Origin of the sequence: Methylobacterium sp. Leaf399 (assembly GCF_001424525.1) — a bacterium.
Classification (GTDB): domain Bacteria; phylum Pseudomonadota; class Alphaproteobacteria; order Rhizobiales; family Beijerinckiaceae; genus Methylobacterium.
This window is the reverse complement of the sequence record NZ_LMQK01000001.1, coordinates 109,772-557,203: the sequence shown is the minus strand read 5'-3', so window position 1 is coordinate 557,203 and position 447,432 is coordinate 109,772. Positions and strand designations below refer to the sequence as shown.

General features: G+C 70.1%; 422 protein-coding genes, 5 tRNA genes and 1 pseudogene. 195 read left to right on the top strand and 233 right to left on the bottom strand.

What is annotated here, in order from left to right; translation table 11 throughout:
- Positions 1-8 precede the first annotated feature (8 nt).
- The 3 genes from ASG40_RS02615 to ASG40_RS02605 all read left to right on the top strand — a co-directional run bounded on the left by ASG40_RS02615 (position 9) and on the right by ASG40_RS02605 (position 3,387).
- Complete coding sequence (locus ASG40_RS02615) at positions 9-503, top strand: (2Fe-2S)-binding protein (protein WP_055880003.1); 495 nt, start codon at positions 9-11, stop codon at positions 501-503.
- Positions 500-2,866: a xanthine dehydrogenase family protein molybdopterin-binding subunit gene (locus tag ASG40_RS02610; RefSeq protein WP_055880000.1), complete on the top strand. Its 2,367-nt coding sequence runs from the start codon at positions 500-502 to the stop codon at positions 2,864-2,866. The genes ASG40_RS02615 and ASG40_RS02610 overlap by 4 nt, the downstream gene beginning before the upstream one ends.
- A gap of 134 nt (positions 2,867-3,000) precedes the next feature.
- A complete protein-coding gene (locus ASG40_RS02605) occupies positions 3,001-3,387 on the top strand; it encodes a hypothetical protein (protein ID WP_055879996.1) in 387 nt (128 codons plus the stop codon).
- 127 nt (positions 3,388-3,514) lie between these two features.
- Here ASG40_RS02605 and ASG40_RS02600 read toward each other — a convergent pair whose 3' ends face one another.
- Positions 3,515-3,736: a hypothetical protein gene (locus ASG40_RS02600; RefSeq protein ID WP_055881177.1), complete on the bottom strand. Its 222-nt coding sequence runs from the start codon at positions 3,734-3,736 to the stop codon at positions 3,515-3,517.
- 726 nt (positions 3,737-4,462) lie between these two features.
- On the opposite strand from ASG40_RS02600, the gene ASG40_RS02595 reads away from it, so the two are divergent.
- The 8 genes from ASG40_RS02595 to ASG40_RS02560 all read left to right on the top strand — a co-directional run bounded on the left by ASG40_RS02595 (position 4,463) and on the right by ASG40_RS02560 (position 11,903).
- Positions 4,463-5,512, top strand: a complete 1,050-nt coding sequence (locus ASG40_RS02595) for a sulfate ABC transporter substrate-binding protein (protein WP_082523887.1) — start codon at positions 4,463-4,465, stop codon at positions 5,510-5,512.
- 70 nt (positions 5,513-5,582) lie between these two features.
- Entirely contained in the window at positions 5,583-6,440 is an 858-nt protein-coding gene (gene cysT / locus ASG40_RS02590; protein ID WP_055879994.1) for a sulfate ABC transporter permease subunit CysT, read from the top strand.
- Positions 6,433-7,338 carry a sulfate ABC transporter permease subunit CysW gene (gene cysW / locus ASG40_RS02585; protein ID WP_055879991.1) on the top strand — a complete coding sequence of 302 codons (906 nt, stop codon included), beginning with the start codon at positions 6,433-6,435 and terminating at the stop codon, positions 7,336-7,338. Before cysT ends, cysW begins: the two co-directional genes overlap by 8 nt.
- Before the next feature lie 4 nt (positions 7,339-7,342).
- A complete protein-coding gene (locus tag ASG40_RS02580) occupies positions 7,343-8,392 on the top strand; it encodes a sulfate/molybdate ABC transporter ATP-binding protein (RefSeq protein WP_055881170.1) in 1,050 nt (349 codons plus the stop codon).
- 101 nt (positions 8,393-8,493) lie between these two features.
- Complete coding sequence (gene msrA, locus ASG40_RS02575; protein WP_055879988.1) at positions 8,494-9,153, top strand: peptide-methionine (S)-S-oxide reductase MsrA; 660 nt, start codon at positions 8,494-8,496, stop codon at positions 9,151-9,153.
- Between the two features lie 90 nt (positions 9,154-9,243).
- Entirely contained in the window at positions 9,244-9,747 is a 504-nt protein-coding gene (locus ASG40_RS02570) for a TIGR00645 family protein (RefSeq protein WP_055879984.1), read from the top strand.
- A 128-nt stretch (positions 9,748-9,875) separates the two neighbouring features.
- Positions 9,876-10,322, top strand: coding sequence for a hypothetical protein (locus ASG40_RS21580; RefSeq protein WP_055879981.1), 447 nt, complete (start codon positions 9,876-9,878; stop codon positions 10,320-10,322).
- Between the two features lie 75 nt (positions 10,323-10,397).
- A complete protein-coding gene (locus tag ASG40_RS02560; RefSeq protein WP_156387517.1) occupies positions 10,398-11,903 on the top strand; it encodes a hypothetical protein in 1,506 nt (501 codons plus the stop codon).
- 15 nt (positions 11,904-11,918) lie between these two features.
- On the opposite strand, the gene mepA is transcribed toward ASG40_RS02560, so the two are convergent.
- From mepA to ASG40_RS02540, 4 genes are all read right to left on the bottom strand, one after another.
- Positions 11,919-12,848 carry a penicillin-insensitive murein endopeptidase gene (gene mepA / locus ASG40_RS02555; RefSeq protein WP_055879975.1) on the bottom strand — a complete coding sequence of 310 codons (930 nt, stop codon included), beginning with the start codon at positions 12,846-12,848 and terminating at the stop codon, positions 11,919-11,921.
- Between the two features lie 48 nt (positions 12,849-12,896).
- Positions 12,897-13,412, bottom strand: coding sequence for a hypothetical protein (locus ASG40_RS02550; RefSeq protein WP_055879972.1), 516 nt, complete (start codon positions 13,410-13,412; stop codon positions 12,897-12,899).
- A 5-nt stretch (positions 13,413-13,417) separates the two neighbouring features.
- Complete coding sequence (locus ASG40_RS02545) at positions 13,418-13,627, bottom strand: TOBE domain-containing protein (RefSeq protein ID WP_055879968.1); 210 nt, start codon at positions 13,625-13,627, stop codon at positions 13,418-13,420.
- Positions 13,628-13,717: 90 nt separating this feature from the next.
- On the bottom strand, positions 13,718-14,056 hold the full coding sequence (locus ASG40_RS02540; RefSeq protein WP_055879966.1) for a DUF2293 domain-containing protein: 339 nt from the start codon (positions 14,054-14,056) through the stop codon (positions 13,718-13,720).
- A 268-nt stretch (positions 14,057-14,324) separates the two neighbouring features.
- On the opposite strand from ASG40_RS02540, the gene ASG40_RS02535 reads away from it, so the two are divergent.
- Together ASG40_RS02535 and ASG40_RS02530 are read left to right on the top strand one after the other, a co-directional pair.
- The gene (locus ASG40_RS02535; RefSeq protein ID WP_055879962.1) at positions 14,325-14,621 is read left to right on the top strand and encodes a hypothetical protein; all 297 of its coding nucleotides are present in this window, start codon (positions 14,325-14,327) and stop codon (positions 14,619-14,621) included.
- Positions 14,622-14,652: 31 nt separating this feature from the next.
- Positions 14,653-15,600, top strand: a complete 948-nt coding sequence (locus tag ASG40_RS02530; protein ID WP_055879960.1) for an ABC transporter ATP-binding protein — start codon at positions 14,653-14,655, stop codon at positions 15,598-15,600.
- On the opposite strand, the gene ASG40_RS02525 is transcribed toward ASG40_RS02530, so the two are convergent.
- A complete protein-coding gene (locus tag ASG40_RS02525) occupies positions 15,597-16,082 on the bottom strand; it encodes a TetR-like C-terminal domain-containing protein (protein WP_244472255.1) in 486 nt (161 codons plus the stop codon). The genes ASG40_RS02530 and ASG40_RS02525 overlap by 4 nt on opposite strands.
- 363 nt (positions 16,083-16,445) lie before the next feature.
- On the opposite strand from ASG40_RS02525, the gene ASG40_RS02520 reads away from it, so the two are divergent.
- Positions 16,446-19,883, top strand: coding sequence for an acyl-[ACP]--phospholipid O-acyltransferase (locus ASG40_RS02520; RefSeq protein WP_055881166.1), 3,438 nt, complete (start codon positions 16,446-16,448; stop codon positions 19,881-19,883).
- Between the two features lie 39 nt (positions 19,884-19,922).
- Here the strand turns inward: ASG40_RS02520 and ASG40_RS02515 are convergent, their stop codons facing one another.
- Together ASG40_RS02515 and ASG40_RS02510 are read right to left on the bottom strand one after the other, a co-directional pair.
- Positions 19,923-20,480 carry a DUF4337 domain-containing protein gene (locus tag ASG40_RS02515; protein ID WP_055879945.1) on the bottom strand — a complete coding sequence of 186 codons (558 nt, stop codon included), beginning with the start codon at positions 20,478-20,480 and terminating at the stop codon, positions 19,923-19,925.
- Between the two features lie 139 nt (positions 20,481-20,619).
- Positions 20,620-20,973, bottom strand: coding sequence for a hypothetical protein (locus ASG40_RS02510; RefSeq protein ID WP_055879942.1), 354 nt, complete (start codon positions 20,971-20,973; stop codon positions 20,620-20,622).
- Positions 20,974-21,164: 191 nt separating this feature from the next.
- Here ASG40_RS02510 and ASG40_RS02505 point away from each other — a divergent pair, with 191 nt between their 5' ends.
- Positions 21,165-21,839, top strand: coding sequence for an HAD family hydrolase (locus ASG40_RS02505; RefSeq protein WP_055881161.1), 675 nt, complete (start codon positions 21,165-21,167; stop codon positions 21,837-21,839).
- Here ASG40_RS02505 and ASG40_RS02500 read toward each other — a convergent pair.
- The 3 genes from ASG40_RS02500 to ASG40_RS02490 form a co-directional block, all read right to left on the bottom strand.
- A complete protein-coding gene (locus tag ASG40_RS02500; protein ID WP_055881159.1) occupies positions 21,817-22,209 on the bottom strand; it encodes a response regulator in 393 nt (130 codons plus the stop codon). The genes ASG40_RS02505 and ASG40_RS02500 overlap by 23 nt on opposite strands.
- An 87-nt stretch (positions 22,210-22,296) precedes the next feature.
- Entirely contained in the window at positions 22,297-23,565 is a 1,269-nt protein-coding gene (locus ASG40_RS02495) for an adenosylmethionine--8-amino-7-oxononanoate transaminase (protein ID WP_055879939.1), read from the bottom strand.
- Between the two features lie 100 nt (positions 23,566-23,665).
- Complete coding sequence (locus ASG40_RS02490) at positions 23,666-23,848, bottom strand: hypothetical protein (RefSeq protein ID WP_055879936.1); 183 nt, start codon at positions 23,846-23,848, stop codon at positions 23,666-23,668.
- A 232-nt stretch (positions 23,849-24,080) separates the two neighbouring features.
- On the opposite strand from ASG40_RS02490, the gene ASG40_RS02485 reads away from it, so the two are divergent.
- Both ASG40_RS02485 and ASG40_RS02480 read left to right on the top strand, forming a co-directional pair.
- Positions 24,081-25,295 (top strand): efflux RND transporter periplasmic adaptor subunit, encoded by a 1,215-nt coding sequence (locus ASG40_RS02485; protein ID WP_055879932.1) that lies wholly within the window; start codon positions 24,081-24,083, stop codon positions 25,293-25,295.
- Positions 25,296-25,310: 15 nt separating this feature from the next.
- On the top strand, positions 25,311-28,448 hold the full coding sequence (locus ASG40_RS02480; RefSeq protein ID WP_055879929.1) for an efflux RND transporter permease subunit: 3,138 nt from the start codon (positions 25,311-25,313) through the stop codon (positions 28,446-28,448).
- Positions 28,449-28,546: 98 nt separating this feature from the next.
- Here ASG40_RS02480 and ASG40_RS02475 read toward each other — a convergent pair whose 3' ends face one another.
- The 7 genes from ASG40_RS02475 to ASG40_RS02445 all read right to left on the bottom strand — a co-directional run bounded on the left by ASG40_RS02475 (position 28,547) and on the right by ASG40_RS02445 (position 35,680).
- Complete coding sequence (locus tag ASG40_RS02475) at positions 28,547-29,293, bottom strand: hypothetical protein (protein WP_156387515.1); 747 nt, start codon at positions 29,291-29,293, stop codon at positions 28,547-28,549.
- Between the two features lie 341 nt (positions 29,294-29,634).
- On the bottom strand, positions 29,635-30,138 hold the full coding sequence (locus ASG40_RS02470; RefSeq protein WP_156387514.1) for an HAD domain-containing protein: 504 nt from the start codon (positions 30,136-30,138) through the stop codon (positions 29,635-29,637).
- Between the two features lie 168 nt (positions 30,139-30,306).
- The gene (locus ASG40_RS02465) at positions 30,307-32,385 is read right to left on the bottom strand and encodes an ATP-binding protein (RefSeq protein ID WP_055879920.1); all 2,079 of its coding nucleotides are present in this window, start codon (positions 32,383-32,385) and stop codon (positions 30,307-30,309) included.
- 121 nt (positions 32,386-32,506) lie between these two features.
- Entirely contained in the window at positions 32,507-32,698 is a 192-nt protein-coding gene (locus ASG40_RS02460; protein ID WP_055879917.1) for a hypothetical protein, read from the bottom strand.
- A 243-nt stretch (positions 32,699-32,941) separates the two neighbouring features.
- Positions 32,942-34,339 (bottom strand): ATP-binding protein, encoded by a 1,398-nt coding sequence (locus ASG40_RS02455; RefSeq protein ID WP_055879914.1) that lies wholly within the window; start codon positions 34,337-34,339, stop codon positions 32,942-32,944.
- A 13-nt stretch (positions 34,340-34,352) separates the two neighbouring features.
- Positions 34,353-35,075, bottom strand: a complete 723-nt coding sequence (locus tag ASG40_RS02450) for a response regulator (protein WP_055879911.1) — start codon at positions 35,073-35,075, stop codon at positions 34,353-34,355.
- Positions 35,075-35,680, bottom strand: a complete 606-nt coding sequence (locus tag ASG40_RS02445; RefSeq protein ID WP_082528726.1) for a MarR family winged helix-turn-helix transcriptional regulator — start codon at positions 35,678-35,680, stop codon at positions 35,075-35,077. The genes ASG40_RS02450 and ASG40_RS02445 overlap by 1 nt, the downstream gene beginning before the upstream one ends.
- A 307-nt stretch (positions 35,681-35,987) precedes the next feature.
- Here ASG40_RS02445 and ASG40_RS02440 point away from each other — a divergent pair, with 307 nt between their 5' ends.
- The 3 genes from ASG40_RS02440 to ASG40_RS02430 all read left to right on the top strand — a co-directional run bounded on the left by ASG40_RS02440 (position 35,988) and on the right by ASG40_RS02430 (position 37,615).
- Positions 35,988-36,875, top strand: coding sequence for a branched-chain amino acid aminotransferase (locus ASG40_RS02440; RefSeq protein ID WP_055879908.1), 888 nt, complete (start codon positions 35,988-35,990; stop codon positions 36,873-36,875).
- An 83-nt stretch (positions 36,876-36,958) separates the two neighbouring features.
- Complete coding sequence (locus ASG40_RS02435) at positions 36,959-37,270, top strand: DUF3072 domain-containing protein (protein WP_244472235.1); 312 nt, start codon at positions 36,959-36,961, stop codon at positions 37,268-37,270.
- A gap of 162 nt (positions 37,271-37,432) precedes the next feature.
- Positions 37,433-37,615, top strand: a complete 183-nt coding sequence (locus tag ASG40_RS02430; protein WP_244472234.1) for a Flp family type IVb pilin — start codon at positions 37,433-37,435, stop codon at positions 37,613-37,615.
- Between the two features lie 65 nt (positions 37,616-37,680).
- On the opposite strand, the gene ASG40_RS02425 is transcribed toward ASG40_RS02430, so the two are convergent.
- The 7 genes from ASG40_RS02425 to ASG40_RS02405 form a co-directional block, all read right to left on the bottom strand.
- Entirely contained in the window at positions 37,681-38,412 is a 732-nt protein-coding gene (locus ASG40_RS02425; protein WP_055879900.1) for a DUF937 domain-containing protein, read from the bottom strand.
- Between the two features lie 145 nt (positions 38,413-38,557).
- Positions 38,558-39,991 (bottom strand): MATE family efflux transporter, encoded by a 1,434-nt coding sequence (locus ASG40_RS02420; RefSeq protein ID WP_055879897.1) that lies wholly within the window; start codon positions 39,989-39,991, stop codon positions 38,558-38,560.
- Entirely contained in the window at positions 39,984-41,885 is a 1,902-nt protein-coding gene (locus ASG40_RS02415) for a monovalent cation:proton antiporter-2 (CPA2) family protein (protein ID WP_055879893.1), read from the bottom strand. Before ASG40_RS02415 ends, ASG40_RS02420 begins: the two co-directional genes overlap by 8 nt.
- Positions 41,886-42,068: 183 nt before the next feature.
- On the bottom strand, positions 42,069-42,215 hold the full coding sequence (locus ASG40_RS20955) for a hypothetical protein (protein ID WP_156387513.1): 147 nt from the start codon (positions 42,213-42,215) through the stop codon (positions 42,069-42,071).
- A 4-nt stretch (positions 42,216-42,219) separates the two neighbouring features.
- Positions 42,220-42,573, bottom strand: coding sequence for a hypothetical protein (locus ASG40_RS20950; protein ID WP_156387512.1), 354 nt, complete (start codon positions 42,571-42,573; stop codon positions 42,220-42,222).
- Between the two features lie 14 nt (positions 42,574-42,587).
- Positions 42,588-42,917 (bottom strand): hypothetical protein, encoded by a 330-nt coding sequence (locus ASG40_RS20945; protein WP_156387511.1) that lies wholly within the window; start codon positions 42,915-42,917, stop codon positions 42,588-42,590.
- 162 nt (positions 42,918-43,079) lie between these two features.
- Positions 43,080-43,367, bottom strand: coding sequence for a DUF1127 domain-containing protein (locus ASG40_RS02405; RefSeq protein WP_055879886.1), 288 nt, complete (start codon positions 43,365-43,367; stop codon positions 43,080-43,082).
- 115 nt (positions 43,368-43,482) lie between these two features.
- On the opposite strand from ASG40_RS02405, the gene ASG40_RS02400 reads away from it, so the two are divergent.
- The gene (locus tag ASG40_RS02400; protein WP_055879883.1) at positions 43,483-44,877 is read left to right on the top strand and encodes an aminotransferase-like domain-containing protein; all 1,395 of its coding nucleotides are present in this window, start codon (positions 43,483-43,485) and stop codon (positions 44,875-44,877) included.
- Positions 44,878-45,000: 123 nt separating this feature from the next.
- On the opposite strand, the gene ASG40_RS02395 is transcribed toward ASG40_RS02400, so the two are convergent.
- Positions 45,001-46,167: a YncE family protein gene (locus ASG40_RS02395; RefSeq protein ID WP_055879879.1), complete on the bottom strand. Its 1,167-nt coding sequence runs from the start codon at positions 46,165-46,167 to the stop codon at positions 45,001-45,003.
- 186 nt (positions 46,168-46,353) lie between these two features.
- Between ASG40_RS02395 and ASG40_RS02390 the strand changes: the two genes are divergently transcribed.
- On the top strand, positions 46,354-46,668 hold the full coding sequence (locus tag ASG40_RS02390; protein ID WP_055881140.1) for a hypothetical protein: 315 nt from the start codon (positions 46,354-46,356) through the stop codon (positions 46,666-46,668).
- Positions 46,669-46,909: 241 nt separating this feature from the next.
- Positions 46,910-48,388 carry a protein adenylyltransferase SelO gene (locus tag ASG40_RS02385; RefSeq protein ID WP_055879875.1) on the top strand — a complete coding sequence of 493 codons (1,479 nt, stop codon included), beginning with the start codon at positions 46,910-46,912 and terminating at the stop codon, positions 48,386-48,388.
- Between the two features lie 7 nt (positions 48,389-48,395).
- On the opposite strand, the gene ASG40_RS02380 is transcribed toward ASG40_RS02385, so the two are convergent.
- The 4 genes from ASG40_RS02380 to ASG40_RS02365 all read right to left on the bottom strand — a co-directional run bounded on the left by ASG40_RS02380 (position 48,396) and on the right by ASG40_RS02365 (position 53,136).
- On the bottom strand, positions 48,396-48,785 hold the full coding sequence (locus ASG40_RS02380; protein WP_055879871.1) for a hypothetical protein: 390 nt from the start codon (positions 48,783-48,785) through the stop codon (positions 48,396-48,398).
- Positions 48,786-49,024: 239 nt separating this feature from the next.
- Positions 49,025-49,240: a hypothetical protein gene (locus ASG40_RS02375; protein ID WP_082523851.1), complete on the bottom strand. Its 216-nt coding sequence runs from the start codon at positions 49,238-49,240 to the stop codon at positions 49,025-49,027.
- Between the two features lie 422 nt (positions 49,241-49,662).
- Complete coding sequence (locus ASG40_RS22475; RefSeq protein ID WP_443136572.1) at positions 49,663-50,883, bottom strand: OmpA family protein; 1,221 nt, start codon at positions 50,881-50,883, stop codon at positions 49,663-49,665.
- Between the two features lie 1,224 nt (positions 50,884-52,107).
- Positions 52,108-53,136, bottom strand: coding sequence for a DUF2865 domain-containing protein (locus ASG40_RS02365; RefSeq protein WP_055879858.1), 1,029 nt, complete (start codon positions 53,134-53,136; stop codon positions 52,108-52,110).
- 162 nt (positions 53,137-53,298) lie between these two features.
- Here ASG40_RS02365 and ASG40_RS02360 point away from each other — a divergent pair, with 162 nt between their 5' ends.
- Positions 53,299-53,841 carry a CreA family protein gene (locus ASG40_RS02360; protein WP_055879856.1) on the top strand — a complete coding sequence of 181 codons (543 nt, stop codon included), beginning with the start codon at positions 53,299-53,301 and terminating at the stop codon, positions 53,839-53,841.
- A gap of 18 nt (positions 53,842-53,859) precedes the next feature.
- Here the strand turns inward: ASG40_RS02360 and ASG40_RS02355 are convergent, their stop codons facing one another.
- Positions 53,860-54,186 (bottom strand): hypothetical protein, encoded by a 327-nt coding sequence (locus ASG40_RS02355; RefSeq protein ID WP_055879854.1) that lies wholly within the window; start codon positions 54,184-54,186, stop codon positions 53,860-53,862.
- 378 nt (positions 54,187-54,564) lie between these two features.
- On the opposite strand from ASG40_RS02355, the gene cysS reads away from it, so the two are divergent.
- Positions 54,565-55,947, top strand: coding sequence for a cysteine--tRNA ligase (gene cysS, locus ASG40_RS02350; protein WP_055879850.1), 1,383 nt, complete (start codon positions 54,565-54,567; stop codon positions 55,945-55,947).
- Entirely contained in the window at positions 55,944-56,561 is a 618-nt protein-coding gene (locus ASG40_RS02345) for a hypothetical protein (RefSeq protein WP_055879848.1), read from the top strand. The genes cysS and ASG40_RS02345 overlap by 4 nt, the downstream gene beginning before the upstream one ends.
- 12 nt (positions 56,562-56,573) lie before the next feature.
- On the opposite strand, the gene ASG40_RS02340 is transcribed toward ASG40_RS02345, so the two are convergent.
- On the bottom strand, positions 56,574-57,185 hold the full coding sequence (locus ASG40_RS02340; protein ID WP_055879846.1) for a TIGR00730 family Rossman fold protein: 612 nt from the start codon (positions 57,183-57,185) through the stop codon (positions 56,574-56,576).
- Between the two features lie 234 nt (positions 57,186-57,419).
- On the opposite strand from ASG40_RS02340, the gene ASG40_RS02335 reads away from it, so the two are divergent.
- The 4 genes from ASG40_RS02335 to ASG40_RS02325 all read left to right on the top strand — a co-directional run bounded on the left by ASG40_RS02335 (position 57,420) and on the right by ASG40_RS02325 (position 61,991).
- Positions 57,420-59,207, top strand: coding sequence for a LysM peptidoglycan-binding domain-containing protein (locus ASG40_RS02335; RefSeq protein ID WP_055879843.1), 1,788 nt, complete (start codon positions 57,420-57,422; stop codon positions 59,205-59,207).
- Positions 59,208-59,288: 81 nt separating this feature from the next.
- The gene (locus ASG40_RS20140; protein ID WP_082523850.1) at positions 59,289-59,540 is read left to right on the top strand and encodes a type II toxin-antitoxin system RelE/ParE family toxin; all 252 of its coding nucleotides are present in this window, start codon (positions 59,289-59,291) and stop codon (positions 59,538-59,540) included.
- Positions 59,541-59,577: 37 nt separating this feature from the next.
- Positions 59,578-59,952, top strand: a complete 375-nt coding sequence (locus tag ASG40_RS02330; protein ID WP_055879841.1) for a helix-turn-helix transcriptional regulator — start codon at positions 59,578-59,580, stop codon at positions 59,950-59,952.
- A 107-nt stretch (positions 59,953-60,059) separates the two neighbouring features.
- Positions 60,060-61,991, top strand: coding sequence for an ABCB family ABC transporter ATP-binding protein/permease (locus ASG40_RS02325; protein ID WP_055879838.1), 1,932 nt, complete (start codon positions 60,060-60,062; stop codon positions 61,989-61,991).
- A gap of 13 nt (positions 61,992-62,004) precedes the next feature.
- Here the strand turns inward: ASG40_RS02325 and ASG40_RS02320 are convergent, their stop codons facing one another.
- Together ASG40_RS02320 and ASG40_RS02315 are read right to left on the bottom strand one after the other, a co-directional pair.
- Positions 62,005-62,328 carry a HigA family addiction module antitoxin gene (locus ASG40_RS02320; protein ID WP_082523849.1) on the bottom strand — a complete coding sequence of 108 codons (324 nt, stop codon included), beginning with the start codon at positions 62,326-62,328 and terminating at the stop codon, positions 62,005-62,007.
- 30 nt (positions 62,329-62,358) lie between these two features.
- The gene (locus ASG40_RS02315; protein WP_055879832.1) at positions 62,359-62,640 is read right to left on the bottom strand and encodes a type II toxin-antitoxin system RelE/ParE family toxin; all 282 of its coding nucleotides are present in this window, start codon (positions 62,638-62,640) and stop codon (positions 62,359-62,361) included.
- A gap of 221 nt (positions 62,641-62,861) precedes the next feature.
- Here ASG40_RS02315 and ASG40_RS02310 point away from each other — a divergent pair, with 221 nt between their 5' ends.
- The 3 genes from ASG40_RS02310 (at position 62,862) to mscL (ending at position 64,969) form a co-directional block, all read left to right on the top strand.
- Positions 62,862-63,572, top strand: a complete 711-nt coding sequence (locus ASG40_RS02310) for a phosphatidylserine decarboxylase (protein WP_055879829.1) — start codon at positions 62,862-62,864, stop codon at positions 63,570-63,572.
- Positions 63,573-63,585: 13 nt separating this feature from the next.
- A complete protein-coding gene (locus ASG40_RS02305) occupies positions 63,586-64,458 on the top strand; it encodes a CDP-alcohol phosphatidyltransferase family protein (protein WP_055879826.1) in 873 nt (290 codons plus the stop codon).
- Positions 64,459-64,540: 82 nt separating this feature from the next.
- On the top strand, positions 64,541-64,969 hold the full coding sequence (gene mscL, locus ASG40_RS02300) for a large conductance mechanosensitive channel protein MscL (protein ID WP_055879824.1): 429 nt from the start codon (positions 64,541-64,543) through the stop codon (positions 64,967-64,969).
- 31 nt (positions 64,970-65,000) lie between these two features.
- Here mscL and ASG40_RS02295 read toward each other — a convergent pair whose 3' ends face one another.
- The 4 genes from ASG40_RS02295 to fabA all read right to left on the bottom strand — a co-directional run bounded on the left by ASG40_RS02295 (position 65,001) and on the right by fabA (position 68,232).
- Positions 65,001-65,300: a hypothetical protein gene (locus tag ASG40_RS02295; RefSeq protein ID WP_055879820.1), complete on the bottom strand. Its 300-nt coding sequence runs from the start codon at positions 65,298-65,300 to the stop codon at positions 65,001-65,003.
- Between the two features lie 222 nt (positions 65,301-65,522).
- Positions 65,523-65,933 carry a DUF1236 domain-containing protein gene (locus ASG40_RS02290; protein WP_055879819.1) on the bottom strand — a complete coding sequence of 137 codons (411 nt, stop codon included), beginning with the start codon at positions 65,931-65,933 and terminating at the stop codon, positions 65,523-65,525.
- A gap of 367 nt (positions 65,934-66,300) precedes the next feature.
- The gene (fabB, locus tag ASG40_RS02285; RefSeq protein WP_055879815.1) at positions 66,301-67,527 is read right to left on the bottom strand and encodes a beta-ketoacyl-ACP synthase I; all 1,227 of its coding nucleotides are present in this window, start codon (positions 67,525-67,527) and stop codon (positions 66,301-66,303) included.
- Positions 67,528-67,659: 132 nt separating this feature from the next.
- Positions 67,660-68,232, bottom strand: coding sequence for a 3-hydroxyacyl-[acyl-carrier-protein] dehydratase FabA (gene fabA / locus ASG40_RS02280; RefSeq protein WP_055879812.1), 573 nt, complete (start codon positions 68,230-68,232; stop codon positions 67,660-67,662).
- Positions 68,233-68,465: 233 nt separating this feature from the next.
- On the opposite strand from fabA, the gene irr reads away from it, so the two are divergent.
- Entirely contained in the window at positions 68,466-68,978 is a 513-nt protein-coding gene (gene irr, locus ASG40_RS02275; RefSeq protein ID WP_055879809.1) for a Fur family transcriptional regulator Irr, read from the top strand.
- Between the two features lie 194 nt (positions 68,979-69,172).
- On the opposite strand, the gene ASG40_RS02270 is transcribed toward irr, so the two are convergent.
- Positions 69,173-69,733, bottom strand: coding sequence for an SH3 domain-containing protein (locus tag ASG40_RS02270; RefSeq protein ID WP_055879807.1), 561 nt, complete (start codon positions 69,731-69,733; stop codon positions 69,173-69,175).
- A 247-nt stretch (positions 69,734-69,980) separates the two neighbouring features.
- Here ASG40_RS02270 and ASG40_RS02265 point away from each other — a divergent pair, with 247 nt between their 5' ends.
- The 3 genes from ASG40_RS02265 (at position 69,981) to ASG40_RS02255 (ending at position 72,999) form a co-directional block, all read left to right on the top strand.
- Positions 69,981-70,985, top strand: a complete 1,005-nt coding sequence (locus ASG40_RS02265) for a 2-hydroxyacid dehydrogenase (protein WP_055879803.1) — start codon at positions 69,981-69,983, stop codon at positions 70,983-70,985.
- Positions 70,986-71,359: 374 nt separating this feature from the next.
- A complete protein-coding gene (locus ASG40_RS02260; RefSeq protein ID WP_244472253.1) occupies positions 71,360-71,878 on the top strand; it encodes a MarR family winged helix-turn-helix transcriptional regulator in 519 nt (172 codons plus the stop codon).
- A gap of 215 nt (positions 71,879-72,093) precedes the next feature.
- A complete protein-coding gene (locus ASG40_RS02255; RefSeq protein ID WP_055879798.1) occupies positions 72,094-72,999 on the top strand; it encodes a DMT family transporter in 906 nt (301 codons plus the stop codon).
- Between the two features lie 21 nt (positions 73,000-73,020).
- On the opposite strand, the gene ASG40_RS02250 is transcribed toward ASG40_RS02255, so the two are convergent.
- The gene (locus tag ASG40_RS02250) at positions 73,021-73,290 is read right to left on the bottom strand and encodes a hypothetical protein (protein ID WP_055879795.1); all 270 of its coding nucleotides are present in this window, start codon (positions 73,288-73,290) and stop codon (positions 73,021-73,023) included.
- Positions 73,291-73,608: 318 nt separating this feature from the next.
- Between ASG40_RS02250 and ileS the strand changes: the two genes are divergently transcribed.
- The 8 genes from ileS (at position 73,609) to ASG40_RS02210 (ending at position 82,262) form a co-directional block, all read left to right on the top strand.
- Positions 73,609-76,569 (top strand): isoleucine--tRNA ligase, encoded by a 2,961-nt coding sequence (ileS, locus tag ASG40_RS02245; protein WP_055879791.1) that lies wholly within the window; start codon positions 73,609-73,611, stop codon positions 76,567-76,569.
- 188 nt (positions 76,570-76,757) lie between these two features.
- Positions 76,758-77,009, top strand: a complete 252-nt coding sequence (locus ASG40_RS02240; RefSeq protein WP_055879787.1) for a type II toxin-antitoxin system ParD family antitoxin — start codon at positions 76,758-76,760, stop codon at positions 77,007-77,009.
- Positions 77,006-77,299: a type II toxin-antitoxin system RelE/ParE family toxin gene (locus ASG40_RS02235; RefSeq protein ID WP_055879783.1), complete on the top strand. Its 294-nt coding sequence runs from the start codon at positions 77,006-77,008 to the stop codon at positions 77,297-77,299. The genes ASG40_RS02240 and ASG40_RS02235 overlap by 4 nt, the downstream gene beginning before the upstream one ends.
- A gap of 81 nt (positions 77,300-77,380) precedes the next feature.
- Entirely contained in the window at positions 77,381-77,872 is a 492-nt protein-coding gene (lspA, locus tag ASG40_RS02230) for a signal peptidase II (protein WP_055879780.1), read from the top strand.
- A 155-nt stretch (positions 77,873-78,027) separates the two neighbouring features.
- Complete coding sequence (locus ASG40_RS02225) at positions 78,028-78,696, top strand: hypothetical protein (protein ID WP_055879777.1); 669 nt, start codon at positions 78,028-78,030, stop codon at positions 78,694-78,696.
- A gap of 129 nt (positions 78,697-78,825) precedes the next feature.
- A complete protein-coding gene (locus ASG40_RS02220; RefSeq protein ID WP_055879773.1) occupies positions 78,826-80,202 on the top strand; it encodes a M16 family metallopeptidase in 1,377 nt (458 codons plus the stop codon).
- Positions 80,203-80,277: 75 nt separating this feature from the next.
- Positions 80,278-81,570: a M16 family metallopeptidase gene (locus ASG40_RS02215; RefSeq protein WP_055879770.1), complete on the top strand. Its 1,293-nt coding sequence runs from the start codon at positions 80,278-80,280 to the stop codon at positions 81,568-81,570.
- 101 nt (positions 81,571-81,671) lie between these two features.
- A complete protein-coding gene (locus ASG40_RS02210; protein ID WP_055879766.1) occupies positions 81,672-82,262 on the top strand; it encodes a HupE/UreJ family protein in 591 nt (196 codons plus the stop codon).
- Between the two features lie 114 nt (positions 82,263-82,376).
- Here ASG40_RS02210 and ASG40_RS02205 read toward each other — a convergent pair whose 3' ends face one another.
- Positions 82,377-83,000 (bottom strand): FMN-dependent NADH-azoreductase, encoded by a 624-nt coding sequence (locus tag ASG40_RS02205; RefSeq protein WP_055879764.1) that lies wholly within the window; start codon positions 82,998-83,000, stop codon positions 82,377-82,379.
- Between the two features lie 290 nt (positions 83,001-83,290).
- Here ASG40_RS02205 and ASG40_RS02200 point away from each other — a divergent pair, with 290 nt between their 5' ends.
- Positions 83,291-84,226, top strand: coding sequence for a ring-cleaving dioxygenase (locus ASG40_RS02200; RefSeq protein ID WP_055879761.1), 936 nt, complete (start codon positions 83,291-83,293; stop codon positions 84,224-84,226).
- A 288-nt stretch (positions 84,227-84,514) separates the two neighbouring features.
- Positions 84,515-85,027 (top strand): protein-export chaperone SecB, encoded by a 513-nt coding sequence (gene secB, locus ASG40_RS02195; RefSeq protein WP_055879758.1) that lies wholly within the window; start codon positions 84,515-84,517, stop codon positions 85,025-85,027.
- Positions 85,028-85,247: 220 nt separating this feature from the next.
- Here the strand turns inward: secB and ASG40_RS02190 are convergent, their stop codons facing one another.
- Together ASG40_RS02190 and ASG40_RS20940 are read right to left on the bottom strand one after the other, a co-directional pair.
- The gene (locus tag ASG40_RS02190) at positions 85,248-86,021 is read right to left on the bottom strand and encodes a hypothetical protein (protein ID WP_156387544.1); all 774 of its coding nucleotides are present in this window, start codon (positions 86,019-86,021) and stop codon (positions 85,248-85,250) included.
- Positions 86,022-86,173: 152 nt separating this feature from the next.
- Complete coding sequence (locus ASG40_RS20940; RefSeq protein WP_156387508.1) at positions 86,174-86,413, bottom strand: hypothetical protein; 240 nt, start codon at positions 86,411-86,413, stop codon at positions 86,174-86,176.
- A gap of 558 nt (positions 86,414-86,971) precedes the next feature.
- Here ASG40_RS20940 and ASG40_RS02185 point away from each other — a divergent pair.
- The 3 genes from ASG40_RS02185 to ASG40_RS02175 all read left to right on the top strand — a co-directional run bounded on the left by ASG40_RS02185 (position 86,972) and on the right by ASG40_RS02175 (position 89,966).
- Positions 86,972-87,292, top strand: a complete 321-nt coding sequence (locus tag ASG40_RS02185) for a hypothetical protein (RefSeq protein WP_055879755.1) — start codon at positions 86,972-86,974, stop codon at positions 87,290-87,292.
- Positions 87,293-87,397: 105 nt separating this feature from the next.
- Positions 87,398-88,348 (top strand): glutathione synthase, encoded by a 951-nt coding sequence (gene gshB, locus ASG40_RS02180; RefSeq protein ID WP_055879752.1) that lies wholly within the window; start codon positions 87,398-87,400, stop codon positions 88,346-88,348.
- Between the two features lie 139 nt (positions 88,349-88,487).
- Positions 88,488-89,966, top strand: coding sequence for a hypothetical protein (locus ASG40_RS02175; RefSeq protein WP_055881133.1), 1,479 nt, complete (start codon positions 88,488-88,490; stop codon positions 89,964-89,966).
- Between the two features lie 162 nt (positions 89,967-90,128).
- On the opposite strand, the gene ASG40_RS02170 is transcribed toward ASG40_RS02175, so the two are convergent.
- Complete coding sequence (locus ASG40_RS02170) at positions 90,129-90,638, bottom strand: OsmC family protein (protein WP_055879750.1); 510 nt, start codon at positions 90,636-90,638, stop codon at positions 90,129-90,131.
- An 86-nt stretch (positions 90,639-90,724) separates the two neighbouring features.
- Positions 90,725-91,504, bottom strand: a complete 780-nt coding sequence (locus ASG40_RS02165) for an ABC transporter ATP-binding protein (RefSeq protein ID WP_055879747.1) — start codon at positions 91,502-91,504, stop codon at positions 90,725-90,727.
- A gap of 264 nt (positions 91,505-91,768) precedes the next feature.
- On the opposite strand from ASG40_RS02165, the gene ASG40_RS02160 reads away from it, so the two are divergent.
- Entirely contained in the window at positions 91,769-92,491 is a 723-nt protein-coding gene (locus ASG40_RS02160) for a DUF4142 domain-containing protein (protein ID WP_055879743.1), read from the top strand.
- 69 nt (positions 92,492-92,560) lie between these two features.
- On the opposite strand, the gene ASG40_RS02155 is transcribed toward ASG40_RS02160, so the two are convergent.
- The gene (locus ASG40_RS02155; protein ID WP_338011758.1) at positions 92,561-94,969 is read right to left on the bottom strand and encodes a bifunctional diguanylate cyclase/phosphodiesterase; all 2,409 of its coding nucleotides are present in this window, start codon (positions 94,967-94,969) and stop codon (positions 92,561-92,563) included.
- A gap of 159 nt (positions 94,970-95,128) precedes the next feature.
- Here ASG40_RS02155 and trhO point away from each other — a divergent pair, with 159 nt between their 5' ends.
- Positions 95,129-95,881, top strand: a complete 753-nt coding sequence (gene trhO / locus ASG40_RS02150; RefSeq protein ID WP_055879740.1) for an oxygen-dependent tRNA uridine(34) hydroxylase TrhO — start codon at positions 95,129-95,131, stop codon at positions 95,879-95,881.
- Positions 95,882-95,901: 20 nt separating this feature from the next.
- Complete coding sequence (locus ASG40_RS02145; RefSeq protein WP_082494328.1) at positions 95,902-96,105, top strand: SlyX family protein; 204 nt, start codon at positions 95,902-95,904, stop codon at positions 96,103-96,105.
- 61 nt (positions 96,106-96,166) lie between these two features.
- Here ASG40_RS02145 and ASG40_RS02140 read toward each other — a convergent pair whose 3' ends face one another.
- Complete coding sequence (locus ASG40_RS02140) at positions 96,167-97,597, bottom strand: NAD-dependent succinate-semialdehyde dehydrogenase (RefSeq protein ID WP_055879737.1); 1,431 nt, start codon at positions 97,595-97,597, stop codon at positions 96,167-96,169.
- A gap of 417 nt (positions 97,598-98,014) precedes the next feature.
- Between ASG40_RS02140 and ASG40_RS02135 the strand changes: the two genes are divergently transcribed.
- Genes ASG40_RS02135 through ASG40_RS02125 form a run of 3 tightly spaced genes read left to right on the top strand, consistent with a single transcriptional unit; the run spans position 98,015 to position 100,697 of the window.
- A complete protein-coding gene (locus ASG40_RS02135; protein ID WP_055879733.1) occupies positions 98,015-98,557 on the top strand; it encodes a TadE/TadG family type IV pilus assembly protein in 543 nt (180 codons plus the stop codon).
- A 50-nt stretch (positions 98,558-98,607) separates the two neighbouring features.
- Complete coding sequence (locus tag ASG40_RS02130; protein ID WP_244472233.1) at positions 98,608-99,258, top strand: TadE family protein; 651 nt, start codon at positions 98,608-98,610, stop codon at positions 99,256-99,258.
- Complete coding sequence (locus ASG40_RS02125; RefSeq protein ID WP_055879727.1) at positions 99,252-100,697, top strand: TadE/TadG family type IV pilus assembly protein; 1,446 nt, start codon at positions 99,252-99,254, stop codon at positions 100,695-100,697. The genes ASG40_RS02130 and ASG40_RS02125 overlap by 7 nt, the downstream gene beginning before the upstream one ends.
- A 21-nt stretch (positions 100,698-100,718) precedes the next feature.
- Here ASG40_RS02125 and hslU read toward each other — a convergent pair whose 3' ends face one another.
- The 5 genes from hslU to ASG40_RS02100 form a co-directional block, all read right to left on the bottom strand.
- Positions 100,719-102,032: an ATP-dependent protease ATPase subunit HslU gene (hslU, locus tag ASG40_RS02120; protein WP_055879724.1), complete on the bottom strand. Its 1,314-nt coding sequence runs from the start codon at positions 102,030-102,032 to the stop codon at positions 100,719-100,721.
- Positions 102,029-103,126 (bottom strand): hypothetical protein, encoded by a 1,098-nt coding sequence (locus ASG40_RS02115; RefSeq protein ID WP_055879719.1) that lies wholly within the window; start codon positions 103,124-103,126, stop codon positions 102,029-102,031. The genes hslU and ASG40_RS02115 overlap by 4 nt, the downstream gene beginning before the upstream one ends.
- Positions 103,127-103,333: 207 nt before the next feature.
- A complete protein-coding gene (locus ASG40_RS02110; RefSeq protein WP_338011757.1) occupies positions 103,334-104,956 on the bottom strand; it encodes a methyl-accepting chemotaxis protein in 1,623 nt (540 codons plus the stop codon).
- Positions 104,957-105,086: 130 nt separating this feature from the next.
- Positions 105,087-105,623 carry an ATP-dependent protease subunit HslV gene (hslV, locus tag ASG40_RS02105; RefSeq protein WP_055879714.1) on the bottom strand — a complete coding sequence of 179 codons (537 nt, stop codon included), beginning with the start codon at positions 105,621-105,623 and terminating at the stop codon, positions 105,087-105,089.
- Between the two features lie 155 nt (positions 105,624-105,778).
- Positions 105,779-106,273, bottom strand: a complete 495-nt coding sequence (locus ASG40_RS02100; RefSeq protein WP_082523848.1) for a Fur family transcriptional regulator — start codon at positions 106,271-106,273, stop codon at positions 105,779-105,781.
- Positions 106,274-106,496: 223 nt separating this feature from the next.
- Here ASG40_RS02100 and ASG40_RS22305 point away from each other — a divergent pair, with 223 nt between their 5' ends.
- From ASG40_RS22305 to ASG40_RS02090, 3 genes are read left to right on the top strand one after another with little or no spacing between them, the layout of a single operon-like run.
- Positions 106,497-106,628 (top strand): hypothetical protein, encoded by a 132-nt coding sequence (locus tag ASG40_RS22305; RefSeq protein ID WP_274533812.1) that lies wholly within the window; start codon positions 106,497-106,499, stop codon positions 106,626-106,628.
- Between the two features lie 14 nt (positions 106,629-106,642).
- Positions 106,643-107,542 (top strand): metal ABC transporter ATP-binding protein, encoded by a 900-nt coding sequence (locus ASG40_RS02095; protein ID WP_244480501.1) that lies wholly within the window; start codon positions 106,643-106,645, stop codon positions 107,540-107,542.
- Positions 107,543-107,580: 38 nt separating this feature from the next.
- Positions 107,581-108,405, top strand: coding sequence for a metal ABC transporter permease (locus tag ASG40_RS02090; RefSeq protein WP_156387543.1), 825 nt, complete (start codon positions 107,581-107,583; stop codon positions 108,403-108,405).
- Between the two features lie 18 nt (positions 108,406-108,423).
- Here ASG40_RS02090 and ASG40_RS02085 read toward each other — a convergent pair whose 3' ends face one another.
- The gene (locus ASG40_RS02085; RefSeq protein ID WP_055879706.1) at positions 108,424-109,026 is read right to left on the bottom strand and encodes an exopolysaccharide biosynthesis protein; all 603 of its coding nucleotides are present in this window, start codon (positions 109,024-109,026) and stop codon (positions 108,424-108,426) included.
- A 331-nt stretch (positions 109,027-109,357) separates the two neighbouring features.
- On the opposite strand from ASG40_RS02085, the gene bcsS reads away from it, so the two are divergent.
- A complete protein-coding gene (bcsS, locus tag ASG40_RS02080) occupies positions 109,358-110,107 on the top strand; it encodes a cellulose biosynthesis protein BcsS (protein ID WP_244480500.1) in 750 nt (249 codons plus the stop codon).
- On the opposite strand, the gene ASG40_RS02075 is transcribed toward bcsS, so the two are convergent.
- Both ASG40_RS02075 and ASG40_RS02070 read right to left on the bottom strand, forming a co-directional pair.
- Entirely contained in the window at positions 110,043-111,650 is a 1,608-nt protein-coding gene (locus ASG40_RS02075) for a cryptochrome/photolyase family protein (RefSeq protein ID WP_055879703.1), read from the bottom strand. The genes bcsS and ASG40_RS02075 overlap by 65 nt on opposite strands.
- A 4-nt stretch (positions 111,651-111,654) precedes the next feature.
- Positions 111,655-112,389 (bottom strand): SDR family NAD(P)-dependent oxidoreductase, encoded by a 735-nt coding sequence (locus ASG40_RS02070; RefSeq protein ID WP_055879699.1) that lies wholly within the window; start codon positions 112,387-112,389, stop codon positions 111,655-111,657.
- A 132-nt stretch (positions 112,390-112,521) separates the two neighbouring features.
- Here ASG40_RS02070 and ASG40_RS02065 point away from each other — a divergent pair, with 132 nt between their 5' ends.
- The 7 genes from ASG40_RS02065 (at position 112,522) to truA (ending at position 119,806) form a co-directional block, all read left to right on the top strand.
- Positions 112,522-113,388 (top strand): formyltransferase family protein, encoded by an 867-nt coding sequence (locus ASG40_RS02065; RefSeq protein WP_055879696.1) that lies wholly within the window; start codon positions 112,522-112,524, stop codon positions 113,386-113,388.
- Positions 113,389-113,804: 416 nt separating this feature from the next.
- Positions 113,805-115,130, top strand: coding sequence for a proline--tRNA ligase (gene proS, locus ASG40_RS02060; protein ID WP_055879692.1), 1,326 nt, complete (start codon positions 113,805-113,807; stop codon positions 115,128-115,130).
- 121 nt (positions 115,131-115,251) lie between these two features.
- Positions 115,252-116,556: a lipoprotein-releasing ABC transporter permease subunit gene (locus ASG40_RS02055; RefSeq protein ID WP_082494292.1), complete on the top strand. Its 1,305-nt coding sequence runs from the start codon at positions 115,252-115,254 to the stop codon at positions 116,554-116,556.
- Positions 116,557-116,679: 123 nt separating this feature from the next.
- The gene (locus ASG40_RS02050) at positions 116,680-117,393 is read left to right on the top strand and encodes an ABC transporter ATP-binding protein (protein ID WP_055879688.1); all 714 of its coding nucleotides are present in this window, start codon (positions 116,680-116,682) and stop codon (positions 117,391-117,393) included.
- A 128-nt stretch (positions 117,394-117,521) separates the two neighbouring features.
- Positions 117,522-118,040: a peptide deformylase gene (gene def / locus ASG40_RS02045; RefSeq protein WP_055879685.1), complete on the top strand. Its 519-nt coding sequence runs from the start codon at positions 117,522-117,524 to the stop codon at positions 118,038-118,040.
- Positions 118,041-118,086: 46 nt separating this feature from the next.
- Positions 118,087-119,001 carry a methionyl-tRNA formyltransferase gene (gene fmt, locus ASG40_RS02040; protein WP_200944197.1) on the top strand — a complete coding sequence of 305 codons (915 nt, stop codon included), beginning with the start codon at positions 118,087-118,089 and terminating at the stop codon, positions 118,999-119,001.
- A 34-nt stretch (positions 119,002-119,035) separates the two neighbouring features.
- Positions 119,036-119,806: a tRNA pseudouridine(38-40) synthase TruA gene (gene truA, locus ASG40_RS02035; protein WP_055879679.1), complete on the top strand. Its 771-nt coding sequence runs from the start codon at positions 119,036-119,038 to the stop codon at positions 119,804-119,806.
- On the opposite strand, the gene dapE is transcribed toward truA, so the two are convergent.
- Complete coding sequence (gene dapE / locus ASG40_RS02030; protein ID WP_055879675.1) at positions 119,779-120,999, bottom strand: succinyl-diaminopimelate desuccinylase; 1,221 nt, start codon at positions 120,997-120,999, stop codon at positions 119,779-119,781. The two genes, truA and dapE, sit on opposite strands and share 28 nt — an antisense overlap.
- Positions 121,000-121,067: 68 nt before the next feature.
- On the opposite strand from dapE, the gene ASG40_RS02025 reads away from it, so the two are divergent.
- Entirely contained in the window at positions 121,068-121,844 is a 777-nt protein-coding gene (locus tag ASG40_RS02025) for a HesA/MoeB/ThiF family protein (RefSeq protein WP_055879672.1), read from the top strand.
- Positions 121,841-123,154 carry a leucine-rich repeat-containing protein kinase family protein gene (locus ASG40_RS02020; RefSeq protein ID WP_055879668.1) on the top strand — a complete coding sequence of 438 codons (1,314 nt, stop codon included), beginning with the start codon at positions 121,841-121,843 and terminating at the stop codon, positions 123,152-123,154. The genes ASG40_RS02025 and ASG40_RS02020 overlap by 4 nt, the downstream gene beginning before the upstream one ends.
- 7 nt (positions 123,155-123,161) lie before the next feature.
- Here ASG40_RS02020 and ASG40_RS02015 read toward each other — a convergent pair whose 3' ends face one another.
- The 7 genes from ASG40_RS02015 to rpmI form a co-directional block, all read right to left on the bottom strand.
- Positions 123,162-124,004: a DUF1186 domain-containing protein gene (locus tag ASG40_RS02015; protein WP_055881113.1), complete on the bottom strand. Its 843-nt coding sequence runs from the start codon at positions 124,002-124,004 to the stop codon at positions 123,162-123,164.
- 14 nt (positions 124,005-124,018) lie between these two features.
- Complete coding sequence (gene pheT / locus ASG40_RS02010; protein WP_055879665.1) at positions 124,019-126,439, bottom strand: phenylalanine--tRNA ligase subunit beta; 2,421 nt, start codon at positions 126,437-126,439, stop codon at positions 124,019-124,021.
- Positions 126,436-126,909, bottom strand: coding sequence for a hypothetical protein (locus ASG40_RS02005; protein ID WP_055879661.1), 474 nt, complete (start codon positions 126,907-126,909; stop codon positions 126,436-126,438). The genes pheT and ASG40_RS02005 overlap by 4 nt, the downstream gene beginning before the upstream one ends.
- A gap of 4 nt (positions 126,910-126,913) precedes the next feature.
- The gene (locus ASG40_RS02000; protein WP_156387506.1) at positions 126,914-127,198 is read right to left on the bottom strand and encodes a hypothetical protein; all 285 of its coding nucleotides are present in this window, start codon (positions 127,196-127,198) and stop codon (positions 126,914-126,916) included.
- A gap of 188 nt (positions 127,199-127,386) precedes the next feature.
- Positions 127,387-128,469 (bottom strand): phenylalanine--tRNA ligase subunit alpha, encoded by a 1,083-nt coding sequence (gene pheS / locus ASG40_RS01995; protein WP_055879653.1) that lies wholly within the window; start codon positions 128,467-128,469, stop codon positions 127,387-127,389.
- A gap of 148 nt (positions 128,470-128,617) precedes the next feature.
- Positions 128,618-129,001, bottom strand: coding sequence for a 50S ribosomal protein L20 (gene rplT, locus ASG40_RS01990; protein WP_055879650.1), 384 nt, complete (start codon positions 128,999-129,001; stop codon positions 128,618-128,620).
- A 45-nt stretch (positions 129,002-129,046) separates the two neighbouring features.
- Complete coding sequence (gene rpmI / locus ASG40_RS01985; protein ID WP_055879647.1) at positions 129,047-129,247, bottom strand: 50S ribosomal protein L35; 201 nt, start codon at positions 129,245-129,247, stop codon at positions 129,047-129,049.
- A 374-nt stretch (positions 129,248-129,621) separates the two neighbouring features.
- Between rpmI and ASG40_RS01980 the strand changes: the two genes are divergently transcribed.
- Together ASG40_RS01980 and ASG40_RS01975 are read left to right on the top strand one after the other, a co-directional pair.
- On the top strand, positions 129,622-130,761 hold the full coding sequence (locus ASG40_RS01980) for a glycosyltransferase family 4 protein (protein ID WP_055879644.1): 1,140 nt from the start codon (positions 129,622-129,624) through the stop codon (positions 130,759-130,761).
- 210 nt (positions 130,762-130,971) lie between these two features.
- Positions 130,972-133,299 (top strand): amylo-alpha-1,6-glucosidase, encoded by a 2,328-nt coding sequence (locus ASG40_RS01975; RefSeq protein ID WP_055879642.1) that lies wholly within the window; start codon positions 130,972-130,974, stop codon positions 133,297-133,299.
- 66 nt (positions 133,300-133,365) lie between these two features.
- Here the strand turns inward: ASG40_RS01975 and ASG40_RS01970 are convergent, their stop codons facing one another.
- From ASG40_RS01970 to ASG40_RS01945, 6 genes are all read right to left on the bottom strand, one after another.
- Positions 133,366-134,877: an aspartate ammonia-lyase gene (locus tag ASG40_RS01970; protein WP_082494291.1), complete on the bottom strand. Its 1,512-nt coding sequence runs from the start codon at positions 134,875-134,877 to the stop codon at positions 133,366-133,368.
- A 183-nt stretch (positions 134,878-135,060) separates the two neighbouring features.
- A complete protein-coding gene (locus ASG40_RS01965) occupies positions 135,061-135,867 on the bottom strand; it encodes a transglutaminase-like domain-containing protein (RefSeq protein ID WP_055879639.1) in 807 nt (268 codons plus the stop codon).
- A gap of 75 nt (positions 135,868-135,942) precedes the next feature.
- Positions 135,943-136,863, bottom strand: a complete 921-nt coding sequence (locus ASG40_RS01960; protein ID WP_055879634.1) for a transglutaminase family protein — start codon at positions 136,861-136,863, stop codon at positions 135,943-135,945.
- Between the two features lie 196 nt (positions 136,864-137,059).
- Entirely contained in the window at positions 137,060-137,605 is a 546-nt protein-coding gene (locus tag ASG40_RS01955; RefSeq protein ID WP_055879631.1) for a response regulator, read from the bottom strand.
- Between the two features lie 327 nt (positions 137,606-137,932).
- The gene (locus ASG40_RS01950; RefSeq protein WP_055879628.1) at positions 137,933-139,072 is read right to left on the bottom strand and encodes a transglycosylase SLT domain-containing protein; all 1,140 of its coding nucleotides are present in this window, start codon (positions 139,070-139,072) and stop codon (positions 137,933-137,935) included.
- 141 nt (positions 139,073-139,213) lie between these two features.
- Positions 139,214-139,963, bottom strand: coding sequence for an FkbM family methyltransferase (locus ASG40_RS01945; RefSeq protein ID WP_055881106.1), 750 nt, complete (start codon positions 139,961-139,963; stop codon positions 139,214-139,216).
- Positions 139,964-140,605: 642 nt separating this feature from the next.
- Here ASG40_RS01945 and ASG40_RS01940 point away from each other — a divergent pair.
- The gene (locus ASG40_RS01940; RefSeq protein WP_055879623.1) at positions 140,606-141,172 is read left to right on the top strand and encodes an FG-GAP repeat domain-containing protein; all 567 of its coding nucleotides are present in this window, start codon (positions 140,606-140,608) and stop codon (positions 141,170-141,172) included.
- On the opposite strand, the gene ASG40_RS01935 is transcribed toward ASG40_RS01940, so the two are convergent.
- On the bottom strand, positions 141,094-141,480 hold the full coding sequence (locus ASG40_RS01935; protein ID WP_055879619.1) for a response regulator: 387 nt from the start codon (positions 141,478-141,480) through the stop codon (positions 141,094-141,096). The two genes, ASG40_RS01940 and ASG40_RS01935, sit on opposite strands and share 79 nt — an antisense overlap.
- A 353-nt stretch (positions 141,481-141,833) precedes the next feature.
- On the opposite strand from ASG40_RS01935, the gene ASG40_RS01930 reads away from it, so the two are divergent.
- Positions 141,834-144,977, top strand: a complete 3,144-nt coding sequence (locus tag ASG40_RS01930) for an ATP-binding protein (protein WP_162240567.1) — start codon at positions 141,834-141,836, stop codon at positions 144,975-144,977.
- Positions 144,978-145,013: 36 nt separating this feature from the next.
- On the opposite strand, the gene ASG40_RS01925 is transcribed toward ASG40_RS01930, so the two are convergent.
- The 6 genes from ASG40_RS01925 to ASG40_RS01900 form a co-directional block, all read right to left on the bottom strand.
- Positions 145,014-146,165: a GGDEF domain-containing protein gene (locus tag ASG40_RS01925; protein WP_055879616.1), complete on the bottom strand. Its 1,152-nt coding sequence runs from the start codon at positions 146,163-146,165 to the stop codon at positions 145,014-145,016.
- 162 nt (positions 146,166-146,327) lie between these two features.
- The gene (locus tag ASG40_RS01920) at positions 146,328-148,403 is read right to left on the bottom strand and encodes a putative bifunctional diguanylate cyclase/phosphodiesterase (protein WP_055879607.1); all 2,076 of its coding nucleotides are present in this window, start codon (positions 148,401-148,403) and stop codon (positions 146,328-146,330) included.
- Between the two features lie 366 nt (positions 148,404-148,769).
- Positions 148,770-150,206 carry a glycosyltransferase family 2 protein gene (locus ASG40_RS01915; protein WP_244472231.1) on the bottom strand — a complete coding sequence of 479 codons (1,437 nt, stop codon included), beginning with the start codon at positions 150,204-150,206 and terminating at the stop codon, positions 148,770-148,772.
- A 19-nt stretch (positions 150,207-150,225) separates the two neighbouring features.
- Complete coding sequence (locus tag ASG40_RS01910; protein ID WP_055879604.1) at positions 150,226-151,278, bottom strand: HEAT repeat domain-containing protein; 1,053 nt, start codon at positions 151,276-151,278, stop codon at positions 150,226-150,228.
- Positions 151,279-151,384: 106 nt separating this feature from the next.
- The gene (locus ASG40_RS01905; RefSeq protein ID WP_055879601.1) at positions 151,385-153,610 is read right to left on the bottom strand and encodes a tetratricopeptide repeat protein; all 2,226 of its coding nucleotides are present in this window, start codon (positions 153,608-153,610) and stop codon (positions 151,385-151,387) included.
- 197 nt (positions 153,611-153,807) lie between these two features.
- On the bottom strand, positions 153,808-155,409 hold the full coding sequence (locus ASG40_RS01900; protein WP_156387504.1) for a hypothetical protein: 1,602 nt from the start codon (positions 155,407-155,409) through the stop codon (positions 153,808-153,810).
- Between the two features lie 266 nt (positions 155,410-155,675).
- On the opposite strand from ASG40_RS01900, the gene ASG40_RS01895 reads away from it, so the two are divergent.
- A complete protein-coding gene (locus tag ASG40_RS01895) occupies positions 155,676-157,634 on the top strand; it encodes a polysaccharide deacetylase family protein (RefSeq protein ID WP_055879594.1) in 1,959 nt (652 codons plus the stop codon).
- Between the two features lie 247 nt (positions 157,635-157,881).
- Here ASG40_RS01895 and ASG40_RS01890 read toward each other — a convergent pair.
- Positions 157,882-157,958, bottom strand: a tRNA-His gene (locus ASG40_RS01890).
- Between the two features lie 162 nt (positions 157,959-158,120).
- Between ASG40_RS01890 and ASG40_RS01885 the strand changes: the two genes are divergently transcribed.
- Both ASG40_RS01885 and thpR read left to right on the top strand, forming a co-directional pair.
- Positions 158,121-159,959, top strand: a complete 1,839-nt coding sequence (locus ASG40_RS01885; protein ID WP_055879591.1) for a chloride channel protein — start codon at positions 158,121-158,123, stop codon at positions 159,957-159,959.
- Positions 159,960-159,996: 37 nt separating this feature from the next.
- On the top strand, positions 159,997-160,554 hold the full coding sequence (gene thpR / locus ASG40_RS01880) for an RNA 2',3'-cyclic phosphodiesterase (RefSeq protein ID WP_055879588.1): 558 nt from the start codon (positions 159,997-159,999) through the stop codon (positions 160,552-160,554).
- A 15-nt stretch (positions 160,555-160,569) separates the two neighbouring features.
- On the opposite strand, the gene coaA is transcribed toward thpR, so the two are convergent.
- The 14 genes from coaA to ASG40_RS01810 form a co-directional block, all read right to left on the bottom strand.
- Entirely contained in the window at positions 160,570-161,553 is a 984-nt protein-coding gene (coaA, locus tag ASG40_RS01875) for a type I pantothenate kinase (RefSeq protein WP_055881099.1), read from the bottom strand.
- A gap of 32 nt (positions 161,554-161,585) precedes the next feature.
- Positions 161,586-161,909, bottom strand: a complete 324-nt coding sequence (locus tag ASG40_RS01870; RefSeq protein ID WP_055879585.1) for a phosphoribosyl-ATP diphosphatase — start codon at positions 161,907-161,909, stop codon at positions 161,586-161,588.
- A 19-nt stretch (positions 161,910-161,928) separates the two neighbouring features.
- Positions 161,929-162,720: an imidazole glycerol phosphate synthase subunit HisF gene (gene hisF / locus ASG40_RS01865; protein WP_055879581.1), complete on the bottom strand. Its 792-nt coding sequence runs from the start codon at positions 162,718-162,720 to the stop codon at positions 161,929-161,931.
- A gap of 61 nt (positions 162,721-162,781) precedes the next feature.
- Positions 162,782-163,264 (bottom strand): DUF29 domain-containing protein, encoded by a 483-nt coding sequence (locus tag ASG40_RS01860; RefSeq protein WP_055879578.1) that lies wholly within the window; start codon positions 163,262-163,264, stop codon positions 162,782-162,784.
- A gap of 40 nt (positions 163,265-163,304) precedes the next feature.
- Entirely contained in the window at positions 163,305-164,048 is a 744-nt protein-coding gene (gene hisA / locus ASG40_RS01855; RefSeq protein WP_055879575.1) for a 1-(5-phosphoribosyl)-5-[(5-phosphoribosylamino)methylideneamino]imidazole-4-carboxamide isomerase, read from the bottom strand.
- Positions 164,049-164,093: 45 nt separating this feature from the next.
- Positions 164,094-164,756, bottom strand: a complete 663-nt coding sequence (hisH, locus tag ASG40_RS01850) for an imidazole glycerol phosphate synthase subunit HisH (RefSeq protein WP_055879572.1) — start codon at positions 164,754-164,756, stop codon at positions 164,094-164,096.
- On the bottom strand, positions 164,753-165,238 hold the full coding sequence (locus ASG40_RS01845) for a DUF2628 domain-containing protein (protein ID WP_055879569.1): 486 nt from the start codon (positions 165,236-165,238) through the stop codon (positions 164,753-164,755). Before ASG40_RS01845 ends, hisH begins: the two co-directional genes overlap by 4 nt.
- A gap of 33 nt (positions 165,239-165,271) precedes the next feature.
- Positions 165,272-165,859, bottom strand: coding sequence for an imidazoleglycerol-phosphate dehydratase HisB (hisB, locus tag ASG40_RS01840; RefSeq protein WP_055879566.1), 588 nt, complete (start codon positions 165,857-165,859; stop codon positions 165,272-165,274).
- Positions 165,860-165,982: 123 nt separating this feature from the next.
- The gene (locus ASG40_RS01835) at positions 165,983-166,858 is read right to left on the bottom strand and encodes an S-methyl-5'-thioadenosine phosphorylase (RefSeq protein WP_055879563.1); all 876 of its coding nucleotides are present in this window, start codon (positions 166,856-166,858) and stop codon (positions 165,983-165,985) included.
- Between the two features lie 153 nt (positions 166,859-167,011).
- The gene (locus ASG40_RS01830; RefSeq protein ID WP_055879558.1) at positions 167,012-167,905 is read right to left on the bottom strand and encodes a cytochrome c1; all 894 of its coding nucleotides are present in this window, start codon (positions 167,903-167,905) and stop codon (positions 167,012-167,014) included.
- Between the two features lie 21 nt (positions 167,906-167,926).
- Positions 167,927-169,216: a cytochrome b gene (locus ASG40_RS01825; protein ID WP_055879554.1), complete on the bottom strand. Its 1,290-nt coding sequence runs from the start codon at positions 169,214-169,216 to the stop codon at positions 167,927-167,929.
- A 52-nt stretch (positions 169,217-169,268) separates the two neighbouring features.
- A complete protein-coding gene (gene petA, locus ASG40_RS01820; protein WP_244472229.1) occupies positions 169,269-169,844 on the bottom strand; it encodes a ubiquinol-cytochrome c reductase iron-sulfur subunit in 576 nt (191 codons plus the stop codon).
- A gap of 221 nt (positions 169,845-170,065) precedes the next feature.
- On the bottom strand, positions 170,066-172,015 hold the full coding sequence (locus ASG40_RS01815) for a methyl-accepting chemotaxis protein (RefSeq protein WP_055879549.1): 1,950 nt from the start codon (positions 172,013-172,015) through the stop codon (positions 170,066-170,068).
- Between the two features lie 172 nt (positions 172,016-172,187).
- The gene (locus ASG40_RS01810) at positions 172,188-174,053 is read right to left on the bottom strand and encodes an ABC transporter ATP-binding protein (protein WP_055879546.1); all 1,866 of its coding nucleotides are present in this window, start codon (positions 174,051-174,053) and stop codon (positions 172,188-172,190) included.
- Between the two features lie 102 nt (positions 174,054-174,155).
- Between ASG40_RS01810 and ASG40_RS01805 the strand changes: the two genes are divergently transcribed.
- From ASG40_RS01805 to hemF, 3 genes are read left to right on the top strand one after another with little or no spacing between them, the layout of a single operon-like run.
- Complete coding sequence (locus ASG40_RS01805; RefSeq protein ID WP_055879543.1) at positions 174,156-174,623, top strand: tRNA (cytidine(34)-2'-O)-methyltransferase; 468 nt, start codon at positions 174,156-174,158, stop codon at positions 174,621-174,623.
- A gap of 59 nt (positions 174,624-174,682) precedes the next feature.
- Complete coding sequence (locus ASG40_RS01800) at positions 174,683-175,405, top strand: aspartate/glutamate racemase family protein (protein ID WP_055879540.1); 723 nt, start codon at positions 174,683-174,685, stop codon at positions 175,403-175,405.
- A gap of 32 nt (positions 175,406-175,437) precedes the next feature.
- Positions 175,438-176,364: an oxygen-dependent coproporphyrinogen oxidase gene (gene hemF / locus ASG40_RS01795; protein WP_055879536.1), complete on the top strand. Its 927-nt coding sequence runs from the start codon at positions 175,438-175,440 to the stop codon at positions 176,362-176,364.
- 107 nt (positions 176,365-176,471) lie between these two features.
- Here hemF and ASG40_RS01790 read toward each other — a convergent pair whose 3' ends face one another.
- Entirely contained in the window at positions 176,472-176,711 is a 240-nt protein-coding gene (locus tag ASG40_RS01790; RefSeq protein WP_055879532.1) for a hypothetical protein, read from the bottom strand.
- 152 nt (positions 176,712-176,863) lie between these two features.
- On the opposite strand from ASG40_RS01790, the gene ASG40_RS01785 reads away from it, so the two are divergent.
- From ASG40_RS01785 to ASG40_RS20935, 6 genes are all read left to right on the top strand, one after another.
- On the top strand, positions 176,864-177,985 hold the full coding sequence (locus ASG40_RS01785; protein ID WP_055879529.1) for an ATP-dependent DNA helicase: 1,122 nt from the start codon (positions 176,864-176,866) through the stop codon (positions 177,983-177,985).
- A gap of 588 nt (positions 177,986-178,573) precedes the next feature.
- Positions 178,574-182,350 carry a glycosyltransferase gene (locus ASG40_RS01780; RefSeq protein WP_082523845.1) on the top strand — a complete coding sequence of 1,259 codons (3,777 nt, stop codon included), beginning with the start codon at positions 178,574-178,576 and terminating at the stop codon, positions 182,348-182,350.
- Positions 182,351-182,530: 180 nt separating this feature from the next.
- Entirely contained in the window at positions 182,531-184,060 is a 1,530-nt protein-coding gene (murJ, locus tag ASG40_RS01775) for a murein biosynthesis integral membrane protein MurJ (protein WP_055879523.1), read from the top strand.
- Entirely contained in the window at positions 184,060-184,716 is a 657-nt protein-coding gene (locus tag ASG40_RS01770) for a haloacid dehalogenase type II (RefSeq protein ID WP_055879519.1), read from the top strand. The genes murJ and ASG40_RS01770 overlap by 1 nt, the downstream gene beginning before the upstream one ends.
- Positions 184,717-184,781: 65 nt before the next feature.
- Positions 184,782-186,008, top strand: a complete 1,227-nt coding sequence (locus ASG40_RS01765; RefSeq protein WP_055879515.1) for an acyl-CoA dehydrogenase family protein — start codon at positions 184,782-184,784, stop codon at positions 186,006-186,008.
- A gap of 347 nt (positions 186,009-186,355) precedes the next feature.
- Complete coding sequence (locus tag ASG40_RS20935; RefSeq protein WP_156387502.1) at positions 186,356-186,643, top strand: hypothetical protein; 288 nt, start codon at positions 186,356-186,358, stop codon at positions 186,641-186,643.
- 106 nt (positions 186,644-186,749) lie between these two features.
- Here ASG40_RS20935 and ASG40_RS01760 read toward each other — a convergent pair whose 3' ends face one another.
- The 3 genes from ASG40_RS01760 to ASG40_RS01750 are packed head-to-tail and all read right to left on the bottom strand — an operon-like array spanning position 186,750 to position 189,355.
- A complete protein-coding gene (locus tag ASG40_RS01760; protein WP_055881093.1) occupies positions 186,750-187,496 on the bottom strand; it encodes a molybdopterin-dependent oxidoreductase in 747 nt (248 codons plus the stop codon).
- On the bottom strand, positions 187,489-188,181 hold the full coding sequence (locus ASG40_RS01755) for a cytochrome b/b6 domain-containing protein (RefSeq protein WP_244480499.1): 693 nt from the start codon (positions 188,179-188,181) through the stop codon (positions 187,489-187,491). The genes ASG40_RS01760 and ASG40_RS01755 overlap by 8 nt, the downstream gene beginning before the upstream one ends.
- A gap of 16 nt (positions 188,182-188,197) precedes the next feature.
- The gene (locus ASG40_RS01750; protein WP_055879509.1) at positions 188,198-189,355 is read right to left on the bottom strand and encodes an acyl-CoA dehydrogenase family protein; all 1,158 of its coding nucleotides are present in this window, start codon (positions 189,353-189,355) and stop codon (positions 188,198-188,200) included.
- A gap of 189 nt (positions 189,356-189,544) precedes the next feature.
- Here ASG40_RS01750 and ispH point away from each other — a divergent pair, with 189 nt between their 5' ends.
- Entirely contained in the window at positions 189,545-190,543 is a 999-nt protein-coding gene (ispH, locus tag ASG40_RS01745) for a 4-hydroxy-3-methylbut-2-enyl diphosphate reductase (protein WP_055879505.1), read from the top strand.
- A gap of 100 nt (positions 190,544-190,643) precedes the next feature.
- Complete coding sequence (gene thrB, locus ASG40_RS01740) at positions 190,644-191,609, top strand: homoserine kinase (protein WP_055879503.1); 966 nt, start codon at positions 190,644-190,646, stop codon at positions 191,607-191,609.
- A 75-nt stretch (positions 191,610-191,684) separates the two neighbouring features.
- Here thrB and ASG40_RS01735 read toward each other — a convergent pair whose 3' ends face one another.
- The gene (locus ASG40_RS01735; RefSeq protein ID WP_055879500.1) at positions 191,685-193,661 is read right to left on the bottom strand and encodes an acyl CoA:acetate/3-ketoacid CoA transferase; all 1,977 of its coding nucleotides are present in this window, start codon (positions 193,659-193,661) and stop codon (positions 191,685-191,687) included.
- Between the two features lie 387 nt (positions 193,662-194,048).
- Here ASG40_RS01735 and ASG40_RS01730 point away from each other — a divergent pair, with 387 nt between their 5' ends.
- A complete protein-coding gene (locus ASG40_RS01730; RefSeq protein WP_082494286.1) occupies positions 194,049-195,230 on the top strand; it encodes a type II asparaginase in 1,182 nt (393 codons plus the stop codon).
- Between the two features lie 139 nt (positions 195,231-195,369).
- On the opposite strand, the gene hemA is transcribed toward ASG40_RS01730, so the two are convergent.
- Positions 195,370-196,659 (bottom strand): 5-aminolevulinate synthase, encoded by a 1,290-nt coding sequence (gene hemA, locus ASG40_RS01725; RefSeq protein ID WP_244475689.1) that lies wholly within the window; start codon positions 196,657-196,659, stop codon positions 195,370-195,372.
- A 383-nt stretch (positions 196,660-197,042) separates the two neighbouring features.
- On the opposite strand from hemA, the gene ASG40_RS20135 reads away from it, so the two are divergent.
- The 6 genes from ASG40_RS20135 (at position 197,043) to tolB (ending at position 203,043) form a co-directional block, all read left to right on the top strand.
- A complete protein-coding gene (locus ASG40_RS20135; protein ID WP_082494285.1) occupies positions 197,043-197,231 on the top strand; it encodes a hypothetical protein in 189 nt (62 codons plus the stop codon).
- Positions 197,232-197,301: 70 nt separating this feature from the next.
- Positions 197,302-198,591: a UDP-N-acetylglucosamine 1-carboxyvinyltransferase gene (gene murA, locus ASG40_RS01720; protein WP_055879498.1), complete on the top strand. Its 1,290-nt coding sequence runs from the start codon at positions 197,302-197,304 to the stop codon at positions 198,589-198,591.
- 320 nt (positions 198,592-198,911) lie between these two features.
- Positions 198,912-199,628 (top strand): protein TolQ, encoded by a 717-nt coding sequence (gene tolQ / locus ASG40_RS01715; protein WP_055879495.1) that lies wholly within the window; start codon positions 198,912-198,914, stop codon positions 199,626-199,628.
- 28 nt (positions 199,629-199,656) lie between these two features.
- Positions 199,657-200,097, top strand: coding sequence for an ExbD/TolR family protein (locus ASG40_RS01710; RefSeq protein WP_055879494.1), 441 nt, complete (start codon positions 199,657-199,659; stop codon positions 200,095-200,097).
- 14 nt (positions 200,098-200,111) lie between these two features.
- Positions 200,112-201,524 carry a cell envelope integrity protein TolA gene (gene tolA / locus ASG40_RS01705; protein WP_055879491.1) on the top strand — a complete coding sequence of 471 codons (1,413 nt, stop codon included), beginning with the start codon at positions 200,112-200,114 and terminating at the stop codon, positions 201,522-201,524.
- 187 nt (positions 201,525-201,711) lie between these two features.
- Positions 201,712-203,043 (top strand): Tol-Pal system beta propeller repeat protein TolB, encoded by a 1,332-nt coding sequence (gene tolB, locus ASG40_RS01700; RefSeq protein WP_055881084.1) that lies wholly within the window; start codon positions 201,712-201,714, stop codon positions 203,041-203,043.
- 4 nt (positions 203,044-203,047) lie between these two features.
- On the opposite strand, the pseudogene ASG40_RS21960 reads toward tolB, so the two are convergent.
- The 5 genes and pseudogenes from ASG40_RS21960 to ASG40_RS20930 form a co-directional block, all read right to left on the bottom strand.
- Positions 203,048-203,824, bottom strand: a pseudogene (locus ASG40_RS21960) (GSU2403 family nucleotidyltransferase fold protein).
- Between the two features lie 461 nt (positions 203,825-204,285).
- Complete coding sequence (gene modC / locus ASG40_RS01685) at positions 204,286-205,401, bottom strand: molybdenum ABC transporter ATP-binding protein (protein WP_055879483.1); 1,116 nt, start codon at positions 205,399-205,401, stop codon at positions 204,286-204,288.
- A complete protein-coding gene (gene modB / locus ASG40_RS01680) occupies positions 205,398-206,096 on the bottom strand; it encodes a molybdate ABC transporter permease subunit (protein ID WP_055879479.1) in 699 nt (232 codons plus the stop codon). Before modB ends, modC begins: the two co-directional genes overlap by 4 nt.
- A 37-nt stretch (positions 206,097-206,133) precedes the next feature.
- Positions 206,134-206,922, bottom strand: coding sequence for a molybdate ABC transporter substrate-binding protein (gene modA / locus ASG40_RS01675; protein WP_055879476.1), 789 nt, complete (start codon positions 206,920-206,922; stop codon positions 206,134-206,136).
- A gap of 37 nt (positions 206,923-206,959) precedes the next feature.
- Entirely contained in the window at positions 206,960-207,193 is a 234-nt protein-coding gene (locus tag ASG40_RS20930; protein WP_156387501.1) for a hypothetical protein, read from the bottom strand.
- A 156-nt stretch (positions 207,194-207,349) separates the two neighbouring features.
- Here ASG40_RS20930 and ASG40_RS01670 point away from each other — a divergent pair, with 156 nt between their 5' ends.
- The 4 genes from ASG40_RS01670 (at position 207,350) to ASG40_RS01655 (ending at position 213,076) form a co-directional block, all read left to right on the top strand.
- A complete protein-coding gene (locus ASG40_RS01670) occupies positions 207,350-208,267 on the top strand; it encodes a 50S ribosomal protein L11 methyltransferase (protein ID WP_055879473.1) in 918 nt (305 codons plus the stop codon).
- Between the two features lie 52 nt (positions 208,268-208,319).
- Complete coding sequence (locus ASG40_RS01665) at positions 208,320-210,149, top strand: aminopeptidase P family protein (RefSeq protein WP_055879470.1); 1,830 nt, start codon at positions 208,320-208,322, stop codon at positions 210,147-210,149.
- Between the two features lie 123 nt (positions 210,150-210,272).
- A complete protein-coding gene (locus tag ASG40_RS01660) occupies positions 210,273-212,444 on the top strand; it encodes a protein-disulfide reductase DsbD family protein (RefSeq protein WP_055879466.1) in 2,172 nt (723 codons plus the stop codon).
- Positions 212,445-212,449: 5 nt separating this feature from the next.
- Complete coding sequence (locus ASG40_RS01655; RefSeq protein WP_055879462.1) at positions 212,450-213,076, top strand: thioredoxin family protein; 627 nt, start codon at positions 212,450-212,452, stop codon at positions 213,074-213,076.
- Here ASG40_RS01655 and nudC read toward each other — a convergent pair.
- Positions 213,046-213,972, bottom strand: a complete 927-nt coding sequence (nudC, locus tag ASG40_RS01650; RefSeq protein ID WP_055879460.1) for an NAD(+) diphosphatase — start codon at positions 213,970-213,972, stop codon at positions 213,046-213,048. The genes ASG40_RS01655 and nudC overlap by 31 nt on opposite strands.
- Before the next feature lie 4 nt (positions 213,973-213,976).
- Positions 213,977-214,393 carry an HIT domain-containing protein gene (locus ASG40_RS01645; protein WP_055881080.1) on the bottom strand — a complete coding sequence of 139 codons (417 nt, stop codon included), beginning with the start codon at positions 214,391-214,393 and terminating at the stop codon, positions 213,977-213,979.
- A gap of 137 nt (positions 214,394-214,530) precedes the next feature.
- Between ASG40_RS01645 and ASG40_RS01640 the strand changes: the two genes are divergently transcribed.
- From ASG40_RS01640 to ASG40_RS01630, 3 genes are all read left to right on the top strand, one after another.
- A complete protein-coding gene (locus tag ASG40_RS01640; RefSeq protein ID WP_055879456.1) occupies positions 214,531-217,074 on the top strand; it encodes an ATP-binding cassette domain-containing protein in 2,544 nt (847 codons plus the stop codon).
- 273 nt (positions 217,075-217,347) lie between these two features.
- Positions 217,348-218,556, top strand: a complete 1,209-nt coding sequence (locus tag ASG40_RS01635; RefSeq protein ID WP_055879453.1) for a L,D-transpeptidase family protein — start codon at positions 217,348-217,350, stop codon at positions 218,554-218,556.
- 234 nt (positions 218,557-218,790) lie between these two features.
- Positions 218,791-219,747, top strand: a complete 957-nt coding sequence (locus tag ASG40_RS01630) for an MBL fold metallo-hydrolase (RefSeq protein ID WP_082523843.1) — start codon at positions 218,791-218,793, stop codon at positions 219,745-219,747.
- 186 nt (positions 219,748-219,933) lie between these two features.
- Here the strand turns inward: ASG40_RS01630 and ASG40_RS01625 are convergent, their stop codons facing one another.
- Both ASG40_RS01625 and ASG40_RS01620 read right to left on the bottom strand, forming a co-directional pair.
- Positions 219,934-223,173: a glycosyltransferase gene (locus ASG40_RS01625; RefSeq protein WP_210168787.1), complete on the bottom strand. Its 3,240-nt coding sequence runs from the start codon at positions 223,171-223,173 to the stop codon at positions 219,934-219,936.
- Between the two features lie 421 nt (positions 223,174-223,594).
- Positions 223,595-227,326 carry a vitamin B12-dependent ribonucleotide reductase gene (locus ASG40_RS01620; protein ID WP_055879446.1) on the bottom strand — a complete coding sequence of 1,244 codons (3,732 nt, stop codon included), beginning with the start codon at positions 227,324-227,326 and terminating at the stop codon, positions 223,595-223,597.
- 511 nt (positions 227,327-227,837) lie between these two features.
- On the opposite strand from ASG40_RS01620, the gene ASG40_RS01615 reads away from it, so the two are divergent.
- On the top strand, positions 227,838-228,251 hold the full coding sequence (locus tag ASG40_RS01615; RefSeq protein ID WP_055879443.1) for an NADH:ubiquinone oxidoreductase subunit NDUFA12: 414 nt from the start codon (positions 227,838-227,840) through the stop codon (positions 228,249-228,251).
- Positions 228,252-228,341: 90 nt separating this feature from the next.
- Here ASG40_RS01615 and ASG40_RS01610 read toward each other — a convergent pair whose 3' ends face one another.
- The 6 genes from ASG40_RS01610 to ASG40_RS01595 form a co-directional block, all read right to left on the bottom strand.
- A complete protein-coding gene (locus tag ASG40_RS01610) occupies positions 228,342-228,962 on the bottom strand; it encodes a DUF4142 domain-containing protein (RefSeq protein WP_244480498.1) in 621 nt (206 codons plus the stop codon).
- Positions 228,940-229,065, bottom strand: coding sequence for a hypothetical protein (locus ASG40_RS22300; RefSeq protein WP_274533811.1), 126 nt, complete (start codon positions 229,063-229,065; stop codon positions 228,940-228,942). Before ASG40_RS22300 ends, ASG40_RS01610 begins: the two co-directional genes overlap by 23 nt.
- A 221-nt stretch (positions 229,066-229,286) precedes the next feature.
- Positions 229,287-230,840: a P-loop ATPase, Sll1717 family gene (locus ASG40_RS20925; protein WP_156387499.1), complete on the bottom strand. Its 1,554-nt coding sequence runs from the start codon at positions 230,838-230,840 to the stop codon at positions 229,287-229,289.
- 67 nt (positions 230,841-230,907) lie between these two features.
- The gene (gene polA / locus ASG40_RS01605) at positions 230,908-233,931 is read right to left on the bottom strand and encodes a DNA polymerase I (RefSeq protein ID WP_055879437.1); all 3,024 of its coding nucleotides are present in this window, start codon (positions 233,929-233,931) and stop codon (positions 230,908-230,910) included.
- A 43-nt stretch (positions 233,932-233,974) separates the two neighbouring features.
- A complete protein-coding gene (locus ASG40_RS01600; RefSeq protein WP_055879431.1) occupies positions 233,975-234,328 on the bottom strand; it encodes a HepT-like ribonuclease domain-containing protein in 354 nt (117 codons plus the stop codon).
- On the bottom strand, positions 234,318-234,680 hold the full coding sequence (locus ASG40_RS01595) for a nucleotidyltransferase family protein (protein ID WP_244480497.1): 363 nt from the start codon (positions 234,678-234,680) through the stop codon (positions 234,318-234,320). Before ASG40_RS01595 ends, ASG40_RS01600 begins: the two co-directional genes overlap by 11 nt.
- Positions 234,681-234,764: 84 nt before the next feature.
- Between ASG40_RS01595 and ASG40_RS01590 the strand changes: the two genes are divergently transcribed.
- The gene (locus tag ASG40_RS01590; protein ID WP_055879424.1) at positions 234,765-235,955 is read left to right on the top strand and encodes a PQQ-dependent sugar dehydrogenase; all 1,191 of its coding nucleotides are present in this window, start codon (positions 234,765-234,767) and stop codon (positions 235,953-235,955) included.
- A gap of 12 nt (positions 235,956-235,967) precedes the next feature.
- On the opposite strand, the gene ASG40_RS01585 is transcribed toward ASG40_RS01590, so the two are convergent.
- The 4 genes from ASG40_RS01585 to ASG40_RS01570 all read right to left on the bottom strand — a co-directional run bounded on the left by ASG40_RS01585 (position 235,968) and on the right by ASG40_RS01570 (position 240,731).
- Complete coding sequence (locus ASG40_RS01585) at positions 235,968-237,119, bottom strand: YihY/virulence factor BrkB family protein (RefSeq protein ID WP_055879423.1); 1,152 nt, start codon at positions 237,117-237,119, stop codon at positions 235,968-235,970.
- Between the two features lie 190 nt (positions 237,120-237,309).
- Positions 237,310-238,707: a UdgX family uracil-DNA binding protein gene (locus tag ASG40_RS01580; protein ID WP_055881075.1), complete on the bottom strand. Its 1,398-nt coding sequence runs from the start codon at positions 238,705-238,707 to the stop codon at positions 237,310-237,312.
- A gap of 152 nt (positions 238,708-238,859) precedes the next feature.
- A complete protein-coding gene (locus ASG40_RS01575) occupies positions 238,860-240,071 on the bottom strand; it encodes a putative DNA modification/repair radical SAM protein (protein WP_055879420.1) in 1,212 nt (403 codons plus the stop codon).
- 90 nt (positions 240,072-240,161) lie between these two features.
- Positions 240,162-240,731 (bottom strand): regulatory protein RecX, encoded by a 570-nt coding sequence (locus ASG40_RS01570; RefSeq protein WP_055879417.1) that lies wholly within the window; start codon positions 240,729-240,731, stop codon positions 240,162-240,164.
- A gap of 98 nt (positions 240,732-240,829) precedes the next feature.
- Between ASG40_RS01570 and ASG40_RS01565 the strand changes: the two genes are divergently transcribed.
- Positions 240,830-242,230, top strand: a complete 1,401-nt coding sequence (locus ASG40_RS01565) for a TAXI family TRAP transporter solute-binding subunit (RefSeq protein WP_055881072.1) — start codon at positions 240,830-240,832, stop codon at positions 242,228-242,230.
- A gap of 121 nt (positions 242,231-242,351) precedes the next feature.
- Here ASG40_RS01565 and ASG40_RS01560 read toward each other — a convergent pair whose 3' ends face one another.
- The gene (locus ASG40_RS01560; RefSeq protein WP_055879414.1) at positions 242,352-243,878 is read right to left on the bottom strand and encodes a carbohydrate porin; all 1,527 of its coding nucleotides are present in this window, start codon (positions 243,876-243,878) and stop codon (positions 242,352-242,354) included.
- A 203-nt stretch (positions 243,879-244,081) separates the two neighbouring features.
- Entirely contained in the window at positions 244,082-245,383 is a 1,302-nt protein-coding gene (locus ASG40_RS01555) for a Gfo/Idh/MocA family protein (protein ID WP_055879412.1), read from the bottom strand.
- Positions 245,384-245,550: 167 nt separating this feature from the next.
- On the opposite strand from ASG40_RS01555, the gene ASG40_RS01550 reads away from it, so the two are divergent.
- Positions 245,551-245,928, top strand: coding sequence for a hypothetical protein (locus ASG40_RS01550; RefSeq protein ID WP_156387498.1), 378 nt, complete (start codon positions 245,551-245,553; stop codon positions 245,926-245,928).
- Between the two features lie 1,335 nt (positions 245,929-247,263).
- Here the strand turns inward: ASG40_RS01550 and parC are convergent.
- The 4 genes from parC to ASG40_RS01530 are packed head-to-tail and all read right to left on the bottom strand — an operon-like array spanning position 247,264 to position 251,860.
- Entirely contained in the window at positions 247,264-249,513 is a 2,250-nt protein-coding gene (gene parC, locus ASG40_RS01545; protein WP_055879405.1) for a DNA topoisomerase IV subunit A, read from the bottom strand.
- A 45-nt stretch (positions 249,514-249,558) separates the two neighbouring features.
- Entirely contained in the window at positions 249,559-250,299 is a 741-nt protein-coding gene (gene recO, locus ASG40_RS01540) for a DNA repair protein RecO (protein WP_055879401.1), read from the bottom strand.
- 2 nt (positions 250,300-250,301) lie between these two features.
- Positions 250,302-250,766 (bottom strand): YaiI/YqxD family protein, encoded by a 465-nt coding sequence (locus ASG40_RS01535; protein ID WP_055879398.1) that lies wholly within the window; start codon positions 250,764-250,766, stop codon positions 250,302-250,304.
- On the bottom strand, positions 250,763-251,860 hold the full coding sequence (locus ASG40_RS01530; RefSeq protein ID WP_055879394.1) for an adenylate/guanylate cyclase domain-containing protein: 1,098 nt from the start codon (positions 251,858-251,860) through the stop codon (positions 250,763-250,765). The genes ASG40_RS01535 and ASG40_RS01530 overlap by 4 nt, the downstream gene beginning before the upstream one ends.
- A 221-nt stretch (positions 251,861-252,081) precedes the next feature.
- Between ASG40_RS01530 and ASG40_RS01525 the strand changes: the two genes are divergently transcribed.
- Together ASG40_RS01525 and ASG40_RS20920 are read left to right on the top strand one after the other, a co-directional pair.
- Positions 252,082-252,921, top strand: a complete 840-nt coding sequence (locus ASG40_RS01525) for an aldo/keto reductase (protein WP_055879390.1) — start codon at positions 252,082-252,084, stop codon at positions 252,919-252,921.
- A gap of 491 nt (positions 252,922-253,412) precedes the next feature.
- The gene (locus ASG40_RS20920) at positions 253,413-254,006 is read left to right on the top strand and encodes a hypothetical protein (RefSeq protein ID WP_156387497.1); all 594 of its coding nucleotides are present in this window, start codon (positions 253,413-253,415) and stop codon (positions 254,004-254,006) included.
- Between the two features lie 337 nt (positions 254,007-254,343).
- Here ASG40_RS20920 and ASG40_RS01515 read toward each other — a convergent pair whose 3' ends face one another.
- Both ASG40_RS01515 and ASG40_RS01510 read right to left on the bottom strand, forming a co-directional pair.
- Entirely contained in the window at positions 254,344-256,512 is a 2,169-nt protein-coding gene (locus ASG40_RS01515) for a transglycosylase domain-containing protein (RefSeq protein WP_055879383.1), read from the bottom strand.
- A 217-nt stretch (positions 256,513-256,729) separates the two neighbouring features.
- Complete coding sequence (locus ASG40_RS01510) at positions 256,730-256,984, bottom strand: PilZ domain-containing protein (RefSeq protein WP_055879381.1); 255 nt, start codon at positions 256,982-256,984, stop codon at positions 256,730-256,732.
- A gap of 202 nt (positions 256,985-257,186) precedes the next feature.
- On the opposite strand from ASG40_RS01510, the gene ASG40_RS01505 reads away from it, so the two are divergent.
- From ASG40_RS01505 to ssuD, 7 genes are all read left to right on the top strand, one after another.
- Positions 257,187-257,504 (top strand): hypothetical protein, encoded by a 318-nt coding sequence (locus ASG40_RS01505; RefSeq protein ID WP_055879378.1) that lies wholly within the window; start codon positions 257,187-257,189, stop codon positions 257,502-257,504.
- A gap of 130 nt (positions 257,505-257,634) precedes the next feature.
- Positions 257,635-258,681, top strand: a complete 1,047-nt coding sequence (locus ASG40_RS01500; RefSeq protein WP_055881069.1) for a YeiH family protein — start codon at positions 257,635-257,637, stop codon at positions 258,679-258,681.
- A gap of 328 nt (positions 258,682-259,009) precedes the next feature.
- Entirely contained in the window at positions 259,010-259,591 is a 582-nt protein-coding gene (gene msuE, locus ASG40_RS01495; RefSeq protein WP_055879375.1) for an FMN reductase, read from the top strand.
- A complete protein-coding gene (locus ASG40_RS01490) occupies positions 259,588-260,547 on the top strand; it encodes a sulfonate ABC transporter substrate-binding protein (protein WP_055879373.1) in 960 nt (319 codons plus the stop codon). Before msuE ends, ASG40_RS01490 begins: the two co-directional genes overlap by 4 nt.
- Positions 260,544-261,335 (top strand): aliphatic sulfonate ABC transporter permease SsuC, encoded by a 792-nt coding sequence (gene ssuC, locus ASG40_RS01485; protein WP_055879370.1) that lies wholly within the window; start codon positions 260,544-260,546, stop codon positions 261,333-261,335. The genes ASG40_RS01490 and ssuC overlap by 4 nt, the downstream gene beginning before the upstream one ends.
- 84 nt (positions 261,336-261,419) lie before the next feature.
- Positions 261,420-262,253 carry an ATP-binding cassette domain-containing protein gene (locus ASG40_RS01480; RefSeq protein WP_055879367.1) on the top strand — a complete coding sequence of 278 codons (834 nt, stop codon included), beginning with the start codon at positions 261,420-261,422 and terminating at the stop codon, positions 262,251-262,253.
- A 40-nt stretch (positions 262,254-262,293) separates the two neighbouring features.
- Positions 262,294-263,457, top strand: coding sequence for an FMNH2-dependent alkanesulfonate monooxygenase (ssuD, locus tag ASG40_RS01475; protein ID WP_055879364.1), 1,164 nt, complete (start codon positions 262,294-262,296; stop codon positions 263,455-263,457).
- An 8-nt stretch (positions 263,458-263,465) separates the two neighbouring features.
- On the opposite strand, the gene ASG40_RS21575 is transcribed toward ssuD, so the two are convergent.
- The 3 genes from ASG40_RS21575 to ASG40_RS01465 all read right to left on the bottom strand — a co-directional run bounded on the left by ASG40_RS21575 (position 263,466) and on the right by ASG40_RS01465 (position 267,082).
- Entirely contained in the window at positions 263,466-263,642 is a 177-nt protein-coding gene (locus tag ASG40_RS21575; RefSeq protein WP_200944178.1) for a hypothetical protein, read from the bottom strand.
- Positions 263,639-264,751 carry a PepSY-associated TM helix domain-containing protein gene (locus ASG40_RS01470; RefSeq protein ID WP_055879361.1) on the bottom strand — a complete coding sequence of 371 codons (1,113 nt, stop codon included), beginning with the start codon at positions 264,749-264,751 and terminating at the stop codon, positions 263,639-263,641. Before ASG40_RS01470 ends, ASG40_RS21575 begins: the two co-directional genes overlap by 4 nt.
- 111 nt (positions 264,752-264,862) lie before the next feature.
- The gene (locus ASG40_RS01465) at positions 264,863-267,082 is read right to left on the bottom strand and encodes a TonB-dependent siderophore receptor (protein WP_055881066.1); all 2,220 of its coding nucleotides are present in this window, start codon (positions 267,080-267,082) and stop codon (positions 264,863-264,865) included.
- 278 nt (positions 267,083-267,360) lie between these two features.
- Between ASG40_RS01465 and ruvC the strand changes: the two genes are divergently transcribed.
- Entirely contained in the window at positions 267,361-267,942 is a 582-nt protein-coding gene (ruvC, locus tag ASG40_RS01460) for a crossover junction endodeoxyribonuclease RuvC (protein WP_055879358.1), read from the top strand.
- Between the two features lie 12 nt (positions 267,943-267,954).
- Here the strand turns inward: ruvC and ASG40_RS01455 are convergent, their stop codons facing one another.
- A complete protein-coding gene (locus ASG40_RS01455) occupies positions 267,955-268,575 on the bottom strand; it encodes a YceI family protein (protein ID WP_055879355.1) in 621 nt (206 codons plus the stop codon).
- A gap of 90 nt (positions 268,576-268,665) precedes the next feature.
- On the opposite strand from ASG40_RS01455, the gene ruvA reads away from it, so the two are divergent.
- From ruvA to bfr, 3 genes are all read left to right on the top strand, one after another.
- Positions 268,666-269,283, top strand: coding sequence for a Holliday junction branch migration protein RuvA (gene ruvA / locus ASG40_RS01450; protein WP_055879352.1), 618 nt, complete (start codon positions 268,666-268,668; stop codon positions 269,281-269,283).
- A gap of 261 nt (positions 269,284-269,544) precedes the next feature.
- Complete coding sequence (locus tag ASG40_RS01445) at positions 269,545-269,802, top strand: (2Fe-2S)-binding protein (protein WP_055879349.1); 258 nt, start codon at positions 269,545-269,547, stop codon at positions 269,800-269,802.
- 63 nt (positions 269,803-269,865) lie between these two features.
- Complete coding sequence (gene bfr / locus ASG40_RS01440; protein ID WP_055879346.1) at positions 269,866-270,363, top strand: bacterioferritin; 498 nt, start codon at positions 269,866-269,868, stop codon at positions 270,361-270,363.
- 40 nt (positions 270,364-270,403) lie between these two features.
- On the opposite strand, the gene ASG40_RS01435 is transcribed toward bfr, so the two are convergent.
- Positions 270,404-270,988: a Uma2 family endonuclease gene (locus ASG40_RS01435; RefSeq protein WP_055879342.1), complete on the bottom strand. Its 585-nt coding sequence runs from the start codon at positions 270,986-270,988 to the stop codon at positions 270,404-270,406.
- Positions 270,989-271,168: 180 nt separating this feature from the next.
- Between ASG40_RS01435 and ruvB the strand changes: the two genes are divergently transcribed.
- The 3 genes from ruvB to ybgC are packed head-to-tail and all read left to right on the top strand — an operon-like array spanning position 271,169 to position 273,508.
- Entirely contained in the window at positions 271,169-272,182 is a 1,014-nt protein-coding gene (gene ruvB / locus ASG40_RS01430; protein ID WP_156387539.1) for a Holliday junction branch migration DNA helicase RuvB, read from the top strand.
- Positions 272,175-273,107: a metallophosphoesterase gene (locus tag ASG40_RS01425; protein WP_055879336.1), complete on the top strand. Its 933-nt coding sequence runs from the start codon at positions 272,175-272,177 to the stop codon at positions 273,105-273,107. Before ruvB ends, ASG40_RS01425 begins: the two co-directional genes overlap by 8 nt.
- Positions 273,104-273,508, top strand: a complete 405-nt coding sequence (gene ybgC / locus ASG40_RS01420) for a tol-pal system-associated acyl-CoA thioesterase (RefSeq protein ID WP_055879332.1) — start codon at positions 273,104-273,106, stop codon at positions 273,506-273,508. Before ASG40_RS01425 ends, ybgC begins: the two co-directional genes overlap by 4 nt.
- A 3-nt stretch (positions 273,509-273,511) precedes the next feature.
- Here ybgC and ASG40_RS01415 read toward each other — a convergent pair whose 3' ends face one another.
- The 4 genes from ASG40_RS01415 to hemB form a co-directional block, all read right to left on the bottom strand.
- Positions 273,512-274,258, bottom strand: a complete 747-nt coding sequence (locus ASG40_RS01415) for an arginyltransferase (RefSeq protein WP_055879329.1) — start codon at positions 274,256-274,258, stop codon at positions 273,512-273,514.
- A gap of 108 nt (positions 274,259-274,366) precedes the next feature.
- Positions 274,367-274,855, bottom strand: a complete 489-nt coding sequence (locus tag ASG40_RS01410; protein WP_055879327.1) for an RDD family protein — start codon at positions 274,853-274,855, stop codon at positions 274,367-274,369.
- A 73-nt stretch (positions 274,856-274,928) separates the two neighbouring features.
- Positions 274,929-275,288: a hypothetical protein gene (locus ASG40_RS01405; RefSeq protein WP_055879324.1), complete on the bottom strand. Its 360-nt coding sequence runs from the start codon at positions 275,286-275,288 to the stop codon at positions 274,929-274,931.
- Positions 275,285-276,343 carry a porphobilinogen synthase gene (gene hemB, locus ASG40_RS01400; protein WP_055879320.1) on the bottom strand — a complete coding sequence of 353 codons (1,059 nt, stop codon included), beginning with the start codon at positions 276,341-276,343 and terminating at the stop codon, positions 275,285-275,287. Before hemB ends, ASG40_RS01405 begins: the two co-directional genes overlap by 4 nt.
- 186 nt (positions 276,344-276,529) lie before the next feature.
- Between hemB and ASG40_RS01395 the strand changes: the two genes are divergently transcribed.
- The 3 genes from ASG40_RS01395 (at position 276,530) to ldtR (ending at position 278,787) form a co-directional block, all read left to right on the top strand.
- Positions 276,530-277,654: an enoyl-CoA hydratase/isomerase family protein gene (locus ASG40_RS01395; protein WP_055879317.1), complete on the top strand. Its 1,125-nt coding sequence runs from the start codon at positions 276,530-276,532 to the stop codon at positions 277,652-277,654.
- Positions 277,651-278,112, top strand: coding sequence for a DUF6163 family protein (locus ASG40_RS01390; RefSeq protein WP_055879314.1), 462 nt, complete (start codon positions 277,651-277,653; stop codon positions 278,110-278,112). Before ASG40_RS01395 ends, ASG40_RS01390 begins: the two co-directional genes overlap by 4 nt.
- 162 nt (positions 278,113-278,274) lie before the next feature.
- Positions 278,275-278,787: a transcriptional regulator LdtR gene (gene ldtR, locus ASG40_RS01385; protein ID WP_055879309.1), complete on the top strand. Its 513-nt coding sequence runs from the start codon at positions 278,275-278,277 to the stop codon at positions 278,785-278,787.
- A gap of 141 nt (positions 278,788-278,928) precedes the next feature.
- On the opposite strand, the gene pqqA (ASG40_RS01380) is transcribed toward ldtR, so the two are convergent.
- The 4 genes from pqqA (ASG40_RS01380) to ASG40_RS01365 all read right to left on the bottom strand — a co-directional run bounded on the left by pqqA (ASG40_RS01380) (position 278,929) and on the right by ASG40_RS01365 (position 280,244).
- Positions 278,929-279,018 carry a pyrroloquinoline quinone precursor peptide PqqA gene (gene pqqA, locus ASG40_RS01380; protein ID WP_055879306.1) on the bottom strand — a complete coding sequence of 30 codons (90 nt, stop codon included), beginning with the start codon at positions 279,016-279,018 and terminating at the stop codon, positions 278,929-278,931.
- A gap of 72 nt (positions 279,019-279,090) precedes the next feature.
- Positions 279,091-279,180: a pyrroloquinoline quinone precursor peptide PqqA gene (gene pqqA, locus ASG40_RS01375; RefSeq protein ID WP_055879303.1), complete on the bottom strand. Its 90-nt coding sequence runs from the start codon at positions 279,178-279,180 to the stop codon at positions 279,091-279,093.
- Positions 279,181-279,266: 86 nt separating this feature from the next.
- Positions 279,267-279,356, bottom strand: a complete 90-nt coding sequence (gene pqqA, locus ASG40_RS01370; protein ID WP_018042171.1) for a pyrroloquinoline quinone precursor peptide PqqA — start codon at positions 279,354-279,356, stop codon at positions 279,267-279,269.
- A gap of 255 nt (positions 279,357-279,611) precedes the next feature.
- Positions 279,612-280,244 carry a CatB-related O-acetyltransferase gene (locus tag ASG40_RS01365; RefSeq protein WP_055881063.1) on the bottom strand — a complete coding sequence of 211 codons (633 nt, stop codon included), beginning with the start codon at positions 280,242-280,244 and terminating at the stop codon, positions 279,612-279,614.
- 490 nt (positions 280,245-280,734) lie between these two features.
- On the opposite strand from ASG40_RS01365, the gene mgtE reads away from it, so the two are divergent.
- Entirely contained in the window at positions 280,735-282,111 is a 1,377-nt protein-coding gene (mgtE, locus tag ASG40_RS01360) for a magnesium transporter (protein WP_055879300.1), read from the top strand.
- 4 nt (positions 282,112-282,115) lie between these two features.
- Here the strand turns inward: mgtE and ASG40_RS01355 are convergent, their stop codons facing one another.
- The 12 genes from ASG40_RS01355 to ASG40_RS20130 form a co-directional block, all read right to left on the bottom strand.
- Positions 282,116-282,844 (bottom strand): YidB family protein, encoded by a 729-nt coding sequence (locus ASG40_RS01355; protein ID WP_055879297.1) that lies wholly within the window; start codon positions 282,842-282,844, stop codon positions 282,116-282,118.
- A 68-nt stretch (positions 282,845-282,912) separates the two neighbouring features.
- Entirely contained in the window at positions 282,913-283,245 is a 333-nt protein-coding gene (locus tag ASG40_RS01350) for a hypothetical protein (RefSeq protein WP_156387496.1), read from the bottom strand.
- Between the two features lie 69 nt (positions 283,246-283,314).
- Positions 283,315-286,068, bottom strand: a complete 2,754-nt coding sequence (uvrB, locus tag ASG40_RS01345) for an excinuclease ABC subunit UvrB (protein WP_055879294.1) — start codon at positions 286,066-286,068, stop codon at positions 283,315-283,317.
- Between the two features lie 62 nt (positions 286,069-286,130).
- Complete coding sequence (locus tag ASG40_RS01340) at positions 286,131-287,093, bottom strand: type II secretion system F family protein (RefSeq protein ID WP_055879292.1); 963 nt, start codon at positions 287,091-287,093, stop codon at positions 286,131-286,133.
- A gap of 95 nt (positions 287,094-287,188) precedes the next feature.
- Positions 287,189-288,157: a type II secretion system F family protein gene (locus ASG40_RS01335; RefSeq protein WP_055879289.1), complete on the bottom strand. Its 969-nt coding sequence runs from the start codon at positions 288,155-288,157 to the stop codon at positions 287,189-287,191.
- A gap of 48 nt (positions 288,158-288,205) precedes the next feature.
- Entirely contained in the window at positions 288,206-289,705 is a 1,500-nt protein-coding gene (locus tag ASG40_RS01330; protein WP_055879286.1) for a CpaF family protein, read from the bottom strand.
- 123 nt (positions 289,706-289,828) lie between these two features.
- Positions 289,829-291,073 (bottom strand): AAA family ATPase, encoded by a 1,245-nt coding sequence (locus ASG40_RS01325; protein ID WP_055879283.1) that lies wholly within the window; start codon positions 291,071-291,073, stop codon positions 289,829-289,831.
- An 80-nt stretch (positions 291,074-291,153) separates the two neighbouring features.
- The gene (locus tag ASG40_RS01320) at positions 291,154-291,888 is read right to left on the bottom strand and encodes a CpaD family pilus assembly protein (protein WP_055879278.1); all 735 of its coding nucleotides are present in this window, start codon (positions 291,886-291,888) and stop codon (positions 291,154-291,156) included.
- 74 nt (positions 291,889-291,962) lie between these two features.
- Positions 291,963-293,513, bottom strand: a complete 1,551-nt coding sequence (locus ASG40_RS01315; RefSeq protein ID WP_082494280.1) for a type II and III secretion system protein family protein — start codon at positions 293,511-293,513, stop codon at positions 291,963-291,965.
- A 54-nt stretch (positions 293,514-293,567) separates the two neighbouring features.
- Positions 293,568-294,374: a Flp pilus assembly protein CpaB gene (cpaB, locus tag ASG40_RS01310; protein WP_055879276.1), complete on the bottom strand. Its 807-nt coding sequence runs from the start codon at positions 294,372-294,374 to the stop codon at positions 293,568-293,570.
- 287 nt (positions 294,375-294,661) lie between these two features.
- Positions 294,662-295,168 carry an A24 family peptidase gene (locus tag ASG40_RS01305; RefSeq protein ID WP_055879273.1) on the bottom strand — a complete coding sequence of 169 codons (507 nt, stop codon included), beginning with the start codon at positions 295,166-295,168 and terminating at the stop codon, positions 294,662-294,664.
- A gap of 148 nt (positions 295,169-295,316) precedes the next feature.
- Positions 295,317-295,487: a Flp family type IVb pilin gene (locus ASG40_RS20130; protein ID WP_082494279.1), complete on the bottom strand. Its 171-nt coding sequence runs from the start codon at positions 295,485-295,487 to the stop codon at positions 295,317-295,319.
- Between the two features lie 511 nt (positions 295,488-295,998).
- Between ASG40_RS20130 and ASG40_RS01300 the strand changes: the two genes are divergently transcribed.
- From ASG40_RS01300 to ASG40_RS01285, 4 genes are all read left to right on the top strand, one after another.
- Positions 295,999-296,514: a pilus assembly protein N-terminal domain-containing protein gene (locus ASG40_RS01300; RefSeq protein ID WP_082494278.1), complete on the top strand. Its 516-nt coding sequence runs from the start codon at positions 295,999-296,001 to the stop codon at positions 296,512-296,514.
- 87 nt (positions 296,515-296,601) lie between these two features.
- On the top strand, positions 296,602-296,931 hold the full coding sequence (locus tag ASG40_RS01295; RefSeq protein ID WP_055879270.1) for a hypothetical protein: 330 nt from the start codon (positions 296,602-296,604) through the stop codon (positions 296,929-296,931).
- A gap of 143 nt (positions 296,932-297,074) precedes the next feature.
- Positions 297,075-298,367 (top strand): adenylosuccinate synthase, encoded by a 1,293-nt coding sequence (locus ASG40_RS01290; protein WP_055879266.1) that lies wholly within the window; start codon positions 297,075-297,077, stop codon positions 298,365-298,367.
- A 237-nt stretch (positions 298,368-298,604) separates the two neighbouring features.
- On the top strand, positions 298,605-300,002 hold the full coding sequence (locus ASG40_RS01285; RefSeq protein WP_055879262.1) for a hypothetical protein: 1,398 nt from the start codon (positions 298,605-298,607) through the stop codon (positions 300,000-300,002).
- Positions 300,003-300,072: 70 nt separating this feature from the next.
- Here the strand turns inward: ASG40_RS01285 and rpoH are convergent, their stop codons facing one another.
- Together rpoH and ASG40_RS01275 are read right to left on the bottom strand one after the other, a co-directional pair.
- Complete coding sequence (rpoH, locus tag ASG40_RS01280; RefSeq protein WP_055879259.1) at positions 300,073-300,963, bottom strand: RNA polymerase sigma factor RpoH; 891 nt, start codon at positions 300,961-300,963, stop codon at positions 300,073-300,075.
- A 259-nt stretch (positions 300,964-301,222) separates the two neighbouring features.
- Complete coding sequence (locus tag ASG40_RS01275; protein ID WP_244480496.1) at positions 301,223-302,194, bottom strand: RluA family pseudouridine synthase; 972 nt, start codon at positions 302,192-302,194, stop codon at positions 301,223-301,225.
- A 188-nt stretch (positions 302,195-302,382) separates the two neighbouring features.
- On the opposite strand from ASG40_RS01275, the gene ASG40_RS01270 reads away from it, so the two are divergent.
- Positions 302,383-302,457: transfer RNA gene (locus tag ASG40_RS01270), tRNA-Glu, on the top strand.
- Positions 302,458-302,608: 151 nt separating this feature from the next.
- Here the strand turns inward: ASG40_RS01270 and ASG40_RS01265 are convergent.
- A complete protein-coding gene (locus ASG40_RS01265) occupies positions 302,609-304,894 on the bottom strand; it encodes a lytic transglycosylase domain-containing protein (protein ID WP_055879249.1) in 2,286 nt (761 codons plus the stop codon).
- Between the two features lie 200 nt (positions 304,895-305,094).
- On the opposite strand from ASG40_RS01265, the gene dapA reads away from it, so the two are divergent.
- The 5 genes from dapA (at position 305,095) to pyrF (ending at position 308,652) form a co-directional block, all read left to right on the top strand.
- Positions 305,095-305,991 (top strand): 4-hydroxy-tetrahydrodipicolinate synthase, encoded by an 897-nt coding sequence (dapA, locus tag ASG40_RS01260; RefSeq protein WP_055879246.1) that lies wholly within the window; start codon positions 305,095-305,097, stop codon positions 305,989-305,991.
- Positions 305,992-306,106: 115 nt separating this feature from the next.
- Complete coding sequence (gene smpB, locus ASG40_RS01255; RefSeq protein ID WP_055879242.1) at positions 306,107-306,580, top strand: SsrA-binding protein SmpB; 474 nt, start codon at positions 306,107-306,109, stop codon at positions 306,578-306,580.
- Positions 306,581-306,623: 43 nt separating this feature from the next.
- Positions 306,624-307,202 carry a peroxiredoxin gene (locus ASG40_RS01250; protein WP_055879239.1) on the top strand — a complete coding sequence of 193 codons (579 nt, stop codon included), beginning with the start codon at positions 306,624-306,626 and terminating at the stop codon, positions 307,200-307,202.
- Positions 307,203-307,259: 57 nt separating this feature from the next.
- The gene (locus ASG40_RS01245) at positions 307,260-307,898 is read left to right on the top strand and encodes a uracil-DNA glycosylase family protein (RefSeq protein ID WP_055879237.1); all 639 of its coding nucleotides are present in this window, start codon (positions 307,260-307,262) and stop codon (positions 307,896-307,898) included.
- A gap of 55 nt (positions 307,899-307,953) precedes the next feature.
- Positions 307,954-308,652 (top strand): orotidine-5'-phosphate decarboxylase, encoded by a 699-nt coding sequence (pyrF, locus tag ASG40_RS01240; protein WP_055879233.1) that lies wholly within the window; start codon positions 307,954-307,956, stop codon positions 308,650-308,652.
- Here the strand turns inward: pyrF and ASG40_RS01235 are convergent, their stop codons facing one another.
- The 5 genes from ASG40_RS01235 to ASG40_RS01215 all read right to left on the bottom strand — a co-directional run bounded on the left by ASG40_RS01235 (position 308,653) and on the right by ASG40_RS01215 (position 314,348).
- Positions 308,653-309,279, bottom strand: a complete 627-nt coding sequence (locus ASG40_RS01235) for a TetR/AcrR family transcriptional regulator (protein ID WP_055879230.1) — start codon at positions 309,277-309,279, stop codon at positions 308,653-308,655.
- A 262-nt stretch (positions 309,280-309,541) separates the two neighbouring features.
- The gene (locus ASG40_RS01230; protein WP_055879226.1) at positions 309,542-309,739 is read right to left on the bottom strand and encodes a hypothetical protein; all 198 of its coding nucleotides are present in this window, start codon (positions 309,737-309,739) and stop codon (positions 309,542-309,544) included.
- A gap of 322 nt (positions 309,740-310,061) precedes the next feature.
- A complete protein-coding gene (locus ASG40_RS01225; RefSeq protein ID WP_055879223.1) occupies positions 310,062-311,855 on the bottom strand; it encodes an NADPH-dependent assimilatory sulfite reductase hemoprotein subunit in 1,794 nt (597 codons plus the stop codon).
- A gap of 82 nt (positions 311,856-311,937) precedes the next feature.
- Positions 311,938-313,719 carry a diflavin oxidoreductase gene (locus ASG40_RS01220; protein ID WP_055881050.1) on the bottom strand — a complete coding sequence of 594 codons (1,782 nt, stop codon included), beginning with the start codon at positions 313,717-313,719 and terminating at the stop codon, positions 311,938-311,940.
- Between the two features lie 122 nt (positions 313,720-313,841).
- Complete coding sequence (locus tag ASG40_RS01215) at positions 313,842-314,348, bottom strand: Lrp/AsnC family transcriptional regulator (RefSeq protein ID WP_055879220.1); 507 nt, start codon at positions 314,346-314,348, stop codon at positions 313,842-313,844.
- A gap of 233 nt (positions 314,349-314,581) precedes the next feature.
- Here ASG40_RS01215 and ASG40_RS01210 point away from each other — a divergent pair, with 233 nt between their 5' ends.
- The 6 genes from ASG40_RS01210 (at position 314,582) to ASG40_RS01185 (ending at position 320,737) form a co-directional block, all read left to right on the top strand.
- Positions 314,582-315,421 carry a phosphoadenylyl-sulfate reductase gene (locus tag ASG40_RS01210; RefSeq protein ID WP_055879216.1) on the top strand — a complete coding sequence of 280 codons (840 nt, stop codon included), beginning with the start codon at positions 314,582-314,584 and terminating at the stop codon, positions 315,419-315,421.
- Positions 315,418-316,356 carry a sulfate adenylyltransferase subunit CysD gene (gene cysD / locus ASG40_RS01205; RefSeq protein WP_055879212.1) on the top strand — a complete coding sequence of 313 codons (939 nt, stop codon included), beginning with the start codon at positions 315,418-315,420 and terminating at the stop codon, positions 316,354-316,356. The genes ASG40_RS01210 and cysD overlap by 4 nt, the downstream gene beginning before the upstream one ends.
- A gap of 2 nt (positions 316,357-316,358) precedes the next feature.
- The gene (cysN, locus tag ASG40_RS01200) at positions 316,359-317,756 is read left to right on the top strand and encodes a sulfate adenylyltransferase subunit CysN (RefSeq protein ID WP_055879209.1); all 1,398 of its coding nucleotides are present in this window, start codon (positions 316,359-316,361) and stop codon (positions 317,754-317,756) included.
- 139 nt (positions 317,757-317,895) lie between these two features.
- The gene (locus ASG40_RS01195) at positions 317,896-318,837 is read left to right on the top strand and encodes a class I SAM-dependent methyltransferase (protein WP_055879206.1); all 942 of its coding nucleotides are present in this window, start codon (positions 317,896-317,898) and stop codon (positions 318,835-318,837) included.
- Positions 318,838-318,995: 158 nt separating this feature from the next.
- Positions 318,996-320,198: a pyridoxal phosphate-dependent aminotransferase gene (locus ASG40_RS01190; protein ID WP_055879203.1), complete on the top strand. Its 1,203-nt coding sequence runs from the start codon at positions 318,996-318,998 to the stop codon at positions 320,196-320,198.
- Positions 320,199-320,428: 230 nt separating this feature from the next.
- The gene (locus tag ASG40_RS01185; protein ID WP_055879200.1) at positions 320,429-320,737 is read left to right on the top strand and encodes a hypothetical protein; all 309 of its coding nucleotides are present in this window, start codon (positions 320,429-320,431) and stop codon (positions 320,735-320,737) included.
- A 326-nt stretch (positions 320,738-321,063) separates the two neighbouring features.
- Here ASG40_RS01185 and infA read toward each other — a convergent pair whose 3' ends face one another.
- A complete protein-coding gene (gene infA, locus ASG40_RS01180) occupies positions 321,064-321,336 on the bottom strand; it encodes a translation initiation factor IF-1 (RefSeq protein WP_055879197.1) in 273 nt (90 codons plus the stop codon).
- Between the two features lie 254 nt (positions 321,337-321,590).
- Entirely contained in the window at positions 321,591-322,766 is a 1,176-nt protein-coding gene (locus ASG40_RS01175; RefSeq protein ID WP_055879191.1) for a branched-chain amino acid ABC transporter substrate-binding protein, read from the bottom strand.
- A 186-nt stretch (positions 322,767-322,952) separates the two neighbouring features.
- Between ASG40_RS01175 and ASG40_RS01170 the strand changes: the two genes are divergently transcribed.
- The 4 genes from ASG40_RS01170 to ASG40_RS01155 are packed head-to-tail and all read left to right on the top strand — an operon-like array spanning position 322,953 to position 325,643.
- Positions 322,953-323,276: an XdhC family protein gene (locus tag ASG40_RS01170; protein WP_055879188.1), complete on the top strand. Its 324-nt coding sequence runs from the start codon at positions 322,953-322,955 to the stop codon at positions 323,274-323,276.
- A gap of 12 nt (positions 323,277-323,288) precedes the next feature.
- Entirely contained in the window at positions 323,289-324,041 is a 753-nt protein-coding gene (locus ASG40_RS01165) for an XdhC family protein (protein WP_082523838.1), read from the top strand.
- A complete protein-coding gene (locus ASG40_RS01160) occupies positions 324,038-325,063 on the top strand; it encodes a molybdopterin-binding protein (RefSeq protein WP_055879184.1) in 1,026 nt (341 codons plus the stop codon). The genes ASG40_RS01165 and ASG40_RS01160 overlap by 4 nt, the downstream gene beginning before the upstream one ends.
- Positions 325,056-325,643: a nucleotidyltransferase family protein gene (locus tag ASG40_RS01155; RefSeq protein WP_055881047.1), complete on the top strand. Its 588-nt coding sequence runs from the start codon at positions 325,056-325,058 to the stop codon at positions 325,641-325,643. The genes ASG40_RS01160 and ASG40_RS01155 overlap by 8 nt, the downstream gene beginning before the upstream one ends.
- A gap of 10 nt (positions 325,644-325,653) precedes the next feature.
- Here the strand turns inward: ASG40_RS01155 and ASG40_RS20125 are convergent, their stop codons facing one another.
- From ASG40_RS20125 to ASG40_RS01065, 20 genes are all read right to left on the bottom strand, one after another.
- Positions 325,654-325,806 (bottom strand): DUF2256 domain-containing protein, encoded by a 153-nt coding sequence (locus ASG40_RS20125; protein WP_200938132.1) that lies wholly within the window; start codon positions 325,804-325,806, stop codon positions 325,654-325,656.
- Positions 325,807-325,820: 14 nt separating this feature from the next.
- A complete protein-coding gene (locus ASG40_RS01150) occupies positions 325,821-326,156 on the bottom strand; it encodes a DUF1467 family protein (protein WP_055879181.1) in 336 nt (111 codons plus the stop codon).
- Positions 326,153-326,557: a methylmalonyl-CoA epimerase gene (gene mce, locus ASG40_RS01145; protein WP_055879178.1), complete on the bottom strand. Its 405-nt coding sequence runs from the start codon at positions 326,555-326,557 to the stop codon at positions 326,153-326,155. Before mce ends, ASG40_RS01150 begins: the two co-directional genes overlap by 4 nt.
- Positions 326,558-326,625: 68 nt before the next feature.
- Positions 326,626-328,299 carry a ribonuclease J gene (locus ASG40_RS01140; RefSeq protein WP_055879175.1) on the bottom strand — a complete coding sequence of 558 codons (1,674 nt, stop codon included), beginning with the start codon at positions 328,297-328,299 and terminating at the stop codon, positions 326,626-326,628.
- 13 nt (positions 328,300-328,312) lie between these two features.
- Positions 328,313-329,161 (bottom strand): biotin--[acetyl-CoA-carboxylase] ligase, encoded by an 849-nt coding sequence (locus tag ASG40_RS01135; protein WP_055879171.1) that lies wholly within the window; start codon positions 329,159-329,161, stop codon positions 328,313-328,315.
- Between the two features lie 7 nt (positions 329,162-329,168).
- Positions 329,169-330,611, bottom strand: a complete 1,443-nt coding sequence (gene nuoN / locus ASG40_RS01130; protein WP_055879167.1) for an NADH-quinone oxidoreductase subunit NuoN — start codon at positions 330,609-330,611, stop codon at positions 329,169-329,171.
- 10 nt (positions 330,612-330,621) lie between these two features.
- On the bottom strand, positions 330,622-332,142 hold the full coding sequence (locus ASG40_RS01125) for an NADH-quinone oxidoreductase subunit M (protein ID WP_055879163.1): 1,521 nt from the start codon (positions 332,140-332,142) through the stop codon (positions 330,622-330,624).
- 38 nt (positions 332,143-332,180) lie between these two features.
- Positions 332,181-334,262, bottom strand: coding sequence for an NADH-quinone oxidoreductase subunit L (nuoL, locus tag ASG40_RS01120; RefSeq protein WP_055879161.1), 2,082 nt, complete (start codon positions 334,260-334,262; stop codon positions 332,181-332,183).
- A 72-nt stretch (positions 334,263-334,334) separates the two neighbouring features.
- Entirely contained in the window at positions 334,335-334,640 is a 306-nt protein-coding gene (gene nuoK / locus ASG40_RS01115; RefSeq protein WP_055879157.1) for an NADH-quinone oxidoreductase subunit NuoK, read from the bottom strand.
- A 58-nt stretch (positions 334,641-334,698) separates the two neighbouring features.
- Complete coding sequence (locus ASG40_RS01110) at positions 334,699-335,319, bottom strand: NADH-quinone oxidoreductase subunit J (protein WP_055879153.1); 621 nt, start codon at positions 335,317-335,319, stop codon at positions 334,699-334,701.
- A gap of 207 nt (positions 335,320-335,526) precedes the next feature.
- The gene (nuoI, locus tag ASG40_RS01105) at positions 335,527-336,015 is read right to left on the bottom strand and encodes an NADH-quinone oxidoreductase subunit NuoI (protein WP_055879150.1); all 489 of its coding nucleotides are present in this window, start codon (positions 336,013-336,015) and stop codon (positions 335,527-335,529) included.
- A 76-nt stretch (positions 336,016-336,091) separates the two neighbouring features.
- Positions 336,092-337,120, bottom strand: coding sequence for an NADH-quinone oxidoreductase subunit NuoH (gene nuoH, locus ASG40_RS01100; RefSeq protein ID WP_055879148.1), 1,029 nt, complete (start codon positions 337,118-337,120; stop codon positions 336,092-336,094).
- A gap of 12 nt (positions 337,121-337,132) precedes the next feature.
- Positions 337,133-339,214 (bottom strand): NADH-quinone oxidoreductase subunit NuoG, encoded by a 2,082-nt coding sequence (gene nuoG / locus ASG40_RS01095; RefSeq protein WP_055879145.1) that lies wholly within the window; start codon positions 339,212-339,214, stop codon positions 337,133-337,135.
- A gap of 44 nt (positions 339,215-339,258) precedes the next feature.
- Complete coding sequence (gene nuoF / locus ASG40_RS01090; RefSeq protein ID WP_055879141.1) at positions 339,259-340,560, bottom strand: NADH-quinone oxidoreductase subunit NuoF; 1,302 nt, start codon at positions 340,558-340,560, stop codon at positions 339,259-339,261.
- 9 nt (positions 340,561-340,569) lie between these two features.
- Positions 340,570-341,859 (bottom strand): NADH-quinone oxidoreductase subunit NuoE, encoded by a 1,290-nt coding sequence (gene nuoE, locus ASG40_RS01085; RefSeq protein ID WP_055879137.1) that lies wholly within the window; start codon positions 341,857-341,859, stop codon positions 340,570-340,572.
- 19 nt (positions 341,860-341,878) lie between these two features.
- Positions 341,879-343,069: an NADH-quinone oxidoreductase subunit D gene (locus ASG40_RS01080; protein WP_055879134.1), complete on the bottom strand. Its 1,191-nt coding sequence runs from the start codon at positions 343,067-343,069 to the stop codon at positions 341,879-341,881.
- A 67-nt stretch (positions 343,070-343,136) separates the two neighbouring features.
- Complete coding sequence (locus ASG40_RS20120; protein WP_082523883.1) at positions 343,137-343,481, bottom strand: four helix bundle protein; 345 nt, start codon at positions 343,479-343,481, stop codon at positions 343,137-343,139.
- A gap of 95 nt (positions 343,482-343,576) precedes the next feature.
- Entirely contained in the window at positions 343,577-344,224 is a 648-nt protein-coding gene (locus ASG40_RS01075) for an NADH-quinone oxidoreductase subunit C (protein ID WP_055879131.1), read from the bottom strand.
- Between the two features lie 20 nt (positions 344,225-344,244).
- On the bottom strand, positions 344,245-344,832 hold the full coding sequence (locus ASG40_RS01070; RefSeq protein WP_055879127.1) for a NuoB/complex I 20 kDa subunit family protein: 588 nt from the start codon (positions 344,830-344,832) through the stop codon (positions 344,245-344,247).
- A 51-nt stretch (positions 344,833-344,883) separates the two neighbouring features.
- A complete protein-coding gene (locus ASG40_RS01065; RefSeq protein ID WP_055879124.1) occupies positions 344,884-345,249 on the bottom strand; it encodes an NADH-quinone oxidoreductase subunit A in 366 nt (121 codons plus the stop codon).
- A 393-nt stretch (positions 345,250-345,642) separates the two neighbouring features.
- Between ASG40_RS01065 and ASG40_RS01060 the strand changes: the two genes are divergently transcribed.
- Positions 345,643-345,719 (top strand) — tRNA-Asp (locus ASG40_RS01060).
- Positions 345,720-345,854: 135 nt separating this feature from the next.
- A complete protein-coding gene (locus ASG40_RS01055) occupies positions 345,855-346,355 on the top strand; it encodes a CAP domain-containing protein (RefSeq protein WP_055881044.1) in 501 nt (166 codons plus the stop codon).
- Between the two features lie 23 nt (positions 346,356-346,378).
- Here ASG40_RS01055 and ASG40_RS01050 read toward each other — a convergent pair whose 3' ends face one another.
- Complete coding sequence (locus tag ASG40_RS01050) at positions 346,379-347,494, bottom strand: NAD(P)/FAD-dependent oxidoreductase (RefSeq protein ID WP_055879121.1); 1,116 nt, start codon at positions 347,492-347,494, stop codon at positions 346,379-346,381.
- An 89-nt stretch (positions 347,495-347,583) separates the two neighbouring features.
- A tRNA-Val gene (locus tag ASG40_RS01045) sits at positions 347,584-347,659 on the bottom strand.
- Between the two features lie 106 nt (positions 347,660-347,765).
- Between ASG40_RS01045 and ASG40_RS01040 the strand changes: the two genes are divergently transcribed.
- Positions 347,766-347,969: a hypothetical protein gene (locus ASG40_RS01040; protein WP_055879117.1), complete on the top strand. Its 204-nt coding sequence runs from the start codon at positions 347,766-347,768 to the stop codon at positions 347,967-347,969.
- Positions 347,969-348,151, top strand: a complete 183-nt coding sequence (locus tag ASG40_RS01035) for a DUF3606 domain-containing protein (RefSeq protein ID WP_055879114.1) — start codon at positions 347,969-347,971, stop codon at positions 348,149-348,151. Before ASG40_RS01040 ends, ASG40_RS01035 begins: the two co-directional genes overlap by 1 nt.
- A gap of 55 nt (positions 348,152-348,206) precedes the next feature.
- On the opposite strand, the gene ASG40_RS01030 is transcribed toward ASG40_RS01035, so the two are convergent.
- Positions 348,207-348,479 (bottom strand): hypothetical protein, encoded by a 273-nt coding sequence (locus ASG40_RS01030; protein WP_443136571.1) that lies wholly within the window; start codon positions 348,477-348,479, stop codon positions 348,207-348,209.
- 192 nt (positions 348,480-348,671) lie between these two features.
- Here ASG40_RS01030 and ASG40_RS21570 point away from each other — a divergent pair, with 192 nt between their 5' ends.
- From ASG40_RS21570 to ASG40_RS01005, 5 genes are all read left to right on the top strand, one after another.
- Positions 348,672-349,010 (top strand): hypothetical protein, encoded by a 339-nt coding sequence (locus tag ASG40_RS21570; RefSeq protein ID WP_200938130.1) that lies wholly within the window; start codon positions 348,672-348,674, stop codon positions 349,008-349,010.
- 82 nt (positions 349,011-349,092) lie between these two features.
- Positions 349,093-349,446 carry a hypothetical protein gene (locus ASG40_RS01020; protein WP_200944176.1) on the top strand — a complete coding sequence of 118 codons (354 nt, stop codon included), beginning with the start codon at positions 349,093-349,095 and terminating at the stop codon, positions 349,444-349,446.
- 151 nt (positions 349,447-349,597) lie between these two features.
- On the top strand, positions 349,598-350,221 hold the full coding sequence (cysC, locus tag ASG40_RS01015; protein ID WP_055879108.1) for an adenylyl-sulfate kinase: 624 nt from the start codon (positions 349,598-349,600) through the stop codon (positions 350,219-350,221).
- 160 nt (positions 350,222-350,381) lie between these two features.
- Positions 350,382-351,473, top strand: a complete 1,092-nt coding sequence (locus ASG40_RS01010) for a hypothetical protein (RefSeq protein ID WP_156387495.1) — start codon at positions 350,382-350,384, stop codon at positions 351,471-351,473.
- A gap of 80 nt (positions 351,474-351,553) precedes the next feature.
- Positions 351,554-352,123, top strand: a complete 570-nt coding sequence (locus ASG40_RS01005) for a hypothetical protein (RefSeq protein ID WP_055879102.1) — start codon at positions 351,554-351,556, stop codon at positions 352,121-352,123.
- Positions 352,124-352,232: 109 nt separating this feature from the next.
- Here the strand turns inward: ASG40_RS01005 and ASG40_RS01000 are convergent, their stop codons facing one another.
- The 8 genes from ASG40_RS01000 to ASG40_RS00965 form a co-directional block, all read right to left on the bottom strand.
- Positions 352,233-353,516, bottom strand: coding sequence for an MSMEG_0569 family flavin-dependent oxidoreductase (locus tag ASG40_RS01000; RefSeq protein WP_055879099.1), 1,284 nt, complete (start codon positions 353,514-353,516; stop codon positions 352,233-352,235).
- A 37-nt stretch (positions 353,517-353,553) separates the two neighbouring features.
- Positions 353,554-353,835, bottom strand: a complete 282-nt coding sequence (locus ASG40_RS00995; RefSeq protein WP_055879096.1) for an MSMEG_0570 family nitrogen starvation response protein — start codon at positions 353,833-353,835, stop codon at positions 353,554-353,556.
- Between the two features lie 11 nt (positions 353,836-353,846).
- Complete coding sequence (locus ASG40_RS00990; RefSeq protein ID WP_055879093.1) at positions 353,847-355,028, bottom strand: MSMEG_0565 family glycosyltransferase; 1,182 nt, start codon at positions 355,026-355,028, stop codon at positions 353,847-353,849.
- 4 nt (positions 355,029-355,032) lie between these two features.
- Positions 355,033-356,016, bottom strand: a complete 984-nt coding sequence (locus ASG40_RS00985) for a sll0787 family AIR synthase-like protein (protein ID WP_055879090.1) — start codon at positions 356,014-356,016, stop codon at positions 355,033-355,035.
- Positions 356,013-356,573 (bottom strand): MSMEG_0567/Sll0786 family nitrogen starvation N-acetyltransferase, encoded by a 561-nt coding sequence (locus tag ASG40_RS00980; protein WP_055879087.1) that lies wholly within the window; start codon positions 356,571-356,573, stop codon positions 356,013-356,015. Before ASG40_RS00980 ends, ASG40_RS00985 begins: the two co-directional genes overlap by 4 nt.
- Before the next feature lie 5 nt (positions 356,574-356,578).
- Positions 356,579-357,667, bottom strand: coding sequence for an MSMEG_0568 family radical SAM protein (locus tag ASG40_RS00975; protein WP_055881042.1), 1,089 nt, complete (start codon positions 357,665-357,667; stop codon positions 356,579-356,581).
- Complete coding sequence (locus tag ASG40_RS00970; RefSeq protein WP_055879085.1) at positions 357,612-358,700, bottom strand: Nit6803 family nitrilase; 1,089 nt, start codon at positions 358,698-358,700, stop codon at positions 357,612-357,614. The genes ASG40_RS00975 and ASG40_RS00970 overlap by 56 nt, the downstream gene beginning before the upstream one ends.
- A 76-nt stretch (positions 358,701-358,776) precedes the next feature.
- On the bottom strand, positions 358,777-359,259 hold the full coding sequence (locus tag ASG40_RS00965) for an MSMEG_0572/Sll0783 family nitrogen starvation response protein (protein WP_055881039.1): 483 nt from the start codon (positions 359,257-359,259) through the stop codon (positions 358,777-358,779).
- Between the two features lie 356 nt (positions 359,260-359,615).
- On the opposite strand from ASG40_RS00965, the gene ASG40_RS00960 reads away from it, so the two are divergent.
- The 5 genes from ASG40_RS00960 to ASG40_RS00940 all read left to right on the top strand — a co-directional run bounded on the left by ASG40_RS00960 (position 359,616) and on the right by ASG40_RS00940 (position 363,890).
- Positions 359,616-361,043 (top strand): aminotransferase-like domain-containing protein, encoded by a 1,428-nt coding sequence (locus ASG40_RS00960; protein WP_156387494.1) that lies wholly within the window; start codon positions 359,616-359,618, stop codon positions 361,041-361,043.
- Positions 361,044-361,195: 152 nt separating this feature from the next.
- The gene (gene gntA, locus ASG40_RS00955) at positions 361,196-361,933 is read left to right on the top strand and encodes a guanitoxin biosynthesis heme-dependent pre-guanitoxin N-hydroxylase GntA (protein ID WP_055879081.1); all 738 of its coding nucleotides are present in this window, start codon (positions 361,196-361,198) and stop codon (positions 361,931-361,933) included.
- Positions 361,923-362,528 carry a DUF1989 domain-containing protein gene (locus tag ASG40_RS00950; RefSeq protein ID WP_055879078.1) on the top strand — a complete coding sequence of 202 codons (606 nt, stop codon included), beginning with the start codon at positions 361,923-361,925 and terminating at the stop codon, positions 362,526-362,528. The genes gntA and ASG40_RS00950 overlap by 11 nt, the downstream gene beginning before the upstream one ends.
- 100 nt (positions 362,529-362,628) lie before the next feature.
- A complete protein-coding gene (gene rnhA / locus ASG40_RS00945; RefSeq protein WP_055879076.1) occupies positions 362,629-363,303 on the top strand; it encodes a ribonuclease HI in 675 nt (224 codons plus the stop codon).
- Positions 363,300-363,890 (top strand): DNA-3-methyladenine glycosylase, encoded by a 591-nt coding sequence (locus tag ASG40_RS00940; RefSeq protein ID WP_055879073.1) that lies wholly within the window; start codon positions 363,300-363,302, stop codon positions 363,888-363,890. The genes rnhA and ASG40_RS00940 overlap by 4 nt, the downstream gene beginning before the upstream one ends.
- 115 nt (positions 363,891-364,005) lie before the next feature.
- Here the strand turns inward: ASG40_RS00940 and ASG40_RS00935 are convergent, their stop codons facing one another.
- Complete coding sequence (locus ASG40_RS00935) at positions 364,006-364,206, bottom strand: hypothetical protein (protein WP_156648254.1); 201 nt, start codon at positions 364,204-364,206, stop codon at positions 364,006-364,008.
- Positions 364,207-364,498: 292 nt separating this feature from the next.
- Here ASG40_RS00935 and ASG40_RS00930 point away from each other — a divergent pair, with 292 nt between their 5' ends.
- The 3 genes from ASG40_RS00930 (at position 364,499) to phaR (ending at position 366,540) form a co-directional block, all read left to right on the top strand.
- Positions 364,499-364,903: a thioredoxin family protein gene (locus ASG40_RS00930; RefSeq protein WP_244472223.1), complete on the top strand. Its 405-nt coding sequence runs from the start codon at positions 364,499-364,501 to the stop codon at positions 364,901-364,903.
- Between the two features lie 115 nt (positions 364,904-365,018).
- Positions 365,019-365,735, top strand: a complete 717-nt coding sequence (locus ASG40_RS00925; RefSeq protein WP_055879067.1) for a cytochrome c biogenesis CcdA family protein — start codon at positions 365,019-365,021, stop codon at positions 365,733-365,735.
- A gap of 157 nt (positions 365,736-365,892) precedes the next feature.
- The gene (gene phaR / locus ASG40_RS00920) at positions 365,893-366,540 is read left to right on the top strand and encodes a polyhydroxyalkanoate synthesis repressor PhaR (protein ID WP_055879064.1); all 648 of its coding nucleotides are present in this window, start codon (positions 365,893-365,895) and stop codon (positions 366,538-366,540) included.
- Between the two features lie 398 nt (positions 366,541-366,938).
- On the opposite strand, the gene rpmF is transcribed toward phaR, so the two are convergent.
- Entirely contained in the window at positions 366,939-367,127 is a 189-nt protein-coding gene (gene rpmF, locus ASG40_RS00915; protein WP_003601373.1) for a 50S ribosomal protein L32, read from the bottom strand.
- A gap of 273 nt (positions 367,128-367,400) precedes the next feature.
- On the opposite strand from rpmF, the gene ASG40_RS00910 reads away from it, so the two are divergent.
- The 6 genes from ASG40_RS00910 to rpoN all read left to right on the top strand — a co-directional run bounded on the left by ASG40_RS00910 (position 367,401) and on the right by rpoN (position 372,914).
- Positions 367,401-367,781: a ComEA family DNA-binding protein gene (locus ASG40_RS00910; protein WP_055879061.1), complete on the top strand. Its 381-nt coding sequence runs from the start codon at positions 367,401-367,403 to the stop codon at positions 367,779-367,781.
- Positions 367,782-367,883: 102 nt separating this feature from the next.
- Positions 367,884-368,510, top strand: a complete 627-nt coding sequence (locus ASG40_RS00905) for a ribonuclease D (protein ID WP_055879058.1) — start codon at positions 367,884-367,886, stop codon at positions 368,508-368,510.
- A gap of 198 nt (positions 368,511-368,708) precedes the next feature.
- Positions 368,709-369,455 carry a hypothetical protein gene (locus tag ASG40_RS00900; RefSeq protein WP_055879055.1) on the top strand — a complete coding sequence of 249 codons (747 nt, stop codon included), beginning with the start codon at positions 368,709-368,711 and terminating at the stop codon, positions 369,453-369,455.
- Positions 369,452-370,159, top strand: coding sequence for an LptA/OstA family protein (locus ASG40_RS00895; protein WP_055879052.1), 708 nt, complete (start codon positions 369,452-369,454; stop codon positions 370,157-370,159). The genes ASG40_RS00900 and ASG40_RS00895 overlap by 4 nt, the downstream gene beginning before the upstream one ends.
- A 47-nt stretch (positions 370,160-370,206) precedes the next feature.
- Positions 370,207-371,052: an LPS export ABC transporter ATP-binding protein gene (gene lptB / locus ASG40_RS00890; protein ID WP_055881029.1), complete on the top strand. Its 846-nt coding sequence runs from the start codon at positions 370,207-370,209 to the stop codon at positions 371,050-371,052.
- A 293-nt stretch (positions 371,053-371,345) separates the two neighbouring features.
- Complete coding sequence (rpoN, locus tag ASG40_RS00885) at positions 371,346-372,914, top strand: RNA polymerase factor sigma-54 (RefSeq protein WP_082523837.1); 1,569 nt, start codon at positions 371,346-371,348, stop codon at positions 372,912-372,914.
- A gap of 21 nt (positions 372,915-372,935) precedes the next feature.
- On the opposite strand, the gene ASG40_RS00880 is transcribed toward rpoN, so the two are convergent.
- From ASG40_RS00880 to ASG40_RS00860, 5 genes are read right to left on the bottom strand one after another with little or no spacing between them, the layout of a single operon-like run.
- The gene (locus tag ASG40_RS00880; RefSeq protein WP_055879043.1) at positions 372,936-374,093 is read right to left on the bottom strand and encodes a VWA domain-containing protein; all 1,158 of its coding nucleotides are present in this window, start codon (positions 374,091-374,093) and stop codon (positions 372,936-372,938) included.
- Positions 374,090-376,411 carry a DUF5682 family protein gene (locus tag ASG40_RS00875; protein WP_055879040.1) on the bottom strand — a complete coding sequence of 774 codons (2,322 nt, stop codon included), beginning with the start codon at positions 376,409-376,411 and terminating at the stop codon, positions 374,090-374,092. Before ASG40_RS00875 ends, ASG40_RS00880 begins: the two co-directional genes overlap by 4 nt.
- 10 nt (positions 376,412-376,421) lie before the next feature.
- Positions 376,422-377,516, bottom strand: a complete 1,095-nt coding sequence (locus ASG40_RS00870; RefSeq protein ID WP_055879034.1) for an ATP-binding protein — start codon at positions 377,514-377,516, stop codon at positions 376,422-376,424.
- Positions 377,513-379,075 (bottom strand): DUF5691 domain-containing protein, encoded by a 1,563-nt coding sequence (locus ASG40_RS00865; protein ID WP_082523836.1) that lies wholly within the window; start codon positions 379,073-379,075, stop codon positions 377,513-377,515. The genes ASG40_RS00870 and ASG40_RS00865 overlap by 4 nt, the downstream gene beginning before the upstream one ends.
- On the bottom strand, positions 379,075-380,448 hold the full coding sequence (locus ASG40_RS00860) for an SWIM zinc finger family protein (protein WP_055879032.1): 1,374 nt from the start codon (positions 380,446-380,448) through the stop codon (positions 379,075-379,077). Before ASG40_RS00860 ends, ASG40_RS00865 begins: the two co-directional genes overlap by 1 nt.
- 323 nt (positions 380,449-380,771) lie before the next feature.
- Between ASG40_RS00860 and ASG40_RS00855 the strand changes: the two genes are divergently transcribed.
- The 4 genes from ASG40_RS00855 to ASG40_RS00840 all read left to right on the top strand — a co-directional run bounded on the left by ASG40_RS00855 (position 380,772) and on the right by ASG40_RS00840 (position 382,791).
- The gene (locus tag ASG40_RS00855) at positions 380,772-381,146 is read left to right on the top strand and encodes a hypothetical protein (RefSeq protein WP_156387493.1); all 375 of its coding nucleotides are present in this window, start codon (positions 380,772-380,774) and stop codon (positions 381,144-381,146) included.
- A gap of 111 nt (positions 381,147-381,257) precedes the next feature.
- Positions 381,258-381,860, top strand: a complete 603-nt coding sequence (gene hpf, locus ASG40_RS00850; protein ID WP_055879025.1) for a ribosome hibernation-promoting factor, HPF/YfiA family — start codon at positions 381,258-381,260, stop codon at positions 381,858-381,860.
- A gap of 134 nt (positions 381,861-381,994) precedes the next feature.
- The gene (gene ptsN / locus ASG40_RS00845) at positions 381,995-382,462 is read left to right on the top strand and encodes a PTS IIA-like nitrogen regulatory protein PtsN (RefSeq protein ID WP_055879022.1); all 468 of its coding nucleotides are present in this window, start codon (positions 381,995-381,997) and stop codon (positions 382,460-382,462) included.
- A 20-nt stretch (positions 382,463-382,482) separates the two neighbouring features.
- Positions 382,483-382,791 (top strand): hypothetical protein, encoded by a 309-nt coding sequence (locus ASG40_RS00840; protein ID WP_200944174.1) that lies wholly within the window; start codon positions 382,483-382,485, stop codon positions 382,789-382,791.
- A gap of 19 nt (positions 382,792-382,810) precedes the next feature.
- Here ASG40_RS00840 and lpxB read toward each other — a convergent pair whose 3' ends face one another.
- The 20 genes from lpxB to lepB all read right to left on the bottom strand — a co-directional run bounded on the left by lpxB (position 382,811) and on the right by lepB (position 404,326).
- On the bottom strand, positions 382,811-383,977 hold the full coding sequence (gene lpxB, locus ASG40_RS00835) for a lipid-A-disaccharide synthase (protein WP_055879016.1): 1,167 nt from the start codon (positions 383,975-383,977) through the stop codon (positions 382,811-382,813).
- A complete protein-coding gene (locus tag ASG40_RS00830; protein ID WP_055879012.1) occupies positions 383,974-384,867 on the bottom strand; it encodes an LpxI family protein in 894 nt (297 codons plus the stop codon). The genes lpxB and ASG40_RS00830 overlap by 4 nt, the downstream gene beginning before the upstream one ends.
- A 16-nt stretch (positions 384,868-384,883) precedes the next feature.
- Positions 384,884-385,690 carry an acyl-ACP--UDP-N-acetylglucosamine O-acyltransferase gene (gene lpxA, locus ASG40_RS00825; RefSeq protein WP_055879007.1) on the bottom strand — a complete coding sequence of 269 codons (807 nt, stop codon included), beginning with the start codon at positions 385,688-385,690 and terminating at the stop codon, positions 384,884-384,886.
- Positions 385,687-386,169 (bottom strand): 3-hydroxyacyl-ACP dehydratase FabZ, encoded by a 483-nt coding sequence (gene fabZ / locus ASG40_RS00820; RefSeq protein ID WP_055881024.1) that lies wholly within the window; start codon positions 386,167-386,169, stop codon positions 385,687-385,689. The genes lpxA and fabZ overlap by 4 nt, the downstream gene beginning before the upstream one ends.
- 204 nt (positions 386,170-386,373) lie before the next feature.
- Positions 386,374-387,465: a UDP-3-O-(3-hydroxymyristoyl)glucosamine N-acyltransferase gene (lpxD, locus tag ASG40_RS00815; protein WP_055879004.1), complete on the bottom strand. Its 1,092-nt coding sequence runs from the start codon at positions 387,463-387,465 to the stop codon at positions 386,374-386,376.
- Between the two features lie 46 nt (positions 387,466-387,511).
- Positions 387,512-390,094: an outer membrane protein assembly factor BamA gene (gene bamA / locus ASG40_RS00810; RefSeq protein ID WP_055879001.1), complete on the bottom strand. Its 2,583-nt coding sequence runs from the start codon at positions 390,092-390,094 to the stop codon at positions 387,512-387,514.
- 312 nt (positions 390,095-390,406) lie between these two features.
- A complete protein-coding gene (gene rseP, locus ASG40_RS00805) occupies positions 390,407-391,564 on the bottom strand; it encodes an RIP metalloprotease RseP (RefSeq protein WP_055878997.1) in 1,158 nt (385 codons plus the stop codon).
- A gap of 228 nt (positions 391,565-391,792) precedes the next feature.
- A complete protein-coding gene (gene dxr, locus ASG40_RS00800) occupies positions 391,793-392,956 on the bottom strand; it encodes a 1-deoxy-D-xylulose-5-phosphate reductoisomerase (RefSeq protein ID WP_055878994.1) in 1,164 nt (387 codons plus the stop codon).
- Positions 392,957-392,969: 13 nt separating this feature from the next.
- Entirely contained in the window at positions 392,970-393,842 is an 873-nt protein-coding gene (locus ASG40_RS00795; protein ID WP_055878991.1) for a phosphatidate cytidylyltransferase, read from the bottom strand.
- Positions 393,842-394,657: an isoprenyl transferase gene (locus ASG40_RS00790; RefSeq protein WP_244472222.1), complete on the bottom strand. Its 816-nt coding sequence runs from the start codon at positions 394,655-394,657 to the stop codon at positions 393,842-393,844. Before ASG40_RS00790 ends, ASG40_RS00795 begins: the two co-directional genes overlap by 1 nt.
- A gap of 207 nt (positions 394,658-394,864) precedes the next feature.
- Positions 394,865-395,428 (bottom strand): ribosome recycling factor, encoded by a 564-nt coding sequence (frr, locus tag ASG40_RS00785; protein ID WP_055878987.1) that lies wholly within the window; start codon positions 395,426-395,428, stop codon positions 394,865-394,867.
- 130 nt (positions 395,429-395,558) lie between these two features.
- Positions 395,559-396,053, bottom strand: coding sequence for a BLUF domain-containing protein (locus ASG40_RS00780; protein WP_055878983.1), 495 nt, complete (start codon positions 396,051-396,053; stop codon positions 395,559-395,561).
- A gap of 96 nt (positions 396,054-396,149) precedes the next feature.
- Positions 396,150-396,872, bottom strand: a complete 723-nt coding sequence (gene pyrH / locus ASG40_RS00775) for a UMP kinase (RefSeq protein ID WP_055878979.1) — start codon at positions 396,870-396,872, stop codon at positions 396,150-396,152.
- Positions 396,873-397,260: 388 nt separating this feature from the next.
- The gene (gene tsf / locus ASG40_RS00770) at positions 397,261-398,181 is read right to left on the bottom strand and encodes a translation elongation factor Ts (RefSeq protein WP_055878976.1); all 921 of its coding nucleotides are present in this window, start codon (positions 398,179-398,181) and stop codon (positions 397,261-397,263) included.
- Between the two features lie 128 nt (positions 398,182-398,309).
- Entirely contained in the window at positions 398,310-399,377 is a 1,068-nt protein-coding gene (locus ASG40_RS00765) for a 30S ribosomal protein S2 (RefSeq protein ID WP_055878972.1), read from the bottom strand.
- A 251-nt stretch (positions 399,378-399,628) separates the two neighbouring features.
- Positions 399,629-400,387, bottom strand: a complete 759-nt coding sequence (locus ASG40_RS00760) for a pseudouridine synthase (protein ID WP_055878969.1) — start codon at positions 400,385-400,387, stop codon at positions 399,629-399,631.
- Between the two features lie 16 nt (positions 400,388-400,403).
- Positions 400,404-401,345, bottom strand: a complete 942-nt coding sequence (locus ASG40_RS00755) for a class I SAM-dependent methyltransferase (protein ID WP_244480495.1) — start codon at positions 401,343-401,345, stop codon at positions 400,404-400,406.
- Between the two features lie 354 nt (positions 401,346-401,699).
- Positions 401,700-402,713 (bottom strand): GTPase Era, encoded by a 1,014-nt coding sequence (gene era, locus ASG40_RS00750; RefSeq protein ID WP_055878966.1) that lies wholly within the window; start codon positions 402,711-402,713, stop codon positions 401,700-401,702.
- The gene (gene rnc, locus ASG40_RS00745) at positions 402,706-403,521 is read right to left on the bottom strand and encodes a ribonuclease III (protein WP_082523835.1); all 816 of its coding nucleotides are present in this window, start codon (positions 403,519-403,521) and stop codon (positions 402,706-402,708) included. Before rnc ends, era begins: the two co-directional genes overlap by 8 nt.
- A 4-nt stretch (positions 403,522-403,525) precedes the next feature.
- A complete protein-coding gene (gene lepB / locus ASG40_RS00740; protein WP_055878963.1) occupies positions 403,526-404,326 on the bottom strand; it encodes a signal peptidase I in 801 nt (266 codons plus the stop codon).
- A gap of 402 nt (positions 404,327-404,728) precedes the next feature.
- On the opposite strand from lepB, the gene ASG40_RS20915 reads away from it, so the two are divergent.
- On the top strand, positions 404,729-405,277 hold the full coding sequence (locus ASG40_RS20915) for a DUF5625 family protein (RefSeq protein ID WP_156387491.1): 549 nt from the start codon (positions 404,729-404,731) through the stop codon (positions 405,275-405,277).
- Between the two features lie 836 nt (positions 405,278-406,113).
- On the opposite strand, the gene acpS is transcribed toward ASG40_RS20915, so the two are convergent.
- Entirely contained in the window at positions 406,114-406,530 is a 417-nt protein-coding gene (gene acpS / locus ASG40_RS00735) for a holo-ACP synthase (RefSeq protein WP_055878960.1), read from the bottom strand.
- Positions 406,527-407,273, bottom strand: coding sequence for a pyridoxine 5'-phosphate synthase (locus ASG40_RS00730; RefSeq protein ID WP_055878956.1), 747 nt, complete (start codon positions 407,271-407,273; stop codon positions 406,527-406,529). Before ASG40_RS00730 ends, acpS begins: the two co-directional genes overlap by 4 nt.
- A gap of 107 nt (positions 407,274-407,380) precedes the next feature.
- Between ASG40_RS00730 and ASG40_RS00725 the strand changes: the two genes are divergently transcribed.
- Positions 407,381-407,755: a PH domain-containing protein gene (locus tag ASG40_RS00725; RefSeq protein ID WP_055878952.1), complete on the top strand. Its 375-nt coding sequence runs from the start codon at positions 407,381-407,383 to the stop codon at positions 407,753-407,755.
- Positions 407,756-407,817: 62 nt separating this feature from the next.
- Here ASG40_RS00725 and ASG40_RS00720 read toward each other — a convergent pair whose 3' ends face one another.
- The 6 genes from ASG40_RS00720 to ASG40_RS00695 all read right to left on the bottom strand — a co-directional run bounded on the left by ASG40_RS00720 (position 407,818) and on the right by ASG40_RS00695 (position 414,289).
- A complete protein-coding gene (locus tag ASG40_RS00720; protein WP_055878948.1) occupies positions 407,818-408,114 on the bottom strand; it encodes a hypothetical protein in 297 nt (98 codons plus the stop codon).
- Between the two features lie 217 nt (positions 408,115-408,331).
- Complete coding sequence (locus ASG40_RS00715) at positions 408,332-409,930, bottom strand: peptide ABC transporter substrate-binding protein (protein WP_055878945.1); 1,599 nt, start codon at positions 409,928-409,930, stop codon at positions 408,332-408,334.
- A gap of 13 nt (positions 409,931-409,943) precedes the next feature.
- Positions 409,944-410,378 (bottom strand): GlcG/HbpS family heme-binding protein, encoded by a 435-nt coding sequence (locus ASG40_RS00710; RefSeq protein WP_055878941.1) that lies wholly within the window; start codon positions 410,376-410,378, stop codon positions 409,944-409,946.
- An 80-nt stretch (positions 410,379-410,458) separates the two neighbouring features.
- Complete coding sequence (locus tag ASG40_RS00705; protein WP_055878937.1) at positions 410,459-411,469, bottom strand: alpha/beta fold hydrolase; 1,011 nt, start codon at positions 411,467-411,469, stop codon at positions 410,459-410,461.
- Positions 411,470-411,719: 250 nt separating this feature from the next.
- Positions 411,720-413,591 (bottom strand): ABC-F family ATP-binding cassette domain-containing protein, encoded by a 1,872-nt coding sequence (locus ASG40_RS00700; protein WP_055878934.1) that lies wholly within the window; start codon positions 413,589-413,591, stop codon positions 411,720-411,722.
- 128 nt (positions 413,592-413,719) lie between these two features.
- Positions 413,720-414,289, bottom strand: a complete 570-nt coding sequence (locus tag ASG40_RS00695) for a BA14K family protein (protein ID WP_156387490.1) — start codon at positions 414,287-414,289, stop codon at positions 413,720-413,722.
- A 312-nt stretch (positions 414,290-414,601) separates the two neighbouring features.
- Between ASG40_RS00695 and ASG40_RS00690 the strand changes: the two genes are divergently transcribed.
- Genes ASG40_RS00690 through ASG40_RS00675 form a run of 4 tightly spaced genes read left to right on the top strand, consistent with a single transcriptional unit; the run spans position 414,602 to position 418,080 of the window.
- On the top strand, positions 414,602-415,294 hold the full coding sequence (locus ASG40_RS00690) for a Crp/Fnr family transcriptional regulator (protein WP_055881017.1): 693 nt from the start codon (positions 414,602-414,604) through the stop codon (positions 415,292-415,294).
- A gap of 13 nt (positions 415,295-415,307) precedes the next feature.
- Positions 415,308-416,396: an ABC transporter ATP-binding protein gene (locus ASG40_RS00685; RefSeq protein WP_055878925.1), complete on the top strand. Its 1,089-nt coding sequence runs from the start codon at positions 415,308-415,310 to the stop codon at positions 416,394-416,396.
- Entirely contained in the window at positions 416,393-417,298 is a 906-nt protein-coding gene (locus tag ASG40_RS00680; RefSeq protein ID WP_055878922.1) for an ABC transporter permease, read from the top strand. The genes ASG40_RS00685 and ASG40_RS00680 overlap by 4 nt, the downstream gene beginning before the upstream one ends.
- Complete coding sequence (locus tag ASG40_RS00675) at positions 417,295-418,080, top strand: ABC transporter permease (protein WP_055878919.1); 786 nt, start codon at positions 417,295-417,297, stop codon at positions 418,078-418,080. Before ASG40_RS00680 ends, ASG40_RS00675 begins: the two co-directional genes overlap by 4 nt.
- On the opposite strand, the gene ASG40_RS00670 is transcribed toward ASG40_RS00675, so the two are convergent.
- On the bottom strand, positions 418,068-419,987 hold the full coding sequence (locus ASG40_RS00670) for an AsmA family protein (RefSeq protein ID WP_055878916.1): 1,920 nt from the start codon (positions 419,985-419,987) through the stop codon (positions 418,068-418,070). The genes ASG40_RS00675 and ASG40_RS00670 overlap by 13 nt on opposite strands.
- A gap of 201 nt (positions 419,988-420,188) precedes the next feature.
- Positions 420,189-420,353 carry a hypothetical protein gene (locus tag ASG40_RS20910; RefSeq protein ID WP_156387489.1) on the bottom strand — a complete coding sequence of 55 codons (165 nt, stop codon included), beginning with the start codon at positions 420,351-420,353 and terminating at the stop codon, positions 420,189-420,191.
- Positions 420,354-420,417: 64 nt separating this feature from the next.
- On the opposite strand from ASG40_RS20910, the gene ASG40_RS00665 reads away from it, so the two are divergent.
- The 3 genes from ASG40_RS00665 (at position 420,418) to ASG40_RS00655 (ending at position 421,446) form a co-directional block, all read left to right on the top strand.
- On the top strand, positions 420,418-420,660 hold the full coding sequence (locus tag ASG40_RS00665) for a hypothetical protein (RefSeq protein ID WP_244475726.1): 243 nt from the start codon (positions 420,418-420,420) through the stop codon (positions 420,658-420,660).
- A 63-nt stretch (positions 420,661-420,723) separates the two neighbouring features.
- The gene (locus ASG40_RS00660; RefSeq protein ID WP_055878913.1) at positions 420,724-420,963 is read left to right on the top strand and encodes a DUF2188 domain-containing protein; all 240 of its coding nucleotides are present in this window, start codon (positions 420,724-420,726) and stop codon (positions 420,961-420,963) included.
- 162 nt (positions 420,964-421,125) lie between these two features.
- Entirely contained in the window at positions 421,126-421,446 is a 321-nt protein-coding gene (locus ASG40_RS00655; RefSeq protein ID WP_055878909.1) for a YnfA family protein, read from the top strand.
- Between the two features lie 29 nt (positions 421,447-421,475).
- Here the strand turns inward: ASG40_RS00655 and ASG40_RS00650 are convergent, their stop codons facing one another.
- The gene (locus ASG40_RS00650; protein ID WP_055878907.1) at positions 421,476-422,768 is read right to left on the bottom strand and encodes a GGDEF domain-containing protein; all 1,293 of its coding nucleotides are present in this window, start codon (positions 422,766-422,768) and stop codon (positions 421,476-421,478) included.
- A gap of 176 nt (positions 422,769-422,944) precedes the next feature.
- Here ASG40_RS00650 and ASG40_RS00645 point away from each other — a divergent pair, with 176 nt between their 5' ends.
- Positions 422,945-423,544: a nitroreductase family protein gene (locus ASG40_RS00645; protein WP_055878904.1), complete on the top strand. Its 600-nt coding sequence runs from the start codon at positions 422,945-422,947 to the stop codon at positions 423,542-423,544.
- Between the two features lie 11 nt (positions 423,545-423,555).
- Positions 423,556-425,175 (top strand): AMP-binding protein, encoded by a 1,620-nt coding sequence (locus ASG40_RS00640; protein WP_055878900.1) that lies wholly within the window; start codon positions 423,556-423,558, stop codon positions 425,173-425,175.
- A 76-nt stretch (positions 425,176-425,251) separates the two neighbouring features.
- Here ASG40_RS00640 and ASG40_RS00635 read toward each other — a convergent pair whose 3' ends face one another.
- Entirely contained in the window at positions 425,252-425,776 is a 525-nt protein-coding gene (locus ASG40_RS00635; protein WP_244480494.1) for an Rrf2 family transcriptional regulator, read from the bottom strand.
- 95 nt (positions 425,777-425,871) lie between these two features.
- Between ASG40_RS00635 and hmpA the strand changes: the two genes are divergently transcribed.
- The 3 genes from hmpA (at position 425,872) to ASG40_RS00620 (ending at position 431,643) form a co-directional block, all read left to right on the top strand.
- Entirely contained in the window at positions 425,872-427,113 is a 1,242-nt protein-coding gene (gene hmpA, locus ASG40_RS00630) for an NO-inducible flavohemoprotein (protein ID WP_055881012.1), read from the top strand.
- A 255-nt stretch (positions 427,114-427,368) separates the two neighbouring features.
- Positions 427,369-428,775, top strand: coding sequence for an adenosylhomocysteinase (gene ahcY / locus ASG40_RS00625; protein ID WP_156387538.1), 1,407 nt, complete (start codon positions 427,369-427,371; stop codon positions 428,773-428,775).
- 315 nt (positions 428,776-429,090) lie between these two features.
- A complete protein-coding gene (locus tag ASG40_RS00620) occupies positions 429,091-431,643 on the top strand; it encodes a sensor histidine kinase (RefSeq protein WP_055878893.1) in 2,553 nt (850 codons plus the stop codon).
- A 33-nt stretch (positions 431,644-431,676) separates the two neighbouring features.
- Here ASG40_RS00620 and ASG40_RS00615 read toward each other — a convergent pair whose 3' ends face one another.
- Positions 431,677-432,132 (bottom strand): DUF3280 domain-containing protein, encoded by a 456-nt coding sequence (locus tag ASG40_RS00615; RefSeq protein ID WP_244472250.1) that lies wholly within the window; start codon positions 432,130-432,132, stop codon positions 431,677-431,679.
- Between the two features lie 241 nt (positions 432,133-432,373).
- A complete protein-coding gene (locus ASG40_RS00610) occupies positions 432,374-432,835 on the bottom strand; it encodes a GNAT family N-acetyltransferase (protein ID WP_338011762.1) in 462 nt (153 codons plus the stop codon).
- Between the two features lie 187 nt (positions 432,836-433,022).
- Here ASG40_RS00610 and ASG40_RS00605 point away from each other — a divergent pair, with 187 nt between their 5' ends.
- The 7 genes from ASG40_RS00605 (at position 433,023) to ASG40_RS00575 (ending at position 442,188) form a co-directional block, all read left to right on the top strand.
- On the top strand, positions 433,023-434,327 hold the full coding sequence (locus tag ASG40_RS00605; protein WP_055878887.1) for a glycoside hydrolase family 5 protein: 1,305 nt from the start codon (positions 433,023-433,025) through the stop codon (positions 434,325-434,327).
- Between the two features lie 198 nt (positions 434,328-434,525).
- Complete coding sequence (locus ASG40_RS00600) at positions 434,526-435,419, top strand: class I SAM-dependent methyltransferase (RefSeq protein WP_055878882.1); 894 nt, start codon at positions 434,526-434,528, stop codon at positions 435,417-435,419.
- 318 nt (positions 435,420-435,737) lie between these two features.
- On the top strand, positions 435,738-437,081 hold the full coding sequence (locus tag ASG40_RS00595; protein WP_338011755.1) for a glycosyltransferase family 2 protein: 1,344 nt from the start codon (positions 435,738-435,740) through the stop codon (positions 437,079-437,081).
- Positions 437,074-438,594, top strand: a complete 1,521-nt coding sequence (locus ASG40_RS00590; RefSeq protein WP_162243283.1) for a GumC family protein — start codon at positions 437,074-437,076, stop codon at positions 438,592-438,594. Before ASG40_RS00595 ends, ASG40_RS00590 begins: the two co-directional genes overlap by 8 nt.
- Before the next feature lie 281 nt (positions 438,595-438,875).
- Entirely contained in the window at positions 438,876-439,703 is an 828-nt protein-coding gene (locus tag ASG40_RS00585; protein ID WP_082523832.1) for a polysaccharide deacetylase family protein, read from the top strand.
- Entirely contained in the window at positions 439,700-440,983 is a 1,284-nt protein-coding gene (locus ASG40_RS00580) for a glycosyltransferase (protein ID WP_244480493.1), read from the top strand. The genes ASG40_RS00585 and ASG40_RS00580 overlap by 4 nt, the downstream gene beginning before the upstream one ends.
- A 5-nt stretch (positions 440,984-440,988) precedes the next feature.
- Positions 440,989-442,188 carry a glycosyltransferase family 4 protein gene (locus tag ASG40_RS00575; protein ID WP_055878872.1) on the top strand — a complete coding sequence of 400 codons (1,200 nt, stop codon included), beginning with the start codon at positions 440,989-440,991 and terminating at the stop codon, positions 442,186-442,188.
- Positions 442,189-442,732: 544 nt separating this feature from the next.
- On the opposite strand, the gene ASG40_RS00570 is transcribed toward ASG40_RS00575, so the two are convergent.
- Together ASG40_RS00570 and ASG40_RS00565 are read right to left on the bottom strand one after the other, a co-directional pair.
- Entirely contained in the window at positions 442,733-443,866 is a 1,134-nt protein-coding gene (locus ASG40_RS00570; RefSeq protein ID WP_055878868.1) for a GNAT family N-acetyltransferase, read from the bottom strand.
- A gap of 280 nt (positions 443,867-444,146) precedes the next feature.
- The gene (locus tag ASG40_RS00565) at positions 444,147-445,463 is read right to left on the bottom strand and encodes a lipopolysaccharide biosynthesis protein (RefSeq protein ID WP_055878863.1); all 1,317 of its coding nucleotides are present in this window, start codon (positions 445,461-445,463) and stop codon (positions 444,147-444,149) included.
- A gap of 407 nt (positions 445,464-445,870) precedes the next feature.
- Between ASG40_RS00565 and ASG40_RS00560 the strand changes: the two genes are divergently transcribed.
- Positions 445,871-447,238, top strand: coding sequence for an O-antigen ligase family protein (locus ASG40_RS00560; protein ID WP_055878860.1), 1,368 nt, complete (start codon positions 445,871-445,873; stop codon positions 447,236-447,238).
- Positions 447,239-447,296: 58 nt separating this feature from the next.
- A tRNA-Arg gene (locus ASG40_RS00555) sits at positions 447,297-447,373 on the top strand.
- The last annotated feature ends 59 nt before the right edge of the window (positions 447,374-447,432 follow it).

Below are 447,432 nucleotides of genomic sequence, written 5' to 3'. Positions count from 1 at the left end.
CGAGATCGATGATTAAACTCACCGTGAACGGAGCTGAACGCAGCTTCGACGGCGACCCCGACATGCCGCTGCTGTGGTATCTTCGCGACGAAGCCGGGTTGACCGGCACCAAGTTCGGTTGTGGCCAGGCCTTGTGCGGCGCCTGTACCGTCCACCTCGGCGGCAGCGCCGTGCGTGGCTGCGTCACCCCGATGTCGGCGGCCGAAGGCCAGGCCGTCGTCACCATCGAAGGTCTGTCGCGGGACGGCAACCACCCGGTCCAGGTCGCCTGGCGCGATCTCGACGTGTCGCAATGCGGTTACTGCCAGTGCGGGCAGATGATGCAGGCGGCCTCCCTTCTCACCGAGACGCCCAAGCCCACCGACGCGCAGATCGACGAGGCCATGGCCGGCAACCTGTGCCGCTGCGGTACCTATCCGCGCATCCGCGCCGCCATCCATCAGGCCGCGGGCACCTCCAAACCCGGTACCTCGAAGCCCGCCACCAAGGGAGATCGCCTGTGATCCACGACGCACGCGCGATGGCCGCAGCGGCCACCACCTCCCCCGAAACCCCCTCGGCGCTGGCCAACGTCAGCCGCCGCGCCATGCTCGGCGGCATGGGCGCCCTGGTCCTGGCCCTGTCCTGGCGTGAGCCGGCCCTGGCGCAGGACAAGGCCGATGGGCCCAAGAAGTTCGGCGCCGACGCCATGCCGCACGGCTGGCAGGACGACCCCAAGGTGTTCGTGGCCATCGCCACCGACGGCACCGTCACGGTCACCTGCCATCGTTCGGAGATGGGCCAGGGCGTGCGCACCTCGGTGGCCATGGTGGTCGCCGACGAGCTCGACGCAGAGTGGTCGAAGGTCAAGGTCGCTCAGGCCTGGGGCGACGAGGCCCGCTTCGGCAACCAGGACACCGACGGGTCCCGGTCCCTGCGCCACTTCTTCCCGCACCTGCGCCATGCCGGCGCGGCGGCCCGGCTGATGCTGGTCCAGGCCGCCGCCAAGCAATGGGGCGTGCCCGTGGCCGAGGTGAAGGCCGAGAACCACGTCGTCACGCACGCCAAGTCGAAGCGCACGGCCGGCTACGGCGAACTCGCGGCCGCCGCGGCCGAACTGCCGGTGCCGGCCCGCGAGGGCGTGGTCCTCAAGGATGCCAAGGCGTTCCGCTACATCGGCAAGACCGAGGGCCGTGCCGAATCCGGCCGCGGCCAGGTCCATCTCATCGACAACCGTGACATCACCACCGGCACGGCGATCTACGGCATCGACACCCGCCTCGAGGGGATGCTGTACGGGCTGATCGCGCGGCCGCCGGTGTTCGGGGGCAAGGTCGCGAGCCTCGACGACAGCGAGGCCAAGAAGGTGCCGGGCGTCGTGAAGATCTTCACGATCCCGGCCCCGGCGATCCCGTCCGAGTTCCAGCCCATCGGCGGCGTCGCGGTGGTGGCCAAGAACACCTGGGCGGCCATGAAGGCCCGCGAGGCCCTCAAGATCACCTGGGACGACGGCCCCAACGCCACTTACGATTCCGTCGCCTTCCGGGGCGAGCTGGAGAAGGCGGCCCGCGCCCCCGGCAAGGTCGTGCGCAACACCGGCGACGTCGACGGCGCGATGGCGAAGGCCAAGCAGAAGGTCGAGGCCGAGTATTTCGTGCCCCACCTCGTCCAGGCGCCGATGGAGCCGCCCGCCGCCACCGTGCGGATCAAGGACGGGTTCTGCGAGGCCTGGGCCAACACCCAGGCGCCGCAGGCGACCCACGACCGCCTCGCCAAGACCCTCGGGCTCGCCGCCGACAAGGTGCGCGTGAACGTGACCCTGCTCGGCGGCGGCTTCGGCCGCAAGTCGAAGCCCGACTACGTGCTCGAGGCGGCGCTGTGCAGCCGCGAGGTCGACGGCGCCCCGGTCAAGCTGATCTGGACCCGGGAGGACGACCTCCACCACGGCTACTACCACACCATCTCGGTGGAGCGCCTGGAGGCCGGCCTCGACGCCAAGGGCATGCCGGTGGCCTGGCTGCACCGTTCGGCCGCCCCCACCATCGGCTCGATCTTCGCGCCGGGCGCCAAGAACCAGCTGCCGTTCGAGCTCGGCATGGGGCTGACCAACACCCCCTTCGCGATCCCCAACGTCCGCCTGGAGAACCCGGAAGCCGACGCGCACGTGCGCATCGGCTGGTTCCGCTCGGTCTCGAACATCCCGCACGCCTTCGCGATCCAGTCTTTCGTGGCCGAACTCGCCCATGCGGCGGGCCGCGACCCGAAGGACTACCTCCTCGACCTCATCGGGCCCGATCGCAGCATCGACCCGACCACGCTCGGCGACGTCTGGAACTACGGCGAGGATCCGGCCCGCTATCCGATCGAGACGGGGCGCCTGCGCCGGGTCATCGAGACGGCGGCCAAGGGCGCCGGCTGGGGCCGCAAGCTCGCGAGCGGCCGTGGGCTCGGCATCGCCGGCCACTACAGCTTCGTCACCTACACGGCCGTGGCGGCCGAGGTGGAGGTCGACGCCAAGGGCGTGGTCTCGGTCAAGCGCATCGACATCGCGGTCGATTGCGGGCCGCAGGTCAACCCGGAGCGGGTGCGCTCGCAGATGGAGGGCGCCGTGGTGATGGGCATGGGGCTCGCACTCTCGTCCGAGATCACCTTCAAGGACGGCCGGGCCCAGCAGAACAACTTCGACGGCTACGAGATCACCCGGATCGACGCCGCCCCGAAGGAACTGCACGTCCACCTCCTGCCCTCGAACGACTACGCCAAGCCGCTGGGCGGCGTCGGCGAACCCGGCGTGCCGCCGGTGGCCCCGGCCATCGCCAACGCGGTGTTCGCCGCCACCGGCCGGCGCATCCGCCAGCTGCCGATCCGCAACCAGGCCAGCGCCTGACGAATCGCGCCCTCTCCGGTCCCTGCGACCGGGGAGGGCGGACCTTCGGTGGGTCCGGCGGGTTGGATGAGGATGCGCCGCCCCGCGTGGCCCCCCCTCATCCGCGCCCCGCGCTCTCGAAGGACACGTCCGACATGATACGACGCCTCTGTCTCGCCGCCGCGGTGCTCACCCTGGCGGCACCCGCCTATGCCTCACCCTGCGGCGACGCCATCGCGTCCCTCGAAAGCCAGGTGAAGGACCAGGCCGGTGCGGCGATCTCCGCCTCCACCAGCGGAAAGGCCGCCGCCGGCGCCAGGGAAGGTCAGGGCCGCGAGGGCGAGGCCGGCTCCGCGCCGATGGCGGCTCCGCCGGCCGTGAGCGCCAGTGCGGGAGAGGGCGGAGACCGCGCCATGCAGGCCAGGGTCGCCCTGGACGAAGCGCGCACCGCGGATGCCAAGGCCGACACCGGAGCCTGCGAAGCCGCCGTCGGCCGTGCCCGCGGCCACCTCGCCGCCGCACCCCGCCCCGCGAACCCGTAGCCGCCCGCGTCGATCGTCGTCCGGCCGTCGACCGTCGTGGCCGGCGGCCGTGTCGCGTGACCGGCCATGGCAGTTCCGCACGCGCGGCGAGGCATGTCCTCGCCCGCGGGAACGGCCGTTCGTGCCCTCAGGCGGCGGCACCCAGGGCATGGTTGTTGCCGCGCAGGCCCGCGCAGAGATCGTCGACTTCCGCAAGGTCTAGGCTATCGCCGGTATGGCATGCGATGGCATCGATCAAGTGATCGTGACGCGGGTCGAAAGGATGACCCTGCAATCTATAGTACTGATAGTAGCGCAATGCTGCAAGAACCGTATCTCTTTCGCGCTGGGTCAGTGTAATATTCTGCATCTGGCGAATTTTGCCCTTGCTCTGCTGGCGATGCTCGCGAGGCATCCTTCCGATTCGTCGGCCTTGACGGTTTAGTAACCCTGCCTCTGCGGGTGCGTCCATCACCTAGGACAGCGTTTCGAACGCCGCCGAGGAGGCGATCGGCCGGCGGGACAAGCCAAGCCGTTGTGCGGTTAGGGCTTCCTTTCCCGCTCGGTCTCCGGGATTTTTTTTGACGCCTACGGCCCGCCAAATTCCTTGACAGTCGGCCCCGGTCCGTCTCCCGACCGGACGCTTGGCGCGGGCCGTCATGCGGCGGGTTTCGCCGTGCTTCGGGCCGTCGCGACAGTGCCGCGAAAGCGGACGCTGGCGAGAACCGGAGCCGGCCACGGGCGGTCCAGGGTCGGCGGTCACCGCGCGAGGATCCGGGCCGGGCCGGCATTCCGCCACGCGCCTGTCCCCTGGCTCGTGGCGGGTACATGAGGCAAAAGGATGTTCTTTCTAAAGAACTCGTGACGGCCGGATTTTTCTTCTCCGCAGAGCCTCGGCCGTGTGACGTTCTTCCATAATGGGACGGGGGGTACGCCGTGTGGTGACGGAGGGCGTCGGAATTGCCATATCTCGGGTCCGGCGCCGGGCGCCGGTGCTTGACTTCGTTCTTTAAAAAGAACGATATCGGAGCGACGGAATCCCCGGGAGCGGGGACGATGCCACCGAACCACGATCCGGAGTGACGACGTGACCGCCATCGACGCCAGCCAGACCGGGCGCCGCCGCGCCCGCCGCAGCCGTCCCCTGCGCGGGTTCGCGGTCGCCGCCTGCCTGGCGGTGGCCCCGCCGACGGCGGCCTGGGCGCAGACCGAACTCCTCAACGTGTCGTACGATCCGACGCGCGAGCTCTACAAGGACATCAACGCCGCCTTCGCCGCCGAGTGGAAGGCCAAGACCGGCGAGACCATCACGGTGCGCGCCTCGCACGGCGGCTCGGGTTCGCAGGCCCGCACGGTCATCGACGGCATCCCCGCCGACGTGGTGACGCTGGGCATCCCCTCGGACATCGACGCCATCGCGCGCATCTCGAAGAAGGTGTCGGCGGACTGGCGCGAGAAGCTCCCCAACCAGGCGCTGCCCTACACCTCCACGGTGGTGTTCCTGGTGCGCAAGGGCAACCCGAAGGGCGTGAAGGACTGGGGCGACCTCGTGAAGCCCGACGTGAAGGTCATCACCCCCAACCCCAAGACGTCCGCGGGCGGGCGCTGGAACTTCCTCGCCGCCTGGGGCTACGCCTACGAGAAGGAAGGCAAGAACGCCGACAAGGCCAACGCCTTCGTCGGCCAGCTTTACGGCCAGGTGCCGGTGCTCGACACCGGTGCGCGCGGCTCCACCGTCACCTTCGCCCAGCGCGGCCTCGGCGACGTGCTGCCGACCTGGGAGAACGAGGCCTACCTCGTGTTCGACGAGTTCGGCCGCGACAAGTTCGACGTCGTGGTGCCCCCGGTCTCGATCTACGCCGAGCCGCCGGTGGCGCTGGTGGAGGCCAACGTCGACAAGAAGGGAACCCGCAAGGCCGCGGAGGCCTATCTGCAGTTCCTCTATTCCGACACGGCGCAGGCGCTGTTCGCCAAGCACCACTACCGCCCGAGCCGGCGCGAGGCGGCAAAGCCCGAGGATCTCGCCCTGCTACCCGAGGTCAAGCTCTTCAGGATCGAGGATCTCCAGGGCAACTGGGACGACATCCAGAAGAAGAACTTCGACAACGGCGGTCTGTTCGACCAGCTGAGCAAGGCCGGTCGCTGAAGGCGCGGTCCCTCCCCGCGAGGGGAGGGGCGCCAGACCCGAGATTCGAGACCATCTCCAGGACCACGCCATGGCCGAACCGCCGCTCCGCCCCCGACGCCGCTTCCGCCAGCCGAGCGTGATCCCCGGCTTCGGGCTCACCTTCGGCTACACGCTGACGGTGCTGAGCCTGATCGTGCTCCTGCCCCTGGCCGCCCTGGTGCTGCGCGCCTCGCAGCTCGGGTTCGCGGGCATCTGGGAGGTCGCCACCGATTCGCGCGTGGCCTCGGCGCTGCGGGTCAGCTTCGGCATCTCGCTTCTGGCGGCGCTGGTCGCCTCGGTGTTCGGCTTCATCGTCGCCTGGGTGCTGACCCGCTACGACTTTCCCGGCCGGCGGATCGTGGACGCGGTCGTCGACCTGCCCTTCGCCCTGCCCACGGCGGTGGCGGGCATCGCACTCGCCGCCCTCTACGCTCCCAACGGGTTGGTCGGCGCGCAACTCGCCAAGCTCGGGATCGAGGCGGCCTACACGCCGCTCGGCATCTTCATCGCCATGGTCTTCATCGGGCTGCCCTTCGCGGTGCGCACGGTGCAGCCGCTCATCGTGGAGATCGACAAGGAGATCGAGGAGGCCTCCGCCACCCTCGGGGCCGGCCGCTGGCACACCCTCGTGAAGGTGGTGCTGCCGCCCCTGATCCCGGCCGTGCTCACGGGCTTCGCCCTCGCCTTCGCGCGGGGCGTCGGCGAGTACGGCTCGATCATCTTCATCGCCGGCAACCTGCCCTACGTCTCCGAGATCGCGCCGCTCCTGATCGTCATCAAGCTCTCGGAATTCGACTACGGCGGCGCCTGCGCCATCGCCACGATCATGCTCGGCATCTCGTTCGTGACGCTGCTCGCCATCAACCTGATCCAGGCCTGGAGCCGCAGGAGGTTCGGTTATGTCTAGCCTCGCCGTACGGGCCCCGGGACCGTCACGACCGACGTCGCAGCCGGCGCCGCGCACCGCCAGCGTCGTCACCGAGGGCGGATTCGTGCGGTGGCTCCTGATCGCGGTCGCGATCGGCTTCCTCGCCCTGTTCCTGGTGTTGCCGCTGGTGACGGTGTTCGTCCAGGCGTTCGCCAAGGGATGGGCGGCCTATCTCGCCGCCTTCACCGAAGCCGACGCCCACTCGGCGATCCGGCTGACCCTGATCGCGGCGGCGATCGCGGTGCCGTTCAACCTCGTGTTCGGCGTGGCCGCGGCCTGGGCCATCGCCAAGTTCGAGTTCAAGGGCAAGAACCTGCTCGTCACCCTCATCGACCTGCCGTTCTCGGTCTCGCCGGTGGTCTCGGGGCTGATCTACGTGCTCGTGTTCGGGGCGCAGGGGCTGATCGGGCCCTGGCTGATCGAACGCGACGTGCAGATCATCTTCGCCATCCCCGGTATCGTGCTGGCGACGATCTTCGTCACCTTCCCCTTCGTCGCCCGCCAGCTGATCCCGCTGATGCAGGAGCAGGGCACAGCCGAGGAGGAGGCCGCGCTCACCCTCGGGGCGTCGGGCTGGCACGCCTTCCGGACGGTGACGCTGCCCAACATCCGCTGGGGGCTGCTCTACAGCGTGCTCCTCTGCAACGCCCGCGCGATGGGCGAATTCGGCGCGGTCTCGGTGGTCTCGGGCCACATCCGCGGGCTCACCAACACGCTGCCGCTCCACGTGGAGATCCTCTACAATGAGTACAACTTCGTTGCCGCTTTCGCCGTCGCCTCCCTCCTTGCCGGTCTCGCTCTTGTCACCCTCGTCATCAAATCCGTCCTCGAATGGCGCTACAGTGCCGACATCGCGGCGGGCGCACGGCGTCACTGACGGCGTGGGCGGCTCCACCGCGATCCGCGTCGAGGCGCTGTCGAAGACCTTCGACACGGCGGCCGTGCTGCACGATTTCTCCCTCGACGTGCGGGCGGGCGAGCTGCTGGCGCTGCTCGGCCCCTCGGGCTCGGGCAAGACCACGCTCCTGCGCATCATCGCCGGGCTCGACTTCCCCGATCGCGGCCGCATCATCTTCGGCGGCGACGACGCCACGCGGCTGCCGGTGCAGCAGCGCGCGGTGGGGTTCGTGTTCCAGCACTACGCCCTGTTCAAGCACATGAGCGTGGCCGAGAACATCGCCTACGGCCTCAATGCCCGCAGGCGCAGCGAGCGCCCGGCCAAGGCCGAGATCAAGGCCCGCGTCGGCGACCTCCTCGACCTCATCAAGCTGTCGGGCTTCGCCGACCGCTACCCGAGCCAGCTCTCGGGCGGCCAGCGCCAGCGCATCGCGCTCGCCCGCGCGCTCGCCGTCGAGCCTCGCGTCCTGCTCCTCGACGAGCCCTTCGGCGCGCTGGACGCCCAGGTGAGGAAGGATCTGCGCCGCTGGCTGCGCGAGATCCACGACCGCACCGGCCAGACCACGATCTTCGTCACCCACGACCAGGACGAGGCGCTGGAACTCTCCGACCGGGTCGCGGTGCTCGACAAGGGCCGCCTCGAACAGGTCGGCACCCCTGACGAGGTCCAGGAGAACCCGGTCTCGGCCACCGTGCTCAAGTTCCTCGGCGACACCATCGAGGTCGAGGCCCTGGCGCGCGACGGGCAGGTCTTCGTCCAGGGGCGCGCCACCCCCGTGGTGGCCCATCCCGGCCTCGTCGGCCCGGTCAAGCTCTACGCCCGGCCCTGGCAGCTCCAGTTCGCGGAGGCCCACGAGGCCCATCTCCACGGCACCGTGCGTTCCTCCTACCGCACGCAAGGACGCCAGCGCATCGAGGTCGACCGGGAGGGCGAGGGCAAGACCGTGGTGGTGGAGGCCTCCGACACCGCCCGCCTCGCCGCCGGGCTGCCGGTGGGCCTGCGCATCCTCGGGGGGTACGTCTTCGCGGATTGAGGCGCGCGGACATGGGGGGCGTCGTCGCGCTCCCTACGCAACCGGCGCGCCCCGCCCCATATCGTGAGGATTCGATCCCGTTGCGACGAGGCGATCCCGCGATGCTCCAGATGTTCCGCAAGCGGCCGGTGATGCCCGGCCCGGCCGAGGCGCTGCCCGGCCGCCCCGACCCGATCCCGACCACGGAGCGGCATTTCGTCAACGGCCAACCCTTGAAGGGGCCCTACCCGGAGGGCGCCGAGCGGATCGTGCTCGGGCTCGGCTGCTTCTGGGGCACCGAGCGCAAGTTCTGGACGTTGCCCCACGGCGTGATCGTGACGGCGGTGGGGTATGCCGGCGGCTACACGCCCAACCCCACCTACGAGGAGGTCTGCTCGGGCCAGACCGGGCACAACGAGGTCGTCCTCGTGGTGTTCGACCCCGCGACGCTGCCCCTCGAGGCGGTGCTCAGGACCTTCTTCGAGAGCCACGACCCGACCCAGGGGATGCGCCAGGGCAACGACGTCGGCACCCAGTACCGCTCCGGCATCTACACCCTCACCGACGCGCAGGCGGCCACGGCCAAAGCCGTGCGCGATGCCTATGGCGCCGCCCTCTCCGAGCGCGGGTTCCCGCCGATCACCACCGAGATCGTGCCGCTGGACACGTTCTACTTCGCCGAGGGCTACCACCAGCAGTACCTCGCCAAGAACCCGGCCGGCTATTGCGGCGTGGGCGGCACCGGCGTCGCCTGCCCGATCGGGACCGGCGTCTCCGCCTGACGATCGCCCGCGCCGAGACCCAAGCTCGGCCTTGCTGGCCCGGTTCACGCATGCGACATGCGCAGCCGGTCGAGGCGGGGTGGAATGGGAATGATCGAGCGGGTTTTCGAGCGGGCGCTGTTCGCCAGCCGCTGGCTGCTGGCGCCCTTCTACGGGGCGCTGGCCATCGGCATCATGGTGCTCCTGTACAAGCTGATCCAGGAGCTCGTCCATTTCGTCCTGCACGCGCCCGAGGCGAACGAGGCGCAGATCATCCTCGGCGTGCTGACCCTCGTCGACCTCTCCTTCACGGCCTCGCTGCTGATCATCGTGATGTTCTCGGGCTACGAGAACTTCGTGTCCAAGATCGACCATTCCGACCATCGGGACTGGCCCGAGTGGATGGGGACGATCGACTTCACCGGCCTGAAGCTGAAACTTCTGTCGTCGATCGTCGCGATCTCGGCGATCCAGCTCCTGAAGTCCTTCATGGACCTCAAGAACACCAGCGACCGCGAACTGGCGTGGCTCGTGGGCATCCACATGGTGTTCGTGGTCTCCGGCATCCTCATGGCACTCACCGACCGCATCGCCGCCGGTCACCACGACAAGTAGGGCGCCCGGTCCCGATCACGGATGGGTGATCCGGCCGAAGGCCGGCGGGCCGCATGAACGTGAGTAATATTTAACGGCTCCGGTGCAGGGTCTCGAAAGGGTTCGGCGAGCGGTTTTCAGAGGGCTGCGTGGCATCGCATCAGCACAGCATCGTCGAAGACGCCGAAGGGCGCGCACTCCTGGACCAGGACATCCAGGGCCATGCTGCGATGTCCTCGACCTTCATCGAGCGGCGCGAGGCCCGCAGCGAGACCAACTGGATCGCGCTGATCCGGCTGCTCGACGGAACCGAGCTGCCCTGCAACGTCAAGGACATCTCGAAATCCGGCGCGCGCCTGGGCGTCCCCGCCTCCTGCGTGCTGCCCGACACCTTCATGCTCAAGGTGGTGGGGCGCAACTTCGTCTGCCTCGTCAAGCTCGCCTGGCGCCGGGGTCACTACGCCGGGGTGCGGATCGAGCGCGTCGGCAAGCTGCCCGAGCCGGCCCGGGTCGAGGAGGCGAACACGCAGGCCGGGCCGGATTCCGGCTACAAGGCGATCGGCACCCGGCGCAACAGCCGCGTCTCCTCCTTCTGATCTCGACCGCCGATGGCCTCCTCGCTCAGCCCGTCGACGGGGGCGCCCTCGGCATGGACCGCGGCGGACAGCGCGATGGCGGCGGTGTTCGCGAGCCTTCTCGCCGCGAGCCTCGTGCTGCCCATCGCCTCGGCCCTGCCGGCGCAGGTCGACTACGCCAACCACCTCGCCCGGATGTGGGTGCTCGCCCGCCTCGACGGGCCGGACGCCAACCCCTTCTACGGTAGCGACTGGGGCTTCTACCCGAACCTGGCGATGGACCTGATCGTGCCGCCGCTGGGCCGCTGGATCGGGGTCGAGGCGGCCACCAAGGCCTTCCTCGTCGCGGGCCTCGTCCTGGTGGCGACGGGGGCGGCGGCGATCGAATGGGTATGGGCCCGCCGCTTCGGCATCTCCGGACTCGTGGCCCTCGTCTGGATGAACAGCGAGCCCTTCGCCTACGGTTTCCTCAACTTCGTGTTCGCCCTCGGGCTCGCCCTGTGGGGGATCGCCGCCTGGCTCGCCCTGGCCCGTCGCGGCTGGCTCCTCCGCCTCGGGCTCCATGTCGTGCTGGTGGCCGCCCTCTCGGTGGGCCATCTCGTGGCGCTCGGCATCTACGGCTTCACCCTCGGCGTCGTCGCCCTGCGCGACCTCCGGACCGGGGGGCCGACCGCCCGGAACCTCGGCACGTTCGCGATCCTGGCCGCGCCGATGCCGGTGGTGGTGGCCCTGCTGCTGGCGGGCGACGGCGCCTCGGACGAGACCGGCGTGGTCTGGCTGTGGCGCGACAAGCTGTTCCAGATCCTCATCGTCAACAGCTACAGCATGCCGGTGTCCCTGGTGACCGTGGGCGTCCTGACGATGGCGGGCTACGTCCTCGCCCGCGAGGGAAAGCTGCGTTTCGATGCCACCGGACGCTGGCTCGCCGTCGGGTTTGCGCTCCTCTACGTCGCGATGCCGTACCGCCTGCTCGATTCGGTGATGGCCGACACCCGGCTGCTGCCGGCGGCGGCGATGATCCTGCCGGCCTTCCTGCAATGGCGGCTGCCGGCGCGGGCGCCGCGTGTCTCCCTGGTGGCGGTCCTCGCGGCCCTGGCGCTGGCGGGAATCCTCGCCGTGGTCCCGGTCCAGCGCAGCCACGACGCCGAGGCGCAGGCCGTCCTGGCCACCTTCGCGCAGCTGCCGCCCCATCCCCGCATCCTTGTGGCCCATAGCGCAACGCCGGACAGGTCCTCCGGCGCCGACCCGGACGGCCAGCCCGTACGGCATCTGGCGGTGCTGGCGGTGCGCGACGTGGATGCCTTCGTCACGGTCCTGTTCGCCGCCAAGGGCAAGCAGCCGATCCTGCCCCGGCCGGAATTCGCCTCCCTCGACGCAGGCCTGGCCTTGCCCTCGATCGACACGCTCGCCGCCATCGGCCAGGGCGCGCGCTACTCCGGCCTGCCGGCCGCCATGAACGAATGGCTGACGACGTTCGACGCCCTCTACGTCATCGGTCCGGTGCGCGAGAACCCATTGCCCGGCGCCCTCACCGCCATCGGCCACGGCCGGTCGATCGTGGCCTATCGCATCGTGCCACCGCGGGCACCGGCCGGCCGCTGAGGCCCGCCCGGTCCCTCAGCGGGCCTTGAGCACGGTCCGGCAGGACGGCGGCAGCGCGGCCATGGTCATCGGCGGCTTGGGCTTGCCCGGCTTGGTGGATTTGGGCGGGTTGAGCACCGCGTCGCTGAACCAATAGGCGAGCTCCTCGCCGCAACCGTCGCTGCCGGGCGGCGAGGCCTGGTCCTCGCATTGCGCCGCCCCCGCCGGGCAGGCGAGGCGGATGTGGTAATGGTAGTTGTGCCCGTACATCGGGCGCACCTTGGAGAGCCAGCCGCGGTTGCCGTCGGCCTCGCGGCACAGGGCCTTCTTGATCGCCGGGTTGACGAACAGGCGCGCCACCTCGGGTTGCTGCGCCGTGAGCCGGATCAGCTTGAGGTGCTCGGGCGTCCACACGCCGGGATCGATGTCGAGGCGGTCGGGCCGCACCACGTTGGTGGCCGACATCTCCTCGCGCTCGGACCGGCTCAGGCGGCGGTCGGGCATCGGCGTCAGCCACACGTCGGCATCGAGGCCGAGCTGGTGCGAGGCGTGGCCGGTCAGCATCGGGCCGCCGCGGGGCTGCGACATGTCGCCCACGAGCAGGCCTGGCCAGCCGACCCGCGGCACCTTGGCGGCCAGGCGCTCCATGAACGCCACGAGGTGGGGGGTGCCCCACATCCGGTTGCGCGACAGGCGCATCACCTGCCAGGTCGGGCCGTCCACCGCCAGCGCCTCGCCCCCGGCAAAGCAGCCCCTGGCATAGGAACCGTAGGCCGCCTCCGGCCCCGGGGCCGGGCTGGTGGCGCGTCCGAACAGGGCCTTGGCGGGGGTCGAGGGATCGTCGGGATTGGCCAGCGGCGGCAGCGGCTTGGCGTCGAGGGTGCCGCGGTCCTGGGCCAGTGCGGCCGGGGACGGGACGAGGGCGGCGAGGGCGAGGAACGCGGCGAAGGCGGGGGATCGGATCATGGGTCGGACGCTAGTCCATCCTGGCCCGCTGCGTCGAGGGCATCGGCCTCACTCGGCCGGCGCCACCGCGATCCGGATGCTGTCGGCCTCGGCGCCGCTCACCACGATCGTCACCGGCCGGGTGCCGAGCTGGAAGCGCACGCTCTTGGCGATCCCGGGACATCCCTGCCGGCGGGTGCTGGCGAGCGGCGGGCGGGTCGTGGTCCCGTCCTGGCTCACGTCGATCCAGGCTTTTTCCGAGAGGGTGACCTGGTAGATCCCCGGCATCAGCGGGGCGGGAATCTCGAGGACGCCGCCGCGCGTCTCGGGCTTGGGTTCGCGCGAGGGCGTGAGCGGCAGGCGCGCCTGGGCCTCGGCCGACAGGGCGAGCACCGCCCCCGGCATTTCCGGCGGCAGGGTGGCACCGGAGGCCAGGCGCGGCAGGTCCGGCGCGGAGAACCACGCGAGCTCGCGCTGGAGCGGCCAGTCGAAGGAGGCGCAGGCCTCGGTCTCGCCCGCCCGCGCCGCGGGCGCGGCGACCCCGGCGAGGACGACGACGAGGCAGGCGAGGAGCCGGGTGCGCATCGGCCTCAATCCACCGCGACCATGACGTCGGAGGCCTTGACCACGGCATAGGCGGGCTTGCCCACCGCCAGCTTCAGGCTCGCCACGGCGTCGTTGGTGATGGCGGCGGTGACGACCTGGCCGGGCGCGATCTCGATCTTGACGTGGGCGGTCGTGGCCCCGGTCTCCACCGACACCACGGTGCCCTTGATGACGTTGCGTGCGCTGATCTGCATGAGGGAGACCTCGATCCCGGGATTGATGTCGGCCCGATCTCATACACCTCCACCGGCCTTCGCGCGACCGCGTCGCGGCTCCCGACCGGGTCATGCCGGGTCGTCGCCGTCCTCCGTCTCCTCGCCGCTGACCCGCCGCGCGACACCCCAGCCGGCCAGCGCGGCATTGATGTCGTCGCGCACGAAGTGACGGGCGCTGTCGCGGTCGTAGCCCTCGTCGAGGAGGTCGTCGTAGTCGGTGCAGACGTGGCGGGCATAGGCGACGAGGCCGAGCCAGGCCGATGCCTCCGGACGGCCCCGGCGCAGGCCTGGGCTCGCCAGCACCCGGTCGAGCACCGCCCCCGCCTCGAACGCCGGCAGGCGCGGGGCGAGGCGTGCGAGGGCGGCGGCCACGGCCTCGCGCCGCGTCGGGCCGTCGGGTCGATGCATCGGCGGCGTCCTCCATCGGCCACGCTCGGTCGGCCTTGCGGGCCCGGGCGATCCGGCCCGGCCACAATCTTTCCATCTGTGTCGGCTAACGGCGGAGGATGCAAAGGGTCGCCCGCCGGCGGTTGTCCGCCGGCCGGGTGGTGGGTATCGCTGGGCGGATCCTTTCATCATCTCTGCCACACTGCGCCGGCTCCCGCCGCCGGCCGGTGGCGTGGGCCGGTGGCGCGCTCTCGCCACCGCCTTGCCTCCCCCCTTCCAGGACACCGCCATGGCCAAAGCCGCCGCCCTCCTCGCCCTGATCGTCCTGGTTGCCGGCTCGGCCGCGTCCGGGGCGATGGCGCAGGATCCCGCCGCCCGGCCCGCGGGCGGGCAGCGCGCCGTCACCGCCACCGGCGTCACCAAGCCGCCGGGCGCCGCCGAGCGGACCGCCGCCAAGGGCGCCCCGTTCTCCAAGGCCGGGACCGAGGCCGCCATGCTCAAGGCCCAGCGCGAGGCCGCCGCCCGCGACAAGGCCTGGGACGCCAAGATGCGCACCACCATGGGCTCGATCTGCAAGGGCTGCTGACCCGGGCCGCCGTCCGGTCGGGTCCGCCCCCGTGATCCGCCTGGAGGCCGTCTCGAAGCGCTATCCCGGCGCCGAGCGCCCGGCCGTGGACGGCATCGACCTCACCGTGCCCGAGGGGACGACCTGCGCCCTGATCGGCCCGTCCGGCTGCGGCAAGTCGACCACCCTGCGCATGGTCAACCGGCTGGTCGAACCCGATGCCGGTCGCATCCGGGTGGCGGGGCGCGACGTGGCCGAGGTCGATCCGGTCGTCCTGCGCCGCTCCATCGGCTACGTGCTGCAAGGGGTCGGGCTGTTTCCCCATCGCAGCGTCGCGCAGAACGTCGCCACCGTGCCCGTCCTGCTGGGCTGGCCGCGCGCCCGCGTCGAGGCGCGGGTCGACGCCATGCTCGACCTCGTGGGCCTCGATCCCGGGCAGTACCGCCGGCGTCGGCCCGACGCCCTCTCCGGCGGCCAGCGCCAGCGGGTCGGCGTGGCGCGGGCGCTGGCCGCCGACCCGCCGGTGCTCCTGATGGACGAGCCCTTCGGTGCGGTCGATCCGGCCGCCCGCGACCGCCTGCAGGGGGAGATCGGCGCCATCCTGCGTCGCTTGCGCAAGACCGTGATCCTGGTCACCCACGACCTCGACGAGGCCATGCGGCTCGCCGACCGGGTCGTGGTGATGCGCGAGGGCCGGATCGCCCAGGCCGATGCGCCCCTGACGCTGCTGGCCGCCCCCGCCGACGCGGGCGTCGCCGCCTTCCTCGGCGAGGACCGGGTGCTGCGCCGCCTCGCCCTCGTCACGGTGGCCGCCTGCGCGAGTCCCGGCGACGCCCCCGGCGCCCCGGCCATCGCGGGGGAGGCCTCGCTGAAGGAGGCCCTGGCGCTGCTGTTCGCCACCGGCGCATCCCGCCTCGCGGTCACCGGTCTGGACGCGCCGGCCCGGCTCGACATCGAAGCGATCCGGGCCGCGGCGCGGGTGCCGGGCCCGGGCGTTTAGGGACCCAGGAACCGCCCCACCAGCAGCCGTGCCAGGTCGCGGGGCGGCTCCGGGGTCAGCACCGCGAGCTTGCGCGAGGTCGAGAGCGAGGCCAGCCCGTGCAGCCCCGCCCACAGGGTCGCCACCGCCTGGCGCCGTTCCGTCGCATCGGGGATCATCGGGGCCAGGACCCGGTCGACGAGGTCGGTGGCCTGGGCCAGGGCCGCCGCATACCACTCCGGGAACGCCGAATCCGGGGCGAGGGTATGCTCGAACACGAGGCTCCACACCTGCGGGTCGGCGGCCACGAAGGCGAGGTAGGTGTCGGCCAGCGCGAGGGCGTTGGCGCGGGGCGTCGCTCCGGCGTCCACCGAGGCGACGAGGGCCGCGTGCAGGCGCGCCAGGGTGCGGGCGTTCACCCGCATCACCACCGTGTCGAGGTCGCCGACCGCGTTGTAGATCGAGTTCGGGGCGTAGCCGATCACGGCGGCCAGCCGCCGCATCCCGAGGCCGCGCAGGCCCTCGGTCCGTACCAGCCCCTCTGCCGCCTTGGTGACGAGGGCCGAGAATTCCTCGCGGCTGTGCTCGCCGCGCGGGCCGGTGCCGCGCCGCGCCGTCGTTCTGCTTCGGGTTGGCTCGGTCACCGCGCTCGTCCCTCCCGCCCGGCCGTGCGGCGCCGCACGGAGCCGGCGGCTTAGGGGCCCGGCGCCCCCCGGATCAAGATTGCACGGCGTATAAAACAACGCCATGATTTGCACGTCGTTCAAAGCGATGGCGGCCGGGCTCACCCGAAATGAGCCGCGCAGGCCCGAATTTGACGCTTCGTTATGTGGCGGGCAGTCATGCTCCCGCCGGAGGAGAATGCCATGTTCCGCTCGTTGATGACCGCGCGCCGTTTCGCGCCGCTGTTCTGGTGCCAGTTCTTCTCCGCCTTCAACGACAACTTCCTCAAGAACGCCCTGGCGTTCCTGATCCTGTTCAAGGTCAGCCAGGGCGGCGACGGCGCGTCCCCCGGCATGCTCGTCACCCTGGCCAGCGCCGTCTTCATCGGCCCGTTCTTCATCCTGTCGGGCCTCGGCGGCCAGCTCGCCGACCGCTACGACAAGGCGGTGGTCGCCAAGCGCCTGAAGTTCGCCGAGATCTTCGCCGCGGGCGCCGCGGTGCTCGGCTTCTACCTCCACTCGGTTCCGGTCCTGTTCGTGGCCCTCGGGCTGTTCGGCGCCATCGCCGCCCTGTTCGGACCCATCAAGTACGGCATCCTGCCCGATCACCTGAAGCGGGCCGAACTGCCGGCCGGCAACGCGCTCATCGAGGGCGCGACCTTCCTCGCGATCTTGCTGGGCACCATCGTCGCCGGGCTGGCCACCGCCATGGGCGGCGAGCCCGCCGCCTTCGGCGTGATGATCATGGCCTTCGCGATCCTGTGCTGGCTCTGCGCCCGCGGCATCCCGCGCACCGGCGAAGGCGCGCCCGATCTCGTGATCGACCCCAACATCGCCCGCTCGACCCGCGACCTCCTGCGCGATCTGTGGTCGGACACCCGGCTGTGGCGGGGCTCGCTCATCGTAAGCTGGTTCTGGCTGGTGGGCGCGGTGGTGCTCTCGCTCCTGCCCGTCATGGTCAAGAACAGCCTCCACGGCTCCGAGACGGTGGTGACGCTGCTGCTGGCCATGTTCTCGGTGGGCATCGCGCTGGGCTCGGGCCTCGCCTCCTGGCTGGCGAGCGGGCGCATCGTGCTGCTGCCGACCCCGATCGGCGCCGTGCTGATGGGCCTGTTCGGCCTCGACCTCGCCTGGACGCTGTCGCACCTCCCCCCGGGCAGCGGCGAACTCGTCGGCGCGCAGGCCTTCCTCGCCACGGGCACCGGCCTGCGCGTCACCATCGACCTCGTGGGCCTGGCCATCGCCGGCGGCCTCTACATCGTACCCTCCTTCGCCGCGGTGCAGGCCTGGACCGACAAGGACAAGCGCGCCCGCGTCATCGGCGCCGTCAACGTGCTCACCGCCGCCTTCATGGTGGGCGGCACCCTGGCGCTGGCCGCCCTGCAGGGCGCGGGCTGGTCGATGGCCGCCCTGTTCGCGCTGATCTCCGTGCTCAACCTCGTGGCCGGCGCGGTGATCCTGATGGTGATGCCCACCAGCGCGTTTCGCGATTTCCTCTCGATCCTGTTCCGCGCCTTCTACCGCCTCGAGGTGCGCGGCCTCGAGAACGTGGAGGCCGCCGGCCCCAACGCGATCATCGCCCTCAACCACGTCTCCTTCCTCGATGCGCCGCTGGCCCTGTCGCTCCTCGACCAGGAGCCGGTGTTCGCCATCGACCACGGCATCGCGCAGCGCTGGTGGGTGAAGCCGTTCCTGCGGATCACCAAGGCGATGCCGCTCGATCCGACCAAGCCCATGGGCACGCGCACCCTCATCAACGCCGTCAAGAACGGCGAGACGCTGATCATCTTCCCCGAGGGCCGGCTCACGGTGACGGGGAGCCTGATGAAGGTCTACGACGGGGCCGGGCTCATCGCCGACAAGTCCGGCGCCATGGTGGTGCCGGTGCGCATCGAGGGACCGGAGAAGACCATCTTCTCCCGCCTGTCGCGGGACCAGGTGCGCGGGCGCTGGTGGCCCAAGATCGTCGTCACCGTGATGCCGCCGGTGCGCCTCGAGGTCGATCCCGCCCTCAAGGGCAAGAACCGCCGGCAGGCGGCGGGGGCCGCCCTCTACGGCATCATGTCGAACCTCGTGTTCGACACCACGCCGATCGACCGCGGCCTGATGGAAGCGCTGATCGCGGCGGGCGAGGACTACGGCTGGGGCCGCACCGCGGTGGAGGACCCGATCACCGGCAAGCTCTCCTACTCCCGCCTCGTGATGGGGGCCACGGTGCTCGGCCGCAAACTGATGCCGCTGGCGCCGGAGGGTCGTCCCATCGGCCTGATGCTGCCCAACGCCAACGGCGCGGCGGTGACCTTCTTCGCCCTGGCCTCGGCGGGCCGGGTACCGGCGATGATCAACTTCTCGGCCGGGCCCGCCAACATCCTGTCCGCCTGCAAGGCGGCGCAGGTCACCACCATCCTGACCTCGCGCGGCTTCATCGAGAAGGCCCGCCTCGGGGGGCTGGTCGAGGCGATCCAGGGTGCGGTGAAGCTCGTCTACCTCGAAGACGTGCGCGCCACGATCTCCACCACGGACAAGCTGCGCGGCCTGCTCGCCAATGGGATCCTGGCCAAGCGAAAGCCCCTGGTGGCGCGAAAGGGCGACGACCCGGCCGCGATCCTGTTCACCTCGGGCTCGGAGGGCACGCCCAAGGGCGTGGTGCTGGCCAACCGCAACATGCTCGCCAACACCGCCCAGGCCGCCGCGCGCATCGATTTCGGCCGCACCGACAAGGTCTTCAACGTGCTCCCCGTCTTCCACGCCTTCGGGCTGACGGTGGGGCTGGTGCTGCCGCTGGTCTCGGGCGTGCCGGTCTACCTCTACCCCTCGCCGCTGCACTACCGGATCGTGCCCGAGCTCATCTACGGCTCGAACAGCACCATCCTGTTCGGTACCGACACCTTCCTCACCGGTTACGCCCGGGCGGCGCATGCCTACGACCTGCGCTCCCTGCGCTACATCCTGGCCGGCGCCGAGCCGGTGAAGGAATCGACCCGGCGCACCTATGCGGAAAAATTCGGCCTGCGGATCCTCGAAGGCTACGGCGTCACCGAGACCGGCCCGGTGCTGGCGCTCAACACGCCGATGTTCAACAAGTTCGGCAGCGTCGGGCGGATCATGCCGGGCATGGAATCCAGGCTCGAGACGGTGCCGGGAATCGAGGAGGGCGGGCGCCTGTTCGTGCGCGGCCCCAACGTCATGCTCGGCTACCTGCGCGCCGAGAAGCCGGGCGTGCTGGAGCCGCCGGCGGACGGGTGGCACGACACCGGCGATATCGTCACCATCGACGCGGCCGGCTTCGTCACCATCAAGGGCCGGGCCAAGCGCTTCGCCAAGATCGCCGGCGAGATGGTGTCGCTCGCCGCCATCGAGTCGCTCGCCGCCGAACTCTGGCCCCAGGCCCCGAGCGCGGTGGCCGCGGTGCCCGACGCGCGCAAGGGCGAGCGGCTGATCCTGTTCACCGAGTCGAGGGGCGCGACGCGGGCCGACTACCAGGCCTTCGCCAAGGGCAAGGGCGCCACCGAGATCGCGATTCCCGCCGAGGTGGTGGTCGTCGACAAGGTGCCGATGCTCGGCACCGGCAAGGTCGACCAGGTGACCGTCACCCGGCTCGCCCGCGAGCGCGCCGAGGGCCAGGCCACCGCGGCGGCGTGAGGGGGGTAAGAGGGGGCCGAGGCGGTCCCTCTCGCGCGGTCAGTGGAAGAACGGCAGGGCGTGCGGCGCGTAGAGGCCGAAGCCCAGGAGCGCGAGGCCCATCACCCCGAGGCCGCCGCCGAGGAAGCCGAGCGCCGCGATGCCGGTGATGACCTGGGCCGAGGCCAGCACGATCCCGATCTGGAAGGCGGCCGAGCCGATCTCGTACTGGTGGTAGCGGTGCAGGGCGAGGTCGCGGCGCGCTTCCGAGGCGCGTGCCTTCTCCTGCAGTTCCTTGCGGCCGTCGCCGGAGGCGGGGTCCGACTCCCAGCGCGCCAGGGTCTTGGCCCATTCCGCCCGCTTCGCCTTGACCGCCTCCGTCTCGGCGCCCCCGGGCGCGGTGAGCACCAGGGTCTCGTCGGCGCTGCGCAGGATGGTGCCGCGGATGGTCCGCGCCTGGAAGAAGGACCACTGGTTGGCGGCCTCGACGTTGGCGCTGAGCGCCTCGGTCTGCGCGCCCTTGGCCAGCGTCTCCGCCAGCGCCAGGAACAGCGCCAGCACCGAAATCAGCAACGCGATCTTCTTGTTCGCGCCGTCTACGGCCCCGTGACCCGACATGGTTCCTCCCGTGATTCGTTCGCGGCGGAGAGACAACCGATCGGAGGCCCGAGCGCAACCGTTTCTCGTCTACGTCGTGCGTGACGGCGAGCCGGCTCGCGCTCAACCGAGCACGGTCGCGCGGGCACGGTCGCGCGGGTTACGGTCCCGCAGGCCCGCCGCGGCGCCCGGCGGGGACGGGGCCGTAGGAGCGGGCGGGTTCGCGCAGGGGCTGGCCGATCCAGAGCAGGATCACGCCCAGCACCAGCCCGATCAGTGCCGCGGGGGCGACGCCGAGCGGCAGCAGGATCACCTGCCACAGCCAGGGCGCGATGCCCTCGATCGCGGTCTTGAGGTTGGCCAGCGGCGTGGCCAGGGTGGTCAGAGGCAGTTCGCCGAGGGTCGTGACGCGCAACCCGTTGTTGGCCACCGAACGGGCGCCGTCATAGACGAGGCAGACGAAGCCCGCGGCCAGGATGACGAGGCCGAGGGCGCGGAGGAGAAAGCGGAGCATGGCGGCTGAAGACCCTGCCGGTTCGGCCGTGACGGGATGAGGAGCGCAGCATCGGGCTGCGGTTGCGGGGTGCGCGCAAGCCATGCCACAGGGGCGGCATGCGGGACAGTGGACCACCAGCGACACCGACGACAGGCGACCGCCATGCTCTCAAGGGCCGAGCTCCCGACAGTCATGCCCCCCTCGCCCTGATCGTCTTCGACTGCGACGGCGTGCTCATCGACAGCGAGCCGATCAGTCTCGCCTGCCTCACGGCCGGTCTCAACCGCATCGGTGTCGCCATCAACGTGGACACCGTGCGGGCGCGGTTCGCCGGCATGTCGATGGCCTCGATCATGGCCGCGGTCACCCAGGATACCGGCATCGCCGCGCCGGAGGGGTTCCTCCCTCGGCTCAAGGCGGACATCCTGGCGGCGTTCGACGCGCGGCTCACGCCGATGCCCGGAATCGCGGGTGCGGTCTCCTCGCTGTCCCTGCCGTTCTGCGTCGCATCGAGCAGCGATCCGGTGCGGCTGCGCCATTCCCTCGGCCTCACCGGCCTGCTGCCCCTGTTCGAGGGACGGATCTTTTCCTCGACCATGGTGGCGCGGGGCAAGCCGGCCCCCGACCTGTTCCTGCACGCCGCCGCGACCATGGGCGTGGCCCCGGCCGCCTGCCTGGTGATCGAGGACAGCGTGCCGGGCGTGATCGCGGCACGGGCGGCGGGCATGCGGGTGGCCGGCTTCACGGGCGGCGGCCATTGGAGTCACGACCGCTCCGGCGCCGACCTCGCGGCGGCCGGCGCCGTCCCGATCTACCGCGACCACCGCGACCTGGACGGGATCGTGACGCGGGCCGGCGCCCTCAGCACGGCATCAGTCGCCTGATCTGGTGCAGGATGTCCTCGCCCGTGCACGGACGGGCGATGAAGTGGGCGCCGTCCGGCATCCGCTCGGGGTCCGGTGCGGCCCGCCCCGAGACGATCACGATCGGCAGGTGCGGCCGCGCCTCCGAGACGGCGGTGGCGAGATCGAACCCGTTGACCTTGCCCGACAATTCGACGTCGGTGACGAGGCCGCGAATGTCTGGCCTCGCCTGCAGGATGCCGAGCGCCCGCTCGGCGGAGGCGCATTGCACCGTGTCGTAGCCGCCATCCTCCAGGACGTCGGCGAGATCCATGATCGTCAGCGCCTCGTCCTCCACCAGGAGGATCACCGGGCGGTCGCCGGCCGGGCCTGTCGTCTGTTCCACCACGATAGCCGTCCTCTTTGCGAAGGGTATCGGCGCCGGCGGCGTGCGAGGGCGCACCGCGCGGCGTGTCAGTGACCCAACGACCGAGGCCGGTCAGGGTTGCAGCCCTCCCTCGCCGACGACGTCCCGCACCACGCGCGTCACCGTCGCCACGAGACGGTCGAGGTCGGCCATGGGGATGGCGAGCGAGGGGGTCAGGTACACGATGTCGCCGAACGGCCGGACCCAGACGCCCTGCGCGACGAAGCGGGCCTTGAGGTCGGCCAGATCCGGAGGAGCCGCGAACTGCACCACGCCGATGGCGCCCAGCACGCGCACGTCGACGACGCCGGGCAGGCCGGACAGGGGCGCCAGCCCCTCGGCGAGGCGCAGGGCGATGGTACCGGCCTGGTCGAGGCGCGGCTGCGTCTCGAACAGGTCGAGGCTGGCGTTGGCCGCCGCACACGCCAGCGGGTTGGCCATGAAGGTCGGGCCGTGCATCAGCGCGTGGGCGGGATCGTCGGACAGGAACGCCTCGAACACCTCCGTGCGCGCCACGGTGGCGGCCAGCGCCATGGTGCCCCCGGTGAGCGCCTTCGACAGGCACAGGATGTCGGGCACCACGCCCGCCTGCTCGCAGGCGAACAGGGTGCCGGTGCGGCCGAACCCGGTGAAGATCTCGTCGCAGATCAGGGGCAACCCGTGACGCCGGGCGAGGCGGGCGACGGTCGCCAGCACCTCCGGGGCGTGCATCCGCATGCCGCCGGCCCCCTGCACCAGGGGTTCGACGATCACCCCGGCCAGGGTCTCGCGGTTGGCCGCCAGCGTCCGGTCGAGGGCCTCCACTTCGACCTCCGACCGCGGCAGGTCGCAGAAGACCTGGGCCGGCACCGCGTCGCCGAAGGCGCGGTGCATGCCATCGACGGGGTCGCACACCGACATCGCCCCCATGGTGTCGCCATGGTAGCCGCCCCGGAAGGCGAGGAAGCGCGTCCGTCCGGCCACCCCGCGGTTGGTCCACATCTGGACGGCCATCTTGAGGGCGACCTCGACGGCGACGGACCCCGAATCGGTGAAGAAGACGTGGTCGAGGTCGCCCGGCAGCAGGGCGGCGAGGCGTGCGGCCAGCCGCTCGGCCGGGGCATGGCTGAGCCCGCCGAACATCACGTGCGGCATGGCTGCGAGCTGGTCGGCCACGGCGGCGTGGATGTGGGGATGGTTGTAGCCGTGGACCGCCGTCCACCACGAGGCGATGCCGTCCACGAGTTCGCGCCCATCGGCGAGAACGATCCGCGACCCGTGGGTGCGCACCGCCTCGAGCGGCGCCGCCGCGGTCTGCATCTGCGTGTAGGGCCGCCACAGGGCGGTGGAGGGACGGGCCATGGCGGCCGGAATGGGCGCCCGTCCCGAGCACGTCAAGAGACCGCAGCCGTGTGGGCTGCGGTCCCGGGGAGGATGGTCGACGGAGGCCGAAGCCCCCGCGTCAACGAAGCTGGGTCAGCTCGGTGGCGACCACGCCGCTCGCGCGGATCTGATCGGGCAGGGCGCTGAAGTGGGTGTAGCCGGCCTCGCGGGCCATCGCGTCGAGGGCCGAATCGGCGTCGCTCGCCTGGCCGGTCCAGAGCACGGCACCGCTGGTGGTCTGCTTGATCTGGTAGATGGTCATGTCCGCTCCGCCTTCACCCGGTGGATATCTGGACGGTCAACGCCGGACGCGGCCCCCGGTTGCAGTCCGTGACGATGCCGCCGTCCGGGCCGCCATGCGACGACGGCGCAACGGTCCGGAAACCTCGGGGCCTTGAAAACGCCGGCCTTGCCGGGCACCGCTGGGTGCTCGGGGGGCAGCGGCGCGACGCGTCCGTCCCCGAGTCCACACGTCCGCCGGGCCCCGACAACCGATGCACGCCACCCGCCTCGTCCTCGCCCTCGCCGCGTCGGTCCTCGGATCGGCGGGCCTCGCTGCGGCCGAGCCCTCCACGGTGCCGGACGCCGCGGCCCTGGCGCCCGCCGTGACGGTGGCGCCCGCCGCCCGGCGCGAACTGGTGGAGGAGGCCGTGGTCACCGGCACCCTGGTGGCCCGCGACGAGATCCTGGTGGCGCCGGAGGTCGAGGGCTTCCGCATCACCGAACTGCTGGTCGAGGAGGGCGCGCGCGTCGAGAAGGGCCAGGTGCTGGCCCGGCTCTCGCGCGAGATGGTCGAGACGCAGGAGGCGGCCAACCGCGCCGCCATCGCCAAGGCCGAGGCCTCCATCGTCCAGGCCCGCAGCCAGATCGTGCAGTCGCAGGCCGCGCAGACCGAGGCCAACCTGTCCCTGGAGCGTGCGCGGTCGCTCGTGAAGACCGGCAACGCCACCGCCGTCACCCTGGAGCAGCGCGTCTCGGCCGCCGAATCCGGCGAGGGGCGCCTCGCCTCCGCCCGCGGCGGCCTGCAACTGGCGGAAGCCGAGCTCGCCTCCGCCAGGGCCCAGGCCAGCGAGATCGCCCTCAGGCGGGCCCGCACCGAAATCCGCGCACCCGAAGCCGGCATCGTCAACCGCCGCACCGCCCGGGTCGGTGCCACCGCCACCGCCGTGGGCGAGCCGCTGTTCCGCCTGATCGCCCGGGGCGAGATCGAGCTCGAGGGCGAGGTGCCCGAGACCGCGATGCCCCGGCTCGAGGTCGGCGACCCCGCCCGCCTCGACCTCGACGAGGGCCGCACCCTCGGCGGCCGGGTCCGCCGCATCGACCCCGAGATCGACCGCGCCACCCGGCTCGGCAAGGTCCGCATCAGCCTCGATCCCGATCCGGGCCTGCGCATCGGCGCCTTCGCCCGCGGCCGGGTCGAGGTCAGCCGGCGCGAGGGCGTGACGGTGCCGCTCTCGGCGGTGCTCTACCGGGCCGACGGCGGCGCCGGCGTGCTGGTGGCCGTGGACGGCCGCGTCGAGGCGCGCAAGATCGTCCCCGGCCTCTCGGCCAAGGGCCTGCTCGAAGTGCGCTCGGGCGTGGAGGCCGACGAGGCGGTGGTGGTGCGCGCCAGCAGTTTCCTGCGCGACGGCGACCGCATCCGGATGGTCCGGGCGGCGGTGGCCGCCGACGCGGCGGCCAAGCCTTCTGCCGACACGGCGGCCAAGTGAGCGGGATCTGACGCCATGCGCCTCAACGTCTCCGCCTGGGCGATCCGCAAGCCCATCCCCTCGATCGTCCTGTTCCTGGTCCTGGTGGTGCTCGGCATCGTCAGCTTCCGCAGCCTGCCGATCACGCGCTTTCCCAACATCGACATCCCGATCGTCTCGATCCTGGTGACGCAGGCCGGTGCCGCCCCCTCCGAGCTGCAGACCCAGGTCACCAAGGTGGTGGAGGACGCGGTCGCCGGCGTGAGGGGCGTCAAGCACATCACCTCGGCCATCGCCGAGGGCACCTCGACCACCACCATCGAGTTCCGGCTGGAGACCAACACCGACCGGGCGGTGAACGACGTCAAGGACGCCATCGCCAAGGTCCGGGTCACCCTGCCGCGCACCATCGACGAGCCCATCGTCAGCCGCGTCGACATCGCCGGCCTGCCGATCATGGTCTACGGCGCCTCGGCGCCGGCGATGACGCCCGAGGACCTGTCCTGGCTCATCGACGACGTCGTCGCCCGCCAGATCCAGGGCGTGAAGGGGGTGGGCGGCGTCGAGCGCCTCGGCGGCGTCGCCCGCGAGATCCGCGTCATCCTGAAGCCCGACCGGCTGCTGGCGCTGGGCATCACCGCGGCCGACGTCAACCGGCAGGTCCGCCTCACCTCCGCCGACATGGCCGGCGGGCGCGGCGAGGTCGGCGGCCTCGAGCAGTCGATCCGCACCCTCGGCGGGGCCGCGAGCCTGGCGACCCTGGCCGAGACCTCCATCGTGGTGCCGGGCAACCGCAAGGTCCGGCTCGACGAACTCGCCACCCTGGTCGACGGCTCGGAGGAGCCGCGCACCTTCGCCCGCTTCAACGGCGAGCCGGTGGTGGCCTTCGCGATCTCGCGCGCCACCGGCGCCAGCGACGCGCAGGTGGCCGAATCGGTGGCCCGGAAGATCGCGGAGCTGGCCGAGAAGAACCCGGGCGTGCGCTTCGACCTCATCGACACGGTGGTGACCAACACGGTCGGCAACTACCACTCGGCGATGCTGAGCCTCATCGAGGGGGCGCTGCTCGCCGTCGTCGTGGTGTTCGTGTTCCTGCGCGACTGGCGCGCCACGCTCATCGCCTCGATCGCGCTGCCGCTCTCGGTGCTGCCGACCTTCTGGGTCATGAGCACGCTCGGCTTCTCGCTCAACGCCGTCAGCCTGCTGGCCATCACCCTCGTCACCGGCATCCTCGTCGACGACGCCATCGTCGAGATCGAGAACATCGTGCGCCACATGCGCATGGGCAAATCGGCCTACCGCGCCTCGCTGGAGGCCGCCGACGAGATCGGGCTGGCCGTCATCGCCATCACGGCGACCATCATCGCGATCTTCGCCCCCGTCTCCTTCATGAGCGGCATCGCCGGGCAGTACTTCAAGCAGTTCGGCCTCACCATCGCGGCCGCGGTGTTCATGTCGCTGCTGGTGGCGCGCCTGATCACGCCGCTGCTGGCCGCCTATTTCCTGCGCGACCACGGGCCGGAGGACACCCGCGAGGGCTTCGTGATGCGCGGCTACACCCGCATCGTCGCGTGGTCGGTGCGCCACAAGTTCGTGACGCTGGTGGTGGGGCTCGGCTGCTTTGCCGTCTCGATCTGGTCGACCACCCTCTTGCCGGCCGGCTTCCTGCCGGCGGAGGACGCGGCGCGCACCATCTTCGTGGTGGAGCTTCCCCCCGGCGCGCGCCTGGCCGACACCACCCGCGTCACCGACGGGCTCGTCGAGCGCATCCGCGGCCTGCCGGAGGTGCGCAGCGTGTTCGTGGACGGCGGCCGCCAGCTGCCCGGCAAGAAGGAGGTGCGGCTCGCCACCTTCACCATCAACCTGACCCCGAAGAACGCCCGCGCCCGCACCCAGAAGCAGATGGACGTGGTGATCGGCGCCCTCCTGAGGGAGACGCCCGACATCCGGTTCTGGGCGCTGCGCGAGAGCGGCCAGCGCGACCTCACCCTGGTGGTGGCCGGCCCCGACCGGCTGGTGGTGGCCGACACCGCCGCCCAGCTGCAGCGCGAGGCGGCGGGGGTGCCCCACCTCGTCAACGTGATGTCCACAGCCCCCCTCGACCGCACCGAGGTCCGCATCCGGCCCAAGGCCGGCGTCGCGGCGGATCTGGGCGTCTCCACCGACCTCATCGCCGAGACGGTGCGGGTGGGCACCATCGGCGACATCGGCGCGAATCTCGCCAAGTTCAACGCCGGCGACCGCCAGGTGCCGATCCGGGTGCAGCTGCCCGAACGGCTGCGCGGCGACCTCGCCGAGATCGCGACCATGAAGGTGCCGGTCAAGGCCGGCGCGGCGGTGCCGCTGGCGAGCGTCGCCGACATCAGCCTCGGCCAGGGGCCCACCGCCATCGACCGCTACGACCGCGCCATCCGCGTGGCACTGGAGGCGGACATGCAGGGCTCGGACGCGCTCGGCTCCCTCATCGAGGCGGTGATGGCGCTGCCCACCGCCAAGAACCTGCCGCCGGGCGTCACCCTGCGCCAGACCGGCGACGCCGAGGTGATGGGCGAGGTGTTCGAAGGCTTCGCCCTGGCCATGGGCGCCGGCCTGATGATGGTGTTCGGGGTGCTGGTGCTGCTGTTCGGCAACTTCCTGCAGCCGCTCACCATCCTGTTCTCGCTGCCCCTCTCCATCGGCGGCGCCATCCTCGGCCTCCTGATCTTCAGCAAGCCGATCTCGATGCCCGTGGTCATCGGCATCCTGATGCTGATGGGCGTGGTGACCAAGAACGCGATCATGCTGGTGGATTTCGCCATCGAGGAGATGGCGGCCGGGGTCGACCGCGCCACCGCCATCATCGACGCCGGCCGCAAGCGCGCCCGGCCCATCGTGATGACCACCATCGCCATGGCCGCCGGCATGGTGCCCTCGGCGATGGCATTGGGCATCGGCGGCGAGTTCCGCGCCCCGATGGCCATCGCGGTGATCGGCGGCCTCATCGTCTCGACGGGCCTTTCTCTGATCTTCGTGCCCGCGATCTTCGTGCTGGTGGACGACCTCTCCCGCCTGATCGTGCGCCTGTTCTCGCGCTTCATCGGGACCAAGGACGAACCCGAGGCCGGCGAGCCCTTCGCCCTTCCAGGCCCGCCCGCCAACGACGGCCGCATCTCGCCGCGGGTGGCGGCGGAGTAGGGGGTGGGCGGATGCGCCCGCGGCTTAGATTCGGCGAATGGCCGTGTCGGTTCGGGGTTGTGTCACGTCGGAAGGGGCCGCCTCGACCGGCTGCGTGACTAGGCGGTGGCGGGTGCCCGACCCAGTGCTTCTGTCGCCAGACGACGCGCTGTATCCGCGTATCGTGTCAGCAGGCGCGAAACGGGCGAGCGCCACAGGCCGAACCCGTCGTCGCAGAGCGGATCGTTGACCACGGGACTGCCGTCGCATCCGACGAGGACGTTCCCGACGTTCGGGTCGAGGCCACGGGGCGACGCCGCCCGCAGGGTGGCGACAAAGGCTTCGTATCCGGGCCATGCGTCCCGGAAGGTTTCCCGAATCCCATCGAAGCTCGCGTGATCGATCCGGGGTTCGTGCGCGGGCCATTCCACCTTGAAGCGCTCGCGCACACCTTCGTCCATCGCGACGCCGGGGTGGTCCGCGATGACGGCGTGGGCGTAGGCCAGCCACCAGACCTGCGCCGGCGGATTGGTCAGGCGCGAGCCGACGGTCATCAAGGCGCCGCAGCGGCTGACGTGCAGATCGTGCACGCGCGGAGCGTGCGGCCCGTCGGACCCCGCAAAGCCCCTGCGAAGGAGGGCGGCGTAGTCGCCGAACCCATCGGCCTTGCGGGCGAAGCGCACGACCACGTCCGGATGGTCCGGATGCGCGTGGACGGTGCCGTGGTACCCGAACCCGATCTCGGCCCAGCCGGTGGCGACGAGGGCGCCATGGCCCCTGGCGGCCGACCGTTCGACGATGCCGAGGGCGGCAAGCGAAGGGCGCGACGGATCGATCCGATCTTTGAGTCCGAACATCGCAACCACTCCTTCCTGCCGGTCGACGATCCGACGCGACGCGCCCGCACGAGCCGCACGGGGGCGGCGCATGGAGGTGCCGGACGGGCGGGTCCGGCGCGGGTCGAAAAGCGACCCTGTCGATGTCGGGAGCGGCACGACGAATTCGTCATCCCACTGTCATGGAATGACCCGTAGCCGGGAAAAGTTCAATGGCTGCGAAACCGTAAAGCAGCGGATGATCCGCGTGAGCCGATTCGACGCATCATCCCATTTCCGGTTGATCACGTCGTGATGCGGACATGGGCTTCGCTCGAGCGCCGCGCGGGCTCGGTGATACGGTCCACGCTTGATGCAAGCGGCAAACCGCATCAGCCGTCGCGGCGCGGCCTTTCGCTCAGGATGCGACGGGCCAGGACATCATCCGCATCGGACAGCCCGAACTCCGCATCGGGCCGGACGTGCCGGCCCGCATGGAGAGGCCCGACCTCGACGTCGTCGAGGACGAGATAATGCGTGATGCGGTTCCGGGTCACGTGGTCGGCGATTTCGTCGCCGCGCCCGGCCCGCTCGGCCGGGAGCATGTCGCCGGTCCGGGCGTCCCGGCTCGCCGGCAGGATGGCCGTCCGCCAGTCGGGATGAAAGCAGTCCGCCGGCAGGCCGGCTTCGACCAGCGTCGGGCGGCAGTCGGCCACGCGCCACGTCGACGACACGACAACCCTGGCGTCGAACTCCCGCACCAGGGCGGCGACGAGGGCGACCTGGGCCGGATCGAGGTTGTCCTTGCCCGCCGTCCGTTGATAGCCGGCCGTCGTCACCACGCCGTCCACGTCGAGGTAGACCGTGGCGGATTCCGTCCCGCTCCGTTCGCTCAAGGAACCCATCCCGTCCCGCGAAGCGACCCTGCATCCGCCGGCGCACGGCTAGCGCGCAACCCCGCTGCCGTCCAGCGTCGATTGCCGTCCCGCCCCGGCCGCTGCCGCGAAGGCGGGCGCCCGCGCGAACGTGCCCGAGGCCGGGGGCCGCCGTCCGCACCCGCGCCTCTACTCCTCGATCATCTCCCGGATCTTGTCGCGCAGGGCGTCGATGGTGAAGGGTTTGGTCACCACCTGCATGCCGGGGTCGAGGTGGCCGTTGCCGACCACGGCGTTGTCGGCGTAGCCGGTGATGAACAGCACCTTCAGGCCCGGGCGCAGGGCGCGGGCGGCGTCCGCGACCTGGCGGCCGTTGAGGCCGCCGGGCAGGCCGACGTCGGTGATCAGGAGGTCGATGCGGGCCTCGCCCTGGAGCAGGCGCAGGCCGGCGGGGCCGTCGGCCGCCTCCATCACCGCGTAGCCGCCGTCCATCAGCACGTCGACCACCAGCATGCGCACGGTGGGGTCGTCGTCCACCACCAGCACCACCTCGCCGTGGCCGACGAGGCCGTCGGTCCCCGATCCGGGGCTGCTCGGGGTGTCCTCGCCCTCGCCGAGGTGGCGCGGCAGGTAGAGGCACATCGTCGTCCCGTCGCCCACCTCCGAATAGATCCGGACCTGCCCGCCCGACTGGCGGACGAAACCGTAGATCATCGAGAGGCCGAGCCCGGTGCCCTGGCCCAGGGGCTTGGTCGTGAAGAACGGGTCGAAGGCCCGCTCGATCACGTCGCGGGTCATGCCGGTGCCGGTGTCGGTGACGCACAGCGAGACGTATTGCCCGGGGGGCAGCTCGCGCTCGGCCGCGGCGCGGTCGTCGAGCCACTTGTTGGCGGTCTCCACCGTCAGGCGCCCGCCGCCGGGCATGGCGTCGCGGGCGTTGATGCACAGGTTGAGCAGCGCGTTCTCGAACTGGTTGGGATCGACCATCACGAGCCAGAGGCCGCCCGCGCCCACCACCTCCAGGGTGACCTGGGGCCCGACCGTGCGGCGGACGAGGTCCTCCATGTCCGCCACCAGGCGGTTGAGGTTGATCACCTTCGGGTCGAGGGTCTGCCGGCGCGAGAAGGCGAGCAGGCGCTGGGTCAGGGCCGCGGCCCGCTTGGCCGCCCCCTGCGCGGCGTCGATGTAGCGGGGAATCGCGTCGAGCCGGCCCTGGCCGAGGCGCTTTTCCACCAGTTCGAGGCTGCCGGTGATGCCCGCGAGCAGGTTGTTGAAGTCGTGGGCGAGGCCACCGGTGAGCTGGCCCACCGCCTCCATCTTCTGCGCCTGGCGCAGGGCCTCCTGGGTCAGGCGCAGGGTCTGGGCCTGCTCCTTCTCGGCGGTGACGTGGCGGCCGTAGGCGTAGACGACATCGCCCTCGGTGGAGGTGTGCCAGGAGATCCAGCGCGGGGTGCCGTCCTTGTGGCGGTAGCGGTTCTCGAAGCTGGTGAGGTCGCTGCGGCCCACGGCGGTCACCAGCCCGTCGAGGGTGAGGGCGGCGTCCTCGGGCCAGATGAACTGGAGGAAGCTATGCCCCACCACCTCCTCGGCCGCGTGGCCGAGGATCGCGGTCCAGGCCGGGTTGACCGCGCGGAAGACCCCGTCCGCCCCGATGACGACCAGGAGGTCGCGGGAGTTGCGCCAGACCCTGTCGCGCTCGGCCGTGCGCTCGGCGACCTGGCTCTCCAGGGAGGCGGCCAGGGCGCGTAGCTCGCGCTCGGCGCGGCGACGCTCGATGGCGGTGCGGGTCCGCGCGGCGACCTCGCGCATGAAATCGAGCTCGTCCGCGCTCCAGTCGCGGGCGTTCTCGTGGTTGACGTAGAGCAGCGCCACGAAGCCGCCGCCCTCGGTCACCGGCATGTTGATGAAGGACCGGGCGCTGATCCCGGCCAGCGCGTCGGCGCGGTCGCGGGTGCGAGGGTCGCCGAAGGCGTCGGCACAGACCACGGTCTCGCCGCGCTTGAGGTCGTCGATGTACGAGCCGTAGTCGCGAAAGTGCAGCGTCCCCGCGATCGTCACGATCCCGGGCGCATTCCAGTCGCGCTCGATCGTGATGGTCTCGTCGACCCGGTCGATGGTGCCGTAACCGGCCCGGCTCACCGACAGCCAGCGCCCTAGGACCGCGCCGGCGGCGTAGGAGATCGCCGCCGTGTCGTCGAGATCGCCCAGGCTGTCGCTCAGCTCGTAGAGGGCGAGGCGGAAGTCGGGCGCACGGGGAGGGGCGGTCAACGTGGGTTCGGCCTTTCGGAGCGGTGGCCTGTCCCGACGGGCGCCGGCCTCCCGGCTCCGTGTGCGGTGGCCCGCCCCCGGGGTCGACGGGTGTCGGGCCTCCCGGTTGCGAGGGCGGGCTTCAGCCCTCGGAGCCGCCCGAGAGACGGCTGGCGCCGTAGGAAAGCAGGCCGCCGATGACGAAGAGGACCACGAAGGTCTTCACGCTGGCGTAGAACAGGGTCGGCTCGATGCCCGCGTCGGTGTAGAGCACGAGGCCGATGGCGGCGATCGGCAGCGACAGCAGGATGAAGATGGGGACCAGCGGGTTCATGGGCGAATTCGTGGGCGAGTTCGTGGGCGGGGTCATGGGAATGCGCGCTCGCGTCTGACGGGCCCGCCGATGGTCGCGGACCCTCCTGTCGGCCGCTTGTAGCACCCCCCGGCCCGGCTGGGGACACCCCGGCGCGAAGTTTTCGCGGCGCCGGAGCCGCAGCCGCTCGGGGCGACGGATCTTCGTGGCGGTCGGCTCGAACGCCGCCGTCCTCGGCCGAGGACCGGAGCCACCGGCAACGCGTCACGCCGGCAGCCGTACCGTGGCGCGCAGCCCCCCGAGGGGGCCGTCGTGGAGGGTGACGTCGCCTCCGTGCGCCCTGGCGATGTCGCGGGCGATGGAGAGGCCGAGGCCCGAGCCGCCGGCGTCCTGCCGGGCGTCGTCGAGGCGCACGAACGGCTTGAACACCTTCTCGCGCTGCTCGGCCGGAATGCCCGGCCCGTCGTCGTCGATGGAGACGAGCACGTTGCGCAGGTCGCGCCGCGCCACGATGGCGACGGTGTCGCCGTAGCGCGCGGCGTTGGCCGCGAGGTTGAACAGGCAGCGCCGGATCGCGTCCGGCCGCAGGGTCACGCTCATCGGCCCGTCGATGTCCACCGCCTCGACGTGGGCGCCGAGGCGCTCGATGTCCGAGCGCAGGTCCTCGAGCAGGGCGCGCAGGTCGGTGGGCACGGCGAGCTCGCCGGAATCGCCGCGCGCGAAGGCGAGGTAGGCCTCGAGCATGCGGCTCATCTCGTCGACGTCGCGGCTCAGGTCCTCCACGTCGGCGTTCTGCTCGACGAGGGCCAGCGAGAGCTTGAAGCGGGTGATGATGGTGCGCAGGTCGTGGCTCACCCCGTTGAGCATGGTCGTGCGCTGGTCCATCGCCCGCTCGATGCGCCGCTTCATCTCGATGAAGGCATGGCCGGCGGCGCGGACCTCGCGGGCGCCGCGGGGCCGGAACTCGATCTCGCGGCCCTTGCCGAAGCTCTCGGCCACGGCGGCCAGCCGCAGGATCGGCTTGATCTGGTTGCGCAGGAACAGGATCGCGACCCCGAGCAGGACCATCGACGAACCGGTCATCCACAGCAGGAAGATGTGCGAGTTCGAGGCGTAGGCCATGCTGCGCCGGGCGGTGACGCGCATGACCCCGTTGGCGATCGCCACCCGGATCTCGATGAGGCTCGACCGGCCCACCGTGTCGATCCAGTAGGGCCGCTTGATCTGGCGGTTGATCTCCTCCGACAGGGCCTCGTCGAGGATCGAGAAGAACGGGCGCGGCCCCGGCGCCGGCAGCTTGGCGCCCTTCAGGATGTCGAGGTCGAGGTTGAGCCGGGTGGCGGCGATGCGCGAGAGGGTCTCGGTGTCCTTGTCCTGGGGGTAGCTCTCGTAGATGTCGATCAGCGCCGCCACGTCCGCGGTCACGGCGGCCGAGAGCCGGCGGGTCACCAGCTGCCAGTGCCGCTCCATGAAGGTGTAGGCGATCACCGACTGCAGCAGCACCACGGGCGCGATGATGATGATGAGCGAGCGGGCGTAGAGCCCCTTGGGCAGGGCGTCTCCGATCGCCCGCGAGGTCAGCCGCCACACGCGGGCCGGCCGCGGCAGCGCCGCCCAGGCCCGGCTCGCGCCCTGCCCAAGGCCCCTCAGGCCCCCGGCCATCGCCCCCGCGCCCCTAGTCGACGGCGAGGCGGTAGCCGACGCCGCGCACCGTCTGGAGGAACACGGGATTGGCCGGATCGACCTCGGTCTTGCGGCGCAGGCGGTTGATCTGCACGTCGATGCTGCGCTCGGCCGCCAGCCCGCCGCCGCCGGCCAGGGCCTCGCGCTCGACGTTGGCGCCGGCCGCCAGCGCCAGCACGGTGAGGATCTCGCGCTCGCGCTCGGTGATGCGCACGGCCTCGTCGGCCCGGCGCAGCTCGCCCCGGTCGATGCGGTAGGAGAACGGCCCGAAGGTGACGGCCTCGGCCCCCTCGCGCACCGGGGCGGCCTTGGCGCCGCGGCGCAGGATGTTGTTGAGCCGCAGGATCAGCTCGCGCGGCTCGAAGGGCTTGGGCAGGTAGTCGTCGGCGCCGATCTCCAGCCCCATCACCCGGTCGTTGGGGTTGGAGCGGGCGGTGAGCATCAGGATCGGCACCTGCGAGGTCTCGCGGACCTGGCGGGCGTAGTCGAATCCGGTCTCGCCGGGCATCATCACGTCGAGGACGAGGGCGTCGAAGACGAGGCTCTGCGACTTGGCGCGGGCGTCCGCCACGGTCTCGGCGGCGGTGACCCGGAAACCCTGCTCGAACAGGAAGCGGGTGAGCAGTTCGCGCACGCGGCGGTCGTCGTCGACCACCAGGATGTGGGCGGCGTGGTCGGGCAGGTCGGCGCGGGCCTTGAGGCCGAGGTGACCCATCAGGCGAAGGCTCCCACGCGCCGGGCCATGAGCCGGCGCACGGCGGCGCGTTCCTCGGGGTCGATCATCGCCAGCAGGAACCCCTCGGCAGCGCCGTGGGCCGCGCTCCCCCGCGACCGGTCGGTCCCGGCCCCCGCCACGGGGTCGGACAGGGCGCGGGCCAGCCGCCGCGCCTGGACCCGGGTGAGGTCCCCGGCCAGCGCCGTCCCGGCGGGGGTGCAGTACAGCAGCCGCTGGCGCCTGTCGTGGGCGCCGGTCTTCTGCGTGATGTAGTCCTGTCCGATCAAGTCCTTCAGCACCCGGTTGAGGCTCTGCTTGGTGATGCGCAGGATATCCAGGAGTTCGGCGATGGTGAGACCCGGATAGCGGTCGACGAAATGCAGGACCCGGTGATGGGCGCGGCCGAAGCCATACTGCGCCAGGATGCGGTCCGGGTCACCGACGAAATCGCGATAGGCGAAGAACAGGAGTTCGATCAGGTCGTCGCTGCCGCCGGGCGCGGTCCGGCCCGCCGGCCCCGGGTCCTCCGCCGGGCTCGCGGCGTCGGCGGTCTCTGGCGTCGCGTGCCGTTCCACGTTCGGGGCACCCTCCAGGCATTCGGACATCCGATGTCGGATGTGCGGGTTCAGACAGGCGAGGCCGGCCTCGGCGATTTACGTCAGTCTTGTTGACATATCTCAGCCCCATTGCTACCCGTCAACCCGTCCGGCCCCGGGCCGTCACGAGCCTGCGGCGTGAGTTCGGCCTTCGGCTGTTGACGTCTCCGGCGTGCCGGCCCTTCACCGTGCGGGGCCTGCCGGATCGCCCGTCGTGGACGGCGCCGTGGCCCCTGCATCCGCCGATCTCCCGGATGGCCCGGCGCATCGATCGCGCTCGCCGCGCCGAACTCTCCCTGCCGAGGAACCCGTCGCCATGTCCATGATCCCGTTCGACCAGCGTGAGGGTACCATCTGGTTCGACGGCGTGCTGGTGCCGTGGCGGGAGGCCAAGATCCACGTGCTCAGCCACGGGCTGCACTACGGCTCGTCGGTGTTCGAGGGCGAGCGGGCCTACGGCGGCGCGATCTTCAAGAGCGAGGCGCATGCCGCCCGCCTGATCCGTTCGGCCGAACTCCTCGACTTCAAGATCCCCCACACCGTCCCCGAGATCGTGGCGGCCAAGGAGCTGGTGCTGCGCACCAGCGGCCTGTCGGACGCCTACCTGCGCCCCGTCGCCTGGCGCGGCTCGGAGATGATGGGGGTGGCGGCCCAGGCCAACACCATCCACCTCGCCATCGCCGCCTGGGAATGGCCGAGCTACTTCGATCCGCAGACCAAGATGAAGGGCATCCGCCTGGATCTCGCCGACTACCGCCGGCCCGACCCGCGCACCGCCCCTTCCGCCTCCAAGGCGGCGGGCCTCTACATGATCTGCACGATCTCCAAGCACCGGGCCGAGAACAAGGGCTACGCCGACGCGCTGATGCTCGACTGGGAGGACAACGTCGCCGAATGCACCGGCGCCAACGTGTTCTTCGTGGCCGACGGGGTGATCCACACGCCGCTCGCCGACCGGTTCCTCAACGGCATCACCCGGCAGACGGTGATCGAACTCGCCCGCCGCCGCGGCGTCGAGGTGGTGGAGCGGCGCATCCGTCCCGAGGAGATGGCGGGCTTCTCCGAATGCTTCATCACCGGCTCGGCCGCCGAGGTGACGCCGGTGGCCGAGATCGGCCCCTACCGGTTCACGCCCGCGACCCTGACCAAGACCCTGATGGACGATTACACCGCCGAGGTTCAGCCCAAGGCCGAGGCGGCCTGAGGCGCCCGTGGCCGGACGCACCGCTGTCCGGCCACCCTCCTCGGAACCCGCGCCGCCGACCGACGTTGGAGTGAGAACATTCCATGAACGAAGGTGAGCGTGCCATGACGAAGTCGAAGCCCTCCGCCCAGCAGGACGACGCCCGGCAGGTGGATTCCGAGCGAGCTGACCCCAAGCAGTCGAACCCCAAGACCGAGGGCGGCGACGCCTCGAACCGGATCAAGGACCCCGACCAGTGGACCACCGGCTCCGAGCCGATGACCGGCGCGCAGGCCTCCTACCTCAAGACCCTCACCGAGGAGGTCGGCGAGCCTGCGGCGTTCGAGCCCGATCTCGACAAGGCCGAGGCCTCCAAGCGGATCGACGCCCTGCGCCAGGAAGCCGGACGAGGCTGAGCGGTATTCCAGGTTGCGTTTCGCGGAATGGCTTAAGCGAAGCGAAACACCTGGCGTGATAGGAGGGGTCACGACGCACTGACTCCGCCACGGGAAACTGAGACGATGACTTCGCCTGTGGCCGAGACTCGCCCGGGAGCCGGGCGGCCTGGAGTGTTTCCCGTGAAACGGACCATCCTCCGCGCCGCCCGGGGCTTTCGCGCCGCCCAGGGTGGCGCCACGGCGATCGAATATGCGCTGATCGCCGGCCTGATCTTCCTCGCCGTGGTCGGCGGCATCAACAGCTACGCCAGCAACATGGGCGGGATGTACGGGAAGATCGAAACGGCCATGATCAACAAATAGCCGGCCACCGGTCCGGTACCCCGGCGAAGCTCGGATTCTCGCCCAGGAATCCGTGACGTCTTGCGTCAGGCCTTCGTGCGAGGGCTCTTCCAGAACGAGTCGAACAGCGACTGCATCGCCTTGACGTTCTCCTGCTGGGCCTCGACGCCGGCATCGAACATCTGCTGCAGGATCGCGTAGGGCTCGCCCGCGACCGCCGAAGGATTCCCGTCCGCGTTGGGTTTCGTCCCCGCCCTGGACGCGGGCGGTGGCAGGGCCGCCGCCCCGGCACGGCGGGGCTTGGCCTCCACGGCGGCGGGCGGGGCCATCGCGCTGCTCCAGACCTTCATCATCTCGGACCAATAGGCGCCGGGCGAGAAGCCGTTGGGCAGCGGAGTGGGCGGCGGCGGGGCGGGTGTCGCTTGCGGCTGGTTGAGCATCAGGTGGACGATGCCGGCCACCACCATCCCCGCCACCATCGGCATCATCTGGCGCAGGACCGGCGAGGCGACCCCGCTCGCCATGGCCGCCTGCTGGACCACCGCCTGGCTCAGGTGCGACGACCCGAAGATCTGCTGGACGAGGAGGTCGGCCTGCGAGGGCGGGGGCGCGCGGCCGGGGCCGCCGGTTCCAACGAGGCCGAACAGCTGGCTGAGGCCGGTCGGGTCGGCGGCGTTGCGCTGGAGGCCGAGGCTGAAGGCCGGCAGCAAGGCTTCCATGGCCTTGCGGGTCTGGTCGGGCGACAGTCCGTATTGGTTGCCGAATCCTTGCAGGCCGGGGCCGCCCTGTGCCTGGAGGATGTCGAACAGGTTGAACATGACGCACGGCCCTTGGCGATTCCTCGGCGACGGGCCAAGGGCCCGCCCCTCGGCGCGGCAGGCGAAGTCTGTCTCATTGCGCCCCGTTATACCAGCCTTCGGCGCCGGCGGGTCCCAAAGGCGCGGGGAATCGCCGGCCCGGCGGTCACCCGCGCACCATCTCCTCCACCCGGACCGGTTCGCACGCGGGCGGCTCCGGCGGCGGTACGGCGGCGCGGGCCCGCGCCTGGAGCGTTCCGATGGTGCGCCATGCCAGCGCGACGGCCGCGATGCCGAAGGCGACCGAGCCGATGCCGACCCCGGCGATCACCCCCGCCGGCCCGTACATGGCGCCGCCGAGAAGTGCGGGCGGCATCGTCCCCAGGGTCGAGCGGCCCCAGTTGAGGGCGGTGGAGAGGAACGGGAAGCCGAGGTTGTTGAATGCGGCGTTCGACAGGAACAGGAGCCCGACGAAGAACCAGACCGGGCCGCTGACGAGGCAGAAGAACAAGAACAGCTCGGCCGCCACCCCCTGGAGTTCGAACAGGGCGCGCAGGGGCTCGCGCAGCACCACGAGCAGCGCCCAGACCACCCCGGTGTAGACCGCCGTGACGAGGGCGCCGCTGGCCAGCACCTCGCGCATGCGGTCGAACCGGCCCGCCCCCCAGTTCTGTCCGAGGATCGGCCCCACCGACCCCGACATCGCGAACAGGCCGCCGAAGGCCACCGGCGTCAGGCGGTCGACCACCACGTTGCCGGCCACCGCCAGGGCGCCGAACTGCGCCACCGCATGGGCGATGAAGGCGCTGGCCACCGAGGGCGCGAGGTTGGCGAGCACCGCCGGCAGGGCGATGCGCATCATCTCGGGCGCGTCGGCGACCACGTCGGCCAGGGTCGGGCGGGCGACGAGGTCGTTGCGGCGCACCCCCCAGAACCCGATCAGCGCGAAGGTCGCGCGGGCGATGCAGGTGGCGATGGCCGCCCCGTCGACCCCGAGGCCGCAGCCGAAGATCAGGATCGGGTCGACGATCGCCGTGACGATGCCGCCGCCGAGCGTCACGTACATGGCCTGGCGCGCCGCCCCCACCGCCCGCAGAAGGCCGGAGAACATCATCCCCGGCGCCATCAGGAGCGTGGAGGGCAGGACGATCCAGAGGAAGCGCTCGGCGACCGGCAGGGTGTCGGCATCCGCACCGATGAAGGTCAGGGCCGGGCGCATCAGCGGCAGCGTCACCGCCACGAAGAGGGCGGCGGCGAGGATGCCGTGGATGGTGGCGGAGGCGGCCAAGCGCCGGGCCCGGGCGCCGTCGCCCCGCCCGATCGCCCGCGAGACCAGGGCTCCCGCCGCGATCATCAGACCGATGGTGATGGCGATGCCGAAGAACTGGACGATGGTGGCGAACCCCACCGCCGCCGTCAGCTTCGGGTCGCCGAGCTGCGAGACGTAGAGGAGCGACAGGAGGTCGACCACGAAGATCGCCATCAGCCCGATCGAGCCGGTGGCGCTCATCACCACCACGTGGCGCAGGATCGAGCCGCTGAGGAAGCGGCCGGGATCGTTGGCGGTGGTTCCGGTGGCCGCGGCGCGGGGCTCACGCATCCTGTGCGCCGTCCGCCTTGAGGGCGCCCTCGGTGTCCAGGGTGCGGGTGGCCGCCTCCTGGCGCTGCGAGGCGATGATGCCGCGGGTCTCGGCGTTGAGCGCCCGCGAGGGCCGGCGCGGCGCGGTCAGCGGCTCGGGCTTGACCTCGGAGGTGCCGCGCATCCAGCTCGCGTCGGGGAGCGCCCCGGCCTGCTGCAGGACGAGGCGGGCGATGTCGCGCTTCCTCACGTCGGTGGCCACGGCGGCGGCGGCCTCGGCCGAGAGCCCGAGCCCTTCGAGGGTGGAGCGGCCGAAACTGAGGGCCGATTCCACCGTCTCGCGCAGGTGGAAGTCCACGTCGCGGTTCATGAGGGCGATCGATTGGGTGCGGTCATAGGCCCTCACATAGGTCCGCACCGCCGTGAATTCCTCGTGCACGATGTCGACGATCTTGAGGGTCGCCTGCGGGTCGTCGACGCAGATGCAGACGAGCTCGGCCTTGCCGATGCCGGCCGCGCGCAGCACGTCGAGGCGCGTCCCGTCGCCGTAGTAGATCCGGAAGCCGAAGCGCGAGGCGCTGCGGATCTGGTCGACGTCCTTGTCGATGACCGTGACGCTGATGCCCTCGGCCAGCAGCACCTGGGTCAGGATCTGGCCGAACCGGCCGAACCCGATCACCAGCACCCGCGCCTCGGCGGATTCCACCGTGTCGGGCACCGGCTCGGGTTCGCTCGGGCGCCGCGCCAGTACGGCGTCGAGGGCCTTGGCCGCGACCGGGCCGACGAGCATGGTCAGCGCCGCCAGGGCCACGGCAAAGCGGGTCGCCTGGCCGTCGATGAGGCCGAGCCCGCCGCCCACGGGAAGCACCACGAAGGCGAACTCGCCGGCCGGGGCCAGGATCGCGGCGCCGCGCACCGAATCGAGCCAGGACGAGCCGAACAGGCGGAACAGCCCGGCCACGATCCCGATCTTGACCAGGATCGCCAGGACGGTGGCGCCGAACAGCGGCGCCCAGGCGGTCTTGAGGAGACCGCCGTCGATCGACATGCCGACGCTCATGAAGAACAGGCCGAGCAGCATGCCGCGGAAGGGCTCGATGTCGGCCTCGAGCTGGTGGCGGAAGTTCGATTCGGCCAGCAGCACGCCCGCGAGGAAGGCGCCCATGGCCATCGAGAGCCCGACCTTCTCCATGAGGAGCGCGGTGCCCAGCACCACCAGGAGGGCGGAGGCCGTCATCACCTCGCGCGCGCCGCTGGCCGCCAGCAGGCCGAAGAACGGGTTGAGGCCGTAGCGCCCCACCAGCACCACCGCACCGATGGCGCCGCCGACCTTGGCGAAGGAGACCAGGGCCTCGCCGAGCCAGCCCGGATCGGTACCGCCCCCGGTCGAGGCCATCAGCGGCATCACCGCCAGGATCGCCACCACCGAGATGTCCTGGAACAGGAGCACCGCGAAGGCGCGCCCGCCGTAGGGGGTGCCGAGGTCGCCGCGTTCCTCGAGGAGCTGCAGCGCCACCGCCGTCGCCGACAGGGCCAGGGCGATGCCGACGATGAGGGCGGCGGCCGGGGCGAGCCCCATCGCCACGCCGATCAGCCCGAGCGCCAGCGCGCACAGCACCAGCTGCGCCGCGCCCAGGCCGAAGATGTCGCGCCGCATCGAGACGAGCCGCGAGATCTCGAGTTCGAGCCCGACGATGAACAGGAGCAGCACCACCCCGATCTCGGCGACGCTGGCCGCGGTCTCCGGTTCGGCGATGAGCGACAGCCCGGCCGGGCCGATCACCACCCCGGCCACGAGGTAACCGAGCACCGCGCTCTGCCCCACGGCGCGGAAGATCGGCACGCCGATCACCGCCGCCGACAGGAAGGTCAGGACCGGCGGCAGGAAGCTCGCATGATCGGCGGCGCCAGCCATCGCGTATCCGGGGTGAGGGGAGGGCGGGCTCTCCTTAGCGCAGGCCGGACCGCCCCGCCACGCCCGTCATCCGGCGCGATCGCCGCCGGGAGGGCCGGCGCGTGTCACCGCGCACGTCGCACCGACCGCATCGCTCGGTTCCGGTCAAAAACCATGGGCCGAAGAACGAGCGCGACTTGAATGCTAATGGCCGGACGTCTGCCGTTCCGCAGGCGCGGTGCCCTCGTTCCGGCGCGGATACTTCCGATCGAAGGCCTTGCCCGACAGATAGACATACAGAAGACCGCCGCCGGCCATTAGGAGGGCTAGGAACACCAGTTCGCCCGTCATGGCCTCACTCCTCACTTCGCAGCCCGAAACGTAGCGCGACCTGTCCGGCAATATGTAGGCCGATCCCGACGATGTACCAAATCGGGTGGTACTCGATGACGAACATCATCGGATCCTTGATGAGGGGTACGACGATCGCCGTCGTCAGGACCGCCGCTGCCAGTGTGTTCACACCGCTGGCGAACAGCTTCACCCCTTCATTGTGGCCCTTCGCGGCCAGCTTGCGTTCCGACGAGTCGCCGGAGGGAGGGTTTTGGGGCGGCTCACCTGCACCTTCCTTCAACTCTGAAGATGCCGGAGGTATCGTAGAGACTAGCCCGCCATCCTTCGTTACCAAGCGAAGGGTCGATTCGTGCATGGGCGGCATTGGTATCAAGCCGATCTAGATAATATCGTATAGTTGAAAACAAATGTATAATTATCGGGCTGGCCAACAACATTGATATAATAACTCAGAAAATATAAACTCTTATCATCGGTCGCAAATAGCGTATCAACTACAGTGATGGCATTGACAGATTGCCAGATGATTTCGAGATCTATCAATACGGTGTCATCGCCGATTAGGTTGACGCTGGTTGAATTGGTTTTTCCATCATTGACAATTCTGTGACTAAAGACAATCGAGTAGGAAGGAATTTCAACAAAGGGATAGATTGATATGAGGTCGCCGCGACGACCGATGATCGAGCCTGATGCCACGACCTCGCGATCATTAAGTCTGGACCGAACGTGTCCCATCGATCCGTCCTCATTGGCTGCTAAAGGCTTGGCTTGCAGGAGCCATTACATGCGGCCTCTCGGTAGCCGCCGCGCCGGTCCTGCATCCTAGGGTGTCAGGCCTGTCCAAAGCCAGTCGCTTCGTCACCGCGCACGTCGCACCGACCGGCGTTCGTCGCGGCGCGCCACCAGCAGCAGCGAGGCGTCGCCCTCGCCGCAGGACGCGTCCGCGACGTCCTGCCTGACGAGGCCGATGTCCTTCAGTTCGCGCTCGGACATCGCCGAGAGCTGGCGCAGCACCCGTCGGTTCATGGCCTGGCGCGAGAGGGTCCGGGCGATGTGGGCGACGGCGCGGGTCGCGAGGTGGCGGGCGGCCGCGAGGGCGGAGGGGCCGCGCGGGCTGTCCAGGGTGGTGGGTAGGGTCCTCGTCATGGCGGGCACTCCTGATCGGCGTTGCGATGAGGGGAGAATGGACCGGCGGGGCTGGCGGCGACAGGAACGGTCCAGTACGATTTCGACGAATTGTCCGGTCGAAACGGCAGTACAGATGAAGCCGCAGCCCGCTCCCGAACCCACCCGCGTCGGTCTCGTCACCGCCGCCATCACCGAGCGCATCGCCGGCCGGCACCTGGCGCCGGGCGCGCGCCTGCCCTCGGTGCGGGCGTTCGCCGAGACCATGGGCGTGTCGAAATCCACCGTGGTCGAGGCCTACGATCGGCTCGGGGCCGAGGGCGTCATCGTGGCCCGGCGCGGCTCGGGCTTCTACGTCGCCGGCAAGACCCGGCCGCTCTGCCTCAAGACGGTGGGGCCGCAGCTCGACAGGGCGGTCGACCCCCTGTGGATCACCCGGCAGTCGATGCAGGCGGGGCCGGACCTGCTCAAGCCCGGCTCGGGCTGGCTGCCGTCGTCGTGGATGCCGACGGAGGCGATCCGGCGGGGCCTGCGCCAGCTGGCGCGGGGGCCGGACCGTCCGCTCGTCTGCTACGACCAGCCGATGGGGCTGGCGCCCCTGCGTGCCCAGATCGCCCGGCGTCTGGCCGAGCGCGGCGTCGAGGCACAGGCCGACCAGATCCTGCTCGTCGACTCCGCGACGCAGGCCGTGGACCTGCTGTGTCGGTTCCTGATCGAGCCCGGCGACACCGTGGTGGTGGACGACCCCTGCTACTTCAATTTCCATGCGCTCCTGCGCGCCCACCGGGTCGCGGTGGTGGGCGTGCCCTACACCCCGGCGGGGCCGGACGTGGCGGCGCTGGAGACGCTGTTCTCCACCCATCGCCCGCGGTTCTACCTCACCAATTCCGCCCTCCAGAACCCAACCGGGGCGAGCCTCAGCCCGGCGGTGGCGCACCGCATCCTGCGGCTGGCGGAGGCGCACGACACCCTCATCATCGAGGACGACATCTTCGGCGACCTCGAAGCCGACCCCTCGCCGCGCCTGGCCGGCTTCGACGGGCTGGAGCGGGTGATCCAGGTCGGCAGCTTCTCAAAGACCCTCTCGGCCTCGATCCGCTGCGGCTACATTGCCCTGCGGCCGGACTGGATCGAGCCGCTGATCGACCTCAAGCTCGCGATGAGTCTGGGCAACGGCCACCTCTCGGCCGACCTCATGCACCGCCTCGTCACCGACGGCAGCTACCGCCACCACGTCGCCGACGTGCGCGACAAACTCGCCCGCGAGATGGGGCGGGCCGCCCGGCGGCTCGAGGCCTGCGGCCTGACCCTATGGACACAGCCCTCGGGCGGCCTGTTCCTGTGGACGCGGCTGCCGGAGGGGATCGATTCGGGCGACGTTGCCCGCCGGGCGCTCGCCCGCGGGGTCGTGCTGGCACCGGGCGCCGCCTTCAGCCTGTCGCCGCTGGGGGGGCGCTTCCTGCGCTTCAACGTCTCCCATTGCGCCGACCCGCGCATCTTCACGGTGCTGCAGGACGCGATGGCCGGGTGATTCGGTTTCCGCTTGAATCAAGCGGGAACCGAATCACCAAGCCCGCGCGGCGCCTGAGCGAAGCCCATTTCCGCATCACGAAGTGATCACCTGGAAATGGTATGAGATGGACGATCGCCTCCTTCAGCGCGCCGCCCGGCCCCGGAGGGAGGCCGGCTGTCCCGGCAGCGCCAGCCTGACGCCGGTCTCGACGATGGTGTCCCCCTCGATCCGGTAGACCCCCAGCGTGCGGTCGACGTAGTTGCCGACGTAGACGAAGGCCCCCGAGGGCGAGAACGCGATGCCCTGGGTCACGGCGCCGGCCGGGGCCTCGCCGAGGCGTCGCACCGCTCCATCCTCGCCGATGCCGAGGAGCGCCACCGCGCCCGTGGTCGTGAAGGCGGGGCTGGCGTGCGGGGCGGCCGCGCCGCGCACCACCGCCACCGCCGCATGGCGCCCGTCCGGCGCGATCGCCAGGGCCTCGGGGGTGTCGCCGATGCCGATGTGGTCGCGCACCACCGGCCGGGCGGCGTCGGCCCGGATGACGCTGACCGTGTCGGCATGGCCGTCGCTCGGCTCCGTGCCGGTGTTGCCGGCCAGGACGAGGCGGTTGTCGGGGCTGACATCGAGGCCGTAGGTGTTGGCTCCCACCGGCATGTCGAGGCCGGCCTCGTAGGTGACGCGCGGGCCGTCGAGGGCGAGCACGCCGATCGTGCCGGCCTTGTTCTTGGCGACGTAGGCGCGCCGTCCGTCCGGGGCGATCGCCACCGCCGCGGCCTCGCCCTCGACGTCCACGGTGGCGACCACCCGCACGCTCGTGCCCGAGATCGACAGCGCCGTGACGCTGCGGCCCTCGCGATTGGCCACCAGCGCCAGGGTGCCGGTGCGGGCGATGGCGAGCCCCGAGGGCTGGCGCCCCACCCTGATCGTCTCGACGAGGCGCGGCGGCGTCGCGGCGAGGTCGACGACGTGGAGACGGTCGTCGGCCTCGGCGTACCAGGCCTCGCCCTCCCGCCGCATCAGGACGGAACTCGCCACCAGCCCGAGGCGCCCGTCGGGGGTGATCTGCAGGTTGGTGGGCGGCCCGTAGACCGAGTTGTCGAGGGGCATGACGTGGGACAGGCGCGGGTTGGCCTCGTCCGAGACGTCGACGATGGCGAGCGCATCCTGGCCGTTCGGGCCGTTGCGACCGCCCTCGGGCGTGAAGAAGGTCTTGCCGTCGAGGCCCACCAGGAGGGCCTGCGGCGGTTCCGCGGCCGCCACGGGCATCGCCGCTACCAGGCCGGCCAGACAGACCCCGATGACGCGCATCCCGATACTCCCGACCCCGGCCGTGAGCGGCCTCGGCACGACAGGTAGGACGCCCGGCGGCAGGGGCCAATCCGGGAGGGGGTTCAGGATTTGTTAACGAGCGCGCGATCTACGATGAGGGATTATTCACGGAGATGACACGTGCGCGCCAAGACCTCCCTCGGATCGGTCCGGCATGGAGCCCGGATCCTGCTCACCGCCGGCCTGATCCTCGGTGCCGGCCTTGCCGGAGCGCAGGCTCGGGACGGCCGCAACGGCGCCCTCATCGGCGGGGCCGCCGCCGGCGTCCTGGGCGGCGTCGCCCTCGGCGCCCTGATGAGCGGGGCCCAGGCCGCGCCGCCGCCGCCCGTCTATGCCCGCCCGCGGCCGGTCTACGTCGAGGACGTCGAGCCGATCTACGTGCGGCCCCCTCGCCGCGAGCCGATCTGCCACATGGAGCGCCGCAAGGTCTGGCTCGACGACGTCGAGTTCACCTATCGCCGCGTCGAGGTCTGCGAGTAGGGCCCGGGCGGGCTGGCGAGCCCGCCCGTGCGTCCCCATGTGGACGGGCATCGGGGAACAACGGGCGGGGCCGACGAGTCGGTCCCGTGAACACGCGGATTCCCCGTGTCGCTGGACCCGTGTCGCGCGGAACGGGCCATGCCGGCAAGATCGGCCCCGATCGCCGACGTTCCGAAACCGTTGCCCCGGCGCGGTTCTGCTGGGACAGGGCTGCCGTTCCGTGGACGAGGGTGAGCCTGCCATGGCGACGATCACGTTCGACAACAGCTACGTCCGCCTGCCCGAGCGCTTCGTCGCCCGTGTCCCTCCGACCCCCGTGGCCGCCCCGCGCCTGATCCAGGCGAACGCCGCCCTGGCCGAGACCCTGGGTATCGATCCCACGTGGCTGTCGAGCCCCGAGGGCGTGGCGGTGCTGGGCGGCAACGCCGTTCCAGAGGGCGCCGAGCCGGCGGCGATGGCCTATGCCGGCCACCAGTTCGGCAACCCGGTGCCGCGGCTCGGCGACGGTCGCGCCGTGCTGCTCGGCGAGGTCGTCGGCCGCGACGGTCGCCGCGACATCCAGCTAAAGGGAGCCGGCCCGACCCCGTTCTCCCGCCGTGGCGACGGCCGCGCCGCCCTCGGCCCGGTCCTGCGCGAATACCTCGTCAGCGAGGCCATGGCGGCCTTGGGGATTCCCACCACCCGGGCGCTGGCCGCGACGCTCACCGGCGACACCGTGATCCGCGAGGGCCGCCTGCCCGGCGCCATCCTCGCCCGCGTCGCCSCCAGCCACATCCGGGTCGGGACCTTCCAGTATTTCGCCTTCCGCGGCGACACCGAGGGCCTGCGCCTGCTGGCCGACCATGTCGTCGCCCGCCACGATCCCGACCTCTCCGGAACCGAGCGGCCCTATCCGGCGCTGCTGGCGCGCATCGTCGAGCGGCAGGCCGGTCTCATCGCCCGCTGGATGCTGGTGGGCTTCATCCACGGCGTCATGAACACCGACAACATGGCGGTGTCGGGCGAGACCATCGACTACGGCCCCTGTGCCTTCATGGACGCCTACGACCCCGGCGCGGTCTTCAGCGCCATCGACGAGCACGGCCGCTATGCCTTCGCCAACCAGCCGCGCATCGCGCAGTGGAACCTGACCCGGCTGGCCGAGGCGATGCTGCCGCTCCTGAACGAGGACGTCGATGCGGCGGTGGCCGAGGCCCAGGCGATCCTCGAAGGGTTCGCGCCGGCCTTCCAGGCGACGTTCCAGGCGGGCCTGCGGGCCAAGGTCGGCCTGCGGACCCAGGAGCCCGACGACGTGGCGCTCGTGCGCGACCTGATGGAGGCGATGGCGGCCGGCCGCGCCGATTTCACCCTGACCTTCCGGCGCTTGGCCGATTGTGCCGCCGACCATGGCGCCGATCCTGGCGCCGACGACGCGCTGGCGGCCCTGTTCGACGACCCTGCCCCCTGCCACGCCTGGCTCGCCCGCTGGCGCACCCGGCTTTCGAACGAGCCGGACCAGGGCCGCCGCGCCGCCATGCGGGCGGTCAACCCGGCCTTCATTCCGCGCAACCACCAGATCGAGGCGGTGATCGTGGCGGCGGTGACGCGGGACGACTACGCCCCCTTCGCCGCTCTCCTGGAGGTGCTGGCCACCCCCTTCGAGGACCAGCCCGACCGGGGAGTCTACGCGTTGCCGCCGCGCGAGGAGGAGCGGGTGCTGCAGACCTTCTGCGGAACCTGAGCGAGCGTCAGCGCGGATTGGTCCAGGTTGTGGAGGTCGGGACCGTGGAAACCGGCCGCGGCTCGGCCTGAGCCACCGGGCGCGCGGCCGGCGCCGCCCTCGGGGCGATGCGCGCCACCGCCGGCTGGCGGCGGGGACGCACGGCGCGGGCCCTGCGGCTGCGCCGTGGACGGGCGCTTTCGGAATTCGATCCGACCACGCCGCCGACGATGCCCCCGACCACGGCGCCCAGCGGCCCGGCCACGAGCGCCCCGGCCACCGCCCCGGTGCCGACGCCCACCGCGGTGTTGTTGCGGGCCACGGCCGGCTGCGGCAGTGCCACGAAGCCCACGAGCAGGCTGCCCGAGAGGGCCAGGAGGCCGAGGGTGTTCCTGCGGCTCGAGAAGGGTGTGGTCATCGTCGCCTCGGTCGGTGTTTCACCGCCGCGCCTGCCAGTCGAGCGTGACGAAATCGGGGCCGACTCCCCGGCTCCCATCCGCGCTTCGCCGTCCGGGCCGGTGCGACGGCGGCGTCGGAACGGGTGGCTTCGGCGAACCGGGCCCTCACGCATCCGGCCGTCGCGCCGCGTCATCCTCGGATCGGCGCTCGCGCAAGGCCTATTCCCGGCCGCTCAGCCTGATGCTCCTCCAGGCGCGCCTACGGTTCGAGGCGGCCCTGCCGGAATCGATCGCGTTCGGGTCGATCGGTCAGTGCCGTTTGAAGGTCCGCGATCGCTTTTTGCGGCACGAGAATCGTGATCTCACCGTCATCCGGTGCTTTGAAGCGGACGGCGATGGTATCCCCGCCGTCGATCGGCTCCACGCCGATGAAGCCGGCCACGGATACGACTGTGGGAAGCACGGCGTGGGGCACGGATCGGCTCCGATCTGCGCTCGCTCGCGCGACGTTGTTCTATCGGGCCGCCATTAACATAATGTCGACGTCAACCAAATCGTGAGCGATCGATCCTCAAGTCTCCGAACCGAGGCGGACGCCATGCCGAAGCGTCGATCCGCGTCGATCATGACCATCGTCCGGTCATTCCGGGACGCCGCAGGCGAACCGGGAACCCGCAGCTGCCGCCGCGAGCGACGGTGGATCCCGGGCGCCGCTGCCCCGCCCCGGGATGACGGGGCAGTAGCATCTGCGCGGCGCGCGACGCCGGTCACCCGAGGTCGGAACCTTGGATGCGGTTTTGCGCGCGGTGGCCGGTCCGCAACCCGCGATACGGCGAAGGGGCCGCCTCCCGGCGACCCCTTCCACCTCGTCCTCGCGGTGCGGACACCCCGGCCCGATCAGCGCGGCGGGGTTTCCGCCTGCTGCTGGATCAGCGGCGTAATCCGGCGCACGGTCACCCGGCGGTTCTCGCGCGAGGGGCCTTGCGTGTTCACCTTGAGGTTCTGCTCGCCGTAGCCCTGGGTCGTCAGGTTCTCCGGCGGCACCTGGAAGGACTGGGTCAACACCGTCGCCACCGATTGGGCGCGCCGGTCGGACAGCGACAGGTTGTCGACGTCCGCCCCCACCGCATCGGTGTAGCCCTCGATCAGGAACACCTCCTGCGGATTGGCGCGGATCGCCTGGTTGATCGCAGCCGCCATGGTCGAGAGCCGGGCGGCCTGGTCCGGGGTCACCGTGAACGAGCCGCTCTCGAAGGTGATCGTATCGATGTCGACGCTGCGCATGCGGGCGCGCAGCTGCGGGCTGTAGCGGACCTGGTCGAGGGTATAGCGCCGCCCCACCGGCTCCACCGGCGGTGCCGACAGGGTCTCGTAGAGGGTGCGTTCGTCGGCGCCCTCGTAGTCGACGATGTAGCGCTCGCGCGGGATGCGCAGGGCGGGCGGGGGCAGGTCCACGACGTCGTCGTAGATCGGGCGCGGCGGGCCGCCGATGGCGTTGTCGATGATCACGACCTCGCGGCCGTCGCGGAACCGGCGCGAGCGCCGCAGCAGGCGGCCGTCGTCGTCGACGATGGTCACGATCTGCTCGCCGCCCGGACGGTCGAGATAGGTCACGGTGTCCTCGCCGCGGCGCTCGCTGCGGAAGCCCCGGCGGTCGAGGTCGCGGAAACGCTCGTTCTCGTCGTGGCGGATGAAGGTGCGGTCGCGGTCGCGCACGATGATCCGGCCCGGCTCCCGGATGAAGGTGCGGCCGTCCTCGCTGTACTCGCGCCGGTCGCGCCGGACCTCGTCGTAGCTGCGCACGTCGACGTCGTCGCTGCGGAAGCCACCCTGGACGTAGCCGGGGCGGCCGGGCGTGTTGAACCGCTCGCGGCGATCCTCGCCACGGCCGGCCGGGTCACCGGGCAGCCCGGCGCCGGGCCGGCCATCGGGGCGCACGCCACCCTGCGGCGCCTGCCCCGGCACGACGGCACCGGCCGGCGCTCCCGGAGCGACGGGCGCGGCGGCGCCGGGGGCGGCCGCCGGCGGTGCTACGGGACGACCCGGCACGCCGGGCGCCGCGTTCGGTGCCTGCGGCGGTTGCCCGGCGGCCGGGCCCTCGGCGCCCGGCGGGGTCACGGGCCGGCCCGGAACACCCGGAGCGGCATTCGGAGCCGGGCGCGGTGCCTGGCCGTCGGCGCCCGGAGGTGTGACGGGACGGCCGGGGACGCCCGGAGCGGCGTTCGGAGCCGGTCGTGCGGGCGCCTGCCCGTCGGCGGCCGGCGGAGTCACGGGCCGGCCGGGCACGCCGGGAGCCGCATTGGGAGCCGGAGTGGCACCGGGGGGCGAGGGCCGCTGGCCCGCAGGCGCCTCCGCACCGCCCGGCGTCACCGGGCGACCCGGTACGCCGGGCGCGGCGTTCGGGGCCGCCGGACGCGGCGGCGTCTGTCCGTCCGCGCCCGGAGGAGTCGCCGGGCGAGCGGGGGCCGTATCGGGCGTCCGCGGCCGCGTGGCGTCCGGCTGGTCCGGCGCGCGACGGCCCGGCTCCTGACCCCGCTCCTGACCAGGGGCCCGGCCGGCGGGCTGGTCGGGACGGTCCTGTCCACCGCGCTCCTGCTGCGGGCGGCCCTGGCCACCGCGCGGCGCGTCGGCGGGCGGGGCGGCACGGGGGGCGGGGGCGGCATCGGGGCGTCCGGCTGGCTCGGATGCCGGACGCGGCGGGCTCGCCCGCTCGGGCTTGGGTGCCTCGGGACGGGCCGGTGCCTCCCGAGCGGCCGGTGCCTCTCTTGGGGGGGGCTCTCTCGCGGGCGCTTCCTTCGCTGGCGCCTCGCGGCGGGCCGGAGCGTCCTGTCTGGCAGGAGCCTCCGGTCTCGCGGGAGCGTCCGGTCTCGCGGGAGCCTCCTGGCGGGGTGCCGGAGCCTCGCGCGGCTCGGGCCTGCGCTCGGGGCGCTCGCCACGAGGCTCGGGCCGCTCGGCCGGCGGCTGGGCCGCACGGGGTTGGGGTCGCTCGCCGCGGGGTTCGGGGCGTTCGCCGCGGGGTTCGGGGCGTTCGGCCGGCGGGGCCGCGCGGGGTGCGGCGCCGGCCGGCGGTCCGCCGCGGGGCTCGCCCCTCTCCCGACCCGGCCCTTCTCCCGGACCCGCCTGCGCCAGCATTGTCCGCTCGGCCTGCGCGCCGGCATAGGCGGCGGAGAGATCGGACAGGACGAGGGCCGGCAGGACGGTGCCGGTCAGAAGGAGGAGGCGGATGGGCCGCATGAAGTCACTCTCGCGTCGTTGAAGTCCCCTTCGAACCGGGACGCACGTGAGATCGTTCCATGATGCGGTGTCATGCAACCTGCGCGGCACCCCGCGCAGGCCGCTCGTTCAAGGGGTCCCGAACCGGGCCGGGGCCGCGATGATGGTGGGTGCGATGATGCGGATGGGCGGCGGCTCCGCGGGCGCGGAAGCCGTCCGCTGGACGGTGGTGCCGGCCTGGGCCGGGTCCGCGTCCGACACCACCGCGGCACCGCGGCTGGCCGCATCGGCCGCGAGGGAGGCCGCGGTCTTGTCGGCCCGGCCGACGAGGGTCAGGCGGACCTTCGGCCGAGACATCGCCTCGGCCTGCATCGGGGTGACGAAGATGTCGCCCTTGTGGCGCACCATCATGCTCTCGGCCTTGACCAGGGATTGCGCCCAGGTGCGCCCCTCGGCCTTGCACGAGCAGTTCGGGGTGAAACTCTTCTGGAACTTGAAGGCGTTGGCCAGCGAGACGTAGGCGCGGCTGCCCTTGATCGTAGCGGCCTGGCGCAGGGCGTCGTCGCCGTGGGGCATCGAATAGGCGGCCGCCTCCGCACCCGGGCACAGGGCCTGGCACAGCTCGTCGGCGCCGCTACGGCCCTCGGGCAGGTTGGTCATCGGGAAATAGGCGCCGTCGCAGCTGCGCACGCAGATCACCTGGCTGCCGCCCCGGGCCCGCGCCTCGCCGAGGGAGGCCTCGGTGACGGAGGCGGGCCGGTTCTGGTCGGCACAGGCGCTCGCGACGGCGGCGTTCAATTGCCGGCGGCGCGCGGCCGTCACTTCGCCGTTGTCGCCACCGTAGCCGGCGTTGAGGGCGCGGATGCGCTGCTCCACCGCGCCGCACTGGGGCGGGCGCGTATCGAAGAACAGGAACTTGCCGCCCTCGCAGTTCAACGTCCGAAAATAGGCGTTGAGGCGGCCGATCTCGTTCTGGAGCGCGCGGGCGGTGTCGGCCCCCGCGCTGAGGTTGGCGAGCTCCGCCTTGTAGCGCTGGCAGGAATAGGTGTCGGCGGCGGCCGGCAAGGCCGTGGCCGCGAGCATGGCGGCGGCGCCGGCCAGCATGCGGCCGATGCGACGCAGGACGGGGAGGCGGATCGCGGAGGGGATCAGCGGCATGACCTGACAGCAACGGGGGTTGAGCTTGGCGGTTCCGTCGAATCGACGAACGATCGGTTCGGCGATTCGTCCGGCCGCCGAAGCGAGGCTTTTGTATCCGCCCTGGCCAACCGGCGACAGCCTTCCCACATCCGCCCCGGTTCCTAACGGGGGAAAGATCCAATGATGTGGCTTCGTGGTCTCACAGCGCGGACGGCGGTATCCGTCGCGCTCGCGTCGGGCATGGCGCTGGCGGCGGCCGCGGGGCCGGCGGCGGCGGCCGACGACCCCGACCGCATCTTCGACAAGTCGACGGTGTGGCGCCCGCTCACCCCCAACGACAAGCTCGTGGTCTACGGCATCGACGATCCGGCGGTGGCCGGGGTCGCCTGCCACTACACCCAGCCCGAGAAGGGGGGTATCAAGGGAACGCTGGGGCTGGCCGAGGACGTCTCGGACATCTCGCTCTCCTGTCGCCAGGTCGGGCCGGTGAGCTTCAAGGGCGAGCTCAAGCAGGGCGAGGTGGTGTTCAGCGAGCGCCGCTCGCTGATCTTCAAGTCGATGCAGATCGTGCGCGGCTGTGACGCCAAGCGCAACACGCTGATCTACATGGTCTATTCCGACAAGGTGGTGCAGGGCTCGCCCAAGAACTCCACCTCGACGGTGCCGCTGATGCCCTGGGGCACCGAGCCGCCGCCCAAGTGCGGCGACGTCTTCAAGAGCTGAGCGCGTTCCCGCGAGACCTCAATCCTGGCAGCTGATCTTGATCGGCGGGGCTTCGGCCGGCTTGACGGGGGCCTCGATCGCGCCGGTGTAATCCTCCGGCGCGGCGATGCCGAACGCGCCCGCCGAGGCGAACCCCTGCGATTCGCACCAGGCGTCGGCCACCACCTGACCGCAGCCGCCGCTCCCCGACGACAGGCAGTCGCCGACGCCGTAGCCTTCGGCGGCCGGGATCAGGAAGGTCTTCTCCACCTTGGTCGCCTTGGCCGGCGCCTGCTGCGCGAAGGCCAGGGTCGAGAACAGCCCGAGGGCGAGGCAGGCGCTGAGGCACACGGCCGGACGACGCATGGGGAGACCTTGATCGAAGCGGGGGGTGAGGTTGCGGTGCGGGGAAGGTCGGCGCGAGAGATTGGCGCAGGAGATTGACGATGGTCGAAACTGTCGATCGGGCCGGTAAACAAAGGCTTTCGGCCGTTCGTTTAATCCCCTCCCTCGTTCCGGGCCGGCTTTCCCTCTCGAAGTGATCACCCTTTTGCGGTAGCCCGAATGCGGCGCCGATGCCGTCGCCTTCCCGCAACAGCGCGGGAAACCCGGCGCGGCCGCCGTCCCCGGACCGGGCCCGGCCGCTCACGGGAAAACGATGTCGGGGCAAGGGGATCCCGCCCGGGCATCGCCGTGCGGGGGCACGGGGCCGGCCGGGATGCAGCAGGGACGAGACACGCTTTCATGGAACCGATGTTGCGGCTCTACAACACGCTGACCCGCGAGAAGACGGCCTTTTCGCCGATCGATCCGACGCACGTGCGGATGTACGCCTGCGGCCCCACGGTCTACGACGCGGCCCACATCGGCAACGCGCGGCCGATCATCGTCTTCGACCTGCTGTTCCGGCTGCTGCGCCACCGCTACGGGGCGGGCCAGGTCACCTACGTCCGCAACGTCACCGACGTCGACGACAAGATCAACGCGCGGGCCGCGGCGCGCGGCATCTCGATCCGCGACCTCACCGACGCCACCCTGGCCGACTTCCACGCCGACCTGCGCCGGCTCGGCGTGCTGATGCCGGAGGACGTGAACGTCGACGGGCAGCGCCCCCGCTTCGTCGAGCCGCGGGCCACCGACCACATCGCCGAGATGGTGGCCATCGTCGAGCGCCTCGTCGCCTCGGGCCACGCCTACGTCGCCGACGACCACGTGCTGTTCGACGTGCCGGCGATGCATGACTACGGCGCGCTCTCCCGGCGGCCCCTGGACGAGATGGAGGCGGGGGCCCGCGTCGAGGTCGCCGCCTACAAGCGCTCCACCCTCGATTTCGTGCTGTGGAAGCCGGCCAAACCGGGCGAGCCGTCCTGGCCCTCGCCCTGCGGGATCGGCGCGCCGGGCCGTCCGGGCTGGCACATCGAATGCTCGGCGATGTCGTGGAAGCATCTCGGCGAGACCTTCGACATCCACGCCGGCGGCATCGACCTGATCTTCCCCCACCACGAGAACGAGGTCGCCCAGTCCCGCTGCTGCTTTTCCACCGACGTGATGGCCAACGTCTGGCTCCACAACGGCTTCCTCCAGGTCGAGGGGGAGAAGATGTCGAAGTCGCTCGGCAACTTCGTCACCCTGCGCGCCGTGCTGGACGACTGGCCCGGCGAGGTGGTGCGCCTGGCCATGCTCAAGACCCACTACCGCCAGCCGATCGACTGGACCCTTCGCGGGCTGGAGGAGGCGGGCCGGATGCTGGACCGCTGGTACGGCGTCGTGGGCGACGCCGCGCCTGCGCCGGACGTGCCGGCGGCCGTGCTGGAACCGCTGCTGGACGACCTCAACACGGCCGCGGCGCTCGCCGAACTCCACCGCCTCACCGACCCGGCCGCCCTCAAGGCGGGGGCCGGCCTGTTCGGCCTTCTGGCCGCGACGCGCTCGCAGCGCGAGGCCGGCGCCATCCTCGCGGCGGGCATCGACGTCGAGCGGGTCGAGGGGCTGATCGCGGAACGCAAAGCGGCACGGGCGGCCAGGGACTGGGCGGAATCGGACCGGCTGCGCGACCTCCTCCTCGGCCTCGGCGTCGCGATCAAGGACAACAAGGACGGCGCCACCACCTGGACGCCGGTCACATGATCGCCCCGTCCGATCGCCAACCGATCATCGTCGCCGATGCGGGGCCACTGATCCGGCTGGCGGCTGCCGGCATCCTCGACACCGTGCGCGGTCTCAACCGGCGCATCGTGCTGGTGGACCGGGTCGAGGACGAGGTGGTCGGCGATTTGACCAGACCGTTCGCGGCCGACATCGCCGCCTGGATCGCCGGTCTGGGAGACGCCGCCCTTCGCGTCGAGACCGTGGTCGGCATCGGCGTGGCTTCGCTGCGCGCCCGGAGCCGGACGCCACAGGACGAGGCCCTGCTCAAGAGCGCGTTGCGCGACTCGGGCGAGCAGGCCTTGCGCGAGTTCGTCGGCCACTGGCATCCCGAAGACGCCGCCTCGGCGGTGGTCCTCTACGAGGACCACAAGGTCGCGACCCTGTTCCTCGATGTCGATTTCCCCGTGACGCTCATGACCACGCGCGCTTTCGTGGCCACGGCGACGCGGTGGGGCATCAACCAGGACGCGGTCCTCGCGTTGGAATCCATCGCCGACCGCTACGACCTGAAGCCCGCGTTGATGGCGGAGATCGATCCGACCCAGCCGGTCGACCTGCGGATGCTGCCCCGGCCGCTGCCGCCGCAGCGATAGCGGCCGGCCGGATCAGAACCGCCGGGCGATCGCCGTCTCGGCCTCCGGCGAGATCGCGGGCCGCGCCTCGCGCAGCATCGCCACCGCCGCCTCGGCATCCTCGGCCACGAGGTAGTTGAGGTCGAGGCCTTCGCGGATGAAGCCCTGCTCGCGCATGTGGTCGAGGAGGACGAGGAGCGGCCGCCAGAAGTCGGCCACCGAGACCAGGACGATGGGCTTCTCGTGCCGGCCGAGCTGGGCCCAGGTCATCTGCTCGACGAGTTCCTCGAGGGTGCCGATCCCGCCGGGCAAGGCGACGAAGGCATCCGAGCGCTCGAACATCAGGCGCTTGCGGGTGTGCATGTCGGACACGACGATGGTCTCCTGGATCTCGTCGAGCATGCGCTCGCGCGACTTCAGGAAGTCCGGGATGATGCCGGTGACGTGGCCGCCGTGCGCCAGCACCGCGCGCGCCACCGTGCCCATGAGGCCGACGTTGCCGCCGCCGTAGACGAGGCCGATGCCGGCCTGCGCCAGGGCGCGGCCGAGGCCTTCTGCGGCTCGCGTGAAGGCGGGGTCTCCCCCGAAGCCCGAGCCGCAATAGACGCAGACCGTCCGCACCGGAGCCGGTTCGACCGGCGTCATGCGCATGCTCCGGCCCGGCGGTCCGGCGGTCCCCCGCCGAGGCCGGCGGGGCGCCCGTCCAGGGGCCAGACTACCGAGGGGAGGGGCGCCGGGCGGCCCGCGGCCGCCGAAAGGTTTGGTGTTCCAGTCATGTTCGCTATTATGTCGCCGTCCATCGGTGGTTTGTCGACAGCCGCCGAGCGAGATTCGTCGGCCTGTCCGCCGGGTTTCCGAACGCGTTTGGAGTGAAGCGCCATGACGGCGGAGTTGCGGCGGAGCCTCGTCCTCGCCGGTGGAGGCCTGGTCGCCGGATTCGCCCTCGTGCTGGCCCTGTTCGGATCGGGACAGGTCTGGAAGAGCATGACCGGGGGCGAACCGACCGCCGTCGCCCGCCTGCCCGATACGGCCGTGCCCGGCCCCGACGATGGCAAGTCCGGAGCTATCAAGCCTGGGGACGTCAAGCCCGGGGATGTGGCGTCCGGTGTGTCGCCGGCCCCGCAACGCTCAGGGGAGGCGGGCAAGGACCAGCCGGGAAAGCCCCGGCCCGCCGGAGAGCAGATCCCGGCACAGCCGCAGACCCTGCCGGCCGCCGAAGCGGGGGCGCCGACCTTCGACATCATCCGGGTGGAGCCGAACGGCGACTCCGTGATCGCGGGGCGCGGTGCGCCCAACACCACCGTCGAGCTGATGCGCGACGGCGAGCCGATTGCCCGTGCGCTCATCGATCCCTCCGGCCAGTTCGCCATCGTCCCGCCTGCGCTGCCGTCCGGAAACAGTGAGATCACCCTGCGCATCACCGGCGCCGACGGGCAGGTCCGGCGCTCGCGCGAGAGCGTCGCCGTCGTCGTGTCAGGCAACCGCGATGCCAAGCCGTTGATCGCCCTGAGCGCGCCGGACCGGCCGACGGTGGTGCTGTCGCAGCCCGATCCGGCGCCCGCCGCCCCGGCCCCCGTAGCGGAGGAGGCGGGTCGATCCCCGGCCAAGTCGCCGAAGTCCGCCGAAGCGACGTCCGCCGATGCGAAGTCCGCCGATGCGAAATCCGCCGCGGCTAAGGGAGCGCCCGGTCCGGAGGCCGGCTCGGCCTCGAAGGCGGCGGCGTCCACCCCCGAAGCGCCCCGGCCGGCCGCGGCCCCCGTCAAGGTCGTCAGCGTCGACGCGGAGGAGGGCGGCCGGCTCTACGTGACCGGGCAGGCCTCGCCCGGCGCCACCGTGCGGCTCTACCTCAACGACACCCTCGTGGCGCCGGGCAGCGCCGGCGCCGACGGCCGTCTCGCTTTCGCGATCGGCCGGGGCGTATTGCCGGGCGCCTACCGGGTGCGGATCGACGAGGTCGACTCGGTCTCCGGCAAGGTCAAGGCGCGCTCTGAGGTGGCCTTCGCGGTGCCGGCGGCTGTGCCTCCCAAGGCGGCGTCCAGGCCCATGGGCGGTGGAGGCCCGGCCAATGCGCGGGACACCGTCGCCGTCGTGCCGGCCCTGCCGGAGGCTGCGGCGCCCGCGGCCGGCGGTGCCGACGCCAGGCGAGCCGCCGCCCAATCGGTGGAGCCCAAGGTCGCCGATCCCCAGCTCGCCGAGCGCCGGCCCCCGGAGGGCGCGCAGCCGCCGTTCCGGCCCGCCGAACCGCCGCGCGCCGAGACGCCCGCCCCCGGTGCGCCGGAGCGACCGGGCGCGATGGCGCGCAGCGACCTCCCGCCGGCTCCCGCCGTGACGGCGCCTTCCCGCATGCCCGCGCCCGAGAAGCCGGGCGCCGAGAGTCCGGCCCTCCAGACACCCGCTCTCCAGATACCTGCCCCCGGACCGACGGCGCGGCCGGGCGCTCCCGAGCGCACCGTCTTCATCCCCGAGATCGGAACCGCCAGGATCGCGCGGGGCGACAACCTCTGGCAGATCAGCCGCAAGGTCTACGGCAAGGGCACCCGCTACACGGTGATCTTCGACGCCAACCAGAGCCAGATCCGCAACCCCGACCTGATCTACCCCGGCCAGATCTTCGTCCTGCCCACCGACGGCGCGGCGGCCGTCCGGACGGAGGAGCGGCGGGGGTGACGGGCGGGGGCCGTCCCAAGGGTCTTCTGCGGAACCCCCCAAATTTGCGCAACGGTAGCGTAAAGCTATTGCCGACCGATCATGCGAATTGCATATAGCAAAGCAGCCGTGCGGGTCCTCAGTCGAATGCCGGCCAACACGGCCTCGTTGATTCGCACCAAGATCGAGCAGTACGCGAACGATCCGACCACTCAGACCAACAACGTCAAGCAACTCAAGGGCGAGCCTACCGTCTATCGTCTTCGGATTGGCGACTGGCGCGTTCTCTTTACGAACGATGGTGAGATCATTGCAATCGTCAGGGTCGCACCGAGGGGTGGTGCCTATGACTGACGTCTCCCTTACGCAGGGGTGCCCCGAGGAGAGTGGGATGAATTCCAAGAGCGTCATCACACCGGGCGGTGAACGTCTCGTGATCCTGTCGGAGGCAGATTACGCGGCGCTTCTCTGTGCGGCGGAAGACAATGCCGATCGCGAAACCCTGGCTCGATTTCGCCGAGCCCTGGCCAGCGGAGAGGAAGAGTTGATCCCCTCCGACGTCGTCGATCGCCTTCTGCGCGGCGAAAACAGGATCCGGGTGTGGCGTGAGCATCGCGGCCTGAGCGCCAAGACGCTCGCGGAAGCGGCTGGTATCGCCCAACCTTTTCTGTCGCAGATCGAAACGGGACGACGCGACGGTACCGTCGAGACCCTGCGTAAGATCGCCGATGCCCTAAACGTCACCCTCGACGACATCGCCGGATAAGCCCCGCCGCGGCGCCGGGCCGGGTTGCGCGCAGGCGGCTGTTGCGGCGGCGCATCCGGCCTATATGCAGCGGGCGATCCCGCCGCTCTCGGAAAAACCCGTTCCCCATGAAGCCCGATACCGCGACCGCGGCGACCGGAGCCGCGCCGTCCGCGCGCCCCGGCCTCGTCGCCACCTACCGCCGGCTCTGGCCCTATCTCTGGCCGCACGGCCGGCCCGACCTCCAGCGCCGCGTCTTCCTCGCCTTCGGCCTGCTGATGGTCGCCAAGGTCGTGACGATGGTGACGCCCTTCACCTTCAAATGGGCCACCGACGCGCTGGTGGCGATCGCCGGCGCCAAGGACGGCACGCCGCCGGCCGAGGTCCCCACCGGGATCTTCGCGCTGCCGATGGTGATGATCGGCCTCTACGGCCTGTCGCGGGTGCTGATGGCCGGGCTGACGCAGGTGCGCGACGGGCTGTTCGCCAAGGTCGCCATGAACGCGGTGCGGCGCCTGGCGCTCCAGACCTTCGAGCACATGCACCGCCTCTCCCTGCGCTTCCACCTCGAGCGCAAGACCGGCGGGCTGACGCGCGTGCTCGAGCGCGGGCGCGGCGGCATCGAGGAGCTGTCGCGCCTGATGGTGCTGACGCTGGTGCCGACCGTCGTCGAGTTCGCCCTCGTCATCGGCGTCCTCGCCTACGAGTTCGACTGGACCTACTCGGCCGTCGTGTTCGTGATGGTGGCGGCCTACCTCGGCTTCACCTGGAAGGCGACGCAGTGGCGCATCGAGATCCGCCGCCGGATGAACAGTTCCGACACCGACGCCAACACCAAGGCCGTGGATTCGCTGCTCAACTTCGAGACCGTGAAGTACTTCGGCGCGGAACGGCGCGAGGCGGAGCGCTACGACGGTTCGATGGCGAAGTACGAAAAGGCCTCGACCCAGACCTACGTCTCGCTGGCCATCCTCAACGCCGGCCAGGCGCTGATCTTCACCATCGGCATGACGATCGTGATGTGGTTGGCTGCCCGCGACATCATGGCCGGGCGCACGACGCTGGGCGGCTTCGTGCTGGTCAACACCATGCTGATCCAGCTCTCGATGCCGCTCAACTTCATGGGCATGATCTACCGCGAGATCAAACAGGCGCTGATCGACATCGACGACATGTTCCAGATCCTGCACCGCAACCCCGAGATCGCCGATCGGCCGAATGCGCCCGTGCTCAAAGCCGGCCCCGGCGTGGTGCGGTTCGAGGACGTGCATTTCGCCTATCATGCGGACCGGCCGATCCTGCGCGGGGTCAGCTTCACGGTGCCGGCCGGGCGCACGGTGGCCATCGTCGGCCCCTCGGGGGCGGGCAAGTCGACCCTGTCGCGCCTGCTGTTCCGGTTCTACGAGCCGCAAGGGGGCCGGATCACCATCGACGGCCAGGACATCGCGGACGTGCAGCAGGCCTCCCTGCGCGCCGTCATCGGCATGGTGCCGCAGGACACGGTGCTGTTCAACGACACCATCGGCTACAACATCCGCTACGGCCAATGGGACGCCAGCGACGCGGCGGTGCGCGCCGCCGCCGGCCTCGCCCAGATCGACCGCTTCGTGTCGAGCCTGCCGGAGGGCTACGACACCCCGGTGGGCGAGCGCGGCCTCAAGCTCTCGGGCGGCGAGAAGCAGCGAGTGGCCATTGCCCGCACCATCCTCAAGGGCCCGCCGATCCTCGTCCTCGACGAGGCGACCTCGGCGCTGGACAGCTTCACCGAGCGCGAGATCCAGGACGCGCTGGACACGATCTCCAAGGGCCGCACCACGCTGGTCATCGCCCACCGCCTCTCGACGGTGGTGAACGCGGACGAGATTCTGGTGCTGGACAAGGGCGTGATCGTCGAGCGCGGCAGCCACGACGTGCTCCTCGACGAGGGCGGCGTCTATGCCGCGATGTGGAATCGGCAGCGCGAGGCCGACGAGGCCCGCGAAATTCTCAAACGGGCCGAGGAGGACAAGGCGTCGGACGCGCGGGCGGGTGCCGCACGGGTGGCCGAGCCGGCCGAGTGAGGATCCGGGCTGGTCAGGCGGCGTCGCGGTTCAAAGGCTCGATCCGTTCGACGTCGGACCCTGCCGACTCCTGCGCCCTGAGGAGGTCGTAGCGTCCCTGAAGGTTGATCCAGAACTGCGCGCTGGTGCCGAGGTAGCGACCGAGGCGCAACGCCGTATCGGCGCTGATGCCGATCTCCTCCCGCGCGATCCGCTCGATGCGGGTGCGCGGGACGCCACAGGCCCGTGCGACGGTCCCGGCGCTGAGACCGAGCGGAACCATGTATTCCTCCCGCAGCATCTCGCCGGGATGCATCGGCGGCAGGGTGGCGACGATCTCCATCACATCTCGGGTCATGTCGGAGCCTCCAGTCTTCCGGGCGGTCGATCAATGATAGTCGACGATCTCGACATCCTCCGGGCCGGTTGGCGCCCATCGAAAACAGACGCGCCACTGATCGTCGATCCTGATGCTCCATTGGCCGACACGATCGGCTTTCAGGGATTCCAGACGGTTGCCGGGCGGAGAACGCAGGTCGCCGATGACGTCGGCAGCGTCGATCGCCTGAAGCTTTCGCCTCGCGACCTTGAAGAGGTCGGTGGGAAATCCCCTGGGGCATCGCCCCCGAAAAATCGCCTCCGACCACGTGTCCCTGAAGCTTCTGATCACCGGATCGCCCTTGGTAGACTGTATCACTAAGTGATACAGTCTGGTCAACCGTCCCCGTCGGGGATGCAGGCGGGCGCCTGCGTTGATCCGACGCTTGCCAACGGCCGTCCGGCGCCTGCCCGAAACCGTATGACGGAGCGCGCCCATTGCCTTAAGAGGGGCGCCATGCACACGGGGCGGCCGCGGGGCCGTCGCCAGACACGGACAACCGAAACAGCCCCATGACCGACCTCCTCGAGACGATCCGCAAGACGCTCGTGCCGATCCACAAGGAGGGGTATCCCTTCATCCTGATCGGCATCGTGCTCACCGTGATCGGCGGGTACTTCGCGCAGAGCCTCGGCTGGATCTTCCTGATCCTCACCCTGTGGGTCTGCTACTTCTTCCGCGACCCCGAGCGGATCACCCCCATCGGCGACGGCCTCGTGGTGTCGCCGGCCGACGGGCGGGTGAACCTCATCGCCACGGTGCTGCCGCCCCCGGAACTCGACCTGCCGCAGGTGGAGATGACCCGCATCTCGGTGTTCATGAACGTGTTCGACTGCCACGTGAACCGGGTGCCGATGACGGGCCGGATTGGGCAGATCCACTACACCCCCGGCCTCTTCCTCAATGCCGAGCTCGACAAGGCCAGCGACGACAACGAGCGCAACGGCCTCGTGATGGAGACCACCCACCGCGGCACGCCGCTGCGGATCGGCGTCGTCCAGATCGCCGGCCTCGTCGCCCGGCGCATCGTCGGCTTCGTCCAGGCCGGCGAGACCCTGCAGGTCGGCGAGCGCTTCGGGCTGATCCGGTTCGGTTCTCGCGTCGACGTCTACCTGCCGCTCGGCACCCGGGTGCTGGTCGGCCTCGGCCAGAAGGCGGTGGCCGGCGAGACGGTGCTGGCCGACCTGAGCGGCGGCCCCGAGCGCGCCTTCCGCCGGATCTGAGAGGGAGCCCGCCATGGACGACCTGTTCCCGCCCTTCGCGCCCGACGCCGACGAGCCGAAACCCCGCCGGTTCAAGCCGGTGCCGTTCCGGATGATCGCGCCCAACATGATCACCCTGATGGCGCTCTGCCTCGGGTTGACCGCGATCCGCCTCGCTTTCGAGGGCAAGTTCGAGCCCGCCGTCATCGCCATCGTGGCCGCCGCCTTCCTCGACGGCATCGACGGGCGCGTGGCGAGGATGCTCAAGGGTACCTCGCGGTTCGGGGCCGAGCTCGATTCGCTCGCCGACTTCGTCAACTTCGGCTGCGCCCCGGCCTTGATCCTCTACGGCTTCGCGCTGTTCCACCTGCGCTCGGTCGGCTGGATCGTGGCGCTGATCTTCGCCATCGCCATGGCCCTCCGGCTCGCCCGCTTCAACGCGATGCTCGACGACCCGACCCGGCCGGAATGGAAGAAGGACTACTTCGTCGGCGTGCCGGCCCCGGCCGGCGCCCTCACGGCGATGCTGCCGCTCTACCTGCACTTCCTCGGGCTCACCATGGAGCGGTGGGCGGCCCCCATCGTGCTCGGCTACGTCCTCGTCATCGCGCTGCTCGTCGTCTCCACGGTGCCGACCTTCTCGGGCAAGACCATGGGCAAGCGGGTGCCGCGCGATTGGGTGCTGCCGATCTTCCTGGTGGTGGCGGCCGGGTTCGGGTTGTTCATCAGCTTCCCGTTCGAGGCGATGGTCGTGCTCGCGGTCGCCTATCTCGTCGGCATCCCCATCGGCGCGGCCCAGTACCGCCGCCGGGCCAAGGCGGAGGCCCGTCGCGAGACGCCGACCGCCGCCGCAACGGAAACGCCGCCCGCGCCCGCCGACGCCCCACAGGCTTTGCCGCCGCCCTGACGCCTGGCGCCGGTCGGCACCTTGCCCGGTGAGCATGGCTTGGCTAGTGCTCGGGAACACGAACGGGGACGGGGCGGCGATCATGCTCGAGGAATTCAAGAAGTTCGCACTGCGCGGCAACGTCGTCGACCTTGCCGTCGGCGTGATCATCGGCGCGGCCTTCGGCGCCATCGTCACATCGGCGGTGCAGGACGTCTTCATGCCGATGATCGGTGCGATCACCGGCGGTCTCGACTTCTCGAACTACTACATCGCCCTGTCGTCGAGCGTGCAGAAGGGCGCCGCTTATGCCGATGCCAAGAAGCAGGGCGCGGTGATCGGCTACGGCCAGTTCATCACCGTGGCGATCAACTTCATGATCGTCGCCTTCGTGCTGTTCCTCGTCATCCGCGCCATGAACAAGCTTCAGTCGCAGGAGGAGGCCAAGCCGGAGGCGGTCGCCGAAGTGCCAGCCGACGTGAAGATCCTGGGCGAGATCCGCGACATCCTGGCGACGCGCCCCAAGGTCTGAACGCCCACAGGTTCTGATAGGCTGAGGGCTGTCAGGTTCGCGACGTCGACCCGCCCGGTCCGGTGCCGCCGAGGTCGCCGAGGATCTGATCGAGGGCCTGGGCCACCGCCTCGGTGCCCTCTTCGTGGGTCTTGAGGCGGACTTCCAGCCGCTTGATCTGCGGCTCGAACTCTTCCGGCACCACGGGGTCCCCGAGATAGTCCGGCACGCCGTCGCCGGTGGTGAAGACGCTACGCAGCTGCTGCCCGAGATGATCGCGCACCGGCTCGGGCAGGGCGCCCTCCTTGGAGGCGGACTCCGAGGGGCCGCGGTCGTCGATCTCGTTCTGCATGGTGTCGGTCTTTCCTCGCTCCGTCACCCTCAACAGCGATCCATGGCAAGTCGTTGCAAGTCTCAGGTCGTCGCCAGTCCCAAGTCGTCGCAAGTCGACTCGTGGGACCTCATCGCCTGCGGTTCGCGATCCCGACCTCCGCAGTCGGCCGGGCACGAGAAAGCCCCCGGCAAGCGATCGCCGGGGGCTGTCCGTTCAATCCAACCGAAAAGGGTCGATCGATTAGTCGATGACTTCGACGATCCGCGACGAACGATCCACGAGGACCGGACGATCGTTGATGACGGTGTAGCGAGCGCCGCGGGCGTTGTACTCGGCCGGGACCTCGTAATAGGTCACGCCGGAGTTCGGCAGCACGGTGCCGACACGGACGTCACCGTTGTAGTCGAACGAACGGCGCTTTTCGCGGGTCACGTACTGGCGGAAGCGGGGACGGTCGTTCACGCCGAGGATGCCGCCGACGGTGCCGGTGGCCGCACCGACGGCGCCGCCGACGATGGCACCCACCGGTCCGGCGGCATCCGCACCCTCTTGGGCGCCGCGCTCGGCGCCGCGCACCAGACCTTGGGCCTGGGCGGCCATGGGCAGGCTGAGGGCGATGACGGAGGCGGCCAGCAAGGTCTTGATGGTCATGGATCGAAACTCCCGTTGTGATGTCCCGCCCGACCGTCGTGGTGTCGTAGGCGGGTCTGCCGCAATAACGTGCGACCGTCTCAAAGGGATGCGATAAAAATGATCTTTTCGTTTTGCGTCCCGATCGACACGAAAACGATAAAGATATTCTCTCGAAACGGAGAATTTCGCGTTTCTTCGCTCCGGCCGAAAGGCCGTTGAGGAGCCCGCCGTCCGGCGTCCGGGTACATCCATGCGGCCAGCAACGTCGCGGACCGCCGGTCTCCGACCTGATCCCGTCGATCCGGCAGTGATGCGGCGACGGGCTTCCCGGGGGCGCCGCGCGGGGTCCGTACTTGGTTGTCGCTCGATGCGAGCGGGACCCCTATCAGGCGTCCAGGTGCTTGAGCACCAGGGTCGCGTTGGTGCCGCCGAACCCGAACGAGTTCGAGAGCACGTGGCCGAGCGCCACCCCGTCGCGGCGCTGGCGCAGGATCGGCATGTCGGCGAAGGCCGGGTCGATCTCGTCGATATGCGCGCTCTCGCAGATGAAGCCGTGCTTCATCATCAGGAGCGAATAGATCGCCTCCTGCACGCCGGTGGCGCCGAGCGAATGGCCGGTGAGGGACTTGGTCGCCGAGATCGGCGGGCAGTCCTCGCCTCGTCCGAACACCTCCCGGATCGCCTCGATCTCCTTCTCGTCGCCCACGGGCGTCGCCGTGGCGTGCGGGTTGATGTAGTCGATCCGCGCGCCCTTCAGTCCCTCGATCGCCTGCTGCATGCAGCGCACCGCGCCCTCGCCGGAGGGGGCGACCATGTCGTGGCCGTCGGAGGTGGCGCCGTAGCCCGCGACCTCGCCGTAGATCTTGGCGCCGCGGGCCCGCGCGTGCTCCAGTTCCTCGAGCACCAGCACGCCGGCGCCGCCGGCGATGACGAAGCCGTCGCGGTTGGCGTCGTAGGCGCGCGAGGCCCGCGCCGGGGTGTCGTTGTACTTCGAGGACATGGCGCCCATGGCGTCGAACAGCACCGAGAGGGTCCAATCGAGGTCCTCGCAACCGCCCGCGAAGATGATGTCCTGGCGCCCGGCCTGGATGATCTCGGCGGCGTTGCCGATGCAGTGGTTGGACGTCGCGCAGGCCGAGGCGATCGAATAGTTCACGCCCTTGATCTTGAACCAGGTCGCGAGCGTCGCCGAGGCGGTGGACGACATCGCCTTGGGCACCGCGAACGGACCGACGCGCTTGGGGCCCTTTTCGCGGGCGATGGCGGCCGATTCCACGATCGCCTTGGTGGAGGGGCCGCCCGACCCCATGATGATGCCGGTGCGCGGGTTCGAGATCTCGCCCGCCTCCAGGCCGGAATCGGCGATGGCCTGGTCCATGGCGACGTGGTTCCAGGCGGTGCCGCCGCCGTGGAAGCGCATGGCGCGCCGGTCGACGAGGGTCTCCGGATCGAGGCTGGGCCGGCCTTCCACCTGGCTGCGGAACCCGAGTTCGGCATAGGACGCCGAGGCGCCGATGCCGGACTTGGCCTCGCGCAGGGACGCGAGGACTTCCTCGGTGGTGTTGCCGATGGACGAGACGATGCCCATCCCGGTGATCACGACGCGGCGCATGGGCAGGTTCTTCTCCGCCGGGGTGCCTGAGCGAAGGCGCTCCCCATGGACGATCAATCGAGAGACAGTCAGGTAAGGCGGGCCGGGCCCGATCTCAACCGGCCCCGTTGATCGGGGCTCGTCGAGGTCGCCTCAGGCCTGCGCCTGGAACAGGGCCACGCGCAGGTCCTTGGCCTCGTAGATGCGCCGCCCGTCGGCCTCGAGCCAACCGTCGGCGATGCCGAGCACGAGCTTGCCCTGGCGCACGCGCTTGATGTCGATGCCGTAGACCACCTGTTTCACGCTCGGCAGGACCTGGTCGGTGAACTTCACCTCGCCGACGCCGAGTGCCCGGCCGCGTCCGGGGGCGCCGAGCCAGCCGAGGTGGAATCCCACGAGCTGCCACAGGGCGTCGAGGCCGAGGCAGCCGGGCATCACCGGGTCGTTCTTGAAGTGGCAACCGAAGAACCAGAGGTCGGGCCTGACGTCGAACTCGGCCAGGACATGACCCTTGCCGTGGGCGCCGCCCTCGGACCCGATCGAGACGATGCGGTCGAACATCAGCATCGGCGGCAGCGGCAGCTGGGCATTGCCCGCGCCGAACAGCTCGCCGCGCCCGCAGGCCAGCAACTCCTCGTGGCTGTAGCTGGACGCCCGCGCCGATACGGCCGTGGTCGGGGTCTCGGGAGGAGTCCGAGGAGGAGTCTGATCGTGATCGGAAGACATGAAAGCGGATCGGTCCTCGGCTCGTGATGCTGACGCGACGGGCCCGTGGTCCGGGCCGCCCCGCGTCCATGCCGTCCCCTGCGACAGCGCGGCCTCGTTAGCACAGGCCCCCGGCGCCTTCAAAGCGGGCCGGCGGCGACGCGGCGGCGGCTTCGGGTTGCGGGTCGGCGGTGCCTCTCATATAACCCTCCCATCAGAGTTCCGATGCATTCCGCGAGCGTTCCGTAACCGTCATGTCGAATCTGACGTCACTCCAGGCCGCGCTGAACGCGCGGGGCACCGGTCCCGCCGGTGAGGCGGCCGGTGCGCTCGGTCGGCGCGGCTGCCCGCTGTCGGACCTGCGCGACCGGTTGCGCCGGGCCGGACTGCGCCCGACGCGCCAGCGCCTCTCCCTGGGTTGGCTGCTGTTCGGGCGTGGCGACCGCCACCTGACGGCGGAAATGCTCTACGACGAGGCGATGCGCGCCAAGGTGCCGGTGTCGCTGGCCACGGTCTACAACACCCTCCACCAGTTCACCGAGGCCGGCCTGCTGCGCCAGCTCGCGCTCGACGGCTCGAAGGCCTATTTCGACACCAACCCGAGCGAGCACCACCACTTCTTCCTCGAGGAGGAGGGTCAGGTCCTCGACATGCCCGATTGCGGCATCACCGTCGATTCCCTGCCCGAGGCCCCCGAGGGCATGGAGATCGCCGGTGTCGAGGTGATCGTGCGCCTGCGCCGCCGGGTCGCCGCCCGCCGGGCCTGAGCGACCTCGTTCCGGTAAGACACGAACAAGGGCCCGGTTTCGCCGGGCCTTTTTCGTGAGCGGGACAGGCGGGCGATCAGCGGCCGGCCTCATCCCATTTCCGGTCGATCACTTCGTGATGCGGACATGGGCTTCGCTCAGGCGCCGCGCGGGCTCGGTGATACGGCTCCCGCTTGATCCAAGCGGAAACCGTATCACTCCACCCGTTCGTTCGGGTACACGCCCCACAGCCGGTCCTGGCGGATGTAGCCGGAGACGTCGCCGCCCTTCTGGGGGAGGGCGACGATCACGCGGCACCAGCTGCCGGTGCAGGATTTGACGCTGCCGATGACGCCGGCCTGGAGCCGGGCCTCCTCGCCGGAGGTTTCGTCGGCCTTGGCGAACAGCGGGATCGCCGCGGCCTTGTCGCCGCTGCGGCCGGCGGTGACGATGGAGGTCCGCCGGCCCGAGAGCAGCGAGTGCAGCACCCAGCCCTCGGTGCCCTCGGAATCGCGGATGCGCCGCCAGGTCTCGAACTCGGCCACGATCTCGATGGGCAGCCCGGCCCGCTGGAACACCCACAGGGTGCGGTGGTCCTTGGAGGGGCCTTCGCGCAGGTTGACGCGGTCGGTCTTGAGGCTGGCGTAGCGCGGCAGCGGCAGCTTGGTCACCGGCCCGAGGGCCACGTCCGGCTGCCCCTGCGCGGCGGCGCCCTCCGGGCCGGAGGCGGCCGCGGCGCCGAGGAGGGCGGCGACAACAACAGCGAGGGCGCGCATCGTTCGTCTCCTGTGCCGTGGTCCCGCGGTCTCCGGCCGACGCCGGACACGGGACCGCCCCGCGCATTGTGTTCGAGCCCCTCTCTGGTAGAGAGGGCGGCCCGCGACGGCCTCGGTTTGTGCGCGAGGATGCGCGACGTCCGTGGTGATCTTCTGCCGGTCGCGTGGTTAACAGAACGTAAGGGGCCCCGTCATCCGCGCCCGGACAGGCCGGGGCGCCGGTGGGCCGGGTCCGCGGGGAGGAAGCATGCCGTCGTTGAAGCGCAAGCCGCTCGTGGTGGTCACGCGGCGACTGCCGGAAGCCGTTGAAGCGCGTATGCGCGAGCTGTTCGACTGCCGCTTCAACCCCGACGATACGCCGCTGGACCAGGACGCCCTCGTCGCCGCCATGCGCGAGGCCGACGTGCTCGTGCCCACCGTCACCGACGAGATCGACACCGCGCTCCTGGCCCAGGCCGGCCCGAACCTGCGGCTTATCGCCAACTTCGGCAACGGCGTCGACCACATCGACGTGGCCGTGGCGCTGGAGCGCGGCATCACCGTCACCAACACCCCCGGGGTGCTGACGGAGGACACCGCCGACATGACCATGGCGCTGATCCTGGCGGTGGCGCGCCGGGTGACGGAGGGGGCGCGCATCATCCCCGACGACGCCTGGGACGCCGGCTGGTCGCCGACCTGGATGCTCGGCCGCCGCATCACGGGTAAACGCCTGGGGATCGTCGGCATGGGCCGGATCGGCCAGGCGCTGGCCCGCCGCGCCAAGGCGTTCGGCCTCTCGATCCATTACCACAACCGTCGCCGGGTGCCCGCCGCGATCGAGCGCGACCTCGAGGCGACCTATTGGGAATCCCTCGACCAGATGCTGGCGCGGGTCGACATCGTCTCGGTGAACTGCCCGCACACGCCGGCCACCTACCACCTGCTCTCGGCCCGCCGCCTCAAGCTGCTCAAGCCCGAGGCCATCGTCGTCAACACCGCCCGCGGCGAGATCATCGACGAGAACGCGCTGGCGCGCCTCATCGAATCCGGCGACGTCTCGGCGGCGGGCCTCGACGTGTTCGAGCAGGAGCCGGCGGTGAGCCCGCGCCTCGTCAAGCTCGCCCGCTCGGGCAAGGTGGTGCTCCTGCCGCACATGGGCTCGGCCACCCACGAGGGCCGCTCCGACATGGGCGAGAAGGTCATCATCAACATCAAGACCTTCATGGACGGCCACCGTCCGCCGGACCGCATCCTGCCCGGCATGCTGTGAGCCGGTGCCGGCGATTCCGGACAACGACGGGCCGGTGGCAGGGGAGGGCACGCCATGACCACCGTGCCGTCATGCGTCGGACCTCGCGGGCCGGTCGCCTTCGGCCCGGCGTCCGCTCCGGATGGTGAGCCGGCGCCACGCACGGTCGCTTTTCAGCGCGCCGGCGCGATTCGGGGCGGGATGGCGGCGTCCGCGTCGCCCCCGTGTCATCTCACCTTCACGGGCCGGCGGCACATGCGGGACCTGACGGACCCACCCGGCCATCTCGGCCGTGCCCCACGCCGCGGCGGAGGCTTGGTCCCGATGGGAGACGCGGGATGTCGACGGCGGAGGAGAGGCCGGCGGCCGGAACGGTCGAGACCGAGGTGGCGCCGATGATCCGGCCGGGCAAGCGCCTGCGCCCTCCCGGTTCGAAGAGCGTCGGCTGGGCCCTCGTGCAGGCGGCGCGGCTGCACCGGTCCCGCATCGGCGACAGGCTCGCCGCCCTCGACTTGTTCGCGGGTCAAGAGCAGGTGGTGCAGGCCCTGGCGATGGCCGGGACCATGACCATGGGCGACCTCGCCGCGACCCTGCGGGTGCGCCCGCCCACCGCCTCCAAGACGATCTCGCGGCTGGCGGCGCTGGGCTTCGTCGAGCGCCGGGCCGAGGCCGGCGACGGCCGCGTCGTCCGGGTGCGCCTCACCGAGGCGGGTCTCGCCAAGGCCGAGGCGATCGAGCGGATCTGGGACGACGTGGAGGCCGAACTCCTCGACGGCTTCGAGGGCAAGGAACGCCGCCGCCTGCGCAAGCTCCTGCGCCGTGCCGCCGGCAATCTCGCCGAGGTGACGGGCGTCGAGGGCCACGAGGCCGAACTCGAAGGCGACCTCGACGAGGACGATGGCCCCTCGGCCTGAGGGGGCGGACAGCGGGCTTTTTGCCGCGACGCAGGGTCACCCACCCAACCCCTATCCGTAGAGGGGAGGGGACGCGCCACGCCGAATCGATCCGGCAGACAAGCGACTCAGACCCCCGCCGCGACGCCGCCCTGCCACCGTCGCGGGTGGTTGCCGGTCCCGGCTCGGCGTAGACCTGCCCGGTCGGGTTCGAGCCGGGAGGACAGCGCATCGCCATGCCAGGAGTCGCCGAACACCCCGGGCCCGGCGAGGTCCGCCGTCGCAGGCTCGCCGGCATCGTGCTGATGTGCGGGACGGTGGCGTTCTTCGCCTGCCTCGACGCCTCGGCCAAGACCCTGGCGCTGGCCGGCGTCGATCCGCTGTTCACCACCTTCATGCGCTACGGCGTCAGCGTCGTGATGGTCTCGGCCTTCATCAATCCCGTGACCACGCCGGGCGTGGTGCGGACCCGGCGGCTGTGGCTGCAGGTGGTGCGCTCGCTGCTGCTGTTCGGTTCCACCGCCCTCAACTTCTTCGCCCTGCGCCATCTGCAACTGGCGGAGACCCTGTCGATCCAGTTCGCCGCGCCGCTCGCCGTCGCGCTCCTGGCGGGGCCGCTCCTGGGGGAATGGTCGTCGCCGCGCCGGCTGGCAGCTATCGCGGTTGGCTTCGTGGGCGTACTGGTGATCGTGCGGCCGGGCGTGGGTGCGTTCCAGCCGGCGGTGCTGCTCAGCCTCGGCAACATGCTCTGCTACGCGTTCTATCTCATCGCCACGCGCAAGCTCGCGGCCATCGATTCCACCGCCACGACGATGTTCTATTCGGGGTTGGCGGGCCTCGCGGTGATGGCGCCGCTGCTGCCCTGGATCTGGAGCGATCCGGCCTCGCCCGGTCTGTGGCTGCTGCTCGTCGGGGTCGGGCTGTTCGGCACCCTCGGGCACTGGCTCCTGGTGCTGGCCCACGCCCGCGCCCCGGCCAACGTGCTGGCCCCGTTCCTCTACACGCAGCTGCTGTGGTCGGTCCTGCTCGGCTACCTCCTGTTCGGCGACGTGCCCCACCGCTGGACGCTGATCGGCGGCGCCATCGTGGTGGCCTCGGGCCTCTACCTCCTGAGCCAGGAGCGCACGCGCCGGCCGGCGTGACCGACCGGCGCGTGCGGCCGCTCAGCGGTGGCGGCGGCGATCGTGGTGATGCTGGCGCGACTTCATCCGCGTGCGGTAGGCGCGACGGCCCGGATCGATGCCGAGCGCCCCGTTGACGGTGCCGACGGCTCCGCCGACCGCGCCCCCGACGATGCCGCCGATGGGGCCTGCGACCCGGTCGCCTTCGGCGGCCCCGCGACGGACGCCCCCGGGCAGGCCCTGGGCCTGGACCGACTCCGCGAAGGTGACGGTGGCGAGAGCGAGGCCGAGGCCGAGCAAGGCGTATTTCATGGCGTATCCTCTGCTTGTTGGTCGTCCGCGCCGGCGCCGGAGCGCCGGGACGGAGCGAGGAATCAACGGTCGAGCTATCAAAAGGTCCCACGCGCGGCCGGTGCTGGCCTCGCGTCCCCGCCGCTGTTAGAGGACAAGGGATGTGCGCTCCCGGCGATCCGTGCGGTATTGACCGCCCTCACCGAATTACGAGCCCGGCCCCCGCCTGAGGGCCCGCGCGAGCGGCCCGCCGGATGCCGGGAGAGCGTGACGCGCCCTTTTTTTCGCGGACGACGGCCCGATGCCGCGCCGCCCTTCAGACTGCGCCAGACGAAGATCATGACCGAGCCGAGCCCCCCCCGCGACTACTCGCAGACCCTGTTCCTGCCGCGTACCGAGTTCCCGATGCGGGCCGGGCTGCCGGTGCGCGAGCCCCTGCTGCTGGCGCGATGGGCCGAGACAGGCCTCTACGGCTGCATCCGCCAGACCGCCGCCGGCCGCCCGAAGTTCGTGCTCCACGATGGGCCGCCCTACGCCAACGGCAACATCCACATCGGCACTGCGCTCAACAAGATCCTCAAGGACGTCATCGTCCGCTCTCAGGGCGCGCTCGGGTTCGACGCGAACTACGTGCCCGGCTGGGACTGCCACGGTCTGCCGATCGAGTGGAAGATCGAGGAGCAGTACCGCGCCAAGGGCCGTAACAAGGACGACGTGCCGGTCCTCGAGTTCCGCCAGGAATGCCGGGCCTTCGCCGGCCAGTGGCTCGACGTGCAACGCGAGGAGTTCAAGCGCCTGGGCGTCACCGGCGACTGGGACCACCCCTACGCCACCATGACGTATCCCGCCGAGGCCACCATCGCGCGCGAACTCATGACCTTCGCGACGACGGGGCAGCTCTACCGCGGCTCGAAGCCGGTGATGTGGTCGGTGGTGGAGAAGACCGCGCTGGCGGAAGCCGAGGTCGAGTACGAGGACCACGTCAGCGATACGATCTTCGCGGCGTTTCCGATCCGTGAGGGGGGCACCGACGACCTAGCGGCTGCCCGCGTCGTCATTTGGACCACGACCCCCTGGACCATGCCGGGCAACCGCGCCGTCGCCTACTCGAAGAAGGTCGCCTACGGCCTCTATCGGGTGACGGCGGCGGCCGAGGACAATTGGGCCAAGGTCGGCGACACCTACCTTCTGGCCGACAGCTTGGCGGCCGGCGTCTTCGAGGCCGCCCGCGTCGAGGCGTTCGAGCGTATTCGGGACGTTCTAGCCTCGGAACTGGCGGGTCTTACGCTGTCACATCCCTTGGCCGGAACGATCCCCGGCTACGACTTCGACGTCCCCCTCCTCGAAGGCGACCACGTCACCGACGAGGCCGGCACCGGCTTCGTCCACACCGCGCCGGGCCACGGCCGCGAGGACTTCGAGGTCTGGACCGCCAACGGTCGCGCGCTCGCGGCGCGCGGCATCGAGACCCGCATCCCCTACACCGTCGACGCCGACGGGGCGCTGACCGAAGAGGCGCCCGGTTTCACGGGAAAACTCGTCCTCACCCCCAAGGGCGAGAAGGGTGACGCCAACAAAGCGGTGATCGCGGCGCTCAGGGAGGCCGGCACCCTCGTCGCCTCGGGCCGGCTCAAGCACAGCTATCCCCACTCCTGGCGCTCGAAGAAGCCGGTCATCTTCCGCAACACGCCGCAGTGGTTCATCGCGCTCGACAGGCCGGTGGATTCCCTCGACGGCCGGACGCTGCGCGACGTCGCCCTCAAGGGCATCGAGGATACCCGCTGGGTGCCGCCGCAGGGCAAGAACCGCATCACCGGCATGGTCGCCAACCGCCCCGACTGGGTGGTCTCGCGCCAGCGCGCCTGGGGCGTGCCGATCACCGTCTTCGTGAATCGGGCTACCGGCGAGGTGCTGCGCGACGAAGCGGTGAACGCTCGCATCGCCGACGCCTTCGCGGCCGAGGGCGCCGACGCCTGGTTCACCGATGCCGACGGCGCCCGCTTCCTGGCACCCGACCACGACCCGGCGGACTACGAGAAGGTCACCGACGTCCTCGACGTCTGGTTCGACTCCGGCTCGACCCATGCCTTCGTGCTCGACGATCCCGCCCAGTTCCCCGGCCTCGCCGGCGTGGTGCGCAAGCGCGACGGCGGCGCCGACACGGTGATGTACCTCGAAGGGTCCGACCAGCACCGCGGCTGGTTCCAGTCCTCGCTGCTGGAATCCGCCGGTACCAGGGGGCGCGCGCCCTACGACATCGTCCTCACCCACGGGTTCGTCCTCGACCCCAAGGGCTTCAAGATGTCGAAGTCGAAGGGCAACGTCGTGGCGCCCCAGAGCATCATCAAGGATGCCGGCGCCGACATCCTGCGCCTGTGGGTGGCGGCCTCCGACTACACCGACGACCTCCGGATCGGGCCGGAGATCATGAAGACCTTCGCCGAGACCTATCGCAAGCTACGCAACTCCTTGCGCTGGATGCTGGGCTCGCTCGCCCATTTCGAGCCGGGCCAGACAATCGCCCACGCCGACCTGCCCGACCTGGAGCGGCTGATCCTGCACCGCCTGTGCGAGCTCGACGGCGAGATCCGCGAGGCCTACGCCGCCTTCGACACCAAGCGGGTGGTGGCGCTTCTGAACGGCTTCATGACCGGCGACCTCTCGGCCTTCTATTTCGACGTGCGCAAGGACGCGCTCTATTGCGACCCGATCTCGTCGCGCACGCGCCTCGCCTCGCTCCAGGTGATCGACGAGACGTTCCGCCGGGTGGTGATCTGGCTGGCCCCGGTGCTGGCGTTCACGGCCGAGGAGGCCTGGCTCGACCGTTATCCCTCCGACGACGGGTCCGTGCATCTGCAGGTGCTGCCGGAGACACCCGCCTCCTGGCGTGACGACGCCCTCGCGGCGCGCTGGCAGAAGGTGCGAAAGGTGCGCCGGGTCGTCACCGGGGCGCTGGAGATCGAGCGGGCGGGAAAACGCATCGGCGCCAGCCTGGAGGCGGCACCCACCGTGTACGTCGCCGACCCCGACCTCCTCGCCGCCCTCGACGGGATCGACGCCGCCGAGGTCTGCATCACCTCCGGCCTCCGCATCGAACCCGGCGAGGGCCCCGCCGAGGCCTTCCGCCTCGACGACGTGCGCGGCGTCGCCGTGGTCCCGGCCCTCGCCGAAGGGACGAAATGCGCCCGCTCCTGGCGGGTCAGCCCCGAGGTCGGCACCGACCCGGAGTATCCCGACGTCACCCCCCGCGACGCGCTGGCGCTGCGGGAATGGGATGCGGCACGGGCAGGGGCGGCGTGACCCGTCGTCCGGGTCATCTCGTCCCGGAACGCCCGAAGCGCCACCCGGGGCCGGATGAGGCAAGGGCGCGGGACCGGCTCAGTTAGCCGGCTTGGCAGGCGGTACTGTTTGCTCCGTTCAGGGTATCGGTTGCGGGTGGGTTGACAATCTTTGCTAAGGGCCGGAAGCGTTCTGGTGGAGGTCTGCCGATGGCGACGATGAACGTATCCCTGCCGGACCCGATGAAGGATTGGGTGGAAGCCCGCGCCCGCACGGGCCGCTACAGCACTGCGAGCGACTATGTCCGCGACCTGATCCGCCGAGACCAGGAACGCGCCGACAGGATCGCCGACCTGCAGACCTTGGTGAGCGAAGGCCTAGAGAGCGGCGAAAGTGGCCGGTCGCGGGACGATATCGCCCGATTGTCCCGGGATATGGCCGCCGCCTCGCGTCAGCCGTGACGATCTGGCGGACGACGAACCGCGCGGACCTCGACATCGCCCACATCTACGGCCACGGCGAACGGGCCTTCGGCATCGAGCAGGCCGAACGCTATCAGGCCGGCCTGTTCGACGCCTTCGACGTGCTGGCGCGGAACCCGCACCTCGCCCATGAACGCCAGGAGATCACTCCGCCGGTCCGCATCCATCCCCACGGCGTCCATGTCATTGTCTATGCCGTCCGGGATACCGGCATCCTGATCGTGCGCGTGTTGCATGGGCGGCAGGATTGGGAGCGGTGGCTATCGTGAACCCGCGCGGCGCGACTTTCCGTCGTGAGCGTGGGACACAGCCGTTGGCCCGGGGGCGCAGGTCTGCTTAGACGAGCACCCATGACCCCCTTCCGCATCGGACTCGTCGCCCTCCTCGTCACCTTGGCCCTCGACCAGGCGACCAAGCTCGGGCTCTACTTCGGCACCGACCTCGTGCTCACCCAGCCCTGGCGGCTGGGGCCCTATGCCGACCTCGTCGTGGTCTGGAACCGGGGCGTGTCCTACGGCCTGTTCCAGCAGGAGGGCGCGCTCGGCCGCTGGATCCTCGTGGCGATCTCGGTCGTGGCGACGGTGGCCCTGGTGGTGTGGATGCGCCGGGCCGGCAGCCGCCTCCTCGCCCTGTCGCTCGGCCTCGTGGCGGGCGGGGCGATCGGCAACGCCATCGACCGGGCCGCCTACGGGGCGGTGTTCGACTTCGTCCACCTGCACGTAGGCGACTGGTCCTGGTACGTGTTCAACGTCGCCGATGCCGCGATCGTCGCCGGCGTCGCCGGCCTCGTCATCGACAGCGTGCGCCCGGCCCCCGCGGCGCGAGAACCCCGGTCGCTGTGACACGCAGGCCACACCGGCGCGGCATGTCCGCACCGGGCTGGTGCGGTGCGGTCAAGGCGCCATACCTTCGCCCGAAACCCGGATCAGGCACGAGGCATGCCGGACCGGGAATGCGCAAGAACGCGACCGGGCTTTGGCAACGGAGTGGGGGTGACATGGTCGGCTATCGCAAGGTCCTCGTCCCATTGGGCGTCGCCGCCTTCGCGGCCTCGGTTCTGACGGGGGCCGCCAGGGCCGAGCAGGGCGAGTTCCTGCGCGACGCCCTCAGCAACCTCGGCCTCGTCGAGGCGGAGCGTCCGCCGATCACCTACCGCGAGCGCGCGCCGCTGGTGATGCCGCCCAAGCTCGGCGCCAAGGCCATCGACACCCGGTCGCTGCCGCAGCCGCGGGCCTTGGAGGCCACGCCGCAATGGCCCAAGGACCCGGAGGTGGCCCGGCGCGAGCGGGCCGTCGTCGAGGCGCGCAAGCCGATCGTCCGTGGCGCCCAGGGGCGCATGGACGACAACAACATGACCCTGTCCATCGACGAGATGCAGGCCGGCCGCCGCGCCGGGGCGCAGATCCCCACCGAGGGCCAGCGCAAGCCCGAGGACGGCAGCCGCGGCGATTCGTTCTGGAGCAATCCCTTCGGCCTCACCGGGGGTGAGAAGACCGAGCCGGTGGAGGCCGCGCCGACCCGCGAGGTCCTCACCCAGCCGCCCACCGACTACCGCCGCGCGCCCACCAAGGTCGCCAGGACCAATGGCGATCCCATCAACAACCCGAGCCGCGAACGCGAGGAAGCGGACCCGGGCCTCTACGTGCGCGGCCAGAGCCGCTACTGACATCCGCTTCGGCCGGCGGCCACCGGGCGCCGGTACGAAATTTGCCCCGACGAGGCGCCCTCCGGGTGGTGCCGAGGGGTGTCGGCCACGATGTCGGCCCGTCACGCGCCGACATCCGAAGGATCATCCATGCATCTGTTCAGGAAGGATACGTCGGCCCTGCTGTCGACCGCCGCGCATCCCATCGCGGGACGGGTCGAGGCGGCACCGTTCGGCCGCTCCGAAGCCGGCGGGCCGGAGGTGTCGTCCTTCACCCTGGACAACGGGCTCGACGTCGTGGTGGTGCCCGATCACCGCGCCCCCGTCGTCACCCACATGATCTGGTACCGCAACGGGTCGGCCGACGATCCGCTCGGACAGTCGGGCATCGCCCACTTTCTCGAGCACCTGATGTTCAAGGGCACCGAGCGCCATCCCGTCGGCGCCTTCTCGAAGGCCGTCTCGGGCCTGGGCGGCCAGGAGAACGCCTTCACCAGTTACGACTACACCGCCTATTTCCAGCGGGTCGCCCGCGACCACCTCGGCACCATGATGGAGTTCGAGGCCGACCGCATGACCGGCCTGGTGCTGGAGGATGCCGTGGTCGGCCCCGAGCGCGACGTGGTGCTGGAGGAGCGTCGCATGCGGGTCGAGACCGACCCCTCGGCCCAGCTCTCCGAGGCCATGGCCGCCTCGCTGTTCGTGCACCACCCCTACGGCATCCCGATCATCGGCTGGATGCACGAGATCGAGGAGCTGAACCGCGCCCACGCCCTCGACTACTACAAGCGGTTCTACACGCCCGAGAACGCGATCCTGGTGGTGGCCGGCGACGTGACGCCGGACGTCGTGCGCAAGCTCGCCGATTCCACCTACGGCCGCGTCACCCCCCAGGGCGCCCGGCCGGTGCGGCTGCGGGCCCGCGAGCCCGAGCCCAAGGCGCTGCGCCGCGTCGCGGTGGCCGATCCCAAGGTCGAGCAGCCGACGCTGCAGCGGCTCTACCTCACCCCCTCCTGCGTCACGGCCCGCGACGGCGAGTGCCATGCCCTGGAACTGCTAGCCGAGGTGCTGGGCGGCGGCTCGACCTCCTACCTCTACCGCAAGCTCGTCATGGAGCAGGGCATCGCGGTGAACGCCGGCGCCTGGTACATGGGCTCGGCCATCGACGACACCCGGTTCTCGGTCTACGCGATCCCCGCCGAGGGCGTCAGCCTGGAGCAGCTCGAGGACGCCGTCGACCGCACCCTGCGCCGGGCGCCGGCCGAGGCCCTGGACGCCGAGGCGATCGAGCGGGCCAAGACCCGGCTCGTGGCCGAGACGGTGTATTCCTCCGACAGCCAGTCGTCGCTCGCCCGCATCTACGGCTCGGCGCTGGCCATCGGCGAGACCATCGAGGAGGTCCGCCGCTGGCCCTCCGACATCGAGGGCGTCACCCGCGAGCGGCTGGCTGCCGCGGCCGAGCGCTACCTCGTCCCGGCCCGCTCGGTCACCGGCCATCTCACCAAGTCCCGCGATCCCGACGCCTGAGGCCGCAGCATCAGCGACCATCGCATTCCGGCAGCGGCCGAGGCCGCGCCACCGCCCCCGAACAACGAGGCTCCCATGAACGCAGTCCAGGTCGATCTGGCCGACACCCGCAGTTCCGCGTCCCAGACCCTGGCCCTGCCGGTGCCGGCCGCCTCGGGCATCGAGGCCTGGCACGTGGAATCGCCGGTGGTGCCGCTGATCGCCCTCTCGTTCGCCTTCGAGGGCGGTGCGGCGCAGGACCCCGAGGGCAAGGCCGGCGTGGCGCAGATGCTGGCCCGCCTCCTCGACGAGGGGGCGGGCGACCTCGTCTCCGACGCCTTCCAGGAGCGGCTGGCGGCGCGCGCGATCGAACTCAGCTTCCACGCCGGGCACGATTCCATCGGCGGCTCGCTCAAGATGCTGGTCAAGCATGCCGACGAGGCCATCGACCTCCTGGCGCTCGCCCTGGCCAAGCCCCGCTTCGACCCCGACGCCGTCGAGCGGGTGCGCGGGCAGACGCTCGCCGGCCTGCGCTACCAGCAGAACGATCCGGGCGTGATGGCCTCGCGCCGGTTCTTCCGCGAGGGCTTTGCCGGCCATCCCTATTCGCGTCCGTCCTCGGGCACGCCCGAGAGCGTGGCCGCCATCACCCGTGACGACCTCGTGGCGATGCACCGCCGCCTGATCGGGCGCGGTGGCATCAAGGTGGCCGCCGTCGGCGCCATCGACGCCGCGCGCCTGGCCGATGCCCTCAACCGCGCCTTCGGCGTCCTCGACGAGACCGCGCCGCTGGAGGCCGTGCCGCAGACCGTGGTGCAGGACCTCGGCCGCCGGGTGGTGGTCGACCTCGACGTGCCGCAGTCGGTGATCCGGTTCGGCATGGGCGGCGTCGCCTGGCGCGACCCCGACTTCATCCCGGCCTACGTCTTCAACCACATCTTCGGCGGCGGCTCCTTCACCTCGCGCCTGTTCCAGGAGGTGCGCGAGAAGCGCGGGCTCGCCTATTCGGTGGGCACCTCGCTCGTCAGCCATCGCGCCAGCGCCATCACCTGGGGCTACACCGCCACCAAGAACGAGCGGGTCGGCGAGGCGATGACCGTGATCTCCGAGGAACTCAACCGCCTCATCGCCGAAGGCCCGTCCGACGAGGAGTTGCAGAAGGCCAAGGACTACCTCACTGGCTCCTATGCGCTCGGCTTCGACACCTCCACCAAGATCGCTCACCAGCTCGTGCAGATCGCCTTCGAGGGGCTCGGCATGGACTACATCGCCCGCCGCAACACCCTGGTGGCCGACGTGACCCAGGCCGACATCCGCCGCGCCGCCGCCCGCACCGTGGCCGACGGCCGGATGCTGGTGGTCGCCGCCGGCCGCCCGACCGACTTTTGATCGGCTGGCCGCGTCCTTGCCTGTGGCGGCGGACGTGACAGATCGAGGCCGGGCTGCCTGCACGCCAGTCCGGCCCCCCTAAGCCTGGAAGCCACCGCCGCATGACCCTCGCCCCGCGCCTGCCGACCGTCCTCGTCCTTGCCATCGTCCTCGCCCTCGGCGCGGGCCCGGCCCTGGCGCACACCGGGCAGGGCGAGGCTCACGGCCTGGCGCAGGGATTCCTCCATCCGCTGATGGGGCTCGACCATCTCCTCGCCATGGTCGGCGTCGGCCTCCTGGCGGCGCGGATCGGGGGGCGTGCCGTCGTGTTGGTGCCGGCGGCCTTCCTGGCGATGATGGCCCTCGGGGGAGCGATGGGCGCCGCCGGGTTCGTCATGCCCATGGTGGAGATCGCCATCGCCGTCTCGGTGGCCGTGCTGGGGGCGATTCTGATGCTGCGGCCCGCCCTGCCGGTCGCGGTGGCGATGGCGGTCGTGGGAGGCTTTGCGCTGTGCCACGGCCATGCCCACGGCGCCGAGATGCCCGATGCCGCCGGCGGTATCGTCTACGGGCTCGGCTTCCTCGCAGCCACGGCCCTTCTTCATGCCACGGGCCTGGGTCTCGGCTTCGCCGCCGGCGGCGCGAACCGCCTGCGCTACGCGGGCGCCGGGCTTGCCGTGGCCGGCCTCGGTCTCCTGGCCGGGGCGTTCTGAAGGGCCGGACCGGGTGGAGCCGGCCTTGCGTTTTCACGTGAAACCGCGAACCGGCCCTGGCGTTCCTGGTCCCGCGTGACGGTGGCGGGGCGATCCCCGGTCCCGCCCCTCGCCCTACATCGTCGCCGCCAGCGACGCGGCCTGTGCCCGTCCCTCGGCGCGGGCGGCCGCATCGAGATCGGCGCCCATCAGGCCCCGTTCGACCAGGATCTGGTGGACGTCGGTGATCCCGACCATGCGAAGCCACGTCGCCATGTAGGTCGCCTGATGGTCGTAGATCGCGGCCGGGAAATCCGCGCCGATGGCGACGCCGCGGGCATTGACCACCACCGCCCTGGCGTCGAGCAGCCCGTTCTGGCCGCGCTCGTCGAAGGTGAACAGCAGGTCCTTCTGCGACACCAGGTCGAACAGGTGCTTGAGCCTGTAGGGGATGCCGTAGTTCCACATCGGCACGCCGAACAGGATCAGGTCCGCCGCGCGAAACCGGTCGGCGAGCACGCGGATCGTGCGCCATGCCTCGTCCTGCGCCGGACTCGAGGGCTCGCCGGCGAGGGCCGGGTATTTGCCGTCGAGCGCGTCGCCGTCGAACGCGGGCAGATCGGTGTTCCAGACGTCGAGGGTATCGACGCTGCCGTCCGGGTGGCGGGCACGCCAGGCGTCGAGGAAGGCCCCCGCCACCTCGATCGAGGCCGAGCGTTCCTTGCGCGGCGAGGTTTCGACGTAGAGCAGGTGCGGCATCCGTCAGGGCTCCGAAGGTGAGGATCGCCACTCAACCTATGGCGACGGACGTGGCCGGCCAGGCGGGTGATGCCCCCTCCGGACGTTTGATGCCATTTCCGGTTGATCACTTCGTGATGCGGACATGGGCTTCGCTCAGGCGCCGCGCGGGCTCGGTGAAACGGGTCCCGCTTGATTCAAGCGGAACCCGTATCACGCGCCACGAACCCCGCGCAGGGGGCGCTTTGCCAACGGCCCGCCGAGGCCCCATTTGAGCCGACAGCGATCCTGCCCGCCGCCGGACATCCCCCATGCAGCTCACCGGTCTCCACCACCTCACCGCGATCACCGCCCAGGCGAGCGCCAACCACGCCTTCTACACGCGGGTGCTGGGCCTCAGGCTCGTCAAGAAGACGGTGAACCAGGACGACGTCTCCGCCTACCACCTGTTCTACGCTGACGGCCTCGCCTCGCCCGGTAGCGACGTCACCTTCTTCGACTGGCCCGCACCCCGGGAGACGCGGGGCACCGGCAGCATCGCGCGCACCGGCCTGCGGGTCGCCGGCCCCGGCGCCATCGCCTGGTGGCATGACCGCCTCTCCCGGAACGGGGGCACGGTCGGCGCGCCGCGGGAGGTCGACGGGCGCCTCACCCTCGCGTTCGAGGACCCGGAGGGCCAGCGCCTCGCCCTGGTCGACGACGGCGGTGCGGGCGAGGCCCACCCCTGGTCGCGGAGCCCCGTGCCGGCCGAGCACCAGATCCGCGGTCTCGGCCCCGTAACCCTGAGCCTGGCCGACGTGGCCCGCACCGGGGCGGTGCTCGTCGAGGTGCTGGGGATGCGCCGGGAGCGCTCCTACGACCTGCCCGAGGGCGAGGTCTCGGTCTACGCGATGGGCGAGGGCGGGCCCGCCGCCGAACTCCATCTCCTGTCCGAGCCCGGCCGGGCGCCGGCCCGGCAGGGGGCGGGCGGCGTCCACCACGTCGCCTTCCGCATCCCCGATGCCGATTACGGGGCCTGGGCGGATCGCCTCCAGCAGCGGCGGATGCCCTCGAGCGGGCCGATCGACCGCTATTACTTCCGCAGCCTGTACTTCCGCGAGCCGGGCGGCGTCCTGTTCGAGATCGCCACCGACGGTCCCGGCTTCACCGCCGACGAGCCCCTGGACACCCTGGGCGAACGCCTCGCGCTTCCGCCGTTCCTGGAGCCGCGCCGGGCGCAGATCGAGGCGGGACTGAAGCCGCTGTAGCGTGGCGGCGCACCGGCCCGGAGCGGGCGGCATCGTTTCGCGTGCCGAGCGCCGGGCCGTCTCGATCACGGGCGGTGCGAAGGCGGGCGGTACGAGTGCGGGCCTTGCCCCTCCACGGGCGCGTGATCGGGGGATCGGGCACATCGGCTTGTTCGGGCCGATCCGCCGTGATAGCGCGCTCTCGCACGACAGACGGATGTCACGACGGTCGCCGGTTCGGCCGTCCGGACGGGCGGCTTTTCGCGGGCCGTGCCAGAACAGACCCTTCCCGAAAGAGGACGACACGCCATGGCCGACACTCCGGCACCGAACGGCAACGGTGGCGCCACGGCGCAGGCCGATGACCTCACCCCGGCGATCAACGCGCTGGCGCAATACGCCAAGGACCTCTCCTTCGAGAATCCGAACGCCCCGCGGTCGCTCCAGCCCCAGGAAGGCGGCGGGCCGCAGATCAACATCCAGGTCAACGTCAACGCCAAGCAGATCGCCGAGGCCGATTTCGAGGTCGAGCTGACCCTCGAGGGCGACGCCAAGATCAACGGCGAAGTGCTGTTCGCGTTCGAGCTGACCTATGCCGGCGTGTTCCGCATGCGCAACATCCCGCAGGACCAGCTCCACCCGGCCGTGATGATCGAGTGCCCGCGCCTCCTCTTCCCCTTCGCCCGCCAGATCATTGCCGAATCGGTGCGCAACGGCGGCTTCCCGCCGCTCTACATCGACCCGATCGACTTCGTCGGCCTCTACCGCCAGAAGGCCTTCGAGGCGCAGGGCCAGACCGAGGGCGCGCCGCTGGCGTCCTGATCCCGGGCCCATCGTCGAGGTCGGCTCCACGCCGGAGCGGGCAGCTGTTTCACGGGAAACGGCCGCCCGCTCCGGCGTCGTCGTTCGTGCGCGACAAATCCAGGGGATCGTGGCGTCATCCCATATCCGGTCGATCACGTCGTGGCGCGGACATGGGCTTCGCTCAGGCGCCGCGCGGGCTCGCCGATACGCGTCCCGCTTGATTCGAGCGAAAACCGTATCAGCCCTTGCGCACCAGCGGCCCCGCCATGGGCGCGCCCTCGGGGGTCAGCAGTCCGCACCGCGCCTCGGCGTCGCGGGCGAGCAGCGGGTCGAGGAGGGACCGGCGCCCGTCGAGGAAGACGATGCTGCGTTCGGCCGACACCGCCTCGGCGGCGTCGGGGATCTCCACCAGGAGATGGGACAGGGCGTAGCGATAGCGCGCGACCCGGGCCGCCGTCTCCAGCCGCACCCAGGCGACGAGGCAGCGGTTCTCGGCCACCCGCAGGGCGGCGTCGCGCACCACCGTATCGTTGAGCGTGCGCAGCGAGGGGAGCCCGCGCAGGCGCAGCGAATCCGCGTCCCGCACCCGCGCGGCGGTGGCCGCGAAGGCCGGCATCAGCCGCGCGTCGGCGCTGGCATCCTCGCCGAGCCGGCGATAGCGCGAGACCGGCGAGCGGAACGATTCGGCCACCAGCGTCTCGTGATAGGCCGTGTCGTCGTCCGCCCGCCAATTCGGCGGCAGCACGCGGCTGCGGGTCAGGTTGGCGAGCACGTCGGTGAAGGCATCGCGTCCGGCCGCCGGCATCAGGTAGCGCCAGGCCCGATCGCGCAGGGTGCGCTCGTCGTCGGTGTAGGGGAACGGGGCGGCTTCGCCGCGCATCTCGGCCGCCAGGGACCCGGTGCTGTCCACGAGGCCGTTCCAGGCGCTGGGCGCACGGCGGCCGAAGTCGCCTTCCTGGACACAGGCCGTGAGCACGGCCGGCGGCGCCGCCACGGCCACGATCACGGCCATCGTCCGGCGGCGGCGTCCTTGCGAGCGGGCGGGCGGCATGGCGATCCCCGTGGCGCCCTCGGGCACCGCTTTTGAAGTCACGAGTGCGATTCACGCGTCGTCCGGCGGGTCGACGGCCCGGACGTCGATGCGGACCCGATCCGTCCGCGGGGTCAGGACGGCTGGCGTCGCCGTCCGTCGGCGGCGGGCGTCTCGTCCGCGGCGCCGAGGTCCGGCGCCATCCGCTCGTAGCGGACCCCGGTGAACAGGAGGATGTCGCCCCGCGGCGCGGTGTCCTCGTCCTCGCGCCGGAGGCGCCGGCTCGGCCGCACCGAAAACGGCAGGATCATCGCCCCGAAGCGCGGCGATGGCCGCTCGGGACTGTCCTGGGTTGGCCTAGGGTCAGCATTCATCGCTGGCGATCCCGTCAATCGTTCACCTCGTCCGTGTCGCTGCGCCGCCCCGGTGCAGGGACGTTGTCGCGGTGGACCCTCCGACCGTCGGCGGCGGGGGCCAGATCATCACGGGGTGGTTAACGGATCGTTTCGGGCGCCGCCGCCCGAGGGAGATCGTGCGGATTGCCGGGGGATATCGCCCTCCCGGTCACAGGGAGGAGGCGCCCGCGGCCCGCGGACTCCGGCCGTCGTCGGCCCGTCTGGCTTGTATATTGCATTTCAGTTAGTCGCCCATGGCGGGCGTTTCCTCCCTTTCACTTGAGCCCCGTTCGCCCGGCGAACGGGGCTTCTTCCATGCCGGAGCCGGGAACTTCGGGTGCGCCGGGGCTTTGGGGCGGGGGAGCTTCGGATCGGCGGTCGCCAGGTGTGGCCCCGTGAGCGCGCCCTGCCTGCATCCGGCTCCCGCCCGCAACGAGGGCGCTTGCTAACCCGGTGCGGCTGCCCGATATCCCGACCTTCGAGCACCCGACCACCCGCCCTCGACCCGTCATGTACACAAGCGAAGGACACCGCAGAATGCGCGTGGTTACCGCACGATCCTCGAGCCCGGCCTCCATCCCGGGACGGCGCCGTCCCGCGCTCCTGGCGCTGGCACCCCTCGCCTTCCTCGTCCTCACCGCATCGCCGGCCCTGGCCCAGCGGGAGGACCAGGGGCTGCAGCTCGGTTGCGCCAACGACTATTTCCGGCTCTGCGCCGGCGTCGATCCCAACAGTTCCGATGCCGAGAAGTGCATGGACCGCAACCGCAGCCGGCTCTCGCCGGAGTGCCGCAACGCCATCGGCGACTACGACCGCCGCACCGGCGGCAAGTCCTCCAAGCGTGGCGCCGACGACTGATCGTCGGCCATCGTCCCCGAACCCTCGACGCGGTCGCGTCGGGGGCGGCCCGTCGCACCAGCGCGGGTCCGCACCAGCGGCAAAGCACCGGAGTTGCCAAGAGCCATGGCCCTGACCGTCGCGGTGCAGATGGACCCGATCCAGGCGATCCGGATCGCGGGGGACACCACCTTCGCCCTCCTGCTCGAAGCGCAGGCCCGCGGGCACAGCCTCCTGTACTACACGCCCGACCGGCTCTCCCTCCAGGGCGGGCGGGTGACGGCGAGCGTGCAGCCCCTCACCGTCCAGGACGTGGAGGGCGCGCACGCGACGCTCGGCGCCGCCGCGCGCATGGACCTGTCGCAGGTCGACGTGGTGCTGATGCGCCAGGACCCGCCCTTCGACATGGCCTATATCACCGCCACCCACATGCTGGAGCGGATCCACCCCCGCACGCTGGTGGTCAACGACCCGGTCGAGGTGCGCAACGCGCCCGAAAAGCTCTACGTCCTGCAATACCCCGACCTGATGCCGCCGACCCTGATCAGCCGCGACAAGGCCGAGATCGAGGCGTTTCGCGCCGAGCACGGCACCGTGGTGATGAAGCCGCTGCACGGCCACGGCGGCGCGGCGGTGTTCCGCGTCGCCCCCGAGGACGCCAACTTCGGCTCGATGTTCGACCTGTTCGCGGTGACCTTCCGCGAGGCCTGGGTGATCCAGAAGTTCCTGCCGCGGATCACCGAGGGCGACAAGCGCATCATCCTGGTGGACGGCGTCGCCATGGGCGCGGTCAACCGGGTGCCGGCGGCCAACGACATCCGCTCCAACCTCGTGCGCGGCGGGGCGGCCAACGCCTCCGAGCTCACCGAGCGCGAGCGCGAGATCTGCGCCGCCATCGGCCCCGAGCTGAAGCGGCGCGGTCTCATCCTGGTGGGCATCGACGTCATCGACGGGCACCTCACCGAGATCAACGTCACCTCGCCCACCGGCATCCGCGCGATCCGCCGCCTCGGCGGCCCCGATCTCGCCGCCGCCACCTGGGACGCGATCGAGGCCCGCCGAGCCGCCCGAGCGTGATCCGCGCAAGCGTGCGACGACCTCTCGGTCGGGATCGTTCGCCCTTTCGCGCCCCGAGGCCGTAAGAGCGCCTTAAGCGCAGCGTGGTCATGATCCCCATGCGGCCGCAGGCGGCCGATGGATCGTGACCGAGTCGCCGATGACCCTCGCACCAGTCATGACCGACCCTGCGGCCTCCGTCCGGCCGGCGCCGCGGGCGGGGTCGCGGGCGGTCCCGGTCTCGTCCCTCGTCGTGTTCCTGGCCCTGGCGGCGACCCTGCTCGCGGCGGCCGATCCCCTCCTCAACGATCCCGATTCGCAGTGGCACGTGGCGGTGGGGCGCTGGATCGTCGACCACCGCACCCTGCCCTGGACCGACCTGTTCTCGCACACCTTCGCCGGCCGGCCCTGGATCGCCAAGGAATGGGCCTCGCAGGTGATCTTCGCGGGCGCCCACGGCGGGGCGGGATGGTGGGGGGTCGCCGTGGTGGCGATCGTGTCGACCGGTGTGGCGCTCGCCGTGATGCACGGCTGGCTGCGGGCCCGCGTCGGGCCGATGGCGGCCCTCGTCGGCGTGGTGCTCGCCTTCGTCGTGCTGGCGCCCCACCTGCTGGCACGGCCGCACATCTTCACCCTGCCGGTGATCGTCGCCTGGACGATCGGTCTCGTCGGCGCCCGCGAGCGCGGGCTCGCGCCGCCGCTGTGGCTGGCGCTGGCGATGACGGCCTGGGCCAACCTCCACGGCAGCTATCCCATCGGCCTCGTCCTGGCCGGCCTCATCGCCTGCGAGGGCGTGGTCGACGGTCCGCGCGCGCTCTGGCGGGGCCGGGCCGCGGCCTGGGGCCTGTTCCTCGCCGCCTCGGCCGCCGCCGCCCTGGCGACGCCCTACGGCATCCGGCCGCTGCTCGTGAACCTCACGCTGTTCGGAGGCGGGGGCGAATCCCTGCGCTTCATCGCCGAATGGCAGCCGATCCGGTTCGACGGGCCGGGCCTCGCCGCCCTCGGCGCCTGCGCGGTCGCGCTGTGGGTGCTCGCCGCCGAGCCCCGCGCCAACGCCTTCCGGATCGGTCTGGTCCTGATCCTCGCCGCCATGATGGTCCGGCACAGCCGGTTCATGGATCTCTTCGTCCTGGTGGCGCCCTTCCTCGTGGCCGGGCCGGCCGCGCGGCGGTTCTCTGCCCTGAGGACCGCAGCGACGTCCCTCGCGCCGACGACGGGACGCGCCTGGAGCGCGGTGATCGCGCTCGCCGCCGTCGTCCTCGTCCTGGCCGCCACGGCGGCACCCCAGCCCGCCCCGACCATGACGCCGGTGGCCGCCCTGGAGGCGGCGCGCGCGAAGGGCCTCACCGGGCCGGTCTACAACGACTACGACTTCGGCGGCTTCCTGATCGGCGCCGGAGTCCCGACCTTCATCGACGGGCGCGCCGACCAGATCTTCCTCGGCGGTTTCATGAACGACCTCCACCGCGCCGTGGACGCCGCCGACCATGCCCCCTTCGACGCCCTGCTGCGACGCCACGGCGTCACCTGGGCCCTGGTGCGGGCACAGGGCGCCGAGGCCGGGCATCTGAGCGCCCTCGACGGCTGGACCCTGCTGCACCGCGACCCCGTCGCGGCGGTCTATATGCGGGATCGCTAGGCCGTTCGCTTCGCCGCCCGCGCGCGGAAGGCGCCCCTCTTCCTCGACGGGACGGGGTTGGATTTGCCTGCCTCTGCTGCGGGTCGCCCGGCCACCCCCGCCCCGAAGCCTTCCCCGCAAGGGGGAGGGGATGCGTATGGCGGCCGGCGATCCCCCTCGGCATCAGCCCCGGTTGGCGGTCACCGCGAGTTCGGGCTTGTGGTTGAGGGTCTGGAACACGACGCAGTAGCGCTCGGTGAGCTTGAGCAGCTGGTCGAGCTTCTCCTGGGGCGCGTCGGTGTCGAGGGCGAAGGCGAGGCGGATCGCCCGGAAGCCCACCGGCGCCTCCTTGTCGACGCCCAGCGTCCCGCGGAAATCGAGGTCGCCCTCCGCGCTCACGGTACCGGCGCGCAGCTCGATTTCGAGGGCGGTGGCCACGGCCTTGAGGGTGACGCCGGCGCAGGCCACCAGGGCCTCGAGCAGCATGTCGCCCGAGCACAGTTCGGCGCCCGAGCCGCCCGTGGCCGGGTGCAGGCCGGCGATGGCGAGAGCCCGTCCGGTCTCGACCTTGCAGGCGATGGAGGAGTCGTCGAGGGTGCCCCTGGCCTTCAGGGTGATGACGGCGGAATCGGGCGCGCTGCGGTACCGGTCCTTGAGCGGGGCCTGGAGCGAGCGGAGCGTGGTGGCGTCCATGGGCGTCGGTTTTCCGTGTCTGATGCGGACGTGAGGAGCGGTCCCGCGTCTAACCCGGGCGGCGGCCCGAGGCTACCGCCGGCACGCTACCACCACAGCGCGGCGTCGTTGGGGGTGTCGTCCTTGTCCTGGCGCGGGCGCAGGGAGCGGTCGAGGGCGGTGAGGATCTGGCGGGTGGCCGCCTCGCTGCGGGTGGAGGTCGGGTTGCGCGGGCGGGCGAGCGGCAGGGCGATGGTGTCGTCGAGGCGCCCGGGCTTGGGCCGCATCACCACCGCCCGGTCGGCCAGGGCCACGGCCTCCGCCACGTCGTGGGTGACGATCAGCACGGTGGGGCGCACCTCCTCCCACAGGGCGAGGAGGTGGCCGTGCAGGTCCTTGCGGGTGAAGGCGTCGAGCGCCGAGAACGGCTCGTCGAGGAGCAGCACCCGCGGATTGGCCACGAAGGCGCGGGCGATGGCGACCCGCTGTTGCTGTCCGCCCGAGAGTTCCCGTGGCCAGCGGGCGGCGTGTTCGGCGAGGCCGACCCGGTCGAGGGCATGGGCGACCCGCTCGCGGCGCTCGGCCTTGGGGACCTCGGAAAGACCGAAGCCGACGTTGTCGGCCACGTCGAGCCAGGGCAGCAGGCGTGGCTCCTGGAACACGAGGCCGACGCCGGGGTGCGGCCCGGCGATGGCCTCGCCGTCGAGGCTGATCGTGCCCTCGCTGGCCCGGTCGAGCCCGGCCACGAGGCGCAGCAGGGTGGTCTTGCCGCAGCCCGATCCGCCGATCAGCGCGACGATCTCGCTCTTCTCCACCGAGAGCGTGATGCCGGACAGGGCCCGGGTCCCGTCGGCGTAGGTTTTGGAGAGGGCATCGAGGATCAGCATGGTCGTTTTTGGACGTGCCAGGAAAGACGGGACTTGTGAAGCGGGGATGGACCGGCGGCGGTGTGCCGGTCGGGAGAAGCCCCCGTGGCGCTGGTCCGCATGCGAGAGGGAATGGCGGCCAGCCTCGCCGGTCACCGCGGTTGCGGGCGGCGGCTCGCACCCCAGCCATGCCGTGAGCGCAGGAACGGGCCCGTTAACCGACCGTTCATGCAGCACGACACGTTCAACCAAGCGCCGCAAAGGCGCACGAGGAACAACTCCCCCATGTCCAACCTTCGCCTCATCGCCGCCCTCGGCCTGTCCGTGGCCGCCCTGGCCACGCCGGCCTTCGCCCAGGATGCGCTGTCCGTGCGCGTGGCGCCGCAGTTCGACGCCGATGCGCCCGAGGCCAGAAACACCGAGGCCTTCCGCGGCGCCGCCCTGCGCTCGGACGCCGTGAGCATCGAGTCGAGCCGCATCGCCCTCGAGCGCTCGCGCAACCCGAACGTCCGCGCCTACGCCAAGAACGTCCTCGTGGAGCGCAAGGCCACCACCGATGCGCTGCTGCCGGCCGGCACCTCGCTCACCGCCGGCGGCACCGTGGTGTCCGACGTGCAGCCCTTCGAGACCCGCCTCGACAACCCGATCGGCGTGGTGCTGGCGCCGGTGACCATCTCGGCCACCATCGCGCAGACGATCGTCGGCGGCGTGCTCGGCGGCGTCGGCATCATCGACAACAGCCCGGCCGAGCCCGGCCGTCGCGTCGCCATCGGCGCCGAGGGCCAGGCCCGCATCGACCGCCTCAAGACCGCCCGCGGCGGACGCGACTTCGACCGGACCTACGTGAGCCAGCAGGCGCGCTCGGACGCCCGGACGCTCGGCCTCTACGATGCCTACGCCCGCAACGGCGACGACAGCCAGGGCCGCGCGTTCGCCCGTCAGGCATTGCCCTACATCGCCAACGAGCACGGCCATTCGGCCCGTCTCGCCGGCCGCATCGGCGGCTGAATCCCGCCGACCCTCCGACCATGCGAAATGGGCCGCTCCATCCGGGGCGGCCCTTTTCGTTCGGAATCCTCAGGCCGCCTTCGCCGGGATCTCCGTCCGTTCCGGCGTGCCGTGGGTGGCATCCGAGAATAGCGCGATCTCGCCGGGGCGGCCCATCAGGTAGCCCTGCGCGGAATCGCAGTTCTCTGCCTGGAGGAACCGCAACTCCCCCGCCGTCTCGACGCCCTCGGCCAGCACCGGCAGGCCGAGCCCGCGCCCGAGGCCGAGCACCGACCGGACGATGGCCGCGGCCTGCCGGTTGAGGTCGACCCCGTGGATGAACGAGCGGTCGATCTTGATCTTGTCGAAGGGGAAGCTGCGCAGGTTCGACAGCGACGAATAGCCGGTGCCGAAATCGTCCATGGCGATGCCGATGCCGAGCGCCTTGAGTTCGAGGAGCGCCGAGAGCGCATGGGCCGGATCGCGGATCAGCGCCGTCTCGGTGATCTCGATCTCCAGGCGGGCCGGATCGAGGCCGGCCTCGGCCAGGATCTCGCGGACGCTCCCGACGAAGCCCGGCGTATGGATCTGCACGCCGGAGACGTTGACGGCGATTCCCAGCGGGTTGGTCCAGCGCGCCGCCTCGCGGCAGGCCTCGCGCAGGACCCAGTCGCCGATCTCGAGGATGATGGCGCATTCCTCGGCGATGGGGATGAAGATCCCCGGCGAGACCGTCCCGCGCTCGGGATGGACCCAGCGCAGCAGCGCCTCGAAGCCCGTGGTGACACCGGTCTGAACGTCGGTCTGGGGCTGGTAGACCACCCGCAGTTCGCCCTGGGCGATGGCGTGGCGCAGGTCGTGCTCGATCAGGCGCCGCTCGCGGACCTCGGAGCCCATCTGCGCCTCGAAGAAGCGGTAGCCGCCGCGCGCCTGCGCCTTGGCGCGGCTCAGCGCCGTCGCGGCGGCGTTCATCAGGTCCTCCCGCCCGGTGGCGTCGTCGGGAAAGAGGGCGATGCCGATGCTGGCGTTGGCGCCGGTGCATTTGGTCTGGCGCAGCGCCGCCATGATGCGCTCGGCGAGCCGCCCGGCCGCCACCGCCTGGTGGCAGGGGCAGATGATGCCGAACTCGTCGCCCCCGAGGCGACCCATGGTCATCGCACCGTCGAGCAGGCCCGACACCACGGTGGCCACACGCCGGAGGACCGCATCGCCGCCGGCCTGGCCGAAGAGGTCGTTGATCTCCTTGAAGCCGTCGAGGTCGAGGGAGAGGACCGCCAGCCGTCCGCACAGCGCATCGGCGACCCGCATGTCCTGGTCGAGGCGGGCGTGGAAGCGCGTGCGGTTGGGCAGCCCGGTCAGGGCGTCGTGATGCGCCAGGAACTCGATCCGGCGCTCGGCCCGATGCCGGGCGCGCAGGTCGCCGATGGAAAAGGCGACGTGCGGTTCGCCGGCGTAGTCGAGGCCGCGCCCGACCAGGGCGACCGGGATGTCGTGGCCGTCGGCACCGCGCATCCGCGCTTCGACGGGGGTGCCCCCGGACCGGTCGAGGGCGAGGTGGATCGCGTCGGACGGCAGAAGCTCCGACAGGTGCGATCCCACCAGCCGGTCGGCGTCCACGCCCGCGATGGCGACGAAGCTGTCGTTGGCGCTCACGATCACGTCGCCCCGGCAGATCACCAGGGATTCCACCGCCGCGTTGGCGAGGCTGCGCAGGCGCTCGCCCTGCAAACCGGCCTGGCGCCGGTCCCGGATGTCGAGGGTGAGGGCGGCGCAGGCCATGGCGAGGACCATGGCGCTGATGACGGCCACGGCCGCCGCCATCCATTCCGGCTGGATCGCGGCCGTCGGCCCGGCGAGATCCGCGACGGGTACGATCGCGAGCGCGGTCATCGCGGTGACATGGTGGCCACAGATGGCGCACACGAGAAGCCCGGCGCTCGCGAGCTGGAACGTGACCGCGCCGCGCCGCAGGGCCAGCGACAGGGACAGACTGCTGAACACCATGCCGGCGGCGATGGAGGCCGCGACGAGGTCGGCGGACCAGGAGAACCGACCGCCGATCTCGAAGGCGACCATGCCGGCGAAATGCATGGCCGCGATGCCGGCGCCCAGGATCGTTCCGCCGATCCAGGCCCTGCCGCGCAGGTCCGAGATCAGGGCGATCGTCAGCCCCGCCCAGGTGAGTGCCACCGCGAAGACGAGGGAGGCCGCGGTGGGAACGATGGCGTAGGTGCTCGACAGCGCCGACGCATTGGCCATCAGCGCGACGAAATGCGTCGCCCAGATGCCCGAGCCGCCCGCGAGCGCCGCGACGGCCAGCCAGAAGCTTCGTCCGCGATCGTCGGAGGCCTGGGCGTGGCGCAGCAGTCCGATCACGGTGACGGCCGACAGGGCGCAGATCAGGGAGGCGACGGCGACCAGCAAAGGATCGTGTTGGTCGGCTAGACAGCCGAGGACCGAGAGCATGTCGAACGTCCGCACCACCACTGGACGCACCATGGTAACGGCACCCCAAAAAAGCGTTAAAGGCGGCCGTCAACAACTTATGTATGCATTATTCGCTCCTGGCGCCCCGGACGTCCGTTTCGCCGGGGATCGTGCGGCTGCGACGCGCGCGCCGGTTTGGTGTGCCCGCAGGTGTTTGGTAGGGATGCCGCGATGACCCTCGCCGTGGCCGCCCTCTATCGGTTCGTCCCGCTGCCGGATGCCGTGGACCTCCGGCCCGGCCTCGAGGCGCTCTGCCTCGCCCATGGCATCTCGGGCACGATCCTCCTGGCGCAGGAGGGCATCAACGGCACGGTGGCCGGCGCGGGCGACGACATGGCCGCCTTCCTCGGCGCCCTGCGCCACGGCCCGCTGTTCGGGGGGCGGCTCCACGAGATGGACTGCAAGCTGTCGGGTGCACGCGCGACGCCGTTCGGCCGGCTCAAGGTGCGGGTGAAGCGCGAGATCGTGGCCTTCGACGGCGGCCGCACCGACCCCGCCGCCGGGGGCGCCCGGCCCGTGGCGGCGAGCGATTGGAATGCGCTCCTCGACCGGCCGGACCTCCTCCTCATCGATACCCGCAACCGGTTCGAGGTCGCGCTGGGGAGCTTTCCCGGCGCGATCGACCCCGGCATGACCCGGTTCTCCGGGTTTCGCGCCTATGCCGACGCCCTCGATCCCGCGCGCCATCCGGCGGTGGCGATGTTCTGCACCGGCGGCATCCGCTGCGAGAAGGCGGGCGCCTACCTGCGCGCGCGCGGGTTCGGCGAGGTCTACAGCTTGGCCGGCGGCATCCTGCGCTACCTCGAGACGGTGCCCGAGGCGCACAGCCGCTGGAGGGGCGACTGCTTCGTGTTCGACGACCGGATCGCCCTGGGGCCCGGCCTCGTCGAGCGGCCCGACCACGCCTCGGAGACGTTGCGGTGAGTGCTGTCGCGGTGAACGCCATCGACCCGGCCCGGATCGACACCCTGGAGATGCGCCTGACCGAGCAGGACCGCATGCTCGACGACCTCAACCGCACCATCACCGAGCAGTGGCGACTGATCGACCGCCTGACGCGCCAGGTCGCCGCCCTCACCGAGCGGGTCGAGGAAGCCGGCAGCCGGGCCTCCGGTAGCGCGCCCGAGCCGCCGCCGCCGCATTACTGACGTCGAGGACGCCCCGGGGCGGGCTGCGGACTGTTCATGGTTTGCCGGGACGGCGGTGGGCTCAGGACGATTGCGTCACGAACTTCGTGGCGAGGTAGCCGTCGAGGGCTTCCGACCCGCCCTCGCTGCCGTAGCCCGAATCCTTCATGCCGCCGAACGGCGTCTCCGGCAGGGAGATGCCATGGTGGTTGATGCCGATCATGCCGCTCTCGACCCGCGCCGCCACCTGCGCGGCCCGCGCGGCCGAGCGCGTGTAGGCATAGGCCGCCAGGCCGTAGGGGAGACGGTTGGCCTCGGCGAAGGCCTCCTCGTCGTCGGAGAACCGCTGGATGAGGGCCACCGGCCCGAACGGCTCCTCGTTCATGATCCTGGCCTCGCGGGGAACCTCGGTGAGGACGGTGGGGGCGAAGAAATGGCCGCGGTTGCCGATGCGGCCACCCCCCGTCGCCACGCCGGCGCCCAGCGCCACGGCATCGGCGCACAGGGCCTCCATCGCCTCCAGGCGCCGGCCGTGGATCAGCGGTCCCATCGTGGTCTCGGGCGCCAGGCCGTCGCCGACGACGATGCCGCGGGCCCGCTCGACGAAGCGGTCGCGGAACGCCGCGAACACGCGATCCTGGACGAGGAAGCGCGTCGGGGCCACGCAGACCTGCCCGGCGTTGCGGAACTTGTTGGCGGCCAGCACCTCCACCGCGCGCTCGACGTCGGCGTCGTCGAACACCAGGGCCGGGGCGTGCCCGCCGAGTTCCATCGTCACCCGCTTCATGTGGCGGCCGGCAAGGGCGGCCAGTTCCTTGCCCACCGCCGTGGAACCCGTGAACGAGATCTTGGCCACCACCGGATGCGGGATCAGGTAGGACGAGATCGCGGCCGGATCGCCGAACACCAGGGACAGCACGTCCCCCGGCACGCCCGCGTCCAGGAAGGCGCGCACCAGGGCGGCGCAGCTCGCCGGCGTGTCCTCTGGCCCCTTGAGGATGACGGAACAGCCGGTGCAGAGGGCCGCGGAGATCTTGCGGACCGCCTGGTTGATCGGAAAGTTCCAGGGGGTGAAGGCCGCCACCACGCCCACGGGCTGGCGCAGCACCACCTGCTGCACCTGCGGCAGGCGCGAGGGGATCACCCGCCCGTAGGCCCGCTTTCCTTCTTCCGCGAACCAGTCGATCACGTCGGCGGCGGCCAGGGTCTCGATGCGCGCCTCGGCCAGGGGCTTGCCCTGCTCCAGCGTCATGATCCGGGCGATGTCCTCGACGCCCTCGCGCAGGGTCTCGGCCGCGCGCCTCATGATCTTGGCGCGGTCGAACGCGCTGACCGTCCGCCAGGCGGCAAAGCCGCGCTCGGCCGCGGCCAGCGCCCTGTCGAGGTCGTCCGTCGTCGCCACGGCCAGCCGACCGAGCGCGTCGCCGGTGGCCGGGTTGAGGACGGGCAGGGTCTGGCCGCCCGAGCCCGGCGTCCAGGCGCCCGCGATATGCAGATCGATGTCCGGATACATGATGAGCGGTGACCCTCGCTGCGCCGGCCAGCGCGCCGACCCGCCCCATGTGATCCCCGAGGCGCCGGGCGGCAAGCCGGATGTCGCCGGTGCCGCACACCGGCGCCCACGGCAAGGCCGGGGCAGGCTTCGCCATCGCGTCGAAACCACGATGGGCCCGATGACGGGCGCTTTTTGACATGGGCCCGACAGACTATCCTTGTTCGACCTGCGGGAATGACTTGGTGCACGACTCATTCGACAGCATCGCGGGATATCGGCGAGTTTTTTATCGTAAGTTAAGGTTTGATCGCTAGTGATCGGACTGCGCAGTCCAAGCTTGCCTGCCGGCGAGCGTCCCTCCGGTGTCGGCTCTCGGCGGGTCCGCGCAAGGGACGAGCCCGGCCGACAACCAACGCCAGATCGCCGCCGACACCGATGGATCGAATCGCAAGACGGATCGCCTGCAACCGCGGAAGCACCGCCGTCGAGTTCGCGCTCGTGGCTCCGATGCTGCTCCTGACGATCGTCTTCGTCATGGTAGTGGGAACGGGGCTGTACCTCAACCAGGAACTCGACAACGCCACGGCGCAGGCGTCGCGGTCGATCATGACCGGTTCGGCCCAGGCATCGTCCATGACCCAGAGCACGTTGACCAGCAACATCTGCAGCCGGCTTCCCAGCGCGATGGATTGCGCCGACCTGATCGTCAACCTCTACATCGTTCCCAAGTCGGGAGGGCCCGGCGGATACTACACCTTCGTGAAAGACGATGTGAGCGGTCTCAAGATCCCGGACCTGACCCCCGGCGCGGGGACATTCAACATGGGCGTACAGGGCGACTACCAGTATCTGCAGGTCATCTATCCGATCCGAGTGCTGCCGTCCTTCATGACGACGATGCTCGGAAGTACCCAGTATAAGGGGTCTCCCGCCTATCTCGCCGTGTCGACCGCCGTTTTCAGAAACGAAAAATACTGATGGCCGGCCGGGCGATACCGATCGGAGCCTTCCTCCGCGATCGCAAGGCGATGGCCGCGATCGAGTTCGCGCTCATCATGCCGATCCTCTTCGCGATCATGCTGGGGGGGATCCAGGTCGTCTCCTACACCAACGCGGCGCGGCGGGTGGATCTCCTCGCCCGATCCATCGGCGAGATGATCTCCCAGGCCGTTCCCCCGGCCGGGGCGTCGGAGGCCACCGTCAATGCCCTCGACCTGCACTTCGCCTACGACGCGGCCCTGGTGACGTTTCCCTACGTGATGGCCGACGCCAAGCAAAAGGGCGTCCAGTGGTGGCAGAACATCGCCATCAACTTCGCTAGCATCCGCTTCACCCCGGTCTCGGGAAACTGCCAGGCGTCGGCCGATCCGAGCTCCTGCCGGGAAGCCTCCGTGGTCTGGACCAGTACCGGTGTCCATGGAGGGGGCTTTCGGACCTGCACGCCCAAGCAGACGCCGGTCGACGACACGAATCCTCCCTCGGCGACGACCCTGCCGCGGTCGATCTTCGGGGCCGCCTCCATCGTCGTGGTCGATGTCGTGTTCACCTTCAAGCCGACGTTCGGCGAGAACTTCGTGCCTGCGATCAAGATCGCTCGCACGGCCTACATGCAGCCGCGCTATGCGACGCTCATCAATTACGACACGACGAACAGCGACGGGATCGGTTCGAAATGCTGAAGCTTCCGGGTCGGACCGCATCCGCCAAATGTCGCTCGTCGTCGATCCGGAGCAGGATCGAGGGTAGTGTCGGGATCATCTTCGCGTTCACCCTGATCCCCGTGATCGGCATCGTCGGGCTCGGCATCGATTACGGCGTCGCGACCAGCAACAAGGCGAAACTGGATCGTGCGGCCGATGCCGCGGCGGTGGCCGCGGTCGTGACGGCGAAGACGTATCTCGCCAACAATCCCACCCAAACCGGCGTGACGACCAAGGCGATCGCCGCCGGGATCGCCCAGGCCACCAGTGTCTTCAAGGTCAACGCCGGCAACATCTCGCTCGGCACGTACCAGCTGCAGACGCCTCAATTGACGCGCACGGGGCAGACGTTCCGATCGACGGTCACCTACACGGCCGTCGTGCAGAACAGCTTCGGGCGGATCTTCAACGTCCCGACCGTGAACCTCCAGAACACGACGTCCGCCGCCGCCGACGTGTCGAGCTACCTGGACTTCTATCTGATGGTCGACGTGTCCGGCTCGATGGGGTTGCCGACGACGGCCGCCGGCATGACGACCCTGGCCAGCAAGAACGACGATATGTACGACGACTACAAGCAGGGCTGCCAGTTCGCCTGTCACTTTCCGGACAGGAAGGGTTGGACCCTGGCGGCCGGCAAGATCCAGCTGCGATCCGACGCCGTGAACTCGGCGGTCTGCTCTCTCCTCGCCCGCGCAGCCACTTCCAGCGTCACTGATCAATATCGCGTCGGGATTTATCCGTTCATCAATCAGCTTGCGACGCTGTCGCCGCTGACGAGCAACATCTCCTCCCTGAATACGGCAGCCCAATGTGGTTCGTCATGGCCGCTCGCGTTCACGAACCTGCTCGACACCGGAACCACGCAACTCTTCACGGCGGGGGATCCGACCACCGGGACGGGAAGTGGAGGAACCCACTTCGACGATGCGTTCAAGAAGATGCGCACGACGGTCTCGAAGTTCGGCGACGGCTCGACCGCGTCGGTGCCGAAGTCATTTATCTTCGTGATCACGGACGGGATGCAGAACGATCAGCACTATTTTGTGAAGAAAAACAGCAGCAGCCCTTATTCTTACCCCGGCAGGCCTTCCACTTTCCCTGGTCACGGCGATGCCTGGTGGGACGGCTCCAAGCCGTCTAAGATGGACCCGAAGGAATGCCAGGCGTTGAAGGACGACGGTGCCACGATCTCGATCCTGCATATTCCCTACAACCAGATCGCTTACGTCGATCGCGGCGGTGGAGTGGCTTGGGAGAACGGGATCGTGAACGGGTTCAGCCCGACCCTCGACGTGCCGTTGAAGGCCTGCGCCTCGCCCGGCTTCTTCCGGACGGCCAACACGCCGGCCGACATCACCGCCGCGCTGAACGCCATGTTCGACCAGGCCGTCCAGGTCGCCCACATCACGCAGTAGCGCCGACGCCCCTCGGCCGCGTCACAGGATGAAGCGGCTGAGATCCGTGTCGGCGGCCAGGCTCGCGACGCGCTCGCGCACGTAGTCCGCATTGATCGGGACGGTCTCCCCGGACCGGTCGGTGGCCGTGAACGAGATCTCGTCGATCACCCGCTCCAGCACCGTCTGCAGCCGGCGGGCGCCGATGTTCTCGACCGAGTTGTTGACGTCCACGGCGACGCGGGCCAGCGCGTCGACGGCGTCGTCGGAGAACTCCAGGGTGACGCCCTCGGTGGCCATGAGCGCGACGGTCTGCTTGATCAGGCTCGCCTCGGTGGTGGTGAGGATCTGCTTGAAGTCCTCCACCGTCAGCGGCTGCAGTTCGACGCGGATCGGGAGCCGGCCCTGCAGTTCGGGCAGCAGGTCGGAGGGCTTCGAGACGTGGAAGGCGCCCGAGGCGATGAACAGGATGTGGTCGGTCTTCACCGGCCCGTGCTTGGTCGCCACCGTGGTCCCCTCGATGAGCGGCAGCAGGTCGCGCTGCACGCCCTCGCGCGAGACGTCGGCCGAGGAACGGCCCTCGCCGGCGCAGATCTTGTCGATCTCGTCGAGGAAGACGATGCCGTTCTCCTCGACCTCGCGGATCGCGTCCTGGGTCAGGGATTCGGCGTCGACCAGCTTGTCGGATTCCTCGGCCAGCAGCGGCGCATAGGCCTCACGCACGGTCATCCGGCGCGGCTTGCCCTTGGCGCCGCCGAAAGCCTTGCCGAGCATGTCGCCGAGGTTGACCGCGCCCATGGCGGCGCCGGGCATCCCCGGGATCTCGAACATCGGCATGCCCGAGCCCGCCCCGCCCGACAGCTCGATCTCGACCTCCTTGTCGTCGAGCTCGCTGGCGCGCAGTTTCTTGCGAAAGCTGTCGCGCGTGGCCTGGCTGGCGGTGGGGCCGACCAGGGCGTCGAGGATGCGGGCCTCGGCGGCCGCCTCCGCCTTGGCCTGGACGCCGCGGCGGCGATCCTCGCGCTTGAGGCCGATGCCGATCTCGACGAGGTCGCGCACGATCTGCTCGACGTCGCGCCCGACGTAGCCGACCTCCGTGAACTTGGTCGCCTCGATCTTGAGGAAGGGCGCGCCCGCCAGCCGGGCGAGGCGCCGCGCGATCTCGGTCTTGCCGCAGCCGGTCGGCCCGATCATCAGGATGTTCTTCGGGGCGACCTCCTCGCGCAGCGGCCCGGTGAGCTGCTGGCGGCGCCAGCGGTTGCGCAGCGCGATGGCGACGGCCCGCTTGGCGTCGTGCTGGCCCACGATGTAGCGGTCGAGTTCGGAGACGATCTCGCGGGGAGAGAAGGTGGTCATCGGGTTCCGGGAGGGTGGGCGAGAGGATGGGGCAGCCGGGCGGAGAGGCCGCGCGGAAGGAGGCGCAGGACGAGCCCGCGCAAGGGATGCCAGCCCGCGCTCAGGAGGAGCACGAAGGCGCCCAGCGCCAGGAGGCTCAAGGGGAGCGAGCGGCTGGCGAGGCCCGCGTCGCGGATCAGGGTGCCGAAGGCGACCGCGGTATAGACCATCGCCGCCACCAGGATCGCCCGCCGGTCGGTGATCAGCGCCACGAGGGCCAGGACCAACACGATGGCGAGGACCGCCAGCGCCGCCGTGGAACTCGTCGCCCCTTGCGTGACCGTGACGAGGTTCGAGAGCACCGGATGGACGATCAGCGGCGCGGCCAGCAGATGCAGCCAGAACGCGATGTCGGTCTTGCGGCCGGACCTGTGCGGATCGGCGAGGTCGTAGCGCATCCCCAGGGCGAAGACCGCCAGGCCGGCGACGACGAACAGCGCGTCGCTGTGGCGCGCCGCAGCCTCCGGCGCCGCGGCGAAGGCCAGCCCGAGCAGGGTGGCGGCGAGGGCGGCCGTTCCCGCCGCGATGGTGACGGGGACGGCGAAGCGCCGGAAGTGCAGGGCGCAGAGGGCCAGCGTCCCGAGCCCGGCGATGGCCAGTCCGCCCGGGCTCGCGGCGCCGGAGCCGAAGAGGTCGAGGGCCGGAACCCAGCCGCCGAGCCCGCTCCCGTCGCCGAAGGCGAAGGCCAGCGCCGAGAAGCTGGCGCCGGCAAAGGCCAGCAGCAGGACGATGCTGGGCAGCGCCATCCGCCGGCGGCGGGTGAAGAACTCGGCGAGGCCCCAGGCCATCGCGGCGACGAGGACATGGCCGACCAGCGCCCCGGCGACCTCGGTGCCGATGTAGGCGGCGGTGCCGAGGAACAGGACGAGGCCGATGGTGACGAAGATGTCGGCAAAGCCGGTGACGAGCCGCAGCTGCTCGTCGTCCCGCGCCGCCTCGGCGGAGGGCACCGGCTCGTCGACGGTCTCCCGCGACAGGCCGGCGAGGTCGTGCGCCTGGGCTTGGGTGATGATTCCGCGGGCCACCGCCCGGTCGAGGAACGCCGTCTCGATCATCGGCCGCCCCCGGGCAGGGACGGCCGAGCCGTGACGGCGGCGTGGGGGACGAACGGAAACGGGGCTGGTTGGCGTCGCACCACCGGGACTTAAGCCCGACGGCGCCGGCTTTCCAGGCTCTGCTCGCCAGGCTCTGCTCGCCAGGCTCTGCTCGCCAGGCTCTGCTCGTTAGGCTGCGCTCGATCCGGCCCGTCGAACCGGCCGCTCTCAGGCCGCGCGCACGCCGCCCACGAAGTGGTCGACCTCGCCGGCCACCGCCTTCGACTGCCGCACGAGGCCTCCGGCCGCGTCGAGGACCTGGGAGGCGCGGGCGCCGGCCTGGACCGCGGCCTCCTGCACCTGGTTCATCGTCTCGGTGACGGCCTGGGTGCCGCGGGCCGCGTCGCTGACGCTGCGGGCGATCTCCTGGGTGGCGACCTGCTGCTCCTCCACCGCCGCGGCGACGCCGATGGCGATGCCGTGGACCGTGCCGATGGTGGAGCCGATCTCGGCGATGGCGTTCACGGTCTCGCGGGTGGCCTCCTGGATGGCGGCGATCTGGGTGCCGATCTCGTCGGTGGCCTTGGCGGTCTGCGAGGCGAGTTCCTTCACCTCGGCGGCCACCACCGCGAAGCCGCGCCCGGCCTCGCCGGCCCGGGCCGCCTCGATGGTGGCGTTCAGGGCGAGCAGGTTGGTCTGGCCGGCGATGTTGGAGATGAGGGCGACCACGTCGCCGATCCGAGAGGCGCTGTCGGCCAGGGCCTGGACGCGGGCGTTGGTCCGCTTGGCGCTTTCCACGGCACCGGCGGCGGCGGCGGAGGTCTGGGCGACCTGCATGCCGATCTCGTTGGCGGTGGCGGCCAGCTCCTCGGTGGCGGCGGCCACCGACTGGACGTTCATGGCGGTCTCGTTGGCCGCCGACATCACGGCGTTCGACTGGCGGTTGGTCTGGTCGGCATCGGCGGCCATGGCCTGGGCGGTGCGTTCCATCTCGGTGGCGGCGGTGGCCAGCGTCCGCACCAGCTCTCCGACGCTGCCCTGGAAGCCGTCGGCCAGGGACGACATCTCGGTGCGGCGGCGGTCCTGGGCGGAGGCCGTGACTTGGTCCTGGTGCGCGCGCAGGGTGGTGCTCTCGCGCATCGTCGCCGCGAAGACCGCCATGCTCGCCCAGATGGCCCCGATCTCGTCCTTGCCGGCCTTGACCGGCGGCAGGTCGTGGTCGCCCGCCGACAGGCGCCCGATCGCCTGGGAGACATGGGTGAGGGGCCGGGCGATCATGCGGTTGCCGACGATGCCGCCGATGAGAAGGCTGCCGAGGCCGCCGGCGATCGTGATCCCCACCAGCAGCATGAAGCGCTGGTCGTAGAGCACGTCGGTCTGGCGGTCGATCGCGTCCACCGTCGCCCGGCCGCTCGTGACCAGGGCGTCGATGCTGTCCTGGAAGGCCTGCCGGTTGGCGCGGTTGAGTTCGTTGAAGCCCTGTGCCGCCGCCGCCGCCGGTGCGACCTCGGTGCCCAGGCGCGCCGTCTCCTTGCGCAGGACGGTGAAGTCGGCCGCACCCGTGACGACGCGGTCGAACAGGACGCGCTCGCTGTCGGGCACGGTGGGCGCCCATTCGGTGAGCAGGGCGTTCATGGCCGAGAGGTTCTTGAGCAGGCGCTCGGCGTACTTCTTCGCGTCGGCGGTGTCCTTGGCCGCGTAGATGCCGCGGGCTTCCACCACCACGCCGGTGACGAGGCGGTTGAGGTTGGCCGCGTTGAGGGCGCGCTGCGAGGCCTGCTTGGCCTCGGTGATCGCGGTGTTGAAGGTGCTCAGGGTCGACAAGCTGATCGCGGCGATCACCACCGTCATCAAGCTGCAAGCAGCGACGAACACCAAGATTTTAGACCGGATCCGCATCGCCGCTCTCCATCGGGCACCATTCGATGGACCGACATAAAGGTAGAGGCTTTGCGACAGGGTTAACGAAGACAGAGATCGCTCAAACGGATTCGCTACTCAGGGATTCGATCACGAGATTCTCATTTGTGTAAACGCAAATTTCGGCTGCGATACCCATCGCCCTGCGCACGATGGCTTCGGCGTCGTGCTCGCCGTCCTCCAGGGCCCGCGCCGCGGCCAGGGCGTAGTTTCCGCCCGAGCCGATCGCCATGACGCCGCGCTCCGGCTCGAGGACGTCGCCGGCCCCCGAGAGCAGCAGGCTCACGTCCTTGTCGGCCACCAGCATCATCGCCTCGAGCCGGCGCAGGTAGCGGTCGGTGCGCCAGTCCTTGGTCAGCTCGACGCAGGCGCGGGTGAGCTGGCCCGGGTACTGGTCGAGCTTGGCCTCCAGCCGCTCGAACAGCGTGAAGGCGTCCGCCGTCGCCCCGGCGAATCCCCCGATCACCGATCCCTTGGCCAGCCGCCGGACCTTGCGGGCGTTGCCCTTGACGATGGTCTGCCCGAGGCTGACCTGGCCGTCGCCGCCGATGACCACGCGCCCGCCCTTGCGGACCATGAGGATGGTGGTGGCGTGCATCTGCGGCGGGCCGGATTCGGAATGGGGCAAGGATCGCTCCGTGGCGGATCGAAGGGCTGGCGGGAAGAGATCGGCGGTAGGTGGGCGTGCGCGGGCCGTTCGTCCAGTTCGCGGGCACCACGCCCCCAGCGCCTCCGGACTCGATCGCGGCCGCTTCAGGCCGCGGTCCGCTCCTGACAGGCGCCGCACTCGCCCTCGACCTCGAGGATGCGACCGGAGGGCTTGAAGCCGGCCTGCACCAGGGTGCGGTCGAGGGCGGTCTCGACGGCCGGGGCCGTGGTCTCGTCGATGGCTCCGCAGGTGCGGCAGATCAGGAAGACGAGCTTGGCCGACTCGCCGTGCTCGTGGCCGCAGGAGACGAAGGCGTTGCGGCTGGCGATCCGGTGGACGAGGCCGTGCTCGCCCAGGAAGTCGAGGGCGCGGTAGACCGACACCGCCGCGACCCGGCGGCCCTGGGCGCTCAGCCGCTCGGCGATGTCGTAGGCACCCATCGGCCGCGTCTGGGCGGCGACGGTCTCGAGGACGTCGCGGCGCAGGCGGGTGAACTGCAGGTCGCGGTCCCGGCAAAGGCGCTCGGCCCGCGCCACCACGTTCGCGCCGCAGGCGCCATGCCCGGCACCGTCCGATGATCCGGTGGCGTGGTCGTGCATCCCGTTGTCCCTAGCCTCTGTTCTCGCCGTCGTCCTCGGACCCGTCCCGCCGGAGCACCCCATCCCCGACCGGCCGGGAGCGCGGCCCCGGGCCGATTGAACCCGGCGGGTGTTACAGTGTATCAGCCCTGAACCATAATCCGACGCTCCCGTTCGGGCAAACGACCTCCCAAGACCCAAACCGGCGACCCGACCCCAAGACCCGACCCCAAGACCCGACCTCATGATCCGAACCCGTGACCGCATGACCGTTCCGCGCCGTTCCCTGTTCCAGGCCAGCGCCCTCGCGCGGTTTTCCGCCGCGGGCCTGTTGAGCGGCCTGCTCTGGGTCGCGATCGTCTGGGCCTGGCAATGACGGTGACGAGCGGCGTGCCGACCTTGCGTCCGCCCCCCGGCGACATCGTGCTGCGGGGCGTCACCCTCGGCTACGACCGGCACCCGGCGGTGCATCACCTCGACGGGACGGTTGCGGGCGGCGCCCTGCTCGCCCTCGTCGGCCCCAACGGGGCCGGCAAGTCGACGCTCCTGAAGGGCATCGTCGGCGAGATCGCCTGCCTTGACGGGTCGATCGCGCGGCCGGGCCGGGCCGACACCATCGCCTATCTGCCGCAGGCGGCGGAGATCGACCGCAGCTTTCCCCTCTCGGTGCTCGATCTGGCCGCCATGGGCCTGTGGCGGCGCTTCGGCCCGTGGCGGAGCCTGCGTCGGCACCGGCCGGACCTGCTCGCCGCCCTGTCGGCGGTCGGCCTCGACGGCTTCGCCGATCGCCCGATCGGGACGCTCTCGGGCGGGCAGTTCCAGCGCGCCCTGTTCGCCCGGCTGATCCTGCAGGAGGCCTCGGTCATCCTTCTCGACGAGCCGTTCTCGGGGGTCGACGGTCGCACGACGCAGGACCTGCTGGCGCTGATCCGGACCTGGCACGGCCAGGGCCGCACCATCGTCGCGGCCCTGCACGACCTCGGCCAGGTCACGGCGCATTTTCCCACGACCCTGCTGCTCGCCCGCGAGCCCGTGGCCTGGGGGCCCACCGCCAGCGTCCTCACCCCGCGCAACCTCGCCCGGGCCCAGAGCCTGTCCGAGGCCTGGGACGAGGGGGCGGCGATCTGCGCGCGCGACGACCACCACGGCCACGGCCCGCTTCCCCCCGGCGCCGCTGGAGACGGTCATTCGCACGGGCCTTCACACGGGGACGGGCACGGCCTGCATCGGCACGACCACGGGCACGACCACGGGCACGACCACGGGCACGACCACGGGCACGCCGCGTGATCGACCTCGTCTTCGGACCGTTCCTCGAATTCGCGTTCATGCGCCGCGCCCTCGTGGGCTGCCTCGCCTTGTCGCTGTCGGCCCCCCCCGTGGGGGTGTTCCTGATGCTGCGGCGCATGAGCCTCATGACCGAGGCGATGAGCCACGCGATCCTCCCCGGGGCGGCGGTGGGCTTCCTCGTGGCCGGCCTGTCGCTGCCGGCGATGACGCTCGGGGGGCTGGCCGCCGGCCTCGCGGTGGCGCTGCTCGCCGGGTTCGTCACCCGCTCCACCGTGATCAAGGAGGACGCGAGTCTCGCCGCCTTCTATCTGATCTCCCTGGCCGCCGGCGTCCTGCTCGTGTCGCTCAGGGGCTCGCAGATCGACCTCCTGCACATCCTGTTCGGCACGGTGCTGGCGCTCGACGACCCGGCGCTGCTACTGCTGGGCGGCATCGCCACGGTGACGCTGTTCGCGCTGGCCGCCCTGTACCGTCCGCTGGTGATGGAATGCGTCGACCCGCTGTTCCTGCGCAGCGTCAGCCGCGCCGGCGGGCCTGTGCATTACGCCTTCCTCGGCCTCGTGGTGATGAACCTCGTCGGCGGCTTCCAGGCGCTCGGCACGCTGCTGGCGGTGGGGCTGATGCTGCTGCCCGCGATCACCGCCCGCCTCTGGGCGGCGGACCTCAGCGGCCTGATCCCGGTCTCGATGGGTCTCGCGATGATCGCCAGCCTGACGGGCCTGAGCCTGTCGTACCACGCCGACCTTCCCACCGGCCCGGCCATCGTGCTGTCGGCCGGGGCGCTCTACCTCGTCTCGCTGCTGGTGGGCACCCGCGGCGGCCTGCTCCTCAGGCTCCTGCGCCGGCGCCACCTGGAGGCCTGAAAGCCCGGCGTCCGATCGCTACAGGCTGAGCAGTTCCATGATCCCGGTCACGATGGCGTAGACGAAGCCGGCGTTCAACAGCACGCCGATGACGCCGACCCCGAGGCCGACCATCACCACGAGGCCGTCGCGCTCGACGAGGCCGAGGCCCACGAGGCAGATCGCGATCCCCAGCGGGATCTGGCCGATGAAGGGTGCGGCCACGATCAAGGCCAGCGACAGCGTCAGGACGATCAGCCCGACGGTGCGCATGCCCAGCGGCGTCTCGAACAGGCTGAGGCGCGGCCGCGACCACCGCTCCAGCCGCCGCAGCAGCGGCACCGCCCGCTTGGCGGCGCGCTCGACGTCGCTGCGCGCCACCGAGCGCCCGAGCAGCATCTTCGGCAGCCACGGCGCGGCCATGCCGATCATGATCTGGAACGCCACGAGGAGGAGCAGCAGACCGCACACCAGCGGGATCGGCGGCGGCATCGGCAGGCAGTTGGGCAGGCCGAGGATGACGATGAGGAGGGCGAAGGCGCGGTCCCGCAGGACGGCGACGATGTCGCCGACGGTCAGCCTGTCACCTTCCTGCGCCGCCAGGACGGTGAGGACGTCGGATGTTCGTGCGCCTGAAGTCAAGAAGATCGGCCATCGGCTGCTGTCCCGGCGCGGGCTCTATCCTAGTCGGGCCCCGACGCCAAGCGGCGGCCGCCGGTCGGCCATGCCCGGTACCGATTCGGCGGGCGATCCGGGACCGGGCGGTCATTGGAACCGGGTGACGCAACCTGAGGTATAGAAACAAGACAAATATCGATCAGGTCAATAAAGGCGGTGAGTTTGTCTGCGTTTCGCCGGTTCGGCACAGCGTGTACCGCAGAAAAACGCAATATCGATTGAGTTGCAACGAGAAATACGATGCAATCTGGAGGTCGGCCGTCCCGCGGCGGCCTCTGCCAGGAGCATCGTTCCCGTGGCCGCACCGACGGTCCGTCGCCGATCCCGCCGCCGGGCCCTGAGGACTCTCCTGATCGTCGCCCCCGTCCTCGGCGGGGCGGCCTCGGCCCGGGCCGGGGAGTATCCCCTGTCGACGGTGATCTTCGGGAGCCTCGAGGCCGGGCCGTCGGGATTCGTCACGGTCGGCGCCAAGGTCGCCGCGGACCGGATCGACCGCGACGGGTTCGTGGCCCTCGCCAGCCTCGGGACCGGGCGCCGAGGCGAGCGCGGACCCTCTCTCGCCGGGGCTCGGCCGACCATCCTGACGCGCTGGACGATGCTGGGAGCGGCCCTCGCCGGGTATCAATGGGGCGCCGACTGGGGCGTCGTCGCACTCTTCGCCGGACCGGAGGGGTCGATCGAGAGCCTGTCGGGTCCGGGAGGAGCCGCGTTCCTGCCGGCCCGGCCGGGCCTGCGCATCCACGGCGAGGTCTGGGCCCGTCCGAGCGAGGACACCCTGCTCACCGCCACGCTGATCCTCGGCTCGGCCCGCGGCCATGCCTGGGGCCGGCTGTCGTACGGGTGGCGCGCCTGGGGCGCCTCCGTCGGGCCGGAGGCGGCGCTCTACGTCGACGAGACCGGCTACCGCAAGACCAGCCTCGGCCTCCACGCCACCGATCTCGAAGTCGGCGATCTGCGTTGCCGCGTCTCGGCCGGCGTCCTCATGGAGAGCGGGCGGGCGAGCGCCGGCCCCTACGTGTCGCTGACCCTTTGGAGGCCGTTGTGAGGTCTCCCGGGGGCGGCCGGCTCTCGAGGCCGTCGAGGAACCTCTGCGCATCGGCCACGATCTCGGCCCGGCGCGTCTCGTCCATCCGGGCGAGGTTGCGATAGGGCATCCCCATGCGCGGATTGGGTTCGAGGCGCTCCGCGTTCTCGATCAGGAAGTTCCAGTAGAGATAGTTGAACGGGCAGGCCTCGGGCCCGGCCTTGGCGGATACGTCGTAGGTGCAGGTGCCGCAGTAGTCGGACATCCGGTTGATGTAGGCGCCCGACGCCGCATAGGGTTTCGAGCCCATGACGCCGCCGTCGGCCCAGAGCGCCATGCCGTGGACGTTGGGCAGTTCCACCCATTCGTAGGCGTCGGCATAGACGACGAGGTACCATTCCTCGACCTGGGCGGGCGCGATCCCGGCCAGGAGCGCGAAGTTGCCCGTCACCATCAGGCGCTGGATGTGGTGGGCGTAGGCGTGGGCCCTGGTCTCGCCGATGCATTGGGCGAGGCAGTTCATCCGTGTCTCGCCGGACCAGTAGAACCACGGCAGGTCGCGCTTGGCGGCCAAGGCGTTCGTGGCCGCGTACTCGGGCATCCGCGCCCAGTAGAGACCGCGCACGTACTCGCGCCACCCGAGGATCTGGCGGATGAAGCCCTCGACGCAGTTGAGGGGCGCCGCACCCTCCTTGTAGGCGCGTTCGGCCGCGAGGCAGACCTCCTCCGCCGTGAGCAGGCCGGCGTTGAGGGCCGGCGAGATCAGCGAGTGGGCGAGGAACGGCGCGCCGGTCTTCATGGCGTCCTGGTAGTCGCCGAAGGTCGGCAGGCAGTCGGCGATGAAATGCGCCAGCGCGCTCAAGGCGTCCTGCCGCGTCACCGGCCAGCCGAACCCGTCGAGGTCGCCGAAATGCTCGGCGAAGCGGGCCTCGACCAGCGCCAGGACCTCGCGGGTGACGGCATCGGGGGCAAAGCGCGGGCGCTCCGGCGGGCGGTGGCCCTTGGGCAGGCGCTTGCGGTTGTCGTGGTCGAAGTTCCACTGCCCGCCCGCCGGCTCGCCGTTCTCCATCAGGAGGCCGGTGCGCTTGCGCATGCCGCGATAGAACGTCTCCATCCGCAGGCTGCGGCGGTCGCCGGCCCACTCGGCGAACTCGGCGCGCGGACACAGGAAGCAGTTGTCGGGACGGATCTCCACCGGCACGGCGAGGTCCTCGCGCCAGGCCTCCATCATCGACAGCACCCGCCACTCGCCGGGCTCGGTGACCACCACGCGGTCGCAGGCATGGCGTGCGAGCGCCCGCTCCAGCTCGCCGGTGAAGGAGCCGGTGTTGCCGGGGTCGTCGAGGCGGACGTAGTCGACCCTCAGCCCCTCGGCCTCGAGCTCGGCCGCGAAATGGCGCATGGCCGAGAACAGGAAGGCGATCTTCTGCTTGTGGTGGCGGACGTAGGTCGCCTCCGCCATCACCTCGACGATGAGGACGACGTCGTGGTCGGGGTCGCAATCGGTCAGGGTCGACACCCGGCGATGGAGCTGGTCGCCGAGGACGAAGCGCAGGGTCCCCAAGGGCTCAGCCCTTGGTGCGCAGGGTGGAGCGGCCGCCGTCGGCCCCGATCACCTGCCCGGTGATCCAACCGGCCTCCTCCGAGACCAGGAAGGCGGCCAGCGCGCCGACGTCCTCGGGCGTTCCCAGGCGCTGGAGCGCGTGCATCGCGGCGATGCCCGAGGCGAGGGTCTCGTTGGCGGTGATGGCCGTGGCCAGCGGCGTGCGCGTCAGCGACGGCGCCACCACGTTGATGCGCACCTGCGGCGCGAGCTCGGCGGCCAGCGACAGGGCCAGCCCCTCGACCGCGCCCTTGGCCATCGCCACCGAGGCGTGCGCCGTGAAGCCCTGCGAGACCGCCACGGTGGAGAACAGGACGACGCCGGCCCCCGCCGCGCCGGCGCCGGCCTTGAGGGCGGGTGCCGCGGCCTGGACCGCCAGGAAGGCGCCCAGCGCGTTGATGCGGAAGTCGGTCTCCGCGTCCTGCGCCGTCAGCCGTGCCAGCGGGCGCAGGGTGATGGTGCCCACCGCATAGACGAGGCCGCCGAATTCGCCGCCCGCCTCCTCGGTCACCCGCGAAAAGAACGCCGGATCGGTGACGTCGCCGGCCGTGACGGTGGTGTCCCCGAGTGCCTCGGCGAGCTCGGCGAGGCGGGCCGCATCGCGGGACGCGAGGTGGAGCGGAACGCCGCGGGCGCGCAGGGCCCGCGCGGTGGCGGCGCCGATGCCTCCGGTGCCCCCGTAGATCACCACTCGCTTCATGCCCGCTCCCATTCCCGTCCAGACAGGCTAGGTAAGGCGCAAGCGTCCGCTGGGGACCCCACCCCGCGCCGCGACACCCGGTTGCGGCGTCGCAGGCGACGGCCACCCTCCATCGACCGATCGAGACACCTCATGAAGTTCGCCTTCGCCGGCATCGATTTCCTCGGGGGCGTGTTCGATGCGCTGATCGAGACGGGCTGGACACCGATCAAGCTGTTCACCCGGCCCTGCGACGGGCTCTACGACCACAACGAGGCGGTGGTGGCCCAGGCCCGGCGCCACCGCGTGCCGATGCAGCTCTCCCGCCTCAAGGTCGCCGATCTGGACGCCCTGGCCCAGGTCCACGGGCGGGACTGGGCCCTGGTGGTGGCCGGCTATCCCTGGCTGGTGACCGGCTGGCAGGGGCGGGCGGCCTACGCCCTGAACGTCCACCCGTCGCCGCTGCCGGTCGGGCGCGGACCCTATCCCCTGTTCCGCGCCATCGCGGACGGCCACGAGCGCTGGGGGGTGACCGCCCATGTCCTCGGCGAGGCCGGCTTCGACACCGGCGACATCCTGGCCCGCGACCACTTCCCGCTCACGCCGGCCGACACCCACGAGACCCTGCTGGCCAAATGCCAGATGGCGGCGCGGCGGATCGCGCTCGGGCCGGTCGCCCGGGAGCTGCCCGCCCGCTGGCGGGCGGCCGAGCCGCAGGGGGAGGGCTCCTATTGGGCGCGGGTGACGGATGCCGACCGCACCCTCGACTTCCGGGCGGGGGTCGACGCGGTCCTGCGCCGGGTCCGGGCCTTCGGCACCATCGAGACCATCGCCCGCCTCGGCGACGGCCGCGTCTACGTCGCGCAGGCCGAGGGCTGGCACGAGGCGCATCGCCATACGCCCGGCACCATCGTCAACCGCTACCGCCGGCAGGTGGTGGTGGCCGCCAGGGACGGCTACGTCCAGATCCTGCGCTGGAGCCCGGTGGCGGCGAGCGACGTCGGCCAGATCGGTCGGTGAGCGGACAATAAAAAAAGCAAGGCGAATGCCTTGCTTTTTAAGACGGTGCTCTCGTTTCAGCCTTGAATTATCTCACGCCTTGCTGGCGCGGCGGCTGACTGTTCCTCCCGAGACTCGGACCGCGCATTGCCTCTGGACAGCAACGCGACCATCGCGGCGCCGCTTATAGGAACAAGAATTCGTATTGTCACGCGGGCAGAGAAGGTTCCTTGCGTTTTTCTGCAACGGACGCGACAAACTGTCATGCCCGGTCGCCGGCATCGGTCGCGGACGGGGGAGGGCCCCGGCATCGGCGCCGAGCCGGCCGCAAACCGAAACCGTTGCCCGTCTACGCTTGTGTTTTTCCAGGGCAATGTGTTGTGTGCGCCGGCGTGCGCCCTCCGGGCCGTCGCGAGCTTTTCTCGTCAAGGCCGTCCATGCGTCTGTCCCGCTACTTCCTGCCGACCTTGCGCGAGACGCCCAAGGAAGCGGAGATCGTCTCCCACCGCCTGATGCTGCGCGCCGGGCTGATCCGCCAGGAAGCCGCCGGCATCTACGCCTGGTTGCCGCTGGGCCTGCGCGTCCTCAACAAGGTCTGCGACGTGGTGCGGGCCGAGCAGGACCGCGCCGGGGCGATCGAACTCCTGATGCCCACCGTGCAATCGGCCGAGCTGTGGAAGGAGTCCGGCCGCTACGACGCCTACGGCAAGGAAATGCTGCGCATCAAGGACCGGCACGACCGCGAGATGCTCTACGGCCCCACCGCCGAGGAGGTCGTCACCGAGATCTTCCGCGGCAGCGTGCGCTCCTACAAGGACCTGCCCAAGAACCTCTACCAGATCTCGTGGAAGTTCCGCGACGAGGTCCGCCCGCGCTTCGGCACCATGCGCTCGCGCGAGTTCCTGATGAAGGACGCCTATTCCTTCGACATCGACCAGGCGGCGGCACGCCACGCCTACAACCGCATGTTCGTCGCCTACCTGCGCACCTTCGCCGGGCTCGGCCTCAAGGCGATCCCGATGCGGGCCGACACCGGCCCCATCGGCGGCGACCTCAGCCACGAGTTCATCATCCTCGCCCAGACCGGCGAGAGCGAGGTGTTCTGCGACCGCGACTACCTCGCCTTCGACATCCCTCCCGCCACCACCGACTTCGAGGACGTGGCCGGCCTGCAGGGGACCGTCGACCGCTGGACCTCTCTCTACGCGGCCACCAGCGAGATGCACGAGCCGGCGGCCTTCGCCGAGGTCGCCGACGAGCGCCGGATGGCGGCCCGCGGCATCGAAGTCGGCCACATCTTCTATTTCGGCACCAAGTACTCCGAGGCGATGGGCGCCAAGGTGACGGGGCCTGACGGCGTCGACCGGCCGGTCCACATGGGCTCCTACGGCATCGGCCCGAGCCGTCTGGTGGCGGCGATCATCGAGGCCTCGCACGACGAGGCCGGTATCGTCTGGCCGGACGCGGTGGCGCCCTTCGACGTGGCGCTCATCAACCTCAAGACCGGCGACGGGGCCACCGACGCCGCCTGCACCGAGATTCAGGCGATGCTGGAGGCCGGCGGCCTCAGCGTCCTCTACGACGACCGCGACGAGCGCCCGGGCGCCAAGTTCGCCACCGCCGACCTGATCGGCCTGCCCTGGCAGGTCATCGTCGGCCCGCGCGGGCTCGCGGAGGGCAAGGTCGAGGTCAAGCGCCGCGCCGGCGGCGAGCGCGAGACCCTGGCCCCGATCGACCTGCTCGCTCGCCTGAAGCGGGTCTGATGCGAGCGCAGGATCAGGACGCGACGCGCGAAGGCGGGGAGCGGCTCGCCGCGTTCCCGATGACCTCGGGAACGCGCACGTCGCGGCTTTCGCGGCGTTCGACCGGGACGACGGGACCGGCATGAGCGCGCTCGCCAAGGTCACGGCCCGCCTCAAGGACCTGCCGTCCCGTTTCAAGCGGGGCGACACGCCCCCCTTCGCCGGGTTCGAGTGGATCCTCGCCGGGCGCTACCTGCGGGCGCGCCGCCGCGGCGGCGGCGTCTCGGTGGTGGCGTTCTTCTCGGTGCTCGGCATCACCCTCGGGGTCGCCACCCTCATCATCGTGCTCTCGGTGATGAACGGGTTCCGCAGCGAGCTCCTGTCCAAGATCGTCGGCATCAACGGCCACGTCTTCGTCACGCCGGTGGACACCGCCTTCACCGATTACGCCGATCTCGCCGACCGCCTGTCCAAGGTGGCCGGCGTGCGCTCGGCGATTCCCCTCGTCGAGGGCCAGGCCTTCGCCTCCTCGCCCTATGGCGGCAGCGGCGTGCTGGTGCGCGGCATCCGCGCCGAGGACATCGACAAGATCGGCGCCATCGCCAAGAACCTGCGCGCCGGAACGCTCGCCGGCTTCGACGACGGCACCGGCGTCGCGGTCGGCCGCCGCCTCGCGGAGGCGCTGGGCCTGCAGGCCGGCGACAACATCACCCTCTCGACCCCGAAGGGCGCCACCACCCCCTTCGGCACGGCCCCGCGCACCAAGGCCTACACGATCAAGGCGGTGTTCGAGATCGGCATGACCGAGTTCGACGCCACCTTCGTCTTCATGCCGCTGGCCGAGGCCCAGGCCTACTTCAACCGCGAGGGCGACGTCAGCCTCATCGAGGTCTACGTCGACAACGCCGACGCGGTCGGCGCCCTGCGCTCCGACCTGGAGATGGCCGCCGAGCGGCCGGTGGTGCTCACCGACTGGCGCCAGCGCAACCGCACCTTCTTCGGGGCGCTGGAGGTGGAGCGCAACGTGATGTTCCTCATCCTCAGCCTGATCGTGGTGGTGGCGACCCTCAACATCGTCTCCGGGCTGATCCTGCTCGTGCGCGACAAGTCGAGCGACATCGCGATCCTGCGCACCATGGGCGCCACGCCGGGCACGGTGATGCGGGTGTTCCTCATCAACGGCGCGCTCATCGGCGTGGTCGGCACGCTGGGCGGGCTGGCGCTGGGCACGCTCATCACCCTCAACATCAAGCCGATCCAGCGGGTGCTGTTTCCCACCGCCTGGGACCCGACGGTGCGCTTCCTCGCCGAGATCCCGGCGGAGATGAACGCCAACGAGATCACCGTCGTGGTGGTCACCTCGATCGCCCTGTCGCTGATCGCGACGCTCTATCCCTCGTGGCGCGCCGCCCGGCTCGATCCGGTGCAGGCCCTGCGCTACGGCTGAGCAGGGTCCGCAAAAGTGCCCCGCGGTTTTGCGATCAGAACCTGCGCCAAACCAAAAACTTGAGCGGGCGAGGTGTCGGTTTGCCGACGCCTTGCCCGCCGAGTGGACGAGAGGACACTTCCCATGCCCCCATCAGCCGAGGCGGCCGGCGACCAGCCGGTCCCGGCCCTGTTCTTTTCGCAGGTCGTGCGTCGCTACAGCCAGGGCCATGGCGCCCTGGAGATCCTGCGCGGCGCCGACCTGGCGATCTGGCCGGGAGAACTCGTCGCCCTGGTGGCGCCCTCGGGCGCCGGAAAGTCGACACTGCTGCACATCGCCGGGTTGCTGGAGCGGCCCGACGGGGGCGAGGTCTACATCGGCGGCACCCCCACCGCGACGCTCGCCGATTCCGAGCGCACGCGCCTGCGCCGCGAGCAGATGGGCTTCGTCTACCAGTTCCATCACCTGCTGCCGGAGTTCTCGGCGCTGGAGAACGTGGTGATGCCCCAGCTCATCCGCGGCCTGAGCGGCAAGGACGCCAAGGCCCGCGCCACCGAGCTCCTGAGCTTCCTCGGCCTCAAGGACCGCCTGATCCACCGCCCGGCCGAACTCTCGGGCGGCGAGCAGCAGCGCGTCGCCATCGCCCGCGCCGTGGCCAACGGGCCGCGCCTGCTGCTGGCCGACGAGCCCACCGGCAACCTCGACCCGCACACCGCCGCCCACGTGTTCGGCATCCTGCTCTCGCTGGTGCGGGCCTCGGGCCTCGCCGCTTTGGTCGCCACCCACAACCTCGATCTCGCCGCCCGCATGGACCGGCGCGTCACCATCCGCGACGGTCTCATCGAGCAACTGGCCTGAGGGGCGGTGTCCGGCCGGTCGATTTGACCGGCGATCCGTCAAACCCTATCTGCGGCAGGGACGCGACGGCGGACGGCGACGGCCCGCGATCCCGCGGTTCGACCCCTTTTTTCCAGTCCGGTTACGTCATGGCCATTCGTCCCCTCGTCATCCTGCCGGATTCGCGCCTGCGTCTGGTCTCCGAGCCCGTGGGCGCCGTCACCCCCGAGGTCCGCGCCCTCGTCGCCGACATGCTGGAGACGATGTACGACGCCCCCGGCGTCGGGCTGGCCGCCATCCAGATCGGCGTGGCCAAGCGCATCGTCACCATCGACACCTCGAAGGACGAGAACGCCCGCGAGCCGCAGGTCTTCCTCGACCCGACGGTGGTGTGGTCGTCCGAGGAGAGGCGGATCTACGACGAGGGCTGCCTGTCGATCCCCGAGTTCTACGGCGAGGTCGAGCGGCCGGACCGGGTCCGCGTGGCCTTCCGTGACCTCGACGGCGCGACGCGCGAGATCGAGGCCGACGGGCTGCTCGCCACCTGCATCCAGCACGAGATCGACCACCTCAACGGGGTGCTGTTCATCGACCACCTGTCGAAGCTCAAGCGCGACCGTGTCACCAAGAAGTTCGCCAAGGCGGCCAAGCGCGGCGAGGCCGCCTGAGCGTGCCGCGACCGCCCGAGGGGAAACGCGCGTGAGACTGGTCTTCATGGGCACCCCCGCCTTCGCCGCGGCGACCCTCGAACGGCTGGCGGCCGACGGCCACTCGGTCGCCGCCGTCTACACCCGCGCGCCGGCCAAGGCCGGGCGCGGCATGGCCCTCACCCCATCGCCGGTGCATGCGCTGGCCGACCGCCTCGGATTGCCGGTGCTGACCCCGTCGAGCCTGCGCGGCGAGGAGGCGGCCGAGACCTTCCGCGCCCACGACGCCGACGTGGGTGTGGTGGTGGCCTACGGCATCATCCTGCCGCAGGCGATCCTCGACGCTCCCCGCCACGGCTGCCTCAACCTGCATGCCTCCCTGCTGCCCCGCTGGCGCGGGGCCGCCCCGATCCAGCGGGCCATCATGGCGGGCGATGTCGAGAGCGGCGTCGGCGTGATGCGGATGGAGGCGGGCCTCGACACCGGCCCCGTGGCGATGGAGCACCGCATCCCCATCGCTCCGGGCACGACGGCCGGCGCCCTGCACGACGCCCTGATGCCGGCGGGCGCCGATCTGATGGCCCGCGCGCTCGCGGTCCTGGCCCGGGACGGCCTCGCCCTGACACCACAGGCCGAGGACGGGGTCGTCTACGCCCGCAAGATCACCAATGCGGAGAGCCGCATCCGGTGGGACCTGCCGGCCGAGGAGGTCGCCCATCACATCAACGGGCTGTCGCCCGCCCCCGGCGCGTTCTTCGAAGCCGACCTCGGCAAGGGCCCGGAGCGGGTGAAGGTGCTGCGCGCCAGGGTCGCGCCGCGGGCGGGGGCGCCGGGGACCCTGCTCGACGAGGCCTGCACCATCGCCTGCGGCGAGGGTGCCGTCGAGCTGCTGGAACTGCGCCGCGCCGGCAAGGGCGGCGTGTCCACCGGGCCCGAGTTCGTCGGCGGCGCCCGGCTGGCGCCCGGATTCCGGCTGCCGTGACCCGACACCCGGCCGTTCCCGCGGCGTTTCGCTGATGCCCCGCTACAAGCTCGTGATCGAATACGACGGCGCCCCGTTCTGCGGCTGGCAGCGCCAGGCCGAGGACCTCACCGTCCAGGGCACGATCGAGGCGGCGGTGACGCGGTTCTCGGGGGAGGCGTCACGCCTCACCTGCGCCGGGCGCACCGATGCCGGCGTCCATGCCATCCATCAGGTCGCCCACCTCGACCTGACGAAGGCCTGGCGCACCGACACCGTGCGCGACGCCCTCAACGCCCACCTGCGGCCGCATCCCGTCGCGGTGGTGAGTGCGCAGGTCGTGCCCGAGAGCTTCGACGCCCGCCATTCGGCGATCCGCCGGCACTACCGCTACCGCATCCTCAATCGGCGCAGCCCGGCGGCCCTCACCCGCGCCCACGTCTGGCACGTGCCCTGGAAACTCGATGCCGGCCTGATGCACGAGGCCGCGCAGACGCTCCTGGGCCGCCACGACTTCACCGCCTTTCGCGCCGCCGAATGCCAGGCCAAGAGCCCGGTGCGCACCCTCGAACGCCTCGACGTGGCGGTGACGACGATGGGCCTGTTCGAGGAGATCGTCATCACCACCGCGGCCCGCTCGTTCCTGCACCACCAGGTCCGCGCCATGACCGGCACCCTGATGATGGCCGGCTGCGGCCGGTTCAGCCCGGCCGACGTGGCGGCCATCCTGGCCGGCCGCGACCGCAGCCGATGCGGGCCGATGGCCCCGGCCCAGGGGCTGACGTTCGTGGGGGTGGATTACGACGAGGACGCCGCACCGAAATAGGCGGTCAGAACCCGGCCGTAGATCGCCGTCAGCCTCTCCAGATCCGCCACCGCGACGCATTCGTCGGTGCGGTGCATGGTCTCGCCGACGAGGCCGAACTCGATCACCGGGCAGGCGTCCTTGATGAAGCGGGCGTCCGAGGTGCCGCCGGTGGTGGAGAGCGCCGGCACGAGGCCGGTCTCGGCCTCGATGGCGGCGCAGACCAGTGTCGTGAAGGCATCGGGCGTCGTCAGGAACGCCGGTGAGTTCGACGGCAGCAGGTCGAGGGTGAAGCGCACCTCGCTCCCCGCCGCCGCGTCGAGCCGATGGCGGATCTCGGCACCCAGGGTCTGCGCGGTCCAGAGGTCGTTGAAGCGCACGTTGAAGGTCGCGCGGGCCTCGGCCGGGATCACGTTGGTGGCCGGGTTGCCGACGTCGAGCGTCGTCCATGCGAGGTTCGAGGCATCGAAATGCGCGGTGCCGCCGTCGAGGGGCGCTGCCAGCAGCGCCGAGGCGAGGCGCAACAGGCCGGGGATCGGGTTCTCCGCCTTGTGCGGATAGGCGACGTGGCCCTGGCGGCCGTGCACCGTAAGGTGGCCGGTGAGCGAGCCGCGCCGCCCGATCTTGATCATCTCGCCCAGCCGGCCCGGGTTGGTCGGCTCGCCGAGCAGGCAATGGTCGAACCGCTCGCCGCGCGCCCGCGCCCAATCGAGGAGTTTGACGGTCCCGTTCACCGCCGGCCCCTCCTCGTCTCCGGTGATGAGGAAGCCGATGGAGCCGGTGAAGGCCTCGCCCTGGGCGGCGAGGTGGGCGAGGGCGGCGGCCACCATGCAGGCGATGCCGCCCTTCATGTCGACGGCGCCGCGCCCGTAGAGCAGCCCGTCCTCGACCACGCCCGCGAACGGCCCGTGGCGCCAGGCCGCGACGTCGCCGGTCGGGACCACGTCGGTATGGCCGGCAAACAGCAGGTACGGGCGGCCGCTGCCGAAGCGGGCGTAGAGGTTCTCGATGTCCGGCGTGCCCGGCTCGGAGAACACCGGACGTTCCACGTGAAAACCCGCCGCACCCAGGACCGTCGCGAGATGGCCGAGGGCGCCGCCCTCCGCAGGCGTCACGGACGGGCAGTGGATCAGGGCCTGGGCGAGGGCGAGGGGAGAGGGGGCGATGATCGGGTCAAGCACGGGAAACGGCCCTTCGAGTGGTGCCCCGGGCATAGCGTGACCCGGGTATCCGGCAAACCCATGTCTTCCGGCGACGCCCGCCAGCGTTTAAGCGGGCATCCATGGCTCTCTCCGGCGACGAAATCGAACGCTATGCCCGCCACCTCGTCCTGCGCGAGGTCGGTGGGCCGGGCCAGGGGCGGCTCAAGGCGGCCCGCGTGCTCGTGGTCGGCGCGGGCGGGCTCGGGGCGCCGCTGATCCAGTATCTCGCCGCGGCCGGAGTCGGCACCATCGGCATCGTCGACGACGACACCGTCTCGCTGTCCAACCTGCAGCGGCAGGTGATCCACGGCACCCCCGATCTCGGGCGCCCGAAGGTGGAGAGCGCGGCCGACGCCGTCGCCCGGCTCAACCCGCATGTGGTCGTGGAGGCGCATCCGATCCGCCTGAGCGAGGAGACCGCCGCCGATCTCATCGCCCGCTACGACGTCGTCGCCGACGGCTCGGACAATTTCGCCACGCGCTACGCCGTCTCCGACGCCTGTTTCCATGCCCGGCGCCCCCTGGTGACGGCGGCGCTGGGCCGGTTCGACGGAACCCTGACCACGATCCGCGCCCACGAGACCGGTCCTGACGGACGGCCGAACCCGACCTATCGCTGCCTGTTCCCGAACCCGCCGCCGCCCGGCAGCGTCCTGCCCTGCGCCGAGGCCGGCGTGCTCGGGGCGCTCGCCGGGGTGATGGGTTCGCTGATGGCGATGGAGGTGATCCGCGCGGTGACCGGGTTCGGCGAGTCCCTGGTCGGTCGCCTGCTGATGGTCGATGCCGCCGCGATGCGGTTCGAGACCCTGAGCTACGCTTGGGACGAGGCGAACCCGCTCTCCGGCACGGGCCCGTGACGGGTCCCGATCCCACCCTCGCGCGGCTCGCGGCCCTGCGCCGGGGCGACCTCGCCGGCACCCGCGAACTGCGGCTGCCGGGCGTGGCGGAATTCCCCCGCGAGATCCTTGGGCTCGCCGAGACCCTCGAGATCCTGGATCTCGGCAACGGTCCCCTCGACCGGCTGCCCGACGATCTCGGCCGCCTGACGCGGTTGCGCGTGCTGTTCTGCTCGGGCACCCGTTTTTCACGATTGCCGCCGGTGCTCGGGGATTGTCCGGCGCTGAGCCAGGTCGGCTTTCGCGGCACGGGCCTGCGCGAGGTGCCGGGCGAGGCCCTGCCGCCGCTGCTGCGCTGGCTGACCCTCACCGACAACCGGATCGAGACGCTCCCCGCCGCCATCGGGCAGCGGCCGCTCCTGCAGAAGCTGATGCTCGCCGGCAACCGCCTGTCGGCCCTGCCGGACACATTGGCCGAAGCCTCCGCCCTCGAACTGCTGCGCCTGTCGGCCAACCGCTTCGATCGGCTACCCACCTGGATCGACGCCCTGCCACGGCTTGCCTGGCTCTCGTTTGCCGGCAATTCATTCGATGTCGGGTCGATGCCCGGCCTCGTCCGCGACGTGCCCTGGGACGAGCTCGATGTCGGCGAGCGCCTCGGCGAAGGCGCCTCGGGATGGATCCACCGCGCCGATTGGCGCGAGGACGGGACAGGGCCGGCGACCGCGGTGGCGCTCAAGCTGTTCAAGGGAGCCATGACCAGCGACGGTCTGCCCGAGCGCGAGATGGCGGCCTCCCTCCAGGCTGGCACGCATCCCAACCTCACCGGCGCGCTCGGTCGGACGTGCGATCGCGCGGAGGGACGCCACGGCCTGCTGATGCCTCTTTTGCCGGCTCACTGGCGAGTCCTGGCCGGACCGCCGAGCCTGGAGAGCTGCAGTCGCGACGTCTACGACCCGGCCCTTCGCCTCGAACCCGACGTCGCCGTCGCGATCGCCGCCGGCGTCGCCGCGGGGGCGGCGCATCTCCATGCCCGGGGCCTCGTGCACGGGGATCTCTACGCCCACAACGTCCTGTGGGACGGCGCTGCCGGCCGGGCGGTGCTCGGCGATTTCGGGGCGGCCGGCCTGCTACCGTCGGATGCCGGAGACCATCCGTGGACGGCCTTCGACGTGAGGGCCTACGGCCTGCTGCTCGGCGAGCTGCTCGACCGTTGTGCGGGCGATCCACCGGGCCTTCGCGACCTGGAGCGGGCCTGCACCCAGCCCGATCCGGCGGCCCGCCCGCCGATGGACGCGGTCGCGGCGGCCCTGGCGGGTGCCCGAGCCTGACGCGAGGCTAGGCCGGCGTGGCGCCCAGACAGCATTTCTTGAACTTCTTGCCGCTGCCGCAGGGGCAGGGATCGTTGCGGCCGACGTCCTTCAGCGGGTTGCGCAGGGGCTGGCCGGCATCCTCGGCCGTCCAGGCGAGCTCGGCGATGGGATCGTCGAGGGGGCCGTAGCGGCGCGGGTCGAAGCGGCTCGGGTCGTCGGGTTTGGCCAGTGCCTGGCGCAGGGTCGTCCTGAACCACGGCAGGTCGCTGATCTCGTCGGTGATGCGGCCGTCCTTGCGTGCGGCCTCGACGCGGGGCGCGAGGTCGGCAAAGCCGAGCAGGGCGATCGCCTCCTCCCACCCCGTCCAGCCGATCTCGGCCTCCACCGAGACCCGCTTGTCGTCGAACCGCACCAGCAGGTCGTGGGTCTGCGCGCGGTCGATCCGGCCCGCGTGGGTGAGAAAGACCAGGGCCGTGAGGAGCTCGTAGCGCACGAACTCGTCGGTGGTGCTGTCCAGAATCAGGCGGTGCATCGGGGCGACGTCGCCGTCGAAGACGCTCACCACCACCTTGGCGAGCGTCGTGGTGAGGGCATCGCCGAGGATGGCTTCCAGGCTGTCGCCGTCCTGGCGCAGCAGGCGCATCAGCGGGGCGTAGGCCCGGCTGTCGCGGGCGGCGGCGAGCACGTGGACGCCCCAGAACAGGAGGTTCACGTCCTCCTCGATCAGCTCCGCCTCCGAGGCGGCCGCATCGAGGACGGCGAGTACCGGTTCGGCGATGCTCGCGGGCGCCTTCAGGGCCCGGCGCAGGGCGCCCGCCGGCAGGTGGTTTTCCGCCGACAGGTCGGCGACGAGGATCGGATCGACCATGCTCACCTCGCCTGTCACGACCGGAGCGTCGCGCCGGTCTTGCGGGCGACCTCCGCCACGATGCGGCCACTCACCGCCTCGATCTCGGCATCGGTCAGCGTCCGCTCCGAGGGCTGCAAGCGCACCGCGATGGCGACGGACTTGGCGCCCTCCGGAATGCCGACGCCCTCGTAGAGGTCGAACACGTCGATCCCGGTGATGAGCTTGCGCTCGGCCCCCTGCGCCGCCTTGACGATGTCGCCGGCCGCCACGTCGCGGCCCACCACGAAGGCGAAGTCGCGCGAGATCGGCTGGAAGTCGGACAGGGCCAGGGCCGGCTTGACCTTGGTCGGACGATACTTCGGCAGCGGCACCGCATCGAGCACGATCTCGAAGGCCACCACCTGCCCCTTGAGGTCGAGGGCCTTCATGGCGCGCGGATGCAGCTCGCCGAAATGCCCGACCACGATCTTGGGCCCGAACTGCAGCGTGCCGCAGCGGCCGGGATGAAGCCAGGACGGGCCGCCGGCCACCACCTGCAGGCCGCCCACCGGCACGCCGAGGCTGGCCAGCAGCGCCATGGCGTCGGCCTTGGCGTCAAAGGCGTCGACGGCCTTTGCGGCCCCGTCCCAATGGCGGCCGGCGCCCGCGTGCCCGGCGGTGCCGCGTCGTAGCGCCGCCGCCCGCATCGTCTGTCCCTCGGGCTGGTCGCTGGCGAAGCATTGGCCGACCTCGAACAGGGCGACGTCGCCGTTGCCGCGGTCGGCGTTGCGCTGGGCGGCGCGGGCGAGGCCCGGCACCAGGCTCGGGCGCATGTCCGAGAGATCGGCCGCGATCGGGTTGGCCAGGGCCAGATCGGCCCCGCCGCCGCCGAACAGCACCGCGTCGTCGTGGCCGATGAAGGACCACGTCACCGCCTCCACGAGGCCGCGGCCCGCCAGGGCCCGCTTGGCGTGGCGGGTGCGCCGCTGCAGCACCGTGAGCGCGGGCTTGCCGACGCTGGGCGCGCGCGGCAGGGGCTTGGCCTCGATCTGGTCGAGGCCGGCGATGCGGATGATCTCCTCCACGAGGTCGGCCTTGCCGCCGATGTCCGGGCGCCAGGACGGCGGCAGGACCTTGACGCGGTCGCCGCTGCCGGAGACGTGGAAACCCAGGGTCTCCAGGGTCACCTTCATCTCGGCGCGCGACAGTTCCATCCCCGCCAGGCGCCGGGTCTCGGACCAGGGGAAGTCGATGATCTGGTCGGTCTCGGGCGGCTCGCCGAAGACCAGCGCCTCGCCGGCGGTGCCGCCGCACAGGTCGAGGATCATGCGGGTGGCGAGGTCGAGGCCGGGCAGGGCGAAGGCGGGATCGACCCCGCGCTCGAAGCGGTAGCGCGCGTCGGTGACGATGCCGAGCCGGCGCCCGGTCCGGGCGATGTTGACGGGGTCCCACAGGGCCGCCTCGACGAGCACGTCGACGGTGCCGGCATCGCAGCCGGTGGCCTCGCCGCCGATGATGCCACCGATCGATTCGGGGCCGGCGGCATCGGCGATGATCACCATCTCCGGCTCGAGCCGGTAGGTCTTGCCGTCCAGCGCCTTCAACTCCTCGCCCTCGCGGGCCAGGCGCACCTCGAGTCCGCCCTGGACCTTGGCGGCATCGAAGACGTGCAGCGGCCGGCCGCGGTCGAAGGTGAGGTAGTTGGTGATGTCGACGAGCGCATTGATCGGCCGTAGGCCGATGGCGCGCAGCCGCGCCTGCATCCAATCGGGCGAGGGGCCGTTGGAGACCCCGCGCACCAGGCGCACGGCGAACAGGGGGCAGAGCCCGCGATCCTCGGGGGCGAAGGCGAGCGTGACCGGCACCGTGCAGGCGCCCTCGCCACGCACCGGCTTCGACGGCTCGCGCGTGAGGCTGCCGAGGCCGGTGGCGGCCAGATCGCGCGCGATACCGGAGACCGCGGTGCAATCGGGTCGGTTGGGCGTCAGGTTGATCTCGATGACGGGATCGTCGAGCCCGGCGTAGAGGGCATAGGGCCGGCCCACCGGCGCGTCGTCGGGCAGCTCCATGATGCCGTCGTGGTCGTCGCCGAGCCCTAGTTCCGCGCCCGAGCACAGCATGCCCCGGCTCTCGACGCCGCGGATGGTGCCCACCGCCAGCGTGATGTCCTTGCCCGGCACGTAGGTGCCGGGTGGCGCGAACACCGAGACCAGCCCGGCCCGGGCGTTGGGCGCGCCGCAGACCACCTGCACCGGCGCGTCCTCGCCGGCATCGACGCTGCAGACCCGCAGGCGGTCGGCGTTGGGGTGCTGCTCGGCGGAGAGGATGCGCGCGACCACATAGGGCTTCAAGGCGGCGGCCTTGTCCTCGACGCCCTCCACCTCGAGCCCGATCCGCGTGAGCGTCTGCGCGATCGTGTCGAGGGAAGCCCCGGTGTCGAGGTGATCCTTCAGCCAGGAGAGGGTGAATTTCATTTGCTTCTGTCTTTGAAGATCAGATGGATGGCGAGAACCAGTCTTGTTTCGACCGGGAGGGCGTCGAGCTTGGAAACGATTTCTCTCGCTTGACCGACGAGATCTCGCGCCTGATCGTCCTCGTAGAAGTTGGCCCTGGGAGGGGCGTAGTCGGCTTGCATTCTGGCGCTCTGCAGAGGGACAATCAATTCACCGATCCTGCTGAGCCTGTTGTCCTGCCGCAGCGGGCTCCCGGCCGCCTGGAAGGCGTTCTTCATCGAACCATGATCGAGCGCGCGATAAACGCGTTCGTATTCCGCGGTGTCCCGGCTACCCTCCGGCAGAAGCGCATCGGCAGATGCCTTCATCAGAGCATGAAAGGCAGCGTAGTAGGCGGTGCTGACCGCCCGTCGTTTGACCCCGGAACTACGCGGATGCTGGTCGATCAGTGCATCGGCCAGATCCAGGAGGCGTTCAACATAGGTGCCCATTGCCTTAATCGAGGTCCGGCTCAGATTGCCGCTCGCTGGCGACCTGGTTCGTGAGGAAGACGAAGCGTTCTTCGCCCTTCGCGATCAGCGCGTCCCTAAGATCGTGAATCGCACCGATCAAGGCTTCGCGGCGCTCAGCCGGCCTGCGTTCGTATCGGGCGGTGACCCGAATGATGGACTCGCCGTCGAAATCGATGTCCGAACGAACGTCGGCACCCTGAAATTCGGCTTCCGGCACCCGGCTTTTGAGGACGGAGAACACGACCTCCTGGATTTCCTTGTCGGTCATCGAAGCCTCCATTGGTTTATGCAAACCCGGCAAAACGCGAACGCCGTCGCGTCCTCGATCCAGGTCTGCGCTCTCGATCCAGGTCTGCGCTCTCGATCCAGGTCTGCGTCCTCGATCCAGGTCTGCGTCCTCGATCCAGGTCTGCGTCCTCGATCCAGGTCTGAGTTCCGGAGAATTCGTAGGCCGCACTACCCCGTCAACCCACTCACCAAGCTCGGGATATCCAACGGCCGGAAGCCGTAATGATCCAGCCAGCGCACGTCGGCCTCGAAGAACGGGCGCAGGTCCGGCATGCCGTATTTGAGCATCGCGATCCGGTCGATCCCGACGCCGAAGGCGAAGCCCTGGACCGCGTCGGGGTCGAGGCCGCAGTTCCTCAGCACGTTGGGATGGACCATGCCGCAGCCGAGGATCTCGAGCCAGTCCGTGCCCTCGCCGAAGCGGATCTCGCCGCCCTTGCGCGAGCATTGGATGTCGACCTCGGCCGACGGCTCCGTGAACGGGAAGAACGACGGCCGGAAGCGCATGGTGACCGCATCGACCTCGAAGAAGGCGCGGCAGAACTCCTCGATCACCCATTTCAGGTTGGCGATGTTGGCCGCCTTGTCGATCACCAACCCCTCGACCTGATGGAACATCGGGGTGTGGGTCTGATCGGAATCGTGGCGGTAGGTGCGTCCGGGGCAGATCACCCGGATCGGCGGCTGCTGCGCGCGCATCGTGCGGATCTGCACCGGCGAGGTGTGGGTGCGCAGCACCTTGCGCTGGCCGTTGCGGTCGGGGGCCAGGAAGAAGGTGTCGTGCATCTCGCGGGCCGGGTGGCCGGGCGGGAAGTTGAGCGCGGTGAAGTTGTAGTCGTCCGTCTCGATGTCGGGCCCCTCGGCCACCGAGAAGCCCATGTCGGCGAAGATCGCGGTGACCTCGTCGAGGACCTGGCTGATCGGGTGGATGCGCCCGCGCGCCTCGGGCGCCTCGCGCACCGGCAGGGTCACGTCGATGCGCTCGGCCGACAGGCGGGCTTCGAGGGCGGATTCGGCGAGGGCCTCCCGGCGGGCGCCGATGGCGGACTGGACCCGGTCGCGCAGCCCGTTGATGAGAGGGCCGCGGTCCTTGCGCTCCTCCGGGGTCATGGCGCCCAGGGTCTTCAGCAGTTCGGAGACCGAGCCCTTCTTGCCGACGGCCGCAACCCGCACCGCGTCGAGGGCGGCCTCGTCGGCGGCTGCGGCCACGCGGCCAAGGAGATCGCTTTCGAGGGTATCGAGGTCGGTCATCGGGGAGGACTCGGTTCAGGGCTCGGCGTCGGGCACGGGTAACGGCTTCCTGGCGCGGGCCATAGACGAATCGGCGCCGGAAAACGAGAAGGCGCGACCCGTCGGGCCGCGCCTCTCAAGCGAACGTCGCGTGCGTCGTGATCGACCCTCAGGCGGCCTTGGCCGTCTGGGCGGTGTCGGTCATCGCGGCCTTGGCCTTCTCGACGACGACGGCGAAGCTCGCCGGCTCGTGGATGGCCAGTTCCGACAGCGCCTTGCGGTCGACGACGATGCCGGCCTTGAGGAGCGCGTTGATGAAGCGCGAATAGGTCAGGCCGTGCTCGCGGACCGCGGCGTTGAGGCGCTGGATCCAGAGGGCGCGGAACGTGCGCTTCTTGTTCTTGCGGTCGCGGTAGGCATACTGCATGCCCTTCTCGACCGCCTGCTTGGCGATGCGGATCGTGTTCTTGCGCCGGCCGTAATAGCCCTTGGCGGCCTTGAGGACTTTCTTGTGCTTTGCGTGACTGGTCACGCCGCGTTTGACGCGGGCCATGTGAGATCTCCTGGGTTAGAAAAAGCAGTCTGTCGGTGAAGGCTCTCAGCCGTTCGGCAAAAAGTACTTCTTCACGTTGGCGGCATCGCCCTCGAACAGGGTGGTGGTGCCGCGCAGGTTGCGGATCTGCTTCGTCGTCCGCTTGATCATCCCGTGCCGCTTGCCGGCCTGGGCGTACATGACCTTGCCGGTCCCGGTGATCTTGAAGCGCTTCTTGGCGCCCGACTTGGTTTTCAGCTTGGGCATTTGGCTCTCCTGACGCGCATTTCGTCCGATCGGGCAAGGATCGGAGGATGCGCTCGATTGATGCTTCTGGTGGAGCAGCACGAACCGCCACGGCAGCCCTGATCGGCCGGGCGGTTCGACGCGAGGGGCGTATGACAGAAAAGGGACGTGCCTTCAATGGGCGCGGCCGACGCCGGGTGCGCCACCGACCCGCGGTGGGCCGCAGGGCTCGCGCGAATCGCGGGATTTCGGGGACATCCCGGAGGTACAACCAAAATTCCCTGGCGGACGCGTGCACTGCGGAACCATAACCTTGGCCGTGGGTTTCGTTCATGTCCCACTCAGGCCGGGTGGCGTTTTATCGGCGCAACATTCGACCTCACAGGAGACACTTCGTGCGCATTGCCCAGATCGCTCCGCTCTCTGAAGCCGTTCCTCCCAAGTTCTACGGCGGCACCGAGCGTGTCGTGTCTTGGATCACCGAAGAGCTCGTGCGCCAGGGACACGACGTGACGCTGTTCGCGAGCGGCGATTCGGAAACGTCCGCCAAATTGGCCGCCTGCACGCCGGAAGGCCTGCGTCTCCTCGGCTACAGGGACCATACCGCGAGCCATCTCGCGATGCTCCATCAGATCAGGCGGCGTGCGCACGAGTTCGATGTGCTTCACTTCCACATCGATCTGCTTCAGTACCCGATGTTCGAAGACTTGAACCACAAGTGCCTGACCACGATGCACGGCCGTCTCGACGTGCCGGACTTCATGCCGGTGTACCGCACGTTCACGGGCATGCCCCTGGTGTCGATCTCCGACAACCAGCGCGAGCCGATGCCCAAGACCGTGAACTGGCTCTCCACCATCCACCACGGCCTGCCGCCCGAGAACTGCACCTTCTACCCGGAGGCGAAGGGCGGCTATCTCGCGTTCCTCGGCCGGATCTCGCCCGAGAAGCGTCCCGACCGGGCGATCGAGATGGCGATCCGTTCGGGCACGCCGCTCAAGATCGCGGCCAAGGTCGACAAGGCCGACCAGGATTATTGGGACGAGGTCATCGAGCCGATGATCCATCATCCCCTCGTCGAGTTCATCGGCGAGATCAACGAGGAGCAGAAGAAGGATTTTCTCGGCAACGCCCTGGCCCTGGCCTTCCCCATCGATTGGCCGGAGCCCTTCGGCCTCGTGATGATCGAGGCGATGTCCTCGGGCACCCCGGTGATCGCGTTCCGCAACGGTTCCGTGCCGGAAGTGATCGCCGACGGCGTCAGCGGCGTCCTGTGCGATACGATGGACGATGCCGTCGCCGCGGTGGCCAAGGTCAAGGCCATGAGCCGCGCTGGCGTGCGCCGCCACTTCGAGGGCAACTTCACCGCCGAACGCATGGTGAAGAAGTACGTCGCCGCCTACGAGATGCTCCTCGCCGGCAGGCCGGACCTGATCACCGTCCCCAACGGCATGCCGGCTTTCGTGCCGCACTACGGCGACCTGAACGGCTCGGCCCGCCCGTCGCTGGCCGCAGCCGCCGCCATGCCGGCCTGACTGCTCCCGGTCTGGCCGCCCACGCGGCATCCGCCTTGCGACGCGGCTCACGCGGCACGTGTTTTCCCACGCCGCGCGGGGTTGCGAAGAGGCCGAGATCGCTTCACTGACGCTACCTAACCAAAGGCCGCCCCGACGCTCGGCGCGTCGGGGCGGCCGTTCGATTCGTGACCGGCGGATCGGATCCTCGAGTCCAGGAGATGCGCGAGCATGGCGGCAGACGATGTGACGGCCACGGCCGAATCGGAGCGGGACGCGCGGAACAAGGGGTTCCAGGACGCCGACGAGGTCCTGCCCCAGTACCACATCGAGGCGCAGACCTCGCTGGTCGAGCGGCCCCTGCGCTCGCTGAAGTACGGCGAGGCCTTCGCCGTTCTCGACAGCTACGGCGACATCGGTGTCCTGCCGGGGCCCGAGGGGCTCTATTTCCAGGACACGCGCTACCTCTCGCGCCTGCACTTCACGATCGAGGACCAGCGCCCGCTGCTGCTGTCCTCGGTGATGCAGGACGACAACGGCGCGCTCAGCGTCGACATGACGACGCCCGACATCCGGGTGGACGCCCACGACGAGACCACGATCCCGCGCGAACTCATCGCCATCGAGCGTACCAAGTTCCTGTTCAAGGGCTCGTGCTACGACCGGATCGGCCTGCGCAACTACGATTCGCGCACCCGCAAGCTGCGGGTCGGCCTGACCTTCGACGCCGACTACCGCGACCTGTTCGAGGTGCGCGGCATGGACCGCGCGTTGCGCGGCAAGCGCAGCGTGCAGGTGGCCAGCGAGACCGAGGTCCAGTTCCGCTACGTCGGCCTCGACGAGATGGTGCGCACCACGAGCCTGCACTTCGGGCCCAAGCCCCATCACATCGCCCCGGGCCAAGCGACCTTCGAGGTGACGCTGGCGCCCGGCGGCCGCGCCTCGCTGTTCGTGCGCACCGTGTTCGAGTGCCACCGCGCCTTCACCAGCGCCCCGGCCGCCGAGCAGGTGGGCGAGGACGCCGCCGCCGGCCTCTCGCGGGCCGCAGGCAGCAGCCCCGGCCCGCGCCATCCCCGCGGCCTCGCCGAGGGTGTGATCTTCGCGCGCGCCTACCGCGATTCCCGCCGCGACCTCAGGCAGCTGACAGCGGGCATCACCACCATCATCTCCTCGAACGACCAGTTCAACGAGGCGGCCTGCCGGGCCACCGCCGATCTCTACATGCTGGCGAGCCGCACCCCGGAGGGCATCTATCCGTTCGCCGGCATCCCCTGGTACTCCACCGTGTTCGGGCGCGACGGCATCATCACCGCGATGATGGCGCTGTGGGTCGACCCGAACTTCGCCAAGGGCGTGCTGCGCTACCTGGCCTCGACCCAGGCCAAGGCGATCGACCCCGCCGCCGACGCCCAGCCCGGCAAGGTCCTGCACGAGACCCGGCGCGGCGAGATGGCGATGCTCGGCGAGGTGCCGTTCCGCCATTACTACGGCACCATCGACGGCACGCCGCTGTTCGTGATGCTGGCCTCCGAATACTACGCCGTCACCGGCGACTGCGAGACCATCGCCGCGATCTGGCCGGCCCTCGAACTCGCCCTCGACTGGATGAACCGCTACGGCGACCGCGACGGCGACGGCTTCGTGGAATACGCCCGCGACACCGACAAGGGCCTGGAGAACCAGGGCTGGAAGGACAGCCACGATTCGATCTTCCACGCCGACGGCCAGATGGCCAAGGGCCCGATCGCGCTCTGCGAGGTGCAGGGCTACGTCTATGCCGCCAAGAACGGCATGGCCAAGCTCGCCACGATGCTCGGGCACGGCGACCTCGCCGGCCGCCTCGAGGCCGAGGCGACGGCCCTGCGCGCGGCCTTCGACACGGCGTTCTGGAGCGAGGAGATCGGCACCTACGCACTGGCGCTGGACGGTGAGAAGCGGCCGTGCGCGGTGCGCTCGTCGAACGCCGGCCACGCGCTGTTCACCGGCATCGCCCTGCCGGAGCGGGCCGGCCGGGTGGCCGCCACGCTCCTGTCCAAGGACGGGTTCAACGGCTGGGGCGTGCGCACCATCGCCCGCGGCGAGGCCCGCTACAACCCGATGTCGTACCACAACGGCTCGATCTGGCCGCACGACAACGCCCTGATCGCGATGGGACTCGCCCGCTACGACCTCAAGCCCCAGGCCTCGCGGATCTTCGAGGGGATGTTCGACACCGCGCTCTACCAGGACCAGAAGCGGCTGCCGGAATTGTTCTGCGGCTTCATGCGGCGCAACCAGCGCGGGCCCGTCTCCTACCCCGTCGCCTGCTCGCCGCAGGCCTGGGCGGCAGCGGCTCCCTTCGCGTTCCTGGCCGCGTGCATCGGCCTGGAGATCCAGCACGACCGCAACCGCATCCGGCTCAAGAACCCGACGCTGCCGGCCTTCCTCGACGGGGTCTCGATCTTCAACATCAAGATCCGCGACTCGCGGATCGACCTGCGCCTGCAGCGCTACGGCGACGACGTCACCGTCAACGTCCTGCGCCGTACCGGCGACGCCCAGGTCTCCGTGGTGAAGTGAACGCCGCGCCCCGCCCGAGACGCCGGCGCCGTGCCGGCGTCTCGGGCGGTCTGGCGTTTTGGGCGGTCAGCCGACCGGGCCGACGCGGCGCACGCGGGAGGGCCGCGTCATCGCCTCCAGCTCGAGCAGCGAATCGAGCTGTGCCGACGTCAGCAGGCCCTCTTCGAGGACCACGTCGGCCACCGGGCGGTTCTCGGCCAGGGCCCTCTGGGCGACCCGCGAGCAGGCCTCGTAGCCCAGCGCCGGCACCAGGGCGGTGACGAGGCCGATGGAGCCGTGGACGAGGCTGCGGCAGCGCTCGCGGTCGGCCTCGATCCCCTCGATGCAGCGCTTGGTGAGGGTGTCCACCGCCGCCGTCAGCATCCTGAGCGAGGACAGGACGCAGTAGCCGATGGTGGGCTCGAAGGCGTTGAGCTGGAGCTGCCCGCCCTCGGCGCAGAGGGTCACGGTGAGGTCCTGCCCGATCACCATGTAGGCGACCTGGTTGACGACCTCCGGGATGACCGGGTTGACCTTGCCCGGCATGATCGAGGAGCCGGCCTGGACGGCGGGCAGGCGGATCTCGCCGAAGCCCGTGCGCGGCCCGCTGGAGAGAAGGCGCAGGTCGTTGCAGATCTTGGAGAGCTTCACGGCCACCCGCTTGAGGACGCCGGAGAACAGCACGAAGGCGCCCAGATCCGAGGTCGCCTCGATGAGGTTGGAGGCGAGCACCATGTGCTGGCCGGCCGAGCGCGAGAGTTCCTCCACCGCCAGGGAGGCGTAGCGCGGATCGGCGTTGATGCCGGTGCCGATCGCCGTGGCGCCGAGGTTGACCTCGCGGAACAGGCCGACGATCTCGGACAGGCGCGCCACGTCCTCCTTGATGGTGGCGTGGAAGCCGTCGAACTCCTGGCCGAGGGTCATGGGCACCGCGTCCATCAGCTGGGTGCGGCCCATCTTGAGCACGTCGGCGAATTCCACCGCCTTGCCCTTGAAGGCGTAGGCGAGGTCGTCCAGCGCGGCGATGAGGGGCTGGGTCGCGAAGATCACCGCCAGGCGCAGGGCGGTGGGATAGGCGTCGTTGGTGGACTGGGCCATGTTGACGTCGTCGTTGGGGTGAAGGCTGGCGTAGTCGCCCGGGGCCTTGCCCATGCCTTCGAGGGCGACGTTGGCGATCACCTCGTTGGCGTTCATGTTGGTGGAGGTGCCGGCCCCGCCCTGGATCGCGTCGACCACGAAGGATTCCGCGAAATGCGGCTCGGTGGCGATGCGCGTGCAGGCGTCGTCGATGGCTTTTGCCTTCTCGGCCGAGAGGTAGCCGAGGCGGTGGTTGGCCCTGGCCGCGGCCTGCTTCACCAGGGCGAGGCTGCGCACGAGGTCGGGAAAATGCCCGATCGGCACGCCGGTGATGGGAAAGTTCGCCACCGCGCGCTTGGTGTGGATGCCCCAATAGGCGTCGGTGGGGACTTCGCCATAGCCGAGGAGGTCGTGTTCGGTGCGCGTGCGGGCACCCTCCATCTCCACCGTGCGGACGGTGGCCACCGCGATGTTGTCGGACGACCCGGCGGGCCGGCCCTCCGCGCTCGTCTCGCCTGACATGGGCTGATCCCTCGGCAGCGACGCGCCCCAGGGCGCCGGCATCCGGCCCGCGCCCCCGAGGCCACTGGGCCGGACACCATGCCCGGCCCTCGTGACGTCACCCTCGGTCTTAGAGCATCGGCGGCAGAAAGGGACTCCGGTTTTCGGCCGAAGGCCGCCGACGGCGTCGTGGATCGGCCCCGCTCAATAGACCTCGTCGGTATGCACCTCGAAGCGGGCGAGGTGCGCGTAGCCGAAGTTCGTGGTGATCGCGACGTCGGTGGCGTCGCGTCCGCGCGCCATCAGGATGCGCCCGATCCGCGGCGTGTTGTGGCGGGCGTCGAAGGTGTACCAGCCGCCGTCGAGATAGACCTCGAACCAGGCCGAGAAATCCATCGGGTCGGGCACGCGCGGCACGCCGATGTCGCCGAGGTAGCCGGTGCAGTAGCGCGCCGGGATGTTCATGCAGCGGCAGAACGCGACCGCCAGATGCGCGAAGTCGCGGCAGACGCCCTGGCGCTGCATGAAGCCGTCCCAGGCGGTGCGGGTGGCGTCGGCGCACAGGTAGTCGAAGCGGATGCGGTCGTGGACGTAGTCGACGATGGCCTGGACCCGGCCCCAGCCCATCGGCGCGTTTCCGAACAGGGACCAGGCCGTCTCCGACAGCTTGTCGGTGTCGCAGTAGCGGCTGCCGAGGAGGTAGACGAGCACGTCCTGGGGCAGGTCCTGCACCGGGATCTGCTGGGCGTAGGGCGCATAGACGTCGGGAAGGCCGGAATCCTGGACCGTGAAGTCGGCCGAGATGGTCAGGAGCCCCGGCGGCGTGACGATGCGGGTGCAGATGTTGTCGTAGACGTCGCGATATTCCTGCCAAGGGATCGGCGGATCGAACCTGATCTCGTGCGGCGTCAGGACATCGGGCATCCGCGTGGGATGCACGCTGAGCTCGAGGATCATCGGGGTCGGTTGAACCGATTCGAAGGCAATGTCGAACCCAGTCCTGATCTTCATCGCGCTCACCTGAATCTCGAAGCCACACTCGTCACAGGGAGAAACCGGGGCGGCCCGCCCCGGGTTCACGTCTCGTCATCGGGACAGGATCGGATCCGGCCCCCGCGTCTCCGGGGCAGGCGTGGCGACCTCGACCACGTCGACCTCCACGGTCATGCCGAGGTCGTCGGCGGGAAATCCGAAGAAGGAGCCGTGCAGGGGCACCGCCTGGCGCGGATCGCGGGCGACGGCCACGCGGATGAGGTCGCGGTTGCCGACGATGCCGTTGGTGGGATCGAACTCGACCCAGCCGGCGCCGGGGAGGTAGACCTGCACCCAGGCATGGGTGGAGCCGCCGCCGACGTGCCGGTCGCGGTCGTCGCGCGGGTTGTAGAGGTAGCCGGAGACGAACCGCGCCGCCATGCCGAGCGCCCGGACCGCCTCGATCATCAGCACCGCGAAGTCGCGGCAGCTCCCGCGCTTGAGCCGCAGGGTGGTCACCGGGTCCTGGACGCCCTTTTCCGAGCGCGCGAGGTAGGCGAAGTTCCGGCGCACGCTGCGGGTCATGTTGGCCAGGAGGTCCTGCGTCGCGATCCGGCCTTCCGGGGGCACGAAGCTGCGGGCCCAGGCATCGACCTCGTTGCGCGGGTCGGGGTGCTGGCGCTCGATCGAGCGGCTGAGATCGGGCATGTCGTCGACGCCGTAGCCGAACGGATAGAACGCGGCATTGGGCGCCAGGGCGAAGTGCGGGGTCGATTCCGGAGTGTGGTCGAGGGTGATCGCGCATTCGAAGCGCAGGGTCGACGAGCGCCCGGTGAAACCCGCCACCGCGACACAGTTGCCGAAGACGTCGTGCAGCCAGCGCACCCCCTGCGGTTCGGGGGTGATCGACAGGCTCGCCGCGATCAACCGCTGGTCGTAGCTGTCGCGCGGGCGGAACATGATGCGGTGTTCGCCGAACCCCACCGGCTGCCGGTAGCGATAGGTGGTGACATGGCGGACGGACAGGATCGGCACGGCTGAAACGCTCCACCGCGCCCATGCGCGGCCCCTTGGACCGGGGAATGCAAGAGGTGAGCCCACGGCGCCCGACGGCCGAACCGGATGACCGGAGCTTGCCGTGCAAACAAAGCTCTGCGGTTGCGTGTTCCGCTTTGCAGGCAGGGATTTGCCGTGCCCCGCCCTCGCGTCCCGCGCCAGCGCACTCGCCGGGTCAGGGCTGGATCGGCGGGGGCTCGGTGACGGCCAGATCGGCTTCCACCAGCACGTCGGACGGCCGCCAGGGCTTCGGGATGAAGACGGCCTGCGGTGGCAGCGCGTCGGGCCGCGGCGCCGGTCGGCCGGAGGTCACGACCATGCGGGCGCGCGGCCACAGGGTGGAGACGGCCCGCGCCAGTTGCAATCCGTCCATGGCGCCGGACAGGGCCACGTCCGCGAACACCAGCGCCACGTCGGTGCCGCGCTCGCGCAGGATGTCGAGGGCCGCCTCGGCGCTGTCGCAGCCCACCGCCTCCAGTTCCGTCACCTCGAACAGCGACTCCGCGAGCGCGCGCGTGGCGACGTCGTCCTCGACGATCAGGGCGATCCGCCCGGATTTCCAGGCGGTCGCGGCCGGCGCGGGGGCCGGTACGGGCGGGGGAGCCGACGCCTCGATGGGCTTCACCTGACGGACCAGGGCGGCCAGATGCTCGGGCAGGCCTTCGGCGACGAGGTCGTCGTAGAAGGCGGCCAGGGCCTGCCCGATCCGGTCGAGGGACAAGGAGGGCGCCAGGGTGTTGTCGCCGCCGGGGCCCGGCCCGGTCCGAACCGGTATCTGATGGAGGCCGGGACGTGCCGCTGCCGTACTCTCGGTCGATGGGCTCACCCGCGCCGATGGCGGAGTATCCGGCACGATGCCTTTCCGATCGCCCAAGTCGAATCTCCTTAACGCTGCCCGCACTGCCGTCCGCGCCAAGACGGATTGATGCGTGTTAAATCACGCCGGCAGGGATCGGTTGCCAAAGATTCGTCGGCCGGGATTCGCGAGCCGGGATTCGTCCGCGACCCGTCGTTCGCCACCCGGTCGCGGGACCGGGCCGAACGACGCTCACTCGGTGGCGGCGTCCGCGAAGGCGAGGATGCCGGCGACGGAGCGGACGTCGCGATAGCGGTCGCCGCGCTTGGCCATCATGCTCTCGAACTTCTCGTGGACCTCGGCCACCGACAGGCTCGCGGCCTTCTTGCGTCCGCGCTGGGCGGCGAAGAAGATCGAGCGGTTGGCCTTGGCGGGACCCGGCAGCATCTGCGCGGCGGCGGCCTTGGGCTTGTCGGCCACGGTGGCCAGGAAGTCCTCGGCGTCGTCCGGTCCGAGGAAGTGGGCGAGGTAGACCTCGCCGAGGGACAACTCGCGGCCGATCCGCAGGGAGATGCGGGCGGCGTCGCGCTTGAGCATCTCGCCGGCCATCAGGGCCGAGAGGTAGGGGTCCCGGCGCAGTTCGAGGATGCGCGTGCGCTCGGCCGGATCGGCCACGCTCGGGCGGCCGTTCTCCGCGGTGAGGATGAGGGCGGCGTCCTGGGCCAGGCCGTACCTGGGGCCGAAGTCGCGCACCACCCCGAGCCAGGTCCGCTCGATGAACTGGTACAGCCCGGTCGCCGAGGAGGTCTTGGCCTGCACCTCGGTGATGAAGCTCGATTCCTTGTCGGCCACCGCCATCAGCAGCACCGGGTCGGTGGCCACGGCCTGGGCGGCGCGCACGATCTTCTGGACGAGGTGGCGCCGGATCTTCATCGGCCCGAACTCGAGGATGTCGTTGGGGTCGCCCACCGCGCTCTCGGTGAGGAGGTAGTCGTAGGAGACCCGGTCGACCGCGTTCGAGCCGATCTCGGTGTCGAGGTCGTGGATCGGCGCGAAGGCCGACGAGGCGGTGAGCACGATCGGTGCCGGGGGCAGGATGGCGGGCGCGACGGCCTGGATCCGGGGACGGGGCATCGCCAGCGTCGCCTCGGTGGAGGACGAGGCCACGGCCTTGCCGATGCCGACGGCGCCGAGGTCGCCGCCGTTGCGCACCACGAGGGCGCCGAGGCCGGCGGCGAGGAGCGACATCGCGATCAGCGACCGGGTCAGGGCGGGGCGGCTGCCGTGGTCGCGTCCGACGCGGGCCGAGACGATGATGGCATCGCCGGCCGGCCGTCCCGCGTTGCGGTGAGCCGGGACAGTCCGTTGCGATCCGACCCTGCGTCCCTGCATTTCCAACCCATGCTCCGTGATTCCGCGCCGAGCGCGCTTCTCCGGGGAAACATGCGTTGACAGTTGTGGCGACAACACGGCCGAGCCTGTGGCGATCCCGGGGCAAGTCTCCCCCGGCGAGTGCCCCGGCCGGCCACCGTGTCAGTCATGGGCGAAGGCCGCGTTCCATTCCGCCCGGCGCTCCAGCGGGACCAGGAAGAAGTCCCAGGTCACGGTGTCGGACACCTGCAGCCAGGTCGGGAGATCCTCGACGAGGTTCCCGATCAGGTCGGCGCAGACGTATCCGGCGGCGGTGGCGGCATCGAACAGGCTGCGCTGGCTATGGCCGTAGACCGAGTAGCCGGCCCAGCCGTACTCGATGCTCACGAAGGGACGGCAGCGCGCCAGCAGCCGTTGCCCGCCCGTGAGGCAATCGAGATCGCCGCCCTCGATGTCGAGCTTGAGGAAGGCCACGGCCGGCACCGCGCCCAGCACGGCGTCCAGGGTTTCGACGCGCACCCGGATCGTGCGGGCGGTGACGGTGGGCTGGCTGAAATGGCGCGGTCGCAATCCGCTCTCGCCGAGCGCGCTCGCCACGGTGAAATCCGTCTCCCCGGCCTCGGCCGACAGGGCGCAGGGGTGCAGCGTCACCTCGGGCAGGGCGCCGAAGCGGGCCCGCAGGTTCTCCATCAGGAAGGGGATCGGCTCGAAGGCGTGGACGTGCCCCTCGGGGCCCACGAGGTCGACGAAGTGCTCGAGATGGCGCCCGGCGTGGCACCCGACGTCGATCGCCACGTCGCCCGGCTTCAGGAGGCGGCCGTAGCCCTGGGTCAGGATGTCCTCGTAGTCGGGGATCTGTCCCGTCCGATGCACGCTCCGGAGCGTGTTGGCGGCGGCCACGGCTGGATGCATGGAACCTCTATCCGTCGACGGCGCGGATCTGAACTCGCCCGGTCCCGACAGGGGATGGGCGGCGACGGCCGGTTCGACCGCCATGGCGTCGGAATCCTCGACAGCGCGAGCCGACGTGTCAACGATCCTCCGGAACGGTCGATGCGGCGAACGGGGCCTTCATCCTCGTTCGGGTGGTATCCGACGATTCCGCGCATCGCCGTCCGCGATCGATCGAGACGCGGGGCCGACGAACAGGGCCGGCCGGCGGGTTCCGCAGAAATGCTTGGCGTCGCGTCTCATTGCGAGCCCAAAATGCGCCGCGCTGCGATCCGAGGTCTTGTCGCCCCTGGCGGTCCGTCATGCCCAATCATCCGATAGTAAAAATCCGAAAAAGTCAGGTGCGACTGCTTGGTTTGGGGATGGTCGGCTTTTATCGATGTGTAATCACGAATCGATTAAGTCGATAATTCGTAGGATTTATATAAATCAAAGTCTTTATTTATATCCAGATACAATATGATTTCCAATACAAATTCCGACAGAATTGTCTGCGGCATTGACGTTCCCATACGGCGCCTCCTCCGCTCGACGACCCGAAGGCAAGACACCCCATGACCCCACGCGTGCATCAGCTACGGCGCCGGGACCGCCCCGAGCGCAGTGCTGGCGGCCGACGCGAACGGGGACGGCACGCCGGACCTCATCGTCGCGAACGGGTCGAGCGGCGACATCTCGGTCCTGATCAGGAATGGCGTCGGCGGCTTCCGGTCGGCCGTCGCCTATGGCTCTGGCATCGGCACCCTGGCGATCGCCGCCGCCGACCTGAATGGCGACGGCAAGCTCGACCTCGCCGTCTCCGATCTGTTCGGCACGATCAACGTGCTGATCGGCAACGGCGCCGGTGCCTTCGGCGGTCCCATCCGCAGTCGCGCCGGCACCTCGCCGCTGGTCGCACTCTCGGCGGTGGACGCGAACGGCGACGGGCGGCCCGACATGGTCGCGACCGGCGCTGACGGCAAGGTGGTCACGCTGCCGAACGCGTCCGCCGCGCCGGGCACCTTCGGCCCCGGCACCATCGCGGCTCACCCAGGCGGTCAAACCAGCAGGCTGATCCCGTCGACCCCGACGGGCCCACTCCAGGAGGAGGCCTATTGTGGGCGGCCGATCGGCAACAGGCGGGCGATCCGCACGGCGAGTTCTTCGGGGATGAACGGCTTGACGAGGTAGTCGCTCGCTCCTGCGTTCAGGGCGCCGACGATGTCCTGTTCGAGTTTGCGGGAGGTGAGCATCACCACCAGGGTGTCGGCCGTCTTGGGCGTCGATTTGATCTGCCGCAGGAGCTCGAAGCCGTTGATGCCCGGCATCATCGCGTCGAGGACGACGAGGGCGGGGTTTTCCGCCTCGATGATCCGCAGCGCCTCGCTGCCGTCCGAGGCCGTGATGACGGTGTAGCCGCGGCTCTTCAGCTTCAGGTTGATGATCGAGCGCGTGATCGTGTCGTCGTCGGCGACGACGACGAGGGGGGCGGTGGACATCGTCGATCTCCGGAGGTGAGCAACAGCGTGCATGCGGAAGGGCGGCAGCGTGGCCGTGATGAAATCCAAAATGTGTCTATGAGGCGTTAAAGGCTCTTCGAAAGACGCGGCCTGTCCTGCGCTTCGTCAGAATACTGAAAGTTGCAGGCTCCCGGCGCGGTATCAGCTGATCCGCCGGACCGATGACGGATATCGACATCGACACAATGCCTCGATCGTCCATGACGTCTGGTGGTCTGTTTGGCTTCACGCAATCGGTTGCGATGGGCCAGCGCTCGTCGAGCGGTGAGACGTAGCGAAAAACTAAGGATTTTTCGCCTTTGTGGTGGAGGGTGTCGGTCAGGATCGTACGCGTGCCACAGCGCTCCATCAGCTTGCAGGCGCTGCTCGCCTCGGTCTTCGGCTTCCTGGCGCTCGCCTTGACGTTCTGCGTCAGCCTCGCGGCGGAGCGGATCGCGGCCCCGCAACTCCGCGAGCAGATCGGGCACGAGCTGTCGGGCTATGTCGAGCACCTGCGCGGCCGCCTGGACGCCGTGATGCACGACAACCTGCTCCTCGTGCGCACCCTCGCCACGATGGGCCAGAGCGTGTCGGCGACGCCGGCGACGTGGCGCAAGTGGATCGACACGGTCCAGGCCGACCACAAGGAATACGCCTGGCTCGGCATCGCCGATACCAACGGCGTGGTCATGGCGAGCTCGGGCGGTCTGCTCGAAGGCAAGAGCGTGCGCGAGCGGCCCTGGTTTCGCGAGGCGCTGCTGAAGCCCTACGCCGGCGATGTCCACGAAGCCCTTCTCCTGGCCCAGAAGCTTCCGCCGCTGCCCGACGGCGAACCCCTGCGCTTCGTCGACGTCTCGACGCCCGTCCACGACGGGCAGGGGCGGCTGGTGGGCGTCCTCGGCGGTCACATGAGCTGGACCTGGGCGCGTCGGATCGAGCGCTCGATCCTGGCACCGTTCGAGGAGCGGCAGAGCGGTATCGAAAGCCTGATCCTGCGCGACGACGGCGAGGTCCTGCTCGGGCCGTCCGATATCATGGGCAAGCGCCTCGCCCCCGACGTCATCAAAGCCATCGCGGACGCCTCCACGTCCCGCAAGGGCAGCTCCGCCGTCGTATCCTTCGGCGACGACCAATCCTTCCTCGTCTCGGCCAGCCGGTCCGTCGGCGCGGCCGATTATGCGGGCATGGACTGGACCGTGGTCATCCGGCAGCCGACCCGCACCGCCCTCGCGCCGGTGACGGACCTGCGTCGTGCGATCCTCTTCTGGGGCCTCGCCCTCGCGCTCCTGTTCGGGGTGCTGGGGCTCCTCGTCGCCCGGATGACGACGCGTCCGCTCCTGGCGCTCGTCGCCTTCGCCCAGCGCCACCGCCTCGGCGACCGCAGCACGGCGGTGCCGTCCGGTGGCTATCGGGAAGCCAACGTGCTGAGCGCCTCGCTCGAACGCCTGATCTCCGACCTGACCGCGCGCGATGCCGCCCTCGAAGCCAACAACCGGGCGCTCGAGAATCGCGTCGAGACGCGCACCCTGGCACTGCGCGAGGCCTCCGCCTTCACTCAGAAGATCATGGAGAACAGCCCCGACGTGATCCTGGTGGCCGGCCCCGACGGCCAAGTCGAGTTCGCCAGCCGCAGCGCCCACTGGCTCCACAACATGCCCGAGGCGGATGCCCTGGTCGGTCGCCGCCTGTTCTCGCTCTTCCCCAGGACGAGCGTGGAGGACCTGCAGGCGGCCATGCTGCAGGCCTGCGAGACCCCCGTCGTCGAGACCGAGATCTTCTGCCCCTCGAAGACCGGCTCCGGCCAATGGCTCAGCGTGCTCGTGAGCTTCATGCACGACGGCCACAACCACGTCGAACGGGTCCTGTGCATCATCCGCGACCGGACGATCGAACACGCGCAGGCGGAGACGGAGCGTGCGGCGACGGCGGAGGCGCAGCGGCTGACGACCGAAGCCAATGCGGCGAGCGAAGCGAAGTCCGCCTTCCTGGCCTCCATGAGCCACGAGATCCGCACGCCGCTGAACGCGGTGATCGGCTTTACCGGCATCATCCTCGCCCGCACCGACCTGCCGCCCGACCTCGCGCGCCAGGTCCTGACGATCCAGACCTCCGGCAACGCCCTGCTCACGGTCGTGAACGACGTGCTCGACTTCTCCAAAATCGAATCGGGGGCCATCGAGCTCGAGCCGCGCCCGTTCTCGATCCGGGGCCTCGCCGACAATGCCCTCGCGATCGTCGCCAGCCTCGCCGACGACAAGGGGCTCGTCCTCACCCTCGAGATCGACCCGCGGCTCTCGCCCTGCCACGTCGGCGACGAGGACCGCCTGCGGCAGGTCCTGCTCAACCTCGTCAACAATGCCGTGAAGTTCACCCGCGACGGGTCGGTGACCCTGCGCGTCGCCTTTCTCGACCGGACCGAGACCTGCGAGCGCGTCGTGGTCTCGGTGACCGATACCGGGATCGGCATCCCGCCGGAGAAGATCGACCGCCTGTTCAAGCGCTTCAGCCAGGTCGACGGGTCGATCCGGCGGGAGTTCGGCGGCACCGGGCTCGGCCTCGCCATCTCGCAGCGCCTCGTCGGCCTGATGGGCGGCGAGATCACCGTATCGAGCGAGGCCTGGAAGGGCTCGACCTTCTCGTTCTCGCTGTCCCTCGACCTCGCCGACGCGGCGAGCCTGGCGGCGCCCGAGCCGGTCCTGCTCGCGCCGGCGCGACCGCGCCGGCTCCTCCTGGCAGAGGATCTCCCGGCCAACCAGGAGATCGTGCGCATCATCCTGGAGGCGTCGGGCCACAGCGTCGACGTCGTCGAGGACGGGGCCTCCGCCGTGCAGGCCGTCGCCGGCGGCGACTACGACGCCGTCCTCATGGACGTGCAGATGCCGGTCATGGACGGGCTGACTGCGACCGCCGAAATCCGCAAGCTGCCGGGGGAGGCCGCCCGCATCCCGATTATCGCGCTGACCGCGAACGTGCTCTCAGATCAGGTCAAGGCGCTGCGCGCAGCCGGGATGGACGACCACGTCGGCAAGCCCTTCCGCCGTGCCGACCTCCTCCAGGCGATCGAGCGGTGCTGCCGATCCGACATCGACGACGCTCCGGTCGAGGCGCCGGGCCCGCCTGCCGCCTCCGGTGACGCCCCCGACGCTCTGGTCCTCGACGAGCTGATCGGCCTCGCCGGCCTCGCGCAGGTGCTGGCGTGGCTCGACGATGTCCGGGGACGGATCGCCTACATCTATCCCGCCGCCGGGACGATCGAGGTCGCCGACCACTTCATGGCCGACAACCACACCCTGATCTCGCAGGCCGGCATGCTCGGTTTCACCGCGCTGTCCGAGGCCTGCCAGGCGGTCGAGGCCGCGCATCGGTCCGGCGGCGACATCGGCGAGGCGATCGACCGCTGCCGCGTCGAGGCACAGCGCGCCATCGCCGCCTGCGGTCGAATCGCGCACACCCATGCGGTCGCCGAGGCCGCGGTGCCGGTCCGGATCGCCGGCTGATCCCAGCGCCCTTCCGTAATCCACGGGCATCATCGCTCAGCGCGTGGCGCCGACCGCCACGCGGTCCCCGCCGCCCGCCCGAGCGTCGCGCAGGGCGGCCATGGCCCGCCCCAAGGCCTCGTCGGGGACCGCCTCGTCGGCGCGGATCTGCGCCACCCCGATCCTGACGGCGACCGTCACGACCCGACCGTCGACCGGCATGGAGCGCCCGTCGAGAACGCGCAGGATGCGATGGCCGGCGAGTTCCGCCGCCTCGAGATCGGTCTCGGGCAGGACCAGCGAGAAGACGCCGGTTTCGTGCATCCCGACGATGTCGCTGGGTCTCAGGGTCTCGGACAACTCGCCGTAGAGAGTCCGAAGGACCGCGCCATCGGTGGCTTCGCCCGAGGTCCCCGTGGCGATCGCCAGGACGGAGACGGGCCTGCGATAGCGTCGCGCCCGCCGGATCTCCGCGACTGCGCGCCTGGCGAAGCTCTGTGCCGATAGCGCGCCGCCGGCCGGGTCCGTGGCGCCGAGGGCGGTGAACGCCTCGTCATGGGCGCCCAGCCGGCGCCACGTCGGCCTCGCCACGGCGAGACCCTGGGTCAGGAGGGCGACGAGGACGACGGCACCGAGGCCGAGCGCGGTCCATTCGAGGGAGTCGGCCCTGGCTGCGACGCTGCGCTGGTACGCCTTGACGACGGGGTCGAGGCCGGACGGGAAAGTCTCGCCGGCGAACCGCGCGATCGCCGACAGCCGGTCGGCCTTGTTCGGATCCTGCCGGGCGCCGTCCTCGGCGGAACGGACCTGGGTCAGGAACTCCTGGACCTGCCCGACCAGGGGACGTTCCCCCGCGGCATAGAGGGCCTGGAACGCCTCGGCCGACGCCGGCGACACGCCGAGCGCCCGGTCGGCCTGGCGCAGTTGCTCGTGCGTGCGCGCAAAGCGCGTCACGAGTTGTCCGCCCTGGAATTCCGAAGCGGTATCCCCCGTCGCCGCTCGGGCCGCGAGGTAGGCGATCCGCTGGGCCTGGGCCTGCTGCTCGCGCACGAGGTCGAGGAGGACGACCGCGTCGCGGCGGGTGGCGAGCGCCGTCGCGGTGGCCACATGCATCGCGGCCAGGGCGACGACCGCCAAGGCGACGGTGCCGAGATAGACGAGCAGGGTCTGGCGTTGCCGCAACGGCCGTTGCGCGAGGTCGTTCGCCATCGGGTCGTCACATCCGGTTGCTGACAGGCCGGTCCCGTCCGGCGGGGCTGGTCCGGGAAGGAAGAACGGGACCGCCGGCCAGGGTCGAACGTTCGGTCGGCTCCGCTCTTCGAGCGGAAGGCCGCATGCGCACAGCCTGCTTAGCAGGGGCGTGAACCCCTGTCAGGCAGCATGCTGGTTGCAGCCGGTGAGGTGCTCGCGCGAAAAGTCGTCCTTGGACCCCGGGCGGCCGAACAGGTAGCCCTGGAGGTCGGTGCAGCCGTACTGCGTGACCGTGGCCCGCTGCTCCTCGGTCTCGACCCCCTCGGCGGTGACGGTCATGCCGAGGCCGCGGCCGAGGGCGACGATGGCCTGGACGATGGAGGCCGTGGCCGGGTTGGCGAGGTCCTGCACGAAGGACTGATCGATCTTGAGCTTGTCGAACGGAAATTTCCGCAGGTACGACAGGCTGGAATAGCCCGTCCCGAAATCGTCGAGGGAGATGCGGACGCCCAACCGCCGCAGCAGGTGGAGCGCGTCCACCACCTGCGGCAGGCTCTGCATCAGGACGGTCTCGGTGATCTCGAGTTCGAGCCGTTCGGGGGCGAGGCCGGTCTCCGCCAGGGCGTGCATCACGATCTCCACGAACCGGGCCTGCCGGAACTGGATGGCGGAGATGTTGACCGCGATCCGCATGTGCGCGGGCCACCCGGCAGCCTCGAGGCAGGCGGTGCGCATCACCCATTCGCCGAGTTGCACGATCAGCCCGGTCTCCTCGGCCAGGGCGATGAAGGCTGCGGGCGAGACGAGGCCGACGCGCGGGTGGCGCCAGCGCACCAGGGCCTCCGCTCCCGACGGACGCAAGTTCTGCGCATCGACGAGCGGCTGGTAGTAGACTTCGAATTCGCCGCGGGAGAGGGCGCCGCGCAGGTCGATCTCCAGGTTGCGCTTGGCCTCCGCGGCGGCATCCATGTCGGTCTCGTAGAACCGCCGCGTGTTGCGGCCGTCGGCCTTGGCGCGGGCCAGGGCGAGGTCGGCCCGCTTGAGCACGGTCCGGCTGTCGCGCCCGTCGGTCGGCGCCACCACGATGCCGATGCTGAGCCCGATCTCGACGAGCTTGCCCTCGACCCATGTCGGCCCCGTCACCGCGTCGATGAGGCGCTGGGCCAGGGCGGCGGCACTGGCGGGCTGGCTGGCCGCCCCGATCTGGAGGATGGCGAACTCGTCACCGCCGAGGCGCGCCACCACGTCCTCCTGGCGGAGCGCGCCGCGCAGGCGCGCGGCCACCTCGACGAGCACGGCGTCGCCCGCCCTGTGGCCGAGGGTCTCGTTGATGACCACGAGGCGGTCGAGGTCGAGGTAGAGCAGCGCGAAGGGGATGCCGTCGCGCTCCAGGCGCTCGAGCCGTTCGGCGAGGCAGGCATGGAACCGGCTCCGATTGGTCAAACCCGTCAGCGCATCGTGCTGGGCCATGTGCGCGATCTGCCGCTCCCGCTCCTTCACCTGCGAGATGTCGCGCAGGAAGGCCGAGATCCGCATGCGGTCGTTCTCGCCCGACTGGGAGATCGCCATCTCCACGGGAAAGGTCGATCCGTTCCTGTGCAGGGCCGTCAGTTCGAGGCGGGACCGGCCGACGACGGCGCTCGCCCCGGTGGCGAGGTAGCGCGCCATGCCGACCGCGTGCCGGGCCCGTAGCGGCTCGGGGATGATGATCTCGGCCATCGGGCGGCCGCGCACCTCGGCGGCGGTCCAGCCGAAGACGGCTTCGGCGGCCGCGTTCCACTCGACGATGGCGCCCTCGGAATCGACTCCCACGAAGGCGTCCTGGGCGATCTCCAGGATCTGCCGGTAGGGGGGATGGGCCTCACCCGCCACCTCCTCCCGCAGGTCCGGCCATTCGGAGACGAGGGCCGCGAGGTCGGCCAAGTGCCGCTCCTCGCTCTGCGAGACCCGGCGGTGGGCGTCGTCGAACAGGCACAGGCTGCCGATCGCGCCCCTGTCCGCCATGGCGACCGGTGCGCGGGCCAGAAGGCGGAGGCCGGGGCTCGACGGAAGGCCGGGCGGCAACGCCTTCGTGCACCACCCACGAATCCGGGCGCAGGCCTCGCGTTCCGATTCGGTCTCGGGGTGGTCCGCGCCCATGCGGATTTCGAGGAGGGCCAGGGCCGGGTCGTCGAAGATCAATCGCACGACGGGGACCCGGAACGTCTCGGCCGCGAGTCCGCACAGGGTCCGAAGACGGTCGATCGCCGGTTGCATCCCGGTCTCCGGATGACGCGGTTCCGACAGACGCCGTGAGGTTCGAGCCATCCCCATCCTGCCTGAACCGCCGCTCCTCGACGAGGTCGCCCCTCGGCCCGAGAGTGCGGGCGGTTCGTTAAATTAACTTCAACGTCATCGCGCGCCGAAGTCGATAAAGATTTCCATCGTCCGATAAGGAGTTCACTATACATATCATGAATGTGAAAAATGTTGAAGATACCGTTGGATCATATGACGGTATCCTTGCGATGAAGCGTTGTCTTGACGACGGTTTTGCGATTCTTTGCCGCGTCGAAAGATCAGGTGAGATCCGGATCGATTGTTGTGGGCAACCCGTCGCGACACTGTCGTCCACGGCCGGCCTCAGGCCCCGCGAAAGCCGACGCGGCTCATCACGCCCCAGCCCTGGGCGCCGCGCAGGTACTGCCACATGCCGCGCAGGCGCCAGAAATTGGAGATCTGGCGGTATCCGAAGTTCTCGATGACCGCGATGCCGGTGAGCAGGACGAGGTCCATGACGCGGGGGACGCGCTGCAACTCGATCTCCTCGAGGATGAGCGAGGCGACGCTCACGAAGATTCCGAACACGAAGGTCAGGGCCAGGAACGCCAGCAGGTACTCCACCGACAGCAGGCCGAGCATCCACAGCATCGGCACCAGCAAGTAGCCGAGCACCTCGATGGGCGGTCCCAGGACGTCCACGACGAGGACGTGACCGAAGCCCAAGAGGCCGATGCGGCCGTAGCGGGGGCGGAACAGCATGTCGCGGTGGCGGAAGAAGGTCTCCAGCGCGCCGCGCTGCCAGCGGCTGCGCTGACGGCCCAGCACCGTCCAGGATTCCGGCGCCTCGGTCCAGCACACGGGTTCGGGCACGAACACGATCTGGTAATCCTGGGCGCGCTCGCGCAGGTGGCGGTGGATCTTGACGACGAGTTCCATGTCCTCGCCCACGGTGCGGTGGCTGTAGCCGCCGACCTCGATCACGGTCTGGCGCTTGAACAGCCCGAACGCGCCGGAGATGATGGTCAGGGTCCGCAGGCGGCTCCAGGCCAGACGCGCCATCAGGAAGGCGCGCAGGTATTCCATCGTCTGGAACAGGGCCAGGAGGTTGCGCGGCAGGCCGAAGGACAGCACCCGTCCCCGTTCGATCCGGCAGCCGTTGGCGATGCGGATGGTCCCGCCCACCGCCACCGTCCGCACTGGATCGTCGATGAAGGGCTGGACCGCCCGGAGCAGGGCGTCGCTCTCGAGGATGGAATCCGCATCCACGGCGCAGAAGATCGGGAACCGCGACAGGTTGATGCCGGCGTTCAGCGCGTCCGACTTGCCGCCGTTGCCCTTGTCGACGACCAGCAGCCGGGGATAGTCCGGCGAGCCGTAGAGCCCGCGCACGCGCTCGTGGGGCACGACCTCCGTGTAGTGACGCAGGATCGGCTTCAACCCGAACCCGTCGATCATCGTCTGGAGGGTCGAATCCTTGGAGCCGTCGTTGACGGCGATGACCTCGAAGTCGGGATAGTTGAGCGCCAGCATCGAGCGCAGCGAGTCGACGATGGACAGTTCCTCGTTGTAGGCGGGCACCAGCAGCGAGATCGGCGGGCTGATCTCGGCGTAGCGCCGCCAGAGCAGGCTCGCGCGCTTCTCCGGGCGCTGCGTCGCCAGTTCCCGCATCGCCAGCACGAGCTGCAGCACGTAGAGCCCGTTCTGCATGAGGCCCGTGCCGATCACGATGAGCAGGACGATCTCGAGGGTCGAGGTGACGATCGTCCCCATCGAGAGGTCGAAGCCGGTCAGGTCCATCACGCGCTCTCCCGATCCATCACGCGCGTCGCTTGCGTTCGGCAAGGACGTGCTCGGCGGTCTGGCCGAGCGTCGTCTGGCCGGCCAGCGCCACCATTTCCTGCAGGGCGCCGATCCCGAAGTCGCCGAGCCGGGCCAGGGCCTCGCCGGCGCGGTGGCGCACCCACCAGTTGTCGTCGAGCAGGAGGTCGCAGAGCTGCGGCCCGAGTTCGAGCAGCCCCACGCGCCCCACCGCCTCGGCCGCCTTGCAGCGGACCTCCCAGCGCTCGTCGGACAGGTAGCGCGCGATGGTGCCGTAGCCGTCCGGGTGCCCGAGGCTGCCGAGGTTGCGCGCCACCGCCACCCGCATGTCGGTGGAGGGCGCGTGTTCCAGGGACAGGATCAGTTCGAGGATGCCCTCGATCCCGGTCTGCGTCAGCGCGTCGAGGCCCGCGGTGCGGATGCGGTCGCTCTGCCGAGGGTCGACGACGAGGTCGAGCAGGGCTTCCGGCCGCGTCTGCGCAAACTGGGCCAGCACCAGTTCGATGCGGCGGGAGCTGTTGGCCTGGGCGAGCCGGGCGATCAGGGCCGTATCGAAGATGAGGTCGCTGCCGTGGGCCGAGAGGGTCGTCGCGGCGGTGAAGCTGACGTCGTCGTGCCGGTCGAGGACGGCCTTGCCCAGGGCCTGCGAGGTCGCCGCCGACGGGAACCAGGCGAGGCCTTCGGCGGCGGCGAGGCGGTTGCGCACCGGCCCCGTCGCGAGCTCGCGGCGCAGGCGGTCCCCGATCCCGGCCGCTTCGGCCAGGGCCGCCAGCCGTTGCTGGCCTTCCCCGCGCACGATCTCGAAGACCTCGACGAGGAGGTCCGTCGCGAGCTTCTGGTCCCGCGACAGGGCCTCGGTGATCGCGGCGGCCTGGCTGGCGTAGCCGGTCTCGGTCCATTCCAGCATCAGGCCGAGGAGGGTCTCGCGCCGCTGCGCCTCGTCGCGCAGGCGCCCGACGCTCTTCAGGCGCAGCCCGACGAGGACCGTCATCGTCGCCAGCGAGAGGGCCGCGAGACCCAGCGAGATCTCCCAGATGAGGGTCAGGAACACGTGCGAGGCCCGAAATGTCCGTCCGCCCGACCCTGGCACGGAACCGTTGCGCCTTCGTGAGGATGTCGCGTCGTGCGCGCGGGGGGAGGGGGGCCCGGACGCGCCATCAGAAGCGCGTCGTGAGGCCGACGCTCACGCTGGTGCGGTCGAAGGATTTGACCCGGTCCTCGTGCGAGGCCGACAATTTCACGCTGACGGTGTCGTCGATGTCGTAGATGCCGCCGCCGTAGAGTGCCCGGGTGGGGATCACCCGGCCGTCGGAGGTGTCGGGCGCATCCGCCCAGCCCACGAACAGCGTCAGGCGGTCGGTGGGCATGCCGTCCACCCGCACCGAATAGCCGCCGAACTTGTCGAGGCGGTCGCGCACGAAGGCGAACCCGTCGGGTGCGCGCGTCGTCGCCCGCGAATTCGCCAGCGTGCCGATGACCCTGCCCGAGATCCAGAGGCGTCCGTCGAGGAAATACTGCTGCAGCCCGGGGCTCGCCGTCTCGACTTCGATGGCGTCGTATTTGGCGTAGCCGGCGTCCAGGGTCAGCAGGGTCGCTCCCAGATGCGCGTTGCCCTTCCAGACGCGCAAGGATCCGCCGGCCTCGGTGAAGACGATCGGCCGGTAGACCGCGTCCGGCGATCCGCCGAGGCGGATGTAGCTCGTCGAAGCATCCGACCAGCGATGGTCGAGGCGGGCGTCGATGAGCGTGTTGACGATTCTGAAGCGGTTCGTGACCTCGACGCCGCCCGAGATCGTGGTGCGCTCGTTCAGGGCGTAGCCGAGGCGGGCGCTGCCCTCCTGCCAGCCGTCGCCGTCGCGGGTGAGGCTGCTCACCGACCCGTCGAGGTCGAGCCGCCAGCGCGGGCGGATCGCCTGCGCGAGCCGGGCCTCGATCTCGGCCGAGGCCGGATCGACGGCGGCGGCGTCGCGGTAGACGACGCGGGCCTCGTCGTCCTGCAACGTTCCGCGCAGGGAATCGCCCAGTCCCAGCAGGATGTCGGGGTCCTGCGGCAGGCGTGTGCGCAGCTGACGGAAGATCCCTTCCGCTTCGGCCGGCTCCCCTCGAGCGAGGATCACCCGCGCCGACAGGGCCTGCGCCTCGGTGTTCTCCGGCCGGCGGGCGAGCACGCGGGCGATGCGCGCCGCAGCCTCGTCGAGGCGGCTCTCGTAGAGATCGACGCGGGCGAGGCCGAGGATCGCATCGGCGGAGTCAGGGGCGATCGCCTCCGCCGCCTCGAAGTCGCGGCGGGCGTCGGCGAAGCGGGCCTTGCCCTGGAAGGCGGCCATCGCGCCCGCCGAGACGAGGAGGTCGGCATCCCGCGGGTGGGCCCGCAGCAGGGTCCGGTAGATCGCCTCGGCGGCGGGAAACCGTCCCGCCTTGCGCAGGGCCTGGGCCTCGTCCCGGCTGCGTCTCTCGGCCTCCTGCACCTGCTTCCTGGCGCGCTCGATCCGCTGGGCCTCGCGGTCGCGGGCGGCCTTCTCGGCCGCCGCGACGAGGTCCGCGCTCGCACGGGCGATCCGGGCCTGGAGGTCGAGCGCCTCTCGGTTCCTGGGCTCGCGGGCGAGCAGGATGCCGATTTCGCGGGCGGCCTCGGCGGGACGTTTCTCGTAATAGGCGATGCGGGCGAGCCCGAGCCGGGCGTCGCCGTAGTCCGGCGTGCGGGCCAGCGCCTTGAGGAAGGCCGCGCGCGCCTCGGGAAAGCGGTTCCGGGCGATCAGCGACAGGCCGAGTTCCACCTGCGCGTCGACGTCGTCGGGATCGAGGGCGACGGCGTCGGAGAAGCGCGCGATGGCCCGGTCGAACTGTCCGGCCTTGCGCGCCGCCTGACCCTCGACGAAGGGCCTCCGGGCTTCCGTGCGGGCAGCCTCGGGCCCCGGCGTCGTCGCGGCACTCGCAGGCATCGCCGGTCGCGCCTCCGGCGGCGGCTTTCGCGCGGCCGCCAACTGGGCTTCGAGGGCCTTCACATCGGGGTCGTTCGGCGAATTCCGCCTCAGGGTGGCCAACTCCCGCTCGGCCCCGTCGAGGTCCTTGGTGGCCAGCGAGACCCGCACCAGGCCGGCCCGCGCGTCGTCGTAGGCGGGGGCTTCGGCCAGCACCGTGCGGAACGTGGCACCCGCCTCGTCGAAGCGGCCCTTGGCGAACAGCGCGAGGCCGAGCTGGAGCCGGGTGTCGGTGTCCGCCGGCCGCAGCGCGGTCGCGCGGCTCAGGGCGGCGATCGCCTCATCGACGCGCCCCTCCTGGCGCGCGCTCGTACCCTCGCGCGACAGGCGTTCGGCGGTGACGTCGTCGGTCGATTGGGCCCGCACGGGTGCGGCGGCCGCGATCCCGGACAGGCTCGCCACGGCGAGGAGCAGGAGCGGTCGGAGCGGTCGGCGTCGGGAAGGCGAAGGCTGGCAACTCACGCGACGAACCCGCTTGGGACGCGGACCACCGCCGCGATCACGCGACGCCGACCCTGGGGGCCTTCAAGGATAGTCTGACGAGGTCACAGCTTTGTCCGATGGTGGTTAACTCGCCGTGAAGCAGCCGGCGCGTGCGTTCAGTCGATCACCCCATGCAGGGCGAGGCCGGAAAAGCTCGACCACGCCGAGAGGCCGGTCGAGATCTGCGCGATGGCGTCATCGAGTCGCTGGCGATCGCCGAGAAAACTCACGCGCGAGGCCGGAGCCACGCTTTCACGCTCCAGGGCGTAGATTCGACCTGACGCAGGCGATCCGATTGGCGTCGTCAGGAGGAGGGCGAGGGCATCGCCTCCGGCCTGCGGCAGCAGCAGGAGATCGCCGCTGTCGGCGGGGCGGTAGGTCCGCGCGGTCTCGTCGGTCACCGGCCCGGCCTCGAGGGCGACATGCAGCGGCCTCGCCGCGGAGGCGGTCCAGGCGAGCAGGGGCTCGGCGGCCGCCACGATCTCGGCCGGCGTCGTGCGGTAGGCCATCACGGTGACGCGTCTCGCCCCGCGCCCGACCGCCGGCATCACGAGGCCGGCGGCAGGGTGGAGCGGCAGCCAGAACGGCAGCACGAGGTCGAGGTCGAGGGGGTCGGCCGCCGCCGACAGGGCGTCGAGGGTGGTGGCCCAGCCGCGCAGGATGGCATCCGGGTGGGCCTGGAATCCGGGCAGGAGATAGGGCTCGATGTCGTATTGCACGCCCGCCAGGCGGCTCTCGGGGGCTGCGCGCCGCTGATAGGCGACGAGAGCGCCGAGCCGGCGAAGTGCCGCCGCTCGGCCTTCGTCCAGCGCCATGCCGGGATCTCCTTCCACCACCGCCACGGCGATGCCCGATGCCCGGGCGAGCCCGACGAACGTCGAGAACCGCGCCTCCTCGGCGATGGTGTCCTCGGCGATCGCGACGCTGACGAACAGGCGCGTGATCCGGCGCGCCAGGGCTTCGGCCACGAGGTCGTCCGGCGCCTCGCGCCAGCGGTGCGGGCGCCAGGCCCAGGCCGACAGCGGCGGCCGGACGGCCTCGCCATTCGCGGCTTGCGAAACGAGACGCAGGTCGAGGAGGGTCGTCGTGCCGGCGGACGCCGGGCAGGCCAGGACGAACCGTGGCGAGTCCCCCGCCGGCGGTGTCCGGTCGAGGCGGCCGTCCATGGGAAGAGCGGCGGCCTCTCCCTCGCTCGCCGGACCGGCCACGGACGCCGAGAAACCGGGATCGCCCGTGACGTGCCAGCGCAGGGTGAGGCGGGCCCCGTCGGGCAGTCGCGCCGGGCCGGGATCGAGAACCACGCCGGCCGGCCTGACGCCGGGGCCGCAGCGCAGGGTCACCGCCTCCTCGGTGCGGCTCACGACGGCGCGCTCCTCGACGCCGAAGGTCCGCGCGGTCATCGCCGGGATCAGGGACCGGTCGAGGGCCAGCGGGGTGGCGCGCGACGGCGTCGGCGGCTCCTCGAAACCGACACCCGAGGCCGTGAAGCCGGCTCCCTGCCCGGTCCCGGAGAGGACGAGGCGGTCGCGTCCCGGCGGATCGGATCGCGCCACCGCGCCGACCCAGGCGACGCTGGCCGGCGGCACCGGGAGGGAAAGCGTGCGGCATCCCTCGGCCGGGGTCGATCCGGCCGGCGCATCGGCGATCGTCAGCCGGCCGTCCCCGGTGCGGCAAAGGGTTGACCGGTACGGCGACCCGCCATCGACCGTTCGGCTCATGGCGGGACCTCCCTGCTGCAGGATCGTGAGCGCGAGGGTCACGGCGGAGAAGGAGCCTGCCATACGCCTTGCCCGAGGGCTCATCTTCGCTGTCATCCACTGTGCCGCGCGGCCTCACGCGAGGACCGCCGCCAGGGTATGCGCCCGAGGGTTGGCGCTCGCTTAAGGAACGCTGCCGCCATCGCGCCTTCGGGGCAGTGATCGCGCTTAACCCCCCGTTGACCCTGCGGGCTTAGCCTCGCCCGCGGGCTGGATGACGGTGGACCATGAGCGACGGCGCCTCGAGGCAGCAGGGCGACCTGTGGCGGAAAGTCGGCTTGTGTCTTCTCGTCCTCGTCTTCCTCACACCCATCGCCCTCGGTGTCCTGTACTACCGGTCGCGGATCTTCATCTTCGGCGGCCTGTCGGGCCCGGCCGGAACCTCGGTGGTGAAGCCGCCGAGCCCCGCGGATTGGCGCAGCTACCGCGACGGGGACACCGCCCGCCTCGCCATCCTGCTCACGGACGAGGCATCGGCCTGGCTCGGCCTCGTCCACGGCCTGAAGAGCCTGGGCGTGCCCTTCACGCTCACCCGGGACGTGGCGGAGGCGGTTCGGTCCAAGGTCGTGCTGGTCTATCCCTACGTCTCGGGGCTGGTGCTCAAGCCCGACGAACTCAGGGCCCTGGCCGCTCATCCGCAGGGCGGCGGAACGCTCCTGGCGGCCAACGTCCTCGGTGGAGGCCTCAAGGAGGTGTTCGGCTTCGGCGACGTCCAGCCCTCGCGAAAGCGCTTCGCCATGAGCTTCTCGGGGGCCAGCCGGACCTGGCTCGGTTTCGACGAGCCCGAGGAGCAGACCGTGCGCTTCGGCGATCCCGCCCGCAATCCGGAGGCGCAGCTCGGCACCCACGGCTACGGCCAGGCAGCGGACGCGCTGGCCTTCTTCGAGGACGGCACGGCGGCGATCACACGGCGGCGCTTCCCCACGGGCGGGGCGGCCTATGCCCTCGGCTTCGATCCGGGCTTCCTGCTGCTGATCGGCCAGAACGCCCGCGGCGCCGACATCGAGCGCGACTACGTCAACGCCTATTCGCCGCAGAACGACCTGGTCCTGCGCTTCCTGCGGCAGGTCTGGCGCGAGGGCGAACCGCTGGCGGTGAGCCTCGGACGGGTGCCGGACGGCAAGGCGCTCGCCGTCATGATGACCTTCGACGTGGACTTCACCCGCTCCCTGCCCAACGCGGTCGCCTATGCCGAACTGCTCAAGGAGTTCGGCGTGCGGGGCACCTTCTTCATCCAGACCAAGTACCTGCGCGACTACAACGACGAGATCATCCTGACGGACGAATCCGCCGCCCATCTCAGGCGGCTCGGGGAGCTCGGGATGGAACTCGGCAGCCACACCGTCGCACACTCCTGGATCTTCCGGGATTTCCCCATGGGCGACGGCAAGGAGCAATATCCCGCCTACCGCCCGATCGTCGTCAACCGCAACGAGGCCCGCGACGGCACCATCCTGGGGGAACTGCGTGTCAGCAAGTTCCTCGTCGAATCCCTGGCGCCGCCGGCCAAGGTGGTCAGCTTTCGCCCGGGCCACCTGTCGAACCCGGGCGGATTGCCCCAGGCGCTCGAAGCGACGGGGTATCGCTACAGCTCGTCCGTGACCGCGGGCAACGCGCTCTCGCACCTGCCGGTCCGCCTCACCTACGGCCGCGGGGCGCAGGCCGAAACGGGAATCTTCGAGTTCCCCCTCACGGTGGAGGACGAGCGGGCGCCCCTCATGGGCCTGCGCCTGCCGCAATCCCTGGAGGTCGCCCGCAAGATCGCCCGCGACGGCGGCATCTATCCCGTCCTGGTCCATCCCAACATCCTCGGCCACAAGCTCGAGTTCGTGAGAGGCTTCACCAGGGCCATGCGGGACCGGGCCTGGTTCGGGAGCGTCGACGACTTCGGCGCCTGGTGGGCGGCCCGGGACGGCGTCGCCCTCGATGCCCGGCGCGAGGGCGACGGCGTCACGGTTCGCCTGACCGCGCCGCGCGCCCTGGACGGCCTCACGGTCGAGATCCCGCCGCACTGGTTCCTGGACGGCTCCGAGGTCACCGACGCCCGCATTCGGCAGCGCCCCGGCGCGGTCACGCTCCCGCTTCCCGTGGGCACCACCACGCTCCGGTTCCGCACCGCCCCGAGGGGCACCGGAGCGCGGTCCGATGATTTCAAGCTGAGAACAGGCGGCCTCGCTTCACCGTGACCCTGGGTGATCGTCGGCCGGAAAGTCTCCGCGCGGCTGCGGGCGAAGCCGACATGCGAAGCTACGGGAAGCGCATGGTCGACGCGAGGCAGGTGACCATCGAGCTCGAGACGTGCTCGTCCATCAGCGACGGGCTTGGCAACCGCCGCTGACCGTGCGCTCGCCAAGCAGCCTCTCCCGTCAGCGATGCCGAACGACAAAAGGGGCCGGCAACAAGCCAACCCCTTCGGTCAATTCGAGAAACCTATGGTACCACCGCCCCGGCTCGAACGGGGGACCCCCAGATCCACAATCTGGTGCTCTAACCAACTGAGCTACGGCGGCACATGAGGGGCGTGTATCCCGCCCGTGCCGGCTTTTCAAGCGCAAGCCGCGTCTTCTTCGGGGCCGCCCTTGACGATCGATCGGGTTGGCGCCTCATGGGGCCATGCCGACAGCAGAGTGTAGGAACCAGGGGATCGATCGGGGTCGGTCGAGCCGTCGGTCATGACGATCCACGCACCGTCACCCGCCCCGAAGGCGGCCGTGAACCGCGTGCCCGCCCGGCTCAGGGCGCTGGTGCGCGGGGGCGAGATCGGGCTCGTGATCCTGGCCGCCGTGGTCGGCTGCGTCGCGGGCCTCGCCGTGGCGGCGATGAGCCTGGCGGCCCAGGCCCTGCGCGAGACCCTCTATCGGTTGCCCGCCGGGGCACGCCTGAGCGCGGCCACCGACCTCGACCCGGTCGTGACGATCCTCGGCCCGGCCGTCGGCGGGGTCGGACTGGGCGTGCTGCTGGTGTGGATGTCGTGGCGGCGCGAGCGGCCGCGCCGGGCGATGATCGATCCCATCGAGGCCAACGCCCTGCACGGCGGCCGCATGTCGGTGCGCGATTCCGGCCTCCTCGCGCTCCAGAACGTGATCTCCAACGGCAGCGGCGCCTCGGTGGGCCTGGAGGCCGGCTACACCCAGCTCTGCGCCGGGCTCGCCTCGCGCCTCGGCCTCGCCTTCGAGCTGCGGCGCTCGGACCTGCGCACCCTCGTCGGCTGCGGCTCGGCCGCCGCCATCGCCGCGGCCTTCGGGGCGCCGCTCACGGGCGCCTTCTACGCCTTCGAACTGATCGTGGGCACCTATTCCATCGCGATCCTGACGCCGGTGGTGGTGGCGGCCCTGTGCGGCAGCCTCGTCGCCAAGGCGGTCCTGGCGCAGCCGCCCCTCGTGGCCGCGACCCTGCCGGAGACCTTCACCACCGCCCCCTTGAGCGCGCTCGACATCCTGCCGAGCCTCGCCCTCGGGCTGATCTGCGCGGGCCTCGGCATCGCGATCATGCGCGGCGTGACGCTGGTCGAGGCCGGGGTCCGCGCCAGCCGCCTGCCGGCCGCCCTCGCCCCGATCCTCGGCGGCCTGTGCGTCGGCGCCCTGGCGCTGGCGGTGTCGCCCCAGGTCCTCTCGGGCGGTCACGGCGCCCTCCACCTGCAGTTCGGGCACGCCGTGCCCGAGGCCGGTGCCCTCGCCCTGATGGTGCTGTTCGCGGCCAAGGCGATGGCGTCGGCGATCTCGATCGGCTCGGGCTTTCGCGGGGGCCTGTTCTTCGCCTCGCTGTTCCTCGGCGCCTTGGCCGGCAAGGTCTTCGCCGTCCTGATGACGGAGATGCTGCCGGGCCTTTCCGGCTTCGGCCTGACGCCGCTGGCCTACGGGGTGGTCGGCATGAGCGCTCTGGCCGTCGCCGTCATCGGCGGCCCCCTCACCATGACCTTCCTGGCCCTCGAACTCACCGGCAGCCTGCCCATCACCGGGCTGGTCCTCGCGGCGGTGATCGCCTCCTCGCTGACGGTGCGCAAGACCTTCGGCTATTCCTTCGCCACCTGGCGCTTCCACCTGCGCGGCGAGAGCATCCGCAGCGCCCACGACATCGGCTGGATCCGCAGCCTCACGGTGGGCGCGCTGATGCGCCGGGACGTGGCCACGATCGATGTCGCGACGCCGCTCGACGCCTTCCTCGTCGCCCATCCCCTCGGTTCGGTCTCTCGGGTGGTGACCGTCGACGTCACCGGGCGCTATGCCGGCATCGTTCTCGTGCCCGAGGCCCACGCCGCGGCGCGGGCCTCGGCCGAGACCCCGCCGCCGCTGTCGGACCTGGTGCGCTACCGCGACGCCTTCCTCGTGCCGGAGATGAACGCCAAGGCCGCCGCAGCTGCCTTCGACCGCAGCGAGAGCGAGGCCCTGGCCGTGCTCGACGCCCGCGACACCCGCCGGGTCGTCGGGCTGCTCACCGAGAGCCATACGCTCAAGCGCTACAGCGAAGAACTCGACCGCCAGCGGCGGGCGATGGTCGGCGAGACGGTCTGACCGAACCGCCCACACCCGAACCCGGAGTCGCCCCGCGATGCCCCGCCTCTTCACCGGCCTCGAGATCCCGCCCGACATCGCCGAGGCGCTGGCGCGCCGTCAGGCCGGGCTGCCGGGCGCCCGCTGGATCGCGCCCCCGGACTTCCACGTGACCCTGCGCTTCCTCGGCGACGTGGAGATTCCCCTGGCGGAGGAGGTCCACGACCTCCTCGCCCGGTCGCGCCCGCGCGGGCTTCTGTCCGTCACCCTGTCGGGCCTCGCGAGTTTCGGCGGCGACAAGCCGCGCGCGATCATCGCCACGCTCGCCCCCTGCCGCGAGCTCGACGCGCTCCAGGCCGAGCACGAGCGGATCTGCCGCCAGGCCGGCGCCGAGCCCGAGCGCCGCGCCTTCACACCGCACGTCACCCTGGCGCGCCTGCGCCGCGAGGTCTCGGCGATGGATGTGGCTGGCTATCTCGTCGAGGCCGGCTTCTTCCCGCCGCTCACCTTCACCGCGAGCCGCGTCGCGCTGTTCTCGGCGCGGGAGTCGAAGGGCGGCGGGCCGTATGTGGTGGAGGCTGCGTATCCGCTCGGCTCGGGGACCGAGGCGTCCTGAAAAGCCGGCCCCGGCTCACAACCGGCGCAGCGCCACGCTCTCGATCCGGTGGCTGGCGCCCTTGGCCAGGATCAGGCTCGCCCGCTGGCGTGTGGGCAGGATGTTGTCGCGCAGGTTGGGCAGGTTGATCGTCGTCCACAGCCGGTCGGCGATCTCCAGGGCCTCGGCCTCCGTCACCTCGGCGTACTTGCGGAAGTAGGAGAGCGGATCGCGGAAGGCGGTGAGGCGCAGGCGCAGGAAGCGGTTGAGGTACCAGCGGTGCAGGTCGTCCTCGTGACCGTCGAGGTAGATCGAGAAGTCGAAGAAGTCCGACACGAACGGGATCGCGGTGCCGTCCCGCGGCAGGCGGGCGGGCTGGAGCACGTTGAGGCCCTCGACGATCAGGATGTCGGGGGATTCCACCACCCGCTCCTCGCCGGGCACCACGTCGTAGACGAGGTGCGAGTAGAGCGGCGCCGCCACCCGCTTCTTGCCCGCCTTGATGTCGGTGAGGAAGCGCAGGAGGGCGGCGGTGTCGTAGCTCTCGGGAAAGCCCTTGCGGTCCATGGCGCCCATGCGCTGCAGGGTGGCGTTGGGCAGGAGGAAGCCGTCGGTGGTGACGAGGTCGACCTTGGGCGTGTTGGGCCAGCGCGCCAGCAGCGCCTTGAGGACGCGGGCCATGGTCGACTTGCCCACCGCCACCGAGCCGGCCACCCCGATGATGTAGGGCACCTTGGCATCCTGCTCGGCGAGCAGGAAGCGCTGCGTCGCCTTGAACAGCCCCTGCGTCGCCGCGACGTAGAGCGAGAGCAGGCGCGAGAGCGGCAGGTAGATCGCCACCACCTCCTCGAGCGAGATCGGGTCATTGAGGGACTGCAGCCGCGTCACGTCTTCGGCGGTGAGCGTCAGGGGCGTGTCCGCGCGCAGCCGGGCCCAATCCTCGCGGGGGAAGATGCGATAGGGGGAGAGCCGCTCGGGCCCGTCTCCGGTGACGGGGTCCTGCCCCAGGGGCTGCCCCAGGGCCGGCGTCGGCCGGATCGCGTCGCGCTCGCTCACGCCGGCCTCCGCGCCGCCTTCTCGGCGATCCCGGACTGCACGGTGCGGCGCTCCAACTCGGCGAGCACCTCGTCGAGGCCGATCTCGGCGCCCTTGAGAACCACGAGGAGATGGTAGAGCACGTCGGCCGCCTCCGCGACGAGGCCCGCCCGGTCGCCCTGGACGGCGGCGATGGCCGCCTCGACCGCTTCCTCGCCGAGCTTCTTGGCGGCCTTGGCCGGGCCTCCGGCCAGGAGCTTGGCCGTGTAGGATCGGTCCGGCGGGGCCTGCGCCCGCACCGCCACCAGCGCTTCGAGATCGCCGAGGGTGAACTCAGTCATGCGGCTCCGAACCCTGGAATCACGGCGCGGCCTCGCCGTCGTCGAGGCGCATTGACAGGCCGGCCGCCGCCATGTGGCGCTTGGCCTCCCGCACCGTGTGCTGGCCGAAATGGAAGATCGAGGCGGCGAGCACCGCGCTGGCGCCGCCGTCGCGGACCCCCGCCACGAGGTCGTCGAGGCTGCCGACGCCGCCGGAGGCGATGACGGGGATCGAGACCGCATCGGTGATGGCCCGGGTGAGGGCCAGGTCGTAGCCCGAGCGCATCCCGTCGCGATCCATCGAGGTGACGAGGAGTTCGCCCGCCCCGCGCGCGGCCATCGTGCGGGCGAAGGCGATGGCGTCGATGCCCGTGCGGGTCCGGCCGCCGTGGGTGAAGATCTCCCAGGCGGACGGCTCGCCCTCGCCCGAGGTGCGCTTGGCGTCGATGGCCACGACGATGCACTGGCTGCCGAACTTCATGGCACCGGCGGCCACGAAGTCGGGGTCGTTCACGGCGGCCGTATTGATCGAGACCTTGTCGGCCCCCGCCAGCAGCAGCGTGCGGATGTCGGCCACGGTCCTGATCCCGCCCCCCACCGTGAGGGGCATGAAGCAGGCCTCGGCCGTGCGGCTGACGGCGTCGAGCAGCGTGCCGCGGGCCTCGTGGCTCGCCGTGATGTCGAGGAAGCACAGTTCGTCGGCACCGGCCGCGTCGTAGGCCTTGGCCGCCTCGACCGGATCGCCGGCGTCGCGCAGTTCGAGGAACTGCACGCCCTTGACGACGCGCCCGTCCTTGACGTCGAGGCAGGGGATGATGCGGGTCTTGAGCACGCGGCCTCTCGGCAGGTTTCAGGAACGTGGACGCCGGTTTCGTGACGAAACCCGCGTCCCCTCAGGGAGTGTCGTCGGGGTCGATGGCGAAGGGACGGGTCAGCACCTCGTCGAGGGTATAGGGGCAGTCGAGGGGGAAGCGTTTCAGTGGCAGGCGCGTCTCCTTCGAAGCTTCGAGGCGTGCTCCATGGTAGGCACGTGCCAAAGCTTCCTCACGCCTGCTTTTCAGTCCGGGACTGTCCTTCAGAACGAAGCCAGCGTTGGAACGATGCGTCGCGATGGAGATCGCCCAACTGCGCGTGCGCTTCGACGGCTGATGATCGCATTTGAGCATGTGCAGGATCACGATCCGCCACGCGCCGACCAGGCTGTCGAATTGGCTGCGGCCCAAGCTCTCGATCTCCTCGGCCAGGTTCTCGCGGTCGAGGGCGTCGAGGTCGCCCGCCCGCAGCCGTGCGCCCTGCTCCTGCGTCCAGGTGTAGAAGTCCTGTGTGTAGGACACACCGGCGGCCGGGAGGGGCGCGGTCTTCGTCACGGCCGTCATCTCAGCCTCGCACCATGCAACTGCATCGGCCTGCATTCTATCACAGCGCGCCGCCCTTCGCCCGGCGGATCGCGGCGAGCGCCTCCTTGGGGTCGATGCGGCCGTCGTAGAGGGCGCGCCCGGTGATCGCGCCGGCCAGGACCGCGCAATCGGGTTCGAGCATGCGGTGCACGTCGGCGATGGAGGCGAGGCCGCCGGAGGCGATGACCGGGATCGTCACGGCCCGGGCGAGCGCCAGGGTCATCTCGATGTTGAGGCCCTTGAGGATGCCGTCGCGCGAGATGTCGGTGTAGATGAGCGCGGCCACGCCGGCGTCCTCGAAGCGACGGCCGAGCTCCTCGGCGGTCATGCTCGAGGTCTTGGCCCAACCCTCCACCGCGACGCGGCCGTCCTTGGCGTCGATGCCCACCGCGATCCTGCCGGGGTGGAGGCGGGCGGCCTCGCGCACGAAGGCGGGATCGCGCACCGCCGCCGTGCCGATGATGACACGGCTGACGCCCTTGGCGATCCAGGATTCGAGGGTGCGCATCTCTCGGATGCCGCCGCCGAGCTGCACCGGCAGCTTCACCCGCGCCAGGATCGCATCGACGGCGGCCGCGTTCATCGGCGCGCCGGCGAAGGCCCCGTCGAGGTCGACCACGTGCAGCCAGGAGAAGCCCTGCTCCTCGAACACCGCGGCCTGGGCGGCGGGGTCGTCGCTGAACACGATGGCCTGGGCCATGTCGCCCTGGACGAGGCGAACGCAGCGCCCTTCCTTCAGATCGATTGCCGGAAACAGGATCACGGGGTCAGCTCGCCATCGGTCGCGGTCGGAGAACAGGGGGCCGGGTCAGGGCGCCCAGCGCAGGAAATTGGCGATCAGGGCGAGGCCCAGTCGCTGGCTCTTCTCGGGGTGGAACTGCGTGCCCGCGACGTTGTCGCGTGCCACGAGCGCCGTCACCGGACCGCCGTAGACGGCGTGCGCCACCACGTCGCCGGCCTCGCGCGGGCGCAGGGCGTAGCTGTGGACGAAGTAGGCGTGCCACCCGGTCTCGCCGGTGGGAATGTTCGCGAGCAACGCCTGGTCGCGGTCGGCGACCAGCGTGTTCCAGCCCATGTGCGGGATCTTCAGGTCGGGATCGGACGGGCTGATCGGCGCGACGTCGCCGGGAATCCAATCGAGGCCCGGCGTCGTCCCGTGCTCGAGGCCTCGGGTCGCCAGGAGCTGCATGCCGACGCAGATGCCGAGGAAGGGGCGGCCGCGCGCCTTGGCGGCATGGGTCATCGCCTCGACCATCCCGGGCACCGCGTCGAGGCCGCGCCGACAGTCGGCGTAGGCGCCGACACCCGGCAGCACCACGCGGTCGGCCCGCGCCACGGTCTCGGGATCGTCGGTCACCGTGATCCGCGTCGCATCGAGGCCGGCCTCGCGGGCGGCGCGCTCGAACGCCTTGGCCGCCGAATGCAGGTTGCCCGATCCGTAGTCGATGATCGCGACGGTCTCGCCGCTCACCGCCGGTCCTCGCTGAACGGGAACAGGCCGATCACACCCTCCGAAACGCGCGACGAGGCGGACGGGAACGGCGCGGCCGGGGGGCGCGCCGCCCGGGCCGGATCGAGCCAGCGGCCCACGACCTTGATCTCGGCCTCCTCGGCGCTGCCGGCGACCACCGCGTCGCGCACCGGCCGGCCCTGGCGGGCGTAGGTCCAGCGGCGCAGGCTCGACGCTTCGAGGCCGATCAGCAGTTGCATCAGGAGGGCGACGGCGGCGCCGGCCACCGGCCGCAGGTTCAGGACCTGGCCGAGGACGACCGCACCCACCAGCAACACGGTGACGAGGAGGGCGGCGAGCCACAGGCGGTGGTAGAGGAACCACAGCGGCCCGTAGGCGAAGGCCGGCCAGGAGAACCCGTCCGGCACCACCTGGGCCCGGTCGATCTCCTGGGTCTCGCCCGCCAGCGTGTGCTCGGGCAGGTGGAGGGTGTAGGTGCGCATCCTGTCAAACCTCGCGGCCCTGGGGCGGAACGGTCAGAGCGAGCCCTTGGTGGAGGGCACGCGGCCGTCCTCGCGCGGATCGATCGCCACGGCGGCGCGCAAGGCGCGGGCCAACCCTTTGTAGCAGCTCTCGGCGATGTGATGGGCGTTGTCGCCGTAGAGCGTCTCGACGTGCAGGGTGATACCGGCGTTCATCGCGAAGGCCTGGAACCACTCGCGCACCAGTTCGGTGTCGAACTGCCCGATCTTCTCGACGCGGAAGGCGGTGCGGAACACGAGGAACGGGCGACCCGAGATGTCCACCGCCACGCGGGTCAAAGCCTCGTCCATGGGCAGGTGGATGTCGGCGTAGCGGGCGATGCCGCGCTTGTCGCCCAGCGCCTTGGCGAAGGCCTGGCCGAGGGCGATGCCGGTGTCCTCCACCGTGTGGTGGTGGTCGACGTGGAGGTCGCCGGTCACGGCCACGTCGAGGTCGAACAGCGAATGGCGGGCGAACAACTCCAGCATGTGGTCGAAGAAGCCGACCCCGGTGGAGATCGCGCAGCGACCGGTGCCGTCGAGCGCCACCGTGACGGCGACGTCGGTTTCGGCGGTGCGGCGGCTGATGCTCGCGGCGCGCATCGTGACAGGCTCGCTCATGGTGACGGGTGACGGATGACGTGCCCGCCTTCTAGTGCGAACCTTCGCCCGATGGAAAGGCTGTCACCGGCATAATCCTGCCGTCCGGACGCATCCTCCGGCGGATCAGCCGCGCAGGACGCGCCCGGCCACCGCGTCGAGCCTGGCGACGAGATCGGGGTCGCGGTGGGACGGGGCGGTCATCACGGCGCCGTCGAGCGCGCGATGCGACCCGGCCGGGCAATCCTCGCGCTCGGCGGGAAAGTCGCGGGCGAGGCGGGCGACGAGGCGGGCGGCCTTGTCGGCATTGGCGCGGGCCACCGCCACCACCGCGGCCACGTCGACGTCGTCGTGGCTCGGATGCCAGCAGTCGAAATCCGTCACCATCGCGATGGTGGCGAAGGTGATCTCGGCCTCGCGGGCGAGCTTGGCCTCGGGCAGGTTGGTCATGCCGATGACGTCGTAGCCGAGGCCCTTGTAGGTCTTGGATTCGGCGAAGCTCGAGAACTGCGGTCCCTCCATGCAGACGTAGGTGCCGCCCTTGTGGACCGGCAGGTTCTCGGCCGCCGCGGCCGCCGCGATGCGGGCCTGGAGGACGGGGCCGACCGGGTGCGCGAAGGGCACGTGGGCGACGCAGCCGTTTCCGAAGAACGAGGATTCCCGCCCGAAGGTACGGTCCACGAACTGGTCGACGAGGACGAACAGGCCGGGGTGGAGTTCGGAGCGGAACGAGCCGCAGGCCGAGATCGACACCAGGTCGGTGACCCCGGCCCGCTTCAGGGCGTCGATGTTGGCCCGGTAGTTGATGCCCGAGGGCGAGAGGCGGTGGCCGCGGCCGTGGCGGGCCAGGAACACCACCTTGGTCCTGCCGATCCTGCCGATCCGCAGGGCGTCGGAGGGCTCGCCCCAGGGGCTCTCCATCACCTCTTCGCGAACCTCCTCCAGGCCGGGCAGGTCGTAGACCCCGGAACCGCCGATCACCCCGAGCACGGCTGTCGTCATGGCGATCGTCCTTCTATGAGGTGTGCTGTGGATGGCCCCGCACGGTCGAGGAGGGCCGCCTGCGGCGCTTGCTTCGCGCCCGTGGTCACGCCCTTACGAAAACGGGCCCGCCTGCGCGAGCCCGTCCGTCGTTCGTCGCGACCGTTCGACGCTTCAGCCGGCCTTGTGCAACTCCGGCTGCAGGCCGTGGACCTCGCCGCCGACGTCGGCCCAGACCCTCTTCTTCACGTAGTAGAGGAGGCCCGACAGGAGGATGAGGAACAGGATCACCCGGAAGCCCAGCGCCTTGCGGGCCTCGAGGTGCGGCTCGGCCGCCCAGGCCATGAAGGCCGCGACGTCGCGCGAATACTGTTCGACCGTCTCGGGCACCACCGGCTCGCCGTTGGCGCCCTTGGCGTAGGTCACCTGACCGTCGCTGAGGGGCTTGGCCATCGCGATCAGGTTGCCGTCCATGTACTTGTTGTAGTGCGCGCCGTCGGGAACGTCCTTGCCGGCGGGGGGCTCCTCGTAGCCGTTCAGAAGCGCGTGGATGTAGTCGACGCCCTGTTCGGAATAGCCGACGAAGGGCATCGCATCGACGACGAAGAGCGGGAAGCCGCGCTCGAACGTGCGGGCCTTGGCCAGCACCGAGAAGTCCGGCGGGGCCTTGCCGCCGTTGGCGGCAGCCGCGGCCTTCTCGTTGGGGAACGGGGAGGGCCAGGCGTCGGCGGGGCGTGCGTTGCGCTCGATCTCCTCGCCGTTGTCGTTCAGCTCCTTGACCTTGTACTCGGCCGCCAGGGCCTTGATCTGGCCGGCGTTGAAACCGGGCCCACCCGCTTCCGCGAGGTTGCGGAAGCGCACGAGGTTCATGCTGTGGCAGTTCGAGCAGACTTCCCGGTAGACCTGGAAGCCGCGCTGGAGCTGGGCCTGGTCGAACTTCCCGAAGATGCCGGCGAAGCTCCAGCTCTCACGGGGCGGGTTCGGGCTGTGCGCGGTTTCCGAGCGGGCGGCCGTAAAGCTGAGGCCGACCGCCAGCAGGGACGCGGCGAGGACGCGAGTCGTTTTCATGGTCGTTGCGTATCCCTGCCCTCAGCCCTTGGACGGTGGTGCGGCGGCCGCGCCCACCGGCATGCCCGAGCCGCCGTGGACCTGCTTGCCCGGCCCCGTCACGCTCTCGAGGATCGAGCCGGGGAGTCGGTTCGGTGTTTCGAACAGGCCGACGAGCGGCATGACGATGAGGAAGTGAGCGAAATAGTAGAACGTGCAGATCTGCGAGGCGATGACGTAGCCGCCTTCGGGCGGCTTGGCGCCGAGCCAGCCCAGCACGATGCAGACGACGACGAAGAGCCAGAAGAACTGACGGTAGATCGGGCGGTAGTTGGCCGAGCGCACGCGCGAGGTGTCGAGCCAGGGCGCGAAGGCGAGGATCAGCACCGCACCGAACATCAGGATGACGCCGCCGAGCTTGTCCGGAACCGCGCGCAGGATCGCGTAGAAGGGCAGGAAGTACCACTCCGGCACGATGTGCTTCGGCGTCACGCCCGGGTTGGCCGGCACGTAGTTGTCGGCGTGGCCGAGGTAGTTCGGCTGGTAGAAGATCCAGTAGGCGAAGAACACCATGAACACGGTCGCGGCGAACACGTCCTTGATCGTCGCGTAGGGCGTGAACGGCACCGCGTCCTTGCCGGACTTGATCGGGATGCCGGTGGGGTTGTTCTGGCCGGTGACGTGAAGCGCCCAGACGTGGAGGACGACCACGCCGACGATCATGAACGGCATCAGGTAGTGCAGGGAGAAGAACCGGTTCAGCGTCGGGCTGCCCACCGAGTAGCCGCCCCAGAGCAGGCTCTGGATGGTGTCGCCGACCACCGGGATCGCCGCCAGGATGTTGGTGATGACGGTGGCGCCCCAGTAGCTCATCTGTCCCCACGGCAGGGTGTAGCCGAGGAAGGCGGTGGCCATCATCAGGAGGTAGATGATCACGCCGAGGATGTAGAGCACCTCGCGCGGGGCCTTGTACGAGCCGTAGTAGAGCCCACGGAACATGTGGATGTAGACCGCCACGAAGAACATCGAGGCGCCGTTGGCGTGCATGTAGCGCAGGAGCCAGCCGTAGTTCACGTCGCGCATGATGTGCTCGACGGAGTTGAACGCGGCGGTCGCCGAGGGGTCGTAGTGCATGGCGAGCCAGATGCCCGACACGATCTGGACGCCCAGCATCAGCATCAGGATCGCGCCGAAGGTCCAGAAGTAGTTCAGGTTCCGCGGGACCGGGAACGACACGAACGACGAATGCACGAGCCCGACCAGCGGCAGGCGCGTCTCGAACCATTTCGCCAGCCGGCTCTTGGGGACGTAGGCAGTGCCGTGTGCGCTCATGAGGCTACCCGCTCAAATGCTGTGACTGTGGCATCGGACGACCGACGTGGCGTCAGGCGACGGCTTTCCCGGCCTCTTCGCCGATGCGGATCTTGGTGTCGCCCTCGAACACATAGGGCGGAATCGGCAGATTGGACGGCGCCGGGCCGCGGCGAACGCGCCCGGACGCATCGAACAGCGAGCCGTGGCAAGGGCACGACCAGCCGTCGTACTGGCCCTGGTGCCCGATCGGGACGCAGCCGAGGTGGGTGCAGTTGCCGTAGACCACGAGCCACTTGGCGTGGCCCTCCTTGACGCGGTCGGAATCGGCCTGCGGCTGGATGAGGTCGGCCAGCTTGACCTCGGAGAGCTCCTTGATCTCCTTCTCGGTCCGGTTCCGGACGAAGATCAGCTTGCCGCGCCAGAACACGTTGACGATCTGCCCGTCCTGGATCGGGGCGAGGTCGACGTCGAGGGGGGCGCCGGCCGCCACGGTGGCGGCATCGGGCGCCATCGACGCGACGAACGGCCACGCGGCGGCCGCCATGCCGACGGCGAGGGCCGAGCCGGTCGCCAGGTAGAGAAAGTCACGACGTGAGCCGTCCGCTGCGCCGGTGGCGGTGTCGGGTGTCGGCACGGTGTTCGCCAAGGTGGAGACTCCAGGTCTACGGAGGGCGCCGGATCGGAGGAGGGAGGCGCGGGCCGGTGAGGCCACCGCGACATCGCACAACCGTCGCCCCGGAAGCAACGTCGCGGGAGGAAAGCACCATCCCGCGATTTCGTGCAATGCGACCGCACGTCACCAGAAGTCAAGACGGGCCCGCGCCGTCGTCGCGGGGCGGGACGGCGACGCAGGGCGGACGAACCGGATCAGAGAAAGCGGACGCCGATCTCGCCCGCCGCCCGGCGGACCACGGCGCAGCTCATCCGTCGCCCGGTCTCCTCCACGTGCAGGTCGAACCGGTCCGGGACCGCGTCCGGCGAGGACACGTGCAGCTTGGCGCCCGTGCGCGAGAGGTTCCTGACCGTCGCCTGGATCGTCCGACCCGCGGCCAGGATCGCGGCCGGCATCAGCACGCGGGTGCGGTGATCGGCGCGCCGCTCCTCGATGCCCGCGGTCCAGTCGTCGAGGCTGAGGCTGATGCTGGAGACGCCCCCGGACGCCTGGCGCATGCTTTTCAGGATCTCGCCGGTCGCCTCGCTCTGGGCGTCGGTGGAATCGGCGACCTCCGCCACGAAGCGGCGGATGGTGCCGATGGATTCCGTGATCGAGGCGAGCTGTCCGCCCACGGCGTCCGACACGTCCTGCATGCCCGCGATGTCGGCGGCGATCTTGGCGGTGGCCGCCGTCGTCTGGCTGGCCAGTCCCTTGACCTCGGCGGCGACGACCGCGAAGCCGCGCCCGGCCGCACCCGCCCGCGCCGCCTCGATGGTGGCGTTGAGGGCGAGCAGGTTGATCTGCTCGGCGATGTCGGTGATCAGCTGCACCACGTTCCCCATCGACTGGGCGGCCGTGCGCAGGCGGGCCGTGGCGGCGTCGGCCTCGTGGGTGCGGCCGTGGATCTCGTCCACCGCCGCCCGTGACCGGGCCATGGTCTGCGAGATCGCCAGGGCCGCCGTGTTCATGGCCTCGGCCGAGGTCGTCACCGCCTGGACGTTGTCGAGGGTGCGGTCGGCGGCATCGATGGCGGATTTCCGCGCGGTCATGCTGGCGGAGACGTCGGTGGCGAATTTCACGACCTTGATCAGCCGCCCGTCGGGATCGAAGATCGGGTTGTAGCTCGCCTGGATCCAGACCGGGCGACCGTCCTTGGCGATCCGCTGGAACAGGCCCGCGACGAAGTCGCCGCTGCGCAGGCGGTCCCAGAACGCCTTGTACCCGTCGCTCGCGGCGTAGTCGGGCGCCACGAACAGGCTGTGGGATTTCCCCAGGACCTCCTCCCGGCCGTAGCCCACGGCGTTCAGGAAGTTCTCGTTGACCTCGAGGATGCGGCCCTGGGTATCGAACTGGATCACCGCCTGGGCCCGGTTGATCGCGGCGAGCTGCCCGGACGCGTCGGCGCGCACCAGCTTGTCCCGCGTCACGTCGGAGGCGTATTTCACGACCTTGAAGGGCCGTCCGTCGATGTCCCGGATCGGGTTGTAGGTGGCCTGGAGCCAGATCTCGCGTCCGTCCTTGCCGTAGCGCTTGTACTCGGCGGCCTGGAACTCACCCGCGGCGAGACGGCGCCAGAAATCGGCATACTCCGGGCTCGCCGCCTCGGCCGCCCCCACGAACATCCGGTGATGCCGGCCGCGGATCTCCTCGATGGTGTAGCCGACCGCACCGAGGAAGTTGGCGTTGGCCTCGCGGATCGTGCCGTCGAGGTCGAAATGGATCACCGCCTGCGACTTGCCGATCGCCTGGGTCTCGCCCAGGAACTCCGCGCTCAGCCGCTTCTGGGCGGTGATGTCGGTGGCGAACTTGACGATGCGCACCGGCTTGGCGCGCCGGTCGAGGATGGGGTTGTAGGTCGCCTGCAGCCAGATCGTGCGACCGTCCTTGGCGACCCGCTCGTACTCCGCGGACTGGTACGTTCCGGCCCTGAGCGACTCCCAGAACGCCGCGTACTCCGCGCTCGCCGCATGGGCGGGGGAGACGAACATCCGGTGGTGTCGCCCGCGGATCTCGTCGAGGCCGTAGCCGACGACGGCGAGGAAGTTGCGGTTCGCGTTGAGGATGGTCCCATCCAGCGCGAACTCGATCGTTCCGCGCGATCTGTCGATGGCGCTGAGCCAGGCCTTCTGCTCATGGGATCGACGGTACGTTGAGAGAAGCATCGACCCTGCCGCGCCTTCGGTGTCTTTAACGCCCGGCAGCCTCGCAAACATAGGTTAATTTTAGGTTGCTTACTGTCTTCTCTCAGCCCAAGTCATTGATGGCGCTCGAATAAAGCCATCCGCTTTCAGGTCGAGTAGAGTTGAATACAATATTATTCTCGAAATCCCTTCGTTATTCGGCGGCATCCCTCAACGTCGCATCCCGGGCCGGCAGGAAGCCACCCGATTGGCGCCGCCACAGGCCGGCATAGACGCCGCCTGCCGCGACCAGGTCGGCGTGCCGGCCCTCCTCGATGATGCGGCCCTTGTCGATGACGATGAGGCGGTCGAGGGCGGCGATGGTCGAGAGCCGGTGCGCGATGGCGAGCACCGTCTTGCCGGCCATCAGCGTGTCGAGGCTGTCCTGGATCGCCGCCTCGACCTGGCTGTCCAGCGCCGAGGTCGCCTCGTCGAGGATCAGGATCGGCGCGTCCTTGAGCAGCACGCGCGCGATGGCGATGCGCTGGCGCTGGCCGCCCGACAGCTTGACGCCGCGCTCGCCGACCTGGGCGTCGTAGCCGGTGCGGCCCTTGTGGTCGACGAGATCGCGGATGAACACGTCGGCCTGCGCCAGGCGGGCGGCCCGCTCGATCTCCTCCTGCGTCGCGTCCGGCCGGCCGTAGGCGATGTTGTCGCGGATCGAGCGATGCAGGAGCGAGGTGTCCTGCGTGACCATGGCGATGGCGCCGCGCAGGGAATCCTGGGTGACCTGCGCGATGTCCTGGCCGTCGACCAGGATGCGCCCGCTCTCGACCTCGTGCAGGCGCAGCAGTAGCGACGTGATGGTGGTCTTGCCGGCACCGCTGACGCCCACGAGCCCGACCTTCTCGCCCGGCGCGATGCGAAAGCTGAGGTCGTCGATGATGCTGGCGTCGCCCCGTCCATAGTGGAAGCCGACGTCCTCGAACCGGATCTCGCCGCCCGTCACCGTCAGGGGCACGGCGGCGGGCCGGTCGACGATGCCGTGCGGCCGGGCGATGGTCTGCATGCTCTCCTGGATCACGCCGACGTTCTCGAAGATGCCGCGCACGGTCTGCATCACCCACCCCGACATCGCGATGAGGCGCAGCACCAGGGCGAGGCCGGCGGCCCCTTCCCCGGTGGTCAGCCCGCCCCGCTGCCACAGGACGAGGCACATGCCGGCGGTGGCCACGATCAGCAGGCTGTTGAGGAGCCCCAGCATCGTCGTCGTGAGCGTAACGAGGCGAAACTGGTGGAGGTAGGCCTTGGTGTGGACGTCCACCGCCCCGCGCACCGCCGCGCGCTCCTCGCGGGTGCGGGCGAACAGCTTGACGGTGAGGATGTTGGTGTAGCTGTCGACCACTCGGCCGATCAGCGCCGAGCGGGTGTCGGCCGTGGCCAGCGACCGCGAGCGGGCGCGCGGCACGAACCAGCGGGTGAGCAGGCCGTAGGCCACCACCCACACCACCACAGGCAGGGCGAGCCAAAGGGAGATCGAGCCGAACAGCCCCATCGCCGTCACCGCGTAGATCGCCACGTAGAGGAGCGTGTCGATGAACACCACGGCGAGCTCGCGCACCGCCGGCCCCACCTGCACCACCCGGTTGGCGAGCCGCCCGGCGAAATCCGCCTGGAAGTACGAGAGCGAGTGGCCGAGGGTGTAGAGGTGGGTGCGCCAGCGGATCTGGTTGGTCGCCTGGGGCACGATGAGCTGGTTGGACACGAGTTCGTGCAGCCAGATCGAGATGGGGCGCACCACCAGCACCATGGCGGCGGCCAGGGCGAGGGCGCCCCCGTGGTCGGCCAGCAGGGTCGCCCGGTCGGCGGTGGCGAGCAGATCCACGAACCACCCCATCAGGAGGTAGAGCGAGGCCTCGACGACGCCCGCCACGAGGGCGATGACGAACAGGACGACGAGGGCGCCGCGGATCGGCCGCAGGTAGAAGCCGGCGAACCCCGTCACGCTCTTGGGGGGCATCCGCTCCTCGTCGAACGGCGCGAAAGGGTCGATGCGGCGCTCGAGCCAGTCGAGGAACATGCGGGTCTGCCAGATGTGGATGCTGCAATGCGATATAGGCCGCCTTGACGAAGGACCAAGCGGGGGGCGATGCCGCATCCTCCCGCGGACCCACCGGCAGCCATGCTCCGTCTCGCCCTCTACCAGCCCGACATCCCGCAGAACACCGGCACGATGCTGCGGCTGGCCGCCTGCCTCGGTGTCGCCGTCGAGATCATCGAGCCGGCCGGGTTCGACGTCTCCGACCGGCACCTGCGCCGCTCGGGCCTCGACTACCTCGACCACGTCGCCCTGACCCGGCACCGCTCCTGGGCCGCCTTCTCGGAATGGCGCAAACAGGCCGGGGTCCGGCTCGTGCTCGCCACCACCGCCGGCGCGCTGCCCTACACCGATTTCTCCTTCGCTCCCGGCGACTGCATCCTGATGGGCCGCGAATCGGCCGGCGTGCCCGACGGCGTCCATGCCGACGCCGACGCCCGCGTGGTGGTCCCGATCCGCCCCGGGCTGCGCTCCCTCAACGTCGCCGTCTGCGCGGGCATGATCGTGGGGGAGGCGATCCGGCAGACGGGGAGCGGGCGCGAGGGATCATGACGCGACCGGTCCCTGGCACGACGCCTGCCTGACCCGCCCGAGCGAGCCGGAGTATTCCCTTGCGCATCCTCGTCATCAACCCGAACACCCTCGCCTCCGTCACCGACCTCGTGGCGACCCATGTCCGACAGGTGGCGGGAAACCGCGCCGAGGTGGTGCCGGTGACCGGTCGGTTCGGGGCGCGCTACATCGCCAGCCGGGCGGCGGCCTGCATCGCCGGGCACGCCGCCCTCGACGCCCTGGCCGAGCACGTCACGGGCTGCGACGCGGTCTACCTCGCCTGTTTCGGCGATCCGGGGCTGGCGGCGCTGCGCGAGATCTCGCCGGTGCCGGTGGTGGGCATGGCCGAGGCCTCCTGCCGTGAGGCCGCCGCGACCGGGCGCTTCGGCATCGTGACGGGAGGAGCGGCGTGGGCGCCGATGCTCACCGAATTCGTGGGGAGCCTCGGCCTCGGGGAGCGTTTCACGGGCGTGCGAACCATCGCGCCCACCGGCGACCGGATCGCGAACGATCCCGACGCGGCGCTGGCCGACCTGGCCGCGGCCTGCCGCAGGTGCGCCGAGGAGGACGATGCCGGGGTGGTCATCCTCGGCGGGGCGGCGCTGGCCGGTCTGGCGGCGCGCATCCAGGCGGACGTGCCGGTGCCGGTCCTCTGCTCGGTCGCCGTCGGCACCGAGGCGGCGATCGCCGCGGCCTCGTCGGGCGACCGACAGCCGCCCGCCCTCGCCCTCGACAGCATCGGCCTCGGCCCCGCCCTGACCCGACGCCTGTCGGGCGATTGACGCCTGCGCGAGGGGATGGGACATCCCGGTCCATGACGAAGCCAGACCTCGCCGCCCATACGCTCCCCGACGCGGATCTGACCGCCCTCAAGGGGCAGGCCCAGACCTGGTTCGCGACCCTGCGCGACAGGATCGTGGCCGCCCTGGAGGCGCTGGAGGCGGAGGCGACCGGGCCGTTCCACGAGGATGCGCCCGCCGAGCCCGGGACCTTCGTGAAGACGCCGTGGACGCGCACCGACCACACCGGCGAGCACGGCGGCGGCGGCACCATGGCGATGCTCAAGGGCCGGGTGTTCGAGAAGGCCGGCGTCCACATCTCGACGGTGCACGGCGAGTTCGCGCCCGAGTTCCGGGCGCAGATGCCCGGAGCGGCCGAAGACCCGCGCTTCTTCGCCACCGGCATCTCGCTGATCGCCCACCCGTGGAACCCCAACGCCCCCACCGTCCACATGAACACCCGGTTCGTGGTGACGACAAAGGCCTGGTTCGGCGGCGGGGCCGACCTCACCCCGGTGCTCGAGCGCCGGCGCAACCAGGAAGACCCGGACAGCCTCGCCTTCCATGCGGCCATGAAGGCGGCCTGCGATGCGCACGCCCCGGCCGCCGACTACGACCGCTACAAGGCCTGGTGCGAGGAGTACTTCCACCTCAAGCACCGCAACGAGCCGCGCGGCATCGGCGGCATCTTCTACGATTATCACTGGACCGGAGACCCGGGCGCCGACCTCGCCTTCACCCGCGACGTCGGCGGGGCCTTCCTCAAGGCGTATCCGGCCATCATGCGCGCCAACCTCGCCGAGGCATGGACCGAGGCCGACCGGCTCGAGCAGCAGGTGCGGCGCGGGCGCTACGTCGAGTTCAACCTGCTCTACGACCGCGGCACCATCTTCGGCCTCAAGACCGGCGGCAACGTCGCCTCGATCCTGTCGTCGCTGCCCCCCACCGTGCGCTGGCCGTGAGGGTCCCCACGACCATCGTTGCTTCGCCTCGCGCCGCGCGTCCGTCCGCAACCGTTCGGCGGATCGAAGCCGCGATGGTCGCAGGAACCCCGCGCCGACCGCCGCCGCTACCGGCGTGGCCCCAGGCCCGTGTGCAGCGTGATGTCGAGGCGCGCCAGGGCACGGCGGATCGCATGGATCTCGAGGGCGAGGGGATCGCTCGGCTTCCCCGCCACGGCGTCGAGTTCCAGGCGGGCCCGGGCGATCTCCACATCCGCCAGCATCCGGGCGGCGTGGCCCTCAGCCGTCATCGGGGCGGGACCCTGGGCGCGACCGGAGGCCGGATCGATCTCGACGACGACACCCATGGTGCGATCTCCTCGGCGACGGGGCAACGCGCACCGCGGCCGTCGGCATCCTCGACCGCCTTCGTTGCTTCTTTGTGTCCCGCGAGCGCATCTCGCAGCCTTGCCTCGCGCGGCGTGCGCGGCCGCACGAAGGCGGCGGGCGCCCCGGCCCCATGAGCGGCACCGATCTCCCGACGCGCTTCGCCCCCCAGCAGGAGGACGCGCTCAAGGCCATTTCCGCCTGGCGAAAGGGCGGCGGCGCCCAGGTGTTCCGGCTGTTCGGCTATGCCGGCACCGGCAAGACCACGCTGGCCCGGCGCATCGCCGACGACGTCGACGGGGCCGTGGTGTTCGGAGCCTTCACCGGCAAGGCGGCCTCGGTGATGCGCGCCCGCGGCTGCCACGACGCCGCGACGATCCACAGCCTGATCTACCGCACCAAGGAGACCGAGGACGGCGGCCCCGCCTTCACCCTCAACCGGGCCGGGCCGGTGGCCAAGGCCGACCTCGTGGTAATCGACGAATGCTCGATGGTGGATTCCGACCTCGGCAACGACCTCCTGTCCTTCGACAAGCCGGTGCTGGTGCTCGGCGACCCGGCCCAGCTGCCGCCGGTACGCGGGGGCGGTTTCTTCACCGAGGCCGAACCCGACGTGATGCTCACCGACGTCCATCGCCAGGCCGCCGACGACCCGATCGTGCGCATGGCGATGACGGTGCGCGAGGGCGGGCGCCTGACCATCGGCACGTACGGCCTCAGCCGCGTGGTCTCGCGCCGCGAGATCGACCCGACCCTGGTGCTGGAGGCCGACCAGGTGCTGGTCGGCATGAACAAGACGCGCCGCCTCTACAACAACCGCCTGCGGGAGCTCGCGGGCCATACCGACCCGATGCCGGCGGTGGGCGAGAAGCTGGTCTGCCTGCGCAACGACCGCACCAAGGGCCTCCTCAACGGCTCGACCTGGACCGTCCACGCCCTGCGCGGCGCCGCCCGCCCCGACGCGATCCGCCTCGACGTGGTGCCCGAGGACGACCCGGCCCTGCGCCGGCGCCCCATCGACATCACCGTCCTGCGCGCGATCATCGCCGGTTCGGAGGAGGAGATCCCCTTCGCCCTCAAGCGCGAGACCGACGAGTTCACCTACGGCTACGCCCTCACCGTCCACAAGGCGCAAGGCTCGCAATGGGACGACGTGGTGCTGTTCGACGAATCCTTCGCGTTCCGCGAGCACCGGGCCCGCTGGCTCTACACCGGCCTCACCCGGGCGGCGCGGGCGATCACCGTGGTGGTGTGAGTGGAGCGGTCCTTGCTTCAAGGACCCAGTCTTCGGACGGACACATCGGCGACGTAAGGGAGTTCCGCGAAGGCCGGCGAGCATGCGCAGAGATACCGAGGGATCTCGAGAAACTCCGTGCAACCTGGATTAGTATAATATCGATCTTGTAACGCGAAAGGTGCAATTCCGCCTGCGTGCCGGTGTCGCCTGGAATGGCATTGCTCTTCGGACACGCTTCGCGAGGCCGAGATCCAGGTATCGCGCGCAGCTTATCGAGATTGGTCGGTGTCATTGTGCGGGGGAGGTGGCGATACGATCTGCGGAAATCGGATTTTTGGCTGCCTGATCGTGTCGGTGACTGTGGACGTCGGCAATACGTCAGGCCTATGCCGGTCAAGATCTGGGCGAGCCGTTCGGATCTGTCTGGTCTGCCATGATGTATCGGGTCTTGGCGATTGCGCTTTGCTCGTGTATGGCACGCTCTAACTGTCTTTTAATGCATCAATGCAGTTTTTATCGGTGTTTCTCGCTCCGTTTTGCGGGTCGGACCAAGAGCTGAATTGAAAATCATTGTGTCGGCGATTGATTAGAGGGTGGGATAGTCGAATGCTGCACGCGCTTCGTAAGATACGAAACAAGTTGCGTATTTCTTCTCGGCAAGACGTCCCCGCTGTTGCCGCCGTCGATATCGACTGTAAATTTTACCGCGCCTATTATGCGGATCTCAAGGATCTTCCAGACGACGCGGCGTTGATCAAGCATTATCAGGCCAGTGGATTGTCGGAGGGGCGCTTTGCCAGCGCCGATGCCTTCATCGCATCACTTGAAGATCAATTCGGTCCCCTGCCGGAGGATTTCGTTCCCGGCCACTACAAGCTCTTGCATAACGATCTAAGGAATCTCGATGAACCGTGGCGATTGCAGGAGCATTATCTCCGCTTCGGGCAGTTCGAAGAAAGAAAATACGGTGTCATTCTTCATGAATCGTACGATGCCGACCTGAAGAGCCTGCGCGACAAGCATGGACACGCGATCGCCGGGCCGCACCTGCGCTTCGCCGACATCCTGGCCGCTGCCGGGATGACGCTGGGCCCCTGGCTCGACCGATTCATGTTGTACGAATTCACGATCCTCAACGCCGGATGGCTGCCGCGTGTCCCCTTCTCCCGGACCGACGGCATCCAGCTGTTCCTCACGCACGGGGTGGACCGTCTCGCACCCATCGCCATGCAGTTGAGGTTCGATCCCGTCTTCTATCGGTCTCAAGCTCCGGCTTCCCTCGAAACCCTTTCCGACGCAGACCTTTATCGGGCTTGGCTCAACCAAGGGATCGTCGACGGAATCGCGTGCAATGAAGGTGCGGCTCTGGTCAACATCATCGGGGAAAGTACGTTTCCTCCGTGTTTCGATGAAAATCTGTATCGAACGATCATCAAAAACGCTGACGGACATGTCTTTTCAGATCGATTCAGTGCCCTGGTGCACTTTTTCGAACACGGCTTTTCGCGCGATATCGCCGCCCTTCGCGGCAACGGAATCGCAAAGCTGCTCAAACAACTGGCAGATTATCACAATATCCGACGCAACTTTCATATCGCGCTCAAGGCTTGCGACCAGGCTCTGACAATCGATCCAGCCAACAGTTCGATCCACCACTGCCGCGGCGACGTCTTGCGTAATCTGGGGCAACCGGCCGAATCGACCAGCGCGTACGTGTTGGCGGTGACCGTCAATGCATCGGACGCCAATATCTGGAGCCACATCCACGCCGTCGACGGACTCACCTCCTCGCCGAATGGGATCGGGGCGGCACTCGATCTCCTCGTGCACTCCGCGAAGACGTGTCAGGGATCGGCGATATGGCTGGCCGCGGCCCATCGAACGATCGCTCGGGTCTTCGACATCGCCAGCGCCGACGCACGCGCCCTTTACCTCGTCGGAAAACGACGGGAGGCCGACGCCCATCTCGTCGCCTGCCTCGATCTCATCGCGAAGATGATCGAAATCGTCGATCCGCTGCCCGGACGACGCCCGGCCCCGCCGAAAGGCCATATCGTCCTCGTGGCCAACCGCGACCTTCCCCAGTGCGACCATTACCGGGTCGTGCAGAAGTGCGCGCAACTCGCGGCCGGCGGATGGGAGGTCGAGCTCTTCGCGCAAGATCAGGTCCATCGCTGCCGGCCGAGCCTCGACCGGGCGGCGGCGGTCGTCTTCTACCGTGTTCCGGCCCTTCCGGGCACGGTACACGCGATCCTCTATGCCCGCGCCCTCGGCGTGCCGACCATCTACGATATCGACGACCTGATCTTCGAGCCTAGCGTCTACCCCGATCCGTTCGAGAGTTTCGAGGGGCAGATCAGCCATCACGACTACGTCTCCCTCCAGTACGGGGTGCCGCTCTTCCGCTACGCCTTGCAGATGTGCGACGCCGGCATCGCCTCGACGCCGGCCCTGGCCGAGGCGATGCGGCCCCACCTGCGCACCGGCGTGTGCCACGTCCTGCGCAACGGATTGGATCGGCGTAACGCGCCGTTCCTGGACAAGTCCTGGGTGCCCTACGCCGAGGATGCGCTGACGATCTTTTATGGAACGGGGACGAAAGCGCACAATCGCGACTTCACCGAGCTTGCGGCGCCCGGACTGCTCAAGGCGCTGGCCACCCATCCTCGGGTGCGGCTGGTCATCGCCGGATACCTCCACCTCGACGCGCGTTTCGCGCCGTTCGCGAACCGGGTGCGGCAGCTCGGATTTTCCAGCGATGTCGCCGCCTATTGGCAGGTCCTGTCCGGCGCGGACATCAATCTCGCCGTCCTGGCGCAGACGCCGATGGCGGATGCCAAGAGCGAGATCAAATGGCTGGAGGCGGCCATGTGCGGCGTTCCCTCCATCGTTTCGGGTACGCGGACCTACAAAGAACTCCTCGTCGACGGGGAGACGGCGGTGTTCGCCGATACGGCGGCGGAGTGGTCGCGCACTCTCGAACGGCTGATCAAGGATGTCGCCCTGCGGCGCGAGATCGGCCGCCGCGCCCGCGCCAAGGCGGCGTCCGAGTACGGGCTCGATCAGGCCGTGGCGGTGCTGTCCGAGGCCTTGCCTGCGCCGTCGTCGCGAAAGCGCCCGGCCGACGGTCTCCTGCCGCGCCCGGAGACGCCGCCGCCGCCGTACCGCAGGGTTCCGGGGCGAAAGCCGCGAATCCTCCTCGTGAACGTCTACTTCCCGCCCCAGCTCGTGGGCGGTGCGACCCGTGTGGCCCGCAACAATCTCGACCACTTCCTCGACCACGCCGGCGACCGCTTCGACTTTGCCGTGGCCGCGACGGACACCGGCGCCGACCCGGTCTACGGGACACGGATCGACAACTACCGCGGCGTCCCGATCTACCGGATCGCGGCCCCGCGCGCGATGCACATGGACTGGCGTCCCCTGAACCCGGAGATGCGGGCGCCGTTCGATCGGCTCCTCGACGACTTCGAGCCCGACCTCGTCCATCTGCACTGCATTCAGCAGCTCACCGGCACGATCGTGGAAGCGGTCCGGGCGCGCGCCATCCCCTACGTCATCACCCTGCACGACGCGTGGTGGATCTCGGATTTCCAGTTCCTGGTCGACGACGACGGCCAGGTGCACGCACCGACGTCCGACCATCTGACCAGCGCCATGGACCCGGCACACGGACCGTTCGCCTCCCTGGCCCGGCGCCGGGCTCTGGCCGGGCTGCTGGACGATGCGCGATCTCTGCTCGCGGTGTCGGACAGCTTTGCCGACATCTATCGTGCCGCCGGCCATCCCCGGACGGCCGTCCTGGCAAACGGGGTGCCGTCCATGACGCGACTTCCGCGCGTGGCGGGTCCGAAGGGAACCGTCCGCCTCGGACACATCGGCGGACGCAGCACCCACAAGGGCGCCACGCTCATCGAGGTCGTTCTGCGTGCGGGGGCCTTCGCGAACCTGCATCTCACCATCGTCGACCACGCCCGGCCGACCGGTGACGTCCGCTCCGAGATCTGGGGCCAGACGCCGGTACGGATCATCGGCCAGATCCCGCAGGACCGCGTCCCGGAGACCTACGCCAACCTCGATGTCCTGCTCGCGCCCTCGATCTGGCCGGAGAGCTTCGGTCTCGTCACCCGCGAGGCCAGGGCCGCGGGTCTCTGGGTCGTCGCCAGCGACCGGGGTGGGATCGGAACCGGAATCAGGGAGGGCGTCGACGGCTTCCGGATCGACGTCGGCCATCCGGACGCCCTGCGCGACGTCCTGGCCCGCATCGACGCCGATCCGGATCGCTTCGGCCGAAGCCCGCCTCCCCTGGAGGTTCCCGAGCGGACCGCCGCCGATCAGGGCGACGACCTGCTGGCCCTCTACGCGACGATCACCGCCGCCTGAAGGAGCGGTGATCGTCGGGCGACCGGCCGCTCGCGCCGGTGCCCGGGCCGCGACGGCGCGGTCGCGAAGCCCGTCGTCTTCCCGAAAGCGATCGTGCTAACCAGCGGCCCCGCCCAGGCCTGCCTGGCCCGTCCTACGGCGGGTCGGGTCCGCGCCCCGGCTCCTCGCGATCGGCCGCCCATGATTCGCTCCATCCTCTCCGTCGGCGGCTGGACGCTGGTCTCCCGGATCACCGGCTTTGCCCGCGACGTGGTGATGGCGGGGGTGATGGGGGCGGGCCCCGTCGCCGATGCCTTCGTGGTGGCCTTCCGCCTGCCCAACCACTTCCGGGCGATCTTCGGGGAGGGCGCCTTCAACACCGCTTTCGTGCCGGCCTATGCCGGCCTGTCGGAGACCGCCGAGGCGGGGGCCGCCCGGCGCTTTTCCACCCGCGTCTTCACGCTGATGCTGGCGAGCCAGATCGTTCTCCTCGCGGTGGCGCTGCCGGCCATGCCGTTCGTGGTGCGGGCCCTGGCGCCGGGGTTTTCGGACGACCCCGCCCGCTTCGACCTCGCCGTGGCGCTCACCCGCATCACCTTCCCCTACCTGCTGTGCATGACTCTGGTGACGCTGCTCTCGGGCATCCTCAACGCCCACCGGCGCTTTGCCGTGGCCGCGGGCGCGCCGGTGCTCCTCAACCTCTCGATGCTGGCCGCACTCGGCCTCGCCTTCCTGTTCCCGAACGTGGCGCATGCGGCCGCCTGGGGGGTCGCGGTCTCCGGCGTGCTCCAGCTCGCCCTGGTCTGGGCCGCCTGCCGCCGGGCGGGCATCGCACCGGGCCTGGGCAACCCGTCCTTGACCGATCCGGCGATGAAGAAATTCTTCACGGTGCTGGGTCCGGCGGTGATCGGCTCGGCCGGGTTCCAGATCGCTTCCTTCGCCGACACCATCATCGCGAGCTACCTCGCCACCGGCGCAGTCTCGGCGCTGTACTACGCCGACCGGCTCTACCAGCTGCCGTTCGGCGTCATCGCCATCGCCGCCGGCACCGTGCTCCTGCCAGAGATGAGCCGCCGCATCGCGGGCGGCGACGTGGACGGCGCCCATGCGGCGCAGAACCGGGCGGCCGGGTTCTCGCTGGCCCTGTCGGCGCCCTTCACCGTCGCCTTCCTGGTCATCCCCGGCCTGATCATGACCGCCCTGTTCCAGCGTGGCGCCTTCTCGGGCGAGGATGCGGCGCGCGCCGCCTCCGTGCTCGCGGCCTACGGGCTGGCCCTGCCGGCGGTGGTGCTGGTGCGCAGCGCCGTGGCGAGCTTCTATGCCCGCCAGGACACGACGACGCCGCTCTATGCCTCGCTCACCGCCATCGCCATCAACGTCGGCCTCAAGATCGTGCTCACCGGTCCCTACGGCGTCACCGGGTTGGCACTCGCCACCGCCATCGGCCAATGGGTCAACCTCGCCCTCCTCGTCGGCCTCGCCTGGCGGCGGGGATGGACCGCGCCCGACCGGACCTTCGGCATCACCCTCGTCGGCGTCGCCGTCGCCTGCCTCGGGCTGACGGCCACCGCCGTCTACGGCCTGCCGCTGGCCGAGCGCTGGATGCCGGCGGGCCTCGGGTTCCGGGATCTGGCCGTCCTCGCCGCCCTCGGGCTCGCCGGCAGCGTTGTCTATGGGGCGCTGCTGCTGGCGACCCTGCGCCTGTGCGGCCTGCGCCTGAGGAGACGATGATGACCGAGACCCCGCTCGTGGTGTTCGACGCCTACGGCACCCTGCTCGACGTCCATTCGGCGGTGGCCCGCCACGCCCCCGCCATCGGCCCCGACGCCGCGACGCTTTCCGAGGTCTGGCGGGCCAAGCAACTCGAGTATTCCTGGGTCCATGCCCTGATGGGCCGCTATTGCCCGTTCTGGACCCTCACCGAGCGGGCCCTCGACCATGCGCTCGCCCGGCACCCCGCCGTCGATAAGGGCCTGCGCGCGCGCCTCCTCGACGCCTACCGCGACCTCGACGCCTATCCGGAGGTCGCCGCCACCCTCGACGCCCTGCGCGCGGCCGGGCGGCGCACCGCCATCCTCTCCAACGGCGACGCGGCGATGCTGGCCCGCGCCGTGGACGCCGCCGGCATCGGCGCGCGCCTCGACGCGGTGCTCTCGGTGGAGCCCGCCGGCACCTTCAAGACCGCGCCGGCGGCCTACGCCCTCGTGACCGAATGGTTCGGGGTGGCGCCCGGGGCGGTGCGCTTCGTCTCCTCGAACCGCTGGGACGTGGCCGGTGCGGCCGCCTTCGGGTTCGAGGCGATCTGGGTGAACCGGGCCGGCCTGGCGGACGAATATCCCGATTTCCCGCCCGTTTCCGTGATCGCCACCCTCGACGCCCTGGCCTGACGCGGGAACCGACCGGTCGGATCGGCGCTTGCACCTGTCGCGTCGAAAGACAATCTGGAGGACACATGTCGAAGCCGGAGCGCTACGCGCCTCGCCCCCCGGAGTTGCATTCGCCCTGGCGGACGGAGGCACGGGTCGCGCTGCAGGCGGAGGCCCGCGCTTTTGCCGCCGACGTGGTGATGCCGATCGCCGACGAACTCGACCCGCAGAAGGCCGAGATGCCGCGCTCCCTCATCGACGCGATGGCGCAGAAGGGCTGGTTCGGCCTCACCATCCCGAAGGAGCACGGCGGCCTGGGGCTCGGCGTGTTCGAGTACTGCCTCGTCTCCGAGGAACTCGCCCGCGCCTGGCTCTCGGTGGGCAGCATCCTGGCGCGTGGCCAGGGGCTCGGCACCCAGACCCTCGACGACGAGCGCCGCATCGCCCTCCTGCGCAAATCCGCCCGCGGCGAATGGATCGGCGGCATCGCGCTGTCCGAGCCCACCGCCGGCTCGGATCTGGCCGGCGTCCAGACCCGCGCGGTGCGCGAGGGCGACCATTGGGTGCTCACGGGCACCAAGCGCTGGGCCGGCTTCGCGCTGGCGGCCGACTTCGTCGAGGTCCTGGCCCGCACCCGCGACCCCGAGGAGGGCGAGCCGCGCTCGGCCGGGCTGGAGCCGTTCCTCGTGGTCAAGCAGCCCGGCACCTTCCCCGAGGGGATGACCGGCCATGTCATCGACAAGATCGGCTACCACGGCTTCCTCACCTTCGAACTCGCCCTCGACGGCGTGCGCGTGCCCGAGGGCGACCGCCTCACCGGCCTCTACGGCGACGGCGGCGCCGATGCCGATTCCGGCGGCTTCGCCTCGGTGCAGCGCGGCCTCAACATCGCCCGCGTCCACACCGCCGCCCGCGCCGTCGGCGTCGCCCGCGCGGCGGTGGAGGACAGCCAGGCCTACCTCCAGGAGCGTGAGCAGTTCGGCCACCCCATCGGCGAATTCCAGGCCCTGCGCTTCGCGCTCGCCGACATGGCCGCCGAGGTGAACCAAGCCCGCGCCTACTGGCAACAGGTCGCCCACCTCCTCGACGAGGGCGAGCCGGCCGAGAGCGAATCCGCCATGGTCAAGCTCCTGGCCACCGAGATGGCCGTGCGCGTCACCAACCAGGCGATGCAACTCCACGGCGGCAACGGCTACACCACCGAGCGGCGGGTGGAGCGCTATTGGCGCGATGCGCGGCTGACGACGATTTTCGAGGGGACGAGCGAGATCCAGAAGCGGATTATCAGTGATCGGATGTTGCCGAAGGGGTGAGGCTTGGTCTGATTGGCGGATGAACAACTGCTAAGGACGGAGCGGACACTGGCCTTTCGCTAAAAAGCGGAAATTTCGGCGCCAATCCTTTGCAGCCCTGCGGCTCGGTGTCAGGATCGTGCATGACGAAATGGTCACTGCCGGAGGCCGACGACGCGTTGTCTCTCGGACGCGTTATTTTGGCTGGCCTAGGTGGGCACTGCCTTGCCTTATTCGCATTTATATTTACTTATCTGAATTGTTTATTGTTTCGCGAATTAGTTATAAAAGGAATATCTGATTTCGCCAACGAAAGCCGGTAGGATTTTTTCCTACGTATTTTCTTCATCATTTGCTTGCCGGTTTTATTGGCCCTGCCGGGTGCGATCGTCATCAGTCCGTCGCTCCTCGTTACCCTACCCATCACGCTGTTTGCCGCCGCTTTTCTGAAAACGGGCAAGCTGCCGGCAATCGCCCTTGGAGCACCGGTCGGCATCTTGGTGGCAATGTCGCTTTCCTTGTTCCGTGGACGTCAGAACGAGTGGATCATGGTGGTCTCGTCCGCAGCAGGTGGAGCAGCCTTCGCATGGTTCGTTTGGCTGACATGCATCCATCCGTTCCGACGACGTTTACCGGTGGATCGTGGCAACAGCTGATCGAGAGCGACCGCTCGGCAACGATCCTGATGCGGTCTTACCGCTCCCCACACGGTCCACCCATCAATCTGCTGAAGAGCGGACGTTTAATCCCAAACTCTCACGATCAAATCCCCGCGTACCAAGGAAACCCCAGCTCCGCGACCATGCTCCCGCGGCCCTGGTCCAGCCCATCGACGCGGTCCACCGCCTCGATCTGCGACAGGTACTTGAGGCTCTTGTAGCCGAGCTGGCGTTCCACCCGCAGCCGCACGGGGGCGCCGTGGGCCACCGGCAAATCGGCGCCGTTCATGCCGTAGGCCAGGATCGTCTGGGGGTGGAGGGCGTCGAACAGGTCGTAGCTGTCCCACCAGCCGTCGACGCTGCGCATGACGATGAAGCGGGCTTCGGCTTTTAGCCCGACGTGGGCGAGGAGGTGCGGAAGCTGCACGCCGGTCCAGCCGGCGATGGCCGACCAGCCCTGTTCGCAGGCATGCAGGGTGATCTGGGTGCGCGCCGGCATCGCCTTCAGCTCGGCCAGCGAGAAGGCGCCGGGGCGTTCGACGAGGCCGCCCACCGGCAGGCGCCAATCCGCGAACGCCTGCGCCTTCGAGCGGCGGTAGTCGGAGTTGTCCGGGTCGGTGGTGTTGATGGTGGGGAAGACGCGCGAGATCGCCTCGGGGCCGAACTCGCGGACCAGGGGCTGGCCGCGCAGCAGCCAGCGCTGGACCGCGAAGGTGAGGCCGTTGCTGAGGTCGTAGGGGCTGGTGAGCCGGCCCAGCACGGGCGCCTCGCATCCGCCGAGCAGGCCTGCGCCGGCCAGGGTGGAGGCGCCCGCGAGCAGGCGCCGGCGCGACAGCAAGGGGTCAGGCATCGGCACGCTCCGGCGGGACGGTGAAGCGGCCGGTGATCATCGACCGCATCAGGTTGCGGGCGCCGCCGACGAAGACCTGGGCGACGTGGACCACGAGGAACAGGACGAGCAGGCAGGCCGCGATGAAATGGACGGTGCGGGCCGACTGGCGGCCGCCGAACAGGGTGAAGAGCTCGGGGTAGGCGGCGGTGACGCCGGGCGACATGGTCAGCCCGGAGAGGATCATGGTCGGGATCAGGACCGCGATGACGCCGAAATACGCCATCCGTTGCAGGGCGTTGTAGCGTAGCGCCTCGCGGCCGCGGGCGGGCGTGAGCCGGGCGTGGTCGGCGATCTCGCGGGCGAGGCGGGCGGGGGCGATCTGGTCCCGGTCGGGGACCACCGCGCGGCGCAGGCGGCCGGTGAGGGCGCCGGTGACGAGGTAGACCGCCCCGTTGAGCACCAGCACCCAGCCGGCGAGGAAATGCAGGTTGCGGCCCCAGCCAGTCTGTTCGAGGTTGACCGGCAGCGGCAGGTCGAAGGCGGCGGGCGCCCCGTTGGCGCCGGTCTCGCCCCAGAACAGGCGCGGCAGCGCCAGCAGGATCGCGACGCCGCTGACCACCAGCGCCAGGAACGCGGCCGCGTTCACCCAATGGGTCAAGCGGAGCCAGAGCGGGTGACGCAGGACGGTCGCTGTGTCCGTCATCGTCCCGCCCATGGCCTCAGGCCGTGTCCCGCCCATGCCACAGGGCATCGGCGGGGGAGGGGTCGGCGAGCACGTAGGCGGCGGCATCGGTGAGCGCCCGGTCCGGCCCCGGCTGGCGCAGGTAGGTCGCGAGATCCCGGCTCAGCCGCTCCAGGGGATGGTCCTGCAGGAAGCCGGAAAGGCCGACGGAGCGGTGCGCCTTCTCCAGAACGTCGAGGCCGGCCCGTTCCACCGCGAGGCGGGTGAGGTTGACGTAGGCGAGGAGCCGGTCGGCCGCGGCCGTGCCCTCGGCGATCAGGTCGGCCGCGCGGCCGACGAACAGGCGGGCGGTCTCGACGGCGATGGCGGCCTCGCCGACCCTGGCGCGCTGGTGCGGGTCGCCGCCGCGGCCGGTGGCGACGAGATGGGCGCGCATGGCGTCGAACACCGCCTCGATCCCCCCGAGTTGCACGGCGGTGAAGCGCCAGGCGCCCCCCGAGAAATCCGGCTCGCGAAAGTAATCGTCCGGCTCGCCGACCGTCATGGCGGGATCGACCGGGATGCCGGAAAAGTCGAGGGTGCCCGAGGCCGAGGCGCGCATGCCGTGCGCCCGCCAGCCCGACAGGTCCATCCGGGTGCCGGCCTCGAGATCGACCACCAGCATCTGCTGGCGCCCGTCCGGCAGCCGGGCGGTGACGAGGGGGCGGGTGACCGATCCGGCGCCGGAGGCGAACGACTTGCAGCCGACGAGCCGGGGTGCCGCCGCCGGCCCGTCGATGGCGAGCCCGCCCTCCGGCGGCTGCGTGTTCCAGACGCCGAACAGGTGCCCGGCGCGGGCGTCCGCCGCCAAGCGCTCGGCGACCGGCCCCCGCGCGTAGCGCAGCACCAGCGCCAGCGCGTTGACGTGCCCCTCGTAGAGCCGCCCCAGCGCGAGGCTGCCACGCCCGACGTGCGCCAGCACGTCGAGGAGGATCGGGGCATGCCGAGGGGCGCACAGGTCGAGCCCGCCGAGGTCGGCGGGCAGGGGGGCCGCCAGCAGCCCGGCCTCGTGGCAGAGCGCCACGTCCTCGGACGGAAACGCGCCGGACCGGTCGAGGGCATCGGCCCGCTCGGCGGCCATGATGCCGACCGTTCGGGCGGTGGCGGCGATCCGCATGGCGCTGCCCGGGATTCGGATGGGAACGGCGTCGTTCATCCCAGTGTAACATGGGCGGGCGGCCGAGAGGTCCAGGCGGAGGTGCGGATTTCGCCCCGAGCCGACCCTGCCGTTTCCCGCCGCGGTGAGCCTCGCCATGCGTTTGGCGACGGCGACGGTGCCCCGCGCGCGGTTTCCCGCTATAAGCGGTTGACAGGGGCGGCCCCGCCTCGCCACATCCCGGTTATCATGAGCGATATCACCACACTGACTGCGCCTGCCTCCGGATCGGGAAAGCCCCCGCTGGAAATCCTGCTGTGCGCGCCGCGCGGCTTCTGCGCCGGCGTGGTGCGGGCCATCGACGTGGTGGAGCGGGCGCTCGCCATCTACGGGCCGCCGGTCTACGTGCGGCACGAGATCGTCCACAACAAGTACGTGGTCGAGAGCCTGAAGCGCAAAGGTGCGGTGTTCGTGCGCGAGCTCGACGAGGTGCCGGACGGCTCCGCTCCGGTGATCTTCTCCGCCCACGGCGTCGCCAAGACCGTGCCCAACAACGCCGATGCGCGCGGGCTGACCACCATCGACGCCACCTGCCCGCTGGTGACCAAGGTCCACCGCGAGGCCGAGATCCACCACAAGCGTGGTCGCCACGTGCTGCTGGTGGGCCATTCCGGCCACCCGGAGGTGGTGGGCACCATGGGCCAGCTGCCCAAGGGCTCGATCACCCTGGTCGAGGACTTGGAGCAGATCGCCGCCCTGGAGCCGGAGAACCGCGAAAACCTCGCCTGGGTGACGCAGACCACGCTTTCGGTCGACGACACCCACCACATCGTCGAGGCGCTCAAGAAGAAATTCCCGAGCATCACCGGGCCGCACAAGGACGACATCTGCTACGCCACCACCAACCGCCAGGAGGCGGTCAAGCAGGTGGCGCCGCTCGTCGATGCGGTGATCGTGGTCGGCTCCTCGAACTCCTCGAACTCGCAGCGCCTGCGCGAGGTCGCCGAGCGGGTCGGCTGCCCCATCACCCGCCTGGTGCTCAGGGCCGAGGAGATCGACTGGGACGCCTTCACCAACATCCGCCGCCTCGGCCTCACCGCCGGCGCCTCGGCGCCCGAGGTGCTGGTGGAGGAGATCATCGACGCCTTCGCCGCCCGCTACGAGGTGACGGTGGACACGGTCTCGACGGTGGTCGAGGACATGTCGTTCCCGCTGCCGCGCGAGCTGCGCAGCGACGCCGCCGCCTGACGCGGCAGGCCCTCTGCCGGCATCGGCCGGAATAGCCCCGGGGCGCCTTCTCAGGCGCCCCTTCGTTTTGGCAGACCGGACAACTGAAGCGACTCGCGCCGTGGCCGTCTACACCGAGGTTTCCGACGAGGCCCTGACCGCCTTCCTGGCCGGCTACGGCATCGGCACGCCGCTCTCCTTCAAGGGCATCGCGGAGGGTGTCGAGAACACCAACTTCTTCCTGCACACCACCGCCGGCTCCTACATCCTCACCCTCTACGAGAAGCGGGTGAACGAGGGCGACCTGCCGTTCTTCCTCAACCTGATGGAGCACCTCTGCGCCCGCGGCCTCGCCTGCCCGCAGCCGATCCGCCGGCGCGACGGCGAGGCCCTCGGGCGCCTGTGCGGCCGGCCGGCGGTCATCGTGAGCTTCCTCGAAGGGGTGTCGGTCAAGCGCCCCGGCCTGCACCATTGCGCCGAACTCGGCCGCGCGCTGGCCGGCCTGCACGCGGCCGGAGCCGACTTTCCCATGGTCCGCGCGAACGGCCTGTCGGTGGAGGCGTGGGGGCCGCTGTTCGCCCAGGCCGAGGCGCAGGCCGATTCGGTGGCGCCCGGCCTCGCCGCCCGCACCCGCGACGACCTCGCCGTGCTCCAGGCCGGCTGGCCGCAGGGGCTGCCCGGCGGGGTCATCCACGCCGACCTGTTCACCGACAACGTGTTCTTCATCGGCGACGCCCTGTCGGGGCTGATCGACTTCTACTTCGCCTGCACCGACGCCTTCGCCTACGATCTGGCGATTTGCCTCAACGCCTGGTGCTTCGATGCCGAGGGCGGGTTTCATCGCGACAGGGGCGAGGCCCTGATCGCCGGCTACCAAGCGGTGCGCCGGCTGGAGCCGGCCGAGGTCGCGGCCCTGCCGATCCTGTGCCGGGGTGCGGCCCTGCGCTTCATGCTGACCCGGCTGGTGGACTGGCTCAACGTGCCGCCCGGCGCCCTGGTGCACCCCAAGGATCCCCTCGAATACGATCGCAGGCTGACGTTCCACCGCGGCGCGACGCGGGCCGAGGACTACGGCTGGAGGGATTAGCCCCCGGTCGCTCTTCCCTTGTCTCCGTGGGGCAGGGGAACGGCGGCTCCCCGCCCCACGGGAGGATTCGGTCCCTTACGCCGCCGATGCGATGATGGTCGAAGCGCGCCTTATCTTGCGGTCGGCGCCTTCCAGGAAGGCCTGCGCGTCTTCCTTGCGCTCGAACACGTGCGGGGCGAGGCCGCGGCGGTTCAGTGCCTCCTCCATCTTCAGGCGCAGGAACGCGCTCGTCGCGTAGCGGGTGGTGGTGAGGTAGTAGTTCGCCGACAGGTATTGGATCATGCTGGCATAGTCGTCGTAGAGGTTCTCGTTGATCCGGAACCCGTCGTGGTTGACCACGGAGTTGACGCGCTTGCCCGCCTTCTTGCAGGCGTCGACCAGCACCTTGCGCAGGTCGTCGATGTCGCTCTTCACGCGGCAGTGCCAGCCCTCGAGGTTGAGGAACAGGATGTTGCGCTCGCTGTCGTAGCTCACCCGCTCTGGCAGGTTGAGGTTGAGGAGGTCGGACAACAGCTCCATCGGCTCGTCGCGGAAGATGCGCGCGTCCATCAGGGAGGGCTGGTTGATGATCGGCCGGAAGCCCATGTGGGGCAGGATGTCCCGCTCGATGTCGATGCCCGGCGCGACTTCGATCAGTTCGAGGCCCTCCTCGCGCAGCTGGAAGACGCAGCGTTCGGTGACGTAGATCACCGGCTGCGAGCGCGACTGCGCGTAGGGGCCGCTGAAGGTGATCTGCTCCACCGCCGGCAGGAATTTCTGCGAGCGTCCCTCCTGGACGATGCGGACCTTGCCATCCTCGATGGCGATTTCGAGCCCGCCCACCGTGAAGGTGCCGGCGAAGACCACGGAGCGGGCGTTCTGGCTGATGTTGATGAAGCCGCCGCAGCCGTTGAGCCGGCCGCCGAACATGCTGGTGTTGACGTTGCCGTGCTGGTCGCATTCGGCCAAGCCGAGGCAGGTCATGTCGAGGCCGCCGCCGTCGTAGAAATCGAACATCTGGTTCTGGTCGATGACGCAGTCGGCGTTGGTGGCCGCCCCGAAGCTCGACCCGGAGGCGAGCACGCCGCCCACCGCACCGGCCTCGGTGGTGAGCGTGATGTAGGGGGTCACCTTCTCCTCGTTGGCCACCGCCGCGATGCCCTCGGGCGCGCCGACCCCGAGGTTGACGACGCCGTTGGGCGGCAGCTCGAAGGCGGCGCGGCGCGCCACGATCTTGCGGGCGTCGAGGGCCATCTTCTTCATGCCGGTCACCGGCACGCGGATCTGGCCGGCGAGCGCGGGATCGTGCTGCACGCCGTAGTTCATGCGATGCATCTCGGGCTCGGCCAGAACCACGCAATCGACCAGGATGCCGGGCACCCGCACGTCCTTGGGCAGCAAAAAGCCGTCCTCGACGATGCGTTCCACCTGCGCGATGACGATGCCGCCGTTGTTGCGCGCCGCCATCGCCTGGGCGAGGCAGTCGAGGGTCAGGGCCTCCTTCTCGAAGGAGATGTTGCCCGAGGGGTCGGCCGAGGTGCCGCGGATGAAGGCCACGTCGATCTTGGTGGCGGTGTAGAACAGCCACTCCTCGCCATCGACCTCCACGAGCTTGACGATGTCGTCGCTGGTCACCGTGTTGACCTTGGCGCCGCCGTGGCGCGGGTCGACGTAGGTCTGCAGGCCGACCTTCGAGAACAGCCCCGGCTGGCCGGCGGCGCAAGCCCGGTAGAGCTGCGAGATCACGCCCTGGGGCAGGTTGTAGCCGAGGATCTTGTTCTCCTGGGCGGCCTTGGCGACCTTCGGCATCCGCCCGAAATTGGCGGCGATGACGCGCTTGAGCAGGCCCTCGTGGTGCAGGCGCCCGGTGCCGAGGCCTTTGCTGTCGCCCGCGCCGGCGGTCATGATCAGGGTGAGGTCGCGCGGCGCACCGGTGTCGACGAACCGCTTCTCGAGGGCCGCGTGCAGGGCCTCCGGAATGCAGCTCTGGACGAAGCCGGTGGTGGTGACCACGTCGTTCTGCCGGATCAGCGCGATCGCTTCCTCGGCCGAGATCACCTTGTTCTTCTTCATCGGCGAGACGCCCTCACTCGCCGCACGTCCACCCTCGGGGCGAGCGCCGGCACAATCGCTCAAGGGCATGAGGTTTTGCCGCAGGCCGGCGGGAAGTCCAGTCAAATTTCTTCACCGGACCGTAAAGAACCGCCCCTGCTTGCCTGGTCGACCAGCAGAACGGCGCGGACATCGCGACTATAGTGCCACGATGCCGCCAGTTCATGGTGCGGCGCAGTATGTGACCGGCCGAATCTTGGCCGGAGACGCTCGACGCGCCGGCCGGTCCGTGGAAGCCGCCCGCTCGCGTCGGGCCGCTGGTGCCGGCGGCCACGTTTTTGCACTATGGCTGGCCTGCGCCGCGCGGCCTGCGGCCCGGCGCCGTGACACGCTCCAGGAGACCCTCGCATGACTCGTTCGGCGCCCGCCCCCCACCTCCGCCTGTTCGCGAGCGCGAGCCTCGCCGCCCTCCTCCTCGCCGGCGGCGGCGCCCGTGCCCTCGAGGGGCCTGATCCGGGCAAGCCCGCGGCGGCGACGGACAGGCCCGCGGCGGCGACGGACAGGCCCGCGGCGGCGACGGACAAGCCCGCGGCGGCCGGGCAAAAGGCCCGCGTCGTCATCGTCGCCACCGGCGGCACCATCGCCGGCGCCGGGGCGGATGCCGCCAACAGCGCCACCTACCAGGCCGCCAAGGTGCCGGTGGACAAGCTGATCGCCGCCGTGCCCGCCATCGCCCAGGTGGCCGAGGTCCGCGGCGAGCAGGCCTTCCAGATCGCGTCGGAAAGCTTCACCAACGTCCAGCTGGTGCAGCTCGCCAAGCAGGTGTCGGCCCTGGTCAAGCGCGACGACGTCGACGGCGTGGTGATCACCCACGGCACCGATACCGTGGAGGAGACCGCCTTCTTCCTCGACCTCGTGGTCAAGACCGACAAGCCCATCGTGATGGTCGCCTCGATGCGCCCCTCCACCGCGATCTCGGCGGACGGGGCGCTCAACCTCCTCGATGCCGTTGTGGTGGCCGCGGCCAGGGATTCCAGGGCCAAGGGCGTGCTGCTGACGATGAACGACGAGATCCAGGCCGGCCGCGACACCACCAAGCGCGTCAACATCAAGCCCTCGGCCTTCTTCAGCCAGTGGGGTCCGCTCGGCATGGTGGTGGAGGGCAAGACCTACTGGTTCCGCGCACCGGTCAAGCGCCACGGCACCACCTCGGAGTTCGACATCGACGCCATCGAGACGCTGCCGGAGGTCGCCATCGTCTACGGCTCGGGCAACATGAACCCGGCGCCCTACGCCGCCGCCGTGGCCGGCGGCGCCAAGGCGATCGTCCACGCCGGGACGGGCAACGGCTCGGTGGCGGGCTACCTCGTGGACACCCTCAAGGACATCCGGTCCAAGGGCGTGCAGGTCATCCGCTCGTCGCGGGTCGGCGACGGCTTCGTGCTGCGCAACGCCGAGCAGCCCGACGACACATACGACTGGGTGGTGGCCCACGACCTCAACCCGCAGAAGGCCAAGATCCTGGCGGCGGTGGCGCTGACGAAGACCCAGGACAGCAAGGAGCTGCAGCGGATTTTTTGGCAGTACTGATATGGTTTCCGCTTGAATCAAGTGGGAACCGTATCACCGAGCCCGCGCGGCGCCTGAGCGAAGCCCATGTCCGCATCACGAAGTGATCAACCGGAAATGGGATGAGGAGCCCCGGGGCGGCGGGCGGCGGATCGACCGCCTATTCCGCCGCCTCGACGAACACCGTGCCGGCCCGCGGCAGGTCGAGGGTGTCCCAGGTCTCGACCAGCGCCGCCGTCAGGCGGGCGATGTGGGCGTCGTCGTGGAAGGGCGAGGGCGTGATGCGCAGGCGCTCGGTGCCCCTGGGAACGGTCGGGTAGTTGATCGGCTGGATGTAGATGGCGTGGCGCTCGAGCAGGTGGTCCGCCGCCGCCTTGCACAGTTCGGCGTCGCCCACCATTAGGGGCACGATGTGGGTCTGGGTGGGCAGCACCGGCAGGCCCGCGGCCTCGAGGGCGCGCTTGGTCTGCGCCGCTTGGCGCTGGTGCGCCGCCCGCTCGGTGCCCGAGCGCTTGAGGTAGCGCACCGAGGCGCGGGCCGCCGCCGCGATGGCGGGGGGAAGCGCGGTGGTGAAGATGAAGCCCGGTGCGTGGCTGCGCACCGCGTCGCACAGGATGGTCGATCCGGTGATGTAGCCGCCCACGCAGCCGAAGCCCTTGGCGAGCGTGCCCTCGATCACGTCGACCCGGTGCATCACGCCGTGGAGCTCGGCGATCCCGGCGCCGCGCGGACCGTAGAGGCCGACCGCATGGACCTCGTCGAGGTAGGTCATGGCGCCGTAGCGGTCGGCGAGATCGCAGATCGCGCCGATGTCGGAGACGTCGCCGTCCATGGAGTAGACGCTCTCGAAGGCGATCAGCTTGGGCCGGTCGCCGGCGGCGCGTAGCAGCTCCTCGAGATGGGCGAGATCGTTGTGGCGGAAGACGCGCTTCTCGCAGCCGGAATGGCGCACGCCCTCGATCATCGAATTGTGGTTGAAGGCGTCCGACAGGATCAGGCAGTTCGGCAGCAGCTTGGCGATGGTGGAGATGCCGGCCTGGTTCGAGACGTAGCCCGAGGTGAAGACGAGGCCCGCCTCCTTGCCGTGCAGGTCGGCCAGTTCGCGCTCGAGGTCCACCAGCGGCGAGTTGTTGCCGGCGATGTTGCGGGTGCCGCCGGCCCCGACGCCGCAGCGCGCGGCCGTCTGGGTCATGGCGCCGACCACGTCCGGGTGCTGGCCCATGCCGAGGTAGTCGTTCGAGCACCACACCGTGATCTCGGAGGTCGCCCCGTCGGGCCGGCGCCAGTGCGCGATGGGAAAGCGGCCGGCGATGCGCTCGATGTCGGCGAAGACGCGGTAGCGGCGCTCGCCGTGCAGGCGGTCGAGGGCGGACCGGAAGTAGGCGTCGTAGTCGGTGCGGCTGGAGCCTGAGTCCTGTGTCAGAGTCGTCATCGGGACGATCTGGGTCATCGCGGGCATCCGATTCACGGGCAACCGTCCTTATGGGCTGTGTCGGGCCGTGCGGTGCTATCGCGCGGCCGGTCGGGCAGATCTCTCACAGTGTTGGCTCCCGGGAGTCGGGAGCCGCGGCGCCGGCGGTCTTCGTCGGAAGAGGGTGGCGCCGTCTGATTCTGCCTCGGCTGACGTTAACATTCGATCGGTGTGCCGGGGTCTCCGGCGCTCCTGACGATACAGGCCAATCTGGAATTGGTTCAAGTCGCGTCAAGCGGCCCTGGTGTGCATCCGTTGAGGGATCGCGCGAAAGCCGCTACGGCGTCATGGCGACGAAGGGTCGCGCGAGGCCGGCATCGCGAGGGCCTCGGGCAGGGCATTTCAGCCACACGGACCGACGGATGGCCGACAAGACCGACGACCGGGCGGACCGACTCAAGGCGGCCCTGCGCGACAACCTGCGGCGGCGCAAGGATCAGTCGCGGGCCCGTGCCGAGGCCCCGCCGCCGGGGCGGGACGGGGGCCGCCGCGACCCGCCGGATGCCGGTGACGAGCCGGCTTCCCCTTTTCGACCACGAAATACCGTATAGCTCGGCGCATCGAGCTTGAAGGAACCGGCGACCGGCGCCCGAGCGCGCCACCCGCCCACAAGGGACGACGATGGACCGTATCCACATCACCGGCGGCGCGCCGCTCCACGGGGTGATCCCGATCTCGGGCGCCAAGAACGCGGCGCTGCCCCTGATGATCGCCAGCCTGATGACGGGCGAGTCCCTCGAACTCGTCAACGTGCCGCGGCTCGCCGACATCCAGGCGCTGCTGCGCATCCTGTCCAACCACGGCGTCGACCACATGGTGGTGGGCAAGCGCCCGGGCCAGACCACCGAGACGGGCCAGACCATCCGGCTCACCGCCTCGAACGTCATCGATACCACCGCGCCCTACGACCTCGTCTCCACCATGCGGGCGAGCTTCTGGGTGATCGCGCCGCTGCTGGCGCGCTTCGGCGAAGCGAAGGTCTCGATGCCGGGCGGCTGCGCCATCGGCACGCGCCCGGTGGACCTGCTGCTGATGGCGCTCGAGCGCCTGGGCGCCACCATCGAGATCGACGGCGGCTATGTCATCGCCAAGGCCAAGAACGGCCTGCGCGGCGGTGAGATCGACTTCCCCAAGGTCACGGTGGGCGGCACCCATGTGGCCCTGATGGCGGCCGCGCTCGCCAACGGCTCGACCCTGATCGAGAATGCCGCCCGCGAGCCGGAGGTGGTGGATCTGGCCGCCTGCCTCACCAAGATGGGCGCCAGGATCGAGGGGGCCGGCACGCCGCGGATCACCATCGAGGGCGTCTCGCGCCTGCACGGCGCCCGCCACGAGGTGCTGCCCGACCGGATCGAGACCGGCACCTACGCCATGGCCGTGGCGATGACGGGCGGCGACGTCACCCTGGAGAACACCCGCGCCGACCTCCTGCACAGCGCCCTCGACATCCTCACCACCACCGGCGCCGAGGTCACCTCCACCGCCGACGGCATCCGCATCCGGCGCAACGGCGGCGGCATCGCCGCGGTGGACGTCACCACCGATCCGTTCCCGGGCTTCCCCACCGACCTGCAGGCGCAGTTCATGGCGCTGATGACCCTCGCCAAGGGCCGCTCGCACATCCGCGAGACCATCTTCGAGAACCGGTTCATGCACGTGCAGGAACTGGCCCGCCTCGGCGCCAGGATCCGGCTGGAGGGCGACCTGGCCATCGTCGAGGGCGTCGAGCGCCTCCGGGGCGCGCCGGTGATGGCCACCGATCTGCGCGCCTCGGTCTCCCTCGTCATCGCCGGGCTGGCGGCGGAGGGCGAGACCCAGATCAACCGGGTCTACCACCTCGACCGCGGCTTCGAGGCCCTGGAGGCCAAGCTCGGCCGCTGCGGCGCCCAGATCCGGCGCGAACGGAGCTGATCCCGCCGTCCCTCGTGGCCCCGGACGTTTCGCGCACGGCGGTCCGGGGCTTGGCGGGCTGAGGTTCGAGGCCCGGGCGCTCGCCGATGCTGCGATGCAGCGTTCGCGGGCGGCATCCCGAGCCCCGGCAAGGGAGCGTTAACCCTATGCCGTCATGCAGGGTGGCGAGACCGCCCGGTGGCCGACCCATACTTTCGACAGAATCCCGCGCGATTCCAAGTGCATCGATCCTAAGGGATCGGCCGCTCGGCGGATCGACCGCTCGGATCGTCGAGAGCGCGAGGGACGGCCGTACCGGCGACCCTGGACGAGGACCCGCCATGACCTCCGCCGATGCCATGCAGGCGTTGCCCGCAGCCGACATGAGCCTGTTCGGATTGTTCTGGCAGGCCCACTTCGTCGTGAAGGCGGTGATGATCGGCCTGATCGGCGCCTCCGTCTGGAGCTGGTCGGTGATCGTCGACAAGACGCTGCTGTATCGCCGCACCAAGGCCGAGATGGACGCCTTCGAGGAGGCGTTCTGGTCCGGCCGCTCGCTGGAGGAGCTCTACCGCTCCTTCAACGACCGCCAGCCGATCGGGCTCGGCGCCCTGTTCGTGGCGGCCATGCGCGAGTGGAAGCGCTCGTTCGAGGGCTCGGGCCGCCAGATCCAGAGCCTGTCGCAGCGCATCGACAAGGTCCTCGACGTGACCATCCAGCGCGAGGTCGAGCGCCTCGAATCGCGCCTCCTGTTCCTCGCCTCGATCGGCTCGGCGGGGCCCTACATCGGTCTGTTCGGCACGGTCTGGGGCATCATGACCGCCTTCACCGCCATCGCCGCCTCGAAGAACACGTCGCTGGCCGTGGTGGCGCCGGGCATCGCGGAGGCGCTGTTCGCCACCGCCATCGGCCTGTTCGCGGCCATCCCCGCGGTGCTCGCCTACAACAAGCTGCAATCCTCGGTCTCGAAGTTCCAGTCGCGGCTCGAGGGTTTCGCCGACGAGTTCTCCGCCATCCTCTCGCGGCAGATCGACGAGCGGCTGTCCCTCGTCGCCTGACCCCGAAGATCCCCGAAGGACGACGATCATGGCCCACGGAGCGGTACAGGGCGGCGGCAAGCGCCGGCGGCGCGCCCGTCGCGGCGGCGCCATCAACGAGATCAACATGACGCCGTTCATCGACGTCGTGCTGGTGTTGCTCATCGTGTTCATGGTGGCCGCGCCGATGATGACGGTGGGCGTGCCCCTCGACCTGCCGCAATCGAAGGCGAGCCCCCTCAACTCGGACACCAAGCCCGTGACCCTGTCGATCCGCCAGAGCGGCCAGATCTTCCTCGGCGAGGACGAACTCACCGACGAGACCATCGTGGGCAAGCTCACCGAGACCGCCAAGGCCGGATTCGAGGAGCGGGTGTTCGTGCGCGGCGACAAGCGGGTCGATTACGGCCGGGTCGCCCAGGTGATGGCGATCGTGACGGGAGGCGGCTTCAAGAAGGTCGCCCTCGTCACCGAGCCGGACCAGAAGTAGCGGGCGCGGCACCGGTGCAGCTCCCCTTCGACCGCAGCCAGCCGGGCGTCTGGATCTCGGCCGCCACCCATGTGGCGCTGCTGGCCGCCGCGCTGTTCGCCGTCGCCGCGCCGGCCCTGCCGGATGCCGACGAGGGCGTGCCCGTCGAGGTCATGACCGAGCAGCAGTTCTCCGAACTGACCAAGGGCGCGCGCGACGGACAGACGCCGCAGCCGGAGGCGAAACCCCGCGCCGACCGTGCCTCCGACAAGCCCGAGGAGCGCGAGCCCGAGAACGCCGCGGTCGATGCGCCGGCCCCTCCCAAGCGCCCGCCCGAGATGAAGGTCGCCGCCGCCGACGAGATGCCCCTGCGCGTGAGCGAGCCCGATCCCACCGCCGTGGAGGAGGCCGAGCGCGCGAAGGCGGCGGAGAAGGCCGCGAAAGCCGAAGCCGCCAAGGCCGAGGCCGCCAGGGAGGCCGCGGCCAAGGCTGCCGCCGCCAAGGCCGAAGCCGCCAAGGCCGAAGCCGCCAAGGAGGCTGCCAAGGAATCCGCGAAGGCCGCGGCCAAGGAGGCTGCGAAAGAGGCCGCCAAGGAAGCGGCCAAGGAAGCCGCCAAGGCCGAGGCGGTCAAGCGCGAGCAGATGGCCGAACTGATGGAGCGGGCCGAGGCACAGGCCAAGGCCGAAGCCGCCAAGGAGGCCGCGAAAGAGGCGGCCAAGGAAGCGGCCAGAGAAGCGGCTAGGGAAGCCGCCAAGGCGAAGGCGGAAGCCCAGGCCAAGGCCGTGGCGGAGGCGCAGGCCAGGGCGGCCGCCGAACAGGCGAAGGCCGTGGCCGAAGCCAAGGCCGAACGCCAGAAGGAGGCCGCCGAGGCCGAGGCGACGGCCAAGGCCGAAGCGGCCGCCAAGGCCAAGGCCGAGGCCGCCGCCAAGGCGAAGGCCAAGGCCCTGGCCGACGCCAAGGCGAAATCGGATGCCGAGGCCAAGGCGCGCAAGCAGGCCGAGCTCGCCGAGAAGTTCAGCGCCGGCGACATCCAGCAGCTGCTCGCCTCGAAGGCGGCCTCGCAATCCACCGGTGCCACCGGCCGCGACGTCCAGCGCACGGCGGCCCTGGGCGCCGCCACGGGCACCTCGCAGCGCCTGTCACCGTCCTTGCGCGAAGCGCTGGTCGGCATGCTGCAGCAGCAGATCGAGCGGTGCTATTCGGCGCCTCCCGGCGCGGCGCAGGGGGTCGTGCTGCCGATGCTCGACATCCGCCTGAACCAGGACGGCACCCTGTCCACCGAGCCGCGGCTCCTGCGCGGCGGCGCCAACGCCATCGACCAGTCGATCGCGCAGGCGGCCCTGCGGGCGGTGCGGCGCTGCGCGCCCTACCGCATCCCGGCCCAATACGCGCCCTATTACAACGACTGGAAAGCCATCAACGCGGAGTTCGAGTTCTCCCGGGCGTAAGCGCCGGTGTCTCGCCCGTCCCTTCCCCGCGTGGGGAGGGATCGCGGGTGGGGGTAGGCCGGCTGACCCTGCCGCCCCCGACCAGCGGGACCACCCCTACCTCCAACTCCTCCCCACACGGGGGAGGCGAGTGCGACGCGCCAGCCTCACGCTCGTGCGATGCTTCGACACCCTCTCGGATTGGACCATGCCGCACAGCTCTCATCGACGCCCGTTCGCCCTCGCGACGCTCCTCGCCGCCCTGGCCTTCGTCTGCCTGGGGTTCGTCGCCCCGGCGCAGGCGCAACTGCAACTGCGCATCGGCGGCGGCGCGTTCCAGCCGATGCCGATCGCGATCACCGAGTTTTCCGGCGACGCCAGCCTCGGCCTGCTGGTGTCGAGCGTGGTGACCAACAACCTGCGGCGCTCAGGCTATTTCACGCCGCTGGACAAGGGCAAGTTCCCCGAGGCGCCGGGCTTCGATGCGGTGCCGGGCTTCGACAAATGGCGGGCGGCGGGCGTGCAGGCCCTGGTCACCGGCCGGGTCGGGCGCGACGCCTCGGGGCGGCTCAAGGTCGAGTTCCGGCTGTGGGACGTGACGAGCGGCCAGCAGATGACCGGCCAGCAGTACGGCACCGACCCGGCCAACGCCCGGCGCACCGGGCACCTCGTGTCGGACTCGGTCTACACCAAGATCACCGGCCTCGGGCCGTGGTTCGACAGCCGCATCGCCTTCGTCGACGAATCCGGCTCCAAGGAGAACCGCCGCAAGCGCCTGATGGTGATGGACCAGGACGGGGCCAACGTGCGCGCGCTCACCAGCGGCGAGACCTCGGTGGTGGCGCCGCGCTATTCGCCGGCCACCCAGGACATCGCCTACATGACCCAGGCGACGGGCCAGCAGCCGCGCATCCAGGTCGTCAACCTCGAGACCGGCGCGCGCCAGGCCATCGGGCGGGCCGATTCGATGAGCACGAGCCCGCGCTTCTCGCCCGACGGCCGGCGCATCGTGATGAGCGTGCAGCAGGGCGGCAACGCCGACATCGTCAGCATGGACCTCGGCTCGAAGGCGCAGACGCCGATCACCAACGGCAACGCCATCGACACCTCGCCGACCTACTCGCCGGACGGCGGCCGGATCGTGTTCGAATCGGACCGGGGCGGCTCGCAGCAGATCTACGTGATGGGGGCGGACGGCTCGAACCCGACCCGGATCTCCTTCGGCGACGGCTCGGCCTCGCAGCCGGCCTGGTCGCCCAAGGGCGATCTCATCGCCTTCACCCGGCAGCGCAAGGGCTCCTTCGCGATCTGCGTGATGAAGCCGGACGGCTCGGGCGAGCGCGTGCTCACGGAGGGCTTCCACAACGAGGGCCCGACCTTCGCGCCCAACGGCCAGTACGTGGTGTTCTTCCGCGATCCGGGCGGCGAGGGCGGCGGCAAGCTCTACATGGTCGACATCACCGGCAAGGTCGAACAGCCGGTGCCGACCCCTTCCTACGCCTCGGACCCGAGCTGGTCGCCGCTGCTGGCGGGGAAGTAGGGCCTCACCAACCCGGGGTCAGCGCGCCGTCCTCCTCCTCGTGGGCGGCGGCAAGACCGCCGATCAGCCCCTCCGCCTCGTCGCGAAGGGCGAGGGGAAGGGCGCCGAGAGCCGGATCGTCGAACCGGAGGTGCGGTAGGCGTGTCATCAGGAGCTCGGCCACCAGGCTGGCCTGGGCGGCGTTGCGTGATCGTTTGAGGGTATCACGATCGGGGCGCTTTGCGAGCCACGCCTTGTGCAGGGCGAAGGCGCGAGGGTCCGGCACTGTGATCGTCAAGGGATAGCCGCGCTCATCGACGACGGTGACGGTGGTTTTCGGACTGTTCACGAGCCAGGCAAGGCCCTCGATCTCGACGGCTTGAAGATCGGTGTCGTCCGATCCCAATCGGGCACGAGGGATCGATGCCATCCTGTTCCTCGGCATCGGCGCGATCAGATCGACCATGTAGCCATCGCGGTTCACGGCCCGAAACCCGCCCTAGCCCAGGATGTCGAAGGAGCGGTCGACCTTCTTCAGCAGGCCCACCACTCCCTCACGGGCGATGTCGGGCGCGAGGAGCTTCAGGCGTACCCTTGCGTCGTAGAGAAGGTCGATGTCCTCGGTCGCCAGATGGCCGCCCGCGACCTGAACGCCACACAAGCGTTCGTAAGCGAACAGGGCGTTGGTGCCGACGACCGTGAGGGCGGCGTCTCCGAGCTTGGCTTGATCGATCCGCCGCAGGATCCGTCCGGCCATGACCGGTACGCGCCCAAGGCCAAGGGCGCGGTTCACCGGGGCCATCGCATCGAGGCGTTTGGCCAGCCGAGCGACGCGAAAGCGAGACTGAAGGCGTCCGATGAGGAACTGGCGATGGATCCGTTCGGTCTCCGGACTGCGAGGTCCGAGCGAGGACCAGACGCCCTGCCGCTTCCGGTAGAGGTAGCGATGACCGCTGACGGACTTCCAGGCCATCGAACCCGTAAAACTACGGTGGTGTCGCTCCCAAGCAGTTCGATAGGCGGCGAGCACCTGCTCGACATCGATCGCCTGGCGGGCCTGGTCTCCGTTCAACTCACTGTAGGGCCGCATGCTATCCCCCCAGCCGTACCGATCGAGCCCAGGGAACGAATGATCGTCCGTCGCCAGCTGCAAGCCTTTGTCTCGATTATCATTATCCCTTTTTGACGCCGAACGCGATCAAAAAGGGATAATTCATCGGCGCTGCTGGGAGGGTAAGTGGTCGAGCCCCAGTGCGCCGCCCGTCAGATCTCGATCACCGGCGGCCGGCCGCGACCCACATCCTGCGGGTCGAAGGCGACGCTCTTGACGATGGCGAAGACCGGTCGGCCCGGTTCGAGGCGAAGGTCGCGTGCCGAGGCGCGCGTGAGGCGGGCGGCGAGGACGGCGCCGTTGCAGTCGATCTCGACCAGCACCGTGGCCGCTACCGAGGGCACGATGCCGAGCACATGGCCCCGGAGGACGTTGCGCGCGCTCAGGCCCACCGGTGGCGCCAGCGCGACGAGGACGTCGCGCGCCGGGATGCGCAGCCGCACCGCGCTGCCGACGGGCCGGGAGAGACGCGGCACCGTCAGCGTGCCGACGCGCCCGTCGATCCGCGTCAGGCCGGAGTCCGCGTCGTGGGCGGCCACGACGAGGTCCAGGACCGCCCCCGCCTCGCCGTCGCCGACCGGGACGAGGTCGGTCCGGCGCAGGACCGCATCGGCCGGGCCGGAGGCGGCGATGCGGCCGGCCTCCATCACCACCACGGTATCGGCCAGCCGCGCCACCTCGGCGACGGCGTGGCTCACGTAGACGATGGGGATCCCGGCCGCATCGCGCAGGCGTTCGATGCAGGACAGGATCTCGTCCTTGCGGGCCTCGTCGAGGGCGGCCAGCGGCTCGTCCATCAGGAGGAGGCGCGGTCGGCTGAGCAGCGCCCGGCCGATGGCGACCCGCTGCGCCTCCCCCCCGGACAGGCCGGCGGGACGGCGGGCGAGGAGATGGCCGATGCCGAGGATGGCGACGACCGTATCGGGGTCGAGGCCGGTGGTCTCGGGCCGCGCCCGCGCGAACCAGCGCCCGTAGCCGAGGTTCTGGCGCACCGTGAGATGGGGCAGGAGACGGGCCTGCTGGAACACGGTGGCGATGCCGCGCCGGTGCGCCGGCACGCTGACGCCGCCTTGCGTGTCGAGGAGCGTCTCGCCGGACAGGACGATGCGGCCGCGGTCGGGCCGGAAGAGGCCGGCGACGAGGTCGATCACCGTGGTCTTGCCCGATCCCGAGCGTCCGAACAGCGCGGTGAGGCCCGGGCCGGTCTCGAACGCCACGTCGAGGGCGAAGGCGCCCCGCGTCAGGCCGGCCGCGACGGACAGGGTCATCCCGCGATCCGCGCTGCGAGGCGCCGCGCCAGCACCTCGGAGGCCAGCACCGCGGCGAGGGCGATGGCCACGGCGATCAGGGTGAGGCGCAGGGCGCCGGCCTCGCCGCCGGGGACCTGCGTCAGGGTATAGATCGCCGAGGGCAGGGTCTGGGTCTCGCCGGGGATGTTCGAGACGAAGGTGATGGTGGCGCCGAACTCGCCCATCGCCTTGGCGAACCCCAGCACCGCCCCGGCGAGGATGCCGGGCAGGCTCAGGGGCAGCGTCACCGTGAGGAAGACCGCGAGCGGCCGGGCGCCGAGCGTCGCCGCCGCCTGCTCGAGGCGCCGGTCGACGGCCTCGATCGACAGGCGCATCGCCCGCACCATCAGTGGGAATCCCATGATGGCGCAGGCCAGCGCCGCTCCGGTCCAGCGGAACGAGAACACGATGCCGAGATCGGCCAGGACCCCGCCCGCCCAGCCGCGCCGGCCGAACGTCAGCAGCAGCAGGTAGCCGGTCACCACCGGCGGCAGGATCAGCGGAAGATGGACGAGGGCGTCGAGGAACGCTCGCCCGACGAATTTTCCCCGCGCCAGCAGCATGGCGACGGCCAGCCCCGGCCCGAGGCTCGCCAGGGTCGCGATGGAGGCGACCTTCACGCTGAGCCAGATGGCGGTGGTCTCGTCGGGCGTGAGGCCGAGCCAGGTGGTCACGATGCCTGGCTGGGGGATGAAAAAGCGCGCGCAGCGCTCACGTCCGGTTCTCGGTGCCGATCACGCCAAAACCCTGCCGCTCGAAGAACACCCGCGCCGGCGCGCTGCGCAGGTAGCCGAGCAGTGCCGCCGCGTCCGGGTGGGTCGAGTCCCTGGTGCGCGCCAGCGGGTAGATCACCGGCGGATGGCTGCCGGTCGGGAATGTGCCCACGACCCGCACGCTCGGATCCGAGACCGCGTCGGTGGCGTAGACGATGCCGAGCGGCGCCTCGCCGCGGGAGACGAGAAGAAGCGCGGCGCGCACGTTCTCGGCCTGGGCCAGCCTGTCCTTGACGCCGGCCCAGGCGCCGAGGCTCTCCAGCGCCGCCTTGCCGTACCTGCCGGCGGGCACCGCGTCGACGTTGGCCACCGCGAGCCGGCCGCCGCCGAGGCGAGCGGCGAGGTCGAGGCCGGGCACGAGGGGAATCGCCTCCGGGCCGTCCTTGGGGGCGATCAGGACGAGGGCGTTGCGCAGGAGGTCGACGCGGGTCTCGGGTCGGATGCCGCCTTTGGCCGCCACGTCGTCCATCCACGCGAGGTCGGCGGAGAAGAACAGGTCGGCCGGCGCGCCGGCCTCGATCTGCTTGGCGAGCGCGCTCGAGGCCGCATAGGAGACCCTCGCCGTCCTGCCGGTCTCCTTCGACCAGGCGGCGACGGCCTCGTCGAGGGCGTTCTTCAGGCTGGCGGCGGCGAACACCACCACGGGCGTCTGCGCGCGAACCGGTGTCGCGCCCAGCGTCATCGCGAGGAGGGCAGCGAGGCAGAGCCGTCGCGTGGCAGTCGTCATCGAGCGTCTCCGTCGCCCCGGTGGCGGGGCGGCGGCATCATAGGTCGCGGTTGCGCGGCGGCAAGCCGCCGGCCGCCTCGGCTTCGTCATGGGACACGTCCTCGCGGCGATGCAGCCGGCTCAGGAGAACCAGCAGCGGCCCAGGCACCGGCGCCGCCAGCGCCTGTGCCCCCAACGTTTCCATCCCGGTCTTGCGTCCCCGTCGCCGCCGCAGCGACAACCCAGGCGCGAGCACCACCGACGCTTTGCGGCGGGCTTTCTTGTTCGTCATACGCACACGCACCCTCGAATGTCGGGTCGACCTCGGAGAAGCCACCGAAAACGCGGACCCCCGTTGCCGTGTTCCGGCGCCGCCGCAAGATTGGAACGTTTCAAGAACGCAAGCCGCCGGTGGCGGCGGAGCTTCGCCGGTGATAGAGCCGGCACCATGCTCGAAGGCCTGCCCCCCCACCGCCCGACACACGTCCTGCGCCTGATGACCGACGAGGGTTCGGCGCGGGCGATGACGGATCTCCTCGGCGAGATGTTCGATCCGACCCAGACGGCGGTGGCCGCCTTCGAGGCCGAGGACGGCCGGACCTGGCGCCTGGAGGCCTATTTCGCCGACGCCCCCGACGAGGCCATGATCCGCGACATGATCCGCCCGGTGGTCGGCGACCAGGCGGATGCGGCGAGCTTCGAGACCATCGACCAGCAGGATTGGGTGCGCGCCTCCCTGGAGGGCCTCAAGCCGGTACGGGCCGGACGCTTCCTCGTCCACGGCTCGCACGACCGCGACACGGTGCGGGTCAACGACCTCGCCATCGAGATCGAGGCGGCGCTCGCCTTCGGGACCGGGCACCACGGCACCACGCTCGGCTGCCTGCGCGCGCTCGCCGCCGTGCTCAAGCGCGGCAGGCCGGGGCAGGTGCTCGATGTCGGCACCGGCACCGGCATCCTCGCCTTCGCCGCCGCCAAGGCCCTGCGCAAGCCGGTGATCGCCGGCGACCTCGACCCGGAGGCGGTGTTCACGGCCCGCGGCAATGCCCGTCTCAACGGGCTCGGTCCCCTGGTGCGGCTCTACCAGGGGCCGGGCGTGCGCCATGCGCTGGCCGACCGCCCGCGCCGGTTCGACGTGGTCTTCGCCAACATCCTGGCCAGGCCGTTGAAGCGCCTCGCCCCCTCGCTCACCGCCACCGTCTCCAGCCGCGGCGTGTTGATCCTGTCCGGCCTGATCGAGCGCGACGTGCCGGGCGTGCTCTCCACCTACCGCCACCGCGGCTTTCATCTGGCCGCCCACGGCCTGATCGAGGGCTGGGCGACCCTGGTCCTGCGTCGCGGCGGTGCGGCGGCGCGGCCGTTCTGAGACCGTCCTCGCCGGCTTGCCGGTGGCGGACGCCGGCCTTAACCCTGGCGGGATGAGCCGCCGCCGCTTCCAGACCTTCGACGACCCGGGCCACCGCGAGGGTGGCGCCCGCCTCGGGGCCTTGCGCGATGCCCTGCGCGGGGCCGGCCTCGACGGGTTCGTGGTACCGCGCGCCGACGAGCACCAGTCGGAATACGTGCCGGCCAACGCCGAGCGCCTCGCCTGGCTCACGGGCTTTACCGGTTCGGCCGGCACCGCCATCGTCCTCCTGGATGCCGCGGCCCTGGTGGTGGACGGGCGCTACACGCTGCAGGCCCCCGAGCAGGTCGACACCGCCCACATCACCCCGGTGGCCCTGGCCGAGACCACCGTCGAGGCCTGGATCTCGGGCCATCTGTCGGCCGGCGCCCTGCTCGGCTACGACCCCTGGCTTCACACCGCCGAAGGCGTCGGCCGCCTGGAAAAGGCGGCGGCCAAGGCCGGCGCCACGATCCGGGCGGTGGAGGCCAACCCCGTCGATGCGGTCTGGCCGGACCGGCCGGCGGCACCCGCCGGGCCGGTGGTGCTGCATCCCGAGGCCCTGGCCGGGGAGCCGGTGGCGGGCAAGCTCGCACGCATCCGCGCGGTGCTGGAGACGGCGGCCTGCGACGCTCTGGTCGTCTCGGATCCGCACAACCTCGCCTGGGCGTTCAACCTGCGCGGGGCCGACATCGCCCACACTCCGCTGGCGCTCGGCTACGCGATCCTGCCCCGCGAGGGCCGGCCCGCGCTGTTCCTCACCTCGCAGGACATCGCACCCGACCTGCGCGACGCCCTGGCGGGGCTGGCCGACATCCATCCGCGTGCCGCCTTCGCCGCCGCCCTCGCCGGCCTGACGACGGGACGCATCCGCCTCGAAACCGCCACGGCGGCGGTGGCGCTCAAGGGCCGGATCGAGGCGGCGGGTGCGAGCGTCGATCTCGGTCCCGATCCGATCGCGGCGATGAAGGCCGCCAAGAACGCCGCCGAGATCGACGGCGCCCGGGCCGCCCACCACCGAGACGGCCTCGCGGTCGCCCGCTTCCTCGCCTGGGTCGATGCGCGGCCGGCCGGCTCCCTCACCGAGATCGCCGCCGTGGAGGCGCTGGAGGATTTTCGCGACCGGGGCGGCGAATTGCGCGACGTCTCGTTCCCGACCATTTCGGGCAGCGGCCCCAACGGCGCCATCGTCCACTACCGCGTCACCCGGGGCACCGACCGCACGGTCCGGGACGGCGAACTGTTCCTGATCGATTCCGGCGCCCAATACGCCGACGGCACCACCGACATCACCCGCACCCTGGCGGTGGGCACCCCGAGCGAGGAGATGCGCGACCGCTACACCCGGGTGCTCAAGGGCCACCTCGCCATCGCCCGCGCGGTGTTTCCGCAGGGGACCACCGGCGCGCAGATCGATGCCTTCGCGCGCCAGCCCCTGTGGCAGGCCGGCCTCGAGTTCGACCACGGCACCGGCCACGGCGTCGGCGCCTTCCTCTCGGTGCACGAGGGGCCACAGCGCATCGCCAAGACCGGGCACGTCGCCCTGGTGCCGGGCATGATCCTGTCGAACGAGCCGGGCTACTACCGCGCCGGTGCCTACGGCATCCGCATCGAGAACCTGATCCTGGTGGAGACCCGGGCCATCGCCGGCGCCGAGCGGCCGATGCTCGGCTTCGAGACCCTGACGCTCGCCCCCTACGACCCGCGCCTGATCGACACGGGCCTCCTCGATGCCGGCGAGATCGCCTGGATCGACGCCTACCACGCCCGGGTGCGCGCGGCGCTCTCCCCCGGCCTCGAGCCGGCGACGCGGGCGTGGCTCGACGACGTAACCCGGCCGCTCGGAGCGGCGAAGGAGCGGTAGGCTTTGCCGCAGCCCCGCCGTCTCGCGTTGGCCGGCGCCGTCGGACGGCTTAGTGAGGCTGTGTCGTCGAAGATGATGGCGCCCCCCTTGCGGGGAGGAGTGGCGTGTAACCGAAGGACGCGGATGACCCGGCTTCTCGCCCTCTTGCTCATCGCCATCGCCGGCCTGTCCGGCGCCTCGGCCCAGGGTCTCAAGCTCCCGGCCGATCTCGTCAAGGCCAGCCTGGTGGCCGAGCCCGGCGCGATCCGGGCGGGCGAGCCGTTCGCGATCGGCATCCGCATGGCGATGCGGGAGCACTGGCACGTCTACTGGCGCAACCCCGGCGATTCCGGCCTGCCGCCGGAGATGGCCTGGACCCTGCCGCAGGGATTTTCGGCCGGCGCCATCGACTGGCCGACCCCGAGCCGCATCCCGGTGGCACACCTCGTCAACTTCGGCTTCGAGAACGAAGTCGTGCTGCTCGCGACGGTGACGCCCCCGGCCGATCTCGCGCCGGGCAAGCCCGTGACCCTTTCGGGCCGCCTCAGCTATCTCGTGTGCGAGCGCGAATGCGTGCCCGGCACCGCCGACCTGCGCCTGACGGTCCCCGTCGCACCGGAGGGGGCGAGTGCCGCGCCCAACCCGCAGAACCGCGCCCTGTTCGCCAAGGCCCGCGCGGCGCTGCCCAAACCCTCGCCGTGGCCCTCGTCCCTGAGCCGGGACGGCGAGCGGCTGGTGGTGAGCCTCGAGGCTTCCGGCCTGACGCCCGAGGCGATCCGCAACGTCGCCTTCTTCCCCTATGCCGAGACCGCCGTCGAACACGCCGCCCCGCAGGATGTCGCGGTCGACGGGCGCGGCCTGCGCTTGACGCTGACGCGCGCCACCATCGAGGCGACCCCCCCGGCCGAATTGCCCGGCGTCCTCACCTTCGACGAGGTGACGCCGGAGGGGACCCTGGCCCGGTCGTTCGCCCTGGGCGAGGCACCGCCGCCGCCCGCCTCGGCCGTGCCCGTCGCCGCCGACGCCGCCGTGGCGACGCCCCCGCCCGCCGAGGCGGACCTGACCCTGTGGGGGGCGGCCGGACTCGCCTTCCTCGGCGGCATCATCCTCAACCTGATGCCCTGCGTCTTCCCGGTGCTGTCGATCAAGGTGCTCAGCCTCGTGCGCCATTCCGGCGAGCCGCCGGCGCGGGTGCGCCTGCATGGGCTGGCCTATACCGCCGGGGTGCTGGCGATGTTCCTGGGGCTCGCCGGCCTGCTCATCGCCCTGAAGGGCGCGGGGGCGTCGATCGGCTGGGGCTACCAGCTGCAATCGCCCCTGGTGGTGGCGGGCCTGGCCTACCTCCTGTTCGCCATGGGCCTGAGCCTGTCCGGGGTGTTCCACCTCGGCGGCTCGGTCGCCGGGATCGGCGACGGGCTCACCCGCAAGTCCGGCCTGTCGGGCTCGTTCTTCACCGGCGTCCTTGCGACCGTGGTGGCGACCCCCTGCACCGCTCCCTTCATGGGCTCGGCGGTGGGCTTCGCCCTGACGCAGCCGGCCGGCGTGGCGCTGACCGTGTTCGCGAGCCTGGGCCTCGGCCTCGCCCTGCCGTTCCTCGTGCTCACCACCTGGCCGGCGGCGGTGCGGCGCCTGCCCCGGCCCGGCGCCTGGATGGACGTGCTCAAGGGCGCCTTCGCCTTCCCGCTCTACGCCACCGCCGCCTGGCTGATCTGGGTGCTGGCCCAGCAGGTCGGCTCGACCGGGCTGCTCTCGGCCCTCCTCGGCCTCGTCCTCGTCGGGTTCGCCGCCTGGGCCTGGGAGAAGGCCGGCGCGGCCGCCCCGACCGGGCGGGCGATCGGGCGCGGGGCGGCCGTGGCCGCCCTGGTGGCGGTCGCCGCCCTCACCCTGGGGCTCGACCGGGACCGGGCGGACGGGACGGCTGTCGCCGGCGGCACGGAAGCGTTCACCCAGAGCCGCCTGGACGCCCTGGTGGCCGCGGGTAAGCCGGTGTTCGTGAACATGACGGCGGCCTGGTGCATCACCTGCCAGGTCAACGAACGCACGGCGCTGCGCACCGATGCGGTGCAGGCCGCGTTCAAGGCGCGCGGCGTCACCTACCTCAAGGGCGACTGGACCAACCAGAACCCCGAGATCACCCGGCTCCTGGAAAAGCATGGCCGCAACGGCGTGCCGCTCTATCTCCTCTACGGCAGCGGAGCCGGACCGGCCGTGCTGCCGCAGATCCTCACCCAGGGCGCGGTCCTTGCCGCCCTGGAGCCTTTGCCCCTGGCCGTCGCCGACCGCAGCGCGGCTTTCGATGCGACCTTGACGAGGTGAGAGTGATGACGACCACGCGCCGCCGCTGCCTGACCCTGACCGTTGCCGCCGCCCTGCTGACCCTGCCGCTTGCCGCGAAGGCCGCGGGCCTCCAGATCGGGAAACCGGCCCCGGTCTTCACCGCCACCGATGCCGACGGCAAAGCCGTCCGGCTGTCCGATTACGCCGGCAAGACCGTCGTGCTCGAATGGACCAACCACGACTGCCCGTTCGTGAAGAAGATGTACGGCGGGCAGGCGATGCAGGCCCTGCAGAAGAAGTGGACCGAGGCCGGCGTGGTCTGGCTCACCGTGATTTCCTCCGCCCCCGGCGAGCAGGGCGCGGTCGAAGGCCAGGAGGCCAACCGCCTGACCCAGGAGCGCGGTGCCGCGCCCACCGCCGTCGTGCTCGACACGACGGGCACCGTCGGCAAGGCCTACGACGCCCGCACCACGCCGCAGATGGTGGTCATCACCGGGGACGGCACCCTCGTCTACAACGGGGCCATCGACGACAAGCCCACCGCCAACCTCGACGACCTCAAGACCGCCAAGAACTACGTCGACGCGGCGCTGACCGAGGTCGCCGCCGGCAAGCCGGTGAGCGTGAAGACCTCCAAGCCCTACGGCTGCTCGGTGAAGTATTCCTCGTAAGCCGCGACGGTCGTTCCCGCGACGAAGCTGCGCATCAGGAGATGCGCGATCGCCATCGGTGGCGGCGTTGAAAGGCCGCCGGGATGGGCCCCGGCGATCATCGCCGTGACCTCGTCGCGGGCGAACCAGCGCGCGTCCTCGAGTTCGGCGGCGTCGCGGGTGATGGCCTCGGTGAGGCTCTCGGCGACGCACCCGATCATCAGCGAGGACGGGAACGGCCAGGGCTGCGAGGCGAGGTAGGTCACGGCGCCGATCCTCACCCCGGCCTCCTCGAAGCTCTCGCGCCGGACCGCGTCCTCGATGGTCTCGCCCGGCTCGATGAAGCCGGCGAGGCACGAGTACATGCCCGGTGGGAAATGCGGGCCGCGGCCGAGCAGGCAGGCGTCGCCGCGGGTGATCAGCATGATCGCCACCGGATCGGTGCGCGGGAAATGATGCGCGCCGCAGGCCGGGCAGTCGCGCCTGAAGCCGGCCGCCGCCACCCCGGTCGCGGTGCCGCAGTGTGCGCAAAAGCCGTTCCTGGCGTGCCAGGAGAGGAACGACCGCGCCGTGGCCACCACCCCGAGTTCGTCCGGCGCCACGCGGCCGGCCGAGGCGAGGGAGCGCAGGTCAACGACGTCGAAGCGCCCACCGGCCTCTGCCGCCAGCGCGGCGGCGAAGACCGGGCGCCCGTCGACCCGGCCGAGGTAGATCGTCAGGCTGCGCTCGCCCGCGCCGGGGGCGAGGTCGTGGCTCAGCAGCGCGGTGTCGCCGGACAGCACGATGCCGTCGGGGGCGACGCAGACGGTCAGCGCCTCGGCGGCCTCGGGCGGAAACGGCGGCGCCTCGCGCTCGGCCGAGTGGCGCACGAGGCGGCTCCGGGCGTAGCCGAGGCCGTGGTCGGGGCGATCGGCCATCGGCTCAGGCCGCCGCGAACAGGGTGGCGATGCGCTCGACCATCTGGGCGCGGGCATGGGCCGGATAGGGGGAGGGCGTGCCCACCCCCCACACCGGGGCCGGCCAGGCCGGGTCCGACAGGAACCGCCCGACCACGTGGACGTGGAGCTGGGGCACCACGTTCCCCAGGGCGGCGACGTTGACCTTGTCGGGCTTGGCCAGGGCGAGCATCACGCCCACCGCGAGGCGCATCTCAGCCATCAAAGCGGCGCCGTCCTCCGGCGTGAGGTCGGTGATCTCGCTGGCGCCCGCCCGGCGCGGCACCAGCACCAGCCAGGGAAACCGGGCGTCGTCCATCAGGAGGACGCTGCACAGGGCGAGATCGCCCAGGTGTACGGTGTCGGCGGAGAGGCGCGGGTCGAGGGCGAAGGCATCGGTCATGACGACGCGATGTAGGGCAAAACCGCGCCCGGGGCGATGCCGCGAGGCGACCGGCGCGCGGGTCAGGTGCGCCGACACGCTTTTCCCCCCACCCGCAATCCACTAAGGGGCCCTGACAGCGGCGCTCAGGGGCAGGGATGGAACGCGGGCCGATCCTCTTCACCTGGCATTCCGCGAGACGCCAGCACGCCCTCGCCCTCGCCCTCGCCCTGGGGGCTGGCGGCCCGCTGGCGCTGGCGACCCTGCTGTGCCTGCGCGACCTCGTCGCCGTGCTGGTCTCGCCCAAGGCGGGCATCGTGCCGTTCCTGCGGGTGGTCGTCGCCTGGCCGGGGCGGGCGGAGCCGACGGTGCTGCTACCGGGCTGGCCGCTGCCCGTGGTCGAACTCACCCTGGCCGCCCTCGTCGGGCTGGCGCTGGCCGCCACCCTGGCCGCCGCCCTGGGCTGGGCGGTGGGGCGGCTGTGCTTTCGCGCGCAGACGCGGGCGCTCCAGCGCCTCAACGGCCGCGTCACCGATGCGATCCTGCGCGCGCCGGCCGCCGCCCGCGACGAGGTGCGCGGCCTGACCCAGCTCGTCGGCCAGCTGCTCGCGCGGATGGACATGCTGCTGGGCCTCGGCATCCTGGCCCCGGCGTTGGCCATGGGGTCGGTCCTCCTCACCCTGATCCTGGCCTATCTCGCCGCGCCGCGCCTGGTGCCGGCGGTGACCCTCGGTCTGCTCGCGGCCGGGCTCGCCCGGGCGCTGATCCTGCGCCGCAGCGAGGCCCGCTCGGCCCTGCGCCGCCGGGAGAGCGCGGCGGCCGAGCGCGCGCTGGCCGACCTCGTGCGGCGGATGCCGGCGGTGCGGGCGCACGGTGCGGCGGCCTTCGAGCGGGCCCGCATCGGCGCCAAGGGGCGGGTGGCGCGCGAGGCCCTGACCGCGTCCGAATCGGCCCTGGCCTACGCGCGGGCGCCCTCCGTGGCGTTGGGCATCCTGTTGCCGGCCATCGCGCTCGCCGCCTCCCTGTGGCGCGGGCCGGCGGCCGAGGGCGAGAGCGTGGACGTCGGCGCGCTCGCCGCCACCGGCGGCGCCTTCGTGCTCGCCGTCGTCGCGATCTCGGTGGTGCTGCGCCTCTGGTTGGTCCACGTCGCCGCCGCACCGGTGTTCCTGGAGATCGCCCTGAGCCTGCGCGGCCTCCAGGCGCGGCTGGCCCCCGGCGCGGCCGGTGCGGCCTTTCCCGAGGCGGGGCCTCTGGCGGTGGCCGGGGCCGGCGCCTACGACCCGGTCACCGGCGAGCGCCTCACCGGCGTCACCGTCACGGTACCGATGCCCGGCCACGTGGCGATCCTGGGCGGCGCCGGCAGCGGCAGCCGCGTGCTCGCCGCCCTCCTGGCGGGCCAGCTCGAGCCCACCGCCGGCGCGGTGCTCTACGCCGGCACCGACCTGCGCGCCCTCGACCCCGCCGAGCGCGCCCGGCGCATCGCGCTCGCCGGCGCCGAGGCGATCCTGATCGAGGGCACCCTGCGCCAGAACCTGCTCTACGGGGCCGCCCCCGAGGCGGTGCCCTCCGAGACCGAACTCGTCGCCATCCTGCACCAGACCGGGCTCGACGCCTTCGTCTACGCCCGCGGCTTGGAGGGTACCGTCGATCCGGTGGCCGATCCATTGCTGTCGCTGGCCGTGGTCGCCGCCCGCCAGGCGGTGCGCGATGCGCTCGCCGCCGACGGGGCCGCGCATTTCGTCGAACCGTTCGACCCCGCCCGCTACGGCCACCAGGCGACGGTGGGCGAGAACATCCTGTTCGGCGAGCCGGTGGACCCCGCCTTCATCGGAGGCGCCCTCTGCCGCCACCCCTACCTGCGCGCGGTGCTGGAGGCCGAGGACCTGACCCGCCCCCTCGTGGAGGTCGGGCTGCAGGTGGCGCGCTCCACCGTCGAGATCTTCGCCGACCTGCCCGACGACCACCCCCTGTTCGACGCGTTCTCGCTGTTTCCCGCGGCCGAGCGCGGCTTCTTCGAGGACCTCGTCGCCCGCCAGCCGGAGGCGCGGGGCTGGCGGCGCGGCCCCGCCGGCCAGCGCGACCGCGAGCGCCTGATCGGGCTCGCCCTCCTCTACAGCGAGACCCGCCACCGCTTCGGCCTCGTCGACGCCGCCTTCGAGGACCGGATCGTGGCCGCCCGCCACTCGTTCCGGGCGATGATGCCGGCGCACCTGCGCCCCGGCATCGCCTTCTACGATCCGGCCCTCCTCAACCCCGCCGCCAGCTTCGAGGAGAACATCCTGTTCGGCCGCATCAACGGCGAGGAGGCCGGCGCCGAGGTCAGGGTGCGTGCCCTGGTGCGCCGCGTCCTCTCTGAACAAGGGCTCGAGCCCGGCGTCTATCGGCTCGGCCTGTCGAGCCGGGTCGAGCCGGGTCTCGGCGGCGGCGGCGCGAGTCTCGGCGAAAACGCCATCGACGCCCGCACCCGCATCGCCATCGACCTCGCCCGCTGCCTCGTGCGCCGCCCCGACATCGTGGTGGTCGCCATCGCCTTCGAGGACCGGAAGCCCGACAGCGTCCGCGCCAAGCTCACCGCCCTGCGCACGGCCCGCGCCGGCACCGGCCTCGTGGTCTGCCTGCCGGACGCGGGGTTCTTGGATGCGGACACGCCGTTCGACCGGGTGTTGGGGGTGGAGCGGGGGGTGGTTTCGGTGGTGGGGTGAGTTGGCTCAACGTTTGATCGGCGATTTGATTTTGAACCGCTCTTTGGTCTGTCCGTTTTTAGAAATCCGGTCGATAAAAAGCCTTGATTGACACCGTCCGGGAAGAAGTGGAACGAGGCCGGCTCCGAACCTTTATTGGATGCCATGAACCACGCACGCTAGGCGACGTCCCCCGTCCATTTCCCGCCCCAATGGGATGCAAGACCTAAAAGTCGTTCGCGCGTTGGCCGGTCCGGTGTCGGGCCGGCGGTTCGCTTCTCCCCCAGGGCCCGTATGGATTCCTCTTCACAGGCGGCGGTGGCGTGGGCCCGGCTCGGGCGGGTCGCCGTGGGGGCGCTGCTGATCCTGGTCGCCGGCCTGGCGCGCGAGGCGGCGGCGCAGCCGGCCAAGGCTTTGGCGCCGATCCCGGGGGCGACCCTGGCGCTGATGGCCGCCAAGGGCACCACCGCCGCGGCGCCGGTACTGTTCCGGGCCTACAAGAAGGAAGCCGAGATCGAGGTCTGGAAGCGGGCCGGCAGCGGTCGCTTCGTGCATGTGAAGACCTATCCGATCTGCCGCTGGTCGGGCCAGCTCGGCCCCAAGCGCAAGACCGGCGACCGCCAGACCCCCGAGGGGTTCTACACGGTGGCCAAGTCGCAGATGAACCCGAACTCGGCCTACTATCTGTCTTTCGACGTCGGCTATCCCAACGCCTACGACCGCGCCCACGGCTACACCGGTTCGGCGGTGATGGTGCACGGCGTGTGCTCCTCGATGGGGTGCTTCGCCATGACCGATGCGGTCGCCGGCGAACTGTTCGCCATCGCCCGCGATGCCTTGGCCGGCGGCCAGGCGGCCTTCCAGTTCCAATCCTTCCCCTTCCGGATGACGGCGGCCAACCTCGCCCGCCACCGCACCGACCCGGAGTATCCGTTCTGGCGCCAACTGAAGGAGGGGTCGGACCGGTTCGAGGCCTCGGGCGAGGAGCTGGTGACCGGGGTCGCGGCCGGGCGCTACGTCTTCGCCCCCTCCAGGGACCCGCAGCGCGAACGCGAGGTGGCCGCCCGCCGCGCCGAGGAGGACGCGCGCATCGCCGGCCTCGTCGCCGACGGGGTGGCGGCCGTGCGCACCACCTATTCGGACGGGGGCCAGCATCCGTTCTGGGCCGCCTTCTCGGCCCGGGGCGGCGCCGTCGGCATGCTCAGCCGGCCCGAGGCCCTGGCCTACGCCGGGCAGGAGGTGGTGGTGATCCCCGCCCGGCGTGCGCCGGTGCAGGTCGCCGAGGCGGTGTGGTCGCTCTGGATCGCGCGTAACTCGCACCATGCCCCGTGGCGGGCGCCGGCCTTCGTGCCCGCCTACGACGCGGCGCCCGCGCCGTTCGCGCCCCTCCTCACCCGCTACGCCCAGACCCTGCCCACCGTGGTGGCCGCCACCCTGGCCGGACAGGTGCCCCCGGCGGCCCCGGCGCCCGCACGGGCGGTGGAGGTGCTTGCGCAACGGTGACGGTCGTGTGGTATGCCAGCCGCCGCCCGGCCTCCGGCCCGTGTGCGGTCACGCACATCGGCGGCATGGCCGGATCACTACCTCAGGATGACGAAACCGATGAGGCCAATGATGGGCGGAGTGCGACGTGCCCGGGCCCGTCGCGGCACCGGCGCCCTTCACAGGAGAGGCCGAGCCCGGAACACCGGATATGGGACCGCGACCGGACGGATCGCGGCGAGTGGTTGACGGTCCATGACGCAGTGCAACGCCATCGAGACAGGTCCCTTCGGCGATCACCGGGCCGAGGCGGCCGCCGCCGAAGTCGCGGCCCTGGGGGACCGTAGCCTGTCGCTCCGGTTCTGGGGCGTGCGCGGCTCCACGCCGGTGAGCGGGCCCGATTACCAGGAGTTCGGGGGCAACACGCCCTGCCTCGAGATCCGCTGCGGGCAGCGCCTGTTCATCCTCGATGCCGGCTCGGGCCTCAACGCCTGCGGGCTGCACCACCGCGCCGGCCTGCCGCAGGAGATCGATCTCCTGTTCAGCCACCTCCACCTCGACCACACCGCCGGCCTGCCGTTCTTCAAGCCGGCGATCCTCGACCCGAACCGGACCGTGAACACCTATTGCGGCAACCTCGACGGCGCCTGCGCGACCGCCGCCCTCGACCGGCTGTTCTCGCCGCCGCTGTTCCCGGTCACCCTCGCCTGCATGCCGGCCAAGCTGGCGCACCACGGCTTCAGGGCCGGCGAGCCGCTGGTGTTCTCGGACGGGATGCGGGTGGAGACGATCCTGCTCAACCACCCCCAGGGCTCCACCGGATACCGCTTCGAGCACGGCGGACGCCGCCTGTGCATCATCAGCGACATCGAGCATTCGGACCCCTGGCCCGACCCCGCCCTGACGGAGTTCGTGCGCGGCGCCGACCTGATGGTCTACGACGGCATGTTCACGGAGGGCGAATACCCGGTCTGCCGCGGCTGGGGCCATTCCACCTGGCAGAAGGGGGCCGAACTGGCACAGGCCGCCGGTGTCGCCGCCATGGCGATCATCCACCTGCACCCGGCCCACACCGACCCGATGCTGCGGCGGATCGAGGCCGAGATGCAGGGCGTGATGCCGACCGCCTTCATCGCCCGCGAGCGCCAGATGGTCGAGGTGGGCGCCCTCGCGTCGGGGTGGGGGACGCCGCCGCTGGCGCGGACGGGCTGAACCCGGACACCGCCCGATGAAAGCGGTGGCCCTATCGGCGAGCCCGCGCGGCGCTCGAACGAAGCCCATGTCCCACGTCACGACGTGATCGACCGGAAACGGAATCACTCCGGCCGATCTTCCAACCGGCCGGATCCGGCGCCCTCCACCAGCGCGTCCGAACCGGGGCGGACCCCGGGGGACGGGTCAGGGCATGTAGAGGCCGACCGCCTCGAAGGCCTTGCGCATCGTCTTGACGCCCAGTTCGAACGAATACGTCGAGCGGATCAGGTCCTGTCCCCTCTGGGACATCAAGGTCCACAGGTCCTTGTCTTTGGACAGGCGGGTGACGGCGTCCGCCCAATCGGCCGGATCGTCGACGATCAAGCAGTCATAGCCGTGGCGAAGCCCGATTCCCTCGGCCGCCAACGGCGAGAGCACGCACGGTACGCCGTGCGCCAGGGCACCGAGGACCTTGCCCTTGATGCCCGCGCCGCTGGTCAAAGGGGCGACGAACACGAGGCAGTGATCGTAGACTTCGGAGACGTCCTCGACATATCCCTGGATGACGACGTCCTTTGCGGCCAAAGCCGTGACGTCGGGTGACACGTTGCTTCCGTAGACGTTGAAATCCATCGCCGGCGACAGGTTTCTCAGTCTCGGCATCACGCTCTTCACGAAGAAGGCCACGGCTTCGCGGTTCGGGTGGTGGTTGAAGCCCCCCAGGAACGCCACGCCGGAGCGGCCCTCGAACGGCGCCACGCTTGTCGCGATCTTCTCGACCCACGGAACGTACATGACGCGGGTGGAATCGAGGTTGTGGCTCATGATGACGGCATGTTCGACGCCGTTGTAGCTCAAGGTCAGATCGACATCCCGCATCACCGCCAGTTCGTCGTCACGAACCTGGAGCGCCCGATCCACCTGCGCGCGATCGCCCAGGTTGATACCGGCGCGGAGTTCGCGCAGGAAATGCAGATCGGCATTGTTCATGATCAGTTTCGCCTGCGGGGCGAGACGGCGGGCGAGTTCGACGCAATGGCTCGCGACATAGTAACGGGTCATGTAGATGGCATCGAACTCGCGCCCGTGCCGTTCGAGGACTTCCGAAATGGATTGGTAGAACGGCGCGTAATAGGTCTCGATCCCGAGGCGCTGAAGCGTCTCGGTATGCCGCCCGAGGTAGGCGAGGTTCTGCGGCAGGAACGAGACCTTGTAGCCGAGCGCCTGGACCATCTTCATCTCTTGGATGGCGGCGTAGCTTCCGGCATCGGTGTCGAGCTTGGGCGTCTGGAAATCGATGAACAGGACCCGGCCGATGATGCCGCGATCCTTCTCGAGGTCGGGGGTTTCGCCCTCGCGCCCGTTCTTGCGATAGTCGCTCACCCATTTGCTCTTGAACTTCGGCCGGTTGATCTCCTGGTTCTTCTTGGCCCCCGACGAAACGTCGGTGCCGCCCGTGACGCCCTCGAAATGGTAGACCACCGAGGTGGCGACATACAGCGTCTTGTAGCCGTGCTTGCGGACCTTGAATGCGAGGTCGGTGTCTTCGAAATAGGCCGGCTTGAACTCCTCGCTGAATCCGCCGACCTCGTTCCAGACGGCGAGCGGCAGCATGATCGCCGCGCCGGAGAGGTAATCGGCCTGGCGCGTGTAGGAGTAGCGCGGTTCGTGGGGGTTCTGGCTGCGCCCGTAGTTCCACGGGTTGCCGCTTCCCCAGACGATGCCGCCCGCTTCCTGGAGCGATCCGTCGGGATAGACGAGCTTGGAGCCCGCCAGCCCGACGGTGTCGAAGAGATCGAAGCTCGCCAGGAGTTCGTCGAGCCAGCCGACCGTCGGCTCGGTATCGTTGTTGAGAAAGAGGACGTACTTGCCGCGGGCTTCGAGCGCGCCCCTGTTGCAGGCGCCGATGAAGCCGAGGCCGATCTCGTTCCTGACGATCGTGATGCCCTTGGCGACGGCGTCGAGCTTCAGCGTTCGGTCCTTCGAGCCATCGTCGACCACCACGACTTCATATGACGTCTTGTTGTGGGCGAGCAGGAGCGCGCACAGGCAGAAATACGTGACCTCAAACTTGTTGTGGACCGGAATGACGATCGTGACCTGCGGGTCGGCGTGCCGCGGAAATTCGATCTCGGCAAAGTTCTTGTTGAAATCGAAGCCCTGGACGACCACGCCATGGACGTGGTGCAGGCGCCCCTGGAACGTCGCGTCCATCCCATGCCTGAGGTGGGCCTGGAGCGCGCGATACCGGTCCGCCGCCGCCGGGGCCAGATGGGTCGGCAGGCGCGGTGCCGTATGTTCCTGGAGGATGTGCCAGGGGGTGACGTGGCAGGGGACGAACTGGTAGTCGCGATACAGGAACGCGATGCCGGCGAAGTCTCGAACGTCGAAGAGATGGACCTGCCCGTCCAGCAATCGTTCCGGCAGAACGAAGTATCGTTCCGAGATTTCGCCCCAGCTGACGAGACCGTCCAATCGCAGGCCATCGCAGTACAGGCTGCAGTTCGACACGCCGTCCAGATTCACCCTGAGGGTTCGACCCCCGAGGATGGTCAGCGCCGCCTTGCTCTGATCCTGCATGGAGATGGCGTCGTAGACGACGGCCTGCTCAGCCTGGCTTTGATGATTCGCGACAAGATAGACCGTCGATCTCTCGCTGTTGATCTGATCCAGGTCGAGCTCGGCCTGATAGACCTTGGCATCCGACTGGCCGCCGATGACGGCGAGCAGGTTGCGGGTCCAGCCGTCCTCCAAGCCACCGCCGTCACCCGACGTGGGCTGGTTGCCGATGCGAAGACCGAGGTCGGTGAAGAAAACGAAGAAGTTCATTCCCCGCACGCCGTTGTGATGGCGAAGGAAACGAATGCCGAGGCGCAGCGTTTCCGCGCCGGCAGGTGCCTGGCCCCTCAGATCGACGAACTGCCAGTTCTCACGGTCCGGGCCACCCAGGTGCTCGTTGACCGTGCTCGAAACGACGTCGATGACGTGCTGGTCCGCGTTCAAGAACGCGACTTCGACACGCGCCAGTGCCCGATGGGCCGCGAAGAAACCCGTGAAGCCGTACATCCTGCCGGCATCGATCGGAATGTCTTCGCCGAACAGGGGGTCGCGATAAACGACGCTGAAGGAGGGGCTTGCGGTAGAGCCGGTCAAGTAAGCCGCCGACATTTCGACGAGGCGCGTGTCTTCGGAAAAATCGGTCCCGAAATTGACGGTCGGCGGAAGAGCGGCGGGGGCTATCCAGTTGTCGACGCCATTCGAAAAATCATGGTTGAGGAGAACGTTTCCTCCCGTCAGCAGGCGCGGTAGATTTTCCTTGGTCGGATGCAACGGGTAAATGCTGTTGCCGGCCTGGATAGAATATGTGTCAGAAAAGCCGTTCAAATCCGAAATGACTAAAGCACGTCCGTCGTATGCTCTTGCAAAGGAGTACGGCAAAGTCATATCGGCGAAACCCAATCCTGAGTCGATTCTGCACGCAAGAGCGTCTATGCGCGCTACGTGACACATTGGTGGCATCACGTGCTATCGACTGCGGATTACCAGCGCAATAGGGCGCTCGCACATCGACGGGTAGGGGCGGCGGCGCAGTTTGCGGGCCGCGGCCGGATCGCGACCGCCCGTCGGCCCGACGACCCGCCCGGGCACCGTTTCCGATTCGCGGATCGGCCATGAGCCGACACCTCGCCCGGGGGCTGTGCCGAGCTATTTCGAGACAGCCCCCATTCCCGCGACGGTCGTCCCAGTAGACAGACAGAGGGCGCCGACGAATCGGCGCCCTCTGTCTGTCATGGTTCGCCGGACCGATGGTCCGAACGCGACACGGGACGTGCGTGTCAGACGGCGTTCCGACGAGTGGCGGTGATCACGAACACCCCGTCGTGCCGCCGCAGGTGTCGCACTTTAGGCAGGTGCCGTTGCGGACCAGCGTGAAGTTCGCGCACTCGGGGCAGGATTCCCCGACATAGCCCTTCATCTTGGCCTCCGCGCGCCGGTCGGAGACCGTGCGCTCCGCCTTGGTGAAGGGGAGGGCGTCGAGGAGGGCCTCGGCGTGGCCCGCCGCCACCGGTTCCGCCTTCAGGGCCGTGGCGCCGCGCAGGGCATGGACCACGCCGCCGGCCGGAGCCGTGACGCCGGCGGCCGGCGAGCCGATTCCGACGCTGCCGCCGGCCGGACCGCCCTGGATCAGGGTGAGGCGGTCGGCCGAGCCGCGCACGAGACCGCGCGAGACCACCGTGGAGGCGGCCTGCTCGGGCTTGTCGCCGACCCTCGCGCCCTCGCCCTCGCCCTTGCCCATCACGGTGTTGCCGATCTCGGAGGGGTCGACGTGGGCGAGGTCCATCCGACCCAGGTACGAAATCGCCAACTCGCGAAAAACGTAGTCGAGGATCGAGGTGGCGTTCTTGATGGCGTCGTTGCCCTGCACGAAACCCGCCGGCTCGAAGCGGGTGAAGGTGAAGGCGTCGACGTATTCCTCCATCGGCACGCCGTACTGCAGGCCGATCGAGATCGCGATGGCGAAATTGTTCATCAGGCTTCGGAAGGCGGCGCCCTCCTTGTGCATGTCGATGAAGATCTCGCCGATGCGGCCGTCGTTGTATTCGCCGGTGCGCAGGTAGACCTTGTGCCCGCCGACGACCGCCTTCTGGGTGTAGCCCTTGCGCCGGTCGGGCAGCTTCTCGCGCGAGCGGATGCGCTCGACGCGCTCGATCACCCGCTCGACGATCTTCTCGGCGAGCTGCGCCGCCTTGGCGGTGGCGGGCTGGGCCACCAGCGCCTCGATGGCCTCCTCGGCGTCCTCCTCCTCGTCGGCGATCAGGGCCGAGTTCAGGGGCTGGGACAGCTTGGAGCCGTCGCGGTAGAGGGCGTTGGCCTTGAGCGCCAGGGTCCAGGACAGCCGGTAGGCGTTCTTGCAATCCTCCACCGTGGCGTCGTTGGGCATGTTGATGGTCTTGGAGATGGCGCCCGAGATGAACGGCTGGGCCGCCGCCATCATGCGGATGTGGCTCTCCACCGAGAGGTAGCGCTTGCCGATGCGCCCGCACGGGTTGGCGCAGTCGAACACCGCGTAGTGCTCGGGCTTGAGGAAGGGGGCTCCCTCGAGCGTCATCGCCCCGCAGATGTGGGTGTTGGCCGCCTCGATGTCCTTCTTCGCGTAGCCGAGGAAGGACAGGAGGTCGAAGGTCGGGTCGGCGAGCCTGTCGGCCGGGACCTTGAGCACGTCCTTCAGGAAGTCGTCGCCCAGCGTCCAGCGGTTGAACACGAACTTGATGTCGAACGCCGACTTCAGTCCGGCCTCGATGACGGCGATCTTGTCGTCGGTGAATCCCTTGGCGCGCAAGGAACCGGCGTTGACCGCCGGCGCCTGGCCGAGCGAGCCGTGACCGACCGCATAGGCCTCGATCTCGGCGATGTCCGATTCGCGGTAGCCGAGCGAGCGCAGGGCGTCCGGCACCGCCCGGTTGATGATCTTGAAATAGCCGCCGCCGGCCAGCTTCTTGAACTTCACGAGCGCGAAGTCCGGCTCGATGCCGGTGGTGTCGCAATCCATCACCAGGCCGATCGTGCCGGTGGGCGCGATCACCGTCGCCTGGGCGTTGCGATAGCCGTGCTCCTCGCCGAGCGTGAGGGCGCGGTCCCAGGCGGCCCTGGCCCGGTCGACCAGGTTCGCCTGGGGCACGTTGGCGATGTCGAGGGGCACCGGGGCGATCGAGAGGAACTCGTAGCCGCCCGCCTCGCCATGCGCCGCCCGGCGATGGTTGCGGATGACCTTGAGCATGGCGTCGGCGTTCTCGTCGTAGCCCGCGAAGGCCCCGAGTTCGCCCGCCATCTCGGCGGAGGTGGCATAGGCCACGCCGGTCATGATCGCGGTGAGCACCCCGGCCATGGCCCGGCCCTTGTCCGAGTCGTAGGGCAGGCCCATGCTCATCAGGAGCCCGCCGATGTTGGCGTAGCCGAGCCCCAGCGTGCGGTAGCGGTAGGACAGCTCGGCGATCTCACGCGACGGAAACTGCGCCATCATCACCGAGATCTCGAGCACCACCGTCCAGAGGCGGTTGAGGTGCTCGAAGGCCTCCACGTCGAACTGGCCGGTTCCCCGGTCGAACATCGTCAGAAGGTTGGCGGATGCCAGGTTGCAGGCGGTGTCGTCGAGGAACATGTACTCCGAGCACGGGTTCGAGGCCCGGATCCGGCCGGCCGTCGGGCAGGTGTGCCAGTCGTTCATGGTGGTGTTGAAGTGCAGGCCCGGGTCGGCGGACGCCCAGGCGGCCTCGCCGATCTTGTCCCACAGCTCGCGCGCCGGCAGCGTCTTTGTCGTCTTGCCGGTGGTGCGGGCCTTCAGCTCCCAATCGGCATCCGCATCGACGGCGCGCAGGAAGTCGTCGGTGAGCGAGACCGAGTTGTTGGAGTTCTGGCCCGCCACCGTGAGGTAGGCCTCCGAATCCCAATCGGTGTCGTAGACGGGGAAATCGATCTTGGTGAAGCCTTGGCGGGCGAACTGGATGACGCGCTTGGTGTAGGCGTCCGGCACCATCTCCTTGCGGGCGGCCTTGACCGCCTTCTTGAGGGCCGGGTTGCGCTCGGGGTCGAAGCAGGCGTCGCCCTCGGCCTCGCACTGGGTGCAGGCCTTCATCACCGCCTGGAGGTGCTTGGAGACGATCTTGGAGCCGGTGACGAGGGCGGCGACCTTCTGCTCCTCCTTCACCTTCCAGTCGATGTACTGCTCGATGTCCGGGTGGTCGATGTCGACGATGACCATCTTGGCCGCGCGCCGGGTGGTGCCGCCGGACTTGATGGCGCCGGCCGCCCGGTCGCCGATCTTGAGGAAGGACATCAGGCCCGACGACTTGCCGCCGCCGCCGAGTTTCTCGTTCTCGCCGCGCAGCATCGAGAAGTTCGAGCCGGTGCCCGAGCCGTACTTGAACAGGCGCGCCTCGCGGACCCACAGGTCCATGATGCCGCCCTCGTTGACGAGGTCGTCCTGGACGCCCTGGATGAAGCAGGCGTGCGGCTGCGGGTGCTCGTAGGACGAGGCCGACTTCGTCAGCTCGCCGGTGCGGTAGTCGACGTAGTGGTGGCCCTGCGCCGGGCCGTCGATGCCGTAGGCCCAGTGCAGGCCGGTGTTGAACCACTGCGGCGAGTTCGGCGCCACCATCTGGCGGGCGAGCATGAAGCGCAGCTCGTCGAGGAACGCCGACGCGTCCTCTTCAGAGGTGAAGTAGCCGCCCTTCCAGCCCCAATAGGTCCAGCAGCCGGCCAGGCGGTCGAACACCTGCGTCGAGGAGGTCTCGGAGCCGGTGCGCTCGGCCTCGGGCAGCGAAGCGAGCGCCGCCTCGTCGGCGACCGAGCGCCACAGGAACGACGGCACGTCGTTCTCTTCCACCTTCTTGAGGCGCGCGGGCACCCCGGCCTTGCGAAAATACTTCTGGGCCAGCACGTCGCTGGCGACCTGGCTCCAGCTCTCGGGGACCTCGATGCCCTCCAGCCGGAAGACGACCGAGCCGTCCGGGTTGCGGATCTCGCTCAGGGTCTTGCGGAAGGGGATCGTGGCGTAGGGGGACTGCCCGGCCGTGGTGTGGCGCCGCTCGAACCGCATGTACCTGTGTTCCTTAAGGTGTCGAGGACCATCGACGATGCCGCCGCGCCCCGACGCGGCCGGTGCCGCGGTCATGGCGTGACGACGCCGCGCATCGGCGAAAGCGCGATGCGCCGTTCTTGCAAAAACGACGAAGACCGTTGTGCCGCCCGCTCGATACGACCGCTTCGGCGACGAGAGGACCGTATCGCGACCGGACCGCCTGCGTCAACAACTAGTGTGCGCCGGCTACGTTCCCGACTAGATGTTGTGTCGGCGATGCAAATCCTGTGGATATCGCGAGGCCACCGGTAAGTGCTGTTTTCGCTTGGCGGAATCCGCCCGGAAAAATTGTCGGCGCACAGGCCGGGACGACATCGGCCGGGCTCCGGGCCTGGTTAACGGCCGGGTGTGGGATTCCGGTCGCAGCCGGGGCCGGGGGCGGGCCGCGACTGGACTTCCCCGTCCCCCCTCACCATAGTCCCGCGCGATCACACAGACGGGGCGCCTACGCCCCCTTCAGGCGACGGCGATGGCTCTCAAGGACACGCTCCTGCGCATCTTCACCTGGTGGAACGGGCAGACGATGTCGCTGGCGCTCTACACGGCGCGCAGCGGCCAGCTCGTCGGCACCGACGAGGCCGGCAACACCTATTACAAGGCGCAAGGCCCGCTGATCGACCGCTCGGTCGGCACCGAGCGGCGCTGGGTGGTCTACAACGGCTACGCCGACGCCTCGAAGGTCCCGCCCGGCTGGCGCGCCTGGCTCTGCCACAACGGCGACGTCGCCCCGAGCGAGGAGGCCTACAGCCCGCGCGAGTGGCAGAAACCCCATGTCGAGAACCTGACCGGCACGGCGGCCGCCTATCGCCCCAAGGGCTCGCAGCTCAACCCGGACGGACGGCCGGTGCCGTCGGGCGATTACGTGCCGTGGGCGCCGAACTGATTTTTTTGGACGTCAGCGGCGCGCTCCATCCGATCGGGTCGGTCTCGGAACGGCAGAAAGGCCGCCCCGGAAGGGGCGGCCTTTCCTGTGTTACCAGAGGAACGTGGCGCGATCAGCCGCCGATGCGGTCGGCCAGGACCGCCGAGTGGCCGTGCTGGTTGGCGATGTAGGGCACGCCTGGTTGGCGAACTCGCGGCCCTGGGCGCTGTTGCCGTTGCGCGAATAGGCCTCGTAAAGCCCCGGCGTCCGGGCGTCGGACCGGGCCTGCTGGCGCACGTAAGTGCGGTCGAACTCGCGGGCGCTGCGGGCATTCTTGAAGCCGTCGAGGCGGGCCTGCCCCTCCGGACCGATGGCGACGCGGCGGCCGGGTTCGCCGGGGCTGTTGTCGACGAGGCCGACGCCGACGATCCGCTGGGTGATACCGGCCGAGATCGTCACCGGGGCGAGCACCACGCCGACCGGATTGTCGAGGCGGATCTCGAAGGGTTTGGCGTCGGAGACCACGGTGCCGCCGGCGGTGAGCGAGGTGCCCTCGGGCAGCAGCGCCTTGGTGGTGGCCTCACGCTCGACGAGGACATTCCTGGCGTAGTTGCGCACGTTGTGGTTGCGCGAACGCTCCAGGGCGATGCGGCTCGACTCGATGCTCACCGCGTCCGAACACAGGGCGGCGGCGCGGAACGCGGAGGTGTCACGGGCTTGGGGGGGCGGCATCGACCTGGGGCGCTACGCGGAAGGACAGCGGCTCCTGGGCGAGCGCCGGGGTAGCGAGCACGGCGGCGGGCAGGCCGAGGGCGGCGAGAAGGCGATGGGTCATGGCGGTAGTGTTCCTGATGCGCCTTTGCGGCGCCTGGTTGAACGAACGTGTCGTCCGCCATGAACGGTTGGTTAACGGTGGTGTTCCTGTACGGAGGGCATGGCTGCAATGCGCCGGCAATTTTTTAGTTCATGCGTCTGTATCTTTGGTATCGAATTTTTACTACGCTCAGTACTTAAAAAACGACGCCTTCTAGGTAGAGGCGTCGCTTCAATGGGATTTTACTGGGTCTGCAAAACTTTCCTTATTGCTTTGTGGACAACAAATCTTTTATCCAATATTGGATCAATATCTCCTCGAAATGACCAGAGATTTCTCGATAAATCGCGACCCTGTTCATTATTAAGATAAAACTGATTACCTATCATCCCGATTCGATATAGGAACTTTATTATGTTGTCTGCATTCGCATCTTTGAAATGCGATTTCTTTCCTTTCCGTCCCATCAACGCAGTGCCAATTCTTTGATTCAGCTCATCTCTATCAAATGCGAAGCTATGCCCTCTAAAAAGCATAAGCAAATCTTCACGTTCCCCTTCATCGTATGCAGCTGATATTTCCTCACTAAATTCCTCAAGCAAATATCTTCCAAATATCTCCTCAGATTTGATAAAGTTTTCTTCTTTAAATGAGTAATCTTCGTTTGTAGTCTCTAAAGCAGCCATTAGTCTCAGCAGCACACCTCGAGGTCGATGAAGACCCGAATCTAAAAGATAGCTTTTTATTGGTTGCTTCCCGATGTGGCTAGGAAAGTAAACACTCCAGACATCTTCTGAATATGCCCCATTCGACAGAACCTCTGATTGCTGTATTTTATTTTGAAATATATTCAAAACTCTATGATTTTCAACTTCATCATAAAACCAATTTAACTTTACACCGAATGCATCTATAATTTTTCCAACCTCTTGACTATTTATACTCATTGAATTTAAGATTTCAGTTCTCAAACTCGCAATAACGGCGACGTCCATATTCGCTTTTGAAAACGTAGTGTTTATGTAATTTATACTAAAAACAAGATCTCGCACAAGCCGTCGATCGCGCTCGCCATCACCCTCATCGCTCATAAAAAACTCAAGCTCGTCCATATAAAGCCGAATAGAACGCTCCTTTTTTAGACGAATTTTTCCAATAAAATTCTGTATAAGTCGTATAAGATCAAGTAAATCAATCTCTTCACTGGATCTTTTAGCTTCAATTTCTCCCGAAATTTCTGATTTTAGCTCTTTTAGGCCGACAGCAAGCTTCACCTTGCCTTTAATTTTGTTAATGTAAAAATTATCATATATAGTGTTTAAACGATTTGTCTTGATTCCGAGAAGCCTTTTGATGTCTGACAGGATGATTTGCCCGTCAACCAAATCATCGTCATCAATCAAACTGATAAGAGATTTTATTAAATACCATTCCCACACAACCTTATAATCAGCTTCCACTTTAAATTTCCGCTGGTCTTGCACAATTATGGTATCAACCATTTTATCTAGTTTGTCTCTGTCCTCTTTTCGTAGCTCGGATTTAAACAATATAAAGCTACTCTTAGAATTAGAAGCTTGCCTTTTAAGATACCATAATAGAGTTGTTTTGCCGCTCCCTTTTGGGCCAAGTATCAAATATCTAGCGCCAGATTCTAGCTCAGACATTTTCACTCTTGGTGGAATGACGAATGAATTGTTCAAAACCACTATTTTTTGTCTATCTTGCTTCAAAAACTCGTGAAGAGCATCGCGTTCTCCGAAGTAAATATCATCAAGTTTTATCGGATTTATCATAATTACCAACTCCTAATCGATTTATAGAACGAAGACGCGCAATATTTATCTTGATTCTGCTATGATATCAATGCGCCTCCTCCCAATTTCCGGCCGCCTGCGCCTCCACCACCAGCGGCACCCGTAGCGTCAACGCCGGGGCCGGCGCCTCGACCATGATCCGCGAGATCACCGGCAGGGCGGCGGCGACCTCGTCCTCGGGGGCCTCGAACACCAGTTCGTCGTGGACCTGGAGCAACATCCGGACGTTCAGGTGCTCGGCGCGAAGCGCGTCCTCCATGCGGATCATCGCCCGGCGGATGATGTCGGCGGCCGAGCCCTGGATCGGGGCGTTGATGGCCTGGCGCTCGACGGAGGCGCGCTCGTTGGGGTTGTTCGAGCGGATCTGCGGATAGTGGCAGACGCGCCCGAACAGGGTGGTGACGTAGCCCTTGTCGCGGCACAGCGCCTTGGTGTCGTCGATGTAGGCGCGGATGCCGGGGAAGCGCTCGAAATACTGCTTGATGAAGGCCGACGCCTCCTCGCGGCCGATGCCGAGGCGGTCGGCCAGCCCGAAGGCCGAGATGCCGTAGATGATGCCGAAGTTGATGGTCTTGGCGCGCCGGCGCAGGTCGCTCGTCATGTCTTTCAGCGCGACGCCGAACATCGCGCTGGCGGTGGCCGCGTGGATGTCGATGCCGTCCTCGAACGCCTGGCGCAGCTGCGGGATGTCGGCGATGTGGGCGAGGATGCGCAGCTCGATCTGGCTGTAGTCCGCCGAGATCAGCCTGTTGCCCTCGGCCGCCACGAAGGCGCGGCGGATGCGCCGGCCCTCTTCCGTGCGGATCGGGATGTTCTGCAGGTTCGGGTCCGAGGAGGAGAGCCGGCCCGTGGTGGTGGCCGCCAGCGAGAACGAGGTGTGGACCCGGTCGGTGCGGCGGTCGGCGTGCTGCTGCAGGCTGTCGGTGTAGGTCGACTTCAGCTTGGCGAGCTGGCGCCATTCCAGAATCTTCTTGGGAAGCTCGTGCCCGGCCTGGGCGAGTTCCTCCAGCAGGGTCGCCGGCGTCGCCCATTGGCCGTTGGCGGTCTTCTTGGCGCCGGGCAGGCCCATCTTGCCGAACAGGATGTCGCCGATCTGCTTGGGCGACGACACCTGGAATTTTTCGCCGGCGTCCTCCTGGATCTCCTCCTCCAGGCGGACCAGGATCTGCGAGAAGTCGCCCGACAGGCGGCTGAGCATCTGCCGGTCGATGCGGATGCCTTGCGCCTCCATCCGCGCGATCACCGGCACCAGCGGGCGCTCCAGCGTCTCGTAGACGGCGACCCGCCGCTCGGCGACGAGGCGCGGCTTCATCATCCGCCACAGGCGCAGGGTGACGTCGGCGTCCTCGGCGGCATAGGCGGTGGCCTTGTCCAGCGGCACCCGGTCGAAGGTGATCTTGGCCTTGCCGGTGCCGGTCACCTCCGAGAAGGCGATCGGCTGGTGGCCGAGGTGACGCCGGGCGAGCTCGTCCATGCCGTGGCCGCCCTTGCCGGCGTCGAGCACGTAGGAGATCAGCATGGTGTCGTCGAGGGGCGCGATGCGGATGTCGTGGCGCGCCAGCACCACCCAATCGTACTTGAGGTTCTGGCCGACCTTGAGCACGCCCTCGTCTTCCAGGAGCGGCTTGAGGGCTTCGAGCGCCGCCTCGAAGGGAATCTGGCCGGGCAGCAGGCCTTCGCCGAACAGGTCGTCGCCGCCGGTGTGCTTCAAGGGGATGTAGGCCGCCCGCCCCGGCGCCACGGCGAGCGAGACGCCCACGAGGCCGGCGTTGTTGGCGTCGAGCGCGTCGGTCTCGGTGTCGACCGCCACCACGCCGGCCTCCCGCGCCTCGGCGATCCAGGCGTCCAGTTGCTCCAGGGTCGAGATCGTCTCGTAGGTGGTGGTGTCGATCGGGTTGGTCGCCTCGGCCGCGCGGGCCGCCACCAGGGCGGAGGGCGTCGCCTCGCCCGGGATGCGGGCTTTGGGCGCACCGTCGGGCAGGCCGAGGTCGGCGAAGGGATCGACCTCGCCGCCGGGGGACGCTGCCTCGAACGGAGCCGCCTCGCCGCCGTCCTTGCCGGGCAGGAGCCCCGGATCGGGCTTCACGGTCTCCGGGTCCACGTGCAGCATCGAGGCGATGCGCCGGGTCAGCGTGTTGAACTCCATCGCCTTGAGGAAGCCCACCAGCTTCTGCGGGTCGGGGGCGGGCATGCGCAGGTCGTCCAGCGCCACCGGCAGCGGCACGTTCTCCTCGAGGGCCACGAGCCTTCGCGACAGCCGGGCCTGGTCGATGCTCGCCAGCAGGGTCTCGCGGCGCTTGGGCTGCTTGATCTCGCCCGCCCGCTCCAGCAGCGCGTCGAGGCTGCCGTATTCCTTGATGAGGGCCGCCGCCGTCTTGAGGCCGATGCCGGGCACGCCGGGCACGTTGTCGGAAGTGTCGCCGATGAGCGCCAGGGCGTCGCCGATCTGGTGGGGCTGCAGGCCCTCCCACTTGGCGACGATGGCCTCGAGGTCGAGGTTGCGCTCGGGCCGGTGCCCCGGCTTGCCCTTCACGCCCGATTCGAAGTCGTAGAACCGCACCAGCGGCCCCACGAGCTGCATCAGGTCCTTGTCGGAGGAGACGATGATGACGCCCGCCCCCCGCGCCTCCGCCTGGCGCGAATAGGTGGCGATGAGGTCGTCGGCCTCGTAGCGCTCCAGCTCGATCGGCTCGAGGCCGAAGGCGCGCACCGCCTCGCGCATCAGCGGCATCTGCCGCTTGAGGTCGTCGGGCGCATCGGGCCGGTGGCCCTTGTAGTCGGGATAGAGCTCCTTGCGGAAAGAACCCTCCGACTTGTCGAACACGATGGCCAGGTGCGTCGGCATGATGCCCGCCGCCCCCTCCTGCACGAACTGCGCGATCTTGGTGCAGAACAGCCGGATCGCCCCCGTGGGCAGGCCGTCCGAGGGCCGGGTGTTGTACTTCTGGTCCTGGTTGATCGACTGGAAGTAGGCGCGAAAGATAAACGACGACCCGTCCACCAGGATGATCTGGTCGCCGGGGCCGACGGGCTTGGTCTGGGCGGGAGCGGGGGGCGCCGTGTCGGTCATCGTGCCATCGGAGTGATGAGGAAAAACTGGGATGCCGGGCCGTTCATGGCCCGTCGCTCGTGGACGATAGCTCCATCGTGCAGGCAGCCAGAAGGTCCGGCAGGCTTTCGTGCACCGTGAGCCAGATCATGGCAGGCGAGACGAAGTCGTACTCGTGCCGGTAGATGTTTCCCGCATCGGCGATCTGTCGCCATGGAATATGCGGATGCCGCTTGCGTGTCGCTTCGTCGAGCCTGCGACTGGCTTCGGAGATGATTTCCAGGCAGCGCGTAACGGCGTAAAGATTGCGCCGGTCGACCGCGAAGTCCTCGAAACTCAAGTTTCGGACGAAATCTTGCGCGGCGTCCACGTTCTCGATGATGCCGACCAGTGCGCGCTGCCCGCGCTCAGAAAGCATAGATCGCGTCGCGCTCCGCCGCCGGGCGGACGTGGGGTTTGAGCATGGTCTTGTTGGCGACGTCCACCGTGATGGGAAACAGATCCCCGATGAACTGGATGACGCCGACGTAATCGTAAACGGTCCGGACGGCCGATTCGTCGATCTCGATCATGACGTCGAGATCACTTTCGGAATGACCTTCCCCCCGCGCGATCGAGCCGAACAGGGCAGCATGCCTCACACCCCGCCGCTGCAGCTCGTCGGCATGGCGACGGAGAATGTCGATGGCGGTTCCTGAATCCATGGCGCCACAATAGCGCAGATCGTGCGGGTGCTGAAGAGCGATGCCTAGCTCGGAGTCGTGCCGCACGGCACCGATGTCGCGGCCGGAACAGCCGATTCGCAGGGGGCGTTTCCTTGTGGAACCTCCCGCCTCCCACCCGACAGGATCCGCATGACACCGGTCTTCCGCCGGGCTCGCCTCGCCGCGAGTCTCACCCTCTCCGTCGCATCCCTGCCCGCCCTGGCCCAGGCGCTGCAGACCCCCGGCAGCACGCGCATCGAGGCGAACGTCGTCAAGGCCGCACCCCTGGAGGCGACGCCCGAGCGCATCGCATCCTTGAAGCTGCCGCCGGGCTTTCGCATCGCGCCCTTCGCCACCGGCCTCGGCGCCCCGCGCGTCATCGTGGTGGCCCCGGACGGCGCGCTCTACGTCAGCGACCGCGATGCGGGCACCGTCACCCGGATCGAGGCCGGCGACGGCGCGAAACGGAAAGTCGTCCTGACGAAGCCCGACGTGCACGGCCTCGCCATCCACGAGGGCCGCCTGTTCTACGTCACCGTCAAGGAGATCTTTTCCGCGCCGCTCATGGCAGACGGTGGGCTCGGACCGGAGCTGCGGCTCGTCGCCGACCTGCCCGACGCCGGCCAGCATCCCAACCGCACCATCGCGGTCGGGCCGGACGGCTGGCTCTATGCCAGCCTCGGCTCCACCTGCAACGAATGCGAGGAGCGCAACCCCGAGAACGCCACCATGGTCCGCATGAAGCCAGACGGCTCGGGCCGCGAGATCGTCGCCTCGGGCCTGCGCAACACCATCGGCTTCGATTGGGAGCCCACCACCAAGGCCCTCTACGGCTGGGACGACGGGGTCGACTGGCACGGTGACGACGAGACGCCCGAGGAGCTCAACCGGATCGAGCCCGGCAAGAAATACGGCTGGCCCTACATCTTCGGCAACGGCATGAAGAACCTCTACCGCGAGGTACCCAAGAGTTCGCTCGAGCAGTGGGACAAGGACAGCGAGCGGCCGGTGCTCACCTGGACCGCCCACGCCTCCTCGATGCAGTTCGCCTTCTATCGCGGCGACCAGTTCCCGGCGGAGTACCGCGGCGACGCCTTCGTGACGATGCACGGCTCATGGAATCGCAAGCCCCCGAGCGGCTACGAGGTGCTGCGGGTGCGGTTCGACAAGGGGCGGCCGGTCTCCATCGAGCCCTTCGTGTCCGGCTTCCTCACCGAGGGCGGGCCGAGCGGCTGGTCGCGCTTCGCCCGCCCGTTCGGCCTCGCGGTGGCCAAGGACGGCAGCCTCTACCTCGGCGACGACCAGCACGGCATCGTCTACCGGATCAGCCACGAGGGCTGATCTGGCGTCCGGTCAGCTCGCCGCCCCGATGGTATCGGCCATGCGGGCGCGGCGGGTTCCGAGGGGCTGCGGTTTGCCCACCGTGGTGTCGGCGCCGGTCTGGTGTTCCATCTCGGCGTTGATCTCGGCCCCGACCAGCACGATGGTGGTGGAGAGCCAGATCCACGTCATGAAGCCGACGACCGCACCGAGCGAGCCGTAGGTCTCGTTGTACTTGCCGAAGTTCGAGACGTACCAGGAGAACAGCAGTGAGGCCGCCAGCCAGAGGATGCCGGCGACGGCGCTGCCCCAGGTCACCCAGCGCCATTTCGGCGCGTCGCGGCTGGGGCCGTATCGGTAGAGCAGCGCCAGCCCGCCCAGCACCGCCAGCAGCAGGGCCGGCCAGCGCAGGAGCGCGATGAACCAGGCCTTCTCGCTGAGACCCACCAGGGCGAAGACCGCGGGCAGCACGACGATGGCCACCAGGGCCAGCACGACGAACAGCAGCGCCCCGGCGGTGAAGGTGAGCGAGCGCAGGTTGAGCCAGACGAAATTGCGCGTCTCGCGCTCCTCGTAGACGACGTTGAGGGCATCGAAGACCGCCTTCATGCCGCCGTTGGCGCTCCACACCGACAGCACGATGCCGGTGAAGAAGGTGAGGCCGAGCGTGGTGTCGCCCTTCTCGTTGATGCGCTTGACCTGCTCGCCGACGATCTCGAGGGCCCCGCTCGGCAGGATGCCCTGCAGGCTGGCGATCTGCTCGTTGATGGTCGCTGAATCGGCGACGAGCCCGTAGCAGGACACCAGCGCCGCGATCGCCGGGAAGATCGCGAGCAGCACGTAGAAGGTCACGCCCGCGGCCACGGAGACGATCCGGTTCTCCTTGATGTCGCCGTAGACCCGCATCGCGATGTCCTTCCAGCCCTTGACAGGGATCGCGGAGGGGGTCTGCGCACCGCGGCCGCGATCCGGCTCCTCGGCGGCCACCTGCTCGGCGTCGGCTCCGGCATGGGACGGGGAAGGTTCGCGCACCGGCCCCGCCGGAGCGGGGACGGCACCGGCGGGAGCGGATCGGCGCGGCAGTACGACGAGGCCGATCAGGGCCGTCGCCATGGCGAGACTCCAGACCGTCGAGGAACCGAGCGAGGAATCGGGAGAAGGTCGTGGATCGTTCGAATGGGCCATGCCGCCGCCTGTCGCTGACGCCGGCCGCCGCGGGCCGGGCTTGATCGCCAGTCAACACGACCGTTCAGGCAATGTTTCCGTCCGTAACGGTGCGATCTCGCGTCGGGAAAGGCACGTCTCGGTTCGGCCCGGCAAGATTCCGGCCCGCCGCCCCCGGTGGACGATCAGATGCCGGCAACCGGAGGTGGTCCTACAGACTTGCCGCGATGTCGTGGATACGGCGCAGGTCGGCGACGAAATCGCCGTAGGCCTCCTCCTTCGCCTCGTCCGGCAATCGCAGGAGGTAGGACGGGTGCACCGTGATGAACCCCGCATAGGGCTTGGCGAAATCGGCCGGCCCGCGCGCCCACGTCACCGGGATCGCCTTGCCGGTCAGGGCGAGAACCGCCGTGGCCCCCAGCGCCACCACGAGCCTGGGCGCCACGAAGTCGAGCTCTCGGTCGAGCCACCAGCGGTAATGGCTCACCTCCCCGGCGGTGGGCTTCTGGTGGATGCGGCGCTTGCCGCGCTCCTCGAACTTGAAGTGCTTGACGGCATTCGTGAGGTAGGCCTGGCCCCGGTCGATCCCGGCCTCGGCCATGGCGCGGGCGAGCAGCTGGCCGGCCGGCCCGACGAAGGGGCGTCCCTGTCGGTCCTCCTGGTCTCCGGGCTGCTCGCCGACGAAGGCGACGATGGCTCCCGGCGGGCCCTCGCCCAGCACCGCCTGGGTCGCGCCGGGCACCAGCGGCTCCGACCGCCGGATGATCGCGTTCAGTGCCTCCAGGCTCTTGGGTTCCTGGTCGCCCATGGCGGCGACGGCGCGGGCCGGGTTGCGCTTGACGGGCATCTGCGGTCCTCGCTCGATCATCGCCTCCGTCCGGGCGGCGGCCGCGCGGACGAGGCCGGGAATGGCGGCCGTCTCGGGCATGTTGTGCCAGTACTTCTTGGGCATCTCCGAGCGCATCGCCCGCAGGTTGGTGCGGGCCGGGTTGAAGGTGCTCTCGTAATAGTCGCGCCAGCCGGCCTCGAAGCCGTCGCTCGCCGGCACGTCCTCGCGCCGGCCCGGCGGCCCGAACGACAGCGCCGTGCCGTCCCAATGGGCCGAGCCCTCCGGCGTCAGGATCGACCAGGTCAGCGAGCGGAAGCGATCGACGAAGAACGGCGCGGCGGCACCGAGGATGTGGTGGTCGGGCTCGAACCAGGCGACGAAGCGCTCGATGCCGGCGTCCTCGCTCCGGCGAAAACGCAGGAAGGCGTGCATCTTGTGGAGGTCGCGCGCGATGGCCTTGCGCATGCGCTCGAGCCGGTGGACCAGCGGATCGCTCGAGATTTCCAGGAGCCGCCGTTCCCCGTGCAGGATGCGCCAGACCAGGGTGTAGAGCAGGGCGTAGCGCTCCGGGTCGCTGTGCGGCACCACCATCCTGACGAGGTCGCCGACACCGCGCGGCAGGGCGAGGGGCGGTGCCGGCGTGTCGCTCGCGTGCGTCCCGAACAGATCGAGCGTACCGCCCAGGTGCCAGGACACGGAATCCGGCGGCACCCCTTCCGCGACGAGGCGGCGGGCGGCGTCGCGAAATCCGTCGGGATCGGCGCCGGGGCGCAGGGTGATCGCGCGGAGCGAAACGTGAGGTCCTCCCCCCTGCGGGCAAGAGTCGGAGGTGGTGGCGGGCGGGCGACCTTGCCGCTCACCGAGCGGAAACGCCCCCGACCTCGATCCCCCTCCGCAAGGGGAAGGGGAGGCGCGGACTTTCCCGTGCTCGCTCAAAACAAACTCAGCTGCTTTGCCGGTTCGGCGAGCCGGCTGCGCAGGTCCAGCCTGTCGGTGAGCTGCGTCGGGCGATGGTCGGCGGCGATGAGGAAGGGCCGCGCCCGCTTCAGGCTGGAGGTCAACCTCGCCACGTCGTCGAGGCGAAGGCGGGTGTGGCGCCGTGCCCGCAGGATCTTGTCCACGGCCCGCGCCCCGAGCCCCGGCACCCGCAGCAGCATCTCGCGCTCGCCCGTGTTCACGTCGACGGGAAAGCGGTGGCGGTTCTTGAGGGCCCAGGCGAGCTTGGGGTCGATATCGAGGGCGAACATGCCCTCGTCGGTGGCGTCCGCCACGTCGTCGGGGGAGAAGTCGTAGTACCGCAGCAGCCAGTCGGCCTGATAAAGCCGATGCTCGCGCTGCAGCGGCGGCGGTGACGGCGGCAGGATCGAGGAGCCCTCGGGGATCGGGCTGAAGGCGGAGTAGTAGACCCGCTTGAGCTTGTACGAGCCGTAGAGGTGCGCGCTCTTGCGGATCAGCGATTCGTCCGTGGTCGCATCGGCACCGACGATCACCTGGGTCGATTGCCCGGCCGGCGAGAAGCGGCGCTTCTCGGCCTTGGCCTCGACGATGCGCTCGCCGATCTGCGCCATGGCGCCCTGGATCGCCGGGCCGCTCTTCTCCGGCGCCAGCCGTTCGAGGCTCGCCTCGGTGGGCAGTTCGAGGTTGATCGACAGCCGGTCGGCGTAGAGCCCCGCCTCCTCGATCAGCCACGGGCTCGCCTCGGGGATGGACTTGAGGTGGATGTAGCCGCGAAAGCCGTGGTCGCGTCGCAGGGACTTCGCGACCCGCGTCAGCAGTTCCATGGTGTAGTCGGGCGACTTGATGATCCCGGACGAGAGGAACAGCCCCTCGATGTAGTTGCGCTTGTAGAACTCCACCGTGAGCGTCACGACCTCGGCCACGCTGAATCGGGCGCGGGCGACGTTCGAGGAGCGCCGGTTGATGCAATAGGCGCAATCGAACAGACAGTAGTTCGTGAGCAGGATCTTGAGGAGCGAGATGCAGCGCCCGTCCGGTGTGTAGGCATGGCAGATGCCGGCGCCGGTGGTCGAGCCGAGCTCGCCCGCGCCGGCCTTGCGCCGGGGCGCACCGGACGAGGAACAGGACGCATCGTATTTGGCCGCATCGGCCAGGATGCGCAGCTTCTTGGCGAGGGCTTCGTCCATCGGTCGAAGATGCTCCCCGTTCCCGGTTCGTTCAAGCTCCGATCGCCGCGGCGGCCCGCGTGCGACCATTTGCGGGCGGCAGAAGGCCCGTCACTTCTCCGCCTCCGCGTCCACGATCCGGCTCGCCAGCGAATACGAAAAGCCGGCCCGCGCCATGGCCGCGATGTCGCGGTCGCGCGACGGGCCGCGCAGGTCCGGCCGGCGCCACGGGCCGAGGCGCCGGCGTTTGGCGTAGGCATGGGCGGCCTCCTCCTCGATCGGCACCCCGTCCTCCTCCGCCGTCGTCGCCTCGTTGCCGAGGGCGTCCGTCACAAGGTCGCGAGGCACGCCCTTGGCCGCCAGCTTGGCCCGGACGATGCGTGAGGAGGCGCCACGCCGGCGCAAGCTTGCGAGCCGAGCCTGCGCGAAGCGCGAATCGTCCACCAGACCCGCGGCGACCGCCCGCGCCACCGTCGCCTCCACGAGGTCGGCGAAGGCGCCGGGCTCCTCGCCGCGCAGGCGGCAGCGGGTTTTGACGCGACGCAGGAGGACGGCGCGCAGCATCGCGACGGAGGCGCTGTAGCGTTCGAGGTAGTGCAGGGCGACGCGCTCGAGATAGGCCGGGGTGACCGGTTTGGGCGGCGCAACGTTCCGCCGGGTCAGGGGTTCATCATCGGCCATGGTTTCATCATGATCCTGACGGGTTCGGCGGGCTGATGGACGAGGGTGAGGCGAGGCAACCGAGGAAGGGCCGACCACTGGGCACGCCGTCAATCCTCCTGAGGCGCGAATGGGTCCTCTTCCTGCTGGCCCTGGGGCTGGCGGCGGTGGCCGGCGCCATCGTGTACCTGTCGCGTCCCAACACCCTCGTGGTCGCGGTTGGCCCGCGCGACGGCGCCGAGGCGGCGCTCCTCGACGTCTACGCCCAGGCCCTGGCGCGGGCCCGGGAGGACGTGCGCCTCAAGGTCCAGCATTTCGACGACGTGCGCGACAGCGCCAGGGCGCTGCAGTCCGGCCGCGCCGACCTCGCCGTGGTGCGCCCGGACGTGCTCCTGCCCGACAACGGCCTGACCCTGGCGATCCTCCACGACGAGGCCCTGCTCATCGTCGCGCCGCAGGCGCAGGGGCTGGAGAGCTTTCCCGATCTCGCCCGCAAGCGTCTGGGTATCGTCGAGCGGCACGGGGCGGACATCCCGTTCCTCACGAGCCTCCTGGGTTTCTACGACCTCACCGCGGCGGCCGAGCCGGAAGGCGGCGCCCTCCTGGGGTCGAGCCATGTCGTGCTGGTGCCGCTCAAGCCGTCGGAGGTGACGAAGGCGGTGCAGGAGAACCGGGTCGATGCCGTCGCGGTGATCGCGGCCCCGGCCTCGAAGGCCGCCATCTCGACGGTGCGCGCCGTCGAGATGGCCTCCGCCGACAAGGCGGTGGGCTTCGTCGCGGTGCCCGACGGCGAGGCCATCGTGCAGCGGATGCCGGAGCTGCAGGCGACCACCATCCCGGCCGGGACCTTCGGCGGACGGCCCAAGCGCCCCGACGACGACATCAAGACGGTGGGGGCCTCCTATCGCCTGATGGCCCGGGGCAGCATCAGTCGGGTCTCGGTGGCCTCCGTCGTCCAGCACCTGTTCGAATGGCGATCGAAACTCGCCACGGCGGCCCCCCTCGCCAACCAGATGAAGGCGCCCGAGTTCGACAGCACGGTGGCCGCCACCAGCGCCCGGCTGCCCAACCACCCCGGCGCGGTGGATTACTTCGAGCGCGAGCAGCAGACCCTCTTCGAGCGCTACGAGGACTACATCTACCTGGTCGCCTTCTTCGGCGGCACGCTGGGCTCCGGCGTCGCCTGGCTCGGCCAGCGCCTCGCCAGGAAGCGCCGCGAGCGCATCGACGTGGTGCTCGACCGCCTCCTCGACATCCTCAAGGAGGTCCGCACGGCGCGCTTTCCCTCCGACCTCGATGGGCTGGTGACCGAGACCGACGACCTCGTGGCCGACGTGGTCCGGCAGGCGCGCGAGCGGGCGATCGACAACCGCACGGTCAGTGCCCTGATCCTGGCCATCGACGCCGTCCATGCCGCCATCGCCGACGCGCGGCGCGTCCTCGACGGCGTGGAGGCGGGCGACGGGAGCCGCCTGCGCAGGACGCGTCTCGTCTCGCTCCAGCTGCCCGCCGCGGAGTGATACGGTTTCCGCTTGGATCAAGCGTGAATCGTATCACCGAGCCCGCGCGGCGCCTGAGCGAAGCCCATTTCCGCATCACGAAGTGATCAGCCGGAAATGGCATGACGGGCTAGCGCCCGCCTCAATACCGGACGATGGCGCGCAGGCCGAACACGGCGGCGTTCCTGATGCGCGCGCCGTTGGCATCGCGCGGGTTGGCGATGCCGCCGCCGGGACGGAAGATGTACTGGACGTCCGGCTGCACCGTCACGCCGGGGCCGAGCACGGCCTGATAGGTCGCCTCGATGACGGCCTCGCTGCTGCGGCGCGAGCCCGGAACGCCGGTGGCCAGGATCGTGTCGAGGTCGAAGCCCCGTGCGCTGTGCGAGAACCGCGACAGGCCGAAGGCGATGCCGACGGTGTCGTCGGAGCGGCCCTTGAACAGGCCCTTGTAGGCGATGCCGGCGTCCACGTAGAGGTCGACGAGGTTGCGGTCGCCCGGCGATCCCGAGACGCGCACGAAGGCGCTGGCACCGTCGTTGGGGTCGTCGGGCTCGCGGTAGAGGGTCTGGTCGACGATGCCGTAGATCCCGCTGTCGCCCCGGAAGCGCCTGGCGATGCCGGTGGTGGCGGGGTCGGCGAGCCGGCCGCCGGTATCGTCGAACCGCAGGCTGTCGAAGCGGCCGAAATGGTGCCAGCCGCCCAGCGTCACCGTGCCCGGCTCGCCGAGATCGCCGCTCATGATGTTGTAGGCATAGGCCGCCTCCGCGATCACCAGGGCGGGGTCGTTTGTCCGGAAGTTGGTGCCGGTGCGGTTGCGGCGCTGCGGATCGGGATCGTTGTCGGTCCGGGCCGGGCCGGACGGGTCGCCGTCGAAGATGCCGACCTGGAGCGAGAAGTTCTGGTTCGGCACATACTTCGCCCGCACCGCCGGAACGGCGAGCGGGTAGACCGGACCGCCGCTGGGAAGGACGTCGGCCATGATGTTGGGCCAGCCGAACGTCGAGTTGACGAACAGCGTCCCGGTCTGGCTGACCGCGAACTCGGTGTCGGCGGCGATCTGGCCGACCTTGAGGCTGAGTTGACCGTCGAAGAGCCTCTGGTCGAGCCAGAGCTCGTAGAGGCGGGATGACGGCAGCGCCTCGATCGCGCTCACGGCGATGATGTTGTTGAGAAAGTAGCGCGACAGGCCGGTGCCGTGGATCTGGTAGTAGTTCGTGTGGAAGCTCGCGCCCTGCCAGCCCATCAGCTTTTCGAGATCCGCGTCGAACTGGACGTCGAGCCGGCCCTGGTAGATCGCGCCGCGGCGCGATCCGCCGGTGGCGTTGCCCAGGCTCTCCCCGATGTAGGTCAGGCTGTACTCGATCCCCCGGGTGCGCAGGAACGCGCGCAGGCCGAGGGGATCGCCGTAGGCGCCCAGACTCCCCTCGATGGAGGTGTTCAGGTTGGCCGAGGGCTTGCCGGAGGCTTCGGGCTGGGCCACCGAGGTCTGCGGATCGTCGCCGGCGCCGAGCGGCGAGCCGATGCGCACACCTTCGCGAGCGACACGCGCGAGCCGCGCGGCGGCCGCGTCAGCGCCGTTCTGGGCGAGGACGGGGGTCTGCGCGAGAGCGAGCCAGAGAAGGGGCGCTGCGACGGCAAGCACCCGCAACCGGAAGAAGCGCCTCATCGTCTCTCGAAACGGCTCGTGGAAGGGCGACAACCGCCGGTCGCGTCGATCTATCACGCCGTCGTGACAGATCGGCAACCGGCCTGACCGCCGTTATCCGCCTCGCAGCGCCGCGCGGGCGTTTTTCACGCGGCCAGTGCCGGCGTGCCACAGGGTCGACCGGACGGGCGGCGCCCCTGCCGCCATGCGCGAAACGGTCGGGATCACCCCGCCGGTTCGGGCTGCGGCCCCCGCGTCGCGTCGAGCCCGGCCGCCGCCCCGGCGGGGGGCGCCACCGTCACCACCGCCCCGGTGCGGGCGGCCTCGTAGATCGCTTCCATCACCACATGGTCCTGCAGGCCCTCCTCGCCGGGCGTGTGCGGGCGGCGGTCGCTCAGGATGCAGTCGGCCATGTGGTCGATCTCGAGGGCGAACTGGTTCTTCTGCGCCAGCACCCGCTCGTCGCGGGCCTCGACCTTGCCGTCGGGGTGCGAGACCACGAGCCGCTGGCCGCGGTAGGCGAAGGCGTTGCGCAGGTCGATGTCGCCGCGCTCGGTATGCACCTGCAACCGGCGCGATTCGTGGACGCCGTAGCTGGTGGCGCATTGCGCGATGACGCCGGAGGGGAAGGTGAGCGTGAAGGCGACGCTCTCCTCGACCTCGGCGAATTTCTGGTCGCCGGGCGTCGAATGCAGCCGAGCGCTGACGGACACCGGCTCCTCGCCCAGGAGCGCGCGCACCCCGTTGAGGCAGTACAGGCCGATGTCGGGCAGGGCGCCGCCGCCGGCGAGATCCTTCCTGAGGCGCCATTGCTCGGGCAGGCCGGTGGTCTGGCCGTTGAACGCCTGGATCATCCGGGGCTTGCCGAACTCGCCCGAGCGGGCGAGGCGCGTCACCTCGCGGTTGAAGGGCTCGTACTGGCAGCGATAGGCGATCATCAGCTTGACCTTGGCCGCCTCGCAGGCCGCGATCATCTCCCGGGCCTCGGCCGAGGAATTGGCCATCGGCTTCTCGCACAGCACGTGCTTGCCGGCGGCGGCCGCGGCCAGGACATGCTCGCGGTGGAGGCCGTTGGGCGTCACGACGTAGACCGCGCGGATCGCCGGGTTCTTCGCGATGCGCTCCCATTCGTCGTAGCCATAGACCGCATCGGGAGCGATGCCGTACTGGACCGCCACCAGCCGCGCCTTGTCCGGCGAGCCGGACACCAGGGCGACGACGCGGGCCTTCCTGGTCTGGGCGAAGGCCGGCAGCAGTTCCTCCAGGCTCAGGCGCCCGAGGCCGACGACGGCGAAGCCGACGCGCTCGCCCGGCGGCATCGGGGCCGGCGGCGGCGGCGGGGTGATGTCGCCGCCCCCGCGCCAGTTCGGAAAGGTCACCCGCCCGTCCTCGACAACGCCGGTATCGGCCGGTCTCGACGGCCCGGCGGCACGGGCCGGAGCCGCCGCGCCCAGCGCCACCCCGGTGACTGCCGCCGAGCCGGCCTGGATGAGACGGCGTCGTGAAAGAGTCGAATCGCTCGCCATGAACCTGTGCCGCTTGTTTTGGGAGAGGCTCGGTCAACCTCGGGCGCGGAGGGCGAGTTCCGGCACCGTCGAGATGCTGGAGCGGAAGACGAGGTTGGCATAACGTCGCGTTTGGGTGGAGGATTTCGACCCATTGCGGACGTAGGCACTTCGCATGAAACTGCGCCATGGCCGAGCAGTCGAAACCTTCCGTCAATGCTGTGGTACGCGTTCCAGACGTCACCATTTCTCGAACGTCGATGGAGGCGACAGTAGGCCCCCTTGATCGGTTCGAGGCATCCAAGGCGAGCGGCTTCAGCTACGCTCAGATCGGCGCGTCCGAAGACTGCGCATGGTCAGACGTGCTCGCTCTCATTGAACGGGTCGGCCCGGCATTGCTGAGGCACGTCGAGCGCGGAGAGGTTGGGCGGCCGTCTCTGGACGTTGCCTTCTTCGTCCAGGAGGATCGCGTGACTGCTTCGTTGCTCGTGCCGAACGACGTGGTGGCAGCGATTGGTCGCTTCGGCTTTGACCTAGAAGCGTCGGCCTATGTCGTGAGTGCTTGACGACCGTTTTCCACCCTTCTCGGCCCTTGGGCGAACTGGTAGCTTCCGACCCTTCTCGGACACTGGGAAGGTCTACTCCTCGGCGGCCTGATGAACGAGAGCCTAAGACCGGAATGGGCAAATTTCTGCCTGTCTGCTTTGCGAGCAAATTTAAAAAGAAGAGGGCGTTGCCGCAAAACCAGATAACGGTCCTAGCCACTCCTTGCCACTCAAGCTCAGGCTGACATCAAGCACGATATCGATCACGCAAATTCACGTAGATCGCCTTTAGAATAACCGCGATTATTATTCCTGCAATGCTTGGCAAAATAAAACTCAGTAATAATTGTGAATACAAAAAATAAACTTTATATGTTTCTGAAACAAATAAGAACGTCACAATTAATAACGCAGCTAAAGATGAGTAAATCAACGTTTTAAATCTTGGTCGTAACATTAAGGTGATCATGAAAGAAAACGCGAAACTCAGCCCGGCAAAAATAACAATTAGCCCTAGTATACTTCCCTGCCTCATGGGGACCTCCGCTGCTGTCGCGCAACATTTGTGGAAAGACTAATTAAAAGATTTGATTCATCAAAGGCTCGGTAAGCACTCTCAATCCGGAGTTACCGGACAACCGACAATTGGCCGCTTTCGGAAAGGTCGGCGGCGATGCGGACGGCCAAGTTGGGTCGGAAGCGGAACGTTTGCTTCGGACAGAAGGGCTAAGGTCCGCTTCCCATCCTTCGCAGACCCTCGGAAGGTCCGCTTCGTGGCAGCTTGGTGAGGATGACCTATGTCCGGGTCGGATGGAAACCGGACGTTTCGCCTCCAGCCTTCTTCGGACTCCAAAAGGGTCATGGCGACGCCCACGAAAGTTATTGGATAACAAATATGAAAAATTATATTAGTGCGATATCATTAATAATCATGTTAATTTATTTGTTATATTCATCCAAAAAGCAGCTATACCACGCATATAAGTATAAAGTTTTCAAGACCATGCACGGTGACTGGCCTATTTCTAAAAATCCCATAAGATTTTGGTTTGGGGTTATAATAATTTCCTCAATGAGCCTGATCTGGCTGCTTTTTTGCCCAGGAATGATTTATCTATTATTCTCAGGTCGTCTACAGCAACCATGATATTGATTCTCATCGACAGCATTTTCAATGTTCTACCCTCGACCTAAATACGGACATTTCAAGGGTCTGCTCTGGGTCGGAGGCGGAACGTCCGCTTTCGGGCGAAGGGTCAAGGTCCGCTCTCCACCCACAGTAGACATCCAAAGCACTTCCCAAATTTAGACCCTCCATACCGGCAAAATCGCTGCCGCAGCGACGTCACCCCTCCCTCACTTCCCGAACCGCTCGAACTTCGGAAAGCTGCGCGTCATCAGCGTGCCGGCGTCGGCGCGGTGGCCCATCCAGCGCTCCAGGAGGGCGGCGTTGGCCAGGCGCGGCTGGCCGCCGGCGTCGCGCCAGGGCAGGCCCTCGGCCAGGGTGAAGACGCAGGCATCCGACAGCGTGCTCTGGCGGCAGCGTTGCAGGCGCACGCCCTTGCCGCGCACGAGTTCGGGCATCTCGGTGATCGGAAACACCAGGAGCAGCCGGTCGGCGCTGCACACGGCGACGTGGTCGCCGGTCTGTGCGGGCACCAGCAGGGCGGCGGTGGCGGGCGCGTCGAGGCCCATCACGCCCTTGCCCTTGCGGGTGTTGGCGACGAGGGCATCGCCCGGCGCCAGGAAGCCGCGCCCGTCGCTGGCCGCCACCAGGAACCGGCCGCCGGGCTGGTAGGGCAGAGCGGCGACGATCTCGGTGCCGTCGTCGAAATCCACCATCAGGCGGATCGGATCGCCGAAACCGCGCCCGCCGGGCAGCTTGGCCGCCTCCAGGGTGAAGACCTTGCCGTTGGAGGCCAGCACCAGGATCTTGGCGGTGGTCTCGGTGGGAAAGCTGAGCTTGAGCGCGTCGTCGCCCTTGAAGGCCACCCCCGACAGGTCGGTGACGTGGCCCTTGAGCGCCCGGATCCAGCCCTTGGTGGAGACGATCACGGTGATCGGCTCGCGCTCGACCATGGCGGAGGCGAAGTCGATGCCGGCGGTGTCGGGCGGGTTCTCCAGGGTGGTGCGGCGGGCCCCGAGCTTGGTCTCGGGGCCGAAGGTCTTCTTCACCGCGCGGATCTGCTTGGTGATGTCGGACCATTGCAGCTTGTCCGAGCCGAGCAGTTCGTCGAGGCCGTTCTTCTCCTCGGTGAGGGCGTCGCGCTCGCGCTTGAGCTCCATCTCCTCGAGCTTGCGCAAGCTGCGCAGGCGGGTGTCGAGGATGGCGTTGGCCTGCACCTCGGTGAGGTCGAACCGCTTGATCAGGGCGGGCTTGGCCTCGTCCTCCTCGCGGATGATGCGGATGACCTCGTCGAGGTCGAGGTAGACGACGAGCAGGCCGCCGAGGATCTCGAGGCGCCGCTCGATCTGGCCGAGGCGATGGCGCGAGCGGCGCTGGAGCACGACGCGGCGGTGGTCGAGCCATTCGCGCAGGGCTTCCGCCAGGCCGATCACCCTGGGGACGAGGCCGCCCACCAGCACGTTCATGTTGAGGGGCACGCGGGCTTCGAGCTCGGTGAGCCGGAACAAAGATTCCATCAGGATGACCGGATCGACGCTGCGCGAGCGCGGCTCCAGCACCACCCGCACGTCCTCGGCCGATTCGTCGCGCACGTCGGCCAGCAGCGGCAGCTTCTTCTCCTGGAGGAGTTCGGCCAGTTTCTCGATGAGCCGCGCCTTGGGGATGCCGTAGGGGATCTCGGTGACGACGATGGTCCAGGTGCCCCGGCCGAGGTCCTCCTTGGCCCAGCGGGCGCGCACGCGAAACCCGCCGCGCCCGGTGCGGTAGGCCTCGGCGATGGACTCGGCGGAATCGATCAGGATGCCGCCGGTGGGGAAGTCCGGCCCCTTCACGAAGGTGAGGAGCTGGCCCGAGGTCGCCTCCGGGTGCCCGATCAGGTAGAGGGCCGCGTCGCAGAGTTCGGCGGCGTTGTGGGGCGGGATCGAGGTCGCCATGCCCACCGCGATGCCCTGGCTGCCGTTGGCGAGCAGGTTCGGGAAGGCCGCCGGCAGGACGATGGGCTCTTCCTCCTGGCCGTCGTAGTTCGGCCGGAAGTCGACGGAATCGTCGTCGAGCCCCTCCATCAGCAGGCGCGCGACCTCGGTCATCCGCGCCTCGGTGTAGCGCTGGGCGGCCGGGTTATCGCCGTCGATGTTGCCGAAGTTGCCCTGGCCGTCGACGAGCGGATAGCGCTGCGCGAAGTCCTGGGCCATGCGCACCAGGGCGTCGTAGGCGGCGGTGTCGCCGTGGGGGTGGTACTTGCCGATGACGTCGCCGACGATGCGGGCGCATTTCTTGAAGGCCGAGGTCGGGTCGAGCTTCAGGAGCCGCATGGCGAACAGGATGCGCCGGTGGACGGGCTTGAGCCCGTCGCGGGCGTCCGGCAGCGCCCGGTGCATGATCGTGGAGAGCGCATAGGCGAGGTAGCGCTCTTCCAGCGCCGACTTCAGTTCGACGCTCTCGATGCCGTCGCCGGATCGCGGCTCGAAGGGCTGGCCCATCAGGGACTCCGGGGCGTGTGTTTCACGTGGAACATAGCATGAACATCAACGGTCCGCGGCTTTGCCGAGCGCGACGAATCGCGCCCGCTCCTCCGGCGGCCTCAGGCCGCGCGGTCCCCAGACGTGCTGGTCGAGGAAGTATCCCGTCAAGGTAAACCCCTCCGTAACGGATCGCGCGTCGGGGGCTGCGATGCGCGCGTCCTCGCCGCGTGCGCGCAGGAAGGCCGGCAGGGCGAGCAGTTTTTCGCGGTAGGGCTCGCCCGCCGAGGCGCTGACGGCGCGTCCGCTGCGGGGCGAGACGTAGATCAGGGCGTCGTTGCCGCCGGTGGCGGCGCAGGCCGACAGGTCGAGGCCGAAGCCGAGTTCGGCGAGCATGGCGAGTTCGAACCGCACCATCAGGATCGGCGCCACCACTTCGTCCTGGAGGTGGGCCAGCAGCACCTGCGCCGCCGCGTAGAGGTCGGGATGGGGGTCGCGCTCGGGCAGCAGCCGCAGCAGGGCGGTCATGTGGCCGATGCCGTAGAGGGCCAGCGCCGACCCGATCAGGTTCAGGCCGGTGGCGGCGATCGGTTCGACCGCGAAGGCGCCGAGACTCTGGTCGAGGCGTGCCCGCCAGGTCACCCGGACGTGGTTGCCCGGCTGCAGCACCGGCTGCATTCGCCGCGAGCGGCCGCCGTGGACGAGGCCGAGGTGGCGGCCGTGGCCGGGCGTCAGCACGTCGAGGACGATGGCGGTCTCGCCGTTCCGGCGCAGGCCGATCACAAGCCCTTCGTCGGTCCACTGCATCGTCAGCCAAAGCCGCCGCGCTTCAGGCGCACCACGGTGCGGTCGAGGGCGCCGAGGTAGGCCGAGCGGTCCCGCGCCGAGAACGGTTTGGGGCCGCCGGTGATGGCGCCGGCCTCGCGCAGGTCCTGCATCAGGTTGCGGGTGGCCAGCGCCATGCCCACGGAGTTCTCGCTGAACGGCTTGCCGGTGGGGGCCAGCACCTCGGCGCCCGCCTTCACGCAGCGGTTGGCCAGGGGCACGTCGGAGGTGATCACGATGCTGCCCGGCCGCGCCCGTTCGGCGATCCAGTCGTCGGCGGCGTCGAACCCGTCGGAGACCACCACCCGCTCGATCCAGTCGGCGCGGGGCAGCTGCATGTAGCTGTTGGCGACCACCACCACGCGGAGGCCGTAGCGTTCGGCGACGCGGTAGGTCTCGTCCTTCACGGGGCAGGCGTCGGCGTCGATGTAGACGACGATGGCGCTCATCGGGCCGAGGCCGCGATCCGGGAGGGGACGACCTCCTCCGCCCGCCCCTGCGCCGCGATCGCCTCCGGCTGGGCGGGGGCGCCCCGCTCGAGGGTCGAGACGCTGAGCGGGGCGCCGCGCCCGCGCAGGGCATGGGCGCCGAGCGAGCGGGCGCTGATGCCCGGCGGCAGGCCGCCCAAACGTGCGAGCAGGTCGTCCGAGATTAGGATCTCGGTGCCGAGCGGCCGGCACAGGGTCTCGATCCGGGCGGTGACGTTCACGGTGTCGCCGAAATAGGCGATCTTGTGCCGGTCGACCCCGACTTCGGCCGTCACCACGGAGCCGCCGTGGAGGGCGGCGCGCAGGCGCGGCACGGTGCCGAAGCGGGCCTTCCAGATCTCCGCCTCCGCCTCCAGCCGGTCGAGCACGTCGAACACGCAGGCCACGCAGCGCCCGCGCTTGAGGCCGCGCTCCATCGGCCAGGTGATCATCGCCATGTCGCCGATGTAGTCGTCGGTGGAGCCGAGGTTGCGTCGCACCGGCTCGGCCATGGCGGCGAAGATGGCGCCGAGATAGGCCTGGGCCTTGAGGTCGCCATGGGTCTCGGCGAAGGCGGTGGAGCCGACCACGTCGAGGAACAGGAAGATGCGCTCCTCGCGCACCGGCCGGTGGTAGCGCCCGACGAGGAAGTTCACGAACACCTCGCCCCCGATGAGGTCGCGCATGCGGATCACGAACACCAGCAGCGCCGAGACGGCCAGCGAATAGGCCAGCACCCGCGGGGTGATCCGCACGGCGTCGGCCAGGCTGTCGTGGGTGAGCCCGAGGGCCCAGACCACGACGCCGCCGACGGCGATGCCCAGCGCGATCATCAGGACGTAGGCGATCTCGGCCGCGGGCACGTAGAACCAGGCCGGGAGCCGGCGCATCCGCGCCTGGAGGCCGGCCAGGATCAACCCCCGGTCGAAGGCCAGCACGGTGCCGCCGACGGCCAGGCCGTAGGCGAGGCCGGCCAGCGGCGTCGCCCCGGCGGCGAACAGCATGTTGTAGAGCAGCCCCGCCCCGCCGCAGGCGAGGAGGATCACGACCCAGAACCAGCGGTGCTGCGGCAGCATCAGGACACCGCCCGAGCGGGCCGGGCCCCGACGCGTGCGCCGCCCGGCCGGCCGTCGCGACGTTGGAGCGGGGCGGGCAATCTCACGGTCGGTCCTCGGTGATGCTGCGATACGCCGCCCTGTGCGTTGCATCCAAGCCGGTTCCTTGATCACCGGCGCATGATGGCGTGAATAAGGCCGCGGGGCGTCCCGGGGTCGGCGATGGACGGAGCCTTGAACCGATGGCGGAACGGGAATTCGGACGGGGCGGACCGCGCGTCCCGGTGATCGGGCAGGGCACCTGGGGCATCGACGCGGGCCCGCGCGACCAGGCGGTGGCGGCGCTGCGGGCCGGGCTCGATGCGGGCCTGACCCATATCGACACCGCCGAGATGTACGGCGGCGCCGAGGCCATCGTCGGCGAGGCCATCGCCGGCCGGCGCGACGCGGTCTTCCTGGTCTCGAAGGTGGTGCCGGACCACGCCACCCGGGCCGGCGTGGTCAAGGCCTGCGAGGCCTCCCTCGGGCGCCTGGGCACCGACCGGCTCGATTGCTACCTGCTGCACTGGCCAGGCCGGCATCCCCTGGCCGAGACCATCGCCGGGTTCGAGGACCTCAAGGCGGCCGGCAAGATCCTGGCCTGGGGCGTGAGCAATTGCGATGTCGCCGAGCTCGACGAGGCGCTGAGGATCGCCGGCCCCGGCGTAATTGCCTGCAACCAGGTGCTGTACCACCTCGGGCAGCGGGCGATCGAGCATGCGGTGATCCCCTGGTGCCGGGCCAACGGCGTCGCGGTGGTGGGCTATTCGCCCTTCGGCAGCGGCTCCTTCCCGCGCCCCGCCACCACCGGCGGCCGCGTCCTCGCCAAGGTCGCCGCCCGCCACCGCACCACGCCCTACGCCGTCGCCCTGGCGTTCCTCACCCGGCTCGAGGGCGTGTTCACGATCCCCAAGACCGCACGGGCGGACCGCGCCGTCGAGAACGCGGCGGGCGCCGCGCTGGTTCTGGACCGGGACGACCTCATGGCCATCGACGCGGCTTTTCCGCGTGGGACGCAGCCGCGTAGTTTGCCGATGCTTTAGGGTGAAGCTCGATCGGTGTGGCGGCCGAGCGACTGGAATGGGTGGGAAGCGGAAGCTATCGACTCGTCTCAAAGCGGACATTCCGCCTCCGGCCCAACTCGGACGTTGTGTTGGAGCTGCCGTTAGCGCCAGGCCTGCCTGGAGGAGACGTCTAGATCGGATCCACTGTTTTTGGACGGGTAACGCCCTAGATCCCTCAAATGACATTTCAGATCGATTTTATAAAAGATGTAGCCGCGCGTTGCGTCGAGAAACTGGCGGAGGCTGGTTACACCCCTACCTTGGCCGATGACGAGGATGCAATCTACACTTACGTTAGTATCCGGCATCGCCGTGTCCGACCCCAACCCCGCGCTGTTCACAAGGCTGCGTACACGGTCCCACCGCACCTAATCGGTGGGGAGCAACAGCTGCTAGCGAAGGTTGCGTCCGGCGGTGACTTGTGGCCGCATCAGAGCCGTAAGATTGGCAATTTATCCGTCGAGGATGGGATGCTCAATGACTATGGCATCCAACATTTCCATCTTGGGACGAGGCCCGACCCCCGGCGTCCGCACTTGATCGAAGGTACCAAGGAGCTGTTGTTTGCGATCGTGAAGGATCGCGATTTCTACGCCATTGGTATCTACGACCATGATGACTGGACAAAGCGTGCTTTGCTGGACGTAGTCCACGCAACTTGGCCGGAACTTACGGAGCCCTATACCCTGAAAGATAGTCCTCACATGAAGGTGCTGGGCTTACGTCACAACTACACTGATGACGAGGTAAAGAAGCTTCGGGGATCTGGCGTCAACGCGCTGCAACAGCGCCCCGACGGCAAGGTCCAGATCGGCATGGGCGGGGGTGTAGCTTCGGATAGTACCAGCTTGGCCGTTCGCCGAGAAACAGATGTCCTGATTGTTCAAGTCGAGGAGCTTCAGAAGACCGTCGTCGAAGCGCTGAGCCAGCATGTGACGGCTGGCCACCTTCCGGCCGATTCGTCGGTACGTGTGGTCTGGGATGCAGATACAATTTACGCGGTCCCTAACCCCGCAGTTTTCAAAGTCAACATCACCGGCAGGTTGAAGATCCCGCCGTTGTAAAGCGGCAAGGACGGCGAAAACTAATCCGCCTGCGACTTTGGCTTTTTGCCCATGTGGGCAGTAGGTCTCTGGTTCACAAAGCGACCCATATGCGGACGTTCTCAACTTCGGCAAAGGGTCGCAAGCAGCCATCGCAGAGGCAACCTGATCGAGGTCAGATCCTCAGGCGCTGCGCCGCCGCCCTTCCGCTTCGACGGGATGGCTTATACGGTTTCCGCTTGGATCGAGCGGGAACCGCATCACCGAGCCCGCGCGGCGCCTGAGCGAAGCCCATGTCCGCATCACGAAGTGATCAACCGGAAGTGGTAATACTGCGTAGAGGCGCGTCGCCTCGCCGCTACTCGCCCACCCCGAAAAGCTTCTCCAAAAAGTTGCGGTCGTCCTGGCTCGGGCCGCGGGCGCGCTGGTTGGCGGCGGCGACCTTGGCCGGGGCGGGGGGCTGTTCGCCGAGCAGGGCGCCGATGAGGCCGCCCGGGGTGCTGCCGGTGACGGCGGGCGCCTCGGCCGGGCCGCGCTGGCGCCAGCGGCCGGCGCCCGGCAGCATCGTCGGGCTCTGGCCCTTGAGGGCGGTGGTCATGTAGGTCTTCCAGACCTCGCCGGGCAAATTGCCGCCCGAGACCTTCTTGGTCGGCTCGCCGTCGTCGTTGCCGAGCCAGACGCCGGTCACCAGGGTCGCGGAATAGCCGATGAACCAGGCATCGCGAAAGTCCTGGCTGGTGCCGGTCTTGCCGGCGAGATCCCAGCCGGGGATCTCGGACTTCCTGGCGGTGCCCGAGACGAAGGTCTCGTGCATCATCGCGTTCATCATCGAGACGGCGTTGGGCTCGATCACCCGGCCGAGGCCGCCCTCGGGGCGCTTGTAGAGCATCTTGCCCTCGGCCGATTTCACGCTCGACACCACGTAGGGAATGACGCCGGTGCCGCCGTTGGCGAAGGCGGCGTAGGCGCCCACGAGTTCGAGCGGCGTCACCTCGGAGGTGCCCAGCGCGATGGAGCCGTTGGCCTGGAGCGGTGAGGCGATGCCGAGGCGTTGGGCCGTCTGCACCACCGCCTTCGGGCCGACCTCCTGGCCGAGGCGCACCGCCACGGTGTTGAGGGAGAGCGCCAGCGCCTCGCGCAATGACACCGGCCCGCGATAGTCGCGAGAATAGTTCTCGGGCGACCAGCCCTTGATGCTGACGGGGGAATCGTCGCGCACGCTGTCGGGGGAGAGGCCGCGCTCCACCGCCGCGAGGTAGACGAACGGCTTGAAGGCCGAGCCCGGCTGGCGCTTGGCGGTGGTGGCGCGGTTGAACTGGCTCAGGGCGTAGTCGCGCCCGCCGATCAGCGCGCGGATCGCCCCGTCGGGCTTCATCGAGACCAGGGCGCCCTGGGCCACGTTGTAGCGTGCGCCCTTGAGGGTGAGCTCGTCCACCAGGGCCTTCTCGGCCGCCCCCTGGAGGCCGGTGTCGACGGTGGTCTGGACGACGATGTCGCTCTCGAACTTCGGCACGTAGTCGTCGAGGACGTCGATCACGAGGTCGGCGACGTAGTTGGCCGAGCCGCCCCCGCCCGAGCGCGCCGGCCGGGCCGGGTTCGCCAGCGCCAGCTTCACGTCGGCGGGCTTGGCGAAACCCAGCTCCTCCATGGCGGCGAGCACCTGGGCGGCCCGCGCCTGGGCGGCGGGCAGGTTGCGGTTGGGCGCCAGCCGCGAGGGCGCCTGCACGAGTCCGCCGAGCATGGCGGCTTCGGCCAAAGTGACGGCCTTGGCCGGCTTGCCGAAATAGCGCTGCGCCGCCGCTTCGACGCCGTAGGCGCCGGCCCCGAAGTAGACCCGGTTGAGGTAGAGTTCGAGGATCTCGTCCTTGGTGTAAGTGTGCTCCAGCCAGAGCGCCAGGATCGCCTCCTGGATCTTTCGCGAGGCGGAGCGTTCCGGGGTCAGGAACAGGTTCTTGGCGAGCTGCTGGGTGAGGGTCGAGCCGCCCTGCGAGACGCCGCGGCGGGTGACGTTCTGCGCCATGGCGCGGGCGATGCCGACGGGGTCGACGCCCAGATGCGAGTAGAACCGCCGGTCCTCGATCGCCACGAAGGCGCGGGGCAGGGTGGGGGGCAGTTCCTTGATGCTCACCACCCGGCCGCCGGTCTCGCCCCGGTTGGCCAGCAGCGAGCCGTCGCTGGCCAGGATCGCGATGTTGGGCGGGCGCTTGGGCACCTTGAGCTGGTCGATCGGCGGCAGGCGCGAGGCGTGGTAGGCGATGAGCCCGGCCAGCCCGATCACGCCCCACAGCCCCAGTACGACGCCGGCATAGACGATCCGCCCGAGGAAGGAGCGACGGCGCCGCCCCTTCTTGATGGCCGGGGTCCGGCGCGGGGAAGGCTTCATGTCCGGCTTATCCCTGCGCCCGGCCCCGCCGGCGCGATCGTCCCGCGACAGGCGCAGGTCGAGCCGCGACGAACCGGGATGGCGTCCCTCCGGCACGTCGAAATTCGGTTCGCCCCTGTCGCCGCGTCCGCGTCCATTCGCCATGCGCCTTCGTCGTCCCCCCGAAAGGTCTCGCCCCGACAGGTCTCGCCTCGAAAGGTTCGGCCGGATCGGCGCCGCGACGGGCCGGGGCGCGAGCCCCCCGATGCCGCATCGCGCGCCGAATGGACCCGCAGACGCAGTGGTAAATGCGGCAGGTTTAAGGGGTCTTAAGCATCCGGTTTCCGAGGCTCGGGCCGGGCGGACGACCCGCGCGGGCCGGTCAGAGCGGTCGCTGGCGGAAGTGCGCGCCGATGGTCTCGTCGTCCCGCCACGCCACCATGCAGATCCGGGCGCCCTCGATGCAGGGCGCGGTGAGGACGAAGGTCTGCGGCACCGCGTCGGTACCCGGCAGCGTCAGGCGAACCCCCGACTGGGACAGGTCGTAGACGATGCAGGGCAGGGAGGTGTGTTCGTCGACGGCGATCGAACCGACCTCGTCAAAACGGGAGCGCGGGGACTGGCGGCGGTCGAGCATGTCGAGGATCCTGTCGCGTCTGATCCTCAGCATGTCACCCGTGCATTTAAGGAATGGCGCGGGAAAAGCGTCGTCTTGTCGGTATCATGCCGGTTCGGCCCACCCCGCGATGCGGTGGCGGACCGGGGGCTCGCGGGCCGCGAATTGCCTCGCGGCCGGGGCTTGCGGCTGCAAAACCCGGCCGTTCGGGTATAATGGGGCCATGGACAACATCATCCGCCCCACGTTCGGAGCGCCGCGCCCCGAACCACAGCGTCCCGAGCCGCGCATCCAGGTCACCACGGAGCGGGTCTACGGCGAGGCCCACGGCTACCGGGTCTGCCTCGTGCGGGGCGACGACGCCCCGGAGGGCGACGTGCTCAAGGTCGCCGTCGGGCTGACCACGGGCATGGAGGTCAGCACCGTCGCGATCCTGCCGGCGACCGAGGCCGGCGAGACCGACGCCGAGCTCGTCGCCCTGGCGGTGCTGCGGGCGCTCAGCCTCGTGGAGGTCGAAACGGTGCCGCCCCGCGGGGCCTGAGACCGGCGTCTCGCCGGCCCGATCGATCGATCTACGCGATCGAAAGCATCGCAACGTTCCATTGGAGTGCATGAGTGCGCGGTGCCATCGTGGCGTTCCGAAAGGAACGTCCATGACGACGCCGCGCCCGATGCTCGTAGTCCCCTCCGCGCCACCGTTGCGGCCGCGCCCGTTCGCCGCCCTCGGTGCCATCGCCCCCGGGCTCGGCCTGTGCCTCGCGGTGGCCGCCGCGGCCTCGGCGGCCGCCGCGCTCCAGGCCCGGCTGTGGGGGCGTCCCTGGCTCGACGCGGTCGTGCTGGCCATCCTGCTGGGAACGGCCTTGCGGTCGCTCCGGACGCCGTCGGCGCGGTGGCAGGCGGGGATCGACGTCTGCGCCAGGACGGTGCTGGAGATCGCCGTGGTGCTGCTCGGCGCCTCCCTCAGCCTGGGGACGCTGACGGCGGCGGGGCCGGGGCTGCTCGTCGGCATCGCCGGGGTCGTCGCCGTGGCGATCGCATCCGGCTACGCCATCGGCCGGGCGCTCGGCCTGCCGCACCGCATGGCCACGCTGATCGCCTGCGGCAACGCGATCTGCGGCAACTCCGCCATCGCCGCCGTGGCGCCGGTGATCGGCGCGGACGCGGACGACGTGGCCGCCGCCATCGCCTTCACGGCGGTGTTCGGCGTCCTGGCCGTGCTCGGCCTCCCCGTGCTGGTGCCGCTGCTCGACCTGTCGCCGGAGGCCTATGGCGCCCTGGCCGGTCTCACCGTCTACGCCGTGCCCCAGGTCCTGGCCGCCACGGCGCCGGTCTCGCTGGCGAGCGTCCACATCGGCACCCTCGTGAAGCTGGTGCGCGTGCTGATGCTCGGCCCGGTGGTGCTGGCTCTGTCCCTGCGCACCGGCGGCAAGGGCCGGCCGAACGGCCTCCCGATCCGCCCCCTCGTGCCTTGGTTCATCCTGGGCTTCCTCGCCCTGGCGGGCCTGCGCTCGGCCGGGGCGATCCCCGAGCCGGCGCTGCCGCCGATCGCCGACGGTGCGGCCTATCTGACCGTGGTCGCCATGGCGGCCCTGGGGCTCGGCGTCGACATCCGCGTCGTGGCCGGCGCCGGGCCGAGGGTGACGCTCGCCGTCGTCGGCTCGCTCCTCGTGCTCGTCGCCCTCAGCCTCGGGCTTCTGGCCATCCTGGGCATCCACTGACCGATGCGACGGAGCGCTGCGGACCCGCCTCCACCGTGTTCTTTTTAGCGAACGATACGCCCTCGGATCAGATGGTGGTTTTCGTCGGTGCTGTGGCCGATGGCCGGGATGGCGTCACGTTTTCCTCCGTTTCGGGAGAAAGTTCTGGCGGATCGCCGCCCGGGATATCAGCGCTCTCCCAAACGGCGTTCTTTCGAAAGGACGTTTCATTGACGGTGAAGCGGGACCTCGCGACAATCGTGGCCATCGAGACGCGGGCGAGCGGCGGCGTCGCCGACGCCCCGGTCCGTCCCGACGTCGTCCCGTTCCAGTCCGAAAGGCACGCCCCGTGGCCCGTCCCAGACTCGTCGGCTTCAGTGCCAACATCCAACGGCCCTCCAAGACGCGCACCCTGGTCGAGGCGATCGCCGATCGCGCGGCGGGGGAGGTCGCCCTCGATATCCGTCTCTTCGACATGGTCGATGCCGGCCCCGCCCTGGGATCGGCCTGGTCCCGGGACGCCCTGTCCCTGCCCGCCCGGAGGATCGTCGAGGCCATCGAGGAGGCCGATGCCCTCGTGGTCGCCTCGCCGGTCTACAAGGGCGCCTACACCGGCCTGTTCAAGCACCTGTTCGACCTCGTTGGGCCGGACGCCTTGATTGACACGCCCGTGGCGATCGCGGCCACCGGCGGCGGCCCCCGCCACGCCCTCGTCGTCGAGCACGCCTTTCGTCCGCTGTTCGGCTTCTTCGGCGCGCAGACGATCCCCACCGCCGTCTATGCCAGCGACGCGGACTTCCAGGACGGCGTCCTGCGCGACGACGGCGTGATCCAGCGCGTCGCGGACGCGGGCGGGCAACTCGCCCGCGCCATCCTGAGCCGGTCCGCCTCCGCCGCGGACAGCCTCGCGCTCAGGAGCGCCGTGCGATGATCGACCGGCGCCTCCTCCTCGCCATGGGCCTGTCGGCGGCCGCGGCCTCGCCCCTTCGGGCCGCCGAGACCGGTGTCCTCCGCATCGGCTACCAGAAGAACGGCATCCTCGTCGTCGCCAAGCAGCAGGGGGTGATCGAGGCCCGCCTGAAACCGCTCGGCGTCGGCGTGCGCTGGTCGGAGTTCTCCGCCGGGCCGCCGCTCCTCGAGGCGCTCGGGCTCGGCAGCATCGATCTGGGCCAGACCGGCGACGCCCCGCCGGTCTTCGCGCAGGCCGCCGGCGCCAACCTCGTCTATGCCGCCGCACAGCCCGGCGGCGGCTCGGGTTCGGCGATCCTGGTGGCCGCCGCTTCGCCCATCCGCACGGTCGCCGACCTCAAGGGCAAGCGCGTCGCCTTCGCCAAGGGGTCGAGCGCCCACAACTTCATCGTCGTCGCCCTCGAGAAGGCGGGGCTCGGCTACGGCGACATCGAGCCGGTCCATCTCACCCCCGCCGACGGGGCGGCCGCCTTCAGCCGCGGCGCCGTCGACGCCTGGACCGTGTGGGACCCGTATTTCGCCATCGCCGAGCGGGCTCCGACCACCCGCATCCTCCAGCGCGTCTCGGACCTGATGGAGACGCACAACTACTTCCTGGCCAACGCCGACACCGCCCGGCAGCAGCCGGCGGTCCTCGCCGCCGTCCTCGACGTGCTGGCGGAGGTCGCTTCCTGGTGCGAGGCCAACCGCTCCGAGGTCGCCGCCGCCCTTTCCAAGGTGACGAACGTGCCCCTCGACGCCTCGCAGCGCGCGGTCGAGCGCATCCGCTTCACCATCGCGCCGATGGCGCCGGGAACGATCGCCGACCAGCAGAGGGTGGCCGACCGCTTCCACGGCCTCGGGCTCATCGCCAGGCCCGTCCGCGTCGCGGACGCGGTCTGGACTCCACCCGCCGACGCCAGGTTCGGCCGAGGATGAGCGCCGTGTCGTTCCCTCGCCTGCGCGTTCACGCGGCCCGCTTCGTACCTTGGCTGGTGCCGGCGGCGATCATCCTCGGCTGGCAGGCCGCGGCCTCGACCGGGCTCGTCTCGACCCGGTTCATGCCCGCCCCCGCCGACGTCGTCGCGGCCGGCTGGCAGGCGGGACGCAGCGGCGAACTCTGGACCAACCTCTGGGTCAGCTTCCTGCGCGCGGCGAGCGGCTTCCTCGTCGGCGGGACGATCGGGTTCGCCCTGGGCCTCGCCAACGGCCTGTCGCAGCTCTCCGAAAAGCTCACCGACACCACCCTGCAGATGGTGCGCAACATCCCGCACCTGTCGCTGATCCCGCTGGTCATCCTGTGGTTCGGCATCGACGAGGAGGCCAAGCTCTTCCTCGTGGCCATCGGCGTGTTCTTCCCGATCTACGCCAACACCCTGCACGGCATCCGCTCGGTGGACCCGCAGCTGGTGGAGATGGGGCGGACCTACGGCATGTCGCCCCTGACCCTGTTCCGGCGCGTGGTGCTGCCCGGCGCCCTGCCGTCGATCTTCGTGGGCCTGCGCTACGCGCTCGGCATCATGTGGCTGACGCTGATCGTGGCCGAGACGATCTCGGCCTCCTCGGGGCTGGGCTACATGGCGATGCAGGCGCGCGAGTTCATGCTCGTGGACGTCGTGGTGCTGGCCATCGTGATCTACGCCCTGCTTGGCAAGATCGCCGACACCCTGACGCGGGTCCTCGAGCGCACCTTCCTCGCCTGGAACCCGGCCTACCGGACGATCTAACGACGCGATGCCGGGCGGCGCGTGCCCGCCCCAGCCGACACGAGCCCCCTTCTCCTCGCCTCGACCAACAGCCGGACCCCGTCCATGACCGCAACGACCCTGTCGCGCACGATCGACGCACCGACCGTCCGCACGGCCCCCCGTCCGCAGGAGACCGGGCCCGCGGCGTCGGCCACCGGCGTCGCCGTCACCCTGCGGGGCCTCGCCAAATCCTTCGACGGGCACCGGGTGATCGAAGGCCTCGACCTGCACATCCCGGCCGGGCAGTTCGTGGCCGTCGTCGGGCGCTCGGGCTGCGGCAAGAGCACCCTGCTGCGTCTCGTCCTCGGCCTGGAGCAGCCCAGCGCCGGCCGCATCGCGTTCGACACCGCCGGGGCCCTGCGCGCGCCCACCAAGCGCATCATGTTCCAGGAGCCGCGCCTGCTGCCCTGGGCGAAGGTGGTCGACAACGTCGCGGTGGGCCTCGGCGAAGGCGTCCCGCGGGCGGAGCGCCGCACCCGGGCGCAGGCGGCCCTGGCCGAGGTCGGCCTGACCGAGAAGGCGGGCAACTGGCCCGCCACCCTGTCCGGCGGCCAGCGCCAGCGCGTCGCCCTGGCCCGGGCCCTCGTCAGCCGGCCCGGCCTGCTGGCCCTCGACGAGCCGCTCGGGGCGCTGGACGCCCTCACCCGCATCGACATGCAGGACATGATCGAGCGGATCTGGCGGGCGCAGGGTTTCACCGCGATCCTCGTGACCCACGACGTCGCCGAGTCCGTGGCGATGGCCGACCGCATCCTCGTCGTCGAGGACGGCCGCATCGCCCTCGACCTCACGGTGGACGTCCCCCGTCCGCGGCGGCGGGGCGACGCCGCCCTGGCGGCGCTGGAGGGCCGCATCCTCGATCACCTGCTGCGCGAGCGCGCGCCGGCTCGCACCTGAGCTCGCCGTGCGTTCCCGGCCACCCCAACGGAGAATCCCCATGACCGCCGAGACCGACGTCCTCTGGTTCCTGCCCACCCACGGCGACGGCCGCTACCTCGGCGCCCAGGAGGGTGCGCGCGCCGTCACGCAGTCCTACCTCCGGCAGATCGCGCAGGCGGCCGACGAACTCGGCTACTACGGCGTGCTCCTGCCCACCGGCCGCTCGTGCGAGGACTCCTGGGTGGTGGCCTCGTCCCTGGTACCGCTGACCAAGCGCCTGCGCTTCCTCGTGGCCGTGCGCCCGGGCCTTCAGGAGCCCGCCATGGCCGCGCGCATGGCCGCGACCCTCGACCGGATCTCGGATGGGCGCCTGCTCATCAACGTCGTCACCGGCGGCGACCCGGTGGAGCTGCGCGGCGACGGCGTCTTCCTCGACCACGACGAGCGCTACGTCGTCACCGACGAGTTCCTGCACATCTGGCGCGGGCTGATGGCGGGCGAGACGGTCTCCTTCGAGGGCAAGCACCTCAAGGTGGAGGAGGGCCGGGTGATCTTCCCGCCCGTGCAGAAGCCGTATCCGCCGCTGTACTTCGGCGGTTCCTCGCCGGCCGGCATCGAGGTCGCCGCCGAGCATTGCGAGGTCTACCTCACCTGGGGCGAGCCCCCCACCGGTGTGGCGGAGAAGATCGCGAAGGCGCGTGAGGCGGCGGACCGGAAAGGAAAAACCTTCTCCTACGGCATCCGCCTCCACGTCATCGTGCGCGAGACAGAGGGCGAGGCCTGGAATGCCGCCGAGAACCTGATCTCGCGCCTCGACGACGCCACGATCGCCAAGGCGCAGGCGACCCTCAAGCGGCAGGATTCGGTGGGCCAGAGCCGGATGATGGCCCTGCACGGCGGCGACCGCACCAAGCTCGAGGTCTCGCCCAACCTCTGGGCCGGTGTCGGCCTCGTGCGCGGCGGCGCCGGCACGGCGTTGGTCGGTTCTGCCGATCAGGTCGCCGACCGGATGAAGGAGTACATCGATCTGGGGATCGATCGCTTCATCCTGTCGGGCTATCCCCACCTGGAAGAAGCCTATCGCTTCGCCGAACTGGTCTTCCCCAAGCTGCCCCTGCGCGCCACCACCGGCGTGCCCGCCAGCGGTGCGCGCAACGACGGCCCGTTCGGTGAGGTCATGGCCAACGATATCGCCCCGAGCCGGCGCATCGCCGCCCACTGAACGGCAACTCAGCCGGGGCGGCGGCGCCTCGCGAAGCGCAGGAGGTGCCACGCCAGGAGCAGCAGCGGCACGCCCAGGGCCAGCCAGGAGATCGGCGGACCGGCCTCCTCGAACAGCAGCGCACTGAGGAGGCCCGCCACGGTGAGCAGCGCGACGAGGGCCGGGATCGCGAAGACGCGCCTCACCGCGCCTCCGCCAGGGCGAAGGCGGCGGCCCCGGCGCTACGCCGGCGGGTCCACCAGAGGTAGAGGCCGCTGCCCAGCACGACGATCGCGACGATGTCGAGGGCCGCCCAGATCAGCTTGAGGGGCATTCCGCCGTAGTCGCCGAAATGCAGGGGCTGCGACACCAGGATCGCGGTGAGATACCACGGCAGGGTCCGGGTGTCGGCCACGGCCCCGGTACCGGCATCGAGGAGCACCGGCTGGAGCAGCTTCGAGGTCAGCGGCGTCGAGCCCTTCAGGAACACGCCGTAGTGGCGGGCGGTGCTGAAGCCGCTGCCGGGAAAGGCGATGAAGGCCGCCTCCATGCCCGGTGCCGCCTCCCGCGCGGTGGCGAGCACGCGGTCGAGGGAGGCTTTGGCCGTTACCGCCGGCTCGCCGCGGTGGGCCAGCGTCATCGCATCGAGTTCGGTGGCCTTCCAGCGCCCGATCAGCGGTTCGGACAGGGTGTTGATCACGCCGGTCAGCCCCACCACCGCGAGCCAGGTCGCGGTGACGATGCCCATGAGGTTGTGGACGTCGAGCCAGGCGGTGCGCCGCCGCGGCCGGATGGTGCCGAAGGCCAGGCGCCGGGTGAACGGCCAGTACAGCACCACTCCCGACACGATCGCCGCCACGAGCAACGTTCCCATCGCGCCGAGGAAGAGCTTGCCGGGCAGGCCGGCGAACATGTCGACGTGGAGGCGCAGCACCACCTGCATCAGCGCGCTCGACGCCGGCCCGAGCTTTTCCGCCCGCGCCGCGTCGTAGTTCACGGTGATCGAGTCGTTGGGGTGGCTGCCGGCGGTCGCGTTGAGGATGACGAAGGCGAGGCCCGGCTCGTGCTCGTCCCAGCCGATGTACTGGATCACCCGGCCCGGATGATCGGCGAGCGCTCTGGCCGCCAGGGTGTCGACGGAGGCCGGGGCGCCCGCCGTGAGCGGCGCCGGCGCGGCCACCCCGAGCCAGCCGTCGATCTCGTGGTGGAAGATCAGCGGCAGCCCGGTGAGACACAGAAGCAGCATGAACACGGTCGAGACGAGGCTCGTCCAGGTATGGACGACGGCCCAGGCACGGGTGGTGGCTGGTTTCATGCGGTCACCGATATCCGCCTAGTGTGTTCACGCGGAAGGCGCTCCCCTCCCCACCAGGAGGAGAAGAGCGGCGCGAGCCGGACCACCGGATCCTTTTCTCTGCTCACCCTCTCACCAGCGGTAGCCGAGGCTGGCCGTGATGCGCCGCTGCTCGCCGTAGAAGCAGGCGGTGGCGGTGGAGCAGGACGAGACGAAGCGGCGGTCGCCGGCGTTCTGGATGTTCAGCGCCGCCCGCCAGCCGTCGCGCTCGTAATGGACCGCGGCGTCGAACAGCACGTATTCGGATACCCGCAGGGTGTTGGCGACATCGGCGAAGGACTCGCCGACGTAGCGCACGCCGCCGCCGAAGCCGAAGCCCTTCCACGCGCCGAAGGGGATCGTGTAGTCGCCCCACAGCGAGGCGAAGGTCTGCGGGATGCCCACCGGCACCTTCCCGAGGTCGAGGGTGGTGCCCTCCACCGTCTTGAGGTCGTAGCTCGTCACCGCCGCCACGACGTTGAGGCCTTCGACGAGGTTGGCGGTGAACGAGGCCTCGACGCCGCGCGAGCGCACCGCGCCGATCTGGAGGTTGGTGAAGACGTTGGCCGGGTTGGGCGTCAGCACGTTCGAGCGCTGCAGGTCGAAGGCCGCCACCGTGAAGAAGCTGTTCCACCCCACCGGCTGGAACTTGGCGCCGACCTCGATCTGGTCGCCACGGTCGGGCTTGAACGGGTTGCCGGCGGCATCCGTGCCCACCGTCGGGTTGAACGAGGTGCCGTAGGTGACGTAGGGCGCCAGCCCGTTGTCGAAGTTGTAGATCAGGCCGAGGCGACCGGTGAAGGCGCTGTCGTCGCCGCGCACCGCCGTACCCGCCAGCTTGTTCACCACGTCGTTGGTGACGAAATCCTGCCGGCCGCCGATCAGGAAGGTCAGCCGCTCGGTGAGGCGGATCTGGTCCTGGGCGTAGAGGCCGAGCTGCTGCAGGTTCTGGTTGGCGACGAGGTAGGGCAGCGGCCGGGCCGAGGCCTGGAAGTAGCGCGGCGACAGGATGTTGATCGAGGGCACCGGGAACGTCGAGGCCTGGTTGTCGAACAGGCTGTAGTTCTTGTAGTCGATACCCATCAGCACGGTGTGGCCGAACAGCCCGTCCGAGAAGCGCGCCTCGGCCTGGTTGTCCACGGCGAAGGTGCCGGCGTGCGGGGTGGTCAGGAAGCCGTAGCGGGCGAGCTCGGTCTGCGCGGTATTGGCGTAGCCGTTGCCGACGTAACGCTGGTCCTGAACCTCGGTGAACGAATAGCGAAGGTTCTGGCGAACGGTCCAGACGTCGCTCAGATGGGTCTCGAACTCGTAGCCGACGTTGGCCTGGTTGCGGGTGTAGCCGTCGACGAGGGGATCGCTGGAGTTGAAGCGGCGGTCGATCCGGATGCCGAGCGCCTGGGGCCGGACGGTGCCGAGGTAGGGCAAGAACTGCGCGATACCGCCGGCCTCGTCGCGCTGGAAGCTCGTGAGCAGGGTGAAGGTGGTCGCCCCGTCCGGCTTATAGGTGAGGCTGGGCGCGATGTAGTAGCGGTCGTCCCCCGCCAGGGCGACGGGGGCGTCGGCCTTCTGCACCCGGCCGGTGACCCGGTAGAACCAATGACCCGACTGATCGACCGGGCCGCCGACGTCGAACGCCGCGTAGACCTGGTTGAACGAGCCGCCGCCGACCTCGACGTAGCGGAGCGGGTCGAGGGGCGGGCGCTTCGAAACGATGTTGACAAGGCCGCCCACCGGGCTGCCGCCGAACAGGGTGGCGGAGGGGCCGCGCAGCACCTCGATGCGCTCGGCGCCGAAGGCGTCGACCTTGTAGTTGGCGAACCCCGTCTGAAAGAGCTGCAGCCCGTCCCGGTACAGCCCACCCTCGGTGGCCGAGAAGCCGCGGATGATGAACCAGTCCACCCGCGGGTCCTGGCCGAACTGGTTGGCGAAGATGCCGGGCGTGTAGCGCACCGCCTCCGAGACCGTCTGGGCGGCCTGGGCGCGGATCTGCTCGGTGCCGACCACGCTGATCGACTGGGGCGTGCGGATCAGCGGCGTGTCGGTCTTCGTGGCGGTGGCGCTGGTGGTGGCGACGTAGCCGCTGACCGGACCCTTGGCCGTCTCGATGCCCCGTGGCGTGCCCGGTGTGCCGAGCCCCGCCCCGCCGCGGCCGTCGCCTTCGATGCGCAACTCGTCGAGGGTGACGCTGCCGCCAGCAGGCGCGCGGGCCTCCTGCGCCTGCGCGACGCCGACGGCCAGCGGGATCGACGCCGCCAGGGCCGACCGGCGCAGGGCGCCGAGGGCCGCACGTCGCACGAGGGGGTGGGATGGCATGGGAAGGCTCCGCATTCGGCAGCCGAACGGGCTCGCGCGATCGGCGAGGGGCTCGGGCTCCGTTCTTTTGAATGAAACTAAAGTACTGTTTTAAAAGGCATTTTCGAATCGCGTTTTATGTATGCACCGCACCGAAGGCAAGCCGCGTCGCTCAGGCGTCCGGTTCGGGGCGGCCCGCCGTGACATTCGCGTATCACCCCGGTCGACTCAGGGATCCGCATCCGTTCATGATATGTTTCGAAAGACAGCGGCAGGGTCCGCGTGGCAGGGAGAGTGCGATGACCAGCCAGGCCCCGACCCGTATCCTCGGCATCGACCCGGGCCTGCGCCGAACCGGCTGGGGCCTGATCTCGGTGGTCGGGACCAAGCTCGCCTACGTCGACTGCGGGGTCGTGACCTCGGACGGCGACCTGCCGCTGGCCCTGCGACTGCGCGAGTTGCACGAGGGGATCAGCCGGATCGTCCAGGGGTTCGCCCCCGACGAGGTCGCGGTGGAGGAGACCTTCGTCAACAAGGACGCTCAGGCGACGCTCAAGCTCGGGCACGCGCGGGCCATCGCCCTGCTGGTGCCGGCCCTGGCCGGCCTGCCGGTGTTCGAATACGCCGCCAACCTCGTGAAGAAGACCGTGGTCGGCTCGGGCCACGCCGACAAGGCGCAGATCCAGGCGATGGTGATGTTCCTGATGCCCAAGGCGGAGTTCAAGACCGCCGACGCCGCCGACGCCCTCGCCATCGCCGTGACCCACGCCAGCCATCGCGGCGCGCATGCGATCCGGCGGCGGCACGCGCCCGGCGCGGTGGCCGGGCCGGGGGCGGCGCGCATCGCGGCGGCCCTGGCCAAGGCGGTGGCGAAAGGCTGACGGGCGCCGAGGTCAGGGCGTCGGGGTCGCGGCCTTGAACTCGCCCTCGAGACGCAGGGTCACCTCGTCGCCCACCGCCGGCAGGAAGGCGGTGATGCCGAACTCCGACCGCTTGATCACCGCGCGTCCGTCGAAGCCCACCGTGTAGCGCCGGTCGATCGGGTTGACGCCGGACTGGTTGAAGGTGGCGTCGAAGGCGACGGGCCTGGTGACGCCCTTCAGGGTGAGATCTCCCGTGACGCGCGCGGTGGTGGGGCTGGTGGGCTCGATGCCGGTGCCGGTGAAGGTGGCGGCGGGAAAGCCCGCGACGGCGAAGAAGTCGGGCCCGCGCAGGTGGGCGTCCAGCGCCGCGTTGATGCCGCTGATGCTGGCCATGCCGATGGTGGCGGTGAGGCGGCTCCTGGCGGGCTCCTTCGGGTCGAGGTCGAGCTTGGCGGCCACGTCTGTGATCTGGCCGTAATAGGTGGAATACCCCAGGTGGCTGACCGACCAGGTGATCTTGCCGTGCGCCGGATCGAGGACGTAGGCCCCGGCCCGGACCTTGGTGGGGTCGGCGCTCGGAGCGGCGTCCTCCTGCGCGCGGGCGCCCGCCGTGGCGAGCAGGACGAGGGCGATCACGGGCAGGCGCATCATGCGGGCATCCTCGAAGAGCGTGTCTGAGTGTGGCTGGAAGTCCTGTGGGGGTCATCTACAGGAACGTGCGGCGAGGGTAAGGGACAACGCATGATCGGCAAGCTGAAGGGCGTGGTGGACTCGCTCGGCGAGGACTTCGCCATCATCGACGTGAACGGGGTCGGCTACGTGGTGCATTGCTCCGCCCGCACGCTGCAGCGCCTGCCCGTCGTCGGCGAGGCCGCCGCCCTGTCCATCGAGACCCATGTCCGCGAGGACATGATCCGCCTCTACGGCTTCCGGTCCGACGCCGAGCGCGAGTGGTTCCGCCTGCTCCAGGGCGTGCAGGGGGTGGGGGCCAAGGTGGCGCTCGCGGTGCTGTCCGTCCTCGAGCCGCCGGCGCTGGCCACCGCCATCGCCACGGGCGACAAGACCGGCATCAGCCGGGCACCCGGCGTCGGACCGCGCCTCGCCGCCCGCCTCGTCGCCGAACTCAAGGACAAGGCGCCGGCCTTCGCGTCCCTCGACCCGGCCGTCCTCGCCCTGGCCGGCGCCGTCGAGGACCGCACCGCGCCGCAACCGGCGGCCGATGCGGTCTCGGCCCTGGTCAACCTCGGCTACGCCCCGGTCCAGGCCTCCTCCGCCATCGCCGCCGCCCTGCGCGAGGCCGGGGAGGGCGCCGAGACCAAGGTGCTGATCCGCCTCGGCCTGCGCGAACTCGCCCGCTGACGGATTGTCGCCGGCCGGCGTCGGCCGGGTCGGCCGGTATCCCTCCGTCGTGCGTCCACACCGATGCGGGCCCTGCGTGCGGCTCATGGCTCGGCATGAGGGGGCCCAATCGGCTTGCGGGCCGCGCAGAGACCCGCTAAGTTGTTGAAAGAACAGTAGATTTCAATCGTTCTAAAAAGACGGGCAAGTGAATGTCGGTGCTCAGAAAAGGCCGGTCCGTAGGGGTGTCCTCCTCCGTGCGTCTCGCTTGAGGGGCCGCACATGATCGTGTGTTCCTGCAACGTCCTGTCCGACGGCGCCGTGCGCGCCTGCCTCGACCGGGGTGCCGACTGCCCGCGCACGCCGGCCCAGGTCCACGCCTGTCTCGGCTGCAGCCCCAAGTGCGGCCGATGCGCCCGCACCATCCGGGCGATCATGCAGACGGCCCTCGCGGAGGCCGCGCATACCTGCGCGACGGGTTGCGCAACCGGCTGCTCTCTGGTCAAGGTCGCACCAGCGGAGGCGGACATCGCCGCGTGAGCCGGGCCCGGCTCTCGCGGCGATGTCACGCCTCGTAGGCGTGACGCTCAGGGAGACGGGCACATGAAGGGTGATACCAAGGTCGTCGAGTACCTCAACCGCGGCCTGCGCAGCGAGTTGACGGCGGTCAGCCAGTACTGGCTGCACTTCCGCATGCTGAACGACTGGGGCTACATCGACCTCGCCAAGTTCTGGCGCAAGGAGTCGATCGAAGAGATGAACCATGCCGATCGCTTCGTCGATCGCATTCTGTTCCTCGACGGCTTCCCCAACCTGCAGGAACTCGATCCCCTGCGCATCGGCCAGAACGTCGAGGAGATCATCGCCTGCGATCTCGCCGCCGAGACCGAGGCCCGCGCCCTCTACCTCGAGGCCGCGCAGTACTGCGATTCGATCAACGACCGCGTCTCCAAGCAGCTGTTCGAGGCGCTGGCCGCGGACGAGGAAGGCCACATCGACTTCCTCGAGACGCAGCAGACCCTGATCTCCCAGATCGGCCTGCCGCTCTACGCCCAGAAGCACATCGGCGGCCTCGAGCCGATCGCCCCGGAAGCCGACTGAGCTTTGGCATCACGGCCCGCGGCGCCCCGGCGCCGCGGGTTCAATCGACGATGACCCGGCGGTAGATGTCCCGCAGGGTAAGAGACGCACCGATCGCCGGCAGGTCGAGGGTGGCGTCGAGCCCCTCCAGGGCGCGGTAGCCGCTCCAGCTGCCGTCGGTGCGATCGAACGCCTCCACCCTCGCCCGGTCGCGGGTGACGAGCACGTAGTGCTGCAGCGATGCGAGCCGCTGGTAGACGCGCCATTTCTCGAAACGGTCGCGTGCCTCGGTACCGGGCGAGAGCACCTCGAACAGCACGGTGGCGTCATCGACCGATGTGGCGCCCGGTTCGAGGTCGCCGCAGACCACGAGGACGTCGGGCAGCATCGCCGCGTCGAGCGCACGGTTCTTCATGAAGAAGGTCTCGGTGAAGGTCTGGCAGGACGAGCCCGCCGCCACGAACCCGTTTTCGAGGTGCCGCGCGATGTTCTGGACGATGCGGCCATGCTCCCAGCGGGCGCCGACCATCATCCGCACGACCCGGCCGCCGATGAGCTCCCAGCGCTCGTTGCGCGGCTTGTCCGCCAGCATCTCCTCGAAATCGTCGAGGCTCATCGTCTCGAAAAGCTGTGACGCGTCACCCATGGCGGACCTCGCAAGCGAGCGGCGCCGGGCTCGCACCTCGGCGGCCGCAAGTGTAGCGCGATCCTCGCGGGTGTGCGACATCCGGCGGCCTGTCCCCCCTCGATCGAGGCCGCGCGAGCCCGCTTGACCAAGCCCAAGGCCCTTCTCACCCCCAAGGCCCTCCTCACCCCCGAGCGCCAGATGGCGGACGACGCCGAGACGTCGATCCGGCCGCTCAGCCTGTCCGAGTTCGTCGGCCAGCGCGCGGCGCGGGCGAACATGGGCATCTTCATCGAATCGGCGAAGAAAACCGGCTCGGCCCTCGACCACGTCCTGTTCGTCGGCCCGCCAGGTCTCGGCAAGACCACGCTGGCGCAGATCGTGGCGCGCGAACTCGGCGTCAACTTCCGCTCGACCTCGGGGCCGGTGATCGCCAAGGCGGGGGATCTGGCCGCCCAGCTCACCAACCTTGAAGAGCGCGACGTGCTCTTCATCGACGAGATCCACCGCCTCAATCCGGCGGTGGAGGAGATTCTCTATCCGGCGATGGAGGACTACCAGCTCGACCTCATCATCGGCGAGGGGCCGGCGGCACGCTCGGTGAAGATCGAACTGCCGAAGTTCACGCTGGTGGGCGCCACCACCCGTGCCGGCCTCCTCACGACGCCGCTGCGCGACCGCTTCGGCATCCCGATCCGGCTCGAATTCTACGACGTCGACGAACTCGAGCTGATCGTGTCGCGCGGGGCGCGGGTGCTGGGCCTGGGCATGTCGGCCGAGGGCGCCAACGAGATCGCCAAGCGCGCGCGCGGTACCCCGCGCATCGCCGGGCGGCTGCTGCGCCGGGTGCGCGATTTCGCCATTGTGGCCGATGCGCCCACCGTGACGCGGGCCATCGCCGACCGTGCGCTGCAGCTCCTCGACGTCGATCCGGTCGGCCTCGACGTGATGGACCGCAAGTACCTGACCATGATCGCCACCTCCTTCGGCGGCGGTCCGGTGGGGATCGAGACCATCGCGGCGGCGCTGTCCGAGCCCCGCGACGCCATCGAGGACATCATCGAGCCGTTCCTGATCCAGAAGGGCTTCGTCCAGCGCACCCCGCGCGGCCGCATGCTGACGCCCCACGCCTTCAAGCACATGGGCTTCGCCGAACCCAGGCGCGATCCGGGCACGCAGTTCGGCCTGTTCGGGGGCGGGGAGCCGGATGCCTGACGGGGCCCCGGTCCGGATCACCCGCCGCACCCTGCTCGCCGGCCTCGGAACCGTGGCGCTGGCCGGCGGCGGGACGGCGGCCTACGCGACGGGGATCGAGCCGTTCCGGCTCGCCGTCACCCGCTACCGGATCAAGCCGCTCGGGCCCTGGCCGGACGGGCTGAGCCTGCGCATCGTCGCCCTGGCCGACCTCCATGCCTGCGAGCCCTGGATGAGCGTGGCGCGCATCCGCGCCATCGTCGAGACCGCCAACGGGCTCGGCGGCGACGTCATCGTGCTGCTCGGGGATTACGTCTCGGGCATGCGCCTCGTCACCCGCTACGTCGATGCCGCCGAATGGGGGCCGGTGCTGGGCGGCCTGCGGGCGTCGCTGGGCACCTACGCCATCCTCGGCAATCACGATTGGTGGGAGGACACGTCGGCCCAGCGCCGCGGGGCCGGCCCGACCATCGCCGGAGATGCGCTACGGGCCGCCGGCATCCGCGTGCTGCAGAATGAGGCGCTGGCCCTGCGGGCCGGCGGGCACGAGGTCTGGCTCGCGGGCCTGGGCGACCAGCTCGCCTTTCTGCCGAGCCGGCGGCGCGGGCATCCACGCCTGGGCGTCGACGACCTCGGCGCGACCCTGGCGCAGATCCCGCCGGACAAGCCGGCGATCCTGCTGGCGCACGAGCCCGACATCTTTCCCGAGGTACCGGCCCGCGTCGCGCTGACCCTGTCCGGCCATACCCACGGCGGCCAGATCCGCATGTTCGGCTACGCCCCGGTGGTGCCGTCGCGCTACCGCGGCCGCTACGCCTACGGCCATGTCCGCGAGCAGGGCGACCTCGTGGTCTCGGGCGGTCTCGGCATGAGCATCGCCCCGGTACGCTTCGGCATCCCCCCGGAGATCGTCGTGGTGGACCTGTCCTCGCAGGCGCCGGCATGAGCGCGCACCACCTGTCCGTCCGCGTCTACTACGAGGACACCGACTTCTCCGGCTTCGTCTACCACGCCAACTATCTGCGCTACATGGAGCGCGGGCGGACCGAACTCCTGCGGGCGCTGGCCATGGAGCAGGCCGACCTCCAGCGCGAGGCCGACCTCGTCTTCGTGGTGCGCCGGATGGGGCTCGACTTCCTCAAGCCCGCCCGCATGGACGATGTGCTCGACGTGGTGACGATGCCGGGGGCGTTGCGCGGCGCCTCGATGCCAATGACCCAGGAGGTGCGGCGCGGCGACGAGGTTCTGGTGAGGGCCGAGGTCGTCGTGGCCGCCGTCCGCAACGGTCGTGCGGTCCGGCTGCCGGATGCCCTGAGGCAGGCCCTGTCCCGCCCGCCCGAACCGTGAGGCCTACTCCACCCGCTGCCAGCCCGGCCCGAACAGGCGCTCCTGTGGCTTGAAACGGGCCTTGTAGTCCATCTTGCGCGAGCCATCGACCCAATAGCCGAGGTAGAGATACGGCAGGCCGAGCGCGGCCGCACGGCGGATGTGGTCGAGGATCATGAAGGTGCCGAGCGACCGGGCAGCCTCGGCGGGATCGTAGAACGAATACACCATCGACAGCCCGTCCGAGAGGACGTCGGTGAGGCACAGCGCCAGCGGCGCCCCGGTGCCCCGCCCGTTGATGGCGGTGTCGGGCCCGCGCCGGCGATAGGTCACGAGATGGGTGTCGACGTGGCTGTCCTCGATCATCATGGCGTAGTCGAGCACGGTCATGTCGATCATGCCGCCGTCGCCGTGGCGGGCGTCGAGGTAGCGACGGAACAGGGTGTACTGCTCCGAGGACGGCCGGTTCGGCTCGGGCGCGCCCACGAGATCGGCGCTGCGTTGCAGGATGCGCCGCTGGCTGGCCGAGGCGACGAAATCGGCCACCACCACCCGCACCGAGATGCAGGCCCGGCAGGTCTCGCAGGCCGGCCGGTAGGCGATGGTCTGCGAGCGGCGAAACCCCCCTTGCGTCAGGATTTCGTTGAGGTCGCGGGCGCGGCGCCCGACGAGATGGGTGAAGACCTTCCGTTCCTCCTGGCCCGGTAGATACGGGCAGGGCGAGGGCGCGGTGAGGTAGAACTGCGGGGTGTCGCGCGGATGGCTGGTCACGCTGGCCGTGGCCCTCGATGGACCCGGCGCGAGGCACCGGATCGCTTGAGTGTAACGGCAATACGGTCGCGCTCAATGGCCTTGCGACTCGCCGCCCTCACCATGTCGTCACGGGGCGCGCACGACGGCGAGGCCGAGGAGCAGGTCGTGGCCGAGGCGGCGGTCGGAGCGCATGAAGCCGAACAGCATGTCGACGAACCAGAGCAGGAAGGTCGAGATTGCCACGTAGAACAGGAGCGCATGGACGCCGGCGGTGATCACGTCGACCCGGGTGCCTGTCTCGGGCGTCACCACGCGCAGGCCCATCATCCGCATGCCCCAGGTGGCCTGGCCGGCACCGCCCACCGTGATGGCGCTGTAGAGGATGCCGCTGGCCGGCAGCACCGCGAACAGCGTCCAGCCGAGCCCGAAGGTGATGACGCCGATCAGCGTGATCGCCACGGTCAGCAGGGCGGTGAAGCCGAAGATGAACAGGATGTCGAGGAGATAGGCCACGAACCGGGCGCCGAGGCTCGCCCGCACGTACGGCAGGCGCGTCGGCAGGCCGTAGCCGGGGGTGCCGAGGCGGTCGGAATAGCCGGTCGGGTTGTCGAGCATCACCGCGCTCCCTCGTGGGGCGATTGCGAAGGCCTTGAGATGGGAGCCGCTCCGGCCGGTCTCAAGATCCCGCTCAGGGCTGCGGGTCGGCCGCCACGGCCTCGGAGGTGTCGAGGTAGTAGTGGCGCAGCAGGTAGAGGGCCGCTCCGCTCACCGGACCCTGCTCGGTGGAGATGGCGTCGAGCACTGCGCCGGTCCCGAACCGGCAGACCAGCCAGCGCTGGCGGCCGTCGCGCTGGCCAAGCCCGTAGTCCACGCGCACGCTGTCGGCGCCGGGCCCCTGCGCCACGCGCAGGATGGTCACCGCCCCCTCCGGAGGGGCCAGGGCCGGCACCGCCCTGCGGCAGGTGGTGGCCCGCTGCCGGTCCACCGAACTCGAGCAGCCGGCCGGAACCAGAAGGAGGGCGGCCAGCAGCGGGCCGGCCGGCCTCACGCCCGGTCGCGCAGCCGCTCGGCCACCCGCGGAGCGTAGTAGCTGAGCACGCCGTCGGCGCCCGCCCGCTTGAAGGCCAGCAGGCTTTCGACCATGGCACGCTCGCCGTCGAGCCAGCCGTTGCGGGCGGCGGCCTCGATCATCGCGTATTCGCCCGACACCTGGTAGGCGAAGGTCGGCACCCCGAAGGCGTCCTTCACCCGCCGGATGATGTCGAGGTAGGGCAGGCCGGGCTTCACCATGACCGAATCGGCACCCTCCTGGATGTCGAGGGCGACCTCGCGCAGGGCCTCGGTGCCGTTGCCGGGGTCCATCTGGTAGGTGCGCTTGTCGCCGACCAGGGCGGCGCTGGTGCCGATGGCGTCGCGGAACGGGCCGTAGAACGCGCTCGCGTACTTGGCCGCGTAGGCCATGATCTGGACGTCGCGAAATCCCGCCTTGTCGAGGCCCGAGCGGATGGCGCCGACACGCCCGTCCATCATGTCCGAGGGGGCGATGATGTCGGTGCCGGCCTCCGCCTGGATCAGGGATTGCTCCACCAGCAGCGCCACGGTCTCGTCGTTGAGGATGGCGCCGTCCTCCAGAAGTCCGTCGTGGCCGTGGCTGGTGTAGGGGTCGAGGGCGACGTCGGTCATGATGCCGATCTCGGGTACCGCCGCCTTCACCGCCCGCACCGCCCGGCACACCAGGTTGTCGCGGTTGAGCGATTCCGAGCCGGTGGGATCGCGCAGCGACGCCTCTGTGTAGGGAAAGAACGAAATCGCCGGGATGCCCAGCCGCGCCGCCCGCTCGGCCTCCCGCACCACCTCGTCGACGCTCAGGCGCTCGACGCCGGGCATCGAGGCGATCGGCTCCCGCCGCTTCTCGCCCGCGATGACGAACAGCGGCCAGATCAGGTCGTCCACGCTCAGGCTGTGCTCGCGCACCAGCCGGCGCGACCAGTCGCTCTTGCGACTGCGCCGGGGCCGCTGGGTGAGACTCAAGGGCCCCCCTGGGCTCGTCGCGCGCGCGCTCTCGACGGCAAGCGGGCGCGGGGTCGGGGACTCGTCGGTCATGGGCTGAGCCTCGGATCGATTGGGCTGTGCCGGAGGGGCCTATCACATCCGCCGAACGCCCGGTAACCCGGGGCCGATGCCGGCGGACCGGCCCTTTCCGAGGGTCCGATTGACCGGGGCGCCAAGAGTTCGTCTAACGGCGCCTGGACGGGCAAGAGGGGTCCGCGGGGAGTCCGAGTGGGGTCGATGACGCAAAGGGCCGAGCAAGGGGCCGAGCGAGGGGCAGAGCCGGAGATCCTGTTCGAGCGCCGCGGTGCCGCGGGTCTGGTGACCCTGAACCGGCCCAAGGCCCTCAACGCGCTGTCCCTCGCGATGATCGCGGCGCTGCATGCCGCGCTCGACGCCTGGGAGCGCGACGCCGCCGTCACCCGCGTGGTGATCCGCGCCGCCGGCGGTCGGGCCTTCTGCGCCGGGGGCGACATCCGCCGGGTCTATGACCAGTGCCGGGCCGGGCAGGACGAGGCGGTGCGCGCGTTCTGGTCGTCGGAATACCGGCTGAACGCCGCGGTGAAGCGCTACCCCAAGCCCGTCGTGTCCCTGATCGAGGGGATCGTGATGGGTGGCGGCGTCGGGATCTCCCTGCACGGCAGCCACCGCGTCGCCTCCGGGAACTACGGGTTCGCCATGCCGGAGGTCGGCATCGGGTTCTTTCCCGACGTCGGGATGACCTACGCGCTGCCCCGGCTGCCCGGCCGGGCCGGCACCTATCTCGCGCTCACCGGCTCGCGGATCGGGATCGGAGACGCCCTCGCCCTCGGCCTCGCCACCCATCATGTCGCCCCCGAGGCCATCGCGGCGGTGGTCGCGGCCCTGGCCGAGGGCGGGCCGGTCGACGATGTCCTGGCCGCCCATGCCGCGCCGCCACCTCCGCCCGGACCGCTGGCCGCGGCCCGTGGCCTCGTCGACGGGGCCTTCGCCGCCGATTCCGTCCTCGCCGTCCTCGCGGCGCTGGACCGGGCGGCCGCCGGCTCGAGCATCGCCAACTCGACCTTCGCGGCCGAGACGGCGGCCCTGATCCGCACGCGCTCGCCCACCAGCGTGGCGATCGCCCACGAACAGATGCGGCGGGGCGTCGGGCTCGACGTCGCGCAGGCGCTCGCCCTCGAATACCGCCTGGCGCTGCGGGTCACGGCCAGCCACGACTTCTTCGAGGGCGTCCGCGCGGTTCTCGTGGACAAGGACGGGGCGCCGGCCTGGTCGCCCGCGACCCCGGAGGCCGTCGACCCGGCCGCGATCGCCGCCTTCTTTGCGCCGCTCGACGGTCCGGAGCCCGATTTCGGCCCGGCGATGGGACGGGACCCGAGACCGTGAAGGGATTGATCAAGCTGGGCTCGGCCCGCCAGGCCCGCGGCGGCGAGCGCAATGCGGACAGGATCGAACGCGTCGCGGCCCCCAGCCAGACCGGCTGGGACATGGTGCTGGTCTGGTTCATGCGCCTCGTGGCCCTGCTGTGGCTGGCCAAGGGGGTGTGGTCGTGGATGCGGATCCTCGACGTCTGGCCGAACGCGGCACCGTTCGAGGACGAGCCGTTCGGCCGCCAGACCGTCATCGTCTATTTCTCGGTGATCGACTTCACGGCCGCCGTCGGCCTGTGGCTCACCAGCGCCTGGGGCGGCGTCGTCTGGCTGCTGGCCGCCACCAGCGCCATCACCCTGGCGCTGTTGACGCCGCAGCTGCTGGCGATGTCGATGCCGCTGATCGCGATACAAGGTAGTATTGTCGTGATCTACTTCATCTTGTCTTCACTAGCGGCGAACGAGGCTCGGTAAATCGAATCTTACGGTAGTGGTTTCATCTTGCATTTACCCAAGCGGGTAAATTGCAAATTCATCTTGTCGCTTAAACTGCTTTTCATTCGGCCGATCTAGGTTGGGTTCATAGGCGGTGCCGATCAAGCCGGCGCCCGGCACCCGAACTCCCGCGAGGCACCCATGTCATCCAAGGCCGCCAAGATCGTCGACAGCACCCCCTCCGCCGAGGCCGGCACGTCCGCGGGTTCCTATCTGGAGGCCCTGCACCTCGTCGAGCGGCTGCACCGCCGCCTCCTCGACGTCATCAAGGACGAGTTCGAGCGCCGCGACCGCGAGGACGTCAACAGCGTCCAGGCGCTGCTGCTCTACAACATCGGCGACAAGGAACTGACCGCGAGCGAGCTACGCACCAAGGGCTACTACCTGGGCTCCAACGTCTCCTACAACGTCAAGAAGCTCGTCGAGGCCGGCTATCTCCACCACGCCCGCTCGAAGACGGACCGCCGCTCGGTGCGCATCAGCCTGACCGAGAAGGGCAAGCAGGTCCACGACATCATCCAGACGCTCTACGACAAGCACGCCCGCACCATCCAGCCGATCGGCGGCATCTCGGACGACGACTTCGGGCGTCTCAACGTCGCGCTCGGACGCCTGGAGCGCTTCTGGACCGACCAGATCCGCTACCGGCTCTAATCCCCGGGGCAGCGGGCGCCGCCACGCACGAAGGGCCGGACCGCATCTGCGGTCCGGCCCTTCGTCGTTTCATTGATCGGGCATGAAAAAGGGCGGCACCCTCGCGGGTGCCGCCCCATCGGCCTGTCGGCCGACCGACCTTCAGTTGAAGGTGTCGATCTCGGCGGACTCGTAGCTGGTGACTTCCATGCCGACGCAGATTTCCGAAACTATGGGGGCAGACCAGGTCATGATGATATCCTTGGAATGATGATGAATGACGGTGAACCGGTGCGGGACGCTCCGTCACGGAGCGTCGACGCCTCAGTTGAAGGTGTCGATCTCGGCGGACTCGTAGCTGGTGACTTCCATGCCGACGCAGACTTCCGAAACGATGGGGGCAGACCAGGTCATGGCGTTTTCCTCTGAAGGGGTGTTGGGGAATTCGAACGTTACGAGTCGTCCCAGGCGGGAGCTCGCGACCGTCAGTTGCGAGACCCTCAGTTGAAGGTGTCGATCTCGGCGGACTCGTAGCTCGTCACTTCCATGCCGACGCAAACTTCTTGAACGATGGGGGCAGACCACGTCATGGCGAAACTCCTTCTCGCTAACGACCCTGATATAGGCGATCCGTTGGGCGCAATACAAGTGGGCGCTACACTTATATTTCTCATAGGATGGCGATAAGATGCAAGCCTGATGCAGCGTTCATGCAATATACCACCAGAACGACGGCGGTCGGTGGCCTTCCGTCGGAGGCGGTGACGTCTCGCCCTGCGCTATGGTTCCATACGCGACGTCACGCCAACGTTGTCGCGCGATTCCGTGGCAGCCATCGCATCCGTTCACGGCGTGGGCGGGTGTCCCTCCGGAGACGGTTCGCCGCCGTCGCGTTCCGCCTCGGCCCGGGCGAGGAAGGCGTGAATGTCGGTCCCCAGCATCAACGGCAGGTAGGCGCCGAGCTTGTCCTCCGGCCAGGACCACCAGGCCGTCGCGAGCAGCCGGGCGACGGTGTCGTCGTCGAACCGCCGCCGCATGACCCTCGCCGGGGTGCCGGCCACGATGGCGTAGGGGGGCACTACGCCGCGCACCACCGACCGCGCCGCGACGACGGCGCCGGTGCCGATGTCGCTTCCCGACAGGATCATGGCGCCGGTGCCGATCCAGACGTCGTCGCCGATGACGATGTCGCCGTGGCTGGCGTGGTCGTCCTCGCCCGCCGCCGCGCTCGGCCAGAGGTGGGACAGGGTCTTGAACGGATAGGTGGTGACGAGGTCCATGCGGTGGTTGGCCAGGACCATCACGACGTCGGACGCGATCGAGCAGTAGCGGCCGATCCTGAGTGCCGCCGCCCCCGCTTCCAGGACCGTCGGCCGACCGTAGGTATGCTCGCCGATCTCCCAGCCGAACTCCGCGATCTCCCAGGCCATCAGCAGGCGGGTCAGGTTCGGGAAGATCTTGGTCTGCGGAATGGACATCTCGCCTCCGGACACGCCGGGGGTGTCCCGGGCCGCGTCGCCGGTGCGTACCAGATCGGCGGGAGCGCGGCCATTCGTGCCGGGAGCGGGTCCGCGCAGGCGCACCCCGGTCCCGCGCGACCTCGGCGTCCTTTGGATCAGGAATTCGCGCGAACCCAAAATTCGCAGTCCCTTCAGTTCGTCGCAGGCACCTCGTGTCAGGTCCGGGTGGTCGCGTCGGCCAGCCGGAGGTCCACCGCGCGAAACCGCTTGACGCCTTCATCCGTCGGGTGCACAGGCGCGGCGCTCCCGGCACCCGCATCCGACGATGCGGGCGGGGACGATACGGACCCCAGACCCGAACCCCATGACCAGCGACAGTCACAGTCGATCGATGCCGCCGCACGGTGTCCCGGCCGCCATGGCCGCCTGAAGGCTCGCACCGGGCCGGGGCGGCCCCGGCGACCGGCGCCCCACGGCGGCCGCGTCCCCGCCGTGCGAGGTTAAGCCCATGAACGCCCTTCAAGTCGCCGACTCGCTCGGCTCCGTCGATCCCTCCGTCCTGGCGGCCCGCCTCTCCGACGAACGCGCCCCCGACATCGTCGAGGCCCTCAACGAGGAGGCGCCCGAGGTCGCCGCCGCCATCATCCTCGGGCTGCCGCACGACCGGGCCGTCGAGGTGTTGGACCAGCCCGAGCTCGATGCCGCTGCCGACATCATCGAGATGCTGCCGCGCGACCGCGTCGCCTCGTATCTCTCGGGCATGGCGGCCGACCGCGTCACCGACGTGTTCCGCGAGATCGAGGAGCCGGGCCGCTCGGATCTGCGCGCGCGCCTGGACGCCGAGACCCGTGGCACCGTCGACCGGCTCAGCGCCTACGGCGAGGAGAGCGTCGGCTCCCTGATGACCACCGAGTTCGTGGCCGTCCCGGGGACCTGGACCATCGGCCAGACCCTCGACCACCTTCGCAAGGTCGAGAAGACCCGCGAGACCATCTACGCGATCTTCGTCCTCGACCCGCGCACCCAGGCCCTGACCAAGGCGGTGCCCCTGCGCCGGCTGATCAGCGGCGATCCCGACGACAACGTCCTCAGCGTCGCGCCGGGACGCCATCCGCTCGCGGTCTCGCCCACCGCCAGCCGCGAGGAGGCCGCCCGCCTGATCTCGAAATACGATCTCCTCGCCCTGCCCGTGATCGATGCCGTCGGCCATCTGATCGGGATCGTCACCGTCGACGACATGATCGACGCCATGGTCGAGAAGCAGACGCGCGACGTGCAGCGGTTCGGCGGCATGGAGGCGCTGCCCGAGTCCTACATGGACATCGGCTTTCCCACGATGATCCGGAAGCGGGCCGGCTGGCTCTGCGCCCTGTTCCTCGGCGAGATGATGACCGCCACCGCGATGCAGGGCTTCGAAGGCGAACTCGAAAAGGCCATCGTGCTGACCCTGTTCATCCCCCTCATCATGAGTTCGGGGGGCAACTCCGGCTCGCAGGCGACCTCCTTGCTGATTCGGGCGCTCGCCCTCCACGAAGTACGCCTGCGCGACTGGTGGAAGGTGGCGCTGCGCGAACTGCCGACCGGGCTCCTGCTCGGGGCCATCCTCGGCCTGATCGGCATCGTCCGGATCGTCGTCTGGCAGAAGGCCGGCCTCTACGACTACGGCGAGCACTGGATGCTGGTGGCGGCGACCGTGGGCGCGGCCCTCGTCGGGATCGTCACCTTCGGCTCGCTCACCGGATCGATGCTGCCGTTCGTGCTGCAGCGGCTGGGCTTCGACCCGGCCACCGCCTCGGCGCCCTTCGTGGCGACGCTGGTGGATGTGACCGGGCTCGTGATCTACTTCAGCGTCGCCATGGTGATCCTGAAGGGGACGCTGCTGTAGGGGGCTACCAGCCGCGCCGGTCCTCCGGGGTCGGCCGCCGCCCCTGGGGGGTCAGCCCGTCGATGACGCCGGGCAGCGCCTGGGCGAGCTGGGACAGCAGCGTGTCGCGGTCGAGCCCGGTCCGGCTCGCCAAGGTGTCGACGGTCTGAGGCCCGAGGGCGTCGGCGAGCCGATTCGGCTCGACCGGCCGGTTCTGGCCGGACCCGATCCAGGATTCCATGACGTCGCCGAGCCCGCCGCGCTGGAACCTGTCGACCAGCCCGTCGAGGCCGCCCGGCCCGTCGCCGGAGCCGTCCTGCCCGTCGTGACGGCCCATCCGATCGGACGAGCGTCCCCCAGGTCCGTCGAGCATGCCGGAAAGGTCGCCGAATTCGCCGCCGCCGTCGCCGCGGCGTTCGGGTTCGTCGTACCGGTCGGACCCGCGATCCCCGCCCTGTCCGAACCCGCCGAGGTCACCGTCGTCGCGCGGGTCCTGCCGCTCGCGCCGGTCCTCCTGTGGCGGCTGGCGGGCGCCGCCGCCGCCGAAGATGTCGCCGAGGCCGCCGCTCATCCCCTTCTGCATCAGGAGCATCAGCAGGGCCTGGACGATCGGGGACATCGCGCCGCCGAGGCCGCCGGGGAGGCCTCCGGGAAAGCCGCCGCCCTGTCCTTGTCCACCCTCCTGGCGCTGGGAACCGCCGCCGCCCATCATCTGGCCGAGCACGCCGCCGATGACCTGATCGAGTAGGCCCATGTCCGTCGCTCCTGTTGCCGCGTCTCCGCCGGTGCCGGCACGGATGTGCCGGCGCCGTCTCGTGTCGCCTATTCGCGCCGGCCGCCACCGGTGCCGGCACGGTCCTTGGCGGGCAGATGGTCGAGGGGGTTGGTGTAGCTCGCCTTGCCCTTGCGGTCGGAATTCATCACCGCCGTCGAGGAGGTGATGGCCTCGGGGGGCGCCACCTGGCCGATCGGGCGGTTGCCCTCCCGCTGACGGACCTCCTCCGGATCGGGCAGGGTCGCGGGCGTCGGCTGGTCGCGGCGGCTCTCGACGGTCTGCGCGAGGGCGGAGCCCCCGAAGCCCAGGAGACCCACCACGATGGGGACGGCCAGGGCTGCCAGGCCGGCGGCGGGGCGGGAACCGGGACGGGTCGTCATCGACATCTCCATTCATCGCGCAGCGACGCTGATGAACAGGAAAAGCCCGGTTTGCCCGGCCGGTTCCTCCTAGCCGTCACGCGAGCGTGAACCCCCGCTGCCGCGGCCTCGGTATTTCGGCTTCTGCCCACCGAGCCCCTGGGTCGAGCGGGCCTTGGGCCGCTCCTGCCAGACCGGCGCCACGCCGTCGACCGGCCGTTCGCGATCGGTGCCGGGCCCCATGTCGTCGAGGCTCGGCTTGGAGATGCGGCTGCGCTTGGCTCCGTATTTCCCGGCCTCGCGCTCGACGTCGCCCTGGCGCGCCATCGGGTCGTCGGAGACCAGGAGCTCGGTGGCCTGGAGGCGCTTGAGCTCGTCGCGCAGGCGCGCGGCCTCCTCGAAGTCGAGGTCGGCGGCGGCCGTGCGCATCCGCTTCTCGAGGTCGGCCATGACCGCCTTGAGGTTGTGGCCGATGGTGACGGCGTTCTTGGCCAGCCCCGTGTCCACCTGGACGTGGTCGCGCTCGTAGACGCTGTCGAGGATGTCGCTGATGCCGCGCTTGACGCTCTGTGGCGTGATGCCGTGTTCGGTGTTGTAGGCGACCTGCTTGGTGCGGCGGCGCTCGGTCTCGGCCATCGCCCGCTCCATCGAGCCGGTGATGTGGTCGGCGTAGAGGATGCAGCGGGCGTCCGCGTTGCGGGCCGCCCGGCCGATGGTCTGGATCAGCGACGTCTCGGAGCGCAGGAAGCCCTCCTTGTCGGCGTCGAGGATGGCGACCAGCGCGCATTCCGGGATGTCGAGCCCCTCGCGCAGCAGGTTGATGCCGATGAGCACGTCGAAGGCCCCGAGCCGCAAGTCGCGGATGATCTCGATGCGCTCCAGCGTGTCGATGTCCGAGTGCATGTAGCGGACGCGGACGTTGTTCTCGTGCAGGTATTCGGTGAGGTCCTCGGCCATGCGCTTGGTCAGGGTGGTGACCAGCGTGCGATAGCCGGCCTGGGCGACCTCGCGGACCTCGCCCAGAAGATCGTCCACCTGGGAGCGCGCCGGGCGGATCTCGATGACCGGGTCGACGAGGCCGGTGGGGCGGATGACCTGCTCGGCGAAGACGCCGCCGGTCTGCTCCATCTCCCATTTCGAGGGTGTCGCCGAGACGTGGATCGACTGCGGGCGCATCGCGTCCCATTCCTCGAACCGCAGCGGGCGGTTGTCGAGGCAGGACGGCAGCCGGAAGCCGTATTCGGCCAGCGTCGCCTTGCGGCGGAAGTCGCCCTTGTACATGCCGCCGATCTGCGGGACCGTGACGTGGCTCTCGTCGGTGAAGACGATGGCGTTGTCGGGCAGGTATTCGAACAGGGTCGGCGGCGGCTCGCCCGGCTTGCGCCCGGTGAGGTAGCGCGAATAGTTCTCGATGCCGTTGCAGGCGCCGGTGGCCTCGATCATCTCGATGTCGAAGGTGCAGCGCTGCTCGATGCGCTGTGCCTCGATGAGGCGGCCCATCCGGGTCAGTTCCTCGACGCGCTGGTTGAGCTCGGACTTGATGCCCTTGACCGCCTGCTGCAGCGTCGGGCGCGGCGTGACGTAGTGGGAGTTGGCGTAGACCTTCACGAACTTGAGCTCGTTGAGGGTCTTGCCGGTGAGCGGATCGAACTCGGTGATCTTCTCGATCTCGTCGCCGAACAGGCCGATGCGCCAGCCGCGGTCTTCCAGGTGGGCCGGCCAGAGTTCGATGACGTCGCCGCGCACCCGGAAGGTACCGCGGGCGAAATCGGACTGGATGCGCTTGTACTGCAGCGCCACGAGGTCGGCCACGAGCTGGCGCTGCTCGATGCGCTCGTTCAGCGACACCGTGAACGACATCGCGGTGTAGGTCTCAACCGAGCCGATGCCGTAGATGCACGATACCGAGGCGACGATGATGACGTCGTCGCGCTCCAGCAGGGCGCGGGTGGCGGCGTGGCGCATCCGGTCGATCTGCTCGTTGATCGAGGATTCCTTCTCGATGAAGGTGTCCGAGCGCGGCACGTAGGCCTCGGGCTGGTAGTAGTCGTAGTAGGAGACGAAATACTCGACCGCGTTGTCGGGAAAGAAGCTCTTGAACTCGCCGTAGAGCTGCGCCGCCAGGGTCTTGTTCGGGGCCAGGATCAGGGCCGGGCGCTGGGTCGCCTCGATGACCTTGGCCATCGTGAAGGTCTTGCCCGAGCCGGTGACGCCGAGCAGGACCTGGTCGCGCTCCGCCTTCGTCACGCCGTCCACCAGTTCGGCGATGGCGCGCGGCTGGTCTCCGGCCGGCTCGAACTCCGATTGCAGCCGGAAGGGCACGCCGCCCTCCGACTTCTGCGGCCGGTCGGGCCGGTGCGGCGCCCAGGTCTTCCCGTCCTTGAAGAGCGGGTTGCCCTCGGTGAGCAGGCGCGACAGCGCGTCGACGGTGGCCGAGACGCCGTCGGCGGCCAGGGACGTCTCGGGTTCGGCCGCATCGCCCTCGCCGAGGCCGAGGGCCTGGGCGAGCCGCGGGTCCACCTCCGCCGCGTCGGCGACGACGAAGCCCGATTGCGGCGCCTCGCCGAACCCTTCGGGCGCCTTCGCCTTCCGCTTCGCCGGGGCCTGTTTGCCGGATGCGGCTTTCGGAGCCTCGATCTCGGGCAGCCGGTTGCGATTGAGGGCGGGGCTCAGGAGTTCGGCCAGGAACGGGTCGAGGGGCTTCAACTCGGGCTTCGACGCCTTCGAGTACGACGGCTTGGAAGCGGACGATTTGGAAGCGGACGATTTGGGCTTCCCGGCCGCCGTCGTCTTGCCTGCCGATCCCTCGGCGGATGGGGTGCGGGGCGTCTTGGGTGCAGCCATGACCGCAATATGGCGCCCAGCCGTTCGGAGTGGAAGGGCAGGGCGGTGTCGGGCCGTCGGCGTCAGCGCATGACCTGGATCGCGGCCGGGGTCAGGATCACGACGAAGAGCACCGGCAGGAAGAACAGGATCATCGGCACCGTCAGCTTGGGCGGCAGCGCGGCGGCCTTCTTCTCGGCCTCGTTCATGCGCATGTCGCGGCTTTCCTGGGCGAGCACGCGCAGGGCCTGGCCCACCGGCGTGCCGTAGCGTTCCGCCTGGATCAGCGCCGTGGTCACGGACTTGACGGCGTCGAGCCCGATGCGGTTGCCGAGGTTCTCGTAGGCCACCCGCCGGTCGGGCAGATAGGACAGCTCCGCCGTCATCACCGCCAGTTCCTCGGCCAGGGCGACGGACTGGATCGCGATCTCGGAGCTCACCTTGCGGAAGGCGTGCTCCACCGACATGCCGGATTCGACGCAGATCAGGCTGAGGTCGAGGGCGTCCGGCCAGGCCGCCCGGATCTCGGTCTGCCGCTTGGCGGTCCGGTTGGACAGGTAGATCTCCGGCGCCTTGATGCCGAGGAAGGCCGCCACGATGACGATCATCACCCGGATCAAGACCGGCTGGTCGAGGACCTGCAGCACGAACAGGTAGAAGATGCTGAGGACGAGGAGGACGATCGGCATGATCAGGCGGAAGAACAGGAACCCGGTCTCCGCCCCCGGCGACCGGAAACCGGCCGTCAGCAACTGGCGCTTGGCGCTCTCGGTCCCGAGCCAGCGGCTGAGGTTGAACTGCTCCACCACGCGTTTCATGTAGGCCTTGGGCGCCACCCGCAGGGAGGCCTTGGCCCCCAGCTTCTCGCGTTCGCGCCGCCGGATCTCCTCGCGCTCGTTGCCGACCATCTTCATGCGCTTGTTGAGGCGGTCCGGCTCCATGATCGGCTGGAGAAGGGCGAACACCGTCGCCGCCGAGGCGATGCCGACGAGCACCATCGCCATGAAGCGGGGGTCGATCAGTTTGTCGGCGATGGCGGTGATCATGCTGGCGGTCCGTGCGGACGAAGGTCGGTGGGCTGCGCCGGGCGCGGCGCGGGACGGGGGCGGTTCGCGGCGACGCGGTCCGTCCCCGGCCGGCGTCAGACGTCGAAGTTGATCATCTTCTTCATCGTGAAGACCCCGAGCGACATCCACAGCGCCGAGACCACCAGGGCGACGCGGCCCATGTCGGTGGTCCAGAGCAGCGAGATGTAGTCCGGGCTGGAGAGGTAGGTCAGGATCGCCACCACGAACGGCAGGGCCGCGATGATGCCGCCCGAGGCCTTCGCCTCCATGCTCATCGCCTGGATCTTGCCGGCCATCTTCTTGCGGTCGCGCAGGACGCGCGAGAGGTTGCCGAGGGCCTCCGAGAGGTTGCCGCCCGAGCTCGACTGGATGCTGATGACGATCGCGAAGAAGTTCACGTCCGCCACCGGCACGCGCTCGTAGAGTTTCTGCATCACCTCGCCGATCGGCAACCCGAGAGTCTGGGCCTCCACGACCTGCCGGAATTCGGAGCGCAACGGATCTTCCGTCTCGCGGGAGATGATCCGGAAGCAGTCGCCCAGGGGGATGCCGGCCCGGATGCCGCGGGTGATGATGTCGATCGCCGTCGGCAGTTCCTTGATGAAGGCCTTGATGCGTCGCTTGCGCAGGTGGTTCAGCATCCATTGCGGCAGGCCGAGGGCGCCGGCGAACACCGCCCCGAGGGCGGCGATCGGCGTCTTGGTCACGAGGAAGATCAGCAGGGCGAAGACGATGCCCATCGCGGCCGAGGCGAGGTAGAACTTCTGCTTCGACCAATCGAGGCCGGCGCGGGCGATCTTGAGATCGAGGCTGACCTTGCCGCCGCTGGCCTTGGCGTCGATCTCCTTGAGGCTGCGCGCCACCTGGTCGCGACGGTTGACCGTGGCCGCGCGGGCGGCCGGCGTCGTCACCACGCTCATGGCCTTGCGCCGCTTGTCGGCCCGGTTCTCGCCGGCGATGTAGGGGGCGAGGAACACATAGGCGACGCCGCCGGCGGCGATCGCCATGAGGGCGCCGGTCAGGGCGAGGTTCGTCCCGTTCATGGCAGGGTTCTCATGGCAGGGAACTCATGTCGGGCGGACCGGCGCGGGTCACATCGGATCTCCGTCGAGGGCGGCGGCGGCGTCGAGGGCGGCGGCGAGCGCCTGGTCCTCGCCGTAGTAGCGGGCGCGCTCCCAGAAGCGCGGGCGGCCGATGCCGGTGGAGCGGTGCCGTCCGATCAGCCGTCCGTTCGCGTCCTCGCCCCTGATGTCGTAGACGAACAGGTCCTGGGTGATGATCACGTCGCCTTCCATGCCCATCACCTCGGTGATGTGCGTGATGCGGCGCGAGCCGTCCCGCAGGCGCGTCGCCTGCACGATCACGTCGATCGAGCCGCAGATCATCTCGCGCAGGGTGCGCGAGGGCAGCGTGAAGCCACCCATGGTGATCATCGATTCGATACGCGCCAGGGCCTCGCGCGGGGAGTTTGCGTGGAGCGTCCCCATCGAGCCGTCGTGGCCGGTGTTCATCGCCTGGAGCAGATCGAAGGCCTCGGGCCCGCGCACCTCGCCGACGATGATGCGTTCGGGCCGCATGCGCAGGCAGTTCTTGACGAGGTCGCGCATGGTGACCTGGCCCGAGCCCTCCATGTTGGCCGGGCGGGTCTCGAGGCGCACGACGTGGGACTGCTGCAGCTGCAGCTCGGCCGCGTCCTCGCAGGTGATGATGCGCTCGTCCTCGTCGATGTAGCGGGTGAGGCAGTTCAGGAGCGTCGTCTTGCCCGAGCCGGTGCCGCCGGAGATCACGACGTTGCAGCGTACCCGGCCGATGATCTGGAGGATCTTGGCGCCCTCCGGCGAGATCGCGCCGAACTTCACCAGCTGGTCGAGGGTCAGCTTGTCCTTCTTGAACTTACGGATGGTGAGGATCGGCCCGTCGAGGGCCAGCGGCGGGGCGATGATGTTGACGCGCGATCCGTCCGGCAGGCGCGCGTCGCAGATCGGCGAGGATTCGTCGACGCGCCGGCCGACCTGGCTGACGATGCGCTGACAGATGTTCATCAGCTGCTGGTTGTCGCGGAAGCGCACGTTGGTGAGCTGGATCTTGCCGCCGACTTCGATGAAGGCGCGGTTGGCGCCGTTGACCATGATGTCGGCGATGTCGTCGCGGGCCAGCAGCGGCTCGAGGGGGCCGTAGCCGAGGACGTCGTTGCAGATGTCGTCGAGCAGTTCCTCCTGCTCGGCGATCGAGAGGACGATGTTCTTGAGGCCGATGATCTCCGAGACGATGTCGCGGATTTCCTCGCGGGCGGTCTCGGCGTCCAGGCGCGAGAGCTGGGCGAGATCGATCGCTTCGATCAGCGCCCCGAAGATCATGCTCTTGGTGCGGTAGTAGTCCTCGGACTTCTGCGCCTCCTGCACCGCGACCGGCTCGGGCCGACGCGAGGATTCGTGACGCGCGCCGTCCTGTCGGGACCCGTCCGGGCGCGTCACGTCCTGGCGCTGCGCCGGCTGGGGCTTCTCCTCGCGTACGGACACCGGCACCTGCGTGCGGGCCGGGCCCGGCGCTGGGGCCTGCGCGGCGGCCGCGCCGTTTCTCCTACCGAACATGACGGCAAACCTCGGCGGTCATCGTGATACGGGCGGTCATCGTGATGCGGGATGCCGGCTTCGCGCCGTTGGGTGTGCCCCGGGCGCGACGCCGTGGCATCGCGGGATCGACGACCGCGGGCATCACGAGGCCTTGCGCCGGGCGATCTTGGCCAGGAACGGCTCGAGCAGGTTCGCCCGGCCGCGCTTGACCTCGGGACGGCCGGTGAGCTTGGCGGCGAGGTCGGCATAGACCTCCGACGCCTTCGCGCCGGGCTGGATCTCGGCGATCATCTGGCCGTTGTTGGCGGCCGTGCCGAACAGGGCCGGATCGAAGGGGATGCTGGCCGTGAGCGGCGCATCGAGGGCCTTGGCGAAGTCGGCCGCGCCGATCTCGGGGCGCTTGGGCACGCCGACGCCGTTGAGGACGATGCGCGGGCGCGCGTCGTTGGGGCGGTTCTGCTGGAGCAGGGTCAGCAGGTTCTTGGCGTTGCGCAGGGAGGCGAGCTCGGGAGCCGCCACGATGACGATCTCGTCCGCGGCGATCAGCAGCCGCCGCGTCCAGGCCGACCATTGGTGGGGGACGTCGAGGATGATGCAGGGCACCGCCGCGCGCAGCAGGTCGACGAGGTTGTCGAAGGCCGGCTCGGACAGGTCGGTGGTGCGGTCGAGGATCGCGGGCGCCGAGAGCAGGCTGAGGTTGTCGCTGCATTTCGAGAGCAGGCGGTCGAGGAGGTTGCCGTCGAGGCGCTCGGGCGCGAACACCGCCTCTGCGATGCCCTGGGGCGGGTCCTGGTTGAAGTTGAGGCCGGCGGTCCCGAAGGCGATGTCGAGGTCGGCGATCACCGTGGCGGTGCCGTGGCCGCGGGCGATGGTCCAGGCGAGGTTGTGGGCGATGGTCGAGGAGCCGACGCCGCCCTTGGCTCCCACCACCGCGATGGTGCGGCCCACGGGCTTGGCGCCGGGCGCCGTGAACAGGTCCGAGATCGACTGGATCAGGGTGATCGGGTCGACGGGCGCCATCAGGTATTCGCTCACCCCCCGCTGCAGGAACTGGCGGTAGAGCTGCACGTCGTTGACGTGGCCGATGACGATGACCTTGGTGCCCTCGTCGCAGACCTCGGCCAGGGAATCGAGGCATTCGAGGGGGCGCGACTTGGCCCCTTGCGTCTCGATGATGATGACGTTCGGGGTGGGGGCGTGGCGGTAGGCTTCCACCGCGGCCGGCCCGCCGCCCATCTGCACCTTGACGTGGGCCTTCTGCATGCGCCTGTCGAGGCAGGCGGCCTCGATCATGCCCGCCGCGTCCTGGGTCTCGCAGAAGGCCTGGATCGTGATGCGTGGCACCGGTGCGATCAGGCGCTCGGATGTCTCGTGCAGGTCCGCCATGGTCGGTGATCCGGTTCAGGTTGCCGCGGTGAAGACGGCGAGGCTCGCGGTGGTCCCGACATGCGCGACCCGCGTCTCGCTCAGTTGCCGACCTGCGACTTCACGCTCGTCTGCCCATCTTGATTCCATCTGGTTGACGGATCCTTGCCTTGGCGCAGTTTTCCGATGTCCAGGGTGCGCCGGACGGAGTCGACCGGACCCTCCGGGCGGCCGCGCACGAGGTCGACCGGGTCGGCGACCTGGGCGGCGAAGTTGGTCTGGGACGCGCAGCCGAAGTTCCAGGACGGCTCGTTGCGGTTGCTGGTGACGGGATCGCTGACGCCGAGGTCGCCCGGCCAGGTGCCGCACTGGCTGGCGACCTTGGCCTCCATCCGCTGGAAGCTCACCCGCACCGGCGCCGACAGCGCGGGGTTGGCCACCGCGTAGTTCTCGACCACGATCTGGCGCGGGGGCACCCCGCCCTCGGCCGCCACCCGGCGGATCGACGCCGCGGTGCGCTCGACTCCCGCGCCCACCGCCGGCGATACGCCGCGGGGCATGTCGAGGACGAGGACGCCGCGGCCGAAGCGGCGGAATTCGAGGACGAAGGCGTCGAGGTCCGCCGTCTGGCGCGGGTCGAGATGGCCGGTGCCCGTCACGAAGACGTCGAGGCTGCGCTGGTTGTCGGTGAGCACGATCGGATGGCGTGCCCGGTAGTCCGCCGGCGCGACCGAGCCGGTGGTGATCACCCGCTCCGAGCGGCAGGCGCCCAGCAGACCGGGCAGGGCCACGAGGGCCGTGAGGACGAACGCGGTCTTGACGGGTTTCGAGGTCATCGGTCGTGATCCTGGTGGCGCCGGAGCGTTGACGGGAATGGCCGCGCTGGGCCTGGAGCCGGACGGGGCCGCCGTCAGTCCGTGATGAAGCCGACCCGGCCGCGATAGGTCGGGCCGAGCGGCGCGGCGCCCGCGCCGCCGTAGAGGCGGTTGACGCGCCCGAGCAGGATCGCCTGGCTGTCGGAGGCATCGACGAACCCGTCGTCGGGGCGCGCCACCTGCTTGGCCTCCATCGGCTTGGCGATGTAGGGCGTCACCATGATCATCAGTTCGGTCTCGTCGCGCTGGTAGTCGCGCGAGCGGAACAGGGCGCCCAGGATCGGCAGGTTGATGAGGCCGGGCAGGCCGGTGATGGCCGCCCTGTTCTTCTGCTGGATCAGGCCGGCGGTCATCATCGTGGCGCCGGAGGCGAGCTCGATCGTCGTCTCCGAACTGCGCACGGTGAAGCCGGGCACCGCGGTCGTCGTGCCGCTGAAGTTGATGTTGAGGGTGTTCTGCTGGTCGATCTCGGTGACGTCGGTCCCGACGCGGATCGAGATGCGGTTGTCGGCCAGCACCACCGGGGTGAAGCTGAGGCTGACGCCGTAGGGCTTGAAGGTGATGCTGGGCTGGCAGCTCTGGACGCCGGTGGTCGATGCCGAGCAGGCGAGGGCGCCGGGCACCGGCAGCTGGCCGCCGGCCGTGAACTTGGCCGCCTCGCCGGAGATCGCCGTCAGGGTCGGCTCGGCCAGGATGCGCGAGACGCCGGCCTGCTCGAACGCCTGCAGCGTCGCGGAGATGCCGTTCCCGGTGAGGTTTCCCAACGCGTCGGTGGCGCCGATCACGCCGCCGATCCGGTTGCCGGCCGGAAACCGGCCGCCGTTGATGCCCAGCGGCGCGGTGTTGGCCAGGCGCAGGCCCGACCAGCTGCCGCTGACGTTGATGCCGAACTGCTTGAGCACCGTGCGCGAAACCTCGACCACGGTGACGCGCAACATCACCTGGTCCTTGCCGCGGATGGTGAGGTTGTTGACGACCGTGCCGCGCAGGCCCCCCGCTCCCCCGCCCGCGCCGAGGCCGACGAAGGCGTTGGCGATGTCGAGGGCCTGGGCGGCCTCCGCCGCCGAGTTGACCGTGCCCGTGAGCAGGATCGAGTCGCCGGCGGCGCGCACGTCGAAGCGGGCACCGGCGATGCTCTGGTTGAGGGTCTGGCGCAGCACGTTGAGGTCGCGCGCCACGGTGACGTCGAGGGCGGTGATCTGGCGCCCCTCGGCGTCCATGATGAAGATCGAGGTGGCGCCGTTCTCCATCCCGATGATGAACACCTTGCGGGTGGAGCGGACCACCGCGTTGGCGACCTTCGGGTTGGCGACGAACACCTCCTTGGCGTCCCGCGGCAGATCGATGATCAGCGAGCGTCCGATGGTCAGGTCGAGCTTGCGCGAGGTGGCGGATTCGTCGCTGCCGACGTCGAGGACCGGTGCGGCGGTGAGCACCCCGGCGGGGCGCGCCAGTGCCGGGCCGGCTGCCGCGATGGCACCGGCCAGGGCGACGGCCGCCACGAGGGCGTGACCCGTCGCGACGCGGCCGATGACGACTGGGGCGCGGGAATCGCGCTGCGACGGGCCACGGGATCTGCTGGTCATCGACGAATCCTTCGTGACGTTTCGGCGAGACATGACGTTTCGGTGAGACATGGCTCAGCGCCGCGATTGCTGTTTCGAGACGCCGAAGCGCACCACCGTGAGGGCCGCGTCGGAGCGCGTCTCGACCGGCGCCTCGGCCTCCGTCGTGGTTCGACCGGAGTCGACGAGGCTGCGCAGCGACAGGGACAGGGAGCCGACCTTCTGCGCCAGGGTGACGAGTTCCGCCTGGGCGGGCGTCAGGGCGAGGGTCGCGGTCTCGCCGGTGACGACGGTGGCGCCGTTCTTCTCCTGGACGATCTGGCCGATGGCCAGGACCCGCACGTCGGTCAGCAGGGTCTCGGAGACCTGGCCGTCGCCGGAATTGCCGGGTTCCTCCTCGCGGAAGGTGCGGATGAGGTCGACATGATCGTTGGGGAGGATGAAGCCGCCGGCCGAGCTCGACCCGCGCGTGTCGATGACCACGGCGACGGCGCGCATGCCCGCGGGCAGGATCGCGGCCATGAAGCCGCCGTCGGACCGCGCCAGCTTCTGCGGTCGCACCGGCTCGCCGGGAAGGAAGGCGGTGCGCACCACCGATCCGGCGATCTCCTCGAGGCCCTTGGGCGAGGCGGTGCGGGTGATGTAGCCGGCGGTCACGCCCTGCTCCGGCCAGGCCTGCCAGCGCAGGTCCGCCGGCCGGATGGTCTGCCCCATCGGCAGCTCGGCGGCGGCCACGAGGACCTCGACCACGGGCATGCTGGGCGGCGGGGGGGCCGAGGCGATGGGTTGCGGCGCGGGCGCTTCGCCACCGCTCATGAGGTAAGCGGCGGCGCCACCCGTGGCGAGGGCAATCCCGAGGACGGCAAGGCGCGCTGGTTTCATTGCCGGGCTTCAACCTGCTAGGGCGACCACTCGCCGCCGATCAGGACGATGCTCCGGGAATCCTCAAATTACGGTTAACACTTGGTAGGATCCCTGCCGGGTCTTCGATGCCGACTTGACACCGGGCCCCGGCCGATCCCGTGCGCGGAAGCGATCCGTCGAGCGGACGTGGACGACATCGCGTCGACGGCGTCGCAATGCGGATGTCGACGTCGCGCAGGGGATGCCGGATCACCGCGGGAGGGGCGGTGCACGGTCACGTCCGGCCAGCGGCCGGACCGATGGTTTCACGCGGCGAGGGCGCGCGACCAGACTAATGTCTCGGGAAGCACCACCAGGGCCGATGCCGCCAGGGCGATGCCGTAGGGAACGCCGGTCTTGCGGTCGTGGAGGTGCAGGACGAAGGGAAGACGGCCGGCGATGAAGGGGAGCGGATAGTTGCGGGACACCAGGAGCAGCAGCGTCAGGGCACCCCCCGCGATCGAAGCCACGATCAGATAGTCGACCAGGTGGTCGAACCCGAGCCAGAGGGCGGTGGCGGCCGCGAGCTTGGCATCGCCGCCGCCGATGACGCCGAGGGCGAACAGCGTGAAGGTGACCGCGAGCACCAGGCTGCCGGCGCCGACGTGCAGCCCGACTTCGGTCCAGGTGAAGCCGCAGGCGGCCGCGAAGGCGAAGAACCCGACGACCAAGATGAGCGACACCCGGTTGGGGATCGTCATCGTCAGGAGATCGCTGGAGGCCGCGTAGGCCATCAGGAACGGGAATACGACGAGGAGTCCCAGCGTGCCCATGGCGGTCTTCCCATGACGTGGAGGTCGGCGACGGATCGGGCGACATGGAGACGAAGAACGGAAACGAGGAAAGGACCAGACAGTCGCCTGGCCCCTTCCATCACCCCAGGACCGGACGATCGTACGAAGCGATCGTCGGATGTCCGGCTTACGAACCCTTGATGTTCGAACCGATCTTGACGAAGGTCGCGTTCAGGTTGGTGCCGATGGTGGTCAGAGCGGTGATCACGACGACGGCGATGAGGGCGGCGATGAGGCCGTACTCGATGGCGGTGGCGCCGGACTCGTCGGAAGCGAAGCGCTTGAAGATGCTGGTCATGGGGTGCGTCCTTGTTTGACGATCTACGATGCGTCCTCGAAGACCGTCGCGGCTCATTCGGTGACAGGTGCAGATTGTCAGGAGCGCCTTGAGATTAGGTTAAATCGGTCACCGAAACGGGATCGGGCCGGTAGGGACGTTTCTGTGGTAAAATTGCGCTTAATCGCCTGGCGGCGCAGGGTCGGAGGCTAGGTCGAGACTATCGACCCCGCCACGGGGGTGCATGCCAAGGTTTGGCTACACGAACACGTGATCGATGGGGCCGCGGGGGGAGATTTTGCGACGCACACTCATGAAGTGCGGTCGTCCTCGCCCCACCGCCCTCGGGGCCGTGCGATCGCCGCCACCGCCGGATTTAGCGGTTCGTTCACTCTTCCATGATGTTCTTGCCCGGCACCGTCGTTCCGGTCGCCGCGAGATCGAGAGCCGTCTCGGTCGTCCGGCCCGGACGATCCGGCCGCCGGCACGCTTGGGCCGATCGTCGCCTCCTGACACAAGAGTCGTGTTTCCCATGTCCGATCGGCTCGCTACCACCTCCCGCCCCTCGCCCGCCCGCCGGGCGTGGCGCGCGGCCCTCGTCGTGGCCGGGGCGATCGCGCTGTCGGCGGTGGCCGATATCCGGGACGGCGCGGCTCAGGGCGTTCCCGCGGTGATCACCGTGACGGTCGACAACGCCAAGGTGATGCGGCTGCCCGAGAAGACCCGCACCGTCATCGTCGGCAATCCCATGGTCGCCGACGTGTCGCTCCAGAAGAACGGCGTCTTGATCCTGACCGGCAAGAGCTTCGGGGCCACCAACCTGATCGCCCTCGACGGGACCGGCGAGATGCTGGCCGAATCCACCATCAGCGTGCAGGCCCCGCAGGCCTCGGTGGTGATGGTGCAGCGCGGGCTCGACCGCGAATCCTATTCCTGCACGCCGAACTGCCAGCCCTCGGTCCAGCTCGGCGATTCCTCCAAGTATTTCGGCGAGGTCAGCGGCCAGGCCGACACCCGCCGCAACCTGGCGACCAGCGGCGGCAAGTAGCGGCCCGCCGATCCCTCGGCCGGGGCTCGCGGGCATCGGAACCTCGTCGGCAACCGGCGGTTTCCTCCTCCAAGACCTGGAGGTCCCATGCCGAGCCTGACCCGTACCGCCACGCTCCTTCTCGCCGGACTGATCAGCAGTGCGGCTTTTGCCCAGTCCCCGGACGCTCCCCTCAAGGGTCGCGACACCGACCCGGCCCTGCCGCCGCCGAACCAGACCATCCCCGACAAGATCCGCCCCGAATCCGGCGACGCCACCGGTTCGACCTTGAGCGACAAGCTCGAAAAGAGCGACGGCGTCATCAAGCCGCCGGCCGGCATCAGCCCCGACATGACGGTCGCGCCGCCGGTGAAGGATCCGGGCGGCATGCCCGTGATCAAGCCCGGCCAGTTGCCCGGCAACGGCGAGCCCAAGTAGGGGCGGGGCCAAGCAGGGCATCCCGGACGGTCCGGGCGTCGCCTTGCAATCGACGATGAGATCGCCCAAGACAGCGGCGACATTAAGCCCCGGCCCGGCCCGGGGTTTTTCGCGTGGGCTGAATCAGGACAGGTTGATCACGGATGGCGAATGTCGTCGTCGTAGGCGCCCAGTGGGGCGACGAAGGCAAGGGTAAGATCGTCGACTGGCTCTCCGAGCAGGCCGACGTGGTTGTCCGCTTCCAGGGCGGCCACAATGCCGGGCATACGCTCGTGGTCGACGGCGTGACCTACAAGCTGGCGCTGCTGCCCTCGGGGGTCGTGCGCGGCGGCAAGCTCTCGGTGATCGGCAACGGCGTCGTGGTCGATCCCTGGCACCTCGTGGACGAGATCGCCCGGCTGCAGGCCCAGGGCGTCGAGATCTCGCCGAAATCCCTGCGCATCGCCGACAACGCCACGCTGATCCTGCCGCTCCATCGCGAGCTCGACCACTTCCGCGAGACCTCGGCGCCCGGCCTCAAGATCGGCACGACCAAGCGCGGCATCGGCCCGGCCTACGAGGACAAGGTCGGACGGCGCGCGATTCGCGTCGTCGACCTCGCCGACGAATCGACGCTTGCCGGCAAGATCGAGCGGGTCCTGGCGCATCACAACGCCCTGCGCCGGGGCCTCGGGATCGACGAGGTCGATGCCGAGGGGCTGCTCGCCGAGCTGAAGGCCATCGCGCCGACCATCCTTCCCTATGCCTCCGCCGTGTGGTCGCTCCTCGACGAGCAGCGCCGGGCGGGCAAGCGCATCCTGTTCGAGGGCGCGCAGGGTGCGCTCCTCGACGTCGACCACGGCACCTATCCCTTCGTCACCTCGTCCAACATCGTGGCGGCCCAGGCGGCGACGGGCTCGGGCATGGGTCCCTCCGCGATCGGCTACGTGCTCGGCATCGCCAAGGCCTACACCACTCGCGTCGGCGAAGGCCCGTTCCCCACCGAGTTGTTCGACGAGATCGGCGAGACCATCGGCACCAAGGGCCGCGAGTTCGGGGTGAACACCGGGCGCAAGCGCCGCTGCGGCTGGTTCGATGCGGTACTGGTGCGCCAGACGGTGAAGACGTCGGGCATCGACGGCATCGCCCTGACCAAGCTCGACATCCTCGACGGGTTCGAGAGCATCAAGGTCTGCACCGGCTATCGCCTCGGCTCCGAGATCCTCGACCACCTTCCCGCCAACCAGGCGGCGCAGGCCCAGGTCGAGCCGATCTACGAGACCGTCGAGGGCTGGTCGGGCACCACCGCCGGCGCGCGCTCCTGGGCTGACCTGCCGGCACAGGCGATCAAATACGTCCGTCGCATCGAGGAGCTGATCGGCGCACCCGTCGCCCTTCTGTCGACCTCGCCCGAGCGGAACGACACCATCCTGATGCACAATCCCTTCGAGGATTAGCCGCATCGCGGAGCGGGTTTCGCAAAAGCGGTCGCCGGGTTCACGTCGAAAACCTGCGGCTCATGAAGACGACGGGCAGGGTGAAGCGGCGGCGTGCCGCCGCGAACCTGACTAGGACCACCGGCCCGGACCCTGGCGTTCGGTCCGGCCACGATCCGATGCTCCATCGACGAGCGAAGGCCGGCCCCGCGACACACCCGTTCGCGTGGCCACGGGAGAAGCGGACGAAAACGCACGATGGCCGACTACTACCCGTTGCTGGCGCGCGCGCTCGACGCCCTGCCCGACCGTTCCGCGGACCTGCGCAAGGCCGTGTACGACCGCGCGCGCGGGGCCCTGATCGGCCAGCTCCGTTCCATCGTACCGCCGCTCTCGGAGGTTGACATCGACCGTGAGCGGTCGGCCCTGGAGGCCGCCATCGAGCGGCTCGAGGTCGACTACGGCGAGGTGGCGATCGCTCCTGCCGCTCCGGTCCCCGCCGACGATCCGATGCCGGAGCCGTTGCCGCCCGAGCCGCCGGCTCCTGTCCTGCCGCCGGCCGATCCGGTCCTGCCGGAACCGTCGGTCCTGCCCCCGGCTGTGGCCCCCGTCATCCCGCTGCCGCCGCGCGCCCTCAAGCCACCGGTCGCCGTCGAGCCGATTCGCGATACGGACGGGACGCCGCCGCAGCCTGCCCCGGTCGACGCGCCCCGGAACGACGCGGCCGTGGCCATCGACCCCGCCGCCCGTCTCGACGAGGAGAGCGAGGCCGGGACCCTGCCCGCCGATGCCGCAAACGGCCGGCAGCGGCCGCGCATCGACGTGGTCGCGCCCCGGCGCAGCAATGCCCGCCTGCTGCGCAACGTCTTCGTCGGCAGCGTCCTCGCCATCGTCATCGGGCTGATCGCCACGGCGGCCTACCTGCTGCGGGACCGCCCGAGCGATCTCCAGCCCGTGGCCGGCGACAGCCAGGGTGCCCCCGCCGACGGGGCCGACACGAAGTTCGCCGACCGCATCGGCGGCGAGGCCGCACCCGTCGAGCGCCCCGCCACCGCGCCCGCCGCCAATTCGGGACCGCCCGCCCTGCCGACCCAGCCGGAGGTCGCGGTGGCGCAACGCGCGGTGCTGATCGAGGAGAACCGCGACAACCCGAGCGCGGCGCCCGCGGTCACCCAGGGGAGGGCCGTCTGGCGCCTGGATGTCGTGAACGGCGAGCAGGGCCAGCCGCTCGAGACCGCCGTCCGCGCCACCATCGATTTTCCGGACGCGGGCCTGAGCCTTGCGATGACGATGCGGCGCAACCTCGATGCGACGCTGCCGGCCTCGCATACGATCGAGCTGGCTTTCACGAACACCGGTCCGGCCGGGTCGGCGCGGGCGGTGCAGGATGTCGGCCTGATCCAGGCCAAGGACGAGGAGAACGCCCGCGGTTCGCCCCTGTCGGGTCTGCCGGTCAAGGTCCGCGAGAACCTGTTCCTGATCGGGCTGTCGTCGCTGCGCAACGACGTCGAGCGCAACACCGACCTGCTGCTTCACAAGGGCTGGTTCGATCTCGCGTTGAAGTTCTCGGCCGGGCCGCGTGCGGTGATCACCTTCGAGAAGGGATCGTCCGGCATCCAGGTGATCCAGAACGCCTTCAACCAGTGGCGTCGCTGACGGGGTAATCACCCTGAGCGACCGGTCCGGGTGTGACCGTCACACCCGGACCCGGCACGGAAACGTCGGCTCAGGCGTGCGCGTCGGCCCGGGGTGCCTCGCGGCTGGCGAGGTTGCGCTTGACCGCTTCCTGGATCTTCTCGAACGCCCTCACCTCGATCTGGCGCACCCGCTCCCGGGATACGCCGAACTCTCCGGAGAGGTCTTCGAGCGTGATCGGGTCGTCGGCCAGACGGCGAGCCTCGAAGATGCGCCGCTCGCGCGGATTGAGCACCGAGAGGGCGTCGCGCAGGGCGGACAGACGGTTCTGCCCCTCTTGCTCGCGGGCCAGCACCGTCTCCTGGCTCGGCGTGGTGTCCACCAGCCAGTCCTGCCATTCGCCCTCGCCCTCCTCGCGCAGGGGCGCGTTGAGGGAGGTGTCTCCCGACAGGCGACGATTCATGTCGATCACGTCCTGCTCGGGGACACCGAGCTTGACGGCGATCTGCGCCACCTGATCCGGCTTGAGGTCGCCCTCGTCGAGGGCCGAGATCTTGCCCTTGGCCTTGCGCAGGTTGAAGAACAGCTTCTTCTGGTTGGCCGTGGTGCCCATCTTCACGAGGGACCAGGACCGCAGGATGTACTCCTGGATCGCCGCCTTGATCCACCACATGGCATAGGTCGCCAGGCGGAAGCCCTTGTCGGGCTCGAACCGCTTGACCGCCTGCATGAGGCCGACGTTGCCTTCGGACACCACTTCGCCGATGGGCAGGCCATAGCCGCGGTAGCCCATGGCGATCTTGGCGACGAGCCGAAGGTGCGAGGTCACGAGGCGATGGGCCGCCTCGCGATCGCCTTTCTCGCGCCAGTCCTTGGCCAGGGTGAACTCTTCGTTCGGCTCCAGCATCGGGAACTTGCGGATCTCGTCGAGGTAGCGCGATAGGCCGCCTTCGTTGGCGAGCACGGGCAATGCGCCTGCCATGGTCTCAATCCTCCTTCGACGATCCCCCGATACGGGCGGATTTCAGGGAGCGCGACACCGCTCCCATTGAGCCGGCGACCTGCGCCCCCATCTCTAGTGGGTAACGGATCGGGCCGGTAGCCGGTTCACGAGTCGAACCGAAGCGATAACGCGCGGAAACGGACTCGGGCCGAAGGTGGCACGATTGGCCGCGCCTGCGGGTGCCGTTTCGCACCGACGCGACGAACGGACTTGACCGTTGCCGTGGCGCCACGGCGCCTCACCCATCGGCCTCCAGGGCCGCGGCGAGGGCCGCGAGGTCGGGCGGGAGCAGGCTTTCGAAACGCAGGGTCTGCCCGGTGCGCGGATGCGCGAACCCCAGCAGTGTGGCGTGCAGCGCCTGCCGCCCGAGGTCGACCAGCGCCGCCCGCGCCCCGGGTCCGAGCCGTGCGGCCTTGGTCTTGAAGGCACCGCCATAGACCGCATCGCCCAGGAGTGGATGTCCGCGATGGCTGAGATGCACCCGGATCTGGTGGGTGCGCCCGGTCTCGAGTTCGCAACGCACCAGGGCGACGGGGGCCGCCGTGCCGAGGATGCGCTCGACCCGGTAGTGGGTGATCGCCTCGCGTCCCACCTCTGGCCGGACCACCGCGATCTTCTCGCGGTTGCGCTGGCTGCGTGCCAGGGGCGCGTCGATCGTCCCGCTGCGCGGTTCCGGTGCGCCCCAGACGAAGGCGAGATAGGCCCGCTCCAAGGGTCCTGTGCGGCCGTGGTCGGCGAATTGCGCGGTGAGCCCGTGATGGGCCCGGTCGTTCTTGGCGACCACCAGGAGGCCGCTCGTATCCTTGTCGAGGCGGTGGACGATGCCCGGACGCCGGACGCCGCCGATGCCCGACAGGCTCGCCCCGCAGTGGGCGATCAGGCCGTTGACGAGCGTACCGCCCTCGTGCCCCGGGGCGGGGTGGACCACGAGGCCGGCCGGCTTGTCGACGACGATGAGGTCGTCGTCCTCGTGTACGATGGCGAAGGCGACGCTCTCGGCCAGCGGCTCGGCCGCCACCGCGGGCGGGACGACCACCTCGAAGGACGATCCGCGCCCGACCCGGATCGAGGGATCGACGATCACGACGCCCTCGCGGCGCACCTGCCCCGACTTGACCAGGTCTTGGAGCCTGACACGCGACAGGTCCGGCAGCGCCCTCGCCAAAACCCGGTCGAGGCGTTCCGGGGGGGCGTCCGCATCCAGCGTCACACGCCGGATCTCTGAATCCTGCACCGTTGCTCCCTTCGCTCCACGAGGCCGGGCCACGAAACCGCGCGGGGCGCGTTTTTCTCGCCCCCCGGGGCCTTGCTCCCGCCCGCCGCCCTCGCTATAGCAACGCCCTCCGGACGCAAGTCGTCTCGCGCCGGAACAAGCGTCGGGGCCCAGGCCCCGACCCCGCGCCCATCGTCTAGCGGTTAGGACAGGTCCCTCTCACGGATCAGACCGGGGTTCGATTCCCCGTGGGCGCGCCATTCAGTTTTCGTCACATCGTGATCGTCGCGCGGCTTGCGAGCGCCGGAGTTCGCTGCCGCGTGGCCGAGCCGCGACGGGGCGGCCACGCGACGCTGCGGCTCCGCCTTCCCCGATCCCTCGCCGCGAGATCGCGCCTCGCGCCGGCCGCCTTCAGCGCGCGCCGCGCTGTAGGTCGCTCTCGATGAGCAGGGCGCTGCGGCCGTCGAGGCGGTTGCGGTAGACCTGCAGGTTCTCCATCACCCGCTGCACGTAGTTGCGCGTCTCGGTGAAGGGGATGCGCTCGACCCAGTCGATCGGGTCGACGCCGCTGCGGCGCGGGTCGCCGTAGGCGTCGATCCATTTCTTCACGTTGCCGCCGCCGGCGTTGTAGGAGGCGAAGGCGAGGATGTAGGAGCCGCGCCAGTCCTCCATCAGCTCGCCGAGGTGGGCGTGCCCCAGCCGTGCGTTGTAGGCCGGATCGCTGGTGAGCCTGTCCTGGTCGTAGGACGCGCTCACCCGCCGGGCCGTGCGCTGGGCGGTGGCCGGCATCATCTGCATCAGGCCGCGGGCCCCGACGCTCGATTGCGCGCGCGGATCGAACTGGCTCTCCTGGCGGGCGATGGCGAAGACCATCGCCTTCTCCACCAGCGGCACCGCGGCGGACGCCTCGTAGGCTGGGATGCCGATGGTGGGATAGGCGTGGGCGTCGAGGGGCAGGCCGCGCTGCACCGCGAGCTTGCCGATCGCCACCAGCGCCCGCGAGTCGCGCATCTCCACGGCGAGGTCCCCCAGCGCGGTGATCTCGGCCGGGTCGGTGAGGCGGGTGGCGATGTCGATGTAGAGCGGCAGCGCCAGTTCCTTGAGGGAGGCCGCCTCGAGCAGGCGCAGGGCACGCAGGCAGAGCCGGTCGTCGAAGGCGGTCCTGGCCTTTGACTCGAGGGGGACGACGCTGCGCAGGGGCAGGCTCGCCTCGCCGAGCTTCACCCGGGCGAGCTGGCCGTAATAGGCGATCGGCTGCAGGGCGGCGCGCTGGTAGTACGGGCGGGCGCTCTCCGCCCCCCCGAGGATCTCGGCGGCGCGGCCCTGCCAATAGGCGGCGCGTGCCAGCGAGATCGGCGTCTCCGCGATGGCGGCGGCGGTGGCGAAATGCCCTGCGGCCGTCGCCGCGTCGCCGGAAAAGCGCAGGGCGATCCAGCCGGCGTGGAACTCGGCCTCGATCCGTTTCTCCACCGTGCGGGCGCTGTGGCCGCTGGCGACCCGATAGGCGGTCTTGGCGTCGCCCATGTCCATGAGCTTGCGCGCCACGATCCGGCGCTCGACCCACCACTCGTCGCCATCGGCGAGCACGTCCGGGTTGGTGGGGGCGGCGGCCAGCATGGCGGCGGCCTCGACGGTCTTGTCGGCCCGGCGCAGGAACTGGGCCCGCGACATCAGGTAGGAGGAATCGTTGCGCAGGACGAGGGGGACCGCGTTGAGGGCCGCACCCGCGCCCGCGCTCTTGTCCTCCACCGCCCGGCGCGCCTTCACCAGGGTGACGTAGGAAGCGCCGGCATAGCCCGCCGCGCGGGCCGCGAGCTCCCAATCCTCCTTCAGGAGGGCCCGCTCCATGCGGAAGCGGTGGTCGGTGCGGGTGATCGCGCCGGGAAACGCATCGAGGATGCGCGTCTCGAGGGACTTGCCGAAGCTGTCGGATCGCCAGAGGTCGCGCACCAGGGCCGCCGCGTCCTGGTCGAGGGCGTCGGCCTTGAAGGCCAGCGCCAGGGCGACCTTGCCCGGCACGCTGGCGGGCTTGGCGGCGGCGAAATAGGCGCGCACTACCGCCGGGCTCTTCTTCTCGGTGAGGAGGGCCTCCTCGGCGCGTCGCCGGATCAGGGCACCCGCCGGCCAGTCCGGTGTCGTGCGCATGAACGCCACGGTCCGTTCGAAGCCGATGCCGGCCCCGGCGCGGATCGCCACCCATTCGAGCAGGGCGCGCGCGGCCGGGTCCTTGAAGGCCTGCGCCGAGCGGTCGCCGTCGCCGACGCGGCCCTTGCGGTAGGCGTCGACGGCCTGGCGCAGGGCGTCGATGTCGGTGTCGCCCGAGCGCGACAGCCGGGCGGGATCGGGCAGCTCCGGCACCGGGGCGGCCGGCGTCACCGCCGCGTCGGGAAGCGGGAAGGCGATGGGCGCATCGGCATCGGCCGAGGCATAGGCGGACGCCGCGCTGCCCCTGATCGGGAGCGGGCCGGTGGACAGGGGCTTGGCGGCCGATTCCGGCGCCGTCAGCTCGACCTTGGCCGCATCGGCCGAGACCGGGTCCGAGATCGCCTTGTCTTCCTCGCGCTGGCCGGCGGGCGCCACGGCATCGCTGACGGGCACCGCCTCGTTGGAAAACCCGGGCCCCGCGGCGGCGAGGCCGAGCGCGAGGGCGAGGCAGGCCGTGGACAGGCCGCGGAAGGGGACGAGCGTGACCGTCATCGTGCGTCTGGTCCCATCGTGAATCGGGCTTGGAGCGCGGCCGTGGGGCAGGCTGAGCCAAGCCCCGTTAAGGACGCGTTAACCGCGTGGCCGAAGCGTTTGCGCGGGCGCAGCCGACGGCCTATGTCTGCCCGGCTGCCGGGGCCGCGACGCCGCCATGGGCCCGCGAGCGTGAGAGATCGACGGCCGGGAACGCCAGGATGACCGAGACCACACGACGCCTGAAGGGCGCCATGACCGCCCTCGCCACGCCCTTCAAGGACGGCGTCTTCGACGAGGCCGCCTTCCGCGCCTTCGTGAACTGGCAGATCGACCAGGGCATCCACGGCCTCGTGCCCACCGGCACCACCGGCGAGAGCCCGACCCTGACCCACGACGAGCACGACCGGGTGGTCGAGGCCTGCGTGGCGGAGGCCGCCGGCCGGGTGCCGGTGATCGCCGGTGCCGGCTCGAACTCCACCTCCGAGGCGGTGGCGCGGGCGCGCCACGCCGAGGCGGTGGGCGCCGACGCCGTGCTGGTGGTGACGCCCTACTACAACAAGCCGACCCAGGACGGGCTCTATGCCCATTTCAAGGCCGTGAACGACGCGGTCGGCATCCCGATCATCATCTACAATATTCCTGCGCGGTCGGTGGTCGACATGAGTGTCGAGACCATGGCGCGCCTGTTCGAGCTCAAGAACATCGCCGGCGTGAAGGACGCCACGGCCAAGCTCGACCGGGTCAGTCTCCAGAGACAGGCCATGGGCGAAGACTTCATCCAACTTTCGGGCGAAGATGCGACGGCGCTCGGATTCAATGCCCAGGGCGGCGTCGGCTGCATCTCCGTGGTCTCGAACGTCGCCCCGCGACTCTCGGCGACCTTCCAGGAGGCGACCCTGGCGGGCGATTACGCCAAGGCGCTGCAGCTGCAGGACGTGCTCCTGCCGCTGCACGTGGGGCTGTTCGCCGAATCGAACCCGTCGCCGGTGAAATACGCCCTGTCGCGCCTCGGCCTCATGCGCGACGAGGTCCGGCTGCCGCTCCTCACGGTGAGCGAGGGCACCAGGGCCATCGTCGACGCGGCCCTTCAGCACGCGGGACTGATCGAGGCCTGATCGCCCGGCACCGACGGCCCCGGCCGCCCTCGCAGAACGCGACGCGGCAAACCATATCCCGAATCCTACCCCAAGACCCGGTGGCACGGCGCACCCGGCCCCAACCGGCATCGAGATGGCTCCCAAACCCGAACCCTCCCGTCGCATCGTCGCGGACAACCGTGCGGCGCGCTACCACTACGAGATCTCCGACGTCCTGGAGGCGGGCATCGCGCTGACCGGGACCGAGGTGAAATCCCTGCGCAAGGGCAAGGCGACGATCGGCGAGGCCTACGCCGGGCCGTCGGGCGACGACCTGATGCTGTTCAACGCCTACATCCCGGAATATCTCGAGGCCAACCGCTTCAACCACGAGCCCAAGCGCCCGCGCCGGCTGCTGCTGCACCGCCGCCAGATCGACAAGCTGATCGGCGCCACCCAGCGCGAGGGCTACACGGTCGTGCCGTTGAAGATCTATTTCAACGACCAGGGCCGGGCGAAGATCGAGCTCGGTCTGGGCCGTGGCAAGAAGCTCCACGACAAGCGCGAGACCTCGAAGCAGCGGGATTGGGACCGCGACCGCGCGAGGATCCTGCGGGACCGCGGGTAGGGACCGGGACCGCCGATTGGCCCGGAAGGCGAAGGAGGTTGCGATGGCGCAGGACTACACGGCACTCCCCGACGACCTGCCGGCACCGGCCGACGACGGGGCCGCCCGGCATCTCGAAGGCATTCGCCTCCCCGACGTCTCGCTCTCGGCCACCGACGGCGGCCGCGTCTCGCTGGCGAGACTCGCCGGGCGCACGGTGGTCTACGCCTATCCGCGTACCGGCGAGCCGGGACAGCCCAACCTGGTGGCCGATTGGGACGCGATCCCCGGCGCGCGCGGCTGCACGCCCCAGACCTGCGGTTTTCGCGACCACCATGCCGAGCTGGTCGCCCGCGGCGTCGCCCAGGTCCACGGCCTGTCGACCCAGACCAGCGCTTACCAGCAGGAGGTGGCGCAAAGGCTGCACCTACCCTTCACCCTGCTGGCCGACCCCCACCGCGCCTTCGCCATGGCGATCCGCCTGCCGACCTTCGAAGCGGCCGGCCAGATCCTGCTCAAGCGCCTGACGATGGTCGTCGACGACGGCCGCGTCACCAAGGTGTTCTACCCGGTGTTCCCGCCCGACCGCAGCGCGGCCGAGGTGCTGGCGTGGCTCGAGAGGGCGCCGTCGCCGGCGACGTGATCCCACCGTAGGCCGCCAGGCCTCGCCGGGGAGGGGGCCGCGCCTTACCTCCCCGCCATGCCGCCATCCACGGGTTTCGATCGCACCGCCGCCGCCCTGCGTGCCTGCCGCCTTTGCCGCGACGCGCCGCGCTTCGGTGCACCGCTGCCGCACGAGCCGCTTCCGATCGTCCAGGGCACCGCCAGGGCTCGCCTCTGCATCGCCAGCCAGGCCCCCGGCACCCGCGCCCACCGCAGCGGCATCCCGTTCCAGGATCCGTCCGGCATTCGCCTGCGCGACTGGCTCGGGCTCGACGAGCCGGCCTTCTACGATCCGGACCGCGTCGCGATCCTGCCGATGGGGGCCTGCTTTCCCGGACTCGACGCCAAGGGTGGCGACCGCCCGCCTCGGCGCGAATGCGCGCCGCGCTGGCGCGACGAACTCCTCGCGGGCCTGCCGGCGCTCGATCTCGTCCTGGTCATCGGCCAGTATGCCCAGGCGTGGCACTTCGGGGCGATGCCGGACGGGTTGACGGGGACGGTGAAGCGCTGGCGCGCCATCCTCGACGAGCCGCGGCGACCCCGCGCCCTGCCACTGCCGCATCCCTCCTGGCGCAACAACGGCTGGCTGAAGGCCAATCCTTGGTTCGAGCGGGAGCTGCTGCCGGCGCTCAGGGCCGAGGTGGCGGCGGTGATGGCGCCCGGGCCCAGCCCGTGACGTTGACAGGGCCGGGCTTTGGCGGGATTCCTCCCGCCGCCACACGGAGAACCCGATGCCGACGACGATCGCAGACCCCCGTGACCGTCTGATCGTCGCCCTCGACGTCGCCACCCCGGACGAGGCCCTCGGCCTCGTCGAGCGCATCGGGGACGCCGCCACCTTCTACAAGATCGGCTATCGTCTGGCCTACGGCGGCGGCCTCGCCCTGGTGCCGCGTCTGGCGGCGGCCGGGCTCAAGGTGTTCCTCGACCTCAAGCTGCACGACATCGGCAACACGGTGGAGGAGGGGGTCGCGGCGCTGTCGGACCTCGGCGCCACCTTCCTCACCGTCCACGCCTATCCCCAGACCATGCGGGCGGCCGTGCGCGGACGGGGCGCCAACGGACCGCGCATCCTGGCGGTGACCGTGCTGACCTCCTACGACGCCGCCGATCTCGACGAGGCTGGCTATGCGCTGCCGGTGGCCGAACTGGTGGAACGCCGTGCCCGCCAGGCGGCCGAGGCCGGCATCGACGGCATCGTCTGCTCGGCCTTCGAGGCCGGCCCGGTCAGGGCCGCGATCGGGCCGGACCGCTGCATCGTCACGCCCGGCATCCGCCCGAGGGACTCCGCCACCGGCGACCAGAAGCGGGTGATGACGCCCCGCGAGGCGAGGACGGCGGGCATCGACCATGTGGTGGTCGGTCGGCCGATCACCGCGGCGTCCGACCCGCGCGCGGTGGTCCAGGCCATCGTCGCCGATCTGGCCTGATCACGAGGACGGCGCGCGCAGGCCCCTCAGGAGGAAGCCGATCATGTCCTCCAGGGGCGGACCCGGGATGTTGGGATAGAGGCTGACGAGCAGCGGGTTGCAGTAGCGCACGATCGCCGCCTGCACGCAGAGGGCCGCCACCTCGGCATCGGCCACGCCGAACTCGCCGTCGCGCATGCCTTCGCCGACCACCCGAACGAGGACGGCGCCGATGCGCGAGACGTGCCGGCCGCAGACCTCCCAGCTCTCGCTCATGGCCGCCTCGACCATCTCGTGCATGCGCGGATTGGCGCGGCAACGCTCGACGCAGTCGTGGTGCAGGGCCCGGACGATGTCGGCGATGCGGTCGGTGGCACTGCGCCCGGGCGCATCGGCGATGGTCGCGATCAGCGCTTCGATGTCTTCGATCACGCGAGCGACCACGGCCTCGTTGATCGCCTTCTTCGACTCGAAGAAGCGATAGACGTTGGCCGGGCTCATGCGCAGGGCCTTGGCGATGTCGGCCACGGTCGTCTTCTGGTAGCCGATCTCGTGGAAGAAGCGCTCGGCCGTCGCCAGGATACGGCACCGGGTCGTGGGTGCGGTCTCGTCCGGCACCAGGGTCGCCGCGTCGGCATCGTTCGTCATCGCGAGACCCTAGGTCGCCCGCCCGCGTCCGTCAAAACGACCGTGCGTCGTCCGCGCCATCCATTCCCGTCTCCGTTGAAAGAGGGGCGGGCACGTCGAAGAGTCCTACTCTTTCAGGATGAGGACGGACCACTTTTTCCAGGTCCGCGAGCGCAATCTCCGGCAATCGCCGCGCTTCCATCGCGACCCGGGGCACATCCGCGCAAAAAGCGGCGGAGAAAAATCTCCGCCGCGAAACGACGACACAGAATGCCCAGGCGGTCTAGGAACCGAACTGACAGCCCAGCTGCTCGAGATACTCGGCGAGATCGACGCCGCCGATGCGCTTGCCGTAGTCGAAGCGCATGCCCTGGCGGATATCGACGCTGCTGACCTTGGTGGTCAGCGTGAACGGCTTCACGCAGATCCAGGCACCGTCGCGGCGATGCTCGAAGTAGCTGAGGAGTTCGTGCTTGGCCATGGCCGCCTCTCATCGGGTGTAGCCCATTAACGGCCATGCCGACAATCGGTTCATCGTAAAGTGGACGATCTTGCAAAAAGCTTAAACACCGGCCCTCGTGCCGCGATGCATTCGTTCTTGTCGCATTGCAACAAAAGAGGCTCGGTCTTGGCAGGTCATACCTGGCGAAGTGTATTGTTCGACGTCCAGACCACGCATCGCCCGTCATAGGGTCCAGAACGCGATTTCGGGTCGAGGGTGCGATGCCCGGGACGCCGGGGACCATCCAAGCCAGCTCGGAAACGATCCCGAGCCGGCATGGATGACGGGGATGCCGCCGCCCTCAGGCGACGTTCCTGAGCGCTCCCGTGGCGAGGTGGAAGTCCGGCCCGTTGTGGGTCCTGGCCACCACGCCGTCCCGGATCAGGAAGTCGCCGAAGCGTTCGCCGGGCTGGCGGCGGGCGGCATAGGCGGCGAACAGCGGATCGAGGGTCGTCCGGATCTGCGCCGCGGTCACGTCCTCGGCGTAGAGCTTGCCGAGGCGCGAGCCGTCGAAGGCCGCACCGAGGTAGAGGTGGTAGCGCTCGGGGCCGCGTCCGACGAGGCCGATCTCGGCGATGAAGGGCCGGGCGCAGCCGTTGGGGCAGCCGGTCATGCGGATGGTGATCTCGTCCTCCGACAGCCCGTGCGAGGCCAGGCTCTCCTCCAGGTCGGTGATGAGGTCGGGCAGGTAGCGCTCGCTCTCGGCCAGGGCGAGGCCGCAGGTGGGGAGCGCGACGCAGGCCATGGAGTTGCGCCGCAGGGCGCCGGCACCCTTCAGCAGCCCGTATTCCTCCACCAGCGCCTCGATCGCGGGACGCTTCTCGGCCGACACGTTGGCGATGATGACGTTCTGGTTGCCGGTGAGGCGGAAGTCGCCGTCGTGGATCTCGGCGACGCGCCGCAGACCGGTGAGGATCTTCGGGCCGTCGCCGTCGTAATCCTTGATCCGGCCGCTCGCCACGTAGAGCGTGAGGTGGTGGCGGCCGTCGTCGCCCTCGGTCCAGCCGTAGCGGTCGCCGTTGTTGGTGAAGGTGAAGGGCTTGGGGTCGGCGAAGGTCTTGCCGAGACGCTTCTCGACCTCGGCGCGGAAGGCCGCGAGCCCGTAGCGCTCGATGGTGTACTTGAGACGGGCGTTCTTGCGAACCTTGCGGTTGCCCCAGTCGCGCTGCACCGTCATCACGGCCTCGGCGACCCGGACGGCCTCGTCGGGCTTGCAGAACAGCATCACGTCGGCGGTGCGCGGGAAGGTGTCGGTCTCGCCGTGGGTCATGCCCATGCCGCCGCCGACGGTGACGTTCCAGCCGGTGACCTGGCCCTTCTTATCGAGGATGGCGATGAAGCCGAGGTCGTGGGCGAAGATGTCGACCTCGTTGGAGGGCGGCACCGCCACCACGATCTTGAACTTCCGCGGCAGGTAGGTCTTGCCGTAGACCGGCTCGTGCTCGTCCTCGCCGCCGACAACCCGCTCGCCGTCGAGCCAGATCTCGCGCCAGGCGTTGGTCTTGGGCAGGAGCGAGTCGGAGATGGTCTTGCCGAGCTCGTAGGCGGCCTTGTGCGCGCCCGACTGGGCCGGGTTGGTGGCGGCCATGACATTGCGGTTGACGTCGCCGCAGGCGGCGATGGTGTCGAGCAGCGCCGCGTCGATGGCGGCCATGGTGCGCTTGAGGTTCGACTTGATGACGCCGTGGTACTGGAAGGTCTGGCGCGTCGTCGCCCGCAGGGTGCCGTTGGCGTAGGTGGTGGCGATGTCGTCGAGCACCAGCCACTGCTTGGGGGTGACGACGCCGCCGGCGATGCGCAGGCGGATCATGAAGCTGTAGGCCTTGTCGAGCTTCTTCTTGGTCCGCTCCGGGCGCAGGTCGCGGTCGTCCTGCAGGTACATCCCGTGGAACTTCACGAGCTGGCCGTCGTCCTCGGAGATCGCGCCGGTGGCGTGCTTGAGGAGCCCGTCGGCGAGCGTCCCGCGCAGGAAGCCGCTGGCGATCTTGATGTGCTCGTTGTGCGACAGCCCGGCCTCGCGGGCCGCCTCGGCCTCGTCGATCGGCCGCGTGGTCGGCGGGGTCTCGTAGGAGCGGGGAGGGGTGTGATCGTCCATGGCGGGATTCCGGTGATTTCGAGGTGTGGTCGCAGCGTTCGGTGCGTTCCTTCCCCTCGTCGGGGGGAGGGCTCGGGTCACGCTAATAGACGTCCTGCCGGTAGCGATGGCTCCGCTCCAGGGCGGCGACGGCGCTCTCGGCATCGGCGTCGCTGAGGGACTTCACCTCGGCATAGGCCCGGACCACGGCGTTGCGCACGTCCTTGGCCATCCGGGTGGCGTCGCCGCAGACGTAGAAGCTGGCGCCGCCGTCGAGCCAGTCCACCAGCTCCTTGCGATGCTCGTAGAGGCGATCCTGCACGTAGACCTTCTCGGGCTGGTCGCGGGAGAAGGCCACGTCGATCCGGGTCAGCGACTTGTCTTCCAGGGCCTCCTGCCATTCGAGTTGGTAGAGGAAGTCGTGGGTGAAGTGGCGGTCGCCGAAGAACAGCCAGGATCGTCCGACGTCGCGGCCGTCGGCCTCGATGGCGCGGCGCTCCTGCACGAAGGCGCGGAACGGGGCGACGCCGGTGCCGGGCCCCACCATGATGATGTCCTGCGCCGGGTCGTTCGGCAGCCTGAAGTGCCGGTTCGGCTTGAGCTTCACCTTGAGCTTGGCGCCGTTCCTGATCCGGTCGGCGACATGGACCGAGGCGACGCCGGACCGGGCGCGGCCGTGGCTCTCGTAGCGCACCGCGACGATGGCGAGATGGACCTCGTCGCCGACCTCCTTGCGCGATGAGGCGATCGAGTAGGCCCGCGGCGGGAGCGGCCGGGTGATCGCCTCCAGATGCTCGCGCGTCAGGGCCGCGGGGAAGGCGCAGATCAGGTCGACGAGTTGGCGCCCCTCGATCCAGCTGCGGACCTCGCCGCTGTCGATCAGCGCCTTGGCCTCGGCCTGTCCCGTGGCCTTCACGAACCGCTCGACCGTGGTGGCCGACAGGGTGGTGACGTCGCGCTCGGCGATGAGTGAGCGGCGCAGGGCGTCGTCGCCCGTCAGCCCGGCGGCCGCCAGGATGTCGTCGACGAGGGCCGGGTCGTTCTCGGGGTAGATCTCGAGGGAATCGCCCGGCTCGTAGGCGGGCGCGCCCTCCGCGAACTCGAGGGCGAGGTGGATCGTCTCCTTGTCGGAGCGCGACGAGTTCAGGTTCACGTGGTCGACGACCTCGGCCAGGACCGGCTCTCGGCTCGGCTCGGCGTCCTCGGCGTCGTCGGTGCCGACGCGGCCGGCGAAATCCACGGCCACCACGTTGTCGGCGGACGGGGGCGGCGCCAGCGCTTTCAGCGTGTCCCTGATCCAGGCGGCGGCGGGCGTCTCGAAGTCGAGGTCGAGGTCGGCGCGGTCCACGGCGCGTTTGGCGCCGAGCGCTTCGAACCGGGCATCCAGCGCCTTTCCGGTGGCGCAGAACTCCGCGTAGGAGGTGTCGCCCAGGGCCAGGACGCCGAAGGTGACGCCCTCGAGGCGCGGGGCGCCCTCGCCCATCAGTTCGTTGTAGGCGCGTACGGCGCGGGCCGGCGGCTCGCCCTCGCCCCAGGTGGCGGCGATGGCGACGATCCGCTTCTCCTGGCCGAGGCTCGCCACGTCGAGATCGGCGAAATCGATCACCTTCGGCTTGAAGCCGCTCTTCTTGGCGAGCTTGGCGATGGTGCCGGCCAGGGCCTCGCAGTTGCCGGATTCGCTGGCGTAGAGGATCGCCAGGGGCTCGGCCGCCTTGGGCGGGGCGGCCGGAGCCGCCGCCTGCGGACCGGCCGCATCGAGGCCGGCCAGGAACCCGGCGAGCCAGGCCCGCTGCGTCGGCGAGGCGGCACCGAGGACCGCGTCGAGGCTCGCGCGGGCGGTGTCGTCGAAGGGGGAGTTGCGGGGAATGAGCGCGTGTCGGGCCATGAGGGTCGCCATATCGTCCTGGTCGCGTCGTCCTGAGGGCCGGGCCGTCGGCGGAACGTCCGTTTTACAGAACGACGCTTCGATAGAAGGACCTGCCTACGTTTGCAGTGCAAAATAGAACTTTATTCTTCCAGCGTCGCCGCCGCCATGGGGATGAGCCGCCCCTGCGCCGGCAGGGAGGGCAGCGGCAGCGCCGTGGTCGATTTGACTTTCTCCATCGCGAAACGGGAGGTGACGTTCTTGAGCGGCAGCGTCGCGATGAGTTGCTTATAGAAGGTATCGTAGGCGCGCATATCGGCTACGACGACGCGCAGCATGTAGTCCACATCGCCGGCCATGCGGTAGAACTCGAGCACCTCGGGCATCGCCGAGACGGTGGCGGCGAACCGCTCCAGCCAGTCGCGGGAATGGTCCGCCGTCTCGATGGAGACGAAGACGGTGAGGCCGAGGCCGAGCTTGACCGGATCGAGCACCGCCACCCGCCGGTCGATGACGCCGTCGGACTCCAGGCGCTGGATGCGCTTCCAGCACGGGGTCTGCGACAGGCCGACCCGTTCGCCGATCGTGGCGATGGAGAGGGTCGCATCGGTCTGCAGCAGGCCGAGGATCTTGAGGTCTATCGAATCCACAGGGGCCTCTTGATGTCGGGCCGTCCGCGCGGGCCGGGTGTGCGAGAGCACCGCGCGATCGGGGGTATTGAGAAGGATCTTCCAGTCGGAGGCAACCGATCCGCCTCCGCATCGTTGGCGTCGGGACCTGGCAAGGGGCCGGAATACCCCCGCGCCATGGCCGCCATGCCTTGACACCGTTCGTTATAGCGAACATCTCAGGCTCACGACAACAGGCTTCTTCGATCACCCTCATGAGCATTCCCCTCGACCGGGCGGCCCGCGACCTCGCGGCGGCGATGGCCCCCCTCGATCTCCCCGGCCGCATCCGCCTCGTCGGAGCGACCGTCCCCGGCCGCCTCGTGTTCACCACGAGCCTCGGGATCGAGGACCAGGCGCTCACCCACGCCCTCGCCATGGCCAAGAGCCTCGACGCCAAGAGCCTCGGCCGGAGCCAGTCGGAACCGGGGCGGATCGAGATCGTCACCCTCGACACCGGCCGTCTATTCCCGGAGACCTACGACGTCTGGGCGGAGACGGAAGCGGCCTACGGCATCCGCATCATGGCCTATGCGCCCGAGCGCGTGGCCGAGGAGGCCTTCGTCGCGAGCGAGGGCATCAACGGGTTTCGCCAGTCGGTAGCCGCGCGCCAGGCCTGCTGCGGCCTGCGCAAGGTCGAGCCCCTCGGGCGGGCGCTCGCTGGTGCTGCCGGCTGGCTGACCGGCCTGCGTGCCGGGCAATCCGCCAACCGGGCCGAGACGCCCCTGGCGGAGGCCGACGAGGCGCACGGGCTCATCAAGATCAATCCGCTCGCGGACTGGAGCCGGGCGGACGTCGACCGCTTCGTGCTGGACAATGTCGTGCCCTACAACGTGCTGCACGACCGGGGCTTTCCTTCGATCGGCTGTGCGCCCTGCACCCGCGCCGTCAAGATCGGCGAGAGCGAGCGGGCCGGGCGCTGGTGGTGGGAGCAGGAATCGAAAAAGGAATGCGGCCTGCACCTCCACCCGTCCGCAGCGTCGGTCGAGCCGGGCTCCGAGCCCCACGCCTTCGAGACGACCACCCGCAACACGAGCCCGGAGATGGCCCGATGAGCGCCGCTTCCCCGACCCTCGCCGCGACGCGGTCAGGGCGACTGACCCACCTGCAGCGCCTCGAGGCCGAGAGCATCCACATCATGCGGGAGACGGTCGCCGAGACCGAGAACCCGGTGATGCTCTATTCCATCGGCAAGGATTCCTCGGTGCTGCTGCATCTGGCGCTCAAGGCGTTCGCGCCCGGGCGCCTGCCGTTCCCGTTGATGCACATCGACACCACCTGGAAGTTCAAGGAGATGATCGCGTTTCGCGATGCCCGTGCGAAGGAGCTCGGGCTCGACCTGATCGTCCACACCAACCAGGACGGGCTCGACCGCGGCGTCGGCCCGATCAGCCACGGCTCGGAAGTCCACACCGACGTGATGAAGACGCAAGGGCTGCGTCAGGCCCTCGACACGCACAAGTTCGACGCGGCCTTCGGGGGCGCCCGCCGTGACGAGGAGGCGTCGCGCGCCAAGGAGCGCATCGTCTCCTTGCGCACCGCGCAGCACCGCTGGGACCCCAAGCGCCAGCGCGCCGAGCCCTGGCACATCTACAACATGAAGAAGAAGCGCGGCGAATCCCTGCGCGTCTTTCCGCTCTCCAATTGGACCGAGCTCGACGTCTGGCTCTACATCGAGCAGGAAGGCATCCCGATCGTACCGCTCTATTTCGCGGCCGAGCGCCCCGTGGTGGAGCGCGACGGCCAGCTCATCATGGTCGACGACGAGCGGCTGCCGCTGGCGCCCGGCGAGACGCCGCAGATGCGCAAGGTCCGCTTCCGCACGCTCGGCTGCTACCCGCTGACCGGCGCGGTGGAGAGCCCGGCCGTGACCCTTCCCGAAATCATCGGCGAGACCCTGGCCGCCCGTACCTCCGAGCGCCAGGGCCGGGTGATCGACAAGGACGGGTCGGGTGCCATGGAGCGCAAGAAGCAGGAGGGGTATTTCTAGAGATGACCATCCATCACGCACCCGAAGCCTTCGGCTACGACAGCTTCCTGGCCGCCCACCAGCACAAGGAGGTCCTGCGCTTCATCGCCTGCGGCTCCGTCGACGACGGCAAGTCGACGCTGATCGGCCGCCTCCTCCACGACACCAAGCAGATCTTCGACGACCAGATCACCGCTCTCCAGCGCGATTCGCGCAAGCACGGGACCCAGGGCGCCGAAATCGACCTCGCTCTCCTCGTCGACGGCCTCCAGGCCGAGCGCGAGCAGGGCATCACCATCGACGTCGCGTATCGGTTCTTCTCCACCGACAAGCGGTCCTTCATCGTCGCCGATACACCCGGCCACGAGCAGTACACCCGCAACATGGCCACCGGCGCCTCCACGGCGGATGTCGCCGTGATCCTGGTGGACGCCCGCGCCGGCCTGACCCGGCAGACGCGCCGGCACGCCCTCCTGGTCTCGCTGCTCGGCATCAGGCGCGTGGCGCTGGCCGTCAACAAGATGGATCTGGTCGGCTGGTCCCAGGACAAGTTCGATTCCATTACGCAGGCGTTCGACGCCTTCGCGGCACCGCTCGGCTTTGCCGAGGTCCGTGCCATTCCGTTGTCGGCGAAGAACGGGGACAATGTCGTGCTGCCGGGCGCGGTGGTGCCCTGGTACCGCGGCACGCCGCTGCTGCAATACCTCGAAGAGGTGCCGGTGCGCGTCGAGGAGCAGGCCGCGCCCTTCCGCATGCCGGTCCAGTGGGTCAATCGCCCGAACTCGGACTTTCGCGGGTTCTCGGGTCTCGTCGCCAGCGGCCGCATCGCCCCCGGCGATGCGATCGTCGTCGAGCCCTCGAGCCGGACCTCGACCATCGCCCGGATCGTCACCGCCGACGGCGACCTTCCGGAGGCCCGCGAGGGCCAGTCGGTCACCCTGGTCCTGTCCGACGAGATCGACGCCTCGCGCGGTTCGGTCATCGCGGCCGCCGACGCGCCGATGCGGGTGACCGACAGGCTCGACGCCCGCCTGTTCTGGGCGGCCGAGCGGGAGTTGCTGCCCGGTGCCAGCCTGCTCGCCAAGATCGGCACCGTGACGGTGAACGCAGTTGTCACCGAGATCCGGACGCGCATCGACCTGGAGACGGGGAGCCCCGAGCCCGCCGCGCGGCTGGTGGCCAACGACATCGCCGACGTGAGCCTCACCCTCGACCGTCCCGTCGCCGTCGACGCCTATCGCGACAACCGCGACACCGGCGGCTTCATCCTGATCGACCGCGAGACGACCGATACGGCCGCTCTCGGTCTCGTCCAGCCGGAGGTGGAGGCCAAGGCGAAGGAGGAGCCGGCCGAGGCGCGTGCGGCCAAGTCGGGTGGCGGCTTCCTGTCGAAGTTCCGTTGGGTGTTCGGCGGCATCTGACCGACCCACCGCGGGTGCGCAGGCGGGTCCGCCCGCCGCGCCGGCGAGCAACTAGGGTGCGGCCCGGCCTGGAACCGGCTAGACCGGGCGACCTTCACGCCGGCGGTCGCCGGCGCGGATTCCCGCCATCGGATGCCCCATGCCGCTCGCCCTCATGGTTCCCGTCACGGAAGAGAATTACGACGAGGGGCGATACCTCTCCTGCAATCCCGACGTGCGGGCGTTCGTGGCCGATGGCCGGCTCGCCTCCACCTACGACCACGTCAAGCGCTTCGGCCTGCGCGAGGGCCGTCCGATCGCGGTTCACAATCCCGACCTCGCGGCGGCGCGCGCGGCCAAGATGGCGCGGGTTCGGCCGCTCCTGCGGGACGACATGGCGTGCACCTGGGAAGGCGATCTCGCCAATTTCCTGACGAGCGAGCTGCGTGACGAGAACCGCATCGTCGCGACGAACTCGGTGTCCTCGAACGCCTACGACGCTCACGGCCTCGAACTCGTCGAGAGCTACCCGGACGGGCTCGTCCTCGATTGCGGTGCCGGCAACCGTCCGGTCTACTTCGAGAACGTCGTCAACTACGAGATCGTCGATTACCCCTCCACCGATGTGCTGGGGGTGGGCGAGAAACTGCCCTTCCGGGACGACAGCTTCGATGCCGTCATCTCGGTGGCCGTGCTCGAACATGTCCGCGACCCCTTCACCTGCGCGCGGGAGCTGACGCGGGTGCTCAAGCCCGGCGGGCGGCTCTATTGCGGCATGCCGTTCCTGCAGCCCTATCACGGCTACCCGCATCACTATTTCAACGCGACGCCGCAGGGCCTGCGGCGTCTCTTCGAGGATCACATCACCGTCGAGGATGTGACGGTGATCGATTCCACCCATCCGGTCTGGGCGTTGAACTGGATCCTGGCCTCCTGGGCCGCGGGCCTGCCGCCCGACCTGCGCAAGCGCTTCAAGAAGATGACCGTCGCCGACCTGCTGCGCGCGCCGATGGAACAGCTCGACGGTGCCCATTGCCGCGGTCTCTCCCACGACAAGCTCCTCGAACTCGCCTGTGCGACGGTTCTTTTCGCCAGGAAGTGACCGCTTCCGCACGAGACGGCAGCGCGAGGCAGGGTTGTTCTGTACGGGCCGGCCGAGATCTTGCCCCTGTTGGCTTGCATCACTACGGTCCCGCCGCCGCAGGCGAGTTTTTCGTCTCCTCGCACTGCGCCAAACCCGATGACCAGGAGCATGCCGCCATGGGCTTTCTGTCCGACGCCCTTTCCCGCGTGAAGCCATCCGCGACCATCGCGATGACGCAGAAGGCGCGCGAGCTCAAAGCCAAGGGCATGGACGTGATCAGCCTGTCGGTGGGCGAGCCCGACTTCGACACGCCCGACCACATCAAGGACGCGGCCATCGAAGCGATCCGGCGCGGCGAGACCAAGTATCCGCCGGTCTCGGGCATCGTGCCCCTGCGCGAGGCCATCGCCAAGAAGTTCAAGCGCGAGAACGGGCTCGACTACAAGCCGAGCCAGACCATCGTCGGCACCGGCGGCAAGCACGTCATCTACAACGCGCTGCTCGGCACCCTGAACCCGGGCGACGAGGTGGTGATCCCGCGCCCCTACTGGGTCTCCTACCCGGAGATGGTGGTGCTGTGCGGCGGCACGCCCGTCTTCGCCGAGACCGACATGGCGCACGACTTCAAGCTCCAGCCCGAGGAGCTGGAGCGGGTGATCACCCCAAAGACCAAGTGGATCATCCTCAACTCGCCCTCGAACCCCTCGGGGGCGGCCTACGCCCGCGACGAGCTCAAGGCGATCACCGACGTGCTGATGCGCCACCCGCACGTCTGGGTGCTCACCGACGACATGTACGAGCACCTCTGCTACGGCGACTTCGCGTTCGTGACCCCGGCCCAGGTCGAGCCCGGCCTGTACGAGCGCACGCTCACCATGAACGGCGTCTCGAAGGCCTATGCGATGACCGGCTGGCGCATCGGCTACGCCGCCGGCCCCGAGCACCTGATCAAGGCGATGGACTTCGTGCAGGGCCAGCAGACCTCGGGAGCCTCGTCGATCTCGCAATGGGCGGCGGTGGCCGCGCTCGACGGGCCGCAGGACCATCTCGCCCAGTTCCGTGCCGCCTTCCACGAACGCCGCGACCTCGTGGTGTCGATGCTCAATCAGACCAAGGGCCTGAAGTGCCCGACGCCGGAGGGGGCCTTCTACGTCTATCCGTCCTGCGCCGAGACGATCGGGCGCAAGACCCCGTCGGGCAAGGTGATCGAGACCGACGAGGATTTCGTGGTGGAACTGCTCCAGGCCGAGGGCGTCGCCGCCGTCCACGGCTCGGCCTTCGGGCTGGGGCCGAACCTGCGCATCTCCTACGCTACCTCGAACAGCGCCCTCGAGGAAGCCTGCAACCGCATCCAGCGGTTCTGCGGCTCCCTGAGCTGAACCCCATCGGCCGAGGGCCGAACGCGTAACGACGACACAGGGCCGCGCGACCTCAGAAAGGGTCGCGCGGCCCTGTCCGTTCGGCCGCCATACGCAGAATATTCATCCCTGCATCGTTCCGAGACTGAATACGTTGCGTCGGGCAAGCATCCATTAGGGATCTTTGCGCAGAATGGCGCTCGGACGGGGAACCGTTCCCCGACCATCGTGCAGATCCGGACGAGACCATCATGCGACGCCTTCTGACGGGCGGGATCAAGGCGATCCTCGCGATCGCCGCACTTTCGACCGCCGCGCACTGGGCGCTCAGGGTCCAGCGCGAGCCGGCCGCGGAGGCGCGTGCCGCCGCCGCCCCGGCCGACCCGGTGACCACCGGCTCGATCGCGCCCAGGGGCGGGGACCGGACGAGCGTCGAGGCGACCAAGGCGAGCGGCAAGGACGGGGCCGCCGGCTTCGACCAGCGCCGGCTTTCGGAGCTGATCGCCGGGACGGCGCCGGAGAAGGCCAAGCCCAAGCGCGCCGAGACGGCCAAGCGCTGATCGGCCATCGTTCGCTCGGCCTGCATCGGGGTCCGATGGGCCTCCCCGAGCCGTCGCGGCGGGAATGACCGCCCAGACCGTGCCACGCATGGCGGGAGGTTCCGGATCCGGCACCGGGGGGCGGGAATACGCTATCTCGAAGCGCGCGCAGGCCATCGAGCATCCCCGACGGCAAGAGCCATCGGCTGTCGCGCACTCATGATACGGGGGACATCACCGCCGCGTGACCGAACGGACGGTGGAGATCGGCCCGGACGGGCGGCGCGAGGGCAGGCCGGTCCGGGGTCGTGTCGTGGTCGGGAAAGGGGCGACGGAGACGAAGACGTTCAGCGACGGCGGAACTGGCCGCGGATCGGCGGACGCGGACCGGCGGAACGCTCGTCCTTGTGGCGGAACACGAGACGGCCCTTCTCGAGGTCGTAGGGCGACATCTCGACGGTGACGCGGTCCCCGGCCAGGGTCTTGATGCGGTTCTTCTTCATCTTGCCGGCCGTGTAGGCCACGATCTCGTGACCCTGGTCGAGCTGCACGCGGTAGCGCGCATCCGGCAGGATCTCGATCACGAGACCGTCGAACTGCATCAACTCTTCTTTCGCCATTCACCATCTCCAGCCGGACGCCCGAACGAGGCGGCCGGGACACCACAATCGACCCGTTCGGCGAGACGCTGGGGGCGGCGGGTCCGAAAGAATCGGATGCGCATCACCGGCAAGCGTGTCCTGCACATAATGTTCGCGCCGTATCCACGCAAGCTTTTAGCGCCGGCCTCACCCGGACAGTTCCGCGACAGGGTTGCCGAGTCGCTTCTCTCGACAGCTGTCGCCGGCCCGAACGGCTGGCGCACGCCGCGCCATCACGGGGTGATCTGATTCCCGACGTAGTCGACCCGGCCGTCGCCGGTGCGACGCCACGCGTGGAGGGCGTAGCCCGAGGCGGTCAGGTCGCCGCGGGCGTCGTAGCTGACGTCGCCGATCAGGGTCTTCACGGGCCGGCCCGCATGGAGCCATGCGGCGACCCTGCGCCCGTCCGTCGACTTCGCCTGCGCCATCGCCCGCGCGAGCACCTCCACCGCCGCGTAGGTCCGTCCGGCGATCGCCTCGGCCTCGGGGCTGCGCGGGGACCGCGCGGTGGCCCCCTTGAGGTCTGCTTGCTTGAGGTCTGCTTGCTTGGGATCGGGAAGTTTGGGATCGGGAAGTTTGGGATCGGGAAGCTTGCGCGGTTCGGGCAGCGCCGTCATCAGCGTGCCCTCGGCATCGGGCGCGAAATCCCTGTCGATCAGGCCGTCGCTGCCGACGAGGGGCACGGTGAGGCCCGCGTTTCGCAGGGCCTTGACCAGGACGGCGGCGTCCGCCGCGAGCCCGCCGAGATAGACCACCTCCACCTGCGCCCGGGCGAGGCGCGCCACCAGCCGCGACAGGTCGCGCTCGCCGCGGTCGAACCCCTCGAAGGCGGCATCCGTCCGCCCGGAGGCCTTCAGGACCCGCGAGACCTCGTCGGCGAGGCCGCGTCCGAACGCCGACTTGTCGTGGACGATCCCGATGCGCCGGCCGCCGTAGGCCTGCGCGAGATGGGTGCCGGCGATCCGGCCCTGTTCGGCGTCGCTGCCGCCGGTGCGAAAGACGTTCCAGGCCCCGCGGGCGGTCAGCGGCGCCCAGGAGACGCCGGGCGTGACCAGGACGATGCCGGCGGCCTCGTAGGCCGGGGCGACGAGGGCGGCCACGGAGGGGGTGAGGGGGCCGACCACGAATCCGACCTTGTCGGCGGCGAGGCGTTTGGCTGCGGCGAGCCCCTGGCGCGGGTCGCCGCCGTCGTCGGCGACGACCAGGGCGAACGTCTGCCCGCCGGTACGGTTGAGATCGGCCACGGCCTGCTCGGCCGCCAGCCGCATGCCCTGCCCGAAGGCGGCATCGGGGCCGGTGAGGGGGGCGGACAGCCCGATCCTGACGACGGTCTGCGCCTCTGCCGCGAGCCCCCACCCGGACATCGTCAGCACGGCGAACGCCAGGGCCGCCCGAAGAACTCCGCCCATGAACGCCCGCCCGATCCGCCTGTCCCGATGCGAGGATAGCGCCGGGCGCGCCGGTGCGAAAGCGCAGCCGGACGGGGTGGGCCGGCCGGTGCCGCGTGGCGGAATCGTCGATTGCAGATTGTTCTGTCGTGAAGAGGGCCTACCTTGAGCGGGGCGGCGGCGTGCGGACCGCAGCGGAGGCGATCCATGCTCTCGGCCGAGACCGACATCCTCAAGGCGGCCGAATCCTGGCGGCGCGACGGGCGGCAGGTGGCTTTGGCCACCGTGGTCGAGACCTGGGGCTCGGCTCCGCGCCCGGTGGGCAGCCACCTCGTGGTGGACGAGGACGGCAACTTCCTCGGCTCGGTCTCCGGCGGGTGCGTCGAGGGCGCGGTGATCACCGAGGGGCTCGAGGCCATCGCCGACGGGCACCCCCGGGTGATCGAATTCGGAGTGGCCGACGAGACCGCCTGGCGGGTCGGCCTCTCCTGCGGCGGGCGCATCCGCGTCTTCGTCGAACGGATCGACTGAACCGGCCGCGTCATGAAGCTCGAGACCCTCGCCATCCTCAACGCCGAGCGGGCCGCCCGCCGGGCCGCGATCCTGCTCAGCGACCTCGACGACGGTGGCCAGCGCGTGGTGCGCGAGGCGCAGATCGGCGACGATCCCCTCGCCGACCTCCTCACGCGCCACCTCCTGTCGGGCAAGAGCGGCCTCGTCACCATCGAGGGCCGGCAGGTGTTCCTCACCGTGCAGGTGCCGCCGGTCCGCCTCGTGGTGATCGGGGCGGTGCACATCAGCCAGGCCCTCTGCCCGATGGCGGCGGCCCTCGACCTGTCCGTCAGCGTCATCGACCCGCGCACCGCCTTTGCGACGCCCGACCGCTTTCCCGGCACCACCCTGGTGACGCAATGGCCGGACGAGGCCTTCGCCTCGTCGGTGCCGCCGCTCGACCGCTACTGCGCCCTGGTCGCCCTCACCCACGACCCAAAGATCGACGACCCCGCCCTGATCGCCGCCCTGAAGGCGCAGTGCTTCTACGTCGGGGCGCTGGGCTCGCGTAAGACCCACGCCCGGCGGGTGGAGCGGTTGACGGAGGCCGGGTTTTCGGCGGCCGAGATCGGACGGATCGCGGCCCCGATCGGCCTCGACATCGGGGCGGTCAGCCCGGCCGAGATCGCGGTCTCGATCCTCGCCCAGATCGTCGCGAGCCAGCGCAAGAGTAGTGCGGGGCAAGCCGCTGGCACGCCGGGTCAAGCCGCTGGCAGCTCTAGCCAAGTTTCGGGCGGCGCGTGAAGTTCGGTCGCGTTCCGACCGCCCGGGCGGTCGGTCTCATCACCGCCCATACCCTGCGCGCCGGATCGCTGACCCTGCGCAAGGGCAGCCGCCTCCGGCCCGAGCATTTGCACCACCTCCAGGAGGCGGGGCTCGACGAGGTGGTGGCGGCGAGCCTGGAGCCCGGCGACATCGGCGAGGACGAGGCCGCCTCGCATCTGGCCGAGCGCATCGCCGGGGACGGGCTGCGGCGGGAGCCCGCCTTCACCGGGCGCTGCAACCTGTTCGCCGGGCTCGCGGGACTGCTTCTCGTGGAGCGCGCCGGCATCGATGCGATCAACGGCGTCGACGAGGCCATCACCGTGGCGACCCTGGCGCCGTTCCGGCCGGTGGCCGCGGACGAGATGGTGGCGACGGTCAAGATCATTCCCTACGCCGTCCCCGGGCCGGTCCTGGCCATGGCCTGCGCCGCCGTGCGCGAGCCGCCCCTGCGGATCGCGCCCTACCGCCGCCGCCGCGTCGGGGTCGTCTCGACCCTGCTGCCGGGCCTGAAACCGGCCACGGTCGACAAGACCCTGCGCAACCTCCGGCACCGTCTGGCGCCCACCGGTGCGGCGGTGATCGGCGACGTCCGCATTCCCCACGAACCCGGGGCGGTGGCCGAGGCGGTGGCGACCCTCGTCGAGCAAAGCGGCGCCGACCTCGTCCTGATCTTCGGCGCCTCGGCCATCGCCGACCGCCGCGACGTGATCCCGATGGGTATCGAGGCGGCGGGCGGCCATGTCGTCCACCTCGGCATGCCGGTTGACCCCGGCAACCTTCTCCTGGTGGGCGCGCGCGGCGACGTGCCGGTGATCGGGGCGCCGGGCTGCGCCCGCTCGCCCAAGGAGAACGGCTTCGACTGGGTGCTGCAGCGGCATCTGGCGGATCTCGCCGTGGCGCGCTCCGACATCGTCGCCATGGGCGTCGGCGGCCTGCTCACGGAGATCGTCTCGCGGCCCCAGCCGCGTGACGGCGGCGAACGCGCCGACGACGATGCCTGAGGCCATCGCCATCCTCCTGCTCGCCGCCGGCAGGGGCAGCCGCTTCGGCGAGGCGCCCAAACTCCTCGCCCTCCTCGAGGGCAAGCCCCTGGTGCGCCATGCCGCCGAGGCCGCACTGGCGAGCGGGCTCGGGCCGGTGACGGTGGTGCTGGGCACCCACGGTCCGCGCATCCGCGCCGCCCTCGACGGCCTGGACCTCGCCTGTCTCACGAACCCGGCACCGCAGGACGGCCTCGCGAGCTCGCTGCGGCTCGGGCTCGCCGCGGTCCCGGCCGGGACCGGCGGGATCATCGTCATGCTCGCCGACATGCCGCGCATCCGGCCCGACCATCTGGCCGCTCTCGCGGCGGCTTATGCGGCCGGGGAGCCCCGGCCGGCGGCCGTCGTTCCGATCCATGGCGGCAGGCGCGGCAATCCGGTCCTGCTCGATCGCGCCCGCCTCGGGCAGGACATCGCGCGCCTGTCGGGCGACCGCGGCGCCGGGCGGTTGCTGGCCGGGCGCGGGGATGTGGTGGAGATCGCGATGGACGCGGCGGTGCGCTACGACGTCGATACGCCGGACGCCTTGGATCGCGCCTGAGCGGACGGAATCAGCCCGACCGCTTGGCCTCGGTCCGGCACCGGTCCGAGCAATAGCGGACCTCGTCCCAGACCCGCTCCCACTTCTTTCGCCAGGCGAACGGCTTCTGGCAATGGGCGCAGATCTTGGTCGGCAGGTCGGCCTTCTTGCGCATCCGGGCCATGGCCGGCCGGAGTCCTAGAGGCCGGCCAGCGGCAGCACCGCCACCGTGACCACGAAGACGACGCTGGCCACGAGGCTGGTCCAGATCGCCTTCTCGCGCAGGCGCGGGCTCGCGGGAGCGCCGGGGTCCTGGCCCGGCACCAGCCGCGCGGGATCGGTCTCGGCCTGGTTGCGCAACGGCAGGATGGCGAACAGCAGCGTCCACCACACCACGAAATACAGCGCCACCGCACCGAAGATCGAGAGCCCGAACAACGCCACCGCGATCGCCACCGTGGCAGCGCCGAGGGCGAGCACGGCGCCCAGCGTCCGCCCGGTCGAGGTCGTCAGCGTCTGCAGCAGCGCGCTCACACCTGCTCCAGCTCGACGAGTGTGCCGAGGAAATCCTTCGGGTGGAGGAACAGCACGGGCTTGCCGTGGGCGCCGATGCGGGGCTCGCCGGTGCCCAGCACCCGCGCACCCTGAGCCTTGAGCTTGTCGCGGGCGACGATGATGTCGTCGACCTCGTAGCAGACGTGGTGGACGCCCCCGTTCGGGTTGCGCTCCACGAAGCTCTCGATGGGCGAGCCTTCACCGAGCGGCGCCATCAGCTCGACCTTGCTGTTGGGCAGTTCCACGAACACGACCGTGACGCCGTGCTCGGGCTGCGGCAGCGGCTCGGTGAGCGTGGCACCCAGGGTATCGCGATAGATCGCGCAGGCCGCATCGAGATCGCGCACCGCGATGGCCACGTGGTTGAGACGCCCGATCATGTGTCGCTCCTCTCTCGTTCGAACATCCGCCGCCGGCTCCCTCCCCGGAGCGGGGAGGGTCCGACATCTCACACCTCGACCACCTGGACGTGGCAGGCCGGCTTCTTGCCCCAGGCCTCGTTGACGGCCGAGCGCAGGGCGCGGTCGACGGCGTTCTCCACCGCCTCCGAGTCCCGGCGCTTGCCCTTCGAGAGCCCGGCCAGCGTCCGCGAGACGGATTCGACCACGACGTCGAGCATCGGCTGGCCGGTGCGCCCGCGGTTGGGCAGGCCCATGATGTCGATGGCCGGTTCGCCCAGCACGGTGCCCTGATCGTCGATGGCGATGGCCACCGAGACCATGCCCGACTGCGAGAGCTTGCGGCGCTCGGGGATCGCCCGGTCCTTGGCGTCCACCAGCACGTTGCCGTCCTTGAACAGGCGGCCGGACTTGACGTGGTCGACGATCTCCGGCGTGCCGGGTGCGAGGCGCACGACGCAGCCGTTGCGGGCCTTGACCACGTTCGGCACGCCCTGCTCGCGGGCGAACCGCGCATGCTCGTCGAGGTGCAGGGCCTCGCCGTGGGCGGGGATCACCGTGTTCGGTCGCGTCCAGGCGTACATTTCCGCCATCTCGTCGCGGCGCGGATGGCCCGAGACGTGGACGAGGGCGGTCCGGTCCGTGACGACCTCGATGCCGGCGTTGATCAGGTCGTTGATGATCGCGCCGACCGAACGCTCGTTGCCCGGGATGGCGCGCGAGGAAAAGATCACGCGGTCGCCTGCGGCCAGGGTGACGTCGGGGTGGTCGTCGCGGGAAACGCGGGCCAGGGCCGCGCGGTCCTCGCCCTGCGAGCCGGTGAGCAGCACCACGACCTTGTCGCGGGGCAGGTAGCCGTAGGCGCTGGCGGGCCGGAAATCGGGCAGCCCGTCGAGGAAGCCGCATTCCTTGGCCACTTCGATCACCCGGTCCATCGCCCGGCCGACGGCGACGACCTCGCGGCCGCAGGCCTTGGCCGCCAGGGCGACGGCCCGCATGCGGGCGACGTTCGAGGCGAAGGTGGTGACGGCGACCCGATGGGGGGCCTCGGCGATCAACTCTGCCAGCGTGCTGGCGACCTCGGCCTCGCTCGGGCTGCTGCCGGTGCGCATGACGTTGGTGGAATCCGACACCATCGCCAGGATGCCCTCGTCACCCAGCGCCGTGAAGGCGGCGGCCGAGGTAACGTCGCCCAGGATCGGGGTCAGGTCGAGCTTCCAGTCGCCGGTGTGGAGGACGAGCCCCGAAGGGGTGCGGATCGCCACGGCGTTGGCTTCCGGGATCGAGTGCGAGACCGGCACGAACTCGATGTCGAACGGGCCGACCACGACGCGCTTTCCGGCCGCGATCTCGCGCAGCACCACCTTGGGCGCGCCCGGCTCGCTGAGACGGCGGGCCTCCAGCAGGTTCTTGGCGAAGCGCGTCGCGTACACCGGCACCTTGAGCTTGTGCCAGAGTTCGCCGATCGCCCCGATGTGGTCCTCGTGCGCGTGGGTGATGAAGATCGCCAGGAGGTCGTCGCGGCGCTCCTCGATGAAGCTGAGGTCCGGGAACATGAGGTCGATGCCGGGGAAACCCTCCTCGCCGGCAAAGCCCATCCCGCAGTCGACCATGATCCATTTGCGACCCTTCTCCGGCCCGAAGCCGTAGAGCGCCGCGTTCATCCCGATCTCGCCCACGCCGCCGAGCGGCACGAAGACGAGCTCGTCTTGCCTTGTCGTCATAGCTGTCACAACCTCAAGCCGCCGTCGCGGCCGTCCCAAAATGCACCTCGCCCGCCGTCACGGTCCGTCGCGTTCCGTCGTCCGAGACGACCACGAGCCGTCCGGCGTCGTCGATCGTCTCGAAAATTCCCTGCACCCGGCCCGTGCCGAGGCTCACCGACACCGGCCTACCGAGCCCGGCCGCGCTCGCGAGCCACCGCGCGCGCACATGCCCGAAGCCTTCGCCCTGGTGCCACAGCCGCATCGCCGCGACGATCGTGTCGGACAAGGCCCGTAGCACGTCCGGCGCGTCGACCACGCATCCCGCCTGCCTGAGGCACGTCGCGGCATAAGGCAATCCCTCCGGGGCCGCCGCGACGTTGACGCCGAAGCCGACGACCACGATTCGCCGGCCGTCGCGGAGCGTTTCCGCCTCCAGCAGGATGCCCGCGAGCTTGGCGCCGTCGAGGAGGACGTCGTTGGGCCACTTCAAGCGCGGGCCGCCGACCTCGGTCGGTCTCGATCCCTCGACCTCGTCCCGATGCGTCGCGTCGGCCGAAACGCATGTGCGCGCGTCGCCGCACACCACACGGACCGCATCCACCAGGGCCACCCCGGCCACGAACCCCAGGGTCGCGAGCCTGCCGGGATCGACGTCGTCCACGCTCAGCAGGAGACTGGCGGCGAGGTTGCCGGGCGGCGATGTCCAGGAGTTGCCGCGCCGGCCGCGGCCGGCCTCCTGGCGCCGGGCGACCACCCAGAGCGGCCCGGCCTCGCCGGAGCGCGCACGCTCCAGGGCCTCGGTGTTGGTGGAGCCGAGGCTGTCGTGGACGACGAGACGATGACCGGCCGCCGTGGCGGCGGCCCCGAGCCGGTAGTCCATCCGCGCGCTAGAACAACGACTTGGCCGCGGCCCCGGCGGCGCCGACCAGCGGTGCGGGCAGGAGCCAGAACAGGATCACCACGACGCTCGACAGGCCGAGCACGATGCGCAGGCCCGGGGCCATCGCCTCGTAGGGGGCCTTGGGCTCGTCGAAGTACATCACCTTGACGAGGCGGATGTAATAGAACGCGCCAATCACGCTGGTGACGACGCCGATCACCGCGAGCGCCAGGAGGTCGGCCTTGATGGCGGCGGCGAAGACGTAGAACTTGCCGAAGAAGCCGGCGAGCGGCGGGATGCCGGCGAGCGAGAACATCATCGCGGCCAGGCAGAACGCCATCACCGGATGGGTCCGCGACAGGCCCGAGAGGTCGTCCACCGTCTCGAACATCCGGCCGCCCCGGCGCAGGGACAGCAGGACCGCGAAGGCGCCCAGCGTCATGGCGAGGTAGATGATCATGTAGATCACCACGCCGCGGATGCCCTCCTCGGAGGCGGCCGCCAAGCCGATCAGCGCGTAGCCGACGTTACCGATGGAGGAATAGGCCATCAGCCGCTTGATCGAGGTCTGGCCGATGGCCGCGAAGGAGCCGAGCGTCATCGAGGCGATGGACACGAAGACGATGATCTGCTGCCAGATCGCGGTGACGTCGGGGAAGGCGCCCATGAAGATCCGCACCGTCATCGCCACCGCCGCCATCTTGGGCGCCGAGGCGAAGAAGGCGGTCACCGGCGTCGGCGAGCCCTCGTAGACGTCGGGCGTCCACATATGGAACGGCACCGCCGACATCTTGAATGCGACGCCGGCCGCCACGAACACGATGCCCAGCACGATGCCGAAGCCGGCGCCCTCGTGCAGCGCCGAGACGATGCCGGGGAACGAGACCGTGCCGGTGAAGCCGTAGACGAGCGAGGCGCCGTAGAGCAGCATCCCCGACGACAGCGCGCCGAGGACGAAGTACTTCAGGCCCGCCTCGGTCGACTTCAGGTTGTCGCGATGGAAGGCCGCGATGACGTAGGCCGCGAGCGACTGCAGTTCGAGGCCGAGGTAGAGGGCGATGAGGTCGTTGGCCGAGACCATCACCATCATGCCGATGGTGCACAACACGACCAGGATCGGGAACTCGAACCGGTCGATGCGCTCGCGCTGGAAGTAGTCGCGCGACAACAGGATGGTCGCGGCCGAGCCGATCAGCACCAGGGCCTTCATCACGCGGGAGAACCCGTCGACGATGAACGAGCCGTTGAGCGTGGTGACCTTGAGGCCGGTCTGCGAGACCACGACGAAGAGTGCCAGCACGAGAAGCAGCAAGGCACCGACGTTGACGCCCTCCACCGAGCGCTCGCCCTTGAAGGCGCCGTACAGGATCAGTACCAGGACACCGACGGCGAGGATCAGTTCGGGCAGGGCCGGCCCGAGGGCCGGCATCACGATCTGGGCGGCGTTCATCGGTTCACCTTCAGCGCGCGACCGGCGGCACGACGGCCGCGGTCTGCGTGGTCGAGAGCGCGGTCTTCATGCTCTGCATCAGCGCCTCCGTCGAGGGGGCGAAGGTGTCGAGGATCGGAGCCGGGTGGACCCCGTAGTAGATCGTCAGCGCCACCAGCGGCGCGATGATGATCTTCTCGCGCAGGTCGAGGTCGAGGATGCCCATCAGGGCCGGCTTCTCGAGCTTGCCGTAGATCACCCGCGCATACAGCCACAGGGCGTAGCCGGCCGAGAGGATGATGCCGAACACCGAGAAGAACGCCACGGTCGGGTTGGCCTTGAACGCCCCCATCATGGCGAGGAACTCGCCGACGAAGCCGGAGGTGCCGGGCAGGCCGACGTTGGCCATGGTGAACACCATCATCGCGGCGGCGAACAGCGGCATGCGCTTCACGAGCCCGCCGTAGGCCGCAATCTCGCGGGTGTGCATGCGGTCGTAGACGACGCCGACGCAGAGGAAGAGCGCACCCGAGACGATGCCGTGCGAGATCATCAGGAACAGGGCGCCCTGGATGCCCTGCTCGTTGAGGGTGAAGAGGCCGAGCGTGACGAAGCCCATGTGGGCAACCGAGGAATAGGCGATCAGCTTCTTGATGTCGGTCTGCATGAGGGCGATCAGCGACGTGAAGATGATCGCGATCACCGACAGGGCGAACACCAGCGGCGCGAAGGCCTGGCTGGCATCCGGGAACATCGGCAGCGAGACCCGGATGAAGCCGTAGCCGCCCATCTTGAGGAGGATGCCGGCCAGGATCACCGACCCGGCGGTGGGCGCCTCCACGTGCGCGTCGGGCAGCCAGGTATGGACCGGCCACATCGGCATCTTCACCGCGAAGGAGGCGAAGAACGCCAGCCACAGCCACCATTGCATGCCCACGGGGAAGCGGGTGGTGAGGAGCGTCGGGATGTCGGTGGTGCCGGCGTGCCAGTACATCGCCATGATGGCGAGCAGCATCAGCACCGAGCCGAGCAGGGTGTAGAGGAAGAACTTGAAGCTGGCGTAGATGCGTCGCTTGCCGCCCCAGATCCCGATGATGAGGAACATCGGGATCAATCCGGCCTCGAAGAACAGGTAGAACAGCACCAGGTCGAGGGAGCAGAACACCCCGATCATCGTCGTCTCGAGGACGAGGAAGGCGACGAAGTATTCCTTCACCCGCGTCCCGATCGAGTTCCACGAGGCGGCGATGCAGAACGGCATCAGGAAGGTGGTGAGCAGGACGAGCGGCATCGAGAAGCCGTCGACCCCGAGCTTGAAGCGGATGGTCTCGGTGAGCCAGGCATGCGTCTCGACGAGCTGGAAGCTCGCTGTCGAGGTGTCGTAGCGGCTCCAGGCCACGAGCGAGAGCACGAAGGTGACGATCGTGGTCGCGAGCGCCGCCCAGCGCGCATTGCGGCGCACCGCCTCGGTCTCGTCGCCGAGGGTGAGGATGAAGGCGGCGCCGCAGAGCGGCACGATGAGCAGGCCGGAGAGGATACCGAGGCCGAACATCTAGCGGGGGCTCCGAAGCGGAAAGACCAGGTGGGCCATCAGTGCCCGACCTTGGGCACGCCCGACACCATGTACCAGGAGATCAGCCCGGCGACGCCGACCAGCATCACGAAGGCGTAGTGGTAGACGTAGCCAGTCTGCAGGCGCACGACCCCGCGCGTGACGTCGGCGACGCGGGCGGCGATGCCGTCCGGCCCCATCCCGTCGATGACGCGCCCGTCGCCCTCCTTCCAGAGGAACTTGCCGAAGTCCTTGGCCGGGCGCACGAAGATGCGCTCGTAGAGTTCATCGACGTACCACTTGTTGAGGAGGAAGCGGTACAGCACCGGCTGCTGGTCCGCGAGGGCGCCCGGCAATTCGGGGCGGCGGATGTACATCCAGAACGCCAGGACGAAACCGATCAGCATCATGATCGCGGGGGAATAGGCCACGATCTTGGGCACCGAATGGATGTCGTGCATGATGTGGTTGTCGGGCCCGTGCGCCAGGGCCGGCCCCCAGAACGCTTCCATGCCCTCGCCGATGAAGCGGTCCTTGAAGATCAGGCCGGCGAAGAGCGCACCGAAGGCGAGGATCGCCAGCGGGATCGTCATCACCAGCGGACTTTCGTGCGGCTTATGGGGCGCGTGGTCGTGGTGCTCGATGGCGCTGTGCGAGGCCGGCTCGACGTCGTGGCCGCGATCGTCGTGGGCGACGCCCTCGTGGTGGCCGCGGGCGCCGTCGGCCTGGTGGGCCACGGCCGCATGCGCGTGGTCGTCGTGGTGGGCCTCGTGCGAGACCCAGCGCGCAGGCCCCTCGAAGGTGAGGAAGAACAGGCGCCAGGAATAGAACGAGGTCATCAGCGCCGCGACCACGGTGGCCATGAAGGCCAGGGTGTGGCCGGGCCGGGTCGAGGCGTAGGCCGCCTCGATGATCGCGTCCTTCGAGTAGTAGCCGGCGGTGAACGGGAAGCCGATCAGCGCGAGCGTCCCGATCGCCATCATCGCGGTGGTGAAGGGGATGTGCCGCCGCAGCGCGCCCATGTTCCGCATGTCCTGCTCGTGGTGCAGGGCGTGGATGACGGAGCCGGCGCCGAGGAACAGCAGCGCCTTGAAGAAGGCGTGGGTGAAGAGGTGGAACACGCCGGCCGAATAGGCGCCGACGCCGAGCGCCACGAACATGTAGCCGAGCTGCGAGCAGGTCGAATAGGCGATGACCCGCTTGATGTCGTTCTGCACCAGCCCGACCGTGGCCGCGAAGAAGGCGGTGATGCCGCCGATCACCGTGACGACGACGAGCGCGTCGGGCGCCAGTTCGAACAGCGGCGACAGGCGCGCCACCATGAACACGCCGGCCGTCACCATGGTGGCGGCGTGGATGAGGGCCGAGACGGGGGTCGGCCCCTCCATGGCGTCCGGCAGCCATGTGTGCAGCAGGAACTGCGCCGACTTGCCCATGGCGCCCATGAACAGCAGCAGGCAGGCCAGCGTCAGCGCATGCCAGTCGTAGCCGAGGAAGTGGAAGCTGGCGTCCTTCAGTTCGGCCACGCGCGGGAAGATGCCGTCGAAGGCGACCGAGCCGAACAGGACGAACACCAGGAAGATGCCGAGCGAAAAGCCGAAATCGCCGACCCGGTTGACGATGAAGGCCTTCATCGCCGCGGCGTTGGCGGAGGGCTTCTCGTACCAGAACCCGATCAGCAGGTAGGAGGCGAGGCCGACGCCCTCCCAGCCGAAGAACATCTGCACGAGGTTGTCGGCGGTCACCAGCATCAGCATGGCGAAGGTGAACAGCGACAGGTAGGCGAAGAACCGCGGCCGGTGCGGATCCTCGTGCATGTAGCCGACCGAATAGAGGTGGACGAGGGTCGAGACCGTGGTGACGACGACCAGCATGACGCGGGTCAGGGTGTCGATGCGGAAGGCCCAGTCGACGCTCAGGTCCCCGGCCGTGAACCAGGTCGCGACCTGGACGCGAAGGCTCTCGCCGCCCCCGTCGAGGAAGACGCCCCAGGACAGCAGCGCCGAGAACGCGAGGCAGCCGGTGGTGATCCACTCGCACAGGCGCGGGCCGAGCTGACGCCCCAACAGTCCGGCGACGAGGGCGCCGATGAGGGGAAAGAAGACGATCGCGTGGTACATCTATCTCGGTCCGGCCTCGCGGGGCGCGCCTGCGCCCCTACCACGTCGTGTTCGGTTGGGGATCAGGGCGGATCAACCCTTCATCATGCTCACGTCTTCCACCGCGATCGAGCCGCGGTTGCGGAAGAACACCACCAGGATCGCGAGCCCGATCGCGGCCTCCGCCGCCGCCACCGTCAGCACGAACAGGGCGAAGACCTGGCCGACGATGTCATTGAGGTGGGTCGAGAAGGCGACGAGGTTGATGTTGACGGCGAGCAGGATCAGCTCGACCGACATCAGGATGACGATGACGTTCTTGCGGTTGATGAAGATGCCGAGCACGCCGAGCGTGAACAGGATCGCGGCGACCGTGAGGTAGTGGCTCAGACCGATCATCGGCGTCCCTCGACCCTTTTGCGTTCTCGTGGCTTCCTCGCAGGAGGAGCGGCGAACCTCAAACCTCGACGCCCTGGCGCGAGGGCACCTTCACCGTCTCCACCGCCATTCCCTGCGTGCGCGCGTTCTGCACGGCGATGTTCTGGCGCTTGACGCCGGGGCGGTCACGCAGGGTGAGCACGATGGCCCCGATCATCGCCACCAGCAGCACCAGCCCCGCGAGCTGGAAGAAGAAGACGTAGTCGGTATAGAGCACCCGCCCGAGGGCCTGCGTGTTCGTCACCGCCTCCGCTCTGGCGACGTTGCTCAGGGGCGCCTGGACCAGGCCCGGGTCGATCGTCCAGGACCCGACCACGAGCACCAGCTCGATGAGGAAGATCACGCCCACGAGCGCGCCCACCGGCAGGTAGTGCTGGAAGCCCTGGCGGAGCTCGGCGAAATCGACGTCGAGCATCATCACGACGAAGAGGAACAGCACCGCGACGGCGCCGACGTAGACCACGACCAGGATCATCGCCAGGAACTCGGCGCCCATCAGGACGAACAAGCCGGCGGCGTTCACGAAGGCCAGGATCAGGAACAGCACCGAGGCCACGGGATTGCGGGAGGCGATCACCATGAAGCCCGACGCGATCGCGAGGCTGGCGAAGAGGTAGAAGAAGGCTGCGGCTGCGCTCATGCGATTGTCGAGATCAGTCGCCCCGAGGACGACCCCTTCTTCCGAAACTCAAGCGTGGCCCGTGCAAGCCGGCCGTCTATAGAACCCGCTGCGGGGAGGCACAACCGGTTCCCGCTTCGCGAGGGCGAATAGCGAATAGAGGCTTGGCAGGATGGCCCTCGCGGAGGGGGGCAACTCCCCACCGTGCCACTCGCCATCCGCCCGGCGTCAGCGGTAGGGCGCGTCCACCGCGAGGTTGCGCGCGATCTCGCGCTCCCAACGGTCGCCGTTCAGGAGGAGCTTGTCCTTGTCGTAGAGGAGCTCCTCGCGCGTCTCCACGGAAAACTCCAGGTTCGGGCCCTCGACGATGGCGTCCACCGGGCAGGCCTCCTGGCACATGCCGCAATAGATGCATTTGACCATGTCGATATCGTAGCGGGTGGTGCGACGGGTGCCGTCGTTCCGGCGCGGTCCCGCTTCGATGGTGATGGCCTGGGCCGGACAGATCGCCTCGCACAGCTTGCAGGCGATGCAGCGCTCCTCGCCGTTGGGGTAGCGCCGCAGGGCATGCTCGCCGCGAAAGCGCGGCCCCCTGTGGCCCATCTCGAAGGGATAGTTGATCGTGGCCTTGGGCTTGAAGAAGTATTTCATGGCGAGGACGAACCCCGACGCGAACTCCTTCAGGAGCAGACCCTTGGCGACCTGATCGAGCTGCATGGCGCGATCTCCGTTGAAGCGCTCTCGGGGAGACAGGCCGGCCGTCTTCCGCCGGAAAGCGCGAAGGAACAGGGAGTTAGAGCGGAACGGCGACCGGCGCGAGGCCGGTGAGCTTGAGGACGAAGGCGACGACCACGACGGAGACGAGCGAGATCGGCAGGAACACCTTCCAGCCCAGCCGCATGAGCTGATCGTAGCGGTAGCGCGGCACCATGGCCTTCACCATGGCGATCATGAAGAACAGGAAGCTGGCCTTGAGCGCGAACCAGATCAGCCCCGGCACCCAGGTGAAGGGCGCGAACGGGATCGGCGACAGCCAGCCGCCGAGGAAGAGCACGGTGCCGAGCGCGCACATGGTCATGATCGCCACGTATTCGCCGAGCATGAACAGCAGGTAGGGCGTCGAGGAGTATTCGACCATGTATCCGGCCACCAACTCCGATTCGGCTTCCGGCAGGTCGAAGGGAGGGCGGTTGGTCTCGGCGAGCGCCGAGATGAAGAACACGATGAACATCGGGAACAGCCACAGCCAGTACCAGCCGAAGATGCCCAGCGAGGTGTCCTGCGCCATCACGATCCGCGAGAGGTTGAGGGAGCCCGCGCACAGCAGCACGCAGATGATGACGAAGCCGAGCGAGACCTCGTAGGAGATCATCTGCGCGGTGGAGCGGAGCGCCCCGAGGAAGGCGTATTTCGAGTTCGAGGCCCAGCCGCCCATGATGACGCCGTAGACCATCAGCGACGAGATCGCGAAGATGTAGGTGATGCCGACGTTCAGGTCGGCGATGGCCCAGCCCTCGGCGAGGGGAATCACCGCCCAGGCCGCCAGCGCCAGGGTCGCGAACACCAGGGGGGCCAGCAGGAACAGCGCCTTGTTGGCGCCCGCCGGGATCACCGGCTCCTTGAGGACGAACTTGAGCAGGTCGGCGAAGGACTGGAACAGCCCCCACGGCCCGACCACGTTGGGCCCCCGCCGCAGCTGCACCGCCGCCCAGATCTTGCGGTCGGCGAGCAGCGCATAGGCGATGAAGACGAGCAGTGCCGAGAGCAGGACGAAGCTCTTGAGCACCATCAGCAACACGCTGCCGAGGATTTCCCAGGTCATCGGGTCGGGCCCTTATTCCGCGGCTTCGAGGGCGCGCCCGCGGGCGAGCTTGGAGCATTCTGCGAGCACGCGCGAGGCGCGGGCGATGGCGTTGGTGAGGTAGAAGTCGTCGATCGGCGACACGAACGGCGTGCGCTCCGGCTCGCCGCCGAGGCCCGCGAGCCGGTCGACGGTGGCGACCGCGTCGCACGGCGCGACCGCATCGACACCCGCCAGATGCGGATGATCCGCGTAGAGAGCCCGGCGCAGGGCGTTCAGCGAATCGAAGGCGAGCCGTTTGCCGAGCACGTCCGAGAGCGCACGCAGGATCGCCCAATCCTCGCGCGCGTCGCCCGGCGGGAAGCCGGCGCGGTTGGTCGTCTGCACCCGGCCCTCGAGGTTGACGAAGGTGGCGCTCTTCTCGGTGTAGGCGGCGCCCGGCAGGATCACGTCGGCGCGGGTGGCGCCGCGATCGCCGTGGGTGCCCTGGTAGACGACGAAGGCGCCCGGCTCGACCGCGACCTCGTCGGCGCCGAGGTTGAACAGCACGTCGAGGGCGTTCGCCTGCACCATGCGCGCGACGGTCAGACCACCCTCGCCCGGCACGAAGCCGAGATCGAGGGCGCCGACGCGGGCGGCGGCCGTCTGGAGCACGCCGAAACCGTTCCATTCGGCACTCACCGCGCCGATACCCTTGGCCAGCGCCGCGGCGGCGGCGAGGATCGCAGCGCCGTCCGGCCGGGCCAGCGCGCCCATGCCGACGATGACGAGCGGACGGCTGGCCCCCTTCAGGATCTCGAAGAAGCTGTGCTTGCCGCCCGCGATCTCGGCCAGGGTCTCGGGGCCGGCACCGAGATAGGTATGGGGATAGGTGAGATCGGCGGCCTCGCCGATGACGCCCACCGCCAGCGGCCCCATGCGCCAGCGCTTGCGGATGCGCACGTTGAGGAGGGATGCCTCGAGCCGCGGGTTGGTGCCGACGAGCAGGATCGCGTCGGCCTCCTCGATGCCCGGAATGGTCGTCCCGAGGGTGTAGGACGCCCGGCCCCAGGCCGGATCGACCGCCTCGCCGGCCTGCCGGCAATCGAGGTTGGCGACGCCGAGCGAGGTCATCAGGCCCTTCAGCGCATAGATCTCCTCGACGCCGGCGAGGTCGCCGACGATGGCGCCGACGCGCGTCGGGGCGACGCCCTTCATCCGGCCTGCGATCGCCGCGAAGGCCTCCGCCCAGGTGGCGGGGCGCAGGCGCCCGTTCTCGCGCAGGTACGGCCGGTCGAGGCGCTGGGTCCGCAGGCCGTCGACGGCATGGCGGGTCTTGTCGGAGATCCACTCCTCGTTGATGTCCTCGTTGACCCGCGGCTCGATCTGCATGACCTCGCGGCCCCGCGCATCGACCCGGATCGCGCAGCCGACCGCGTCCATCACGTCGACGGATTCGGTTTTGGACAATTCCCAGGGGCGGACCTGATAGCTCTGCGGCTTGTGGACCAGCGCCCCGACGGGACAGAGGTCGGCGACGTTGCCCTGCAATTCCGAGCCCATGGCCGATTCGAGATAGCTCGTGATCTCCATGTCCTCGCCGCGCCCGATCGCGCCGAGGTCCGGCACCCCCGCGACCTCCGCCAGGAAGCGGACGCAGCGGGTGCAATGGATGCAGCGGTTCATGGCCGTGCGGACGAGAGGCCCGATGTACTTTTCCTCGACGGCGCGCTTGTTCTCGCCGTAGCGGGTCGAATCGACCCCATAGGCCATCGCCTGGTCCTGCAGGTCGCAATGGCCGCCCTGGTCGCAGACCGGGCAGTCGAGGGGGTGGTTGATGAGGAGGAACTCCATCACCCCCTCGCGGGCCTTCTTCGTGGCGCCCGAGCGCGTCAGCACCTCCGGCGGCTCGCCGTTGGGGCCGGGCCGGCAGTCCTTCACCGCATAGGCGCACGACGCCACCGGCTTGGGCGCCCCTTTCAGCTCGACGAGGCACATGCGGCAGTTGCCGGCGATCGACAGCCGCTCGTGGAAGCAGAAGCGCGGGATTTCCGCGCCCGCGATCTCGCAGGCCTGCAGAAGGGTGTAGTCGGCCGGAACATCGACTTCGGTGCCGTCGACGATGAGCTTGGTCATGCGTGCGTCTCGGTCTCGAAACTACGGGTGGTGCGGGCTGCGGATCACTCCGCCGCCATCGGCACCGGATCGGAATGCGGGTTGGCGCTGTAGCGGTCGATACGGCGCTCGATCTCCGGCCGGAAGTGCCGGATCAGTCCCTGGATCGGCCAGGCCGCCGCGTCGCCGAGCGCGCAGATCGTGTGACCCTCGATCTGCTTGGTGACATCGAGGAGCATGTCGATCTCGCGGCGTTGGGCACGCCCTTCCGTCATGCGCTTCATGACCCGCCACATCCAGCCGGTGCCCTCGCGGCAGGGCGTGCACTGGCCGCATGACTCGTGCTTGTAGAAGTACGAGATGCGGGTGATCGCCGCGACGATGTCGGTGGACCTGTCGAGGACGATGACGGCGGCGGTGCCGAGGCCCGAGCCGAGGTTGCGCAAGGTGTCGAAGTCCATCTTGGCGTCGATGATCTGCTCGGCCGGCACCAGCGGCACCGAGGAGCCGCCGGGGATCGAGCAGAGCAGGTTGTCCCAGCCGCCGCGCATGCCGCCGCAATGCTTGTCGACGAGCTCTCGGAAGGTAATGCCGAGCTCTTCCTCGACGTTGCAGGGCGTGTTGACGTGGCCCGAGACGCAGAACAGCTTGGTGCCGGTGTTGTTCTTGCCCCCCAAGCCCGCGAACCACGCGCCGCCGCGGCGCAGGATGGTGCCGGCCACGGCGATCGACTCGACGTTGTTCACGGTGGTGGGGCAGCCGTAGAGGCCCATGTTGGCGGGGAAGGGCGGCTTGAGGCGCGGCATCCCCTTCTTGCCCTCGAGGGACTCCAGCAGCGCCGTCTCCTCACCGCAGATGTAGGCGCCGGCGCCGTGGTGGACGTAGATGTCGAACGGATAGCCGTGGACGTTGTCCTGGCCGACGAGTTTGGCCGCATAGGCCTCGTCGACGGCCTTTTGCAGGGCGTGCTTCTCGGCGACGTATTCGCCGCGGATGTAGATGTAGCAGGCGTGCGCCGCCATCGCGAACGAGGCCAGCAGGCAGCCCTCGATCAGAAGATGCGGATCGTGCCGCATGATCTCCCGGTCCTTGCAAGTGCCGGGCTCGGATTCGTCGGCGTTGACCACGAGGTAATGCGGACGGCCATCCGACTTCTTGGGCATGAACGACCACTTGAGGCCGGTGGGGAAGCCGGCGCCACCGCGCCCGCGCAGGCCGGACGCCTTCATCTCGTCGATCACCCAGTCCCGGCCCATCTCGAGCAGGAACTTGGTCCCGTCCCAGGCGCCGCGCTTTTTGGCCTCGTCCAGGCCCGGCGAATGCAGGCCGTAGAGATTGGTGAAGATGCGATCCTGATCGGAGAGCATGTCAGCGCCTCACTTGTCGGATGCTGCGAGGGCCGCAGCCTGCGCCACCCAGTCCTCGCGGTCGATGCGGCCCAGGAACGCGAGATAGGTGCCGACCCAGGCGACCTCGTCGCGGGTCCAGGCGGCGATCTGGTCGAAATGGTGGATCCCGAGCGCGTGAAGACGCGCCGCGTTGCCCGGTCCGATCCCCTTGATCCGGGTCAGCTCATCGGCCCGGCCGCCCCGTGCGGCGTCGAGGCCCGGCGGCCGTCTGCCCACGGCGTTGGCCCTCTGTTCCGGGCTGGCGTCCTTGGGCAGGCCCGCGAGGGTTTTCGCGACGCGGGCTTCCTCGGCTTCCGCCGCGACCTCGCCGTCGCTGGCACCCGAGGCCACGGGCTGGGGCGGCGGCTCGCCGCGCGGCAGCGACGATTGCGTTCCCGCCTCGCCGCCCGACGCCTCGCCCGATGCGACGACGCCGGACGACTCCGTGTGGGTGCTCGCCGGGACCGGGGTCTGTCCGGCGGCGGCACGTTGGGCCGGCGCATCGATGGCATTGGTGCCGACCGCGCGCCCGGCATCGGGCCGCGCGGGCTTGGGATCGACCGCCGCGCGCCGCTCGGAGGAGGCCGCCTCGTCCTTGCCCTTGGCATCGGTCTCGTCGGCGGCCTGGTCCTCGAACCGCTTGCGCCAGGCGCCGACCCGCGACCCGTCGAACAGGCTCGCATCGGTGAGCGTGGCCGCCCCGGCCGCCGGCTCGGAGGAGACCCGCCCGACCTGCGAGCCGACCTTGACCGGACGCCCCGCCGCGAGGTCGTCCATCAGCACGCCGAGGGATTGGGGCGTGAGATCCTCGTAGTAATCCTGGTTGATCTGGGCCATCGGCGCGTTGCAGCAGGCACCCAGGCATTCGACCTCGAGCCAGGAGAAGTTGCCGTCGGCGCTGACGTGGCCGGGGGGGCCGAGGCGACCCTGGAGGTAATCCTTCAGTTCGCGCGCGCCGCAGGAATCGCACGGCACCGTGCCGCAGAGCTGGATCCAGAACCGGCCGACCGGCTCCAGCGCGAACATCGTGTAGAAGGTCGCCACTTCGAGCACGCGGATGTGCGGCATGCCGAGCTCGTCGGCCACCGCCTCGATGGCCTTCTGCGGCAGCCAGCCGCCGTTCTGCTCCTGCGCCTTCCACAGAAGCGGGATCACCGCCGAGGCCTGCCGGCCTTCGGGGTACTTCTCGATTTGGCCCTTGGCCCATTCGGCGTTCTCGGGCGAGAACGCGAACGAGGCGGGCTGCTCGGCAGCGGGAGCGAGTCGACGGTTGGCCATCAGTCCTGAACCTTGATCCTCACCGGTCCACTTCGCCGAACACGATGTCCAGCGTGCCGAGCACGCAGGACACGTCGGCCAGCATGTGCCCGCGGCACATCCAATCCATCGCCTGGAGGTGGGCGAAGCCCGGAGCGCGGATCTTGCAGCGGTACGGCTTGTTGGTGCCGTCCGACACCAGATAGACGCCGAACTCGCCCTTTGGGGCCTCGACCGCGGCGTAGACCTCGCCGGGGGGTACGTGGAACCCTTCGGTGTAGAGCTTGAAGTGGTGGATCAGCGCTTCCATCGAGCGCTTCATCTCGCGGCGCGGCGGCGGCGCGACCTTGCCGTCGGTGGCCGCGATCGGACCCTGACCGGCGGGCTCGCGCAGCTTGGCGCAGCACTGCCGCATGATCTTGGCGGATTCCCGCATCTCCTCCATGCGGATGACCTGGCGATCGTAGGTGTCGCCGTTCTTTCCCACGGGGATGTCGAATTCCATCTCCTCGTAGCACTCGTAGGGCTGCGACTTGCGCAGGTCCCACGGGATGCCCGAGCCGCGCACCATCACGCCCGAGAACCCCCAGGCCATGGCCTCGTCCACCGTGACGATGCCGATGTCGACGTTGCGCTGCTTGAAGATGCGGTTGCCCATGACGAGGTTGTCGAGGTCGTCGACCACCTGCAGGAACGGGTCGATGAACGCCTCGATGTCGTCGATCAACGCGGGCGGCAGGTCCTGGTGGACGCCGCCGGGCCGGAAGTAGTTGGCGTGGAGGCGGGCACCGGACGCGCGCTCGTAGAAGATCATCAGCTTCTCGCGCTCCTCGAAACCCCAGAGCGGAGGCGTGAGGGCGCCGACGTCCATCGCCTGCGTGGTGACGTTGAGGAGGTGCGAGAGGATGCGGCCGATCTCGCAGAACAGCACCCGGATGAGCTGGGCGCGGCGAGGAACTTCGAGCCCGAGCAACTTCTCGATGCCGAGGCAGAAGGCATGCTCCTGGTTCATCGGCGAGACGTAGTCGAGCCGGTCGAAATACGGCGTCGCCTGCAGGTAGGTCTTGTACTCGATCAGCTTCTCGGTGCCGCGATGGAGCAGGCCGATGTGCGGATCGACCCGCTCGACGATCTCGCCGTCGAGTTCGAGCACGAGGCGCAGCACACCGTGCGCCGCCGGATGCTGCGGCCCGAAGTTGATCGCGAAGTTGCGGATGTTGTGCTCGGTCATCGGGCGTCTCCGGAGCGAGCTGAGAAGGGCGAGTAGCGAGTAGCGAATAGCGAATAGCTGCGATGCATCATTGGTCGCTACCCTCTCGACCGGGCCTGATGGTTTGCAGAGAGCGAATCAAGGCACGGAGCATCTTGCCGAGTTCATCGGATCGTTCCAGAAGACGGTCCACCTTGTCCCAGGCTAAGATACCTACGCGACCCGACAGGATCACGTGAGTTTCGAGTTCCTTCAGCGATCCTTGGGACATACGCAGAAATTGCACGAACGAACCAGACGTTTCGCGACCATGCCCTTCCGCGATGTTTGCAGCCACGGAGGCCGCGGCTCGCCTGATCTGCGAGGTAAGGCCGAACATCTCTTCGCGCGGAAACGTCCGCGTCTGCTCGTAGCATGCCTCAGCCAATACCATCGCGTCCTGCCAAACCTTCAAGTCCCGATAAGAGTTGATCGCCGAACGACCCAAGGCGCCCTCTATTCGCTACTCACTATTCGCCATTCGCCCCCTTACGCTTTCGCCTTCTCGTCGCCAGGCAGCACGTACTCCGTGCCCTCCCACGGCGACAGGAAGTCGAAGTTCCGGAATTCCTGGGTCAGCTTGACCGGCTCGTAGACCACCCGGGCCTCGTCCTGGTCGTAGCGGACCTCCACGAAGCCGGTCAGGGGGAAGTCCTTGCGCAGCGGGTGGCCCTCGAAACCGTAGTCGGTCAGCAGCCTGCGCAGGTCGGGGTGGCCCGAGAACAGGATGCCGTAGAGGTCGTAGGTCTCGCGCTCGAACCAGTTGGCGGCGGGAAACACGTCGATCGCGGAAGGCACCGGCGTGGTCTCGTCGGTCTCGACCTTCACGCGGATGCGGCTGTTATGGCGCAGCGAGAGCAGGTGGTAGACCACGTCGAAGCGCTTGGCCCGGCTCGGATAATCGGCGCCGCAGATGTCGATGAAGCAGCGGAAGGCGCAGGCCGGGTCGTCGCGCAGGAAGGTCAGTGCGGCGACGATGGCGTCGGCCGGGACGACCAGCGTCAGTTCGCCGAAGGCGATCGAACGGGAGACCACCGCCGCCCCGAGACCGGCGGCGACATGGTCGGACAGCGCCTGCAGCGCCGCCTCGCCGGTGGGCGCCTGGGTATGGCGCAGGATCGTGATGCCGTTGCTCATGCGATGACGTCCCCCCGCCTCTAGCGTTCGATGGTGCCGATGCGGCGGATTTTCTTTTGCAGGAGCAGGACGCCGTACAGCAGCGCTTCGGCCGTCGGCGGACAGCCCGGAACGTAGATGTCCACCGGCACGACGCGGTCGCAGCCGCGGACCACCGAGTAGGAATAGTGGTAGTAGCCGCCGCCGTTGGCGCAGCTTCCCATCGAGATGACGTAGCGCGGCTCCGGCATCTGGTCGTAGACCTTGCGGAGCGCGGGGGCCATCTTGTTCGTGAGCGTGCCGGCGACGATCATCACGTCGGACTGGCGCGGGCTTCCGCGCGGCGCGAAGCCGAAGCGCTCGCAGTCGTAGCGCGGCATCGACATCTGCATCATCTCGACGGCGCAGCAGGCGAGCCCGAAGGTCATCCACATCAGCGAGCCGGTGCGGGCCCAGTTGATGAGGTCGTCGGTGGAGGTGATCAGGAAGCCGCGGTCGGCGAGCTCGCTGCTGATCGACAGGAAGGTCGGGTCGTTGGCGCCCACGGGCTGGCCCGTGTTGGGATCGATGATCCCCTTGGGGGCCGGGGCGACCTGCGGGGCGCGGGAGATGTCGGGGCTGAAGGCCATCGGTTTCTCGGGATCAGGCTTCGGTCGGGGCGGGAGCAAAGGGCGCGGGCGCTAGTCCCACTCCAGGGCGCCCTTGCGCCACTCGTAGACGAACCCGACGGTGAGCACGCCGAGGAAGGCCATCATCGACCACATCCCGAACCAGCCGAGCTCTCCGAAGGTGATGGCCCAGGGGAACAGGAAGGCGACCTCGAGATCGAAGATGATGAACAGGATCGCCACCAGGTAGAAGCGCACGTCGAACTTCATGCGCGCGTCGTCGAAGGCGTTGAAGCCGCACTCGTAGGCCGAGAGCTTCTCCGGGTCGGGGCTGTTGTAGGCCACCAGGAACGGCGCCACGAGGAGGGCGGCGGCGATGAACAGAGACACGCCGATGAAGACGATGAGGGGCAGGTAATCCGCCAGCAGACCGGTCATGGGACGCCTCTCGCGCTCTTTTGGGGTCGTCGCGACGCCTGGCATATGACCCTTGCCAAGGCACCGACGGCGATGTGGAACTGGTCCAGTGTCAGACTGCGAGACCCGGCTTAGACGAGCACCCTGGGTGAAACAAGGGCACCCTGCGCCGCACAAATCGAGTGCTGTCATGCAGATGGGAGGCGCGGCGCGACTGGCAACACGACGGATCGGCGCAGATGGCCCGAGCCTTGCCGCACGAGCCCTGCCGCGAATGCACGAGCCTTGCCGCGAATGATTGTCCGGACCGGCGTCGTCCCTCAATCGTCGCCCCGGCGATTCCCGTGCTTGACAGCCCCCACCCCCGTCCCTAAACCCCGCCCACCGACGCCCCGAGGGGCGCCGCAACGCCACGCGGGCGTAGCTCAGTTGGTTAGAGTGCCGGCCTGTCACGCCGGAGGTCGCGGGTTCGAGCCCCGTCGCCCGCGCCACGTTTCTCGACGCATTTCATCCTCCTCGCGATCGATCGCAGGTTTCTCCGTCTCCACGGAGCCCGTACTAGTGCCCTCATCGTGCCGTATGCGCGCAATGGGTGGGACCGTCCGAACAGGTGGGCCATCCTCACGATGACGTCCGTTTCGAAGATCGCCCGTCGCATCCTCGCCCTCGGTTTCGTGCTGGGGCTGGCAGGGTGCGGGACACCCGCGATCTTCGGCGAGCCGGCCCTTCCCACAAGCGTCGTGATCCTCGACGAGGAGGCCGCCGCGGCCGCGATCTCGCAATACCGGGCGCGGCACGGCCTGGGGCCGGTCACCGTCGATTCGGGTCTGGTGCGGGCCGCCTCGCTCCAGGCGCGGGTCAACGCCGAGGCCGGGCGCCTCAGCCACGACCTCGGCGGCGGCTTCCATGCGCGGATGGCGGCGGCCGGAGCCGGCAGGGCCTATGCGGCCGAGAACCTCGGCGCCGGGGCCACGACCTTCGACGAGGCCTTCGCCCGCTGGAAGGCCTCCTCCGAGCACAACAAGAACATGCTGATCCCGCAGCTCAAGCGGGTCGGCATCGCGAGGGTGGATGCGCCGGGCTCGCGCTACAAGCGGTTCTGGGCGCTGGTCCTGGCGAGCGGCTGATCCATCGCCGTCGGTCTTGCCCGTCAGTCCTTCGCGATGCAGGCGGCCACCCGGTCGGCCAGATCCAGCGACGCGGTCAGTCCCGGGCTCTCGATCCCCAGGAGGTTGACGAGACCGGCGATGCCATGGGTCTCCGGTCCCTGGATCAGGAAATCGCGCGCCGGCTCGCCGCGGAGGCCGAGCTTGGGGCGGATGCCGGCATAGCCGGGCTGGATCGTACCGTCCGGCAACGCGGGCCAATAGCGCCGCACGGCGGCGTAGAACCCGTCCGCGCGGGCGGGATCGACGGCGTAGTCGAGGGGGGAGTCGACCCATTCAACGTCCGGCCCGAACCGCAGCTGGCCGCCCAGGTCGATGGTGATGTGCACCCCGAGGCCCGCCGCCTCCGGCACCGGATAGACGAGGTGCCGGAACGGCGAGCGCCCGGCATAGGTGAAGTAGCTGCCCTTGGCATAGGACAGCTGCGGCCGGTGCATGGCTGGAAAACCGTCGAGCCCCTCCAACAACCGGTCGGCATGCAGGCCGGCACTGGTGACGACGGTTTTGGCCAGAAGCCGCGTCTCGACGCCGGCGGCATCCCTGGCGCGCAGCATCACCCCGTCCGCACCGATCTCGCCGCCGACGACCGTGGTGCCGAAAGCGATCATCCCGCCGGCGTCCTCGAAGTCGCCCCGCAGCGCCAGCATGTATCCGTGCGAATCGACGATGCCGGTCTCGCGCGAGAGGAGCGCGGCCCGGCACCGCAACGCCGGTTCGAGGCCGGCGACGGCGGCCGCGCCGAGCCGGTCCAGGCCCTCGACGCCGTTGGCGAGGCCGTTGGCGTAGAGCGCGTCCAGCCGCGCGACCTCGCCCTCGTCGCAGGCCACGACGAGCTTGCCGCAGCGCCGGTGGGCGATGCCGCGCGCCTCGCAATAGGCATAGAGCCGGTGGCGTCCGCTCACGCAGCTTTGCGCCTTCACGCTCGCTTGAGGATAGTAGAGCCCGGCATGAACGACCTCGCTGTTGCGCGACGAGGTCTCGGTGCCGATCGCCAGGGCCGCTTCGAGGAGGACGACCTCACGCCCGGCGAGAGCCAGGGCACGGGCACAGGCGAGGCCGACGACGCCGGCCCCCACCACGACGCACTCGACGGTCTCCATCGGGCGATCGCCTCACTTGCGGCCGTGGTCCGCGAAGGACCTGCGGCCATGATCCGCAAACGTCCTGCGGCCGTGATCCGCGAAGGATATGGTGGGCGGTGACGGGCTCGAACCGCCGACCCTCTCCGTGTAAAGGAGACGCTCTACCAACTGAGCTAACCGCCCGCATCGTCCCGGGCTCGTACCGGATGCGGGTGTGCGGGTGCAAGCCCCGGCGGATCGGTCGCCGGCGGGACCGAGGTCTGCCCGCGGTCATGATGGAGAGCGACCTGTGTCGAGCCCGAGAGATCTCAAGGTTCAGATGGCGGCCGAGACGCGGGCCCGGGAGCGGGCCCAGGCGCTCGCCCGCTCCGAATCGGCCAGGGCCGCGCGTGCCGAAGCCGCGCTGAAGGCGATGGAAGCGGACCGGGACCAGTGGAAGGCGAAAGCCATGGCGGCCGACCCTCAGATGACGACGGCGATGGAGACGGTGTGATGGCGGGCCTCAAGGAGAAGCGCGGTTTCATCGACAAGGACAGGCTCGATCTCTCCGAGCGCAGGGCGGTCGCCCATTGGATGAAGCGCTGGGGCGTGAGCGAGGATCAGATCGTCACCGCCCACCGCAAGGCCGGACACATGGTCAAGGACATCGCGGCCGAACTCGGCAAGAAGCGGTGATCCGACCGGAACCGGTGATCGGAGAGGCTGAACCGCGTCCTCGAACCGGACGGGTTCAGTACGGATAGCCGTAGGGCGGCGAAGGCCGCGGGCCGCGCCGGTCGTAGCGGACGGGACGATCGCCGCGCCCTTCGTACGCACCGAGATAGGGGTCGAGCCGGGGACTGCGGTAGTTGCCGTTGTTGACGCCGGCGGAGCGGTCGTTTCCGCTCTCGGCCGCATAGGGTGACAGCCCGCTCCCGCTGCCACTTCCACCCCGCGCGAACGCGGGCGATGCCAGGGCGCCCACGACGGCCGCCGCCAGGACGATTCGTACTGTCGACGACACGCGCATGGCAGTCTCCTCTGCTCGGGAAGAACGCCTCGATGGGGCGTCCACCCGGCCGCCTGGCGAAACGCCGTTCCGACCATGTCAACGGCGGCTGTCATCGGCGGTTCCGATGCCGGCACTCGCCCGGTGCGGTCCCGATTTGGCATGAGCTGTGCTGACGGTGTCATGCCGATACTGGCGGGCGCCGGCATGACACCGGAGAGTGATCTGATCGGCATCGCCATCTTCGGGGAAGACCTCGACCGGCCGGCACAACTGACGATCTGGCCGTTCTGCGTGGCCGGCGCCGACGGTGGTGGCGCCAAGGGGGTCGAACCCCGCGACATGCCAAGCCTGCGACAGGCCCTGGACGAGGCCTTCGCCGCCCTGAGGGCGGCCACCGGCTCGCCGTGGATCATCACCGACAGCGGGCTCATCCTCACGCCGGCCAGCCTGCTCGCCCTCCTGCCCCATGCCGCCGCCATCGAAGGCGCCGCCATCGAAGGCGCCATCTTCGACGCCGCGACGTTCGAAGCCCCCGGCGCTTAAGCCGCCGCTAACCATTCCGGCGGACGGATCGGATCGCAGTCGCCCCCGTCGGGCACACTGCCGGCCGAGTCGGAGACGCGCGATGTTCCTGTTGATGTTTGCGGCCATCGGCGGCGGCCTCGCGACGGCGTCGATCCTGTCGCCCTTCGGCGCCACCCTCGCCGCGGTCGGCGCCCCGTTCGGCGGCAGCCTGTGCGCCCTCCTGGCGGCCGTCTACCTGACCCGCCACGGTGCCGATGCGGTCGACCGGATCGGCCTCGACGGGCATGACGAGGAGCGCCGGACGGATGCCCTGGTGGCGGCCCTGCGCGATGTCGCCGCCCGCGGCGCGGTCGTCGCCCAAGACATCGTCGCCCAAGACGTCGGCGCCCAAGACATCGTCCCCAAGGAGGCCGGTACGAAGGTGGACGGGACCAGCCGGTCTCGTGTCGCCTGACTCCGTCCCTCGCAGAGCCGCCGTCGCGAACCGCCGGAAACCATCGGATACACGACGTGCCTTGTGGCCGCACGCCGGCGTACCTTAAGGGTGGAGGGGGCAAGTCTTCGATCGTCTTGACCCTCGGTTTCCTGTCCTCGGTTTTTGCGGAATGTCGATCGACGATCTCACCTGGACCGTGCTGCAGCCGCGGGAGAATCGCTGGTCCGGCCTCGGTCAGAGGCCGGTCATCGCGTGGTTCACGGGGTTGTCCGGTGCCGGCAAGTCGACCATCGCCAACGCCGCCGACCGCGCCCTGACCGTGGCCGGGCGCCACACCATGGTGCTCGACGGCGACAACCTCCGCAGCGGCCTCAACCGCGATCTGGGCTTCAGCACGCAGGACCGCAACGAGAACGTCCGCCGCGCGGCCGAGACGGCGGCGCTGATGGCCGAGGCGGGCCTCGTCTGCATCGTATCCCTGATCTCGCCCCTGCGGGCGGAGCGCGAGACCGCCCGGCGCATCGCGGGCGATATCCCCTTCCTCGAGGTCTTCGTGAGCACGCCGCTGCCGGTCTGCGAGGCCCGCGACCCCAAGGGGCTCTACCGGCGGGCCAGGGCGGGGCAGGTCAAGGACTTCACCGGGATCTCGGCACCCTACGAGCCGCCCATCGATCCCGACCTCACGCTGGCGACCCAGGGCTGCACGGCGGCCGAATCGGCCGGCCCGCTCGTCGCGGAGATCCTGGGGCTGAGTGCGTGGACGACGGTGCGGGAGGGCCCCCGCGGCCCCTGAGCGACCGCGCCATCCGCACCGCAAATCCATCGCGGCCAAGCCTCACGACCGATGGCCCCAATTCCATGCGTTCGCCGTATCTCGCTCACCGGAGCGGCCTCGCCACCGAACCCAAGGACGACCCGACCTCCTCATGCGCCGCGGAATCGTTCACATCGGGATGCCCCGCACGGGCTCGACCTCGCTGCAGGTCGTCCTCACCCACCTGAGGCCTTACCTGCCGGCCCGCGGCATCCTCTACCCCGAGATCAAGCCGCGTTCCGTCGCCTGGGTCTCCCCCAACCATCAGGTTCTGGGCGAAACCTTCGAGGGCCGTCGGCCGGCCCACGAGAGGGCCGAGTGCCTGGCGCTTCTCGCGCGGACGTTGGCAGAGACGCGGGCCGACACCGTCATCCTGTCGTACGAGAACTTCGCCCAGTACCATCCGCGTCTCGGCGTGCCCGAGCTGCTTGCCTCCATCCTGTCGGCGCATGGCTTCGCCATGGAGATCGCGGTGGTCGTGAAGGCCCCGTCCGAGCAGCTCAACTCGGTCTACAGCCATCGCGCCCAGCTGATCCACGAGACGCGCGGCTTCCGCGCCTACGCCGAGCGGGCCTGGCCCTCGGGCTGGTTCGATTACGATGCCCTGGTGGAGCCCTGGGTCGCGGCGGCGCAGGGGCGCATCACCGCCATCCCCCTGCGCGACCGCCGCTCGGACGCGTCCCTGCTGGAGCGTGTCCTGACCGGCATCGGTCTCTTCGACCGGATCGGCGACCTGATCGGCCCGGCCGACCACGGCCTCGTGCGCAATCGCTCCCCCGGGCCGATCGCCGTCGAGGCGAGCCGCCGCCTGCGCAGCTTGCGCGTCCACCGCCAGACCCGCGTCCATACCCGCGCGATCGGCCATTTCATCGACGAGCACGCCTGGGCGAGGGGATGGGACCCGGTTCCCTTCCTCGGCGATGCCCCGGATCTGCTCCGTCTCATCGACGCGCATTACGGCCCGACCAACGACCGCTTCGCCCGGCGCGTCTGGGGGGCGCCGTGGGCGGCCGTGGCCAGGGACGCCACGGACCGCGAACCGAACGAGCTCGCCGGGCGGCCGATCCCGCCCGAAACCGAGGAGGCCGTCGCCTGGCTGATGGACCGGACCATGGCGCACCATGGCTTTCGCCGGCCGCCGCGGTGGTGGTGCCAGGCCATGAACCGGCTCGAGGACGGGGCCACCCGCCTGGCGCCGCTGGTCCGCACCCGCGGCTGGCGCGTGACCTGACCGATCGCGCGGGATCGGGCGCGATCCTTGCCCGTTGACGGCGCTGGCACCGCGCCCTGACGCCCCGCAAGGACATGACGATGGACACCACGCCGCTTCCCCACACCACCTTCCATGCGCCGGCCGTCCTGCTGTCGGGCCCCGTCGACCACGACATGTACCGGCAGTTCCGGCGCCAGCTCGACGCTGCCGCCGAACGGACCGTCGTGGTGGTCGAACTCTCCACCCTCGGTGGCGACCCGGAGGTGGCGCGCATGATGGGCGAGGACATCCGCTTCAACAGCGAGATCGCCCCAGAACGCCGGTTCGCCTTCCTCGGCAAGGCCGCGATCTACTCCGCCGGCACCACCTTCATGAGCTTCTTCGCGCGCAACAACCGCTACCTCACCCGCGGCACGCGCCTGATGATCCACGAGCGCAAGCTCTCGAAGGAGCTCAAGATCAACGGGCCGCTCACCACCTGCGTCGCCACCGTGAAGGCGGCCCTGCACGAGATCGAAGCCTCTATCGCCATCCAGAACGAGGGCTTCGCCCACCTTATCAAGGGCTCGCGCGTCACCATGGACGAGGTGCTCGCGCGCGCGCCCTCGAATTGGTACATCGAGGCCGAGGAGGCGCGCGGCCTCGGGCTGATCGAGGCCGTCCTCTGACCGGGCCGGCCGCTGCTCGGCCGTGACCGTCCCGATGCGCGAGGCACGCGCGGGCGGGACGAGAAGCGCCCCAGGATACGGTTGCCGTTCGATCCGAGCGGGAGCCGCGTCAGCTCGCGAGCGACAGCGCCTCCGCGCGGGGCGCCAGGCGCTCGGCGATCCGCTCGGCCAGGTACTCCGTATCCCGGGCGATGCCGGAGAAGCGGCCCGAGCCCCAGGTGTGGAGCCAGGGCAGCCCGACGAAGGACAGGCCCTCCACGGCGGTGACCCCGCGCCTGTGGACCGGCAGGCCGCGGTCGTCGAAGACCGGGGCGTCGACGAAGCCGAAGTCGGCGCGGAACCCCGTCGCCCAGACCACGGCGCCGATGCCGGCGGCCGCGCAATCGAGGGTTCGGGGAGCCGCCGCAGGCTGCCAGACCGGCCGGTAATGCGCCTGGGCCGGTGCGGCGATATCCTTGGCCGCGATGTGCCGGTCGATGGCCCCCTGGATGCCGACGTAGACCGCGTCGGCGCCGTCGAGGTTCTTCCCGAGGTCGTCGGCGAAGCGGAGGGTGCCGCCCGCGATGCCGGTCAGCCGCCCGTGCAGGGCCATGCCGTCGCGCGCGAAGCGGCGCAGGTCGATGTCGCGGCCGCCGTCGCGGCCGGTGAGGTAGTGGTTGGCCTTGCGCCGCACGTCCTGCCCGAGGGGATGGTCCTCCACCGAGAGATCGTACTGGCCCATCTCGGCCAGCCAATCGACGGCGTCGCGGCCACGGTAGCGGCGCGGACAGCGCGGCGCGCTGCCGACCACGAGGTGCACTTGGCGCCCGGCCAGATGCAGGTCCTCGGCGATCTGGCAGCCCGATTGGCCCGAGCCCACCACCAGCACCGCGCCCGCCGGCAGCTGCGCCGGATTGCGGTAGGCCGAGGAGTGGACCTGCGCGATGTCGGCGGGCAGCCCGGCGGAGAAGGCCGGGATCGCGGGCGCGTGGTAGCCGCTGATCGCCATCACCACCGCGTCGGCGCGATAGGTGCCGGCCTCGGTGTCGACGGTGAACCCGCCCTCCGGCCGGGGGCGGACCGCGGTCACGCCGACGCCGGTCATCAGGGGCGCTTCGATCGACCGGGCATAGGCTTCGATGTAGGCGACGATCTCGTCCCTGCCCATGAACCCGTGGGGATCGTCGCCCGCGTAGGGGAACCCCGGTAGCCGGCACTGCCAGTTCGGGGTGACGAGGCAGAAGCTGTCCCAGCGCTGGGTCTTCCAGGCGCTGGCGACGCCGCTCTTCTCGAAGACCAGGTGCTCGATGCCGCGCTCCTTGAGCTGACGGCTCATCGACAGCCCGGCCTGGCCGCCGCCGACCACGATCGCGGGGAGGTGGCGCGCGGCGGAATCCGCTCGGGTCTCGGTCATGCGGTCTCTCCTCGGAGTGTCGGTCGTGGTGGCGCCTTCAGCCCTCGAAGCGCTCGACGAGGACGTCGCCGTCGGGCGCCTGCGACCCGGCACCGGCTTCGATGCGCGCGAGCTGGCTCATGGCGAGGCTGCAGGGAAAGCCGTAGCGGGCCGCGACCCGGTCGCTGGCGATGACGAGGGCGGTGCGGCTGCGCGCCACGAACTCGGCGAGGGGATAGGCCTGCCCGACCGTGAAATGCTCCTTGATGACCAGGGAGGGCGAGTAGCAGGCCTCGCGCCGGCCGTCGGGCCAGCGGATGTGGAAGTGCATCTCGGGCATGGTCTGGCCTCTCACGCATCGGACAGGGCGCGCTTGCGGTCGCCGCAGGTGGCGTAGGCCGCCACGTGCTTGGCGGCGCAGGCGCGCCAGGAGTGGCGTCCGGCGATACCGGGGCCCGCTGCGACGAGGCGGGCGCGCAGATCGGGCGCGAGGACCGCCAGCATCGCCGTCGCGATGGCCGGCACGTCCTCGGGGTCGACGAACAGGGTGTCGCCGGGCGTCAGGTACTCGGTGAAGGGGGCGAGATCGGCGACGATGGTCGGGGTCCCGCTCGCCATCGCCTCCAGCACGCTCAGGCCGAACCCCTCCTTGAGGGAGGGGAACACCAGGGCGTCGGCGAGGCGGTAGAACGCGGGCATCGCCTCCTGCGGCACCGGGCCGGTGCGGATCACCGCCCGGCCCACGCCGATGTCGAGCCCGGCCTGGTCGAGGGCCGCCCGGCACCGGGCCTGGTAGCCGGAATGGTCGAGGAGGGAGGCGCCGCCGACCACCACGAGCTGCGCCTCCGGCCTGTCGGCGCGGACGCGGGCGAAGGCCTCGATGATGCGAAGGGCGTTCTTGCGCTCCTCGAACCCGCCCACCGAGAGATAGACCGGTCCGGGCCCGATGCCCCATTCGGCGCGCAGGGCCGCGTCGCGCTCGCTCGGGACGGGACCGTAGGCGCTGGTGTCGACGCCGTTGCCGACGCTGTCGGCGCAGAGCCCGTAGTCGCGCTTGAGGGTCTCCTGCCACAGGCGGCTGACGCACAGCAGCCTCGTCGCCTCGTAGATCGCGCGGTCGTGCCAATAGGCGAGCTGCGGTTCGGCGAACTGGTCGAGGTGGTGCACGGTGCGCACGAAGGCCGGGATCAGCCTGCGGCGCATCAGGGTGGTCAGCGCGTTGCCGCTGATCGCGTCCTGGGCGTGGAACACGTCGAAATCGCAGGCCGCGGGCGAGGCGAAGTGGCGCTGGTAGTCGGCGATGCGCGCGCCCACCAGTTCGGCGGTGGAACCGGCCATGGGCCGGGCCGCCACCGGGACGGTGCGACAGCGGGCGGCGCGGAAGAAGCCCTGGCCGCCGGGATCGGGCGCATGCACCACCGCGTCGTGGCCGAGTTCGGTCAGCGCCTCGCCGAGGCAGAGCGCATGGACCACGCCCCCGCGCGGGTTGGTGGAATGGGTGAGGATCGCGATGCGCAACGGACGCTCTCTCATGGGCTCATGATCCTGCGCTCATGCCGCCGCAGCCGATCAGGGGACTGCCGGCGAAGTCCCAGACCACGGCCTCCTCCTCGCCCGCGACGATCCGCACCACCCGGCTCGCATCGACCGTGCCGATCGCGGAAGCCGCGATCCCGCGGGCCGTGAACCGGTCGAGGACGGCTCCGAGCCGGTCGGGCGCCACGCTCAGGAGGTAGCCGTAGCTCGGGAAGGCGGTGAGCCAGCGGGCGAGGGGGACGTCGGGGGGGCGCGGGATGCGGTCGAGGACGATGGCCGCCCCGACGCCCGAACATTCGAGCAGCATCAGCGCGGTGCCGACGACGCCGGCCATGCTGATGTCCTTGCCCGCTTCCGCGAGGCCGTCCTCGGCGATCTGCGCCAGCAGGCCGACGTCGGCGCGCAGGCGCCCGGGCGGGGCGCCGGTGGCGGCGTCCCAATAGGGATGCGGCTCCCGGAACCGGCCCCGCAGGTCGATGGCGGCGACGAGGAGGTCGCCGGGTCTCGCGGCAAAGCTCGTCAGGAGCCGCTCGGCCCGGCCGAGGATCGCCACGGCGAGGTGCTCGGCGCCGGCGCGGGCGTTGGTGTGGCCGCCCACCACCGGCACGCCGTAGGTCTCGGCCCCGGCCCGCAGGCCCGCCAGGATCGGTTCGGCCTGTGGCCGGTCGCGGCTCCACAGGGCGTCCACCACCGCGATCGGCCGGCCGCCCATGGCCGCGATGTCGCTCACGTTGACCATCACCCCGCAGAAGCCCGCGAAATACGGGTCTGCGGCGACGAAGCCGTCCAGGAAGCCCTCGATGGCCAGGAGCAGGAAGCCGTCGCCGTCCCGGATCGCCGCGCAATCGTCGCCCAGCGGCACCGCCGCGTCCCTGTCGCCGAGGCCCAGGCGGGCGACCACCGCGTCGATGTCGCGCTTGTGGGCGACGCCGCGGCCTTCGCGGATGCCGCGGGCGATCTCGGCGAGGGTCGGCACGACGGTCATCCAGGTCCCCCGCCGCCCGCCCGCCGCAGCAGCGTCACGAGACCGGTCTCGGGGTCGGCCATGGCCGGGTAGCGGGTCAGATCCGCCTGCATCAGAGCATGCGGCAGGCCGTGAAGGTCGAGGGTGTCGAGGGCGACCCAGTGCAGGGCCTCGAACAGGGCGACGTTGCGGTCCTGGACGTGGGCGAGGAAGCGGGTGCAGCCGCGCGCATGGGCGGAGGCCACCGCCACGTGGATGAGCCCGGCCCCCAGCGCCCCGGTCCGCCGGTAGTCGGCCGCCACCGCCAGGCGCGAGCCCCACCATTCGCCGGGGGTCTGCGTGTCCGCGTGGATGCGCACGGTGCCGACGACGGCATCGGCCTCGCCGCCGAGGGTGGAGAGGGCGCAGATCGGGATCGCCCGGGCGTCGACGGCGTCGGCATCGTCGCCCGGAAACACCGCCTGCTCCTGGCAGAAGACCCGCCGGCGCAGGGCGGCGGTGCCGGCCCGCTCCCAGTCCGAGGTCGCGAACTTGATGCGGAAGTGGCTCGGCCGATAGGGCGGGACCGGCTCGAACATCGCGCTCACCGCTCGTAGGCCGAGAGCGCCGAGCAGGCGCCGCAGCGGCCGCAGCCGGCCTTGATGTCGGTGGAGCGCAGGCCGGCCGCCGCCAACATCCGCGAGAGCGGCTGCAGGATGTCGTGCATGAACGCCGGCGAGGGGGCGGGGTGGCTCTCCAGCGGGGTTCCCGAGATCGGCACGAACGGCACCACGAAGGGGTAGACGCCCATGGCGATCAGCCGCTCGGCCATGGCGAGAACCGCCTCGCGGGTGTCGCCGAGACCGGCCAGGATGTAGGTGGAGACCTGGCCGCGGCCGAACACCGGCACGGCGGCGGCGAAGGCCTCGTCGTAGCGTTCGAGCGGGACGTCGGCCTTGCCGGGCATGATGCGGGCGCGCACCTCCGGCGTCACCGCTTCGAGGTGCATGCCGAGGGTATCGATGCCCGAGGCCTTCATCCGCTCGAACCAGCGGTCGTCGTCGGGGGGCTCGCATTGCGCCTGGATCGGCAGGTCGACGGCGGCCTTCACGGCGAAGGCGCTCTCGCAGAGCACCTCCGCGCCGCGGTCGGTGGCGTTGGGCGTGCCCGTGGTCATGACCATGTGTTTGACGCCGTCGAGCAGCACGGCGGCGCGGGCGACCTCCGCCAGTTGCTGCGGGCTCTTGCGGGCGACGGTGCGGCCGGCTGCCAGCGACTGGCCGATGGCGCAGAACCGGCAGGTCTTGGTGCGGCTGGCGTAGCGGATGCAGGTCTGCAGCACGGTGGTGGCGAGCACGTCGCGCCCGTGCAGCACCGCGATCTGCGAATAGGGCACGCCGTCGAGGGTCTGCAGCGCATGGAAGCGCGGCTTGCCGGGAAAGCTTACCCGGCCGATCACCTCGCCGTCGTGCTCGATCGCGCTCGACCCGTCGGCGTCCGGCCGGCGCACCAGGTAGGGTGATCCGAAGGCTCCGGCGGTATGGACCGGCACCATCACGGTGCGGCCGGCGATGGTCAGCGCCTTGTGGTCGCTCGGCCCCGCGCCGCCGCGCCGGCTCTCGGCGCCGTGGCGGGTGTCAGCCAGCCTGACCCCGAACGACTGCAAGGCGTTGATCAGGCGCTCCGTCGGCATGCCCGGATGGGGCAGGCCCCGGGTGACGGCCGGGATGGCCGGAGTGGTCAGCAGCGGGCTGTCGCTCATGGGTCTGGCTCCGGTCGTGAGGGGGCGCGTCGCGGGTGGTGACGACGGTGCGGGCGGGGCGGGCGTCGTGGTTGAGGCTCAGCAGTTCGGGGCGGGCGTAGTGCCCGACCGAATCCATCATCCGCTTGCGCTTGGTCACCAGCGCCATGTCCATGTCGGCGATCAGGATGCCCTCGCCCTGCATCATGGGCGGCGCCAGGTGCCGCCCCTCGGGCGAGACGATGGCGGTGCAGTTGCCCCCCCGCAGCGCCCCGCGCAGGGTTTCGTCCGGGCAGATCGCGGCGATCTGGTCGTCCCTGAGCCAGCCGGTGGCGTTGACGACGAAGGCGCCGGCTTCCAGCGCGTGGTGACGGATCGTCACCTCCATCTGGTCGGCGAAGACTTGGCCGACCATCGATCCGGGAAATTGCGCCGCGTGGATCTCCTCGTGCTGGGCCATCAGCGCGTAGCGGGCGAGCGGGTTGTAGTGCTCCCAGCAGGCCAGCGCCCCGACGCGGCCCACCGCCGTCTCCACGACGGTCAGCCCGGCCCCGTCGCCCTGACCCCAGACCATCCGCTCGTGGTAGGTCGGCGTGATCTTTCGGCGTTTCAGCAGCAGCGCGCCGTCGGCGTCGAAGACGAGCTGGGCGTTGTAGAGGGAGCCGTGGTCGCGCTCGTTCACCCCGAGCACGATCACCGCACCGGCTTTGCGCGCCGCGGCCGACACCGCCTGCGTCACCGGGCCGGGCACCGTCACCGCGCCCTCGTAGAGCCTGAGGTGCGCCGGCCCCTGCGCCGCCGGCGGAGCGATGAACGAGAAGTACGGGTAGTACGGCACGAAGGTCTCGGGGAACACGATGAACCGCGCGCCCTTGCCCGCCGCCTCGTCGATCGCCGCGAGCACCCGGTCCAGGGTCGCGGCCGGATCGTCGAGGTCGGGGGCGATCTGGACCGCCGCCGCCCGCACGATGCGTTGTTCGGACATGGGTGGGGTCCTCGGCATTGAGCTCCGTGGTGCGCCTGTCCCTCCCCCTTTTTGCGGGGGAGGGTTCGGTCGGGCGTCAGACCGTCCAGGTGTCGATCACCACCGCGTTGTCGCGCTTGTGCAGCAGGACGAGGTCGAGGACGTCGGTGGGGGCGATCGGGCGGATGCCCTCGATCAGCGAGGGCTCGCCGTGGCCGTAGAGGGCCTGGAGCGCGAAACGGCAGGCGTAGACCTTGCCCCCCTCCGCGATGAACTTGGCGATCTGGTTGTTCATGTTCATGTGGCCGGGGAAGGCCTCGTCGCCCAGCGTCGGGAAACCGCGCTGGATGCCCAGCGTCACGCCGGGGCCGTAGAGGAGAACCGAGGTCTCGAAGCCCTTGCGCAGCAGGCGGGTCGCCTGGAGCAGGTTCACGAAGCCGATCGAGCCCTCGAAGGCGACGGTGTGGAAGGTCACCAGCGCCTTCTGGCCCGGCTCGGCCTTCACGTCCTCGAAGACCTTCTCCTCGTAGTCGACGAAGTAATCGCCCTTCTTGTGGTGTTCGGCGCTGACGGCGGGCATCGGTTCCACTCCCGGAAGACCAGTCTTGACCGCGACATCGGCCGAGTCGGCGGCGTCACCGGGATTGGCAAGGCGTGTGCCAGCCGCCGCGGTCGTCGCGTCCGGGCGATGGTGCCTTGGGAAATGCGGTCAATCGGCCGGTCAATATCGGAGGACGCGGCGTGATCGCGGATTCGGCAGCGATGCACAACGACACGGCGTCTGCTGCATCGCGTGGCACTGTCACGGAGATTGTCATCGGATATACTTGTATGAATCGAACGGTTCGGTCGTCGTTCCATGGGGTCGACATGCCGGCACGGCGATTGCGATCCGGTCAATGTACGATTGATTGCATGATGACCGGACCGAGCAGGATGACCAGGACCGCACGACCCGACACCGGAGCCGCCGCCGGAGCGTGGACGCCCGATCTGCGCCCCTGGGGCAAGCCGCATTATCTCGCCCTCGTCGAGGCCATCGCCGACGACGTCCGCACCGGGCGGCTCGCGGCGGGCCGGCGCCTGCCGCCCCAACGGGTGCTGGCCCAGCGTCTCGGCCTCAACTTCACCACCGTGGCGCGCGGCTACGTCGAGGCGCAGCGCCGCGGCCTCGTCGAGTCGCGGGTCGGCCAGGGCACCTTCGTGCGCGGGCCCGCCGCCGCGCCGAGCCAAAGGCGGGAGGCGAGCCAGCGCCGCCTCGGCCCCGTCGACTTCACGATGAACCTGCCGCCCGAGCCCGACGACCCGGCCCTGCTCGCGCGGATGCAGGCGGGGCTGGAGGCGGTCTCGCACGACCTGCCCAACCTGCTGCGGTACCAGGGGTTCGGCGGCACCCTCGAGGACAAGGAGGCCGCCGCGGCCTGGCTCGCCCAGCGCGGCATGGTCGCGCCGCGCGACCGGCTGCTGCTCTGCCCCGGCGCGCATGCGGCGCTCGCCGCGATCCTCGGCCTCGTCGCCAGGCCCGGCGACACCATCTGCGCCGAGGCGCTCACCTACCCCGGCCTGCGGGCGCTGGCCGCCCACCAGGGCCTCAAGGTCGCCGGCCTGCCGATGGATGCGCACGGCATCGACGCGGATGCCTTCGCGGCGGTCTGCACCCGGCTCGCCCCCAAGGCGCTCTACCTCAACCCGATCCTGCAGAACCCGACGACGCGCACGATCACCCGCGAGCGGCGGGAGGCGATCGTGACCGTGGCCCGGCGCTACGACGTCGCCATCGTCGAGGACGACGCCTACGGCTTCGTGCCGGAGGCGCCGCCGCCGAGCTTCTACGCGCTGGCCCCCGAGATCACCTACCATGTGGCCGGCCTCTCGAAGTGCCTCGGGGCCGGCCTGCGCCTCGCCTACGTCCTGGCCCCGAGCGCCCGGGCCGCCCTGCCGCTCACCGCCGCCCTGCGCGCCGCGACGGTGATGGCCTCGCCGATCACCGCGGCGCTCGCCACCCGCTGGATCGAGGACGGGACGGCCGCCGCCGTCCTGGCGTTCGTGCGGGCCGAATCCCGGGCCCGCCAGGCCATCGCCGCCGCCATCCTGCCGCGGGAGGGCGTCACCGCCGATCCCGAGGGCTTCCATCTCTGGCTGTCGCTGCCCGAGGGCTGGACGCGCTCGGCCTTCGCCAGCCAGGCCCGGTCCGCCGGCCTCGGCACCGTGACGAGCGACGCCTTCACGGCGCTGGGGCCGCCGCCCGAGGCGGTGCGGATCTGCCTCGGCGGCATCGCCGGGCGGGACGAGATCGCCCAGTCCCTGGAGGTCATCGCCCACGCGCTGGGCCGATCGCCGGCGCTCGCCTCGGCTTATATCTGAGCGGTCCTGCCATGGCCTACCCGGCCTGTGCCGCACCGACGCGGCGTCGGAACATCGCTCGCCTCCCCCGGTTGGCGACTCCCGACAGCCAACGACGAGCGACCCGTTCCACCATGGACCACCTGCGTTCCTGCGTTCTGCCAACGTCCGCGATGACGATCCCCACCAACGACGGCGAGCATCCCCTCGCGGTCGAATTGCGGGCGTTCATCAAGGCGCCGGATTTTCCCTGCGTCGGTGCCAAATCGGCGATCGCGCGGGGGCAGTTGCGGATCCTCGTGGCCCGGGACATCGCCTCCGGCTGGGACGACATGCGGATCTACCCCGCCCTTCTCGCCTTCATCTGCCGGTACCGGGCGCGACCGGACCTGTTCCAGAGTTTCGCGGTGATCTTCGAGGGGCCCGACGCGACCTCCGAGGAGGCGTTCGAGCGGCATCTCTGGGCCCGCGCCCAATCGCTCTCCGACAAGGACGGCTTCCTCGGGCAGCGCTACGACGCCAGCGTCGATCCCGACCCCGAGAACCCGCATTTCTCGCTCTCCTTCGGCGGCGAGGCGGTCTTCCTCGTCGGCCTGCATCCGGGCGCCAGCCGCCCGGCCCGGCGGTTCTCCCGGCCGGTCATCGTCTTCAACCTGCGCGCCCAGTTCGAGCAGCTGCGCCAGGAGGGCCGCTACGAGACACTGCGCTCCTCGATCCTGTCGCGGGACGTGGCTCTCGCCGGCTCGATGAACCCGATGATCGCCCGCCACGGCGAGGCCTCGGAGGCCCGGCAGTACAGCGGGCGCGCGGTGGGCGAGGATTGGGCGTGCCCGTTCAAGGGCAGAGATATCTCGGGTCGGGCCACGTCCGGGGCCGACGAGCGTGCCAAGGGGGGGCGAGATGCCGCGTGAAACCGTCCGCGGCGAGATCCCGCCCCGCTCCGGCACCGCCTTCACCCTCGGCAAGGGCGACCGGCTGCGGGTGATCGACCCGGAGGGCGAGCAGGTCGCCGACCTGCTGGCCTTCGCCCGCGCCGACCTCGACGAGGTGATCTCCTCCGGGCGCACCCTCGACTACGCCAGCCGCATCTACCTGACCACCGGCGACCCGATCTACTCCAACCGCTCGACCGTGCTCCTGCGCATCGTCGAGGACACCGTCGGGCGCCACGACTTCCTGCTGACGCCGTGCTCGGCCGACACCTTCCGGATCATCTACGGCGACGAGGCGCCCCATCGCGGCTGCTTCGGCAACCTCGCGGCGGCGCTCGCACCCTACGGCATCGCGCCCGACCGCATCCCGGTGGCCTTCAACGTGTTCATGAACGTCATCGTCGACGGGACGACCGGGGCCCTGCGCGTCGAGGCGCCCTTGAGCCGCGCGGGCGACAGCGTGACGTTCCTGGCCGAGACCGACCTCGTCATCGGCCTCACCGCATGCTCGGCGCTGCAGTCGAACAATTACGCCTTCAAGCCGATCCGCTACGAGATCGAACCGGCTGCCTGACCGGACGCGGCGGGAACGACGGCCTGTCGCGCTCGTCCGTCCGTGCTAAGGGCGACGCCCCGCGCCGACGCGAAGCGCCCAACAGGTCGATGTCTTACCCATGCGAACCATCGTCTATGCCGACGGCGGCTGCGATCCCAACCCCGGCCCCGGCGGCTGGGGCGTCGTCATCGCCGGCCCGGAGGGCCCGGTGGAACTGTGCGGCGGCGAACGCGGCACCACCAACAACCGCATGGAGCTCACCGCCGCGATCCGGGCCCTGGAGCACTTCCCCGAGGGTGCCGCGATCGAGATGCGCTGCGACAGCCAGTACGTCGTCAAATCCGTCACCGAGTGGATGAAGGGCTGGAAGGCCCGCGGCTGGCGCACCGCCACCGGGCCGGTCAAGAACATCGACCTGATGCAGCAGCTCGATGCGCTGGCGGCCAGGCGCGACGTGCGCTGGACCTGGGTGCGCGGCCATGCCGGCGAGGACGGAAACGAGCGTGCCGACCGCCTCGCCACCCGGGGCCGGCGCGAGGCCCTGGGCCTCGCCGTCGAACCGCTGGCGCCGGTGTTGCCCACCGCTGCCGCGCCGGCCGAGGCGGCGCCCCCGCGTGAGCCGCGCACGACGCCGGTGGCCATCGACGCAGGGCTCGGTCTGGAGATCTCCCGGCGCTGCAAGCTCGCCGGGGTGACGCCGCGGGCCTTCGTCGAGGATGCGGTGCGGCTCGCCCTGGAACTCGGGCCCGAGGGCATCGCCCGCGCCAGGGCCGCCGGCGCCAAGGGTCCGTGATCGCACCCCTCGGGCCGGCCTTCTTCGACCGGCCCGTCGTCACGGTCGCCGCCGATCTCGTCGGCTGCCTGCTGTCGGTGGAGGGGGTGGGCGGCATCGTCGTCGAGACCGAGGCCTACGACCGCACCGATCCCGCCTCGCACAGCGTCAACGGGCAGACCCGGCGCAACGCCGCGATGTTCGGCCCGCCGGGCCACGCCTACGTCTACCGCTCCTACGGCCTGCATTGGTGCCTGAACCTCGTGTGCGAGCCGGGCAGCGCGGTCCTGATCCGGGCCCTCGAGCCGCGCGCCGGCATCGCGGCGATGGAGGCCCGGCGCGGCCTGTCGGCCCCGCGCCTGCTCTGCGCCGGACCGGGCCGCCTGACCCAGGCCCTCGGCATCACCGGTGCCTTCGACGCCCGCCCCCTCGACGACGACGGTTTTCGCCTGCTCGGGTCCCCGACGCCGGTCCCGGTGGTCGCCGACCGGCGCATCGGCATCAGCCGGGCGGTGGATCGACCGTGGCGGTTCCTCGCCGAAGGCTCGCGCTTCGTGAGCCGGCCGCCGTCCCGCTTCCGTGTGCCATTCGGCGACGGTGCGGCCTGATAGGGTTTCTGCTTGAATCAAGCGGGAACCCTATCACCGAGCCCGCGCGGCGCCTGAGCGAAGCCCATTTCCGCATCACGAAGTGATCACCCGGAAATGGGATGAGGTGCCGGTTTCAGCGTCGGGCCGGCGATCCCGCCGCTGTCGCGACCCGGCGCGTGCGGCCGGCGACGATCAGGCCCGACAGGCTGGCCGCACCCAACAGCAGGACCGCGGTCCCGTGGGCGACGGCCACATGCAGCGGGTCGGCGATCGGCCCCATCACCAGGCCGACGCCGATCAGGACGAATCCCAGGCGTTGAAGGAGAGGCGTCATGGTCATGGCTCGTTCCGGGCTCGGCCGTTGCAGTCGGGAAACGATGGCCGGTCCGTATTGCCCGGATGTTTCCGGGCGATGGCGCGGGAACCCGCAGGTGCGGCCACGCACGCAGCCGTGACGGGAGACGCCGGCCCCGGTCGCAGACGGATGCGGCGCCAGGGCGTATGTAACTTACCGTGAGCCGCCGCGAACGGTCCAGCGAGGTGACTTGCCGCGATGCCGGAGACTGGCTGGCCGGCGGGCCCGCCGACCGCCCGGAACCACCGTTTCACGGGCCCCCGCCCTCGTCATGACAAGGCCGTTCCCGATGCTGCGCCGCTCGCTCCTCGCCCTTGCCCTTCTTTCCGCCCTCCCGGGCGGGCCGGCTTTTGCCGCCGAAAGCGTGCGCTTCACGCCCGAGGCCTTCGCCGCCGCCCAGGCGGCCGGCAAGCCGATCCTCGTGGAGGTGAGCGCGCCGTGGTGCCCGATCTGCCGGTCGCAGAAGGCCGTCCTGGCCAAGCTCGGCCGCGATCCGCGCTTCAAGGACCTGCGGATCTTCGACGTCGACTTCGACAGCCAGAAGGACGTGTTGCGCCGCTTCGACGCGCGCATGCAGAGCACCCTGATCGTCTTCAAGGGCGCGACGGAGACCGGCCGCTCCGTGGGCGAGACCCAGCCCGAATGGATCGAGGGCCTGCTGGAGAAGGTCCTCTAAGCATCACTCTGCGAAATGGTCTGCGGTTCGCAGGAGAAAATGATGCCCTATCAAGGAGATCTAAACAGGCATTCGTGGGGCGACCCACGCGTGCCTGTTTAGGGCCGACGCTGCCATGGGCACCCTCGGTCTCGCCTTCCTCGCCGGCTGCCTCTCCATCCTCTCGCCCTGCGTGCTGCCGCTGCTGCCGCTCGTGCTGGGGGCGGCGGCCACCGAGCATCGCTACGGCCCCGTGGCACTCGCGGCCGGTCTCGCCGTGACCTTCACGGGGATCGGGCTGTTCGTCGCGCTGGTCGGCTTTTCCCTCGGCCTCGACACGGACGTCTTCCGCACCGTCGCGGCGGTGCTGATGCTCCTCGTCGGGCTGGTGCTGATGGTGCCCGCCGCCCAGACCCGGCTCGCGGTGGCGGCCGGGCCGGTGAGCGACCGTGCGCAGGCCCGCTTCGGCGGCCTCTCGACGACGGGCCTGTCGGGACAGTTCGGCGTCGGGCTGCTGCTCGGTGCCGTCTGGAGCCCCTGCGTCGGCCCGACGCTCGGCGCCGCCTCGCTGCTGGCGGCGCAGGGGCGGGACCTCGGCCTCGTCGCCCTCACCATGCTGTCGTTCGGACTGGGGGCGGCCGTGCCGCTCCTCCTGCTCGGCCTCATCTCGCGCGAGGTGATGATGGCCTGGCGCAACCGGATGATGGCGGCGGGCAGGGGGCTCAAGGCCGCCCTCGGCCTCGTCCTCGCGGTCACGGCCGGCGCCATCCTGCTCGGCCTCGACAAGCGCCTCGAGGCCGCCCTCGTGGCCGCCTCGCCGGATTGGCTGACCGCCCTAACCACCCGGTTCTGAGGCGGCCGCTTTCGCGTTCGGCACTATTCTGCGGGGATGGGCGACAAATTGCTGTTTTCGTCGCCACACGAAAGCCTTAAGGTCTCGGACAGGACACGCATCCATGCCGGTCACCCGCGACCGGGCCGGGGAGAGATTGCGTCGGGAGAGACCGCAGATGGCGGAAAACGGCAAGGCCCATCACACGGTCATCAAGAAATACGCCAACCGGCGTCTCTACCACACCGGCACCTCGACCTATGTGACCCTCGAAGACCTTGCGGGGATGGTGCAGGGGGGCGAGGACTTCCTCGTCTACGACGCCCGCAGCGGCGACGACATCACGCGCTCGGTGCTGACGCAGATCATCTTCGAGCAGGAGAACAAGGCCGGCGAGGACAACCTCCTGCCCGTGGCGTTCCTGCGCCAGCTCATCCGCTTCTACGGCGACAGCATGCGCACCATGGTGCCGAGCTTCCTGGAGTTCTCGATGGCGAACTTCGCCAGCGACAAGCAGGGCCTGCGCGAGAAGATGACCCAGAGCTTCGCCCCGAGCGTGTTCCAGAACGCCATGGAAGAGCAGGTGCGGGCCAATATGAGCTTCTTCGGCGATGCCATGAAGATGTTCACGGCCTTCGGCACCGGCCCGCTCTCGGGGATGAACAAGCTGCCCGGCGGCGCCGCCCAGGTGTCCGGGGGCCAGGTGTCCGGGGCCCAGGTGCCCGCCGTCCAGGCGGCAACGCCCGCCCAGGCCAGCGACCTCGACGATCTCAAGCGGCAGATGGCCGAGATGCAGTCGCGCCTGGAAGACCTTGCCAAGAAGTAGGGTCGTCGCCCGGTCCGGCGGCTCGCGCGGCGAGGCCGTCCGCGCGAAAGGTTGACGAAAGGTTAACGGCGGCCCAAGCCTTGCGCATCCCACCGCATTCACGCGGAAGGCGGATGCGATGTGGCAGCCTGAGACAGATCGACGTTCCGAACCGGCACGAACCGGCGCCCTGGTCGTCCAGGGTGGGTCGAGCGCGGCACAGCGGCCGCCGCGCGGCCGGCCGCTCGCGGGCTTCCTCGCCCAGCTCATCGTCAGCGCCGACCCGGGCCTCAGGCCGTCGCGGGGAGACAGAACGCAAAAAGCCGCATCCTGCTACGCCGAAGCGGCGCGGATGCGGCTTTCACGATAACGAACGGCAACCGAAACCCGTCGCAGTGGCGCGACGGGCGTTTCGCGCCTCAGGCCTCGGCCGACTTCACCTTGAGGACCTGACGGCCCCGGTACATGCCGGTCTTCAGGTCGATGTGGTGCGGACGGCGCAGCTCGCCCGAGTCCTTGTCCTCGACGTAGGTCGGGGCCTTGAGGGCGTCGGCGGACCGGCGCATGCCGCGCCGCGAGGGAGAGGTTTTACGCTTCGGAACGGCCATGATCGGGTCCTGCTACGGCAAAAGGGTGCCCGGGCGCCTTCCCCTCCGGGAGAGAAAAGCCGCAGCACCGTCTTCGAAAGAAGATTCGTCGGCAGCCTATAGCGTGGCACGGGGCCGCTGGCTAGGCCCGGCCGTTCGGTCGGTGGCCGTCCGCCGTCTGTTCGCTCAACCGCAGCCATTGCCGGCGTTAAGCGACGGTTCAACCGCGGGGATCCCTTATCGTCCACGGACGGCGCGGCAGCGCGCTTGCGTCGTCGCTTCGGGAGAAACCCCATGACGTCCTCGCTTCTGCGTACCCTCACCGTCCTGTCATGCCTCGTGGCGGCCCCCGCCCTGGCGCAGTCGCAGACCCCCTCCGCGCCGGCCCCGACCGCACCGACGGTGGCCCCCGTCGCCCCGCCGAAGGCGCCCGTCGCACCCGAGGTCGCCAAGCAAGATGCAGGCAAGCAAGATGCGGGCAAGCACGCCCTGATCAACCTCAACAGCGCCACCGCCGCCGAACTCGACGCGCTGCCCGGCATCGGCGCCGCCCGTTCCGAGGCGATCGTCAAGGGCCGCCCCTACAAGGGCAAGGACGAGCTGGTCTCCAAGAAGATCCTTTCCGAGAGCGTCTATGCCGGCATCAAGGACAAGGTCATCGCCAAGCAGAAGTGACGCGGTTCGGGCGGACGAGCCGGTCTTGTCCGCCCCCCGGTGGGATGTTAGGCGCGCCCATGGCTGCAGCCGCCGGCCGGAACCGAGGTCAGACCCCTCCCGATGCCGCCTCCGCCGATCACCCGCCTCCACCGCGGCGACCTGCCCTCCGGCTATCGGCCGGGCCCCTCCATCGCCATCGATACCGAGACCCTGGGCCTCAACCCGCAGCGGGACCGGCTCTGCGTCGTGCAGGTCTCCCGCGGCGACGGCGAGGCCGACGTGGTCCAGATTGTGCCGGGCGGTCCGGCCCCGGTCGTGCTCGCGGGCGTGCTCGCCGACCCCGACGTCCTGAAGATCTTCCACTTCGGGCGGTTCGATCTCGCGGTCCTGTTCCAGGCGCTCGGCGTGATGCCCGCCCCCGTCTATTGCACCAAGATCGCCTCGAAGCTCGCCCGCACCTACACCGACCGTCACGGTCTCAAGGACGTCGTCCGCGAACTCGTCGGCGTCGATCTCTCCAAGCAGCAGCAATCCTCCGATTGGGGCGCGGAGACCCTGAGCCAGGCGCAGGTCGATTACGCGGCCTCCGACGTGCTCTACCTCCACGCCGCCCGCGCGCGGCTCGACGCCATGCTGGCCCGCGAGGGACGGACCGAGCTGGCGCGCCACTGCTTCGCCTTCCTGCCGACCCGCGCGCGCCTCGACCTCGCCGGCTGGCCGGAGACCGACATCTTCGCGCATACATGACGGGACCTGCGTAGTCGGACCTTTGATCGGGTGCGCCGCCGCACATCGAGTGCGGCCCTCGCGCTCCTGCCGGCGCCGGCCATTGATCATTCCTCAACGAGGAGGTCATAACTTCGCCATGGGCCGCGCGCATCCGCGGCCGGCCGGGACCCGCCCGGTATCGCGGGGGGCATCCGCGCCGGTTTTCTCAGGACATCCATGCAGGGGCTCGAGGCCATCGGGACGACGGGGCTGACGGGGGCTGGCGGCAACGCCTCGCGTACCCGCGCCCATGCCCGTGCGCGCAACCACAGCGCCCGCGTGCGCCGCCTGCGCGTGCTGATCCCGGCCGCGGCGATCCTGTCGCTGGGCTCGCTCGCCGCCGTCACCCTGTTCAATCCCTTCGGCCATATCGCGCCGGGGGTGACCATCGGCCCGGTCAGCCTCTCGGGCACGAAGGTCAAGATGGAGAGCCCGCGGCTGTCCGGCTATCGCAAGGGCACGCGCGGCTACGAGGTCACCGCCGACGCCGCCCTGCAGGACGTGCGCAAGCCGACCCTCATCGAGCTTCAGGTCATGAAGGGCCGCCTCGACACCGACGACAAGGGCGGACTCGCCCATATCGAGGCCGCCACCGGCCTGTTCGACACCGCCAAGGAATCCCTCACCCTCGACCGGGACATCCGCCTCTGGACGGACAAGGGCGAGGAGGTCCGGCTGAAGTCCGCGGCGGTCGACTTCAAGACCGGCAGCATCGCCTCGCACGAGACCGTGACGGTGACGGTCCCGAGTGGGTCGGTGGTGGCCGACAGCCTCGACGTGGTCGACAACGGCCGGGTGATCTCGTTCGTCGGCAACGTCCGCACCGAGTTCCATGCCGCCGAAGCGCCGCGCAAGGCCGATGCCGCGGGCCTGCGCATCCGCACGACGGAGGCCGTCGCGCCGGCCGACGGAGCGCGGCCATGACGCGGGCGACGGGACGCGCGATCGCGGCCGCGCTCCCCCTTGGGGCCGTGCTCGTATTCCTCTCGGTCGGCGCGGTCCTGGCGCAGGCGGCCGCTCCCGCTGCGTCCGCGACGGCGGCCCAGCCCAAGAAGGACAAGGATCGCGGCGGTGCCGTCGGTGCGCTCGGCGGCGGCAAGGAGCCGATCAAGATCGACGCCGACCGCCTCGACGTGTTCGACCGCGAGAACAAGGCGGTGTTCGCCGGCAACGTGGTGGCGGTACAGGGTGACAGCACCATCCGCTGCTCGACCATGACCGTGCGCTACAAGCGCGGCAAGGAGAAGGGCGAGAAGGCCGAATCGCCCGAGGGCGAGGCCCCGAAACCCGCGGGCGCCATGGGCGAGAACGGCATCCAGCGGGTCGAATGCGCCGGGCCGGTGACGGTGGTGCAGAAGGACCAGGTCGCCACCGGCGACAGCGCGGTGTTCGACCAGGAGGCCAAGCGCATCGTGCTCACCGGCAACGTCGTGCTGAGCCAGTGCCAGAACGTCACCCGCGGCTCCCGCCTCGTCTACGACATGTCCACCGGCCGCGCGAACATGGACCCGGTGGCGGGCGGTCGCGTCTCGGCGCTGTTCGTGCCGCAGCGGGAAGACGGCCCCAAGGGCGCCAAGGGCTGCGCGACGCCGGCCGCGGCCGGCAAGCCCCGGGCCCAGGCGAATTGAGCGCGGCCCTGCCGTCGTCCTCCGTCGAGGCGGTGCCCTCCCGCCTCATGGGCCGGGTCGCGGCCGCCCGCGGTCCCTCCCTGTTCGGCCGCCTGCTGGGTCGCCGCAAGCACTCCGACCACGGGGCCGAGGCGGTCGTGGCCGACGGCCCCTCCGAGGACGGCGGCGGCCCCGGCATCCTCTCGGTGCGCGGCCTGCGCAAGAGCTACGGCGCGCGCACCGTCGTCCACGAGGCCGGCCTCACCGTGCGCAACGGCGAGGCCGTGGGCCTGCTCGGCCCCAACGGGGCCGGCAAGACCACGATCTTCTACATGATCACCGGGCTCGTCTCGGCCGATCGCGGCTCGATCAGCCTCGACGGCCTGCCGATCACCCATCTGCCGATGTATCAGCGCGCGCGCCTCGGCATCGGCTACCTGCCGCAGGAGGCCTCGATCTTCCGTGGCCTCTCCGTCGAGGACAACATCCGCGCGGTCCTCGAGATGGTGGAGCCCGACCGCAAGGAACGCGACCGCAAGCTCGATTCGCTCCTCGAGGAGTTCGACATCGCGCGCCTGCGCAAGTCGCCCTCCATCGCCCTCTCCGGCGGCGAGCGGCGGCGCTGCGAGATCGCCCGCGCCCTGGCCTCCTCCCCGACGTTCATGCTCCTCGACGAACCCTTCGCCGGCATCGACCCCATCGCGGTCGGCGACATCCAGGACCTCGTCAAGCATCTCAAGCAGCGCGGCATCGGCGTCCTGATCACCGACCACAACGTGCGCGAGACCCTCGGCCTGATCGACCGGGCCTACATCGCCCACTCCGGCCGCATCCTCACCGAAGGAACGCCCGAGGAGATCGTCGCCAACGAGGACGCGCGGCGGTTGTATCTCGGCGAGGATTTCCGGCTTTAAGCCACCCGGTAGGCTGATGCGATCTTCACGAGGCGTGCTGCACACTCTCCGGGCGGCGGGCGGACACGCGGTCGGCCCACCGGCGCGTCCCAGGTGGTCGCTGCGCTGCGCATCCACAGTCATAAACCGTTTGCGACCATCGCTCGGCACCATGCCCGTACAGGTGCTTTGACCTGCCGCCGCGATGGCGCTAGACCTGTCACGGACTAAAGGAAGCAAGAATGATGCCGGCAGCCGGACGCGGTTAACGCGGCCTGTCGGATCGTGGTCTTCACGGGGTTCGGGGCCAAGCCATGAGTCTGCTGCAACGGCTGGAAATGCGCCAGGGCCAGGCCCTGGTGATGACGCCACAGCTTCTCCAGGCGATCAAGCTCCTTCAACTCTCGCAGCTCGATCTGGCCGCCTACGTCGACGCCGAGCTGGAACGCAACCCGCTGCTGGAGCGTGTCGAGGGCGAAGCCGACCCGGAGCGGCGCGGCGCCGATGCGGTGCCCGAGGCTCCCGGTGCGGAGCCGGCGGAGGGGTTCGGCGGCGACGGGTTCGAGGGCCGCGAGACCGAGCCGTGGATCGCCACCGAGCTCGGTGCCAGCCAGGCCCAGATCGAGAGCGACCTCGACACCCGCCTCGACAACGTGTTCTCCGACGACGCCCCGAGCCTCGGGCGCGAAGCCCCCGCCGGGGGCGACATGCTCTCCCTGACCCCGGCGCCCTATGGCAACACCGGCGGCAGCTTCGACGGCGACGCCCCCGACTTCGAGGCGACGCTGACCTCCGAGATGTCCCTGCGCGACCACCTCGTCGCGCAGCTCGACCTCGCCACGAAGGATCCGGTGGACCGCCTCGTCGCCGGCTTCCTGATCGACGCGGTGGACGACGCGGGCTACCTGCGCGAAGAGATCGACGAGGTCGCCGAGCGGCTCGGCACCGGCCTCGACACGGTCGCCCGCGTCCTCAAGCTGATCCAGACCTTCGACCCGCCGGGTATCGCCGCCCGCGATCTCGCCGAGTGCCTGAGCATCCAGCTGCGCGACAAGGATCGGTTCGACCCGGCGATGCAGGCCCTTGTCTCGCGCCTCGACCTCGTGGCCAAGCGCGACTTCGCGAGCCTGCGGCGCCTGTGCGGTGTCGACGACGAGGACCTCGTCGAGATGCTGGCCGAATTGCGCCGCCTCGATCCCAAGCCCGGCCGCGCCTTCGGCTCGCGGGCGGTGGAGGTGTTGATCCCCGACGTGTTCGTGCGGGCCGCCCCGGACGGGTCGTGGCTGGTGGAGCTGAACGCCGAGGCGCTGCCCCGGGTATTGGTCAACCAGAGCTACTACGCCCGGGTCTCGCGCGGCGCGAAGGCGGACGGGGACAAGGCGTTCCTGTCCGAATGCCTGCAGACCGCCAACTGGCTCACCCGCAGTCTCGAGCAGCGTGCCCGCACCATCCTCAAGGTCGCCTCCGAGATCGTGCGCCAGCAGGACGCGTTCTTCCTGCACGGGGTGGCGCACCTGCGCCCGCTCAACCTCAAGACGGTCGCCGAGGCGATCGGCATGCACGAATCGACCGTGTCGCGGGTGACCTCGAACAAGTCGATCGGGACCAGCCGCGGCACCCTCGAGATGAAGTACTTCTTCACCGCCGCGATCCCGGGGGCGGCGGGCACCGCGGCCCATTCGTCGGAAGCCGTGCGCCACCGCATCAAGCAGCTCGTGGACGGCGAGGCCCCCGGCGACGTGCTCTCCGACGACGCCCTGGTCCAGAAGCTGCGCGACGAGGGCATCGACATCGCCCGGCGCACCGTGGCGAAGTACCGGGAGTCCTTGCGGATTCCCTCCTCGATCGAGCGCCGGCGCGAGCATTTCGCCTACGCCCGGTGACGCGAGAGCCCGGCTGGCCGATCAAGCCTCGGGCGCTGCCGCCACCGCCGCGATGCCGGCCTGCGCCGCCCAGGCGGTGACGTCGCCCTTACGGATGGCCGCCGCCATTAGGTCGGGGAAGAGATCCGGCGTGCAGGCGAAGGAGGGGACGCCGAGGGCGGCGAGGCGGCCGGCCAGCGCCCGGTCGTAGCTGGGCGCGCCCTCGTCGCTCAGCGCCAGCAGCGCGATCATCTGCACGCCCGAGGCGACGAGCCGCTGGGCGCGGGCCAGCAGCCCGGCCTCGACGCCGCCCTCGTAGAGGTCGGAGATCAGCACCAGGATGGTGTCGTCCGGCCGGGTGATGCAGGATTCGCAATAGGCGACGGCGCGGTTGATGTCGGTGCCGCCCCCGAGCTGCACCGAGAACAGCACCTCGACGGGGTCCTCGATTTCCTCGGTGAGGTCGACCACCGCCGTGTCGAACACCACGAAGCGGGTCGAGACCGCCGGCAACGAGGCCATCACGGCCCCGAAGATGCTCGAATAGACCACCGAATTGGCCATCGACCCCGATTGGTCGATGCACAGGATCACGTCCTTGAGGCTGGCGCGCTGGCGCCGGCCGTAGCCGATGCGCGTCTCGGGGACGATGGTGGCGTAGTCCGCCTGGTAGTGCCGCAGGTTGGCGCGGATGGTGCGGTTCCAGTCGATCTCGGCATGGCGCGGGCGCCGGTTGCGGCTCGCCCGGTCGATCGCCCCGGCCACCGCCTGGCGCATCGGCTCCTCCAGCCGCTTCGTCAGGGCCTCGACGACCTTGCGCACCACGAGGCGGGCGGTGTCCTTGGTCCTGCCGCCGAGGATGCCGCGCAGGGAGATCAGCGTCGAGACCAGGGCGACGTCCGGGGTCACCGCCTCCAGGAGTTCCGGCTCGGTGAGCATGCTCTCGAGGTCGAGGCGCTCGAAGGCGTCGCGCTGGAGCACCTGCACCACCGCGGTCGGGAAATAGTCGCGGATGTCGCCCAGCCAGCGCGGCACCGACGGGGCAGAGGCGCCCAGACCCGCCTTGCGGTCGGAATCGTAGAGGGCGCCAAGCGCCCGGTCGATCCCGGCGTCGCGGCCGGCGAGGACATGGCCGGTCCCGTCGGCCTCGTCGCCCCCGAGGACGAGGCGCCAGCGGCGCAGGCGTTCGGTCTCGCTCATCGGGCGTCTCCGCCGGGCGCCGGCTCGGGTCCCAGCAGGAGCCGCAGCACCGGCAGCACGCGGGCGGCCCGCGCGGCGTCGAAGCCGTGCCCGTGGCCGGTGGCGTCCGGCGTCGTGCCGCCGGGCCGGCGCAGGGCCTCGCCGATGGCCCGGCGCTCGGGCCGCGGGATCGTCGCGAAGCTGCGGCGGACCAGCGGCAGGAGGTCGGTGAAGAGGTCCGCGTCGAGGCCGACGAGCCAGTCGTCGAGGATGCCGAGCAGCCCGTCGCCGTGGATCAGCGCGGTGCCGCCGCCCTCCAGGAACCCGGCGATCCAGGCCGCGGCCGGCCCGGCGCCGCTGGCCCGCGACAGGGCGAGGCGCAGGCGCGTGCCGGCATCCTCGGCCGAGATCGCGCGCGCGTCGAACAGCAGCCGCACCGCGCGCCCGACCACGCGGCCATGGACGTGGTCCTGGCCGGCCAGCGACAGCAGGGCGTCCCGCCAGACCTCGCCGAGGTCGCTCTCCTCCAGCAGCGACACGGCCCGGTGGACGCCCTCGACATGGCCCTTGGCGAGGGCGGCCGCATCGTCGTCGAGGCTCTGGCAGGCCACCACGAGGCCGGCGGCGATGCGCGGAACGATCCCGCGCACGATCCGACGCACCGGCTCGGTGTCCGAGGAGCGGACCGAGCCGTAGCGGGCGAGCTCGGCGAGGGCCGGCAGCGCCTGCATCAGGTCGAACACGTCGGAGGAGACCGCGGCGCGGTCGTCGAGGGCCTGGACCACGTCCGCCGACGCCTGCGCGAGGTCGGCGTCGAGCAGCGTCCCGATCAGGTCCGAGAGGTCGCTGACGCGGGTGGTGGCATGGGCGAGCGTCCGGATCCGGCTCGCCGCCGCGTCGGCCACCGTCCCGCCATCGGCCGAGGCCGCCACGAGGTCGACCGCCCATTCCGGCTGCCAGGCGAGCACCCAGGCCTCGCGGAAGGTGCCGCGTCCGCCGGCCTGCCGCCGCGTCCCCCACGGGATGCCGACGAGGGCGAGGCGGTTGAGGAAGTGGCTGCGGGCGAGGTCGCCCTCCTTGCGCAGGTCGAGCACGATCTCGCGCGACCCGCCCTCCGGCGACAGGCGCAGGCGCTTGCACTGGGCGGCGAAATCGAGCTCCACCGGCGTCCGGGCGCTGCCGGCCGGGGTGGCGCCCAGGCGCTCGCCGATGACGAGCTTGGCGCGGATCAGCCTCATCGGGGCGGGGTCGGCAAAGCACAGGGTCGAGGCGGCGGCCTCGTCGAGGTCGTCCAGGGAGGGGCGCGAGCGTCCGCGCAGGCCCGCCAGCATGCCGGCCAGCCGCACCGCCTCGATCACCGTGGCGGAGGAGGCGTCGAGGTCTTCCCCGCGCAGGAGTGCTGCGGCCCGGGAGAGCCAGCGCGCCGCGACGCGGTCGCCGTGGTGCCAGACCGCATCGTACCATTCCGGCGAGAGCACGCCGGCCCGGTAGCCGCTGGCGGTGGCGAGGCGTTCGTAGGACCACGGCGCCCAGGCCGCTGCCACCTTGGTCTTGGGCAGGCCCTTCAGGATCGCCGCATCCCGCACCGACTGGCCCTTGGCGTCGTGGCGGGCCAGGGCCGGGGCGTGCCAGGCGCCGCAGACGACAGCGATGCGCGAAAACCCGTCCTTGGCGGCCCTGCGCAGGCCGGTGCGCATGTGGGCCTCGCGCGCTTCCTCGCGGAATCGCTCGGCGTCGGGCGAGGCGTTCTCGGACATGGCGTTCTCGGACATGGCGTCCTCGGCCTCGCGCAGGGCGGCCATCGCTTCGGCGATCGCGGAAAAAACGTCCTCGCCCGCCTCCGAGCGGCTCTCGACGAAGGCGTCCCACCAGCGTTCGCCGTCGTCGTAGCCCGCCGCCCGGGCGAGTTCGCCCAAGGGATCGCGCCGCATGGCGGCCGTGGCCGGGCCCCTCTCCGGATCCTTCTCGGCCTCGTCGTCGATGGCGGCCGGTCCCTCGGTTGCCGGCTCGCCGAAGCCGTCGGCGAGCTGGATCGCGTGGGGCAGGTCGATGAAGCGGGCCGGCACCTCGCGCTCCTGCGCGTGGCGCAGGGCGACCCATTCGGGCGAGAACGCCGCGAAGGGGAAGAAGGCGCAGTCGCGCGGCCGGTCGGCCCGGTAGACGAGCAACGCCACCGGCGGGCGCATCTCCGGATCGGCGGCGAGCGCCAGCAGCGCCTCGGCATCCGGCGGCCCCTCCACCAGCAGGCAATCGGGGGCGAAGGCGTCGAGGGCGCGCACGAGGCTGCGGGCTGAGCCCGGCCCGTGATGGCGGATGCCGAAGATGCGGATTTCGCTCATGCCCGCCCGGTCAGGCCGACGCGCGGGCGGCGCGATAGAAATCCGTCCACTCCGCCCGTTCCTTGACCACGGTCTCGAGGTACTCGCGCCAGATCACCGCGTCCTGAACCGGGTCCTTCACCACGGCGCCGGCGATGCCTGAGACGAGGTCGTGGGCGGTGAGCCGGCCGTCGCCGAAATGGGCGGCGAGCGCCAGCCCGCTGCCGACCACGCTGATCGCCTCGGCGGTGGAGAGGGTGCCTGACGGCTGCTTGACCTTGCTCTTGCCGTCCTCGGTCACCCCGAGGCGCAGCTCGCGAAAGATCGTGACGACCCGGCGGATCTGGTCGGCGCCGGGCGGCTCGGCCGGGATCTCGAAGGCGCGGCCGAGGGCGGCCACCCGGGTCTCGACGATGGCGATCTCGGCCTCGATGGTGGCGGGTGGCGGCAGCACCACGGTGTTGAAGCGGCGCTTAAGCGCACTCGACAGTTCGTTGACGCCCCGGTCGCGGTTGTTGGCGGTGGCGATGAGGTTGAAGCCCTTCTGCGCCGCCACCTCCTCGTTCAGCTCGGGGATCGGCATCGTCTTCTCGGACAGGATGGTGATGAAGCTGTCCTGCGTCTCGGAGGGGATGCGGGTCAGCTCCTCGACGCGGGCGATGCGGCCCTCCTCCATCGCCCGCACGATCGGGCTCGCCACCACCGCCTCGCGGCTCGGGCCCTTGGACAGCAGCAGGGCGTAGTTCCAGCCGTAGCGGATCGATTCCTCGCTGGTGCCGGCGGTGCCCTGCACCACGAGACGCGAGGTGCCGCAGATGGCCGCCGCCAGGTGTTCGCTCACCCAGCTCTTTGCGGTGCCGGGCACGCCGAGCAGCAGCAGCGCCCGGTCGGTGGCCAGCGTGGCCACCGCCACCTCCATCAGCCGCCGGTCGCCGATGTACTTCGGGGTGATCGCCAAAGCGCCGGCCTCGCCGCCCATCAGGTAGGTGACGACGGCCTGGGGCGAGAGCCGCCAGTTCGGCGGTCTCGGCCGCGTGTCGGCGGCCTTCAGCGCTTCCAGCTCCTCGGCGAAGGCGTCCTCGGCCGAGCGGCGCAGCTGCGCGGAGGGGATCGCGGTCTGGCTCATGTCGGATCGAACTCCCGTCTCATGGCGGCGCGCAGGTCGAGGGTCTCGGCCATCGCGGTGATCTGCCGGCGCAGAGAGGCGTCGGCGTCGTCGGGCAGGCGGGCGGCGATCGCCGCGGCCGCGGCCGCGGCGTCCCGGTCGGCATGGCCGCGCTCGGCGATCTGCCGCGGCAGGCCGCCGCGGCGCAGGACGTCGCAACCGGCCACCGGCCCCCCTGCGACCGGGGCAAGCCAATCGAGCAGCGCGGCGGTGAAGGCCGGCGACCACGCCTCGGGGGCCTCGTCGAGCATCGTCGGGACGAGGTCGAGCGGTCCCGCGAGGGCGGCCGTCATCGCGCGCTCCCACTGATCGTCGGGCAGCGTGCCGAACACCGTGGCGAGCGCCCGCCGGGTGGCATCGGTGGCCGTCACGCCCGGGAGGCGGTGTGCGCAGGCGGTCGTCAGGACGTCGATCGTCGCTTGCGTCCAGGCCGGATCGCCCGCCCGGCGGATCGCTGCGGTGAGGCCGGCGAGCAGCGGCTCGTGCCATTCGCTCGCCAGGGCGCGTTCGATCCACAGGCGGGGAGGGTGGCCGGCGTAGCCCGAGAGCGGCGCCAGGGCGACGATCTCCCGCAGAAGCTGGGCGCGCGGGCCGCCGGTGCTGTGGACGGCATAGGGGCTCGGTGCGATGCCGTCGCGCGCCAGCTCCGGGGATTCCTCCGGCAGGGTGACGACGAGATCGTGCCTGGGGGCACGCAGCAACCGCTTGGTCTCCACGATCCGCAGGGCCGCGGCGGCTCGCCCGGCCATGCGGCCGATGAACCGGCTCCCGGGCGAGCGGCCCAGCAGGATCTGGGCCGCCGTGCGGACGCCGCTACCCCTGTCGTCGAGGCAGGCTTCGAGGAAGGGCTCGTCGGCCCCGGACAGGCCCTCGTCCAGCGCCCTGACCAAGGCCGCGCGCATGTCGGCCTTCTCCACCTTGAAGGCCGCTTCCAGAGCCGTTCGGGCGCCGGCGGGGTCCTGCCGGCGCAGGGCCGTGAAGGCGGCGACCCGCGTTCCGGCGTCGCCCACCGTCCAGTCGTCGGCGGCGACGTCCGGTTCGTCCCGCCCGGAGCAGACCCGGTGCAGCCAGGCGAGCTCCGCGTCGGCGACCGGGTCGATCGTCGCGGAGCCGGTCGCACCGTCACGCCGCCGGTCGAGGACGCAGAGCAGTTCGGGCGGGGCGCGAAAGCCGCGCGCCGCGGCGAGCCGGCACCATTCCTCGATCCGCTCGGCGGGTCCGTTCTCCGCCATCAGCCCGGCGAGGCGGTCGGCCGCCGCCGTGGGGCAGGGCGGCCCGGCCGATTCGCGGGGCGGGAACGGCCGCAGGGCATCGCCTGTGAGGCCGCTGCCGGCGAGGTGGTAGGCCCCGTAGCCCCCGATCCCGGCCAGGAGGTCGGCGCCCGCATCCCCGGTGGCCGGGAGATCGAGCGGTCCACCCGCCGTCGCGCGCACCGGGGTACGCTCGGCCCCCATCAGCGTCGCCGCCAGGGTCGTGCGCCAGGGATCGCCAGGGGAAGGTCCCGCGGTCGGATGCGCCATCAGGCCGCCCGCCGCAGCAGCGGACGCGCGTCCTGCGGCGGCGCCACGTAGAGCCGCCCCTGCGCGACCAGGCCGAGCGGGCGCAGGCCGTAGCCGTCGTAGAGACCGAACAGGTCGATCGGCCGGCCGGCCGCCACCGCCACGAAGGAGCGGATGCGCGGGTCGTCGCGCAACGCCAGGCAGCCACCGGCATCGCCGACTCCGAACCGGGGCACGCCCGGTTCGGATGCGCTCAACAGCCCGAAGGACACGCCCGATAGCCGCATCGGCCACAGGTCGATCCAGGGCGTCACAGCCAGTGCCCCGGCCCAGGTGTCGAGGGCGTCCGTGATGCTGCCCGCTTCCGGCAGGCTCGCCGGTTGGACCGCGACCGAGCGTCCCTCGCGCAGGACCGCGCGCAGCTCGGGGGCGGCCGGATGAAAGGCGAGCGCCCCGGAAAACGCCTGCCCCGGCACCGGTGCCGGCGGCAGCGGCGAGCCCGGCGTGCCGTAGTCGAGCACCTGCGCCAGGCGCCCGCCGGTTCGCCCGGCGAGCCAGACCGAGCGGGCGACGAGCTTGTCCTCCTCCTCGATCTCGTGGGCGAGCACCGTCCAGGTGTCGGTCTCGTCGGGTCGGCGGGCGATCTCCTCGGCGCTCACGGGGAAGCCGATGGCGGCACGTACCGCCGCCTGCCGCCCCGGATCGAGGGCGTCGAGGCGATGGGCGGCGCGCAGGATCAGGCCGAGCCGGCCGACCGCCAGGGCGACGGCCTCGTTGCCGGATGCGGCGCCCTCGCGCGGGGCCGCCGCGAGCAGGCCCGGCAGTGCCCGCACCCGGCGGGCGAGACCGGGGGCCTGGGCATCCACGAGGCGCCCGGCCATCCGGTCGAAGAAGGCGTAGGGCTCGCCGCGCAGGCTCGCGGTGCCGCGCCGCATCAGGTCGCGCAGCCACAGGTCGAGCTCGGCCAGTCCCGAGGCGACCTTGTCCTCGCGCGCCCGGCGGCGGCGGGCCTGTGCCGCCTCGTCGACCGGTCTTGCGGGCGTATCGGCCGCGGGTGCCGCTGCGCGGGCGGCCCGCCCCGTCGTCCAGGCGCCGACCCAATCGGGGGGCGCCGCCTCGGGAAACGCTTCCGGCCCGGCGGCAAACACGAGCATCAGCCCGAGGCCGTGCTTGCAGGGGAACTTGCGGCTGGGGCAGGTGCATTTCGAGGCCGGCCCTGACAGGTCCGCCACCGTCCGATAGGGGCTGGCGCCGCTGCCCTTGATCTCGCCCCAGACCACGTCCCCGGCCCGCGCGAGGCCGCTCCATCTGCCGGGCTTGGCCTGTTCCTGCCCGGCCTTCCGGCTCGGCGCGTCGGGCGCGAGGTCGAGGATCTGGGCGGGGGTGAGGCTCATGGGGCGCCCGGTTCGTCGCATCGGCCGGACGACAGACTAGCGGCGACAGGACGACGAGGAAAAGCCCAAAACCGCTTGGGCCGTTGCAAGCAACGGATCGAGATCTCCGCGGCTATAGCCGGCGTCGACCCGGCTCTTCTCTCGACGGGACGGTGCAGCCGCGACGGCGACACCGCCGCACGGGAGGTGCGCCCCACATCGTCAGGGTCGAGCACGGCTCCTGTCTCCAGCGCGGCGACGACACCGGAGCGCCGGCTCGGGAACCGGTTGCATCGCACGCGCTTGTCCAGGCTAGGCAACCCGTTATCTCGTAGGAGGCGACCTTGATCAAGCGATTGGCTCTGGCGGGCATGGCCTGGATCGCGGTCGGGACCTGGGCCGAAGCGCGCCGGGAGGTCCGCCAGGCGGACAGCCCCGCCATGGTCGCCGGCATCGAGGCGGATCTCGCCGGGCGCCACTGCACCGGCGTCAAGATCGACCCCGAACACTTCCGGAGCTTCGCCCGCCAGCATGGGCTGAGCCACGAGGACTTCTTCATGAAGAAGCGGTCCGCGCGCCTCAAGGCCGAGGTCGCCCGCACGACCGAGGCCCTGGCGACGGAGCCGGCCTCCACCTGCGAGCGGCTCTGGGCGGACTACGGTGACGCCGGCCGGAAGGTGACGCTGCTGAGGCACGTCGCCCCCGCCAAGGGCGCGTGAGAGAAAACGGTGCGTGCGGCACGCCGATTGGCGCCGGGAGGCCCGCGTTGACTTCGCCGGCCAAGAATCCTTAACTCCATACGATCGACACGGCGAAGAACCGGAGGGATCATGGGGTCATTACGCGTCACGGGCCATGGCCTCGACCTCGGCGAGGCCCTGCGAGGGCGCGTCGAGGACCGGATGGCCGCAACGCTCGGCAAGTTCCTAGATCCCGCGATGAACGCCAGCGCCAACGGGCACGTGACCCTGCGGCGGGACGGGACCGCCTATCGGACGGACTGCGTCATCCACCTCGTCACCGGCCTGACGCTAGAAGTCGCCGGCAGCGCCCACGACCCACACGCCAGCTTCGAGCAGGCGGCCGACAAGCTCGACAAACGCCTGCGCCGCTACAAGAACCGGCTCAAGGACCATGGCGCCGCCCTCCACGACGGGGCCGCCGTCGAAGCGGCCTATGCCGTGATCGCGGCGCCCGACGACGACGACGATTACGACGACGAGATCCCGGATGGCGACGCCCATCCGCCGGTGGTGGCCGAGAGCACCAAGACCCTCCAGCGCCATTCGGTGAGCGAGGCGGTCACCGCCCTCGACATGACGGGGGCGCCGGTGATCGTTTTCGTTCACGCTGGTACGGGGCGCCTCAACGTCGTATACCGCCGCAGCGATGGCGCGATCGGCTGGATCGACCCGCCCGAGGCCGCCGCCTGAGCGGCGCCGGCGCCGGGGACGTTTCGGGGAGGCGGGTCATGAGGCCGTAGGGGTGGGCGCCGCCTGCTCGTCTGCGGTCTTTCAATTCACGTGCGGTGTCCTGCGGGGCGTCGCCGACGGGGCGATGGTCCTCCATGCCAGTGCTGGAATTCCTCAGTCCGGATTCCGTCGTGCCCTCGCTGCGTGCGCGTGCCAAGAAGCAGATCCTGCAGGAGCTGAGCGCGCATGCCGTGCGCCGGCTTCCGGCCCTGGACGAGCAGGCGGTCTACGACACCCTGCAGCAGCGCGAGCGGCTGGGCTCCACCGGCATCGGCGACGGTGTCGCCATTCCGCACGGCAAGCTGCCGGGGCTCGACCGGCTGTTCGGTCTGGTCGCCCGACTGGAAAAGCCTGTGGACTTCGAGGCCCTGGACGGCCAGCCGGTGGATATCGCCTTCCTCCTCCTCGCGCCCGAGGGGGCGGGGGCCGACCACCTCAAGGCGCTGGCCCAGGTGGCGCGGGTCCTGCGCGAGCCGGGCATCCTCGACCGCATCCGCGCGGCGCGGGACGCCACCGCCCTCTATGCGCTTTTGACCCACACCTCCGCCTCGCAGGCGGCGTGATGACGGGATTGGCCAGAGCGATGGCGATCGGCTGCCTCGTGGCCCTGCCGTCGTCCGTCTCGGTCGCGCGGGCGCAGGCCGACACCGCCTGCGCCCGCGACGTCCTCGTGGCGACCTCGATGCAGCGCCAAGCCCTCGAACAGCTCGAACAGGCGGGCGGCGACGATGCCGACCGATGCCGGGTCTGGCGGCGCCACGTGGAAACCATGCGGCGCACGGCCAGCGTCTACGGGCGCTGCCTGTCGGGAGCCGAACGCGGCGCCCGCCTCGCCGAGGTCCAGGGCTCCGAGAAGGAGTTTTCCGGGCTGATCAGGACCCGCTGCCGCTAGAGCCTCGCCGATCCGGCGTCTACGCCGTCGGGATCAGCGCCAGGACGATGCGGGCGGCGCTGCGACTCGGGATGTCGTCGTGCGCGAGGCGCATCAGGCCGTCGATCCGGTCCAGCGACGCGATCTGGGCGTCGCGCTCGGCGCCTCCCGTGACCAGCGGCGCCAGGGCGGTGGCGAGGCGCCCAGCGGTGCAATCGGCCTGCACGAACTCTGGCATCGCGTTCTCCCCGAGGATGAGGTTGGGGAGCACGATGGTCGGCACCTGGATGAGGCGGCGCGCCACCGTCTCCTCGATCCGCGACACCTTGTAGGCCACCACCATCGGGACGCCGGCCAGCGCCAGTTCGAGGGTGACGGTGCCCGAGGCGGCGAGCGCCGCCCGGGCCCGGCGGAAGGCGGCGTATTTCGCGGCCTCGCCGTGGACGAGCCGGACCGGCACCGTCCAGGCGAGTGCCAGCCGCTCGATCATGGCGCGGTGCCGGGACACCGCCGGCAGCACCGCCTCGACCGGGCCGATCCGCCGCGCGAGATCCGCCAGCGTCGCCCCGAACACCGGCATCAGCCGCTCGATCTCGGAGCGGCGGGAGCCGGGCAGGACGACGATCGTCGGCGGGTCGGCGGCGCGCAGCCGCGCCTCGTCGGGACCGGGACGCAATTCCGACAGGCGCTCGATCAACGGGTGCCCGACGTAGGTGCAGGCCGGGCCGCCCAGGCGCCGATGCGCCTCCGGCTCGAAGGGCAGGAGGGCGAGGACATGGTCGATGAACGGCCGCATCCTGGCCGCGCGCCACGGCCGCCAGGCCCAGACGCTGGGGGAGACGTAGTCGACGATCGGCAACCCCGGCATCCGCTTGCGCACCCGCGAGGCCACCGCATGGGTGAAGCCCGGGCTGTCGATGATGACGAGGATGTCGGGCCGGGCCTCGACGACGTCGCGCACCGTCTGGCGGATGCGGCGCAGGAGCGTGCGCAGGCGTGCGGCCACCGGCAGGTAGCCCATGACCGCCACGTCGTCGATCGGGAACAGGGACGCGAACCCCTGGCCGATCATCGCCTCGCCGCCGACGCCGCCGAAGACGAGCGGATGCTCGGAGAGATCGGACAGGCCGCGCATCAGCTTGGCGCCGAGCTGGTCGCCGGAATCCTCGCCGGCCACCAGCCAGATCTTTCGGGGGGCGGCGCTCACCCGTCGATCCTCAGCCCGACCACGAACAGGCCGGCTCGGTCTGCGGCGGCGACGGTGGCCGCCCGGTCGATGATCAGGGTCAGGCCGGCCTGGATCGCGAGGCCGGCGCAACCCGCGGCCGCCGCGTTGGTCACCGTGCGTGGCCCGATCGCCGGCAGGTCGACCCGCAGGTCCTGTCCCTCCTTGGCGAGCTTGACGAGGACGGTGCCGGGTTGCGCCCGCCCCAGCCCGAACGGCCTCCGCCCCAGCGCCCGGGCGCGGGCGAGCATCCGGTCTGTCCCTTCCGGGCCTTCGACGGCCACCGCCCGCAGGGCCGCGACCACCGCCGCCTGCCCGACGTCGTAGGGCGACAGCGCGCCGAGCAGGGCCCGGCCGGTGGCGATCGACAGGGCGGCCGCCTCGTCGGGGGCATGGCGGCCGAGCTGCCCCTCCGGGCTCAGGAGGTCTGGCGCCACGTCGTGGACGCCGACGACGCTGTGGCCGCGCTCCTCCAGCAGGGACAGGGCGCCGCGCAGCAGGCGGTCGTCGCCGCCGTTGGCCATGGCCCGCAGGACTTCACGGTTGCGCAGGGCCGCGGCGGCGTTGAGGATCGCGGCGGGGCTCGGCCGGGAGACGCCGCCGGCCGGCACGACACTGGCGGGCCCCCAGGCATCGAGGATCTTGAGGACGCCGGCGACGTCGAGGAGGTCGACGCTGGCCTTGGCCCGCGCCCGCATCGGGCCCTCGGCGAATCCCCGGATGGCGAGGACGCGAAACGGGCGCCCGGACCGCTCCAGGGAGGCCGCCACCAGTTCTGGCAGGCGCCCGGCGCCGGCCACCAGCACCAGGGGGCGTTCGGGGGCCGTGGGCGCGGCCGGCGCGGGCGCCACGGCCGATGCGGACAGGCTCATCGTCCGGACCGGCCCGTCACGCCGCGCCCGGGGTTCCGCGCGGGGTGCACAGCGAGCGTTTTCCGCCCGCGCGGATGAAGGCGATGATGTCGGCCACCGCCGCATGCGGTTCGAACTCCGCCGCCACGTCCTCGAGCCGCTCCATCAGCGTGCCCTCCGGCGCGAACAGCAGGCGATAGGCCCGGCGCAGGGTGTGGATGTCCTCGCGCGAAAAGCCGCGCCGCTGCAGGCCGATGATGTTGAGGCCGGAGAGATAGGCGCGGTTGCCCAGCGCCATGCCGTAGGGGATGCAGTCGTTCTCCAGGCCGGAGAGGCCGCCGACGAAGGCGTGGGCGCCGACGCGGGCGAACTGGATGATGGCCGCGCCGCCGCCGAGGATGGCGTAGTCGCCCACGGTGCAATGGCCGGCCAGCATGACGTTGTTGGAGAAGACGACGCCGTCGCCGACCCGGCAATCGTGCCCGACGTGGGAATTGGCGAGGAAGGCGCAGCGGTCGCCCACCACCGTTTCCAGGCCGCCGCCCTCGGTGCCCGGATTCATGGTCACGCCTTCGCGGATCATGCAGTCGGCGCCGATGGTGAGCGTCGAGGCCTCGCCGCGGAACTTGAGGTCCTGCGGCGGGTGGCCGATCGAGGCGAAGGGATAGATCGTCGTCCGGGCGCCGACGCTGGTGCGGCCGGCCACGACCACGTGGCTCACGAGTTCGCACCCGTCGGCCAGGGAGACCTGCGGGCCGACGTGGCAGAACGGCCCGATCCGCACGCCCTCGCCGAGCCGTGCCCCGTCCTCGACGACCGCGCTCGGATGGATCGCGGCGCTCACTCGGTCACCAGCATGGCGCCGATTTCGGCCTGGGCCACCAGCGTGTCGCCGACCCGCGCTTCGCCGCGGAACCACCACATCGTCTTGCGCTGGCTGATCTTGGTCATGTGGTAGCGCACCGTGTCGCCCGGGACGACGGGCTTACGGAACTTGCACTTGTCGATGGTCATGAAGAAGACCTGCTTGGTGCGGACCGCCTCGGACATGATGTGGCGGCAGCAGATCGCGCCGGCGGTCTGGGCCATGCCCTCGATCAGGAGCACGCCGGGGAAGACCGGCAGGCCCGGGAAATGCCCCGTGAACTGCGGCTCGTTGATCGTCACGTTCTTGATGCCGATGCAGGACTTGTCGCCGTCGATCTCGACGATCCGGTCGATCATCAGGAAGGGATAGCGATGGGGCAGGAGTTCGAGCACCTTCTGGATGTCGGCCGAGGCGAGTTCCTGCCCGGCATCGCGTCCGCCGGACTCTCGCGGCATCTCGTTCATGGAATCCTACACCCCAAACTTCGCGCGTGCCGGCGCCTCCGAACGCCCGCTGCCCGCCTCGATCGATGGCCGTGGATCGGCCCGCGCCTCAGGATCGGCACGGGCGCTTCACGGCGAGCGGCCCTCTTGTGAAGAAATCGGGGCCAATGCAAGGCCGGATCGCAGATGCACGGTCCGGCGACCCGAAGGCGGGCCTCAGCTTCCCTGCGCCGGGGGGGTGCCGCCGGTCCCGGCCGGGCCGTCGCCGTCGCGACCCGTCCGTTCGGCGAGCCGGGCCAGGGTCGTCAGTTCGCGGAACCAGGCGCGCACGGGCTTGGCCGGGGTGCCGCCCCAGCGGCTGCCGGGGGGCACGTCGCGGTTGACGTTCGACGAGCCGGCGATCTGCGCGCCCATGCCGATGCGGATGTGGCCGACGACGCCGACCTGGCCGCCGAGGACGACGTAATCCTCCAGGGTCGTCGACCCCGAGATGCCGACGCCCGAGACGATGACGCAGTGGCGCCCGATGACGACGTTGTGGGCGATCTGCACGAGGTTGTCGATCTTGGTGCCCTCGCCGATCACCGTGTCGCGGCTGGCGCCGCGGTCGACGGTGGTGTTGGCGCCGATCTCGACATCGTCTTGGATGATGACCCGGCCGATCTGCGGCACCTTGAGATGGCCGCCCGGGCCCATGGCGAAGCCGAACCCGTCCTGCCCGATCCGCGCGCCCGGGTGGACGATGACCCGGTTGCCGAGAAGCGCGTGCGTGAGGGTGGCTCCCGCACCGACGGCGCAATCGCGACCGATCCGGACCTCCGGACCGATCACCGCGCCCGGGCCGATCACGGTGCCCGACCCGAGGTCGGCCCCCGGGCCGATCACCGCGCCGGGATCGACCCGGACGCCGGCCTCGAGGCGCGCGTCCGGGTGGACGTGAGCCCCCGGAGAGACCCCGGCGGAACCGAACAGCGAACCCGGCCGCATGGCGTCGGGATGGAACAGCGCCAGGATGCCGGCATAGGCCCGATAGGGATCCGGCAGGACCAGCGCCGCCGTCGCGGCCGGCACGCGCGCCGAGAAGCGGCGGGAGACGAGGCAGAGGCCGGCCCGCGTCGCGGCCAGCGCGTCGATGTAGCGGGCGTTGTCCATATAGGCGACGTCGCCGGGGCCGGCCGATTCGAGCGGCGCGGCACCGGTGAAGGCGGCCTCGGCATCGGCTCCATCGGGCACGCCGACGCCACAAGCCCCGGCGATGGCGCCGAGGCTCAGGGTGGTGCGGGTTCTGAAGAAGATCGGATCGGTCATGCCACGAATGGCTCCGCCCCCCGGTGGGGAGGGCGGAGCCCGTCGCTCAGAACCGGGAGCCGCCCGAGAAGCGGAAGGCCTGGAGCTGGTCCTTGCCGACTCGGCCGTAGAAGGTTCCGTCGGGACCGAACACCTTCTGGCCCTCGTCCTTCGACAGGGCGTAGGCGTAGTCGAAGCGGATCGGTCCGAGCGGCGAGTTCCACAGGATGGAGGCGCCGATCGAGGAGCGGATCACGGCCTTGTCGCGGACGTTCACGCACTCGGGTTCGACGGCGATGGCGTTGGGGCCGACCGACGAGTAGTTGCAGCCGCCGCCCGGTGCGATGCCGTTGATGAAGGCGTCGCCGTTCACGTTGAACTGCGAGCGGCCGTTGTAGCCGAACAGCGTACCGGCATCGGCGAAGACCGCGCCCTTCAGGCCGAGATCGCGGGGGATGCCCCAGATCGGGAACTGAACCTCGACGGTGCCACCGACGTAGGTGGTGCCGCCGACCGCGTTCGAGCGGCTGTCGGCGATGCCGACGTCACGCGGGCCGATGCCGTTGGGCGCGAAGCCGCGGACCAGCGACGGTCCGAGGAAGAACTGGTCGGTGATGCGCAGCGGCTCGTCGTTGAGCGCCGAGATGTGGCCGCCCTGGAACCGCACGAAGCCGACCACATCCTCGTAGAGCTCCTTGTAGTACCGGGCGTCGCCGGTCACGCGGAAGAACTTCGAGTCGCCGCCGAGACCCGCGACGTCGGGCTTCAACTCGGCATAGAGGCCGTTGCGCGGGAGCTGGAGGCTGTCGAGGGTGGAGTAGGCGAGGGTCACGCCGGCCAGCGAGGTGAGGGTGTTGCCCTGCGAGCCCTTGAGGGCGATCGACGCTTCGCCGTCGAAGGCACAGGCCGGGTAGGCGGAGAGGCCGCTCACGCTGCGCCCGCCGACGCTCTGGCTGAACGTGTTGGGCCCGTAGGTCTGCGTATAGCCGGGGATCGGATTCGAGCAGTCGTTGTAGGGACGACGGATCGTGTTCGGGACCTTCAGCTCGGTGTTGTAGAGCGAGTAGCGCAGGGTCACGCCGAACTCTTCCGTGATCGGCAGGCCGACGCGGAGCTGACCGCCGTAGACGGTGGTCTCGTAGCGCGAGTAACGGGTCTGGTCGCTGTACTTGTAGAAGGCGTCGAAACCTGCGGCGAGGCGGTAGCCCATGAAGTAGGGCTCGGTGAACGAGAAGTCGACGCCGCGGGAGTACTGGCCGGCGGTGCCGGCGACGCGGACGTACTGGCCACGGCCGAGGAAGTTCGACTCGGAGACCGAGACCTCGGCGATGATGCCGTCCTGGGTCGAGTAGCCACCGGCCACCGAGAACGAACCCGTGGGCTGATCCTCGACGTCGATGTTGATGATCACGCGGTCGGCCGACGTGCCCGGCTCGTTCGAGAAGCGGACCTTCTTGAAGAACCCGAGGCCGTTCAGGCGGCGCTCGGCCCGGTCGGTGAGGACGCGGTTGTAGGCATCGCCCTCGGTGATATCGAGCTCGCGACGGATGACGTAGTCGCGGGTGCGGGTGTTGCCGCGGATGTTGATGCGCTCGACGTAGACGCGCGGGCCGTCCTCGACCACGAAGCCGAGGGAGACGGTCTGGGTGGCGCGGTCGCGCTGGCCGGTGGGGCGCACCTGGGCGAAGGGGTAGCCCTGGCGGGCGACCTGGTTGGTCACGCCGGTGAGGGTCTTCTCCACGTCCTCGGCGTTGTAGACGTCGCCGACGGCGGTGCGGACCTCGCCGTCGAGCACCTGGGTGTCGACTCCGGCCAGGCGGGAGTCGATGGCCACGGCGCCGACGCGGTACTGCGCGCCCTCTTCCACGGTGACGGTGATCGCCCAGCCGGCGTCCTCGCCTTCCACGTAGCGGGAGTCGGCGTTCACGATCCGGAAGTCGGCGTAGCCGTTCTTGAGATAGTAGCGGCGGACCATGTCGAGGTCGTTGGTGATCCGGTCGGGATCGTAGACGTCGGAGGTCTTGATGAAGCTGAGGAAGTTCATCTCGGAGGAGGACATCAGCTCCTTGAGCTTGCCTTCCGAATACGCCTCGTTGCCGACGAACTTGATCGACTTGATGCCGGTCTTGTCGCCCTCGTCGATGACATAGATCACGTCGATGCGGCCGTTGGGCAGGTCGACGGTGCGGTAGCTGACCTTGGCGCTGCCGCGCCCGGCGCGGCGGTAGACCTCGCGGATGCGCTGCAGGTCGGCCTCGACCACGGCCTTGTTGAAGCCGCTGCGGCCCTTGGCTTCGACCTGGCCCTCGAGGGTGGCCTTCTCGACCTTCTTGTTGCCCTCGAACACGACGCGGTTGACGACGTTGTTCTCGCGGACGCTCACCACCGTGCCGGCGCCGCTGCGCGACACCTTCACGTCGGAGAACAGGCCGGTGGCGAGCAGGTTGCGGCGGGCCTCTTCGGGGGAGCCCGATGCGGTGCCCGTCACGTAGGAGCGGATCGTGTCCGAATCGACGCGCTGGTTGCCCTGAACGACGATCTGCTGCGCCTGAGCGGGACCGACCAGGACCAGCCCGGCTGCCGCGGTGGCGACAAGGACGATGGCCTGTTCGGCCGACTTGCGCCGGCGCTTCGTCGTCATCGACATCATGTAAAAGCCCGTCTCTTTTATTATCAGCACGGGCTCTCACCCGCAGACGAGCGACCGTTTACCGGCCGTCCCGACACCTGGTCTCTAGCCCAGCTTCTACCGAGTTTCGGAAGCGAAGCAAACGCTCGGGTCCCCCGGCTCCTGGGGATTTTGGGGGGACGTGGCCTTCCGGTCACTTAACGGTTCCCGACGACCCGGAATCAGGGTGTACGGACCGTAAAGAGGCCCGCCACCCCCCGGCGGGAGGATGGCGGGCCTCGGGCTTTTTCAGGGCGCGGGCGGGTTTTCGCGACGACTGGTTTTCGCGACGACTCAGGTGGCGCGCGTCCAGGAGGCCGCAAGGTTGAGGATGTCGTTCCAACCCGCGAACAGCATCAGCATCAGGACGAGGGCGAGACCGATGCGAAAGCCGATCTCCTGGGTCTTCTCGCTCAAGGGGCGGCCGCGCACCGCCTCGTAGGCGTAGAACATCAGGTGGCCGCCATCGAGCATCGGCACCGGGAACAGGTTGAGGAGACCGATCGAGACCGAGAGCAGCGCCACCAGGCTGATGAGGCCGCCGACGCCCCCGACCTTGGCGACCTCGCCGGAGACGCGGGCGATGCCGATGGGGCCGGAGAGCTGGTCCGGGGATTCTCGGCCCGTCACGAGCTTGCCGAGGTAGTCCATGGTGCGGTCGACCACGAAGTAGGTCTCGTAGACGCCCAGGGACAGCGACTGCAGGGCGCCGTACTGCACGAGCCTCGCCTCGGTGCCCTTGGGGCCCTGGAGGCCGAGGCGGCCGAAGCGGTGCTGTCCGAAGGGCGTGCGCTCCTGGACGACATCGGGGATCGCGACGAGGTCGGTGGGGACGCCCGCCCGTTCCACCACGATCTTCAGCGAACTGCCGGCGCTGCCGGTCACGGTGCGCTGCATGTCGGTGAAGCTGCCCACCGGGGCGCCGTCGATGGAGCGGATGACGTCGCCGGGCTGGAAGCCGGCACGCTCGGCGGCGCTTCCGGCGATCACCGCCTCGACCCGCGCCGGCGTCTCGTAGCGGCCGCCGAAGTAGATCGCGCCGGCGAAGACCAGGATGGCGAGGATGAAGTTGGCCACTGGCCCCGCCACCACGATCGCCGCCCGCTTGGCCACCGGCTGCGTCGGGAAGCTGGTGGCTCGCTCCTGCGGGCTCATCTGCGCCACGCCCTGCGCGTCCGGCACGCTGGCGCCGTTCATGTCGCCGTGGAACTTGACGTAGCCGCCGAGCGGGATGGCGCAGAGCTTCCAGCGGGTGCCGTGCTTGTCGTTGAAGCCGACGAGTTCCGGCCCGAAGCCGATCGAAAAGGCATGGACGCCGACGCCGCACCAGCGCCCGACCAGGAAGTGCCCCATTTCGTGGACGAAGACCACGATGGTCAGGACGATGAGAAAGGGGATGACGGCGCCGAAGAACCCGCTCGCGGTTCCGCCCATGGCGCTGAGGAATTCCATCGGTCCGTCCTTGATGCCGGTCTCTCGACCGATTGTTCAGACCCTAAGCCGGTCCGCGTCGGCAGGGCAACGCGTCGCCCGCTCGGGTCTTCGATCCGCCCCAGGGCCCGGTCGTACGACCGCTGCACGCTTGTCGACCCTGTCTAGCAGATCGTGTCTTGCGGCCGCCAACGCAATTCGGTGCGACGGCACGCCCATGTCGCATCATGGTGACCGGGCCGCGGCCCTTCAGGCCGCGAGCGCCTGCGCGCTCCAGGCCCGCGCATGCGCATCGATGGCCAGGGCCTCGTCGACGTCGGCGGGAGCCGTGCGGTAGGTGGGCGCGAAATGCGCGCAGGTCCGCTCGACGAGCTCGGCGATGCCGTAGAACGGGATGGCGCCGCGGATGAAGGCCGCGACCGCGATCTCGTTGGCCGCGTTCATCACGGTGGGGGCCGCGCCACCCTCGGCCAGTGCCGCCCGCGCGATGCGCAGGCACGGGAACCGCTCCTCGTCCGCCGCCTCGAAGGTGAGGCTGCCCGCCGCCACGAGGTCGAGGGGCCGGCCGCGTTCGATCGTCAGGCGGTCGCCGAGGCCCAGGCAGTGGGCGATCGGCACGCGCATGTCGGGCATGGCCAGCCCCGCCGTGACGGCGCCGTCGCGCCAGTGGATCAGCCCGTGGACGATGGACTGCGGGTGCACGATCACGTCGAGGCGTCCGGGCTCGATGGAAAACAGGTGGTGCGCCTCGATCAGCTCCAGCCCCTTGTTCATGAGGGAGGCGGAATCGATGTTGATCTTCATGCCCATCGACCAGGTCGGGTGGGCGGCGGCCTCCGTCGGCGAGGCGGCGGCGATCCGCTCGCGAGCCCAGGTCCGGAACGGGCCGCCCGAGGCGGTGATCGTCATCTTGGCGACGTCCGAGACACGGCCGTCGCCCAGCGCCTGGGCCAGGGCGTTGTGCTCGGAATCCACCGGCAGCAGCCGGGCCTTGTAGCGGGCGGCATCGCGCATGAAGGCGTCGCCGGCGCACACGAGGCTCTCCTTGTTGGCCAGCGCCACCGTGCGCCCGAGACGCAGCGCCGCATGGGTCGGGCGCAGGCCGGCGGCCCCGCTGACCGCCGCGACCACGATGTCGGCCTCGCGGGCGACCGCCTCCATCACCGCCGAGTCTCCGGCGCCGTGGGCGATGCCGGACCCGGCCAGGGCCTCGCGCAGGGCGGGTCCGGCGGCCTCGTCGGCCAGGGCCACGAATGCGGGCCTCATCTCCCGCGCCAGCGCCGCCAGGGAGGCGGCGTCGCGCCCGCCGACCAGGGCGCCGACGCGGAAGCGGCCGGGGTGCTGGCGCATGAGATCGGTGGTGGAGCGGCCGATGGAGCCCGTGGCGCCCAGGACGGTGACGGTGAGACTCACGCGAACGATTCCTTCAGGCGGCCGCCAGGCGGCGCAGGACGAGATAGAAGCCGACGAGGACGGCCACGGCGAAGAAGCCGTCGAGGCGATCCATGACGCCGCCGTGACCGGGGATGGAGCGGCCGGAATCCTTGACGCCCCACCGCCGCTTCAGGGCGGACTCGGCGAGATCCCCGCTCTGGCTGCAGATCGAGGCGGCGGCGCTGGCCAGCGCCACGATGCCCAGCGAGGCGGAGGCGGCGCCGCTCCAGCCCTGCGCGCGCGCGGCCATGACCAGCCCGGCGCCGGCCAGCGTGCCGGCGGCGAGGCCGCCGAGCGCGCCCGACCAGGTCTTGTTCGGGCTCACCCGCGGCATCAGCTTCGGGCCGCCGAGCATGCGGCCGGTGACGTAGGCGACGATGTCGGTGGACCACACCACCGCGAACATCCAGGCGGGACCGACGATCCCGATGGCGGGATCGTCGCGCAGCGCCGTGGGGACGAGGGCGATCACGGCGCCGCCGCCGAGGCCGAGGAGGGCGCGAACCCGAGTGGCGCTGTCGCGGGCGACGACCAGGAGGACGAGGCCCGCACCGGCGAGCACCATGGCGATCGTCGCCGGCGACGTGCCGACCCGTGCGCAGACCACCGCGCCGACGAGGGCCGCGGCCGTCACCGCGACGAGGGGCCGGGTCGGGGAGAGCTGCGTCATGGCGATCCATTCGCCGGTGGCGATGACCGCCGCGACGAGCCAGATCACGGCGAAGGGCCATTCGCCGACGACGAGGCCCGCCACGACCGCGACGGCCATCACCAGCCCCGAGATCGCGCGAAGCCGGAACTCGCGCCCGCCGAGGCGGTCGCGCCGGCGCACGGCCGCGGGTGCCGGGCCGCCCGTGCCCGCCATCAGCCGGCCTTGTCGCTCAAGCCGCCGAAGCGGCGGTCGCGGCGGTTGTACTCGTCGATGGCCGCGCGGAAGGCGTCGTGGTCGAAGTCGGGCCAGAACTCCGGCACCATCACGTATTCGGCATAGGCCGTCTGCCACGTCAGGAAGTTCGACAGGCGCTGCTCGCCGGAGGTGCGGATGACGAGGTCCGGATCGGGGATGCCGGTGGTGTCGAGGGCGGCGGTGATGGTGTCCATCCCGATCTCGCCCGGGCTCATGCGGCCCTCGAGGACCGCCTGCGCCAGCTGCCGCATCGCCCGCAGGATCTCCTGGCGGCCGCCGTAGTTGAAGGCCACCACCAGGGTCAGGCCGGTGTTGTGCCGGGTCCGCTCCTCGGCTTCGACGAGCAGGCCGGCGATGTCGGGGGTGAGGCTCTCGCGGTCGCCGATGATGCGCACGCGCACCCCGCTGGCATGGAGATCCGCGAGGTCGCGGCGCACGAACAGCTTGAGGAGCCCCATCAGGTCGGCGACCTCGGCGGGCGGGCGACGCCAGTTCTCCGAGGAGAAGCCGTAGATCGTGAGGTAGCTCACCCCGAGTTCGATCGCCGAACGGACGGCCCGGCGCACCGCCTCGACGCCGCGGCGATGGCCCTCGACGCGGGGCAACCCGCGCCGGGCGGCCCAGCGGCCGTTCCCGTCCATGATGATCGCAACATGGGCGGGCACGGCCGGGCGCTCACGCGCGGCGGCCCCGGGCGAGGGCGTCGCGGCCTCGATCCGCGACGAATCCGGTCCCGTACCGGTGCAAGCCATCACCTCGGCGTCGGACGTCATCCCTGCCTTGATCCGACGCGCGCGCGTTAGGCGATCCACCGCGTCTCTCCCTCACCGTCCCTGGACCGGTCGACCACGCGGCCCCGTCGTGCCGGGGCCCTCCGACGCCCGCCGGACCGGCCCCATCGTTCTCGCCGATCCCCCGGCGTCGAGCCGGCGAGACCACGCCCGTCGCGCGTCCGGCGGCAGGCCCCCGAGCGGAGGGCCCTAGACCTGCATGATTTCCTTTTCCTTGGACGCCAGCACGCCGTCGATCTCGGCGATGTGCTGGTCGGTGACCTTCTGCACCTCGGCGGCCTGACGCTTCTCGTCGTCCTCGCTGATGGCGCCGTCCTTCTCGAGCTTCTTGAGGTGGTCGAGGCCGTCGCGGCGCACGTGGCGCACGGCGACCCGGCTCTCCTCGGTGTACTTGTGGGCGACCTTGACCATCTCCTTGCGGCGCTGCTCGTTCATCTCGGGGATGCGCAGGCGGATGGTCTGGCCCTCGGTCTGCGGGTTGAGGCCGAGGTCGGATTCGCGGATCGCCTTCTCGACGGCGCTGACCATGCCGCGGTCCCATACCGAGATGCTGAGGAGGCGCGGCTCGGGCACGCTCACCGTGGCGACCTGGGACATCGGCATCGCGGCGCCGTAGGCGTCGACGGTGATCGGATCGAGGATGCTGGGGGTGGCGCGGCCGGTGCGCAGGGAGCCGAGATCGCCCTTCAGCGAGGCGACGGCGCCCTGCATGCGGCGCTTGATATCGTTCAGATCGAAGTCCGGAATGGCCATGCGTGAAGAGTCCCGACGCGAACAGGGGAGGAAAGCCAGGCCGCTGGGCCGGTTCGTGGGCTTCCATGAACCAAAATCCGGGCGCTCGCAAATGACTCGGCCGCCGGCCCGCACCCCCGCGTCCGGCCGGTTACGCCGTGGGGCGCCGCGCGGGCTCGCGGGCGGCGCCGGCGAGCGGCGTCGATTTCTGGACGTAGTGGGTGCCGTCGAGGTGGGACACCGCGCGCAGGAGGCCGACGGCACCGCGGGCGGTCATCGGCGGCGGATCGAGTTTCGCCTGGGTGCCGTGCAGGAGGTAGAGCGCGTCGAGCGCCGGGGTGTGGCCGGCAAAGCCGACCGTCCAGCCCTCGAAGTCACGGCGATCGATCGCACCGGCGAACAGCAGCACCATGCCGCTCTGGCGGTCGTCCTCGGCCAGGCGCCAGAGCTGCTCGGAGATCGCCGCCCGGTCGCCCTCCATCGCCTGCAGGAAGTACGCCTCGTTGAAGATCAGGGTGCCGGTGATGCCGGTGGTGTGGTCGTAGCGGCTGCACGAGGCCAGGATGTCCCGCACCATGTCGCGCATGGATCCACCGGTCATGGCGACCCGGTTGTGGCTGTAGAAGACGATCTGGGCCAGGCACATCGCTGCGGCGTCTCGGGCCCGGCGCGCTGCGTGCGGCCCGGGGCACGCGAGCCAACCTCACGAAGCTGAAGAATTCGTCTCTTCGGTGCGTGCCGGTCAGGGAACGACGTGCGTGCTCGGCGCGGCCCCCGTCAGGATCGCCCGGATCGAGCTCGGCGCATGCACCGAGCCGACGACGATGGAGAGGCGGCTCTCGCGCGCCAGGGCGAAGGCGGCGGTATCCATGATCTTGAGGTCGCGCCGGATCGCCTCGTCGTGGGTCAGGCGGTCGTAGCGCACGGCGTCGGGGTCGGTCTTGGGATCGGCCGAATAGACCCCGTCGACCTGCGTCGCCTTGAGCACCGCCTCGCAGCGCAGCTCCGCCGCGCGCAGCACCGCCGCGGTGTCGGTGGTGAAATACGGGTTGCCGGTGCCGCCGGCCAGGACCACGACCTGGCCCTTGTCGAGGTGGTGCAGGGCCGGCTGGCGCGCGAAGGTCTCGCAGATCGTGGGCATCGACACCGCCGACATGGTGCGGGCGGTGACGCCGGCCGCGTTCAGGGCGGTCTCCAGGGCCAGCGAGTTCATCACCGTGGCGATCATGCCCAGCGAATCGCCGGTGGCCCGGTCGATCCAGCCGGCGGAGGAAATCCGCGCCCCGCGGATCATGTTGCCGCCCCCCACCACGAGCGCGACCTGGACCCCGGTCTCGAGGGTACGGGCGATGTCGGCGGCCAGGCTGGCCAGGGTCGGCGGATGCAGCCAGTAGCCGTCGGGAGCGGCCAGGGCCTCGCCGGACAGTTTTACGAGCACGCGGCGGAAGGACGTCGTCTCGGGCATCACCCAACCTCTTCCGTCGCCGGACCGCGTCGCCGGTCCGGCCGTCGCCCGTGCACATACGTGACCCGACGCCGTGGCGTCGAGGGCCGGGCCGCACCATTGGGGGGAATGACGGGCACGGGACCGGACGTCGTGGCGTCCCGATGTCATGGCGCCCGGATGTCATGGCGCCGGGTTGCGCAGGCACGCCCACCCCGGCAGCCCGTCGGTGTACGGTCGAGGGCGAGCCTCGGCGTCCGTCGCCGCGCTATGCGCAGGACGTCGCTCGCGGGCGGGTCGTCAGCTCGTGACGGACCGGTTCCAGACCGAGAAAATCCGTGGGAGGTGCCAAGGCGCCGCTCCCACGGATGCTGCTACAACCCCGGCCGGCTCGCGGCCCGGACCGTCCTCAACGCGAGAGGCTGGCGACCTCGGCGGCGAAGTCGGGGCCTTCTTCCTTCTCGATGCCCTCGCCGAGCGCGTAGCGCACGAAGGCTGTGAGCTTGACCGGCGACCCGGCCTTGCCCTCGGCCTCCTTCAGCACCTGGCTGACGGTCTTCGAGCCGTCGTGCACGAAGGGCTGCTCCAGGAGGGTGACCTCCTTGTAGTAGCTCTTGAGGCCGCTCTCGACGATCTTGGCGAGCACGTGGTCGGGCTTGCCGGCGTTCTTCTCGCGCAGGATGTTGCTCTCGCGCTCCAGGGTCGCCTGGTCGACGCCGGAGGCGTCGAGCGCCACCGGGTTGGTCGCCGCGATGTGCATCGCGATCTGGCGGCCCAGTGTCGACAGCACCTCGACGTCGCCCTCGGACTCCAGCGCCACCAGCACGCCGATCTTGCCGAGGCCGGCGCTGACGGGCGAGTGGACGTAGGAGGCGATCACGCCCTTCTGCACGTCGAGCTTGGCGACGCGGCGCAGGGTCATGTTCTCGCCGATGGTGGCGATGAGGTTGGAGAGGGTCTCCTTCACCGTCTCCGTGGCGCCGGGATAATGCGCCGTCTCGAGCCCCTCGAGGGTTCCGTCGGTGTCGAGGGCGAGCTTGGCGGCCTCGCGGGCGAAGCCCTGGAAGCTGTCGTTGCGCGCGACGAAGTCGGTCTCGGAGTTCACCTCGACGATGGCGGCGTGGTGCCCGGAGGATTCGACGGCGACGAGGCCTTCGGCGGCGACGCGGCCCGCCTTCTTGGCGGCCTTGGCGAGGCCCTTCTTGCGCAGCCAGTCCACCGCGGCTTCGATGTCGCCGTCGGTCTCGTTGAGCGCGCCCTTGCAGTCCATCATGCCCGCGCCGGTCTTCTCGCGCAGCTCCTTCACCAGTGCGGCGGTGATGTTGGCCATGGCCAGTCCTCTCGTCAGGTGTTCAGCAGGTCTTCAGAAGGTCAGGAGCCCGGCGCCGGGGTGGCGCCGGGCTTCCCGGTCAAAGTCCAATCCGTGTGTGACGGCCCGGCGACGAACCGTCGCGCGCCTCACGCGGCGGCGGCGGCCTCGACGAAGCCGCGGGCCTGGTCGACCCAGCCGTCACGGACGATGCGGCCGTTGAGCTTGAGGTCGGTATCGGTCTTGGCGACCTCGGCGTCGGTCATCGCGGCGATCTGCCAGTAGTGGTAGATGCCGGCGTCGTTGAGCTTCTGCACGATCTGCGGGCCGGCGCCGTGGAGCTTCGACAGGTCGTCGGGCGCGCCGCGGGGGGCCGAGAGCAGCTCGAAATGCTCGGTGGATTCGACGAGAGCGGCCACGTCGGCCTGCGTGATCGAATCCGATTCCACCGACAGCGCCACGTCGTCGTTGGCCGGAAGCTCCTCGGCGAGGGGCTCCTCGGAGGCGCCGAGGTCGACGCCGCTGGAACCCTGGCCGCGCGAGATGCCGTCGATGGCGGCGCGGGCGATCAGGTCGCAGTAGAGCGAGATCGCGCGGCCGGCGTCGTCGTTGGCGGGCACGACGTAGGTGATGCCGTCCGGGTTGCAGTTGGTGTCGACGATGGCCGCCACCGGGATCCCGAGGCGCTGGGCCTCCTTGATCGCCAGCTGCTCCTTGTTGGTGTCGATCACGAACAGGAGGTCGGGCACGCCGCCCATGTCCTTGATGCCGCCGAGCGCCTTCTCGAGCTTGTCCTTCTCGCGGGCGAGCATCAGGCGCTCTTTCTTGGTGAGGCCCTGGGCCCCGCCCTCGAGGGTCTCGTCGACCTTGCGCAGGCGCTGGATCGAGCCCGAGATGGTCTTCCAGTTGGTGAGCATGCCGCCGAGCCAGCGGGAGTTCACGTAGTACTGGGCCGAACGCTTGGCGGCCTCGGCGATGGTGTCGGCGGCCTGGCGCTTGGTGCCGACGAACAGCACGCGGCCGCCCTTGGCCACGGTGTCGCTCACCGCCTGAAGGGCCTGGTGGAGGGCCGGCACGGTCTGGGCGAGGTCGATGATGTGGATGTTGTTGCGGGTTCCGAAGATGTAGCTCTGCATCTTCGGGTTCCAGCGGTGGGCCTGGTGTCCGAAGTGGGCGCCCGCTTCGAGGAGCTGACGCATGGTGAAATCGACGGCCATGATTCTCTGTTCTCTTCCGGTTGATGCCGCCGCGGAGGAAGCGATCCCGCCCCGAAAGGCACGATCACCGGAAACGCCTCATTCAGGCATGAGGCCGGCTCCGCGTGTGGAATGGGCGGGGCCTTAGCAGAGGGGAGGGTGGGAGGCAACACCTCGCCCGACCCCAACGGCATCGCCGCGCCGGTGGCCACCGGCAATCCGTGTGACGGAGGCTTCTTTCCCGTCCGGCCAGGACAGGGCCCGCAAACGGGTCAGGCTGGCCGAGGCCCGGCGAAGACGGCCTGGATCTCGGCTTCGCCCAGGATCCGGTACGCCCCCGCCTCCAGATCCTCCGGCAACGCGAGCCCGCCGACGCGGTCGCGGTGGAGCGCGACCACGTGGTTGCCCACCGCCGCGAACATGCGCCGGACCTGATGGTAGCGGCCTTCGTGCAGGGTCACGGCCGCATGGGTCGCGTCGTGGACCTGCGTCTCGACGGGGAGGAGCGGCTTGTCCTCGCCCTCCAGCATGAGGGTGCCGGACGAAAAGATCGCCGCCTCGTCGCCCTTGAGCGGGCGGTCCAGGGTCACCTGGTAGCGCTTGGCGACGTTGGACTTGGGCGCGATGATCCGGTGCAGCAGGGCGCCGTCGTCGGTGAGCAGGAGAAGGCCGGAGGTCTCCTTGTCGAGGCGGCCCACCGTGGAGAGGGCCGGGTCGCGCCGGCGCCAGCGTTCCGGCAGCAGGCCGTAGACCAGCGGCCCCGCTTCCTTGTGCGAACAGGTGACGCCGAGCGGCTTGTGCAGCATCAGGGCGAGGCCGGGGGGCGGGTCGAGGGCCTCGCCGTCCACCGTCATCCGCGCGCTGAGGTCGGCACTCACGGCGATACGGCGATCGGCGTCGCGGACCGGCGCCCCGTCGAGGACGACGAGTCCCGCCTTGGCGAGCTGGCCGATCTCCCGCCGCGAACCGTAGCCGAGGTTGGCCAGCAGCCGGTCGAGACGCAGGGTGGCTGCCTTGGCCGTGCCGCTCATCGCAATGCCGCCGGGATCACGTGCGCGCTTCGTAGATCTTGTAGCCCCCCGCCGAGGCCTTGAGGGTCACGGACTTGAAGGCGGCGTTGAGCGGCGCCTCGTAGGGCAGGTGGGTGTTGGCGGTGAGCCACAGGGTTCCGCCCGGCCGCAGCGATTCGGCCGCCCGGCGGATGAAGACCTGGCCCAGCATCTGGTCCTCGGTGCCGCCGTCGTGGAAGGGCGGGTTCATCACCACGAAGTCGAGGCGGGACAGCGCCGCGTCCGGCGCACGGATGTCGGCCCAGCGGATGACGGCGCGCGGATCGGCGACGTTGCGCCGTGCCATCTCCACGGCGCGCCGGTCGATGTCGATGAGGGTCAGCGCGGTGACGGCCGGCGAGGCGAGGACGGCCCTGGCCAGCACGCCGATGCCGCAGCCGAAGTCGGCTCCCTTGCCGGAGAGGACGGGCAGGGTGGAGAGCAGCAGCGCCGTGCCGGGGTCGAGCCGGTCCCAGGAGAAGACGCCCGGCTGGGTGCAGAGCGCGAGGTTGTCGATGTGGCGCGGGGCGCCGTCGCGGATCACCGCGTCGAGGGGCGCCAGGGCCTCGGGCCTGGCGACCTCGCAGATGCGGTGGTGGCGGCGGGCCGTCTCGGCCGGCTCGCAGCCGAACGCCTTCAGTTCGCGCCCCAGGCGCGCGCCGCCGCGGTCCTTGGGAGCCAGCGCGGTGAGGCGTCCGCCCGGACGCAGCGCCCGCAGCGACAGGGACAGGGCATAGCGCCGCTCCAGCGTCCCGGGGGGCGCGAGCACGACGATCCGGTCGAGGCTGGCCTCGGCGAGGTCTTCGAGACGGGCCGATCCGGGAATCAGCGGTGAGACCTGGGCGGCGTCAGCCGGGATCTCGGCGAGGTCCGGCGGCGGCGATCCATAGACGGCATCGGGAGGAGGCATGGTGGGGGGAGGCATGGTGGGGGGAGGCATGGCCAACATCATGACGAATCCGGCGCGACGGCGCACGCGCCTCGAGGCTCAGGGCGTAAGCGGGAATGGGTGTGGCGGCCGCGACTCGGACTCGAATCCCGACACCGCGATAGGTAGCCGGCGAGAGCGTCGAGGGGAAGTTCGACGAGGTCGCATCCACGATATTTCTGATGTCCACCGAATCGTCGCGTCGGACAATGTCAGGTTATTGACGGATCGGCTTTGTTATGAAGGCCACCGGATCGATGATTTGCTTCCCGGGCTCGTGGAAAGACGCAGGCGTTGCAGCGCAATACTGGGACAGCGCCGCTTCGCCCGCGGCGCAAGCCATTGTCTGATCTGGCAAACCGGCGTTCAACCGCGCGGAAATTCCAATCCCATCTCGCGGTAGCGGGCCGGATCGTCGGCCCAATTCTCGCGGACCTTCACGTGCAGGAAGAGATGCACCTTGGTCTCGGCGACCTCGGAGATCTCGATACGGGCCGCCTGGCCGATCGCCTTGATGGTCTGGCCGCCCTTGCCGAGGACGATCGAGCGCTGGCTCTCGCGCTCGACGAAGATCGTCTGCTCGATCCGCACCGAGCCGTCCGGCTTCACCTGCCACTGGTCGGTCTCGACGGTGGAGCGGTAGGGCAGCTCCTCGTGCAGGCGGTCGTAGATCTTTTCGCGGGTGATCTCGGAGGCGAGCATCCGCAGCGGCGCGTCCGAGACCTGGTCCTCGGGGTAGAGCCAGGGGCCGGACGGCATCATGCCGGCCAGCGCCACGCGCAGGGTCGCGATGCCGTCGCCCTTCAGCGCCGAGATCATGAAGGTGTGGGCGAACGGCACCCGCTCGTTGAGGGCGGCCGCCAGGGCGAGCAGCGTCTCGCGCAGGATGAGGTCGATCTTGTTGAGGATCAGGATCTTGGGGCGGCCGATGTCCGGCAGGCGCGCCAGGATCGCCTCGACCTCGTCGTCGATCCCCTTGCGGGCATCCACCAGCAGCGCGACGGCGTCGGCGTCGGCCGCCCCGCTCCAGGCGGAATGGACCATCGCCCGGTCGAGCCGGCGCTTGGGCGCGAAGATGCCGGGGGTGTCGACGAGGATGATCTGGGCCGAGCCCTCCATCACGATGCCGCGCACCAGGGCGCGGGTCGTCTGCACCTTGCGCGAGACGATCGACACCTTGGTGCCGACGAGGCTGTTGAGAAGCGTCGACTTGCCGGCGTTGGGTACGCCGATCAGGGCGACGAAGCCGGCGCGGGAGTCCCGCGAGGCTCCCGGCATCGTGCCTGCGCGGGGCGCGGTCGCCTCCGTCTCGGGGGCGGCATCTTCCGGGCCGTCGTCGCGGTCGGCGCCGTCTTCGATATCCGGGTCGTGGTCAGGCATCGGGGCTACGTCCTTCATCGGTGTCGGTCGACGCGTCCGGAGCCTCCGGGGTTCGTGTCGTGTCGTTGAGCGCGATGCCCTCTCGCGCCAGGACGCAGCGGGCCGCCTCCTGCTCGGCGAGGCGCTTGGACGGCCCGTCGCCGAAGCCGGGATCGATCCCGTCGACCCGCACGGCGATGCGGAACTGCGGGGCGTGGTCCGGCCCGGAGCGGGCCGCGACCTCGTAGACGGGGATGGCGAGCCCCCGAGCCATCGCCCACTCCTGCAGCGCCGACTTGGCGTCGCGCCCGCGCGGGGCGGACGTTTCCCGCGACGGCGCGAAGGCCGCGGTCACGATCGCCCGCGCCGCCTCGTAGCCCGCATCGAGGAACACCGCCCCCAGGATCGCCTCGCAGACGTCGGCGAGAATCGTCTGGTTGCGCCGCCCGCCACCCTGGACCTCTCCCGGCCCCAGCGCCAGATGCGGGCCGACATCCCAGGCCAGCGCCACGGCCGCGCAGGTCTCGCGGCGCACCAGGCCGGCCAGGCGCCGCGAGAGGTCGCCCTCGTCGGCGGCGGGGAAGGCGGCGTAGAGGAGGTCGGCGGTGGCCAGGCCGAGCACGCGGTCGCCGAGGAATTCGAGGCGCTGGTAGCTGCCGCTGCGGCCGACGCCGCCGGCCTTGCTGACATGGGTCAGGGCCCGCGCGAGCAGCGTCTTGTCGGTGAAGACGTGGCCGATCCGGGCCTCGAGGAGGTCGAGCCCCGGCCTGGGACGCGGCGCGCGCCGCGCCCGGTTGGACAGGGGCGCGCCTTCGTCCATCGTCGGCATGACCTTAGTTGATGGCGCTGAAGAGGCGGTTCCAGCGCACCTTGGCCGGCCAGTGCCAGATCTGCCAGGCCGGCGTCCCCTCGTCGATCGAGAAGAAGATCATCTCGGCGCGCCCGACGAAGTTCTCGAAGGGCACGAAGCCGACGTTGGCGAGATCGCGCGAATCGGTCGAGTTGTCGCGGTTGTCGCCCATCATGAAGTACTTGCCCTGGGGTACGACGTAGGGCTCGGTGTTGTCCCAGTAGCCGCTGTCGCCGTCACGCTCGATCACCAGGTGGGTGACGCCGCCCGGCAGGGTCTCGCGGTACTGCTCGGCCTTGGCCTGCTCGCCGTAGGGCCCGGTGGTCTCGAAGGGCGCGATCTTCTCGCGCTTGACCGGGACGTCGTTGATGTGGAGCAGGCCCGACTTCATCTGCACCTTGTCGCCGGGCAGGCCGATCACCCGCTTGATGTAGTCGGTGGCGTTGTCCTTGGGCAGTTTGAACACGGCGATGTCGCCGCGCTTCGGGGCGGCCTCCCAGATCCGGCCGTTGGCCTCGAACGGGAGGTATTCGCTCAAGGGCAGCGAGTATTTGGAATAGCCGTAGGCGTATTTCGAGACGAACAGGTAGTCGCCGATCAGCAGCGTCGGCACCAGCGAACCCGACGGGATGTTGAAGGGCTGGAACAGCAGCGTGCGCACCACGAGGGCGATCAGCAGGGCCTGGAGGCCGACCTTGAGCGTCTCCTTGACGCTGGCCCAGGTGCCGGTCTCGGCGACCTTCAGGTCACGCTTCGTCTTGTGATCCACGCGCGCACGTTCCATCTTCGCTGTCGTCTCCGGCTCGCCCGCGCAGATCCTCGCCCGCGCAGATCTTCGGGACGTCCGTCCCCGATACCCGAGCCGCGGTCCATTCGCCCGGCGAAGAGCGGGGGGTATACCAACCGCCGCCCGCCCGCAACGCGGATGCCGTCGCCGCCAGCGGTAGAGATCTGACGCTCGGTACCCGCCACGAACCTCCGCGATGGGTGGGGAGCGGACCTTGAGTCTTGATCCGGAAATCGCTGATTGCAACGATTAGCCTTTCCTCGACTAAGCCAGGGAGAGGTCGGTTTAGGCGAGAAGGGCCGAAAACGGAACAAGGCAGCCCCTGCATGACTATTGCGCCAAAGGGGTGGGCTGCCCTTTCGATCACTAAAATATGATTAAAATTGATGGAGAGATCGGGTGAGCAGAATTTTCTCTAGATTAGCCGCTTTAAATTTCCCATTGAAGATTCTCTTCTGTATTTTTGCTTTAGCTTTAGTGACGATAACATCGCTTACTTTAATTTATATCGCTAATGATAATGGTTTGACGAGTGCTACGTCCGTTCCTGCCGATTTTGTTGTGAGTGATTGGAAAAAGCCGCAGGTTTTTTCTATCCGAGTTCGAGATAATAATTCTTTTGCAATTGTTTTATATTTCCGATTTAACTCCGCTTTACAAAGAGAGTCTGTTCTAAAGAGATTTTCTGACAGAGTTCCGGGTGGGGGGTCGGGTGATAATGAAATAATCAGTTTTGAAGTTCAAATTCATAATAATAACGGAACGGAATTGGTTAAACGAACTATTAAAACTCACGGAATCAGTTTTCATTCGAAGGGTGAAGTTGGAAGATTGATTGACATCATTAGTCTGGACCGAGGTAATTATTCTATAAAACTTTATGTAAAGAATGATGAGACGTTGTATTCATATGATACGATGGTCAGTATAAAGTATTTAACGAAGTAATTAATTTGATCGAATGGTTTTTTTCAATTAAGGCGGCTATGGCGAAAATTACTTTAAAATATTTAGGTTGTAAATAGGCTTCGGCTGGCGATGTGCGATCCGGTACAACTTCATGTCTGCACTTTGCCACTCTACCCTCTCCACGATTTGATGGGGTGTAACGCGAATGTCGACGGACAGACCCGCCGATCCAAACACGCTCAAGCTCCGCCCTAAGAAGTTAACGTTTTAGAAACAGTATTCGACTTCTGCGAAACCGCGCTCGCAGGGGAGTATGAAGTCAACGGATGGGTCAAACTTTTAGTAACAGTGCCAAATATTTGGAAATATCGATGATAATTCCATTGATTTAATCGGGCAGAGAATTAAATCACGACCTTTGATAGTAGAGTTGTGGCAATTGGTATAGCTATTTTTATCGGCTTCTTTCTTTGATTATTGGTGCGTTTACAATTATTGTTTTGTGTGATTTTCTCATATTTATATTAAGAAACGTAAGTAATTTTAGCAGGGTGAGACTTACTTGCTTGTTCACGATTTTTTTGGTAATTATTTTTATTATAATATACAAACATCAATTTGTACGTTACTTATTGGAATTTGGAGTTTGGTTTTTCAACCATAACAGCCGCCATCCTCTAGCCGCCGATCAGGTCCGCCCGAGTTTAACTCCATGATCGGCCCAGGGTCGAAACCGGACCCAGGGCGTGGGTACCATCTGTCAGATGTCCACCGCTAGAGCATCGGACCGAAAAATGGACCCATTTTTCGGAAAAATCCGATGCAAAACCAAGGACCTAGAGCGCCGGACCGGACATCTTGGCCGGTCCGGCGCTCTAGGCCGGGGCGTCGGCGCTGTCGGGCACGGCCTCGATGACGACGAAGGCCTGCGCCATCGGCGGATCGTCGGTGAGGGAGACGTGGATGCGGGCCACATGCCCGGCGGGCATCATCGCGGCAAGCCGCGTCAGCGCGCCGCCGGTGAGGCGCAGGGTCGGCCGGCCGCCGGGCAGGTTCACCACCTCCATGTCGCGCCAGAACACGCCTTCGCTCATGCCCGTGCCCAAGGCCTTGGCGCAGGCTTCCTTGGCGGCGAAGCGGCGGGCGTAGGAGGGGCCGCGGGCGGCCCGCGCATCCGACTTGCGCCGCTCCCCCTCCGTGAAGATGCGGTGCGTGAAGCGGTCGCCGTAGCGGTCGAGCGAGCGCTCGATCCGGCGGATGTCGCACAGGTCCGATCCGATCCCGACGATCATGTCCGCGCCGCCGCCATCGCCGCGCGCATGTCGGCGACCGCCCGGGCGAGGCCCACGAAGATCGCCTCGCCGATCAGGGCGTGGCCGATGTTGAGCTCGGCGATCTGCGGCAGGCGGGCGACCGGCGCGACGCTGTCGAGGGCGAGCCCGTGGCCGGCATGGACCTCGAGGCCGAGACCCGCGCCGTATTCGGCCGCCCGCGCGATGCGGGCGAGTTCGCGGGCCGTGCCGGCGGCATCGCCCTCGGCCACCGCCTCGCAGTAGCGCCCGGTGTGCAGTTCGACCACCGGCGCTTCGAGGCGGCGGGCCAGGTCCATCACCGCCTCCTCGGGCTCGACGAACAGCGAGACGCGGATGCCGGCCTCCGACAGGGCGCCGATGCGGGGCGCCAGATGCGCGCGGGTGCCGACGATGTCGAGGCCGCCCTCGGTGGTGCGCTCCTCGCGCTTCTCCGGCACGAGGCAGGCGGCGTGCGGCCTCAGGCGCAGGGCGATGGCCACCATCTCGTCGGTGGCGGCCATCTCGAAGTTGAGGGGGACGCTCAACACCCGCATCAGCGCCTCGACGTCGGCGTCGCGGATGTGGCGGCGATCCTCGCGCAGGTGGGCGGTGATGCCGTCCGCGCCCGCCTCGACGGCGGCGAGGGCCGCCCGGATCGGATCGGGATGGTGGCCGCCGCGCGCGTTGCGCACGGTGGCCACGTGGTCGATGTTCACGCCGAGACGCAAGGGAGGGCTGGGCATCGTCGCTGGGGCTCCGGACACGGGAGCGGCGTCCCGACTGGTAAAGCCCGGATGCCGCCACCATTAGATAGGGGCGCCGGGCGTCGGCGGGATAGGGGGAACGGCGGATGGGACTTCTCGACGGCCTGCTCGGGCACGGCAGCGACCTCACGGCGGGCGAGATCGACCGGCAGCTCGACGGCGTGCTCACCGACGGCGAGACCGTGAGCATCGCGTTCAAGCTGATCCGCGACCTCATCGTGTTCACCGACCGCCGCCTGATCCTGGTGGACAAGCAGGGCATCACCGGCCGCAAGGTCTCGTTCCTCACGGTGCCCTACCGGGCGATCACCTCGTTCTCGGTGGAGACCGCCGGCAGCTTCGACATGGATTCGGAACTCAAGGTGTGGGTCTCGGGCCGGGTCGACCCGATCCAGAAGACGCTCAAGCGCGGCGCCAACGTCATGGCGATCCAGAAGGCCATCGCCTCGTCGATCCGCTGACGCGACAAGGCCGCCCGTCATCCACGACGACGGGCGGCGGTGAGCCTCTGGAAGGTCTGGCCCTACTCGCAGACGCGCACGCGGCGCACGACGCTGTAGCCGTCGGCGTCGATGAAGCGGCGCTTGGCGGTGTAGCAATCGTCTTCGTCCTCGACGGAGACGTAGGCGGGTGCGGCGGAGGCGGCGAGGGCCCCGAGCACGACGGTGCCGGCGATGCCCGCGGCCACGGCGCCCGGCCAGTAGCCGGTCTTGACCTTGTAACCCGCGGCCTGGCCGGGGGCGGACGACGCGATCAGCGATGCGCCCAGAACGGCGGCGGTGGCGACGACGATGGCGGCCCGACGAACGATACCCTGCATGACATCCTCCTCAAGACTGGTCCGGATCCATTCGCGTCCGGCCATGACCAGACGTTGCGGCAAGAAAAATCAGTCTTCGGTGCGCGACAGCACGACAATTTCTTCATGAGTCCGTGCAGGACGAGGTTTGACCCGAAGGCGCGTGTCGCAACGCACGATCCCGTCGTCCGGCGATGGTGGTCGCCTTTCTTCGATCCCGAGGACCGCGAACGGTTCGTCACGCCTTCAGGGTGAGGAACCGCGTCGGGGCGACGTTGCGCAGGTTCGGGTGGTGGCCCGACAGCCGGGGCGAGATCAGCGCCTTGGCGCGGGTATGCATCACCGGGATCCAGGGCAGCTCGTCGAGCAGGATGGCCTCGGCCCGCACCAGGATCTCGGCGCGCCGGGCCAGGTCGCGCTCGGCCGCCGCCTGCCGCATCAGGTCGTCGAAGGCCGGGTTGGCGTAGCGTCCGCAGTTGAAGCCGAGGTTGTCCGCCTGCAGCAGGAACAGGAAGTTCTGCGGGTCCGAGTAATCGGCGATCCACGACATCCGCGCCACGTCGAAGTCGCCGCCGTCGCGCAGGTGGGCGAAATGGGTCTTGGCGTCGGTGTAGACGAACCGGGTCTCGACCCCGATGGCCCGCCACATGTCGGCGATGGCGATGGCGGTGTTGCGGTTGTTGTCGGTGGTGTTGAAACGGTATTCGACGCGCAGGGGCCGCTCGGGGCCGAACCCGGCGCCGGCCAGGAGCGCGCGGGCCTCGTCCTCGCGGTCGATGGGCAGGGCGTCGCGACCGGGGAGCTGCGGCGGCGGCCTCGCGTTGTCGAGGCCGGGCGGGCACAGCGAATAGGCCGGGGCCATGGTCCGGCCCCAGACGACCTCGCTCAGGAACTCGCGGTCGATGACCAGCGACAGGGCCCGGCGTACCCGCACGTCGTCGAAGGGCGCCTTGCGGCCGTTGAACGCCAGGGCATAGAGGCCGAGCGCCGGGCCGAGCACGACCTGGTTCCCGAAGCGACGCTCCAGGGAAGCGATCTGGTCGCCGGGCAGGTCGGCCAGCGAATCGATCTCGCCGGCCGCATAGCGGCGCACGGCGCTGGCGAGGTCCGGGGTCGGCACGAAGGCGACGGCGGGAATCGCCACGGTGGCGGCGGCGTGGTGGTGCGGGTTGCGCACCAGGGTGATGCGGTCGTTGGGCACGACCTCGGACAGGCGGTAGGCGCCGTTGGAGACGAGGTTGCCGGGCTTGGTGAAGGCATCCCCGAACCGCAGGACGGAGGGCGGATGCACCGGCAGGGCGGTCTGGTGGGTCAGGAGTTCGAGGACGTAGGGGGTCGGCCGCTCCAGGGTGACGACGAGGGTGCGTTCGTCGGGGGCGCCGACGCCGAGCGCCTCGGGCGGGGCGCTGCCGTCGTTGACCGCGCCGGCGTTGCGGATCGGCGCCAGGACCTCGGCGTATTTGGCGGCGGTGGCCGGGGCCATGATCCGGCGCAGCGCGAAGACGAAGTCGCCCGCGGTCACGGCGTCGCCGTTCGACCAGCGCCCGTCCTCACGCAGGATGAATGTGTAGGTGAGGCCGTCCGGGGAGACGCTCCAGCGGGTGGCCGCGCCCGGAACGATGGCGCCGTAATTGTCGTAGGTGAGCAGCCCGTCGAACAGGTCGCGCAGGATGTGGGCTTCCGCCACCGTCGAGGAGCGATGCGGGTCGAGGGTCTCGGGGTCCGCGTCGTTGCCGCGCCGGTAGAGCGCGGTCGCCGCGGCCGCTCCCTGCCCGAGCACGGCTCCGGCCAGCAGGGCGCCGCCCCCCGTCAGGCAGTGGCGGCGGTGGAGCGGCATCCGGCCGGCTGCGTCAGGCGCCGGTCTGGGCCGAAAAGCCCGCCGCCTCGATGCCGGCCAGCGCGCAGACCTCGTCGTTGTCGGAGGTGTCGCCCGAGATGCCGACCGCACCCACGAGCACGTCGCCCTGGCGGATCAGCACGCCGCCCGGCACCGGCACCATCGCGGCCGGGCCGACGAGGTGGCTGACGGCGGCCACGAAATACGCCTGTTCCTCGGCGCGCTTGGCGATGGCGCGTCCACCGAGCCCGAGCGCCAGGCAGCCGTTGGCCTTGCCCATGGCGATCTCGGCCCGGCGCAGGGATGTGCCGTCCTCGGCGGCAAACGCCTTGAGCGCCCCGCGGGCGTCGTAGACCGCCACGGCCAGGGGCTTGAGGCCGCGCTCGCGGGCGGTGGCGAGGGCGGTGGCGACGATGGCCTGGGCGGCGGCGAGGGTGAGGTCGGTCATGGGGACTCCGGTGCCGACCGCCGGTCACGCGGCGGTCGCGCCGAGGAATAGTACGGCCGCGGGGCGGGAGCCAGCGGCCCTCAGCCGCCGAGCCCGGCCAGGAAGGCGTCGTAGCGCGCGGTCACGTCGGCGAGCCGCTCGAAATGCGGGAACGCGCCTGTGGGCAGCACGGCCACCGTCCAGTTCGGCTTGGCCCGCACGTCGTCGACGTGGCGGTAGTCGACGAAGTCGCCCCGGGTGCCGTGGACCATCCAGACCGGCCGCTCGAGGCGGGCGTAGACCCGGGTGATGTCGGCGGGAAACAGGTGGCCGGAGAGGAACGAGAACGGGGCGTGCTCGGCGCCGGGCTGGTGGGCCGAGGCCTGGTCGTATGCGAACAGGCCCTCGTCGATGTCTGTCGACCCCCAGGTCTTCTCCAGGAAGAAGCGCATGCTCGGCCGGCTCACGAGGAGGTCGTAGAGGGGCCGGCCCCAGAGCGGCTGCGCGACGATCGAGCGGGCGGTGTCGCTGCCGCGGGTGGATTGGTCCGGCCCCGAGCCCGACAACCGCGCGTCGAAGCCGGTCGGGCTCACCAGGCCGAGGCTGCGGTAGTCCTGCGGGCGCTCGACGGCGGCGCGGGCGAGGTATTCGGCCGAGAGCGACAGCGCCACGGCGTCGACCGCACCCCCGCCGTGGCGGGCGCGGATCGCCTCGACCATGGCATGGATCGCATCGGTCATCAGCCTTGGCGTGTAGGTGCGGTCGCTGCGCTCCGAGAACCCGAACCCCGGCAGGTCGATCGCGTAGACCGGCCGGCGCGTCCGGTAGTGCATGTAGAGCGGGCGGACCTCGTAGGCGTTGGCGGCGGCGTTGATCGAGTGGACCAGGAGAAGCGGCACGCCCGCCGTCTCGTCGGTGCGGTAGTAGCTCAGGCGGCCGGCGGGGCTGTCGATCTCGTCGCGCGGACCCGGCAGGGCCGGCGGCAGCGCCACGGCACGGTCGAGCGCGAGGTGGCTGTAGGCGATCCATCCGCCGGCCGCGACCAGGGGGGCGAGGGCGAGCCCGATACCGAGGCGTCGCTTCGACAGGGTCCGGCGGCGTGGTGTCGTCATGGTGTCGTCCCGGAGGAATGGTCAGCACCGGCAACGTGGGTGGGGGCGGAATGTTGCCGCGCTGCCCCCTGCGGGACGATCGCCACTGGAGTGTGCGGCGCGGCTCTCCTCCGCTTGCGGGAATCAGCGGGGGTGGGGGTGGCGGGGTGAGCCCGTATCGCGCCAGGCGCAACCGACCCCTGCCGATCGCCGCAACGGGGAGGGGATCGCGTTCGGCTCGAACACGCCGACGGCACGAGCCGGCGAGCCATCACCCCTCGCCTTCGATCTCCGCGCTCAGGCCGAGCCATTCCTCCTCCGCGGCTTCAAGGGCCACCGCGGCATCAGACCTCATCTTCATCAGTTCCGCCGCCTTGGCGGGATTGGCCTGGAAGGCCGAGCCGTCGGAGAGGGCCGCGTCGATCTTGGCCATCGCGTCGGAGAGCTTCGTCATCCGCGCCTCGACGCCGTCGAGCTTCTTGCGCAGGGGAGCGAGCGCGCTGCGGCGTTCGGCGTTGGAGCGGCGCTCCTGCGCCTTGGCGCCGCCGGCCGGTTCGGCGGCGGCCTTGTCGGCCTCGCGCTCGGGGCCGGAGAGGACGAAGCGTCGGTAGTCGTCCATGTCGCCGTCGAAGGCCTTCACGCTGCCGTCGGCCACGAGCCAGAGCCGGTCGGCGCAGGCCTCCACCAGGAAGCGGTCGTGGCTCACCAGGATGACCGCGCCCTCGTAGTCGTTGATCGCCGCCACCAGGGCCTGGCGGCTCTCGATGTCGAGGTGGTTGGTGGGCTCGTCGAGGATGAGGAGGTGCGGACCGTTGAAGGCGGCCAGCCCCATCAGGAGCCGGGCCTTCTCGCCGCCCGAGAGCTGCGACACCGGCGTCTCGGACTTGGGTCCCGAGAAGCCGAGGCGGGCGGCCGCGGCGCGGGCCTTGGCTTCGGGCACGTCCGGCATCAGGTCGCGGACATGGGCGTAGGCGCTCTCGGCCGGGCGCAGCTCGTCGAGCTGGTGCTGGGCGAAATAGGCGACCTCCATCTTCGAGGACCGCTTCATCTCGCCGCTCAAGGGAGCCATGCGCCCGCCGATGAGCTTGCAGAAGGTCGACTTGCCGTTGCCGTTGGCGCCGAGCAGGGCGACCCGGTCGTCGGGGGCCAGCGACAGGTTGAGGCCCGAGAGCACGATGCGGTCGGCGTAGCCCGCCTGCACCCGCTCCATCGCCACAATGGGGGGCGAGAGCGGCCGCTCCGGGCTCGGCAAGCGGAAGACGGGCACGTCGTCCTCGATCACCGAGGCGATGATCTCCATCTTGGCGAGGCGCTTGACGCGGGACTGGGCCTGGCGGGCCTTGGTCGCCTTGGCCTTGAAGCGGTCGACGAAGCTCTGGAGATGGGCGCGCTCGGCGTCCTGCTTCACCTTGGCCTTGGCCTGCAGCACCCTCTTCTCGGCCACCTGCCGCGCGAAGGAGGTGTAGCCGCCGCGGTAGATCGCGAGCTTGCCGCGGTCGAGGTGGAGGATGTGGTCGACGCACTCGTCGAGCAGATCGCGGTCGTGGCTGATGATGACGGCGGTGCGCGGATAGCGCTCCAGGTAGTCGTAGAGCCAGATCGTGCCCTCGATGTCGAGGTAGTTGGTCGGCTCGTCGAGCAGCAGCAGGTCGGGCTCGGAGAACAGCACCGCGGCCAGCGCCACGCGCATCCGCCAGCCGCCGGAGAAATCCGCGCACGGCCGGCCCTGCGCGACGGCGTCGAAGCCGAGGCCGTGCAGGATGGCGGCGGCGCGGGCGGGCGCCGAATGCGCCTCGATGTCCACGAGGCGGGTCTCGATCTCGGCGCGGCGCAGGCCGTCGGCGTGCTCGGCCTCCGCCATCAGGCGGGTACGCTCGGTATCGGCCGCGAGGACGACGGAATGGAGCGTCTCGGGCCCGGCCGGCGCCTCCTGGGCCACGGCGCCGATGCGCATGCCCTTGGGCATCGAGACGGTGCCGCCCTCGGTGGGCAGTTCTCCCAGGATCGCCTTGAACAGCGTGGTCTTGCCGGCGCCGTTGCGGCCCACGAGCCCGACGCGAGCCCGGTCGGGGATCGAGAAGGTGGCGCCGTCGAGGATCAGGCGCTCGCCGATGCGATAGGTGAGGTCGTTGACGCGCAGCATGGCGCGCTTGTGCGGTGGCGGCCCGTGCGAGGCAAGCCCGCCGAAGTTCGAGACCCCCGGCAGGATCGTGGGCCCGGCCCGGTGGGCCCCGCAGCGCGCGGGACCCCTCCGGACCGGATCGATTCGCTCTAGGGACAGGCGTGACGCAGGCCGTCATTGCCGAGATAGGTGCCGGAGGCCCGGTCGTAGGAGCGGAAACGCTGGACGCAATAGGCGACCGTATTGCGCGGATCCTCGGATTGCACCTCGTAGACCGGTTGCACCCCGTACCCGTAGCCCGGCTGGACCTGATAGCCGTATCCGTAACCGGGCTGTGCCCCGTATCCGTAGCCGTATCCCGGCTGTCCGCCGTAGCCGTAGTAGCCGCCACCCGACTGGCTGGCGATCGCACCGCCGAGCAATGCGCCCGCGGCGAGACCGCCGATCACGGCGCTGCCGCCGATCCCGCCACGGCGATAGCCACCGCCGCCGAAGCCGCGTCCCGCGAAGCCGCGGCCGCCCGCGAATCCGCGTCCTCCTCCAAATCCGCGTCCGCCGCCGAAGCCCCGGCCAGCGCCGATGCCGCCGCCGGCAAAGCCACCGCGTCCACCGCGAAACTGCATGTATCCGATCGGCGCGCCGCTGCGCTGCAGGGCGTCGAAGGTTGGCCGTGCGGAGACTTCGGCCGCCGAAGCCGGCGCGGGTGCGGTCAGGAGCATGGCGGAGGCAAGACCTCCCGCGATGAGCGACGGTAGAATAACCTTGGCCATGGCGAATTCCATTTCTCGAAAAGAGGCCCGGAGCAGGGATCTACTTTTGGGGCGATGGAACTCAACGCGCTCGGCCGGACGGTGTTCATCGCCTCATCGCGGAAAGATCGACACGGGCGAGGCGGCGCGGGTCGGTCCGGTCCGAGGGGTCGTCGCGTCGTCCCGACGGCATCCACCTCTATCCGCCGGCCCGGTGCCCATCCGGCTTGACCCGCCCGGGCGAGGGCTTAACGATCGGTCCGGCAACGGAAGGTGGACGACGTGAGTGCAGGGCGGCTGACCGGGATCCCGTTCTTCAAGGAGCCGGGGATCGAACTGTCGGCCTACGAGACCCGTTGTCATTGGCGCAAGTTCGACGAGAACGAGGTTCTGGTCGACTACGACGATGTCTCCACCGACGTCTATTTCATCATCGCCGGCGAGGTCCGGATCCTCAACCGGTCGCAGTCCGGCAAGGAAGTCATCCTCGGCGAGATGCGCGGCGGTGCCTTCTTCGGCGAGTTGGCCGCGCTCGACGGCATCGGCCGCTCGGCCAACGTCACCGCGCTCACCCGCGGCGAGGTCTGCGTGGTCCCGGCCCCGGTCTTCCGGCAGATGGTGTTCGCCTCCGAGCCGATCGCCGACCGCCTGTTCCGGCTGCTGGCCAAGCGCGTGCGCGAACTGAACACCCGGCTGATGGAGCACGCGCTCCTCGACCTGCGCCACCGCCTCTATGCCGAATTGCTGCGCCTCTCGGTGCCGCGCGCGGGCAGCGACGGCGCCCGCGTGGTCACGCCGCCGCCCTACCATCACGTGCTCGCCGCCCGCATCGGGTGCCGTCGCGAGCAGGTGACCCGCGAGTTCACGGTCATGGCCGCCGACGGGCTCATCGACCGCACCCGCGGCGCCCTCGTGATCCGCAGGCCCGACCTGCTGGAGGCCCGCGTCGCCGAGGCGTTGCGCGAGGATTCCTGATCGGCCGGGGCCCGTGACCGTGCCGACCCCGACCCTGTTGCGCATCGCCGGCCTGACGAAGCGGTTCGGCGCCTTCACGGCGGTGGACGACGTCTCCCTCGATCTGGCGCCCGGCGAGTTCGTGTGTCTGCTTGGCCCCTCGGGCTGCGGCAAGAGCACGTTGCTGCGCCTCGTCGCCGGCTTCGAGGCGCCGACCTCCGGCACGATCCACCTGGGCGCAGACGACCTTGCCGCCCTGCCGGCGCACCGGCGGCCGGTGAACATGATGTTCCAGTCCTATGCCCTGTTTCCCCACCTCAGCGTCAGCCGCAACGTCGGCTACGGGCTGAAAGGCCTCGGGCTCGGGCGCGGCGCCGTCGCCGAGCGGATCGCCAGGCTCCTGCGCCTCGTGCGCCTCGAGGGCTTCGAGGCGCGCCTGCCCGAGACCCTCTCGGGCGGCCAGCGCCAGCGGGTGGCCCTGGCCCGTGCGCTCGCCCGCGAACCCAGGGTGCTGCTCCTCGACGAGCCCCTCGGCGCCCTAGACCGCGCCTTGCGCGAGGAGACGCAAGGGGAGTTGCGCGCGCTGCAGCGCCGGCTCGGCACGAGTTTCGTCGTCGTCACCCATGATGCCGGCGAGGCCATGACCATGGCCGACCGCATCGGGGTGATGCAGGGCGGCCGCCTCGTGCAGATCGGGACACCGGCGGACCTCTACGAACGGCCGGCGGACCGCTTCGTCGCCGCGCTCCTGGGCGACGTGAACCTCGTCGACGGGCGCATCGCCGGCAGGGGGGAGGGCGCTCACCGCGTCGAGGCCGGCTTCGGGCCCTTCGACGTCGCGACCTCGGACCGGGCCTGGGCCGAGGGCGAGGCCGTCGTCGTGGCCCTTCGTCCGGAGCGGATCGATCTGTCCCGGATCGATTTGGCCCAAGCCGATCCGGCGACGCGCCTGTCCGGGACGGTGGCGGACCGGACCTACCTCGGCGACCGCATCCGCTACGGCGTGCGGCTGTCGGACGGCACCCTCATCCGCGTGATGCGCCCGGCGGCATCCGCGTTCGTCCCCGGGGACACGGTGGCCGTGGACATCGATCCGCGCGCCGCCGCGATATTGCCGCCATGACGCCGCGGCCGCGCCTCCTCCGGTTGCTGCCGGTGCTGCCGTTCCTGTGGCTCGGCGCGTTCTTCCTGCTGCCCGTCCTGATCACCCTCAAGATCAGCCTGTCGGAGCCGGCCACCGCGCAGCCGCCCTACCTGCCCGTGCTCGATTGGAGCACCGGACCCCAGGGCTGGGCCCATTTCCTCGAGGCCCTGGATTTCGCCAACTACGAGACTTTGGCCAACGACAGCCTCTACCGCGATGCCGCCCTGTCGTCGCTGTCCCTGGCGGCGCTGGCCACGCTGATCCTCGCCCTCGTCGGCACGCCCATCGCCCATGCCATGGCGCGTGCTCCGGCGAAGGTTCAGCCGGTCCTCGTCGCCCTGGTGATCGTGCCGTTCTGGACGAGCTTCCTCATCCGCATCTACGCCTGGATCGCGATCCTGAAGCCCGAGGGGCTCCTGAGCGCCGGCCTCATGCGCCTCGGGCTCGTCGACCGGCCGCTGGAGATCCTGGGGACGCAGGCGGCGGTGCTGGTCGGGCTGACCTACGCCTACCTGCCGTTCCTGGTGCTGCCGCTCTACGCGGTGATGGCCAAGGCCGATCCGCGCCTGCGGGAAGCCGCCGCCGATCTCGGGGCCTCGCCGACGCGGGTGTTCTGGACGGTGACGCTGCCGCTCGCCCGGCACGGGCTCGTGGCCGGGGCACTCCTGTGCTTCATCCCGATGGTGGGCGAGTTCATCGTCCCCGACCTGCTCGGCGGGTCGGACACGCTCATGCTCGGGCGGGTCCTGTGGAGCGAGTTCTTCTCCAACCGCGACTGGCCGCTGGCCTCGGCGGTGGCGATCCTGCTCCTCGTCATCGTGGTCGGACCCATCGTCGTGTTTCGCGAGGCGGAGACCCGGCGCGGCGAGGCGGCGCGATGAGCGCTATCTCCAAAGGCGCGTTGATCCTGGGCTTCGCCTTCCTCTACGCGCCCATCGCGGTGCTGGTGGTCTATTCCTTCAACGCCTCGGCGCTGGTGACCGTGTGGGGCGGGTTCTCGACGCGGTGGTACGGGGTCCTCCTGTCCGACGGGCCGGTCATGGCGGCCGCCCTGGTGTCCCTGCGCGTGGCGCTCGCCTCCGCCCTGATCGCGACCGTCATGGGCACCCTGGCCGCCCTCGCCCTAACGCGCAGCGGCCGCTTCCCCGGCCGCGCGCTCTTCACCGGCCTCGTCCATGCCCCGATGGTGATGCCGGAGGTGATCGCGGGCCTGGCGCTGCTGCTCCTGTTCGTCGGGCTCGGGCTCGACCGGGGCATCGCCACCATCGTCATCGCCCATGCGACCCTCGCCACCGGCTTCGTCGCGGTCGTGGTCGGCGCCCGGCTGAAGGGCCTCGATCCGTCCCTGGAGGAGGCGGCGCGGGATCTCGGCGCCGGTCCGGTCAGGGTGTTCCTCACGGTGACGCTGCCGCTGGCGGCCCCGGCCCTGGCCGCAGGCTTCCTCCTCGCCTTCACGCTGTCGCTGGACGACCTCGTCGTGGCGAGCTTCGTCTCGGGACCGGGCGCGACGACCCTGCCGATGCGGCTCTACAGCCAGATCCGCCTCGGGGTGAATCCGGAGATCAACGCGGCCTCGACGCTGCTGATCGGGGTGGTGACGGTGGTCGCGCTCACCGCCAGCCGGCTGATGGGACGCGATGCGCGTCCCGGTCAGGGCGCATAGGAGCGGGCGGTGGCCGGAAGGGCGGCCTTGGCCGGCAACCGCAGGAGGTCGGGTTTCATGACCGCCAGCCCGCGCGGGCCGGCCTCGGACGCATCGGCGAGCAGCGCGCGCACGACGATGGCGTCCCAGGGGCCGGTGATCCCGAACTGCCGGAGTGGAACCTCGGTCTCGGCCGGCGACAATCCCGCCCGGATGTCGAGGTGGCGCCGGTCGAGCGAGATCGTCCCGGCGAGGGAGGCGGCGACGGTCGGGGCGGCCAGCCGGCCCTGCGTGACGGTGCCCTGTCCGTCCTTGAAGCGCAGGGTGACGGCGGCGCTGGAGAAATCGGTGCGCCCGATCCGCTGCTGCGGCGATCCGGCCGCCGCGTCCGCCGGGCGCTGCAGGAGGGCGCCGAGATCGAGCCCGCTGATCGTCCCGCCCTCGACGGCGAGGCCCGCGCGGCCGTTGGCATTGGCCACGAGGTCGCCCATCGTCGCCGCGCGGCTGTCCATGGCGAAGCTGCCCTTGGCGGGGCCGACGAGCCACCGCTCCTCGCCGAAGGCGGTGAGGAGCGCGCCGAGATCGACCCCCTCGAACGCGCCCTGGGCCTTCACCTCCGTGCCCCGGTCTTCCCCCGCATCGCCGAGCACGACGCGGCCCTTGAGCGTGCCACCCTGGAGATTGGCGCGCCCGAGCGACGCCTCGACGTTGCCGGAGCGGACGATGAGACCGGCGGCGACGTCCTCCACCAGGAGCGGCCCGACCCGCGTCTCGGCGGCCGAGAGCCTCAGGTCGAGGTCGCCCATCGTCGCCGCAGCCAGCGACAGGGAGCGCCCCGTCCACTCCGAGGCGGGCCGGGCATCGCCCTCGATGCCGAAGGCGGTGGCGAGATCGCGCACCAGCGGCGCGATGTTGAGGGTCTCGGCGGCGAGGGTCGCCTGGATCGCGGGACGCCCCCCGGCAAGCGCGAGCGACCCGGCGCCCTCGAGGCGGTTTCCACCCATCTCCACCCGCAGGCGCGGCAGGATCAGCGTTCCGGCTTCGGTGGTGAAATCGCTCTCGACGACCAACGCATCGAGGAGGGGAGCGAGGGCGACCGTGACGCCGCTCCAATCCAGCATTTCCGGCAGGGACTGGCTGGCGAGCCGCAGGTGGCCCGAGACGGCGTAACGCGCACCCAGGGCGACGCTGCCCTTCGCGTCGAAGGTGGCGGCGGGCCAGGACGCGGTCGCGGCAAAGCGGCTGACACGTCCATCGAGCAGGGCCGGCAGGTCGAGGCCCGACAGGCGCAGCTGGGCGTCCCGCTCCCGCCAGATGCCGCGGGCGACGATCTCGGCGCGGGTTCCCCAAAACGGCGAGGTGAGGCCCAAGGTCACGTCGCTCACCGTCTGGATCGCGCCGTCGCGTGGATCGCGCACCGTCACCGTGGCGCGGGTCAGGCCGAGCCGAAGGGGGCGGGACTCCGCCTCGCTGCCGAAACGCCGGACGATCCTCTCCATTGGACCGTGCCAGCGGTCGTCCGTCTCCGACAGGGGCAGGGTCACGGCGGCGCCGTCGAGGGAGACCGCGTCGAGGTCGATGCGCCCCATGGCCAGGGCGACGAGGCTGAGCTGGAGGCTCAACTGGCCGCCCTCGGCCAGGATCGCCCCATCCGGACCGCCGGCGGTCAGGCGCGTGCCGGAGACGTTGAGGCGCGGAAACGGGAGGAGCGCGATCTCGGTGGGGCCGTCGGCCGTCAGCGCGATGCCGTAGGACCGCGCCAGATCGTCAGCGACCATCGCGAGCAGGCGAGGCGAGGTCACGCTCCAGGGCAGGCAGGCCGCGACCACACCGGCGCCGAGGGCTGCGACCGCGAGGACGCGCGCACCGGTCCCGGTCCGCGTGCGGACGGGCTCGATGAGCTCTGGCGACGAGGGGCGCGGCGACATTTCGCTCCGGGAGGAGGGACGGTCCCAGGGGGTGTCCCGACGTCGGCCGCGACCGTGCGGACACGACCTTCCTTACCGGCTCGCACCCGCTTTGTCTCCACGCCGGTCCCGCCCGGGCGCGCCGGGCCGGGGAAAGCCCTGTCGAGCGCTGCCGGAGGGCCGTGTTTCGGCGCCGGCACGCACCACTCGGCCGGCCGGCCCCTAGCGCCGCGGCGGCTCCGCCTCCATCTGACGCGATGCGAAATTCGAGGCGAACGGGTTGGTCGGAGTACCCGAGCCGAGGGTCCGCTCGCGGGACGAGCCGCAGCCGGCCAGGGGCACGGCGAGAGTCGACAGGACGAGGACGACGATGGCGCGGATCAGCATGACGGTCCTAAAGGATGGGCGACGCGGGATGTCGCCCGCAGCTCCTTAGCGAGGAAGAGGCCTCATGAAACCCCGTGATCTGGAACCCCATCATTTCGAGGAGGACGGTCACCGCTTCGCGGTCGCCTTCGAGCGCTCGCCCGACGGCTGGATCTGCCGGCTGCGACGCGAGAGCGACGGGACGGTCCAGGTCCTGGCCTTCCCCGATGGGCCCGGTTTCGACCCGGACGACGTGCGCGATTCGCTGATCGCCGGCTGCCGGGCGGCGGTCGCCACCCTCGGCTGGGCCGGTACGACGCGGCACTGAAGCGGAACTCCCGCACGGCCCGGTCCGTTCGCCGTCATATCCTCGTACACGGGAACCGAACCGATGACGGACGTCACCTATCACATCGTCGAGCACGACGGCGGCTACGCCTACAAGGTCGGGGACGTGTTCTCCGAGACGTTCCCGAGCCGCGACGAAGCCCTCCAGGCCGCCCAGGCGGCGGCCGCCGAGCAGCAGGTCCCCGGCTCCACCGAGGGCATCCGTTACCAGGACGGCAGCGGCGCCTGGCACGACGAGACCGCGCGCGGCGACGACCGGCCGCGGGCCAAGGTCACCGAATAGGTCTCGACCTCCCCCCGGACATCGACCTGCCGGTGTCCGGGGGGCACCCTTCGCGGGTGGCGAGGCGAGCCTGCGGCCCAAGGCTGTGACGGCAGGGTCGAAAAGGGATACCGCCGCCGGGGGGCCTGGCTATGCGGGTGCCCGCGGTTGGGGAGCCCCGTCATGACGGCGATCATCTTCGTGGGGGCGGCGCTCGCCGAGATCGCCGGGTGCTTCGCGTTCTGGGCGTGGCTGCGCCTCGATCGCTCCGCGCTCTGGCTGCTGCCGGGGCTCGCCGCGCTGGCGCTGTTCGCGCTGCTGCTGACGCGGGTCGAGAGCGAGGCCGCGGGCCGGGCCTATGCCGCCTACGGCGGCGTCTACGTCGCCGCGTCCCTGGCCTGGCTATGGGCCGTCGAGGGGCGCCAGCCCGACCGGTGGGATCTGTCGGGGGGAGCGATCTGCCTTCTGGGCACCGCGGTGATCCTGTTCGGACCGCGGCACTGACGACCACCGCGTCTTCCGGAGAATACCCGTCAGGCCGCCGGCATCACGGCCGGGTCGTCGCGCCGGCGCGGGCCGGCCGGGGACTGGATGCGGTTGCGCCCCGCTTCCTTGGCGGCATAGAGGGCGAGGTCGGCCGCCTCGACCAGGGCGGCCTCGGAGGCCGCCTGGCTGCTGATCGCGACGCCGAGGCTGACGGTGACGCGGCCGAGGCCGTCCTTGCGGGCCGCGTGCGGCACCGCCAGGTCCTCGACGCCGCGGCGGAGCGCTTCGGCGACCTCGAGGGCCTGCGCCAGGGTCCGGCCCGGCAGCAGGACGGCGAATTCCTCGCCGCCATAGCGGGCCGCGACGTCGGACGGGCCGGTGGCGTGACGGGCGAGGATGGCGGCGATCGCCCGCAGGCAGTCGTCGCCCGCGCTGTGACCGTAGCGGTCGTTGAAGAGCTTGAAGTGGTCGACATCGAGCAGGATCAACGCGAAGCGGCGACCTTCCAGGGCGCCCTGCCAGAGGTCGCCCATGCTGCGCGCGAACCGTCGACGGTTGGCGAGCCCCGTGAGGGAATCGGTGGTGGATAGGCGTGCGAGCATCGTGTTGTCTTCGGCCAGGCGCCTGCCGCGCAGCGTCTCGCGCAGGGTCAGGAGATAGTCGCGCCGGTTCGCGGCCTCGGTCCGCCGGGCGGCCATGAGCGTGAAGTTCATCATGACGAGGAGGTCGATCACGATGACGAGCCCGAGCTCGATCGGGATGTCGGACTTCGTCAGCACCACCGTCGTCGCCAGGACGGCGGTGACCGCGGAGACGATACAGGCCCAGGAGAAGCGCAGCGGCAGCACGTTGCTGCCGAACACGATGCTCAGCATGATCTCGGCCGTGCACAGATAGATGCGCGGCCCGCCCTCCAGGGCCATCAGCAGGATCGGGACGCCGTTGGCGCCCACCATGGCCCCGGCGCACAGCATCTCGCGCAGGCCGCCTCCCACCCGGCTCGACGCCCAGTAGACGAACAGGCCGACCGGCGTGACCACGGCGGCCCTCAGGACCAGGTTGAGCACCCACCAATCCGGCAGCGTGACGAGCCCGGTCAGGTTGTAGATGTTGAACACCAGGATGCCGATGAAGACGGCGTACCGGATCTGGCGGATGCGGTCCTGGCGGGTGTCGGCCTCGAAACGGGCCTCGAGGACCGGACCGAAGCTGTCGAGGAAGCGGCCCGAGCGCAGGCAGCGGTCGGCCGCATCGAGCAGCACCGCATCCAGGGTCGCCGAATCGTTGGCGGCGGCGGGGCCTCCCGCCGGCCGTTCGGTCTGGCCAGAGCCGTATGGCACGCCGTCACCTCGTCTCGCGTTCGGCCGCGGGAGGCGGGAGCCTGGGCCCATAAGATGACGATATCGCTAACGGGAACGGCGCGATCCGCACGGGGTTTGCGCTCCGGGGCGGATGTCGTGCATGCGGTGTCCCGTCGACCCCGCCGCATCGCGCGGCCGCCATCCGGAGATCGCCCGTGACGTCTTCCAACCCGCGCCGGCCCGACCACGAGATCGATCCGCTCTTCATCGAGCGGTGGTCGCCTCGCGCCTTCACGGGAGAGGCGGTGCCGGAGGCCGAGCTGCTGCGGATGTTCGAGGCGGCGCGCTGGGCGCCTTCGGCCTACAACTCGCAGCCCTGGCGCTTCCTCTACGCCCTGCGCGACGCGGCCCATTGGCCGGTGTTCTTCGACCTCCTGGTGCCCGGAAACCAGAAGTGGGTGAAGGACACCGGCGCCATCGTGATCCTGGTGTCGAGCACGCACATGAAGGCGGGCGACGAGCTGAAGCCGTCCTGGAGCCATTCCCTCGATGCCGGCGCGGCCTCGGCCAACTTCCAGCTCCAGGCGATCCGCCAGGGGTGGCACGCCCACGGCATGACCGGGTTCGACCGGGAGCGGGCGGTCGCCGCCCTCAACGTGCCCGCCGACCACCGGGTCGAGGCGGCCTACGGCGTCGGGCGCGCGGTGGCGCGGGCCGAGCTCACGCCCGAGCAGGTCGCCAAGGAGACGCCGAACGGACGCCGGCCGATCACCGACTTCGTCCATGCCGGCGGCTTCAAGCCCGCCGGGACGTGAGCGCTTCCGCCATGCTGGCCAGCGCGCCCGATTACGACCGCCTCGTCGCCGGCTTCGCCTGGGCGATCCCGGAGCGGTTCAACATCGGCGTCGACGTCTGCGACCGCTGGGGGCTGCGCGAGCCGCAGCGCCCGGCGATCGTCGAGGTTGGCGGCGACGGCACCGTGGCGGCCACCACTTTCGGCGCGCTCAAGGCGGGGTCCGACGCCCTGGCCGCTGGCCTGGTGGCCGTGGGGATCGCGCCGGGCGAGCGCATCGGCATTCTGTTGCCGCAATCGGCCGCCGTCGTCGTGGCCCATGCGGCGGCCTACAAGATCGGCGCCATCGCCCTGCCGCTGGCCGGCCTGTTCGGCCCCGAGGCGCTGCGATACCGCCTCGCCGATGCGGGTGCGCGGGTCCTGATCACCGACGCGCCCGGCCTCGCCAAGCTGGCCGCCATCCGCGCCGACCTGCCCGCTCTGGCCCATGTCGTCTCGACGGACGGCGCGGCGCAGGGCGTCCTCGGCTGGGACGACCTCCTCGCTTCGGCGCCGGCGGGGTTCCGCCCGCGCGACACCCTGGCCGACGATCCGGCCCTGATGATCTACACCTCCGGCACCACCGGCCTCGCCAAGGGTGCGCTCCACGCCCATCGGGTGCTGCTCGGCCACCTGCCGGGCTGGGCGATGATGCACGACTTTCCCCCGAGACCCGGCGACCTGATGTGGACGCCCTCGGACTGGGCCTGGGCCGGCGGCCTCCTCAACGTCCTGATGCCGAGCCTGCACCACGGTGTGCCGGTGGTGGCCCGCCCTACCGCCCGGTTCGATCCCGAGGGCGCGTTCCGGTTCATCGCCGACCAGGGCATCACCAACGTGTTCCTGCCCCCCACCGCGCTCAGGATGCTGCGCGGCGTGCCCGATCCGCGCGGGCGCTTCGACCTCTCGGCCCTGCGCAACATCGCCTCGGCCGGCGAGGCGCTGGGGCCCGAGACCTTCGCCTGGGCGCGCAGCGAACTCGGGTTGACCATCGGCGAGGCCTACGGCCAGACCGAGTGCAACCTCGTGCTGGCCGCGTGCCGGGCCGCCGGCGTGGCGCGGCCGGGGTCCACCGGGCGCCCGGTGCCGGGCCACCGCGTGATGATCCAGCGCCCCGACGGCCGCGAGACGGAGGTCGACGAAGTCGGCGAGATCGCGGTGGCCCGGCCCGACCCGGTGATGTTCCTGTCTTACTGGAACCAGCCCGAGGCCACCGCCGCCAAGTTTCGCGGCGACTGGATGCTCACCGGCGATACCGCCCGGCGCGACGCCGACGGCTACGTCCACTTCGTCGGCCGCGAGGACGACCTCATCACCTCGGCCGCCTACCGCATCGGCCCCACCGAGATCGAGGACTGCCTCCTGCGCCACCCGGCCGTCGCCCTGGCGGCGGCGGTGGGCAAGCCCGATGCGCTGCGCACCGAGATCGTGAAGGCGTTCGTGGTGCTGCGCGACGGATTTTCGGCGAGCGACGCCCTGGCGGACGAGATCCAGGCCTTCGTGCGCACCCGGCTCTCCGCCCACGAGTACCCGCGCGAGATCGCGTTTCGCGACAGCCTGCCGATGACGACGACCGGCAAGATCATCCGGCGGCAGCTGCGCGACGAGGGGTGAGCGATCTCGGTCGCCCCGGTGTGTTCGACCGGACCTTCATACCCCTCCCCACGAGGCGGAAGCGAGGCGCTCGCATTCATCCACGCTCGTCACGCGATCCCGTATCGGGCGTCGGCGCGGTGCCCCCGGCGTCGGATCGGGGCGCCGCGGCGCCCTTCCCGCCGACGACCGGCAACCCGAGAAGCATGGCCAGATCCGGTGCCGCGCCGTCCCCGAGCAGGTCGGCCAGGGTGTAGCCGTCGAGCACGGCGAGGAAGGCGGCCAGGGCCTCGCCCAAGGCACGGCGCAGGCGGCATGGCGCCGTGATGGCGCAGGCGCCCCCGGAGAAACACTCCACCAGGGCGAGGTCCTCCTCCGTCTGCCGCACGACGGCGCCCACGACGATCTCGGCGGGCGGACGGGCGAGCCGCAGGCCGCCGCCGCGGCCGCGCAGGGTGTGGACGAGGCCGAGCCGCCCGAGCTGGTGCACGACCTTGGTGAGGTGGCTCTCCGAGATCCCATAGGCGCGCGCGATCTCGGCGATCGAGCTCAAGCCGGTGTCGTTGAGCCCGAGATAGATCAGGGTGCGGAGGGAGTAATCTGTGTAGCGAGTGAGGCGCATGGCCACCTCCTACAGGCTTTCGAAGATACATTCTGCTTGCATCTTTTGCATCTCGGCTCCAAAGGTTCATTGTAAATGAACCTTTGGAGCTCGCCGTGTCCCAGCCGCTGACGCCCGCCACCGTCGCCCTCATCAAGGCCACCGTTCCCGCCCTGGAGGCCCATGGCCTCACCATCACGAAGCGGATGTACGAGCGCCTGTTCCAGGACCCGGCGATGCGCGACCTCTTCAACCAGTCGCACCATGGCGAGAACGGCTCGCAGCCCAAGGCGCTCGCCCTGGCGGTCCTGGCCTATGCCCGACACATCGACGACCTCGGAGCCATGAGCGGGGCCGTGGAGCGGATCGCCCAGAAGCATGTCGCCCTCAACATCCTGCCCGAGCATTATCCCTTCGTGGCCGACGCGCTGCTCGGCGCGATCCAGGACGTGCTCGGTGACGCCGCCACGGCGGAGATCTGCGCGGCCTGGGGCGAGGCCTACTGGTTCCTGGCGCATATCCTGATCGGCCGGGAGGCCGCCATCGCCCGCGACCTGGCGCACAAGCCCGGCGGCTGGAACGGGTGGCGCGACTTCGTCATCGAATCGGTGGCCGAGGAAAGCGAGACGATCCGCTCCTTCGTGCTGGCGCCGCGCGACGGCCTGCCCGTCCTGCGCCACGAGCCCGGGCAGTACCTCGGCTTCCTCCTCGACCTGCCGGGGCGGGGGGTGCTCAAGCGCAACTACTCGATCTCCTGCGCGCCGAACGACCGCGCCTACCGCATCACGGTCAAGCGCGAGGGCGGCGTCGGCCAGCCCGCCGGGATCGTCTCGCACTGGCTGCACGCGCAGGCCGGGCCGGGCACGGCGATGCGGGTGGCGCCACCGGCCGGCGAGTTCTTCCTTGACCGTTCGAGTGACGCACCGGTCGTGCTCATCAGCGGCGGCGTCGGCCTGACGCCGATGCTGAGCATGCTGGAGACGCTGGTGCAGAGCGGCGACGCGCGTCCGGTCTGGTACGTCCACGGCGCCCTGAACGGGCGCGTCCACGCGATGCGCGAGCATGTCCGCACCCTGGCCGCCCGGTCGGGCAACGTCCGGCTGCAGACCTTCTACGCCGCGCCGGAGGCCGGCGACCGACCGGGCGTCGACTACGACGTCCCCGGCCTCGTCACCGCCGATTGGCTCGCGGCCCGCACGCCGCTCGGCGAGGCGACCTACTACCTGTGCGGCCCCAAGCCGTTCCTGGCGGCCCTCGTCAACGGCCTCGCCCGCCACGGCGTGCCCGCCGAGCGGGTGAAATTCGAGTTCTTCGGCCCCGCCGACGAACTGCTGGAGGAGCCCCGCCAGGCCGCGTGACTCCGGCGGCACGGCGGATCGTCCGCGAGGGGATCGGGCCGGGCGGTCCGGTCCCTTTTTTTGTCGCTGCCGCCCGGTGCGTCTCGTTCGTGGACCGGGCGCGTCGTCACGCCGGCCGGCACCCGCTGCGCCGACCCGCCGACCTCGAGGTTCGCATAAAGACATCTTTATGTCTTGATTGCTTCCTACCCCGGCGCCTGCTAGAGGCTCAGCCCAAGCGCAACGCGAGACGAGAGAGCGAACCACATGGCCCAGATTTCCCCGGCCCAGGATTACATCGTCAAGGACATCGGCCTGGCCGAGTACGGCCGCAAGGAGATCTCGATCGCCGAGACCGAGATGCCCGGCCTGATGGCCACGCGTGAGGAATACGGTGCGTCGCAGCCCCTCAAGGGCGCAAAGATCGCCGGCTCGCTGCACATGACGATCCAGACCGCGGTGCTGATCGAGACGCTCAAGGCTCTCGGCGCCGACATCCGCTGGGTGTCCTGCAACATCTATTCGACCCAGGACCACGCCGCCGCGGCCATCGCCGCCGCCGGCATCCCGGTGTTCGCCATCAAGGGCGAGACCCTGGAGGAGTACTGGGACTACACGTCGAAGCTGTTCGACTGGCATGGCGGCGGCATGCCGAACATGATCCTCGACGACGGCGGCGACGCCACCATGTTCGTCCACCTGGGCCTGCGTGCCGAGAACGGCGACACCGCCTTCCTCGACAAGCCCGAGTCGGAAGAGGAGGAGGTGTTCTTCGCCCTCCTGAAGAAGAAGCTCGCCGAGAAGCCCAAGGGCTGGTTCGCGGGCCTGGCCGAGTCGATCAAGGGCGTCTCGGAAGAGACCACCACCGGCGTCCACCGCCTCTACAACCTCGCCAAGGAGGGCAAGCTGCTCTTCCCGGCGATCAACGTGAACGACGCCGTCACCAAGTCGAAGTTCGACAACCTCTACGGCTGCAAGGAGTCCCTCGTCGACGGCATCCGTCGCGGCACCGACGTCATGATGGCCGGCAAGGTCGCCATGGTCGCGGGCTTCGGCGACGTCGGCAAGGGGTCTGCCGCCTCCCTGCGCAACGCCGGCTGCCGCGTCCTGATCTCGGAGATCGACCCGATCTGTGCCCTCCAGGCCGCCATGGAAGGCTACGAGGTCGTGACGATGGAAGACGCGGCCCCCCGCGCCGACATCTTCGTGACCGCCACGGGCAACAAGGACATCATCACGATCGACCACATGCGCGCCATGAAGGACCGCGCGATCGTGTGCAACATCGGCCACTTCGACAACGAGATCCAGGTCGTCGGCCTGAAGAACATGACCTGGTCCAACATCAAGCCGCAGGTGGACGAGATCACCTTCCCCGACGGCCACCGCATCATCCTCCTGTCGGAGGGGCGCCTGGTGAACCTTGGCAACGCCACCGGCCACCCGTCCTTCGTGATGTCGGCCTCCTTCACCAACCAGACCCTGGCCCAGATCGAACTCTGGACCAACCCGGGCAAGTACGAGCGTCAGGTCTACACGCTGCCCAAGGCGCTGGACGAGAAGGTGGCCATGCTCCACCTCGAGAAGATCGGCGTGAAGCTCTCCAAGCTCCGCCCCGATCAGGCCGCCTACATCGGCGTGTCGCAGACCGGCCCGTTCAAGCCGGATCACTACCGCTACTGATACTGACGGTGGGGCGGCCCCGGCCGCCTCGGTCCGCTGCGTGACGGAAAAGCCCGGCTCGATGCCGGGCTTTTTTCGTGTCCGGGGCCGCGCCGCCGGGGGCGGGCGAGGGCGTCCGGTGTGTCTTTTCTGCGGCCTCCCGGCGGCACGTGATCCGGTTCGGGTCAAAGTTAAGCTTCGCCCCCTTCCTGCGGGATTCCGGCTCGCGCTAGTGTGGGTCGGAGTCGCCGGATACGGCGAGTCGCCAGCCGATGACGGGGTCGGTCTGTTGCGACGTGGTGGCGCCTCATCGGCAGGTCGTGGAGGCGGGGCGAAATGTGGGTCGATCGAGCGGTGCAGATCAGGGTCTGCATCGGCGCTCTGCTCGTCGGTGCGTCCGGCGCTTCCGCCCTGGCCGCTGGCCCGGGCGCGACGACCCAGGCAACCGCGGCCCCGGCAACCGCGGCCCCGGGAACCACGTCCCTAGGAACGACCTGGGCCACCGACGTCATACAGCACACCCACAACGCCGCCGGTCTCGCGATCCTGATCGGCCTCACGGTGTTCGCCACCATCCTCTCGCTGCTGCACATGCGCGAGCGGTCGCGCTGGACCCGGCGCGAGGGTGACCTCGCCTCGGAGCTCGCCCGCCTGCACGGGTCGCACGACCTCGCCGAACTGCTGCTCAACGCCGAGCGCCAGGTCATCGTGACCTGGGCCGGGCGGGGCGATCCCGTGATCGAGGGCGACGTGACGCTGGCCCTGCCCGAGGGTCGTAGCCTCGCCGGCGGGTCCGAGCGCATCCTCGCCTTCTCGACCTGGCTCGCGGCGAGCGACGCCGGAGCCCTCGATGCCGCCGTGCTCGCCCTGCGCGAGCGCGGGACCGGTTTTCGCCTGAGCCTGCGCGCCCAGGACGGCCGCTACATGGAGGCGCACGGCCAGGCGCTCGCCGGCCGCGCCCTGCTGCGCCTGCGCGAGACCAGCGAGGAGCGCCGCCAGCTCAACGAGTTGCGCCACCGCCTCGACGAGGCCAAGCGCGGCCTCTCGGCCCTCTCGAACCTGCTCGACGCGATTCCCCAACCGGTCTGGCAGCGCGACCAGGACGGGGCCCTGGCCTGGGTGAACACCGCCTATGTCGCCGCCGTGGAGGCCCCGAGCCGCGAGGGCGCCGTCGTCGCCGGCATCGAGCTCCTGGACCGGCAGGCCCGCGAGATGATCGCCCGGCACGACGGCGCACGGCCGGGCTCGGGCGCGCGCGGCGCCTTCCGCCTGTCGGCGGTGGTGGCCGGCGGCCGGCGCAACCTCGACGTCACCGAATCGGTGATCGAGGGCGGCCGGGTCGGCATCGCCGTGGACGTCTCCGAGCTCGAGAGCGTGCGCGCCGACCTGCAACGCCAGATGGACGCCAACGTCCGCACCCTCGACCAGCTGCCCACCGCCGTGGCGATGTTCGACGCCCGCCAGCGCCTCATCTTCCACAACGCCGCCTATCGGCACCTGTGGGGCCTCGACCAATCCTTCCTCGAGCAGCGGCCCCTCGACGGCGAGATCCTCGACCACCTGCGCGCCTCGCGAAAGCTTCCCGAGCAGGCGGATTTCAAGTCCTGGAAATCGGACGTGCTCGCCGCCTACCGGGCGGTGGAGGCCAACGAGACCTGGTGGTACCTGCCCGACGGTCGCTCCCTGCGCGTGGTCGCCGACCCCAACCCCCAGGGCGGCCTGACCTACCTGTTCGACGACGTCTCCGAGAGCGTGAAGCTCGAATCCCGCTACAACGCCCTGATGCGGGTGCAGGCCGAGACGCTCGACACCCTCAAGGAGCCGGTGGCCGTGTTCGGGGCCGATGGCCGCCTCACCTTCGCCAACCGCGCCTTCGCCACCGCCTGGCGCCTCGACGCGGCGATGCTGGTGGAGCGGCCGCGGGTCGACGCGGTGATTGCGGCCTGCCGCATCCTGTCCCCGGACGAGGAGCCCTGGCTCGACATCCGTGCCGCCGTGACCGACCTCGAGACCCGCGCCGGGCTCACCTGCCGCCTGGAGATCGTCGACGGCACCGTGCTCGACTGCGCCACGCAGCCGCTGCCGGAGGGCGCCACCCTGCTCACGCTCATCGACGTCACCGCCAGCGTCAACGTGGAGCGGGCGCTCACCGAGAAGAACGACGCCCTGGAGCGCGCCTCGCTCCTGCGCGACACCTTCGTCCACCACGTCTCCTACGAGCTGCGCTCGCCGCTCACCAACATCATCGGTTTCACCCAGCTCCTCGGCGACGAGACCGTGGGCGCTCTCAACGACCGCCAGCGCGAGTACTCGGACCACATCATGCGCTCGTCCGGCGCCCTCCTCGTGATGATCAACGACATCCTCGACCTCGCCTCGATCGATGCGGGCTCCCTCGAACTGTCGCGGGAAGTGGTCGACGTGCGCGCCACGGTGGAGGCGGCGGTGCGCGGCCTCGAGGACCGGTTCGCGGAATCGGCGATCACCCTCGACCTCGCGGTGCCCGACGACATCGGCAGCTTCGTCGCGGACGGCAAGCGGGTGCGCCAGATCCTGTTCAACCTCCTCTCCAACGCGGTGGGTTTCTCCGCGCCGGGCCAGACCGTGCGGGTGGAGGCGCGCCGCGAGGGCGACGAACTCGTGCTGTCGGTGGCCGACCACGGCCGCGGCATGCCCGTCGACGTCGCCGCGCGGGTGTTCGACCGGTTCGAGAGCCATACCCTGGGCACCCGCCATCGCGGCGTCGGACTGGGCCTGTCGATCGTGCGCTCCTTCGTCGAGCTGCACGGCGGGCGCGTCGCCCTGGACTCGGCCCCCGGCGCCGGCACCCGCGTCACCTGCACCTTCCCGGTCACCGATCCCCTCGCCCACCGCGCCGCGGCCGAATGACGGCCCGGCGGTTCGGGTCGCCGACCGTCCGACCTACGGCGTCGGTGGCAGGCTGTTCTTGACGAGGTACTTGAGGCCACGGTCGAACGAGACGTCGTTGTCGCCTCTGATGTCGACGCTGTAGGCCTGCTCGGGTTTGTCGCTCCTGAGGTCCTTCACGTAGACGTTGATGTTCAGGATGAGGTTGGAGACCTTCTGGATCTCGCCCGTGACGGCGACGTCGGCACCCAGCGTCCTGGCGTAGTCCTCGGCGCAGCCGTTGCAGTTGCGCAGGCCCGCCCCCCGGGTGACCCGGTCCTCGACCGGGCCCGTGGACACGATCGCATAGCGACCGCTCTCCGACAGCAGCGACCGAAGCTGGTCGCTCAACGGCTTCAGGCGGGCCACATCCGCCTCGGTCGGCCCCTGAATTCCGAGGTTCGCGAGCTGGAAGTCGAAGACCGCGGCCTTGGGCGGCTCCGCATGGGCTCCGGTCATGGTCGCCAGCATGGCGCCGATGGAGATCGACAGCGTGCGAGCGATCGACAACGTGCGAGAGATCGTCATGGGCGGTCCTTCACGGTATTCGCGTTCTCGATGAACGCGCGTGACGGTCGATCGACCTCATGTTCCGGGAAACTCTCTCATCGAGACCTCCAATCGATCCGCCTCGCATCGGCGAGCCGCCGGGCCGAGAACGCTCCGGACGGCCTCCCGATACGCTCCAGCGGAAGGCCTTCGCGGAGCCTGCTCAGGGCTGGGCGCCCTTGCGCAGGGGCCTGGCGAAACGCTGGCCGGTGAGGGTGAAGCCGGTGGCGAGGCAGAAGGCCCGCGATTCCGGCCGGTCGGCATCGACCAGGGCTTCCAGGCTGGCGCAGCCCGCCATCCGCGCCGCCTGCGCCGCGGCCTTGAGGAGGAGCCGGCCGATGCCCCGGCGGCGGTCGTCGGGCGCCACCAGGAGCACCGTGATCTGGGCGACCGGGGCGCCGGATAGGAGGGTCCGGTACCAGTTCATTACCACGAGCCCGGAGGGCGGCCCCCATTCCACCGCGACGAGGGCCGCGGCCTGCTCGCGCCGCAGCGTCTCGAGACGGTCCGCCGCGTCGCGGGCCGACAGCGTCAGGCCGCAGGCGTCGAACAACTGCGACAACCCGGGGGCGTCGCCGGCCGCGGCGGCGCGGATCTCCAGGCCGTATCGTGTGCCCAAGCCCATCTCCGACCGCGAAAGGGCGCCGGCCATCGTCGCCGGTCCGGGCGCGCGCCGGTCGCCGAGCCTCCCGACCATATAGGCGGAGCGGGCCCGCACGGCGACGGGTCCGCGCGCGGCTCACGGCGTTGCGCTATCGGACACGGGCCGCCTATAGGGCGTCGGCACGACCGCCACCGATCGCAGGACCCTCATGTCCGCCCCTCCGAGCCGCCGCGCCGTTCTGTTGCCGCTCGCAGGGCTGGCCTGCCTTGCCCCCGCCGCCCTGAGCACACCGGTCCTGAGCGCCACGGTCTTGCAGCCGCCGGGCTCCGCCATCCCCGTGTTCCGGCGCGGCATCGGCGTTTCGCACGCGATGGGCTGGGCCGAGGTCGCTGACGACGGCTCCTATGCCGAGCCGCCGTTCTCGGGGCCGCGCTTCCGCTTCGACGGGCCGCAGCGCAGGGCGATCCGCACGGCCGGGTTCGACTTCGTCCGGCTCGCCGTCGACGTCGGCCCGTTCCTCGCCGCGGACGCAGCCAGGCGGGCGCGCATCGACCGCCGTCTCGTCGAGACCGTCGAGGCGCTGCTCGACGACGGCCTCGGGGTCGTGGTCGATCTCCATCCCAGCGACATGCATCCGGCCTACACGCCGACCGCGCTGACTGCGGGCGCCACGGCGCCGGCCTTTCTCGCCTACCTGGGTTTGGTGACCCGCACGGCCGCCAGCCTCGCCGCGCTGGTCGCACGGCGGCGCCCGGTGTCGGCGCCACGGCTCGCGTTCGAGCTGATGAACGAGCCGGAGATGTCGCAGACCGCATGGCAGCCGATGCTGGAGGCGGCCTACCGGGCGGCGCGCCAGGGCTCCACCACGCTGCCGCTCGTCCTCGGTGGCGGCGAGCAGAACGCGGCCGCCTCCCTGGACGCCCTCGACATCCGCCCCTTCGCGAACGATCCGGCGGTGCTGTACACGTTCCACAGCTACGAGCCCTGGCAGTTCACGCACCAGGGCGTGCAGGGCAACCCGGCCTATCCGTTCGACGCGGTGCCCTATCCGGCACCGGCGGGGTCGCCGGCGATGGAGCGGGCCACCGCTCTGCGGATCGCCGGCCTCCCGAGCGATGCGCTGCGGGCTGCGGGTGGGGCGGCGGCGGCCGGCGACGCCCTGCGCCGCTACAGCCGGTCCGGCTTCGACCGGGCCGCCCTCGACGCGATCTTTCGGAGGGTGAGCGCCTGGCGACAGGCGCAAAAGCTGCCCGCCCACGCGATCCTGCTCGGCGAGTTCGGGGCTCACCTCACGCCCTACCAGCGCACCGACGAGGGAGCGGCGGCGCGCACCCGCTGGCTGCACGACATGCGGAACCTCGCCGAGGAGCACGGGTTCGCCTGGGCCGCCTGGACCTACGTCGGGAGCGGCGGCTTCGCCTTGGCCGACAGCGAGATCGGCCCCGGCTTCGACCCGGCCACCGCCGGCGCGCTCGGCCTCGCCGCGAGCGGTGCGAACCCGACGCGTCCCTGATCGCAGCGCGGATCGCGGCAACGGTTTCTTGACCGCGATTCCCGTCCGGCGCCGGCACCGATCCTCGCATCGCGGTCCCGGCGCGGCGATTGCGGCATGGGCCCATCGAAGGGCCGGGTCAGTCTCGAAACGGCACGGTCCCGTCCGGCCGTGACGCGTCGATGCAGCCGGCATCCCCATCAGCGACGAGACATCGAGATGCACGCCGTCAAGAACCTGATCTTCCATGGTGTCGGCCTTGGCGCCATGGGCCTCGCGGCCGCCCGTCACCGCATCGGCGGCTATCGCAGGCCCACCGATTTTGCGTCGGAGGACCTGACGCAGGCGATCGCGCACGTCGTCGAGATCGTCCAGGATTGGAACGACACCCTGTCCCGCCTCGGCACGCATCCGCGCAGCGTCCGGGGCCTCGACGTCCTGGAACTCGGGCCCGGGGCCACCCTCGGCACCGGCGTCCTGCTCCGTGGATTCGGCGCTTCGTCCTACCTCGCCGTCGACGTCAACGAGCTGGCCGCGCAGACGCCCTCGGCCTTCTACCGCATGATCGCCGAGGCGCCGCTCCCCGACGGATGCGATCCCGCCATCGTGCGCGCCGTCGCCGAGTCTCTCGCGCAAGGGCAGGACGCGGGCGTCGGCTATGCGACGGACCCGGACTTCGACATCGTGCGTGCGGCGGCCGGCCGGACCTTCGACGTGGTGGTCAGCAACGCGGCGTTCGAGCACTTCGACGACGTCGATGCGGTGATCGCCGACCTCGGCCCGGTCATGAGGCCTGGGGCGGTCTTCATCGCGATGGTGGATTTCCAGACCCATTCCCGCTGGGTCCGCCGCGTCGATCCCAACAGCATCTACCGCATTGGCCCGTCCCTCTATCGCGCCATGACGTTCCCGGGGCAGCCCAACCGCCTGCGGCCGCGCGACTACCTGGAGTCCCTCGCCCGCCACGGCTGGAGGGACGCGCAGGTGCATCCCGTCGACCGGGCGCCCCCGGACTACCTCGCGTGGAGCCGACGCTCGCTGGCCGCTGACTATCGCGACGACGAGGCCCGCATGGACGTGCTGACCGGGATCGTCACCGCGCGAAAGCCCTGAACGCTCATGCCGGGCCGGGCCGGGCGAGTCGCAAGCCGGCCGTCACGCCCGGCCGTCCTGCGACCCCGGTTGCCATGGCCCGTGACCGGTGGATCTCGGTAATCATGTCTCGCATTTTAGAGAAACGAACCCTCACGACGGAGCGTTCACGGCAGTCATGGACAAAATTAACCCGTGAACGCTGATTAACGACAGTTTAACTCGGCAAAGTAACGACAATGATCGGTCGAAATATCGCATAAATTTACCTCGTCTCGATCCTGGGCTTTGCGTAAGGCCGTTGGGATGGCAAGAGTTGCACTAGGCAGGACCGATGTGATGATGAGCTCCGACAGGAACGACGACATTCAGGAGCCCGGTCCGACATCCGGTAACGCTCCGTCCGTCACCATCGTCATCAAGGCTCTCAACGAGGAGCGCTGCATCGCCCGCGCCATCGACAGCGCGATGGCGGCGCTGGCCGCCGCGGGGGTCACGGACGGGGAGGTGATCCTCGCCGACAGCCGCTCCGCGGATAGGACCGTCGCGATCGCGACGGCGCGCGGCATTGCCGTCGCGCGCCTGTCGGATGCTGTGCCGCGTAGCTGCGGCATCGGTCCCCAGCTCGGCTACCAGCACGCGCGCGGCGACATGGTGTGCCTGATCGACGGCGACATGGCGCTCGCCCCGGGGTTCTTGGTGGCGGCCCTCGCGTTCCTGCGCGAGCATCCCGCCGTCGCCGGCGTCGGCGGAACGGTGCGCGACGTCAACGTCGTCAACCTCGAGTTCGACCGTCGTGCCCGCCGCGGCGCGCCGGACCTGCGACCGGGCCCGGTCGACCGGCTCAACGGCGGCGGCCTGTACCGGCGCAGTGCCATCGCGTCGGTGGGCTACTTCAGCGATCGCAACCTGCACGGCTACGAGGAGTTCGATCTCGCCGTCCGCCTGCGCACGGCGGGCTGGTCGCTGCATCGCCTCGCCACACCCTTCGTGGATCATTACGGCCATACCATCGGCGGATACCCGCTGCTGATGCGCCGGATCACGAGCCGCTACCTCGACGGGATCGGCGAACTCCTGCGCGGCGCCCTGGGCAAGCCGCACCTCCGCACCACGTTGCGCGACCTGCCGGAAATCCGGCTGTGGCTGGCGGTCTACTTCGGCTGGGCGCTCGGGCTCCTGGCGGTGATCGCATTGCCGGCCGCCCTGGCACTCGCGGCCCTCGGTGCGCTCGTCCTGGTGCCGGTGGCGGGGATGAGCCTGCGCTACCGCTCGCTCGCCCTCGGCCTCTATGCCTTCGTCGCCTGGAACGCGCACGCCTTCGGCATGGCGCGCGGCTTCCTCCGGCCCAGGGTCGCGCCGGACCTGCCGATCGACGCCCTCTTCGTGCCGGGCAAGATCGTCTCCGGAGAGCTGCCGTCCGGCGAGCCCGCCATGGCGCGGACAGCCCCGCCCGCGCAAGGGGCGAGGTCCGGCAGGAGCGATGTTTCACGTGCAACGGCGTCGGCCCTGGGTGCCTGCATCCTGTGCCTGACGATGGCCGGCCACACGACGGCCGGCCCGGAACGGCACGGCGATGCGCTCCGCACGCAGATCGGCGGCGTCCGCGGCCTCGCGTCGCCCTCATCGGACGGTGGGCGTCGCCATGCGGTTCTCACGTCCTCGGACGATGCCGATGTATAAGTATTCGGAGCCCTCGCGGGACATGCCGCCGGCGCGGGGTCCGGCACGGACGCGCGGCGCGGCGGTGCCGGCCGTGGCACCCTACACCGTCACGCTGCCGCCGCTGACGCCGATGGTGCTCGCCTTCATGGTCTGGCGCCATCGGATCCAGGTCGCCGTCTTCGGGCTCGTGTTCGCTCTGCTCGGTCTCGCCTTCGGCGTCCTGGCGCCCGCGAAATACGCGGCCTTCACGCAACTCATCATCGATCCCACCGACCTGCGCGTCACCGACCGCAGCCTGCGGACGGCGAGCCAATACAGCGACGCGCTCATCGCCCAGGTCGAGAACGAGATCCGCGTCATCACCTCGTCCTCGGTGCTCGACCGGGTGGTCAGAGCGGAACGGCTCGACCGCGACGACGAGTTCGTCCCGAAGGGGTCGCCCGGCCTCCTGTCGGGGATCGCGACCTCCGTGCGCGGCCTGTTCGGCGCCGCCGAGCCGCAGCGCCAGCCCGCACCCGCGCTCACGGCGCTCCGCGCGCTCGACAAGGTCGTCAGCGCCAAGCGCGACGAGCGCACCTACGTGGTCACCATCGGCGCGACGAGTCGCGATCCGGACAAGGCGGTGCGGCTCGCCGACGCCGTCGTCGACGCCTACGTCACGGAGACGGCCCAGACCCGGGACGAGGTCAGCCGCAAGATCGCCGGCTCGCTCAACGACCGCATCGCGGAGCTCAAGAGCGCGGTGGAGCAGGCCGAGCAGCGGATCGAACGCTACAAACGCGCCAACAACATCGTCTCGGCCGTGGGCTCGAGCGTCACCGAGCAGCAGCTCGTCGCCGCGAGCACCCGCTACCAGGCCGCGGCCAACGCGGTGACGCAGGCGCAGTCGCGCTACCAGCAGGTCATGCAGGCCCGCGGCAGCGGCGATGTCGGTGCGATTCCCGACGCGCTCCAGTCCGCCACCGTGATGAACCTGCGCAGCCAGGTCACCGAGGTGCAGCGGCGCCTGAGCGACCTCTCCGCGACGCGGGGCCGCCGCCACCCCGAGGTGATCGAGATGACCGCGCAGGAGGCCACGGTGCGACGGGCCCTGAACGAGGAACTCGGCCGGATCGCGGTGGCCGCCAAGACCGACCTCGACCGGGCCCGGGCCGACGAGCGCGAGAACCAGCGGACATACGAGACGTTGAAGGCCGCCGTGAGTACCAAGGACGATGCCAGCGTGCGCCTGCGCGAACTCGAGCGCGACCTCCAGGCCAGCCGCTCGGTCTACGAGACCTTCCTCAACCGGACCAAGGAGGTCTCGGAGCAGACGAAGATCGACGAGGCCAACATCCGCGTGATCTCGCGGGCCCAGGTGCCGGAGCGGCGTTCGTATCCGCCGCGCACCCTCCTGCTCGTCATCGTCGGCCTGGTGGCGGGACTGGCCCTCGGGGTCGGGATCGCCATCGCGCGGGGCCTCATCCGCAAGAGCGGGATCACGCTGCGGCCGAACCGGATGCCCGGCGCCCTGTCGATCCGGCGGTCGTAGAGCGCCCGCGGGAACTGCAGCGACCGAGGGCGGGGTGGGAAGACGTCCCGCCGTCCGAGGCACCGATGTCCGCGACGGGTTCGTCCGGTCGCTGTCCCTGTCCCCGCACCGGGCCTCGGCCCGCGCGGGGCGACGATCCGACGATTCCGGGCGGAATGCGAGAAGAGGAGCGAGGCGGATGACGACGACCATCGAACGGCACCCCACCCACTCCAGGCCGCTCGCTTGCGGCCCCCTGCGGGAGATCGCCCGCCCTGATCGCGCGGCCCGGACGACGTGCCATGTCCGAGCGTAGCGGAGTCCGAACCCCGCCCGACCGTCCGGGCACGCCAGCCGGCGAACCGTTGCGACTGCGCCTCCGGCGCGCGGCGGCCCGGCTCGTGCGGACGCGCACGCAGCTCGTCCGGTTCTCCGAGCCGCTGGTCTCGTTCACCTTCGACGACGTGCTGGAGACGGCCTGCACGGTCGGTGCGCCGATCCTGGAGGAGGCCGGGGCGCGGGGCACGTTCTACTGCGCGGGCCATCTTCACGATGGCTGGACCGGACCGGCGCTGGCATCGCCCGATCAAGTCGTCGCCCTGCATCGCCGTGGCCACGAGATCGGCTGCCACACCTATACGCACCGGGCGGTGTCGGACCTATCGCGCGAAGCGCTGGCGGCGGACCTCGCCCGCAACCGGGCGCATTTCTCGGGGCTCGCGCCGGACATGGCGCTTTCCAACTTCGCCTATCCGTTCAACACCACGTCGCTGCGCGCCAAGCGGCAGCTGGAGCGATCGTTCGCGACCTGCCGCGCCGGTGTCCCCGGCGTCAACGCCGGCAGGATCGACCTCGGCTACCTGCGCGCCGTGGAACTGGCGGACGGCTTCGCCGACCGCGCCGCGATCCGGGCCTGGATCGCCCGCGCCGTGCGCGAGCGCGGCTGGCTGATCTTCTTCAGCCACGGCATCGCGCAGGTGCCCGAGCCGTGGGGCTGCCACCCGGACCTCCTGCGGTTCGCGGTGGCGGAGGCCGGGACGCAGGGCGCCCGCATCGTTCCCGTGGCCGAGGCCGTTCGCCGTGCCGCCGGGGGGACGACCGCCGAGCCGGAAAGGGCATTCCTCTCATGACCGCGGTCCTGACCGAGCCCGCGCGGCAGCGCGCGCATGCCGGCACCGAGCCGATGCGCCTCTTGTCGGTGAACAACTACCACTATCGCCGCGGCGGCGCCGAGGTGGTGTTCCTCGAACACAACCGGCTGATGCGCGAGACCGGGTGGGACGTCACCAGCTTCGCGATGAAGCATCCCAAGAACCTGCCCTCCGACTCGCAAGCCTCCTTCGTGGACGAGATCGAGTTCGGCCAGAGCTACGGAATGCTGCGCACCCTGCGCCAGGCCGCGACGCTGATCTATTCGTTCGAGGCCAGGGCGAAGCTGCGCCCCCTCATCGCCGCGCAGCGCCCCGACGTGGCGCATGTGCACAACATCTACCATCACATCTCGCCCTCCTTCCTGCCGCTCCTGAAGCAGGCGGGCATTCCGGTGGTGATGACGCTCCACGACCTCAAGATCGCCTGCCCGGCCTATACGATGCTGAGCCAGGGCAAGGTCTGCGAACGCTGTCGCGGCGGCAGGATCTACAACGTCGCCGTGCGACGCTGCGTCAAGAATTCCATCGCCCTGAGCGGGCTCGTCATGGTCGAGACGCTCATCCATCGGATGCTCGACATCTACGATCGCAACGTCGACCGCTTCGTCGTGCCGAGCCGGTTCTACATCGACAAGCTCGTCGAATGGGGCTGGCCCCGCGAGCGCTTCGTCCACATCCCGAACTTCGTCGACGTGAACGACTTCACCCCGAGCCATCTGCCGGGGGAGGGGTTCCTCTACGTCGGGCGGCTGAGCCCCGAGAAGGGTCTCGACACGCTCATCAAGGCCGCCGCCAAGGCGGGGCAGCGGGTGTCGCTGGTGGGAAGCGGCGCCATGGAGCCGCAGTTGCGCAGCCTCGCCGCCGAGACCGGGGGCGACGTGCGCTTCCTCGGCTACCTCACGGGCGAGGGCCTGCACGAGGCCATCCGGTCGAGCCGGGCCGTGGTGCTGCCCTCGACCTGGTACGAGAACGGACCGATCAGCCTGATGGAGGCCTACGCCCTCGGGCGCCCCGTCATCGGCACGCGCATCGGCGGCATCCCGGAGATGGTCCGCGAGGACGTCACCGGCCTGATCGTACCCCCCAGCGACGCCGATGCCCTCGCGGCGGCGATGACGCGGCTCGCCGCCATGCCGGCCGAGTCTGCCGCAGCCATGAGCCGGGCCGCCCGCGCCCTCGTGGAGGACGAGTTCTCGGTCGAGCGCTACCGCAGCCGCATCCTGTCCCTCTATGCAGACATCGCGCGAGGCCCGACGTGAGCGCCATGACGAGCCGGCCGTCTTCCTCGCCCCGCGTGCCGCTCCGCATCATGATGCTCGGCCTGCGCGGCATCCCCGACCTGCAGGGCGGGGTCGAACGGCATGTCCAGGAACTGGCGCAGCGCCTCGTGCGCTCGGGCTGTGCGGTCGAGGTGATCGGACGGGCGCGCTACCTCCCGTCGCGGCGTCCCTTCGACTGGCGCGGTGTGCGCGTCACGCCGCTGCCGTGCCCGCGCATGACCGTCCTCGAGGCGCTCGTGCATACGTTCCTCGGCGTGCTCTACGCCGCGTGGGTCCGGCCCGACATCCTCCACATCCACGCCATCGGTCCGAGCCTGCTCGTGCCGCTGGCGCGCGGCCTCGGTCTGCGGGTCGTCGTCACCCATCACGGCTTCGACTACGACCGCGAGAAATGGGGCCGCCTGGCGCGCGCGATGCTCCGTTTCGGGGAATGGGCCGGGATGCGTTTTGCCCACGGCCGCATCGCCGTCTCGCGCGACATCGCCTCGGTCGTCACCGCCCGCCACGCGGTGGCGGTGTCGCCGATCCCCAACGGCGTCACGGTCCATCCCGTGCCCCCGGAGGCCGGCACGCTCGACCGCTTCGGCCTCGAACGCGGCCGCTACGTCGTCATGGTGAGCCGCCTCGTGCCCGAGAAGCGCCACCTCGACCTGATCGAGGCCTTCGCCAGGGCCGACCTGCCCGGCTGGAAACTCGCCCTCGTGGGCGGCGCCGATCACGCGGACAGCTACTCGCGCCAGGTGCTCGACCGGGCGCAGCGGACGAAGGGGGTCGTCACCACGGGCTTCCAGACCGGTTCGGCGCTACAGGAGCTTCTGGCCCATGCCGGCCTGTTCGTGCTGCCGTCGAGCCACGAGGGGCTGCCCATCGCGCTTCTCGAGGCCCTGTCCTACGGAGTGCCGACCCTCTCCAGCGACATCCCGCCCAACCGCGAGGTCGGCTTGCCCGAGGCCTGCTACTTTCCGGTCAGGGACATCGGCGCGCTGACGAACGGCCTGGTCAGGGCCTGCAACCGCCTGCCGGACGAGGCCGAGCGCACCGAGAGCCGCGAGCGGATCCGCCGCGTCTTCGACTGGGAGGTCATCGCCGCGCGCACCCGCGAACTCTACATCACCGTCCGCGACGCCCCTTCTCCGCGCACGCGGGCTCCCGGCCGGGCGCCGCTCTCCCGCCCGGGCCCCTGAGCGCTCGGGGCCCTTGAGCGCGCTGACGTCCGGGCGGCGGCGCGCGCAGTCCGCCACGGTGGCCCGAGCCCGGCTCGACGACAGCGCCCACAGCTCCGATGACGCCCTGCAGGCCGCGCCGCTCCCGGCGTGATCGCGCCGACGCGCCGGCAGGCGTGCCGGATACGGGCGCCCGCTCCGTTCGGTGAAGCGCGTCCGGTCCCCTCTGCGGAGAAAGGTTCGGGGTGGGGCCGGTTCCGCTGGCCTCCGCGATGGGACACCCGGCCACCTCCTCACCGCATCCGAGTGGGTCCGGGTGCGTGGGGGCAGATCTCGGGCATGCCCGGGCGCCGTGGGCGAGGAGAGCAAAGCGGGAACCGTGTGACCCGGCCCGCGCGGCGCCCCGGGCGAAGCCCACGTCCGCATGACGGCGTGATCGACGGGACGTGGTTTGTCAGGCCGTCACGTCGACGACGGTCGCCGGCCTCCGTCGCTCCGGAGGGTGGGGCCGCCCCATCGTGCGATGGCACCGCGCGTCACGGACGATGCCCCACACCCCCGTTCGTCAGTCCGGCTTCTTGGCGAACCTGCGCATGAGCGCCCACTTGTAGGGCCGCAGCTTCTGCCAGACCGTCAGGGTCCGAAGCCAGGCGAGGAACGCGCCGGCACGCAGGGACAGGCGGCCGAGCCACGTGACCGGAATGCGCGCCTCGTACAGCGGGATCGTCACGTCGCAATACTCGTATTTGTAGTCCTCGTTGCCGATCCCGAAGTCGAACCAGCGGTAGCCGTTGGCATGGCACCAAAGGATCAGTTCGTCGTTCAGGATGCGGCCCGGCGAAAACTTGCGCCAGGTGCCATCGGCATAGGCGGTCATCAGGAAGTAGAAGCGGTCACCCATCACGAGGCCCCAATGGCTCGCGATGATCTCCGCGTCCGCCTGCACGGCCGAGAGGTGGACGGGGGCGAGCTGGGGCAGGCGGCGCGTCGCCTCGCGGAAGAACTCCAGCTTCCCCGGCAGTTCGAAGCCGGGCACCCGCGTCTCCGCGAAGCGCCGCGTCTTGTTGACCACCATGGCGTCGAAATAGACGTTGGCCATGTCGGTGGTGGCGGCGGCCGAGAAGGAGACCGTCCGCTCCTTCATCAACTGGCGCTGATAGCGCTTGTGGCGCTTCGAGGCCGGAATGCGACCCTCGACCTCGGCGCGGCTGCCGTGCAGGCTCATGACGTGGCCGGCCTCCGGCATGAGCACCGCGCCGAGATGGATCAGCGGATTGGGCAGGTCGCCGACTTCGGGCGGCATCTTGTCGAGCACGGCGATGTCGAAGGGCGGCAGAGCCGTCCGGATCCGCGCCCAGATCTCGCCGGCCATGCCGGGATCGATGTCGGCGCTGGGCGGAAAAAGGACCGGCTGGCAGTAGTCCGAGACGCTGCCGTCGAGAAAGCCGAGGACGCGCACGCCGCGTTTCCGCTCGATGCCGAGGGCGAGCAGCATGACCGGCCGGCCGGCCGCGTCATGGACCCCGACGCAATGGACGCTGATCGACCGCGCCCGGCCGATCGTATCGATCCAGATGTCGAGGATGTCGGCGCACTGAAAGACGTGGCACCGCGCCTCGCCCAGCCGGTCGGTGCGGGGCCACTCGGCGAAATCGGCCGGCGACCTGCCGACCGTGACGACCAGCGAGGCGACGGTCATGTCCCGGCGCTGCGCGGAGGCGGTCTCTCGGGCAGGAACCGCTGACGTTTCATGCATGTCGACCGACGTCATTTATCGCGCGCCTTCTACTGATCGGGATCTGTATCGTGGACGTCGTTTACAGATGGTGCCTGCACACGGGCTTCGTGCTCTTTGCCTTACTCAGACGTGACGCCGGTCTGCGAAACACGAGGGGAGCGCCGGCTCGGCCGTCGTCCGGGTAACGCGCGGTCGCGACGGTCCGGCGCGATGCGGCCGGCCGGCGGGGCCGCGGTCGTCGTCACCGCGCCTGCTCCGCCGGACGGACGCTCGCGCCGACGGCCCGCTCGCGGTCGCGCCGCATCAGGACGAAGAGCGCGACCCAGAAGGCCACGGCCAGGCCGATTTCGGTGATGTACAGGCTGAGGAACACGCCCGGCAGGAGGAGGTAGTAGGTCAGGACCGCCGAGACCGCCGCCCCGATGAGGTTGCCGACGTTGTAGATCGCCGCCCGGATGCCATGCCTTCCCGAGGCACCCAGAACCTCGGCTGCGGCATCGTGGATCGCCACCAGGATCACGGTCCAGCACATGATCCGCAGATCGTAGACCATGGCGGAGAATTGCGCCCCGAACAGCCACGGCATCGCCGGGGCGACGAGCCAGGTCGCCACGGCGGTGACGACGCCGATGGCGATAGCCAGCGCGGCCAGCCCGGCGATCAGGGGCCTCATGGCGTGGTAGCCGCCCACCGCCGCCCTGGCCAGGCGCGGGTACATGACCCTGTGCAACGCCTCCGTGGTCAGGATGCTGGTGTCGACGATGCGGCGGGCGACGCTGTAGGCGCCGATCGCCTCGGGCCCGGCGACGATGCTCAGCATCAGGAAATCGATGTTCTGGCGAAAGGCGCGAAACAGGAACGGCGTCGTGAAGTAGATCCCCTGCCGGACCTCGCCGCGCAGGATCCCCCAGTGCGGCCGGCCGAACCGGCGCATCGCCACGACGCAGGCGCCGGCGATGAGGACGTGCGAACCGAGCATCCAGAACGCCCATTCGCCGGCCCGGTCGACCCCGATGAGCCCGCACGCCAGGCCGGCCGCCGCGGTCCGAGCGAGCGCGAAGCCGATGTTGATCGCATTGGCGCCGCCCATCTGCCCGCGGGCGATGTAGACGCGCTCGGCGAGGAGGATGACGCGCACGAGCACGACGTTCGTCACCACCAGCGCGCTCAGCGCCAGGGCGTTCGTCAGAGGGTCCGGTGACAGGGTGATGAAGCTCGGCAGCGCGATGCCGAGGACCAGGCAGAGGACGAGGCCGGTGCCGCAGAGGAGGATGAGGTGGTGCCCGAGGGCGTTCGCGTAGAGACCGGGATCGGCCGCGACCCGCCGCACCAGGGTCTCGTCGGCGCCCAGCCCGCAGATCTGCACGGCGACGTTCGTGACCGCGATCACCGACATCAGGAGGCCGAACTGTTCGAGCCCGAGGCCGCGGGCGAGCAGCGCGAACGTGATGAGCTGCGCCGCGTTGCTGACGACGAGCGTGCTGGTCGAGAACAGGTAGCTCAGGGTGACGGCGAACCTGCGCGGGCGCGGGCCATCCGAGGAGGTTGCAATGGCCACAAACGCCCTTTTCGCACGGCTGGCTTCGGGTCTTCCGTGCGATGCGGCATACCGCGTCGCGCCGCCCCCGTCTGCCTTCGGGGCGGCGTTGTCAGGGTGTTTCCGGGCGATGCGCTTAACGCGCGATTGCAATCGAGCCCGGATAACCGAGGGATCACCGGTGGTAGGCGCGACGGGCGACCGGTGCCTGCTCCCGAGGCGATCCCAGGGTGCTCCCGTCCCGCGAAATCCGCCGCCGGCGTCGGTTTCACCGAGCCGGTCGGCGCTCGATTAACCGGGAGGCGATTAACCGGGAGGTAAGGGCGCCCGGCGAATCGTGGCGTCCGGCTCCCCGACCCCGCCTGCCTCGGCTCTCGCGCGCGTGCGACCGGCGGCGGGGGATCGACGGTCGCGACGAGGAGCCGATCATGAGCGACGGCAGCATCCCCCTATCGGCTAGCGATCACCGGGACCGGACGGGGGCGCATGCCGGCGGCCACCTCGTCGGCGTATGCCTCCTGGTGGCGACGCTGCTGTTCTACTTCGTGTCGACGAACCCCTTCGTCGACCTGACGGCGGCGGCGGCGGTCGATCCGGCCACCGACAAGTCCAACACCCTCAACCAGATCGTGTTTCTGTCCCTCACGGCCGGGCTCTGGCTGTTCGCCCTGGCCGCGCCGATGCGGGGCGAGATCGGCCAGCCCCGCACGCTCCTCGTGGCGCTCGCGATCTGGTTCCTGATGGCCTCGGCCATCTCGGACCATCCCGATCTGGCGATCAAGAGGACCGTCCTGGCGATCCTGACCTGCGTCAACGCCAGCATCATCGTGTTCCTGCCCCGCTCGGAGGCGCAGTTCGCCCGCATCCTCGCGCTCTGCGTCGCGGCGACCCTCGCCATCGCCTTCTTCGGCGTGCTGTTCCTGCCGAACCTGTCGATCCACCAGTTCTCCGAGCTGCGCGAGCCGATGAACGCCGGGCTGTGGCGGGGCCATTTCCCGCATAAGAACGCGGCCTCGACGGTGATGGTCGTGATCAGCTTCGTCGGTCTCTATGCCTTCCGGAAGGGCCTGAGGCTCCTGGGGGCGACGGTCTTCGTCTTTGCCGTGGTGTTCCTCCTCCACGCCGGCGGCAAGACCGCCACCGCCGCGCTGCCCGCCATCCTTATCCTGTCGTGGATGTTCGAACGCTGGCGGCTCCTGCGCATCCCGATCGTGGTCGGGGGCGTGGTGGCCATCAACACCCTCACCCTCGGTTCCACGACGGTACCCGTGATCCGCGACCTGGTCGCCGCCATCGGCATCGACCCGACCTTCACCAACCGCAGCGACATCTGGAGGATCGGCGTCGATGCGGTGGCGCAGAAACCGGTGTTCGGACACGGCTTCCAGCTGTTCTGGCAGACCGGCGACATGGTCTACCGCGCCGGCAGCGGCCAGGACTGGGCCGCGGCCGCCTTCAACGGCCACAACGCCTATCTCGACAGTGCGATCACCACCGGCATTCCGGGGCTGATCCTGACGTTGCTGTTCGTGATCGGGGTCCCGCTCCGCGGCCTCGCGCGCACGCACGCCACGCGGTATACGCCGCTGAACAAGCTCTACGTCGACATCTGGCTCTATGCGCTGTTCACCGCCTGCGTGGAGAGCATCTTCTTCAGCTCCGGAAGCGTCCTGTGGTTCATGATGCTGGTGGCGATCGCCGGCCTGCGCCTCCAGGGACGGGCCACCCCGGTCGACGACACGGGAAGAGCCCCGCACCGCCCGTCCGGCCCCCGTCCCGGGGCGGAAAGCGCCTGACGGGCGAAACGCTTGACCCACGGCGGGAGCCGTGGCTTCTGGGGCGCGCGACGCCCCCGACTCCGTAGCTCAGCTGGATAGAGCAGCCGCCTTCTAAGCGGCAGGTCGTTGGTTCGAGCCCAACCGGGGTCGCCAGGCATTCCGGCGTATCGTCAATGAGTTGGCGCGTCGCCATGGGTCGGTGGCCACCGGCG

Excerpts from the sequence above, each read along its gene's own strand:
- ASG40_RS02615 (WP_055880003.1), top strand. The coding sequence starts at position 9 with ATGATTAAACTCACCGTGAACGGAGCTGAACGCAGCTTCGACGGCGAC.
- ASG40_RS02605 (WP_055879996.1), top strand. The coding sequence starts at position 3,001 with ATGATACGACGCCTCTGTCTCGCCGCCGCGGTGCTCACCCTGGCGGCA.
- ASG40_RS02600 (WP_055881177.1), bottom strand. The coding sequence starts at position 3,736 with ATGCAGAATATTACACTGACCCAGCGCGAAAGAGATACGGTTCTTGCA.
- cysT (WP_055879994.1), top strand. The coding sequence starts at position 5,583 with ATGGCCGAACCGCCGCTCCGCCCCCGACGCCGCTTCCGCCAGCCGAGC.
- cysW (WP_055879991.1), top strand. The coding sequence starts at position 6,433 with ATGTCTAGCCTCGCCGTACGGGCCCCGGGACCGTCACGACCGACGTCG.
- msrA (WP_055879988.1), top strand. The coding sequence starts at position 8,494 with ATGCTCCAGATGTTCCGCAAGCGGCCGGTGATGCCCGGCCCGGCCGAG.
- ASG40_RS02570 (WP_055879984.1), top strand. The coding sequence starts at position 9,244 with ATGATCGAGCGGGTTTTCGAGCGGGCGCTGTTCGCCAGCCGCTGGCTG.
- ASG40_RS02560 (WP_156387517.1), top strand. The coding sequence starts at position 10,398 with ATGGCGGCGGTGTTCGCGAGCCTTCTCGCCGCGAGCCTCGTGCTGCCC.
- mepA (WP_055879975.1), bottom strand. The coding sequence starts at position 12,848 with ATGATCCGATCCCCCGCCTTCGCCGCGTTCCTCGCCCTCGCCGCCCTC.
- ASG40_RS02550 (WP_055879972.1), bottom strand. The coding sequence starts at position 13,412 with ATGCGCACCCGGCTCCTCGCCTGCCTCGTCGTCGTCCTCGCCGGGGTC.
- ASG40_RS02545 (WP_055879968.1), bottom strand. The coding sequence starts at position 13,627 with ATGCAGATCAGCGCACGCAACGTCATCAAGGGCACCGTGGTGTCGGTG.
- ASG40_RS02540 (WP_055879966.1), bottom strand. The coding sequence starts at position 14,056 with ATGCATCGACCCGACGGCCCGACGCGGCGCGAGGCCGTGGCCGCCGCC.
- ASG40_RS02535 (WP_055879962.1), top strand. The coding sequence starts at position 14,325 with ATGGCCAAAGCCGCCGCCCTCCTCGCCCTGATCGTCCTGGTTGCCGGC.
- ASG40_RS02525 (WP_244472255.1), bottom strand. The coding sequence starts at position 16,082 with ATGCGGCGGCTGGCCGCCGTGATCGGCTACGCCCCGAACTCGATCTAC.
- ASG40_RS02520 (WP_055881166.1), top strand. The coding sequence starts at position 16,446 with ATGTTCCGCTCGTTGATGACCGCGCGCCGTTTCGCGCCGCTGTTCTGG.
- ASG40_RS02515 (WP_055879945.1), bottom strand. The coding sequence starts at position 20,480 with ATGTCGGGTCACGGGGCCGTAGACGGCGCGAACAAGAAGATCGCGTTG.
- ASG40_RS02510 (WP_055879942.1), bottom strand. The coding sequence starts at position 20,973 with ATGCTCCGCTTTCTCCTCCGCGCCCTCGGCCTCGTCATCCTGGCCGCG.
- ASG40_RS02495 (WP_055879939.1), bottom strand. The coding sequence starts at position 23,565 with ATGGCCCGTCCCTCCACCGCCCTGTGGCGGCCCTACACGCAGATGCAG.
- ASG40_RS02490 (WP_055879936.1), bottom strand. The coding sequence starts at position 23,848 with ATGACCATCTACCAGATCAAGCAGACCACCAGCGGTGCCGTGCTCTGG.
- ASG40_RS02485 (WP_055879932.1), top strand. The coding sequence starts at position 24,081 with ATGCACGCCACCCGCCTCGTCCTCGCCCTCGCCGCGTCGGTCCTCGGA.
- ASG40_RS02480 (WP_055879929.1), top strand. The coding sequence starts at position 25,311 with ATGCGCCTCAACGTCTCCGCCTGGGCGATCCGCAAGCCCATCCCCTCG.
- ASG40_RS02460 (WP_055879917.1), bottom strand. The coding sequence starts at position 32,698 with ATGAACCCGCTGGTCCCCATCTTCATCCTGCTGTCGCTGCCGATCGCC.
- ASG40_RS02455 (WP_055879914.1), bottom strand. The coding sequence starts at position 34,339 with ATGGCCGGGGGCCTGAGGGGCCTTGGGCAGGGCGCGAGCCGGGCCTGG.
- ASG40_RS02450 (WP_055879911.1), bottom strand. The coding sequence starts at position 35,075 with ATGGGTCACCTCGGCCTCAAGGCCCGCGCCGACCTGCCCGACCACGCC.
- ASG40_RS02445 (WP_082528726.1), bottom strand. The coding sequence starts at position 35,680 with ATGTCCGAATGCCTGGAGGGTGCCCCGAACGTGGAACGGCACGCGACG.
- ASG40_RS02440 (WP_055879908.1), top strand. The coding sequence starts at position 35,988 with ATGTCCATGATCCCGTTCGACCAGCGTGAGGGTACCATCTGGTTCGAC.
- ASG40_RS02435 (WP_244472235.1), top strand. The coding sequence starts at position 36,959 with ATGAACGAAGGTGAGCGTGCCATGACGAAGTCGAAGCCCTCCGCCCAG.
- ASG40_RS02425 (WP_055879900.1), bottom strand. The coding sequence starts at position 38,412 with ATGTTCAACCTGTTCGACATCCTCCAGGCACAGGGCGGCCCCGGCCTG.
- ASG40_RS02420 (WP_055879897.1), bottom strand. The coding sequence starts at position 39,991 with ATGCGTGAGCCCCGCGCCGCGGCCACCGGAACCACCGCCAACGATCCC.
- ASG40_RS02415 (WP_055879893.1), bottom strand. The coding sequence starts at position 41,885 with ATGGCTGGCGCCGCCGATCATGCGAGCTTCCTGCCGCCGGTCCTGACC.
- ASG40_RS20955 (WP_156387513.1), bottom strand. The coding sequence starts at position 42,215 with ATGACGGGCGAACTGGTGTTCCTAGCCCTCCTAATGGCCGGCGGCGGT.
- ASG40_RS20950 (WP_156387512.1), bottom strand. The coding sequence starts at position 42,573 with ATGCACGAATCGACCCTTCGCTTGGTAACGAAGGATGGCGGGCTAGTC.
- ASG40_RS02405 (WP_055879886.1), bottom strand. The coding sequence starts at position 43,367 with ATGACGAGGACCCTACCCACCACCCTGGACAGCCCGCGCGGCCCCTCC.
- ASG40_RS02400 (WP_055879883.1), top strand. The coding sequence starts at position 43,483 with ATGAAGCCGCAGCCCGCTCCCGAACCCACCCGCGTCGGTCTCGTCACC.
- ASG40_RS02395 (WP_055879879.1), bottom strand. The coding sequence starts at position 46,167 with ATGCGCGTCATCGGGGTCTGTCTGGCCGGCCTGGTAGCGGCGATGCCC.
- ASG40_RS02380 (WP_055879871.1), bottom strand. The coding sequence starts at position 48,785 with ATGACCACACCCTTCTCGAGCCGCAGGAACACCCTCGGCCTCCTGGCC.
- ASG40_RS02365 (WP_055879858.1), bottom strand. The coding sequence starts at position 53,136 with ATGCCGCTGATCCCCTCCGCGATCCGCCTCCCCGTCCTGCGTCGCATC.
- ASG40_RS02360 (WP_055879856.1), top strand. The coding sequence starts at position 53,299 with ATGATGTGGCTTCGTGGTCTCACAGCGCGGACGGCGGTATCCGTCGCG.
- ASG40_RS02355 (WP_055879854.1), bottom strand. The coding sequence starts at position 54,186 with ATGCGTCGTCCGGCCGTGTGCCTCAGCGCCTGCCTCGCCCTCGGGCTG.
- cysS (WP_055879850.1), top strand. The coding sequence starts at position 54,565 with ATGGAACCGATGTTGCGGCTCTACAACACGCTGACCCGCGAGAAGACG.
- ASG40_RS02345 (WP_055879848.1), top strand. The coding sequence starts at position 55,944 with ATGATCGCCCCGTCCGATCGCCAACCGATCATCGTCGCCGATGCGGGG.
- ASG40_RS02340 (WP_055879846.1), bottom strand. The coding sequence starts at position 57,185 with ATGACGCCGGTCGAACCGGCTCCGGTGCGGACGGTCTGCGTCTATTGC.
- ASG40_RS02335 (WP_055879843.1), top strand. The coding sequence starts at position 57,420 with ATGACGGCGGAGTTGCGGCGGAGCCTCGTCCTCGCCGGTGGAGGCCTG.
- ASG40_RS20140 (WP_082523850.1), top strand. The coding sequence starts at position 59,289 with ATGCGAATTGCATATAGCAAAGCAGCCGTGCGGGTCCTCAGTCGAATG.
- ASG40_RS02330 (WP_055879841.1), top strand. The coding sequence starts at position 59,578 with ATGAATTCCAAGAGCGTCATCACACCGGGCGGTGAACGTCTCGTGATC.
- ASG40_RS02325 (WP_055879838.1), top strand. The coding sequence starts at position 60,060 with ATGAAGCCCGATACCGCGACCGCGGCGACCGGAGCCGCGCCGTCCGCG.
- ASG40_RS02320 (WP_082523849.1), bottom strand. The coding sequence starts at position 62,328 with ATGACCCGAGATGTGATGGAGATCGTCGCCACCCTGCCGCCGATGCAT.
- ASG40_RS02310 (WP_055879829.1), top strand. The coding sequence starts at position 62,862 with ATGACCGACCTCCTCGAGACGATCCGCAAGACGCTCGTGCCGATCCAC.
- ASG40_RS02305 (WP_055879826.1), top strand. The coding sequence starts at position 63,586 with ATGGACGACCTGTTCCCGCCCTTCGCGCCCGACGCCGACGAGCCGAAA.
- mscL (WP_055879824.1), top strand. The coding sequence starts at position 64,541 with ATGCTCGAGGAATTCAAGAAGTTCGCACTGCGCGGCAACGTCGTCGAC.
- ASG40_RS02295 (WP_055879820.1), bottom strand. The coding sequence starts at position 65,300 with ATGCAGAACGAGATCGACGACCGCGGCCCCTCGGAGTCCGCCTCCAAG.
- ASG40_RS02290 (WP_055879819.1), bottom strand. The coding sequence starts at position 65,933 with ATGACCATCAAGACCTTGCTGGCCGCCTCCGTCATCGCCCTCAGCCTG.
- fabB (WP_055879815.1), bottom strand. The coding sequence starts at position 67,527 with ATGCGCCGCGTCGTGATCACCGGGATGGGCATCGTCTCGTCCATCGGC.
- fabA (WP_055879812.1), bottom strand. The coding sequence starts at position 68,232 with ATGTCTTCCGATCACGATCAGACTCCTCCTCGGACTCCTCCCGAGACC.
- irr (WP_055879809.1), top strand. The coding sequence starts at position 68,466 with ATGTCGAATCTGACGTCACTCCAGGCCGCGCTGAACGCGCGGGGCACC.
- ASG40_RS02270 (WP_055879807.1), bottom strand. The coding sequence starts at position 69,733 with ATGCGCGCCCTCGCTGTTGTTGTCGCCGCCCTCCTCGGCGCCGCGGCC.
- ASG40_RS02265 (WP_055879803.1), top strand. The coding sequence starts at position 69,981 with ATGCCGTCGTTGAAGCGCAAGCCGCTCGTGGTGGTCACGCGGCGACTG.
- ASG40_RS02260 (WP_244472253.1), top strand. The coding sequence starts at position 71,360 with ATGATCCGGCCGGGCAAGCGCCTGCGCCCTCCCGGTTCGAAGAGCGTC.
- ASG40_RS02255 (WP_055879798.1), top strand. The coding sequence starts at position 72,094 with ATGCCAGGAGTCGCCGAACACCCCGGGCCCGGCGAGGTCCGCCGTCGC.
- ASG40_RS02250 (WP_055879795.1), bottom strand. The coding sequence starts at position 73,290 with ATGAAATACGCCTTGCTCGGCCTCGGCCTCGCTCTCGCCACCGTCACC.
- ileS (WP_055879791.1), top strand. The coding sequence starts at position 73,609 with ATGACCGAGCCGAGCCCCCCCCGCGACTACTCGCAGACCCTGTTCCTG.
- ASG40_RS02240 (WP_055879787.1), top strand. The coding sequence starts at position 76,758 with ATGGCGACGATGAACGTATCCCTGCCGGACCCGATGAAGGATTGGGTG.
- lspA (WP_055879780.1), top strand. The coding sequence starts at position 77,381 with ATGACCCCCTTCCGCATCGGACTCGTCGCCCTCCTCGTCACCTTGGCC.
- ASG40_RS02225 (WP_055879777.1), top strand. The coding sequence starts at position 78,028 with ATGGTCGGCTATCGCAAGGTCCTCGTCCCATTGGGCGTCGCCGCCTTC.
- ASG40_RS02220 (WP_055879773.1), top strand. The coding sequence starts at position 78,826 with ATGCATCTGTTCAGGAAGGATACGTCGGCCCTGCTGTCGACCGCCGCG.
- ASG40_RS02215 (WP_055879770.1), top strand. The coding sequence starts at position 80,278 with ATGAACGCAGTCCAGGTCGATCTGGCCGACACCCGCAGTTCCGCGTCC.
- ASG40_RS02210 (WP_055879766.1), top strand. The coding sequence starts at position 81,672 with ATGACCCTCGCCCCGCGCCTGCCGACCGTCCTCGTCCTTGCCATCGTC.
- ASG40_RS02205 (WP_055879764.1), bottom strand. The coding sequence starts at position 83,000 with ATGCCGCACCTGCTCTACGTCGAAACCTCGCCGCGCAAGGAACGCTCG.
- ASG40_RS02200 (WP_055879761.1), top strand. The coding sequence starts at position 83,291 with ATGCAGCTCACCGGTCTCCACCACCTCACCGCGATCACCGCCCAGGCG.
- secB (WP_055879758.1), top strand. The coding sequence starts at position 84,515 with ATGGCCGACACTCCGGCACCGAACGGCAACGGTGGCGCCACGGCGCAG.
- ASG40_RS02190 (WP_156387544.1), bottom strand. The coding sequence starts at position 86,021 with ATGGCCGTGATCGTGGCCGTGGCGGCGCCGCCGGCCGTGCTCACGGCC.
- ASG40_RS20940 (WP_156387508.1), bottom strand. The coding sequence starts at position 86,413 with ATGAATGCTGACCCTAGGCCAACCCAGGACAGTCCCGAGCGGCCATCG.
- ASG40_RS02185 (WP_055879755.1), top strand. The coding sequence starts at position 86,972 with ATGCGCGTGGTTACCGCACGATCCTCGAGCCCGGCCTCCATCCCGGGA.
- gshB (WP_055879752.1), top strand. The coding sequence starts at position 87,398 with ATGGCCCTGACCGTCGCGGTGCAGATGGACCCGATCCAGGCGATCCGG.
- ASG40_RS02175 (WP_055881133.1), top strand. The coding sequence starts at position 88,488 with ATGACCCTCGCACCAGTCATGACCGACCCTGCGGCCTCCGTCCGGCCG.
- ASG40_RS02170 (WP_055879750.1), bottom strand. The coding sequence starts at position 90,638 with ATGGACGCCACCACGCTCCGCTCGCTCCAGGCCCCGCTCAAGGACCGG.
- ASG40_RS02165 (WP_055879747.1), bottom strand. The coding sequence starts at position 91,504 with ATGCTGATCCTCGATGCCCTCTCCAAAACCTACGCCGACGGGACCCGG.
- ASG40_RS02160 (WP_055879743.1), top strand. The coding sequence starts at position 91,769 with ATGTCCAACCTTCGCCTCATCGCCGCCCTCGGCCTGTCCGTGGCCGCC.
- ASG40_RS02155 (WP_338011758.1), bottom strand. The coding sequence starts at position 94,969 with ATGGTGCGTCCAGTGGTGGTGCGGACGTTCGACATGCTCTCGGTCCTC.
- trhO (WP_055879740.1), top strand. The coding sequence starts at position 95,129 with ATGACCCTCGCCGTGGCCGCCCTCTATCGGTTCGTCCCGCTGCCGGAT.
- ASG40_RS02140 (WP_055879737.1), bottom strand. The coding sequence starts at position 97,597 with ATGTATCCGGACATCGATCTGCATATCGCGGGCGCCTGGACGCCGGGC.
- ASG40_RS02135 (WP_055879733.1), top strand. The coding sequence starts at position 98,015 with ATGGATCGAATCGCAAGACGGATCGCCTGCAACCGCGGAAGCACCGCC.
- ASG40_RS02130 (WP_244472233.1), top strand. The coding sequence starts at position 98,608 with ATGGCCGCGATCGAGTTCGCGCTCATCATGCCGATCCTCTTCGCGATC.
- ASG40_RS02125 (WP_055879727.1), top strand. The coding sequence starts at position 99,252 with ATGCTGAAGCTTCCGGGTCGGACCGCATCCGCCAAATGTCGCTCGTCG.
- hslU (WP_055879724.1), bottom strand. The coding sequence starts at position 102,032 with ATGACCACCTTCTCTCCCCGCGAGATCGTCTCCGAACTCGACCGCTAC.
- ASG40_RS02115 (WP_055879719.1), bottom strand. The coding sequence starts at position 103,126 with ATGATCGAGACGGCGTTCCTCGACCGGGCGGTGGCCCGCGGAATCATC.
- ASG40_RS02110 (WP_338011757.1), bottom strand. The coding sequence starts at position 104,956 with ATGACGGTGGTGATCGCCGCGATCAGCTTGTCGACCCTGAGCACCTTC.
- hslV (WP_055879714.1), bottom strand. The coding sequence starts at position 105,623 with ATGCACGCCACCACCATCCTCATGGTCCGCAAGGGCGGGCGCGTGGTC.
- ASG40_RS02100 (WP_082523848.1), bottom strand. The coding sequence starts at position 106,273 with ATGCACGACCACGCCACCGGATCATCGGACGGTGCCGGGCATGGCGCC.
- ASG40_RS22305 (WP_274533812.1), top strand. The coding sequence starts at position 106,497 with ATGATCCGAACCCGTGACCGCATGACCGTTCCGCGCCGTTCCCTGTTC.
- ASG40_RS02090 (WP_156387543.1), top strand. The coding sequence starts at position 107,581 with ATGCGCCGCGCCCTCGTGGGCTGCCTCGCCTTGTCGCTGTCGGCCCCC.
- ASG40_RS02070 (WP_055879699.1), bottom strand. The coding sequence starts at position 112,389 with ATGAAGCGAGTGGTGATCTACGGGGGCACCGGAGGCATCGGCGCCGCC.
- ASG40_RS02065 (WP_055879696.1), top strand. The coding sequence starts at position 112,522 with ATGAAGTTCGCCTTCGCCGGCATCGATTTCCTCGGGGGCGTGTTCGAT.
- proS (WP_055879692.1), top strand. The coding sequence starts at position 113,805 with ATGCGTCTGTCCCGCTACTTCCTGCCGACCTTGCGCGAGACGCCCAAG.
- ASG40_RS02055 (WP_082494292.1), top strand. The coding sequence starts at position 115,252 with ATGAGCGCGCTCGCCAAGGTCACGGCCCGCCTCAAGGACCTGCCGTCC.
- ASG40_RS02050 (WP_055879688.1), top strand. The coding sequence starts at position 116,680 with ATGCCCCCATCAGCCGAGGCGGCCGGCGACCAGCCGGTCCCGGCCCTG.
- def (WP_055879685.1), top strand. The coding sequence starts at position 117,522 with ATGGCCATTCGTCCCCTCGTCATCCTGCCGGATTCGCGCCTGCGTCTG.
- fmt (WP_200944197.1), top strand. The coding sequence starts at position 118,087 with ATGGGCACCCCCGCCTTCGCCGCGGCGACCCTCGAACGGCTGGCGGCC.
- truA (WP_055879679.1), top strand. The coding sequence starts at position 119,036 with ATGCCCCGCTACAAGCTCGTGATCGAATACGACGGCGCCCCGTTCTGC.
- dapE (WP_055879675.1), bottom strand. The coding sequence starts at position 120,999 with ATGCCCGGGGCACCACTCGAAGGGCCGTTTCCCGTGCTTGACCCGATC.
- ASG40_RS02025 (WP_055879672.1), top strand. The coding sequence starts at position 121,068 with ATGGCTCTCTCCGGCGACGAAATCGAACGCTATGCCCGCCACCTCGTC.
- ASG40_RS02015 (WP_055881113.1), bottom strand. The coding sequence starts at position 124,004 with ATGGTCGATCCGATCCTCGTCGCCGACCTGTCGGCGGAAAACCACCTG.
- pheT (WP_055879665.1), bottom strand. The coding sequence starts at position 126,439 with ATGAAATTCACCCTCTCCTGGCTGAAGGATCACCTCGACACCGGGGCT.
- ASG40_RS02005 (WP_055879661.1), bottom strand. The coding sequence starts at position 126,909 with ATGGGCACCTATGTTGAACGCCTCCTGGATCTGGCCGATGCACTGATC.
- ASG40_RS02000 (WP_156387506.1), bottom strand. The coding sequence starts at position 127,198 with ATGACCGACAAGGAAATCCAGGAGGTCGTGTTCTCCGTCCTCAAAAGC.
- pheS (WP_055879653.1), bottom strand. The coding sequence starts at position 128,469 with ATGACCGACCTCGATACCCTCGAAAGCGATCTCCTTGGCCGCGTGGCC.
- rplT (WP_055879650.1), bottom strand. The coding sequence starts at position 129,001 with ATGGCCCGCGTCAAACGCGGCGTGACCAGTCACGCAAAGCACAAGAAA.
- rpmI (WP_055879647.1), bottom strand. The coding sequence starts at position 129,247 with ATGCCCAAGCTGAAAACCAAGTCGGGCGCCAAGAAGCGCTTCAAGATC.
- ASG40_RS01975 (WP_055879642.1), top strand. The coding sequence starts at position 130,972 with ATGGCGGCAGACGATGTGACGGCCACGGCCGAATCGGAGCGGGACGCG.
- ASG40_RS01970 (WP_082494291.1), bottom strand. The coding sequence starts at position 134,877 with ATGTCAGGCGAGACGAGCGCGGAGGGCCGGCCCGCCGGGTCGTCCGAC.
- ASG40_RS01965 (WP_055879639.1), bottom strand. The coding sequence starts at position 135,867 with ATGAAGATCAGGACTGGGTTCGACATTGCCTTCGAATCGGTTCAACCG.
- ASG40_RS01950 (WP_055879628.1), bottom strand. The coding sequence starts at position 139,072 with ATGCAGGGACGCAGGGTCGGATCGCAACGGACTGTCCCGGCTCACCGC.
- ASG40_RS01945 (WP_055881106.1), bottom strand. The coding sequence starts at position 139,963 with ATGCATCCAGCCGTGGCCGCCGCCAACACGCTCCGGAGCGTGCATCGG.
- ASG40_RS01935 (WP_055879619.1), bottom strand. The coding sequence starts at position 141,480 with ATGTCCACCGCCCCCCTCGTCGTCGTCGCCGACGACGACACGATCACG.
- ASG40_RS01925 (WP_055879616.1), bottom strand. The coding sequence starts at position 146,165 with ATGGCGAACGACCTCGCGCAACGGCCGTTGCGGCAACGCCAGACCCTG.
- ASG40_RS01920 (WP_055879607.1), bottom strand. The coding sequence starts at position 148,403 with ATGCAACCGGCGATCGACCGTCTTCGGACCCTGTGCGGACTCGCGGCC.
- ASG40_RS01915 (WP_244472231.1), bottom strand. The coding sequence starts at position 150,206 with ATGGACCTGACCGGCTTCGACCTCTCGATGGGGACGATCGTCACCTCG.
- ASG40_RS01900 (WP_156387504.1), bottom strand. The coding sequence starts at position 155,409 with ATGAGCCGAACGGTCGATGGCGGGTCGCCGTACCGGTCAACCCTTTGC.
- ASG40_RS01895 (WP_055879594.1), top strand. The coding sequence starts at position 155,676 with ATGAGCGACGGCGCCTCGAGGCAGCAGGGCGACCTGTGGCGGAAAGTC.
- ASG40_RS01885 (WP_055879591.1), top strand. The coding sequence starts at position 158,121 with ATGACGATCCACGCACCGTCACCCGCCCCGAAGGCGGCCGTGAACCGC.
- thpR (WP_055879588.1), top strand. The coding sequence starts at position 159,997 with ATGCCCCGCCTCTTCACCGGCCTCGAGATCCCGCCCGACATCGCCGAG.
- ASG40_RS01870 (WP_055879585.1), bottom strand. The coding sequence starts at position 161,909 with ATGACTGAGTTCACCCTCGGCGATCTCGAAGCGCTGGTGGCGGTGCGG.
- ASG40_RS01860 (WP_055879578.1), bottom strand. The coding sequence starts at position 163,264 with ATGACGGCCGTGACGAAGACCGCGCCCCTCCCGGCCGCCGGTGTGTCC.
- ASG40_RS01845 (WP_055879569.1), bottom strand. The coding sequence starts at position 165,238 with ATGCGCACCTACACCCTCCACCTGCCCGAGCACACGCTGGCGGGCGAG.
- hisB (WP_055879566.1), bottom strand. The coding sequence starts at position 165,859 with ATGCGCGCCGCGAGCATCAGCCGCCGCACCGCCGAAACCGACGTCGCC.
- ASG40_RS01835 (WP_055879563.1), bottom strand. The coding sequence starts at position 166,858 with ATGACGACAGCCGTGCTCGGGGTGATCGGCGGTTCCGGGGTCTACGAC.
- ASG40_RS01830 (WP_055879558.1), bottom strand. The coding sequence starts at position 167,905 with ATGAAAACGACTCGCGTCCTCGCCGCGTCCCTGCTGGCGGTCGGCCTC.
- ASG40_RS01825 (WP_055879554.1), bottom strand. The coding sequence starts at position 169,216 with ATGAGCGCACACGGCACTGCCTACGTCCCCAAGAGCCGGCTGGCGAAA.
- ASG40_RS01815 (WP_055879549.1), bottom strand. The coding sequence starts at position 172,015 with ATGCTTCTCTCAACGTACCGTCGATCCCATGAGCAGAAGGCCTGGCTC.
- ASG40_RS01810 (WP_055879546.1), bottom strand. The coding sequence starts at position 174,053 with ATGTTCCTCGACTGGCTCGAGCGCCGCATCGACCCTTTCGCGCCGTTC.
- ASG40_RS01805 (WP_055879543.1), top strand. The coding sequence starts at position 174,156 with ATGCTCCGTCTCGCCCTCTACCAGCCCGACATCCCGCAGAACACCGGC.
- hemF (WP_055879536.1), top strand. The coding sequence starts at position 175,438 with ATGACGAAGCCAGACCTCGCCGCCCATACGCTCCCCGACGCGGATCTG.
- ASG40_RS01790 (WP_055879532.1), bottom strand. The coding sequence starts at position 176,711 with ATGGGTGTCGTCGTCGAGATCGATCCGGCCTCCGGTCGCGCCCAGGGT.
- ASG40_RS01785 (WP_055879529.1), top strand. The coding sequence starts at position 176,864 with ATGAGCGGCACCGATCTCCCGACGCGCTTCGCCCCCCAGCAGGAGGAC.
- ASG40_RS01780 (WP_082523845.1), top strand. The coding sequence starts at position 178,574 with ATGCTGCACGCGCTTCGTAAGATACGAAACAAGTTGCGTATTTCTTCT.
- murJ (WP_055879523.1), top strand. The coding sequence starts at position 182,531 with ATGATTCGCTCCATCCTCTCCGTCGGCGGCTGGACGCTGGTCTCCCGG.
- ASG40_RS01770 (WP_055879519.1), top strand. The coding sequence starts at position 184,060 with ATGACCGAGACCCCGCTCGTGGTGTTCGACGCCTACGGCACCCTGCTC.
- ASG40_RS01765 (WP_055879515.1), top strand. The coding sequence starts at position 184,782 with ATGTCGAAGCCGGAGCGCTACGCGCCTCGCCCCCCGGAGTTGCATTCG.
- ASG40_RS01760 (WP_055881093.1), bottom strand. The coding sequence starts at position 187,496 with ATGCCTGACCCCTTGCTGTCGCGCCGGCGCCTGCTCGCGGGCGCCTCC.
- ASG40_RS01755 (WP_244480499.1), bottom strand. The coding sequence starts at position 188,181 with ATGACGGACACAGCGACCGTCCTGCGTCACCCGCTCTGGCTCCGCTTG.
- ASG40_RS01750 (WP_055879509.1), bottom strand. The coding sequence starts at position 189,355 with ATGAACGACGCCGTTCCCATCCGAATCCCGGGCAGCGCCATGCGGATC.
- ispH (WP_055879505.1), top strand. The coding sequence starts at position 189,545 with ATGAGCGATATCACCACACTGACTGCGCCTGCCTCCGGATCGGGAAAG.
- ASG40_RS01735 (WP_055879500.1), bottom strand. The coding sequence starts at position 193,661 with ATGAAGAAGAACAAGGTGATCTCGGCCGAGGAAGCGATCGCGCTGATC.
- ASG40_RS01730 (WP_082494286.1), top strand. The coding sequence starts at position 194,049 with ATGACTCGTTCGGCGCCCGCCCCCCACCTCCGCCTGTTCGCGAGCGCG.
- hemA (WP_244475689.1), bottom strand. The coding sequence starts at position 196,659 with ATGACCCAGATCGTCCCGATGACGACTCTGACACAGGACTCAGGCTCC.
- ASG40_RS20135 (WP_082494285.1), top strand. The coding sequence starts at position 197,043 with ATGGCCGACAAGACCGACGACCGGGCGGACCGACTCAAGGCGGCCCTG.
- murA (WP_055879498.1), top strand. The coding sequence starts at position 197,302 with ATGGACCGTATCCACATCACCGGCGGCGCGCCGCTCCACGGGGTGATC.
- tolQ (WP_055879495.1), top strand. The coding sequence starts at position 198,912 with ATGACCTCCGCCGATGCCATGCAGGCGTTGCCCGCAGCCGACATGAGC.
- ASG40_RS01710 (WP_055879494.1), top strand. The coding sequence starts at position 199,657 with ATGGCCCACGGAGCGGTACAGGGCGGCGGCAAGCGCCGGCGGCGCGCC.
- tolB (WP_055881084.1), top strand. The coding sequence starts at position 201,712 with ATGCCGCACAGCTCTCATCGACGCCCGTTCGCCCTCGCGACGCTCCTC.
- modC (WP_055879483.1), bottom strand. The coding sequence starts at position 205,401 with ATGACCCTGTCCGTCGCGGCCGGCCTGACGCGGGGCGCCTTCGCCCTC.
- modA (WP_055879476.1), bottom strand. The coding sequence starts at position 206,922 with ATGACGACTGCCACGCGACGGCTCTGCCTCGCTGCCCTCCTCGCGATG.
- ASG40_RS20930 (WP_156387501.1), bottom strand. The coding sequence starts at position 207,193 with ATGACGAACAAGAAAGCCCGCCGCAAAGCGTCGGTGGTGCTCGCGCCT.
- ASG40_RS01670 (WP_055879473.1), top strand. The coding sequence starts at position 207,350 with ATGCTCGAAGGCCTGCCCCCCCACCGCCCGACACACGTCCTGCGCCTG.
- ASG40_RS01665 (WP_055879470.1), top strand. The coding sequence starts at position 208,320 with ATGAGCCGCCGCCGCTTCCAGACCTTCGACGACCCGGGCCACCGCGAG.
- ASG40_RS01660 (WP_055879466.1), top strand. The coding sequence starts at position 210,273 with ATGACCCGGCTTCTCGCCCTCTTGCTCATCGCCATCGCCGGCCTGTCC.
- ASG40_RS01655 (WP_055879462.1), top strand. The coding sequence starts at position 212,450 with ATGACGACCACGCGCCGCCGCTGCCTGACCCTGACCGTTGCCGCCGCC.
- nudC (WP_055879460.1), bottom strand. The coding sequence starts at position 213,972 with ATGGCCGATCGCCCCGACCACGGCCTCGGCTACGCCCGGAGCCGCCTC.
- ASG40_RS01645 (WP_055881080.1), bottom strand. The coding sequence starts at position 214,393 with ATGACCGATGCCTTCGCCCTCGACCCGCGCCTCTCCGCCGACACCGTA.
- ASG40_RS01640 (WP_055879456.1), top strand. The coding sequence starts at position 214,531 with ATGGAACGCGGGCCGATCCTCTTCACCTGGCATTCCGCGAGACGCCAG.
- ASG40_RS01635 (WP_055879453.1), top strand. The coding sequence starts at position 217,348 with ATGGATTCCTCTTCACAGGCGGCGGTGGCGTGGGCCCGGCTCGGGCGG.
- ASG40_RS01630 (WP_082523843.1), top strand. The coding sequence starts at position 218,791 with ATGACGCAGTGCAACGCCATCGAGACAGGTCCCTTCGGCGATCACCGG.
- ASG40_RS01625 (WP_210168787.1), bottom strand. The coding sequence starts at position 223,173 with ATGACTTTGCCGTACTCCTTTGCAAGAGCATACGACGGACGTGCTTTA.
- ASG40_RS01620 (WP_055879446.1), bottom strand. The coding sequence starts at position 227,326 with ATGCGGTTCGAGCGGCGCCACACCACGGCCGGGCAGTCCCCCTACGCC.
- ASG40_RS01615 (WP_055879443.1), top strand. The coding sequence starts at position 227,838 with ATGGCTCTCAAGGACACGCTCCTGCGCATCTTCACCTGGTGGAACGGG.
- ASG40_RS01610 (WP_244480498.1), bottom strand. The coding sequence starts at position 228,962 with ATGCCGCCCCCCCAAGCCCGTGACACCTCCGCGTTCCGCGCCGCCGCC.
- ASG40_RS22300 (WP_274533811.1), bottom strand. The coding sequence starts at position 229,065 with ATGACCCATCGCCTTCTCGCCGCCCTCGGCCTGCCCGCCGCCGTGCTC.
- ASG40_RS20925 (WP_156387499.1), bottom strand. The coding sequence starts at position 230,840 with ATGATAAATCCGATAAAACTTGATGATATTTACTTCGGAGAACGCGAT.
- polA (WP_055879437.1), bottom strand. The coding sequence starts at position 233,931 with ATGACCGACACGGCGCCCCCCGCTCCCGCCCAGACCAAGCCCGTCGGC.
- ASG40_RS01600 (WP_055879431.1), bottom strand. The coding sequence starts at position 234,328 with ATGCTTTCTGAGCGCGGGCAGCGCGCACTGGTCGGCATCATCGAGAAC.
- ASG40_RS01590 (WP_055879424.1), top strand. The coding sequence starts at position 234,765 with ATGACACCGGTCTTCCGCCGGGCTCGCCTCGCCGCGAGTCTCACCCTC.
- ASG40_RS01585 (WP_055879423.1), bottom strand. The coding sequence starts at position 237,119 with ATGGCCCATTCGAACGATCCACGACCTTCTCCCGATTCCTCGCTCGGT.
- ASG40_RS01575 (WP_055879420.1), bottom strand. The coding sequence starts at position 240,071 with ATGGACGAAGCCCTCGCCAAGAAGCTGCGCATCCTGGCCGATGCGGCC.
- ASG40_RS01570 (WP_055879417.1), bottom strand. The coding sequence starts at position 240,731 with ATGGCCGATGATGAACCCCTGACCCGGCGGAACGTTGCGCCGCCCAAA.
- ASG40_RS01560 (WP_055879414.1), bottom strand. The coding sequence starts at position 243,878 with ATGAGGCGCTTCTTCCGGTTGCGGGTGCTTGCCGTCGCAGCGCCCCTT.
- ASG40_RS01555 (WP_055879412.1), bottom strand. The coding sequence starts at position 245,383 with ATGGCGAGCGATTCGACTCTTTCACGACGCCGTCTCATCCAGGCCGGC.
- ASG40_RS01550 (WP_156387498.1), top strand. The coding sequence starts at position 245,551 with ATGGCCGAGCAGTCGAAACCTTCCGTCAATGCTGTGGTACGCGTTCCA.
- parC (WP_055879405.1), bottom strand. The coding sequence starts at position 249,513 with ATGGGCCAGCCCTTCGAGCCGCGATCCGGCGACGGCATCGAGAGCGTC.
- recO (WP_055879401.1), bottom strand. The coding sequence starts at position 250,299 with ATGCAGTGGACCGACGAAGGGCTTGTGATCGGCCTGCGCCGGAACGGC.
- ASG40_RS01535 (WP_055879398.1), bottom strand. The coding sequence starts at position 250,766 with ATGAGCGCCATCGTCGTCTACATCGACGCCGACGCCTGCCCCGTGAAG.
- ASG40_RS01530 (WP_055879394.1), bottom strand. The coding sequence starts at position 251,860 with ATGCTGCCGCAGCACCGCTGGTTCTGGGTCGTGATCCTCCTCGCCTGC.
- ASG40_RS01525 (WP_055879390.1), top strand. The coding sequence starts at position 252,082 with ATGGCGGAACGGGAATTCGGACGGGGCGGACCGCGCGTCCCGGTGATC.
- ASG40_RS20920 (WP_156387497.1), top strand. The coding sequence starts at position 253,413 with ATGCTCAATGACTATGGCATCCAACATTTCCATCTTGGGACGAGGCCC.
- ASG40_RS01515 (WP_055879383.1), bottom strand. The coding sequence starts at position 256,512 with ATGGCGAATGGACGCGGACGCGGCGACAGGGGCGAACCGAATTTCGAC.
- ASG40_RS01510 (WP_055879381.1), bottom strand. The coding sequence starts at position 256,984 with ATGCTCGACCGCCGCCAGTCCCCGCGCTCCCGTTTTGACGAGGTCGGT.
- ASG40_RS01505 (WP_055879378.1), top strand. The coding sequence starts at position 257,187 with ATGGACAACATCATCCGCCCCACGTTCGGAGCGCCGCGCCCCGAACCA.
- ASG40_RS01500 (WP_055881069.1), top strand. The coding sequence starts at position 257,635 with ATGCTCGTAGTCCCCTCCGCGCCACCGTTGCGGCCGCGCCCGTTCGCC.
- ASG40_RS01490 (WP_055879373.1), top strand. The coding sequence starts at position 259,588 with ATGATCGACCGGCGCCTCCTCCTCGCCATGGGCCTGTCGGCGGCCGCG.
- ssuC (WP_055879370.1), top strand. The coding sequence starts at position 260,544 with ATGAGCGCCGTGTCGTTCCCTCGCCTGCGCGTTCACGCGGCCCGCTTC.
- ASG40_RS01480 (WP_055879367.1), top strand. The coding sequence starts at position 261,420 with ATGACCGCAACGACCCTGTCGCGCACGATCGACGCACCGACCGTCCGC.
- ssuD (WP_055879364.1), top strand. The coding sequence starts at position 262,294 with ATGACCGCCGAGACCGACGTCCTCTGGTTCCTGCCCACCCACGGCGAC.
- ASG40_RS01470 (WP_055879361.1), bottom strand. The coding sequence starts at position 264,751 with ATGAAACCAGCCACCACCCGTGCCTGGGCCGTCGTCCATACCTGGACG.
- ASG40_RS01465 (WP_055881066.1), bottom strand. The coding sequence starts at position 267,082 with ATGCCATCCCACCCCCTCGTGCGACGTGCGGCCCTCGGCGCCCTGCGC.
- ruvC (WP_055879358.1), top strand. The coding sequence starts at position 267,361 with ATGACCAGCCAGGCCCCGACCCGTATCCTCGGCATCGACCCGGGCCTG.
- ASG40_RS01455 (WP_055879355.1), bottom strand. The coding sequence starts at position 268,575 with ATGATGCGCCTGCCCGTGATCGCCCTCGTCCTGCTCGCCACGGCGGGC.
- ruvA (WP_055879352.1), top strand. The coding sequence starts at position 268,666 with ATGATCGGCAAGCTGAAGGGCGTGGTGGACTCGCTCGGCGAGGACTTC.
- ASG40_RS01445 (WP_055879349.1), top strand. The coding sequence starts at position 269,545 with ATGATCGTGTGTTCCTGCAACGTCCTGTCCGACGGCGCCGTGCGCGCC.
- bfr (WP_055879346.1), top strand. The coding sequence starts at position 269,866 with ATGAAGGGTGATACCAAGGTCGTCGAGTACCTCAACCGCGGCCTGCGC.
- ASG40_RS01435 (WP_055879342.1), bottom strand. The coding sequence starts at position 270,988 with ATGGGTGACGCGTCACAGCTTTTCGAGACGATGAGCCTCGACGATTTC.
- ruvB (WP_156387539.1), top strand. The coding sequence starts at position 271,169 with ATGGCGGACGACGCCGAGACGTCGATCCGGCCGCTCAGCCTGTCCGAG.
- ASG40_RS01425 (WP_055879336.1), top strand. The coding sequence starts at position 272,175 with ATGCCTGACGGGGCCCCGGTCCGGATCACCCGCCGCACCCTGCTCGCC.
- ybgC (WP_055879332.1), top strand. The coding sequence starts at position 273,104 with ATGAGCGCGCACCACCTGTCCGTCCGCGTCTACTACGAGGACACCGAC.
- ASG40_RS01410 (WP_055879327.1), bottom strand. The coding sequence starts at position 274,855 with ATGCTCGACAACCCGACCGGCTATTCCGACCGCCTCGGCACCCCCGGC.
- hemB (WP_055879320.1), bottom strand. The coding sequence starts at position 276,343 with ATGACCGACGAGTCCCCGACCCCGCGCCCGCTTGCCGTCGAGAGCGCG.
- ASG40_RS01395 (WP_055879317.1), top strand. The coding sequence starts at position 276,530 with ATGACGCAAAGGGCCGAGCAAGGGGCCGAGCGAGGGGCAGAGCCGGAG.
- ldtR (WP_055879309.1), top strand. The coding sequence starts at position 278,275 with ATGTCATCCAAGGCCGCCAAGATCGTCGACAGCACCCCCTCCGCCGAG.
- pqqA (WP_055879306.1), bottom strand. The coding sequence starts at position 279,018 with ATGACCTGGTCTGCCCCCATAGTTTCGGAAATCTGCGTCGGCATGGAA.
- pqqA (WP_055879303.1), bottom strand. The coding sequence starts at position 279,180 with ATGACCTGGTCTGCCCCCATCGTTTCGGAAGTCTGCGTCGGCATGGAA.
- pqqA (WP_018042171.1), bottom strand. The coding sequence starts at position 279,356 with ATGACGTGGTCTGCCCCCATCGTTCAAGAAGTTTGCGTCGGCATGGAA.
- ASG40_RS01365 (WP_055881063.1), bottom strand. The coding sequence starts at position 280,244 with ATGTCCATTCCGCAGACCAAGATCTTCCCGAACCTGACCCGCCTGCTG.
- mgtE (WP_055879300.1), top strand. The coding sequence starts at position 280,735 with ATGAACGCCCTTCAAGTCGCCGACTCGCTCGGCTCCGTCGATCCCTCC.
- ASG40_RS01355 (WP_055879297.1), bottom strand. The coding sequence starts at position 282,844 with ATGGGCCTACTCGATCAGGTCATCGGCGGCGTGCTCGGCCAGATGATG.
- ASG40_RS01350 (WP_156387496.1), bottom strand. The coding sequence starts at position 283,245 with ATGACGACCCGTCCCGGTTCCCGCCCCGCCGCCGGCCTGGCAGCCCTG.
- uvrB (WP_055879294.1), bottom strand. The coding sequence starts at position 286,068 with ATGGCTGCACCCAAGACGCCCCGCACCCCATCCGCCGAGGGATCGGCA.
- ASG40_RS01340 (WP_055879292.1), bottom strand. The coding sequence starts at position 287,093 with ATGATCACCGCCATCGCCGACAAACTGATCGACCCCCGCTTCATGGCG.
- ASG40_RS01335 (WP_055879289.1), bottom strand. The coding sequence starts at position 288,157 with ATGAACGGGACGAACCTCGCCCTGACCGGCGCCCTCATGGCGATCGCC.
- ASG40_RS01330 (WP_055879286.1), bottom strand. The coding sequence starts at position 289,705 with ATGTTCGGTAGGAGAAACGGCGCGGCCGCCGCGCAGGCCCCAGCGCCG.
- ASG40_RS01325 (WP_055879283.1), bottom strand. The coding sequence starts at position 291,073 with ATGGCGGACCTGCACGAGACATCCGAGCGCCTGATCGCACCGGTGCCA.
- ASG40_RS01320 (WP_055879278.1), bottom strand. The coding sequence starts at position 291,888 with ATGACCTCGAAACCCGTCAAGACCGCGTTCGTCCTCACGGCCCTCGTG.
- ASG40_RS01315 (WP_082494280.1), bottom strand. The coding sequence starts at position 293,513 with ATGACCAGCAGATCCCGTGGCCCGTCGCAGCGCGATTCCCGCGCCCCA.
- cpaB (WP_055879276.1), bottom strand. The coding sequence starts at position 294,374 with ATGAAACCAGCGCGCCTTGCCGTCCTCGGGATTGCCCTCGCCACGGGT.
- ASG40_RS01305 (WP_055879273.1), bottom strand. The coding sequence starts at position 295,168 with ATGGGCACGCTGGGACTCCTCGTCGTATTCCCGTTCCTGATGGCCTAC.
- ASG40_RS20130 (WP_082494279.1), bottom strand. The coding sequence starts at position 295,487 with ATGACCAGCATCTTCAAGCGCTTCGCTTCCGACGAGTCCGGCGCCACC.
- ASG40_RS01300 (WP_082494278.1), top strand. The coding sequence starts at position 295,999 with ATGTCCGATCGGCTCGCTACCACCTCCCGCCCCTCGCCCGCCCGCCGG.
- ASG40_RS01295 (WP_055879270.1), top strand. The coding sequence starts at position 296,602 with ATGCCGAGCCTGACCCGTACCGCCACGCTCCTTCTCGCCGGACTGATC.
- ASG40_RS01290 (WP_055879266.1), top strand. The coding sequence starts at position 297,075 with ATGGCGAATGTCGTCGTCGTAGGCGCCCAGTGGGGCGACGAAGGCAAG.
- ASG40_RS01285 (WP_055879262.1), top strand. The coding sequence starts at position 298,605 with ATGGCCGACTACTACCCGTTGCTGGCGCGCGCGCTCGACGCCCTGCCC.
- rpoH (WP_055879259.1), bottom strand. The coding sequence starts at position 300,963 with ATGGCAGGCGCATTGCCCGTGCTCGCCAACGAAGGCGGCCTATCGCGC.
- ASG40_RS01265 (WP_055879249.1), bottom strand. The coding sequence starts at position 304,894 with ATGACGGTCACGCTCGTCCCCTTCCGCGGCCTGTCCACGGCCTGCCTC.
- dapA (WP_055879246.1), top strand. The coding sequence starts at position 305,095 with ATGACCGAGACCACACGACGCCTGAAGGGCGCCATGACCGCCCTCGCC.
- smpB (WP_055879242.1), top strand. The coding sequence starts at position 306,107 with ATGGCTCCCAAACCCGAACCCTCCCGTCGCATCGTCGCGGACAACCGT.
- ASG40_RS01250 (WP_055879239.1), top strand. The coding sequence starts at position 306,624 with ATGGCGCAGGACTACACGGCACTCCCCGACGACCTGCCGGCACCGGCC.
- ASG40_RS01245 (WP_055879237.1), top strand. The coding sequence starts at position 307,260 with ATGCCGCCATCCACGGGTTTCGATCGCACCGCCGCCGCCCTGCGTGCC.
- pyrF (WP_055879233.1), top strand. The coding sequence starts at position 307,954 with ATGCCGACGACGATCGCAGACCCCCGTGACCGTCTGATCGTCGCCCTC.
- ASG40_RS01235 (WP_055879230.1), bottom strand. The coding sequence starts at position 309,279 with ATGACGAACGATGCCGACGCGGCGACCCTGGTGCCGGACGAGACCGCA.
- ASG40_RS01230 (WP_055879226.1), bottom strand. The coding sequence starts at position 309,739 with ATGGCCAAGCACGAACTCCTCAGCTACTTCGAGCATCGCCGCGACGGT.
- ASG40_RS01225 (WP_055879223.1), bottom strand. The coding sequence starts at position 311,855 with ATGGACGATCACACCCCTCCCCGCTCCTACGAGACCCCGCCGACCACG.
- ASG40_RS01220 (WP_055881050.1), bottom strand. The coding sequence starts at position 313,719 with ATGGCCCGACACGCGCTCATTCCCCGCAACTCCCCCTTCGACGACACC.
- ASG40_RS01210 (WP_055879216.1), top strand. The coding sequence starts at position 314,582 with ATGAGCATTCCCCTCGACCGGGCGGCCCGCGACCTCGCGGCGGCGATG.
- cysD (WP_055879212.1), top strand. The coding sequence starts at position 315,418 with ATGAGCGCCGCTTCCCCGACCCTCGCCGCGACGCGGTCAGGGCGACTG.
- cysN (WP_055879209.1), top strand. The coding sequence starts at position 316,359 with ATGACCATCCATCACGCACCCGAAGCCTTCGGCTACGACAGCTTCCTG.
- ASG40_RS01195 (WP_055879206.1), top strand. The coding sequence starts at position 317,896 with ATGCCGCTCGCCCTCATGGTTCCCGTCACGGAAGAGAATTACGACGAG.
- ASG40_RS01190 (WP_055879203.1), top strand. The coding sequence starts at position 318,996 with ATGGGCTTTCTGTCCGACGCCCTTTCCCGCGTGAAGCCATCCGCGACC.
- ASG40_RS01185 (WP_055879200.1), top strand. The coding sequence starts at position 320,429 with ATGCGACGCCTTCTGACGGGCGGGATCAAGGCGATCCTCGCGATCGCC.
- infA (WP_055879197.1), bottom strand. The coding sequence starts at position 321,336 with ATGGCGAAAGAAGAGTTGATGCAGTTCGACGGTCTCGTGATCGAGATC.
- ASG40_RS01175 (WP_055879191.1), bottom strand. The coding sequence starts at position 322,766 with ATGGGCGGAGTTCTTCGGGCGGCCCTGGCGTTCGCCGTGCTGACGATG.
- ASG40_RS01170 (WP_055879188.1), top strand. The coding sequence starts at position 322,953 with ATGCTCTCGGCCGAGACCGACATCCTCAAGGCGGCCGAATCCTGGCGG.
- ASG40_RS01165 (WP_082523838.1), top strand. The coding sequence starts at position 323,289 with ATGAAGCTCGAGACCCTCGCCATCCTCAACGCCGAGCGGGCCGCCCGC.
- ASG40_RS01155 (WP_055881047.1), top strand. The coding sequence starts at position 325,056 with ATGCCTGAGGCCATCGCCATCCTCCTGCTCGCCGCCGGCAGGGGCAGC.
- ASG40_RS20125 (WP_200938132.1), bottom strand. The coding sequence starts at position 325,806 with ATGGCCCGGATGCGCAAGAAGGCCGACCTGCCGACCAAGATCTGCGCC.
- mce (WP_055879178.1), bottom strand. The coding sequence starts at position 326,557 with ATGATCGGGCGTCTCAACCACGTGGCCATCGCGGTGCGCGATCTCGAT.
- ASG40_RS01140 (WP_055879175.1), bottom strand. The coding sequence starts at position 328,299 with ATGACGACAAGGCAAGACGAGCTCGTCTTCGTGCCGCTCGGCGGCGTG.
- ASG40_RS01135 (WP_055879171.1), bottom strand. The coding sequence starts at position 329,161 with ATGGACTACCGGCTCGGGGCCGCCGCCACGGCGGCCGGTCATCGTCTC.
- nuoN (WP_055879167.1), bottom strand. The coding sequence starts at position 330,611 with ATGAACGCCGCCCAGATCGTGATGCCGGCCCTCGGGCCGGCCCTGCCC.
- ASG40_RS01125 (WP_055879163.1), bottom strand. The coding sequence starts at position 332,142 with ATGTTCGGCCTCGGTATCCTCTCCGGCCTGCTCATCGTGCCGCTCTGC.
- nuoL (WP_055879161.1), bottom strand. The coding sequence starts at position 334,262 with ATGTACCACGCGATCGTCTTCTTTCCCCTCATCGGCGCCCTCGTCGCC.
- nuoK (WP_055879157.1), bottom strand. The coding sequence starts at position 334,640 with ATGATCGGTCTGAGCCACTACCTCACGGTCGCCGCGATCCTGTTCACG.
- ASG40_RS01110 (WP_055879153.1), bottom strand. The coding sequence starts at position 335,319 with ATGAGCGCAGCCGCAGCCTTCTTCTACCTCTTCGCCAGCCTCGCGATC.
- nuoI (WP_055879150.1), bottom strand. The coding sequence starts at position 336,015 with ATGCAGCTCGATCAGGTCGCCAAGGGTCTGCTCCTGAAGGAGTTCGCG.
- nuoH (WP_055879148.1), bottom strand. The coding sequence starts at position 337,120 with ATGACCTGGGAAATCCTCGGCAGCGTGTTGCTGATGGTGCTCAAGAGC.
- nuoG (WP_055879145.1), bottom strand. The coding sequence starts at position 339,214 with ATGACCAAGCTCATCGTCGACGGCACCGAAGTCGATGTTCCGGCCGAC.
- nuoF (WP_055879141.1), bottom strand. The coding sequence starts at position 340,560 with ATGCTCTCCGATCAGGATCGCATCTTCACCAATCTCTACGGCCTGCAT.
- nuoE (WP_055879137.1), bottom strand. The coding sequence starts at position 341,859 with ATGGCCAACCGTCGACTCGCTCCCGCTGCCGAGCAGCCCGCCTCGTTC.
- ASG40_RS01080 (WP_055879134.1), bottom strand. The coding sequence starts at position 343,069 with ATGACCGAGCACAACATCCGCAACTTCGCGATCAACTTCGGGCCGCAG.
- ASG40_RS20120 (WP_082523883.1), bottom strand. The coding sequence starts at position 343,481 with ATGGTATTGGCTGAGGCATGCTACGAGCAGACGCGGACGTTTCCGCGC.
- ASG40_RS01075 (WP_055879131.1), bottom strand. The coding sequence starts at position 344,224 with ATGAGCAACGGCATCACGATCCTGCGCCATACCCAGGCGCCCACCGGC.
- ASG40_RS01070 (WP_055879127.1), bottom strand. The coding sequence starts at position 344,832 with ATGGCCTTCAGCCCCGACATCTCCCGCGCCCCGCAGGTCGCCCCGGCC.
- ASG40_RS01065 (WP_055879124.1), bottom strand. The coding sequence starts at position 345,249 with ATGACCGGTCTGCTGGCGGATTACCTGCCCCTCATCGTCTTCATCGGC.
- ASG40_RS01055 (WP_055881044.1), top strand. The coding sequence starts at position 345,855 with ATGACGTCCGTTTCGAAGATCGCCCGTCGCATCCTCGCCCTCGGTTTC.
- ASG40_RS01050 (WP_055879121.1), bottom strand. The coding sequence starts at position 347,494 with ATGGAGACCGTCGAGTGCGTCGTGGTGGGGGCCGGCGTCGTCGGCCTC.
- ASG40_RS01035 (WP_055879114.1), top strand. The coding sequence starts at position 347,969 with ATGGCGGGCCTCAAGGAGAAGCGCGGTTTCATCGACAAGGACAGGCTC.
- ASG40_RS21570 (WP_200938130.1), top strand. The coding sequence starts at position 348,672 with ATGACACCGGAGAGTGATCTGATCGGCATCGCCATCTTCGGGGAAGAC.
- ASG40_RS01020 (WP_200944176.1), top strand. The coding sequence starts at position 349,093 with ATGTTCCTGTTGATGTTTGCGGCCATCGGCGGCGGCCTCGCGACGGCG.
- cysC (WP_055879108.1), top strand. The coding sequence starts at position 349,598 with ATGTCGATCGACGATCTCACCTGGACCGTGCTGCAGCCGCGGGAGAAT.
- ASG40_RS01010 (WP_156387495.1), top strand. The coding sequence starts at position 350,382 with ATGCCCCGCACGGGCTCGACCTCGCTGCAGGTCGTCCTCACCCACCTG.
- ASG40_RS01005 (WP_055879102.1), top strand. The coding sequence starts at position 351,554 with ATGGACACCACGCCGCTTCCCCACACCACCTTCCATGCGCCGGCCGTC.
- ASG40_RS01000 (WP_055879099.1), bottom strand. The coding sequence starts at position 353,516 with ATGACCGAGACCCGAGCGGATTCCGCCGCGCGCCACCTCCCCGCGATC.
- ASG40_RS00995 (WP_055879096.1), bottom strand. The coding sequence starts at position 353,835 with ATGCCCGAGATGCACTTCCACATCCGCTGGCCCGACGGCCGGCGCGAG.
- ASG40_RS00990 (WP_055879093.1), bottom strand. The coding sequence starts at position 355,028 with ATGAGAGAGCGTCCGTTGCGCATCGCGATCCTCACCCATTCCACCAAC.
- ASG40_RS00985 (WP_055879090.1), bottom strand. The coding sequence starts at position 356,016 with ATGACCGTCGTGCCGACCCTCGCCGAGATCGCCCGCGGCATCCGCGAA.
- ASG40_RS00980 (WP_055879087.1), bottom strand. The coding sequence starts at position 356,573 with ATGTTCGAGCCGGTCCCGCCCTATCGGCCGAGCCACTTCCGCATCAAG.
- ASG40_RS00975 (WP_055881042.1), bottom strand. The coding sequence starts at position 357,667 with ATGCCGACGGAGCGCCTGATCAACGCCTTGCAGTCGTTCGGGGTCAGG.
- ASG40_RS00970 (WP_055879085.1), bottom strand. The coding sequence starts at position 358,700 with ATGTCCGAACAACGCATCGTGCGGGCGGCGGCGGTCCAGATCGCCCCC.
- ASG40_RS00965 (WP_055881039.1), bottom strand. The coding sequence starts at position 359,259 with ATGCCCGCCGTCAGCGCCGAACACCACAAGAAGGGCGATTACTTCGTC.
- ASG40_RS00960 (WP_156387494.1), top strand. The coding sequence starts at position 359,616 with ATGACCAGGACCGCACGACCCGACACCGGAGCCGCCGCCGGAGCGTGG.
- gntA (WP_055879081.1), top strand. The coding sequence starts at position 361,196 with ATGACGATCCCCACCAACGACGGCGAGCATCCCCTCGCGGTCGAATTG.
- ASG40_RS00950 (WP_055879078.1), top strand. The coding sequence starts at position 361,923 with ATGCCGCGTGAAACCGTCCGCGGCGAGATCCCGCCCCGCTCCGGCACC.
- rnhA (WP_055879076.1), top strand. The coding sequence starts at position 362,629 with ATGCGAACCATCGTCTATGCCGACGGCGGCTGCGATCCCAACCCCGGC.
- ASG40_RS00935 (WP_156648254.1), bottom strand. The coding sequence starts at position 364,206 with ATGACGCCTCTCCTTCAACGCCTGGGATTCGTCCTGATCGGCGTCGGC.
- ASG40_RS00930 (WP_244472223.1), top strand. The coding sequence starts at position 364,499 with ATGACAAGGCCGTTCCCGATGCTGCGCCGCTCGCTCCTCGCCCTTGCC.
- ASG40_RS00925 (WP_055879067.1), top strand. The coding sequence starts at position 365,019 with ATGGGCACCCTCGGTCTCGCCTTCCTCGCCGGCTGCCTCTCCATCCTC.
- phaR (WP_055879064.1), top strand. The coding sequence starts at position 365,893 with ATGGCGGAAAACGGCAAGGCCCATCACACGGTCATCAAGAAATACGCC.
- rpmF (WP_003601373.1), bottom strand. The coding sequence starts at position 367,127 with ATGGCCGTTCCGAAGCGTAAAACCTCTCCCTCGCGGCGCGGCATGCGC.
- ASG40_RS00910 (WP_055879061.1), top strand. The coding sequence starts at position 367,401 with ATGACGTCCTCGCTTCTGCGTACCCTCACCGTCCTGTCATGCCTCGTG.
- ASG40_RS00905 (WP_055879058.1), top strand. The coding sequence starts at position 367,884 with ATGCCGCCTCCGCCGATCACCCGCCTCCACCGCGGCGACCTGCCCTCC.
- ASG40_RS00900 (WP_055879055.1), top strand. The coding sequence starts at position 368,709 with ATGCAGGGGCTCGAGGCCATCGGGACGACGGGGCTGACGGGGGCTGGC.
- ASG40_RS00895 (WP_055879052.1), top strand. The coding sequence starts at position 369,452 with ATGACGCGGGCGACGGGACGCGCGATCGCGGCCGCGCTCCCCCTTGGG.
- lptB (WP_055881029.1), top strand. The coding sequence starts at position 370,207 with ATGGGCCGGGTCGCGGCCGCCCGCGGTCCCTCCCTGTTCGGCCGCCTG.
- rpoN (WP_082523837.1), top strand. The coding sequence starts at position 371,346 with ATGAGTCTGCTGCAACGGCTGGAAATGCGCCAGGGCCAGGCCCTGGTG.
- ASG40_RS00880 (WP_055879043.1), bottom strand. The coding sequence starts at position 374,093 with ATGAGCGAGACCGAACGCCTGCGCCGCTGGCGCCTCGTCCTCGGGGGC.
- ASG40_RS00875 (WP_055879040.1), bottom strand. The coding sequence starts at position 376,411 with ATGAGCGAAATCCGCATCTTCGGCATCCGCCATCACGGGCCGGGCTCA.
- ASG40_RS00870 (WP_055879034.1), bottom strand. The coding sequence starts at position 377,516 with ATGAGCCAGACCGCGATCCCCTCCGCGCAGCTGCGCCGCTCGGCCGAG.
- ASG40_RS00865 (WP_082523836.1), bottom strand. The coding sequence starts at position 379,075 with ATGGCGCATCCGACCGCGGGACCTTCCCCTGGCGATCCCTGGCGCACG.
- ASG40_RS00860 (WP_055879032.1), bottom strand. The coding sequence starts at position 380,448 with ATGAGCCTCACCCCCGCCCAGATCCTCGACCTCGCGCCCGACGCGCCG.
- hpf (WP_055879025.1), top strand. The coding sequence starts at position 381,258 with ATGGGGTCATTACGCGTCACGGGCCATGGCCTCGACCTCGGCGAGGCC.
- ptsN (WP_055879022.1), top strand. The coding sequence starts at position 381,995 with ATGCCAGTGCTGGAATTCCTCAGTCCGGATTCCGTCGTGCCCTCGCTG.
- ASG40_RS00840 (WP_200944174.1), top strand. The coding sequence starts at position 382,483 with ATGGCGATCGGCTGCCTCGTGGCCCTGCCGTCGTCCGTCTCGGTCGCG.
- ASG40_RS00830 (WP_055879012.1), bottom strand. The coding sequence starts at position 384,867 with ATGAGCCTGTCCGCATCGGCCGTGGCGCCCGCGCCGGCCGCGCCCACG.
- fabZ (WP_055881024.1), bottom strand. The coding sequence starts at position 386,169 with ATGCCGCGAGAGTCCGGCGGACGCGATGCCGGGCAGGAACTCGCCTCG.
- lpxD (WP_055879004.1), bottom strand. The coding sequence starts at position 387,465 with ATGACCGATCCGATCTTCTTCAGAACCCGCACCACCCTGAGCCTCGGC.
- bamA (WP_055879001.1), bottom strand. The coding sequence starts at position 390,094 with ATGATGTCGATGACGACGAAGCGCCGGCGCAAGTCGGCCGAACAGGCC.
- rseP (WP_055878997.1), bottom strand. The coding sequence starts at position 391,564 with ATGGAATTCCTCAGCGCCATGGGCGGAACCGCGAGCGGGTTCTTCGGC.
- ASG40_RS00795 (WP_055878991.1), bottom strand. The coding sequence starts at position 393,842 with ATGGCGGGCACGGGCGGCCCGGCACCCGCGGCCGTGCGCCGGCGCGAC.
- ASG40_RS00790 (WP_244472222.1), bottom strand. The coding sequence starts at position 394,657 with ATGACGTCCGACGCCGAGGTGATGGCTTGCACCGGTACGGGACCGGAT.
- frr (WP_055878987.1), bottom strand. The coding sequence starts at position 395,428 with ATGGCCATTCCGGACTTCGATCTGAACGATATCAAGCGCCGCATGCAG.
- ASG40_RS00780 (WP_055878983.1), bottom strand. The coding sequence starts at position 396,053 with ATGTGCCTGGCCCAGATCGTCTTCTACAGCCACAACCGGGTCGCCATG.
- pyrH (WP_055878979.1), bottom strand. The coding sequence starts at position 396,872 with ATGCCCGAGACGACGTCCTTCCGCCGCGTGCTCGTAAAACTGTCCGGC.
- tsf (WP_055878976.1), bottom strand. The coding sequence starts at position 398,181 with ATGGCCAACATCACCGCCGCACTGGTGAAGGAGCTGCGCGAGAAGACC.
- ASG40_RS00765 (WP_055878972.1), bottom strand. The coding sequence starts at position 399,377 with ATGGCCGTCGATTTCACCATGCGTCAGCTCCTCGAAGCGGGCGCCCAC.
- ASG40_RS00760 (WP_055878969.1), bottom strand. The coding sequence starts at position 400,387 with ATGAGCGGCACGGCCAAGGCAGCCACCCTGCGTCTCGACCGGCTGCTG.
- ASG40_RS00755 (WP_244480495.1), bottom strand. The coding sequence starts at position 401,345 with ATGCCTCCCCCCACCATGCCTCCCCCCACCATGCCTCCTCCCGATGCC.
- era (WP_055878966.1), bottom strand. The coding sequence starts at position 402,713 with ATGCCTGACCACGACCCGGATATCGAAGACGGCGCCGACCGCGACGAC.
- rnc (WP_082523835.1), bottom strand. The coding sequence starts at position 403,521 with ATGCCGACGATGGACGAAGGCGCGCCCCTGTCCAACCGGGCGCGGCGC.
- lepB (WP_055878963.1), bottom strand. The coding sequence starts at position 404,326 with ATGGAACGTGCGCGCGTGGATCACAAGACGAAGCGTGACCTGAAGGTC.
- acpS (WP_055878960.1), bottom strand. The coding sequence starts at position 406,530 with ATGATCGTCGGGATCGGATCGGACCTGTGCGACATCCGCCGGATCGAG.
- ASG40_RS00730 (WP_055878956.1), bottom strand. The coding sequence starts at position 407,273 with ATGCCCAGCCCTCCCTTGCGTCTCGGCGTGAACATCGACCACGTGGCC.
- ASG40_RS00725 (WP_055878952.1), top strand. The coding sequence starts at position 407,381 with ATGGGACTTCTCGACGGCCTGCTCGGGCACGGCAGCGACCTCACGGCG.
- ASG40_RS00720 (WP_055878948.1), bottom strand. The coding sequence starts at position 408,114 with ATGCAGGGTATCGTTCGTCGGGCCGCCATCGTCGTCGCCACCGCCGCC.
- ASG40_RS00715 (WP_055878945.1), bottom strand. The coding sequence starts at position 409,930 with ATGCCGCTCCACCGCCGCCACTGCCTGACGGGGGGCGGCGCCCTGCTG.
- ASG40_RS00710 (WP_055878941.1), bottom strand. The coding sequence starts at position 410,378 with ATGACCGACCTCACCCTCGCCGCCGCCCAGGCCATCGTCGCCACCGCC.
- ASG40_RS00705 (WP_055878937.1), bottom strand. The coding sequence starts at position 411,469 with ATGACGACACCACGCCGCCGGACCCTGTCGAAGCGACGCCTCGGTATC.
- ASG40_RS00700 (WP_055878934.1), bottom strand. The coding sequence starts at position 413,591 with ATGCTGCGCGTCAACGACCTCACCTATCGCATCGGCGAGCGCCTGATC.
- ASG40_RS00695 (WP_156387490.1), bottom strand. The coding sequence starts at position 414,289 with ATGCTCCTGACCGCACCCGCGCCGGCTTCGGCGGCCGAAGTCTCCGCA.
- ASG40_RS00680 (WP_055878922.1), top strand. The coding sequence starts at position 416,393 with ATGACGCCGCGGCCGCGCCTCCTCCGGTTGCTGCCGGTGCTGCCGTTC.
- ASG40_RS00675 (WP_055878919.1), top strand. The coding sequence starts at position 417,295 with ATGAGCGCTATCTCCAAAGGCGCGTTGATCCTGGGCTTCGCCTTCCTC.
- ASG40_RS00670 (WP_055878916.1), bottom strand. The coding sequence starts at position 419,987 with ATGTCGCCGCGCCCCTCGTCGCCAGAGCTCATCGAGCCCGTCCGCACG.
- ASG40_RS20910 (WP_156387489.1), bottom strand. The coding sequence starts at position 420,353 with ATGCTGATCCGCGCCATCGTCGTCCTCGTCCTGTCGACTCTCGCCGTG.
- ASG40_RS00665 (WP_244475726.1), top strand. The coding sequence starts at position 420,418 with ATGAAACCCCGTGATCTGGAACCCCATCATTTCGAGGAGGACGGTCAC.
- ASG40_RS00660 (WP_055878913.1), top strand. The coding sequence starts at position 420,724 with ATGACGGACGTCACCTATCACATCGTCGAGCACGACGGCGGCTACGCC.
- ASG40_RS00655 (WP_055878909.1), top strand. The coding sequence starts at position 421,126 with ATGACGGCGATCATCTTCGTGGGGGCGGCGCTCGCCGAGATCGCCGGG.
- ASG40_RS00640 (WP_055878900.1), top strand. The coding sequence starts at position 423,556 with ATGCTGGCCAGCGCGCCCGATTACGACCGCCTCGTCGCCGGCTTCGCC.
- ASG40_RS00635 (WP_244480494.1), bottom strand. The coding sequence starts at position 425,776 with ATGCGCCTCACTCGCTACACAGATTACTCCCTCCGCACCCTGATCTAT.
- ASG40_RS00620 (WP_055878893.1), top strand. The coding sequence starts at position 429,091 with ATGTGGGTCGATCGAGCGGTGCAGATCAGGGTCTGCATCGGCGCTCTG.
- ASG40_RS00615 (WP_244472250.1), bottom strand. The coding sequence starts at position 432,132 with ATGCTGGCGACCATGACCGGAGCCCATGCGGAGCCGCCCAAGGCCGCG.
- ASG40_RS00610 (WP_338011762.1), bottom strand. The coding sequence starts at position 432,835 with ATGGGCTTGGGCACACGATACGGCCTGGAGATCCGCGCCGCCGCGGCC.
- ASG40_RS00605 (WP_055878887.1), top strand. The coding sequence starts at position 433,023 with ATGTCCGCCCCTCCGAGCCGCCGCGCCGTTCTGTTGCCGCTCGCAGGG.
- ASG40_RS00600 (WP_055878882.1), top strand. The coding sequence starts at position 434,526 with ATGCACGCCGTCAAGAACCTGATCTTCCATGGTGTCGGCCTTGGCGCC.
- ASG40_RS00595 (WP_338011755.1), top strand. The coding sequence starts at position 435,738 with ATGATGAGCTCCGACAGGAACGACGACATTCAGGAGCCCGGTCCGACA.
- ASG40_RS00590 (WP_162243283.1), top strand. The coding sequence starts at position 437,074 with ATGTATAAGTATTCGGAGCCCTCGCGGGACATGCCGCCGGCGCGGGGT.
- ASG40_RS00585 (WP_082523832.1), top strand. The coding sequence starts at position 438,876 with ATGTCCGAGCGTAGCGGAGTCCGAACCCCGCCCGACCGTCCGGGCACG.
- ASG40_RS00580 (WP_244480493.1), top strand. The coding sequence starts at position 439,700 with ATGACCGCGGTCCTGACCGAGCCCGCGCGGCAGCGCGCGCATGCCGGC.
- ASG40_RS00575 (WP_055878872.1), top strand. The coding sequence starts at position 440,989 with ATGACGAGCCGGCCGTCTTCCTCGCCCCGCGTGCCGCTCCGCATCATG.
- ASG40_RS00570 (WP_055878868.1), bottom strand. The coding sequence starts at position 443,866 with ATGACCGTCGCCTCGCTGGTCGTCACGGTCGGCAGGTCGCCGGCCGAT.
- ASG40_RS00560 (WP_055878860.1), top strand. The coding sequence starts at position 445,871 with ATGAGCGACGGCAGCATCCCCCTATCGGCTAGCGATCACCGGGACCGG.